The organism is Oleiagrimonas sp. C23AA, assembly GCF_011759385.1.
Taxonomy (GTDB): Bacteria; Pseudomonadota; Gammaproteobacteria; order Xanthomonadales; family Rhodanobacteraceae; genus Oleiagrimonas.
The window spans coordinates 1-332,738 of sequence record NZ_JAARLY010000005.1 but is presented as its reverse complement, the minus strand read 5'-3'; the positions used below and the strand labels follow the sequence as shown (position 1 = coordinate 332,738).

General features: G+C 62.1%; 272 protein-coding genes and 7 pseudogenes. 127 read left to right on the top strand and 152 right to left on the bottom strand.

Annotated elements, in window-relative coordinates; genetic code table 11:
* Positions 1–8: 8 nt before the first annotated feature.
* The 30 genes from HBF24_RS10920 (at position 9) to HBF24_RS10775 (ending at position 40,385) form a co-directional block, all read left to right on the top strand.
* Complete coding sequence (locus HBF24_RS10920; protein WP_277344538.1) at positions 9–161, top strand: adenylyl-sulfate kinase; 153 nt, start codon at positions 9–11, stop codon at positions 159–161.
* A gap of 196 nt (positions 162–357) precedes the next feature.
* Entirely contained in the window at positions 358–1,635 is a 1,278-nt protein-coding gene (gene tviB, locus HBF24_RS10915; protein ID WP_167172755.1) for a Vi polysaccharide biosynthesis UDP-N-acetylglucosamine C-6 dehydrogenase TviB, read from the top strand.
* 17 nt (positions 1,636–1,652) lie between these two features.
* Positions 1,653–2,663 carry an NAD-dependent epimerase gene (locus HBF24_RS10910; RefSeq protein ID WP_167172753.1) on the top strand — a complete coding sequence of 337 codons (1,011 nt, stop codon included), beginning with the start codon at positions 1,653–1,655 and terminating at the stop codon, positions 2,661–2,663.
* 701 nt (positions 2,664–3,364) lie between these two features.
* A complete protein-coding gene (locus tag HBF24_RS17210; RefSeq protein WP_206064283.1) occupies positions 3,365–4,210 on the top strand; it encodes a hypothetical protein in 846 nt (281 codons plus the stop codon).
* Between the two features lie 897 nt (positions 4,211–5,107).
* Complete coding sequence (locus HBF24_RS10900; RefSeq protein WP_167172750.1) at positions 5,108–6,508, top strand: TIGR03013 family XrtA/PEP-CTERM system glycosyltransferase; 1,401 nt, start codon at positions 5,108–5,110, stop codon at positions 6,506–6,508.
* A gap of 19 nt (positions 6,509–6,527) precedes the next feature.
* Positions 6,528–7,151 carry an XrtA/PEP-CTERM system exopolysaccharide export protein gene (locus tag HBF24_RS10895; RefSeq protein WP_240922452.1) on the top strand — a complete coding sequence of 208 codons (624 nt, stop codon included), beginning with the start codon at positions 6,528–6,530 and terminating at the stop codon, positions 7,149–7,151.
* Between the two features lie 49 nt (positions 7,152–7,200).
* Positions 7,201–8,787 (top strand): XrtA system polysaccharide chain length determinant, encoded by a 1,587-nt coding sequence (locus tag HBF24_RS10890; RefSeq protein WP_167172748.1) that lies wholly within the window; start codon positions 7,201–7,203, stop codon positions 8,785–8,787.
* Complete coding sequence (locus tag HBF24_RS10885) at positions 8,784–9,677, top strand: AAA family ATPase (protein WP_167172746.1); 894 nt, start codon at positions 8,784–8,786, stop codon at positions 9,675–9,677. The genes HBF24_RS10890 and HBF24_RS10885 overlap by 4 nt, the downstream gene beginning before the upstream one ends.
* Entirely contained in the window at positions 9,667–11,274 is a 1,608-nt protein-coding gene (locus tag HBF24_RS10880) for a TIGR03016 family PEP-CTERM system-associated outer membrane protein (protein WP_240922451.1), read from the top strand. Before HBF24_RS10885 ends, HBF24_RS10880 begins: the two co-directional genes overlap by 11 nt.
* A gap of 7 nt (positions 11,275–11,281) precedes the next feature.
* Entirely contained in the window at positions 11,282–12,352 is a 1,071-nt protein-coding gene (locus HBF24_RS10875) for an AAA family ATPase (RefSeq protein WP_167172744.1), read from the top strand.
* Positions 12,349–13,293: an XrtA system polysaccharide deacetylase gene (locus HBF24_RS10870; protein ID WP_167172742.1), complete on the top strand. Its 945-nt coding sequence runs from the start codon at positions 12,349–12,351 to the stop codon at positions 13,291–13,293. Before HBF24_RS10875 ends, HBF24_RS10870 begins: the two co-directional genes overlap by 4 nt.
* Complete coding sequence (locus HBF24_RS10865; protein ID WP_167172740.1) at positions 13,274–14,335, top strand: FemAB family XrtA/PEP-CTERM system-associated protein; 1,062 nt, start codon at positions 13,274–13,276, stop codon at positions 14,333–14,335. Before HBF24_RS10870 ends, HBF24_RS10865 begins: the two co-directional genes overlap by 20 nt.
* Positions 14,336–14,342: 7 nt before the next feature.
* Positions 14,343–15,593, top strand: a complete 1,251-nt coding sequence (locus tag HBF24_RS10860) for a TIGR03087 family PEP-CTERM/XrtA system glycosyltransferase (protein WP_167172738.1) — start codon at positions 14,343–14,345, stop codon at positions 15,591–15,593.
* Positions 15,590–17,140, top strand: a complete 1,551-nt coding sequence (gene xrtA, locus HBF24_RS10855) for an exosortase A (RefSeq protein WP_343162750.1) — start codon at positions 15,590–15,592, stop codon at positions 17,138–17,140. Before HBF24_RS10860 ends, xrtA begins: the two co-directional genes overlap by 4 nt.
* A complete protein-coding gene (locus HBF24_RS10850) occupies positions 17,137–18,330 on the top strand; it encodes a TIGR03088 family PEP-CTERM/XrtA system glycosyltransferase (protein ID WP_167172734.1) in 1,194 nt (397 codons plus the stop codon). Before xrtA ends, HBF24_RS10850 begins: the two co-directional genes overlap by 4 nt.
* A 3-nt stretch (positions 18,331–18,333) precedes the next feature.
* A complete protein-coding gene (locus tag HBF24_RS10845; RefSeq protein ID WP_167172732.1) occupies positions 18,334–20,289 on the top strand; it encodes an XrtA/PEP-CTERM system amidotransferase in 1,956 nt (651 codons plus the stop codon).
* Positions 20,286–21,290 (top strand): sulfotransferase, encoded by a 1,005-nt coding sequence (locus HBF24_RS10840; protein WP_167172730.1) that lies wholly within the window; start codon positions 20,286–20,288, stop codon positions 21,288–21,290. The genes HBF24_RS10845 and HBF24_RS10840 overlap by 4 nt, the downstream gene beginning before the upstream one ends.
* Positions 21,287–22,603, top strand: coding sequence for a glycosyltransferase family 4 protein (locus HBF24_RS10835; RefSeq protein WP_167172728.1), 1,317 nt, complete (start codon positions 21,287–21,289; stop codon positions 22,601–22,603). The genes HBF24_RS10840 and HBF24_RS10835 overlap by 4 nt, the downstream gene beginning before the upstream one ends.
* A gap of 8 nt (positions 22,604–22,611) precedes the next feature.
* A complete protein-coding gene (locus tag HBF24_RS10830) occupies positions 22,612–23,892 on the top strand; it encodes a TIGR04063 family PEP-CTERM/XrtA system glycosyltransferase (RefSeq protein WP_240922448.1) in 1,281 nt (426 codons plus the stop codon).
* Positions 23,892–25,094 (top strand): FAD-dependent oxidoreductase, encoded by a 1,203-nt coding sequence (locus tag HBF24_RS10825; protein WP_167172726.1) that lies wholly within the window; start codon positions 23,892–23,894, stop codon positions 25,092–25,094. The genes HBF24_RS10830 and HBF24_RS10825 overlap by 1 nt, the downstream gene beginning before the upstream one ends.
* Entirely contained in the window at positions 25,094–26,212 is a 1,119-nt protein-coding gene (locus tag HBF24_RS10820; RefSeq protein WP_167172724.1) for a pectate lyase, read from the top strand. The genes HBF24_RS10825 and HBF24_RS10820 overlap by 1 nt, the downstream gene beginning before the upstream one ends.
* A 4-nt stretch (positions 26,213–26,216) precedes the next feature.
* Positions 26,217–27,542 carry a putative O-glycosylation ligase, exosortase A system-associated gene (locus tag HBF24_RS10815; protein ID WP_167172722.1) on the top strand — a complete coding sequence of 442 codons (1,326 nt, stop codon included), beginning with the start codon at positions 26,217–26,219 and terminating at the stop codon, positions 27,540–27,542.
* A gap of 13 nt (positions 27,543–27,555) precedes the next feature.
* Positions 27,556–28,794, top strand: coding sequence for a glycosyltransferase family 4 protein (locus HBF24_RS10810; protein WP_167172720.1), 1,239 nt, complete (start codon positions 27,556–27,558; stop codon positions 28,792–28,794).
* Positions 28,795–28,933: 139 nt separating this feature from the next.
* Positions 28,934–29,794 carry a class I SAM-dependent methyltransferase gene (locus HBF24_RS10805; RefSeq protein WP_167172718.1) on the top strand — a complete coding sequence of 287 codons (861 nt, stop codon included), beginning with the start codon at positions 28,934–28,936 and terminating at the stop codon, positions 29,792–29,794.
* Between the two features lie 444 nt (positions 29,795–30,238).
* Positions 30,239–31,702, top strand: coding sequence for an asparagine synthase (locus HBF24_RS10800; protein ID WP_240922447.1), 1,464 nt, complete (start codon positions 30,239–30,241; stop codon positions 31,700–31,702).
* Positions 31,703–32,076: 374 nt separating this feature from the next.
* The gene (locus HBF24_RS10795) at positions 32,077–33,885 is read left to right on the top strand and encodes a hypothetical protein (RefSeq protein WP_167172714.1); all 1,809 of its coding nucleotides are present in this window, start codon (positions 32,077–32,079) and stop codon (positions 33,883–33,885) included.
* Between the two features lie 229 nt (positions 33,886–34,114).
* Positions 34,115–35,557, top strand: a complete 1,443-nt coding sequence (locus tag HBF24_RS10790; protein ID WP_167172712.1) for an oligosaccharide flippase family protein — start codon at positions 34,115–34,117, stop codon at positions 35,555–35,557.
* Entirely contained in the window at positions 35,558–36,679 is a 1,122-nt protein-coding gene (locus HBF24_RS10785) for a CapA family protein (RefSeq protein ID WP_167172710.1), read from the top strand.
* A 122-nt stretch (positions 36,680–36,801) separates the two neighbouring features.
* Entirely contained in the window at positions 36,802–38,337 is a 1,536-nt protein-coding gene (locus HBF24_RS10780) for a hypothetical protein (protein WP_167172709.1), read from the top strand.
* A 386-nt stretch (positions 38,338–38,723) separates the two neighbouring features.
* Complete coding sequence (locus HBF24_RS10775) at positions 38,724–40,385, top strand: hypothetical protein (RefSeq protein ID WP_167172708.1); 1,662 nt, start codon at positions 38,724–38,726, stop codon at positions 40,383–40,385.
* A gap of 71 nt (positions 40,386–40,456) precedes the next feature.
* Here HBF24_RS10775 and HBF24_RS10770 read toward each other — a convergent pair whose 3' ends face one another.
* The gene (locus HBF24_RS10770) at positions 40,457–41,668 is read right to left on the bottom strand and encodes a VanZ family protein (protein WP_167172707.1); all 1,212 of its coding nucleotides are present in this window, start codon (positions 41,666–41,668) and stop codon (positions 40,457–40,459) included.
* A 342-nt stretch (positions 41,669–42,010) separates the two neighbouring features.
* On the opposite strand from HBF24_RS10770, the gene HBF24_RS10765 reads away from it, so the two are divergent.
* Entirely contained in the window at positions 42,011–42,736 is a 726-nt protein-coding gene (locus HBF24_RS10765; protein ID WP_167172706.1) for a phosphatidylserine decarboxylase, read from the top strand.
* The gene (locus HBF24_RS10760) at positions 42,733–42,927 is read left to right on the top strand and encodes a hypothetical protein (RefSeq protein ID WP_167172705.1); all 195 of its coding nucleotides are present in this window, start codon (positions 42,733–42,735) and stop codon (positions 42,925–42,927) included. The genes HBF24_RS10765 and HBF24_RS10760 overlap by 4 nt, the downstream gene beginning before the upstream one ends.
* 115 nt (positions 42,928–43,042) lie before the next feature.
* On the opposite strand, the gene HBF24_RS10755 is transcribed toward HBF24_RS10760, so the two are convergent.
* On the bottom strand, positions 43,043–43,618 hold the full coding sequence (locus tag HBF24_RS10755; RefSeq protein ID WP_167172704.1) for an NAD(P)H-dependent oxidoreductase: 576 nt from the start codon (positions 43,616–43,618) through the stop codon (positions 43,043–43,045).
* A 114-nt stretch (positions 43,619–43,732) separates the two neighbouring features.
* Here HBF24_RS10755 and HBF24_RS10750 point away from each other — a divergent pair, with 114 nt between their 5' ends.
* The 3 genes from HBF24_RS10750 to HBF24_RS10740 all read left to right on the top strand — a co-directional run bounded on the left by HBF24_RS10750 (position 43,733) and on the right by HBF24_RS10740 (position 46,781).
* Entirely contained in the window at positions 43,733–44,701 is a 969-nt protein-coding gene (locus HBF24_RS10750; RefSeq protein ID WP_167172703.1) for a LysR substrate-binding domain-containing protein, read from the top strand.
* A gap of 104 nt (positions 44,702–44,805) precedes the next feature.
* The gene (locus tag HBF24_RS10745) at positions 44,806–45,951 is read left to right on the top strand and encodes a pyridoxal phosphate-dependent aminotransferase (protein ID WP_167172702.1); all 1,146 of its coding nucleotides are present in this window, start codon (positions 44,806–44,808) and stop codon (positions 45,949–45,951) included.
* Positions 45,948–46,781: an amidohydrolase gene (locus HBF24_RS10740; RefSeq protein ID WP_240922445.1), complete on the top strand. Its 834-nt coding sequence runs from the start codon at positions 45,948–45,950 to the stop codon at positions 46,779–46,781. The genes HBF24_RS10745 and HBF24_RS10740 overlap by 4 nt, the downstream gene beginning before the upstream one ends.
* Positions 46,782–46,904: 123 nt before the next feature.
* On the opposite strand, the gene HBF24_RS10735 is transcribed toward HBF24_RS10740, so the two are convergent.
* The 3 genes from HBF24_RS10735 to HBF24_RS10725 are packed head-to-tail and all read right to left on the bottom strand — an operon-like array spanning position 46,905 to position 49,962.
* Positions 46,905–48,263: a pseudouridine synthase gene (locus HBF24_RS10735; RefSeq protein WP_167172701.1), complete on the bottom strand. Its 1,359-nt coding sequence runs from the start codon at positions 48,261–48,263 to the stop codon at positions 46,905–46,907.
* Positions 48,264–48,275: 12 nt separating this feature from the next.
* Positions 48,276–49,121 carry an SMC-Scp complex subunit ScpB gene (scpB, locus tag HBF24_RS10730; RefSeq protein WP_167172700.1) on the bottom strand — a complete coding sequence of 282 codons (846 nt, stop codon included), beginning with the start codon at positions 49,119–49,121 and terminating at the stop codon, positions 48,276–48,278.
* Between the two features lie 4 nt (positions 49,122–49,125).
* Positions 49,126–49,962 carry a ScpA family protein gene (locus HBF24_RS10725; protein ID WP_240922470.1) on the bottom strand — a complete coding sequence of 279 codons (837 nt, stop codon included), beginning with the start codon at positions 49,960–49,962 and terminating at the stop codon, positions 49,126–49,128.
* Positions 49,963–50,531: 569 nt separating this feature from the next.
* Here HBF24_RS10725 and HBF24_RS10720 point away from each other — a divergent pair.
* Positions 50,532–50,888, top strand: coding sequence for a PilZ domain-containing protein (locus HBF24_RS10720; RefSeq protein ID WP_167172698.1), 357 nt, complete (start codon positions 50,532–50,534; stop codon positions 50,886–50,888).
* A 61-nt stretch (positions 50,889–50,949) separates the two neighbouring features.
* On the opposite strand, the gene HBF24_RS10715 is transcribed toward HBF24_RS10720, so the two are convergent.
* A complete protein-coding gene (locus tag HBF24_RS10715) occupies positions 50,950–52,632 on the bottom strand; it encodes an AMP-binding protein (protein WP_167172697.1) in 1,683 nt (560 codons plus the stop codon).
* A gap of 142 nt (positions 52,633–52,774) precedes the next feature.
* Between HBF24_RS10715 and HBF24_RS10710 the strand changes: the two genes are divergently transcribed.
* Positions 52,775–53,194, top strand: a complete 420-nt coding sequence (locus tag HBF24_RS10710; protein ID WP_167172696.1) for a hypothetical protein — start codon at positions 52,775–52,777, stop codon at positions 53,192–53,194.
* 127 nt (positions 53,195–53,321) lie between these two features.
* The gene (locus tag HBF24_RS10705; protein ID WP_343162749.1) at positions 53,322–54,854 is read left to right on the top strand and encodes a peptidase S10; all 1,533 of its coding nucleotides are present in this window, start codon (positions 53,322–53,324) and stop codon (positions 54,852–54,854) included.
* Positions 54,855–54,923: 69 nt separating this feature from the next.
* Here HBF24_RS10705 and glgX (HBF24_RS10700) read toward each other — a convergent pair whose 3' ends face one another.
* From glgX (HBF24_RS10700) to HBF24_RS10665, 8 genes are all read right to left on the bottom strand, one after another.
* Entirely contained in the window at positions 54,924–57,044 is a 2,121-nt protein-coding gene (gene glgX, locus HBF24_RS10700) for a glycogen debranching protein GlgX (protein ID WP_167172695.1), read from the bottom strand.
* Positions 57,045–57,062: 18 nt separating this feature from the next.
* Complete coding sequence (locus tag HBF24_RS10695) at positions 57,063–57,254, bottom strand: DUF2934 domain-containing protein (protein WP_167172694.1); 192 nt, start codon at positions 57,252–57,254, stop codon at positions 57,063–57,065.
* A 15-nt stretch (positions 57,255–57,269) separates the two neighbouring features.
* Positions 57,270–59,858: a malto-oligosyltrehalose synthase gene (gene treY / locus HBF24_RS10690; protein WP_167172693.1), complete on the bottom strand. Its 2,589-nt coding sequence runs from the start codon at positions 59,856–59,858 to the stop codon at positions 57,270–57,272.
* Complete coding sequence (locus HBF24_RS10685) at positions 59,855–61,771, bottom strand: 4-alpha-glucanotransferase (RefSeq protein ID WP_167172692.1); 1,917 nt, start codon at positions 61,769–61,771, stop codon at positions 59,855–59,857. Before HBF24_RS10685 ends, treY begins: the two co-directional genes overlap by 4 nt.
* Positions 61,768–63,543 (bottom strand): malto-oligosyltrehalose trehalohydrolase, encoded by a 1,776-nt coding sequence (gene treZ / locus HBF24_RS10680; RefSeq protein ID WP_167172690.1) that lies wholly within the window; start codon positions 63,541–63,543, stop codon positions 61,768–61,770. Before treZ ends, HBF24_RS10685 begins: the two co-directional genes overlap by 4 nt.
* On the bottom strand, positions 63,540–65,759 hold the full coding sequence (gene glgB / locus HBF24_RS10675; RefSeq protein ID WP_240922469.1) for a 1,4-alpha-glucan branching protein GlgB: 2,220 nt from the start codon (positions 65,757–65,759) through the stop codon (positions 63,540–63,542). The genes treZ and glgB (HBF24_RS10675) overlap by 4 nt, the downstream gene beginning before the upstream one ends.
* An 11-nt stretch (positions 65,760–65,770) precedes the next feature.
* Positions 65,771–67,348, bottom strand: a complete 1,578-nt coding sequence (glgA, locus tag HBF24_RS10670) for a glycogen synthase GlgA (RefSeq protein WP_240922443.1) — start codon at positions 67,346–67,348, stop codon at positions 65,771–65,773.
* A 315-nt stretch (positions 67,349–67,663) separates the two neighbouring features.
* Positions 67,664–67,882, bottom strand: coding sequence for a DUF2188 domain-containing protein (locus tag HBF24_RS10665; protein WP_167172686.1), 219 nt, complete (start codon positions 67,880–67,882; stop codon positions 67,664–67,666).
* Between the two features lie 466 nt (positions 67,883–68,348).
* On the opposite strand from HBF24_RS10665, the gene HBF24_RS10660 reads away from it, so the two are divergent.
* From HBF24_RS10660 to HBF24_RS10650, 3 genes are all read left to right on the top strand, one after another.
* Positions 68,349–70,289, top strand: coding sequence for a glycoside hydrolase family 76 protein (locus tag HBF24_RS10660; protein WP_206064281.1), 1,941 nt, complete (start codon positions 68,349–68,351; stop codon positions 70,287–70,289).
* A gap of 353 nt (positions 70,290–70,642) precedes the next feature.
* On the top strand, positions 70,643–71,338 hold the full coding sequence (locus HBF24_RS10655; RefSeq protein WP_167172684.1) for an MtnX-like HAD-IB family phosphatase: 696 nt from the start codon (positions 70,643–70,645) through the stop codon (positions 71,336–71,338).
* Positions 71,335–72,750: an aminotransferase class III-fold pyridoxal phosphate-dependent enzyme gene (locus HBF24_RS10650; RefSeq protein WP_167172682.1), complete on the top strand. Its 1,416-nt coding sequence runs from the start codon at positions 71,335–71,337 to the stop codon at positions 72,748–72,750. Before HBF24_RS10655 ends, HBF24_RS10650 begins: the two co-directional genes overlap by 4 nt.
* Positions 72,751–72,840: 90 nt before the next feature.
* Here the strand turns inward: HBF24_RS10650 and HBF24_RS10645 are convergent, their stop codons facing one another.
* A complete protein-coding gene (locus tag HBF24_RS10645) occupies positions 72,841–74,100 on the bottom strand; it encodes a beta-ketoacyl-[acyl-carrier-protein] synthase family protein (protein WP_167172680.1) in 1,260 nt (419 codons plus the stop codon).
* Entirely contained in the window at positions 74,097–74,384 is a 288-nt protein-coding gene (locus HBF24_RS10640; RefSeq protein ID WP_167172679.1) for a phosphopantetheine-binding protein, read from the bottom strand. The genes HBF24_RS10645 and HBF24_RS10640 overlap by 4 nt, the downstream gene beginning before the upstream one ends.
* Positions 74,385–74,469: 85 nt before the next feature.
* Between HBF24_RS10640 and HBF24_RS10635 the strand changes: the two genes are divergently transcribed.
* Together HBF24_RS10635 and HBF24_RS10630 are read left to right on the top strand one after the other, a co-directional pair.
* Positions 74,470–75,552 (top strand): GNAT family N-acetyltransferase, encoded by a 1,083-nt coding sequence (locus HBF24_RS10635; protein WP_240922441.1) that lies wholly within the window; start codon positions 74,470–74,472, stop codon positions 75,550–75,552.
* The gene (locus HBF24_RS10630; protein WP_167172677.1) at positions 75,533–76,435 is read left to right on the top strand and encodes an arginase family protein; all 903 of its coding nucleotides are present in this window, start codon (positions 75,533–75,535) and stop codon (positions 76,433–76,435) included. Before HBF24_RS10635 ends, HBF24_RS10630 begins: the two co-directional genes overlap by 20 nt.
* A 32-nt stretch (positions 76,436–76,467) precedes the next feature.
* On the opposite strand, the gene HBF24_RS10625 is transcribed toward HBF24_RS10630, so the two are convergent.
* From HBF24_RS10625 to HBF24_RS10515, 23 genes are all read right to left on the bottom strand, one after another.
* Positions 76,468–77,682: a DegT/DnrJ/EryC1/StrS family aminotransferase gene (locus HBF24_RS10625; protein ID WP_167172675.1), complete on the bottom strand. Its 1,215-nt coding sequence runs from the start codon at positions 77,680–77,682 to the stop codon at positions 76,468–76,470.
* The gene (locus tag HBF24_RS10620) at positions 77,663–78,049 is read right to left on the bottom strand and encodes an EamA family transporter (protein WP_167172673.1); all 387 of its coding nucleotides are present in this window, start codon (positions 78,047–78,049) and stop codon (positions 77,663–77,665) included. The genes HBF24_RS10625 and HBF24_RS10620 overlap by 20 nt, the downstream gene beginning before the upstream one ends.
* On the bottom strand, positions 78,046–78,405 hold the full coding sequence (locus HBF24_RS10615) for an EamA family transporter (protein WP_167172671.1): 360 nt from the start codon (positions 78,403–78,405) through the stop codon (positions 78,046–78,048). Before HBF24_RS10615 ends, HBF24_RS10620 begins: the two co-directional genes overlap by 4 nt.
* A 34-nt stretch (positions 78,406–78,439) precedes the next feature.
* On the bottom strand, positions 78,440–79,276 hold the full coding sequence (locus tag HBF24_RS10610; RefSeq protein WP_167172669.1) for an alpha/beta fold hydrolase: 837 nt from the start codon (positions 79,274–79,276) through the stop codon (positions 78,440–78,442).
* 72 nt (positions 79,277–79,348) lie between these two features.
* Complete coding sequence (locus tag HBF24_RS10605; protein ID WP_167172667.1) at positions 79,349–80,323, bottom strand: HlyD family efflux transporter periplasmic adaptor subunit; 975 nt, start codon at positions 80,321–80,323, stop codon at positions 79,349–79,351.
* Positions 80,317–81,063, bottom strand: coding sequence for an ABC transporter ATP-binding protein (locus HBF24_RS10600; protein ID WP_167172665.1), 747 nt, complete (start codon positions 81,061–81,063; stop codon positions 80,317–80,319). Before HBF24_RS10600 ends, HBF24_RS10605 begins: the two co-directional genes overlap by 7 nt.
* A 4-nt stretch (positions 81,064–81,067) precedes the next feature.
* Entirely contained in the window at positions 81,068–82,201 is a 1,134-nt protein-coding gene (locus tag HBF24_RS10595) for an ABC transporter permease (protein WP_167172663.1), read from the bottom strand.
* Positions 82,201–83,622, bottom strand: a complete 1,422-nt coding sequence (locus tag HBF24_RS10590) for an efflux transporter outer membrane subunit (RefSeq protein WP_167172661.1) — start codon at positions 83,620–83,622, stop codon at positions 82,201–82,203. Before HBF24_RS10590 ends, HBF24_RS10595 begins: the two co-directional genes overlap by 1 nt.
* Positions 83,619–85,070 (bottom strand): ATP-binding protein, encoded by a 1,452-nt coding sequence (locus tag HBF24_RS10585; RefSeq protein ID WP_343162748.1) that lies wholly within the window; start codon positions 85,068–85,070, stop codon positions 83,619–83,621. Before HBF24_RS10585 ends, HBF24_RS10590 begins: the two co-directional genes overlap by 4 nt.
* A gap of 1 nt (position 85,071) precedes the next feature.
* Positions 85,072–85,758, bottom strand: a complete 687-nt coding sequence (locus HBF24_RS10580) for a response regulator transcription factor (RefSeq protein WP_167172657.1) — start codon at positions 85,756–85,758, stop codon at positions 85,072–85,074.
* A gap of 123 nt (positions 85,759–85,881) precedes the next feature.
* The gene (locus tag HBF24_RS10575; protein ID WP_167172655.1) at positions 85,882–86,925 is read right to left on the bottom strand and encodes a glycosyltransferase family 9 protein; all 1,044 of its coding nucleotides are present in this window, start codon (positions 86,923–86,925) and stop codon (positions 85,882–85,884) included.
* 349 nt (positions 86,926–87,274) lie between these two features.
* Positions 87,275–90,322 carry an efflux RND transporter permease subunit gene (locus HBF24_RS10570; RefSeq protein WP_167172653.1) on the bottom strand — a complete coding sequence of 1,016 codons (3,048 nt, stop codon included), beginning with the start codon at positions 90,320–90,322 and terminating at the stop codon, positions 87,275–87,277.
* Entirely contained in the window at positions 90,322–91,365 is a 1,044-nt protein-coding gene (locus tag HBF24_RS10565; protein ID WP_167172652.1) for an efflux RND transporter periplasmic adaptor subunit, read from the bottom strand. Before HBF24_RS10565 ends, HBF24_RS10570 begins: the two co-directional genes overlap by 1 nt.
* On the bottom strand, positions 91,362–92,690 hold the full coding sequence (locus HBF24_RS10560) for a TolC family protein (RefSeq protein ID WP_167172650.1): 1,329 nt from the start codon (positions 92,688–92,690) through the stop codon (positions 91,362–91,364). Before HBF24_RS10560 ends, HBF24_RS10565 begins: the two co-directional genes overlap by 4 nt.
* Positions 92,691–92,787: 97 nt before the next feature.
* Positions 92,788–94,149, bottom strand: a complete 1,362-nt coding sequence (locus tag HBF24_RS10555) for a HAMP domain-containing sensor histidine kinase (RefSeq protein ID WP_167172648.1) — start codon at positions 94,147–94,149, stop codon at positions 92,788–92,790.
* Entirely contained in the window at positions 94,146–94,829 is a 684-nt protein-coding gene (locus tag HBF24_RS10550) for a response regulator transcription factor (RefSeq protein ID WP_167172646.1), read from the bottom strand. Before HBF24_RS10550 ends, HBF24_RS10555 begins: the two co-directional genes overlap by 4 nt.
* A 175-nt stretch (positions 94,830–95,004) precedes the next feature.
* Positions 95,005–96,450, bottom strand: a complete 1,446-nt coding sequence (locus tag HBF24_RS10545; protein ID WP_167172644.1) for a glycosyltransferase family 39 protein — start codon at positions 96,448–96,450, stop codon at positions 95,005–95,007.
* Positions 96,451–96,508: 58 nt separating this feature from the next.
* Positions 96,509–98,428, bottom strand: a complete 1,920-nt coding sequence (gene asnB / locus HBF24_RS10540) for an asparagine synthase (glutamine-hydrolyzing) (RefSeq protein ID WP_167172642.1) — start codon at positions 98,426–98,428, stop codon at positions 96,509–96,511.
* Between the two features lie 75 nt (positions 98,429–98,503).
* Positions 98,504–98,767 (bottom strand): lipid-A-disaccharide synthase N-terminal domain-containing protein, encoded by a 264-nt coding sequence (locus tag HBF24_RS10535; protein ID WP_206064280.1) that lies wholly within the window; start codon positions 98,765–98,767, stop codon positions 98,504–98,506.
* A gap of 2 nt (positions 98,768–98,769) precedes the next feature.
* Positions 98,770–99,102 carry a lipid-A-disaccharide synthase N-terminal domain-containing protein gene (locus HBF24_RS10530; protein ID WP_167172640.1) on the bottom strand — a complete coding sequence of 111 codons (333 nt, stop codon included), beginning with the start codon at positions 99,100–99,102 and terminating at the stop codon, positions 98,770–98,772.
* 171 nt (positions 99,103–99,273) lie between these two features.
* Positions 99,274–99,816, bottom strand: a complete 543-nt coding sequence (locus HBF24_RS10525) for a PepSY domain-containing protein (protein ID WP_167172638.1) — start codon at positions 99,814–99,816, stop codon at positions 99,274–99,276.
* A gap of 291 nt (positions 99,817–100,107) precedes the next feature.
* Positions 100,108–101,205: a cytochrome C nitrite reductase gene (locus HBF24_RS10520; RefSeq protein WP_167172636.1), complete on the bottom strand. Its 1,098-nt coding sequence runs from the start codon at positions 101,203–101,205 to the stop codon at positions 100,108–100,110.
* Between the two features lie 337 nt (positions 101,206–101,542).
* Positions 101,543–105,613, bottom strand: a complete 4,071-nt coding sequence (locus HBF24_RS10515; RefSeq protein WP_167172634.1) for a CheR family methyltransferase — start codon at positions 105,611–105,613, stop codon at positions 101,543–101,545.
* 438 nt (positions 105,614–106,051) lie between these two features.
* On the opposite strand from HBF24_RS10515, the gene HBF24_RS10510 reads away from it, so the two are divergent.
* Complete coding sequence (locus HBF24_RS10510; protein ID WP_240922465.1) at positions 106,052–106,684, top strand: helix-turn-helix domain-containing protein; 633 nt, start codon at positions 106,052–106,054, stop codon at positions 106,682–106,684.
* On the opposite strand, the gene HBF24_RS10505 is transcribed toward HBF24_RS10510, so the two are convergent.
* The 3 genes from HBF24_RS10505 to HBF24_RS10495 all read right to left on the bottom strand — a co-directional run bounded on the left by HBF24_RS10505 (position 106,673) and on the right by HBF24_RS10495 (position 110,104).
* On the bottom strand, positions 106,673–108,709 hold the full coding sequence (locus HBF24_RS10505; protein WP_167172630.1) for an ATP-binding protein: 2,037 nt from the start codon (positions 108,707–108,709) through the stop codon (positions 106,673–106,675). The genes HBF24_RS10510 and HBF24_RS10505 overlap by 12 nt on opposite strands.
* On the bottom strand, positions 108,706–109,431 hold the full coding sequence (locus HBF24_RS10500) for a response regulator transcription factor (protein ID WP_167172628.1): 726 nt from the start codon (positions 109,429–109,431) through the stop codon (positions 108,706–108,708). The genes HBF24_RS10505 and HBF24_RS10500 overlap by 4 nt, the downstream gene beginning before the upstream one ends.
* A gap of 76 nt (positions 109,432–109,507) precedes the next feature.
* Positions 109,508–110,104 (bottom strand): host attachment protein, encoded by a 597-nt coding sequence (locus HBF24_RS10495; protein ID WP_167172626.1) that lies wholly within the window; start codon positions 110,102–110,104, stop codon positions 109,508–109,510.
* A gap of 108 nt (positions 110,105–110,212) precedes the next feature.
* Between HBF24_RS10495 and HBF24_RS10490 the strand changes: the two genes are divergently transcribed.
* Positions 110,213–110,659, top strand: coding sequence for an Hsp20/alpha crystallin family protein (locus HBF24_RS10490; protein WP_167172624.1), 447 nt, complete (start codon positions 110,213–110,215; stop codon positions 110,657–110,659).
* Between the two features lie 102 nt (positions 110,660–110,761).
* Here HBF24_RS10490 and glgX (HBF24_RS10485) read toward each other — a convergent pair whose 3' ends face one another.
* From glgX (HBF24_RS10485) to glgP (HBF24_RS10475), 3 genes are read right to left on the bottom strand one after another with little or no spacing between them, the layout of a single operon-like run.
* Positions 110,762–112,873, bottom strand: coding sequence for a glycogen debranching protein GlgX (glgX, locus tag HBF24_RS10485; protein WP_167172622.1), 2,112 nt, complete (start codon positions 112,871–112,873; stop codon positions 110,762–110,764).
* Positions 112,870–115,092: a 1,4-alpha-glucan branching protein GlgB gene (gene glgB, locus HBF24_RS10480; RefSeq protein WP_167172620.1), complete on the bottom strand. Its 2,223-nt coding sequence runs from the start codon at positions 115,090–115,092 to the stop codon at positions 112,870–112,872. Before glgB (HBF24_RS10480) ends, glgX (HBF24_RS10485) begins: the two co-directional genes overlap by 4 nt.
* Positions 115,073–116,848: an alpha-glucan family phosphorylase gene (gene glgP, locus HBF24_RS10475; protein WP_167172618.1), complete on the bottom strand. Its 1,776-nt coding sequence runs from the start codon at positions 116,846–116,848 to the stop codon at positions 115,073–115,075. The genes glgB (HBF24_RS10480) and glgP (HBF24_RS10475) overlap by 20 nt, the downstream gene beginning before the upstream one ends.
* 164 nt (positions 116,849–117,012) lie before the next feature.
* On the opposite strand from glgP (HBF24_RS10475), the gene glgA (HBF24_RS10470) reads away from it, so the two are divergent.
* A complete protein-coding gene (gene glgA, locus HBF24_RS10470) occupies positions 117,013–118,626 on the top strand; it encodes a glycogen synthase GlgA (protein ID WP_167172616.1) in 1,614 nt (537 codons plus the stop codon).
* Between the two features lie 57 nt (positions 118,627–118,683).
* On the opposite strand, the gene ftsH is transcribed toward glgA (HBF24_RS10470), so the two are convergent.
* Genes ftsH through HBF24_RS10455 form a run of 3 tightly spaced genes read right to left on the bottom strand, consistent with a single transcriptional unit; the run spans position 118,684 to position 121,535 of the window.
* Positions 118,684–120,561, bottom strand: coding sequence for an ATP-dependent zinc metalloprotease FtsH (ftsH, locus tag HBF24_RS10465; RefSeq protein WP_343162752.1), 1,878 nt, complete (start codon positions 120,559–120,561; stop codon positions 118,684–118,686).
* A 3-nt stretch (positions 120,562–120,564) separates the two neighbouring features.
* Complete coding sequence (locus HBF24_RS10460; protein ID WP_167172614.1) at positions 120,565–121,065, bottom strand: hypothetical protein; 501 nt, start codon at positions 121,063–121,065, stop codon at positions 120,565–120,567.
* Positions 121,066–121,085: 20 nt separating this feature from the next.
* Positions 121,086–121,535 (bottom strand): CBS domain-containing protein, encoded by a 450-nt coding sequence (locus HBF24_RS10455; RefSeq protein ID WP_167172612.1) that lies wholly within the window; start codon positions 121,533–121,535, stop codon positions 121,086–121,088.
* Between the two features lie 387 nt (positions 121,536–121,922).
* Here HBF24_RS10455 and HBF24_RS10450 point away from each other — a divergent pair, with 387 nt between their 5' ends.
* Positions 121,923–122,981, top strand: a complete 1,059-nt coding sequence (locus HBF24_RS10450; RefSeq protein ID WP_167172610.1) for a hypothetical protein — start codon at positions 121,923–121,925, stop codon at positions 122,979–122,981.
* Here the strand turns inward: HBF24_RS10450 and prs are convergent.
* Together prs and HBF24_RS10440 are read right to left on the bottom strand one after the other, a co-directional pair.
* A complete protein-coding gene (prs, locus tag HBF24_RS10445; RefSeq protein ID WP_167172608.1) occupies positions 122,959–123,939 on the bottom strand; it encodes a ribose-phosphate diphosphokinase in 981 nt (326 codons plus the stop codon). The two genes, HBF24_RS10450 and prs, sit on opposite strands and share 23 nt — an antisense overlap.
* Positions 123,940–124,118: 179 nt before the next feature.
* Entirely contained in the window at positions 124,119–124,820 is a 702-nt protein-coding gene (locus tag HBF24_RS10440; RefSeq protein WP_343162747.1) for a phosphoribosyltransferase family protein, read from the bottom strand.
* 239 nt (positions 124,821–125,059) lie between these two features.
* Between HBF24_RS10440 and HBF24_RS10435 the strand changes: the two genes are divergently transcribed.
* The 7 genes from HBF24_RS10435 (at position 125,060) to HBF24_RS10405 (ending at position 132,276) form a co-directional block, all read left to right on the top strand.
* Positions 125,060–125,356, top strand: coding sequence for a DUF883 family protein (locus HBF24_RS10435; RefSeq protein ID WP_167172606.1), 297 nt, complete (start codon positions 125,060–125,062; stop codon positions 125,354–125,356).
* A 198-nt stretch (positions 125,357–125,554) separates the two neighbouring features.
* Positions 125,555–128,077, top strand: coding sequence for an alpha-glucan family phosphorylase (gene glgP, locus HBF24_RS10430; RefSeq protein WP_167172604.1), 2,523 nt, complete (start codon positions 125,555–125,557; stop codon positions 128,075–128,077).
* A 133-nt stretch (positions 128,078–128,210) separates the two neighbouring features.
* Positions 128,211–129,374, top strand: coding sequence for an efflux RND transporter periplasmic adaptor subunit (locus HBF24_RS10425; protein WP_167172602.1), 1,164 nt, complete (start codon positions 128,211–128,213; stop codon positions 129,372–129,374).
* Positions 129,374–130,096, top strand: a complete 723-nt coding sequence (locus HBF24_RS10420; RefSeq protein WP_167172600.1) for an ABC transporter ATP-binding protein — start codon at positions 129,374–129,376, stop codon at positions 130,094–130,096. Before HBF24_RS10425 ends, HBF24_RS10420 begins: the two co-directional genes overlap by 1 nt.
* Positions 130,093–131,313: an ABC transporter permease gene (locus tag HBF24_RS10415; RefSeq protein WP_167172598.1), complete on the top strand. Its 1,221-nt coding sequence runs from the start codon at positions 130,093–130,095 to the stop codon at positions 131,311–131,313. Before HBF24_RS10420 ends, HBF24_RS10415 begins: the two co-directional genes overlap by 4 nt.
* A gap of 191 nt (positions 131,314–131,504) precedes the next feature.
* A complete protein-coding gene (locus HBF24_RS10410; RefSeq protein ID WP_167172596.1) occupies positions 131,505–131,915 on the top strand; it encodes an SPW repeat protein in 411 nt (136 codons plus the stop codon).
* A 61-nt stretch (positions 131,916–131,976) separates the two neighbouring features.
* Positions 131,977–132,276 (top strand): hypothetical protein, encoded by a 300-nt coding sequence (locus HBF24_RS10405; protein ID WP_167172594.1) that lies wholly within the window; start codon positions 131,977–131,979, stop codon positions 132,274–132,276.
* Between the two features lie 127 nt (positions 132,277–132,403).
* Here HBF24_RS10405 and mgtA read toward each other — a convergent pair whose 3' ends face one another.
* A complete protein-coding gene (gene mgtA / locus HBF24_RS10400) occupies positions 132,404–134,953 on the bottom strand; it encodes a magnesium-translocating P-type ATPase (RefSeq protein WP_167172592.1) in 2,550 nt (849 codons plus the stop codon).
* A 326-nt stretch (positions 134,954–135,279) separates the two neighbouring features.
* Here mgtA and HBF24_RS10395 point away from each other — a divergent pair, with 326 nt between their 5' ends.
* Positions 135,280–136,194, top strand: a complete 915-nt coding sequence (locus HBF24_RS10395; protein ID WP_167172591.1) for a CHAD domain-containing protein — start codon at positions 135,280–135,282, stop codon at positions 136,192–136,194.
* Positions 136,195–136,327: 133 nt separating this feature from the next.
* Here HBF24_RS10395 and HBF24_RS10390 read toward each other — a convergent pair whose 3' ends face one another.
* The 3 genes from HBF24_RS10390 to HBF24_RS10380 form a co-directional block, all read right to left on the bottom strand.
* Positions 136,328–138,958 (bottom strand): TonB-dependent receptor, encoded by a 2,631-nt coding sequence (locus tag HBF24_RS10390; RefSeq protein ID WP_167172589.1) that lies wholly within the window; start codon positions 138,956–138,958, stop codon positions 136,328–136,330.
* A gap of 3 nt (positions 138,959–138,961) precedes the next feature.
* Complete coding sequence (locus tag HBF24_RS10385) at positions 138,962–139,159, bottom strand: hypothetical protein (RefSeq protein WP_167172587.1); 198 nt, start codon at positions 139,157–139,159, stop codon at positions 138,962–138,964.
* A gap of 479 nt (positions 139,160–139,638) precedes the next feature.
* A complete protein-coding gene (locus HBF24_RS10380) occupies positions 139,639–140,340 on the bottom strand; it encodes a class I SAM-dependent methyltransferase (RefSeq protein WP_240922440.1) in 702 nt (233 codons plus the stop codon).
* Between the two features lie 23 nt (positions 140,341–140,363).
* On the opposite strand from HBF24_RS10380, the gene HBF24_RS10375 reads away from it, so the two are divergent.
* The 6 genes from HBF24_RS10375 to HBF24_RS10350 all read left to right on the top strand — a co-directional run bounded on the left by HBF24_RS10375 (position 140,364) and on the right by HBF24_RS10350 (position 145,782).
* On the top strand, positions 140,364–140,816 hold the full coding sequence (locus HBF24_RS10375; protein ID WP_167172585.1) for an Rrf2 family transcriptional regulator: 453 nt from the start codon (positions 140,364–140,366) through the stop codon (positions 140,814–140,816).
* Positions 140,806–141,693, top strand: a complete 888-nt coding sequence (locus HBF24_RS10370) for an NAD(P)/FAD-dependent oxidoreductase (protein ID WP_167172583.1) — start codon at positions 140,806–140,808, stop codon at positions 141,691–141,693. The genes HBF24_RS10375 and HBF24_RS10370 overlap by 11 nt, the downstream gene beginning before the upstream one ends.
* A gap of 215 nt (positions 141,694–141,908) precedes the next feature.
* Positions 141,909–142,805, top strand: coding sequence for an oxidoreductase (locus HBF24_RS10365; RefSeq protein WP_206064278.1), 897 nt, complete (start codon positions 141,909–141,911; stop codon positions 142,803–142,805).
* A 260-nt stretch (positions 142,806–143,065) separates the two neighbouring features.
* Entirely contained in the window at positions 143,066–144,475 is a 1,410-nt protein-coding gene (locus HBF24_RS10360; RefSeq protein WP_167172581.1) for a serine hydrolase domain-containing protein, read from the top strand.
* 268 nt (positions 144,476–144,743) lie between these two features.
* Positions 144,744–145,214, top strand: a complete 471-nt coding sequence (locus tag HBF24_RS10355; RefSeq protein ID WP_167172579.1) for a hypothetical protein — start codon at positions 144,744–144,746, stop codon at positions 145,212–145,214.
* A 148-nt stretch (positions 145,215–145,362) separates the two neighbouring features.
* The gene (locus HBF24_RS10350; protein WP_167172577.1) at positions 145,363–145,782 is read left to right on the top strand and encodes a MarR family transcriptional regulator; all 420 of its coding nucleotides are present in this window, start codon (positions 145,363–145,365) and stop codon (positions 145,780–145,782) included.
* A gap of 670 nt (positions 145,783–146,452) precedes the next feature.
* On the opposite strand, the gene HBF24_RS10345 is transcribed toward HBF24_RS10350, so the two are convergent.
* Positions 146,453–151,321, bottom strand: coding sequence for a putative Ig domain-containing protein (locus HBF24_RS10345; RefSeq protein WP_167172575.1), 4,869 nt, complete (start codon positions 151,319–151,321; stop codon positions 146,453–146,455).
* Between the two features lie 332 nt (positions 151,322–151,653).
* Between HBF24_RS10345 and HBF24_RS10340 the strand changes: the two genes are divergently transcribed.
* The 4 genes from HBF24_RS10340 to HBF24_RS10325 all read left to right on the top strand — a co-directional run bounded on the left by HBF24_RS10340 (position 151,654) and on the right by HBF24_RS10325 (position 154,741).
* A complete protein-coding gene (locus HBF24_RS10340) occupies positions 151,654–152,136 on the top strand; it encodes a hypothetical protein (protein ID WP_167172573.1) in 483 nt (160 codons plus the stop codon).
* Between the two features lie 185 nt (positions 152,137–152,321).
* Positions 152,322–152,819, top strand: a complete 498-nt coding sequence (locus HBF24_RS10335; protein WP_167172572.1) for a DUF4440 domain-containing protein — start codon at positions 152,322–152,324, stop codon at positions 152,817–152,819.
* Between the two features lie 45 nt (positions 152,820–152,864).
* Positions 152,865–154,007: a histidine kinase gene (locus tag HBF24_RS10330; protein ID WP_167172570.1), complete on the top strand. Its 1,143-nt coding sequence runs from the start codon at positions 152,865–152,867 to the stop codon at positions 154,005–154,007.
* Positions 154,004–154,741: a LytTR family DNA-binding domain-containing protein gene (locus tag HBF24_RS10325; RefSeq protein WP_167172568.1), complete on the top strand. Its 738-nt coding sequence runs from the start codon at positions 154,004–154,006 to the stop codon at positions 154,739–154,741. Before HBF24_RS10330 ends, HBF24_RS10325 begins: the two co-directional genes overlap by 4 nt.
* Positions 154,742–154,934: 193 nt before the next feature.
* On the opposite strand, the gene HBF24_RS10320 is transcribed toward HBF24_RS10325, so the two are convergent.
* Genes HBF24_RS10320 through HBF24_RS10305 form a run of 4 tightly spaced genes read right to left on the bottom strand, consistent with a single transcriptional unit; the run spans position 154,935 to position 160,215 of the window.
* Positions 154,935–156,977, bottom strand: a complete 2,043-nt coding sequence (locus HBF24_RS10320) for a prolyl oligopeptidase family serine peptidase (RefSeq protein ID WP_167172566.1) — start codon at positions 156,975–156,977, stop codon at positions 154,935–154,937.
* Positions 156,974–158,794, bottom strand: coding sequence for a hypothetical protein (locus HBF24_RS10315; protein WP_167172564.1), 1,821 nt, complete (start codon positions 158,792–158,794; stop codon positions 156,974–156,976). The genes HBF24_RS10320 and HBF24_RS10315 overlap by 4 nt, the downstream gene beginning before the upstream one ends.
* Positions 158,791–159,765, bottom strand: coding sequence for an ABC transporter ATP-binding protein (locus HBF24_RS10310; protein ID WP_167172562.1), 975 nt, complete (start codon positions 159,763–159,765; stop codon positions 158,791–158,793). The genes HBF24_RS10315 and HBF24_RS10310 overlap by 4 nt, the downstream gene beginning before the upstream one ends.
* Positions 159,766–159,798: 33 nt before the next feature.
* On the bottom strand, positions 159,799–160,215 hold the full coding sequence (locus HBF24_RS10305; RefSeq protein WP_206064277.1) for a GntR family transcriptional regulator: 417 nt from the start codon (positions 160,213–160,215) through the stop codon (positions 159,799–159,801).
* Positions 160,216–160,506: 291 nt separating this feature from the next.
* Between HBF24_RS10305 and HBF24_RS10300 the strand changes: the two genes are divergently transcribed.
* The 5 genes from HBF24_RS10300 (at position 160,507) to HBF24_RS17345 (ending at position 165,096) form a co-directional block, all read left to right on the top strand.
* The gene (locus tag HBF24_RS10300) at positions 160,507–161,931 is read left to right on the top strand and encodes a S41 family peptidase (RefSeq protein ID WP_167172560.1); all 1,425 of its coding nucleotides are present in this window, start codon (positions 160,507–160,509) and stop codon (positions 161,929–161,931) included.
* Positions 161,932–162,048: 117 nt separating this feature from the next.
* The gene (locus HBF24_RS10295) at positions 162,049–162,486 is read left to right on the top strand and encodes a BlaI/MecI/CopY family transcriptional regulator (protein WP_240922438.1); all 438 of its coding nucleotides are present in this window, start codon (positions 162,049–162,051) and stop codon (positions 162,484–162,486) included.
* Entirely contained in the window at positions 162,483–164,129 is a 1,647-nt protein-coding gene (locus HBF24_RS10290) for a M56 family metallopeptidase (RefSeq protein WP_167172558.1), read from the top strand. Before HBF24_RS10295 ends, HBF24_RS10290 begins: the two co-directional genes overlap by 4 nt.
* A gap of 288 nt (positions 164,130–164,417) precedes the next feature.
* Entirely contained in the window at positions 164,418–164,669 is a 252-nt protein-coding gene (locus HBF24_RS10285) for a 2-hydroxyacyl-CoA dehydratase (RefSeq protein ID WP_167172556.1), read from the top strand.
* The gene (locus HBF24_RS17345; protein ID WP_343162751.1) at positions 164,647–165,096 is read left to right on the top strand and encodes a LytTR family DNA-binding domain-containing protein; all 450 of its coding nucleotides are present in this window, start codon (positions 164,647–164,649) and stop codon (positions 165,094–165,096) included. Before HBF24_RS10285 ends, HBF24_RS17345 begins: the two co-directional genes overlap by 23 nt.
* Before the next feature lie 250 nt (positions 165,097–165,346).
* Here the strand turns inward: HBF24_RS17345 and HBF24_RS10275 are convergent, their stop codons facing one another.
* The 5 genes from HBF24_RS10275 to HBF24_RS10255 all read right to left on the bottom strand — a co-directional run bounded on the left by HBF24_RS10275 (position 165,347) and on the right by HBF24_RS10255 (position 168,280).
* Entirely contained in the window at positions 165,347–165,967 is a 621-nt protein-coding gene (locus HBF24_RS10275; RefSeq protein ID WP_206064276.1) for an SEC-C domain-containing protein, read from the bottom strand.
* A 41-nt stretch (positions 165,968–166,008) separates the two neighbouring features.
* Entirely contained in the window at positions 166,009–166,536 is a 528-nt protein-coding gene (locus tag HBF24_RS10270) for a hypothetical protein (RefSeq protein ID WP_167172554.1), read from the bottom strand.
* 40 nt (positions 166,537–166,576) lie between these two features.
* Positions 166,577–166,882 (bottom strand): DUF1889 family protein, encoded by a 306-nt coding sequence (locus HBF24_RS10265; RefSeq protein WP_167172552.1) that lies wholly within the window; start codon positions 166,880–166,882, stop codon positions 166,577–166,579.
* The gene (locus tag HBF24_RS10260; RefSeq protein ID WP_167172550.1) at positions 166,875–167,195 is read right to left on the bottom strand and encodes a hypothetical protein; all 321 of its coding nucleotides are present in this window, start codon (positions 167,193–167,195) and stop codon (positions 166,875–166,877) included. The genes HBF24_RS10265 and HBF24_RS10260 overlap by 8 nt, the downstream gene beginning before the upstream one ends.
* A gap of 107 nt (positions 167,196–167,302) precedes the next feature.
* Positions 167,303–168,280 (bottom strand): DNA-binding protein, encoded by a 978-nt coding sequence (locus HBF24_RS10255; RefSeq protein ID WP_167172547.1) that lies wholly within the window; start codon positions 168,278–168,280, stop codon positions 167,303–167,305.
* A gap of 83 nt (positions 168,281–168,363) precedes the next feature.
* Here HBF24_RS10255 and HBF24_RS10250 point away from each other — a divergent pair, with 83 nt between their 5' ends.
* The 20 genes and pseudogenes from HBF24_RS10250 to HBF24_RS10145 all read left to right on the top strand — a co-directional run bounded on the left by HBF24_RS10250 (position 168,364) and on the right by HBF24_RS10145 (position 191,087).
* Positions 168,364–169,611 (top strand): tyrosine-type recombinase/integrase, encoded by a 1,248-nt coding sequence (locus HBF24_RS10250; protein ID WP_343162746.1) that lies wholly within the window; start codon positions 168,364–168,366, stop codon positions 169,609–169,611.
* A gap of 416 nt (positions 169,612–170,027) precedes the next feature.
* The gene (locus tag HBF24_RS10240) at positions 170,028–170,366 is read left to right on the top strand and encodes a hypothetical protein (RefSeq protein ID WP_167172545.1); all 339 of its coding nucleotides are present in this window, start codon (positions 170,028–170,030) and stop codon (positions 170,364–170,366) included.
* Positions 170,367–171,192: 826 nt separating this feature from the next.
* Positions 171,193–172,308 (top strand): c-type cytochrome, encoded by a 1,116-nt coding sequence (locus HBF24_RS10235; protein ID WP_167172543.1) that lies wholly within the window; start codon positions 171,193–171,195, stop codon positions 172,306–172,308.
* Positions 172,305–172,757: a DUF411 domain-containing protein gene (locus HBF24_RS10230; protein WP_167172542.1), complete on the top strand. Its 453-nt coding sequence runs from the start codon at positions 172,305–172,307 to the stop codon at positions 172,755–172,757. Before HBF24_RS10235 ends, HBF24_RS10230 begins: the two co-directional genes overlap by 4 nt.
* Positions 172,758–172,834: 77 nt before the next feature.
* The gene (locus HBF24_RS10225) at positions 172,835–173,707 is read left to right on the top strand and encodes a DUF4396 domain-containing protein (RefSeq protein WP_167172540.1); all 873 of its coding nucleotides are present in this window, start codon (positions 172,835–172,837) and stop codon (positions 173,705–173,707) included.
* Positions 173,708–173,812: 105 nt separating this feature from the next.
* Positions 173,813–175,588, top strand: a complete 1,776-nt coding sequence (locus HBF24_RS10220) for a copper resistance system multicopper oxidase (RefSeq protein ID WP_167172538.1) — start codon at positions 173,813–173,815, stop codon at positions 175,586–175,588.
* An 11-nt stretch (positions 175,589–175,599) separates the two neighbouring features.
* Positions 175,600–176,694 (top strand): copper resistance protein B, encoded by a 1,095-nt coding sequence (locus HBF24_RS10215; protein ID WP_240922436.1) that lies wholly within the window; start codon positions 175,600–175,602, stop codon positions 176,692–176,694.
* Between the two features lie 203 nt (positions 176,695–176,897).
* A complete protein-coding gene (locus tag HBF24_RS10210; protein WP_167172327.1) occupies positions 176,898–177,080 on the top strand; it encodes a hypothetical protein in 183 nt (60 codons plus the stop codon).
* A 391-nt stretch (positions 177,081–177,471) separates the two neighbouring features.
* Positions 177,472–179,871: a copper-translocating P-type ATPase gene (locus HBF24_RS10200; RefSeq protein ID WP_343162745.1), complete on the top strand. Its 2,400-nt coding sequence runs from the start codon at positions 177,472–177,474 to the stop codon at positions 179,869–179,871.
* Positions 179,872–179,873: 2 nt separating this feature from the next.
* Entirely contained in the window at positions 179,874–180,308 is a 435-nt protein-coding gene (locus tag HBF24_RS10195) for a hypothetical protein (RefSeq protein ID WP_167172532.1), read from the top strand.
* A gap of 13 nt (positions 180,309–180,321) precedes the next feature.
* Positions 180,322–181,659: a glucoamylase family protein gene (locus tag HBF24_RS10190; RefSeq protein WP_240922434.1), complete on the top strand. Its 1,338-nt coding sequence runs from the start codon at positions 180,322–180,324 to the stop codon at positions 181,657–181,659.
* Positions 181,660–181,712: 53 nt separating this feature from the next.
* Positions 181,713–181,910: a YHS domain-containing protein gene (locus HBF24_RS10185; protein ID WP_167172531.1), complete on the top strand. Its 198-nt coding sequence runs from the start codon at positions 181,713–181,715 to the stop codon at positions 181,908–181,910.
* A 189-nt stretch (positions 181,911–182,099) separates the two neighbouring features.
* Positions 182,100–182,282, top strand: a pseudogene (locus HBF24_RS17340) (IS3 family transposase); the annotation flags it as partial.
* A gap of 351 nt (positions 182,283–182,633) precedes the next feature.
* Complete coding sequence (locus HBF24_RS10175) at positions 182,634–183,032, top strand: hypothetical protein (protein WP_167172529.1); 399 nt, start codon at positions 182,634–182,636, stop codon at positions 183,030–183,032.
* Between the two features lie 684 nt (positions 183,033–183,716).
* Positions 183,717–185,105, top strand: coding sequence for a TolC family protein (locus HBF24_RS10170; RefSeq protein ID WP_167172527.1), 1,389 nt, complete (start codon positions 183,717–183,719; stop codon positions 185,103–185,105).
* A complete protein-coding gene (locus tag HBF24_RS10165) occupies positions 185,102–186,613 on the top strand; it encodes an efflux RND transporter periplasmic adaptor subunit (RefSeq protein WP_167172525.1) in 1,512 nt (503 codons plus the stop codon). Before HBF24_RS10170 ends, HBF24_RS10165 begins: the two co-directional genes overlap by 4 nt.
* Complete coding sequence (locus HBF24_RS10160; protein WP_167172523.1) at positions 186,610–189,771, top strand: efflux RND transporter permease subunit; 3,162 nt, start codon at positions 186,610–186,612, stop codon at positions 189,769–189,771. The genes HBF24_RS10165 and HBF24_RS10160 overlap by 4 nt, the downstream gene beginning before the upstream one ends.
* Positions 189,772–189,798: 27 nt before the next feature.
* Positions 189,799–190,110, top strand: coding sequence for a P-II family nitrogen regulator (locus tag HBF24_RS10155; protein ID WP_167172521.1), 312 nt, complete (start codon positions 189,799–189,801; stop codon positions 190,108–190,110).
* A gap of 163 nt (positions 190,111–190,273) precedes the next feature.
* Positions 190,274–190,618: a copper-binding protein gene (locus HBF24_RS17480; protein ID WP_343162744.1), complete on the top strand. Its 345-nt coding sequence runs from the start codon at positions 190,274–190,276 to the stop codon at positions 190,616–190,618.
* A gap of 127 nt (positions 190,619–190,745) precedes the next feature.
* A complete protein-coding gene (locus tag HBF24_RS10145; RefSeq protein ID WP_167172519.1) occupies positions 190,746–191,087 on the top strand; it encodes a hypothetical protein in 342 nt (113 codons plus the stop codon).
* Positions 191,088–191,221: 134 nt separating this feature from the next.
* Here HBF24_RS10145 and merR read toward each other — a convergent pair whose 3' ends face one another.
* On the bottom strand, positions 191,222–191,629 hold the full coding sequence (gene merR / locus HBF24_RS10140) for an Hg(II)-responsive transcriptional regulator (RefSeq protein ID WP_167172517.1): 408 nt from the start codon (positions 191,627–191,629) through the stop codon (positions 191,222–191,224).
* Positions 191,630–191,698: 69 nt separating this feature from the next.
* On the opposite strand from merR, the gene merC reads away from it, so the two are divergent.
* A complete protein-coding gene (gene merC / locus HBF24_RS10135) occupies positions 191,699–192,121 on the top strand; it encodes an organomercurial transporter MerC (RefSeq protein ID WP_167172515.1) in 423 nt (140 codons plus the stop codon).
* A 70-nt stretch (positions 192,122–192,191) separates the two neighbouring features.
* A complete protein-coding gene (locus tag HBF24_RS17335; protein WP_167172513.1) occupies positions 192,192–192,407 on the top strand; it encodes a GDCCVxC domain-containing (seleno)protein in 216 nt (71 codons plus the stop codon).
* Positions 192,408–192,427: 20 nt separating this feature from the next.
* On the opposite strand, the gene HBF24_RS10125 is transcribed toward HBF24_RS17335, so the two are convergent.
* Genes HBF24_RS10125 through HBF24_RS10115 form a run of 3 tightly spaced genes read right to left on the bottom strand, consistent with a single transcriptional unit; the run spans position 192,428 to position 195,497 of the window.
* Positions 192,428–193,009: a phosphatase PAP2 family protein gene (locus HBF24_RS10125; RefSeq protein ID WP_167172511.1), complete on the bottom strand. Its 582-nt coding sequence runs from the start codon at positions 193,007–193,009 to the stop codon at positions 192,428–192,430.
* Positions 193,006–193,626 (bottom strand): cation transporter, encoded by a 621-nt coding sequence (locus HBF24_RS10120; protein ID WP_167172509.1) that lies wholly within the window; start codon positions 193,624–193,626, stop codon positions 193,006–193,008. Before HBF24_RS10120 ends, HBF24_RS10125 begins: the two co-directional genes overlap by 4 nt.
* Positions 193,623–195,497, bottom strand: coding sequence for a cytochrome c/FTR1 family iron permease (locus tag HBF24_RS10115; protein WP_167172507.1), 1,875 nt, complete (start codon positions 195,495–195,497; stop codon positions 193,623–193,625). Before HBF24_RS10115 ends, HBF24_RS10120 begins: the two co-directional genes overlap by 4 nt.
* A 276-nt stretch (positions 195,498–195,773) precedes the next feature.
* On the opposite strand from HBF24_RS10115, the gene HBF24_RS10110 reads away from it, so the two are divergent.
* The 8 genes and pseudogenes from HBF24_RS10110 (at position 195,774) to HBF24_RS10080 (ending at position 206,635) form a co-directional block, all read left to right on the top strand.
* Positions 195,774–198,767 carry a Tn3 family transposase gene (locus tag HBF24_RS10110; protein WP_167172505.1) on the top strand — a complete coding sequence of 998 codons (2,994 nt, stop codon included), beginning with the start codon at positions 195,774–195,776 and terminating at the stop codon, positions 198,765–198,767.
* A 282-nt stretch (positions 198,768–199,049) separates the two neighbouring features.
* A pseudogene (locus tag HBF24_RS17410) lies at positions 199,050–199,142 on the top strand (hypothetical protein); the annotation flags it as partial.
* 114 nt (positions 199,143–199,256) lie between these two features.
* Positions 199,257–199,643 carry a hypothetical protein gene (locus tag HBF24_RS10105; RefSeq protein WP_167172503.1) on the top strand — a complete coding sequence of 129 codons (387 nt, stop codon included), beginning with the start codon at positions 199,257–199,259 and terminating at the stop codon, positions 199,641–199,643.
* 71 nt (positions 199,644–199,714) lie between these two features.
* Positions 199,715–201,028 carry a TolC family protein gene (locus tag HBF24_RS10100; protein ID WP_240922433.1) on the top strand — a complete coding sequence of 438 codons (1,314 nt, stop codon included), beginning with the start codon at positions 199,715–199,717 and terminating at the stop codon, positions 201,026–201,028.
* The gene (locus HBF24_RS10095; RefSeq protein WP_167172501.1) at positions 201,025–202,122 is read left to right on the top strand and encodes an efflux RND transporter periplasmic adaptor subunit; all 1,098 of its coding nucleotides are present in this window, start codon (positions 201,025–201,027) and stop codon (positions 202,120–202,122) included. Before HBF24_RS10100 ends, HBF24_RS10095 begins: the two co-directional genes overlap by 4 nt.
* Positions 202,122–205,256, top strand: a complete 3,135-nt coding sequence (locus HBF24_RS10090) for a CusA/CzcA family heavy metal efflux RND transporter (RefSeq protein WP_167172794.1) — start codon at positions 202,122–202,124, stop codon at positions 205,254–205,256. The genes HBF24_RS10095 and HBF24_RS10090 overlap by 1 nt, the downstream gene beginning before the upstream one ends.
* Positions 205,253–205,576, top strand: coding sequence for a P-II family nitrogen regulator (locus tag HBF24_RS10085; RefSeq protein WP_167172499.1), 324 nt, complete (start codon positions 205,253–205,255; stop codon positions 205,574–205,576). The genes HBF24_RS10090 and HBF24_RS10085 overlap by 4 nt, the downstream gene beginning before the upstream one ends.
* A 156-nt stretch (positions 205,577–205,732) precedes the next feature.
* Positions 205,733–206,635 carry a cation diffusion facilitator family transporter gene (locus HBF24_RS10080; protein WP_343162743.1) on the top strand — a complete coding sequence of 301 codons (903 nt, stop codon included), beginning with the start codon at positions 205,733–205,735 and terminating at the stop codon, positions 206,633–206,635.
* 196 nt (positions 206,636–206,831) lie between these two features.
* On the opposite strand, the gene HBF24_RS10075 is transcribed toward HBF24_RS10080, so the two are convergent.
* Both HBF24_RS10075 and HBF24_RS10070 read right to left on the bottom strand, forming a co-directional pair.
* The gene (locus tag HBF24_RS10075) at positions 206,832–207,455 is read right to left on the bottom strand and encodes a cation transporter (protein ID WP_167172494.1); all 624 of its coding nucleotides are present in this window, start codon (positions 207,453–207,455) and stop codon (positions 206,832–206,834) included.
* Positions 207,456–207,467: 12 nt separating this feature from the next.
* Entirely contained in the window at positions 207,468–209,429 is a 1,962-nt protein-coding gene (locus tag HBF24_RS10070; RefSeq protein WP_167172493.1) for an FTR1 family protein, read from the bottom strand.
* A gap of 236 nt (positions 209,430–209,665) precedes the next feature.
* On the opposite strand from HBF24_RS10070, the gene HBF24_RS10065 reads away from it, so the two are divergent.
* The 4 genes and pseudogenes from HBF24_RS10065 (at position 209,666) to HBF24_RS10050 (ending at position 215,287) form a co-directional block, all read left to right on the top strand.
* Positions 209,666–209,944 (top strand): metal/formaldehyde-sensitive transcriptional repressor, encoded by a 279-nt coding sequence (locus tag HBF24_RS10065; protein WP_167172492.1) that lies wholly within the window; start codon positions 209,666–209,668, stop codon positions 209,942–209,944.
* 16 nt (positions 209,945–209,960) lie between these two features.
* Positions 209,961–212,006, top strand: coding sequence for a cation-translocating P-type ATPase (locus HBF24_RS10060; RefSeq protein WP_167172491.1), 2,046 nt, complete (start codon positions 209,961–209,963; stop codon positions 212,004–212,006).
* A gap of 39 nt (positions 212,007–212,045) precedes the next feature.
* Positions 212,046–212,318 (top strand): annotated as a pseudogene (locus HBF24_RS10055) (DUF3147 family protein); the annotation flags it as partial.
* Positions 212,318–215,287, top strand: coding sequence for a Tn3 family transposase (locus tag HBF24_RS10050; RefSeq protein ID WP_167172489.1), 2,970 nt, complete (start codon positions 212,318–212,320; stop codon positions 215,285–215,287). The pseudogene HBF24_RS10055 and the gene HBF24_RS10050, both read left to right, overlap by 1 nt.
* Here HBF24_RS10050 and HBF24_RS10045 read toward each other — a convergent pair.
* Positions 215,277–215,930, bottom strand: a complete 654-nt coding sequence (locus HBF24_RS10045) for a hypothetical protein (RefSeq protein ID WP_167172487.1) — start codon at positions 215,928–215,930, stop codon at positions 215,277–215,279. The two genes, HBF24_RS10050 and HBF24_RS10045, sit on opposite strands and share 11 nt — an antisense overlap.
* A 629-nt stretch (positions 215,931–216,559) precedes the next feature.
* On the opposite strand from HBF24_RS10045, the gene HBF24_RS17195 reads away from it, so the two are divergent.
* Positions 216,560–217,057: a hypothetical protein gene (locus HBF24_RS17195; RefSeq protein ID WP_206064273.1), complete on the top strand. Its 498-nt coding sequence runs from the start codon at positions 216,560–216,562 to the stop codon at positions 217,055–217,057.
* Here the strand turns inward: HBF24_RS17195 and HBF24_RS10035 are convergent.
* The 12 genes and pseudogenes from HBF24_RS10035 to HBF24_RS09980 all read right to left on the bottom strand — a co-directional run.
* Positions 216,959–217,405 (bottom strand): annotated as a pseudogene (locus HBF24_RS10035) (recombinase family protein); the annotation flags it as partial. The gene HBF24_RS17195 and the pseudogene HBF24_RS10035 overlap by 99 nt on opposite strands.
* A gap of 146 nt (positions 217,406–217,551) precedes the next feature.
* Positions 217,552–220,506, bottom strand: a pseudogene (locus tag HBF24_RS10030) (Tn3 family transposase); the annotation flags it as partial.
* An 18-nt stretch (positions 220,507–220,524) separates the two neighbouring features.
* Positions 220,525–221,790 (bottom strand): site-specific integrase, encoded by a 1,266-nt coding sequence (locus HBF24_RS10025; protein ID WP_167172485.1) that lies wholly within the window; start codon positions 221,788–221,790, stop codon positions 220,525–220,527.
* A 35-nt stretch (positions 221,791–221,825) separates the two neighbouring features.
* Positions 221,826–223,091: an FtsX-like permease family protein gene (locus HBF24_RS10020; RefSeq protein ID WP_240922424.1), complete on the bottom strand. Its 1,266-nt coding sequence runs from the start codon at positions 223,089–223,091 to the stop codon at positions 221,826–221,828.
* 9 nt (positions 223,092–223,100) lie between these two features.
* Positions 223,101–224,411 (bottom strand): ABC transporter permease, encoded by a 1,311-nt coding sequence (locus HBF24_RS10015; protein ID WP_167172483.1) that lies wholly within the window; start codon positions 224,409–224,411, stop codon positions 223,101–223,103.
* 279 nt (positions 224,412–224,690) lie between these two features.
* Positions 224,691–225,368 (bottom strand): CPBP family intramembrane glutamic endopeptidase, encoded by a 678-nt coding sequence (locus HBF24_RS10010; protein WP_167172480.1) that lies wholly within the window; start codon positions 225,366–225,368, stop codon positions 224,691–224,693.
* 107 nt (positions 225,369–225,475) lie between these two features.
* Positions 225,476–226,414 (bottom strand): IS1595 family transposase, encoded by a 939-nt coding sequence (locus HBF24_RS10005; RefSeq protein WP_167172478.1) that lies wholly within the window; start codon positions 226,412–226,414, stop codon positions 225,476–225,478.
* Positions 226,415–226,540: 126 nt separating this feature from the next.
* Positions 226,541–227,635: a hypothetical protein gene (locus HBF24_RS10000; protein ID WP_167172476.1), complete on the bottom strand. Its 1,095-nt coding sequence runs from the start codon at positions 227,633–227,635 to the stop codon at positions 226,541–226,543.
* On the bottom strand, positions 227,632–228,696 hold the full coding sequence (locus tag HBF24_RS09995; RefSeq protein ID WP_167172475.1) for a radical SAM protein: 1,065 nt from the start codon (positions 228,694–228,696) through the stop codon (positions 227,632–227,634). The genes HBF24_RS10000 and HBF24_RS09995 overlap by 4 nt, the downstream gene beginning before the upstream one ends.
* Positions 228,686–229,732, bottom strand: a complete 1,047-nt coding sequence (locus HBF24_RS09990; protein ID WP_167172474.1) for a hypothetical protein — start codon at positions 229,730–229,732, stop codon at positions 228,686–228,688. Before HBF24_RS09990 ends, HBF24_RS09995 begins: the two co-directional genes overlap by 11 nt.
* Before the next feature lie 103 nt (positions 229,733–229,835).
* Entirely contained in the window at positions 229,836–231,092 is a 1,257-nt protein-coding gene (locus tag HBF24_RS09985) for a hypothetical protein (RefSeq protein WP_167172473.1), read from the bottom strand.
* A gap of 124 nt (positions 231,093–231,216) precedes the next feature.
* The gene (locus HBF24_RS09980) at positions 231,217–231,390 is read right to left on the bottom strand and encodes a hypothetical protein (RefSeq protein WP_167172472.1); all 174 of its coding nucleotides are present in this window, start codon (positions 231,388–231,390) and stop codon (positions 231,217–231,219) included.
* 260 nt (positions 231,391–231,650) lie between these two features.
* Here HBF24_RS09980 and HBF24_RS09975 point away from each other — a divergent pair, with 260 nt between their 5' ends.
* Positions 231,651–232,637 carry an IS5 family transposase gene (locus HBF24_RS09975; protein WP_167172471.1) on the top strand — a complete coding sequence of 329 codons (987 nt, stop codon included), beginning with the start codon at positions 231,651–231,653 and terminating at the stop codon, positions 232,635–232,637.
* Between the two features lie 375 nt (positions 232,638–233,012).
* Positions 233,013–234,038 carry a DNA-binding protein gene (locus HBF24_RS09970; RefSeq protein WP_167172470.1) on the top strand — a complete coding sequence of 342 codons (1,026 nt, stop codon included), beginning with the start codon at positions 233,013–233,015 and terminating at the stop codon, positions 234,036–234,038.
* 158 nt (positions 234,039–234,196) lie between these two features.
* Here the strand turns inward: HBF24_RS09970 and HBF24_RS09965 are convergent.
* From HBF24_RS09965 to HBF24_RS09950, 4 genes and pseudogenes are all read right to left on the bottom strand, one after another.
* Positions 234,197–234,313 (bottom strand): annotated as a pseudogene (locus HBF24_RS09965) (recombinase family protein); the annotation flags it as partial.
* Positions 234,314–234,329: 16 nt separating this feature from the next.
* The gene (locus HBF24_RS09960; RefSeq protein WP_206064272.1) at positions 234,330–234,923 is read right to left on the bottom strand and encodes a hypothetical protein; all 594 of its coding nucleotides are present in this window, start codon (positions 234,921–234,923) and stop codon (positions 234,330–234,332) included.
* A 7-nt stretch (positions 234,924–234,930) separates the two neighbouring features.
* Positions 234,931–235,281: a DUF86 domain-containing protein gene (locus tag HBF24_RS09955; RefSeq protein WP_167172468.1), complete on the bottom strand. Its 351-nt coding sequence runs from the start codon at positions 235,279–235,281 to the stop codon at positions 234,931–234,933.
* On the bottom strand, positions 235,278–235,568 hold the full coding sequence (locus HBF24_RS09950; RefSeq protein WP_167172786.1) for a nucleotidyltransferase family protein: 291 nt from the start codon (positions 235,566–235,568) through the stop codon (positions 235,278–235,280). Before HBF24_RS09950 ends, HBF24_RS09955 begins: the two co-directional genes overlap by 4 nt.
* Positions 235,569–235,725: 157 nt before the next feature.
* On the opposite strand from HBF24_RS09950, the gene HBF24_RS09945 reads away from it, so the two are divergent.
* Complete coding sequence (locus HBF24_RS09945) at positions 235,726–238,707, top strand: Tn3 family transposase (protein ID WP_167172466.1); 2,982 nt, start codon at positions 235,726–235,728, stop codon at positions 238,705–238,707.
* Between the two features lie 122 nt (positions 238,708–238,829).
* On the opposite strand, the gene bla is transcribed toward HBF24_RS09945, so the two are convergent.
* The 6 genes from bla to HBF24_RS09915 form a co-directional block, all read right to left on the bottom strand.
* A complete protein-coding gene (bla, locus tag HBF24_RS09940) occupies positions 238,830–239,789 on the bottom strand; it encodes a subclass B3 metallo-beta-lactamase (protein WP_240922422.1) in 960 nt (319 codons plus the stop codon).
* A gap of 223 nt (positions 239,790–240,012) precedes the next feature.
* Positions 240,013–241,245 (bottom strand): chromate efflux transporter, encoded by a 1,233-nt coding sequence (chrA, locus tag HBF24_RS09935; protein ID WP_240922420.1) that lies wholly within the window; start codon positions 241,243–241,245, stop codon positions 240,013–240,015.
* Positions 241,242–242,720 carry a multicopper oxidase domain-containing protein gene (locus HBF24_RS09930; protein ID WP_206064271.1) on the bottom strand — a complete coding sequence of 493 codons (1,479 nt, stop codon included), beginning with the start codon at positions 242,718–242,720 and terminating at the stop codon, positions 241,242–241,244. The genes chrA and HBF24_RS09930 overlap by 4 nt, the downstream gene beginning before the upstream one ends.
* 5 nt (positions 242,721–242,725) lie before the next feature.
* Complete coding sequence (locus HBF24_RS09925) at positions 242,726–243,238, bottom strand: DoxX family protein (protein WP_206064270.1); 513 nt, start codon at positions 243,236–243,238, stop codon at positions 242,726–242,728.
* On the bottom strand, positions 243,235–243,558 hold the full coding sequence (locus HBF24_RS09920) for a PadR family transcriptional regulator (RefSeq protein ID WP_167172464.1): 324 nt from the start codon (positions 243,556–243,558) through the stop codon (positions 243,235–243,237). Before HBF24_RS09920 ends, HBF24_RS09925 begins: the two co-directional genes overlap by 4 nt.
* A gap of 110 nt (positions 243,559–243,668) precedes the next feature.
* Positions 243,669–243,977, bottom strand: coding sequence for a hypothetical protein (locus HBF24_RS09915; protein ID WP_167172462.1), 309 nt, complete (start codon positions 243,975–243,977; stop codon positions 243,669–243,671).
* A gap of 148 nt (positions 243,978–244,125) precedes the next feature.
* Here HBF24_RS09915 and HBF24_RS09910 point away from each other — a divergent pair, with 148 nt between their 5' ends.
* On the top strand, positions 244,126–244,410 hold the full coding sequence (locus tag HBF24_RS09910; RefSeq protein ID WP_167172460.1) for a hypothetical protein: 285 nt from the start codon (positions 244,126–244,128) through the stop codon (positions 244,408–244,410).
* Between the two features lie 254 nt (positions 244,411–244,664).
* On the opposite strand, the gene HBF24_RS09905 is transcribed toward HBF24_RS09910, so the two are convergent.
* From HBF24_RS09905 to HBF24_RS09880, 6 genes and pseudogenes are all read right to left on the bottom strand, one after another.
* A complete protein-coding gene (locus tag HBF24_RS09905) occupies positions 244,665–246,443 on the bottom strand; it encodes an SIR2 family protein (RefSeq protein ID WP_167172458.1) in 1,779 nt (592 codons plus the stop codon).
* A gap of 271 nt (positions 246,444–246,714) precedes the next feature.
* On the bottom strand, positions 246,715–248,016 hold the full coding sequence (locus HBF24_RS09900; protein WP_167172456.1) for a hypothetical protein: 1,302 nt from the start codon (positions 248,014–248,016) through the stop codon (positions 246,715–246,717).
* Positions 248,017–248,018: 2 nt separating this feature from the next.
* A complete protein-coding gene (locus tag HBF24_RS09895) occupies positions 248,019–249,053 on the bottom strand; it encodes a nucleoid-associated protein (RefSeq protein WP_167172454.1) in 1,035 nt (344 codons plus the stop codon).
* 140 nt (positions 249,054–249,193) lie between these two features.
* Positions 249,194–249,852 (bottom strand): annotated as a pseudogene (locus HBF24_RS17330) (tyrosine-type recombinase/integrase); the annotation flags it as partial.
* Between the two features lie 876 nt (positions 249,853–250,728).
* The gene (locus HBF24_RS09885) at positions 250,729–251,085 is read right to left on the bottom strand and encodes a hypothetical protein (protein WP_167172450.1); all 357 of its coding nucleotides are present in this window, start codon (positions 251,083–251,085) and stop codon (positions 250,729–250,731) included.
* A 129-nt stretch (positions 251,086–251,214) separates the two neighbouring features.
* Entirely contained in the window at positions 251,215–252,117 is a 903-nt protein-coding gene (locus tag HBF24_RS09880) for a LysR family transcriptional regulator (RefSeq protein WP_167172448.1), read from the bottom strand.
* A gap of 105 nt (positions 252,118–252,222) precedes the next feature.
* On the opposite strand from HBF24_RS09880, the gene HBF24_RS09875 reads away from it, so the two are divergent.
* From HBF24_RS09875 to HBF24_RS09865, 3 genes are all read left to right on the top strand, one after another.
* Entirely contained in the window at positions 252,223–253,095 is an 873-nt protein-coding gene (locus HBF24_RS09875) for an NmrA family NAD(P)-binding protein (RefSeq protein ID WP_167172446.1), read from the top strand.
* A 395-nt stretch (positions 253,096–253,490) separates the two neighbouring features.
* A complete protein-coding gene (locus HBF24_RS09870) occupies positions 253,491–255,368 on the top strand; it encodes an FTR1 family protein (RefSeq protein WP_343162742.1) in 1,878 nt (625 codons plus the stop codon).
* Entirely contained in the window at positions 255,365–255,988 is a 624-nt protein-coding gene (locus HBF24_RS09865) for a cation transporter (RefSeq protein ID WP_167172444.1), read from the top strand. Before HBF24_RS09870 ends, HBF24_RS09865 begins: the two co-directional genes overlap by 4 nt.
* 151 nt (positions 255,989–256,139) lie before the next feature.
* On the opposite strand, the gene HBF24_RS09860 is transcribed toward HBF24_RS09865, so the two are convergent.
* Positions 256,140–256,442 (bottom strand): hypothetical protein, encoded by a 303-nt coding sequence (locus tag HBF24_RS09860; RefSeq protein WP_167172442.1) that lies wholly within the window; start codon positions 256,440–256,442, stop codon positions 256,140–256,142.
* Positions 256,443–256,722: 280 nt separating this feature from the next.
* Between HBF24_RS09860 and HBF24_RS09855 the strand changes: the two genes are divergently transcribed.
* The 3 genes from HBF24_RS09855 to HBF24_RS09845 all read left to right on the top strand — a co-directional run bounded on the left by HBF24_RS09855 (position 256,723) and on the right by HBF24_RS09845 (position 260,949).
* Entirely contained in the window at positions 256,723–258,597 is a 1,875-nt protein-coding gene (locus HBF24_RS09855; RefSeq protein WP_167172440.1) for a potassium transporter Kup, read from the top strand.
* 73 nt (positions 258,598–258,670) lie between these two features.
* Entirely contained in the window at positions 258,671–260,221 is a 1,551-nt protein-coding gene (locus HBF24_RS09850; RefSeq protein WP_167172438.1) for an ATP-binding protein, read from the top strand.
* Positions 260,218–260,949 (top strand): response regulator, encoded by a 732-nt coding sequence (locus HBF24_RS09845; RefSeq protein ID WP_167172436.1) that lies wholly within the window; start codon positions 260,218–260,220, stop codon positions 260,947–260,949. The genes HBF24_RS09850 and HBF24_RS09845 overlap by 4 nt, the downstream gene beginning before the upstream one ends.
* Positions 260,950–261,492: 543 nt before the next feature.
* Here HBF24_RS09845 and HBF24_RS09840 read toward each other — a convergent pair.
* The 8 genes from HBF24_RS09840 to HBF24_RS09805 form a co-directional block, all read right to left on the bottom strand.
* The gene (locus tag HBF24_RS09840) at positions 261,493–262,284 is read right to left on the bottom strand and encodes a carboxymuconolactone decarboxylase family protein (RefSeq protein ID WP_240922416.1); all 792 of its coding nucleotides are present in this window, start codon (positions 262,282–262,284) and stop codon (positions 261,493–261,495) included.
* 77 nt (positions 262,285–262,361) lie between these two features.
* Complete coding sequence (locus HBF24_RS09835) at positions 262,362–263,168, bottom strand: glucose 1-dehydrogenase (protein ID WP_240922414.1); 807 nt, start codon at positions 263,166–263,168, stop codon at positions 262,362–262,364.
* A gap of 310 nt (positions 263,169–263,478) precedes the next feature.
* Positions 263,479–264,855: a cytochrome c gene (locus tag HBF24_RS09830; RefSeq protein ID WP_167172434.1), complete on the bottom strand. Its 1,377-nt coding sequence runs from the start codon at positions 264,853–264,855 to the stop codon at positions 263,479–263,481.
* Positions 264,856–264,900: 45 nt separating this feature from the next.
* The gene (locus HBF24_RS09825; RefSeq protein WP_167172432.1) at positions 264,901–267,165 is read right to left on the bottom strand and encodes a xanthine dehydrogenase family protein molybdopterin-binding subunit; all 2,265 of its coding nucleotides are present in this window, start codon (positions 267,163–267,165) and stop codon (positions 264,901–264,903) included.
* Positions 267,162–267,680, bottom strand: a complete 519-nt coding sequence (locus HBF24_RS09820) for a (2Fe-2S)-binding protein (protein ID WP_167172430.1) — start codon at positions 267,678–267,680, stop codon at positions 267,162–267,164. Before HBF24_RS09820 ends, HBF24_RS09825 begins: the two co-directional genes overlap by 4 nt.
* A 289-nt stretch (positions 267,681–267,969) precedes the next feature.
* Positions 267,970–269,670 carry a carboxylesterase family protein gene (locus HBF24_RS09815; RefSeq protein ID WP_167172428.1) on the bottom strand — a complete coding sequence of 567 codons (1,701 nt, stop codon included), beginning with the start codon at positions 269,668–269,670 and terminating at the stop codon, positions 267,970–267,972.
* Between the two features lie 85 nt (positions 269,671–269,755).
* Positions 269,756–270,772, bottom strand: a complete 1,017-nt coding sequence (locus tag HBF24_RS09810) for a zinc-dependent alcohol dehydrogenase family protein (protein WP_167172426.1) — start codon at positions 270,770–270,772, stop codon at positions 269,756–269,758.
* 33 nt (positions 270,773–270,805) lie between these two features.
* Positions 270,806–271,372 (bottom strand): cupin domain-containing protein, encoded by a 567-nt coding sequence (locus tag HBF24_RS09805; RefSeq protein ID WP_167172425.1) that lies wholly within the window; start codon positions 271,370–271,372, stop codon positions 270,806–270,808.
* A gap of 184 nt (positions 271,373–271,556) precedes the next feature.
* Here HBF24_RS09805 and HBF24_RS09800 point away from each other — a divergent pair, with 184 nt between their 5' ends.
* Positions 271,557–272,462 (top strand): LysR family transcriptional regulator, encoded by a 906-nt coding sequence (locus HBF24_RS09800; protein WP_167172424.1) that lies wholly within the window; start codon positions 271,557–271,559, stop codon positions 272,460–272,462.
* Positions 272,463–272,561: 99 nt separating this feature from the next.
* Here the strand turns inward: HBF24_RS09800 and HBF24_RS09795 are convergent, their stop codons facing one another.
* The 9 genes from HBF24_RS09795 to pxpB all read right to left on the bottom strand — a co-directional run bounded on the left by HBF24_RS09795 (position 272,562) and on the right by pxpB (position 280,176).
* On the bottom strand, positions 272,562–272,936 hold the full coding sequence (locus HBF24_RS09795) for a DUF2255 family protein (protein ID WP_167172423.1): 375 nt from the start codon (positions 272,934–272,936) through the stop codon (positions 272,562–272,564).
* 97 nt (positions 272,937–273,033) lie between these two features.
* On the bottom strand, positions 273,034–273,984 hold the full coding sequence (locus HBF24_RS09790; RefSeq protein ID WP_167172422.1) for an NADP-dependent oxidoreductase: 951 nt from the start codon (positions 273,982–273,984) through the stop codon (positions 273,034–273,036).
* A gap of 375 nt (positions 273,985–274,359) precedes the next feature.
* Positions 274,360–275,328: an SDR family oxidoreductase gene (locus tag HBF24_RS09785; protein ID WP_167172420.1), complete on the bottom strand. Its 969-nt coding sequence runs from the start codon at positions 275,326–275,328 to the stop codon at positions 274,360–274,362.
* Positions 275,329–275,453: 125 nt separating this feature from the next.
* Positions 275,454–276,107: a pyroglutamyl-peptidase I gene (gene pcp, locus HBF24_RS09780; RefSeq protein ID WP_167172418.1), complete on the bottom strand. Its 654-nt coding sequence runs from the start codon at positions 276,105–276,107 to the stop codon at positions 275,454–275,456.
* An 18-nt stretch (positions 276,108–276,125) separates the two neighbouring features.
* Positions 276,126–277,085 (bottom strand): DUF979 family protein, encoded by a 960-nt coding sequence (locus HBF24_RS09775; protein WP_167172416.1) that lies wholly within the window; start codon positions 277,083–277,085, stop codon positions 276,126–276,128.
* Positions 277,072–277,761 (bottom strand): DUF969 family protein, encoded by a 690-nt coding sequence (locus HBF24_RS09770; protein WP_343162741.1) that lies wholly within the window; start codon positions 277,759–277,761, stop codon positions 277,072–277,074. Before HBF24_RS09770 ends, HBF24_RS09775 begins: the two co-directional genes overlap by 14 nt.
* Positions 277,758–278,525, bottom strand: coding sequence for a 5-oxoprolinase subunit PxpA (locus HBF24_RS09765; protein ID WP_167172415.1), 768 nt, complete (start codon positions 278,523–278,525; stop codon positions 277,758–277,760). The genes HBF24_RS09770 and HBF24_RS09765 overlap by 4 nt, the downstream gene beginning before the upstream one ends.
* Positions 278,522–279,493, bottom strand: a complete 972-nt coding sequence (locus tag HBF24_RS09760; protein WP_167172413.1) for a biotin-dependent carboxyltransferase family protein — start codon at positions 279,491–279,493, stop codon at positions 278,522–278,524. Before HBF24_RS09760 ends, HBF24_RS09765 begins: the two co-directional genes overlap by 4 nt.
* Positions 279,490–280,176, bottom strand: coding sequence for a 5-oxoprolinase subunit PxpB (gene pxpB, locus HBF24_RS09755; protein WP_240922413.1), 687 nt, complete (start codon positions 280,174–280,176; stop codon positions 279,490–279,492). The genes HBF24_RS09760 and pxpB overlap by 4 nt, the downstream gene beginning before the upstream one ends.
* Positions 280,177–280,330: 154 nt before the next feature.
* On the opposite strand from pxpB, the gene HBF24_RS09750 reads away from it, so the two are divergent.
* Positions 280,331–280,552 carry a hypothetical protein gene (locus HBF24_RS09750; RefSeq protein ID WP_167172408.1) on the top strand — a complete coding sequence of 74 codons (222 nt, stop codon included), beginning with the start codon at positions 280,331–280,333 and terminating at the stop codon, positions 280,550–280,552.
* 8 nt (positions 280,553–280,560) lie between these two features.
* Here the strand turns inward: HBF24_RS09750 and tadA are convergent, their stop codons facing one another.
* From tadA to folD, 8 genes are all read right to left on the bottom strand, one after another.
* Positions 280,561–281,064 carry a tRNA adenosine(34) deaminase TadA gene (gene tadA / locus HBF24_RS09745; protein WP_240922411.1) on the bottom strand — a complete coding sequence of 168 codons (504 nt, stop codon included), beginning with the start codon at positions 281,062–281,064 and terminating at the stop codon, positions 280,561–280,563.
* A gap of 117 nt (positions 281,065–281,181) precedes the next feature.
* Positions 281,182–284,274, bottom strand: coding sequence for an error-prone DNA polymerase (locus HBF24_RS09740; RefSeq protein WP_167172406.1), 3,093 nt, complete (start codon positions 284,272–284,274; stop codon positions 281,182–281,184).
* Positions 284,271–285,677, bottom strand: coding sequence for a DNA polymerase Y family protein (locus HBF24_RS09735; protein WP_167172404.1), 1,407 nt, complete (start codon positions 285,675–285,677; stop codon positions 284,271–284,273). The genes HBF24_RS09740 and HBF24_RS09735 overlap by 4 nt, the downstream gene beginning before the upstream one ends.
* A gap of 12 nt (positions 285,678–285,689) precedes the next feature.
* On the bottom strand, positions 285,690–286,313 hold the full coding sequence (gene imuA, locus HBF24_RS09730) for a translesion DNA synthesis-associated protein ImuA (RefSeq protein ID WP_167172402.1): 624 nt from the start codon (positions 286,311–286,313) through the stop codon (positions 285,690–285,692).
* Positions 286,313–286,939, bottom strand: coding sequence for a transcriptional repressor LexA (lexA, locus tag HBF24_RS09725; RefSeq protein WP_167172400.1), 627 nt, complete (start codon positions 286,937–286,939; stop codon positions 286,313–286,315). The genes imuA and lexA overlap by 1 nt, the downstream gene beginning before the upstream one ends.
* 100 nt (positions 286,940–287,039) lie before the next feature.
* Positions 287,040–288,596, bottom strand: coding sequence for a glutamine-hydrolyzing GMP synthase (gene guaA, locus HBF24_RS09720; RefSeq protein ID WP_167172398.1), 1,557 nt, complete (start codon positions 288,594–288,596; stop codon positions 287,040–287,042).
* Between the two features lie 112 nt (positions 288,597–288,708).
* Entirely contained in the window at positions 288,709–290,163 is a 1,455-nt protein-coding gene (gene guaB / locus HBF24_RS09715; RefSeq protein WP_167172396.1) for an IMP dehydrogenase, read from the bottom strand.
* Positions 290,164–290,296: 133 nt separating this feature from the next.
* The gene (folD, locus tag HBF24_RS09710; protein ID WP_167172394.1) at positions 290,297–291,163 is read right to left on the bottom strand and encodes a bifunctional methylenetetrahydrofolate dehydrogenase/methenyltetrahydrofolate cyclohydrolase FolD; all 867 of its coding nucleotides are present in this window, start codon (positions 291,161–291,163) and stop codon (positions 290,297–290,299) included.
* A gap of 157 nt (positions 291,164–291,320) precedes the next feature.
* On the opposite strand from folD, the gene HBF24_RS09705 reads away from it, so the two are divergent.
* Positions 291,321–291,899: a GNAT family N-acetyltransferase gene (locus HBF24_RS09705; protein ID WP_167172392.1), complete on the top strand. Its 579-nt coding sequence runs from the start codon at positions 291,321–291,323 to the stop codon at positions 291,897–291,899.
* 3 nt (positions 291,900–291,902) lie between these two features.
* Here the strand turns inward: HBF24_RS09705 and moeB are convergent, their stop codons facing one another.
* From moeB to ndk, 8 genes are all read right to left on the bottom strand, one after another.
* Complete coding sequence (moeB, locus tag HBF24_RS09700) at positions 291,903–293,042, bottom strand: molybdopterin-synthase adenylyltransferase MoeB (RefSeq protein ID WP_167172390.1); 1,140 nt, start codon at positions 293,040–293,042, stop codon at positions 291,903–291,905.
* 42 nt (positions 293,043–293,084) lie between these two features.
* A complete protein-coding gene (der, locus tag HBF24_RS09695; RefSeq protein ID WP_167172387.1) occupies positions 293,085–294,482 on the bottom strand; it encodes a ribosome biogenesis GTPase Der in 1,398 nt (465 codons plus the stop codon).
* Between the two features lie 24 nt (positions 294,483–294,506).
* The gene (gene bamB, locus HBF24_RS09690; protein ID WP_167172386.1) at positions 294,507–295,703 is read right to left on the bottom strand and encodes an outer membrane protein assembly factor BamB; all 1,197 of its coding nucleotides are present in this window, start codon (positions 295,701–295,703) and stop codon (positions 294,507–294,509) included.
* Positions 295,700–296,350 (bottom strand): tetratricopeptide repeat protein, encoded by a 651-nt coding sequence (locus tag HBF24_RS09685; RefSeq protein ID WP_167172383.1) that lies wholly within the window; start codon positions 296,348–296,350, stop codon positions 295,700–295,702. The genes bamB and HBF24_RS09685 overlap by 4 nt, the downstream gene beginning before the upstream one ends.
* Before the next feature lie 188 nt (positions 296,351–296,538).
* Entirely contained in the window at positions 296,539–297,507 is a 969-nt protein-coding gene (locus tag HBF24_RS09680; RefSeq protein ID WP_343162740.1) for a RodZ domain-containing protein, read from the bottom strand.
* A gap of 22 nt (positions 297,508–297,529) precedes the next feature.
* Positions 297,530–298,303: a type IV pilus biogenesis/stability protein PilW gene (pilW, locus tag HBF24_RS09675; protein WP_167172379.1), complete on the bottom strand. Its 774-nt coding sequence runs from the start codon at positions 298,301–298,303 to the stop codon at positions 297,530–297,532.
* Positions 298,293–299,426 carry a 23S rRNA (adenine(2503)-C(2))-methyltransferase RlmN gene (gene rlmN, locus HBF24_RS09670; protein WP_167172377.1) on the bottom strand — a complete coding sequence of 378 codons (1,134 nt, stop codon included), beginning with the start codon at positions 299,424–299,426 and terminating at the stop codon, positions 298,293–298,295. The genes pilW and rlmN overlap by 11 nt, the downstream gene beginning before the upstream one ends.
* The gene (ndk, locus tag HBF24_RS09665) at positions 299,426–299,851 is read right to left on the bottom strand and encodes a nucleoside-diphosphate kinase (RefSeq protein WP_167172375.1); all 426 of its coding nucleotides are present in this window, start codon (positions 299,849–299,851) and stop codon (positions 299,426–299,428) included. The genes rlmN and ndk overlap by 1 nt, the downstream gene beginning before the upstream one ends.
* A 253-nt stretch (positions 299,852–300,104) precedes the next feature.
* Between ndk and HBF24_RS09660 the strand changes: the two genes are divergently transcribed.
* The 3 genes from HBF24_RS09660 (at position 300,105) to HBF24_RS09650 (ending at position 304,509) form a co-directional block, all read left to right on the top strand.
* The gene (locus HBF24_RS09660) at positions 300,105–300,719 is read left to right on the top strand and encodes a TetR/AcrR family transcriptional regulator (protein WP_167172373.1); all 615 of its coding nucleotides are present in this window, start codon (positions 300,105–300,107) and stop codon (positions 300,717–300,719) included.
* Between the two features lie 84 nt (positions 300,720–300,803).
* Positions 300,804–303,179 (top strand): 3-hydroxyacyl-CoA dehydrogenase/enoyl-CoA hydratase family protein, encoded by a 2,376-nt coding sequence (locus HBF24_RS09655; RefSeq protein ID WP_167172371.1) that lies wholly within the window; start codon positions 300,804–300,806, stop codon positions 303,177–303,179.
* A 124-nt stretch (positions 303,180–303,303) separates the two neighbouring features.
* Positions 303,304–304,509, top strand: a complete 1,206-nt coding sequence (locus HBF24_RS09650; RefSeq protein ID WP_167172370.1) for an acetyl-CoA C-acyltransferase — start codon at positions 303,304–303,306, stop codon at positions 304,507–304,509.
* A 73-nt stretch (positions 304,510–304,582) separates the two neighbouring features.
* Here the strand turns inward: HBF24_RS09650 and HBF24_RS09645 are convergent, their stop codons facing one another.
* From HBF24_RS09645 to HBF24_RS09630, 4 genes are read right to left on the bottom strand one after another with little or no spacing between them, the layout of a single operon-like run.
* The gene (locus HBF24_RS09645) at positions 304,583–305,356 is read right to left on the bottom strand and encodes a sulfite exporter TauE/SafE family protein (protein ID WP_167172368.1); all 774 of its coding nucleotides are present in this window, start codon (positions 305,354–305,356) and stop codon (positions 304,583–304,585) included.
* 47 nt (positions 305,357–305,403) lie between these two features.
* Positions 305,404–305,727 (bottom strand): metalloregulator ArsR/SmtB family transcription factor, encoded by a 324-nt coding sequence (locus tag HBF24_RS09640; protein WP_343162739.1) that lies wholly within the window; start codon positions 305,725–305,727, stop codon positions 305,404–305,406.
* Positions 305,724–306,143: a TIGR01244 family sulfur transferase gene (locus HBF24_RS09635; RefSeq protein WP_167172366.1), complete on the bottom strand. Its 420-nt coding sequence runs from the start codon at positions 306,141–306,143 to the stop codon at positions 305,724–305,726. Before HBF24_RS09635 ends, HBF24_RS09640 begins: the two co-directional genes overlap by 4 nt.
* A gap of 22 nt (positions 306,144–306,165) precedes the next feature.
* A complete protein-coding gene (locus HBF24_RS09630; protein WP_167172364.1) occupies positions 306,166–307,035 on the bottom strand; it encodes an MBL fold metallo-hydrolase in 870 nt (289 codons plus the stop codon).
* 368 nt (positions 307,036–307,403) lie between these two features.
* Here HBF24_RS09630 and HBF24_RS09625 point away from each other — a divergent pair, with 368 nt between their 5' ends.
* The gene (locus HBF24_RS09625) at positions 307,404–308,444 is read left to right on the top strand and encodes a hypothetical protein (RefSeq protein WP_206064268.1); all 1,041 of its coding nucleotides are present in this window, start codon (positions 307,404–307,406) and stop codon (positions 308,442–308,444) included.
* Positions 308,445–308,526: 82 nt separating this feature from the next.
* Here the strand turns inward: HBF24_RS09625 and HBF24_RS09620 are convergent, their stop codons facing one another.
* The 4 genes from HBF24_RS09620 to orn all read right to left on the bottom strand — a co-directional run bounded on the left by HBF24_RS09620 (position 308,527) and on the right by orn (position 312,556).
* On the bottom strand, positions 308,527–309,465 hold the full coding sequence (locus tag HBF24_RS09620) for an isopenicillin N synthase family oxygenase (RefSeq protein WP_167172362.1): 939 nt from the start codon (positions 309,463–309,465) through the stop codon (positions 308,527–308,529).
* Between the two features lie 120 nt (positions 309,466–309,585).
* Entirely contained in the window at positions 309,586–310,938 is a 1,353-nt protein-coding gene (glmM, locus tag HBF24_RS09615) for a phosphoglucosamine mutase (RefSeq protein ID WP_167172360.1), read from the bottom strand.
* 107 nt (positions 310,939–311,045) lie between these two features.
* Positions 311,046–311,939: a dihydropteroate synthase gene (gene folP / locus HBF24_RS09610; RefSeq protein WP_167172358.1), complete on the bottom strand. Its 894-nt coding sequence runs from the start codon at positions 311,937–311,939 to the stop codon at positions 311,046–311,048.
* Positions 311,940–311,950: 11 nt separating this feature from the next.
* Positions 311,951–312,556, bottom strand: coding sequence for an oligoribonuclease (orn, locus tag HBF24_RS09605; protein WP_167172356.1), 606 nt, complete (start codon positions 312,554–312,556; stop codon positions 311,951–311,953).
* A 68-nt stretch (positions 312,557–312,624) separates the two neighbouring features.
* Here orn and sbcB point away from each other — a divergent pair, with 68 nt between their 5' ends.
* Both sbcB and HBF24_RS09595 read left to right on the top strand, forming a co-directional pair.
* Complete coding sequence (sbcB, locus tag HBF24_RS09600) at positions 312,625–314,088, top strand: exodeoxyribonuclease I (protein WP_167172354.1); 1,464 nt, start codon at positions 312,625–312,627, stop codon at positions 314,086–314,088.
* 102 nt (positions 314,089–314,190) lie between these two features.
* Positions 314,191–314,877 (top strand): DUF2461 domain-containing protein, encoded by a 687-nt coding sequence (locus HBF24_RS09595; protein ID WP_167172352.1) that lies wholly within the window; start codon positions 314,191–314,193, stop codon positions 314,875–314,877.
* Here the strand turns inward: HBF24_RS09595 and HBF24_RS09590 are convergent.
* The 6 genes from HBF24_RS09590 to ligA form a co-directional block, all read right to left on the bottom strand.
* The gene (locus tag HBF24_RS09590) at positions 314,844–315,908 is read right to left on the bottom strand and encodes an HlyD family secretion protein (protein ID WP_167172350.1); all 1,065 of its coding nucleotides are present in this window, start codon (positions 315,906–315,908) and stop codon (positions 314,844–314,846) included. The two genes, HBF24_RS09595 and HBF24_RS09590, sit on opposite strands and share 34 nt — an antisense overlap.
* Positions 315,909–315,918: 10 nt before the next feature.
* Entirely contained in the window at positions 315,919–316,119 is a 201-nt protein-coding gene (locus HBF24_RS09585) for a DUF1656 domain-containing protein (protein WP_167172348.1), read from the bottom strand.
* On the bottom strand, positions 316,109–318,211 hold the full coding sequence (locus HBF24_RS09580) for an FUSC family protein (protein ID WP_167172346.1): 2,103 nt from the start codon (positions 318,209–318,211) through the stop codon (positions 316,109–316,111). Before HBF24_RS09580 ends, HBF24_RS09585 begins: the two co-directional genes overlap by 11 nt.
* A complete protein-coding gene (locus HBF24_RS09575; RefSeq protein WP_167172344.1) occupies positions 318,208–318,753 on the bottom strand; it encodes a MarR family transcriptional regulator in 546 nt (181 codons plus the stop codon). The genes HBF24_RS09580 and HBF24_RS09575 overlap by 4 nt, the downstream gene beginning before the upstream one ends.
* Before the next feature lie 603 nt (positions 318,754–319,356).
* On the bottom strand, positions 319,357–320,316 hold the full coding sequence (epmA, locus tag HBF24_RS09570) for an EF-P lysine aminoacylase EpmA (RefSeq protein ID WP_167172342.1): 960 nt from the start codon (positions 320,314–320,316) through the stop codon (positions 319,357–319,359).
* A complete protein-coding gene (gene ligA, locus HBF24_RS09565) occupies positions 320,313–322,697 on the bottom strand; it encodes an NAD-dependent DNA ligase LigA (protein WP_167172340.1) in 2,385 nt (794 codons plus the stop codon). Before ligA ends, epmA begins: the two co-directional genes overlap by 4 nt.
* Positions 322,698–322,837: 140 nt before the next feature.
* Between ligA and HBF24_RS09560 the strand changes: the two genes are divergently transcribed.
* From HBF24_RS09560 to HBF24_RS09550, 3 genes are all read left to right on the top strand, one after another.
* Positions 322,838–324,262, top strand: a complete 1,425-nt coding sequence (locus tag HBF24_RS09560) for a DHA2 family efflux MFS transporter permease subunit (RefSeq protein ID WP_167172338.1) — start codon at positions 322,838–322,840, stop codon at positions 324,260–324,262.
* A gap of 105 nt (positions 324,263–324,367) precedes the next feature.
* Complete coding sequence (gene nhaD / locus HBF24_RS09555; protein WP_167172336.1) at positions 324,368–325,771, top strand: sodium:proton antiporter NhaD; 1,404 nt, start codon at positions 324,368–324,370, stop codon at positions 325,769–325,771.
* 112 nt (positions 325,772–325,883) lie between these two features.
* Positions 325,884–327,119 carry a cation:proton antiporter gene (locus HBF24_RS09550; RefSeq protein ID WP_167172335.1) on the top strand — a complete coding sequence of 412 codons (1,236 nt, stop codon included), beginning with the start codon at positions 325,884–325,886 and terminating at the stop codon, positions 327,117–327,119.
* Positions 327,120–327,145: 26 nt separating this feature from the next.
* On the opposite strand, the gene HBF24_RS09545 is transcribed toward HBF24_RS09550, so the two are convergent.
* The 5 genes from HBF24_RS09545 to HBF24_RS09525 are packed head-to-tail and all read right to left on the bottom strand — an operon-like array spanning position 327,146 to position 332,500.
* The gene (locus tag HBF24_RS09545) at positions 327,146–328,558 is read right to left on the bottom strand and encodes a deoxyribodipyrimidine photo-lyase (RefSeq protein ID WP_167172333.1); all 1,413 of its coding nucleotides are present in this window, start codon (positions 328,556–328,558) and stop codon (positions 327,146–327,148) included.
* Positions 328,559–328,600: 42 nt separating this feature from the next.
* Complete coding sequence (gene lpxK / locus HBF24_RS09540; RefSeq protein WP_167172762.1) at positions 328,601–329,581, bottom strand: tetraacyldisaccharide 4'-kinase; 981 nt, start codon at positions 329,579–329,581, stop codon at positions 328,601–328,603.
* A 29-nt stretch (positions 329,582–329,610) separates the two neighbouring features.
* A complete protein-coding gene (gene msbA / locus HBF24_RS09535) occupies positions 329,611–331,401 on the bottom strand; it encodes a lipid A export permease/ATP-binding protein MsbA (protein ID WP_167172331.1) in 1,791 nt (596 codons plus the stop codon).
* 2 nt (positions 331,402–331,403) lie between these two features.
* Positions 331,404–331,859, bottom strand: a complete 456-nt coding sequence (locus HBF24_RS09530; RefSeq protein ID WP_167172329.1) for a biopolymer transporter ExbD — start codon at positions 331,857–331,859, stop codon at positions 331,404–331,406.
* Positions 331,860–331,870: 11 nt separating this feature from the next.
* A complete protein-coding gene (locus HBF24_RS09525; protein ID WP_206064267.1) occupies positions 331,871–332,500 on the bottom strand; it encodes a MotA/TolQ/ExbB proton channel family protein in 630 nt (209 codons plus the stop codon).
* Positions 332,501–332,738 lie beyond the last annotated feature (238 nt).

Below are 332,738 nucleotides of genomic sequence, written 5' to 3'. Positions count from 1 at the left end.
TGAAGGGCCTGTACGCCAAGGCCCGCGCCGGCGAGCTGAGCAACTTCACCGGCATCGATTCACCGTATGAGCCACCCCAGTCGCCAGAGATCCGCTTGTCGACCGAGGCTCGACCGGCATCCGAACTGGCCGATGAACTGGTCGACCAGATCATCGGTTAATGTGCGCGAGCTGAAAGGTAACGGTGGATAATGAGAGGACATCACGGTTTGGGGCATGTGGTTGCCGCGACCAGACATCGTGGGAAAGCTTTTCCTCGTTGAACTGACCAGGGGGCAGGCGTGTCGGCGGAATCTGGTCTGGCTGGATACCTGCGCCCCCCGTTTCATCTATGTATCGACACAACAGGATCTGTGTATGCGCAAGACGGAAAGCAGCAAGATCGCGATTGTGGGGCTTGGGTATGTCGGCCTGCCTCTCGCCGTGGAGTTTGGAAAGCGCTACCCCACCAAGGGCTTTGACATCAATGCGCAGCGCATTGCGCGATTGCAGGAGGGCCGCGATGACACGCTGGAAGTCTCCAGCGACGAATTGGCATCGGCAGGCCAGCTGAGCTTTACCGCCAGCCTGGAGGATATCGCCGACTGCAATGTCTATATCGTGACCGTGCCGACCCCCATCGACAATGCCAAGCGGCCGGACCTGTCACCCCTGGTCGGCGCCAGTGAGCTGCTGGGCAAGGTGCTTGGTGCCGGTGATGTAGTGATCTTTGAGTCAACGGTTTACCCCGGTTGCACCGAAGAAGTCTGCGTTCCGCTGCTGGAGCGCGGTTCGGGATTGACCTACAACCAGGACTTCTTTGTCGGCTACAGCCCTGAACGCATCAACCCCGGTGACAAGGAGCATCGGGTCACCAATATCCTCAAGGTGACGTCCGGCTCGACCCCCGAAGCGACCGAGTTCGTCGATCGTCTTTATGGCTCGATCATCACCGCGGGAACGCATCCGGTCAGCTCATTGAAGGTGGCCGAGGCCGCAAAGGTCATCGAGAACACCCAGCGCGATCTCAACATCGCCCTGATCAATGACCTGGCCATCCTATTCAACAAGCTGGGCGTCGATACACTGGAAGTGCTGGAGGCAGCGGGTACCAAGTGGAATTTCCTGCCGTTCCGTCCAGGCCTGGTCGGCGGTCATTGCATCAGCGTCGATCCGTACTATCTGACCTACAAGGCACAGCAGGTGGGTCACCATCCCGACGTGATTCTCGCTGGCCGTCGCACCAACGACAACATGGGCACCTATATCGCCAGTGAAGTCATCCGGCTGATGGTGCGCAAGCGTATCAATCCCGTCGGGGCGCGTGTGCTTGTGCTCGGCCTGACATTCAAGGAGAACTGCCCGGATCTGCGCAACACACGCGTCGTGGACATTATTGAGGCTCTGCGTGCTTACGGCATCGATGTGGATATCCACGATCCGTGGGTGGAGCCTCGGGAGGCCGAGCACGAGTATGGTCTGGAGCTGGTCGCCGATCCCGAGCAGGGTGGCTACGATGCGGTCGTGCTGGCCGTGGGGCACCGTCAGTTCGCCGAGCAGGGGGCCGCGGGCGTCCGGCGTCTGGGTAAGCCGGTCTCGGTGGTCTACGACGTCAAGTACGTGTTGCCCAAGGGCGAAGTCGACGGCCGTCTGTAAAGCGGGAATCTCAGGATATGAAAGTACTGGTTACCGGCAGCGCCGGTTTCATTGGTTCGGGTGTCACGCTTGCCTTGTTGGCGCGCGGCGATGAAGTGGTGGGTCTGGACAATCTCAACGATTACTATGACGTCAACCTGAAAAAGGCTCGCCTGGCGCGATTCGCAGAGCATCCCAGATACACGCACGTACAGGCAGATCTGCAGGATCGCGGCGCAATGGAGGCGGCCTTCGAGCAGCATGCACCGCAGCGCGTCGTGCATCTTGCGGCGCAGGCAGGGGTGCGCTACGCGGCTAAAAATCCCCACGCCTACGTGGACAGCAACCTCACCGGGTTCCTTCACGTGCTAGAAGGCTGCCGCCATCATGGCGTTGATCACCTGGTCTTCGCCTCGACCAGCTCGGTCTATGGCGCCAACACCGCGATGCCGTTTTCGGAGCACCAGTCAGCCGAGCATCCGCTGACGCTCTATGCGGCAACGAAGAAGGCCAATGAGCAGATGGCCCACAGCTACGCTCATCTGTACGGTATTGCTTGCACGGGATTGCGCTTTTTCACGGTATACGGGCCGTGGGGACGTCCGGATATGGCCCTGTTCCTGTTTACCCGCGCGATCCTTGAAGGCGAACCGATCAAGGTCTTCAATCACGGCAAACACAAGCGCAGCTTCACTTATGTTGATGACATCGTCGAGGGTGTGCTGCGCAGTCTCGACCGACCACCTGGTGAGGATCGCGAGTGGAGCGGTCAGGCCCCCGATCCTGCCAGCAGTGGGGTTGCCCCCTACCGCATTTACAACATAGGCAACGAGCAGCCGGTGGAGTTGATGCGTTATATCGAGGTGCTTGAGGATTGCCTTGGCCGCAAGGCCGAAATGCAGATGTTGCCCCTGCAGCCCGGTGATGTTCCCGACACCGAGGCCGACGTGTCCGACCTGATCAGCGCGGTAGGTTATCGCCCCAAGGTGTCGGTGGAAGAGGGCGTGGCCGCATTCGTGTGCTGGTACCGCGACTACTATGGGGTCTGATGCCGTCACTTGAGACCATCGTGTTTACAGCGACTTTCCTGGCCGCCGACGGAGGGTGTAGGCGAGGCGGCCGGTTGGCGGCAAGTGCATCACGCGCTTGGTGGCCTCAACCCTGTGCGGCACGCGCTCGCCTCGCGAGGCCGCAGGCAGGTAGAGCCCGTAACGTTTTCTTTATATTGTGAGTTGTTCCAATAACTTGCGCTATGTCTCAAGGGTTGCACCGCTCAAAAGTTCACGTTAGATTGACAGTGAAATATCTACAATCGACGCTTCAGGGCGGTGTGCGATCACGGTCCATACTGGGCCAAAAGTTACGAAGCGTGGCGGCCACCTGACATTTCTTGGCGTATCCGGCAGATGCTGGATGGGCCATTCGCAGGGCTTCAGCTTGAGCCATGTCTAGGTTTCGCACCTTGGGGGCTCGACCGGTGTTGCACCAGTCCGTCGTCGATTGTATCTGCGCTGAACGGCGTGGTGCTCCACTTTCGATCACTTCTTACAGGACGTAATGACCGATTGGTTTTGCCTCAACGCAGCCAAACGGGGAGGTCGTGCGCCTGTTGCAGCGTTCACTTACTACGTCCTTGGGGCGTTGGCACGTTTGGTGCTGGTACCGAAGTGATCGACGGTGTGTGCGTTACCTCCAACCGACGTGCTGCGAACTGGAAGCTGAAACCATGAATGCAATGAGAGCGGTAGCTATGCCCGAACCGGCTGATGATGTCCGGGCAATTCGCGCGAATCTTGACGTGCGCAGCAGCGAGCCAACCTGCTCTTGCGCGAGCAGCCTTGAAGAGGTCGAGGCTGCATGGCAGCTGGTCTACGATCGGTATTCGGAAATGGGGCTGATCGAGGAAAATGTTTTCTCCATCCATACGGCTCCGACGGCGGTAGGGTCGCATGCCTGCGTGATATCCGGCCCTATCGGTCCCGATGTCGGCTATACCATGACTCTGTTCCGCGATAACCCGAAGGGGCTCGCCCTGGACAGTGTCTATGGTGCCTATCTGGACGATCTGCGGGCGCAGGGGCGCCGCCTGATGGAGGTGGGCATGCTGGCTGATCGGCGCCGAAATGCCTCCCGTAGCATCGGTGCATTGTTCAGCATGATGCGCTGGGCGGTCCATTTTGGGTTGCATTGCGACATCTCTGACATCGTCATTGGTGTGCACCCGCGACATGCGCAGTTCTACATACGTTGCTACGGCTTTGAAGAGTATGCGCCTGCCACCACCTATGCTCTGGTGCGGGACAATCCGGTAGTGCTGTTGCGTCTGCGTCTTAGCGAAGTGTTGTCAAATGACGTGCTGCCACGCGGGCTCGCAGATGCTCGTGACAATCCGATTCCTCGGAGCGCGTTCGCGGATCGCTTCGAGTTCGAGACCAATCAGTTGCGTGACTCGCGGATTGCCCATTTCCTGCAAGCCCGCTACCAGGTTGACCTTGGCGCTACAAGTCCGACATTGCCATCCAAGCTGTCGGCGCTCGTTGAGCCAGCTGCCGAGGGCGAGAGTGAAGCGTTGCTTGAGCTTGAGGTCGCCTGCTGAGCGGCAGCCCACCGGCAAACCATGCGGATCGCTACACGCCGCGATTGTGACCGGCTTCCTGAGCCTTGCCCACGACTCTGTCGTCAGGCGTCAACCGCATGACGACATGGGTGGATCGAATGCGGGGAGCGCCACGCTAGCATCGACACAGAGCGTAGCTCGACTACGAGCCGATGTCCGTCTCGACGGACTCGATGGGCTTTGGCGCATTCTAGTACCAGTTAGCTCGAGCCGTCGCGAGGTTTGCTTGTCCATCCTTGGCTCTCAAAGAGATGGCGGGTACTTGGTCCGGGCGCAGATTGCGCACCGAAAGTCTTGATGCCCCGGCGCGTTCTTTCTTTTCCCTTCTTATGTGTCTAAGCGCTGCCCTCGGTGGGGGCGGGGCAGTGTTGACCCGTGGTGCCAGCCACGCGGCTTGTTCGGGCTGGGCCTTGCGATTTTGCGAATGAAGCATCGCTGGGTAAAGCGCCCTTATCACAAGAACGATTGCTAGCCGAGCTCATGTGCGCCGTGTATTGCCGGCTCAGCCTTACACGCCTTGGTGAAGCACGGTTCTGGCTGGGGAAGTGATTGATGCCCGGCGAGTGTCCGTGCAGATGTCAGAGTAGAGCCGGCCGTTGGTTGATGCGCTCTTACGTGCTCGGTCACGTTCAAGTTCATGAACAATAGTCAAATGGGCGACTCCCTTCATGTGCGATGCCTACAACAGGAGGCGTCAGCGCATCTACTATAGCGTCGCGTGGGAACGTTCGATCCAGCGAACGTCAAGTGGTTTTCCTGGAAATGTGATCTTGGTCGCAAAAGTCACGCAAAGCAGGCATAGTGGGGGCGCCGCCACGCCGTGGCGAATCACTAAGGGCGAAGGCGGCCAAGCAGCGAGCGGGGGGGCGCGCAGTTATGTACCGAGTATTCAGGTTGAGAGCGGTCCGCTGGCAGCTGTTTCTGGTGCTTGTCGACGTGGCTTTGCTAGTGGCAAGCATCCACATCGCCTTGTGGCTGCGATTTTGGGGAGACCCTGCATCACGAGCTGTATCGGGTGATGGTTTGCTGTGGCGGGCCTGTCTGGCCGCATGCATCATGAGCCTGGGGATGGCTGCATTGGGCCTTTATCAGATGCACCTTCGCGCCAGCTGGCTGGGTCAGTTCAGTCGATTAATCGTTGGCTTCATGTTGGGCAGTGCGGCACTCGCCGTCCTGTATTACGCCATCCCCGCCGCCTATATCGGCCGAGGCATTCTGGGTATTTCTCTGCTCCTGGGTGCTTTCCTGATAGCACTATGGCGAATCATCTTCCTGGGATTTCTTGATACGGATGCATTGAAGCGACGGGTCATCATATTCGGTGCCGGTGAACGCGCGGCGCAGATTGCCCGCAAAATGCGCCGAAAGACTGATCAGCGTGGCTTCAAGGTCCTTGGATATGTGCCCGTTGGCCAGGACCCTGTAAATGTGCCCGAGTCCTTGCTGATACATCCCGATCAACCCATTTGTGACTGGATCGCTGAACTGGACGTGGACGAAATCGTGGTAGGGCCTGATGAGCGTCGCGATACCCTTCCTGTCGACGCGTTAATGCAGTGCAAGGTCCGAGGTGTTGAAGTCACCGAGATCTCCGAGTTCTTTGAGCGTGAGGCTGGCTCGATCAAGCTGGAGCTCAATAACCTTTCCTGGCTGGTGTTTTCCGGCGGCTTCAATATTTCGCCGCTGCGTAACGTCATCAAGCGAGCGTTCGATATCGTTGTAGCTTCTTTGGTGCTGCTTGTTGCTTGGCCTTTCATGCTGGTGACTGCACTGGCTATTCGACTGGAATCCGGGAGAGGGGCGCCGATTCTCTATAGACAAGAGCGTGTTGGGGCCAATGGCAAGCCGTTCATGCTCATAAAATTCCGGAGTATGCGAACCGACGCTGAAATCAATGGCGTGGCACAGTGGGCCACAACCAACGACAGCAGAGTTACCCGTACGGGTCAACTGATACGAAAGACTCGCCTGGATGAGCTTCCACAACTGTGGAATGTGCTTAGAGGAAACATGAGCATTATCGGTCCTCGACCAGAACGACCGCAGTTCGTCAAGGATTTCAATATCAGTATTCCATACTATCCGTTACGTCACTCTGTAAAGCCGGGTCTCACTGGATGGGCGCAGCTTCGATATCCCTATGGTGCCTCCATGGAAGATGCGCAGGAAAAACTGAAGTTTGATCTTTTCTATGTCAAAAATCATAGTTTGATCTTTGACATCGCGATATTGATACAAACCGTGGAAGTTGTGCTGTTCGGGCGCGGCGCACGCTGAAAATTTTGGAGACCAACCATTGAAAACGCTATCGATTAAATCTTTTGTCTGGTTGACAATGTTGGCTGGCATTTTGGTGCTCGTCGGTTGCAGCACTCCGCCTGCGATCAAGTCGACGACGTCAGCGCCTCATTTGACCGAGCGTTATATTATCGGTCCGGGGGATTCATTGGATATCTTCGTGCGAGATAATCCCAATCTCACTACCTCTGTGCCAGTTCGGCCGGACGGGCGTATTTCCATACCTCTTGTCCAGTCCATCACCGCTGCCGGCAAAACGCCTGACGAATTGGCGGGCGACCTGGAAAAAGCCTTGGGTCGTTATATACGTTCGCCTTTGGTCACGGTCATCGTGAAAAAATTCGTAGGCGCCTACAGTCAGCAGGTGCGAGTCATTGGGCAGGCGACCACACCCAAATCGGTTCCGTACCGGGCCGGTATGACGGTACTGGATATGATGATTGATGTTGGTGGTCTTACCAAGTACGCCGCGGGAAATCGCGCCAAAATCATCCGTCACTTGCCTGGCGGCGAAGAGAAGGCAATCCCGGTACGTCTCGGTGATCTGATGAATGGCGAGATTAAATACAATGTCGTCATGCGTCCGGGGGATATTCTCATCATTCCCGAGTCACTTTTCTGAATCGGGTTCAATTCAGATCTGAACACCTTGGCGACACCTGGAAAGGGCAATGCAGAGTTCATCGTTCAATTTGCACGAAATTCTCGAGAACTTGCTTCTAGAGTTGCGTGCAGCCTGGCGGTACCGTTGGTACGCGCTGATTGTGGCGTGGTGCATCATGCTGGTAGGTGCGGCGCTGGTGTTCAGCTTGCCCAACAAGTACGAGGCCAGTGCTCAGGTGTATGCGGATACCGAGGCGCTGACCAATCCGCTTCTCCGAGGGGTCGCCGTTCAGCCTGATGTGCGACAACGGCTGAGAATCATCACACATACATTGCTATCTCGGCCCAATCTGGAGATCGTGGCCAACAAAACCGGTCTTTCATCACGGGCCACCACACCCGCTGAAATGGAGGATTTGTTGGATAATCTCGGTAATGCGGTGAAGATCAATGATGCCGGCGCCAAGGACCTGTACAACCTCACCTATGACGACCCTGATCGGCAGGTGGCCAAGCGTGTGGTGCAGGGGTTCCTGCAAATATTGATGAATGACACGTTGGGGCAAAACAACGCATCGACGGACTCAGCGCAGAGCTTCCTCCAGCAACAGGTCAACGACTATAGTCAGAAGCTGAATGATGCTGAGAGCAAGCTGGCAGACTTCAAGAAGGAAAATATTGCTTACCTTCCAAGCCAAGGTGGCGGTAATTACTTCGCTCGTCTTCAAGAGGCCGAGACTCAGCTTCAAACGCTTCAGGACCAATATGAAACAGAGCTGGCGACCCGTGCCACCACGTTGAAACAGATGCGGGCGATGGAGACGGACCCTAGCTCCGGAGGCGTAGACCCGCGAACTCAGCAAATCGATTCGCAGATTGCATCTTATCAGCAAAAGCTCAACACGCTTCTTCTTAACTACACCGAAAAGTATCCGGACGTCGTTTCGACTAAGCGCATGATTTCGCAGCTGAAAGCACGTCGGGATGCATTAAAGAAAAGTTCCCCTGGATCATCTTCAATGGGAGTGGTTTCCGATAACTCTGTTTATCAGGAAATGCAGAAGTCGCTATATGGAATGCAGGTTAAAATTCAGTCTCTGGCGACTCAAATAAACCTGCAGAAGCAGCGTATTTCCGACCTGCATTCCCAGGCGGGGCGCATCACTGGCGTTCAGGCTACCCTTCAGAAGCTTTCCAGGAACTACGAGACAACCAAAAAGCAATACGACGAGTTATTGAGTCATCTGAACACTGCCCATTTGTCGCAGGATGCCACTCAAAGTGGTAATAACCTGAAGTTCCGGGTGGTCAATCCGCCGGATGCGTCCATGCGGCCGGTCAGCCCCAAACGCGCCGTCTTGCTTCTGGTCGTTTTTGCCATGGCACTGGGCGTGGGTGGCGGATTCGCTTATTTCCTTCACAAAATAAATCCGGTTTTCGTCAGTCTCAAGGGCTTGCGTGAAGTCAGTGGATACCCTGTCATAGGTGCAATCGGTCTGGTGGTCTCAAGGGCTCGGCAGGCAACCCGGCGAAAGGAGGTCATCGGCTTTTGCACGGGTGGAGGGCTGTTGGCGGTGGTGCTGGTCATCGGTATCGCATTTAATGCTCCTCTTACCCACTTCGTTCAGCACTTCTTCGTCTTGGGGCCCCTATGAGCATAGTTGAGAAAGCGGCAGAAAAGCTGAAGGCACTGCGCCCTGACGAGCAGCAATCGCCGGCAGTCATCATGCCCGAAGGGAAGGTAGCGGACGATTCAGGATCGACCATTGAACGATTGCAGACACGGCAGCACGTATCAGAGCCTGACGGTGAAGTGCCAGTACGTTGGCACATCGACCAGGCTGCTTTAAGACGCGCGGGTTACCTTCCCGCGGATGCCGATGGCGAATCGCGACTGAAGGATCAGATGCGGCGTATCAAACGGCCGCTGTTGGCTAATGCGACCAAGAAGGCTGCCAAGGTGCCTGCTCACTCCGAACGTATCGTGGTGACCAGTTCGGGAGAGGGTGAAGGCAAGACATTTACCTCCGTAAATCTGGCGTTGAGCTTGGCTCGGGAGCCAGATTTCGAGGTGTTGTTGGTGGACGGCGATATTCCGAGGTCGAGTTTGTCGCGCGCCTTGGGGCTGGCCGATCGCCCCGGTTTGATGGATCTTTTGACAGGCGATGCAGTCCAGTCTGAAACCGTCATCGTGCCAACCGACATTGATAATCTCAGCGTGGTTCCCGCGGGAAAGCCACATCCACTCACGGCGGAGTTGTTTGGCAGTCGGCGCATGGAAACTGTGCTGGATGCGCTTGGAGGTCACAACCGTCGACGCTTGGTGGTGTTCGACTCTTCTCCCTTGCTGGCTACGCCTGAGTCGCAGGTACTTGCTTCCTACATGGGACAAGTTGTCATGGTGGTCGCTGCTCGTCGTACGCGAACCCAGGCGCTGGATGCTTCCCTGCAATGTCTTAATGATTCCCAGTTTGTCGGCCTGATACTCAACATGAGTCAACTATCCGCGAGTGAGGACCACTACGGTAGCGGATATGGTTATTAAGTCCGGTTACAAACGACGTCGGACGTTGAAAGCAGGCACGCGCCGGGCCGCCTTGCCGTTGGCCATGATGTCCTCCGCGCTTTTCATCGTCGCTTGCCCGACCGCAATAGCGCAGCAGCTATCACCACCTGACGGGTATGCACCGGCCTCGACGCCTGAGTCGGCGGCGCAGAGCCAGGGGGGGAGCGCACCGGTGGGTACCATTGCGCAACCTTCAGTTGACAATCCCGGATGGGTGGCTGGCGTCACCGTCGGCGAGCTCTACACCGATAACCTCAGGCTCGCCGCGTCGGGACGTTCCAAGCAGGCCAGCTGGATCACGCAGGTGGAGCCTTTTCTTAGGGCCGCCTACAGTGGTAAACGACTGTCCGGCGTGATCGATTACACGCTTACCGGCTATCTGTATGAGGGCCAGCATCACGGCAAGCAGCTGACTCACAACCTGGATGCGCAGGGTAGTGTGACGGTACTGCCTGATCACTTTTTCATCTCAGGTTCGGCGGTATACGGAAGTCAGATCATAAGCAACGAGACATCCGCCGTACCGGGAACGTATTTTCTGAGTAACAACCGCGCCAACGTCGCCCGCGGTACGCTCAGTCCTTATTGGGTCCAAGACGTGGCTGATGTGGGTACGGCTACCCTGCGTTACAGCTACGGCCGGGTGGTCTACAACACCAACGGTATCCCCTCACAAAAGCAGAGCGAGAACGTTCTGGCCGGCGTGCCTGACGTGAGCAGTCATACGCTGCAGTTCGGGTTCAGCAGTCCCAAGGACAGGTCTGTGGGCTGGAATTTGCGTTACTCGGATCAACGCATTGAACCCGACTATGGCCGCGGGCTGGAGTATGCGATCGCTCAGGCCGGGGGCTATGTCGAGCTCAACTACAGTCTGCGCCTGCTGGCCGATGCCGGGCGGGAAAGCCAGTTTTTTCCGGATGGGTCGGTGGACAAGCTGGGTGCCAGCTTCTGGGACGTGGGCGTTTCCTGGGCCGATGCTCTCAACTCTCTGGAAGCGAAGTTCGGACACCGGTTCTACGGTCGCAGCTATCAGTTCTCGTGGCGGCATACGGCTGCTCGGTTGAATACAACGGTGAGCTATGTGGAGCAGCCCACGGATATCAACCAGCAGTTGCTGGGACAAAATCCCGGCGACATCGTCTCGACGCCTGTGAACGGTTCAATCATCCCTTCGCTTTCGCAGCGGCAGGCCTATCTCATGAAGCGCGCCACGGTGTCGGCTGAATACGACATGCCCGACAGCAAACTGCGAGTCGCGATGTATGACGAGCGGCGAACCTTTTTTGCGCCTGGAACCCGTGGCGAGCGTGTTCGGAACGCCAATGTGGACTGGCGTTTTGAGGTGGGCGCGTTCACCACGCTGACACCGACGCTTGGCTGGCAGCGTTACAAGTTTCGCGATGGACAGGACCGAGACAACCTATATGAGGAACTGGCTCTGGTGCATCAGTTCAGCGCCAAGGACTTTGCCAGCGTGAAGTTTCGTCACGACACCAGTGATGTGTCCTCTGCATTGCCGGGTGCACACGGATACAACGTGAATGTGATTTTCCTGCAGTGGACCCATCTGCTCTGAGGCCAGTATGTATCAGGCGTTTTACAACCTTCGCGGCAAGCCCTTTCAGCTGACGCCAGATGCGGCCATGCTGTTTCCCAGCAAGGGGCACAAGCGCGCCATGGCGTATCTGCTTTATGGCCTTGAGCAGGGCGAGGGCTTCGTGATGATCACGGGGCCTGTCGGTACCGGCAAGACGCTGCTTATCCAGCGCCTGCTGGAGGAGGTGGCACATCGCCAGATAGCGATGGCCAGCATTGCTTCGGCCAACTTGGGAAGCGAGGATATTCTACCGGCGGTGGCGTCGGCCTTCGATCTGCCCTATGAGCGGCGCAGCAAGGAGGCGTTGCTGCAGGATCTGAAGCGACATCTCAAGACGCTTCGTGAGCGGCATGCGCACGCCCTGTTGGTGGTGGACGAGGCGCAGACGTTGACGCCGTCGGCGCTGGAAATGCTTCGCATCCTGTCCAACATGGAGTGTGATGGTCGTGCGCTTTTGCAGGTGTTCCTGGTTGGTCAGAGTGAACTACGCGGGTTGATCATCAACAATCGCATGGAGCAGCTGCGTCAGCGAGTGATTGTCTCCCATCGCCTGGAGCCTTTAGGCGAGGAGGAGAGTCGGGCGTATATTTTGCACCGCTTGCAGGCGGTGGGCTGGGACCATGACCCAGACTTCACGCCGGGGATCTTTTCGACCGTCTACGAGGCCAGTCGAGGCATTCCTCGTCGCATCAACCTGATCATGGACCGGTTGCTGCTGCACGGATATCTGGAGGAGCTGCACGAGCTTGATGATGTGGCTGTGGCCACGGTGCTCGAAGAAATCCGTGATGAGATGCCTGAGATGCCAGCGACCCTGGAGGCATCCGAAACCCCTTATGCACCAGGCGCCACGCAGAATCCGGCTGCCTCTGCGCAGGAAGCCCAATACACCAAGCTGGAAATGAACGCCAACAAGGTGTTGCTGCGCTTGATGCGGGAAACTATTCGTCTTCGCAAGACGATCCACCAGCGATCTGTAGCTTCGGTGACCGAGGATGACGATACGGAAGGCCGTGATCGTACCGGTGGCGACATGCCGGAAGATGGCGACAAATGAATCTGAAGTCGCCGCAATCCAGTCCTGTGATCAATGCCATGACGGTGGATGTGGAGGATTACTTCCAGGTCGCCGCGTTCGAGGACTGCATCCATCGTCAGGACTGGGGGCATTGGCCAGTGCGTGTCGAGGCCAACACGCGACGCGTGCTTGAGCTTTTCGAGGGTCATGATGTGCACGCCACTTTCTTCATCCTGGGCTGGGTGGCTGAACGCTTTCCGGCGCTGATGCGAGAGATAGCGGCAGCAGGTCACGAGGTAGCCAGCCACGGTTTTGGTCATGAGCGCATCACCACACTCAGCCGGGCGGCTTTCAGTGAGGGGGTTGTGCGCACCAAGCACATGTTGGAAGACCTGACCGGTACCGCTGTGCGCGGCTATCGGGCGCCCAGTTATTCCGTTGGTCCGACCACCCTCTGGGCCTATGAGGCACTTCGAGAGGCGGGCTATGACTACAGCTCCAGCATCGTACCCATTCGTCATGACCTTTATGGCATGCCGGAAGCGCCGCGATTTGCCTTTTTCACCAAACACGAAGGCATGCTTGAAATTCCTGTGACCACCATGCGGATGTGGAACCGCAACTGGCCGTGTGGCGGTGGTGGTTATTTCCGGCTGTTGCCCTATGCGCTGTTCAGGCGTGGGCTGCGCCGTGTCAATCGGCGGGAATCGCGTTCGGGCGTGTTCTATTTTCACCCCTGGGAGGTTGATCCGGATCAGCCTCGCGTCCCCGGGGTGACGACGAAGAATCGCGTGCGGCACTATCTCAACCTGGCACGCACCGCGCCCCGTATCGAGCAATTGGTGCGCGATTTCCGCTTTGACCGCATGGACAAGGTTTTTCTCGCTCCCGGACATGCCGATTACCCGGTGGTAACGCTGCAGCCCGATGCACCCACTGCGCACCAAGGGGGGATTTCGCATGCGCGTCCATTCGGATGACGGTCATCTCGTCAGTTCACCCGTGGTCAGGCGTTTGCAGCACGGCGACGAGGGACGCTGGGACGCGTTCGTAACCACCGAGCCGCGGGCAACCTTTTTCCATCTGAGTGCTTGGCGAAAGATCATTCAGAACGTTTTGCGGCATCGTTGTCACTACCTGTACGCCGAGCAGAACGGATCGATCACCGGTGTGCTGCCTCTTGCCGAAATTCGTAGCCGTCTATTTGGTCATGCGCTTATTTCGACGCCATTTTGTGTCTATGGCGGTGCCGTCGCACGCGACGACGAAAGCGAGCGGCAACTGAGGGCGGCGGCCAAGGTGCTGGCCGATGATCTGCAGGTGGATTATCTCGAGTTGCGTGATCGCGAGCAGCGCCAGCATGACTGGCCGATCAAGGACCTTTACGTCAGCTTTCGCAAAGCCATCCATCCGGATCACGAGCAAAACATGAAGGCGATTCCGCGCAAGCAGCGGGCCATGGTGCGCAAGGGCATCAAGGCAAATCTGCAGGCGCATCACGGACGGGACCTGGACAGTTTCTACCGCGTCTACGCCGAAAGTGTGCGTAACCTGGGCACGCCCGTGCTGCCACTCAAATATTACCGGCAGCTGCTGCAGAGCTTCGGTGACGACTGTGAAGTAACGGTGGTCAGTCACGAAGGTCAGCCGGTGGCGGCGGTGATGAGCTTTTACTTCCGTGATGAAGTGCATCCCTATTACGGGGGAAGCGTGGCGCGAGGTCGTGATCTGGCCGCCAACGATTTCATGTACTGGTCGTTGATGCAGCGTGCCACCGAGCGCGGCGCGCGCGTGTTCGACTTCGGACGCAGCAAGCAGGGCACGGGATCGCATGATTTCAAGAAGCACTGGGGTTTCGAGCCCGAGCCGCTGTGCTACGCCTACTACCTGGTGCGGGCCGACGAGGTGCCGAATGTCAGCCCCACCAATCGTAAGTATGCAGCGTTCATCAAAGCCTGGCAGCGACTGCCGTTACCGGTGAGTCGTGTCATCGGTCCCTGGCTGGCACGCGATCTGGGATAGCGTTGCCATGCAATCGGTATTGTTTCTCTGCCACCGTTTGCCGTGGCCGCCCAACAAGGGCGACAAGATTCGCTCCTACCATGTGCTGCGCCGACTGGCCGAGCACTACAGGGTCTACCTGGGTACTTTCGTGGATGATTCCGCCGATTGGCCACACGTTGATGCGGTCGAGGCCCTGTGCGCGGACGTATGTGTGCGACCGCTGAACCGATGGGCATCACGTTGGCGGGCTTTGATGGCGCTCCTGCGTGGCCGGCCGCTCACCGTTGGCGTGTATCGAGATCGCGTTATGCGCGGCTGGATAGATCAAGTTATGGTCGAGCACAAGCCGGACGTGATCCTGTGCTATTCCTCGGGTGTGGCACCGCTGGCAATGCCTTTCAAGCAGACCCGGCGGGTGATGGATTTCGTCGATGCCGACTCGGACAAGTGGCGTCAATATGCGCGTGCTCATCATGGTGTGATGGGCATGGTTTACCGGCGCGAAGCGCGGCGTCTGGCGGCACTGGAGGCAGAGGTTGCGGAAAAGTTCGATGCCAGCGTGTTTGTCTCGGCAGCCGAAGCGGCATTCTTTCGCCGGCAAGTGCCTGCGCTGGCCGGGAAAATTCATGCGATCGCCAATGGCGTAGATGCCGATTACTGGAATCCGGATCAGGTGTACGCCAACCCTTACCCCGCGGGAGTGCACGCTATTGTCTTTGTGGGGGCCATGGATTACCGCGCCAATGTGCACGCCGCGCAGTGGTTCGCAAGCCAAGTCTGGCCGCGCATTCATCGCCAGATGCCTCATGCACGCTTCTATATCGTTGGCAGTAACCCGTCCGCGCAGGTGCGTGCGCTGGGAGAGCTTGACGGAATCACCGTTACTGGCAGGGTTGATGACGTACGGCCATGGCTTGCGCACGCGCATGCTGTGACGGCGCCGCTGCGCATTGCGCGAGGCATCCAAAACAAGGTGCTGGAAGCGATGGCCATGGAGAAGGTGATCCTGGCCACTCCCGAAGCCTGGGAGGGTATTGCTGACTTCCCTGGCCGCGAGGGCTGCATCAGCGATGATCCCGAGACCATCGCGACGCAGGCGCTAAGTTATCTGCGTATGCCGTGTCCCAAGCGGGTACCGCAAGCCCGTGGCGAAGTGATGTCGCGCTACGCCTGGGAGGCTAGCCTTGACGCTTACGAAGCCTTGCTGCGGCCGGCACAGGAGCACGTCTTCGTCACGGTCGCCAGCGCCGGGCCAGGTCGGGAGACATGCTCGTGAGCAGCGTGTTGAAGGCTCGAGTGTTTGTGTTGGCGCGCGCTGCCGGCTGGCAGCGTGCGATCGCCGTTCTTGGTATGGCTGTTGTTGTGCTGTTGGCAGGCTTCTGGCAGACCATCAGGTCACTGTGGCAGGCATGGGCGGGGGACGGTACCTATCAATATGCCTTCCTGATCTTTCCATTGAGCTTATGGGTAGCGTTGACCCTGCGCCATGAGCTGATGGCCCGGCCAATCAAGCCCAGCGTTTGGGGCCTGACCATGGTGGGTGCGCTAGTGCTGGTGTGGTGGACCGGTCATCGGCTCGATATCAATCTGGCGCAGCATTTTGCCTTCGTGGCAATGTTTCCGGCGCTGGTGCTGGCCTGCTGGGGATGGCGTGCGCTCTGGGTGTTGGCGTTCCCCTTGGGCTACTTGGTGATTTTTGCCGTGCCCTGGGGGGATGGACTGGTGGGTCCGTTGCAGGATTTCACCGCACATTTCGCGGTACATGCGCTGGAATTGACTGGCATCCCGGTGCTGTTGAACGGTCGCGAGATACTTACGCCTACGGCAACCTGGATGGTGGAGGATGCCTGCAGCGGCGTGAAGTTCTTCGCTGCCTGCAGTGCATTGGGATGTCTATACGCCTATTTGATGTATCAATACATGTGGAAGCGGGTGGCATTTGTCGTGCTGTCTGCGGTAGTGCCGGTCTTGGCCAATGGCATCAGGGTGTATTTGACTGTGTTGATTGGCGAAACCTGGGGACTGAAGTACGCCTCGGGTACCGATCACATGGTGTTTGGCTGGCAGTTTTTCGGCGCGGTGCTGTTGCTGCTGTTGCTGCTGGGGTGGTTTTTCCGCGATCCACCCATGGCGCGGCAGGCTCCCGCTGAAGGGGGCGGCCAGATGGCGGGCTGGCGCGTGGCTCTATGGCCAGCGGCGATGGTACTGCTGATTGCAGGGCCGTTACTGGCTACCGGCAAGGCCAGGTCCATGCCCCCAGTCGGGACCTCTTTGACGGCGCCATCGGTCGCAGGCTGGTCAGTGGTCGGTGCAGGCGCTGACGGCTGGCAGCCAATGTTCCGGGGCGCCTCGAAGTGGATCCATGTCGCCTACCGATCAGCCTCGAGCGGCAGGGTGGTCGGATTTTTTCATGCCGCCTACCTTGGTCAGCCGCAGCGTGGGCATAACCTTATTACTTTCGGAAATCGCCTATACGATCCTGCGCAAGGGCAGGTGCTCAGCCAGTCCGCTCGATCACTGCAGCTGACTCAAGGTCAGCGTATCAAGCTTGGCGAGTTGTGGCTGAAGGGAGATACAGGTGCCCGGCTGGTCTGGTTCCGGTACTGCGTGAATCAGCGTTGCACGCGCTCTCCGGTGCTGGCTAAGTTGCTACAGGCATGGATTGTGCTGCGAGGACAACCGCCGCGATCCTCGGTGTGGGCATGGTCGACAGTCATCACTCATGACGATGCAGAGCAAGCCAGGCGTGATTTGGCACAGTTTGCTCATGCGTTGCCCAGGCGTGACCTGCTGCCGCCAGCTGACGCTGGAGAACGCCCATGAGTCGCCGTCCGCTGATTGCGCATGTGCTTTACCGCCTGGATACCGGCGGCATGGAGCAGATGCTTGTAAGGTTGATCAACGGCACCTGTCATCACTATCGCCATGCGGTGATCTGCCTGCAGGGTTATGGCGATTTTCGGGATCGAATCGAGCCCGAGGATGTTCGCTGCCTGGCGCTGGACAAACGGCCCGGCAAGGACTGGCGTTGCTATCTGCGGTTGTGGCGAGTACTGCGAAGCGTGAAGCCGGATATCGTCCATACCTATAATTTTGGGGCACTGGACACGGCACCTGTCGCGCGGCTGGCCGGTGTCAGGCGTGTTGTCCACGCCGAGCGGGGAAGAGATGCCGCGGACCCAAACGGCGAGAACCGGAAATATCGATTGCTGCGTCGCGGGCTGCTGCCCTTTATCGACCGCTATCTCGCCGTCTCGGCGGATTTGCGCAACTGGCTGACGGCCAACGTGGGCATTCCGGCCGAGCGGGTGACATGCATCCCCAACGGGATCGATGTGGCGGCCTTTGCCGACGCAAGCAGCGATCCGGCTGAGCGCGTGCTACTGCGTGATTTCGCTCCACCTGGCAGTTTGCTGATTGGCACTGTGGGTCGGCTTGACGCGGTCAAGGACCAGACCGGGTTGATCAGTGCCTTCGGCTGCCTATGTGAAGCGCTGCCCGACCAGCGGACACGTCTGCGCCTGGTGGTGGTGGGAGAGGGCACACAGCGTCCTGCGCTGGAATCCCACATTGCGCACTTGGGACTTTCCGGGCAGGTTAGGTTGCTGGGCAATCGCAGCGACATTCCGGCCTTGCTGGCTGAGTTTGATGTCTTTGCGTTGTCTTCCATCGCCGAGGGCATGCCCGGGGTGCTGCTGGAAGCCATGGCCTCCGGGCTGCCGGTGGTGGCCACGCAGGTTGGCGGCGTCGGTGAGGTGGTGGTCGATGGGGTGACAGGAACGCTGGTGCCCGCCAGTCAGCCGCGGGCGTTCTCCATGGCACTGGCTGAATACATCATGCATAGCTCGTTGCGGCGTCAGCACGGCAGGGCCGGGCGTGACACCGCGCTGGCGCAATTCAGTCTGCAGACCATGCTGGACGCGTATACCGCGCTCTACGATAGCTTGCTCGTTAGTGACAGCGATCGAGAGGACATGGCGGCCGAGGGTATAGGCAAGCGGGGGGAGGATTAGCTCATGTGCGGTCTGGCTGGAATCGTAGCAGAGGGCCGAGAGGCCGGGGTGCGCCGGGAGCACCTTCTCGCCATGCGGGAAGCGCAGCGCCACCGCGGTCCCGACGAGGCCGGCATACACGTGGCCGCGGGCGTCGGGCTTGCGCACCGTCGTCTGTCCATCATCGATCTCAGCCATGGTCAGCAACCCATGCTGGACGAAGCGGCCGGACTGGCGCTGGTCTACAACGGCGAGCTGTACAATTGCCCGTTGCTGAAGGCCGAGCTGGAACAACAGGGTGTCACCTTCAGCAGCCATAGTGACACCGAGGTGCTGTTGCGGGCCTGGCAGCAGGGTGGCGAGCAGTGCCTGCCACAGTTACGGGGCATGTTCGCGTTCGCGATGTGGGATGCGCGCGCCGAGCGCATCTTTCTGGCCCGCGACCACTTGGGCATCAAGCCGCTCTACTACGGTTTCACGCGTCGTGGCGACTTGGTGTTCGCCTCCGAGCTCAAGGGCCTGATCGCGCACCCGGACGTGGATCGCCAGCTCGATCCACAGGCACTGGAGGACTACCTGGCGCTGGGCTATGTGCCCGATCCGAAGAGCATCTACAAGGGGATATTCAAGCTGCCTCCGGGGCACTGGCTGAGCTGGCGAGCGGGTGAGCCGGTCCCCCTGCCGCGCCAGTATTGGGACCTGCCCTTTGATGTCGACCAGAGCCTTGGGATCGATGAGGCGACAGCGCGGCTGCGCAGCCTGTTGGACGAGTCGGTAGCCAGCCAGATGGTGTCCGATGTTCCCCTGGGGGCCTTCCTGTCTGGAGGCGTCGATTCCAGTGCCGTGGTGGCAAGCATGAGCCGTGGCTCGCAGGCGCCGGTCAATACCTGCTCGATCGGTTTCGATCAACGTGGCTTTGACGAAACGGTCTATGCGCGGCAGGTAGCGCGGCACCTTCACACCAACCATTTCGAAGAGCACGTCGACACGAAGGACTACGACCTTCTTGACACGCTGGCCGCCACCTACGACGAGCCGTTCGCCGACAGTTCCGCGCTGCCCACCTGGCGGGTGTGCCAGTTGGCCCGCAAACATGTGACCGTGGCGCTGTCCGGTGACGGCGGCGACGAGAATTTCGCCGGCTATCGACGCTACCGGCTGCATGCCTGGGAAAGCGCGTTGCGCGCGCGCGTGCCGGCGGGGGTGAGAAAGCCGCTATTCGGTCTGCTTGGTGGCCTCTATCCCAAGGCGGACTGGGCGCCGCGTCCGCTGCGTGCCAAGACCACCTTGCAAGCTCTGGCGCGGGACGATGCGGAAGCCTATTTTCACAGTGTCAGCATCACCTCGACGGCTATGCGCGGCTCACTCTACAGCGCCGCTTTCAGACGTGACCTGCAGGGTTATGACGCGCTGGAAGTGTTTCGTGACCATGCCCGGCGTGCGCCGACCGATCATCCCTTGTCGCTGGCCCAGTATCTTGACTTCAAGACCTGGCTTCCCGGAGACATCCTGACCAAGGTCGATCGTGCCAGCATGGCGCATAGCTTGGAGGTGCGCGTGCCGGTGCTCGACCATCGGCTGGTCGAATGGGCGTCGAGCGTGCCACCTGCGCTGAAGCTGCGTGGCGGTGAAGGCAAGTTCATCTTCAAGAAGATGCTTGAACCGGACCTGCCGCACGAGGTGCTTTACAGGTCCAAGATGGGTTTTCGCGTGCCCGTGGCCGCGTGGTTTCGCGGCGCGCTGCGCAGCCGGTTGCAGCAGTCGCTGATGCAGGGGGCGCTTGCCGAGTCAGGTTATTTCGAGCCGGCGATGGTCGCGCGCCTGGTGCATCAGCACGTATCCGGTCAACGCGACCACAGCCCGACGCTGTGGAGTCTTTTGATGCTGGATGCTTTCCTGCGCCGTACGCAGGGCCAGGCTGACGGCCTGGCCGCAGGTGAACTCCTGCGACAGGTGCCGGCGGCGGAGGCGTCGTCATGAGCCGGTGCATTCTTGTCTTCGGTATGCCGCGCTCCGGAACGACCTGGGTCGGCAAGTTGTTCGACAGTCATCCAGACACCTTGTATCGGCACGAGCCTGACAGTCTGCGCCGGTTGTCCATGCCGCTGTTCCCGGACATGGGCGACGCTTCCGCGTTTCGCACCGAGCTGCAGGGTTACCTGGCGCAGGTACCGAAGATGCGCTCGCCGGAAGTGGTCGGCAAGCAGCCGCTGTTCCCCAAGAGTTACCTGTCTTCCGTCCAACTTTCCACCTATCGCGCCAGCGTACTGGCAGCCAAGCTGGCCAGTCGTCTGCGTCGGCACTTCCCCGCGCCATATCGGCCCACTGCGGATAGCTCGAGTCACACGCGTCTGGTCTGGAAGTCCATCGAGTCGATGGGACGCCTGGGGGTGTGTGTCGATGCCCTGCCGTCGGCCCGTGCCATTCACTTGATGCGCCATCCATGCGGTTACGTGGCATCGGTGCTGCGTGGCGAGGCGGCACAGCGGTTCAGCGATGTGCAGCCAAGTGCCAATGACCTGTGGTTGCTTAAGATGCTGCTGGCGACCCCTACCGCGAAGCGTCACCGTCTTGATCTGGACGAGATCGCAAAACTCAGGCCCGAGGAGCGCCTGGCATGGCGTTGGGTGCTGATGCAGGAAAAGGTCCTCGCCGACATCGGGCACAGCGAGCGCGTACTCACCCTTCGGTACGAGGATATTTGTGCCGAGCCTGTGGCGATGACCCAGCGTATGTTCCAGTTCACCGGTCTGGACTGGCATCCGCAGTCCGAACGATTTGTCCAGGCCAGTACGCAGGAGGCGCAGAGCGGGTACTACAGCGTGTTCAAGAATCCGCTTCGCTCGGCCGAGCGCTGGCGCTCGGAGTTGCCGCCAGAGGTTATTAATAAAATACAGGTTATCTTGAGTAAAAGCTCGATTTCTTATTTATATCCTGAGAATATAAATAATCCAGTTTCATCATCGGAGGCGTTGTCATGAATACGTCACCTATCACTGATATCGCTGTTGATGGACGTTCCTTCGCGGGTACAAAAAGCCCAAGCGCTGTATCATCCGCTGACGCAATATCTCCCGAAGACGCGGAGTTGTCGAAAATTCGTCTTCTGGTATTCACGAGCTTGTACCCAAATGTAGCGCAGCCTCGCCATGGAATATTTGTTGAAGAGCGCCTTCGCCACTTGGTGGATTCCGGTCGTATTGCAGCGACTGTTATTGCTCCTGTGCCGTGGTTTCCTTTTAAAAACAAGATATTTGGCTCTTATGCTGCCTTTGCCAAGGTGCCTGAATATGAAGAGCGTCACGGCATAAAAATTAGACACCCTCGATATCTAGTGATTCCAAAGGTTGGTATGAGCCTAGCACCTTCACTGATGTTTCGTGCGCTGCTTTCGGTGGTTCGTCGTGTCTTACGAGAAGACTCCAAATATGATTTAATAGATGCGCATTACCTTTACCCAGATGGTGTTGCCGCAACGGCCATCGGTTCTCGCTTGGGGTTGCCTGTGGTTCTCACAGCACGTGGTAATGACGTGACCCTTATTCCGCGCTACAGAAGCCCTCGGCGGGCCATATTGTGTGCGTGTAAACGTGCAGCTGCAGTTGTCACCGTCTCGAATGCTTTGCGTGATCAACTGGTTAATCTGGGTGTAAGCGCATCTGATGTTAGTGTTTTGCGCAATGGTGTCGATCTTAATCGCTTTAAGCCTGTCGCTTGCGATAAAAGGCGCAAGCCCATGGATTTTTCTGGCTCGGTGTGGCTTACGGTTGGCCATCTCATCGAGCGCAAGGGGGTCCATATCGTCATTGAAGCTTTGGCACGCGTTTCGAGTGTAACGCTTCTGGTTGTCGGCGATGGCCCGCAAGAACGCACTCTACGAGGGTTGGTTGAAAGGCTGGGCTTGGGCACGAGAGTGAAGTTTCTCGGTGCTAAACCACATGCCGAATTGATTAACTACTACAACATGGCAGATACGACGGTGCTCGCTTCCAGCCGTGAGGGCATGCCCAATGTGGTCTTGGAGTCGCTGGGGTGCGGCACGCCGGTAGTGGCCGCTCCATTTGCCGGAGTCACCGAAGTGTTGACGGCCCCGGAAGCTGGAGAAATTGCCTTGGAGCGAAGTGCCGACGCGATCGTGTCCGCGTGGCTGCGACTCAAGCAACGCTCGCCCAAGCGCTCAGCTACTAGAGCTTTTGCGGAGCAGCTTGGGTGGGATCCTGTTGTGAAAGCACAGCATGCACTCTATGCCCGGGTCTTGGCTAAGGTGGTCGATCCGGAAATCGAGAGAAAGTGATGGTGGGGATGGCGAACAACACCTTGCGACCGGAGCATCCGACAGGCGCTGAAGAGCGACCGTTGCGGATTTTGCACGTGCTCGATCATTCATTGCCGCTGCACAGTGGGTATACGTTCCGCACGCTCGCCATCCTCAATCAGCAGCGCGCGTTGGGGTGGCAGACGTTTCATGTAACCAGCCCCAAGCAGGGAAATGGCGAGGTGCGCGAAGAACAGATCGACGAGTGGTCCTTTTTCCGCACGCCGCCGGTGGGCGGTTTAACGGGCCGGTTGCCGCTGCTGCGCCACCGCGGCCTGATGGGCGCATTGCGCCGCCGGCTTGCCGAGGTGGTCGACCAGGTACGGCCGGACATCATCCATGCCCATTCGCCGGTGTTGAACGCGATACCGGCCTTGTCGGTTGGTCGGGAGAAAGGCATCCCGGTGGTCTACGAGGTGCGTGCCTTCTGGGAGGACGCGGCCGCCGATCACGGTACCGCGGCGGAGTGGGGGCTTCGCTACCGCCTGACGCGAGCGCTGGAGACGCGGGCACTACGGCGTGCCGATGCCGTGACGACCATCTGCGAGGGCCTGCGCAAGGACATGCTTGGGCGCGGTCTGGCAGCTGACCGCATCACGGTCATTCCCAACGCGGTGGATGTTTCCACCTTTGCGTTCCAGGAGCGGGCCGATGCGACCTTGCAGCAGCATTACGGCCTGACGCCCGGAAAGACGCTGGGGTTCGCCGGCTCCTTTTATGCCTATGAGGGGCTCGATCTTCTGCTGCGCGCCATGCCCGAGGTACTACGCAACGATCCGCAGATCCGGCTGATGCTGGTCGGTGGAGGACCGCAGGAGGCCTCTCTGAAGGCGCTACGTGACGAGCTTGGTCTAGAGCACGCAGTGCACTTCACGGGTCGCGTGCCGCATGCCGAAGTAGGGCGGTACTACAGTGTGATGGATGTGATGGTGTATCCGCGGGTCTCGCGGCGCCTGACCGATCTGGTGACGCCGCTGAAGCCGCTGGAGGCCATGGCCATGGGCAAGCTGGTGGCAGCCTCGGATGTCGGCGGGCATCGTGAATTGATCAATGATGGCGGCAACGGCCACCTATTTAAGGCTGATTCGGCGCAAGCCCTCGCCGCTCGTATTTTACAGCTTATGAAGCGCCCTGACGCCTGGAGCGAGGTCATCGCGAACGGTCGTGCGTTTGTCGAGCGCGAGCGTACCTGGCGGGCCAGTGTGGCGCGCTATCGCGATGTCTATGCGGGTGTGCTGGGAAAACGCGCGACCGTGGAGACGCGCTGATGCGCGTCGATACACCTGCGGTGATTGTAGGCGCCGGCCTCAACGGCTTGGGCGTGGCGCGCAGTCTGGCGCGTGCCGGCGTGCCGGCGTGGCTGCTGGACACCGATGAGCGACGCGCGGAGATGCGCACGCGTGCGGCGCGGCCGCTCAAAGTTGAGGCCTTGCATGGTGATGCCCTGGTCGACGCACTGGTGCATCTGGCAAGCACCCGCTTCGCCGGTCAGCGGCCGGTGTTGCTGTTGACCCAGGAAGAGAGCGTGCGTGCCGTATCGCACCAGCGTGAGCGCTTGTCGGCGCTATACCGTTTCAGCCTGCCACCTGTGGCGCTGGTCGACGCCTTGCAGCACAAGCAAGGCTTTCAGCGCCTGGCCGAGCAGCTGGGTGGTCCGATCCCTGCCTTGGTGCATATTCGCAAATTGGAAGACTTGTCGGCACTGGACCGCTTGCAGTTTCCGGTGGTGGTCAAGCCGGGTGAGCGACACGCCGAGTACAGCAAGCAGTTCAAAAAGGCATACCGGGTGGAACATGTCGCCGAAGCCTGCGAGCTGATCCGGCGCATATTGCCGGTGATGGATGACGTGGTGGTGCAGGAATGGACCGAAGGCCCCGATTCGAGCATCTATTTCTGTCTGCAGTATCTGGACCGACAGGGCCTGGTGACGGCATCGTTCACCGGCCGCAAGGTGCGTTCGTGGCCGCCCCAGGTGGGCGGCACGGCCAGCTGCATGCCGGCGCCAGAAGCACACGACGTGCTGTCGGCTCTGACCACCCGTTTCTTTCAACAGGCCGGGGTTACCGGCATGGCAGGCATGGAATACAAGCGCGATGTGCGCAGTGGCGAGTTTCGGATGGTCGAACCGACCATCGGTCGCACGGATTACCAGGCCGAGGTAGCCACACTCAATGGTGTCAACCTGCCATATGCGGCCTACTGTGCCGAACTGGGGCAGCCTGGGGCGCATTCTTCGCGGGCCGGGCGCTCGCTGGCCTGGCGGATGCGCTCGGAAGACGAGCAGTCTGCCGCCGCGCAGCAGCAGTCCATCGGTCAAGGGTTCGAAACGGTCGACCGGGTGTGCGACGCACTATGGCGATGGAATGATCCAATGCCGTACCTGATCCAAGCCATGCGTCGCATCCGCGGCGCGCTGAAAACCCGCAGTGCGAAATGGATGTCAGGTTCGCCCGCGGCCAGGAGCAAATGATGAACGTGGTTGCCAAACTTTTTTCCGGTCGCGCCGCCGCGCCCGCCGTGGATCCCTTGCGCGGCCTGCAGGCCGCCGCCGACTGGTTGGTGCGGGCACAGGATGTCGCTGGCAGCGGTGGCGTCAGCGCTTATTACGACGCCGCCAAGCGAACCTGGGCGGGGGCCTATCCGGAAACCACCGGATACATCATTCCCACGTTTTTCCGTTACGCCGCATTTTCGGGCCAGGACGAGTATCGGAAGCGCGCTATCCGCATGGCCGAATGGGAGTCCGATATCCAGCTCCCCGACGGTGGCGTGCGCGCTGGCACCATGGATGCCACACAGATCGCACCCACCATTTTCAATACCGGGCAGGTGCTGTTCGGCTGGTTGGCCGCCTGGCAGCAGACACAAGATGAGCGTTTCCGCACATCGATGGTGCGGGCCGCCGACTGGCTACTGGCAGCGCAGGACGCCGATGGCGCCTGGCGCCGGTTCGGGTCGCCCTTCGCCAACCACAGCGTCAACACCTATAACACCCGGGTCGCGTTCGGATTGGCCGCCGTTGGCCGTGAGCTTGGCCGGCAGGACTATATTGATGCGGCCGTGCACAACGTGGCTTGGGCGCTCACTCAGGCGCGCGCAAACGGCTGGCTGGAAAACAACGACCTTGAGGACAACCGGCGGCCTCTAACCCATACCATCGCCTATGCCACGCGAGGCATGCTCGAAGTCGGGTTGATTGCCGGAAATACACAGTTCACGGATATGGCCATGCGCATCGCCAAATCGGTCGCCGGCGCGCAGCGCGGCGATGGAGCGCTACCGGGTCGACTCGATGCCAACTGGCGCGCGGCGGCGCGCTGGACGTGCGTTACCGGCAATGCCCAAATGGCGATTATCTGGCAGCGCCTAAACCAAATCACAAGTGACGCGTCCTGGACGGTTTGGGCCGAGCGCGCCAACCGCTTCAATCTTTCCGTGCAGGACTTCGACAGCCAGGACAGCGGCGTGTGCGGAGGCATCCCCGGATCCCATCCGCGAAAAGGCGACTACATGAGACATCGCTACCCAAACTGGGCGGCCAAGTTCTTCATGGACGCGTTGATGCTGCAGCTTAGGGGCGGTGTTTAGCCGTATGCGCGATATCGCCCTGACGCTGTTTATCTTTGGGATGGTTCCCTACGTTCTTATGCGTCCTTTCGTCGGCCTGCTGGTCTGGTCGTGGCTGGGCTACATGAATCCGCATCGTCTCTGTTACGGCTTTGCCTACAACTTTCCGTGGGTGATGGTCATTGCGGTGATGACGCTGGGCAGTCTGCTCGCCAGCAAGGAAAATAAGCGTATCCCCAGCTCGGCGACCCGTACTCTGTTGATAGTTTTTCTGCTCTGGACAGGCTTCACCACCGCGCTTGCGGTAGTTCCCGATGCTGCATGGCACCGTTGGCAGGAGTTTGCCAAGACCCTGGTGCTGGTATTTTCCACCCTGATGCTGATCAATAGCCGAGAACGCATGCGCTGGCTTATCTGGATTATCGTCGTCTCGCTGGGCTTCTACGGCGTCAAAGGGGGACTATTCACGATCCTGCGCGGCGGCTCCAACCATGTTTTCGGGCCTCCTGGCAGCTTTATTAGTGACAACAACGACCTGGCCCAGGCGCTATGCATGGTCCTGCCGCTGATGCGCTATCTGCAATTGCAGGCGCCCGACAAGCTGATACGTGCGGGTTTGGGCGTGGCGATGTTTTTCACCGTGGTCGGGATACTGGGCACCTATTCGCGGGGAGGGTTCGTGGCCCTTGCGGTGGTGATCATCGCTTTGTTCCTGAAAAGTCGTCGCCGTTTGACCCTGATCGTGGCTTTCGCGGCGGTGGGCGTGGTCGCCTACCATCTGATGCCCACACAGTGGATGGCACGCATGGATACGATTCAGCATGCCGATCAGGTCAACAGTTTCCAGACTCGGGTGCAGTCATGGGAATTTGCCAGCAATTTGGCACTGCATCGTCCTTTGACGGGAGGTGGCTTCAACGTTTACGAAAGTGATGCCATGTGGAGTCGCTATGGACCGGCAGGGGCGAAGCCACGAGCTGTCCACAGTGTATATTTTCGCGTGTTGGGAGAGCAGGGGCTTCCGGGCATCTGCCTGTTCCTGGCGTTGCTAGCGGTCAGCTGGCGGCATTGCGCCAAAGTACGGCGACAGACACGTCGGGAGCCTTCGCGGAAATGGGCTTTCGACTTGGCATCGATGTTCCAGGTTTGCCTGCTCGCCTACATGACAGCCGGTCTTGCGACCACCTCCAGCTACTTTGATATGACTTATCAGATCATGGCGATGTGCGCGGTTTTGTCCGCGCTGGTCAACGCCGAAGCTACGGCTTCTACGCCACACCAAGCCCAGACCGTCTCATCGGCCGGTTCTTTGGTATCAGGGCGGCTTGTCGATCATCCGGGCGCGAAGTGAAGGTGGGTGGCGCATGAGCAAAACAGTGATCATGATCGGCTTCCACTTTCCGCCATCGGCAATGAGCAGCGGCCACCTTCGGTTGCTGGCTTTCACTCGTTACCTGCCTGCCTGCGGATGGGATCCAGTGGTGCTGTCGGCAGTGCCGATGGCGTATGAGTCGGTGGATCCGGCCAGCGTCGAGGTGATTCCTGATCCCTGCCGCGTGCACCGTTCCTTCGCTCTGGATGCCAAGCGGCACATGGCAGTCATGGGTCGGTATCCGTCCATGTTGGCCTTACCAGACCGATGGGCCAGTTGGTGGCCCGCAGCGGTGTGGAGTGGGTTGCGGCTGATCCGTCGTCATCGGCCGCAGGCGATCTGGTCTACATTTCCCATCATGACCTCGCATTGCGTCGCCTATGCGCTGCATCGCTTGAGTGGACTGCCGTGGGTTGCCGACTTTCGCGATCCGGTATCCAGCTCGACGGCGGGCAAACATGCGCAGGCGGTGCGCTCCCAGGAGCGCTGGGAGCGCCGCGTGCTTGGACACGCCGCGCGTTCGGTGTTCACTACCCCTGGAGCGATGCGGCGCTGTGCCGAACGCTTTCCAGAGGCCAGCCAGGAAGGGCGTCTGGCAGTCGTTGCCAATGGTTACGACGAGGATGCCTTTGTCGGCCTTTTGGCTCGGTCTGCGCGCGCCGGCGGGCCACTGGTGCTGGTACACAGCGGCCTTTTGTACCCGGAGGGACGTAGCCCGGTTCCTTTTTTTGCCGCGCTTGCTCGCCTCAGGGAGAGCGGATACCTGGTGCCGGGAGCACTCAAGGTGATTCTCAGGGCTAGCGGCTCTGAATCGGTCTATGCGCGTGAGATACAGCGTCATGGACTTGACGATACAGTCATTCTGGCACCACAGGTCAGCAATAGCGAGGCGCTGCGCGAGCAGGCCGAGGCCGATGGGCTGCTGTTATTCCAGGGCAGCAAGTTCGATCTGCAGATTCCGGCCAAGGCTTACGAATACCTGCGCATTGGCAGGCCGATCCTGGCCCTGGTCGGTGCCGGTGGCGACACGGCATGCCTATTGCGCCAGTCCGGTGGCGCGGTTCTGGTGCCGGCCGACGATGTCGATGCCATTGCAGTGGGGCTGCAGGACTTCTTGCGGGCTTTGCAGCAGGGGACCACGTCATCGCCGAATCAGGACGCCGTGGCCGGCTATTCACGGCGTGCCGGTGCGGCAAAGCTTGCGTCACTGTTGGATGAGGTGAGCCGTTGAGCGGATATTACCGGGCGGTTGCCAGCCCCCTACGCGGCGGCATGCTTGTTGCTCGATACGCTGCGGATGGGCGCCAGGCTGCAGGTCCTGCCAGTACACCGTGCGTTGCATTGAACCACTTATTCGGATGAACCTTGGCATGCTAAAAGCAAAGACGTTTTTCGACATGCCGCCGATGCGTCTGACGCCGCGCATGGAGGAGGACTTTTTCACCTCCTTGATGATGCGCAACGGGACTTACAAGACGACCTTTCATGATCGTTTTGCCGAGGTCAATCCGTATCTTGTCAGGTATTTGAGGGAGCACGCTTCAGCATCACCGCAGGTGCTGGATATTGGTGTGTCCTCGGGCATCAGCACGCTTGAGCTCCATGAGAACCTGCGCGCAGGGGGGCTGAATGTACAGATGCTGGGCACGGACGTACTGATCGACGCCTTTCTGGTGACGGTATTTCCGGGCTGCCATGCATTGGTCGACCCGAGCGGATTTCCGCTGCGTTTCGATGTGCCGGGTGGCAGCATGAAGCCATGGGTCACACGTCGCGATTACTACAGCGGGGTGTTCATTGCTCGCAAGCTCATCAACAAACTTTTCACGTACCGCGCTCGACGCATGCTGGAACAATCTGACGCTGCCATAGTGCGGGCCGTGAAGCTGGTCACGCCACGAGCTCTGGTCGGAGCCGAAATCACCTTCTGTTGCGACGACGTCAGCCAATACAACCCTGCCTACGCTGCGCGGTTCGATTTCGTGCGCGCCGCGAACGTGCTCAACCGCGGCTACTTCAATGCCGCTGTGCTTAGCAGCATGGTCCGTAACATTGGACGCTACCTGCGACCGACCCATGGCAGTTTGTTCGTGACACGCACGCATGATGATCGCACTAACCACGGTACGCTTTTCCGCATGGCGGCCAATCAATACTTCGAGGTAGTCCATCGCTTCGGCTCTGGGTCGGAGGTCGAGGACGTGGTAACGCAAACTAGGATCACGCCGTGAATCGCTTGCCAGTTCAAGTAACTACGAAGCGGCAGCGACAAGCGCCAAGTATAGGCGAGGGTGATTTTTCCTGCCGTTTGCCGCCCGACAGAGACGCTACGAAGGCAAGTGACGAAGTCTGATGGAGGGCGCCCCCATGACCGTGAACGTGTTATCTGCTCGTGAGGCATCCTAGTGCTAAACGCAGTGTCAATTCTCTTGGTCGATGGCGATGCGGAGGGCGAGGCACGCGCCTTTCGTTCGCTGGAGCGACAGGGGTTTGTCCGCACTACGAGCGTCGACTTCGAAGGCGGAAGCTTGGTCGGTTGGAGACACGCCGAACAACGTGCCGCGGACGATGACTTCGTTCGTACGCCGTTTGGCGTTGCTTGCTGCGTGGGACCGCTGTGGTACCGGGGGCATTTCGGTAGGGCGGCGCTAGCGGCGCTCCTCAATGAAGTGCACATGTCTGGGCGTCTTGACGAGGGCGCGCTTCGCGGCAACTTTGCACTGTTCCTGAGTACGGGCGATCATACTTGGCTGCTGAACGACGCTCTCGGGTTTGTGCGCATTCATGCTAGCTCGGATGGTAGGTTTTTCACGACTAGCTGGCTAGCTGCTTGCGCCTATTTACCCACACGTGAACTTGATCCTGGTTCGGCTGTGGAGTACGTCCTGCTAGGGGCCGTTCATTCCCGTCATTCGGTAGTACGGGGGGTTAGTCTTCTTCCAATTGGTCACGCTAAAGATTTGGTTCGCCGTACCTCTTGGCAGCGTTTCCCCGACGGGCTGGTTCCCCCTTCGGTCAATTTCGACTCGCTTCCTGAGGCGCTGCGAGCCGTAGGCGAGCATCTCACTACAGTTTCTAAAGAGGTGGCTACGGCCTTTCCCAACAAGATCAATACGGCTTTGTCGGGCGGCTTCGATTCGCGCCTCATCGTCGCGGGACTGCTAGCAGCGGGTATTCGCCCCAATTTGTTTGTATACGGAGCTCCTGATTTTCCTGACGTCGCCATAGCGAGCGCCGTCGCAAGCAGTGTGGGACTCACACTGGAGACAATCAACAAGGCAGAAATCAATCGCGGCTTGTGCGAACTGGACATCAGAGAGCTGGAGCTGAGTGCTTTGTTTTTTGATGGGTTACCAAGTGATGGAATCGATGACCCTGGTGCGGATCGTAATACGCGGTTGCGCCAAACAGCAGAAGGCAACATTGCATTGAACGGTGGTGGTGGAGAAATTTTCAGAAATTTCTTTCATCTCCCAGATCGGCCCTTATCGGCGCTCGATCTCGTCAGAACCTTCTATCGTGGCTTCAGCAGACGTGCTTTTCGTGATAGCGAGGGAATGAAATCCTATGAAGCGAGACTCGTGTCATCAATGAGAGCTGTTCTGGGAGTGCAAAATAAATTTGCACATAATGGTGATCTCACCCGCTTTCAGATCGAGTTACTTTATCCCCTGTTTCGATGCCACTACTGGATGAGTGTTAACAATAGCTTGGCAATACGCCATGGATATTACATGACGCCGTTGGTGGATCTGAAATTAATTCGCCTTTCGCAGCGTCTTCCGTTGCGCTGGAAAAATGCCGGATATTTTGAGAGTCAACTTATCTCATTTCTACACTCGGATATTGCTAAACAGCCGAGTGCGCACGGTTTCAAATTCAGTGAGGGGCCGGGCCTAAGCGCGCGTCTTTCTGAAGTTGCGACGTGTTATCGACCCGTGGGGCTCCGGCCCATGATCAATGCGACGAGACGGCGCCTTGGTAAGGTGCGGGTAGCACCCACACAATTGAAACGATATCGCAAGCTTTTACCTGGGGAATGGGTAGTAGATTCTTTTCTTGATCTGTCGCACTTGCCAGACAATGTTTCCTTGGCACGTGCTCTAGCATTAGAGATTGTTTGGCGACGCATATTATAGCAAGAATTAACCACGTTAGTTCAGGAGGCCTCGATGGTTCAATAATATAATTGCCAGTAAAGTTTTACGGCTGGTGCTTCGACTCCTCGAGCTATTTCCTGAGCATTCACTCTTACTTTAGAGCCGCCGGCAGTATCGCTGCAGAGGAATTTTAGCCGGTGAAAGCTAGTTGTTTGCATCATGCCACCTTGTTTTTAAACAAAAAGCTATCGCCAAAGAGTCCGGACGTCCGAAAACATGGCTCCATTTGCGAGAGAGTCGACGATCGACATATCGGTGCGACCATTTGGCCACACGCCAGCACGAACGGTTGCGAGTTGAAGGTTGGTTGCGTGCTCTCTCATCCGCGTCAATCCCCTGAGGAGGGTCTAACAATGCACAAGCGTGAGTTTTTGCCGCGTCGGAGTTTCCTTCGCGGTTTACTTGGCTTGGCCGCCGTTCTGCCCATGCGACGCGCATTAGCTTGGTTACCAAGATCATCTATGGGTGGCGGACATCTAGTAACAGTCAAGGTCACAGATGGGTCTGGCAAGTTATGGTCAGCAAAGGCGTATGTTGGTGAAGATCCAAAGGAGCCATCGGTATATGCCAAGCTTGTCGACGACGCAGGGCATGAGCACCCAGGATTGACTGCTTGGTTCTATGCCGACGGTGTGGATGTTGGAGCTTGCCGTGCTGACAACGCCTACGATTACATCAACTGCAGACTGGCGATCACCTACGACGGGAGGACCATTCCTCATGCGCCTAGTAGCAAGACTGATGGCACCGTAGACTTCTGGAGAGGCTGCCGGATGCCGACGTCGCGGTACGGAGTTCAGGCGCCGATCCCGACAGGTGCGGACATCGATTGGACTCTGCTGCCAAGTTATACACGCGAATCACAGCCACTGTACGACGAGGCGCACGCGGGATATCGCGGTCAGCCGGCCGACTATACCTTCAACGGTATTGGTATCGCGTCACTCAAAGCCATGGGGGCGGGTGGGGAGCGAGCTGACATTGGCTATATGAGCAAATGGAATGTGGGTTTTATCGTAAACCAAACGGCGGCTGACTGGGCTGTTGTACGACGAGCGGATGACTGGGCTGGCGTATGGCCGATCTACTACTGTGATCCCGCTACTGGCGGCATCATAGATCGCACGGTTCATCCCCAAGCTAATTTTTTACCTCCAATTCAGAACGCAAGTTATCCAGAAAATCCGGTCGTTCCCTATGGGGGCACATATAATGGAGTGGTGTTGATACCACCAACCAGCAAGTGGAAGTCCTCCGGCAGTTCCCTTAAGCCTAACGGGGCGCACCTGACGTCTTTTGCGCTGTTGTCTGCAATGCTCACAAAGACGGCTCGTGATCGCGACCATGCGAGTTTCTGGGCGAATTATCCATTAATGGAAATTGGGCCTAAATACACGGAGCTTGGTGGTGTTGTGCACGGGGCTCAGCGCCGTTTTGCGTGGAGTCTTAGGAACCTTTTCATGGGCGGCTATGTTAGTGCCAACACAGATTATTTCTTCAAGGAAACATCCAGAAATTTGACCATCGCAAATGCGTTGGAAAAAAACGAATTTGGGATTATTGGAACAAATTTCCCCTATCCCGGAAAGGGGCCTGCTCAGGGCTATCGTGGTATGGCGGAATGGATGCAGAACTATCTCGCCATGACTCTTGATGCGGTTTCTTATAAGTTGAAAGAATGGAGGCCTTTTTCTCAATATGTTGCCAAGCTGGCGCTTGAGTGGTTCAAATATCCTTGGGTGATGCTTGGCACCCATTATGATTTAATTTGCCGCGAGCCAAATGGAAACGTGATGACCAATTTTACGCAAATAGTATATTACAGTCTAGTTGACACCCTGCATGGGAAATGGGACGCGGTCGACGCCAAGAAGCTCCTTGCAGCATCAACTGTGGAGGAGGCTTATAACATCGTTAAAAGCCAATATGCGGGTAGGGGCAAGAAGTGGGAAGGAAAATGCGTGAACGGAGTTTCGGATTTCCATGGCTATGTGGCATCCCCGGACGCTTATCCGGCAGGTTTTATCGCGGCCGTGGTGGCTGCCTACAACACAGGGGCCCCGGGCAGCCGCGCAGCGCTTGAGTATGTACGAGCATTGCCGACCAAGCCGGCTTATGCCCGAGATCAGAAATACCACCTGGTGCCGCGAGCGGATACCTAGGTGGCGACAGGCGTTCCGGTGGCCGGCATCCAGCGGGCCGGCGCCGGGATACTGGCAGGCGCATGCGATGCATGCTCTGGCGCGCCTGGAAGAGAAAGGGGGAGTGCATGGTGAGTGACAATCGGCGTACGTGTCTTCGGTCATTGACAGCGCCGAAGCTGGCACGCGAGGTACTCTATTCGCAGCTGTGCGCGGACACTGCTCGTGCCGCCGACCAATCTGACGTTATATGAGTTTGCGCAGAGAGGTGCTTCATTCGCTGAAGTGGCTGGCCGGCGCCCGCCTGGCCGGGCAGGCCATAGCGTGGACGATCACGCTGGTCGTTATCCGCATTCTCAAGCCTTCAGACTACGGGCTGATGGCCATCGCCGAGGTGTTGATCGGATTCGCGACCCTGTTCCAGGAGCTGGGATTGTTCTCGGCGATGGTCCAGAAACGCGATCTGAACGACCGTCACGTTGAGCAGGCGTTCGGCTTGCTGATTCTGATAAACAGCGGCATCTACCTTCTGGTGTTCGCCATGGCGCCGTTGCTGGCCGGGTTCTTTGGCGATCAGCGCCTGGTCGATATCGTGCGGGTACTGGGCATTCAGTTTCCGCTGGCATCATTCGGCGTAGTGCAGGACGCCATGCTGAGCCGCAGCATGCGCTTCAAGCAGAAGTCCCTGGCTAATCTGGTCATTGGACTAGGTAATGGCCTGACCACTCTGGGTTTTGCCTTGGCCGGCTTCGGGGTGTGGGCGCTGGTCTTCGGCAGCTTGGCCGGGGCTCTGGTACGTCCGTTCGCACTTGGCGTGGCGGCCCGGCACTGGTGCCGCCCGCGCTTTTCTCGAGACGGCATGTCGGAGATGTTGCGCTTCGGGAGCTTTGTCACTATCAGCAAGGTGCTTTGGTACGCCTATTCCCGCTCGGATGTTTTCATCATTGGCAAGATTCTGGGCAAGGAGCTTCTCGGTTTCTATTCCATCGCCATGCACCTGGCCTCGCTGCCCATGCAGAAGGTGTCAGAGATGCTCGACCAGGTCGGCTTTGCCGCTTACGCCTCGGTTCAACACGACATGGAGGCGATCCGGGGCCATTTTCTGCGCGTTATCCGTGTCCTGGGATTTATTTCATTTCCGGTGTTTTGGGGTATCTCCAGCGTTGCTCCAGACCTGGTAGCTGTGGTTCTGGGGCAGCGTTGGGAACGGGCAGTCATTCCCTTGCAGTTGCTGGGACTGGTTGGTCCCATTCGCATGATCGGGCACGGTAGTGGCTCGGTGTTGACGGCGATTGGCAAGCCGCATATCGGTACGCTAAGTCTGTTGCTGGCAATATTGATCATGCCTCCGGCGTTTTTCATTGGCACCTATTACGGCGGCTTGCTGGGCGCTTCGCTGGCCTGGGTCATTGGCTATCCCGTGCTGGTGCTGGCCCGCCTGCCGTTGTTGTTGCCACCGCTGGGGTTGGCCAGTCGCCAGTATTTTGCAGCAATGCTTGGACCAGCCACTGGCGGTGCGGTCATGTATTTGGCGGTGATGCTTGCTCGCGACCAGATCGCCGGGACCGTACAGGATCCGATAGTTGGCATGATTTTGCTGGTACTTGTCGGTACGGTGATCTATCCGGCTTTCATGTGGATATTCTGGCGTGGAGTTTGTAGAGAAGTGCTTGATCTGTTGAGGAAACGGTGAATGGGCAACAAGCACCTTCGACTGGTATTCGCAGGCGATGTTTGCCTGCCTTTCCTTAAGCGACTACCGCCGGGTGAACCGGCATTCGGGAGCTGGCCGGTCATCAAGGAGGACATTGGAGAGCACGACTTGCTGATAGGCAACCTGGAGTGCGCACTCGTGGACGAGCGGTGCGACCAGCAGGCACACGGGCAGTCGATGGCGACGCCGGTCGAACTGGCTTCGTTCCTGCGCGAGATTGGCTTTACAGATCTTTGCCTGGCCAACAACCACACCATGGACTGCGGTAGCGACGGGCTGGCGGCCACTCGTGACTGGATTGCGGACAATCAGATTCGCGCAGTCGGTGCGGGGAGCGACCTTCATGATGCCGAGGCTCCTGTGTTTCTGCAGCGCCATGGGTGTCGGGTGGCCCTTCTCGGAGCGTGTGACAAAAGCGAATTTTATGCTACCGAGGATCGAGCCGGAGTCGCGCCGTTGGAAAAGCGCCGACTTGGCGAACGCGTACGGGAGGCGGCCGCGCAGGCCGATCTGGTGGTGGTCATGTTGCATGCCGACCTGGAGTTTTCACAGGTGCCAGGCCGCTGGCGGCAGCGGCTATCGCGATGGCTCATTGAGCAGGGGGCGCAGCTTGTGATTCAGCATCACCCCCATGTGCTGCAGGGGGTGGAATCCTACCGTGGCGGGCTCATCGCCTATTCGCTGGGCAACTTTATTTTTCACCTGAATGGCAACAGCTACCAGGGCCATAAGCCCGGCGTGCACGACAGCGTGCTATTGGTGGTCGACTTGGAGATCGTCGACGGCCGGCCATCGATCACCCACCGCATTATCCCGCTGCACATCGGCGACGATCACGTGCCACATCGGCTTTCAGGGCCCGCTCACGAGGCGGCCTTGGAGCGGTTTCAGGCGCTTTCGGCCCTCATCGCTGATCGCCGGCAACATCGGAAGCTGTGGTTCCGACGCTGCCGTGAGGAAGCTGCCGCGCGTCTACTTCAGGCCTATTACGGACTCCGTCGCCGCGATATCGCCAGCGTGAAGTCCACGGCCCATCAATTGCTGACCTGCCGAGAAGATCGACGCTGGCTCCGCGGGCTGGCCACGCTCGGTTACCGCTAGCACCCGACGCGAGTGAGCGACCCTGCGAAGGGTGGCCGTGATTTACGTAGACAAAGCCTATTTCGATGCCCAATTCTCGACCGTTCCTGTCATCCGAAAGCTCCAAGTGCCCGGCGCTAACGATGCCCATCAATACTGATATCGACGCCGACGCCGACGAGCACTCTGGGGGGGCGCCGTATTTTCTGGTCAGGCAGGTCGATGAAATATTGGAGACGTCTGGCCGGGCGGAGGCCTGCTTCGGTCATGAGCTGCCTTCTGACAACCATGACGTGGTTGATGGCGTTTTCGCACGTTGGCTGTGGGATGGTCGACGACTTGTGGTGCGCAATGATCGATATGGTTGCTATCCCCTATTTTGGTTCAGGCTGCAGGATGGGGGGGTTTGTGTGTCTCCTTCCATCGAGGTGCTCATTGAGCAGGGCGCCCCTCGGGATCTGGATACAGAGAGCCTGGCGGTATTCTTCCGTCTTGGGTACTTCGTCGGCGATGACACGCCGTTCCGGGCCATCAAGAGTGTTCCGCCGCACGCGGTGTTCGAGTGGGAAAACAACAGGCTGCAATGTCGGGGGCGATACCCGGCGACGCCTGTCGTGGTGCATCATTCACGCGATGAAGCCATAGATACGTACATCGACCTTTTCTCCAGGTCCATGGCCAAGCGCACGCCGGGTACGGGGCGCTGTGTAGTACCGCTGAGCGGCGGTCGGGACTCAAGGCACATTCTACTTGAGCTGCATCGCACCGGGCGTCCCCCGGATGTATGCGTTTCGGCGCTGGACCATCCTCCGGACCCGAACGAAGATCCTGCAATCGCAGCGCAATTATGCAAGGCGCTGCAGCTTGACTGCACGATTGTTCCGCAGCAGCTGCCGGTTTTCTCAGCGGAGTGGCAGAAAAATCGAGAGACGAATTTCTGTACGCCCATGCATAGCTGGTACTTGGCTTTGTCGACGTTCGTGAACGGCCGATTCGACTACGCCTATGATGGCATCGGCGGTGATGTGCTGAGTCAGAGCAAATCACTCAATCCCGACATGGACGCGGTGTTTCGCTCTAGTGACGTTAGGGCCATATGTTCTGCACTCATATCAAGGCAAAAGACCAGTGCATCGGTCACTCTATCGCTTTTGAAGGGTGAGTTGGCCGCGGCCAGGGATGAAGGGTTGGCAATAACACGTCTTGCAACAGAGGTAGAGAAACATCTGGATCACCCTAATCCGGTTGGGTCATTCATGTTTTGGAATCGCACCAGGCGTTCAATTGCGCTGGCCCCCTATAATATGATCAGGGGAATTTCTTGCGTATATGCTCCGTTCCTGGATCACGAGCTTTTCGATTATCTTAGTTCTTTGCCTGTAAGTCTGTTGATGGATCACAAGTTCCATGATCAGACCATTGCACGTGCTTACCCGTCATTCTCAGATATACCCTACGCAAGAAATTCCGCCCCAATGGCCAGTAACAACGCTCAACAGGCCCGATTCCTAGCGCAAGCGGCGGGCATATTTGCACTAAAGCGACCATCAAGAATAATGAAGAACATGGTGCCGCGGGCCAGGATGTTGGCGAGTGTGTGTTCGTTTGGCCGAGTCAATCCGTGGGTGCCGAAGTCCATCATATATATCGATCAGATTGAGTCCATGTTAAGAAGGTGAAAGCCCCGCAGTGTTTATGGTTTGAGGCGCGTGACGTTGCGGAAAATATGAGACCAGGCGGTGTTTTTATGATGTAGGGCGTGTGCGGGCGCGACCTGGAATGCAAAAAACAACAGCAAGGTGTGCGCAGCCGGTAACGTGCTGGCGAACGTCTGGGGCATCCGATCATGGTGGTGCTTGTGAACACCGCATATGGCGTTGCCTGTCTGGCCGTTCCCTTCCGCGATAGGGTTGCAGTCCAGCCGGACTCGACGATATGCAGCCTTGGTTCCTGATGTCATCACGTATGCAATGGCTTAAGGTGTGTCGGCTCGCTCTCTTGATTGGTAGTTCGCCTAATGAATGTGGTACCGGATGGTTTCAGGGCCAGGAAGCTCGCCATACACATGGGTAGCGATGCTGGCCATCGTGTTGCCGACATGCTTGGTCGTCAGCATGACGATGGACGTCTAGCCACCCAGCGCGATGTGCCCGGCGGTTCAATTGGTTGCCTAGGAGCAGCCATGCCGGCGCAGGGCCACGTGTGTTTTTTCGTTGGCCAGCCGATCCGCGGGCCGGCTGTGCAGAACATTGTCGATGCCGATGCCGCGGCGAGGCTGTTTCCGCAATACGACGGCGCCTTCGCTGGAGTGTTTTGGGATGCCGAGCGACAGTGGTTGGTTGTCGTCACCGACTGCCTTGGCATGCAGCCGCTTTACATGCGTCACGTCAATGGCGAACTGACGCTGTCTTCGCAGACCAGGGCACTGCGGGGCGATCCGGACTTTGCAGCCTGGGGCGCGTTTTTGTCATTGGGCCATCCCATTGGTGCACGCTCTTTGATGCAGGGACTGGTGCGCGTGCCCGCGGCAAGCATCGTTACCTTCGATGTGCGGCGGGGCACGCTGGATATTCGCCGCTACTGGCAATGGCCCGATCCCTCCGACGCTTGGCGAGGCTATGATTTTCTCGGTTCGCTGGAGCAGGATGTACGTGCGGGCGCAGCCTATGGCGACCCCGGCACGTTATTGTTGAGTGGGGGGGTTGATTCGCGGCTGTTGCTATTTCTTCTGAAGCGCTCAGTAGTGCCGGCTCAGGCTCTGATCGTTGCGCACCAGGATGAAGCGAATGACGCCGACGGGCGACTAGCCCAAGCCGTGGCCAAGCTGGCCGGGATGCGCTTTCGCCGGGTATATCCAGCAACAGATTTCTTTTCCTCCCAGGCCTATATTGATTACCTGCAGGCCAGCGATGTCGGTTTTCCAAGCATGGAGCTGTTCATCGCCAAGGTGGCTTCGCATCTTCATGGCACCGCAGTGTGGGATGGATTGGTTCCCGGATTCGTGTTCATGCCGCTGCACCAGCCGGAAGGTGGCTTCAAGGCCTATCTGCGAGAGGAAGTCCGAGGTGCCGGGAGCGCAATATGGCGGGCGGCAAAGCGATTGTTCAGGGACGAAGTTTACGAAGCCATGCGCGAGGGATTCGCCGATGATCTTCGCCGGGAAGTATCCCACCTATCGCAGGATGCTTACGGCCTAGCGCGCTTCGTGATTGAGAACCGAAGCCGCAACCGGGCCTCCATGAATCCACTGAAAGTCTATGCGAGTCAGGGCGATGCATTCACACCTGGCTTGTCGAAGGACTTCATGGCCCACGCCGCGATCATTCCGTTCGAGGTCAAGCAGCGTGGGCATTTGTACCGGCAGCTGTTGCAAAAGCTGGATAGGCGCTCGCTAGCGGTGCCATTCATCAGCGGCGGTGAACTGATGCCGGGTAGGGTACCGAGCCTTGCCTATGGCGTGGAGCGACTGCGGCAACATTATTTCCAGCAGCGTGCGCGGCATCCGCGCTTGTTCCCCAAGGCGGGTGCGTACAAGGTCGAGCGTTCCTGTTTTCTGGGCGAATTGTTGCTGCAGGAGGATGACGCTTGGCTGCATGAGCAGGTTCGTGAGCGTTTGCGCGAGTCCGGGCCAGACATTGAGGTTGCGTGGAAACTGCTGTTTCACTGGAAAGCCTGGCAGTGGCTACACCAGGACGGCCTGGCACGGGTGCTGCCTGGCGCGAGCTAGAACCATCCGAGTTGCTTGCCGGGTGGGTGCATATGGCGCCATGGTGCGCTGAAGGGCATGACGTACTCCGGTCAGTCCCTTTTTCGATAAGGTGGATGACCGGCGTAAATGGCTGCAAGCGCCCATGCGGCGGCGCCGAAAAGGACCGGGGTGATATCAGGATGGCGGCCCGGAACCCACTGTTGCAGCCCCTCGGCAGTCAACAGGAAAAGCGCCCATGGGACCAATGCGTACCACAGCGCGCGCGCGCGCGGCTTACCGCACAGGCTCGCCAGTGCCATTGCCGGCCAGATGGTATCTGCGAGATTTGCCATCGCGCCAAGCGGGTGGGTCAATTGCGCGTGTAGCGGAATCCAGTTGAAGGCATAGGTCGTTGTATCGGCAATCGCGGGATGCAGTGCCTGGACCAGCACACAGATGGGAACCAGCAATGCTGCCATGAGCCTTGCCACGCGAGTATGGACGCTCCACAGCGCGGCGGCCAATGTCACTCCGAACAACGTCCCGACCAGGTCCTCGGGCGACAGCTGACGCTCCATCATTAGCGCTTTCAATGGCAGCAAGGCGAGCAGATAGAAAGGCGCAAGGCGTCTCCAGCGCGTGTGCTGCAATATGCCGAAGCCGGTGATGGTTAATGTGGTAGTGGCCGCCACGTAGGCGACGCAGCGCCAAGGCTCGATCGGACGGGTACCCTGAAGCATATGCCACAGCGGTTTCAGAGCCGACTTGAGATGACTGATATCCAGCGACGGCACGAACGGCATCAGTTGCGCCGCGCCCCATGCCAGCAAGGCGGCGATACCCAGGCCGGCGGCGCGGTCATTCCGCAGATAGCCAGCCAGGGTCAGGCGCGAGACGCCTAGTGGCGCGCGCAGGCCGAAGATGGAGCACATCGCGAGCAGCGCGCCGAGACCGGCGCCACAGACGTTGGTGATGACGTCCAGCCATGAGGCGACACGGCCGGGTATAAAGGCCTGAAGCGTTTCCAGACTCAGACTGAGCATGAGCGCGGCAAGCACGATTGCAACGGTGGCGCGCAAGGGACGTCGGAGGCCCGCCAGGAATCCGAACGGCATGTAAAAGAGGATGTTCGCCAGTATGTCCGAGCGCGATACATCCTTGAGCGCCGCCGCGCTGACGAGCTGGCTGAAGTCACCTGGCGTGCGCCAGCCGTGAAACGGAAACAGCGAGCCATAGATGATCAGGCAGACGCAAATAGCCAGCAGGCCGCGGCGCAGGCGCTTGGACGGAGGCGGGACGTGGCTATGAGAACGGCTCGACATCAGGGTGACATCACCTAAACGCTCTTGTGACGCTGGAGGTGTGCGAGCTGCTTGAGGCGGCCGGAGGGGTGCATGGCCACGTCATGTGATGATCGATGGGCAACAATGACTTTCCCGGTCCATGATGGGGCTTGTGATGGGGAAGAGCATCCAGTGAATGCCGGTACTGCGCCGGCCGCGTAAACTTAAGCGGCCAGCCGAAAGTATTCAATGTGCCACGCCCGGTCGGATGGCCTGTATCGTCACACATCGGGCCTCGGTGTGAGTGGCCGCTCAAGGCTCCATGTTTGGGTTGCCACTATCAGGCACCCCAGGAAGGACATGCACGCCGGGAAGTCGGCTATGATCCGGCCCGATGCTTGCGCAATATCCAGGGGGAGAGCAGTGCTGGTTCTGCAGATTTTCATATTGGGCGTGTTGGCCGCGGCGGTTGCGGCCACGGTCTTGTATTTTCCAAATCCGTCACCTCTCATTCGGCACTGGTTGCCGCCGCGCAAGCGCTGGCCGGAAAGGCAGATTCGTGGCTGGTTGAACAGCGGCAAGTATCAGCGTTCGTTTCTGCGACATTTCTACAACGATCCCGAGCGCGTGGTGCCACCGGGTACCAGCCTGGTGGGGCCAGCCGATGGCTTGGTTACCAGTGCCGATGAGCAGGGCGGCATACGCTATCTGGTGATCGCCTTGAGCTTTTGGGACATGCATGTGCAGCGCAGCCCGGTGGCGGGTGTGGTGGTCAGTGTGGAATCGCTGGGTAACGAGTTCATGGACGGAGAAGGACGGGAGTTCGCGTTCATTCGCGAGAAGCCGTGCCCTGTGCAAAAGCGCGTGGTGATTGCGACCGATGCCGGACAGATCGCAGTGCGCCTGATCACCAGCGTCGCGGCGCGGCGCATCGAGGTTTGGGTCGAGGAGGGTCAGACCATCGAGCGCGGTCAACGCATCGGCCGGATACTACTGGGTAGTACCGTAGTGCTTGAGTTGCCGGCCAATACCAAGCTGCTGGTCCGTCCTGGTGAGCGCGTCTGGGCGGGTGAAACCCCTGTGGCCGAGGGGCTCGTCGCCTCATGAGCAGTTTTCTGTGGACATCCGGTCATCTGGGCTGGGGGGTATTCGCTATCGTCGTTTTCAGCGGCATCTGGTTGCTGTTGGCGGACCTTTATTGGCGTTTGCGAACAACCCGTATCAGCCGGTTTCTGCTGGCGCTGGCCGTGGGGTGGGTGATAGGTGTCGGGCTGATCATGCTTCTCGTTGGCCGATGAACAGCAAGCCGGGTGCATGGCGACGGGTGGTCTTGGTCTGTGCGGTCAAATTTCCATACAAGAAGGCCGCGGTACGGTTCGCACCACGGCCTTGGCCGATAGCAGTTCGGCTGCTTCAGGCGGCCATCAGCGCCTCAATGGCACTGACTGCATGGTTGATCGCCGAGTTGCGCTGATCTTCGCCCATGGCAACGCCTTCGGCGCGCACAAAGCGCAGGTCGGTCACCCCCATGAAACCGAACACGCTGCGTAGGTAAGCTTCCTGGTGATCCATGGCCGCCGCTGGCCCCTGCGTGTAACGACCGCCGCGCGAGGAAGCGATGACCACCGTCTTGCCGCCAGCCAGGCCTTCCGGACCGTTCTCGGTGTAGCGGAAGGTCTTGCCCGGCACGGCCAGGTGGTCGATCCAGGCTTTCAGCTGGCTGGGCACGCCAAAGTTGTACATCGGCGCACCGATCACCACCACATCGGCCGACAGAAACTCATTCAGCAACACCTGGCCCAGTTCACCGGGCTCGCGGCTCAGTGCATCGCCCGGTGCCCAGTGGGGCTGGCGCTCGGCGACCAGGTCACGATAGGTCACTTCAAGCTCGGGATGACGGTTCTGCCAGGCGCGGGTCACCGCCTCGGAAAGCTGGCGGGAAACCGATGCCTGGCCCAGGCTGCTGGAGTCGATGTGAAGCAGTTTCATGATGCGTTCCTGCATGTAGCCGGCCGTGATTGACCATGGCGTAAAGTCTAGGATCTGGACAGTGACTTGATTAGCCGGCTTAATTGACACGTATCGTTCGCCAAAGGAAACGCCATGCAGGCTCAATCCGGTGCCTTGCAGGATCTCAACGACCTGTATTTCTTCGCCGCTGTGGTCGAACACAGTGGCTTTTCCGCCGCCGGACGCGCGCTGGGGATTCCCAAATCGCGCCTGTCCAAGCGCATTGCGCAGCTGGAGGAGCGCCTTGGCGTGCGCCTGTTGCAGCGTACGACGCGCCGCTTTGTGGTAACCGAGGTCGGCGAGCGCTTCTACGGCCACTGCCGCGCCGTCCTGGAGGAGGCGCAGGCCGCGCAGGAGGCGGTGGACGAATTGCAGGCTGAGCCGCGCGGCGTGGTGCGGGTGAGCTGCCCGGTGGCGCTCAGCCGTACGATTCTGGCGCACGTGCTGCCTGAGTTTATGGCGCGCTATCCCAAGGTGCAGGTGCGCCTGCTCTCCAGCGACCGCCGCGTTGACGTGATTGGCGAAGGCTATGATATTGCCATTCGTGTGCGCACCAAGCTCGATACCGACGCCACGTTGATCATGCGTGCATTTGGTCAGTCACGCGTACTGCTGGTAGCCAGCCCCGAACTGCTCGATCGGGTCGGTCGCCCCGCGGTACCGCAGGATCTGGTCAAACTGCCGACCTTGTCGACGCTGGAAGGTGAGAGCAACCACCAGGCCTGGGAGCTCATCGACGGCGACGAGCGCCGCGTCAGCGTGGATGTTCAGCCGCGCCTGTTCAGCGGCGACTTCCAGGTCACGCTGGAGGCCGCGCGTGGTGCCATCGGTGTGTGCCTGTTGCCCGAGTTCGTGTGCGCGCCGGCGCTGGAACGGGGCGACCTTGAAGTGGTATTGCCGGAGTGGAGCGCGCCGCAGGGCACCATGCATTTTGTCTACCCCAGCCGCCGCGGGTTGCTACCCGGGGTGCGCGCCTTTGTTGACTTCCTGGCCGAGCGGTTGCCCGAGTCGGCGGCCAGACACCATCAGCAGTGCCGTCGGCGCAAGTGCCTGGAAAGTTAAGCTCACATCACCCGGATGCGTGATAGCATGCGCCCTCATTGACGTTTGGACGTCCAAACGTTGCCTTTCTCCACCCGATTCGTGTGTGCCACTGCGGGGTATTCATGCAGATTCAGACCAAGCTGCCCAAGGTCGGAACCACCATCTTTTCCGTGATGAGCCAGCTGGCCATCGAGCACAATGCGGTGAATCTGGGGCAGGGCTTCCCCGACTACGAGCCGCCGGCGCGCCTGCGTGAAGCGGTGGAACGGGCCATGCGCGAAGGGCGCAACCAGTACGCGCCGGGCATCGGCATTGCACCGCTGCGCGAGCAGATTGCGCTCAAGACCGAGCGCCTTTACGGGCACCGGGTCAGCGCCGAGAGTGAGGTCACGGTGACCTCTGGCGCCACCGAAGCGCTGTTTTCGGCCATCGCCGCCAGCGTGCGCGCAGGCGACGAAGTGATCGTGTTCGACCCGGCTTATGACAGCTACGAGCCGGCCATCGAACTGCAGGGCGCCAAAGCCGTGCACGTGCCCCTGCATCTGCCCGATTTCAATGTCGACTGGCAGCGTGTGCGCGATGCGGTGACGCCGCGTACACGCATGATCATCGTCAACACCCCGCACAATCCCTCCGGCGCGGTGTTTTCGCCGGGCGATCTGGACACGCTGGCCGACATTACCCGCGACACCGACATCGTGGTGCTGTCGGACGAGGTCTACGAGCACATCGTCTATGACGGGCGCGATCATCAGAGCGTGCTGCGCCATGCCGAGCTTGCCGCGCGCAGCTTTGTGGTCAGCTCGTTCGGCAAAACCTTTCATTGCACGGGCTGGAAGGTGGGGTACTGCGTGGCGCCGGCGGCGCTGTCGGCGGAATTTCGCAAGGTGCATCAGTACCTGACCTTCTGCACGTTTACGCCGGCGCAGTTCGCCTTTGCCGAGATGCTTGAGCACGAGCCACAGCACTACCTTGAGCTGCCGGCGTTCTATCAGGCCAAGCGCGACCGTTTCCGCGCCTTGCTGGCCGAAACGCGCTTCAAGCTGCTGGACGTGCCGGGCGGCTACTTCCAGCTGGTCGATTACAGCGATATCCAGGACACCGACGACATCCACTTCAGCCAGTGGCTGCTCAAGGAGGCCGGAGTGGTCGGCATTCCACTGACGCCGTTTTATGAAACGCCGCCAGCATCGCGTTTCCTGCGCCTTTGCTTTGCCAAGAACGATGCCACGCTGGATGCTGCCATCGAGCGGCTGCGTAACGTATGAGCACGCCGTCGCCGATGTCGCCGTTGACCGTGGCGCTGGTGCAGGGCGCCACGCGTTGGCACGACGATGCGGGCAATCGCGCCTATTACGGAGCGCTGGTGCGCGAGCGTGTGCATGGTGCAGATCTGGTGATCGTGCCCGAAACCGTGCTCACCGGTTTTACCAACGCCACCGACAGCCAGGCGCAGACCATGGACGGGCCGGGCCTGGCGTGGATGCGCGAGCTGTCCATCGAGACCGGAGCCGTGATCACGGGCAGCCTGGTGATTGTCGAGGATGGCAAGCATTACAACCGCCTGATCTGGGCGCGCCCGGACGGTACCTGGGCGCAGTACGACAAGCGCCACCTGTTCCGCATGGCGCGTGAGCACGAGCGTTACGATGCCGGCCGCGAGCGGCTGATCGTCGAGCTCAACGGCTGGCGCATCTGCCCGATGGTCTGTTACGACCTGCGCTTTCCGGTGTGGTCGCGCAATGGCCGCCAAGCGCAGACCGCAGGTGGCATGGATTACGATCTGCTGCTGTTTGTCGCCAATTGGCCGGCTCCGCGCCGCGAGGCCTGGCGCACGCTGCTGCGCGCGCGGGCCATCGAAAACCTGGCTTGCGTGGCCGGCGTCAATCGTGTGGGCACAGACGGCAATGAACTTAACTACGCGGGCGACAGTGTGGTCACCGACGCGCTGGGTCAGCCGCTGATCGAGCTGGGCGCGCAAGAGCAGGTGGCGCAGGTCACCTTGGACCCGGCCGCGCTATTGGCCCACCGTGAGCGTTTTCCGGCGTGGATGGACGCCGATGGATTTGCGTTGAAGCTCGACGCCGGGCGGCAGTAGTCATCGTATCCGTCGATGGCGAGCGAACGTTCTCGCCTGATTGTTCAGGCAATAAAAAAGCCCGGCCAAGTTGGCCGGGCTTTTTCCAGATACCCGTCAGTCGTGACCGGGTACCGGTGAACTTTAGCGATTGCCGCCGCGCGGGCCGCGATTGCCGCCGCGGGCCTGGCCGCGTGCGCCGCCGCCACCGCCGCCGGGCTTGCCGCGACCACTGCCGCCGCGACCGGGCTTGGCGTTGCCGCGATTGCCGCCGCGGTTGTTGCCGGCGCCAGCGCCGCCACTGTTGCCACGTGATTCGTTGCCGCGGCTGTCACCGGCGAACCAGGTGCGCACCGACGGCAGTTCCTGACCCGGCGCGACGCGCTTGGAACCACCGCTGCGCTTGCGGTTGCCGCCGGCCTTGGCCGGGCGGGCCACGTTGCCATTGACCTCGCCGCCGCGACCACGGCGGCCCGCGCCTGCGCCTGCACCGCCGCCACGACGCTTGGCGCCGCTGCCCGGACGGGCCGGTTTGTCATCACGGATGCGATCGAAGGCGGTCAATTCGCGCGCTTCGTTGTGGTAGGTCCCGGTCCATGCATTCGGCTCGGCCTGGCCACCGGGGTGGTACTCGGTGACATGGCGGCTGGCGCGGCGCTGGTGGGATACCGGGCTCAGCGTCAGCGTCGGTTGCGGACCTTCAAGGCCGGTCTGCTTGCGCAGCGCCTTGACCGCGTCTTCCGGCAGCGCCTCACAGTCACCGCGGCGCAGCTGGCGCGGAAGTTCGACGTTGGCGTAGCGGATGCGCTTGAGGCGGCTGACCAGGAAGCCCTGCGAATCCCACAGACGGCGCACTTCGCGATTGCGGCCTTCGCGGATCACCACGCGGAACCAGCTGTGGCTGCCGCCACGACTGATCACCACGATCTCGTCAAAATGCGCCGGGCCGTCTTCCAGCTCGACACCTTCCTTGAGCTTGGCAACCACTTCGTCGGGCACATCGCCATGCACGCGGCACAGGTACTCGCGCTCGATGCCGCTGCGCGGATGCATCAGCGCGTTGGCAAGTTCGCCATCGGTGGTCAGCAGCAGCAGGCCGGTGGTGTTGATGTCCAGGCGGCCCACGGCGACCCAGCGCGCACCCTTCAGGCGCGGCAGCTGTTCGAACACGGTGGGACGGCCATCCGGGTCCTCGCGGGTGGTCAGCACGCCCTCGGGCTTGTGGTAGACCAGTACCTCGGTGGCGTCGCGGTTGTCGGTGGCGACAATGAACTGGCGGTTGTCGACCACCACACGGTCACCGGCGCGCACGCTGGCGCCCACTTCGGCGGCCTGGCCGTTGACTTCGATATCGCCGCGCGCAATGCGCTGCTCGAGCATGCGGCGTGAGCCCAGACCGGCGTTGGCCAGCACCTTGTGCAGGCGCTCTTCCAGCGGCTTGGATTCCGGGTCAGCATGACGGTTGCGCTTGTTCAGCGTAAGCACGGAACGGGACGCACTCATGTGCGGTTCTCCTTAAATATTCTTGCCGGCGGAGGGATCGTCCTCCGCGTGGTCCTCCGCCTCGTCGACGGTGGCTCGGGGTTCATGGGGCGCGTCGGCTGCGGCACTGTTGCCGGCGCCCTCGCGCAGTGGTGATGAATCAGACGGCGTGTCCTCATCGTTGACGGCCTGGCCGGCGCGCTCGGCATGAGCGGCCAGGGCCTGGGCGTCGGGGCTGATGTCGGCGCCGTCGTCGTTGCTTTGTTCGTCCGCTTTGTTGGCACTATTGCCGGAGGGCAGGGCGGCCTGGGCGGCGCGTGGCCTGTCCAGGTCCAGCTGCGGGTTGATCTCTTCCATGTCGCGAACTTCAGCCAGTGTCGGCAGCTGATCCAGCGATTTCAGATTGAAGTAGTCCAGGAATTCGCGGGTGGTGCCCAGAAGGGCGGGCTTGCCCGGCACATCGCGATGTCCGACCACGCGAATCCAGTCGCGTTCCTCCAGCGTCTTGATGATCGACGAGGACACCACCACACCGCGGATGGCTTCGATCTCGCCACGTGTGATCGGCTGGCGGTAGGCGATCAGCGCTAAGGTTTCCAGCAGCGCTCGCGAGTAGCGACTGGGACGCTCGGCCCACATCCGCGCCACCCAGGGGTATACGTTCTGGCGGATCTGCAGGCGAAAGCCCGAGGCCACTTCCACCAGCTCGACACCGCGTTGCTCGCAATCGTCGGCCAGCAGCTCCAGCGCCTTGCCGATATCTTCTCGCGTGATGGCTTCCTCTTCACTGAACAGGTCGGCCAGCTGTTTGGCGTTCATTGGGTGAGACGACGCCAGCAGTGCGGCCTCAAGGATATTCTTCAGCTGCGCGTGTTCCATAGGCTTATTCGGCGGCACTTGCCTTCGACTTGAGGTAGATCGGCGCCAACGGTATTTCCTGCACGACTTCGATGAGCATTTCCTTGGCCAGTTCCAGCATGGCCAGGAAGGTGACGACCACGCCGAGACGGCCTTCGGTGGGGTCAAACAGCGTTTCAAAGCGGTAGAACCGCTCGGCATCCAGCCGGCTGAGCAGTTCGCCCATGCGCTGGCGCACGCTCAAGGCCTCGCGCTGGATGGCGTGATGGCCGAACAGCTCGGCGCGGCGCAGCACGTCTTTGAGCGCCAGCAGCATTTCGCGCATGTCCACATCCGGCGGCGCTCGGACCACCTGGCGGTCGGTCACATGCGCCTGCGCGGCGGTGAAGTCGCGCTCCATGCGCGGCAGCTCGTTGATGTCCTCGGCGGCTTTCTTGAACCGCTCATATTCCTGCAGTCGGCGCACCAGCTCGGCACGCGGGTCTTCCTCGACGCCTTCTTCCGGCGGCGGCCGCGGCAACAGCAGCCGCGATTTGATCTCGGCCAGGATGGCGGCCATTACCAGGTATTCGGCGGCCAACTCCAGGCGCAGTTCCTGCATCATGTCGATGTAGGTCATGTATTGCCGGGTGATCTCGGCAATGGGGATGTCCAGAATGTCCAGGTTCTGCCGGCGAATCAGGTACAGCAGCAGATCCAGCGGGCCTTCGAAGGCATCCAGAATCACTTCCAGCGCATCGGGCGGAATGTACAGGTCCTGCGGCATCTGCAGCACCGGTTCGCCCTGCACCACAGCCAGCGCCATTTCCTGCTGCTGCGGCACGTGTACGAAGGTACCCGGGGCTATCGGCGCCTCGGCCATGCTCGATTCGGCTGGCTCTGTAGTCATCTTAAGGACGAATCGCCCCTCGGCCTTGCAGGATTGGTGCTGGCCGCCACGCGGCAACGGCCGCAGTTTGCGGCCCCAAAAGCTTGCTCAAGTTCCATGAAACCAACGCCATGCGTTGTTGCGTTGCGCCGTGAACGCGTGTCCCGGCATCGTCGGTCAAGGTGCTCTCCGCGACCGCGGCCCACGCAGCGGGGCAGTGCGGTACGGCAACGGCGACCGTGACGGGCACGGCCGGCCTTTTGGGGCCTGACTGATGCGGCGGGACGGAAGGCGCGTCGACTTCCTCGGTATGCGCCTGACCGGTTTCACCCGATGACTTAAAGTGCGGTCATAGCGGGGTAGGGCGGCGCATTCGATTTCCACCCGTGTGCGAAGAGTAAAGCCAGTCCCGCGCGAAGTCCAGCACCTGCATGATACGCCGGCGTGCGTGCAGTTGACACCAGGACTTGCAATGGCAGCGCGAGGCAGTGCACTGTCGGCCTGAAACCGCCCGGGCAACGTGGGCGGACTTGGCTAGCATGACCTCAGGGACCGTTCGTCGCATGAATCCAAGCCAGCGCCCGCATCCGGATGAGCCGGGCATCCGACACGCCCGCATGAAAGTCCACTCGACGGTGTTGATGAGCCGTGGGCTGGCATCATTTTCCACCGACCTTGAAGATATTTCGTCGACCGGCGTGCTGCTGCAGCGCCCGCCGGAATGGCAGGGAGAGCTGGGTCAGGTGTGGGTGCTGGACATGATGTTCGGTCATGATCTGCACATTCACCTGGAGGCGAGTGTAGCGCGGGTGACCGAGCGTTGGCTGGGGTTGGCCTATTCGCGCATCCCCGAGCACAAGCAGGCCGCGCTGTGGGAGTTGCTGGGCGGCTACGCCGATACGCTGGAAGCCTGGGAATAGTCCCAAGGCCTCTTGAGAAGTATGGGTAGCGGCGGCCGCAAAGCGCGCCGTGACCAGAGGCTCAGGCGCTTTGCTTGGCTTCGTTGCGCAGCTCGCGGCGCAGGATCTTGCCGACATTGCTCTTGGGCAATTCCTCTCGGAACTCAATGTACTTGGGCCGTTTGTAGCCGGTCAGCTCATCGTGGCAGAACTGCTTGAGGGTGGCCTCGGTGAGCGCGTCGTCCTTGCGTACCACGTACAGCTTCACCACTTCGCCGGAGTGTTCGTCCGGCACGCCGACGGCGGCGACCTCGGCTACGCCGGGGTGGGTGGCGACGATGTCCTCGACCTCGTTGGGATACACGTTGAAGCCCGAGACCAGGATCATGTCCTTCTTGCGATCGACGATATAGAAGTAACCCTTCTCGTCGCAGCGTGCCACATCGCCGGTATGCAGCCAGCCGTTGCCGTCGATGACCTTGGCCGTTTCCTCCGGGCGCTTCCAGTAGCCGGCCATCACTTGCGGGCCTTTCACGCACAGCTCGCCCACCTCGCCGGTAGGCAGAAGCTGGCCGTTTTCGCCCAGGATGGCTACATCCGTGGAAGGAATCGGCAGGCCGATCGAGCCGTTGTACTGGTCCAGGTCCAGCGGATTGATGCACACCGCCGGTGAGGTTTCGGTCAGGCCATAGGCCTCGGCAAGGGTGCAGCCGGTGGTCTTTTTCCAGCGCTCGGCCACCGACTTTTGCACGGCCATGCCACCGCCCAGGGTCAGGTGCAGGCGCGAAAAATCCAGCTGGTCAAACCCCTTGGTATTGAGCAGACCGTTGAACAGCGTGTTGACGCCGGTCAGCGCGGTGAACTTGACCTTGCCCAGCTCCTTGACGAAACCGGCCATGTCACGCGGGTTGGTGATCAGCCAGTTGAGCCCGCCAAGGCGCATGAAGACCAGCCCGTTCGCGGTCAGCGAGAAGATGTGATAGAGCGGCAGCGCGGTGATGATGACTTCTTCGCCGGGCGTGGTCTGTTTGCCCAGCCAGGCATCGGCCTGCAGCATGTTGGCGATCATGTTGCCGTGCGTGAGCATGGCGCCCTTGGCCACGCCCGTGGTACCACCGGTGTACTGCAGGAATGCGATGTCCTCGTGGCCCAGCTCGGCACGCTTGAAGCGGTGCTTGCCGCCGCGATCGAGCGCCTCGCGAAAACGCACCGCGCCGTCGATCTGATAGGGCGGCACCATCTTCTTGACGTGCTTGAGCACGAAGTTGATCAGGGCGCCCTTGGGGAAGCCCAGCATGTCGCCGATGCCGGTGGTGATCACATGCTTGACCGGGGTTTGGCCGACCACCTTGGCCAGCGTGGCGGCAAAGTTGTCCAGCACCACGATGGTGGCCGCATCGGCATCGACCAGCTGGTGCTTGAGCTCGCGACCGGTATACATCGGATTGGTATTGACCACGGTCAGCCCGGCTCGCAGCGCGCCGAACAGCGCGATGGGATACTGCAGCACGTTGGGCAGCATGATGGCGATGCGATCGCCCTTGCCGAGCCCCAGTTCACCGGTCAGGTAGCCGGCGAATTTCGCACTCAGCGTGTCGACTTGGTCGTAGCTGAGTGTGCGGCCGAAGTTGGTGAAGGCCGGTCGTTGACGGAAGCGCTCGAAGGCCTCCTCGACCACGGCGACCACGGAAGGGTAGAGGTTGATGTCGATTTCCGCGGGCACATCTTTTGGGTAATGCGCCAGCCACGGACGTTCGTTGCTCATGGACCGGTCGACTCCCTTTGCGTGGTGGTGACAAACGAACGTTTGCATTGGAGCATAGGCCCCCATGACCGGCAAGACGCAATGCAACGAAGCGGTCGGACCCGTATATGCGTGGCTGTTTGGCTGCGTAGGATCTGTGCGCATGGTGTGTCTGGCGTTGCTTTTGGCGCTGGGCGCCTGCCATCACGACAGCGACCAGGCGAAGGTGCGTGCTGCGATCGCCGATGCCGCCAGCGCCGCGCGCGACAACGACGCCGGCGCACTGGCGCAGGTGCTGTCGGACGATTTCGATGCCCGCCAGGGCGTGCTTGATCGGCGCCGTCTGTTGGCGCTGCTCCGACTCAATGCGTTTCATGGCGAGCACGTGGGAGTGGTGCTTGGCCCGATCGATGTGCAGGCGCGCGGCGAGCGCATGCTGGCCGACTTCACCGTCACCTTGAGCGACGGCGGGCGCTCGCGCTGGCTGCCTCAGCAGCTGGGCGTGTATCAGGTGCATAGCGCCTGGAAACGCGAACACGGCCGCTGGCGTTGTTTTGCCGCTTCGGCCCAACGCAAGCTCTAGGCGCACCTTTCAGCCAATAGCGTGCCGACAAGCGAATGGCACATGTGCCGCGCGCGTACTTGCGGCGTCATAAGGGCCTGCGCCGCACCACTGGGGGAGCGGCGCACGCATTGGGGAGAATCCATCCGTGAAACGTTCCGCATGGACGTATGTCCTTGCCGGCCTGATGGTTGTGGCCGCGCCGCTGCATGCCGCCAGTCATGCACACGCCGACAAGAAAGCCGAAGCCAAAGCCGCCACCAAGCCGATTCCAAAGGAAGATGCTGCCATCAGCCATGGCTCGGTGAGTGTGCATGGCCACGCGGTGCACTACACCGCCACAGCCGGCCACCTGCTGATCCGCAACGATGACGGTGACGCCACGGCCACCGTGTTCTATGTCGCCTACACCGCCGACGGCGCACGTGCCGGCACGCGGCCGGTCACGTTTTTGTACAACGGCGGCCCGGGCTCTTCGACCATCTGGCTGCACATGGGCTCGTTCGGACCGGTGCGCGTGAAAACACTCAACGCCAAGACCATTCCGGCACCGCCTTATACGCTGGAGCCGAACAAAAACACCTTGCTGGACAAGACCGACCTGGTGTTCATCGATGCCATCGGCACCGGTTTCAGCCACGCGGTGGGCAAGGCCAAGAACAAGGATTTCTGGGGTGTCGACCAGGATGTGGATGCGTTTGCACGCTTCATCCGCCGCTACATCACGGTGAACCAGCGTTGGAACTCGCCCAAGTATCTGATTGGCGAGTCCTACGGCACCACACGCTCGGCGGCGTTGTCGCTGCATCTGCAGAACATGGGCATTGCGCTCAACGGCATCACGCTGGTGTCCTCGATCCTCAATTACGGCATCGACATGCCCGGCTCGGACATGAGCTACCAGCTGTACCTGCCCAGCTTTGCGGCCATTGCCTGGTATCACGACAAGTTGCCGAACAAGCCCGCCGATCTTGCCGCCTTCGTGCAGAAGGTGTGCCACTTTGCCGACACCGAGTACGCCAATGCGCTGGCCGAGGGCGACAACCTGCCTGCCGCCGAGCGCGATGCCATCGCCCAGAAGCTGCACCAGTACACCGGGCTCTCGGTGAAGTATCTGAAGGAGACCGACCTTCGCATCAGCATCGGTCGCTTCCGCAAGCAGCTGTTGCGCGACCAAGCCATCACCATGGGCCGCTACGATGCGCGTTACGAGGGTGAGGATGCCGACTCGGCCGGTGAACGCCCGGATTACGATCCGTCCGATTCGGCGGTGAGCCCGGCTTTCATCGCCACTTTCAATCAGTACCTGGACCACACGCTGCACTACCAGCACGACAAGCCCTACAACGTGATGGCCAGCGCGATTCGTCACTGGGACTGGAAGCACAGTGCACCTGGCGGCCATGGCTGGAAGATGCCGATGCCGTATGTGGCCGGCGATCTGGCCCAGGCCATGCGTGAAAATCCGTCGCTGCATGTGTTTTCGGCCAATGGCTGGTTCGATCTGGCCACGCCGTTCCATGCCACCGAGTACGACCTCAATCACATGACGCTGCCGGCCAAGCTGCACAGCCAAGTGCATTTTGCGTATTACCCGTCCGGGCACATGATCTATCTGAACCCGAAGGCGCTGGGTGAACTCAGTGCCGATCTGGATACGTTCTACGACAGCACGCACTGAACGTTCCATGCGTCGATGGTATTGAGTTGATGCCAAAAAACGCCCGGCCATGGCGCCGGGCGTTTCGTGTCAGTGGGTGGGGTGGGCCGCCAGCAGTTGTAGCGAGTGGGCGATGAGGGTGTGCTGCGTGCCCCCTTCGATCAGGGCGTGGCGGCCATCGCCGGTGTCGGTGACCACGCGCCAGGCGCTGCGATCTTCCACATGCGGCAGCGCGAAGGCCTGCTCGTGATCGTGGGCATTGAGCAGCAGCAACAAGGTGGCGTCGGAGCCGGGACGGCAGATGCCGGTCGGCTGCGAGCGGCCATCGAGCAGCATCATCAGTGCCGAGCGCGAGTCATCGTGCCAATGCGCTTCGTCCATCTCCTGATTGTCCGGCGTCAGCCAGGTGACGTCCTTCAAGCCTTGCGCATCGTCGAAGCGACCGGTGAAAAAGCGCCCGCGATGCAGCAGCGGATAGCGCTGACGGATGGCAATCAGGTGCCTGACGAAGTCGGTCAGGTCCTTGTGCTGCGCCGCTTCATCCCAGTTGATCCAGGTGATCTCGTTGTCCTGGCAGTAGGCGTTGTTGTTGCCGTGCTGGGTGCGCGAGAACTCATCGCCGGCCAGCAGCATCGGCGTGCCCTGGCTGAACAACAGCGTGGCCAGCAGATTGCGTTGCTGACGTTTGCGCAGCGTCAGAATGTCGGCATCGTCGGTATCGCCTTCCACGCCGTGATTGGCGCTGAAGTTGTGGTCGTTGCCATCGCGGTTGTCCTCGCCGTTGGCCTGGTTGTGCTTTTGCTCGTAGCTGACCAGGTCGCGCAGGGTGAAGCCATCGTGTGCGGTGACGAAGTTCACCGAGGCATAGGGCCGCCTGCCGCGATGATCGAACAGGTCGGCCGAACCGGTCAGGCGCGTGGCCAGTTCCGGCAGTTGTCCGGCATCACCGCGCCAGAAGCGCCGCGCGCAGTCGCGAAAGCGGTCATTCCATTCGGCCCAGCCCGGGGGGAAACCGCCGACCTGATAGCCGCCCGGGCCGATGTCCCAGGGTTCGGCAATCAGCTTGAGCTGGCTCAGCACAGGGTCCTGCCGACAGGCATCCAGGAAGCCGCTGCCCTGATCGAAACCGTGGTCCTCGCGGCCCAGGATGGTGGCCAGATCAAAGCGAAAGCCATCCACGCGCATTTCGGTGGCCCAATAGCGCAAAGAGTCGTTGACCATGCGCAGCACGCTGGCGTGGGTCAGGTTGAGCGTGTTGCCGGTGCCGGTGTCGTTGATGTAACGGCGTCGATCGTCGGCCAGACGGTAGTAGCTGAGATTGTCGATGCCGCGCAGTGACAGCGTCGGGCCCAGTTCGTTGCCCTCGGCGGTGTGGTTGTAGACCACATCCAGAAACACCTCGATACCGGCCTCGTGCAGGCGCGCCACCATCTCCTTGAATTCGGCCACGGTGTGGCCGGCCAGATAGCGAGGATGCGGCGCGAAAAAGCCGATGGTGTTGTAGCCCCAGTAGTTTCTGAGGCCTTGTTCGAGCAGGTGCTGGTCCTCGATCAGCGCATGCACCGGCATCAGCTCGATCGCAGTTACGCCGAGGCTGCGCAGGTGCGCCAGTACGGGCTCTTCCATCAGGCCGGCAAAGCTGCCGCGAAGGGGCAACGGCACCTCCGGGTGCGCCATGGTGTAGCCGCGCACATGCGCTTCGTAGATCAGCGTATCGGCCCAGGCGCGGCGTGGTGCGCGCACATGGCCCCAGGTAAACGCCGGGTCGATAACCCGCGCCTTGGGCATGTATGGGGCGCTGTCACGCTCATCGAAGCTGAGGTCAGCATCGGCATGGCCGATGGTGTAGCCAAACAACGCGTCGTTCCATTGCAGCTCACCGACAATCTGCTTGGCGTAGGGGTCAAGCAGCAACTTGTTGGCATTGAAGCGATGCCCTTGCTCCGGTGCGTAGGGACCATGCACGCGGTAGCCGTAAATCTGGCCGGGCCGCGCATTGGGCAGGTAGCCGTGCCATATCTCGTTGGTGTATTCGGGCAGGTCGATGCGTTCGAACTCGGTGCCATCCAGGTCGAACAGGCACAGCTCCACGCGCGTGGCGTGTGCCGAGAACAGGGCGAAATTGACACCCAGTCCGTCCCAGGTGGCGCCGAGCGGAAAGGGCAGTCCCTCGCGGATGCGCGAACGGTGCTTCAAATGCGTGGCGGGCATGTCGGTTCCTGGCGTGGGTCAGCGGCGCTTGCGGCGTCGGGGCGGGGCGGGGGCGTGTTGTTCGGCGTAGACGCGATCTTCGGCATCGACCAGGCGCTCGGCCATCGACCAGTGGCGCGCTTCCTGGCCGTCTGGGCAGCCCTCGCTTTCCCAGATGTGATGGGCCAGCTCGCGAATGCGGGCCTCACGTGGCGCAACTGTCGTGTTCATGCAGGCAGGTCTCGTTCAAGAGCAGGGAGGCGCCGGTTCGCGAAGCAGCACGCCAATCGGTCCGTGGTCGAACAGCTCGGATGCTTCTAACTGGCCATTTTCGAGCCTGAGTGAGCGCCCGCTCAGCACGTGGCGATAGTGGCCTTCGGGAATCGCAAGACGGGTCTCCTGCCAGGCGCCTTCGGCGAAGCTCAGGGCGTGATCCACGCCAAGCGTGAATGGACCGCGCGGCAGTACGCAGATCAACAGGCCGAGGCGGTGCTCACGGGCAAAGGCGAGCAGCGGCGCCGGGCCACGTGGTTGCAGCGGAACATAGCGAGCGTCCATGAACAGCTCCGGTTGCATACGGCGAAGCTCGAGCAGTCGGGCGATCAGCCGATGGCGCACCCGCCCATCCGGCCATTGCGCCAGAAGCTCGGCCCACGATGCGGTGTCCTGAAGCCAGTGTTGTTCACGGGCATGATCGGGGGCACGGCGGTTATCCGGATCAACCAGGCTGTCATCCCAGCCGGTCACGCCCTGGTAAATATCGGGTACGCCCGGTGTGCACAGGGCCAGGGCGAGCTGGGCAAGACCATTCACGGCTCCGGCGGGAGCCAGGCGCGTGACGGCGGCATCCAGTCCCTCGCGCACGGTATGTCCCTCTGGCGCTTGCAGCAGGTGGCGGATGAAGTGCTCGACGGCGTGCTCGTAGTCGTTATCCGGCGTCATCCAGCTACTGTGGCGCGCCGCCTCGCGCAGTGCTTTGCGTTGCCAGGCCAGGATGCGCTCGACGTAGTCGGCCGGCAGTGCCGCGCCGGGGCGCTCACGCACGCGCGGCCAGGTGCCAAACAGCGTCTGATAAAGCATCAGCGCCTCGGCCGTATCCGGCGCCGAGCCCAGGCGCCAAGACTGGCTGAGCGCCTGCCAGCGTCGGGTCTGCTCGATCCACCACGGCGCACATTCACTGAGCACTGCCAGACGCGCGCGCACGTCTGCGCCGCGTTTGTGATCGTGCGTGGAAAGCGCCAGTAGGCTGCGTGGATGGGTCACCGCGCGCCGCGTGGCCGCGGCATGAAAATCAGCAGCGCTGCACACCGGTTGCTGCGGCTGGCTGCCCACCTCGTTGAGCGCCAGCGTCGCGCCGTGGCGATAGAACAAGCGGTCCTCCACGGCCTTGGCGTTGAGTGGTGCGGCCAGTTGTTCGAAACGCTGGCGTGCATGGCGTCGTCGCGTGCGTGCCGCCGTGCTGTCTTCGCCGTGATCGCCGAGCACAGCCCATAGGGCGTCCATGGCATGGATGAGCAGGGGACCGGCGTCGGCGCGTGCCTGATCGAAGGCCGGTGCCAGATGCTGACGATCGGGGTCCGACAGGCCATCGGGTGTGGCGTAGCTGCGGTACACGCGAAGGTGGCCGAGCACGACACCCAGCGCGCGTTGCCAGGCATGTTCGGAAAGCTCGGCCTGTGCGGCCTCGTGGCGACTCACCGCGTGCAGTGCACGTACCGCGCGCTGCCATTCGGCGTACAGACTGGTCTCCAGAATCTGCCGGCGCGCGCGGCGCTCTTCCTGCTCGATGCCAGCCATGCCGGTGCGGTGCGTCCAGTCACGCTGCAACTGCTGCTGGCCGCGACGCATATGCAGTAGGGCGCAGGTCTCGGCCATGAAGTCGTAGCCGGTGCTGCCTTCAACCGGCCAGGCCTCGGGCAGCGTTTCGTGGTTGGCCAGGATCTTTTCCACCCACAGTCGGGCCGGACCGGGGCGCCCGGAGGCTTTGCGCGCGATATCCATGCGCCGACGCAGGCGATCCAGATAGGCGGCTGGATTGGTCAGCCCGTCGATGTGATCAATGCGCAGGCCGTCCACCCAGCCACGCTCGATCAACGCCAGCGGCAGGGCGTGCATAGCGTCGAACACTTCGCGACGCTCCACGCGCACGGCCACAAGCGAGGTGATGTCGAAAAATCGCCGGATGTTGATCTGGTCGTGACCAGCGCGCCACCAAAGCAAGTGATAGGCCTGCCGTTCGTGCAGCTCATGCAGGGCCTGTGGGCTCTGGTTGACCTTGCTGGCCCACTCCGCATCGATGGCATGCGTGCAGCGTTGCCGCGGTAGGTAGAGGGGAAAACGCTGCTGGTGATGGCAGAACCAGGCGTTGTCGCCCTCCACCATGACGGTGAGTACGCCTTGTTGTAGCGCCTGTGCGTACGGGCGGTCGAGCACCGGCCATTGCAACCGGCCCTGCGCGCCCGGCGCTTTCCAGTCGATATCGAAGTAGCCCGCGTAGGGGCTCTCGGTGCCATGGCGAAGCACGTCCTGCCACCATGGATTGTCCGCGTGCGCGGCCAGGTGGTTGGGCACGATATCCAGCAGCAACCCCATGTCGTGCGCATGCAGGGCATGCACGAGACGCTTCAGGGCGGCCTCGCCACCCAGTTCCGGACTGATGCGTGTGGGGTCGACGCCGTCATAGCCATGCGTGGAACCGGGCACGGCTGCGGTCAGCGGGGATGTGTAGAGGTGGCTGATACCCAGGCGGGCCAGGCGCGGCACCTGCGCGGCAGCATCATCGAGCGTGAAGCCGGCGTGGCACTGCAGGCGGGCGGTGGCGCGCCAGTCGGTCATGGCCGCTGTCTCGGACGCTGGCGCGCGACCGCCTGCAGATGGGCATCGATGGTCGCCTCGGGCAGCGGCTCGCTCTGCCGGCGTTGCCAGTTGGGATGGGCGTCAATGGTGCCGGGAAGATTGGGTTGCTCGATCTCGCCCAGCGCGTCCTCCAGTGGCAACAGCATCAATGGCGCGGGGCTTTTGGCGACCCAGGCAAAGGTAGCGGCGGGTGACTGGCCGCGGCCATCGCGGCGCCCGCTGACCTGGTGCGCCAGGTCGGTAACATCTCTCGTGCGCGCCTTCAATTGGGCGGCCGCTGAATCTGCATTCACCTGACCCAGGCGCCGCCGCCACTGCACATCGCGTCCGATACGCCAGCCGGCAAAGCTCGGCAGGTCGTGAGTGGTGGTGGTCGCTATCGCTTGGCTTCGCCACTGCCGGCTGGGCAGGAAGCGTCCGACGCCATCGCGCGCGAACATCATTACGTCAGTGCCAAGCACGCCGCTGCGCGCCAGCTTGGCACGCAGTTCAGGCGGTACGGTGCCAAGGTCCTCGCCGATCACTGCGCAACGGTGCCGCCACGATTCCAGCTTGAGCAGACGCAGCAGGTCGGTCAGCGGATAGCAAAGATAAGCGCCCTCGCGAGGATCGGCATCGGCTGGGATCAACCAAAGCCGCATCAGGCCGAGAATGTGGTCGATACGAATCGCGCCGCAGTGGCGCATGCCGGCGCGCAGCAGTTCCAGAAATGGCCGGTAGCCATGACGGCGCAACGCCAGCGGGTGGTAGCCAGTAATCGACCAGTCCTGCCCCATGGCGTTGAATGCATCCGGCGGCGCGCCCAGGGTCAGGCCATGCAACAAGGTGGCTGGATGCGCGGCAGCCTCGGCACCGTCGGCACGAAAACCCACCGCCAGGTCGGCGATCAGGCCTATGCGCAAGCCGCGCCGCTGGGCATGTTCGGCCACATGCTGCCAGCTACGCGAGGCCATCCACTGCGCGAACACCTGCCGTTCGGCCGCCTCGGCACCGAGATCGTGGCGTGCCATGAACGCCGCAAAGCCGACCAGGTCCGCACCACCTTCACGGCGAAATTCGGCCAGGTCCACCCGCAGTTCGGTATCCAGCAGGTGTCGGCGCTGAAACAGCTGATCGATCACCTGCCATTTGCGTGCCTCGGCCGCGCGCCAGTCCACGAGTGAGTCATCGGACACCCCGGGCAGGTTTTCAGCGTCGACCAACTCGGTGAAGGCCCGTTCGCCGACCACCAGCGCCGGTGCGGCGTGCAACACATTGTAGAATCGCCGGTCGCTGGGCGAGTAAGGGCTGATGCCGCCGGTTACTGGTTCCATGGCGTGTATCGGGCTTAATGCCAGCGCGTCGCCATCGTACGCGGCGAGTGTTTCGATCCAGGGCAGGGTGCCGGCGGCATCGCCGACGCCGTCGTCGGGGTGGCCACGCAAGGCATATACCTGCGCGGTCAGGCCCCATACGTGGGGATCGTCCTCGCCGGTGCGATCGGCGATACCGAAGGCCTGTGCCGGCGCCGCTGCCACGGTGCGAAGCTGGTCACCGGTGCTGATCTGATAATACCCGGGCTGGGAAATAGCCGGCAGTCGGCCATGGCTATCCAGGCGCCCTTCGCTGATCTGGCCGTGCTCATTCTCGATGCGATATGGCGCCCCGGGCGAGCCCACATCGACGGCCCGCTCCAGCTCCGTGGTCAGCAACGGTGGCCCCTGGGCGAGGTCGCGCTGCAGACGCTCCAGGCCATGCAGACAGTCCGCCTCGTTGCGTGCCGGGTAACCCAGCGCTTCCAGCACCTGTACTTGAGTAATCGAGGACAGCTTGTGCCGACGCCCGTCGGCGTCGGTCCAGTCGTTGAGCAAGCCAACCGCTTCGGCCAGGGCGTCACGGGCGACCAGGCTCATGCGGCCGCCTCCAGAGGCCACCACGCCAGCAGGCTGCCTGGCGGCAGCTTGCCCTTGAGCAGTGCATCACTGTCAGTGTTGAGTGCGTAAAGAATCTCCGCCACCGGCGTTCGATGCGGTGCGGGAAGCGTGGCCGCCGTGTCGCCGGCGTTGAAGGCGATAGCCAGCTCACGCCCGTCGCCCAGTCGCCAGCTGGCGTGCAAGGCCTGGTCCGAGAGTACGTTTGCCTGCAGTCCCCGCGCGCCGTTCAGGGCGGCGGTGTACTGCTGGCGGCATTGCAGCAGGCCCTGGAAGAACGCCAGCCAATGGGTACCACGCTGGCCGTCGGCTTCTTCTATCGGTGCCCGTGATTTCAGGAACGTGAGTCTGTCGTTGGGATCGGGTATCAGTGCGCGCCTCTGGGGGTCGGCAAACCCCGGAAAGTCGGTAAATTCGCGACGCCGGCCATCGCGCACCTGTTGGTCCAGTGGCGGCGCAAAGTCGGTGAAGAACAGAAACGGCTGTTCGTGACCCCACGGCTCGCCCATGAAGAACAGCGGAATCATCGGACACAGCGCGGTCAGGGCCATGGCCAGGCGCGTGTGCGCCGCGCCTACAAGGCTGATCAGGCGCTCGCCCAGCGCGCGGTTGCCAACCTGGTCGTGGTTCTGGGCAAAGTGGATGAATGCACTGCTGGGCAGGTAGGCGCTGGGTTCGCCACGACGGCGATCACGCGCGTCGACTTCGCCCTGGTAGGCGAAGCCTTCCTTCAGCACGCGCGCCAGATGGCGTGCAGGGTTATCGGCAAAGTTGGCGTAATAGCCGTAGGTTTCGCCGGTCAGCATCACGTGCAGCGCATTGTGGAAATCGTCGTTCCACTGCGCGACATAATCTGCGTCGAGCCAGTGCGATTCGTTGTTTTCGTTCTCCAGCATCAGGTGCACGTGCCGGTCTTCGGTGACGTGCAGGCGCACCTCGCGACTCAGTTGCTGCAGGAATCGTCGCGGCTCCAGCGCATGCACGGCGTCCAGACGCAACCCGTCGAAGCGATAGTCCAGCAGCCAGCTGAGGGCATGATCGGCGAAATAGCGCTGCACCATGGGTTGATCGAAATCGATGGCGGGGCCCCAGGGTGTATGCCGGTCGTCTCGGAAGAACGCGGCGGCATAGCCGGGCAGGGCGTTGCCATCTGGGCCAAAGTGGTTGTAGACCACATCGGCAAAGACCATCAGGCCAAACCCGTGGGCGGCATCGATCAACGCCTTGAGGCGATCCGGGTGGCCCAGCGCGGCATGTGGTGCGTACGGCAGTACGCCGTCATAGCCCCAGTTGCGTTCGCCTGGAACGCTGGCCAGCGGCATCAGTTCGATGGCGGTGATGCCCCACCGTGCCAGCTGCGGTAGTTGTGCGATGACACCGTCGTAACCGCCGCAGGTACCCACGTGCAGTTCGTAGATCACCGCCTCGTGCCAGGGCCGCCCTTGCCAGTTGGCGTGTTGCCAGCGATAGCTGCGCTCATCGAGCAGTGCGCTGGGTCCGTGCACACCCTCGGGCTGCCAGCGCGAGGCCGGATCGGGCACGGTGTATCGGCCATCGATGCGAAAGCGATAGCGCTGGCCGGTGCCGGCCTCGGCGCGGCAGTGAAACAGGCTGTCCGCATCACGGGACATGGTCTGGGCCGGCGCGTTGTCCAGCAGCAACTCCACACGCTGGGCCGACGGTGCCCACAATCGGAACAGCGTGTGGGTGTCGTCGAGACGTCGCGGGCCGAGCCTCGGCACGAAGGCGCTCATGCGGCGCGCACCGGTTGCAGCCATAGCGTGGCCAGTGGTGGCAGTGTCAGTTCCAGTGCGCAGGTCAGGCCATGGCTGGGAGCCTCCAGCGCCCGAACGCTGCCACCGTTGCCCATGTTGCTGCCGCCGTAGTGGGCGCTGTCGGTATTCAGGCACTCACGCCAGGCGCCGCCTTCCGGTACCCCGACACGATAGGCATGACGCGGCACAGGCGTGAAGTTGGTGATGCACAGCAGGGGCGCCCCGCCACGCGGATCCTGGCGCAGGAAGGCGAATACGCTGTTGGCAGCATCGTCATTGATGCTCCAGCGAAAGCCGGCGGCATCCTGGTCGGCCCGGTACAGTGCGGGTGTGACCCGCAGGGTATGGTTGAGATCGCCGACCAGACGTTGCAGCCCGGCGTGCAGGGGGTGCAGCAGAAGTGGCCAGTCGAGCTGGCCATCGTGGTCCCATTCGCGGTACTGGCCAAACTCGCCGCCCATGAACAGCAGTTTGCGTCCCGGATGGGCCCACATGAAGCCCAGGTAGGCGCGCAGGTTGGCCGCCTGTTGCCAGGCGTCGCCAGGCATCTTGCCCAGCAGCGAGCCTTTGCCGTGCACCACTTCATCGTGTGACAGCGGCAGCACAAAGCGCTCGGAGAACGCGTAGACCAGCCCGAAGCTCATCTCGCTGTGGTGATGGCAGCGGTGCGCCGGGTCGCGACGCATGTAGCTGAGCGTGTCGTGCATCCAGCCCATGTTCCACTTGTGGCTGAAGCCCAGGCCGCCGCGCGATGGCGGCCGCGTGACGCCAGGCCAGGCGGTCGATTCCTCGGCCATGCGCAGCACACCGGGATGTTTTTGCGCCAGGGTGCGGTTGAACGTGCGGATGAAGGCCAGCGCTTCCAGATTCTCGCGCCCGCCGTGAACATTGGGAATCCATTCGCCATCGGGTCGGCTGTAGTCGCGGTAGAGCATCGAGGCGACCGCATCCACGCGCAGTCCGTCGATGTGAAAGCGTTCGATCCATTCCAGCGCATTGCCGATCAGATAGGCCGCCACTTCAGGCCGGCCATAGTTGTAGATCAGCGTGTTCCAGTCGCGGTGCATGCCCTCGCGCGGGTCGGCGTGTTCATAAAGTTCGTAGCCGTCAAAGCACGCCAGACCATGTTCATCGCTGGGAAAATGCGCGCTCACCCAGTCAACGATGACGCCGATCCCGGCCTGGTGACAGGCATCGACAAAGCGCATCAATGCCTGCGCCGAACCCAGCCGGGCAGTCGGCGCGTAGAGCCCCAACGGCTGATAACCCCACGAGCCGCCGAAAGGATGTTCACTGACTGGAAGCAATTCGATATGGGTGAACCCCAGCTGGCAGACGTAGGGAATCAACTGCTCGCGCAGACCGTCCCAGTCCAGGATCTTGCCGTGCGCATCGTGGCGCCAGGACGGCGCGTGTACTTCGTAGATGCTGATCGGCTGCGAAGGTCGCGCCGGCCGTGCCTGCCGGGCCATCCATGCCTCGTCTTGCCAGTCATAATGGTCGATGTCAGTGACGATGGAAGCGGTGGCCGGCGGTGCTTCGCAGCGTCGTGCCATGGGGTCGGCCTTCAGTGGAAGATCTTGTCCATCCGGTCCGATCAGCTCGTACTTGTAGCGGTCGCCGACCTTGGCGCATGGCAGGAACAGCTCCCACACGCCGCCATTGTGGCGTCTTCGCATCGGATGAAGGCGGCCATCCCAGCCGTTGAAATCACCCACCACCGACACCCGGCGTGCGTGCGGTGCCCACACCGCGAAACGCACCCCCTCGATGCCACTGAGGGTCATGACCCGGGCACCCAGTTGTCGGCGCCAGATGGCACCATCGCCAGCGGCCATGGCCGTGAGATCGGATTCTTTCAGCAACAGACCGAAGGCATACGGGTCGGCTTGTTCGTCGACACCGTGTGGGCCTTCCATGCAGACTCGATAGGCACGCCGGGTACCCTCTGGCCAGGGGGCACGAAACAGTCCGGCCGCGGCGAAGGGAGTCGCCTGACGCGCCAGCGTCCGGTCCGCTGCATCGACAAGCCAAACGCGCCGTGCGTGCGGCGCCAGCACGGTGACCTGGCAGTGTCCATTGGCATCTTCATGCGGGCCGAGCAGGGCGAATGGGTCGCCGTGTTCTCCTCGCACCAGTGCACGCCAGGCCGGATCGTCGGCGCAAGGACCTGGCTCCCCACAGCCCAAGTACATCGCCGCTTCACTCATGCGATGGCCTTGTGGTCGGTGTTTGCCGGATGCGGTGTGGGCGCGGGGTGGCTGAGGGCGTCGTACAGGCCAAGGTACTGCTCGCAGGCCGCATCCCAACCCATCGGTATCAGCATCGCCGCACGACGCATCGCATAAAGCAGCGGTGTGCAGCGATACACGCGGAAGGCGCGCTCGATGCATGCCCGTAGACCATCTGCGCTGGCCCGCGGGAAAAGGAAGCCGGTGACACCGTCGTCGATGGTATCGATCAGGCCGCCGGTGGCGTGCGCCAGTGGCAGCGAGCCAAAGCGCTGGGCATACATTTGGCTGAGGCCGCACGGCTCGAAGCGCGAGGGCATCAACAGGAAGTCCGAACCGGCAAACATGCGTCGTGCCAGCGACTCGCGAAAACCGACATGCGTGGCCACATGACCAGGATAGCGCTGCCCCAGTTCGCCGACTGCCTGTTCCACCGAGGCCTCGCCGCTACCGATGACGCACAGCTGGCCGCCGGCGGCGACAATCTGTGGCGCCACCTCGCAGACCAGGTCCAGCCCTTTTTGCTGCACCAGTCGCGAAACCACGGCAAACAGGGGACCGCGGCTGCGGTGCAGGCCGAAATGGCGCTGCAGGAAATGCTTGTTGGCCTGCTTGCCGCGCCACTGGTCAATGCCAAAGTGGCAATGCAGGTGTCGGTCCTTGCGCGGGTCCCAGCTGACGTCGATGCCGTTGACGATGCCGCTGAGGTGACCCTGGTCGGCTCGCCGCAGCAGCAGGCTGTCCAAGCCACAGCCCAAAGGCGGCAGCGTGATTTGCTCGGCGTAGTGCCGGCTCACTGTATTGATGCGCGAGGCGTAGTGAATACCCGCCTGCAGGAACGAGAGCTGGCCGTAGAAATCCATGCTGGCATGGGCTTCGCGCGGTATGCCCAGCGCATCACCCTGCGTGTGCTCGAACAGGCCTTGATAGGCCAGGTTGTGAATCGTCAGCAGACACGGCGTTTTCAGTCCCCGCCAGCGCAGATAGCCGGCACTGAGTGCACACGGCCAGTCATTGAGATGCAGCAATTGGGGCTGCCAGTCCAGGCCGGCCGCACCCGCTGCCACTTCCGCCGCCGCGTGCGAAAGGGTGGCAAAGCGCAGTGTGTTGTCGGCCCAGGCTTCGCCGTCGCGAGCAACATAGGGGGAGCCGTCACGCTCGTAGAGTGCCGGACAACGCAGTATGTAGATAGCCAATCCATCGTCGCTGCGCGCCAGCAGCAGATCGCAGGCCGGCAGTTGCGCCAGCGGTGCAATGCGCCCCACGAGCCGGGCCTGCCGGCAGCTGGCCAGCACCTGGCGATAGCCGGGAATCAGTACGCGGACATCCTGCGAACGCGCCAAAGCGCGGGGCAGTGCCGCCGAGACATCACCCAGTCCACCGGCCTTGACGAAATCGGCCATTTCGGTGGTGACAAAAAGTATCCGGCGCTTGATCGCCTGCGACTGGGTTCTGTGGGCCTTGGCCAGATGGGTGAGCGCGCGCGTGCGCCGCACCAGTTCCGTCGAAGGCATGTAACGCTGGCCGGCAGGCGGCCTGAGTGAGGAAGTCATCAACGCACCATCCATTTGTCTGGATCGTGCGCGTCGCATGCGTTTTCGTTGAACCGGACTGGCTCATTCCACGTAAGTACACAGAATGAATCATTCAGGAAATGAAAGACATACCGCCGCGCTACGTGCCTTTGACTCTAGGCCGCGAAACATCAACTTTTCGTGGCGCTTTTGCGTAGCGTACGTGAAAGCGGCGTGTCGTCATTGACACGATTCACGCAGCGGTCTGCGGCGATTCAGGCTCTGGCTACTACCGGCATGGCATTGGCCGATACGGTAAGAGAAATGCGTACGATGTACGCCCTGTCGCTGGTGTCAGCGCCAGCTGATTTCATCCCAGGCGCCGTGCTCATCTTGCACGTGCACGCGCATGGGATCGTCCATGCGTGAAGCCAGGTCACGCGCACGTTCCTTGGCCGCCAGAATCGCTTCGTCGCGTGTGCCATGCGTACTGATGACCACGCGGCTGCGCCTGACCACCCAGTGTCCACCGGCGACATAAGGGACGAACAGTTGCGAAGGATCAGGTGTCATGAAGCGGCGCTCGAGCAGGGAGCGCCATGTTACACGTAAATTCGGCGCGAGGAGGGGGCGGATCGATATTTTTGGAACGTGCATATTTGATATCGGTACCGGCAGGCGTCCGCCAATCGGAATAATCGCAAGATATCGCGCGTGGCAAGGCACCAAGTCGCTTGCAAACGGCCTGACGTACAGGCCTGCGGGGGCGTTTGATCGTGGTCCGTTGGTCGAAACATGAGGGCGTGTGGCAGCGACTGGTTCTCAAAAAGGTAATGGCATGACTGCCATACTTAAGCGGAATGCATTGGCGTTCGGTTGATTGAGGTATCGTTACCTCAATCACTGCGGCGCTTCTGCATCGCCGGGTGGCAGCGCCGCAGCGCCGCAGTGGTGCACGCGAGCCGGCAGGCGGGGGAAAACGCAAAACGCAGCCTCTTCCCCATGTTTGGGTATCGCTACAAGAGGAGAACTTCCGATCATGAAGACACTGATCAGGTTCACGGTGCAAAAATGGGCCGCCATCACGCACCGCGTGACACCGCTGGTGACGGCCGGACTCATCACCACGCTGTTGGCACTGTCCACGGCTTCCGCCCATGGGCATCGCCATCACCGAAGTCCCCGCGCCGATGGCGCCACCGCCGTGGCCCGAGCTCGTGTCGCCGCCGATGTGCTGATGCAGTCCTACGATCCGGACAAGGCCTGGTTCCCATCCAGCTGGTGGAATTCGGCCGTGGCGTTGCAGACCATTGGCGATTACATGCAGCGTACCGGTGACCGGCGTTATCTCCCCGAGCTGGATAACACCTTCGAGAAGGACAAAGGCACGTTTCCCGCCGGTCAGCTGTCGGGGGACCCGTTGCTGGGTAATTTCACCAGCCGGGCTATCGACGATTCGGAATGGTGGGGCCTGACCTGGGTTGAGGCCTACGACCTGACCGGAAAGAAGAAATATCTGGACATGGCTGAAACCATCGCCAACTACGTCGATGGCTACTGGGACACCAGCACCTGCGGTGGCGGTGTGTGGTGGAACGCCGAGCGCACCTACAAGAATGCCGTCACCAACGGTCTTTGGATTCGCCTGACCGCGGAGTTGCACAACCGCATCCCGGGCGACCAGGTGTGGCTCGGTCGCGCGCAGACGGCGTGGGCCTGGTTCACCGGTAGCGGCATGATCAACAGCAAGGGGCTGGTCAACGATGGTCTCACCAACCAGTGCACCAACAACGGGCAGATGGTGTGGAGCTACAACCAGGGGTTGGCCATCGGTGCCGGTCTGGCTTTGTGGCGCGCCACGCACGACCCGAAGATCATGGCCACGGTGCATCGCCTCGCTGACGCCGCCATGGGGGCCGATGGCCTGGTCGCCAATGGCATCCTGACCGAAAGCTGCGATGCCAGCGATCGCACCTGCGATGACAACGGCAAGCAGTTCAAGGGCATCTTCATGCGTTACTGGACCGATCTGGTCGACACCACGCATGACCGGCGCTATGCCGCGTTCCTGCAAAAACAGGCGCAAAGCATCTGGAACCATGATCGCGATGCGGCCAACCGACTGGGCACGCGCTGGTCCGGCGCCAGCAATGACGATCATCCCAATGTCTTCGACTGGCGTACCCAGGCCAGTGCACTCAGTGCGCTGATTGGTGCCGTGCCGCAGTTCACACCTCGACAGTCGCTGGCCGCCACCTTGTCGCCTGCCCAGCCTGTGGTGATTCCCGCTGCATCCGGTGCGTCGGTCATTCCGATGACGCTCACGGCTTCGGCGACCGGCTATTTTCCGTTGAATGTACTGGCTTCAGCGCAGGCGCCGACCACCTGGAACGTCACGCCGAATGCAGCGCAGGTTCGCCTGCGGCCACACGGCCTGGCCCATCCCGTGGATGGCAGCAAGGCGTTGTCACTGACGGTACCCAGTGCCGCCGCTGACGGACACCACATGGTCAGCGTCGACGTGAAGGCGGCGGGCCTGGATTTCACCGCTCAGGCTGACGTGCTGATCGCACACGACGTCGAGTTTGATACCGGTACCGCCGCGGAACGCCCCTGGCTGTGGGATGCCGATGGTTCGCAGAGCAATGGCGTGCAGAACCGGTTTGCCGATGGCGGCTCGCATTTCACCTATCGCTTCCCATTCCCAGCCGATACCACCGCGGCTCAGGTCACCCTGACCATTGACGCCGAATATCTGGTGCAGGTCAGCTCTGACGGCCAGCACTGGACCACGCTTCGTGAGGAAAGCCAGCGCGTGACCGACGGCTCCAACAAGACCGATATGACCCTCGACCTGACACCCTATCTTCAGGCCGATGGCAGCGGTGCCAAGCCGGTCTATGTGAAGGTATCCGACGCCTTCCCGGATGACGGTTGGGGTGGTCGTGTCTATCACGTAAGCGCGAATTTCGTGGAATAAGCACTCGTCGAATGTCCGCCCTCCCTGAGCGGGGAGGGCGGACGCAAGCGTCGCAGCAGGCATGGTGTGTTTGCAGACCGAGGCGCTTGCCGTTTCTTTGCACGCCCTTGCGGTCAGGCCGGGCGTTTCTAAGGGTGTGTGCGTTTTACCGCGCGAGAACGATGCATCCAGCCCAGGCGCCACTGACCGCGGGGATCGGAGGGTTGCGCCCGGACGCGCACGGTGTGTCACGGCGGGCTCGGCCGTGCCACCAATGCGAAACACGGCTCGCGCACCGCTCCGACAGTGAAAGGGAAGAGAAAGAGTGCCCTCTTTAGGCTGGCATCTATTCCCAGCCTAGAGTGGAGTGCGCAGTGCCTGCCTGGACGGTTCTGTGTGATTTTGACGGCACCATCGCCGTCGACGATGTCACCGATGTTTTGCTGAGCCGGTTTGCTCGGCCCGAGTGGGAGCAGATCGAGCGTGATTGGCGCGCCGGTCGCATTGGCTCGCGTGAGTGCATGACGGCCCAGGTAGCGCTGATCGACGCCTCACGCGACGAGCTGGATGCGGTGCTCGACACGCTGGCCATCGATCCGGCATTTCCGGCCTTTGTTGCCGATGCGCGCGCGCGCGGTATGGCGGTGCAGGTGGTCAGCGACGGCCTGGATTACGCCATTACGCGGATACTGACGCGCCATGGCTTGAGTGACTTGCCGATACGCGCCAATGCGCTTGTGCACGATGGCGCCCGGAGCTGGTCAATGCGCTCGCCCTTTGCCCGCGCCTCCTGCGCCGCCGACAGCGGTACCTGCAAATGCAGCATTGCCCGTGAGCGCAGCACCACGCTGCTGGTAGGTGATGGACAGTCCGATTTCTGCGTAGCGGGACGAGCGCATTACGTGTTCGCCAAGCACCGCCTGATCACCCACTGCCGCCAGGCAGGCATACCGCACCGGCCTATCGAGGGTTTTCGCGAGGCGCGCGCGTTGCTCGCCGACCTTCCCTGGCTGGCCGGTACGGCCGCTGCTCCTTCTGAACCCCTTCCCCTGCGAGTCCATGTTGCATGAATAACGCCGCTCTCCAGGCCGTGCCAACGGCCCCCGCCGATGCCGACGAATCCGCACTGCTGGCCGATGAGGCCCGCTATTGCTCCTTCGGTGATACCGTCCACTACACCGATCCGCCGAAGCTGTTCGACCGCTGTGAAGGCAGTTACATGTTCGACTCGGCCGGGCTGCCGTATCTGGACCTGCAGATGTGGTACTCGGCGGTCAACTTCGGTTACGCCAACCCGCGTCTCAACGAGGCCCTGAAGCGCCAGATCGATCACCTGCCGCAGGTGGCCAGCCAGTACCTGCATCGCGAGAAGATCGAGCTGGCCAAGACCATCGCCGTCGATGCCGAGCGCAAGTTCGGTCTGCCGGGCCGGGTGCATTTCAACGTCGGCGGTGCGCAGGCGGTCGAGGATTCGCTGAAGATCGTACGCAACTACACCGGCGGCAAGAGCCTGATGTTCGCTTTCGAGGGTGGCTATCACGGCCGCACCCTGGGCGCCTCGGCGATCACCTCCAGCTACCGCTATCGCCGCCGCTACGGCCACTTCGGCGAGCGCGCGATGTTCCTGCCATACCCGTACCCGTTCCGTCGCCCCAAGGGCATGGACAAGGAAGAGTACGGTGAGCACCTGGTGGCCGAGTTTGCGCGCCTTTTCGAGACCGAATACCACGGCGTGTGGGACCCGAAGGTCGGCGAATGCGAGTACGCGGCGTTCTACATTGAGCCGCTGCAGGGCACCGGCGGCTACATCGTGCCGCCGATGAACTACTTCAAGGGCTTGAAGAAGGTGCTGGACCAGTACGGCATCCTGCTGGTCACCGACGAGATCCAGATGGGCTTCTACCGCACCGGCAAGCTGTGGTCGATCGAGCACTTCGGCGTCACCCCGGACATGATCGTGTTCGGCAAGGCGCTGACCAACGGCCTGAATCCGCTGTCGGGCCTGTGGGCGCGCGAAGAGCTGATCAATCCCGAAGTGTTCCCGCCCGGTTCCACGCATTCGACCTTCAACGCCAACCCGCTGGGTACCGCGGTCGGCCTGGAGGCGATGAAGATGATGCACGAGACCGATTACGAGGCCATGGTCATGGCCAAGGGCGCGCACTTCCTGGAGGGCCTGAAGGACCTGGCCAAGCGGCACAAGGAGATCGGCGACGTCGACGGCCTGGGTCTGGCCCTGCGCTGCGAGATCTGCACCGAGGACGGCTTCACGCCGAACAAGGCGCTGGTCGACCGCATGGTCGACATCGGCCTGGCCGGCGAGTTGGAGCACAACGGCAAGAAGATCGGCCTGGTGCTGGATATCGGCGGCTACTACAAGAACGTGATCACGCTGGCGCCCTCGCTGCACATCAGCACCGAGGAGATCGACCTGGGCATCGCGCTGCTGGACCAGCTGCTGACGCGTGCCAAGCGCGGCTGATACGTCGTCGGATCGATGGCATTTGCGTTGCAACAAAGCGGACCGCCCCGACGCATGCGCCGGGGCGGTCCTTTTTCCGGCTGGGATTATTCAGTGTGCAAATCGGCGCAACGCCAATACGGCGTTGAGACCTCCGAAGGCAAACGAATTGGACAACACCGCATCCACTCGTTGTTGGCGAGCGGTGTTGGGGACGTAGTCCAGATCGCAGGCCGGGTCGGCATCAATAAAGTTGCAGGTGGGCGGGATCACCTCTTCACGCAACGCGCCGATGGCGGCGACCAGCTCCAGTGCACCGGCGGCGCCCAAGGCGTGTCCATGGACACCCTTGGTCGAGGATACGGCGAGCCGGTCGGCATGATGTTGGAATACCTGGCGGATGGCCTGGCTCTCGACCGGGTCGTTGGCGGGTGTTGCGGTGCCGTGGGCGTTGATATAGCCCACTTCATCCGCACGCAGACCGGCGTCGTCCAGGGCCGCCTGCATGGCGCGCGCCGCGCCGTCGCCGGTCGGCGAGACGATGTCGCCGGCATCGGCGCTCATGCCCACGCCGGCGATCTCGGCCAGGATGGTTGCTCCGCGAGCCTGGGCGTGCTGCAGCGTCTCCAGCACGAAGATACCAGCGCCTTCGCCCAGTACCATGCCGGTTCGCTGCCGGCAGAACGGCCGGCAGGTATCGTCGGCCACCACCCGCATGGCCTCCCATGCGCGGATGGCCGGAAGGCTGAAGCACGATTCGGTACCACCGGCGATCGCCACATCGGCAAGACCGCTGCGCAACATCGCCACAGCCTGGGCTATGGCATGGTTGGAGGACGCACAGGCACTGGTCACCCCGAAGGCCGGACCCATCAGGCCCATTTCCATGCTGATCTGGCTGGCTGGCGCGTTGGGCATAAGCCGCACGATCGACAGCGGGTGTACGCGTGGCGCCTGATCCTGATAGACGCGACGGGTTTGTTCATCGCGCGACATCTCGCCGCCGACGCCGGTGCCGATCACGGTGCAGGTGCGAAGTGCCGTGTCACCGCTGAAGTCGACTCCGGACTCGGCAACGGCCTCACGCGCAGCCACCAGTGCCATCTGCGAGACACGGTCCAGCATGGTGAGGATGCGGCTGACAAAGTAGACCGAAGCATCAAAGTGCAGTGCTTGTGCGGCCACCTTCATGCGCAGCGGTTGGGCCGGCTGCTCCATGTGCAGTGGTCGGATACCGCTTCGACCTTCAACCATCGCTTGCCACAAGGCGCGCTGGCCAGTGCCCAGCGCGCTGACGGCACCCCGGCCGGTGATGACCACGCGTCGCTCGGCGGGACCCGGCCCCCGGGTGGAACCTGCGGGCTGGTTCAAGATGACCTCCGCTCGGCTTCGGCCTCGGTTTCCGCCGCTGCCTTTAGCGCAATGGCATCCTGCACCGCGTCGATCAGGCCCTGCGTCGAGCCGGTGTCGAAGTCCGGGTTGTTGTCGGGGAGGGTGATATCGAAGTGCTCTTCGATATCGAAAATGATCTCGATCGCCTCCAGTGATGCGATGCCCAGGTCAGTGAGCGTGGAATCGGGCGTAATGGTGCTTGCTTCGATTTTTCCGTGCTCGGCGATGATCTGGAAAATTTGCTGCTGGACAGATGCGTTCATGTGGACGTCTTCCGGAAATGCGGGAACCGGTCCGGGCAGGCCTCTGTGGCGTGCCGGACCTGGCTGACACACTAGGAATCAAACCTTGCATACGCCTTTCATTGGCCAGCTTGAGCCGCCGTCCCTGGTACGGCACTGGCAGTGCCATCCGCCCGAGGGCTTTATCGTGGCCAGTTCGCCGCATGATGTGCCCGGCTTCCTAACCCGTTTCGACATGCTGACCACCGCCGAACACGGCGTTCGCGACAAGGTGCAGTCCTTGCCGGGGTACCGGTGGTGGCGACGCTGGCTGTCCCCACGGACGCGCTTTTTCGGCTCCACCGTGACCGAATACACCTGGCTGCCACGGACCCCGGAGCCGGAGCGCCTGGCGGCGGATCTGGCCCGCGAGCACGGGCGAGAATGTCCTTTGTTGATCATCAAGGATATTCCGCAGGCCTCGCCGCTGCTTGACCAGGCCGACAACGCACGTGTCGAACGCTTCGTCGCCGCGTGCCGGGCCAACGGTTTCGTCGCGCTGGAAGGGCAGGCGCTGGCATGGGTACCGATCGACTTCGAGGACGAGGACGATTACCTGTCGCGGCTGTCTCGTGGAGCCCGCCGCGACATACGACGCAAGCTGCGCACGCGTGCCGTGCTCCAGGTTCGCGCACTGCCCACGGGTGATCCTTCGTGGACGCCGGCGCTTTTGCAGCGGTGCGTGGAGCTTTACGAGAACGTCTATGCGCAGAGTGAGGTCCATTTCGATCACCTGAGCGCAGCCTTCCTGCGTGCGTTGCTGACCGAGGCTGGAGGCGACGGAATGGTATTCATCTATATGCACGACAGCGAGGTGATTGGTTGGAACCTTTGTTACGTGCATGAACAGGACTTGGTGGACAAGTATGTCGGGTTTGACTACCCGAAGGCGCGCGAGTTGAACCTCTATGCCGTCAGCTGGATGCATAACCTGGCATGGGCGCGCCAGCGTGGGTTGAAGCGCTACATCGCTGGCTGGACCGACCCTGAGGTCAAGACACACTTGGGCGCGCGCATCACCTTCACCCGGCACCTGGTGCGCCCGCGCCATGTCCTGCTTCGCCAGGCACTGCGTCGGCTGGCACCTTATTTCGAAAGCGATCGCCGCTGGTACGAGGAGCAGCAAGCCCATGCAACCGATCGTTCTTGACGTGGATGACTCGGTCGGTGCGATCAGGCACCGGCTGGTGGTGCCATTGCAGCACTGGGGGCAGCACCTGCGCTTTGCCTGCAGTCGCAGGATGCTGGGTCGTTTTGGCGGCGTCCTGGACAAGACCATGCCCACCGATCACGGCCTCGTGTTCATGGGCAGTGGCGACTTCCACCACCTGAGCCTGCCATTGATCGAACGGGCCAGTGCGCGTCATGGAGCGCTGGACGTGGTGGTCTTTGACAATCATCCGGACAACATGCGCTTTCCCTTTGGTGTGCACTGCGGTTCCTGGGTGTCGCGGGTCGCCAACCTGCCTGGTGTGCGACACGTGCATGTGGTCGGGATTACCTCGAGCGACATTGCGCTGGCGCACGCCTGGGAAAACCGACTGGCGCCGCTGTATCGCCGCCAGCTGACCTACTGGTCGGTGGGCGTGGATGTGCGCTGGGCGCGCGCCGGCCGTCTGCAGCATGCATTCCGGAATTTCGCCGGCACAGCGGACATGCTGCGGGCGCTTCAGGATCATCTGGCCACGCATGCCCAATCGGTGCCGATCTATCTGTCCATCGACAAGGACGTGCTGTGCGCCGAAGATGCGCGGACCAACTGGGATCAGGGGGTAATGCGCGCCGACGAACTGCTGGCCGCCATTGCGGGCATGCATGGGCGGATCGTTTCCGCCGACATCACCGGCGAGGTGTCCACCGCGCACTATCATCAGTGGTGGAAGCGTGCCATGGCTTCACTTGACCATCAGCCCGAGGTGCCCGCGTCGGAACTCGAGCGCTGGCGCCACCAGCATCACGCGCTCAATCAGCGGTTGCTGGATGCCATTCACGGAGCCTGGCAAACACGCCCGGCAGACAGTGGCACCGGGTAAGTGATGTGTGCGGCAAGCGTCGGCGGTCCCGCTTACCGGGGGTGCTGGAGTACCTGGAGGATCTGCCCGAAGTCGGCATCACTCAGCCAGGGACTGTTGCTTATGGTCAGTGTGCGGGCCGCAAAATCGCTTGCCCGGGGCGTGGCTTCACGCGGTACGACGTCGCGCAGATAGTCGTAATCGGGCAGGGCATGGATGAACATGCGGCTGACACCAAGGCCCCGGTGCCACACTCTGGAAAGCGCTGCATCGCGATCAGCCTGGCAGGTCATGACAAGCATGAACAGGGGCCATGTTCCCTGACCTCGGTCGACGTCATCCAGCACCGTGATACCCGGGATGGCGCGCAGGCTCGGCAGGCGTTCGCGGGCCTGCTTTCGCTGAAACTTCAGCAGGGCCGAAAGACGCTCGGCGGCGCTGACGCCGACCGCCTCGCGCCAGCGGCTGACCCGGTGCAGTGGGATCTTCGCGCCGAATTGGTCGCCCACCGCGTTGACCAGGTCGCCCTTGCGCAGCGCACGCCGCAATGGCCGGCCATAGGCCATGCGCAGGCCGCCTGGCCTGTAGAACAGTGCGTAACCAATCAGCTCGAGCATGCGCCGTGCCTCCCACAGGCTGAATCGCGGCACGGTGCCGGCTACCGCGCGCAGGGCTTGTAGTCGCGATGCGTCACGGCTCATCAAAAGCCCGCCCTCGTAAATGCTCAGCCCCTTGCCGGCGGCCATGCTGACGAAGCCGATATCGCCGGCCAGGCCGGCCGCGGTGCCATCGGCGTGACGGGCACCGAGCGCCTGGGCGGCATCCTCGATGACGGTCGCGCCACAGTCATGGGTGATGGCCGTCACTTGCGTCATGTCGGCCAGGCGACCTCCCAGGTGCGCCGGAATTACCGCCAGCGTGTCGGGTCCGCATAGGGTCTTGAGCACCTGCGGATCCATCTCGAAGTGTCCTGGACGATTGTCGCAAAGGCGTATCACCAGGCCTGCCGCGGCCACCGCACGCACCAGCAGCGGGCACGTGTAGGCCGGCAGCACCACTTGGTGACGGTGGCTTTCTCCCGCCAGACAGCGCAACGCGATCATCAGTGCCGCTGTGCCCGAGCAAGTCAGTATGGCCTGATCCGTGCCCAGATGAGGGGAGAGCGCGTGGGCCAGGGGGCGGTCCCAGCAGCCGAGCAGGTCGGAAAATTCCAGCGCCAGTCCAGCGGTGGGTGCTGTTTCCTGGCGGCTAGGGCGTGGCGTCCACATGCTCGGTCTCGCTCAGCGCCAGGCAGATAATGCCGGCGATAATGGCCAGGGCACCAAGCGCCTGGGACCAGCCGATGGTTTCATGGAACAACGGTACCGATAGCAGCATCACACTGATGATTTCCAGGTGCGAGGCAGCGAACGCCGGGCCAATGGGCGCGCGCTTTAGCAGCGTCATCCAGGTGAAAAAGGCGCCGATGTATCCCAGCACTGCTCCATAGACCCAGGGCTGGGCAAACACACGCAGCAGCCAGCCCAGGCTGGCCTGCACGGGCAACGCCTGGCTGCCGGCGTACTTGAAGCTGATCTGGGCCAGCGTATCGAAACCCAGCAGCACGGCAAAACCGATCAGGTAGAAGCGCTTCATGACGCCATGCCCACCACGGCCACACCCAGCGTCACCAGCAGGATGCCGGCCACGCGCAGCCTGGTGAGACGCTCGCGAAACAGCAGCCGGCCAGCCAGCATGATCACGACAATGTTGATCGAGCCCAGCAGTACACCCCGATTGAGTGGCACCAGTGAAAGAAAGGCTATCCAGGCCAGAAATTCGAAGACGTAGCACACGCCACCCAGCCATATCCACGGCCGGCCCAGCATGTGACGCCAGTGCGCCAGATGCGAGCCACCGGCGTCGTGACTGGCGGCGGCCTTGAAAGCGAGCTGACCGACCGTATCCAGCAGCACGGTGGCGATCCACAGCAGCAACGCCATCGCGTTCATGCACCACACCCGGCAGGGCCGTGACACCAAACGCTCATGCGGCGTCGGCCATCGCCGGCGAGAGGTCGGCTACGCCATGGAAGAACTCGGCCGCCGCTGCCGCCAGCAGGCGCCGCTCGCGGTCGATCGTGATCATGTGATAGCTGTCCTTGAGCCAAAGAAACTGGCTGGGACCGGTGACGTGGCGCGCCACGATCTCGGCATTCCAGCGTGAGGCCACATCGTCCTCGGTGGCGTGCGCAATCAGGCAGGGTGCCATCACGCGTGGCAGGTCACGCCGTACCCGGCGCGACAGCAGGTGCAGGTCGGCCAGTGAGTGCCAGGGATTGCCGGGCAGGCCGGCCAGCGTGCTGTCACCGCTCATCATCGCCGCGCTTACCGAGGCCCGCAGGCGCTCATCGCGCAGGCCGTAGGGCGGGTTTTCCATGAACATGCGCCGACGCCCGATGCCCAGCCGCTTGATCAGCGGCAGCAGGAAGGACAGTCGGCCTATCGGCGGGATGCTCCAGCCGTCGTAGCGGAAGGTGGCGCCCAGCGAGCCGACCCCGTCGACCCACTGCGGGCGCACCTGGGCCAGCCGCAGGGCCAGCAGCGCCCCCATCGACAGCCCGGCGACAAACAAATGGTCCACCGACTCGCGCAGTTCCAGCGCGGCCGCCTCGACACTGGCGTACCAGTCTTCCCAGCCAGTGGCGAGCAGGTCTTCCTCGCTGCCGCAATGACCGGCCAGCTGCATGCCACGCACAGTGAAACCACGCTTGTTCAGCCCCTTGCCCAGCAGACGCATTTCCGCCGGCGTGCCGGTCAGGCCGTGAATGAGCAGTACGCCGCGACGGCCCCCCTCAAAGAGGAATTCGACATTCTTGATCATTTGATGCATCCATCGGGACGGGCCGTTCGCGCCCGATGCGGTGACCCTTCACCAGCATGCGCGAGCCCGGTTTCACGAACCTTTCTTCGCCGCCGCGGGCGTGCGTTGATCCTGGCCGGGGAGAATGCGCACCAGCACCATCTGTCCGATGCGCAGGTTCGAGGGCTTGTCGAAATCGAGCACACATTGCACGGTACGCGTGCCTGCGCTCAGCGCAGGATTGTCCTGCAACTTGGAGGGGCTGTAGACGGCGCCGACACGTGCCACACGGGCACTGCCGAGGACCGTCTGGCGATCGTTGTCCAGTACGATCTGCGCGCGCATCCCCGGGTGCACGGCGTCGACATACTCCTGGTTGAGTTCGGCACGCACGATGCGGGGCCGCTCTGGCAACAGCTCGAAGGTGGGCGTGGAACCGGCCACCGCGCGGCTGCCCGTCTGCACCTGTACCCGCGTGACATGTGCCGCCACCGGGGCCCGCACACGGTGCAGGTCAAGCTGCCGCCGGGCGATGGCAAGATGGCCGCGGGCCACACTGACGCTGGCCTCGGCCTCACTGCGCTGCCCCTGAAGTTGCCTTACCTTTTGCGTCGCGACCTCGGCATCGTGTTGCGATCCGGCGCCGGCCTTTGCTGCACGACGCAGTTTTTCGGCATCCCCGCGTGCCGACTTGATGCGCTCATCGAGCACTTTTACCTGGGCGCGGGCCTGGTCAAGTGTGCCCTGGGCGATTGTCACGTTGGCCTTGGCCGTCTGTTCGTCCAGACGCGCCAGGGTTTGACCCTTATCGATCTTGTCGCCTTCATGCACCGAGACCGAGGCCACGGTACCCGACACCGGTGCATACAGCTGGAGCAGTCCTCCCTGGACATCCACGCGGCCACGCGCCACCGCCACATAACGGCCAGTGGCCGCCTGCTGATCCGATGCGTCGGCGTGCCCGGCGTCGGCGCCGGGTGGCGCATGGTTGCCACAGCCTGCCAGCGCAAACAGGGCCAGTGCGAGCAGACCGTATCGGATATCGACGGTGGAGCGTGGCGTCAACATGAAGGAGCCTTGGTTTGATCGGGGAGGGGCGGCCGGGTGTCATCGAGAATGCGGCCATCTTCCATCGTCACCACGCGATCGGCATGACCGATCAGACGCGGGTCGTGGCTGACGCATAGCACGGTGGTGCCGTGGCGACGGGCGATGCGGTGCAGCAGGTCGATGACCACCTGGCCGTTGGCGGCATCCAGCGCGCTGGTCGGTTCATCGGCAAATAGCAGCGCCGGTGCCTTGGCCAAGGCACGCGCAATCGCCACGCGCTGCTTCTCGCCGCCGGACAGCTCGGCAGGGCGAAGGTGACGCCGCGAGGCCATGCCCACTTCCTCCAGCGACTGGTCGGCGCGCGCGTCAATCTCCGCCTGCCGCAGTCCCAGGTATTGCAGCGGAAGCTGCACCTGTTCGCGTGCGGTCAGCGCAGGGAACAGGTTGAAGCCCTGAAACACAAACCCGGTATGCAGCAGGCGGAAGGTTTCCAGACGACGCGCGTCCATGTCGCCCAGGTGTTCGGACAAGGCGTACACATGACCGTGATCGACCGTTTGCAGGCCGCTCAGGATTGAAAGCAGCGTGCTTTTGCCACACCCGGAAGGGCCAGAGATCAGCGTCAGTTCGCCAGCATGGATGCGTACCGACAGATGGTCGATCACCCGCGTGGTCAGGCGGCCGGAGGCAAACGACTTGCCAATATCCTCGGCGACGAGCGTCGGAGCGCTGGATGTATGGACATCAGGTGGTGTCATCGTGCTATCTCAGCAGGGTGGCTGGGTCGGCGCGCCGTATGCTGCGCATGGCGAATAGTCCGGAGATGCCCACCAGCACCATGATCAGCGCCAGACAGGCCAGCATGACCGGTGCGTTCATCACTACCGGAACGCTCTGGCTGCGGGCCACCGATACCATCACTGCTGTCAGTATCCCGGCCCCCACCAGGCCGCAGGCTCCTACCCAGAAAGCCTGTTCAAGCACGACTCCTCGCAGCGAGCGCTTGCCCACACCCAGCGCGTTGAGGGTGGCGTATTCGTTGATCGAAGCCACCACGGCGGCCATCAGGGCCTGACTGGTGATGATGGCCCCGACCGCGAACACGATAGCCGCCAGGAACAGGACGCCGGCGCCGGCACCGGTGTCGAACAGCCAGAACAGCACCGAGCGCCGCGCGAATTGGGAGGCGGTCCAGGCCTGGTAGGGCCCGAAGCCGTCGTGACCACGCAAACGCGCCACCACTGCGGCTGCATTGGAGGGGTTGTCCAAGCGCGCGACCAGATAGGTCGGGCCACCGGTGTCGGCCGGAGAAGGATCCAGCGTGCGCGCGGTTTCAAGTGAGGTCAGTACATTCACACCGCCCAGCGCCCGCAGGCCATGTGCGGTGCCCACCACGCGTACCAGGTGCCCATTGATGCTGGCGGTGTCGCCTACACGCACCCCCAATTTTTCCAGGTCGGCCGGATCGACAATGACCGATTCGGGATAGGCCAGTCGCGCCCGCAACCTTGGTGTAAGTACCTGCGAGAACATCATCGATCCGGGCCGCGTGCGGATGCCGGACACGAATACGGAGATACCACCGGTACCATGGCCGCCGCGCCAGTCGCCATCGAGCAGATCGAACGGCTCAACACGACCGACGTGGCGATCCATGTGCAGCAGTGACGCAACGTCGGCGTCAATGGGACGCCCCTGGTCGACGCTTTGGGTGCCCGGGTAGCCAATCCAGATGTCGGCGTCGGACCCCGTCACATAGACCGCCGCTCCGCCGAAGATGCCCAGCACCAACGCGGCCTGGAGCAATTGCAGCAGCGTGGCAAAGCCTACCGCCAGTATGGCCGGCAGGAAGCGTCGCCATTCGTACAGCAGCGTTTTCCGCGCCAGCGATACCATCAGTTTGGCGCACCTTTGCCGGCCACGGAAGCTGGGTCGGCTGCCCCGCCCAGGGCCTTGTACAGCGCCACGTATGCCAATGCGTGATCGGCCTTGGCCTGGATCAACCGAAGTCTGGCCTGATCACGTTCGGCCCGCGCCATCGCCACGCTGGCCGGACTGTTCAATCCCAGCTTGCGACGGATGTTTTCACGCCGTGTCGTTTGCGCCAGCGCCTGCCATGCCGAGCGTCGTGCACCGACGGTCTGCGCGGTGGTGCCAAGACTGTCCAGCGCGGTTTCGACATCGGCCACGCCGGCCAGCACCGCCTTGCGGTATTCGATCACCGCGGCCTTGAGCAGATGGCCCTTGGCGCTGGCGTGCGCCTTGCGAAGCCCCCAGTCGAACAACGGAATGTCAATAATTGGCCCGAACGAACCAATCGCATTGGTGCTGTCCCTGTGATAGCTGGCCAAGTCGGTCGAGGCCACCAGCGAAGCGCCCAGACCGATGCTCGGGTACATGTCGGCTCGTGCCAGCCCCAGTTCGCCGGCTGCACGGATGACCTTCGCCCGTGCCAGAGCGATACCCGGTCGCGTTTCCAGCAGGCGGGCTGGTACAGAAACCGGTCCAGGGCCCTGCAGTACTGGCAGGGGCGCCGCCTTCAACCAGGCGGGATCGGGAGCCTCCCGGCCCAGTAGCAGGGCGAGCTGTTGTGCCGAGCGCATCGCCTGGTGTCGCGCATCGAGAAGGTCTGCGCGAGTATCGGCGAGGGCCGCCTGGAGGCGGTCGGCGTCGGCAGGAGGAGCCAGCCCCAGCTTGATCCGGGTACCGGCCATCGATAGCGCATCGCGGCGAACGTCGAGCAGCTTGGTCAGCCATTGGTCGCGCTGCTGCGCCGCGCGCAGCTGTATCCAGTCGCGGACCACTTCGGCCACCAGAGAAACTCTCGCTTCCCGCAGTGTCTCGGAAGCTGCCATCAGACGGCCGCGCAGATCCTGTTCGTGAGCCTGGGCACGGCCGAAAAGTGGCAGTTCCCAGCTGGCATCGAAGCCGATCAGGAAGTAGGAGGCGCTGGCGTCGGGATCGATGGGATCATCGGTCTTGATCTGCAGCGATGGTTTGTACGGTGCGTTGTGTTTGGCGTAAAGCGCACGAGCGGCCCGCAGACGCTCGATGGCCGCCTGGAGATCGGGATTCGCCTTCAGCGCCTGATCGACCAGGGTATCCAGGGTCGGGTCGTGAAGCGTGCGCCACCAGTGGTGGTAATCCGGACGCGGTGCGTGTGCCGGTGCGTGTTGCCAGTGTTCCGGCAGTGGCGCCTTGGGAGACGGCACCTGCACGGCGGCGCAGCCGACCAGCAACGTCGGCAGCAGCAAGGCCCAATATCGCAGGCCGCGCCGAAGATGCTGCGCGGGATGAGGACGGAGAAGCGTATTCATGCGTTTGCGTGGGTGACAACCGAGGTGCCAGTCGTCTCACCGGCATGCAGGCGGGGCAGGCGCATGATCACGGCCAGCCCACCCAGGGTGGAGCGGCTGAATTGAAGCGTGCCACCGTGCTTGTCGGTGATGCGCTGAACGATCGCAAGGCCCAGCCCGGTCCCTCCTTCGGCGGCATCAGGGGCACGGAAGAAGCGCTCGCCCAGACGCGGCAGCAGTTCGTCCGGCACTCCAGGGCCACTGTCGTCCACACGCAGGCTGAGCCAGTCAGGCGAGTCGGCGCCCAGTCCGACCGTGACCGTGCCGCCGGAGGGCGTGTGACGCAGGGCGTTGTCGATGAGGTTGTTCAACGCCTCCTCCAGACCATGCGTGTCGCCAAGCAGCCATGCGGGCTCGTCCGTGGTTTCCAGCCCCAGGTCGATGTTCTGAGCGATGGCATCGTATACGCGCTGGCCCACCCACGCCGGTAGCAGGATACCCAGGTCGAGTGCCTGCAGCTCTCTGGGCCGGCTCTGCGCACGGGTCAGCGACAGCAGCTGCGCCGACGCACGTGCGGCGCGCTCGGTGAGTCGTTCGATATGCTGCAGTGCATCCACGGCGCGCGGATCGATGGCAAAACGGGCCGCCCGTTCCGCTTGCAGGCGCAGGCCGGCCAGCGGCGTACGCAACTGGTGCGCGGCATCGGCAATGAAACGTTCCTGCTGTGCCAGCACCTCGCGCAGCCGTGCGAACAGCGCATCAATGGTCCGGGTCAGCGGCAGCAACTCGACCGGAACGTCGTGGTCATCAATAGGGGATAGATCGTGCTCGCGACGGGCCAGTTTGGCGGTGAGCGGTTCGATCACGCGCAGGCCATAACGCACGCCGATCCATACCAGTGCCAGCAACGCGCCAATGAGTCCAAGCTGCAAGGGAATACTCATCAACAGGATCTGGCGTGCAACCACATGACGGGAGTGCAGACTTTCGGCGACGGTGATCTGCAGAATGTCATGGCGATTGTTCGGGTCGAGCACTGCCAGTCGTGCCGCGCGCAGCGGTGTGTGATTGAGCCTGACGTCATACAGTCGTGGGGGGCTTCCCGGCAGGGCGGGCTTGCCGGCGGGTGGAAGGTGGCGACTACCGGCAATCAGGCCGCGGTTTGAGCTGCGGATCGAAAAGTAGTCGCGGCCGTCGGGATCATACTCCAGTAGAAAGCGTGCCTGCGAGGAGATATCCCCATGCGGGGACTGTGTCCTCAGCATGGTCGCCAGGGTCACGGCATCGTCGGCCAGGTCGCGGTCGTGGACGCGATTGGAATAGGCCAGTGACACGGCATAGGTCACCACGGCGTCAACCAGCAGCAGCGCCAGCATGGGTACCAGAAGATACAACAGCAGTCGGCGGCGAAGACTTGGACGCCGCCGTACAAGCGATTCCTGTTCCTGCCCGGGAGCCACCGATGTCACGTCAGTTCGTCTGCGGTGCATCGGGGTCCGCTTCCAGCATGTATCCCAGTCCGCGCACGGTGCGTACCGAGGTGCCTGATCCACGCAACTTGCGGCGCAAGCGATGCATGGCAATATCCAGACCGTTGTCGGTCAGCTCCTGGTCCCAGTTACAGGTTGCCTCCACCAGTTGTGCACGGCTGGTGAGTCGTTCCTGACGGGTGGCCAGCGCGGCCAACAGGCCGAATTCACGCGCGGTCAGTTCCAGCTCGCGATCATCGATGCGGGCACGCCGCCCGGGGATATCCAGGTGCAGTCGTCCCAGTGTCAGTTCCGGCGCACCCTGGACGAAGCGACGTCGCAGCAGCGCACGTGTGCGCGCGGCGAATTCGCTGAAGGCAAACGGCTTGATCAGGTAGTCGTCCGCGCCAAGGTCCAGCACCCGGATGCGCTCTTCCAGGTTGTCCCGTGCCGTCACCACGAGCACCGGCAACTGGCTGTGCCGGTGGCGTAGTCGCTGGAGCACGCCACTGCCATCCAGGGAAGGCAGTTGCAGATCCAGCACCAGAAGATCATGGGTGGGATCGAGCAAGGCTTCGTCGGCCTGGCGGCCATCGCTAAGATGGTCGACCGCATGCCCGGCTTCCCGCAGCCCCGCGCACAAGCCCGAGGCAATGGCCGGGTCGTCTTCAACAACCAGTACGCGCATGACCTGCACTCCTTGGCGACATTCAAGGTTCGCCGTGATGGCATCGGTAAACATCACCTTTGGCCGAGGTAGGACCCGGCCGTGGGCGAATAGTTTCACCATTTCAAAAAGGCGTTGTTCGGTTTATAAATCGCATTGCTTGATGGCAATGGATGCGACCGATTTAGGGTCGTTTTTACGAATGTCCAGCGATTGCGATCCATTGCCAAATGGACCATAGATCTCCATGGACGTCACCGAAAACAGGCCCAGGGTCCGGGCGCGGGCGGCCGAGGCCAGATGCATGACGCCGCAATCGCCGCTGATGAAAATATCCACATGACACATGGCCGCAGCCATGTTTCGCAGGTCGGTCGAAAAAAGGCCGGGTATTTCGTCATCGAGCATGGACATGCCGTGAGCTGGCAGAAACTCGACCAGCTGACATTCCGGCGCCATCACTTTCAGATGGGCGATAAGCTCCTTCCACCATGCTTTGTCCAGATTTTTCTTGCCGGTGGCGTTGGCAAAAATCCCAATCACCGGAGCCGCTTGCCCCGGTGTCTGGGCGCAGACACGCTCCAGCGCCGAACGCCCGGCATCGATTTCGGCTGGCGCAAGTCTCAGGTCAAGATTGGCATACGGCCGCTTGAGTGATGACGAGCCCAACGCGGCGGCAAGGGCGGCCACAGGGCGATGGGCAAAGTGTTCGGTGAGTGTCGACTCCGGAAGGTCCGAAGGTGACACCGAGTAGCGGCCACGGATGATGCGCGAGAAGATGCGTCCCGAGCCGGAGCCCTTCGCAGCATCAATGACCAGGTCGTATCGGCGCGCCCTGAGGTGAAGCAGGATCCGCACCAGGCGTAACGGATGCCGCACGATGCGGGCGCCAAGCGCGTGGATGTGCCTGACCTGCGGATACCGACTGAAAATGGCATGACCACAGGGGGAGCCGACCAGAAGATCCACTTCGGCGCCCGGATACGCCGCTTCTATCGCCTGCAGCAGGGGGGTAAGCAATAAAAGATTACCGAGCCGGTGATTGGGTCGGCATATCAAGATGCGATAGATGCCCCGACTTGGAAGCCTTTTATCTTCCGGGTGGCTTTTTTGTTCGACGCGGAAGGATGCGTTTTCCTTATCAAGGGTCTGGCGCGAATAGGTCGAAGAAAGCGGATTCGTAGGCATGGTGAAGCCGGTGCACAAGCGATGGTTGTATTTTATGTGAATGACCGGTTTCGATTTTTTCCTGCAGAATAATTTTTGTTTACAAACCTGTAAGGGAACTTTTATCGGGCGTTTTGAAGCAAATTAATTATCTAATTTTTACAATTAATTTACTGGCAAATAGGTAGGCAGGAAGTCTGCCCCCCGCGGGGGCCTGCCCGGACTTTGATGCATGATCTGTGCATTAAGGTGCCGGATGTATCGCATGGCTATTTTTCACCGTGTTTACCGCCCTGGGCGTTTCATCCCGAGGTTTCACCGGCGCCGCCCCTGGATCGGGGGTACGGCGCTGGTGATCGGGGCGTTCGGCCTATGCCCCACGTCTAAAGTGAAGCAGGCGGTAGATCACCGGCAGGGCCAGCAGTACCAGCGGGATCTGGATCAGCAGGCCGCTGATGATGGCGATGGCCAGGGGCTGCTGCATGCCCGAGCCCTGACCCAGCCCCAGCGCCAGCGGCAGCAGGGCCAGGGCAAAGGCCAGTGCACTCATGACGATCGGGCGCATGCGATTGCGACCGGCCCGGACCAGACTCCAGGCCACCGACTGCGTATGGTCGAGAAGGCGCAGCTCGGAGAAGTAAAAGATGGCGATCTCCGTGACGATGCCGATGACCATGGTCATGCCCATCATCGCGGTGATGTCCAGCTCGGTACCGGTACACCAAAGGCCAATGAACACGGCGCCGGCGGCCAGCAGCGGCTGGATGAGTACCGCGATGGCCACCCTGAAGCTTTCGTACAGATACAGCAGCAATAGGAACACCAGGGCCACGGCCGCGGCGAACACTGCCGCCAGGCCGCGGAAGGCTTTCTGCTGTTGTTTGTAGAGCCCACCAAGCTGGTAATAGACCCCGTTGGGTATCAGGCCCTTTTTGGCCAGCACCTTCTTGACGTCGGCCACGGTCTTGCCCAGCGAGCGACCGCTGATGCGAGCGGTGACAGCAACATCGCTTTTCAGGTTGTAACGCGTCAGTTCCGGTTGTCCGGTGATGATTTGCACCTTGGCGACCCGGCTGACTGGCAGCACGTGGCCATCCGGTGCGCGCAGAAGCAACTTGCCGATTTGCGCAGTTTGCTCGCGCATCGCGTGCGGTACCCAGACTCGTACACCCAGATACTTGATGCCCTGGCGTACCTGGGTGGTGACCACACCGCCCAGAAGCCCCTGCAATTGCTGGGTGATGTCCTGCGGCGTGAGGCCCTCTAGCGCCGCCTTTGTGCGCTCGACATGGATCGACAGCGCGTCGCCGGCAATCACCACGCCGTTATGGATGCTCACCACGCCGTTGACGCTGGCGATGGCCTTGGCCACCGACTTGGCCACCTGTCGCAACTGCTTGACGTTGTCGCCGAACAGCCGGATGTCGATGGGTTCGGGCACCGAGGTGAGATCGCCTATCTCGTCCTCGATGAGCTGGGAGGCGTCCACATCCAGTCCGGGTATCTGTGATTGCACCTGCTTGCGTATCGATTCCATGACCGTCGAAGTCGATGGACGCGACGAATTTTTCAGACGTATCGAGAAGTCACCCCGGTTGGCCTCGGTAATGCCTCCGCCCAGTTGTGATCCGGTACGCCGTGACCAGGTATCGACGTACGGGTTCTTGCGCAGGATAGTGGCGACCTGCTGCAGCAGACGGTTGGTTTCGGTAAGCGAGGTGCCGGGCGGACTGCGGTAGTCGAGGGTGAACCCACCCTCGTCCATGGGCGGCATGAAACCGGAGCCGACATGGCTGAAGGCCAGCCAGCCCAAGGCGATCAAGGGTATAAGCCCGGCCAGCAGCCAGGCCGGTCGGCGCAGCAGGCGAACCAGCAGGCGGCTGTAGTTGCGCCGGATCCAGCGACCGAGACGTCCGTGGGTTTCCGGTTTCGTGTCCTTGTGCCCGATCAGGAAGTCAGCCAGCAGCGGCACGATCAGCAAGGCCACCAGGAAGGAGATGGACAGGCTGGCCGCCATGGTCAGCGACAACGCCTTGAAGAAGGCGCCGGTCAGGCCGCTCAGAAAGGCCAGCGGCACGAAGATGATGATCGTCGAGGCCGACGAGCCGATCTGCGGATGGGTGAATTCGCGTGCTGCGGCCAGCACCCGTGCGGTGCCATGTTCGCCCGTTTCCTGAACCTTGCGCACGATCTGCTCGATCATCACGATGACATCGTCGATGATCAGGCCCACGGCTGCGGCCATGCCGCCCAGGGTCATGATGTTCAGCGTCATGCCGAACACGGACAGCATCAGGGTAGTTGCGGCCAATACCGCCGGCACCGTGATCACGGCCACCAGGGTGATCTTCCAGCTGCGCAGGAATGCCAGCAGCACCAGCGCCGCCAGTCCAATGCCGATGAGGATGGCGTCGACCACGCTGCTGCGTGACGCGCGCACCAGCACGCTCTGGTTGTACCACTGGTGCAGTTGCACGCCCTTGGGCATCTGCGACTGGAACTGCTTGAGCCGGGATTTGAGATCCTGCGACAGCTGGATGATGTTGGCGCCCGGTTGCTGGTAGACATTGAGCAGCACGGCCGGCTTGCCATCCGCGGTGAACGCCGTATAGCGCGGTGCGGTGGCCATGTGCACATCGGCCACGTCACCCACCGTGACCACGCCGGACGGCCCCTTGCGCAGCACCGTCTGACGAATCTGCTTGATGTTCTGGAAGCGGGTGTCGGACATCTCCAGGTACAGCTTGTAGTGGTCCTGGATCTGGCCCAGCGCGGTAAGTACGTTGGAGGCGGCCAGTGACTTGGCAACGTCACTGATGGACAACCCGAGCGCGGTCAGGCGCGCCGGATCCACGCTGACCCGGTATTCGGCCTGGTCGCCGCCCTGAACCGTCACCTTGGCCACGCCCGAGACGCTGGACAGGAAGGGCGCCATGCGGTACTCGGCAAGATCACGCAGCTGCACCAGGTTCTTGGTGTCCGAGGTCAGGCTGTAGGCGATCACACCCGTGTAGTTGGACGGATACATGCGCTCGGCGGAAAAGCGTGCCTGTGGCGGCAGGTCCGGCTTGATGCGACTGAGCGCCGATTCCACCTGCAGCAGCGCATCGATCATGTTGTGGCCCCAGTCGAAATTGACCGAGATATCGGTGCTGCCGCGACTGGTGGTCGAGCGCACCGAACGCACGCCAGGGACGCCGCGCACGGCCCGTTCGGCAGGCCGTGTCACCTGCAGCATCATTTCACTGGCCGGCCGCGACCCGGCGTCGATGCTCACGCGCACCCGAGGAAACGCCACCTGGGGGAACAGGGCCGTGGGCAGCGAGAACAGACTGGCCACGCCACTGAGCGCCAGCAGTGCCAGCGTGAACAGCACGGAGCGACGATGGGTCTGCAGCCATCCGGCGATCCCCGCCATCAGTGCCGACCTCCGGCCATGCGCACTGTCATACCTTCGGTCAGCTCATAATTGCCGGTAACGACAACGTTCTGGCCCTTGCGCAGATCAGGGCTCTGCACCGCACTCCATCGCGGCGTCGTCAGGAGCACCTTGACGTTGATCCGGTGGGCCTTCCCGTTGCGGACCACAAACAGATAAGGGCCATGCGCGCCGTTCAGCACCGCTGAATGCGGCACGCTCAGATGGTGCAGGGTCTGCACTTGCAGTTGTCCCTTGAGCCAGCTTCCCATCAGCAACTGATGCGCCGGCCGTCCACTCAGATCCACCAGCACGTCTATCAGCCGGGTCCTGGGGTCAACCATGCCCTGCACACGGCTGACCTTGGCCTGGACCGGGGTCGAGCCGTCGCCGAACACCGGGGTCAGGGTGACGCTCTGGCCAGCGTGCACCCGCTGTGCCTGTTCCGGTTGCAGACCCAGCCGCACGCGCACATGGCTGGTGTCGCTCAAGGTCACCAGCGGCTGGCCCATTTGCACGACGGCGCCAGGCTGTGCCTGGATTTGAGTGACAATGGACGCTTGCTTGGCAGTGATGCTGAGGGGCCCCTGCGTGGCGCCCTGATCTTTCAATGCCTGCAGGTCCGACTTGGCATTGCGGTACTGCTGCAGCGCGGCGGCAAGGTCGGCCTTGGTGGCCAGTTTTCGCTTGAACAGGTCACGTGTTTGCAGCCACTTGGCGTGAGCGCTGTCCACCGCATGACGCGCCTTCAGCCACGCGGTGTGGGTTTTGGGCGTGGGCGCCAGCTTGAGCAGCAACGAGCCCTTTTCGACGTGTTCGCCCATGCTGGCGTTGACCTGCGCGACGCGTCCGGCTTCCAGGGCGCTGATGGTCCGGGTGTAGGCCGGATCGGGGATTACCTGGCCGTAGACCTCGACCTGATCGTGCAGGGTACGTGGAAGAATCTGTGCTGTTTTTACCGAGGCCGAAGCGGCGTGTGCGATCGGCGTGGCGAGCGCCAAGGCGAGCAGGCACAGGCGAAGGGGGAGTCGGGCACATGTCATGGGCGATGCAGATCGGTGGCAGAGGGCGGAGGGGTTTGCGTGCGCGAATCGGCGCGACCGAGCAGGGCCGAAAGGGCGACCTGGCCTTTGGCCAGGGTGGCCCGGGCCTGCAGGGCTTCGGTCTGACGATCGATCAGCTGCTGCTGCAGCAACGACCATTCGGCTACGCTGAAATGTCCGGCGCGGAAGGCGCTGTCGGCGTCCTTGGCCAGCTGCCTGAGCGGCCTGAGCTGGCGATGCAGAACCTGTTGCCGCTGTTGCACCTCGCGCAGGCGGGCGTACAGCGCCACAGCCTGGCTCTGGGCGCTGTCGAGCCGGGCCTGATAGGCCGCATGCAGTTGCTCCCGGGTGGCCCTGGCCAGTCGCGCCGAGGCCTGGGCACGGCCGAAGATGGGCAGACTGAGATTGATGCCGAAGCCGTTGGTGAGCACGCCGCTGGTATCGGATGCCCGGTTCAGATTCACGCTCAGGCCGGGGAACTGCGCCAGCACGGCGGCGCGGAAGTCGGCATCGGCGGCGCGATAACCCGCGGCCAGTGCGCGAAGGTCCGGACGTGATTCAGGCAGATGCGCCAGCGCACGATCAATGACCGTGCGGCTGGGCAGTGGCAGCCGCTCTGGCGCGGTGACTGCATAGCGTGAATCGGGAGCGACGCCCATGTCATCATTGAGTGACTGTCGGGCCTGAATCCGGTCCTGGCGTGCCTGGGCCAACTGCGCTTGCGCCTGGCTCAGACTGGTCAACGCCGCCGCCTGTTGCTGACGGGTGACATCGCCCTGTGCCAGTGCCTGGTCCAGCGCCGTTAGCTGCACATGCAGCAGATGGACATGTTTTTTCAGCAAATCGATACGTTCGCGCGCATCCCAAAGTGCCACATAGTCGGCAGCCGTTTTCTGTTCCAGGCTCCAGCCTTTCCAGACCAGTTGCAGGCGCTTTTGCGCAAGCCGGGCGCGGGCCGCGCCCAGTCTTGAGCCACGCCCGATCAGTGCGCCCAGGTCCTGGGTGAGGCCAAGGCTCCAGCCACGCTGATAGGCGGAACTGACCGGCGAGTCGATGCTTGCGCTGAACTGCGGGTCCGGCAGCAGCCCGGCCTTTTTCAATTGCAACTGGCTCACATGCGCCTGCAGCCGGGCCGCACGGTAGTCCGGATTGCCCTGCAGCGCGCGGGAGGTGGCCGTGCGCAGGGTGAGTGGTTGGCCGTGCTGGGTTGGTGCTGGCTGCCAGTGGGGCCGATCCGGCAGCGGGTGGGCCTGATAGGCCACGCAACCGGAAAGCAATACCAGCGCCAGTGGCGCTGTTCTGGAAATGGCCGTCAATAACCTCATCGGTGCCTTGTTTGATCGGAAAGTGTGGTTTTTGGGGGGGCGTTGGTCATCAAGACCACCGCTGCGTTTTCGTGTGCCTCGCAGACTCGCTGCGAGCTCAGACGAAGGCTCTTGGAATCTGCAGGCTTACGCGTAGTCCGGGCGCGGCATCCAGCAGGCGGATCTTTATGCCGTGTCGCTCCGAGATGGCGGCCACCATGGCCATGCCGAGTCCTGAGCCGGGCATGCTTCGGGCCGTATCAAGCCGTGCGAAGCGCCGGAACACATAGTCGTGATAGGCAGGATCAATACCCGGCCCGCGATCGGTCACCGACAGATGAATATGCGTGTCGTCGATGTGGAAGGACACCGTGACCGGGGTGCCCTCGGGGGTGTGGTTGAGCGTGTTTTCCAGCAGGTTGGCCAGCAGTTGCAGCAGCAGCGCCCGGTCGCCCAGGCAATAGACACAAGGCAGCAGTTCAACGCGCAGCTTGCGTCCCTGGTCCTCGAAGACCGGCTTGTAGTCATCCACCACGGTGACCACCAGGTCGGTCAGGTCGATGGTCTGGAAGGCGGTGCGCAGCGGCTGGCTCTCGATGCGCGCGATGCGCAGCAGTGCGGCGAACGTCTCCAGTACGCGGTCGACATCCAGCACCGCCTTTTCCACCGCGCGCTGGTAGGAGGGGAGGTCTTCACCCTGGAGCATCACCTGCTCCAGGTTCTGACGCAGATGCGTGAGCGGCGTACGCAGGTCGTGGGCGATATCCGAAGAAACCTGCCGCATGCCCTCCATCAACTGCTGGATCCGCTCCAGCATGCTGTTGAGGGCATAAGCCAGACGATCGAACTCGTCATCCTTGCCGCTGGGCTGGATGCGCGCGGTGAGGTCGCCATCGGCGATGCGGGTGGCGCTTTCCGACACCTGTTCAATGCGCACCAGATAGCGCCGTGCGGTAAACCAGCCAGCCGCCAGCGCCAGCAGCATCGAGAGCAGTCCCGCGGCCACGAATGCGCCCTGGAGAATATCCTCCAGCGCGTCCTCCGAGTTCCGATTGCGCGCCACGGCCAGCATGCCACCGGGGATATCCACTGCCTTGGCGAGCAATTCCACCCGTCGGCCATCGACCTGGATCGACACGCTGTGCCAGCCCGGTTGGGTGTAGTGCATGGGCAGGTTGCCCAGCGTGGTGTCCGAACCCTTGGGGCGGTAGCCGTAGAAATAGGGCCCATCCGGCTTCTGCGAGGCCAGCCGTGTGATCACCTGGGCCCGTCGAGCTGCCGGTACGCCGGCAATTTCGGCCGCCTCTTCCTTGACGTTCTGCTGCAGCTGTTGCTCCACGTAGTTGCGAACGGCAAACCAGGTGATGACGAACAGAATCAGGGCGATGACGCCAAACACCAGCGCCAGCCCCACTCCTGTACGGAAGGCGGCGGTCTTGGTGCCGTTCTCACGATTTAGGATGGCGGTAACCAGACTCATTCGTCAGGTTCCTTGAGGCAGTAGCCGGCGCCCCGCACCGTGTGCAGAAGCTGGCTCTGGAAGTTGCGCTCTATCTTTCCCCGCAAGCGGCTGATATGGGTCTCGACCACGCTGGTCTTGGGGTCGAAGTGGTAATCCCAGACCTGCTCCAGAAGCATGGTGCGGGTGACCACGCGCCCGGCATTGCGCAGGAAATATTCCAGCAGCTTGAATTCGCGGGGCTGAAGATCGATCAGTTCGCCACCGCGGTGCACTTCGCGGCGCAGAAGGTCCATTTCCAGGTCTGCCAGCCTCAGTCGAGTCGGCGTCGGGTCACGTAGTGGCGGGCGCCTTGCCAGGGCGCCGATGCGGGCCGCCAACTCGGTGAAGGCAAAGGGTTTGCTGAGATAGTCGTCGGCGCCTGCCTCAATCCCCTCGACGCGTGCCTCCACTTCAGCCAGCGCCGTCAGCATCAATACCGGGGTATTGATCTGCGCGCTCCTGAGCGCCTTGAGCACGCTGAGACCGTCCAGTCGTGGCAACAGGCGATCCAGCACGATGACGTCGTGTTCAAGCTCCGAGGCAAGCATGACCCCTTCGGCGCCGTTGGCCGCACAGGTCACGGCGTAGCCTAGTTCGTCCAGGCCGCGCTGGATGTAGCGCCGCGTCTCGGCGTCATCCTCGATCAACAGTATGCGCATAGGTTCTGCCACATGTTCGTTGGGGCAAGATTGCGCTCTCATGCTTTTTCCGCGCTTAGTTGAGTGCTTACCTTCGGTGTCACTGACCGAGGGGCTGGATCGAGGTGGTCCTGATGATGCTAAGTCGCATGAGGTACGTGATTTAATATATTGATTTTCAAATATATAAATCACATTATTTCCCTGCACTTATCAGCAGGAGGTGACGGCCTCGCCAATCTCCGACCACCGTGAGGGCGGTGCCCGGGCAGTTGGCTCTTAGCTCCAGGGACGCATCGGCCGCGACCAGCAGTGGCGAGTGGACATCCACCAGGCGGCATAGCCGTTGCGCCGCACCTGGTTTGTTCCAGGCGATGGCGTAGACAGGTTTGCGAAGGTACAGGCGCATGCCCCAGGGGGTATGCTCCTCGATGGCCACGTGATCGTCGGTCGCTTCGATGAAGGTGACGGCGGCATAGCGCGAGGCCGCTACCTTTTGTCCCAGGCTGCGCGCCCGGACGCGGTTATCGACATGAGGGTGGTAGAAGTGGCCGATGCCGCCCTTGAGCACAAGCAGCGCCACCATCCATAGGCCAAGCAGCACGCGCCGCCGTGTCGAGCGCATGTCGAACGTCGCTTCCAGTTCCATGGCCACCAGCAGCGAAAGCGGAATGAACAGCGGCAGCACGTAGGCAGGCAATCGCGAGCGGGCCAGGCAGAACACCGTCAACGCCAGCAAGAACCACAGCCACAGGAACAGGCGTGGTGGTTGCTGCGCCCACCCGTCACGCCAGTTGCGGACGCTGGCGGCCTGTCGCACCACGCGGGCCAACGGACGCCACCATGGCAGCGAGCCCAGTACCAGCACCGGGGCATAGACGACAAACCAGCCGTACCATTGTGGATGGCGGTTTTGCGTTGGCGTGAAGATGCGGTTGTAGATCTCGTAATGCAGGAAGTAGTGCACCAGTGCCGGTTGCCGCACCACCACCAGGGCGTACCAGCCCAGCCCGACCAGCAGGAAGACGACAAGACCCAAAGGTGCAAACAGCGCTCTTACCCCCGGCCAGCGCTGTTTCCGGTAGACGAACGGCAGCATGCCCAGCAGCGGCATCAGGCCAGGTGGGCCCTTGGTCAGAAAGGCCAGACCGAAACCAAGCCACATCAGTACGAGGTAACGTCCTGCCTTCCTGGCGGGGCCAAAGCTGGCTGCCAGAAACCCGTAGGTGGCCAATGCCTCGAACGCCACCAGCAGGCCGTCGGTGCTGACCACATTGGCCATCAGAAACGGCACCAGGGAGCAGCCATAGATCAGCCCCGGCAGCCACAAGCGCCCAGAAAGCAGCCACCGACCCATGCCACAAAGCAGCAGTGCGGTGAAGATGAAGGCCAGTGCGTAGGGCAAACGCGCGGCCCAGGTGGTGCGCCCGAACAGCCGCATCGATCCGGCGATAAGCCAGTAGGTGACCGGGGGTTTGGTGAAGTTCACCCGATCCTGGTTGTACGCCGGCACCAGATAGTTGCCCGAATCGATCATCTGCAGCGCATTTTCGGTGTAGCGACCCTCATCGGTGCTCCACAGCGCGCGCGTGCCCTGAAAGCCGAATCCGAGAACGCAAAGCACCAACAGCAGCCAGGCCATCGGATGAGTGCGGGGGCGCTTTGAGGCGGGCATTGCCCTGGCTGGTGCCGGACGAATATCAGACATGCATGCTCTCGGGCTGTAGGGGAGTGATGTGCTTGATCCGGGTAAGGCTCTCTGGCGCCATGGCGGGCAGCGGCTCGGACAGCCATTCCAGCCACTCTCGAAGCACCAGCAGCGTCCATATGGCGCGGGCATGATCGGCCGCCCCGGCGACGTGGTCGGCCAGCAGTGACGAGGCCGTGGCCGTGTCGATGCCGACCCCGGCAAGAAGCGGGCTGGCCAGGCCCGACCGGGCCCATTCGTGCAATGGTCCCCTTAGCCACGCCGTCAGCGGTACCGACAACCCTCGCTTGCGCCGGTGCACGACCTTGCGTGGCAGGTAGCGGCGCGCGTAACGCTTCAGAAATACCTTGGTGGTCAGCCCGCTGACGCGTTCGGCCGGTGACAGCGACGAGGCGAACTCGATGATGCGCGGATCCAGGAACGGTGCGCGCACCTCCAGCCCGTGCCGCATGCCGCCTCGATCGGCCTTGGCGAGCAACGCCTCGGCCAGGGCATGGCGCTGGTCCTGGCGTTGCAGCATATCCAGCACGTGCGCCTGCGGTGGCGATGGCGGCACGGCCATGGGTTCAACTCCCAGTTGCCGCATCAGCAGCGGAGAGATGTTGGCCGTCCAGAGTAGGTGACGCGCATACGGCGCCAGTTCCTGGCCCTGCACGAAGCGCTTGAGCAGGAACGAGATGGTCATTTTCTTGTCGCTGACCGGCAGCTGCGCCACCACCTTGCCGAAAGCGCAGCGCAACGGGGCGGGCAGGGCGCCATAACGTCTGGCCAGTTGCGCGCCGAGATAGGTCGGGTAGCCACCGAACAGCTCGTCGGCACCTTCCCCGGCCAGCACCAGTCGCACTTCGCGCGCCGCACGTGCCGCCAGCAGCGACATGGGCACCCAGGCCGGATCGGCCAGGGGTTCGCCGCAGGTACGAACCAGATCACGCAGGGTGCCGGGCAGCTCGTGCGCATGAACCATCACCGGCACATAGCGACAACCAAGCCCGCTGGCGACCCGCTCGGCGACATCGCCCTCGTCGAAGGATCGTTCCGCAAAGCGCAGCCCGTACGCGGTGGGATACTTGTCCGGCCGGACGGTACGGGCCACGGCGGTGATCAGCGACGAATCAAGCCCTCCGCTCAGCAGCACGCCATAATCGACGTCGACATCGGTCTGGTGCCAGATCGAGGCACGAAACAGCCGGTCGAATCGGCTGTCGTCGCCACGCCCCGAGGCATGTCGGACGGGGGGCGGCTTGTGGTAATCACGCCGCTGCACACCGGCCTTGTCGACGATAATCATTTCGCCGGGCGCGACTTTCTGGCAGCCCGCGAACGGGCCGGACATGGCCGGGTAAAAGCCATGGCTCAGATAGCGTGCCACGGAGGCCACGTTGATCTGAGGGACTCGCGAGTGTCCGGCGCGCAGCGCCGCCAGCTCGGTGGCGAACATCAGGCGGCCCTGCTCAATGGCAAAGTGGATATAGCGTTCACCGGCGCGATCTCGCGCCAGGATCAGCCTTGCCCTGTGCGGATCCCACAAGGCAATGGCAAAGGCACCGCTTAGGTGCTGCGCAAAATCCAGCCCGTATTCCATGTACAGCGGCGCGATCACCTCGACATCGGTCTGCAGCGAAAAGTCGTGGCCACTGGCCCGCAGGCGTTCGCGTAACTGACGATGGTTGTCGATCTCTCCGTTGCAGGCCACCCATATGCCGCCGGCCGCGCCGAGCAATGAGGGATGCGGGTCGCCCGTTCCGCGAATCGCCAGCCGGTTGGCGCCGAGTGCTCCCCATTCTCCATCGACCATACCGGCGCCATCAGGGCCGCGGTGATGCATGCGGGCCAGCATCTGTTTCAGCGCTTGAGGAGGGTCGAAATCGGTTGCGGGTGCATGTAGGTGAAAAATGCCGCAGATGCCACACATGCTAAATCCTGCTGGAAGCGCGTTTTGTCAGGATGTGTGCGGTCAAACCGGTTGCCTTGAGCAGTTCCATAGGGGTCATTTTTTTCGTATGGCCAGATGAAGGTTTCTTGTAAATAGGAGAAGGCTCAAAGCTTCGCCAGCCATGAACACCGGATCTGATTTATGGATGGCATAGATCAGCAAAACGGCACTGCCAGCGATGCTGAAGTGCCAGAACACTTTGGGAACGACGCTCTTTTTCTGACGTTCGGTGCAAATCCATTGCGTAAAAAACCGGGCACCGAAAAGTGCCTGACCCAAAAATCCGACCGTGATCCATGCCGAGTTGCCAAATTGCACGATCAGGGCCTGGTGTCACAGGTGATTGCGGGTTTGTCGGAGCTTTTTTCGTTGGTCGCGGATGCCATGGCATCGCGCTTCTCACGAATGCGCCACTGAAGATTTCTTGCGTAGATAATCAGTCCTCCCGCCTGGCCAACGATGAAGACCGGGTCCCTTCGGTAGATCGCATAAGCGAGAAGCGCCATGCCGCCAGCAATGCTCAGATACCAAAAGGCCATCGGGAATATGCACTGGCGTTTCAACTCGCTGTAAATCCATTGGACCAGGAAGCGCATCGAGAAAAGCACTTGGCCAAATATGCCCAAAATGAGCCATGTGCTTGCCGTTGGCATGGTGCAGGATCCTGTAAAAATCAGCGGTCTTTCTTCCCGGCGTGGTGGGTGCTAGTCATTCACCCGCCGCATCGTGGCGGCCGTTCCGAGCGACGTTGCATCCATCCAACGGTCGCGGCAGCTTCTGTGCGAAGGAGGCCGTTGAGGCGGCCTCCTTCGCAGCGTCACGATTCAGTCCGATTCATCGGAGGCATCGGCGGAGACGGCGCCCGTGTTGGCGTCCACGCTGTAGTGGGTGATGGCACCCCCGCGCTGGGCGATGTCGACGTCATAGTGCGCCTGCTCACCGTGGCCGCTGGGACCGGCCTCCAGGGCACGACCGTGCCCGGCACGCTCGGCGCTCGTGACCGCCTCGATCAGGTTGACCTTGGCGCCGGCGAGAATGCCCATGCCCTCGGCGTCTTCACCGCTGGCTTTTGACATACCCAGCCAGGCGCCTGTGGCGGGGTTGATCCTGGCCAGCATCGGCTTTCCCTTGACATCGACCTGTACCTCGTACCAGGAGCCGCTACTGGCCACCTCCATGCCCATGCCGAAGGCGCGTCCGTGGGTTTTTTCCTGCACCGTCCTGATCGCGGTAACCGGTGCGATGTGCGCCTTGACCGTTGCTGCCGCTTCCGCCGAGTCACCCGTTTCAGCGTGACCGGAGAAACTTGTGAAGCCCAGCGCCAAGGTGACCATGACTATCGTCGAGCCTCGGAATGAATGGGTCATGATTCGCTCTCCTTCGAAAATGGGTAAATTTATGGTGGAGGCGAATCACGTGCATGTCACCATACCCATGAATTACATAAAGGTAAGCGCAGGGGCCATGTTGATAACCGGTTTTCATCTCTGCATGCAGCGATACATCCAGGCACCGCTCATGCCCCGAAGAAGCAGGTAAAAGCATGCATTTCATGCTTGCCACGAAAATGCATGCGTATTTATCCGACCGTCTTTGCAATCCAGTGCAACGCGACGACATCGCTACGTCGCGATTGCAGAGCTCTCATGCCGAGAGCGTCAATGGGAAGTGGAGGGAGCAAACACTTTGATGCATCCAGAGGCGCAATCGGACGAGGCGCTGTTTTGGGCGACGGGAACGAAGACACGACCATTGCGGCTGTCAGCGGCCACCGAGTGCGCATGGGCTCCAGAGCGCAGGTTTTCCAGCCAGCGTGCATGAGTCGCGTCGACCACGCCCAAAGCGGGGCCCCCCTTGTTGGCCGCGGCGGCCAGGTAGTAGTGCTTGCTTCCGGGATCGAACCAGACCTCGTCGGAGCCGCCTACCTGATGCAGGGTGCTGACGATCTTGCGGGTCTTGAGATCGACAATGATGGATTTGGGGGCAAATCCGGCGCTGACCGCATCATCACTGCAGCCGACCAGTGCCTGATCATCCGGGCCCATCGCCAGTCCGGCAGGCATGCACCGGTTAAGGCGGATCATGCCTTCCAGCTTTCGGTTACGCGGATCGATGATGGCCACCGCGCCGAGTGCCTTTTGATGATTGAGCTCGGGAATGGAGACGTAGATCTTGCCGTCGACCGGGTTCCAGGCGGGCTGTTCCAGTCCCGCCGTGGCCTGTGGCAACGAGAGCTTGCCCAGAATGGTGTGGGTCTGTCCGCGCGTGGACACAAAGGTCAGAAAGGGCGGCGTGTCGTCATTGTTGGCCGCCACCACCATGTGCAGTGCCGGATCATAGGTAAGCTCATCGACGCGCTGGCTACCGCCCGTATGGATGGTCGAGGTGATCTTCATCGAGGCGATATTCACCCCACGAAGATTGCTGTGCCCGTCACCGGCCCAGAATTGGTGCTTGCCCACCGCGACCAGCCCATTGGGTCCTCCGGAGAAGCCTTTGGCTCGACCCATGAATCGGTCGGTGTCCGTGTTGAACAGGTCCACCGCGTGATTGGACCGATCAGAAAGGCCATAAGTGTGGCTGGGTTCGGAGACGGCACCGATATCGAAACTGCGCAGGGAGTTACCGGGAATGGAGATCGTATCGATGTGCTTGATCGTTCTGGCGTCATGCGCCGGCGCAGCGGCCTGAGCGCCGAGCATCGATATGCCCATCAAAAACGATACGGAAGCGGCTGCGAGCAGTGATTTTTTCACTTGCCTTTATCTCCTGTTGAACACGAAATGATTTCAATGGTCATGGCCGGCGGACTTTTACCCACGCCCGTATTTTCGGAATAGGTATGGCCGGAAATAGTCTCCCCGAGATGATTCGTGCGCGAGATAATTCGCAGCGGGAAGTGCCGTCGGGCCGTTGAGACAGGCGAGGATGATACGCGCCGTGGCGCGCACGGCATGCTTACAAAAGGTTGATCCAACCCTAAGCTTGTTTATCGCGTGGACGCTTGCCGCAGAGCGCATCTTGCGGTGCAAGACAGAAAAATTTATTCGGTTTAATCGCCATGATCCAAGCGATGGGCTGGCCTATGTGCGCCTATGCCGCATTCAGAGCGTGCCCGATGGCGTCTCCCAGCGCCTGGCGGGTATACGGCTTGGTCAGCACCTGGATATGGCGCAGATCCGCAAGCATGCCGTGCGCGACATCAGTGCTGTAGCCGGTGGTGAGGATGACCTTTACCGCCGGTCTTTCCCTCCCGATCCAGCGCGCCAGGTCGATGCCCGACATCTGGCCCGGCATGACTATGTCGCTGAGTACCAGACGTATTTGCGTTTGTGCCGTCAATTTTTCGATGGCCTGTTCGGCGTTACGTGCCTCCTGCACGGCATAACCCAGGGTTTGCAGCAGCTGTCTGGCCACTTCGCTGACGGTGTCATCATCCTCGACGATCAGTATCAGTTCGCCACGTCCACGGGGCGGCTCCGTGGCGTGATCGTTGAACACAGTCACCTCGTGGCGCGCCGGGTTGGCCCTGGGAAGGTAGAGGCGCACGCAGGTCCCTTGGCCCGGTTCGCTGGTGAGCTCAAGATAGCCGCGCGCCTGTTTCACGAAGCTGTGCACGCTGAACAAGCCCAATCCCGCGCCAAGATCGTTTTCCTTGGTCGAGAAAAAGGCCTCGGTGGCCCGGGACAGCGTTTCCTTGCTCATGCCGGTGCCCGAATCGGTCACCTCCAGGCAAACGTAGTCTCCGGGCCGGGTGGCTCTTCCATGCGCCGCTTCGCCGGCATCCAGTGTGACGTTGCGTGTGCGAATGACGATGCAGCCGCCGTGCGTCATGGCATCGCGGGCGTTGAGCGCAAGATTGAGCAGGGCGCTGTCGATTTCCATCGGGTCGACATAGGTAGGCCAAAGATCGTCGTCCAGCCGCGTGCAAAGCACGATCGGCTCGCCCAGGGCACGTTCGAGCAGCGCAGTCAGGTCATTGATGCGATGGTTGATGTCGATGTGCTGCGGCGCGTAGTGGTGTTTGCCGGCAAGGGACAGCAGCCGCTTGTTGAAGCTCGCACCCAGCTGCGCGGCCTTGGCGGCCTGTTCCACCCAGCGACGAATCGCCTGATCGCGGATATGTTCTTCGGCCAGTTCGAGGTTGGCCACGATCACTGTCAACAGGTTGTTGAAGTCGTGTGCTATACCGCCCGCCATGCGACCGACGATTTCCATGCGATTGGCGCGGGCCAGCTCTTCCCGGGCGCGATGAAGCTGCGTTACGTCGCTGGCGGTACCGAACCATTCGATGATGGCGCCACGTTCATCCAGCAACGGAACGGCGCGAGAAAGGGTCCAGCCCAGAGAGCCGTCCGGTCGCTTGACGCGGTGCTCGAGCTGGAAGGTACTTTTGTCTCTGATGGCCTGGTCTATGGCCATGCGTACCATCGATCGGTCGTCCGGGGCGATATACGTCTCAAGCCAGCTGGCATTGGGCGCCGGCGTGTCGGCCAGGAAGCCACGTCCGTTCAGTTCACGCATCTGGGTCCAGTCCGGGCTCATGCGATAGATCGCGTAGGAGGTGGCGATAAGCAGCGCGCGAAAGCGCGATTCGCTTTCCTGCAGCGCTTTTCTTGCCTGATGGAGCTCAGTCACATCCATCAGGCTGATGGCCACGCCTTCGCCTTCGCCCAGTGGACAGGGGCGCATCCGAAGCAGCAGTCGTTGTCCCGAAGTGGTATCGACCTCGCGCTGCAGGCCATCGCGCTGGCCAAGCACTTGTCGTATGTCCTTGATCAAGGACGCGTACGGCACGTGATGGGGAACATCGGCGATCGACTTGCCCACCGCGTCGGTGGTGAGATCGAACATCTGTGTCATTGCCGGCGTGAACAGCCGGATATGCAACTGCGCGTCGACAAAAAGTGCTCCGCCCTCCATGGTCTGCATGAGGTTGTTCAGATGCGCATTCGATTGGGTGAGGCGGGCCACCTTGAGCTTCAGCTCGTTATTGAGCGTTTGCAGTTCCTGATTCAGCGACTGAAGCTCGGTGTGGTCGGCCTGCCATGCGTCGTGGGCAAGGCGGTAGTCCTGTCGAGCCAACTGCAGGGCGTCTTGCGTGGCCTTCAGTTCATCGCGAGTGGTTTCCTGGTGGCGCTGGCTGAAGCGCAGTTGTTTGCGCACCCGCTCCAATTGCACGCGTAGCGAGTGGCGACGGCGCTGATTTGGGTTGCTTTCTGCACCAGGCTCTGCCGCCGGCGGCGTGTCCAGAAACGTGATCAGCACCTGCACATCCGAGCGATCGGACCGAATCGGCTGCGCATGCAACACCAGTCGTTGCCAGGCGCCCGCGCAGGGGTTGTCGACAGGCTCGCTGAGATAAGGACATGGGTGCAGCAAGGCCGCGTCCAGTGCGCACTCCAGCGCCGGACGAAGCGGGGGCGCGATCTGCTCGATGAGGTTGACGCCGGGGGAGAGCGAGGAGGTGTCAAGAAAGCGGGCCATGGCGCCGTAAAACCCCAGCACCTGCCGTCGCTTGTCGACCAGCACGCCGGGCGGCGCCAACCGCGTGATGGCCGGCGGGCTTTTCCGGCCGGCACCAGCAAGCGGCGGACGGGACGATAGCGGGTACGTCGGGGGGACGCCATCAGGGTGCGGCGGCTCGTTCGAATCCGATGCCCGACGTGCCTGATAGATGCGGTGCGTGGCATCGATCACGCGATATGCTTCAGGGGTGCGCTCGGTGCTGTCCGTGGGGCCCAGGAACAGGTAGCCCTCGTCATTGAGAGCCCAACGCAGTGTCGTCAGCACGCGCTCTTGTGCATCCGGGGCCAGGTGGACCAGCAGGTTGCGGCAGGAAATCAGGTCCAGGTGTGAAAAAGGCGGATCACCGAGCAGGTTGTGCCGGGCAAATATCACCTGGTCACGGATGGATGGCGCGACACGGAAATGGTCGCCTTCGCGAGTGAAGAACCGTTCCAGGCGCTGCGCAGACACGTGCCGTTGGATAGTTCGCGGGTAGCGGCCCTGGCGGGCGGCGTTGAGCACACGGGTGTCCAGATCGGTGGCGAATATCTGGAAATCGCACGGGCTCGCTCCCGGGACGTGGGCCTCCTGCATCAGCATGGCCAGCGAATAGGCCTCCTCGCCCGTGGCGCAGCCCGGCACCCAGAATCGAATCGTCCGCCCGGCCGGTGTTGCGGACGCCAGCGGCTCGATGACCTGTGTCTGCAGCGCCTGAAAGGCGCTCGGGTCACGAAAGAACGCGGTGACCGAGGCCAGAAGATCGCCATGCAGTGCCCGCGTTTCCGCGTCATGCTCGCGCAAGTGGCCCACATACGCCTGCATGCTGCGGAAGTGCCCAAGTTGCATGCGACGGTGCACGCAGCGCAGAAGGGTGGAGTGCTCGCAGGTGGAAAAGTCATCACCGGACTGCTGCTGCAGGTGGGCCACGATGGCGCGCAGGGCGGTGTCCATGGTGGTGAAAATAGCCTGCTCGGCCTCCGGGCGCGTACGTTTCCGGTGCCTTGCATGGCCAAGGCGATGACTCAGCGCCGCCGCCAGTCGTTCCGCCGGCGCAACCACATCCACGCATCCGCTGGCGATCGCGTTCCGAGGCATCGATGCATACGCCGCCTCGACCGGTTCCTGTACCAGGGTCATGCCGCCCTGGGCCTTGATCGCGCGGATGCCCTGGGTACCGTCCGTGCCTTCGCCCGAGAACAGCACCGCGAAACCGCCGGGGTGCATCGCCGCTACGGCCTGAAATACATCGTCGATGGGACGGTGAAGTTTCGATTCGTCTGCGGACGCGGATGTGTCCTCGTGTCCATCAGCGCACGGCATGTCACGGCCGGGCAGCAGCACATAGATATGGTTGGCGTGAAGATGCCCAAGCGACGAGGTCTCCGTGACCGGCATCGGGGTGTATCTGGCAAGCGTCGGCACCAGCTCACTGGGCGGACACGAGTCAAGTGGGCAGGTCACCACAAAGGCGGCGCCAAGGTCGGCGCGAAGATGACGGAGCCAGATCGTGAGGGGAGCCAGTCCACCCGCTGCGCCGCCGACGGCGACCACTGGGCGGTCTGGCTCGGGCGCTGACGGGGAGGTACGTTTGGCGGGATCTGGTGTCATTTGCACACTTTCATCCAGGGCTTGGCGGCCGGCTTCCAAGCCCTGCATCGCTTGTCCCTGTGCCCCTGGTTTCAGGGGGCAAGCGCCGCTCGCGTGAAGGCGGGGTTTGCGGTCCGCGTGCCGCCTGGCATCAATGGCGCGTGCACCTTACCCCGGGCCTCGGAGCCCCCGGACGAATAGCATCGCACCTGGCCGACAACGGCTTGGATACAAGGTACAAGGCGTGGCCGACACACCCAACATACGATAAGCAAGCCTTGTGCATGAAATGTGGGTGGGCCTGTTACATACCGTTACATCGCGTCACCGTTCGGTGAGGACAGGCCATGACATGGCTGGGCAAGCTGGATGTCCCAGCGAGAGGTGCCCATTATGACCCTAGTGCAATCTTCTCACGCGACGAACCCGTCTCCGGCCCTGGCCGGTGTGGCGTGGCAGCGAACATCAGTGGGACGCTGTCTGCAGGCGGTAGCATCGCAGGTGTCCATGCAGGTCAGTCGGCTGGAGAAGGGTCAATACCTTGTTCGCGCCGGCGATGCCTTCCGCTCCCTCTATCTGCTGTCCAGCGGCTCGGCCAAGGCCTTCCGCGTCGGTTATGACGGCCGCGAACAAGTCACCCGCTTTTATCTGGCCGAAGACCTCCTGGGACTGGACGCGATGAACCGGGATGTCCATCCCACCTTCATCCGGGCGCTTGAGTACAGCGTGGTGGTAGAAGTGCCGCTGCGCCAGCTGGAGCAGCTCGGCGTGGATACGCAGGGCCTGCAACGCGAACTCATCCGTCAGCTGGCACGAGAGGTCGAGCGTGATCAGGCCGCCATGCTGCTGCTGGGCTCGACGTCGGCCGAAGAGCGCATCGCGTCGTTTGTGCTTGATCTTTCCAGACGTCATGCCAGTCGGGGCCATTCGGGGGTCGAGTACGTCTTGCGCATGACCCGCGAAGACATCGCCAGCTACCTGGGCGTGAAGCTGGAGACCGTCAGCCGTGGCCTTAGCCGGTTCCATCGCGCCGGTGTGCTTGAGGTACGCGGGCGCCACATCACCATTACCGACCGGGCCCGACTGGGCACCTTCGCGGCATGGGACGCGGATATTGAGCAGCGCCGCTCAGTGGCCTGAAGGACCGATCGCCTTGCGCAAGGCGGCTCCCAGCTGGGCACGGGTATAGGGCTTGGCAAGCAGGTCGATCTGTTCGGCCTGAATGCCGTGGCGCTGCAACGCCGGGCGTGCATAGCCTGACGTGAACAGTACCGGGATGTGGGGATACGTCCGGCGCAGCGCCTGTCGAAGGTCCAGACCATTGCCTTCGCGTCCGATCAGGATGTCACTGAGCACCAGGGCGATGTCCTGGTGCTCGTGCAGTTGCTGCAACGCTTCCGGGACGGAGCCGGCGGTCAGTACCCGGTAATCGAGGCTTTCGGTCATGGCCTGCGCGGTATCTCGCACCGCGGCGTCGTCCTCGACGATCAATATGCATTCGCCATGGCCGATGGCTTCGCGATGATCTTCGTGAGCCGGTGCCGTGGCCATTACCTGCGTGGCTACGGGAATATACAGCGTTACCCGGGTGCCATCGTCCGGAATGCTCTCAAGCGCGATGTATCCGCCGATCTGTGTGATCAGCGAGCTGGCCAGGCTCAACCCGAGTCCGGTGCCTTCCCCTGCCGGCTTGGTGGAGAAGAACGGCTCGAAGGCGCGACGTGCCGTCTCATGGTTCATCCCATATCCGGTATCCACCACCTCGACGACGACAAAGCGTCCGCCCTGGAAGGTGCTGGAGGCCTGGTGGGCGGGGCGCTCACTTATGGTGGCATCGCGCAATCGGATGTCGACAATGCCACCGTCGGGCATGGCATCGCGTGCGTTGGTGGTGAGATTGACCAGGCAGGCATCCAGCACGGTCGGGTCCACGCTCACGGCGGGCAGTCCGGGCGTCATGTCCAGGCGGATATCGATGCGCTTGCCCACCATTCTTTGCAGCATCGGCACGATGTCCTCCACCAGTGGCTCGATGGCCTGCGTTTGCACGCGTGGGGGACGCTTGCGGGCGAACATCAGCAACCGCTTGGTCAGTTCGCCGCCTCGCCGCGTTGCACGCAGCGCGGTATCAATCAGCTGCAGGCAGTCGGCACGCTCGCTCAAACGGTCACCAAGAATCTCGAGGTTTCCCGAAATAATGTTTAGCAAGTTGTTGAAATCGTGAGCGACCCCTCCGCTGAGCTGGCCCAGTGCTTCCATCTTTGATGCCAGCAAGAGCAGCTGGTCGGCGCGTCGCCGGGCGAATACCCCAGCCAGGAGGTGGGTCACGCTCTGTGCCAGGTACACCTGGTCACGGGTGAACAGCGTACGGCTTGGCAGGCTTATGCACAGCGCGCCGACCATCTTGCGCTGGTAACGCAACGACATCATCAGCAACGCCTCGTCGGCATGCTGATGCAGGCGAGCGGCAACGGGCGGCAGGCCTTGTTCAAGCGCGTGCATTTCATCATTGAAAAGCGCGGCCACATCCGGCTCGGCGGATATCTCCTGCCATTGCGCAGGTGCCTGGTCGAGGGTGTCACGGATCGCGCGCAGACGCACCGGCAGGGTCTCATCGTCGATCTCGTACAGACGAATGCGTGATGCCGAAAACAATTCGTGCAGCGCACGCACCGCATCGCGCGTGCACGATTCCAGCGAATCTTCGCGCAGTGCCTGTTCCCAGAGGGAAATCAACGTTTCCTGGCTCTGCAAGCGAACCTGGATATCCTGCGCCCGGTGTTGCAGGCTGGCGTCGCGAATGGAGGCGATGACACAGGCCTGACCGTCGATCCGGACCGGACTCAGACTGATTTCCACCGGAAGCTCATGGCCGTCGGCGTGGCGCGCCCAAAGACGCAGACCACTACCCATCGGGCGCCTGTGTGGTGCCCTGGCATATTCCTGACGGTGCCTGCGATGGGCCTGCGCGCGTTGCTCGGGTACCAACCGCTCCACCGGCTGACCTTCGATATCCTCGCCGTAGCCAAGCAGCTCGCGTGCTGGCAGGTTGAAGCAACGGATAAGCCCTTCTTGATCGACGATCAGCATGGCGTCGGGGGCGGCGTCGAGTACCGGTCGCAGGGTGGACATGGCCGCGAAGGCCGAGGCCGGAGGCGGATTCACGGTGATCTCTTGACGGTGGGAGCGAACCAGTAGCCGCTGCCACGCACGGTCTTTATCAATCTGGGCTGGGCCGGATCATCCCCCAGTTTCCGGCGCAGGCGAGTGATCTGCATGTCCACGCTGCGGTCGAATGGTCCGGCATCGCGTCCATGCAGCCATTCCAGCAACTGGTCGCGCGACAGAATGCGATGAGGATGACTCAGCAGCAGTTCCAGCAGGTGCAGTTCACCCGACGTCAGCGCCACCTCCAGGCCATCTGCGTTCATTAGCCGGCGCCGGTCTGGCTGAAATACAAACTGATCAAATTCCAGTGTCACGGCGACGACATCGGCGACATGGGGGCGTACCCGGCGCAACACCGTGCGTACGCGTGCGTACAGCTCGGCCAACTCGAACGGCTTGGTGACGTAGTCGTCGGCGCCCAGTTCCAGGGCCACCACCTTGTCGGCGGTGGTATCTCTGCCGCTGATGATGATCAACGGAAGGCTGGAGTTCTTGCGAATGTCCAGGGCGAGGTCAATGCCATTCTCGCTGCCCAGGCCCAGGTCGAGCAGGATCAGGTCGGGGTGCTCGTCGCGCAGGATGCGGTGCAGGTCGCGGCTGTTGGCGCCGCCCAGCACATTCATCTGGCGGGTGCTGAAGTAGCTGTCGATCATGGTGATGACATCGGTCTCGTCATCCACGACGACGATGAGCGGGACTGAGTCCGGATCTTTTCGCATCGTGCCGGCGCCTCCATCGGTCTCCGTTTCGATGATGCCATTCCCTGCATAAGACGGCGACGGCCCATGGAGGTACTCAGTCCAGGTCAGCCGATGGCCTGCTGATCAGTGCCTGGATGACGTCAATGGTGTCTCGTGTCATGTCCCGATTGATCTCGTGGACCAGTTGAGCCCGGAGCGGAGGCTGCATGCACTGGCGAAGCCGGCCCAGGAAACGCGGCGTGGCGATCAGCACCAGATGCTGGAAGTGATGATGCACGCGTCCGTCCTCCAGCACCGAGACCAGTTGGTGTGCAAAGCGGTCGGCGAGCTTGACCGCGGGCTCGGTATGCGGCTCGATGGCGTGGCGGGCCGCCCCCGTGCTGTCAATGGTGCGCGGCGGGCGATTTTCTCCTCGTGAGCTTTGCCCGATACGCCCATCGGGATTGAGGAAATCGCCGATTTCGGTGATGTCGCGCTGCTGCTCGTCGAACTCCAGCAGGCGGGCCCGCACGCGACTGGCCACAAGCACCCAGGTCTTCATCGATCGCTTCCTGGACTGAGTGTTGAAGATCGCTGCCGCCGACGTCCGTCGGCGGCCAGCGCCCGATGCATCCCAGCCTTGATACCCCCGGTTCGCCATGGACAACAGCATACGCAGCCGTACGCAGAACATGTTGATGTGCATCAACATTGCCGATGCAGGCAGGACGCTAGATAGCACCTTGAGAGGCGTGTCGGGCAGTCAGTGCCGTCACGCCGCTGGTGTTCCCAAGTTCCCTCACTGCAAAGGAGACCGGCCATGGCCATCCCATCACTCTGGAACCCGCTGCGCTCACTGTCACGCGTGGACTTGAACAGCGATTTCGAGGACATGTTCCGCAACCTCGGTGCGCGTCCCTGGAAGTACGAACGTGACCTGGCGCCCGAACTGCGCATGGATGTCACCGAAAGCGACAAGGCGTACTTGGTCTCGGTGGAAACCCCGGGCGTGCGCAAGGAGGACATCGACGTCGCCGTCGATGGCAATCGCGTCACCATTACCGTCGAGACCAAGCGTCAGCGCGAGAAGAAAAAGGACGAGGAAGAAGTACTCACGGAACGCTACTACGGCAAGTCGTATCGAAGCTTCACCCTGCCCAGTGACGTGGACGAAGAGCACACCGAGGCCCACTACGAGAACGGCACCCTGCAATTGATGCTGCCCAAGAAGGCCACATCGCGCTCGCGCCGTATCGATATTCGTTGAACCAGGCGGGGCCGGCGCCACTCGTTGTCAGTGGCGTCGGCTGGCCGCGCCTCGGCCTTGCCGCAGGTCGCTCGGTCCGAAGGCCGGGTTGTCGTTGTCGCATCAAAGCCTGCAGGCAGGCGAGACCAGCACGCGTAGCGCGATGCCGGGAAGCACCATGGACTGGCCGGTGACATACACAGGAAACTCATCGGCGACCGTTTCCCGGGTGCTGTCCAGCACGCAGACCCAGGCGCCACCGCCCGGGCTGGGTGGCACCTGGACTGCGCGCGTGTCGGTGCCGGGCTGCATGATCAGCCAGATCCAGCTTTCGGCAGCGTCGCTTGCCTGTTTGTCGCAGATCAGGGCCATCAATGCCATGTCGGCGTGGCGATCCCAGTCCTGGCGCGAAAACGGGCGTCCATCGGTGCGTAGCCAGAGGATGTCCCGCGCACCACTGTCGTCGATCTGCCCGGTGAAGAAGCCGCTGCCGTGCAGGGCAGCGAAACGGCGGCGCAGGCTCAGCGCCCGCGTCACGAAGCCGCGCAGGTCGCGTCGGGTATCGCCACGTGCCGACCAGTCGATCCATGTCAGCCGATTGTCCTGGCAGTAGGCGTTGTTGTTGCCGTCCTGGGTGTGAGAGAGCTCATCGCCGGCCAGTAGCATCGGCACCCCGCGTGCCAGCAGTACACTGCCCAGCAGGGCGCGGCGGCGCCGGCGTCGCAAGATGCCAATGCCGGGATCGGCGGTGTCGCCTTCGACGCCGCCGTGGCTGCTCCAGTTGGGTTCGTGGCCATCGCGGTTTTGCTCGCCGTTGGCCCAGTTGTGCTTGTGTTGGTAGGCGGTCAGGTCGGCCAGCGTGAAGCCATCATGCGACGTGATCAGGTTAATGCCGGCCAGTGGTGTTCGCGCCATCGCGAACAGGTCGGCCGATCCGGACAGGCGCGTCGCCCATTCGCCGGTGGTGTGCGGGTCGCCGCGCCAGAACCGGCGGGCGCTGTCACGAAAGCGGTCGTTCCACTGCGCCACCGGCGCGGGAAACCGGCCCAGTGCCTGCCCACCCGGACCCAAGTCCCAGGGCTCGGCAATCCACTTCAGTGGGCGCAGCAGCTCGTCCTTGCCAATGGCATCGAACAGCGGCGCGTGGGTCTGGAAACGCCCGCTACGATCACGCATCAACGCTGATGCCAGATCCAGGCGAAAGCCATCCACGCCCAGCCTGGCCCAGTAGCGCAGTGCGGCAAGCACCCACTCCAGTACCGCCGGTTGCGACAGGTCCAGCGTGTTTCCGCAGCCGGAGTAGTTGACGTAGCTTTCAGGGTGGTCTGGATCGAGCCGGTAGTACAACGCGTTGTCCAGCCCGCGCAGCGTCAGCGTGGGTCCGTAGGCATCGCTTTCGGCGGTGTGGTTGAACACCACGTCGACAATCAGCTCCAGTCCCGCCTCATGCAGGCGATCGAGCACTGCCGCGAAGCTCGCAGGTCCCGTGCCGGCCAGATAGGGGGCATGCAAGGCCAGCGGTGCCAATGGATTGTAGCCCCAGTAGTTGCGCAGCCCCTGGCTAACCAGCCGCTGCTCGTCGATGAAGGCGGCCAGCGGCAGCAGTTCCAGCGTGGTGATACCCAGTCCGCGCAGATAGTCGGTGACGACCGGCAGCGCCAGTGCTTCGAGCTTGCCGCGCAGGGGCGTGGGTACCTGCGGATGGCGCATGGTGTATCCACGCGCGTGCAGTTCGTAGATCACGGTGTCGGCCCATGGCACCCCGGGTCGTGGCGTACGTGATGGTTCGGCGCTGAATGGGGAGACTCGGCAGCGCGGCACGAAAGGGGCGCTGTCGCGGCTGTCGATGGCATCGGCGTCGTTGCAGTGCCTGTCCTGGTAGCCGAACACGGCCGGGTTCCAGACAAAGCGTCCTTCAAGTGCGGTGGCGTGGGGATCGATCAACAGCTTGTGCGGATTGAACCGATGTCCGCGCCCCGGTTGGTACGGACCATACGCGCGATAGCCGTAGAGAAGGCCGGGACCTGCATCGGCCAGATAGCCGTACCAGAGATCCCCCTCGCGCTCTGGCATGGGCAGGCGCGCCGTTTCCCGGCCACTTTGCGCATCGAAAAGGCATAGCTCAATGCGCTCGGCGTGACGTGACACCACGCCGAAACGCAGGCCATCGTCCAGCGGCTCGACACCCGGGCGCACGCTGTCACCGAGGCCACCGGTCAGTGCGGGGGTCTTCACGTGGACTCCGCAGGCGCCTCGAACACCACACAGGCCAGCGGTGGCAGCGTCAGCACCAGCGAGCAGGGCAGGCCATGCGCAGGTTGCGGTTGGGCATCGACGCCGCCGAGGTTGCCCATGCCGCTGCCGCCGTAGTCGCTGGCATCGGTGTTGAGAATCTCCCGATAGCGGCCACAGGACACCGCGCCGATGCGGTAGTCCGTGCGTGGCACCGGGGTAAAGTTGCATACCACCACCAGGGATTTGCAGGACTGGTCGTCGAGGCGGCGGTAGGCCAGCACGCTCTGTTCGTGGTCGCTGCAATCGATCCAGGCAAAACCCCGTCCATCGCCATCATGCAGGTACAGGGCAGGGCGTTCGCGATACAGCCGGTTGAGATCGCGCACCAGCTGCTGCACGCCGGCGTGATCGGCCCACTGCAGGCACGCCCAGTCCAGCTCGGCGTCATGATTCCATTCGCCGTCCTGGGCAAACTCGCTGCCCATGAACAATAACTTGCGTCCGGGCTGGGTGTACTGGAAGGCCAGGTAGAGGCGCACGTTGGCCATACGCTGCCACATGTCGCCGGGCATGCGGCCTTGCAGCGAGCCCTTGCCGTGGACCACCTCGTCGTGAGACACCGGCAGGATGAACTGCTCGCTGTAGGCGTACAGCAGGCCGAAGGTCAGCTGGTCGTGATGAAAACGCCGGTGTACCGGGTCGTGGCGCATGTAGCCAAGCGTGTCGTTCATCCAGCCCATGTTCCATTTGTAGTCGAAACCCAGCCCGCCCAGATGGGTCGGCCGGGTCACGCCGGGCCATGCAGTGGATTCCTCGGCGATGGTGATCACCCCGTCAGGGGCCTGTTCGCGCAGCACATCGTTGAACCGGCGCAGGAAATCCACCGCATCCAGGTTTTCGCGCCCACCGTGGCGGTTGCTGATCCATTCCCCTTGCGCGCGGTCATAGTCCAGATAGAGCATCGAGGCCACGGCATCCACGCGCAGGCCGTCCAGGTGGTAGTGGCGTAGCCAGTGCAGCGCCCCGGCGATGAGGAAGTTGGCCACCTCGTGGCGACCGAAGTTGTAGACCAGCGTGCCCCAGCCCTGGTGATAGCCCATTCGTGGATCGGCATGCTCGTAAAGGCAAGTGCCATCAAAGCGCGCCAGGCCGTGTTCATCGGCGGGGAAATGCGCCGGCACCCAGTCCAGCAACACGCCGATGCCGGCGACGTGGCAGCGATCGACAAAACGCCGGAACGCATCCGGAGCGCCCCAGCGTGCGCTGGGTGCCAGCAGGCCGGTGGGCTGGTAGCCCCAAGAGCCGGTGAACGGGTGCTCGTTTACCGGCAGCAGCTCGATATGCGTGAAGCCCATCTCCAGCACGTAGGGAATCAGCGCATCGGCCAGTTCGTCGAACTGATACTGGTGCCCGTCCGGGTGGCGCCGCCAGGAGCCGACGTGCACCTCGTAAATGGCCAGCGGGGCCTGTGTCGACTGACGCTGCTGTCGCGAGCGCATCCAGTCGGCATCGTGCCATTCTTCTGCCAGATCGGCCCAGACGCGGGAGGCAGTCGCCGGGGGCAACTCGCAGGCGAACGCCCACGGATCGGATTTCAGTATGACCTGGCCATCGGCGGTTCGAAGTTCGTACTTGTACAGGGCGCCCAGCGCCACGTCGGGAATGAACAATTCCCACATGCCGCATTCGGGGCGTAGCCGCATCGGATGCACGTGGCCATCCCAGGCGTTGAAGGTGCCCACCACGCTGACCCGTTGGGCGTTGGGCGCCCAGACCACGAAGCTCACCCCGTCGACACGATCCAGACGCCCTGGATGCGCACCCAGCCGGCTGGCCGCGTGCCAGTGCCGACCTTCGGCCAGCAGATAGCAGTCCAGCTCGCCGAGCAGGGGAGCGAAAGCGTAGGCGTCTTCCAGATCCCGGATCACCTCGCCGTCGTCCACGCGCAGCCGGTAGGGAAAACGGCCCTCCGGTGCCGCCAGAGCGCCGGCGAAGACATCGTCGCGCACGCGTCGCAGCGCCCCGCGGGACTTGCCGGTGTCGCGCTCGATCACTTCCACAGTGCGCGCGCCCGGTCGTATGCAGCGCACCACCACCTGTGGCGATCCGGGCCGCACGTGCATGCCCAGCACGGCAAACGGATCGCTGTGCGTGGCCGTCAGCAGCCGTTCGAGATCGGCCGGATCGATGGCCGGCGGATCAGAAGGGCGGCGGCGCATGCGTAGATACTTCCCAGGACGGACGGCGCGCGATATAGGCTTCGGCGGCATAGCGGCGCATCATGCGATGGGCATTGAAGGTACTGCCGATCTTGCTGATCGCCTGCTTCATCATCCAGATCCAGCGCGGGCGATCCTGGTAGTACATCGGCAGCACGGCCCGTTCCAGCTTGTCGTAAAGCGCATCGGCGCTGGCGCCGGCGTGATTGCCGATCGACCAGCCGGTCACGCCCTCGATATGGGCCTCGATCCACCAGCCGTCGAGCACGCTGAGGTTGAGTACGCCATTGAGCCCGGCCTTCATGCCGCTGGTGCCCGAGGCTTCCATGGGTGGCTCCGGCGTGTTGACCCATACATCGGCGCCGGCGATCACCGTACGGGCGATGCTGAGGTCATAGTTGGGCAGGAACGCCATGCGTATTTCCGGCGCCAGCGCGCGGATCATGCTGTGGATGGAATGGATCAGTTCCTTGGCGGGCTGATCATTGGGATGCGCCTTGCCGGCCAGTACCAGCTGAAAGGGATAGCGTGCGTGGATGGCCTGCAGTCGCGCCAGATCAGAGAAGATCAGCTCGGGACGCTTGTAGGCGGTGAAGCGGCGTGCGAAGCCCAGGATAGGTACGTCCAGGGCCAGCTTCTGCCGCGATACGCGCTGCACCAGCTCCAGCAGGTGCCCCTTGGCCTGCTGGTGCGCCTGCCAGACCAGGTCATCGGGCAATTGATCGAAGCGCTGCATGACTTCGGGCGAATAGCCCCACTTCAGCGAATGGCGATTGAACACCTCGGCGAACGCCGGGTGCGCCCACTGCGGCGCATGCACGCCGTTGGTGATGGCGCGAATGTCGTAGCCGGGGAACATGCGCGTGGTGACCTCGGCATGACGTACCGCCACGCCATTGATGTAGCCGCTCAGGTTCAGCGCCAGCCGGGTCATATTCAGCTGATCCGAGCCGGCCAGCTGACGCACCTGATCGAGCTCGATATAACCTTGCAGAAGGTGTCCGACCAGCTCGTAGGAAAAGGTGTCGTGGCCGGCCTCGATGGGCGTGTGCGTGGTGAACACGCAGGCCTGGCGCACCTCCGCCACGTCCAGTTTCAACTCGCCCGGCGCCACTTGGTCCAGCGGGCGTGGATAACGGCGCAAAAGGTCCAGCGCAAGCAGTGCCGCGTGGCCTTCGTTCATGTGGTAGCGGTCGATGTGGAATCCCAGCGCCTGCAACAGGCGCAGGCCGCCAATGCCCAATACCACTTCCTGCTTGAAGCGGTAGGTCATGTCGCCGCCATAAAGCGTGTCGGTGATGGTCTGGTCGTCGGCGTGGTTCTCCGGCAGAGCCGTATCCAGCAGCAGTACCGGCACGGTGCGCCCGATGGCACTGCCCAGTGGATACAGCCAGGGCCGGATCCAGACCTCGCGTCCGCCGATGATCACGGCCACCTTGGCCCGAAGCGGCGTGGCGTAGTCGGCCGGCTTCCAGGGGTCGGCACGGTCCACCTGGCGACCATCCTCGTCAATGGCCTGCTGCAGGTAGCCCTGCCGGCTGACCAGGGTCACGAACACCATCGGCAGTGAGAGGTCGGCGGCGGCGCGGGCGGTATCGCCGGCCAGCACGCCCAGGCCGCCGCTGTAGGTGTGGATCTCGGCGCGCAGTGCGATCTCCATCGAAAAGTAGGCCACGCGCGTGTGCCCCAGATACGGGCCGATGGTGGCCTCCGAACCGATGTAGGGCGCGGCCGGGCGGTTGACTTGCTCGGACATGTAAGCGTTCTCTTCATTGCACGGCGGGTGACAGCGAACTGCCGCCAGGTGCCTGCTCATCATGGTGCGTTGGCCGGCTCCGGCAATGTTGATATTGATCAAGGTGTTTGTGGGCGCGGGCGATAGCGTCGAGAACGTCGCTGTCGTTCTTCGAGTGGTCGCTCATGTCTGCGAATGTCTCAACATCGGTCGACGCACCCACCGTGCTGGACCCGCACGCGGTGCACGTGCTCTTCGTCGCCTCGGAAATCTATCCGCTGGCCAAGACCGGGGGGCTGGCCGATGTCTGCGCGGCGCTGCCGCAGGCGCTTTGTGCGCAAGGCCTGGACGTGCAGCTGATGATGCCGGCCTATCCCGATGCGCTCTATCAGCTGGTGGCGCCGCGGCCCGTGGTGGATCTGGGCGAGGTGTTGCCCGGCGCGCGCGTACGTCTGATCCATGGCCACATGCCCGATTCGGGGCTGCCGACGTGGTTGGTCGACTGTCCGTCGCTGTACCGGCGCCCGGGCACGCCGTACCGGGATCCTGACGGTCGCGACTGGCCCGACAACGCGCGACGTTATGGCGTGCTTTGCCATGCCGCGGCGCGCATGGCGCTCAATCGCTGCGGGCTGGCCTGGGTTCCGCATGTAGTGCATTGCCACGACTGGCACACCGGCTTGTTGCCACTGCTGCTGCAACTGGGGGGCGGACCACGGCCAAGCAGCGTTTTCACCATTCACAATGCCGCCTTCCAGGGCAACTATCCGCTGGCCACCTTGGCCAAACTGGGGTTGCCCGAACATCTGGCCAGTGCCGAGGGCATCGAGTTTTTTGGTCAGATGTCATTTCTCAAGGCCGGCATCCGCTATGCCGACAAGGTGACCACGGTCAGCCCCACCTACGCCCGCGAGTTATGCACGCCGGAGTTCGGCTTTGGCATGGAGGGCCTGCTCAACGCGCGTCGCGACGATCTGCACGGCATCATCAACGGCATCGACGATCAGCTGTGGAACCCGCAGGCCGATCCATACCTGCCGTTCCGGTATCGCGCCACCGAACTGGGTGGCAAACGCGGCTGCAAGCGGGTGCTGCAGGACATGCTGGGTCTGGACCCTGATCCGATGGCACCGCTGGCGGTGTCGGTCAGTCGTCTCACCCAGCAAAAGATGGCCGATATCGTGTTGCAGCAGCTGCCGGTGCTGCTGCAGCGCCATTCGCGGCTGCAGTTCGCTTTGCACGGCAATGGTGATCGCGAGATCGAGAGCGGCCTGATGGCGATGGCCGCGCAATGGCCGGGGCGTGTGGCGGTGCGTATCGGCTACAGCGAGGCCCTGGCGCACCGTCTGCACGCCGGTGCGGATCTGTTGCTGCATCCCTCGCGCTTCGAGCCCTGCGGCCTGGCGCAGATGTACGCCATGCGCTATGGCACGGTGCCCGTGGTGCGTCGCGTGGGTGGCCTGGCCGACAGCGTGGTGGATACCAGCCAGGGTGCGGGCAGGGCGACCGGCTTCGTGTTCGATGCGGCCAATGGCGCCGCCTTCGTCGATGCTGTCGAGCGCGGTCTGGGCACCTTTTACGCACAGCCGGACAGTTGGTCGGCGCTGCAGCGTGGCGGCATGCACGCTGACTTCAGCTGGCGTACGCCGGCGCAGGCCTACATGCAGCTGTATGCACAGCTGCTTGGCGTGGTGCTGATGGAGCGCGATCAGGCCGGAAGTGGGCCGAATCTGCCTTCACTGATCCGCCATCTGGCCCGGCCGCGCTGGCGCGAGACGGCCTCGCGGCAGGCTTCCTAGGCGCCGCGCATCGGCGATGGCGGTGGCGACGGCGATGCCTGCCGGTCGACGAGGGGCTTAAAGGCGCGCGGCCGGCGTGGTGCTGGTGACAGCACCGCCACGCTGGGGTACCGGCAACGCCTCGCGCCTGAGCGCCTGAATGTCATCGCCTGACAGCGTCTCGTGCTGTAGCAACTGGGCGGTGGCGCGTTCAAGCAGCGGGCGCTGTTCGGTAAGAATCTGCCGGGCGCGCCTGAAAGCCTGGTCGATCAGGTCACGTACGCTGCGATCGATGCTGGCGGCGGTGGATTCGGCGTAGCTGCGAGGGCGCCAGTCAACAGGTGTGGCTGGCCCCAGCATGGGCGCCGGATCCGTTTCGTAGCTGACCTGGCCCAGGTCTTCGCTCATGCCAAACCGGGTGACCATGCTGCGTGCAATCTCGGTGGCCTTGGCCAGATCGTCGGCGGCGCCGGTGGAGACCTCGTCAAAGCACAGCGTTTCGGCGGCACGACCGCCCAGCAGCACCGTCATGCGGTCAACCAGCTCACCGCGCGCCATCAGGAAACGGTCCTCGGTCGGACGCTGAATGGTGTAGCCGAGCGCGCTGATGCCGCGCGGAATAATGGAAATCTTCTGCACCGGATCGGCGCCGGGCAAGGCCATCGCCACCAGCGCATGGCCAATCTCGTGATGGGCCACCACCTGACGCTCGTGGGGACTGAGCACGCGGCTTTTCTTCTCAAGCCCGGCCACGATGCGTTCCAGTGCCGACTGCAGATCATCCATGGTCACGGCTTCGGCGCCACGGCGGGTCGCCAGCAGGGCCGCTTCATTGGCCAGGTTGGCAAGGTCGGCGCCGGTCAGTCCGGTCGTCAGCGCGGCCAGCTCATCGATCTTCACGCCATCGGCCAGATGGATCTTTTTCAGATGCACGCGCAGTATCGCCTCGCGGCCGGCCTTGTCGGGACGATCAACCAGAATCTGGCGATCAAAGCGTCCGGCGCGCAGCAGTGCCGGATCCAGAATTTCTGGACGGTTGGTGGCACCCAGCAGCACCACGCCACTGCTGGGGTCGAAGCCATCCAGCTCGGTCAGCAATTGATTGAGGGTCTGCTCCTTCTCGTCATGGCCTCCGCCGGGAAGAAAGGCCCCCCGTGCCCGTCCCAGCGCATCCAGCTCGTCGATGAAAATGATGCACGGTGCCTGCTGGCGAGCCTGCTCGAACAGATCGCGCACCCGCGCCGCGCCGACACCGACAAACATCTCGACAAATTCCGAGCCGCTGATGGAAAAGAACGGCACCCCGGCCTCACCGGCCACGGCCCGTGCCAGCAGGGTCTTGCCGGTCCCTGGCGGTCCCACCAGCAGCACGCCCTTGGGCACATGCGCACCGAGCCGGCCATAACTGCCCGGATCACGCAGAAAGGCGATGATTTCCTTGAGTTCCTCCTTGGCCTCGTCGACACCGGCGACATCGGCAAACGTGGTGCCGATGCGCTTTTCCATGAACACCTTGGCCTTGCTCTTGCCTACGGCCATCAGCCCGCCGCCACTGCCGGCGCCGGTCAGCCGCCGCGCCATCCAGAACCACACGCCGAAGAAAATCGCCATCGGCAGCAGCCAGCCAAGCGTCCGCCCCAGCTGGCCCTGATCTGGTTGCGCTGAATAGGTCACCTTGGCCGAGCTGAGCAGTCGGGCCATGTCCGGGTCCACCGGCACCGTGCGAAAGCGCAACGGCCGGCCGTTGGTGTCGGTTTTCCGGTAGGTGCCGTCGATGCGCTCGGAGCCAATCTCGACCGAGGCGATCTCGCCGTCCTTCAACTGCTGCCGGAACTGGCTGAATGGGATGGACTTCACTTCGCCACCGCCGGTCAGCAGGCCCTGCAGCGCCACCCACATCAGAAGGACTACCAAGGCGTACCACAGATAAATGTTCCAGCGCCGGTTCACGTCGATCCGTTACCGTGGCTGGCTGCGCGAGGCAAAGGAGCGGACGCTGCCTAGAAATGCCTGCAACGCCTGCGCATGCTCAGGCGGGGCCAGGTGTTTGGCGTCCACGGCCAGCGTCGCCACCATGTTCTGGCCACTGAGCTGCTCGATGTCGTGGAAAGCGCGCTCGGCAGAGCTGCCCCCCAGGCTGCAGAAGCAGGCGAGGTTGGAGCACTGCGCGCCATAGTCCCGGGCGAAACGACGTACCGGAGCGGCCATGCGCCCGGCCCATACCGGACCGCCCAGCACCACCACGCGGTAGGGTGTCAATGCCGTGGAGGGCGCCACGATGGGGGTAAGGCGTCCCCCAATGGCATCAAATAGCGCCCGTGTCACGCCGTACAGTCCACGCCGCCTGCGCGGCTCGTGAATGTCGATCAGTGGTGCATCCAGGGCCTCGGCAATTTCGCCGGCCAGCGTGCGCGTGTGTCCGGTCATGGAATAACAGATGACGATGGCGTCGGTATGCATGGTCGTTTACTCCCGCCCATTCAGGTGCGCATTTCCATCTCCAGCATCTGCTCGCGCGACAGTGCATGGGCCAGCTTCTGCATGTAGGTGCCCAGCGTGCCCAGAATGTCGTCGGCAGACACCATCCCGCACAAGCCACCTTGCCGGTTGACCACCGGCAGGCGCCGCACCCCGTTGACCTGCATCAGCTGCACGGCGTCGAAAATGTCCTGGCTTTCGGTGCAGGTGATCAGCTTGGTACTCATCACGTCGCCAACGACCAGGGCATTGATGTCCACATCCGGAGCCACCACCGTGACCACGATGTCGCGGTCGGTGACCATGCCGATGGGGACACGTTCACCGTTGGGCTGTTCGATCACCACCAGGGTGCCGACGTGACGCTTGCGCATGAGCACGGCCGCGGCACGTACGGAAAGGTCGGCGTCCACATGCACCACGCTGCGGGTACAGATATCGGCGATACGCATCTTGATGCCCTCCAGCCGTCACTTGGGTCGACGCTGTCGAGCATGGCCGCGTCTTGCCCCGCGTGATGTTGATCGGTATCAAGATTGGATGACGACATGCGGCCACTGGGCATGATGCGTCGACGTTGCGGCGCGGCAGTATCACCCCTGCGTCCTGTGCTCGTTCGGCCACACCCGGTCTCTTTCATCGTGTGCGGGCAAGGGTCCCACAAGGGCCCGTCCCGACCGCGATGATTTGAGCCAGATCAACGCCGGGATTCCCAGGCGGCGAAAAATTGCAGATGCCACAGGGTCGCGCCGAGAATCACCATGCACAGCAACGGGAGCCGTCGTGTCCAGTCCGGTCATCACCGGGCCGGATTGCCTGCCGCCGCACGGCACACGGGCATGTTTGTGCCTTCGCTGGCCGAGAAGGTCGAATTTCTGCAGCATCCCGGCAGCTATGCAGAACCGACCCGGGAAGTGACCGCCATCGAGACGCACATGTCCTGGGTGTTCCTGACCGACCACTACGCCTACAAGTTGAAAAAGCCCTACAGTCGCGACCTGATCGACTACAGCACCGTCCATGCGCGCAAGCTGAGCAGTCAACGCGAAGTGCGCCTCAACCAGCGTCTGGCCGAGGGCGTCTACCTGGACGTGGTGGCGCTCAAATGCGATCGCGAGCATCGCCTCAGCCTTGGGGGGAGGGGGCGCATCGTCGACTGGCTGGTGCGCATGCGCCGGCTGCCGCTGGCGCAAACGCTGGAATATCGTCTGCGCGTGGGCCGGGCCACGCGCCAGGATGCCTGTCAGTTGGTCGAGCGCTGGTGGTCGCTGTACGCCGACGCCGCCCATCCGCATATCAGCGCCGTGGAATGGAGGCGCCGCCTGCTCGATGACATCACCCTGAGCGAGCACGAACTGCTACGCCCGGAGTTCGCTCTGCCCGAGCACGAGGTGCGCCGATTGGTGTCGGCCCTGTGTGACTTCCTGGCCCAGTCAGGCCCCCTGCTCGACAGCCGTGCCGATAGCCACCATCTGGCCGAAGGCCACGGGGATCTGCGGCCCGAGCATGTCTATTTCACACAGCCGCTGGCAATCATCGACTGCATCGAATTCGACCTGCGGCTGCGCCAGCGCGATCCGGTCGACGAGCTGGCGTTTCTGGCGTTGGAGTGCGAGCGCCTGGAGCACCCGGAATGGCGCGAGTGGCTGCTGGAGCATTATCGCCGGCTCAGTGGCGACCGGCCCGACGTCGCGCTGGTGGCGTTCTATCAGGCGCTGCATGCGTTGCGCCGCGCCCGACTGGCGATTTTGCACATCGAGGATCCGGAGACGGGTGCCGCCTGGCACTGGGCTGATTCGGCGCGTGATTACCTGCGGCGTGGCTGGGAGCACATGGCCGTCGGCGATGATGGTGAGGGTGCGGCACCCGCCCAGCTCATGCCTCGTCGACGTCGCTGAAGTCGCGCTCCTGGTGCAGGCGCCGGATGGCATCGGCCCACAAGGCGGTGGTGTCGACCACATCGACACGCTCGGCCAGCGAGGTGGTCGACAGCGGGCAGGGCGATACCGAATCGGTGACCACGATTCGTTCCAGCGCCGGTTTATCCAGTATCACCGCCGCGTCCTCGGCGAACAGGCCATGCGTGGCCACGGCCAGTACGCGCCGGGCGCCAGCGGCCTGCGCGGCCTGCGCCGTATGCCGCACGGTGGTGCCGCGGCTGATCATGTCATCGACGATGATCGCCGCGCGGCCGCGTACGTCGGCGAAAAGCGTCTCGCCGGTGACCTGATCCCGGCTGCGGTGTTTTTCCATCAACCCCAGCGGCACCGGACGTGGCCAGCGGGCCGCCAGGGCGGCGCGAAAGGCCTCGGCGCGTTTCATGCCGCCGGCATCGGGTGACAGCACCACGATATCCTCGTCGTGCTTCAGGCGCGCAAGCAACGCTGGCAGCAGCACGGCGGCAGCCCCGAGGTTGTAGGCGGGGTGGCGAAAGGCGTTTTCGTAAGCGGCTGGATTGTGCACGTCCAGCACCAGCATGCGGTCGATGCCGACCGCTTCGCACAGCATGGCGACATAGCGGGTGTTGATGGGGTCATAGGGCTTGGTACGGCGGTCTTTTCGGGCATAGGCCAGGTACGGCGCCACCAGTGTCACGCGCGCCGCGCCGTGATCGCGCAGCGTGGCGCAGAAGAACCACGTGCGGCACAGTTTGTCGTTGACGCTCAGGCCATCGCCATGCAGCGAGTGCAGCACATACACGTCATCGCCACGCACCGGGTCAAGTGGCCGCATCTTGTGCTCGCCACCTTCGAAAGGACGCGTTTCCAGATGTCCCGGCATCACGTCCAGATGGTCGGCGATCCGCGCGGCCTGTGCCTGCTGCGCCCCCAGTCCGAAAATATGCGGGCCGTGCATCTAGCTGCGCCCCCCGCCGGTCCGGCCCTTCCTGTGTGCCGGACCGGCATCCCATGCCACGGCCAATGATCGGCGTGCCAGCGGCGAATAGGGACCAGCGTGACCGGTAGCCACCTTGCGCGTCGGCCCGAACCGGCGCATCGCCTGTGCGCCCGGCGGGTGGTGGTGGGTCCATTCGGTCATGACTCGCACGATTGATCCCCGTACAGCGCGTTCTGCACTTCCTGGTCGCCGACCTGCGGAAAGTCCAGGTAGTACTGGGCCACGCCACCGAACGCCGACGGCGTGGCCAGGCACACCGCCTCGTCGCATAGCGGCGACACCGCCGCCAAGGCTCCGGCCGATGCCACCGGCACCGCGCAGACCAGGCGCGCCGGATGCTGGCGTCGCGCCGCATGCAGCGCGGCGATCATGGTGGCGCCGGTGGCCAGGCCGTCATCGACTACGATCACGGTGCAACCGTGCACCGGCTCGGGCGCGCGGGCGCCGCGGTAGCGGTGATTGCGCTCGACCAGCACCTGCATCTGCCGCTGCATTTCCTCGTGCAGATAGTCGGCATCGGCACCGGCCTGCTCGGCGTCGGGCGACACATAGCTCCAGCCCGATTCGTCGATGGCGCCGACCGCGTACTCGGGGTCGCCGGGTGCCCCCAGCTTGCGCACCAGCACCACATCCAGTCGCGCCCCCAAATGGTCGGCGACGATGCGGCCCACCGGCACGCCGCCGCGGGGAATGGCCAACACCAGCGTGTTTTCGCCAGCATATTTTTCCAGTGCTGCGGCAAGAAATCGCGCCGCATGCGTACGATTGACGAAGGGCAGCGCCCAGACTCTGGATTTTTCCGGCGATGGCCGATGCCGGCCGTAGGGTGATCGGTTCACGGTCAGTCCCGGGGTATGCAAGCCACGCCTCAGCATGCTCGGCCTGGCGCGAAGAATCCTGATGCAGGTCAAGGTTGCCGGCCGGCGGCGGGCCGATGCGATCCACGCAAGCGTGCCGCGAAGAAGGGGAGGGCGGTCGGCATCAAGCCTTGATGTCGATCAAGGCATGCCACGCGGCGCGAGCTAACGTCGCTCCTGCCCGCTCACCGAGGACGGGCCTCAACCGTCAGGAGAAGGTCATGAGCCGAGTCGACAGCGAACTTCTGAAAGACGACCTGCGCATCATTGCAGGCGATGTGGAGCACCTGATGCAGGATGTGGCCACCGGCGCCGGTGAGCGCGGTGAGGAATTCCGTCAGCGCCTGCACACCGTGCGCGAGCGCCTCAATCGCCTGGAACAGAAGGCCGCCGGTCGTGCTCGCGAGGCCAACACGCGCTTCCAGCATTACGTACACGAGCAGCCCTGGGTGATGATCGGAACGGCGGCCACGGCGGCATTCCTGTTCGGCCTGATCACCGCGCGCTCTCATCACTGATCGCTTTGGCGCGGACGCTGATGCATCGGTCATGGCGTGTCGTTTCGGCCAAGTTGCGGCGCGCCTACTGGATCGCCGCAAACCGGTCGGGGTGGTCGATGCCGTGTACCACCGATGCTGGTACGCCGCCCATGCCCTGCGCCAGTATTGGTCGGCCGGCACCGACCGGTGCCACGGCGCGATGCCTGAGGCCCCTCCATGTATGCCTTTGTTCCGCGAGCCCTGCCTGAGCGACTGAGCGCGCTCACCGGCTTGGCGCTGGATTTGCGCTGGACCTGGAATCACGCCCTGGATGCGCTGTGGAAACGCATCGATCCCGAGCTCTGGGCGCGCACCGAAAACCCCTGGGTGATCCTGCAGAACGTGCCGCAGGAACGTCTTGATGCGCTGTGCCTGGATGATGGCTTTGCCAGCGAACTGGAGCGGGCGCTGGACGACGCCCGACGCTATCATCAGGAGCCGGGCTGGCATGCGCAGTCATCGCAGGCGCCATTGCCCGGTACGGTGGCGTTCTTCAGCATGGAGTTCGGACTCAGCGAGTCGTTTCCGCTGTATGCCGGCGGCCTGGGCGTACTGGCAGGCGACTACCTGAAAACCGCCAGCGATCTGGGCGTGCCGATGGTGGGCGTCGGCCTGCTGTATCAGGAAGGCTATTTCCGCCAGGTCATCGATGCCGATGGGCACCAGCGCGAGGCCTACCCTTACAACGACCCCACCAGTCTGCCGATCCAGCCGGTGATCGGCGAAGATGGCGCCTGGCTTGAGATCAAGGTGGTCTTGCCTGGACGGCCGCTCTACCTGCGCGTGTGGCAAGCCATTGTCGGCCGCGTTCGGCTGTTCTTGCTGGACAGCAACGATGTGCGCAACGGTGCCAGTGATCGCGGCATTACCGCCAAGCTGTACGACGGCAACCAGGAGATGCGCCTGTTGCAGGCGGTGGTGCTGGGCATTGGCGGCTGGGTGACGCTGCGCGAGCTCCATATTCCGGTGAACGTGTGTCACCTCAACGAGGGCCATGCCGCGCTGCTGGTGCTGGAGCGTGCGCGCCAGTTCATGCGTGATCACGGCGTCTCGTTCTGGGAAGCCTGGTGGACGACACGCGCCGGCAACGTGTTCACCACCCATACGCCGGTGCCGGCCGGCATGGAAGCGTTTGCGCCCGCGCTGATCAGCAAATACGCCAGCGATTACCTGACCGAATTCGATATCCCGCCTCGTGATCTGCTCGGGCTGGGCCGTCGCGATCGACTCGATGACAGCGAGCCGTTCAGCACCACGTATCTGGCCCTGCGCGGCTGCGCGCAATGTAATGGTGTAAGCCGGCTGCATGGCGAGGTAAGCCGGCATCTGTTTGCCGACCTTTACCCACGCTGGCCGCTACAGGAAGTACCGATCCGGCATGTGACCAACGGCGTGCACGTGCCGTCCTGGGATTCGGTGTGGTCCGACCGGGTGTGGACGCATGCCTGCGGCAAGCAGCGCTGGCTGGGCCCGATATCCACCCTCGAGAGCGATTTCGCCGCCACCGACGACGAAACACTTTGGCAGCTGGCCTGCGATCAGCGCCGGGATCTGGTGATGCGTGCGCGCGAAAGGTTGGCCTGGCAGCTTGGTCAACGCGGCGAATCGGCGTCGCGCGTGGCTGCTTGCGCGCAGGTGCTCGATCCGAACATCCTCACCCTGGGCCTGGCGCGCCGCTTTGCCGAATACAAACGACCCAACCTGATGCTGCACGACGCCGAGCGTCTGCTGCGATTGATTACCGATGCCACCCGGCCGGTGCAGCTGATCGTCGCCGGCAAGGCGCATCCAGATGATGAAAAGGGCAAGCAGCTGGTGCACGCCTGGCTGAGTTTCGCGCACCGCGCGCAGGTGCATGCACGCGTGGTGTTTCTGGAGGACTACGACATGGCCCTGGCGCAGCAGATGGTGCAGGGCGTCGATCTCTGGATCAACACTCCGCGACGGCCCTGGGAGGCCTGCGGTACCAGCGGCATGAAGGTGCTGGTCAACGGCGGACTGAACGTGTCGGAGCTGGATGGATGGTGGGCCGAGGCCTATCGGCCCGAACTGGGCTGGGCCATCGGTGACGATAGCGACACCGATTATGCCGATGACGCCGAGCATGACGCGCATGATGCCGAGCGGCTCTACCGCCTGCTGGAGCAGGACATCGTGCCGGCCTTTTATGATCGCGATGCCAAGGGCCTGCCGCGGCGCTGGATAGCGCTGATGCGCGCCAGCATGGCGCGACTGGCGCCAGCCTATTCCAGCAATCGCATGCTGCTCGAATATGTCGAGCACTTCTACAGACCGGCGGCGCAGGCGCTGCAGCAGCGGGTGGACGGTGGCGTAGAGCTGGGCCGGCGGCTGTGCGCCTGGCATACGACCTTGGCCGCGCAGTGGCATGAGCTGCATTTTGGCGCGCTCGATGTCATCCGCGAGCAGGATGACTGGCTTGTCAGCGTGCCGGTCTATCTGGGCGAGATCGAACCGGGCCACGTGCGTGTCGAGCTGTGCGCGCAGGCCCAGGGCGACCTTCCCGCCGAGTGCGTGACCATGACTCCGGGCCGCGCCATGCCGGGTGCGGTGGAGGGGCACGTTTATTCGGCGCGGGTACCGGCCACCCGTCCGGCCGAGCACTTCACCGCCCGGGTGCGGGCGTGGCATCCGGATGCATTCCTCCCGGCCGAGTCAGCCCTGATCGCCTGGCCGGCGTGACGGTGCGATGCCATGGTGCGCGTGGGCAGACGGGAGCGATGAGGCCCTGCTTGATGCAGATCAAGGGCGGCGCCAGGGCATGTCCATAGCGTGATGACCCTGGGCTGCCCATGCAGACCGATATCGTGCCGACATGCCAGAACATCCGCCCACGCGCTCCCACCGCTGGCGCCTCGTCGCGCTGGCCTTGCTCGTACTGGTGCTGGCCGCACTCGTCGTGGCGTGGCTTGGCATCGGCTCGCGTCGCGGGCCGGCCTACATCACGCAGCCGGCAAGGGTCACCGACATCACCCAGACCATTTCCGCCAATGGCACGCTGAACCCGGTCACGCTGGTCAGTGTCGGCACGCAGGTGTCGGGCACGGTGCAGACACTGCATGCCGACTTCAACGACCAAGTGCGCGAGGGGCAGGTACTGCTGGAGCTTGATCCGCGTCTGCTGGGCGCGGCGGTGCGTCAGAACCAGGCCAGCCTGGCCGTGGCGAAAGCGGCGCTGAAACTGGCGCAGTCCACGCGCGATCGCGGGCAGCCGCTGTTTCGCCAAGGCTACATTTCCCACCAGGACTACGACCAGCTGGTGGAGGCGGTGGACGCGGCCCACGCGCAGGTGGCGCTGGCGCAGGCCGCGCTTGACCAGAGCCGCACCAATCTTCGCTACGCCACCATCCGTTCGCCGATCTCCGGCGTGGTAATCAACCGCGCCGTGGATGTGGGGCAGACGGTGGCGGCGAGCTTCCAGACGCCCACGCTGTTCCAGATCGCCAAGGATCTGACCGACATGCAGATCGACTCCAGCTTCGCCGAAGCCGATATCGGGCAGATACACGCCGGCCAACCGGTAACCTTTACCGTCGATGCCTTCCCCGATCGCCAGTATCAGGCCTCGGTTCGGCAGGTGCGGCTGAACCCGACCACCGAGCAGAACGTGGTCACCTATGACGTGGTGGTGGGGGTGCGCAATACCGATGGCACCCTGATGCCGGGCATGACCGCCTACGTCAACGTGATCGTGGCGCAACGGCATCAGGTACTGGCGGTGCCCTCGGCGGCGTTGCGCTTTCATCCGCGCGCGGCGTCATCACCGGCAACCACGCCCTCGGCACCCGGCACAAGCGTCGTCTACGTGCAAACAGCGCAAGGTTTGCAGGCACGACGCGTGACCCCCGGGGTCAGCGACGGCAAGTTTGTCCAGATCAAGGCCGGGGATATACGTGCCGGTGAGCCCGTGGTGGTGGGCGAGGTGATACGCGGGCAGGAGACCTCCACGTCTGGCGGTATTCGCCTGAGGGCCTTCTGATGCCGACCTCGTCGCTGATCGTGCTGGACGCGGTGTGCAAGCGTTACGAGACCGCAGCCGGGCCAGTGTCGGTACTTCGCGATATCGATCTTGCCGTGGGCACGGGTGAATCAGTGGCCATCATGGGGCCATCAGGTTCAGGCAAATCCACGTTGATGAATATTCTTGGCTGCCTGGATGTGGCCAGCAGTGGGCGCTACCTCCTGGACGGACAGGATGTGGCCGGGCTCGATCACGATCAGCGCGCCCACTTGCGCAACCGTGTGATTGGCTTCGTGTTCCAGGGCTTCAATCTGCTGCCACGCATCAGCCTGCTGGACAACGTGGCGCTGCCATTGCTGTACGCCAGTGTGCCCGAGCGTGAGCGCCGACGCCGTGCGCAGGAGTCGCTGCAACGGGTTGGACTGGGCGGTTTCGAAGCCTATCTTCCGTCACGTGTGTCCGGCGGCCAGCAGCAGCGCGTGGCCATTGCCCGGGCCCTGGTCAGCGGGCCACGGCTGATCCTGGCCGACGAGCCGACCGGCAACCTGGATACGCAGACCAGCCACGAGATCATGACGCTGTTCATGGGCCTCAACGCGGCCGATGGCATCACACTGGTACTGGTCACGCACGAGCAGGACATCGCCGATTTCACGCACCGCCATGTGCTGCTGGTGGATGGACGCATCGCCGCGGACCATCTGTTGGGCGAGGCGACCGCCGCTCGGGTGTCGCCATGATCACGCCGTTGCTGGGCGAGGCGTGGGATTCCATGCATGCCAATCGCATGCGCAGCGTGCTGACCATGCTGGGCATGGTCATAGGCGTGGCCGCCGTTATCCTGATGGTGGCCATCGGACAGGGGGCGCAGCAGTCGGTCAATGCTTCCATCCAGTCGATGGGCAGCAACCTGTTTATCGTGCTGTCCGGGTCAGCCACCACCGGCGGCCTGCGCATGGGTATGGGCGCCGCGCCGACACTGACCACTGGTGATGCCGAGGCCATCGCCACGCTGCCGGCAGTGGCTGCGGTGGCGCCGTTGCAACCGGGTACGGCACAGGTGGTCTACGGCGCCAGCAACTGGAGCACGATGATTGCCGGCACTACCCCCGACGCCCTGGTGGTGCGCGATTGGCCAGTGGCCCGGGGCGCCGCTTTCAGCGCGTCCGACGTGCGTGCCGCGGCCAAGGTTGCGTTGCTGGGAACGACGGTGGTCGCCAACCTGTTCGGTGATCAGGATCCGGTCGGCAAGACCATTCGCATCAAGCAAAGCCCGTTCGTGGTGGTCGGCGTGCTGGCCAGCAAAGGGCAAAGTCTCAACGGCCAGGACCAGGACGACACCATCCTGATTCCAGTCACCACCGCGCAGCGCAAGCTGTTCGGCTCGCAATTTCCCGGCACGGTGCGTCTGATCATGGTGCAGGCGCGCTCGGCCGCGCTGATGCCACAGGCGCAAAGCGAGATGACCGCACTGTTGCGTCAGCGTCATCATCTGCCCAGCCGCGCCGACAACGATTTCGATATCCGAAATCTGACGGCCATGGCCAGCGCGGCGGCGCAAACCACGCGCGTGATGTCATTCATGCTGGGCGCCATCGCGTCGGTGTCCCTGCTGGTCGGCGGCATCGGCATCATGAACATCATGCTGGTGTCGGTCACCGAGCGCACTCGCGAGATAGGCATTCGCATGGCCATTGGCGCACGACGCCGCGACATCCTGCGGCAGTTTCTGCTGGAGGCGGTGCTGCTGTCCCTGATCGGGTGTTTCGTGGGCGCCCTGTGCGGCATTGGCGGCGCGGTGGCTGTTCACTACCTGGCCCGCAGTGTGGTGGTCATCACCCTGAGCTCAGTGCTGCTGGCCTTTGGCCTGGCTTCGACGGTGGGCATGTTCTTCGGGTACTACCCCGCGCGCCGGGCGGCGACCATGCAGCCGGTTGAGGCATTGCGCCACGAGTAAGCTGTCTCGGCGTGGATAAATGGATGGCTGTTTGAGTGCCGCCATAAACAGCGTTGCGATGAGCCCGAAATGCCCGGGAAAGTGCCTTTCGCCACCCATGCAAAACATTGATGTAGAACAAAATTGCCACCACCAGGGCAATGCTTTCATGACATCGTCGTAGGGAGCCACATAGGCAATGGGAGGGTGTCATGGAAAAGCGTTGGCAGGATGGTGTCAATTTCGTTTTGGGGCTGTGGCTGGTGGCTACGCCCTGGATCTTTCAGCAACTGATTAACGCGCTACCGGCCGACATCGCAGGCGTCACCGCCTGGAACATGTGGGTGGTAGGTATCGCACTCATCATTACCTGTTCGATGAGCCTGAGCGCCTATTTCGCCACACTGCAGTGGTTGAACATTCTGTTCGGTGCATGGCTGGTGGCGTCGCCCTGGGTGTTGGGATTCAGCGCGCTGACCGAATTTGCGTGGAACGCGGTCATTGCCGGGGGACTGGTGGTGCTCTTCGCCGGGTGGGCACTTATCCAGGCAGGCTCTGCCGAAAGGCATGGCGAGCTAAAGCCGCAACGTCCCAGGCCGGGGTCAACCACTCAGGCCCGCTAGGGCACTCGGAAAGTAAATCCAGGTACCGAGAACTTGCAGGTATTTCAGCGGAGACGAAACCATGAGACGCAGCTATCTTCCCTTGATCATCGCCATGGGTGCCGCCTATGTCTTTGTATCCGGTCCGCTGGCGACGGCTCAGTCGGCACAGAAGAAAACCTGTGCGCAGCAGATTGCCGATGTCCAATCCAGTGTATCGGCCATCAAGGATGCCAAGTTGAAGACGCAGGCGGAAAAGGCCATCGCGCAAGCCCGTGCCAGTGCAGACAAGAAGCATGAGCGGCGTTGCCTCTGGCATCTGAACGCGGCCAGAAAAGACATTCGCAGGGATACGGCGAAGCAGGAAAAGATGAAAAAGTAGGTCCCGAAATGATGGAGCCTCACAGTCATTCATAGTGAATGGCCCACACTTTGTCAGCTTCATCCAGAGCCGCCTGGTGGCAAACCGGCGGCTCAATTATTGGCCAGTATGCCGCCGGATCGTTTTGTCAGTCGCCGATGATATGGCCGGCTAGATGTCTATAGAAAATCCGCTTGGTGGCTTCCGAGGTGACGACGTAAAGCGCGGTGATCGCCACGATGGCCATCAATACTTCGCGTGGTAACGGCACGAAGCCGAACAGGCCCGCGCCGGGCAAGAAAGGCAGCACCAGCGTCACCACCATCACGCCGACCGTGCTCCACAGCAGGAAAGTACCGGGACGACTGCGATAGAACGGTTGTGCGGTGCGTATTACCAGCAGGATGCATAATTCGGTCAACAGTGACTCGGTAAACCAGCCGGTGCGGAATATTCGCGTTTCGCCGGCCGCCAGGGTCATCAGCGCGGCGAAGGTCAGCAAGTCGAACACACTGCTGACCAATCCGAAGGTCACCATGAAACGCCGGATCAGACGGATGTCCCAGCGGTGTGGCCGCCGTTCCCATTCGGTATCCACCCGATCACCGGCGATGCCCATTGCGGGAATATCCGACAGCAGGTTGTTGAGCAGTATCTGTGAGGCCAGCAGCGGCAGAAACGGCAGGTACATCGAGGCCAGTGCCATGCTTATCATGTTGCCGAACGTCGCGCTGGTGTTGATCAGGATGTACTTGATGGTGTTGGCGAAGGTGTGCCGACCCTCGTCAATGCCGCGGCGGATCACTTCCAGCCCGTGGCGAAGCAGCACCAGGTCGGCGGCGTCCTTGGCCACATCAACGGCAGTGTCCACCGATATGCCGACATCGGCCGCCTTCAGCGCGGGAGCATCATTGATGCCGTCGCCAAGATAGCCCACCACATGTCCGGCCTTTTGCAGGGCATTGATGATGCGTTCTTTCTGGTTGGGCTCGATCTCGGCAAACAGCGTGGTGGTCTGCACCCGGTGCCACAGCGCCTCGTCGGAAAGTTGGCGCAACACGCCGCCGGTCAGCATGCCGCGAACCTGCATGCCAATGTTCTGGGCCACGTGCGAGGCGACAAAGCGGTTGTCGCCAGTGATGATCTTCACCGCCACGCCCAGCTGATCCAGCCCACCGAGTGTGGCCGCCACCTGCGGCTCGGGCGGGTCGAAAAACAGCAGAAAGCCGGCCAGCGTCATGGCCTGCTCGTCGTCGCGGGTATAGCGGGGTTTGCCGGCCAGGGTCCGTTTGGCCAGTGCCAGCACGCGAAAGCCCTGGGCGCTCCAGTCGACAAAGCGCTGCATCAACGTCGCCCGAAGCGCATCATCCAGTCGCTGTATGTCAGCAGCCATCTGCACGTGCGAGCACACGGCCAGCACGTTTTCCACCGCGCCCTTGGTGATCATGCACGCGGTATCGGCCGTCTGGCCCGGGACAAGAACACTCAGCCGCCGCCGCTGGAAGTCGTAGGGGATTTCGTCGATTTTTCGCGTGCTGTCAGCGCGCGCCTTGCCCTCGTCGGGCAGGTTTGTCAGCGCATCATCCAGGGCATTGCGAATGCCCGTCTGCAGCCGTGCGTTCAGCACGGCAAGTTGCCGCACCCTCTGGTCGGGCACGCCTTGCGGGTCTACCGCCGAGTTCAATTGGATGACGCCGCGGGTGAGTGTGCCGGTCTTGTCGGTGCACAGCACATCCATGCTGCCCAGGTTCTCGATGGCGCTCAGGCGTTTGACGATGACGCCTTCGCGCGCCATGGCTCGCGCCCCGTGTGACAGCGTCACGGTAAGAATCACCGGCAGCAGTTCCGGCGACATGCCCACCGCCAGCGCCGCGGCAAACAGCAGCGTATCCAGGGCCGGGCGGTGCAGGGCGATGTTGGTGCTCAGCACCACGACCACCACGAACAGCATGAGGCGTATCAGGAACGCGCCGAAGCGACGCAGCCCACGCTCGAACTCTGTTTCCGGCACATGTTGCTGCAGGCGACTGGCAATCGCGCCGAACACGCTGGACGCTCCGGTCTGCACGGCTACCACTCGCGCCCAGCCGCTGCGCACGGAGGTCCCCATGAAGACACAGTTGTCCCGCATGGCCAGACCCGCGTCGGCCGTGCATCGGCCGGGGCGCTTCTCCACCGGTAGCGATTCGCCAGTCAAAACGGCCTGATTGACGAAGCAGTCGCGCGCCTCCAGCACGCGCGCATCGGCCGGTACCAGTGCGCCGGCAGACAGCTCGATAATGTCGCCCGGAACCACTTGCTCGGCCGCAACCGCCACCTGTACGCCGTCGCGTATCACCTGCACCGTGACCGAGACACGGCGACGCAATGCCTCCACCGCCATCGACGCCCGGTATTCCTGGAAAAAGCTCAGTACGGCAGTCAACAGGATGATCGCCAGTACGATCCAGGCACCCACCCAGTCGCGCACCAGCAGCGAGACCACGGCGGCGACAATCAGGATCAGCACCAGTGGACTGGTGAACCGGCTGACCAACAGGCGCAACCAGGGCAGGGTGGCAGCCCCGGCGAGGGTGTTGGGCCCCACACGCCTCAGCCGCTCGGCGACTTCCCCACTCGACAATCCCTCCATGCGCGAGTCCAGCGAGGCAAGCACGTCGCTGGCCGAGCGCGCCCAATAGCGATTATCCCCACGCATGTGCCCGCTCCCGACGTCAGGTGATACCTCTCGACCACGCCATTGGCGGTTGTGGTGTCGCCGGCGATGGCTGCTGGCAACATGCAGCCTTGGCGACGGGGATTGCTTGATGCCGATCAAGGCGACGCGGGAACCTGGCGCGATAAATGTCGGGTGCTGCGAAGGCTGGAAACAGGCGGCACCGCCTGAGTACAGCGTTAGGGGTCCGGCAGCCCGGTCGAAGGGTGTCGGCAAGCCGCACCGAACCGTGCATGCACGCCAAACGCGCCCCTATTGTCTGACTGGGCCATCCGTAGTGAGTTGAGTTCATCCATCGGGAGGATGTCATGGCCTACCGCCTCAAGCGCAACGATGCATCGATGACGGCGGCGCTACGGCGAGTCGCGCGGCAACAGGTGGCACGTGCCATAGAGGGCATCGACAGGCAGGCGACCGATGCCGCCGAGGCGGTGCATGACCTTCGCAGACGCTGCAAGAAGGTGCGTGGATTGCTGCGTCTGGTGCGCCCCGCGTTCGCCGGCTATCAGAGGGAAAATGCAGCGTTTCGCGACATCGCGCGCCATTTGTCTCCCTGGCGCGATGCCACGGTGCTGATTGCAGCCTACGACGCCGTTACCGCTCGCTTCGAGGCGCAGATCGATCGGCGTGCGTTGGCAAGCATCCGCCGCCAGCTCACGCTCGACCGGCAGTCGTTGCAGGCCCGCTGCACCCTGCAGGACGCGCTGGCGCGATGTCGCGCCGAACTGCAGCAGGCGCAGCGGCGCATCGACCACTGGCAACTGGCCGATGATGGGTTCGATGCCCTGGCTGATGGCCTTGGCAAGACCTATGCGCGCGGCCGACAGGCGATGCGCCGCGCATGCCAGCAGGTCTCGGCCGGCGACATGCACGAGTGGCGCAAGCGCTGCAAATATCACTGGTGTCATGCCCGCCTGCTGCAGCCCGTGTGGCCCGGCCCGATGAAAGCCTATGCCTGCGCGGCGCGTGCCTTAAGCGAGGAGCTTGGCGATTATCACGATCTGGCCGTGTTCCTGGACGTGCTGACCCACGCCCCGGAGCACTACGGCGACATTCGCAGCGTGGAGGTGATGATCGGGCTGATCCGGCAGAACCAGGCACACCTTACCGCTTCGGCCATCCGTCAAGGACAGCGGCTGTTTGCCGACAAGCCGGGCGCGTTGGTCGACCGCTGGGGACGACGCTACGAGGCCTGGGGCGGCGGGAAAGTCCCAGGCCCGTAAGTCGTGGCGAGCCTAGCCCGCTTGGCGATGCCCATTCATCCCCAAGCGCGGGCGCGACATGTGCACCAGCGCCCAATCGATTGGCATCAGCCGCCATCGAATGCCGTCGCGGTCACCCAGGTTCCACCTGTCACTACTGGAATTTGACCCGTACCCCCAGTGTGTAGAACCGACCAATGGCGCCGGGCTGGTTCCAGGTCGGGTTGTAGTTGCTGGCGGTGGCGTAGTCGATCGTATCCAGCGGAGCCTTGCGGTCGAAGAGATTCAGCACCGAGGCGGTCAGCTCAATGTGTTCGGTGAGCCGGTAGCTGCCGGTCAGGTCGAAATCGGTAAACGAGGCGAGACGGCAGTTGGAGGGAATGTTCTGACCCTGATTGCCGGTGGAGTAGCACACATTGGCCGGCAGGTAGTCCGGAATCGAGTTGTACAGCCCGCTGGTGTAATACAGCGTGCCGGTGATGGTGGCCGGGCCAAACTTCACGCGATTGCTCCACGAAGCCCTGTAGCGCGGTGTACCTGCCCCGGACGACAGCGCATAGGGACCATGCGTGCCGACGAAGCGCTGCACCGTGCCATCGGCCAGTGTTTCGGTCCAGGACAGGATCTTCGTGGCGCTTATCTCACTGGTCAGCTTCACGTCCTCGGCCAGCGCAAACGTGCCCTGCACATCGACATCGATGCCCTTGGTCCGCAGCGAGTTCTGGTTGATGTACGGCGCCTCCACGATCAGCGGTCGTGCCGGGGCGTTGGGGTAGGCCGGGTCCGGGCTGTCCAGCACGATGGTGTATCCGGCCGGAATCGGCTGCCCGGCGTAGTAGGCCGCCAGCGCGGTGTCCGGACTTTGCTGGGCGATGACACCGGTCTTTTTGATGTCGTAGTAATCGACCGAGGCGCTGATCGAATCGGTCGGCTGCACCAGCACGCCCAGCGTATAGCTGCGCGATTTCTCCGGCTTGATATTGGGATTGGCGGTGGTGAACTCGGCCAGACCGTAAGGCTTGACGTAACCGTTGGTGGGGCCGCCATGCTGGGCGACGAAGGATGCCGGTGGCGTGTAGGTGACGAACCCTTCCGCCGAACTGGACCCGTTCTCCGAGAAGCTGGGCGCCCGGAAGCCCTTGGAGTAAGTGCCGCGGATGGCCACCTTGTCGATCGGCTGCCACTTGAAGCCCACCTTGGGGGAAAAGTTGTTGCCGAAATCGGAGTAGTGGTCATATCGGCCGGAAAGATCGACCTCAAGCGTGGAAAGTACCGGGGCATCCAGCTCGGCGTAGAGACTGCTCACGTTCCGCCGGCCGATGGTCTTGGCGTTGCCCAGTCCCTGAGCAGCGGAGCCGGGATTGAGCGACGGATCGCGCTGTGCTTCATAACGCCATTGCGCACCCAGGGCCAGGCCAAGTTCGCCGCCGGGCAGGTCCATCAACTCGCGCGTGCCCTGCACATCCAGCGAGTCCAGGTCGGTGGTCGAGCGCTTGTCCAGCACCGGTGCCAGTGTCTGCAGCAAGGCGCCGGAATTCTTCGAGGGGTCAATGAAATTGTAGGTGCCCTGATTGACTGCCTTGATCAACTGGTCGTAGTTGAGAAAGCCGTAATTGCGAACATCCAGCCACGTGTGATTGAGCACCACGTGACCTTGCAGGTGCCAGTCATCCCATTGCGAAGTCACGCCGCTGGTGATGCGCAGATTGTGGTTGGCCGTCTGCGCGCCGCCGGCGATGTCACCAAAGGCATAGTTGATCAGCGCGTACTGTCCCTGCGCGGCGAACGGATTGTTGGGGTTGAGCGAGCCGTCGGCCAGGGTGGGTGGCAGGGCGATGCTGTTGGTGTTGACCGGCGTATTGGCCTGAATCTGGGGCGGCGGCGCCGTGGAGGTCACCTTGTCCTCGTAGTACAGCGCATCGACATAAATCTGCGAGCTATCGCCCAGCTTCTGCGTGAAGCGGCCATAGATGCCGGCGCGATGGCTCTTGGGCTGGATCTGCCCCCAAAGCGCGGCGGGGTCCTGCTCGCAGTAGCTTCCCGCCGCCGTGGTCACAGGCTTGCTGTTCTTGCCGCAAGGACGCAGCGGTTGATAGAGCGCACCTTCGATCGCCTGGCCGGACAGCAGGTCGCCTGGGGTCGCCAGCGTGGCTGGCGTGACCGTGCCGAAGGTCGATCCGGAGCGGTTCGAGGGATCGCCGATGTCCAGGTTGTTGCCACCTATGCGTGTCAGATCCGAGGTGTTGTAGGGAAAGCCTCGTTGCGATGACCTGATGGCATTGTCACCTTCGAATTCCGCGCTGAAATAGATATTGTGGCCATCCTTGTCCAGATCGCCCGTGCCACCCATCACGGTGGCGCGACGACGCAGGCCGCCACCATGCTGCGCCGTGCCGATTTCAGCGTTGGCCTGTGCGCCCTGGTAGGACCGGCGCAGGATGATGTTGACCACACCGGCGATGGCGTCCGCGCCATACAGTGAGGATGCGCCGTCCTTGAGCACCTCGATACGCTCAATGGCCGTGACCGGTATGGAATTGAGGTCGACAAATGAGCGCTCGCCGTCATCGGCCAGCGCATAATTGGCCACGCGCTGGCCATCGATCAGCACCAGGGTCGAGTTGACCGTCAGGCCGCGCAGCGCGACACCAGCGGCGCCGCCGGCAAAGCCGGCGGTGAACGAGGTCGGGATCGAGCCACTATTGTCCGCGGAAATGGCGCGTACCACGTCCGAGACCGTGGTCAGGCCACTGTCCTGAATTTTCTCGGCGCTGATCACCGTCACGGGTTAGGGCGTCTCGACATCGATGCGCGGTATCGCCGATCCGGTCACGGTGATCGTTTGCAGTTGCTGCGGCTCGTTGCCCTGTTGTGACTGCGACGACTGCGAAGATGGATTGGACTGGGTGGTCACCTGGGCCCGCGTATTGGCGCCGGCCGATGCCAACGCCAGCCCGATCAAAGCGGAGAGAAGTGTGCGTTTCATATGCCGCCTCCGTTAAGCAGCGCCATATCGTGTGAACCAAGCGTTCAACTTCGCCCTCTCTGGCGGTGAAGCCTGAGTGGGCCGGCTCGTTCTTCGCGCACCTTGATGGCGCGCATTGACTAGAGCGGGCTCGCTCCTTCGCGCCATCGCCTGGGCTGGCCTTTTGTTGCCGTTTATCTTCTAAAACCGCTTCCTGTCACGAGCCGTCGACCATCATTTTGTTCGCACCTTGGTCTTGCATGGTGTGATGCAGGGGCAGGGTGCAGCCATCGATCAATGATGCTTTCCGCGCCCTTCGCGTGTCGCCCATGCAGACACCATCGATGTCCGTAATGACCCGTCAGGAAGCAAATTGCGGAAAAATCACATCACCGGCTCCGAGCAAAAATATTGATCGGGATCAACAAATATTGCCCTGTCACATGGCGGCGCGAGCTGCCGCGCACCTCTGGCGTGGCGGACCTGGCCTCGAGAGAACATCAGGAATGCGCGTAGGCCACCCAGCCTTTGAACGTCAGGCCCGCATAAAACAGGCTTGGGCTATTGAACCCCGCCTGCTTCAGCAAGCGCACTTCGGCCTCTGGGGACAACAGCGGCAGGCGCTTGGCCATTGCCTCGATCGATTGGGTGGCGTTTCCCACTGGCACCCCATTGGACGTGATGTAGCGGCTGTACCGGCGTAACCAGAGCCTTTTTTCCGAGGGGGACTCCGGGACGCTGTGATGGGCGACCACCAGTGGCGCGCCGGGTCTGAGGCGCCGCCTCAGTTCCCGCAGCGTATGAAGGCGCTCGTCGCAGGAAAGAAAATGCAGCGTCAGCAGGCAGGCGGCGCCATCGCATGCATGCTCTGGCGCCGAGTCGATGTAACCCTGCACCAGTTCGACGCGTGATCCCAACGGGCCGAGTGTTCGCGACGCCAGCTCCAGCATGTGGATGGACGGATCAATGCCCAGTAAGCGCCATCCGGGATAAGCCCGGGCAAACGCCCGCAGCTCCATGCCGCCGCCTGCACCCAGCACCAGCACGCGGCCCTCGGGCGGCACATGCTCGTCCAGCAGTTGGCCCGCCATCTGGTGCAGCGCCTGCAGACCGGGCACCTGTCGCGCCAGGTTGTCGGTGTAGCGTGCGACCGCTTCAGGATCATCAAAAGACATCTTCAACCAGCCGATTGACATGATCATCTAAATGTAACATCGTTTGTTACATGAAACGAGACAGCCGACTATCTGCCGTACTTCATGCCCTGCTGCACATGGCCGAGCGTGACGCACCCATGACCTCCGAGACGCTGGCTCTCTGCCTGCACACGCACCCGGTCGCCGTAAGACGCACCATGGGCCTGCTTCGCGAGGCCGGACTGGTCAAAGCCGAGCGCGGTCACGCCGGTGGCTGGCGCATTTCGGCGGATCTGAGCCAGGTCACCCTGCGCCAGCTGCACGAGGCACTGGGTGAGCCGGCACTGTTCGCGGTAGGCCATCGCAGCGAGCACCCGGACTGTCTGGTTGAGCAGGCCATCAATGCGGTGCTGGACAACGCTTTTGCCGAAGCCGAAACGCTTTTGTTGCAGCGCTTCGAGTCCGTCACGCTGGCCGCGCTGGCCGCTGACTTCGCGCGTCGCCACCAGATGCATCGCCAGGAGCTGCAACATGACGTATGACGTGGCTGTGGTGGGTGGCAGCTATGCGGGAATGGCTGCGGCTCTGCAACTGTTGAGGGCGCGCCGTCGCGTGCTGGTGATTGATGCGGGCAGGCGTCGCAATCACCGCGCCAGCCACTCCCATGGATTTCTCGGTCAGGACGGCACCGATCCCGCCGAGCTGGCCCGCACCGCCCGCAAGCAGCTTGCCGCTTATCCCACGCTCACCTGGGTGGACGGCACTGTCGAGCAGGTAGCCGGGAGCCGTGACGCGTTCAACGTGGTCTGTGAAGGCGTCACGCACTCGGCCAGGCGCGTGCTGCTGGCGGTGGGCGTCACCGACCAGTTGCCGACTATTCCGGGCCTGGCCGAGCGCTGGGGCAGAAGTATCTTCCACTGTCCGTACTGCCATGGCTACGAGCTCCATCGCGGACGTATCGGTGTGATCGCTACCGGCCCGATGTCCGTCCACCAGGCGCAGCTGCTTCCCGAATGGGGAGACACGACGTTTTTCCCCAACGGTGCCCTTGAGCTCGATCGGGCCACCAGGGATGACCTGATCCAGCGCGGTGTGTCGATCGAGCCAGGCCTGATCGTACGCATCGACGCCAACGCCCAGGTGATCCTCGCCGATGGCACGAGCATGGACTTTGCCGGTTTATTCACCGCGCCGTACAACGAGCCTGCCTCGCTCCTTGCGGCACAGCTTGGATGCGACATCGCCGAGATGCCGTTGGGTAAGCAGATATGGACCGGTGATACCAAGGAAACCAGCGTGCCGGGAGTTTTCGCTTGCGGCGACGCGGCGCGAGCACCGCATTCGGTGTCACTGGCCGTTGCCGATGGTGCCTGGGCGGGCGCGCAGATTCACCGTTCTCTGGTCTGGCCTGATGCGTAAATGCATGAGGTTGGGACCGATCGACGACCACAGGGCGCAAGGTCGTCGGCAGGGTTCCAAAGGTAACGTTTGCAGGTGTTGCTGAGTAGTGACCCGGAAGACATTCAGGTACGTTTGAGCGTCTTGATGTCAGGGCGGATGGGACCGCCATACATCATGTCAATCTACGGCCACCGTATGAGCGCTACCGTGCCCGCCAAAAGGAGTCCTTCGTCGTGAACGCCAACATGGATACTGACATCGCCGTCGTCGGCCCCGGCGCCATTGGCACCACGGTGGCAGCGGCGCTGCACGAGGCTGGCCGCACACCGCTGCTGTGTGGCCGCACATCTCGAGATCATTTGACGCTGCGCGATGGCGACCGCCTCATCCGCGTGCCGGGACCGGTGCTGACCGATCCCGCACAGATCACTCGCCCAGCCGGTCTCATTTTGTTGGCAGTCAAGGCGACACAAATCGAGGCGGCGGCCGATTGGCTGGCGGTTCTGGTCGGCCCGGAATCCGTCGTGTGTGTGCTGCAGAATGGGGTTGAACAGATGGATAGGGTGATCCCGCACGCGCCACGCGGCCAGGTCATTCCTGCCGTGGTCTGGTTTCCTGCGCAGGCACAGCCCGATGGCCCGGTACGCCTGCGTGGCGAGGTGCGTCTGAGCCTGCCGGACATGCCCGCTTCCCACGTGGTCGAGGCGGCGCTGCAAGGCACGCGATGTGCCGTGGAGGTGACCGAAAATTTTCCTTCCCTGGCTTGGCGCAAGCTGCTGCAGAATGCGGTCGCCGGGCTCATGGCGCTCACGCATCGGCGCGCGGGCATGTTCAGCCGCGCCGACATTGCCGCGCTGGCACTGGCCTATTTGCGCGAATGCCTGGCCGTGGCTCGCGCGGAGGGCGCACAGCTGGGCGACGAGGTACCGCAGGAGATCCTCGACACGTTCCAGGCGGCTCCCGCCGATTTGGGCACTTCCATCCTCGCCGACCGGGAGGCCGGCCGACCCCTGGAATGGGATATTCGCAACGGTGTCGTCTCGCGCCGGGGCCGCGCTCACGGCATGGCGACCCCGATCAGCGATGTTCTGGTGCCGCTACTTGCAGCGGCCAGTGACGGCCCGGGCTGACCGGTAAGCGTGGTGAACGGCCTGGCGCGCGACAAGGCGTTACTACTGGCGGATAACGATCCCGCCCGACGCGCCGAAGTCCTTGCCTCCGGCCACGCCTGACCGGGGTTTCGTCTCGCCCATGGCCTCGACTGAGAATGTCGCGGCGCACATGATGGGGAATGGCGATCGGCAAAGAGCATGCGGCTGGCACATGGGCATGGGTTTAGTCTCGCCGCGCGTCTATGATGGCTGTTTCCACATGTGCCGAGCGCCACGCCATGCTGCGACGATTGACGGTGTTTTCCCTGGGTTGCGTTCCGCTGGTGGCAATGGCGGTGCCTGTGTCTTTGAGCCATCGGCAGGTGACGCGGATCGATGCGGGTGTGCGTGCCATCATGCAGCGCACCGGTACGCCCAGCGCGGTGATCGAGATCGCCCAGCACGGACAGGTGCTGTATCGGCATGCCTATGGCCTGCGTGACCGCCGGAAACAGCGGCCGGCTACCGTGGACAGCTATTACGAGATCGGATCGATCACCAAGCAGTTCACCGCTGCGGCCGTGCTGCAATTGCAGGAGGCCGGCAAGCTGCATCTGGACGACAAGCTGTCGGACTACCTGCCGAATGCGCCGCACGCCAGCGAAGTCACGCTGAGACAACTGCTTTCCCACACCAGCGGTCTGCCCGATTATCTGGATGCGATCGACAAGGCCGGGGCCATCGGCAAACGCGCCAGCTTCGATACGTTGATGTCCTATGTCGCCGGCAAGCCGCTGGACTTTGCCCCGGGCAGCCACTGGTCCTATACCAACACCGGTTACGCGATGGCGGGGCGCGTCATCGAGGTGGTATCGCATGAGTCCTATCGCCATTACGTGCAAACGCACCTGCTCGATCGCGCTGGCATGACGCACACCTATACCGTGGCCGACGAGGGCACACTGCCAAACATGGCCATTGGCTACCAGCGCAAGGACGGGCGCATCGTTCCGGCGCCGACCATCGCCGATTCGGTCGGCTGGGCGGCCGGCTTCCTGGTGTCGACCGTTGGCGATCTGGAGAAATGGAACGTCGCCCTGCGTGGCGGCCGCATCGTCACACCCGCCGACTACGCCTTGATGAGCCGCTCGGTACGTGTCGGGCAGGGCGATGCCGGCTATGGCCTGGGTCTGTTCGTTGGCAAGCTCGACGGTCAGCCACGTATCGGCCACACGGGTGGCTCGCTGGGCTTCACCACCGCCAGCGAGTACTTCCCCCGGCAGGCCCTGCTGGTGATCGCCTTCACCAACTTTGTGGACAATCCGGAGCCTGGCGAAACCATCACTACGGCGATCTTCGAGGATTTGGACCCGACGATTGCCGCCGCTGCGATGCGGCCGGCCAAAGGTGAAAACGCAGCGATCACCCGCAAGCTCAAGGCCTTTTTCCCGCACATGCAGGCCGGCGACACGAACTCGCCCCTGCTTGCGGCCAGGCTCGGCAAGAAAATGAAGATGGGCCTGGCCAAACGGCTGGCGGGAGAATTCAAAGGCTACGGGCAGCCCACGGCCTTCATCTACAAGGGCGAGCACATGCAGGCGGGCATGACCTTCCACGACTACGTCATCCGCTTTGGCCCAGGCAGCCTGCTCAAGTTCGGTATCGCCCTGGACCGGGATGGAAAAATCACCGCTCTCCTGCAGGGATGAAGCTGGCCTAGCGCCGCTTCGTGAGGGGCGCTGGCAAGTGTCTGCGGTCACTTCTGTTCGATTCGGCGCACGCGCGCCCGAAGCCATGGCGCACGTTACTTGAGTAGGTGCGCGCTGCATGGACTCGGCGTCGGTTCGCGCCAGGCGTGCTGTCGACATGAAACTGGATGCACGGCGAGGGTGCAGCCTGCCTCCGTGCGGCGTATAACCCCTAATCACCGGCGCCGCCGGCAGCTTTGTTCACTCAATCGAGCGAAAGGAGTCTGACATGCCTCTGCTTGAAGCCGATGAGAACGATGTGAAGCGCCAATTGCTGTCCATGTTCATGGACACCATCGAAACATTCAGGGCGATATCCCAGCATGCCGAGCTGTACTTCGGCGAGCACTCGGAGCAGCTGAGTCGCGCCATCGATGAATACATCCGGGACTTCATCGAACAGCCCGACGGCGAGGAACGCATCCATCCGGAAGTGCTGATCTTCCGCACCGATCGCGTTGCCCTGCAAAGTACCGGTTTCTATGGTGCGCAGCTTGCCGTGAAGGAACGCCAGGTAACCCAGGCCAATCGGGGACTGCGGGAAGTGATCAGCGGGGGTGTCCGGTCCGTGTTCCGGCGGCCATTCAAGAAATGGGTCGGCATCATCAACAACTTCCTTGGCAGCCTCGGCATCACCGGCATCGGCTCGGCCTTGAAGGAAATCAAGGATTGCCTGCGCGACGAACTGCCGGACGATTGATTGAGCCTGGATGGTTCGCGGAAGTTCGTCCCGATGAAGTAGGTGTTTGTCCGGTTCGCGCGCATCAGTGCATATTTGATTGCGAGGTAGTTGACGGCGCAAGTTTCTTGATCGATGATTGCGTTCTCAAACATCTATCAAGCATGTCATGTCTACGCCCGTCGAACTTGTTATCCAACTCACCACCTTGCAGACCCGGATGCAAAAGCGCCTGAGCGGGGCGCTGTCCGCGCACGGCCTCAGCTTTACCGAGTATCTGGTTCTCCGGCAGCTGGCCGCAGCTGCCGATCACCGCCTGCGCCGCATTGATCTGGCCGAGCATGTCGGCCTGAGCGCCTCAGGGGTCACCCGGCTGCTGAATCCGATGGAAAAGACCGGCCTGGTTCGAAAGGAAGAAAACGCCCGTGATGCGCGGGTCAGCCTGGTGGCCTTGTCCAAGGCCGGGCAGCGCCTGTACCAGGATGCCGATGTCGCCGTCGCACATGCCGCCCAGGCTCTGTTCTCGGGGCTTTCAGAAGACCATGTCCAAAGCCTTTCAGGTGTGTTGAAGACACTGCGGATACCGTAGCCGCCCGGCCGCCGCCATCGACACCGTCGCGCCCCAGGAAGTACGCCATGCAAGCAACGTATGTCGAACCCAGCCAGGCCTCCGGCGCCGCCTTGTTCCGACGTGACATCCGCGGGCCGTTGCTGATGCTGAACTTGCTTCGCCTGCGCCGACCACGCCGAGCTTTCCGACGCCACGCTGTCGATCATGGGCGATGCCATCTACCGGGACGTGGCCGCGCTGCGCGAGATCGTCGACGACTGTCTGATGCAAGAGCATCCGACGTATCAGTAGCTGGAGTAGGGCGGAGGGCAGCGTGAGTGATGCCCCTCGCTATTTTTGGTGGAATGCAAAAGGTATGTGCCGGTGATTAGAGTCCATTATCGGGGGTAGATCAAAGTGTCCCCGGACTCTAGACCGCCCCGCTAATCAAAGCGAGCGGATGGCGGTCAGCGCGACCATGACTGTCAGGTCTGCTGACGTCTAATGCGACTGGCGTCAGCCTTCAGCATCGCTGGTGCCTGGAGCGTCTGCGGGCATCAGCGATGCTGCACTGGCATGTCTTCGCAGATCAGACCAGCGCTCGCGCCAGGAACGCGAGCATCAGCCACCCGGACCTAGACGGATCGTGCAGCGACCTGGGCTAGGGGGCATGGGGAAACCTGACACTCTTTCCTCTTTTTTTGCGCCTTTAGTCGAACGGGAACTGTAAATCCAGATCGATTGATTGGTTGTGCTTCGATGCGCTGTCGAACTGGCTTTGGTACTCGATGCGGAAGCTCGTTCCCCGTGTGGTCTGCGTTTCCAAGCCGAGCCCGAGGATGGTGTGATCGTGTGACTGGCTTCCGGGTTGTACACGGTACACCGGCCCGACCGGCAGGTCCGCATAACGCAGCAGTGCACTGCTGTTGCCCTGGAAATCATGTCGGTACTCGATTCGCAGCATCGGTGCGAGGATGCCGAAATTGCGCTTGAAGGAGCGGCGCAGCCGCACGCCTGCCGTGCCCGTGGTGGTGTCCACGTCCTGCCGCTCGTAATGTAGCGCGTACAGGTCGTCGCCGGTCTCGGTGTAGGCATCCAGGGTGCCGGACGCCACGTCGAGGCGACCGTAGGGGGATACCTGCAATCCGTCGTGGCCGGCATACTCGTAACCCAACGTCAGGGCGCCAAAGGCCTGCTTGCCGTCGCGGCGGCCTTGCACGAGGTTGCCATCGGCGGTGACGTAGCGGCGTGCGTCGAACGATAACCACTGGTAGCCGGTCAGGGCATCCAGGTATATCGCCTCGCCGGGCTGATAGCTGGCGTACAAAGCCACACTGTACGCATCGCCCTTGCTGCGGCTGCCCTGATGACCGACGTCGCTGGAATCGTGGCCGTAGCCGACACCGGCACCGAACACGAATGAGGACCACAACCGTTTGTCCGCGCCCAAGCTGATACCCGAGGTGTTGAAGTCGATGCCGTCGACGCTGGCACCTGGCTTCTGCGCACCAAAGTTCATCGCACCGTCGATCCAGAAATGCATAGCGTTCGGGTCGTAGGCGCCACCGGATTCCACCGGCGTCTCGTCGGCATTGGCCGGCTGCACGAGATAGCGCCGCTGCAGATCCGACATGGGCCGCAGTCCGGAATAGGTCAGCCGGGGCTCGTTGAGCATGCGGCTGCTGGCGGACGTGAAGCTCAGGCTGTTGCTGAAGCGGTCGAGGTGACCGGCGTCGTGCAGAGCTTCCAGACGGCGATTAAAGTTGTCCATCTGGCCGCGTGCGAAGCGGCGGGTGGATTCGGTCTGCGCGTTGAGTAGGCCCAGCACCTCGCTATCCTTGCTCGGATCGGGGCGCGTAGTCACGTGGATGGTGACCGTCGCCCGCGCTGAAGTCGCGTAGGCGTTCTTCAGTGTGTAGACCACCGCAACCGTACCCGCATAGGTGCTAGAAGAGGTGAATTGCAGCTGGTAGCCGCCATCGACCCTGGTGATTCTTCCGCTGCCTGCCGTGCTGGGCGAGATCGAGACTAGGTTCGCACTCTTGAAGGGCCCGCCGCTGGCCTTGTCGGTGAGGTTTACTGTGACCTCAGCGCCGGCCATGGCATCGGCACTGAGGTCGACCGCCTGCGGCAGCGGATTGATGTGCACCGAAACAGTCGCCGGCTTCGACGTGCCGTAGGCATTGCTCAGCGTGTAGGTGAACGTGTGTGCGCCGGACGCCGAGGCTGGCGCGGCGTAGGTGATCTTGGTGCCGGACACGGTGGCCGTGCCCGTGTCCGGAGCGCTCGCGACAGCGGCGGTGGTGTAGGGCCCGCCGGTCGCGCCCGCGGTGGCGTCGATGTCCACCGACTTGCCGCCCAGCACCGTGACCGACTGGTTCTTCGCGGTCGGCACGGCCAGCGCGGCCACCGTCACCGTCACCGTGGCCGGTGTCGAGGTGCCACCCGGTCCGGTAGCGGTATAGGTGAACGTATCGGTGCCGAAGAAGGTATCGGTCGGCGTGTACTTCACGGACAGGCCGTTGACCGTGGCCGTGCCGTGCGACGGCCCCCCGCTCAGGGCGATGCTGCTGATGTCGCCGGTGTCATTGTCGGTGACCGCAATGGTGACCGTCTGCTTGGACGAGGTGGAGGCCTTGTCGTCATGCGCCGTCGGCGGATTGGCCGAGACCGACAGCGTGTAGGCCTTGTCACTCGTGTAGGGACCGCTGCCGGTACTGCTGTCGGTCGCCGTGATCGTGAAATTGAAGGATCCGTTCACCGTCGGCGTGCCGCTCAATGCACCGCTGCTGGACAGGCTGAGGCCTGACGGCAATGCGCCCGAGGCCAGCGCGTAGGTATAGGGTGCCGTACCGCCGCTTGCCGCAAGCGACTGGCTGTAGGCTGTTCCCTGTTGTCCTGCGGGCAGGGTGGCTGGCGTCACGGTGATGGTCGGGGTCGACACTGACGTCGTATAGGTACGGGCGCCCGTGTACGGACCGCCGGCCCCGCTGCTGTCGGTGGCGGTGACGGTGAAGGTGAACGAGCCGCCCGAGGTCGGCGTGCCGCTCAGGGCCCCGCTGCTGGACAGGCTTAGGCCCGTCGGCAACGTGCCCGACGTCACCGCATAGGTATACGGACCGGCACCTCCGCTGGCGCTAAATGTCTGGCTGTAGGCCGCTCCCACGGCCGGCGCTGGCAACGTGGCGGGTGTCACCGTGATCGTCGGTGACGCGACGGTCAGCGCGTACGCCTGGCCCCCAGTGTAGGGGCCCGTGCCCGAGCTGCTGTCGGTCGCTGTCACCGTGAAATTGAAGGTGCCAGAGGTCGTCGGGGTACCGCTCAGGGCACCGTTCGCCGACAGGCTCAGGCCTGCCGGCAAGGTGCCGGCCGTCACCGCGTAGCTATACGGTGAGGTGCCGCCGCTGGCGCTCAGGTTCTGGCTGTACGCACTGCCTCGCTGTGCGCTGGGCAGAGAGGTCGGCGACACGGTGACCGTCGAAGCATTCACGACCAGCGTGTAGGAGACCGATTTCGTCGCCGGCGAACCCGTGCCGGTGCTGCTGTCGGTCGCGGTGACCTGGAAGGTGAACGAACCGCCTGCAGTCGGCGTGCCGCTGAGAAGGCCGGAGGCCGACAAGGTCATGCCCGCCGGCAGCGCGCCCGAAGTCACTGCATAGGTGTACGGCGCGATGCCGCCGCTGGCGGTGATCGGCTGACTGTAGGCGCCACCCACGCTTGCGCTCGGCAGCGAACTGGGCGTCACGTTCATCGACGCCGCACTGATGCTCAGCGTGAACGCCTGGTTGACGGTGAACGGCGCGTTCTTGCCGCTGCTTGGATCGGTACCGGTACTCGAATCGGTGCCGCTGACCCCAAGCGTGAACGTACCGCTGGCGGTGGGCGTGCCCGCGATCGTGATGCTGGTGTTATTGAAACCAGTGACGCTCAAACCGGCCGGAATGCCGGTGATGCTATAGCCCGAATACGGCGCCTTGCCACCGCTGAAGGTGAAAGTCTGCGTGAACGGCTGGCCCACCTGGGCCGTCAGCGACGTGCCGCCGCTCGAACTCGTGATCGCGAGCGTCGGACCGGAGACGGTGATGCTGACGGTGGCCGGCGTCGTGGAAGTGCCGGCCGAGTTGGTCCCGGTATACGTGAACGAATCGGTGCCGGTATAACCGGAGATCGGGGTATAGGTGATGGTCGTGCCGCTGGCCGTCGCGGTGCCGTGGCTGGCTGGCGAGACGATGGCCACCGAAGTCGGGGTGCCCCCTGAGAAGCTGGTCGGCACGACATTCGAGGAGCTGCCATAAGGCACCGTGTCCGAGACCGGGTTGGCGACTGGCACGATTGACTGGACATCGAGCGTGTAGGAGCCGGAGACCGAGAACGGCGATCCCGTTCCCGTCGAGCTGTCGGTCGCGGTCACGCTGAAGTTGAACGTCCCGGCCTGCGTCGGCGTGCCGCTCAGCTGCCCCCCGCCACTCAGCGAGAGGCCGTTGGGCAGCGTGCCGCCGGTCACCTGGTAGGTGTACCCGGGCGTGCCGCCGCTGGCGGTGAACTGCTGGCTGTAACTGCTGTTCTGCGTCGCCGCGGCCAGGGTCGTCCCCGAAGCGGGGGAAATCGTCAGCGTCGGATCCGACACGCTCACCGTGTACGACTGCGAGCCCGAGAACGGCGCGCCTGTGCCCGTGCTCTGATCGGTGGCATAGACCGTGAAGCTAGCGGAACTGGTCGCCGCCGTCGGAGTACCGGACAGCAGGCCGCTGCTGGATAGGCTGAGACCGCTCGGCACCGTGCCTGTCGCCGTGAACGTGTAGCCGCTGCCTTGCGTGCCGCCGGAGGCGGTGAATTGCTGGCTGTAGGGCACGCCGACCTGCGGATTGGCGATCGCTCCGGACGCGGGGTCGACCGTGACGGTCGGCGCATCCACGGTCATGGTGACGGTCTGGCTGCCCGTCGCGTTGTTGGCATCGGTCGCGGTCACGGTGTAGTTGAACGAACCGGCTTCGGTGGGCGTACCGGTCAGCGTGCCGTTGCTGCTCAGGGTGAGCCCGGCGGGCAGGCTGCCCGCCGTGATGGCGTACGTGTACGGACCCGTTCCACCGCTGGCGGTGAACGCCTGGCTGTACGCCACGCCTACCGTACCGTCGGGAGCTGTGCTCGGGGTGATGCTGATGCTGACCGGCGCGGGATTGATGGTGACGTTCACGGTGACGATATAGCCCGTACCGTCATCGAACGTGAACGTATCCGACGTGGCGCCATCGCCATTGTTGGCATAGTAGATCTGTACGTTGCCGCTGCCCGCAAAATTGTTGTGCGTGACCGTGCCATGAGCCGTAGTGACCGGATCGCTCATGGTGATGCCGAAGGGCGCACAGTCGTTGTGATCGGCCGTGAGATCGATGGTGTAGGTCGCCCCCGAGTCCACGGTGATGTTGATCGGAGATTGGGCCGAACAGTTGGCAAGCGCCGTTCCCGACCACATCGTTGCAGCGAAAAGCACCAGCAACGCGCTGAAAATACGCATGCAACCGGACACGCGGCTGCGCTTCTTGCGCAGACGTGCCATATCGGTCATCGACCAAAACATAGCCCACTCCCTGGCGCCCCGGCGTCGACTCGCCCCGTGCACGGATCCATTCGAGTGATCAGGCACGCCATCTTTCCCCATTAGCAAAGCTGATCCTTTGATCCAGCGGATCCGCTTCCCCCTTCTTCACAATCAATTACAACAGTTATTCCCTGCGCTAGGAAGCACGGTGCCAACATGGGAGCGACAAACTGAGGCCAGACTGGCCTTTTTCAGCGCGTACCATCGAGATGGTCCCACAGACTGCACTGATGCAGGACGATCTTGCATTCGGTTAGCCGGCCCAGCGGTTGTATAACTGGCCCGACGGACCACGGTAGGCCAAGTGCGCCATGCTGTATCAGGCCACCGATAAGCAGACCTCCAAGGACACGCCAATTGGATGGATGGCGGTGCTCTCGGGCTTCAACTATTTTGATGATTACAGTTGCGTCGAGCAGGAAATCGCTCAGGCAGGCCGCATCGCCACCGGTGGGGCCGTCGTAGAATGCACCATGTCAGGCGTGGAAACCGGGGAGCTGCCAACGGGCACCGATTGTGCGGCACTGGCGTTGACTATCGACAGCTTCCTCATGGGCTTGGCGACCCAGAGCGGCGATGGCGCAGCCGCCAACACTCTGCATAAGGAGGCTGAGTTGCTTATGGGACTTTGGGGACTTGGCGCCCCGAGCGCCGAGTCCTTCCTATTGACCCAATCCAACGAGTTTCCTGATGAAAAGTGCGATCCTGCGCTGCCTGGTCACGGGCGTGATATCTGCCCGGCTCCTAGATATCTGGGTATAGATCGTGCGATTGGTCACCGGTATAGCGCCTAAGAAGTCTCGGTTTGCAGGTCCAAGATGCGATGGTCGCAAGTTAAGCACGGTCAGCACGACGCTGCACTTGCTCGAACCGTTCCACCGCATGCAACGCACGGTTGGCGGAATCGGCGGCACCAACGTCTGGTTAGTGCGGAGACCTCAGCGTAAATCTGATAGCTCTTCAATGACGGGAGCACGCCATGAAATGTCGCGCCTTGCTGGTAACCACTCTTCTTTTTCTTCCCCTGCTTACCCACGCCGCTCCGCCGAAGGATCATGCTGCTATCCGGAAGGTGATCCAGCAGTTCAGCACGGCCATCGTTCAGAAGGACAAACAAGGCTTTCTCACGTTGTTCGCTCAGCCGCCGATCCTGTGGCGTACGGTATTGGGAGACACCATGCTGAAGAAGATCCGGCAACGCCATGCCGGGGCCGACAAAGCACCCTTCAACCCGCGGCACAACTACCGTCAGTTCATCGATTTCGTAAGCGGGCACAAAGGTCCGGTCAAGGAAACCTTCCGCAACATTCGCATCGACAGCGACGGCGACGTGGCCTCGGTCAACTTCGACTACACCTTCCGTATGGACCGGCGTGAAACCAATCGCGGGCAGGAGTCATGGCAACTGCTACATACCGATGCTGGCTGGCGCATTGTATCCGTGGTCTGGTCCACGCATCTTCCGCCGGGGCACTGAGCCTGACCGCAACCGTTCGAGCCACCGAGCCCGGTAGTGGGTGGCATGATGGCGTTTTCGCATCGAACCGGAATGCTGCGTTTGAGTGCTTCCTTTTCCAGATCAACACATACGCTTCGTAGCTTGCCGGCATTTTCCCTGCCGCTGCTGGCAGGGCTGCCCATCGGATTGTGCCTGATCGTGATGGATCTGCCGGCGCTCGGGCAGCGGCACGCGCTGCCGGTTCGTGCCGTTCTGCTGCTGGCGTTTATGGCGTGGACGGTACCGGCCACGGCGCTGCAGCGTGCGCTCTGGAAGCGCCGCGTGCGGACTTGGATGACCGCGCTGGTCATGCTGGCGGTCACCTATGCGATGTCGGTCGGCAACAACTTATTGATACTTGGCCTGTTCCGCGCCAGTGGCTGGGGGCTGCCGCCGAGCTTTCATTGGGCCTCGTTGTTCCGGGGTCTGGAAAGCTGTTGGCTGGCACTGATTGCCTTCTGTGCCGCGCATGCGGTGATCACCTATGCTTTCGAATTGCGCCAGGAGCAAGCCGAGCGCCTGCAGGCCCACGCGCTCGCACGCGATGCCGAGTTGCGTGCGCTGCGCTATCAGCTGCAACCGCATTTCCTGTTCAATACGCTCAACGCTATCTCCTCGCTGGTCAACGCGCATCGCCCGAGCGAGGCCAGCCACATGATCACCTGTCTCGGAGATTTCCTACGCGCGACGCTGGACGCCCCTGCGCAGCATGAGGTCGTGCTGGCCGATGAAATCGTGCTCACGGAAACCTTCCTGGATATCGAGAAGGCCCGTCTTGGCGACCGCCTGATTCTGCACTGGTGCGTTGGCCCTAACGTGTTGCACGCGTTGGTTCCCTGCCTACTAATGCAACCGTTGGTTGAAAACGCCATTCGTCACGGCATAGCCCGGCGCCAACGGCCGGGCCACCTAACGGTCGAAGTGAAGCAAGCACATGACCGCCTGCGAATGCGGGTGCATAACGACACGGCTGGAATGGCTCCACCGTCGAGCACGATGGGATGGGATCGCGACGATAATGTCGGTCTCGGTAACGTGCGCGAACGTCTGGCGCACCTGTATCCTGGTACACACCGGTTTGATGCCGGTCCATGCGCCGATGGCGGCTATGAAGTGCGCCTGAGCCTGCCTCTGCGCCTAGCCAGCAGCAGGGGGGAATACGCATGATGCGCGTTGCGGTGGTCGACGACGAACCGTTGGCGCGCCGCGGCGTGATCACGCGCCTGCAAGCGCATGCAGATACCATGCTTTGCGGCGAATACGCAGATGGCACCGCAGCCCTCAACGGATTGCGCGACAAGGTGGTGGACGTAGTATTTCTGGACGTGCAGATGCCTGATATGAATGGGCTCGACGTGCTCGCCATGCTTGCACCGGAGCGACGTCCGAAAGCTATTTTGCTTACAGCCCATGATTGTTTCGCCGTACGCGCCTTCGAGCTTGATGCTGTCGACTACCTGCTCAAGCCCGTCGACGATGTGCGTTTCGACGAGGCACTACAGCGCACGCGCACAGCCTTGCGTATGCCTTCAGCGTCCGCTGAGGATGTCGACGGCATAGTCGCAATACGAAGGCTCTCCACGAAAATTGGCCGCCGAACCTGCTTCATCGATACCGACGACGTCGAATGGATTGCGGCGGACGGTGATTACGCCCTGCTGCACGTTGGCGCACGCAGCTATCCCGTGCGCGAATCATTGAACCGGCTGAGCCATCTGCTTGACCCGCAACGCTTCGTGCGCGTGCATCGTTCGGCCATCGTGCGTGTCGACTGCATCCGTGAAATGCAGCCGCTGACCAATCGGGACGCGATACTGCTTTTGCGCGAAGGGACCCCCGTGCGTGTCAGCCGTACCTACATCGACGATTTGCTGGCCCGCTTGCACCACAACCGCGGCTGAGGCAGAACGTGTAGCGCAGACCGTACTGGGTTCACTCCGACCCTGACCTGCGAGATGCAGATACGTTGATGCAAGTCGCGATTCATAAAGGCAGGAGCGCATTTCATGTGCTCCTGCCTTTGATGGATTCGGTCGTCCTGGCCGAGACTCATCGACGTTGTGAAGTGATGCGTGATTCAAGTTCCCCTGATGGCTATGGCAACGGTGCGGCGGGGCTGCGGTGCAGGTTTTTATCGATGAACGCGTCGAGTTCGGGGGAGGGAGGTGTGACGCCGCCACCAAAGGCGTGGTCGGCCGCAGCCTCGAGCAGCCAAATTTCGGCCTGCCTATGAAGTCCCGGCTGCGGATTATGCCCAGACTGCGGGTCGACGAGCAGGGCAGGCCTGTGTGCAAATGGCGTCGCGGCGACATAACGCACGAGGCTGGACACCGGGACCCGGTCGTCCCTCGCGCCGGCCCACAGATACACAGGGGTGAGCAAGTCGGCGGCGTGAGCCAGGGGTGATTGGCGATGCATTTTTTTGTGCCAGGCCGGGTCCATCCAGGGCACGCCGAAGTGTGACAGCAGCACCTTCATGGTCGGGCCGTCGGCGGGTAGCCCGCTGCCTCCTTCGGCGGCGATATGTTGCATGTCCCACGCAAAATCGACGGGGGCAGCGCCAGCGAAGGCGAAGGCGAACCGGTGCGGATGGAAGGTCACGGCCAACAGGCTGGCGTAACCGCCGAAGGAGTGACCGACGATCGCCTGCTTTTTCGGGTCGCCGATGCCGTGTACAAGCAGATAATCCAGCCCCGATATGATGTCGTCCAGGGCGCCGCCGTGTTCGCCAAAGTGGCCCCGAGAGCCGGTCGCGTAGGCGATGCCGTATCCTGTTGACGCGCGGAAGTTCGGCTGGAAGACGATGTACCCGCGATTGACCAGCAACTGCACAATGGGGTTCATCGTGCCGTTGCTGCGGTTGTAGGGTCCGCCATGGATGCTGGCGATGATGGGTGCCGTGGACAGGTGGATGCCCTTGGGCAGGTAGACGTACCCATGCAGCAGGACACCACCGTTACCGCGCCAGTGCAGGGGAATCATGGACGCCAGTTGGGCCGCTGGCACCGGTGGCTTACGCGCCTTGGCGAACAGCGGCGTCAATGATCCGCTTGCCGGCTCGAATAAGTAATCACGGTCGTACATCCAGTCAGCACGTGCCGCTTGTACCAGCCAACGCTGGCCATTGCTGGACATGTCGATATCCAGACTGGCGCGCGGAAGTTTCGCCTGCAATTGGGCAAGTTGCGCTTTCGCCTTGGCCGTGCGTCCGTGCCACTCGATGCGATCGGGCCGATAGGCGTTGGCAAACCAGTCCTTGCCGTTGGGTTGCATGATTACGGCCACCGCATCGGCGATGCCGCGAGGGTCGTGGTCCAGAACCTTCCACTTTTTCGTTTCTTTCGAATAGACCTGCAACGACGCCAGGTCGCGGCCGTGATGAGCCAGCGCCCAAACCTTGTCCCGGCGATAGGCGACCGGAACGCATTGCTGGGGCTGCGGACATCGCATGATCGCCTGCTTATGTCCGTGCTCGACCCGCCAGATCACGGTATCGAATTCGCCCCCCGCGAAGCCGGCAAGGTAGCGGGGCGTAGCGTCGGGCCCGAGCAGGATCGCTGTCAGCGCTTTGTGCGAAGTGGCAATTACTCGCGTCTTGCCGTGTGCGTCGATGGCCAGATAGCGGAAGACCCATTGGCCATTCACCGGTACCTTTTCGCGCAGCACTGCATCGTCCGGTGCATTCGGATCCACCAGCCAGAACGATTGCCGGCGCTGGCGATCGAAACGAAAGATGCGTTGGCCAGACTGAGTGGCGACGTCGTAGACACCCAGACCTCGCGAGTCAACCAGCCAAAGTCGCGCGCTGTCGCCCGACCAGTAGGCCATGGTGCCGGCGCTGTCCGACATGATCCGGTGCTCCTTGCCGGAAGCGATATGACGTATCCATAGCGCCCAGCCACGCTTGGTGTGTCGGCGAAATGCCAGCCACTGGCCATTCGGCGCCATGCTGATGTCGCGCACCGGGGGGCGGCGAAAAAATGTTCCGCGCGGGATGTCAGGTGCCTTTGTTGCGGCCTGGGCTGATTTTTTCGCAATCTGCAGGACGGTATCGGTGTTGGTTCCGGCCCGTGCGGGCGACCCAAGCAGGGCCAGCATCAGGATCGGCGCCAGCGTGAATATCCATGGCATCTTCATGAGCGCGGCTCCCGCGGTTCCAGTACCAATAGGCTCAGCATCGCCGGCAGCCCAAGCAGTAGGCAGCAGGCAAGCCAAAGAGCGCGCCGCGAGCGCACCACTCGCGTATCTCGAAGCCACCACCAGGCCAGTGCCAGGGACAGCAGTGCCATGGCCAGCGCAGCGATATAAAGGGATGTCGTGCGCGGCAGGACTCGCAGCGGCACCGGCCAAGTGAAGCCCTTGTTCAAGACGACCTCTGGCAGTGTGGTCAGCAGGTCCAGTGGTGGTGACAGCCACCAGTCGGACCGGAACAGGGCGGGGAAGTCTGCCTTGATGCGTCGGGTGGCAACCACGGACGCCTTGCCATCGGCGTCGATGAAGTCAACCTGCTGCCACGGCTGCGCCACCACATTAAACTGGCTGAAGCCGACTTGCCGCAGACCGTTGTCGTAAACGAACGACACCAACCAGCCGTCCATCAGTTTGGCAACGCTGGCAAAGTCCAGATGTTGTGGGCCCTTGGGAAGTGGGACCTGCCAATCGGCCATCAGCGGTTTGATGGTGGCCGCTGCGCGCGAATCTTCACGCAGCGCCATCAGCCGTTGGTTGGTCAGAAGCAGTATGCGGTTGAATTTGCGCTGCGGCACGTTGGTGAACTGCTCATCCTGGCGCAAGGTCAGCCGCAGGGTCAGCGTTTGCGCCTCCCGGTCCAATCCGTAGAGCGTGTGCCGTGTCATGACGTCGCCGCCGGCTACCAGTGGAACGGCCTGGAACGGCGTCGTGTCGCCCGCTCCATGTCGTCCGAATACGCCCTTATCCACGCCGCTTTGCGGGTTGCGCCCGTGAAACAGCATGTCATCGTGGCTGAACGTCCAGCGGACGTTGCGCTTGGCGTCGTACCAGCCCGTAGGCAAGGACAGGTTGCTCATCTGCTGGCGCACGGGGAAGCGTTGAAGGGCCGGACCGATGTCCATCGGCTTGAGCAGTGGCAGCTGCGTGCGCCAGGAGCCGGCGCGCGGATCCTGACTGGACTGCAGCCCGAGCCGGATCTGCTCGTCCGGCTTGGCGCGCTCAGTGGCCACCAGTCCGCCCGTGGGTGGAAAATCGGTGTTGAGCGGGTTCTTGCCGAGCAGGATGCCGCCTGAGACGAACAGGAACTTCCAGATCACCACGCACAGCAGGAACATGCCGATCTGCAGGGGCAGTGCCGTCAACAGCAGCGTACCGTGGTGATGGATCGGCGCGTCCCGGTTGGCGCGAAAGCTCTTCAGCGTGATGAATGTAAGCCAGGCCAGTGCGACCAGGACCGGTATCAGCAGCACCACGGTGGAGACCAGATGCAAGGCCAGCAGCAATGGAGCAAACAGCACGGCCACCGCAAAGCGGCTGCGGCTGACACAGGCATGCGCGCCGGCCATCCAGGCCATCATCACAAAAGCCAGTACGTGCACAATCATCAGGTAGTGGCGCACATCGACCACGCGTGAGGTGAACGCATCGGTGCCCAGTAACAGCAGCAGCAGCGGCACAAAGATGACGAACCCCAGCATTAGCAACGCCGATAGCGCCAGCGCGCCAAAAATTCGCGAGGGTGCGAGCGGGCGATGAATAAGCCATATCCACTGGCTCGGCTTGCGGTAACTGCCCACTTGTATGGCGGCAAAGATCAGCCCGATAGCCATGTAAACCAGCAAGATGCCCAACGACATGGCAAACGATTGCTGCAGCAGGTTGCTAATACGGTTCACGAACAGCAGCGCCAGCACATGGATGCCGAATATCGCCAACGCCAGCCAACGGAAACGTCGCAGTTCGGAAAAGATCAGATCCTTCATGAAGGCACCCCCTCGGCTGGCAGTGGGCGAGCATGGTTGCGGGTCAGAAAGGCGTTTACCGCCCGATCAAGATCCACCGCGCCCTGCCAGGCGCGCCGGGCGCCCTTGTCTTCCAACTGCTGGCCGAAATCCTCGCCCCTGTCCAGTACGATGAAATGGAACAGCCCATCGATGCGCTCCACCTGCAGTACGCCAGGCAAATGCTCGGCGCCCGAAGCCAGAAAGGGAAACTCGGCGACCCACAGCGTGACGCGATCGCAGAATTCGTCCGGCGACGACATGTGCATCAGCTCACCGCGCTCCAGCACAATCAGGTTGTCAGCGAGCCGTTCGATCTCTTCCATCTGGTGCGAGCAGTAGATGACCGTGCAGCCCGCGTCCTCCACGGACATCAGCACTGCTTCGAGAAAGGCGCGCTTGGCGACCACGTCCAGCCCGAGCGTCGGCTCGTCGAGAATGAGCAGTTCGGGCGACTGCGCCATGGCGATCGCCAGATTCACACCGGCACGTTCGCCGCGTGACAGCTCACGGATGCGTTGTTCTGGCGTAACGTTGAAGTGATCGACGATGCTGCGGTAGCGCGCCTCGTTCCACTGCGGATACAGGCGCCGTTGCATGGCTACCACCTCGTGAACGTTGAGCCAGCTCGGCAGGTTATGCTCTTCGTTGACGAAGCCGATGCGCGCACGGTCGTGCTCGGTTAGCGAACCGCAGTCACGCCCGAGAATCCGCGCATGTCCGCTGCTGGGTGTCTGAAAACCGAGCAGAATCCGGAACAGCGAGGACTTGCCGGCGCCGTTGGCCCCCACAAGCGCGTGGATGCGCCCTTGAGGAATACGCAACGTCAGTCCCTTCAGGGCGACCTTGCGCCGATAGCGCAGCATCAGGTCTTTCGTCTCAATCACGTATTTGGGTGGGTGTGGCGCCACGGCAGCCGTCTGTGCGACCACCTTGAACTCGGGTGTGGACATAGCAAATGCCTTTCGATGGTTGCGTGTTTTGGCTCAGGCCCGGCGCTTGCGTCCGTCGAGCATGGGCGCCAGTTCGGTTTCGATCCGCTTGAGAACGTCCTGCATCGAGTAGTCGAGCCCGACCACTTCGGCGACAAAGGCATCGATGGCCAGTTGCAATCGACGCTTGCGCTCGGCCTCGGACAGTCGTTGCCGGGGCGCCGCCACGAACAGGCCAAGCCCCTGGCGTGAATCCAGCCAGCCTTGTGAGACCAGTTCGCCATACGCCTTGGCAATGGTGTTCGGGTTGACGGTCAGTTGCTTGGCCAGTCCACGCACACTGGGGAGCTGGTCGCCAGCATGCAGCTCACCGCTAGCGATCAGTCGCCGCACCCCATCGATGATTTGCTTGGTAATCGGTCGCGGGTCGGCGGCGCTAAGGCGCAGCATCAACGGAACAGTTCGTGACATCTCCGGCTCCCTGTATGTACTGTACTATTTGTAGTAGTACAGAGTTTGCATATGTATTTACACAGCTGTCAAGACCTACGCAGAGATTGAGGGCATTGGGTCGCCTGCAAGCGCCATGACGCACCGGCGGATATGGCCGTGACACGGCACTAAGGCGTTTTGCGATCGAGTGGTTCGAGTCCAGGTGCTATCGACTAAAAAATTAGTTGACTAGACGGATCGCGCATCGCTAAGGTGAAAACTAATTAAATAGTCGTGGAGAGGGAGTCGGCGATGGTGAGGATCTTGAGCTTGAAAGCGTTGCTTGGCGCGTTCCTGTTCCTTGCTACGCTCAGTGCATCACAGGCGGCGAGCACGAAGTCATTCAATCCGGCGACGCAATGTGGACGACAGGAGCAAGGCGCCGCTCCCCGCAATGTGCAGGCAACCCATAGAAAGCTGACGCCAGAACAGTTGCGCGCGGACCTGACACTGGTGTCGCAAGTACTGATGCGTTGTGATCCTGATTTGCACCACTCCGTACCGCCATCGTTGGTAGCGGCGAAGATCGCAGCCATCCGTTCGAAGCTGGATCATCCGATGACGCGCGAGGAAGCCTGGCGTGTTTTCTCGACACTCAACCCGGTGCTGGCCGATGGGCACTTGGGTATCTTCCATGCCAACAGCAGCCATGTGCATTGGCTAGACCACGTCAATGATGGTGGTGTGCTATTTCCCTTCGAGACGGTGGCACATGCAAACGGCATGCTCTACGTACGCGCCATGTTGGGCGGTGGCGAAACACCGCTGGCCGGTGCACGGATCGTATCCATTGACGGTGTCTCGGCTTCCAATGTGATCGCCACGGCCATGAAGCATGTCAACGGGGATACGCCGCGCTTTCGCGCGCACCTGCTGTCGCGTCGCTTCTGGTCTTACTACTGGTCTCTATACGGGTCGCCTAAGTCTTACCACTTCGTACTTGAGCACCACGGCCAGCGCCTTGCCATCACGGTGCCAGGCAGTGTGCAGACGCCGGTCGATAACCTGGTTGGCAAAGCGTTCAACCACACCTTCGCCTTCCAGTTATTGCCACACAAAGCGGCGCTCCTCACCATCAAGCAATTTTACTGGCCACACCGCAAACGCTACCTGGCGTTCATGCGTAGCGCGTTTGCACGTATGAAGGAAGCAGGTACCAGGACACTGATCATCGATGTGCGCGACAATGGCGGCGGTGATGACGGCTTTTGGAAGAACGGCATCCTTCCATACATCGGACATGGCAAGTATTTGTTCGCCTCGTCCTACGTCAAGCGCGAACTTCCCGGGCACACCGATGCTGGATACAAGATTGGCGATGTCGCCAAGGGGAAGCTCGACAGCTGGGTCACACTGGACGCGCATCACCCACTGCATTTTTCCGGCAAGGTGTACGTGCTGGAAGGGGGGATGACCTATTCCTCCTCGATTCTTTTCATCAATGTGATGCAGCACTTCGGTTACGCCACCATTGCTGGCGAAGGTGGTGTAGTACGGGCCAACCAAAGCGGCGGCGTTTACTCGAAGCTTCTACCGAATACCGTCCTGATCGTTTCGTGGCCTCGCTTCATTCTGATTCGACCGTCAGGCGCGACCAAACCGGAATTTCTTCAGCCGGACATCGCCATTACATCCGATCCGCTGCATCCAATGGCAGCGGTGCGCAAGGTCCTGCGCGTGGCCGAGCGGCGTTAGGGTTCCGCTGTGATGTACGGAGAGCTGGCCGCGATACACATCGCATCTGGCGCGGCGTGCTTATCCTGGGACGCAGGGCGTCAGGTCAACACGGTGGCGAGTTGACACGCCATGTGAATGACGACCACCCTTGATCCATCTAATTCTTTAGTCGTAGATATGGTCAGACCCAAATCATCAGAGCCCACCCAGGGCGAGCGCGAGATTCTGGAAGTGCTCTGGAGCAGGGAAGAGGCCACGGCACGTGAGGTGACCGATGTGCTCTCCGAGAGCAAGGCCGTGGCGTTCACCACCGTGCAGACAATGCTGAAGATTCTGGACGACAAAGGCTTCGTGACGCATCGCAGCGAGGGCAGGGCCTTTGTCTATCGGCCTCTTATTAGCCGCTTGCAGGCACGCAATCTGGCACTTCGAAAGCTCATTGGCGAGTTCTTCAACGGATCGCCTCAAGCTTTGGCTCAGCATCTGCTTCAAGAGCACAGGCTCGACCTTGCCGAACTTGATGAGCTGCAAGAAAAAGTCGACGCTGCAAGCGCCAGAAAACCCAGGCAATGAACGTGTTCTGGGCGCATTTGCTAGCGGTACTCGCTTTGCAACATCTATGGCAAAGCCTGCTCGTGCTGGCGGTGGCTCAGTTCGCGGCACGGGCTGGTTCATGCTTCTCGGCTCGGATGAAATCCCGCATTTGGCTATGTGCGTTCCTGCTCGCATTGATTTTGCCGTTCGCGGTCTTGCTCCCGCGAGCCGCTCACGTCGTGCCTTCTTCCGGCAAGCTTGTGTCCATAAGCATCGGGGACATGCCTGCGCCATCAACCCCTCAGTCCTTGCCACGCTCGCCACCGCACCAGGTGAAAACCGAGTTGACGCTACCCACCTTCGACGTGTGGGCCACCCACGCTGAGCCAGTTCTGATCTCTCTCTGGTTGCTCGGCACGGTTGGTGGGCTAGGCCGGCTACTGTGGCGATGGAGGACCGCTCGCAGGCTTTGCCGCACAAGCTCGCCACTCAACGACCTTGTCCCTCATGAACTTCTGCGCGGCATGCGCGTGCGAACCTCGGGCGACATCTCCAGCCCGATGGTTGTCGGTGCGATACGGCCTTGCATCATTTTGCCGCAAGCCCTGATCGGCGACGCATCATCGGCCACCTTGAGACATGTCATCGATCACGAAATCGCGCATGTTCGGCGTGGTGATCTGTGGATCGCATGGTTACAGGCGATCGGCCTTGCCGCGTATTGGTGGAATCCACTATTGCACCTGATCGGCACCCGGTTGGACATGACACGCGAGATGGCCTGCGACGAGCAGGCGATCAAGCAGTCGGGCACGCCGATCAGCTACGCGAACGCGCTTCTGGAAACTACGCGCAGCGCACTTTTTCGCAAAGCACATCCCGACGTATTTGCTGCCGGCATCTTCGCAACGCGGTCGGCGCTGAGTCGTCGGGTGGACGCACTTCTTGATGTGGGTATCAGCAAGTCCATCGACAGCGGAAAGCTCATCGTGCTTGTTTCATTGGGCATGATGTTCGTGAGTATCTCTTGCACGTTATTGGCCACGCCACGGTTGGGTTACGTGGGTCCCACGGCCAGCTGGTTAAGCACCCATCGCCATGGCCCATCGCTGATCGCTGCGGTTGCCGAAAATCGGCCCCGTTTGGTGCGAGCCCTCATTCTCCATGGCGCAGACGTCAATGCTCGCCAGACGGGAGATGGCACCGCGCTAATCGTTGCCGCAAAGCGAGGTGATGCAGACATGGTCCGGGAGCTGATTGGCCTTGGAGCCGATGTAAACAAGGTTTCACCAGGTGAGGGCAGTGCGCTTATCGTCGCCGCTAGGCTGGGTGACACCATAGAAGTGGGAGAACTCATCGACGCCGGTGCTAACGTCAACGCGCGGTCGAAGGGCGACGGAAATCCATTGATTGCGGCGTCAGCGCACGGGCACCTGGATGTGGTCAAACGGCTTGTCGCTCATGGCGCCAACGTCAACGCCATCGTCGAAGATGACGAGACGCCGCTCATCAATGCGGCACGTGGTGGCGATCTGGCCCTGGTCAGATTTCTTGTAACGCGGGGTGCGGACGTGAACCTTGGCGTGTTCGCAAACAACCACGTATGGCGGTCCCCACTCAACCAAGCGTCCAGCAAAGCCATCAAGCGCTACTTGCGAAGCGAGGGCGCCGTTCCCCGTTAGCACTAGCAGACTGAAGCTAGGCGCTCTGGGCGCACTTTATGGCATGGGGCGGAGATCATAGCGGACGATTGCCTTACTTTATTACTGTAGGAGTGGAGTGCGCATATCAGCGACCAGGGCACGCTATCAGGGTAGGGTGCTCGCTCGTTCGGGCTTTCAAGGCGACGCGCAGTGACGCCGTGGACGCCGCTTATCAAGTCCACGGCCGAGCCATCAGCGTGGTGCGGGGCCGTAGCCAATCAAGTACCTGGGTGAGAAAATGTCGGCTCCACCACTCGTGTGCATGCCGTGTCCAAGTACGATTTCCGCCAGTTTCAAAACGACCTCGCGGCCATCGATCGCCAGGCTGAGCAGAGTAGGGTAGGTGCCGATGACGGCGCAGACCGTCTCGCCCAGGCAAAGGTCGAATTTCTCGCACTGTGCGACCGGTACCAGCTGACCGTGGCTGACGTGGTTGCCTTCTTCCCCGAAGAGGAGGGCATTCAGTACCTGCAGGGCCTGATCGCCGACTCCATTAATAGCGCCAAGCGGAGCCGCTAGCGCTGAGCGATCAGCCTGTGTATGGCAGTGCGAGAACGGCACTCACCGCAGTGGTCGCTCGCCCTGCTGTCTCGATCCGCGACATTTCGCGCGCGTCCACCGCTCGGCCATCATCAACGTTCGCCGAGTCCAGGCGATCCATCCCTGGTTCAATGGCCACCACGTGGTGACTGAGTATTCTGGTCAGCCTGAACATCAAATCCTGCAAGAGCCGAACACCCTGCTGGTGCTGACCGAGTGCAACCCGCCTGGCCTCGTCATGTGCCTAAGGTTGCTGTTTGGAAGAGCCGCTTCCGACCCAACCACACGCAGTTGGACAGCTCTACTCCACCGCTGGCTGCAAGGGTTCAGGACCGACTCCGGAGAGAATTGTTCACCGCGTTGCCGATGGCCAAGATTAAACCTTCCTGACGCTGATATTCGTTAGTTAGAGTCGGAAGAACCCACTTGGTTGGATAGCTCTTGCTGTCGTAAGTGAAAGGTTTGAATCGCAAGCCGTGTTCGATCGCTTCGGATTCGAAGCTCGCCAAATAGGACACATCGATGATGGAACGATGCTTGGAGTGGTTGCTCAGTGCCGCCAGGTAGAGGTGTGGCCGGGATTATGGAAATTTTCGCAGGAACACGGCTAAGTAGCTGTATTGACTATGGTATAGAGAAAATTATTCACGCCCAACCTACTTGCTGAAGAGTGCTTCAAAGCCCGGTCCATGGCACCGCTTGTATTTGCTACCCCTTCCGCACAGGCACGGATCGTGGTCGCGCAGGCCAGATGAAATGGACTGCCCGAGAAAGCCCTGCGCCATCATCAGCGGCTCGATCTCATGTGCTGGGACGCTGATATGCCCGTACTGAGCGGCGCGCTCGCCACGATTCATCACTTGGACAATGGCCTCGGACGCCTTGATGAAATGACGAACGAGCAAGTCGTCACGCACCGGCAACCTTACGTTATCTATGACCACACCGCTGTACGTGCGCCGTGCATCGGGCACAAACAAGATCGTAGCCTCTCCGTGCGGCTTGGGCGTGATGTCGACCTGCTGACCTTCGGGCGAAACCCACACGGCATGAAACTCCGCCTCGACCATGACATGCGGCCATTCCCAAATCTGCCACCCGCACAGCATACGTCCACCGGCGCGCGCGATCTTGGCCGCCACATTAGGGAAGCATTCGTTGACCACCGCGTCGGCTTCGGGGTGGATTGTCAGATAGTCAGCCTTTCCGCCCGGGACCACTTTTGCGATGAGCTGCCGGATATGCCGGGTGATGTTCGGCGGCGTGGTGCTTTTCAAGCAAGTAGACTCCAAAATCGACGACAGTCGCTCAATTTGGTTTAGGCGTCGCGCCGTTGATCGGCTCGCACTCGCACGTCTTTGGCCGAGGCCCGCGGTAATGTGATGAAATCCCGCTCCGGCATGACGTCGTAGGTACCCTGGAACGGCAGATACAGCTCAACCATCCAGTCCTCACCATCCTTCCGACCTGCATATGGATGGAGGATTTCGCCGTCTGACTGCCGACGCCGATCGAAGCGCAACACCCCGTGGTTGGGGTAACGGTGCGCATGCCTCGCTTCCAGCATCTGCCTGACGACTTCCGCAGGGTAGCCGGGATGTCCCGAGCTGTTGTGTTCGTGAATAGTCGCCACGAGCGCGGCGTCTTGGGTGAGATGGCAACTCTCGATCTCGTGTTCATCGAACACGACTTCCTTGGCAATGTATGGCGGTCCCTGGTACCAGTGCGGGTTGCCGCGATCCAGATGGATGGCCAGGATGGTTCTTGTGCCGACATCCGTGCAGCGCCACCGAAAGCCGGCGCTACCCACAAATTCCAAGCCAATATGGAAATCCGCGTGTTTCATGCTGCCTCCGGTTCCAACCCAACCCTCCGACAATCCATCGTTACGAGGAAGCCGAAAGCAATTCACCCACGATGTCCTCACCCCATTCGCGCGGAAAGGCGATACGAACCGCGGCGCCTCCGCCGATGCGTTCGGCAAGTTCGCCGAGCGTTTGCGCGTGACGAGCCGGCCAGCCACAGACTTCCGCATGCAGACGGACATCGTCCTGGGAAAGTGGAACGCCATGGTCTTTCAGCGCGATGAAGAGTTCTTTGGCACGTGCTTCATCCATTGGGTGCGCAAGCCCGGTGGATACGTTGCTCACCATGCTCAGTTTCTCCATGGCCTTCTGAAGGATTTCACTCATGGCCATCTCCTTCGCTGGGGGAAGTATCGAACCTTTCACGGTTCGTCCATTGACCGATGAAGATGACCGCCTGGTCAGACACACGTGCCCAATCAAGGTGTCCAGGCTCAAAATAGGGTAGCCCGCGAAACCACTGCGAAAGACGTCGGTCCAGCAACAGTTGCTCCGTCAGCGGAAACTCCTCGATTCGCGAGTCTTCGTCTTGTCCGGCCATCACCGTGACGCGAATTTCTCCCTCTGCCGTGTGTTCTGCATGAATCTCGAACACTGGGCGTGGCAAGGCGGGCAAGGTTCTGCGATCCATTCGTAGCATGGGCAACTCCTTAGGTAGTGAAGCTCACGTAGCATCCCGCACGAAAGTCTCATTGCCCGAGACTCAGAAAGGTATTGCCAGAAGAGCCGTGGCCGAAACTCGCCGATTCATTCGGCCCGCCGACGTTTCCGTGTATTCGCTAGGCGTGTCTCTGCCGCTACGGCGCGGGCTTCCATGGATTGAATCGCCGCTGCCATCCCGGTGACTTGGCCTCGCACCGTCGCCAGTTCAAGGGCAAGTTGGTCGCGATCAGTAGTGACGCTGATCAGCTCGGCGAGCCGTGTTTCGGCATCGGCGAGTTCGCGACGATGGCGGGCTTCCTCCAGGCGCAACTCGGTGAGTCGGGTTTGCTGCTCTTCACCTCGTTGCCGTAGCTTGGCCGTTTGCTGCTCGGCTTGCCGCAACCCTTCGCGCGCTGCATCGGTTTCCTGCAGCATGCGGGCTTGAGCGGCCTCGACGCGCTCGTTGGCTTTATCCCGCTCCGCTTGAAAGGCGGCATCGCGGGTCGCGATGGTGGCCTGAAATTCGGTAGTCAATCGTTCCTGGGTGTGCTGCGCAGCCTCCAACTGATGAGCCATGTCGGCGCGGACAGTGGCCACTTCTTGCTGCAAAGCGTGGATCTGACCGAGCGCATCGCGCTTGCCTTCGGTTTCACGAGCAAGCCGCTGCTCCAATTCGGCGCCTTGCTCGTGAAGATGGCTTATCTCGTTTTGGAACTGATCAGCTGCAGTCAACGCCGCATCCCGTTCAACGACGACGTCATCGTGCGCACGCTGCAGCGTCGCCAAGTCGGATTCCAGCGCGTGGCGGTGTTCGCCGAAGATCTGCTCACCTTGCTCCACCGCTGCCACCCACAGTGAACGCATCGCGTCAGCAATCGCCGGTGGCAGCTCGGCGCCAAGTGCATCAGCCTTGGCCCGCTCGTCTTTCCATAGCTTCAGTTCGTCATTGATCGTGGTTCGACTGCCCTGCTTGATGGCGGCATAAATCAGGTCGACAGTGAGTTCGTGCGGACGTTTGCCGTCGGCTACGAGGGCTATCGCGGCTTCGCGGGTACGTTGACGGGTATCGCTGACGCGGCTCATGACGGCTCCAGTCGCTCGAAGGGTGGATTTTGCCTTGACCGCCAAACGTATATCACAGTATTACGTTATACACATAACGATAAGTGGAAGAAATTTACGATAACTTCTATAATCGAAAGTCTTTTGGCAGTACGCTGCTTTTCCCGTGGTGCCGGACATTGGAAAGCATGACTGAGTCTCTGTTGGGCCTTATGGCGCTCCCCCATGCCCTAGCACCCGCCTTGTCAGGACGCGCCGGCACCAACCGTGCGTCGGCCAGCGTGGCGCGGCAGATAGCAGCAGACGACGACGTGGCGGCGATCGGCCTCTGGCTGGCGGAATATCACGATTCGCCGCATACCTTCCGCAGCTATCGCAAGGAGGCCACGCGACTGTTGCTCTGGGCGACGAAGGTACGTGGCAAGCCGGTATCCAGCCTCACGCGGGAGGATGTGATCGCCTATGAGGCGTTCCTCGCCCAGCCACCTGCTACCTCGTGCGATGAAGCATTGGCCAGGCGTGGCGAACATCGACGGCTGTTCGTCGGTCCGTTGGCCGAGCGCAGCCGCCGACAGGCTTTGGGCATCCTGGCGGGGCTGTTCAATTACCTCGTGCGCGCCGGTTATCTCGCGGGCAGTCCGTTTGGGCTGCAGCGACGACGGGCACGCCGAGGCACCCGACGCACGATTGAACGCTACCTGGATCGTGCCCTCTGGGAGGATGTACTACGCATCGTCGACGGCTGGCCACAGGAAACTGCGCGGGAACGGCAGCGCTACGAACGCGTTCGGTGGGTGTTTCGCTTCCTCTATGAAACCGCGCTGCGGGCCGCCGAAGCGGCAGCCGCCTGCGAAGGTGATTTCCAGCATATTCGCGGGCGATGGTGGCTGCACACCGTGGGAAAAGGCGGCGTCGAGGGCACGATCCCTTTGAGTGATGGTCTCATGACGGATTTCGCACGCTACCGACGTTTTTATGGACTGCCAGAGGTGCCTTCGTCGGATGGCAAGACACCGGCCATTCTGGGCATCGCCGGAAGGCTTTTCCCGTTGACGCCTACCGCGATCTACCAGATCGTCAAGGACGCTTTCCGACGCGTGGCCGATACGCTGCAAAAGGAGGATGGTGCCAAAGCCACGCGTGTGCGGCGGGCATCAACGCATTGGCTGCGGCATACGGCCGCCACGCACCAAGCTGAGGATGGCACACCGATCCACCACATCCAGCAGAACCTGCGCCACAGTTCCATTGGCACCACGTCGATCTACATTCACGCAGAAGAGGATGCACGCCATGCCAGCACCACCAAAACGCGCAACGAGGCAACGGCACTTCAAGGAGACGCCCCATGACTGACCCGCATAATCGCTTTGGTATGCCGAACAGTGCGTTCAAGGCCGCCCGAGAAGGCCACGACTTGAATAGCCCGTGCCCCGACAAGGCATGAAGTAACTACCCTTTCTGCCGCCAAACTTCTCCCGGTCGTGGTCGAGTGGATGTGGCAAAGTCCGTCGGAGTTGATCCCCAATAGTAATCAGATTTCGGCCTTACGTGCCATTTTTTGGGACGTAACGATGCCGCAGAACCCAAGGTGCGCGAACTCGTCGTGGCCTGTGAGGACTACTTGAAGGTGTAATGGCACCGTGCCCAAGTGCATCCAAATCGTCAGCAGTAAAGTGGGCTATCGACCTGAATTTCAACTTGCCTACACACGTGGGGGCGCACCTTCTCGCTGTTGCGTCTGGCAACTCATCGTAGGGGAAGACATATGACTATTTCACGCAAATCACTATATTCGACGCTGGGTTCTCTGGCGCTCGCTTTGGCCCTCAGTGGTGTCGCCGTGGCGCAGGACAATACACCGACAAACGGCATGGACAAGATGGGCAAAATGGGCGCCATGCACTCGGCAATGAAGGGTATGCACGGCAATATGATGGGCATGCACATGATGCCAGCGACCGTGACGGAGGCGGATGCGAAGACCGGCATCGTCGACGTGACGAGCGATGGCATGACCTTGAAGGTGCATTTCCCGCCATCCGCCATGGCCCACCTGAAAGCAGGTGACAAGATCACGTTGCACATGGGCTTCAGCAAGCCGTGAATCATCTGAACCCGCCTCCAGAGTTGAGGGTGTCAGTTCACACGGGTAAGCTCAGCTAATGACCTTCTCGCTACGGCCGCTCGCTCGTTCACGTCGCCTTCGGGCGATGAGCATGCTCGCGTGGCTGTTGCTGGTCATCAACTCATTGGCCGCTGCACCGATGGGCATGACGGGAAGTCCTCATTCCCATGTCATGCACTCAACGGTCGTGGCGGCCAGTGAACATCGTCCTTCCCACATGGCCGTCAACGGGTCTGGATCCTGTTGCGATGACCACACGGGTTGTTGCGGCGGTACGGCAACTCAGGCCTGCCATTGCGCTGCGATGTGCAGTACCACGTTGCCACCCGCAACGGCTGTCGTTCTGGCTTCGGCCGCGATGGCTACCAGTTATGCCACGCCGCTGCCCAGCAGTGCGCCTTCGATGAATACCGCCCCTCCGTTGCGACCACCGGCGGTCTGACTCTTCCTCGTTTTTGATGAGCTTTGCTTGCGATCGTCGTATGTCGATCATCGGGGCAATCGGCTGTGATTGGTATTGGCATGCTCCATACCGTCTGCCCCGGAGAGATTCCATGAACTTGCTTTTCCGCCGTCGGCAAATGGCTCGCGCTATGCGGTTTCGCGCGGACTACCACTGGCGACGAGGGCGCTTTCAGGGATTCGACGGCATGCCTTTTGCCCCGATTGTCCCCCGACCGGAACTGGCGTCCAGTTCTCTCCGGCAACAACGACCCAGCCGGCATATCAGCACCACAGGCGATCACTCCATCCTCGACCGGCCAATGGTGGCCGGCGCCCGCATCTGTTTTAAGGGGAGCAACACATGAAGAAGCACATCAAGCATCACAGCATCACGGTTGCAGTCGTCCTTGGCGTACTTGCCTTGGGGGCGGGCGCGTTCGTGTATTCCGGCATCTACAACATCGGCGCCGATGATCACCACACCAAGCCGGTATTCGCGATCTTGCAGACGCTACGCGAGCGTTCCATTCGTGTCCGCTCGGAGGATTTGAAGGTACCGGATCTGAACGATCCGCCGCTGATTCTGAAAGGGGCCGGCCAGTACGCCGCGATGTGCACCGACTGCCATCTGAGACCCGGCATGACCGATTCGGAAATCCGTCCGGGCCTGTACCCACAGCCACCCAACCTGTCACAAACGCGGATTGACCCGAAGGCTGCGTTCTGGGTGATCAAGCATGGCCTCAAGATGAGCGCGATGCCGGCATGGGGCTTCAGCCACGACGATGCCACGATCTGGAGCATGGTCGCCTTCGTGGAAAAACTGCCCGGCATGACGCCCGCCGAGTACCAGGACATCGTCGCCAGGGCGCCGCCGGATGAGGACATGAAGATGCCGATGAGCATGGCCACCGGAGAGGCCGCCGAGCACGCCCACAGCCATGGCGATGCGGCTGGGTCCCGGACCCCACCAGCAGCTGATATGGCGGCCATGCCCGCCATGGCGACGCCTGCGCATACGGGGCACAGCCACTCCGAGGCAACGATGGGATTCAATGCGCCGATCTCGCTGGAAGGTCTGAAGCCGAAGGCAGTACCACAGGCCGAAGCGGTTTCGAACCAGTTGCACGCGGCCTTGGAGAAAGGTGACCGTAACGCCGTGCTGGCGCTGCTGGCGCCCGACGTGACGATCAGCGAAGACAACGTGGTGCAGACGCGCGACGCCTATGCGAACGGTCACCTGGGCGAAGACCTCGCGTTCCTCAAGGACGCCAAGATCACGCCCGTCTCACTGGGTTCAATGTCGATGGGCGACACCGCCATGGTGGGCAGCGAAAGCGAGCTCCGCACGACCATCAAGGGCAAGCCGGTCAGCCTGCGTAGCCGCGAAATGCTTGATCTGAAAAAGTCCGGAAACAGCTGGAAGATCGTGGCGATTCACTGGCAGTCGACGCCGTTGACGGAGAAAGGATCATGAAGCGTGGACTATTCCGCGTCATTACCGGCCTGGTACTGGCTGCGCTGATGGTGCCGGCACTGGCCATGGCCAGCAGCGCCGAGGTCTTTCGCGATCCGAGCTGTGGTTGTTGCGGCGCGTGGATTCACTACCTGCAGAGCAACGGCTACACCGTTGTCACGCACGAAGACCAGCCGATGGCGGCGGTCAAGGCACGGCTGGGCGTGCCGGCTGACGCGGCCTCATGTCATACCGCGCTGATCGGCGGCTACGTGATCGAAGGCCATGTGCCGGTGGAGGATATCCAGCGTTTGCTGACCGAACATCCCGACGCCCGTGGTCTGGCCACCCCCGGCATGCCGATGGGTTCGCCCGGTATGGAGATGGGCACTCCGGTGCGCTACGAGGTGCTGCTGATTGCCCGCGATGGCTCCACTCGCGTGTTTGGCACGCATGCTCCACAAGCCTAACAGCGCGTGCCTGAAAGGAGAGAACTAATGTCTCTGTTGCCGCCGGCCACCACTCACGACACATGGGAGAAACGATCATGCTGGAAGGCGTAATGCTGCTTTGGTTCCTGCTGACCGGTTTGTCCGTGCTGTACGTGGCGATCGATATCCGCTCCACACCGGAGTCGCCGGTGTTGAAGTGGGGGTTTGTCCTGCTTACCGCGTACACCGGGCCATTAGGTGCCTTTCTCTACGTGCTGGGCTGCCGTGAACCCTTGCCGGGGCTGCATGAGCGCTATGTCGCGGTACGCTGGCGACAGGTGCTCGGCTCGACCATGCATTGTGTCGCGGGCGATGGCGTGGGCATTCTGGCCGGTGCGGTCATCGCCAGCATCATGCAACTGACCGGAGTGCTGGATATTGCGCTGGAATACGCGCTCGGCTTTGGTTTTGGCTGGACGATTTTCCAGGCGTTGTTCATGCGTGGTGATGCCGGCGGCTCGTACACAGCTGCCTTGCGCAACACCTTCTTTGCCGAGCTGCTGTCCATGAACGTGCTGATGGCAGGCATGGTGCCGACCATGATGCTGGCGATGAAGCACGTGCCGGGTGCACACGACCCCGCCGGGCCGGCGTTCTGGTTCGTCATGTCGATGGCGCTGCTGGTGGGATTCGTGGCCGCCTATCCGATGAACTGGTGGCTGGTTTCCCGGCATTTGAAGCACGGCATGATGACTGTGCGTATGGCGGAACCGGACAACACGCAAGCGCGTGACGCCGGGCACGCGAAGTACGGCGCAAGCCATGCCTCGGAGCATGCGCCGGTCGAGTCGAACGGCGAGCCCCATGGCATGGCACATGGCGGGGCCGAAAACGTATCCCACACCATGCTGACCGGGATGACCGTGCTGTCGATAGTGCTGTTTGCGTTGGGCATCGGCGTCGCCGTCCTTTTCGGAGGTTTCTCATGAAGCGCCTGATCGCGTCGCCTCAAGCACGCTGGTGCCAGCGCGCGCCGCTTTGCGAACCGTCTGTCCGTCCCACAAAAACTTTTTTCTTTGACTCTGGAGTTTGATATGTCACGTATACAGTTTCCGGGTGATCCCCCCCACGGGCCCGACCCTTCGCGGCGCCGTTTCGTGCGCGGCCTGGCGTTGGGCGGTGTGCTGGCCGGACTGGTTCCGGCGGCGAGCATCGCCCAGGGCATCCGGGCCAAAAGCACGGGGCTGCGGCGTTCGCCGTCGGTCCTGCGGGGAACGACCTTTGATCTAGAGATCGCCGAAACCCCGGTCAATTTCACCGGAAAACCCGCGATCGGCACCATCATCAACGGCCAGGTGCCGGCACCGACGCTGTACTGGCGCGAGGGCGACACAGTGACCCTCAACGTCACCAACCGGATGAATGTTTCCACCTCGATCCACTGGCACGGCATGATCCTGCCCGCGGACATGGATGGTGTGCCGGGGCTAAGCTACCCGGGTATCGCGCCGGGTGAAACGTTCCAGTACCGCTTCAAGGTGCAGCAGGCCGGAACCTACTGGTACCACAGCCACACCCGCTTCCAGGAGCAGACCGGCCTGTACGGTGCGATCGTGATCGAACCCCGCGAAGCCGAGCGCTTCCCCAGTGATCGCGAACACGTGGTGGTGCTGGCCGACTGGACCGATACCGATCCCGAGCAGGTCTTTGCCAACCTCAAAAAAATGGGCAGCTACTACAGCCTTACCGAGCCGACCACGCCGGAGATTTTCAAGGCGGCAGGCATGGAAGGCTTTGCCAAGGCCTGGAAGGAACGGATGGTGTGGAACCGGATGCGCATGAGTCCGCGCGACTTGTCCGACGTGACCGGATATACCTACACCTACCTGACCAACGGCGTGACACCCGAAGGCAACTGGATCGGCTTGTTCAAGCGTGGCGAAAAGATACGCCTGCGCTTCGTCAACGCTTCCTCAATGACGTACTTCGACGTACGGATTCCCGGCCTGAAGATGACCGTGGTCGCCGCCGACGGACAGGATGTGGAGCCGGTGTCGATCGACGAGTTCCGTCTTGCCGTGGCCGAGACTCTGGATGTGATCGTCAGCCCCAACGATGACCGTGCCTACACCATCTTCGCCCAGGCCATCGATCGCAGTGGCTACGCGGCCGGCACGTTGGCACCACGCGAAGGCATGCGTGGCGAAATTCCGGCGCTGGACCCGGTCCCCAGCCTGAGCATGGCCGACATGGGCATGGACATGTCGAAGATGGCCGGCATGGCGGCGGGTGGCATGCAAGCCATGCCGGGTATGGACATGGGTGGTATGGGTGGCAGCCAGACGGTGCCGATCCATCATCACTATGCGACCGAATACGGGGCGTCGAACACCAAATGCATCGCCGTCGCGTCCACCGCGCTCGACGATCCGGGCGCAGGCTTGCGGCACAACGGCAGGCGGGTACTGAGCTACGCCGACCTGCATACGATCGGCGGACCGCTCGATCCGCGCGAACCGACCCGCGAGATCGAGTTGCACCTCACCGGCAACATGGAGCGCTATCTGTGGTCATTCAACGGCGTGCCGTATTCCGAGGCCAAACCGATCCTGTTCCACTATGGCGAGCGGCTGCGCATCGTGCTGATCAACGACACCATGATGAACCACCCGATCCATCTGCACGGGATGTGGAGCGAAGTGGAAACCGCCCAGGCGCAGTTCCAGGTGCGCAAGCACACGGTCAACGTACGTCCGGCCCAGCGCATCAGTTACCTGGTTAATGCCGACGCCCGGGGTCGATGGGCCTACCACTGCCACATGCTTTATCACATGGATGGCGGCATGTTCCGCGCGGTGGTGGTGGCATGAGGACCACGACGATGACTCTGAACCCGATCACCTTTCGCCGCTCCATGCTTCCCGCCGCCCTTGGGCTGGCTTTGCTGGGCGCCTCGCCATGGGTCATGGCGCAAACCGATGCACCGGCGGCCCCTTCGAGCACGACGGCGGCCAGCCAGTCGATGACGATGAAGCACGGCGCAGACATGCACGGCATGCACGGCAAGACTCAAACTACCGCCGCCAAAACCATGCCGCCGAAAAACGGCCGCAAGTCCATGTCGCATGGCACGATGATGGGCATGTCCGAGCAGCCCGCGAAAAAGTCCGCCGACATGGGCGCCATGCAGAACATGCCCGGCATGGCTGGCATGGCGATGCCGATGGACATGAACCACGGCGAAGCCATGTCCATGGCACCTCCGATCGGTAGCCTGCCGACCAGTGACGGTGCAGCGCCGAAGGGTTATGACGCCTACGGCGTCAGCTTGCGCATGCATGACGATCCGTTGCTGGCCAAGCTGCAGATCGACAACCTCGAGAGCGCACACAGCAGCGACGGCGCGAACGCCCAGCAATGGGACGGTCGATTCTGGGTCGGGCACAATCTCGACAAACTGTGGATCCGCAGCGAGGGCAGCCGCAGCCAAGGGCGTATCGAAGAGGGTGATGTCGAAGCGCTTTGGGGGCATGCCGTCAGTCCGTTCTGGAACCTGATGGCCGGCGTGCGCCACGACCTGGGCACCGGACCCACCCGAAACTGGGCGGCGTTTGGCTTCCAGGGCATCGCCCCCTACGAGTTCGAGTTCGAGGCAACCGCCTATGCAGGGCCGTCGGGGCGCACGGCGTTCCGGCTCAAGACCTCGCAGGATTGGCTGTTCACGCAGAAGCTGATTCTCACCCCCGAAGTGGATCTGAACGCCTACGGTCGTGCCGATCCACGCCGCGATATCGGAGCCGGTGTCTCCGACGCCTCGTTGAGCTTCCGTTTGCGCTACGAGTTCAGCCGCAAGTTTGCGCCGTATCTCGGCTACTCCTGGGTACACAAGTTCGGCGCGACGGCGGGCATGGCCCGCGCGACAGGGCGGCCGGTATCCGATCGGCAGATCCTGATGGGTGTGCGGGTATGGTTCTGACGGACGGGGACTGGATGAGGCTGTACAAGTAATTGCCACCTGCGCGGCGCTGGATACGAGCCATCAGTCCTTTGTTCTGCGGCCGTTTCCGGCCAATCCGTCGATGTGACCTAGTCGATGGACAATGCATTTGTCCTGGTTCGAGAACGTCGGGTAATTGATCCTGATCAAGATGAATGCCAAGGGCGATATAGAGTGAATAAATGTCACTGAGCTTCCGCTTGCGTCCCACGAAACGCTCCAGCCTGTTCTGGCTGGTGGCGTTGTTGTTGCTGTGGCAGCAGATGGCGCTGGCGACAGCCCTGTGTCGATCAACTGATGAGGAGATGTCGCCATGGAAACGTTGCTTTATTTCATTCTTTGGGGTGGTCTGCTTTTCCTGCTGATGCGCTTTGGTTGCGGCGCGCACATGATGGGGCACGGTCACGGGGGCATGCTGGCGAGCACGACAAGCCCGGGCCGTCGAACGACACGTTGCGCTGGACGCCGCCGCCAACGGACATCGACCCGGTCTGCGGCAAGACAGTTCGAACCGACGGCGCCAAATCGGCCGTGCACGACGGTACGGTCTACTACCTCTGTTCGCGTGAATGTCGTGAGCTTTTCGAGGCGGCGCCTCAGTTGTATCCCCGATCCTCGGACGCGTTGCATCCAGCCCAAGCGGAGCATGCCCATGGCTGACTCATTGCGTTCGCCCAAATATGGCTGGGCGGGTTGGTTACAAAAAACTACGGCCCTGAGTACCACCGGCTCACCAACAGTAACGGAGACAATTCCATGACTCAGCAGCAACCCATAAATCGGCCCGAACACTCTTTGCGCAGCAAGCATAGCGCCGCCCAATACACTTGCCCGATGCACCCGGAGGTAGTCTCCGATCAACCGGGTGACTGTCCGAAGTGTGGCATGCATCTTGTGCCCGCAGAAAAAGGCGATCCGCAGGCGCATTCCAGCCATGACAAGTGTCATGACCATGGGCACGCCCGTCACGTCGGCCATGAAACCGCCGCGCCGGTTCGTGGCGGCAAGTACGACAAAGTGCCGACCGGGTATGTCGGCGCCGTCTACACCTGCCCGATGCACCCCGAAGTGCGGCAGACCACCCCCGGTGCCTGCCCGCTGTGCGGCATGGGATTGGAACTGGAATCGACGGCGGTCGGTGACGAGGGGCCGAATCCCGAACTGGTGGATTTTACCCGCCGCTTCTGGGTCGCGGCCGCCCTCACGATCCCGGTCCTGGTGTTGACGATGACCCCTTATCTGGGGATCACGGCGATTCGCGACCTCTTCGATGAGCGGGGCGCAATGTGGCTGGAGCTAGTGCTCAGCACGCCGGTGATCCTGTGGTCGGGCTGGCCCTTTTTTGTGCGCGGCTGGAATTCGTTTCGCACCATGAGCCTCAACATGTTCAGCCTGATCAGCATGGGGATCGGCGCAGCCTATCTGTTCTCGATCGTTGCGGTGCTGGTGCCAAGCATCTTCCCCGAGGGCTTTCGCCGAGGGGACGGCACTGTCGGGGTCTATTTCGAGGCTGCTGCGGTCATCGTCACCTTGGTGCTGCTGGGCCAGGTCATGGAACTGCGCGCGCGGGAAGGTACCGGCAAGGCGATCCGCGCCCTGTTGGACATGGCTGCCAAGACCGCCCGGGTGATCCGCCCCGACGGCAGCGAGGAGGAGGTTCCGCTGGAAGATGTGCAGGTTGGCGACCATCTGCGGGTGCGCCCCGGCGACAAGGTGCCGGTGGACGGCGTGGTGGTCGAAGGCCGATCGTCCATCGACGAGTCAATGATCTCCGGCGAGCCAGTGCCAGTGGAAAAAGTCAAGGACGACAAAGTCACCGGTGCCACCATCAACGGTACCGGCAGTTTGATCATGGAAGCCACCCGGGTTGGTGCCGATACCATGCTCAGCCAGATCGTCGAGATGGTGGCGAATGCCCAGCGCTCGCGGGCACCGATACAGAAATTCGCCGACAAGGTGGCGGGCACGTTCGTGCCAGCGGTCATTGGCGTCGCAATCTTGTCCTTCGTTTCCTGGGCGATCTGGGGGCCAGTACCAGCGTTGGCTTATGCGCTGGTCTCAGCGGTAGCGGTGCTGATCATTGCCTGTCCCTGTGCGCTGGGACTCGCCACGCCGATGTCGATCATGACGGCTACTGGGCGGGGCGCACAATTGGGGGTGCTGATCAAGAACGCCGAGGCGCTGGAGCGTTTCGCCAAGGTCGATACGCTGATCGTCGACAAGACCGGCACTCTGACCGAAGGCAAGCCGAAACTTGTGGCAGTCCTACCCGAATCCGGACACGAAGAGACCGAGGTGCTCCGGCTGGCCGCGACGCTGGAAAAAGGGTCTGAACACCCGCTGGCCGAGGCCATCGTCGCAGGTGCCCAGGAGCGCGACGTCAAGCTGGGCAACGCTGATGATTTCGAGGCTGTGACCGGCATGGGCGTGAAGGGTGTGGTCGACGGCCATCCGGTAGCGCTCGGCAATGCCCGGCTGATGGCCGAACTGGGGCTCGATGGTGGTCAACTGGCGAAGACCGCCAATGCCCGACGGGACGAGGGCGAGACGGTGATGTTCGTGGTGCTCGACGGCGCCATCGTCGGCCTGGTCAGCGTCGCCGACCCGGTGAAGTCAACCACGCCCGATGCGCTCAAGGCGCTGCACAAACTCGGCTTCCGCATCATCATGGCCACCGGTGACAACGAGCGCACGGCGAAGGCGGTGGCTAGGCGCCTGGGCATCGATGAAATCCGTGCCGACGTGCTGCCCGAGGACAAGGCTCGCATCATCAAGGAACTGCAGGCCGAAGGCCGCAAGGTGGCGATGGCGGGCGACGGGGTTAACGATGCCCCCGCGCTGGCTCAATCCGATGTCGGTATCGCCATGGGTACTGGCGCGGACGTGGCGATCGAAAGCGCGGGCTTCACGCTGGTCAAGGGCAACCTCGACGGCATCGTGCGCGCACGCAAGCTCTCGTTGGCCACCATGCGCAACATCAAGCAGAACCTGTTCTTTGCGCTGGTCTATAACGGAATTGGCATACCCGTTGCCGCGGGGATTCTCTATCCATTCTTCGGCATTCTGATCGGGCCGATCTTCGCCGCCTTCGCGATGAGCGCCTCCTCGCTGTCGGTGGTCTTGAATGCGCTGCGCCTGCGCCGGGTGAGGATTTGATCATGCTGAGCGACGAGCGCTGGGACAATCCGCTGATCCCGTATATCAACGCCGGACAGATGGAGTTCTTCCTCTGGCTGAAGGGGGGCGAACTCAAGTACGAGGTGCTTGGTGGTCTTGTCTTTGGCACGCCAAAGACGCGTTGGCCATCGCGGCACTGGGGCGGCGGTGGGGTGCTGACAGTAACGCTGCGCTCGCACCGTCGACTTGATCAGGAGCAACGCAACGTCCGCGTATTCGGCCCGGACGAGACGCTATCCAACGGCCTGGGTGCCTTGTTCGAAGCCACCCAGCGCCAGTGGGATGCCGCGACACGGCCGGACGACAAGTTTCTTGCCGGCTCCGGGCGTGTGGTGGATTCGATGCTCAGCGAGTATCAGCGCGAAGGCTGGATCGAAAGAACATTGCAAAGTGCAAATCTCTTGATGCGTAGCTGAACCCTTCCAGTCGATGATGCCTGCAATCCACAATCTTGATGAAGCCCTGCTTGACGCGCTGCAAGCACACGCGCTGCGCTACCTGCTCGACGAGGTCGATCCGCACACCGGCCTGGTCGCGGACAGCACCATACCCGGCACCGTGTGCAGCATCGCGGCGGTGGGCATGGCATTGGCGAGCTACCCCCTCGCCGTGGAGCACAGGCTGATCACACGCAACAAGGCCGCCACCCGCACCTTGCGCCTACTGCGTCTGTTCCATGATGCGCCACAGGGCGAGGCAGTCAACGCGACCGGATACCGAGGCTTCTACTACCACTTCCTGGACATGCAAACCGGCCGCAGGGCCTGGGAAAGCGAGTTGTCCACCATCGACACTGCGCTGCTGCTGGTCGGCGCCCTGACTGCAGCTGCATTCTTCGGTACAGGCACCGAAGACGAGCGTGAGATCAATGCGTTGGCGGACGCGCTTTATCGGCGCGCGGACTGGCAGTGGGCACTAGATGGCGGCCTCACGCTGACCCATGGCTGGCGGCCTGAGTCCGGATTCCTGCCCTATCGGTGGCAGGGATACGACGAGGCACTGATCCTGTACGTCCTCGCCTTGGGCTCAACGACCCATCCGATTCCTGCGGATAGCTACGCAGCGTGGGCTACAAGCTACACGTGGAAGCGCATCTACGACCACGAACTGCTCTACGCCGGCCCGTTGTTCATCCATCAGTACTCGCACCTGTGGATCGACTTCCGCGGCATCCGGGACGCCTACATGCGCGACAAGGACAGCGACTACTTCGAAAACTCTCGCCGCGCCACGCTGGTGCAGCGCGAGTATGCCATCCGCAACCCACTCGGCTTTGCGGAATACGGCGACTGCTGCTGGGGCTTTACCGCCTGCCACGGGCCGGGGCCGGCAACGCTCCATGTCGATGGCGTCGAGCGGCGCTTTCTCGGATACAGTGCGCGTGGCGCGCCCCACGGCCCGGACGATGGCACCATCACGACTTGGGCCGTGGCGGCCTCGCTTCCGTTCGCGCCCGAAGTAGTGCTGCCGACGCTGCGCCATTTCGCGGAGCTCCACGTGGGCGCCACTGGCCGCTACGGATTCGAATCCACCTTCAACCCCTCCTATCCGTCTGCGGATGGCCAACAGCCGGGCTGGGTCTGTCCGTGGATCTACGGCATCGACCAAGGCGCGCTCGGACTGATGATCGAGAACTACCGCACTGGTGCGATCTGGGAGCGGCTAAAGCGGTCTCCATGGATCGTGCGCGGGCTGCTGCGCGCCGGCTTTGACGGCGGGTGGCTGGGAAGATCGCACGCCCCGGGGGCAGCGGAATCCGCGCCATGAGGGTCCCGCGCAGCAAGATTGCGTTCATTCAAGACTACCAACAGGAGACTGACATGCAACGACAGAACGAAGAACATCCCGTCACAGATCCGGTTTGCGGCATGGAGCTCAGCCACAAGTCAGCCGTCGATGAGGCGACATACCAGGGCAAGACCTATTACTTCTGTGCCCAGACCTGTTGCGAGGCATTTGTAGCCGACCCGAAAAAGTATGTTCGTCAGCATCGCCAGCACGGGATGAAACCGGGATAAGGCGTGGGCGAAGTGGATCTCTGATACGAAACATCAACCGAGAGAATAAAGCCACCATGAAAGAGCAGTTCGCGCATTCCGGAGCCTGGGGCCTTGCCGTGATCATGATCGTGGCCGCGTCCTGGCTGTTCTATCGCTACTTCGCCCCCAAAAACTGGCGCGAGTGGGCTGGCGCCACGGTCGTACAGGCATTCATCATTGGTGATCCACCGGCGCTCCTGGCCGAACCGGGAGGCGGTGAAGCTTGCTACCCTCAATTGGGTGGACTTGTTCAACCATAAGCGCCTGCTGGGGCCGATCGGGCACATCCCGCCAGCAGAAGCCGAAGCAAACTACTTTCGGCAACAGGAAGGTCAGGCCTTGGCGGCCTGACTCAAACCAAACAGCCTCCGGGAAACCCGGGGCGGTTCAGTCCGATGCAGTTCGAGCAACACTGGCTGACCGATCAGACCAAACAAGCCAGCTCATGACCTCGGTTATTGGGTACGGAATTCGAGGGCTAAGGTCAATCAGCCTGTCACCAAGGCCACCGTAGCAACCGCACCTCGTATATCCCCAATTGATTGCACAAGGGCAATGAAGCATTCGGACACCACAACCTCTGCCACTGGCCCGTCCCCCGGCAGAGGTGTTAGGGAGCGAACTCTCATCCCGGCGAAGCTTCGCCGCCAATTGGGATGGCGCGCTGCATCGCGCCGCCTTGGCCCTTTCAAACCGCACGAGATGCGCTGGTTGGCGCTCGCGCTTGTCTTCAATCTCGCGTGGGAACTCGCACAACTCGGCTTCTACGACCTGTCCGTCATGCATACCAGCGTCGCGTATGCGGTAGTCCACTGCACGCTCGGCGACGGCATCATCACAGCGGTCGCGTACCTGATGGTGGTCGGCGTTACGCGCTCTCGCACATGGCCGTATACGAAACCATGGGCGGGGATGGCGGTCATGCTGCTCTCGACCATCGGCTACACCGCGTGGAGCGAATGGCACAACGTCTATCTCGAGCACAGCTGGGCCTACGCGCCATCGATGCCGCTCATCGCCGGTATCGGAGTAGCACCGTTAGTGCAATGGATCGTGGTTCCCGTTGCAATCCTGATCACCGTGCGCCGTTTCAAGCCATAGCGCGCTGCCGCTCACAGATAGGCCCCGGCACGAATGGTCGCGCCACACTATGACTTCGCAAGCGAACTGTGACCAGCCTGTTGGTCTGCAGCAGCGTGACAACTTCCGATGATCGTTCGATGCAGCCCAGCCAGCATGAAACAATCGATGTACTTGATCACGGTCAAGTGTGAGCGCCCCAACCTACGATAGTCTTAAGCTCATGACTGGCATGTCCCACCGGCGAAGCATCCATCGCCACCACATATTGTGGTGCGTGCTGGTGTTGTTGTGGCTGTGCCAGCAGGTTGCTTTTGCGGCTAGTGCTTGCGTTGTTTCCATGCCCGACATGGCCACGGTCACGTCCGCGTCGCAGCCGACTTGTATGGGCGACATGTCGGTGGGGCAAGCCAAGCGCCTCATGTGTGCCCAACATTGCGCTCAGGGCACGGCGATCCAGTCCGATGCATCTTCGCCCAATATTCCGGGCTCCTTACTTCCGCCCTTGGCACCGGAGGCGCCGGTCGTGGCCATGTTGCCACGCGCCGAAGCATCGTTTGCTCCGACGGATCGGGCGCATGTCTATCGACCTCCGCTCAGATTGCTGTTCTGCTCTCTCCTTATCTAGTTCCCGCCTTGCTTGTAGCAACGGGTCGTACCGGCATTGGTACGGCGCACTTGGCAAGATTGCGGGAGTAACTGTTCATGTTTTCCACGTGTTCTGCACGGCGTCATCAGACGTCCGCGCTGGCCATGCTCCTGTTCGCAGGCATGGCCATAACCCCGATGGCGTGGGCCATCGACGGACCAACGCATCAGGGCGCTGCCACCGCATCGCGTGCAGCCTTGATGGCCCCGGTAGCGGCTGAAATTATTGCGCCATCTGCCGGGCTCACGCCTGACCTGTTGGTGCAGAAGGTTCTGCAACGCAACCCGGGCATCGAGGCGATGCAGGCGGCTTCCGATGCAGCGGGCGCCCGGATCGAGTCAGCCGGCGCGCTGGATGACCCGATGGTCAGCTATGCAATAGCGCCAAACACGGCCGGCGGCCCACGGCAGGGCCTCAACCAGAACGTGCAGTTTAGTCAAAAGTTTCCGTGGCCAGGCACCCTTGATCTGCGCAGCAGGATGGCTACGGCCGAAGCGGAGTCGGCGGACCAGCAAGTGGCCGACCTGCGTCTGCGGCTGGCCGCACTGGCACGCTCCGTCTACGCTCAGTGGTACTACGTGCATCGCGCTCTGGCGATCAACGCCGAGAACGTCACATTGGTCACCCATCTGCGGGCGGTGGCCGAGACGGCGTACGCCAGCGGTCAATCACCACAGCAAGATGTGTTGCAGGCCGAGGTCGAGTTGGTTCGCTTGAGCAATCAGGCGATCGAGCTCAGGCGTTTGCAGCACACGGTTCAGGCGAAGATCAACGGGCTGCAGAATATCGACCCGGGATCCGAGGTTCCCGCGCCAGACGATCTGCCGCGTGAAATCCCGCTTTCAACCGAGGCGGCCCTGCAGGATGCGGCGCTAGCGCACTATCCAATCTTGCAGAGTATTCATGCACGCATCGCGGCAAGCAGAGACCGGGTCGCTCTGGCGCACAAAAGTTACCTGCCCAATGTCACCTTGCTGGCCGGCTACAACAGCATCATGGACATGCCGGCCAAACGTCTCACCGTTGGCATCGCCATCAACATTCCGTTCGGTGGCAATCATCGCGGCGAGGTCAATGAGGCCAATGCACGCTTGCACGAGAGTGAGGCCAAGCTGGCCGACGTCCGCAACCAGCTGCTGAGCAATCTCGATCAGACTCGCGCGACCGCGGCCCAGGCAGCTGCCACCATCAAGCTCTACAACGGCAAGTTGCTGCCGTTGATCCGGCTCAATATGCATGCCGCCGAGGCTGACTACAGCGGTGGGTCGAGCTCGGGAGATTTCCTGAAGTTGATCACCGCCCAGCAGCAATACCTGACGGCGGAACTGGAGCTGGCGCGTGCACGCGCGGATTTCTTTACCCAGCTGGCCTCCCTCAACTACCAGACAGGCGGAGCGATTTGGCCGTCTTCGTCATCGGCCACTGCTCTGGATGTGAACCCATGAAAAAGTCTCCCTTTATTTTAATCGCCATCCTCATCGCTCTCATCGCGGCAGCGGGTGGCTATTTCGCTGGTCATCGACAGCCCATTTCGGGTGCTAGCGGGGATGCTTCGGACACAGCGCCCATGCATCGCAAGATCCGGTACTGGAAAGCGCCGATGGACCCCAACTTCCATAGTGACAAGCCCGGCAAATCGCCGATGGGCATGGATCTGGTACCGGTCTATGCCGACGACAGTGGCTCGGGTGAGGCCAGTGACGTGAAGATTGACCCGGTCATGGTCAACAATCTGGGCGTGCAGACGGTGGAAGTGAAAGCAGGGTCACTTGCACATCCACTCTCGTTGGTGGGTTATGTCGGATATGACGAGGACACCATCACCAGCATCAACACCCGTGCCGACGGCTGGATCGAAAAGCTGGCAGTAAAGAGTGCGGGTGACGCCGTGCGCGCCGGACAACTGCTGTATGAGTTGTTTTCGCCAAAACTGGCTACCGCGGAGCGCGAGTATCTGACGGCACTGGCAAGCGACAGTCCGTCGTTGATTGCCGCGTCGCGCGAGCGCATGCGCGCGCTCGGATTCACGGCGGCGCAGATCCAGCAGTTAGGGCACACACGAAAGGTCAGCGATCGGGTGGCGCGCTATGCCGACAGCGCCGGCGTCGTCATGAATCTGGGCGTTAGCGAAGGCGTCTACGTGATGCCCTCCACACAAGTCATGAAGCTGGCCGATCTGCACGCTGTATGGGTGTTGGTGGAGGTGGACGAAAGCCAGGCAGGTCTTTTGCACGTCGGCCAGAAAGCCGACGCGACCTTCGATGCCTTTCCGGGCCAGCACTGGCAGGGGACGGTTGATTATGTCTATCCCGATCTCAACGCGATGACCCGCACCGTCAAGGCGCGGCTGCGCTTTGACAATCAGGATCTGCGTCTGCAACCTAACATGTATGCCCACGTCACGATCGCGGCGATGGCGCAAAAGGAAGGCACCGCCGCGCCATCAACAAGCGCGGTTTACATTCCCAATCTCGCCCTGATCCGTACGGGTAATAGCCAGCGCGTGATTGTTGCGTTGGGCGAGGGCCGCTTCGATGTCTGTCCGGTGCAGGCTGGCCTGACTTCCGGCGACCAAGTGGAAATTCTCAAAGGCTTGCAGGCCGGCCAGCGCGTGGTCAGTTCGGCACAGTTCCTGATCGACTCCGAGGCCAACGTGGACGCCGCCGCCCTGAACTACGGCTCCGCCAAACCCGGCTGTTCCGAGACGCCGAGTACATCGGGTACCGGGGCGGCCATCGATGGAAAACCTGGCAGCCAGGACATGCGGGGCATGGACATGTCGTCGAAGCCCGCCGGTGGCGCACCTGAAGCACCCGCCCGAACCCCTTCCATGGAGAAGACTGACGTGCCGTCCCCTCCGTTGAAGGGTGAAAAGACACCGCCCAGTGGAAACGAGCGCGACATGCAGAACATGCCGATGCCAGCGCGGGGCAACAAGGGCCATCAATCATGATCGCTGCCATCATTCGCTGGTCCTTGAGAAACCGTGGCTTCGTACTGCTGGCTATGGTTTTCATCGTGGCCGGTGGCTTGTACACGTTGCAAAGCACACCGGTGGACGCGATCCCCGATCTCTCCGACGTGCAGGTCATCATCAAGACGCCCTATCCCGGACAGGCGCCACAGGTGGTCCAGGATCAGGTCACCTATCCGCTGGAAACCGCCATGCTCGCCGTGCCGAAAGCGACGGTGGTGCGTGGTTATTCGTTTTTCGGTGATTCCTACATCTACATCATCTTCAAGGAAGGCACGGATCTCTACTGGGCCCGTTCGAGGGTGCTGGAATATCTCGATCAGGCGGCCGGTACCCTGCCACCGGGTGCGAAGCCGAGTCTGGGACCGGACGCCACCGGGGTGGGCTGGGTGTATGAATACGCCTTGGTGGACAAGACCGGCAAGCATGATCTGGCCCAGCTGACCAGCTTGCAGGACTGGTTCCTGAAGTTCCAGTTGCAAACGGTGCCGGGCGTGGCGGAGGTGGCCACGGCCGGCGGCATGGTGAAGCAATACCAGGTGGTGGTAAATCCGGACAAGCTGCGTGCCTATGGCATCACCTTGGCGCAGGTAAAGAAGGCCATACAGGATGGCAACCACGAGACCGGCGGCGCCTTGGTCGAATTGGCCGAAGCCGAGTACATGGTCCGCGCCAGCGGTTACATCAAAAGCATCAAGGATCTGCTGCAGATACCGTTGACGACCGACAAGAACGGCACGCCGGTACAGCTCAAGGATGTGGCCGAGGTGCGGATGGGACCGCAGATCCGTCGGGGTGTCACCGAGCTCGATGGCCAGGGCGAGACGGTCGGTGGCGTGATCGTCATGCGATCCGGCGAGAACGCGCAAAAGGTCATCGACGGCGTCAAGGCCAAGCTGGCGTCACTCAAAGGCAGTCTGCCGCCCGGCGTACAGATCGTGCCGGTCTACGATCGATCGCAGCTGATCCACGCGGCCATCACCAACTTGCGCGAGAAGCTGTTCGAGGAGTTCCTCGTGGTGGCGCTGGTCTGCATCATATTTCTGTTTCATGTGCGCTCGGCACTGGTGGCTATCGTCAGCTTGCCGGTCGGTATTTTGATGGCCTTTATCGTCATGCGACTGCAGGGGCTGAACGCCAACATCATGTCACTGGGCGGTATCGCAATTGCCATCGGCGCGATGGTGGATGGCGCCATCGTGATGATCGAGAACCTGCACAAGCACATGGAGCGCGAGCCCATGACTCCGGCTAACCGATGGCGCATGGTTGCCGATGCCACGGTGGAGGTCGGGCCGCCGCTGTTTTTCTCGCTGGTGATCATTGCCCTGTCGTTCACGCCGGTATTCACGCTGGGCGAACAAGCCGGCCGGATGTTCAAGCCGCTGGCGTTCACCAAGACGTATTCCATGGCGGCGGCAGCCATCCTTGCGATCACCTTGGTGCCGGTGCTGATGGGTTACTTCATCCGTGGCCGGGTGACACCGGAGCATGCCAATCCCGTCAACCGCCTGTTAACCAGACTTTATCGACCGTTGGTGGATTTCGTCGTCAATAAGCCTTGGCTGGTCGTGCTGATCAGTGCCGCAGTGATGCTGGTCAGCATCTGGCCCGCGACCCAGCTGGGGTCTGAATTCATGCCGCCGCTGGACGAAGGGGATCTGCTCTACATGCCTTCGTTGCGCCCCGGTGTTTCCGCCGATGAGGCGCTCCATGTGCTCCAGCAAACCGACAAGCTGATCATGAGCGTGCCGGAGGTGAAATCGGCCTTCGGCAAGATGGGGCGGGCGTTGACGGCCACGGATCCGGCACCGCTATCCATGGATGAGACGGTCATCCAGTTCAAACCACGGTCCGAGTGGCGGCCTGGCATCACCAAGGCCGACATCCGCAAGGAGCTGGAGGATCGGGTCAAGCTGCCGGGTCTGACCAATGCCTGGGTCATGCCGATCAAAGACCGCATCGACATGCTCTCCACCGGCATCAAGACGCCCGTCGGCATCAAGGTGGGTGGGCCGGACCTGAAAGTCATCGAACAGATCGGTGCACAACTGGAAAAGATCATTCCGCAGGTCCGCGGCACCGCATCGGTGTATTCCGAACGGACAGCGGCAGGTGGCCGTTACATCGATATCGATATCGACCGCGACAAGGCGGCCCGGCTCGGTCTCAATATCAGTGACGTGCAGGACGTGGTGCGTACGGCGATTGGGGGTATGAACGTCACCGAGACCGTCGAAGGGTTGGAACGCTACCCCGTCAACTTGCGCTACCCGAGCGACTGGCGCAATTCGGTGGCAAGTCTGCGACAGCTACCCATTGTCACGGCGCGCGGAGGTCATGTCGTACTTGGTGATGTGTCCAGTATCCGCATCGAGGACGGACCGCCGATGATCAAGAGCGAAGCGGGCCAGCCCACAGGCTGGACGTACGTCGACATTGCCAATCGAGACGTCGGCTCTTACGTGGCCGCCGCCCAGAAACTGGTTGCCGCGAAGGTCATCTTGCCGCCCGGCTATTCGCTGACGTGGTCCGGGCAATACGAGTACATCCAGAAGGCCAACAAGAATCTGACGCTGGTCGTACCGGTCACCATCGTGCTCATTGCCCTATTGTTGTATTTAGCCTTCCGCAACATCGCTTACGTGCTGATCATCATGGGTACCCTGCCCATGGCGCTCGCAGGCAGTTTCTGGCTGCTGTACCTGCTCGGCTACAACATGTCCGTTGCGGTGGCCGTGGGTTTGATTGCGCTCGCGGGAGTGACCACGGAAATCGGCGTGGTGCTGGTGGTTTATCTCAATCAGTCGGTGGCTATGTATCTTGAACAGTGCAAGACCACGGGCAAGCCGCTCAACTTTGAGGGCCTGCGTGACGCCGTGCGTAACGGTGCCTTGTTGCGGCTGCGGCCGATCGCCATGACGGCCGTTGCCATTATTTCCGGCCTGCTGCCGGTCATGCTGGGTGCCGGCACGGGCTCGGAGGTCATGCAACGCATTGCCGCACCGATGATCGGGGGCATGGTCAGTTCCTTGATCTTGACTATGTTGGTAATTCCGGCGGCGTATCTGCTGTGGGAGTGGCATCGTCTGCGCAAAAGCAGTGAGCTCATCTCATCGCCCATGACGCCTATTTGAGGACATCAGGAGCCCGAGGAGGACGCAATGGAATACCGAAAGATCACCGCGATTATCAATGCAAGCAAACTCCAGGCGGTGGAGGAGGCGCTCAAACGCGAAGAGACCATCGAGGTTGCCATCACCCGCATCAAGGGTTACGGCGACTACAAGAATTTCTTCGATCCCGAATGGGTGTCGACGCAGGCCAGGGTGGAGGTCTTCGCATCCGTGATGCATGCGACACGGATAGCCGAAGCGATCATGGATGCAGCGCATGTGGGACTGGAAAGCGACGGCATTGTAGCCGTCCTTCCCGTGGAGACCCTGTACAGGATCAGGGACCATCATTCAGGCTAGAAATCCCCGGTGGCTGGCTTTGAATGGATGTGACGTCAGCGATACATCATCACCACGTTGCCGATTTGTTCCTGCATGCGCGAATCGAACGCAGCCGGATGACCTCTAAACAACAGCAGTACCTCATACCGCTGCTCATTACCTCCAACGAAGGATATCTTTCATGAAGAATCGACAGTTTTTTGTACAGACCTTGATGGCGTTGGCCCTTTGCGTCTCCACGACCCTTTCGGCTCAACAGATGGATCCCAACATGGCCGGCATGCACAAAGCTACGGCGACCGAAGCGCACGGCACAGGTGTTGTCAAAGCGATCGATACGGCCAAGGGCACGATTACCCTGCAGCACCAAGCGATACCGTCGATTGGCTGGCCCGCCATGACCATGGCCTTCAAGGCCAATCCGCCGGGGCTGCTGCAGAAGGTAAAGGTGGGTGACACCGTGCGGTTCACCCTGCATCCGGCCGGAATGGCCAGCACGGTGACGGCGATCAGCCCGCTGCCCTGACAGACTCATCGCCGGCTGGCCCGCGCCAGTTGGCGGCCAAGCGGTGGTTGTGAAGGTGGCGCGGCCACGCACGGTTGATGCTGCATGTGGCCGCGCTTGTAGCGATTGTCATTTTCGGAGAACGACCATGAAATCGATTGTTGCTCGTCTCGGCATCCCGCTGCTGCTTGCGGGTTTCACCCTCATCGGCGTCGCGCACGCGACCGATCCTTACACCGACGGTTGGGTTGGCCATGTGGATAGCCAGCGTTTGGACGTCTGTTATCGTGTCACGCCGCTGCCAGCGGTTGGTGCGCGGCTGCAGGTCATGCGGACATCCTTCGTGGTTCCCAACAAAGGGCCGCTTCGCCAACAGTTCGCGGTGGCGGGGTATGCCACGGTAACGTCGATCACGGATGCGCATTGCGTGCGTGCCGAGCTGATCCAGGGCACGGCACAGCGGACAGATCACGTGCGTCTCGCGGGCTGAACGGATGCGATGACGAGACCGCCAAGGCCACATACTCCGCGGTGGGAAATAGCGGAGCGGCCAAGGCGTGACTACAACATCCAGCCGAAGTGCTTCACCCGTGTCCTGCCTGTCGCACTCTGCCTGCTGCCAATTCAGCAGGCATGCAGCGAGGCGATCAGCGGGCAGGACACGCTGCGCTGACGTGCACCGCATTGTTCGACGAGTGCAGCGAGGGCCGTCTCCATGCGGGTGAGGTCGGCCAGCCGGTTGCGTACATCGGTCAGCCGCAGCGCGGCAAGAGTGGCCGCTTCCGTGCAATGGGTGCCGTCCTCCAGTCGCAGCAACTGCGCCACCTCATCGAGGCTGAACCCCAAGCGCTGCGCGGATTTCACGAACTTCACCCGTGCTACCTCCGCGTTTCCGTAGCGACGGATGCCGCCCGGCGGACGGACGGGTTCCGCCAACAGGCGCTTGCGCTGATAGAAGCGGATCGTCTCGACATTGACCCCGGCTGCCTTGGCGAAGGCGCCGATGGAAAACGTATCCTGCGTGTATGGCATAGGCTTGACTCCGTACTCGACTACGGGAATACCTTAGACCACCGGCATCCCGCGCGAAAGGAGAACCCCATGTCCCTGCTTCCCCGGCTGGTCGACAAGGCCGGACTGATCGGCAGTGTCGTCTCGGCGGCGGCCTGCGTGAATTGCTTTCCCGCCCTGGCCAGCCTCGGTGCGGCGATCGGGCTGGGGGTGCTGAGCCCGTATGAAGGCCTGTTCATCCGTATCCTGCTGCCGGCGTTTGCGGCCATCGCGCTGCTCGCCAACGCGCTGGGCTGGCTCAGTCACCGGCAGTGGCCGCGTGCCGCGCTCGGCATGCTCGGCCCGTTGCTGGTGCTGGTGGCGGTATTTGTGATGCGGGGCAGTGGCCATCGCACCGGGTGGCTGCTCTATCCTGGCCTGCTGCTGATGGTGGCCGTGTCGATCCGCGATCTGCTGGCGCCGGCACCCAGCGCATCCTGCCGCACGGTCAGCGATACCGTGGATGCCCGCTGAATCGACACGATAGATACGGGCACTGCGAATACTCAGCCGACACTTCACCCTTATTTTTCCGGCGAAACACATGACGACCGAGCTCATCCTGCAGAGCACGCTGACCTGTCCGCATTGCGGCCATCAGGTGGTCGAGACCATGCCGACTGACGCCTGCCAGTTCTTTTACGACTGCGCGAGCTGCGGCGAGCTACTCCGACCGAAAGCGGGTGACTGCTGCGTGTTCTGTTCCTACGGCACGGTGCCGTGTCCACCGATCCAGCAACAGAAATCCTGCTGCGGCTAGCGGTCGCTGAATCTTGTCCGTCAAGCTGTCTGGACGTTGACTCTGCTCCGCGATCGGGTGGTCGCCGCTATCCAGATGCTCAGGGTGGCTAACGCAGCGAGGGCAAGCGCTCCCATCATGTCTCCTGGGTAATGCACGCCCAAATAGATGCGCGCCCACGCCATTGGCAAGCCCAGCAACGCGACCACCTTGCCCCAACGACGCGTGCGTGGATCAAGCCAGAGCATGCCGGCGACCACCCACTGGATGGTCAGGTGATCGCTGGGGAAACTGCCGGTAGCGGCGTGTGCGATCCACGCATGGCCTACGCCGGCCACAAATGGGCGGGCTCTGTCCCATACAAGGCCGATAAGCGCGTTACCGATCAAGGCCATGGCAGCGACCACCAGCGCTTTCAACGCGGTGGCGCGCATCGACCCTCGGGGCCACACCAGCATCAGCCCAAGGACGCCGGCGGTCAGCACCAACGGCCCATCGGCGAACACGCGAGCCAAGTGCAGCATGACCGGTGACGGCGGTACCGTCGGGTGGATGGCTTGGAACAAGTGAAGATCCCAGCCGTACACAGCCGTGCCGATCCACGCGATGAGAGACGACGTCATGGCTTGGCGATCGCCGTTGCGGCGACGCGTGCCTCCCGCGCCTCGCGAAGAATGCCAAAAGCCTCCTTGAGCACATACACCGCGATGGCCGCACCGATCACGAGATCGGGCACGGGGCTGTGCAGCCATAGTACCAGGACACCTGACAGAATTACCGCTCCATTCGCGACGACATCGACCCTGGTGAACAGCCACGTGGCGCGAAGGTGAACCTCGCCCTGACGGAAACGGCCCAGCAATCGCAACACTGTGGCGTTGACGATCAGCGCGACAAAGGCGATCGCCATCATCCATACGCCTTCCGGATGGCTCCCCATCGCACTGCGCCAGATCACGCCGAGCAAGACACCGAGCCCCAGGATCAGCAGCAAGATGCCACTCAATTGTGCGGCGGAGGCTTTGAAACGCGCGCTGCGCGTCCACGCCGCCAGACCGATGCCGTAGGCACAGGCGTCGGCCAGCATGTCCAGCGAATCGGCGATCAAGCCCATTGACTGGGCGATCAATCCAGCGACGATACCGACCACGAACATCGTGGCATTGAGCCCCAAGGCGAGACGCAGAATCCGGCGCTCCGCCTCATTGGACGCTTCTGCGTGGCAGCCACACTCACTCATGCCGCATTGCCTTCATCCGTATCCGGCAGCACTTCCCGGGTCGCAGAGGGTGACGGCATCGGTCGACGGCCACGGCGGATATTGAACACGAATCCAACGGCCAGCAGCACCAAAATCGCCAACTGCGCCAGCAAGGATTGCCAGGTCGGATAGATGCCCAGCAGTTCGATATGCGGCACCGGCGCGACGCTCACCGCCACCCAACCGGCCTCCTGCAGGGCGGCGACGCCCTTGCCGGTCAGCACGATGGCGAGCACGGCGATTAGCGCCGAACTGGCCGAAAAGAATGTGCCAATGGGGAGTCGACGACTGGTGCGCAACAGCACCCAGGCGATCAACCCCAGCACCGCCGCACCGGCGGCAATGCCACCGAGCAGCCACACTTCCTGACCGTCGTTCCACAGGGCGGCATAGAACAGGATGCTCTCGAACACCTCGCGGTACACCGAGATGAAGGCCAGCCCGAACAGGAACCACGCGGAACGCCGGTTGAGTGCGGCGGCCATCTTTTCCTTCAGATACGCCTGCCAGCGACCGCCGATACTTTTCTGGTGCATCCACAGACCGACCCCGAGCAGCACGAACGCCGCAAACAGCGACGACAGCCCCTCGGTCAATTCACGGCCGGCACCGCTGATGGAAATCGCATAGCTGGCGATCGCCCAGGTAATTCCTCCCGCGACCAAGGCGAGGCTCCAACCGGCATGCACGTAGCGCAGTGCTTCGGGTCGCGCGGCTTTGCGCAGGAAAGCGAGCAGCGCGACCACGACCAGCAGAGCTTCCAGACCTTCACGCACCAGGATCGTGAAAGCACCAAGGAAAGTGGCGGCCGCATCGCCTGCGGCATCGTTGGTGACTTCTTGTGCGCGCACCAGCAGACCATCGACCGCATCGGCCTGTTTCGCCACCGATTCCATCGAAGCGCTGCTCGATAGCGCGGTGCGATAGGCACCCATCGCCGTTTCAAGCTTGGCGCGCAGCGCTCCGTCACGTGCATTGAGTTGCGGCTCGACCGGCTCCACGCCATCGAGGTAGGCGGACAACGCCAGTTGAGTGGCTTGCGCCTTGGCACCGGCTCGGTAAGCCGTCAGGCTCGCCGCCAGTCGCGCCCGCGCCAGAGGAATACCCGCCAAGGCCTGCTGCTGGATGACGTCAGGGTGGGCCCGCAAATAGCCCACGATCGTCCGAGCACGCTCCGCACCGAGGGTGGGCGTCAGCTGTGCGACACGCACACGCGACAATTCCTTCAAGTCGGCGATCTGCGCCCGGGCGGCGGTGTCGTGTTGCCAGGTATCGGCGCCAGTGGCGGCTTCCTTGGTGTAAGCCAGCGAACCCACGTAGTACGCCAGCGCCCAGCGGTCGTCGGAGGACAGTTGTTGCGCGTAGCTCGCCATCGGCGTGCCTTCCACGCCCTGGCTGATCACCTCATACAACGACAGCGCGCTGCGCTGATCGGCCCGCGTCTGGTCAGTGAAATTCACGGGCCGGGGGGACAGCTGCAGGCCAGCCGGACCATCGCCATGGCCGGTCGCCCCATGACAGGCAGCGCACTGGTTTTGATAGAGCGTGGCCCCCCGTGCCAGATCGGGAGCGCGTTCCGGTGCGGTCGGCACCGGATACGCCTGCAGCAACGCATCGGCCAGCGCATGTGCCTGCGTCGCGACCTGAGCGGGTGCGGCCTTGGCATCGACCGACGCCACCAACGTATCGGCTTGCTTCATGAGTGCAGGCGTGGTCGCGGTCGGTGGCAATGCGCCGATGCGTGATCGCGCCGTCGCCGTGAACTCCCGCATCTCGGCGTACTCGGAGGTACTGATCACCGCGCCATCCTTCACGGCACCGGCGTAATCCGTGGCCAGGTAGTCGAGCATCTGCCACGTTTGCGGCACGCTCGGACGAGCGTCTTGGGCGTATGCCGGCGGGGTCGGGATGGCCCAGAACAAAAGGACACCCAGTGAGAGGCCGCGCAACATACTATGAATGCGAGTAGTTATCATTACTGCATAGTACCCGCTCATGGAAAATTCGCCAATGCCGGCATGGCCGGCACGGGTGACCGCGATCGCCGCGCCAGCATTGAGGCAAGCGAAAGGAATGGGTTTCAGTGACGGGATATCCGAACCACCTCTCTGCGGAAGGAAATCTTGATGCCGGTCAGCTACGTTACCGAGGAACAGCGCGACAGCTACGGCCGATACAACGGCGACCCATCCAACGACGAACTGGCACGCTACTTCCATCTCGACGATGCTGATCGTGCGTACATTGCACGCAAGCGCGGCCATGCAAACCGGTTGGGCATCGCGCTGCAACTGACGACGCTGCGCTACTTGGGGACGTTCCTGGACGATCCGCTGGATCTACCACCATTGGTGCTATCCACCGTTGCCAGACAACTGGGCATTACGGACACCCGTCCTTCCCTCGACGACTACCGAATGGGGGAATTACGGTGGGATCATCAGCGCGATATCCGTCGTCAGTACGGCTTCGTCGAAATCACCGCACCACCCATCGGCTTTCGGTTGGGGCGCTGGCTGTACGCACTGTGCTGGACGGGAACGGAGCGGCCCAGCGTTCTGTTCGAGCGAGCCACCACATGGCTCCTGACGCACAAGATATTGCTCCCCGGACGCAGCACGCTCGAACGATTTGTCGCCAGTGTAAAAAGTCGCGTCGAAGAGCGTCTATGGCGTCGATTGGGTACCCGGCTCTCGGAGGCGCAGCACGAGCGCCTGGAGCAGCTGCTGACCGTGCCGACCGGCAGCCGCTATTCGCTTCTGGATCAATTGCGCTCAGGCCCCACCCGAGTCAGTGGCCCCGCGCTCATTCAAACGCTGATGCGCCTTCGGGAGATCCGGGAACTCGGCATCGACCTGCCCACGGTTGCGCATCTTCCGGCCAGTCGCGTCACGGCGCTGGCCCGCTTTGCGGGGGCCGCCAAAGCCAGCGCGGTGAGCCGCTTGCCCCAAGTGCGTCGCCTCGCCACCCTTGTGGCATTCGTGCACTGTCTGGAAGCCACTGCGCATGATGACGCCGTCGAAGTCCTTGAAATGCTGCTACGGGATGTTTTTGCCACAGCGCGAAAGGAGGATCGGAAAACACGCTTGCGCACGCTGAAAGATCTGGATCGTGCGGCCACGTTGCTGGCCGATGCTTGCCAAGTGGTGCTGGACGCCACGCTCCCTGACAAGGCGCTACGCAAAGCCTTGTTCGCCAAGGTTCCACGCGACATTCTCGCCCAGGCGCTTCAGGAAGTGAGCAACCTGGTGCGACCACCCGACGATGTCTTCTACAGCGAGTTGAGTGAGCGCTATCGGCGCATCCGCCGATTTCTCCCCTTCGTCCTGGAGAATCTGCGCTTCGGAGCGAGCCCTGCAGGTGAGGCCGTCGTCGCTGCCTATGAATGGCTTCGATCGCATCCCGGACGATTCAAGGCCGACGATGACGTACCGCGCGATGTCATTCGCAAACGCTGGCAACGCTACGCGATTCGCGATGACGACAGCATCGATCACCGGGCCTACACCTTTTGCGTGCTCGACGAATTGCATACGTCATTGCGCCGGCGCGACGTGTTCGTCGCACCCAGCTGGAAGTATGCCGACCCGCGTGCAGGCTTATTGAGCGGCCACGAATGGGAGACCGCGCGCCCCATCATTTGCCGCACGCTTAGCTTGTCTCCAACACCCTCATCGGCGCTCGCCGCGATTACCAAAGAACTCGATGAGACCTACCGCGCGGTAGCGTCCCGGCTCCCGGACAATCCTGCGGTGCGGTTCGAAGGCGAGCACGACCTGGTCGTCAGCTCCCTCGACAAGCTCGAAGAACCGACGTCTTTGCTGGCCTTGCGCGCTGCGGTCAATGAGCGTCTGCCGCGCGTGGACATCGAAGAGGTATTGCTCGAAATTGCGGCGCGTACCGGTTTCACCGATGCCTTCACTCATCTCACCGAGCGGTCTGCGCGTGCTGCGGAGCTTCCGATCAGCCTCTGTGCCGTATTGCTGGCCGAGGCGAGCAATACGGGCTTCGAACCCCTTGTTCGTGCCGACATCGCTGCTCTGAAACGATCGCGCCTGTCGTGGGTCGACCAGAACTACCTCCGCAACGATACCCTTGTTGCGGCCAATGTCATCTTGGTGGCGGCTCAGAATCGCTCGGCGCTGGCCCATCAGTGGGGTGGGGGCGATGTGGCGTCTGCCGACGGGATGCGTTTCGTCGTGCCTGTGCGCACTGTGCATGCGGCCGCCAATCCGAAGTACTTCGGCCGGGAACGCGGCGTGACGTGGTACAACCTGATCTCTGACCAGTTCAGCGGCCTCAACCACATCACCGTGCCGGGCACGCTCCGCGACAGTTTGATCTTGCTGGGTGTGGTGCTCGAACAACCCACGGAGTTGCAGCCGACGCAGATCATGACCGACACCGGCGCCTACAGCGACGTGGTGTTCGGGTTGTTCCGGCTGCTGGGGTACCGGTTCTGTCCCCGATTGGCTGACGTCGGCGGCACGCGATTCTGGCGCATCGATCCCGAGGCCGATTACGGCGGCCTCAATGCCGTTGCCCGCCAGCGGGTGAAACTGTCATTGATCGAGGAGCAGTGGGACGACATCCTGCGACTGGTGGGCTCGCTGAAACTGGGTCGTGTACCGGCCAACGGCATCATGCGAACCTTGCAGATCGGCGACCGTCCCACCCGTCTGGCCCAGGCGTTGGCTGAATTCGGAAGGATTGAAAAGACGCTGCACACGCTGACCTATATTGACGATGAGGCCAAGCGACGCAGCACGCTGACCCAACTCAACCGTGGCGAAGGGCGCCACAATGTTGCGCGCGCCATCTTTCATGGAAAACGCGGCGAGCTCCGGCAGCGCTATCAAGAAGGTCAGGAAGATCAGCTGGGCGCGCTGGGCTTGGTTCTCAACATCGTCGTCTTATGGAACACCATCTACATGGAGGCGGCACTGGATCAGTTGCGTCGGGAAGGCTTTCCCGTGCGTGACGAGGACGTCGCACGGCTCTCGCCGCTCACCCATGACCACATCAACATGCACGGCCGATATTCCTTTGCCGTGCCCGAGGCGGTTGCTCGCGGGGAACTGCGCCCGCTGCGGAATCCTGACGATAGGGAAGGCGATTGAGATGGGGACGCCTCAAGAGGTAGGCACTAACTATATGGTTTTTATAGACAAATCGACCTTATCCCGGTTTTACGTTCCATTGCTCCTCAAACCCCTTAACAGACACCATCGCCCGTTGGCCCCCAACTGTCGAGGGCCTGCTGATGGTTGTGAAGGCGGTGCGGCCACGCACGTTGTGATGCGCGAGGCTGTTCGCGGTTACGGGGCATGCCACGGTAACGTCGATCACGGACGCACATTGCGTGCGTGCAGAGCTGATCCAGGGCACGGCACAGCGGACAGATCCGGCCCAAGGCGGCCGACTGCTGCGTGTTTTGCTCGTGCGGCAGCGTGCCATGTCCGCCGATCCAGCAACAGAGGTCGTGCTGCGGGTAGACCATCCTTCATACATACGGGTCAAACGGTGCCGGTAGGGGGCTGTCTGAATTCATCACGACCGGTGCCCAAGTGAAATTGTCTAACAGCGCGGCAGTCGTATAGGATTGAAAGATGTATCCGTCTGCACCATCGCTGCTGACCCGCCTGCGCCGCCACCGCGGTCTGTGGGTGTTGGCGGTGGCGGTGTTGCTGATCAAGCTGGTCGCCGGCACGGTCTGTCTGGCCGATGCGCCCGAGAAGCGATTGGTGTCGACCACCACGGTCTCCGCCGTCAGCATGCCGGTAGATACAGCGATCGCCAACGTGTCGGCTGATGATGCGAGCGCCTGCCTTCTTGGTGAAGCGGATTGCCATTGCGCGTGTGCGCACACGGTGACGCTGCCGACGACCGCCCCGCTTGCTGTCGCCAGGGTGGAGTCTCGTTTCGACAACTTCACTATCCGTTCCGGATTCACGTCAGCGACGACTGGCTCCCTATTGCGCCCTCCGATCGCCTGAAACCGCTCCGTTCCGCGACGCATTCGCCCAGGCGATGCGTCGCTTCGTGATCGATTTCAGGAGATGGCTTCATGTCTGTGTTCCGTTCGGTGCCTATTGGCGCCGCGTGCCTGTTGTATGCGGCGCTGCTCAGTGCTGCCCCCGTACCCCCATTATCCGATCCTCCCCCAGCGGCAGGGACCCGAGCACCCTCGTTGCTCTCGTCTCCATTGCAGGACGCGGTACGCCGCGTCTGGCAAGCCAGCCCCGAAGTCCAGGCAGCGCGGGCGGATCTCGACGCCGCTCGTGCCCGTGCGCGTGCCGCTGCACAGCCGCTGTACAACCCCTCGCTGTCGCTCGATGCGGAAAACGCCGACGTCAACCGACGCACGGCTGGCCTCAGTCTGGCGCTGGATCTATCCGGAAAGCGTCGCGCCCGGGCCAGCCAGGGTGATGCCGAGGTGCTCGCCGCCGAGGCGACCTACGACCTTCTGCGTCGCAACGTCGCCGCCCGCTGGTTGAAGGCGTGGTCGGCAGCGACACTCGCGGCGCGACAAAGTGAGTTGGGTCGCCGTCGCCTCGCGCTGATGCAACGCTTTGACGACTTGGCCGCACAGCGGTTCAAGGTGGGCGACATCAGCAGTCCCGAACGCGACCTGGCTGGCCTGGCACTGGGTGAGGCGCAAGTGCAGCAGGCCACGCTCGCCGGCAATGAGGCGGCCGCGCGTGCCGCTTTGTTGGCCATCAGCGGTGACCAGCTCACGACCTTGCCGCCGTTACCCGAGGGGCTATCACCGGCGGCCGACCGTGTGACGCCCTTGGCCGTCGACGAGTTACCCGAACTGCGTCAGGCCCGCGCTCAGCAGGCAAGCGCCGACGCCGGCGTGCAGGTCGCGCGTCGTGCGCGCATTCCTGATCCCACGCTCAGCCTGACCGGTGGACAGGTACGCAGTGGGCCGCGTACCGATCAGGTGATCGGTTTGAGCGTGTCCATTCCCTTGCCCGTGCTCAATACCGGACGTGCCGAAGTGGATGCCGCCCGGGCGGAAGCCGATGCGGCCGCCGCGGGCGTGCGCTCGCGCCAGTTTGTCCTGCGTGCGGGGCTGCAGGAAGCGCAAGCCCGCTATGCCGCCTTGCGCGGTGCCGCCGAGGCGTTTCGTACCGGCCGCGCGGCCGCGTTCGAGGACCGCACCGCGCTGCTGGAAAAGCTCTGGCGTGCCGGTGAAATCAGCACGTCCGATTACCTCGTACAGCTCAAGCAAAGCCTCGATACCGCGCTGTCGGGCCAAGAGCTGGAAAGCCAGGCCTGGCAGGCCTGGTTCGATTACCTCACCGCCGCTGGCCGTCTGAACGATTGGCTCGATGGCCGCGTTCAGGACGGCCACAATCAGGAAATTAACCGATGAACGAATCTCTATTGAAGCGCGGCCTGCTGGGCATGGCCTTGTTGGCCGCCTTGGCCGGACCGGCGATGGCACAAGACGCTCCGCCGGCCAACCCGCTCGCACTGGACGCCAAGGCGATCAAAACCGCCGGCATCGTGCTCGACAAGGTGGCGCCACGTGCGCTGACCGATGAATTGAAGGCGCCCGGCGAAGTGAAGGCCGATGCGTATTCCACAGTGCTGGTGTCGCCGCGCGTGGAATCGCAGGTGCTGGCTCGCAAGGCCCGGCTGGGCGACGTCGTGAAAGCCGGCGCGCCGTTGGTGGTGCTCTCCAGCGTGCAGGTGGCCGAGACGCAAGGTGCATTGATCGTTGCCGAGCAGGATTGGCAACGGATTGCCGCACTGGGTCCCCAGGCGGTGTCGGCGCGCCGTTACAACGAAGCGAAAGTGCAGCGCGACCAGGCTCGCGCCAAGCTGCGCGCCTACGGCTTGTCGGATGGCCAGATCGGCGGCCTGCTGCGCAAGGGCTCGGCGGGGGCGGACGGGAGCTTCGAACTGCTCGCGCCCGCGGCCGGCCGCGTCACCACCGATGAATTTCTGGTCGGCGAGCGGGTGGAACCGGGTCGCACGCTGTTCACCTTGGTCAAGGAAGATTCGGTGTGGGTCGTCGCGCAGTTGTCACCGGCCGATGCCGAACGGGTCGAACCCGACGCGGACGCCCGCATCCTCGTCCACAACACCGCCATACCCGGCAAGGTGGTCCAGCGCTCGCATCAGACCGATGAGCGCACGCGTACCGTGCCGGTGCGCATCGAGGTCGATAACCGCAAGGATCTTCTGCATCCTGGTGAGCTGGTCGAAGCACGTATTGCTACCGGCAGCGCCGTGCAGAAGCTCGCGGTACCGGCCGATGCCATCGTGCTGCTGCAGAACCAGCCGACCGTGTTCCTTGCCAAGGGCAACGGGGCGTTCGAGCCGGCACCGGTGATGGTCGGCGACACGCGTGATGGCTGGACAGTCATCACGCAAGGGCTCAAGGCCGGCGCTTCTTACGTGCGCAAGGGTGCCTTCGCGCTGAAGGCCCGCTTGCTGCGCTCGCAGTTGGGAGAAGAATGATGCTGGAACGTCTGGTTGCATTCTCCCTGCGCTACAAGGTGCTGGTGCTGATCGCCTTCGTGGTGATCGGATTCCTCGGCTTTCAGGCCGTACGCCAGTTGCCCATCGACGCGTTCCCCGACGTCACGCCGGTGCAGGTCAACGTCTATACCGAAGCGTCGGGACTGGCCGCCGAAGATGTGGAACAGCTGCTCACCACGCCGGTGGAATCGGCGCTGGCGGGCCTGCCCAAGGTGGAACAGATCCGCTCGGTGAGCCTGTTCGGTTTGTCCTATGTGTCGGTGTATTTCGACGACAGCATGGACATTTACTTCGCCCGCCAGCTGGTCAACGAACGGCTGCAGCAGGTGGGCGATCGCCTGCCGGCCGGTTACGGCAAACCGGAGATGGGTCCGAACACGTCGGGTCTGGGTCAGGTGTTCTGGTACACCGTCGAACGCGCCGATGACAAACTGAAGGGGGCCACGGCGGGCACTGCCCCGAACGACATGGACCTGCGCACGCTGCAGGACTGGACCATCCGCCTGATCCTGCGCACCGCCCCCGGCGTTGACGACGTCACGTCGTGGGGTGGCCAGGAAAAGCAGTTCCAGGTGCGCATCGATCCGATGAAGCTGATCGCGCACAAGCTCGGCTTCAAGGAAGTGATCGAAGCCTTGCAGGCAAACAACGCGCAGGTCGGCGGCAATTTCGTCGACGTGGGACGCGAGCAGTACCTGGTGCGCGGCTTGGGGCTGATCCAGAACGCGAAGGACCTGGGCGACATCGTGCTGAAAACGGAAGACGGCACGCCGGTCTATGTGCGTGACGTGGCCACGGTCACCGAAGCGGGCGCACCACGCACCGGTGCGGTGACGCGCGATGGCAAGGAAGTGGTCCTTGGCATGGCGCTGGCCCGGATCGGTGAGAACGCCAAGAGCGTGGTCGATGCGGTCAAGGCCAAGCTCGACACGGTAAAGCAGGCGCTGCCACCCGGCGTGGCGGTCAAACCGGTGTACGAGCGCACCGAACTGGTCAACGCAGCGGTGGAAACCGCGGTGCGGGCGCTGGTCGAAGGTTCGATCCTGGTCGCGATCATCCTGTTCCTGTTCCTGGGCGAATTTCGCAGCGCGCTGGTGGTGGTCGTGGCGTTGCCGTTGGCGATGCTGATCGCTTTCATCTGCATGAATCAGGCCGGTCTGTCAGCCAACCTGATGTCGTTGGCAGGCTTGGCGATCGGCATCGGCATGATGGTCGATGGCGCGGTGGTGATGGTGGAGAACGCCTACCGCATCATGGCTGAGCGCAAAGCCCATGGGGGTCCTGTGGACCGCACCTCGGCCGTGCTGGCCGCTGCCCGCGAGGTCGCCAATCCGATGGCGTTCGCGATTTTGATCATCATCGTGGTGTTCCTGCCGCTGTTCAGCCTGCAGGGGCTGGAAGGCAAGATGTTCAAGCCGATGGCGTTCAACATCAGCTTCGCGATGGCCGGCTCGCTGATCCTGGCCCTGACGCTGATTCCGGTGCTGGCGGCGTTGGTATTGAAGCCCAAGGAAGAGAAGGACACGCGCTTGGTCGCGTTCCTGAAACGGCACTACGCCACCGTGCTGGCGTGGGCACTGGAACGGCGTAAGCTGGTGCTGGGCATCGCCGCCGGCGCCTTGATCGGCAGCCTCGCGCTGTTCCCGTTCCTGGGCAAGGAGTTCATGCCCAACCTGAAAGAGGGCGCCATCATGTGGCGTATCACCTCGATTCCCTCGGCCTCGCTGGATGAGTCGATCAACATCTCCAAACAGGTGTCGGCGCTGATCAAGCAGAAATTCCCGGAGGTGGACACCACTCTGGCGATGATCGGGCGCGCTGAAAAGGGCGAGACCGCCGACGTGAACTACATGGAGGTGTACACGCCGCTGAAGCCGAAGGATCAATGGCGCAAGGGCGAAACGCTGGACAGCATCGAGGAGGCGATGCAGAAGGAATTGTCGGCGGCTTTACCCACTGCCGTGGTGAGCTATACCCAACCGATCCAGATGCGCATTGAGGAATTGATCTCCGGCGTGCGTGCCACCCTTGCGTTGAAGATCTACGGCCAGGACCTGGGCGAGCTGGACCGGCTCAGTGGCCGCATCAAGGACGCGCTGGCCGGGGTGCCCGGTGTGGCCGACCTGGCGTTGGAGGCAAACATCGGCAAGCCGCAGATCCGCATCAAGGTGGATCGCGACGCGCTGGCCCGCTACGGCCTCAACGCCGACGACGTGCTGACCGTGGTCAAAAACGGCATTGGCGGCGAGCCCGTGACGACGCAGCTCGATGGCGTGAAACGCTTCGACATCACGGTCCGCCTGGACGATGCCGACAAGGCATCCTTGCCGGCGATCGAGCGCATCCCGATTCGCACAGCCAGTGGCGCCCTGGTGCAGCTGTCGCAGGTGGCCGAGGTCAGTGACGCCGAGGGTTACTCGTTCATCCGTCGTGAGCAGTTGCAACGCTACGCCGTGATCCAGATGGACGTGCGTGGTCGCGATATCGACGGCTTCGTCAAGGAGGCGAATGCCGCGATCTTCAAAAAGGTGCATCTGCCCACCGGCTACTACACCGAATGGGGTGGCGCGTTCGAGAACCAGCAGCGGGCCTTGAAGCGGTTATCGCTGATCGTGCCGGCGACGATCTTCTTCATCTTCGTACTGCTGTACACCGCCTTCAACTCGGTGAAGTACGCCGCGCTGATCCTGGCCAACGTACCGTTTGCCACCATCGGCGGCATCGTCGGGCTGGCCATCACCGGGCAATACCTGTCGGTGCCCTCAGCGATCGGCTTTATTGCGGTGTTCGGCGTGGCGATGTTGAACGGCATCGTGCTGGTGAGCTTCTTGAACGAGCAACGCGAAAAAGGGCTTCCGGTCCGGGAGGCGGTGGTTCGCGGCACGGCGTTGCGCATGCGACCGGTGATGATGACCGCCAGTGTGGCGATCCTGGGCCTGGTGCCGATGCTGCTCTCCAGCGGTGTGGGTGCGGAAACCCAGCGACCGCTCGCCACCGTGGTGGTGGGCGGCCTGATCACCTCGACCCTGCTGACGCTGGTACTGCTGCCGGTGCTCTATGACTGGATCGAAGAACGCGCCGCGCGGCGCCTGGCCAAGGAGACCACCCCATGAAAGAAGTAAAGGCATTCATCCACCGCGGCCGCGTCGTCGACGTCATTCACGCCCTGGAGGACGGTGGGTTCGGCTACCTGTCCGTCAGTGACGTCAAGGGCTTGTTGACGGCGCTCAGTGCGCAGGAACAGGTCTATTCCATGGAACTGGGCGAACGCGTGACCCGGCAAATCAAGCTGGAGGTGTTCTGCGAAGACGACCAGGTGGACCGAGCCGTACAACTGATTCGCCTGCACGGACGCACCGGCCAGAGCGTGGCCGGATGGGTCTACCAGAGCACCGTGGATGGGGCATGGCCGATCGACGGTCAAACCGACTGATGCGGACGGGCGGGGTTCAGTCCCGCCCGCTTTGCCGGGTGTCATGTCATAACACCGCGGTGCTTACCTAGAATAATCACTGCAACGGAGGGTTCGATGGACACGACAAAGCCACACGAGCACGATCACGATCATCACCACGACCATGCCCATGGCGTGGCACCCGATGCGGACAAGAAGTACCTGACCGTGGCGCTGCTTTTGCTGCTCGGTTTCATGGTCGTCGAGGTAGTGGTCGGCATTCTGGCCAAGTCGTTGGCGTTGATTTCCGACGCTGGCCACATGCTTACCGACGTCGGCTCGATCGGGTTGGCCCTGGTGGCGATGCGCCTGGCCAAGCGCCCGGCCAGCGGCAGCTACACGTTCGGGCTCAAACGCGTGGAAATTCTGAGCGCACAGGCGAACGGGCTGACCCTGCTGCTTCTGTCAGTCTGGTTCATTGTCGAGGCGATTCGCCGCTTGGTTGATCCCCCGCAGGTGCAGGGCTTGCTGGTCACGGTGATTGCCGTGGTGGGCATCGGCGTCAATCTGCTGGCCGTGTGGGCGATGAGCAAGGCCAATCGGCAAAGTCTGAACGTGGAAGGCAGCTTCCAGCACATTCTTACCGATCTCTATGCCTTCATCGCCACAGCGATTGCTGGAGGCATCATCTGGTGGACGGGCTGGAATCGCGTAGATTCGATCGCCGCACTGGTGGTCGCCGGGTTAATGCTCAAAGCCGGTATCGGACTGGTGCGCGAATCGGGGCGCGTCTTTCTGCAGGCAGCGCCGCGCGGTTTGGATCCTGAAAAAATCGGTCAGTCGATTCTCGCCATGCCGGCCGTAACCGCACTTAAGGATCTACATGTTTGGGAAGTTACTTCGGGCATGCCATCGCTGTCGGGACATGTCTTTGTAAGCAGAGAGGTCGATTGCCACGATGTGAGGCGCGCCATTGAGGCGATGTTGCACGATCGGTTCGATATCACGCACACCACACTGCAGACCGATCATGGAAGCGCCGACGAATCGACCAGCGTCGCAGGCTGCAGCTTTGCCTCAACTGGCGGGGCGCACTAGGGCATCGCTGTGTTGGCCATAAACGGAGCGCCACGCCCGTGACGATGTGGACGCGATGGCGCGCGTCATCGCAGGGCAATTGAACCACTTCCAACTTACCAGGCCACGCGCCAAATGCAGCATCGCGGACGGATGGCGTGGAACAGTCGAAGTTCAACGGTTTACGCCATGGTACCGAACCCCGAGATCGGCGATGTCATGGCTTGCCGATCGGTGCAAGGGCAGCGATCCGTGCTTCCTTTGCTTCGCGCAGGATACCCAACGCCTCCTTCAGCACATAGCAGGCGATGGCCGCACCGATGATCAGATCGGGCACCGGGTTGTGCAGAAGCAGCACTAACAAACCGGAGGTAATTACCGCCAAGTTGGCGATGACGTCGGCACGCGTGCACAGCCAGATCGCACGCAAATGCACGTCGCCATGCTGAAAACGCGCCAGAAGTCGCAGCACGATGGCGTTCACGACCAAGGAGACGAAGGCAATGCTCATCATCCAGGCACCCTCGGGACGGCTTCCCATCGTCAGGCGCCAGACCACGCCAGCCAGCACGCCTAGTCCCAAGACAATCAGTAGGGTTCCGTTCCACTGTGCGGCTGCTGCCTTGAAACGCGCGCTGCGCATCAAAGCCATCAAGGCGATGCCGTAGGCACAGGCGTCACCCAGCATATCGAGCGAATCGGCGACCAAACCCATCGACTGGACGATCAGGCCAGCGACGATGCCGATCACGAACATTGTGGCATTAAGTCCCAGGGCGAGACGCAGAATTCTGCGCTCGGCCTCATTGGACGCTTGCGCGTGGCAACCGCAGTTGCTCATGTTCTGCTGCTCTCATTCGGCATTGGAGAGCACCTCCTTAGTTCGCCGTGGATGACGGGATAGGTGACGGCCTCGACGGATGTTAAACACGAATCCGACCGCCAGGAGAACCAGGATCGCCAGCTGGGCCAGCAGGGATTGCCATGTCGGATAGATACCCAGTAGTTCGATATGCGGCACCGGTGCGACGCTCACCGCCACCCAGCCAGCCTCCTGCAGCGCCGCCACGCCTTTGCCCGTCAGCACGACGGCAAGCATAGCGATCAGCGCCGAACTGGCAGAGAAAAACGTACTGATCGGTAGCCGGCGACTGGTGCGCAACAGTACCCAGGCGATTATCCCCAACACCGCCGCTCCGGCAGCGATACCACCCAGCAACCACTCCTCCTGGCCATCGCTCCACAGGGCGGCATAGAACAGGATGGTCTCGAACACTTCGCGATAGACCGAGATGAAGGCCAGACCGAACAGGAACCACACCGAGCGTTGATTCAGCGCCGCCGCCATTTTCTCCTTCAGGTAGGCCTGCCAGCGCCCGCCGATGCTCTTCTGATGCATCCACAAGCCCACGCTGAGCAGCACCGCCGCAGCGAATAGTGAAGACAGGCCTTCGGTCAGCTCGCGGCTCGCCCCGCTGATGGCAATGGCATAGCTGGCTATCGCCCAGGTGATACCGCCGGCAACTAGTGCCAGAATCCAGCCGGCATGCACATAGCGCAGCGCCTCTGGTCGCTCGGCTTTGCGCAGGAAGGCGAGCAAGGCCACCACGACCAGCAGGGCTTCCAGTCCTTCACGCACCAGAATGGTAAAGGCACCCACGAAGGTTGCCGTGGCATCGCCCGACGCATCGGCCGTGATCTCCTGAGCGCGGGCCAGCAATCCGTCAATGGCGCCGGCCTGCCGAGTCACGGATGCCACCGGGGCACTGTGCGACAGCGCCGTGCGGTAGGCGCCCATCGCAGTTTCAAGTTGCGCACGCAACGCGCCATCATGGGCGTTGAGTTGTGGCTCGACGGGCTCGACGCCATCGAGATAGGCCGACAACGCCAGCTGGGTCGCTTCGGTCTTTGCGCCGGCGCGATAGGCGGCGAGGCTGGCTGTCAACCTGCCGCGAGCCAATGCAATCCCTGTCAACGCCTGCGTTTGAATGGCCGCCGGATGCTCCCGCAGATAGCCCATGATCGCCCGGGCTTGTGCCGAGCCAAGGGTCGGGGCTAGTTGCGCGACCCGCGCGCCCGACAACTCCTTCAGGTCGGCAATCTGCGCGCGCGCGGCGGCGTCGTGTTGCCATAGATCAGCGCCGGTGCCGGCTTGCTTCTGGTAGGCGAGTGATCCCACGTAATAGGCCAGCGACCAGCGATCAGCCGGTGAGAGCGTGGAGGCATAGCTCGCCATCGGCGTACCTTGAACACCGTGGCTAATCACCTCGTAAAGCGACAGTGCGCTGCGTTGATCGGCGCGTGTCTGGTCGGTGAAGTTGACCGGGTGCGGTGACAGGGTCAAACCAACCGGCCCATCCCCGTGGCCGGTAGCACCGTGGCAGGCCGCGCACCGGTGTTGGTACAGCATCGCGCCACGGGCCAGGTCGGGAGGATGGACCGGTGCGGTCGGTATCGGATAGGCCTTCAGGAGCCCATCAGCCAATCCATGCGCTTCCCGAGCCACGATGGCAGGTGCCGCCTTGGCGTTGATCGATGCGATCAGCGTGTCGGCCTTTGCCAACAACGCCGGTGAATCTTTCGTGGGAGGCAACCCGGCAAGACGCTGACGGACAGTCGTCGCAAACTCGTGCTGCTCGGCATACTCCGAGGCACTGACAATGGTCCCGCCCTTCACGGCGCCGCCATAGTCCGTCGCAAGGTAATCGAGCATCTGCCAGGTTTGCGGCACCGTGGAGGAAGCTTCTTGGGCCTTAACCGGCATCGCGGCCAGCCCCCATATCAACAGAGCCAGGGCAGTGAAGTAGCCCGGCATCTTGCAAATGCAATTAGTTCTCATTATTAAAGTGTAGCCCGACCACCGCACATTCGCCAGACACTCTCATGGCAGTTGGCATGCGAGGCGCACCGCCGACCTCCTAAGGCGATGCTGCCGACTTAATTTATCCTTCCGTTTCGCTGCGCTCGAATTCCATGTCCAAACTGCCATGACTATACTCTGGTAGGGTATGCTATTTTTATATCAATCACGGCCAATCAGGAATTCCCGCCATGGGTCACATCGCCAACGATTCAGCCAAATTGCTGGGTCGGGTACGCCGTATCAAGGGGCAGGTGGAGGGTATTGAGCGCGCCCTCGGCCATCAGACCGATTGCGCCGAAGTGCTACGCCAGATCGCCGCCGTACGTGGCGCCATCAACGGACTGATGGCCAAGGTCGTCGAGGAACACATCGAAATGCATGTGGCGCATCCGGACATCACTGATCCTGCAACGCGGGCCCAGGGTGCGCGTGAGCTGATCGAAGTGATCCGCACGTATTTGAAATAAGCCCAGGACTTTCGTTATGCCCAGCAGTCGAGAACCCGCCGACGGCGAAGGATTGCCACAACAAGCCGCCGAACGCACCACCGCGCCTGCAGCGCACCATCAGGATCATGCCCATGGCCATGGCCATGGCCATGAGGGCGACCACGATCATCATGGTCATGAGCACACCTTCGATGTGCTGGAAGCCTTGCGCATCGGTGCGGTCGCGCTGGCTGCCATCGCGGTGGGGTTCCACTGGTGGGAGCCGTGGACGCGGGTAAGCCTCATCGGCGTTACCGGTTTGCTGGTCGGCGGCTGGCCGATCTACAAGGAGGCGCTGGAAAATCTGCTGGCGCGGCGCATGACGATGGAACTGTCGATGACGATTGCGATCGTGGCCGCGGCGGCCATCGGCGCGTTCTTCACGGCGTTGATCATTACCTTTTTCGTGCTGGTGGCCGAGGTGCTCGAAGGCATGACGGTGTCGCGCGGGCGGCGCGCCATTCGCGACCTGCTGGATTTCCTGCCGCGGGAAGTCTCGGTGCGCCGCGGTGGCAGTATCAGCGAGATCGACAGCGATACGCTCGCCGTGGGCGATACCGTGCTGGTCAATCCCGGCGGGCGCATCCCGGTGGATGGTCGCGTGGTCGACGGTCACTCGTTCGTCGATCAGGCGCGCATCACGGGCGAGTCGCTGCCGGTGGAGAAGATGGCGGGTACCGGGGTTTACGCCGGCTCGATCAACCAGTCCGGCGCGCTGGAGATAGTCGCCGAACGGATCGGTCGGGACACCAGCTACGGCAAGATCATCGAGGCAGTCGAACAGGCCGAACGATCACGCGCGCCGGTACAGCGACTGGCCGACCGCATGGCCGGCTACCTGGTCTATTTCGCGCTGGCCGCAGCGGTGCTGACCTACCTGATCACCCGCGATATTCGGGCCACCATCTCGGTGATCATCGTGGCTGGTGCCTGCGGTATCGCCGCCGGTACTCCGTTGGCCATTCTCGGTGCGATCGGCCGGGCCGCTCGTGGTGGCGCGATCATAAAAGGCGGCCTGTATCTGGAGCAGTTGGGCCGGGTGGACACGGTGGTGTTCGACAAGACCGGCACGCTGACTTACGGTCAGCCGGAAGTGCAGTCCATCACCGTTGCGCCAGGTATCGTTGAGGCGGACTTGCTGCGCTGGGTCGCGTCGGCCGAGCTGCGATCGGAGCATCCGCTGGGCAAGACATTGGTGCGTCATGCGCGCGAACAGGGCATCACACCGAGCGAACCGGAGAACTTTGCTTATGCTCCCGGGCTGGGCGTCACCGCGATTGTCGATGGCGAGCGCATCCTGGTCGGCAATGAGGCGTTGCTGCGCAAGCATCGTGTGACCATGCCGGACGGCCTGCATGGGACGCAGTCCGAAGTCGCCACTATCTGGTTCGCCTGCGCAGACCGTTGGGCCGGGATGGCCGTGGTGGCCGACACGGTGCGCGGGGAGGCCCGCGAGGCTGTGGCGACATTGCACGCCATGGGCCTGAGCACCGTGTTGTTGACCGGCGACACCAAGGGCGTGGCTCAGGCTGTTGGACGCGCGTTGGGGATTCCTACGGTGATTGCCGGCGTCCTTCCCGACGCGAAGCTCGCCTATATCGAGCAACTGGTGGCTGGCAAAGCCATCGTGGCGATGGTCGGTGATGGCATCAATGACGCGCCCGCCCTGATGAAGGCGCAGGTGGGCGTGGCGATGGGATCGGGAACCGATGTGGCACGCGAGAGCGCCGATGTCGTGCTGCTTGGCAGCGACCTGGCCAAATTCGTGGGCACGCTGCAGCTGGCACGACGCACGCGGCGCATCATCTGGGCCAACTTCATCGGCACCGTGGTGGTCGACTTGACAGGCATTGCGCTGGCCTCTGCGGGCCTGCTCAATCCCTTGTTGGCTGCATTCATCCACGTCGCTTCGGAGATGGCCTTCATCCTCAACTCGGCGCGTTTGCTGCCCGGGTCGATGCCCGTTTCGGGCAAGTCGGACCTGTCGTCTCCCATCGCGCGCGTCGACTCCGAGTCCGTTTCCAGCAGCATGTCGCCATAGATTGCCCCATCCCGCTTTTTCCTCGTCGAGACTTTTTACATGCTCTGGATAATCACCAAATACCTGATCACATCGGCCATCGTGGTGGCAGTGTCGGAGTTGGCCAAACGCAGCGACCGTCTGGGTGCGTTGCTGGCTTCGTTACCCTTGGTGACGCTGCTTGCGCTGACCTGGCTGTATGTTGAAAAGCAGCCGGCTTCGAAGATCACCAACCATGCCTGGTACACCTTCTGGTACGTGGTGCCTACGTTGCCGATGTTCCTTCTTTTCCCTCGTCTGTTCACGCGCTTTGGTTTTTGGCCAGCACTTGCATGAGCACGATTCAGGACACTGCCTATCCTCAATTGAAGAAGGATCTCAGCGCCCGCGATTTGTCGGCCATTTACACGCCCACCACGGACGAATGTGCGTTTGCCGTCAGCGTCTCTGCCCGCAAGCCAACGCAGGTGCTGCTGTTGATCCAGCTTAAGATCCTTCAGCGTTTGGGATACTTCGAGCCGCTGTCGACATTGCCGCGTGCAATTGTTGACCACGTCTGCGCAAGCGCTCAGATGCGCATCCCGACCGTGCGCGAGTTGAAGGCGTACGATGCATCAGGCAGCCGCTCGCTGCACTTGCGGAAGATTCGTGACTTCGTCGGCATACGGCGGTTTGTGGAGGCCGATTGGTGCTGGCTGGATCAGATTGCCCGTCAAGCGGCCGCAACCAAGCAGGAGCTGGAGGACATCATCAATGTCCTCATCGAAGAGCTGGTGCGGCAGAAATACGAATTGCCGGGATTCACCCAGCTCGTACGTGTGGCGCGGGCAGCGCGCAGCAGGGTCAACGCGGCCATTTTCAAATCGATCGACGGGCAGTTGACCACCGACCAGCGTCAGATGCTGGACGATCTCGTCCTTCAGCGTCGTGGCCTGACCCTCTGGGATCAACTCAAACGCGAACCGAAGAAGCCTACGGTTCGCGAGGTGGCCAAGTTTCTTGAGCACATTCGCTGGCTCAAAAGCCTGGGTCACGGACTACCTGATACCCGCGAGATGGCGGTGACCAAGCGCCACCAGATGATGCTGGAAGCCCGTGCGTTGGATGCCAAGGACATCCGCGCCGTCAAGCCGCTTAAGCGTTATACCTTGGCCGTGCTGCTGATCCAGTCGCAGATGGAGAAAGCCACCGATGATGTCGCGCGCATTTTCATCAAGATCATGCACGGTATCGATAACCAGGCTGAGGAGCGGTTGCGCCAATACCGATTGGATCATGCCGAGCAGACTGATCGTCTGATTGGCCAGTTTCGTGAGGTGCTGGCCGCCATGCAGGAGGGTGCGTCGGCTAAGAAGCGTGTGGAAAGCATGGAGCGAGTGCTCGGCGACGATCCGGAACAATGGATCATCCAATGCGATGAGCACGCCGCCTTTGCAGGCAATAATTATCTGCCTTTCATGCTGAAACCTTACAGCGACAAGCGTGCCCTGCTGTACCAGTGCCTGGAGGTGCTCGAACTTCAATCGAGCTCACAGGACGATACGCTGGTGAAGGCCATCGCTTGGCTCCACGAATGGCGTACGGCACGCCGCGAACATCTTGATGTTGCGGTGCTTCCCCAAGGAATCTACCTGAAACGCTGGCTCCCTGATGCGTGGTATCGCTTGATCGTGGTGGCATCGCCCGATGACGAACCACGCATCCACCGAAAATACCTTGAACTATTCATTTGCATGTCGATCATGAAAGACATGCAGTCCGGTGACCTGTACTCGGCTCACAGTAACGATTTCGATGACTACCGCGAACACCTTGTGTCCTGGGATGAGTACGGCGGAGAACTGGGCCGCTACTGCGAAATCACCTCGCTGCCCAAGGACGGTGCTGGCTTTGTCGAACAGCTCAAGAAGGAAATGTCGGCCTTGGCCAAGCACGTGGACGAAAGCTTTCCTGAGAACGATTTCGTACGGATCGGCGACAACGGTTTGATAATCCAGCGGCTCGACCGAAAGCAGGATCCACCGGAGCTTCCTTTGTTGGAAACGCGGCTCAAGGAAGACATTCCGTCCGTCAACATATTGGATCTGCTGACTGAGACCGAACAGTGGCTCAACCTGCATCGGCTGTTCGGGCCCTTATCAGGGTTCGAAGCCAAGGTGGACGATCCGCGAAAGCGCTTCATCACCACCTTGTTTTGCTACGGCTGCAACCTAGGCCCCACACAGACAGCGCGCTCGGTGCAGGGTTTGAGTCGCAAGCAGGTGGCGTGGCTCAACCTCCGTCATATAACCGAGGAACGCTTGGACAAAGCGATCGTGCGGGTGATCAATGCCTTCAACACCTTCGCTTTGCCAAAATTCTGGGGCACCGGCAAACATGTCTCCGCCGACGGTACGAAGTGGAGCATCTACGAGCAGAACCTGCTCTCGGAGTACCACGTTCGGTACGGCGGCTACGGTGGCATCGGCTACTACCACGTCTCGGATATGTACATCGCGCTCTTCAGCAACTTCATTCCGTGCGGTGTGCACGAGGCGGTCTATATCCTCGATGGCCTGATCAAGAACGAATCTGACGTGCAACCGGACACGATCCACGGTGACACCCAGGCTCAGAGCGCGCCCGTGTTCGGCTTGTCCGATCTGTTGGGCATTCGCCTCATGCCACGCATCCGGGGTATCAAACAGTTGGTGTTTTACAAGCCCGATCAGAAGGTCAAGTACGGGCACATCAACAGCTTGTTCACCGAATCGATCAAATGGGATCTCATCGAACGCCACTATCCGGACATGCTGCGCGTGGCCATTTCGATCAAGGCTGGGCGAATTACACCCTCAATGATCCTCCGACGCTTGGGTGTGGCCAGCCGGAAGAACAAGCTGTATTTCGCGTTCCGCGAGCTCGGCCGAGCCATACGAACCCGATTCCTGCTGAACTACATCAACGACGTCGAGCTGCGCCGCGTGATCCACCAGTCGACGAACAAGAGCGAGCAGTTCAACGACTTTGCCCAGTGGCTGCATTTCGCCAACGATGGGGTCATTGCGGAAAACATCCGCCACGAGCAGCGAAAGGTCGTGAAGTACAACCATCTCGTGGCCAACATGGTGATCCTGCACAACGTCCATACGATGTCGCGGACGCTGAAAGCTCTTCAAGAGGAGGGCGTTCCGCTCAGCGAAGACCTGTTGAATCGGCTGTCGCCGTACCGGCGCGAACACATCAACCGGCTAGGGCACTACTCACTGGACTTGGAGCGGTACAAAAGCGCTATGGCCAAAGACATCAAATTTACCTTGTAGACAGGGACTTATTGTCCTTTTTGCGGAAATTTCCAGAATCCCGGCCGTACCTCAGGTAGGTGAAGCCCGGATCGTGCAGTAAGGTGCTCAGCCCATCCTTGATGGGTCCCGCAGAGAGTTTCTTGCGCACATTGCACCAGGTGATGCCGCGCTCATTCTCGATGCAGGTATCCGGGTTTTGGTTGAAGCCCAGGACGTAGTAAGCGAAGTAGACCATGTTATCGACCACCGCGTGCATGCTCTGGACGCAAGCAACCGTGTGCGCATACGCCTGAAACCGCGCAGTGGAGAACTGTCGCTCGTCGGTGTCGAACGCCCCCAATTGCGCTGCGATCAGCTCGTAGTCTTTGCGGCCTTGGAGGACACCTTCCATCAGGCCCTTGGCTTCCCTGAAATGATAGCGACTGAATTCGCGACGGTCGCCGATGGTCCGCAAGCATTGGTTGACGGTATGCAGCTGCTCTTCTCCAAACAGCTGTTGCACGTATGCCCGAAGCTCTTTCAAGTCCCATTTCATCAGCGCACCTCTATAAAGGGAACCCGCGAACAGCCGATCAACTTCCACGTGATCTTCACCGGCTGCATCTCGCGGGCAATGTCCTAGCTCGGAAAGCCTGACGGTCAGGACCAGTGCACTGGTCAAGAGTTGCCGGAACGATGGTCAACCATTGCGGGAATCCGCAGCGACGATGGATACCGGGCAGAAACTGCGCATGAGCCGCTACCAGCATGAAACGTTCCTGCGTCTGGTGTCGGCACGCGGCGGGAAGCCAACGGAATAGTCAGCGTTGCCGTTACGACAAGCGGCAAGGCCCTGGGTTATTAGGGCGCGCCATCGGGGGTGGGTCAGGTCAAAGCAGACCATCGACTTCGCCTTTTTACAGGCGAGCGATGCACGAGATAGCGCAGCGTCGCCGAAAGGGCGGATCTCCGCCATCGACCCATTGCGGTCGTTGGAAAAGTGAATCTGGTCCCGTTCTCTGCCGACAACGGATTGGAGTGCCCGCCTGCCTTGACTCTCCGCGATGACGGTAGGAGACTCAAGCACAAGGAGCCTCGAAACTCCGCAAACAGCGGTACCCACCTCCGTCAATCCGGTGGGTTTTTTGTGCCTGCGTCCGTGGGCACAACCGACGTGACATCTGCGTCGGGAGGGCGGTGAATACAACACCCGCAAGGGAAATAAGCCCGCCGACTGTTTGCGGTTTCGAGCCTCCCGACTTCCCGTCCGCCATCCTGGCGGCGGGTACTCCATGGAACGAGGAGGCACTCATGTCGACGATCGAAGTGGAAGACCCGAAAGCGACCGGCTATTACCTGCCGGAGGAAACCCAGCTGCGGCTGAAGAAACTGCACGAATACGCCACGTTTCTGGCCAACCTGGCGCGACCGCGCCAGGCCGACCCGAGCCTGGAAGGGTTTGCGGAAATCCGTCCCGGCGAAGTAGGTATCTGCCTTGAACACTTTGAAGAGCAGATCGGTGGCGTGCTGGAAGAGATTGGCTGGCCGGCCCTGCTGATAAAAGGGGCCACGGCCACAGATGCCGATGCACCGCCAGCGAACGGTCCCGAAGAAGAGACCGATGCGGCGATCAAAACCACGGCAACGCAAACCGATCAGCCAGCGGCAGCGGTAACTGGGGTCAGCTCACGAAACGGAAAAAATCGTACGTTAGGAGTGAGACGATGCCGGAATCCAGCGATACAACGTGGGAACCGACACCCCGAGGTTCCTGGCAACGTCGCGTGGCGGAATACCTTCGGCCAGTAGCCTTCTCGCTGACCGGATCTTGCTCTCGGTCATCTGACGTTTGCGGCCGCCCGTGCGGCCCAGTTGCCGCGCAACCTCCAAGCCGGCACGCGTGCGCTCCACGGTCAGCTCCCGCTCCATTTCGGCGAGGCTGGCCATGACATGAAAGAAGAACCGCCCCGACGGCGTGCTGGTATCGATGGCGTCGGTGAGACTACGGAACTGGACCTCGCGTGCGTGCAACTCCCCGACCAGATCAACCAGGTGCTTCACGCTTCGACCGAGCCGATCCAGCTTCCAGATGATCAGCGTGTCCCCCTCGCGCAGTATCTCCAATGCCTTGGTCAGGCCGGGGCGGTCCGCCCGGCTAGGGGGATGGCCGAGATTCGTGCGGAAACGCTCGTTTAGGCCATAACACCTTGTTTTGACGAACCCTTTGACATCCAGGCAGGCCGATTCTGCCCTGGCCGTTGATGACCAAGCATGCGGGATAGCGGAATCTGGGAGTCGCGTTTCAAGGCCTCGACGGATCGACTGGTATCGATAGTGTGCTGGCCGAGTCGGTTGATGTGTTGGGTGCGGTAGGGGCCGAGTGCCTCGATCATTTCCGGCGTGATCTCCCACCCCTCCCCGCGCAACTCCACAAGTATCCGCTGCATCTGCTGGACGTTGTGGAACATGATCATGTTGGCGACGGCGTGGTTATAGCGGATGAGCTTCTGCTGCTCGTGGCGAATCGTTTCGTCGATCAGGCCATCGTTGGCGAAGAAAGCCCACTTGATGAAGTGGTTGTAGGCCTCGCTCTTGTTGGCCGCGGCACTGACGGCCTTTCGCATGCGGGGATCCTCGATGTACTCCAGCAGGTAGATGGTGCGGTAGGCCGCACCCATCTCGTGCATGGCGTCGTGGATCTTGTTCTTCTGGCTCTTGTTGTTGAACCGCCGCAGGATAGTCGAAGGGCTTATCCGGCCCAGTTTCATGGAAATGGCGTAGCGCAGGATGTCGCGGTAGTGCCGTTCGATGAGATCCCACTTGATCGAGCGGTTGAACAAGGTGTCGATGTGCTTGTAGCTCTTCTTCTGGCTCGGCCGGTAGAGGTTTAGATCCTTGAAGCGACGAATGCGTGGCATCAGCTTGGCGCCGAGGAAAGGCGCCAGGCCGAAGGCCACGTAGTTCTGCGCGTGCGTGTCGCCGTGCAGGTAGGTTGGTCGAATATCCGAAGCGTTCTCCTGGCAGAGATCAAGAATGTAGTGGCCCTCATAGGCTCCGCACGTTATGAAGCGCGAATACAGCGCCACATAGGTGTCAGACACGATGTAGTAACCGATGCCACCGTAGCCACCATACCGAATGTGGAATTCGCTCATGATGGTGTTGTCGCGCATCGTCCACTTCGTGCCATCACCGGAAGCGGATTGGCCCGACCCCCAGTACGCCGGCAGCTCCAGCTTGTAATAGGCATTGATCACGTCGTTGACGACACGACGCAAGGTCTCTTCGTTGACGTATTTCAGGTTGAGCCACGCAGCTTGCTTCCGGGAAAGGTTCTTCACGCAACGCGCCAGTTCCGTGGGGCCGATGTTGCAGCCGTAGCAGAACAAGGTCAGCACGACACGCCGCAAGAGGTCGTCGACGCGCCCCTCGGTACCGGCAAGCCGCTTGAAGTGTTTATCGACCCCGAGCCACTTGGTGACGTCCACCAGGACGTCAACGATGGTCGTAGCCTCCATCCGGTTGCTGATTTCCGTATCCAACCGGTTAATAGCCTCCGCCAGCGGCGTCTTCTTGAGCTTGCTGAGCACGATGTGACCATCGACGATACGGGCATCCGGAAGATCCGGGAACGCCTTGTCGACACGCTCGCTGGTCGCGACCAGTTCGCCCTTGAGCTTTTTGACGAACTCCTTACCGGTCGCCGGCATCCCGGACACTTCGACAAACGCAGGCAGCTCGCGGTCGAGTGTGGCGTCGTCGACAAGTTGCTCGCGGAAATCGTCGTATGTGTTGCCGCCCGGGATAAAGACGTCGCCCGTGCTGATCTCGTCCTTGAGCTGGGTCAGGATGGCCAGTTCAAGGTATCTGCGGTGAATCTGCACCGCCTCGGCGTCGTCTTTGGCGGCGACCACCACGTGTTTTCGCCAGCGGGATGACATCCAATTGAGGTCGCGGTGGACGTCGATCCCCAGAGCTTCGGGAGCGAGAAGCATGGCCTTCGTCGACCGGCATCGCTTCAGCACATCCAGCATGCGCTCCATGACCTTGTCATCGCTCGCGCTCTTGAGGGCGATGAGATCCAGGCAGTTCATCAGGATAGATCGTTGCTGGCCATAGGGACGAAGGAGGAACGGCAGGTAATTCTTGCCGGCGTAGGCCAGGTGCTCCGTACATTGGGTGATGAGGTCGGCAGGTTCGCCGTCAAGGCTTTCCTCGATGGCAGTCAGGCGTGCTTTGTGGGAACCTTTGCGAACGAAAGCCTCCAGCATGTCCTTGAGCTGGAGGATCAGGCGCTCGGCTTGTTCGGTGTATTCCAGGTGATGGGCGACCAATTGCGAGGTCGCGTTGTTTTCCAGCGCCCGCATCATCTTGACGAAGATGTCGCCGGCGTCGTCGAGCGTGTGGGCGTACTGCGCGCGGATGTAGATGACCGCCAGCGCATAACGCTTGATCGGTTTCTGCGCACGCAATTCGCTGGCGTCCAGGCTGGCCGCCACATCGTAAAAGTATCGGTGTTTGGGGATCGGCAGGGCCAGCGTAGGCATCTTCTCGGCCAAGGCACGCAGCCGTACGACGTGCTGCAGGTAGTGCCGTGCCTCCTGGTTCGTGGGTTTGCGCGATTCGCGCTTCAAGGTATGCCACCCGGTGGTCGCGCGGTCGCCGGCATCCAACAGCCCGTCGATGGTTCGCTTGAGTTCAGGCGTGAGCTGGGCTTCTATCGCACGATAGTGCCGATCGTGCACCGCTTCCCGGGCTGCAGCCGCGATGCGATCCAGCGCGGCGAAGGACGGGAGATCGTACCTGTGGTGCGCCAGTTCTTCGAGCATCGTATTGATGATGTCGGGGAGGACGCTGCGCAGTTCGGCGGCCTTCTCGGCCACAGTGGTCAGCCAGGCGGCGGCCTTCGCGCCATAGGCGCGCACGCCGATGTAGTCGCGAATTTTCGCCAGGTGCCGTCGGCCGGTTGCGGACGCGTCGTACTGGCGCAACGCCGCAACGGTTGGCATGCGGCGAGCATTGACCGATTCGGCAACCTTCAGCAGGAGATGATTCGGTACGCCGACCAGATCGACAAATCGTCCCAGCCGCTGATGCAGCTTCAGGTGGAACGCTGCGGCCAGGCGTCCATCGGCCGATTGGGCCAAGGTCTTGATGAACGCCCACTCTTCCGGCGAGACGGTGTAGTGGTTCTGAACTTCGGCATCGGATGGTTGTTGGTTGAGGAGTGGGTAGGCGGTCTCGTCGATCTTTGTCATCGATGCATCGTTCCTGACCTACTCCCAGCGGCGATCGCCCTTTCTTTCACGGATGGTCGCTTTCAGATAACAGGCGTTGTTGTCGGCAATACGGTACATGTCATCGAACATAGTGGCGATGGTCTCTTCCAGTTCGGCATCGTCCGGGATTCCAATGTGGAAGCGGTAGCCATCCACATCGGCACGCTGCGCGCTGTGCCGTGCCAGACAGACCGCTTCGATGAGCTGCCGTGCCTTGGAACGCCGACGCGAGCTCTGCGTGTACGATGTCAGAGCGAACTGCACCGTAAGTTCCTTGGGAATGGGGGCCGGAGTGATTGCCGCGGAAAGTGCGGGGGTCACTGCAGGTTGCGCCGGTGGCGTTGCCGTATTGGTCGGCAAAAACGGCAGGCTAGCATCCACGTAACGCATGGCCGTATCGACTTTGCGCCATCCCACATACGCCATCAGGCTTTTGATGTCCCAGCCATTGGCGTTGGCCCAGTTGGCGAAGCCGCGTCGCAACGAATGTCCGCTGTACTCGTGGGCCTGGCTCAGGCCTGCCTGCGCAAACGCCCGGCGCAGGATCGGCACGATGCTGTCGACATTCAGTGGCGTGTCGCCCAGTTTTCCCCAACGGTTGATGCCGCTAAATAAGGGACCTTCCGTCCGCCTGGATGCAGCGATCCAGGCCTGGACAGCGTCGACCGGGCACCAGCGCGATAGCGCAGGCATCTTGAACGTTCGCCCATTGTTGTCGCGATCCGTCTTGCTGCGCGGCAGGAACCCCGTCAAGCCTTCGCCAAGCCGAAGATCGATGTGTTCGATACGTAGGCGAGTCAGTTCATCGGCGCGGAACCCTTGCCAAAAACCCAGCAACATCAAGGCGCGATCACGCCGATGTTGCATCGCGCGCACGACGTCGCCATTCTGCTCCGCCAAGGTGGCGGCGCTGTCGAGCCAATCGGCCACCGCACCCAGCGCAGTCAGCTGCAGTGGAACGGCCTGCTTCTCAACCGCAGGGTGCAGTGCCTTGATGCCCTTGAGCACCTTTCGCACCAGGGCAGTGCGTGTTGGATCGGCAAATCCCTGCTCGACGTGCCAGTTCGCCAAGGCGGCCAGGCGCTGCCGGAGCGTGTTGATGGAAAGCTGCTCGGCGTGGTCGGCGAGATAGCGTGCCGTACTGTCGGCTGTCGCAGGCAGGTGACCGCCCCATTCCACTTCAAAGTGGCGGATGGCCGAGGCGTAGCTGCGTTGTGTGTTCTCACGCCTTGCGGCGTCAAGGTACGGTTGAAATTCAGCCATAGGGAGGTTTCACTGATGCCCGTGTCACGCTGTGCTCACATGCCTCTTGTAGCCATCATTGGAGAAACGTTAGAAGCGCGTCGTGCTGGCATAAATGCAGAAATTTGACCAAGCAGAATAACTACAAGTACCCCCGCCAAAACATACCAAACTGGAATTCGACTTGTTGCAAATACCTGCATAAGAGCAATGTTAATGCAAAGTGTAAGTACTATTCCAACGATACATCCCCCACTCACAATGACAAGATTCTCCACCTGAAAATAATGGAGAATATCAATTCGACGCGCCCCCAATGCCCGCCGAATACCGATCTGTTTATATCGCTGCCTCACCCAGAAATTGGTAAGGCCGGCGATACCTACCCCCGTCACCAAGAGCAGGATGACGCAAACGAAAGCCAAAACTTCGGCAGTAAAAACATCAATCGCATACCCCAAATCACGAATTTGCGCGTAAGTATGAATGCCATTAAAGTTAAAACGATCCCCTTCGTCAATAACCCGCATTGGGTTAACTTTAAACAATGCATCGCGCGACTCACGAATAGCGGGCTGTATGCGGCCACGCTGGCTGCGCACCGCATACATGGTTGATGCACTATCAACTCTAGACGGGATCAATATGGAATACCATGCTGAAGGCGAGTCGTCATCGGGATTGGCGCTAAACATCTTTTCAACGACACCAACGATAACGCTCGGCGATGTCATTTTATCCAGATAAACTGCCGAGCCCAACGCATTCCCGTTTGGGAAAAGCTTATCTGCCAGCGCCTTTGTAACAATCACAACAGCGGGCGGAAAATTTCCGCGCGCTGGGTGATTTTCTACGTCAGCTTCTGAAAAGTTACGCCCTGCAATCAAACGTAAACCGAGTGTAGGAAGTAGATATTGGTCGCCCTTGAAATAGTTCGCATGTGCAGAACCATGTGCTTGACCAAGCCCAAGCGCGACACTTCCAGACCACACATACCTTAAGAGTGGTAACGTATTGACCGGGGTTACCAATTTTACATCTGGCAAATTCCTTAATACAGACAAATCTGTAAGCTGCATCGAATCGAGCTTGTTCATTGCAGATTGATCATCGCCGGAATAATTGCCCACATATGACTGAGCAACGAGGAATAAATCATGTTCATCCAAGCCAGTCGAATGATGCATTAATTCAATGCGCAGAGTTATTATATAGGCAACGTTGCAGACTATGGCTAGCGTAAGGGAAATCTGTATCATAATTAAAATGACGCCAGCCTTATGCTTACGCAACGCAGCCAAAATTGGATGCACAGCCATCATAGCCCCCCTTTAATTTGATTTAAGTTGCCAAGCAGGCTGTACCTGTGCAGAACGCCATGCAGGGTATAACGAGGCTAAAAGCGTCGCTATAACTGCAACAGCCAAGGCAAGGATAAAGAGCCCAACATCGACTGAAGTTAATAATTCCCAGCCTCGAGGCGCACGGGATCTCACCCAAAGAAGACCCAACCAAGTTAGAGGAAAACTTGTTATTCCACCAGCCGCACCTATTACGGCGCCCTCAGTTAGAATCTGCGCATAAATCGCAGGCCGTGTCGCCCCGAGCGCACGTCGTACGCTGATTTCTAAGTTACGGCTTAAAAATTTAGCAAGCATTAAGCCTATAGTATCTACTACGCACACGACCAATAAGCCAAACCCAACCATCCACAAGATATTAAAGCTATCAGGTACTACTTGAAGATAATCAAGCCATGACATCAAATTTCTGAGTCGCACGTTTGGAGGCCAACTATACCTTTCGTGTGCCACACCCTCCAAGTAAAGCTTGTACTCTTTAAATGCATTGGCAGTATCAAGCTCAACTATATAGCTTATCCAAACACAGCTTGAATGGAGTAACCCATCAAAACCAGATTGTGAGGGCGGTACTTTGCAATCAGTTTCTCCAGCGTTGGGAATTTTTTCGGTAATGGCGACATCAAACGGCAGAAATACCCCTGGCGTTTGAAGCAAAAAGCCGCCGGTTGCAGGTACATCGTAAAATACTGGCTCTGGATTCCAGTTACTCAATATGCCAGCAACGCGGTAGGAATGGCCATCTATGTTTAAAATCTTTCCGACATTATCACCACCTCCAAATACTTTCCTATTAACCTCTTGGCTAATAACCACCACTTGAGCTCGTGCCGTTTCATCATCCATGCTCCAAGTGCCGCCATGAATAAACGGCACATTTAGCATGGGGAAAAATTCCCTAGAGACAGCAAACCCAACCGAATTAAACGGTCGTCCCTCATTTACATGAGGCGTTACTATAGATGAAATTAGGTAAATCGCAGACTGTAGTTTTGCACGGTGGTCACCCAACAATGCTGTCACAGCACCATAGTCCAACAAATTGGGAGGTTCATGGCTGCTACCCGAATTGTTTCCGGCACGTCCGCCCCACACATCAATCTGGGGGACATACAAGTTGGCAGACTTTTCAGGAATTGGGTCACGCGAGACCATGCGCACTAATTGCCATGTAGTCATTGATAACGCAACACCTACCCCAATGCTCAATACCATCAGCGTGGTAAGCACCGGAGAACGTCTCAAGCTCTTAAGTGCGAGGCTTAAATAATAACCTAGCATAACGACACCTCGAGCATAGGTGAACTCCAAGATTTTTCTGTTTTAATTTATATGGCAGACTCCCGTTCGCCTCACTGAACGGGAGTCCATGCCTATGTTGTCACGCTGCAGAAGGTTTTTTAGTGGAACACTGCACATCAACTGTACAACTAGCGACAGCTTCAGCAACGGAAACCATTTCAAGGCGTGCCTCTATTTCCTCAAAATCTACCTTGAGCTGCTGTGCCAAATCCTTGAGTGCATTGTTTGAAGGGCTTTCGCATGACATTTCGAGTTCTCCTACATTGAGTTGAAGATGTTGTGCGCCAATATTCCAACATAAATAGATCCGGTACGAAAGCGAAGCCATGTAAGTGCCGTGCCTACAATTGCTGGAATAATAGCTTCGACCAGCTGGATCGAGAGCTTTCCGTCTGGAGTTACCGAAAAAACATGATCAAAACAAAATATCACTAGCGTAGATGCATAGGCATTAACCTCCCACGTCGCACACCCAGATGATTTGAACAAGCTAAAAAAAATTGCTAGAAGAGCGGAGCGATAAAAAAGTTCCTCAGCAAGTCCGGGCATAGTCAGCTGATATATCAACTGATGAGCTTTACCGCCCTCCGTCGGAAATGCGCGGCTAAGCCCATAACCAAATGACACGACAGCTATAAATACAAGCCAAACTTTAAGATCAAGAAAATTTGTTACACTCAACCCTAGACCTAAACTAGCTTTAGAAAAAAGCAAAAGCGCACTAAGAGAAAGCATCGCTTGTAACACCTTTCCCTGCCAATTCCAACTGTCAAAATGAAAAATGCGCAAAGTTGGGGCATATAGACATGCGTAATCTAAAAATATAAAAGTTACCGCAATGAAGAAATTGAACCAAAATCGCCTATCAACTGAAGCCCTATCGCCGAATATTAAAACTTGAGCATACAAAAAAAAGGAGCAAAGGAGAGACATCATTGACGCTATCTTTAACATTTTATGCCTCTCTGATACTGGAATACGATAAATCACGCATATTAATAGGGTGGCAAAAGAAAATCCAAGAGGGTTCCTGATTCCCCATATCACACATCCAAGGTTGCGAGCCGATAGCTCAGGGGAGGAGTACGAGCTGCGGCGACAATAAGCCGGGGTACGAGCGCGGCCAGATCGAAGCGACGGTTGAAGCGGTAGCAGAACTCGGACAGGTAGCGCTGCAGGTACTTGGGGCGCAAGGCGTGATAGGTGCCATGCAGGGCGTTCTTGACGTTGCCCAACACCGTATTGACCCACCCGAAGATGGGGTGGCCCTTGCTGGGCGGCCCACCGCCGGTGACCAGCGGGACGTGGGTGCAGTCCGCTTCGAGCACGCCAGGGAAGCAGTTCAATCCATCGGACACCACCGCTGTGCCGGGCGCCAGGTGATGCTTCGCCCACGACGCCAACACCGTCTTGCGGAATCCCGGTATCACGTCCATCCGCATGGCGATGGGGTGACCTTCCGGATGGCACTGCACCGCGGCCACAAACGGCGTCTTACTGGGACTGCCGCGCCCTGTGCCGCCGCCATGGCGTTCCCCGCCCCAGTAGGCATCGTCCACCTGCACGATCCCGCCCAGCGCCTGCTCGCTGTCGCGTTCCACCATGGCCTGCATCAACTTGTGCTTGAGCAGCCAGGCCGCGTTGTATGACACGCCCATTTGCCGGCGCAGGGCCAGCGCCGAGATGCCGTTCTTGTGCTGGGTCATCAGGTAGATCGCCAGGAACCACGTGCGCGGGGGCAGCCGGGTCTGTGCGAACAAGGTGCCGCTGGTCAAGGACACCTGCCGCTTGCAGCGATTGCACTGGTACACGTCCCGCTGTGCGAGGTGGCAGTGCCCCGTGTGGCCACAGGCTGGGCTGCGGAAGCCACCGGGCCAGCGCGCCTTCGCCAGTGCTTCGCGGCATTGCGCCTCGGTACCGTAGCGATCAAGAAAGGTCATCAAGCTCATGCCCGCCTGAAATTGCACCTGATTCTTCTTCACGACGCTTCTCCCGTCTATTCAGACGATTGCAGCGTCTACCTTCGCCGTATCACAGGATGTGACAGGTGGGGAATCAGGAAAGGGTTAGAGTTTCAATCGATCATTGTGATTTGCTTGTTGCTGCACTCAGCGTACAGCACAAACTACACCCAGCCCCTTTGCTACCATGTTCGCAACTTCATTTACCTGATCCAGGAGTATCCTATTATTATCTTTCTCATAATCCTCCAGGCTATTAAGCTCACTTAGCTTGGTCATCTCCAAGGTTAGTTTATCACCTACGGCCATTACTTTATTTATATATATCAAGTCTTCTTTAACTGAAAGAATTTCACAAAGCTTTAAAGCAATGATTCTGGCGGATATAATATCTCCCATGCGTAAATATAGTTGTATGTGAGCCTCCATAATTCTGATCACATTATGATCGCAGTTGCGGAAATCTCCATCGCACAGGCTCAAAATTTTACTGCAATTGATGCAATCAATTGAGTCATCATGTTTATCCAAATAAAGAAACAGTGCAGCAAGATAAAATTGCCTAACAATAAGACTAACGTGATTACCGCGCCAGCTGTCAGATTTTAGAATTTCTGCCGCACTAGAGATGTCGCCTTTTGAAATATTTACGGACACCTGCAATTCGTCAAGCAAAAGCAAGGAATGCTCTGGAATTTTTCTCCGGTCGAAATTTGTTAATACCATCAATGCCTCTTCAAAAAGCCCTGCTGCAGCCAAGGATTTTACATATTCAACAACAGATATTAATAGAGCCATCTGGATAAATTTTGGATCTCTCGCATAGAATTCTTTCCAGTAAGGAACTTTTTTTCTATATAAAAGTGCTTCAAGAGTGGTTTTCATATGGTGAATTGAATCAGCCATACAACCTGAGCGCCTATATAAACGGCCTAAATTTATCCAGGGCTGAAAGGCCAGCATACATATAGAATAGTTATCTGAGGAACCGTTCAAGCATTTAGCGATTGCAATCTCCAAATCACATATACACACGGCCATCTCGCTTTTATTAAAGCGAAGATTTAATAAAGCTAAATTATTAAGAGCATTCGCAAGGCTATCTATATCATGGCCATCCCTTCCTGCATCAAGACCTAATTTGATCGACTTCAGCCATCCCTTAGTAGCATATTGAAATACTCTCCCATTGTCCGTCAATGTGTCTTTGTGAAACGATGGCTGCACAGTCATCATTCTCATGCCTTAAAATAACCATCGCCTTTCGAAAGCGGACAAGAAAGATCCTGTCTATTTAGTGTGAGCAAGCCTGCTGTCCATTTAGATGATTTTTTTTGATCGAGAATCAACGTTCCATCGTCAGCAAGCCTTCCAACTACGTTATAGTCCTTATCTAATGCCACGGTACATTTTCCAATTCGCCCGTCCGATCTAATATGAAACGCATTATTTTTGCAGGCGTAACACACACTAAATCCACACGCTTCTTGACCAGGCATTGGAATCATCTCCTCCCTCATGTTTTTCACAGCCGACCTTGCAGAGGGACGATTTTTCAGTTGCTCACTCCAAATATCGAAGGTCTTGTGATCCAAGACATCAACAGACTTTACCCCTTCGCCTCCCAAATCCTCCAAAGGGTGAAGCCCAACTATAAATCGGTCATCTTTACCGAAAGAGTTGTCAATCTTTTCAAGCAATTGAGAAACGCTATCAAAGTTGGATTTTCTTAGATGAACTCTTATTATGATCCTGAACCTTAAATTGGTAGCCGCTGCCTCGTTTAGATTGGTCCAAATTGTATTAAATGTACCTGCGCCATCAGCTCTCCGGCGCACTTGATCATGGTAGCTTGCATCGCCGTCTAAAGAAATCTGATAGTTCCTGATGTTCAAACCAACAAGTTTATCCAATAAAGCTCTGTTTAAGTTATAACCGTTTGTTGTCATACCGCCAATGAGCTCAATATTGGAACGTTCACATTGGTTATTAGCCCAAGCACTAATGTCTTCAACTACAGGTAAGGCAGTCAATGGTTCACCGCCAAACCAGTTTATATAGAGGCGGCCTATACCTGCGGATCGCCTCAAAATAAATAATTTAACGCGCTCAATTACTTCGGGCTTCATTCTCCCGTGCAAAAAACTCTCATAGCAGTAAACGCATCTGAAATTACACTTTTCTGTCGGATCAATATAAAGCTCCAAGCTCCTACCAAGAAGGCTTTCTGCTATCACTTGCTGTGTTGATTCAGGTAGCTTGTCGAACTTCCCAAGCCATTCCTGATAGCGTTTACTCTCCATGTCTACCCCCATTCAAATTATTAATTCGGTAGATTTTCAAGGTTTGTTTGTCGGTGAGATAGAACTCATCACCAGCCTTAAACTTAAAAAATCTTGCCCTCCATGTAGTAGTATCGCCATGCTCCAAGTTTGCAGCTTCAGTGCTATTACCACTCAGGAACGTGTGAAAATATATCCAACCTTCCCACTGCGAAGGCTCAGCTCTTATATACTCTTCTAGCCATTTAAACATTGATATAGTTGTCTCACTTACGTCTCTATCGGACCCATTTTTCTTTATTGAGCCTCCGACGATTAGTTTCCTTGCTAAACCATTAGTGCGGATTGCATTAAAAGGTACACATTCGATTCGTAGTGCATTTGCAAGTCTAGCTATACTAGTTTTGATTCTGAGTTCTGTCGCCAAAAAAGGGAACAACAGATCCCTACGCTCATTTGTGGATGGGAGGTAACCTCCGTAGCCATCAAGAAAGAGTACTAATTGCTTCCCTTGAGTTACGCAATTTCTAGCTTTTACCAGAAAAGCTTTATCAGTAAGGTCTATAAAATCCAAGGATGATTGTGTTCTTAGACGATTTCGAACGGCTAGATATGCTTCGCGAACCTGGCTTTTCTTAGCTTCAAGGCTTGGTGGAAAGATAGCAACAATTTCTCTACTTCGTCGTATCAATTCGATGAATATTGACCAATACGGACCCGTGTGAAAACCACAAAGAATTGGCAGTCGCCTACCGGACACATCATCAAGAATTGAATTTGCATCGACAACTTGTATATGAGGCGCGAAATCTGCGGCGAATTCTGGCACATGATCAATATTGCGTGTCGTTAATATTTCAACCAGAATTTTTTTAACAAGGAGGTGACGCTCTAGGTCATCAGCAATTCCGAGGAAGTGATAGACATTCATGTCCACGTAGTGGAATGTAAGGTAGTCTTTGTCTTGGACTTCTCGATCAGATAGATTTTCATACAAATTATCCACATAGAGCTTAAGGTTATTCCGCTCGGCATCATAGCTCTGAACGTCAATCATTGTTACGCCCCTGTTTACAGTCTTATATCCGGTCTTTTAGACGAAAAGCTTCTTCAGCACGGACATTTTAAATGGCCTGCCATTTAAAATGGGAAGGTGGCGTTTAAGGTTTACCTGATGCCATAGCTTTATTGAATTCACCGAAAAATTCCTTAATACTCCCAAAAATACCAAGTAAGACCATTGGCATAAATAAAATTGGTAGAGCCCTCGCTGCAGCATCTACCAATTTTGGAAGATCATCAGTTATAGGTCTAAATTGTAATGCGGTTTCTACAAAAACGGCGCATGCCTTATATGATTTCAGAAAACCAACAATGATTAGCCAAACAAAAAAAACGCTGTACACGAGCGACAACAAATAAAATCCAATTAGTGCAGTCTCTCTTTTTCTTGTGTTTCGCAGAGTCTTATTAGACTTGATGAACCGCCCACCCAAAAGCCTTTCTATAAAAGCGTTTCGCGACGATTTACTTAAATTTGGCTCGTCCAATGCATCGGCAACGATCCAGTACCCGTCATAACGCAGTGCAGGATTAAGAGATATCCACATACTAAGCATGTTATATAGCACAGCGATTTGGAAAGTTGCGACAAATCGTTCAGGCATGTGAAGCGAAAGGAGCATATATATTGAAGTTATAATCGACTGAAAATATACTCCGCCGACGTCAACTTTTATACGGTCGGTATTTTTTAGTTGCCACACTTTTGTTACATCGGCAAAAAAAACAGGGAATAACCAGTAAAATCCAAAGCCTATCCGCCCTGGCTTTACACCGCAGGCCGAGGACGCAGTGCAATGCCCAAATTCATGGCACAAATATGCAAATAGCATTAAAGTTGCAAGCAACCAGCCATTAATCTCCACTGAATGTGTTCCTTTCACCCCTCCCCATGCCTCCATTATTCCTGTAGCGCCGCCCTGATGTATGAAATTTAGCGTCATAAGTGCTATGAAAAGCAACATTACGACAGACATCGAGCGCGAAAACATACCTCGAAGGTGCTTGCCAATTAAAAATGTTATGTTCTCGGGCACAATCGGGAACCTAAGCCATATCATGGTCTCCCGTTCTTTTGTATTCGTGCTCTTTTTAGAATAGATCTTGACCGTATTAGATTCGGCATCAAGCTCTAAAGCTACGCCCGTGTTTTCAAAGATGACTTCTAGGAAGGTCATTATTTCGTTATCAGAAATGTTACGACCTAGTTCTGATCTCATCATTTCTTTTATGCGTTGTAGTTCAGCTCCTTTTGAAAGGGCGGTGAAGTAAGGCACAAGCCTTGATCCGACACGGAAAAAATGGCCGTCTACTTCACACAGTACAACTTCTCGATTACTCATCACACGATCCATCCTCATCCATAATATATACTGAGGCAATTTCCCACCACCGCATTCCCAGCTCAATGCATCTCTTTAACTTGATCTTGAATTACGTGCAAAAACAAAGGGCTCCCTTTTGAGGAGCCCTTTGCCATTATTTTGAATTACTATTGCATCCACCGTTCACAGTGCAGCATTGCGCTGCTGCGGCTGTGACGTCAGTCATTTCTAACCGACTTTCAAGTGCCTCGACTTCGATGTTGAGCTCCCTAGCAATCGCTTGAAGATCATCATTGAGACTGTTCGCTTTACCGTCGTTGGTATACATGCGCTGACTCCAGTCATGGCGCCGCACTGTGCGGCGTTCGCGGTTTACCACTTATTCATCTCATCTGTCAACATGCCTGGCACGGCAGGCGCGGACCTCGGGCAAGCGGATCCTTGCGGTCGGGCGCCCGTTACAACATCCGATTCTTGGCCATGACTGTCCTCCGCCTCGGAGCATGCTCCAATGCCGTCACCAAACCTAAGGAAACTCCGATTTTGCCCCGCTGTCGAAGCGAAGCCGCCCTCCACCGAGCGTAATCGATGCCTCAGCAGCTGACCTTGGCCATGCAGTCCGATGCGGGTTTCGAAGCCCATCGCAAGAGGACTCGCCGCGATGTGTTCCTGGCCGAGATGGACAAGGTGGTGCCGTGGGCCGAGCTGTGCGCGGTGATCGAACCGTTCTACCCCAAGCCACGTGCCGACGGCGGTGGCCGCCCGGCCGTGGGGCTGGAGAGGATGCTGCGCATCCACTTTCTGCAGCCGTGGTACGCGCTGTCGGACCCGGCGGTGGAAGAGGCGCTGTACGACTCGGCGGCGATGCGCCGGTTTGTGGGCATGGATCTGGGCCGCGAATCGGCGCCGGACGAGACGACGGTGTGCAAGTTCCGCCACCTGCTGGAACGGCACGGGCTGGCCGATCCACTGTTTGCGACCGTTGGCAAGCACTTGAAACGGCATGGCTTCAAGCTGTCGCAAGGCACGATCGTGGATGCCACGATCATCGCGGCGGCGCCCTCGACGAAGAACAAGGTCAAGGCGCGCGACCCGGAGAGGCACCAAACCAAGAAGGGCAACCCGGGGTTCTTCGGCATGAAGGCGCACATCGGCGTCGATGCTGAAAGCGGCCTGGTGCATACGGTGACGGGAACGGCGGCGAACGTGGCCGACGTGACCGAGGTGCCGAACCTGTTGCACGGCAAGGAGCGGCATGTGTGCGGCGATGCGGGCTACATCGGCGCCGAGAAGCGGGCTGCGAAGCGTGGACGCAAGTTCTGGATCGCGGCCAAGCGCAGCGTGGTGAAAGCCATCGACGATACCAAGCTGCGCGAAATCATCGAGCAGTTGGAACACGCGAAGGCCTCGATCCGTGCCGCGGTGGAACCCCCATTCCGGGTCATCAAGCGCCAGTTCGGCTATGTGAAGGTGCGCTACAAGGGCCTGGTCAAGAACACTGCCCAGGTCAAGACGTTGCTCGCGCTGGGCAACCTGTGGATGGCACGCAAGCATCTGCTGGCTTCCATGGCGTAGATGCGCCCGGAGAGCGCACCACGGCGGCCAAGGGCGGCAGCCGCGAGCGAAAAACGACATGCGAAACGATGCAGAGGCGGTGCGGTCGGCCATCGTCACGCTGTGCGCGCCATGAAAAATCCAACGTCGTCACTGACAGTGTGGTTAATCAGACGATCCCTAAGGTTCCTCGGCTCTGCACCTTCTGACCGGCAGCCCGGGGTGGACATTTCATAATGATCAGAGCCCCGCCGAGGTAGCAAAACACGCATGGCACCGGATAACCTCCCATTATCCGGTGTCAGATTTCGCGCCATGATTGCTAGTCTGCTCACTTGAAATATTACGTAATTACATGGTATGTAATGTGTTACGAAATATCGAGGAGGCTTTGCGATGGCCCGTGGCGGCGTATATAAGACCGAGATCGAGAAGGCCCGCAACGCCCTGTTGGCTGAAGGAAAGCACCCTTCGGTCGACGCGGTGCGGGTGGCGTTGGGCAACACCGGCTCGAAAACAACTATCCACCGCTACCTCAAGGAACTGGAAACCGACGATGCGGCCGGCGTCGGCGGCAAATTCCCGATCAGCGACGCCTTGGCCGATCTGGTCAGCCGATTGGCGGGACGGCTCCAGGAGGAGGCGGACGCCAAGATCGCCGAGGCAGCCGCCCGTTTCGAGGCCCAGCGGAAAGAGCTGACCGCCCAGTTGGACCAGGCGAAGCACGAGGTGGCGTCCATCCGCGCCGATCAGGAGCGCACGGCGACGGCACTGCGTGAAGAACAGGCACAACACGAGGCTGCGCGCCAAGCGCGGCTCGATGCGACTCTGCAAGTGCGGCAACTGGAGGAACGGGCCAACGGCTTGACCGCCCGCATAACCGAGCACGAAGCGCATGCGCAGTCGCTGGAGGAAAAACATGCGCACGCCCGCGAGGCGCTGGAGCACTACCGGACGTCCGTGAAGGAACAGCGGGAGCAGGAGCAGCGCCGGCATGAGCACCAGGTCCAGGAGCTGCAGGTGGCACTGCGTCAGGCCAACGAAGCCCTCACCGGCAAAAATCACGAACTCCTGCAGCTCAATCGCGACAACGGGCGACTGACGGAGCACAACGCCCGACTGGACAAGGAATTGCAGCAGGCACGAAGCGCCACGCGCGCGGCGCAAGAGGAGGTGGCCACCCTCAAGCCCGTGGTGACAGAACTGGCTAGCCTGCGCACAACATGGAGCCACGATGTCCAAGCGCTGGAACGCGCGCGTCTCGATCTGGAAGCGGCAGCGCGGGCGCTCGACCAGGAAAGGGCCGCGCGGCAGGAGGACCAAAACCGCGCCGCCGGCACCCAAGCCCGATTGGAGGCGCTGGAGGAGGTTCTGTCCAGGCTACCGTTTGGTTCTACGCCGGCCCCAACCGCAGCAACGTAGCCATGCCGATCGCTGACAGCATGCTCGACAGCTACATCACGCAGCCACAACTAGCAGCGATTCGCCGATCTTGCTAATTTTAGCTGAACTAAGCTAATTCCACAAAACCAATAACTTAGACGCTATATGAGCGTTTTCGCACGAATCTCGGCCATCCCTCGGCTACCGCTGAGCTTGTCTTCAAAGACCTTGGTGCAGCCCGCTTTGCGCAGCGCGTCGATCTGAAGATCCAGATTCTGGTCCTGCGTGGAGACGCGGGCATAGCCGATCAGCATGGCGGCACCCTGGGGGTCATGACGTCGGCGTCAACGTGACGCGATCCGAGGTCAGGTCTAGGTAGCAGATACCGTCACTGCATACCCAATCGAGCAGAACGCCGGAGGGCACGGGCTCCTCGGCAAACTGAGCCAGCGCCGATCGGTATTGCGCGGCCGTGGTGGTGGAACGCTCGATGCGCGGCTGGTTGTCAGTCAATCCCGTCAAGAGATCCTGTTCGATGTCGGACCGGAAGGCGGTGACGCTGCCCTCGGGACTCAGGGCGAAGAAGAAGTAGTCGCCACTCCCCACCATGTTAGCCAGCACGGCCTGGACAATCGGATTGTTCGGATTGACCAGCACGTGATACGTGGCGAACCCATAGAAGTGGAACGAAAACTGGACGACTTCATACGTGGCCGTGCCAAGCACAGCGTGGCCGAAGCTGAAGCCCCCCGCAGTGACCTCGGGCGGAATGACCTCTGGCGGGCGTAGCGCCAGGCAGGCGTACGACTGGCCGTATTCTTCGACCAAACCCAGTGCAACACACGGACCGGGTGCATTGACGAATTCGCGGATCCAACCCCCCTGAACGGTCAGCACGGGCAAAGCGGGCATGGGACGAGTCACGGCACCCTCACTCGTGGGTGCGCGCCGCACGCAGCTGCTGCAACAGATCGGGAAGCGCGGTTTGGACCGTCTCCCACACCACGTCGAGGTTGATATCGAAGTAGCCGTGGGCGATGCGGTTACGCATTCCGCGCATGCTCCGCCACGGCACTTCGAGATGGGCCTGGGTGAACTCAGCGTAGCCATCCATCACTTTGGTGGCGGCCTCACCCATAATGATGAGGCTCATCACCACCGCCTGCTGGGTGCGCTTGTCAGCAAGGAAGTCGTCTTTGCTCAAGCCGTCCACGAATCCGCACGCATCGGCCGCCGCCTGGCGCATATGATCAAGGTAGTCGCCCAGGCGATTATCGCTCATACGGGCTGGGCTTCAGCGAGCACCTGAGCGCGGAACGACGCCGGCAGATCACTCGGCGTCAGTAAGTCTACGGGGATGCCGAGCAAGGATTCCAGCTCGACCTGCAACCCGCCCAGGTCGAACAGCGTCGCGCCGGGCAGCGCGTCGACCAATAAATCGAGGTCGCTGCCCTCCTGATCCGTGCCGCGAAGCACGGAGCCGAAGATGCGCGGGTTCGCCGTGCGAAATCGGCTTGCCGTTTCGCGAACCGCACTTCGCTTGAGATCGAGCACGATCGACGGGCGCATCCGGCATTCTCCTTTATCGAAACTCATGGTTAGGGTAGTCGTGCGAGAATAGGGTTTCAAGAACTGTTTTTGAGAATCGCTAGGCCTTGAGCCACGGTACCGGGTGCGATCCCTACCCGGGTTATCACAAACCTGCGTTTTCAAGAGGAGCTTCGCTATGCCCCGTCGCTCGATCTTGTCCGGCGCCGAGCGCGACCGCGTGCTGGCGTTACCGGGCTCCGATGATGCACTGATTCAGCACTACACCTTCAGCGATGCCGATCTGGCGGCCATTCGGCAGCGCCGTGGTCATCACAACCGACTCGGCTTCGCGGTGCAGTTGTGCTACCTGCGCCATCCCGGTTTCGCGTTGCCGCCCGATGGCGAGCCGCCCGCGACCTTGCTGACGCACGTCGGTCGACAGTTGCGCATCGAGCCGGCGGTGTGGCCGCAGTATGCGCAGCGGCCGGAAACTCGGCGCGAGCATCTGGCCGAATTGCAGACGTGGCTCAACCTGAGACCGTTCTCGGCCGCCGACTATCGCCGCGTGGTCCACCAGCTCAGCGAGCTCGCCCAGCAGACCGACCGTGGCATGGTGCTGGTCGAGGCGCTGATCGAGTCGCTGCGACAACAGCGCATCATTTTGCCCACGGTCGATGTCGTTGAGCGGGTCTGTAGCGAAGCCCTGACACGCGGCACGCGACGCGTGCATGAAGCGCTGACCTCGCCCTTGGCGGATCAGCACCGCCGCGTTCTGGATGGTCTACTGACCATGCGCGAAGGCAGCAAAGGCAGTGGTTTGATCTGGCTGCGACAGCCGCCCGGTCCACCGAAGCCCAAACACATCCTTGCGCACCTGGCGCGGTTGAAGGTTCTACGCGAGCTGTGGCTACCGGACGGGTTGGAGCACGCCATCCACCAGAACCGCCTGTTGAAGCTCGCCCGTGAGGGCGGCCAGATGACCGCCCAGCATCTGCGCGACCTGGAGCCCCGTCGTCGCTACGCGACGCTGGTGGCCGTGATCCTCGATACCCGCGCCACGTTGATCGACGAGATCATCGACCTGCACGACCGCTTCATGGGTGCGTTGTTTAGCCGGGCCAAGCGGCATCATGCCGATCGCTTCCAGGAGGCAGGCAAGGCGATCAACGACAAGGTGCGCTTGTACTCGCGCATCGGCCGCGCCCTGATCGATGCCAAACAGTCAGGCGACGATCCGTTCGCTGCCATCGAGGCGATCATCCCGTGGGAGGTGTTCCGCGAAAGCATTGTCGAAGCCGAACAACTGGCCCGGCCGGCCGACTTCGATTTCCTCGCTCTGGTGGGTGACAGCCTCCATCAGCTGCGGCGCTACACGCCCACGCTGTTGGAAGCGTTGACCTTGCGCGCCGCACCGGCGGCGCGCGATCTGCTCGCTGCGGTCGAGTTGCTGAAGGACATAAACCGCCGTCAAGCACGCAAGGTACCGGACGATGCGCCCACCTCGTTCGTGCGCAAGCGTTGGGAGCCGTTGGTCTGTACGAACGAAGGGCTGGACCGGACGTTCTACGAGTTGTGTGTGCTGGCCGAACTGAAGAACGCGCTGCGCTCGGGTGACATCTGGGTGCAGGGCTCCCGCCAGTTCAAGGATTTTGAGGACTACCTGTTGCCACCACCCCGCTTCGCGGCACAGCGCGACCAGCGCGAGCTGGGTCTGGCCATCGAGACGGACGGTGAGCAATTCCTCGCCTCGCGACTGGCCGTACTGGAGCGCGAGCTGGCGACGGTGGAACAGCTCGCCGCCGCCAACGAGCTTCCCGACGCCGCAATCACCCCTACAGGCCACCTCAAACTCTCGCCGCTGGACAACGCCGTGCCGGAGGCAGCCGAAGCGTTGATGCAGCAGGTGTATAGCCGCCTGCCACACCTGAAGATTACCGAGCTGCTGCTGGAGGTCGACGACTGGACCGGATTCACGCGGCACTTCAAGCATCTGAAGAGCGGCGCTGCGACCGAAGACCGCCATTTGCTCCTGACTGCCATCCTGGCTGATGCGATCAACCTGGGCCTCTCCAAGATGGCGGAATCCTGCCCCGGCACCACCTACGCCAAACTGACCTGGTTGCAGGCGTGGCACATCCGCGACGACACCTACGCGACGGGATTGGCCGAACTGGTAAATGCGCAATTTCGCCAGCCGTTCGCGTCATATTGGGGCGACGGCACCACGTCGTCGTCGGACGGCCAGAACTTCAGGGCGGGTGGCCATGGGCACGCCGCTGCACAAGTGAACCTGAAGTATGGTCAGGAACCGGGTGTGCAGTTTTACACCCACATCTCCGACCAGTACGCACCGTTCCACACCAAGGTGATCAATGCGACGGTGCGGGATGCCACCCACGTATTGGACGGTTTGCTCTACCACGAATCGGACCTGCGCATCGAGGAGCACTACACCGACACGGCCGGCTTCACCGATCACGTGTTCGCACTGATGCACCTGCTCGGTTTCCGCTTCGCACCGCGCATCCGCGACCTCGCTGACAAACGCCTATACATCCACGGCGATGCCAAGTCGTACCCGACACTTGCCGCCCTGATCGGTGGCAACGTCAATGTGAAACACATCCGGGCGCACTGGGAGGACATCCTTCGCCTTGCGGCCTCGATCAAGCAGGGCACCGTCACCGCATCGCTGATGCTGCGCAAGCTGGGGAGTTACCCCAGACAGAACGGCCTGGCTATCGCGCTGCGTGAACTCGGTCGCATCGAGCGTACGCTGTTCGCGCTCGATTGGATCCAGCACGTCGAGCTGCGTCGCCGCGTGCAGATCGGCTTGAACAAGGGCGAGGCCAAAAACGCGCTTGCCCGCGCGGTGTTTCTCAACCGGCTAGGCGAGATCCGCGACCGCAGTTTCGAAAACCAGCGTTACCGGGCGAGTGGTCTCAATCTGGTGGTGGCGGCGATCGTGCTGTGGAACACCGTGTACCTGGAACGGGCTATCCAAGCGCTCCGCGATGGCGGCCACGCCGTTGACGAGACGCTGCTGCCGCATCTGTCACCGCTGGGATGGGAGCATATCAACCTGACCGGCGACTACATCTGGCGGCAGAGTCGGCTGCTCGGGCAAGGCAAGTTCCGACCCTTGCGCACTCCAGGCGAGGTGCGTATTCCAGTCTGATTGACCGCTCGTTCCGGTAATCGCTGACCAGTGTACCGGTGTCGACCACTTGGCAGCCCCAAGTGCCCGATCAAGCCGGTCGGTGGAAACTGTCACTATCGACCCTAAGCTGACGGCCGCTGCTATTTTACTGAAGCAGCATTCGCGCGTTGCTTCGTCAGTTGTGCCTCGAAACTTTCGCGTGCATCTTTCGCGTAAGCGCGGCATCCCGTGGGATCTATCAGCGCATCCGCATCACCTTGTTTACGCTTGGTAACACGTTCCCAGAAATCCACCATTTCCGGATGCGGAGCGAGCGGGATGTCGCAAGGCAACGCCGCGACCAGCACGAAGCTGTGTTCGTAATCCTTGACGACGCCTGAGTACTTCGGGCCGATCAATTTGTAACCGGGCGCTGACAGGCTGCCGACATCGACCATGTGTAGGCAGCGCTTGTCCTCGCATGACGTCCACGTCCAAGTCATGTTGCCTTTGGTGTGGCCTGGTGTCGAGTGCGCGGTCAGCAGCAAATCACCTAGGTGCAAACTCTCGCCATCGGTCACCGTGCGTGCCACATGCACCGGCGGAAACGGAAATCTATCACCGTATTCCGGGTCGTCGTGACCGCCGCGTTCCAGCAACGTGGCGCCCGCAGCACCCGCGATCACCTGCGCACCCGTGGCATGCGCGAGTAGCGCTATGCCGCCGGCATGGTCGGAATGTTCATGCGAAATGAGAATCCATTTGATGTCGCGCAGATTGATGCCGAGATCTCGGATATTCGCTTCGATCAGTGGAGCGTCTCCCGGCACACCGCCGTCAATCAGAGCATCGCCCGTACGCGCGGTGATAAGGAAGACGCCGAGGCCGTGAGGCCCGACATACCATGTATTGCCATAGATTCGGAACGGTTTCTGCGGAGCCGTCCATGAGGGATTGTTTGCAATGTTTTCTCGCTCGGATGCTGGCATGCGGAACGCTTTTTGCAGATCCGTCCACGAGGGGTGGTTCGCGGTGTTCTTTTGCCCCGACGCCGGCACCTGAGCACGCGCGCTCTGCCCGATTAAACCGCAAAGGAGCATCGCAGCTATCAACAAGCGCATATGTAACTCCGATCTGGGGGAAGGCGTAGGTTGAACGTCCCACATGACACGTCGCGGGCACAACCATGAAATTTTGCGGGCCGAGGCAACTGGTCGCCACGATAATGCCGGATGTAGCGGCGCGATTTGAACCGCAACGAACGGCTTTTGGCCGATCTCGACTCTCAGCCAAGCTTCGTAGACCCTTCTTGGTTAACTCCAGAGTCGCGATCGCTCGCTGCCATTAACCCCAAACTACCCGTAAGACGGAGGCAGCAACGCACCAGGCGACAACGGCCAGTGCGGACCAACGCGCGGCCACGAGCAGCGTGAACGCAATCAGCGCGATGGCAAAATCCTTGGCGTCATGCACGGCGCTGACCCACACCGGATCGTAAAGCGCCGCCGCCAGCAAGCCGACCACGGCCGCATTGACACCCGCCAGCATGCGAGCGGCGCCGTCCCGATTGCCCAGCGTCCGCCAGAACGGTAACGCGCCCGCGACCAGCAGCAGTCCCGGCAAAAACATCGCCAGCAGGCTGACGGTGGCACCGAGCACGCCACCCTGACCACCGTGCAGACGTTCGCCGAGAAACGCGGACAGTGTGAACATCGGGCCCGGCACGGCCTGTGCCGCGCCATAGCCGGCAAGGAACGTATTGCTACTGACCCAGCCCGGATCGACCACCGCCTGCTTCAACAGCGGAAGCACAACATGCCCGCCACCGAACACGAGCGCGCCGGCGCGATAGAACGCACCAGCCACCTGTGCCAGCGGCGGTAGGCCCGGCGCAACGAACAGCGCCGTCGCCAGCAACGCGCCAAAGATCACTAACAAGACGCCGCCGGTGCGCCGACCGTAGTACAGCGCGAACGTCTCCCCACGCTTCGCCGCGACCTGTCGGCACAGCCATGGACCCAGCGCGGCGCCGATGGCCACCACCAGTAATTGCATCAAGGCACTGCCGCTGATCGCAATCAGCCCCGCCGCCGCCGCGGCCATCAAGGCGCGGTTGCGATCAGGGGTCAGCGTGCGTGCCATGCCGAGCACACCCTGCGCGACAACTGCCACAGCGACCAGCTTGAGGCCGTGCACCGCACTCTGACCGAGCGGCCCGGCCAGATAGCCGCTCATCGCGGCAAACGCGAACAGCAGCAACGCCGAAGGCAGCGTAAAACCGATGAACGCCGCGATCGCGCCGCGCCAGCCGGCACGCAGCAGACCGAGCGAAAAGCCGAGCTGACTACTGGCCGGTCCGGGCAGGAACTGGCAGAGCGCGAGCAGCTGGCCAAAATGCTCCTCGTCCAGCCAGCGCCGTCGTTCAACGAACTCGCGGTGGAAATAACCCAGATGGGCAATCGGCCCGCCGAACGACGACAGACCGAGTTTCAGGAAGGCGGCGCCGACCTCCATCGCGCTGCCGCGCGAACCCTGATCGACGGCGACGTGTGCACCATGAGGCATCGTGTCACTCATGCGCAATCAAACAGCACCATGAAGCCGTAATCCATGTGCAGTTGCGAGTGGCAGTGGAACAGCGTCAGCCCCGGCTGATCGGCGGTGAAATCCAGATCCATGCTTTGATACCCGCCCAGCAGCGCGACATCCTTGATGACGCCGGCGGTTGCCTGTCCGGCAATGCGCGTCAGTTCGAAGCTGTTCCGATGCAGGTGGATCGGGTGGATATCGTCGGTAGTGTTGTGCAGGCGCAAACGGTAGCGCCGGCCGAGCGACAGTTTTCGGGTGACCGGCATGGTGTGCATGTCATAGGCGGTACCGTTGACCGTCCAGCGATTGAAGCCGTGATCGGCGGCGTTGTCCTTGGCGAAGGTCATCTCGATGACTTCGTCCGGCTCGGAGACGTGTCTATCCGGCTTGCCGAACGTCCGGTAATCCCAGCGCGAGGCCGGTGGCTTTTCCCAGCGCGGCTTGCCCTTGGTGCCGGCGTATTCGATGACGATGCCCATGCCGTTGCCGCGATCATCGTCGGACAAATCTCCCAGCACCCACACGCCTGGCCGATCCATCGCCACGATCGCCGACACGCGCTCGGCGGTACCCAACCAAAGCACGGGCACCTGCGCTGGTGTAGGGACGGGATTGCCGTCCAGCGCCAGGACCTTGAACGTGTGACCCGGCAAGGCGAGGCTGCGGATTTCGGTCGCGCTGCCGTTGATCACGTGAAACAACACGCGTTCACCGTGCTTGACCCGGATCGGCTCACCGTGACCCAGCATCTTGCCGTTGATGGTGAACACGCGATAGCCGACCTCGTAACCGTGCGGCATCCCCTTGGCCAGCGACGCCTTCATCGCGGTTTCGCCGATGGCTTTAAGCGCCGGATCGACATCTTTCGGTGCCAGGAAATCCTGCGCCATGTCGCCGCCCTGACTGAAGAACGGTTCGAACTCCTTGAGCACCAGAAAGACTTCGCGGTCATACGAACCGGCGTCGGCTTTCGGTTCGATGTAGATCGCGCCTACCTGACCGTTGTATTGACCCCGGCTCAGATCGCTGCCGGCGCGCAAATGCGTATGGTAGAAACGCAGGCCCGATGGTGCGGGTACGAAGATCTCACGACGCATGCCATGTGCCGGAATATACGGCGTACGTTCCTCCGCAGCACCATCGATATCGGCGGGGACAAATTGCCCATGCCAATGCAGTTGTTCGGAGGTATCGGTGTCGTTGCGGATATCCACGATCACTTTCTGGCCCGCCTTGAAGCGAAGCAAGGGACCGGGGAACTGCCCGTTGTACGTGGTCGTGGAAATGATCCGGCCCGATGCCACCTCGACCAAGCCGGTACCAATGGTCAGCGCGGCATCGGCTTTCGCGTCGGGCGTGACCGCCAGAGCCTGTCTGTCAGCGGCATACCCCATGCTCGGCAGGCTGCTCGCAAGCGCAGTCATGCCGCTCAGTTTGAGAAAGTCGCGGCGATCGATCGGCATGGCGATTACTCCTGAAGTGGTAATTCGGTAGCGGTGTGCGATGACAGCTGACGGCGGCAAAGCCACCCATCCACCGACCAGCCGCCGCCACCGGTAATGAGCAGAAACAGCGCGCCAAGAAGCATGCACAGGTCTGTGCGCGCCTCGTGCGCCATACCCCAGAAACCGTAGCGGGCCCCGACCGGCGCATGGAAGATCCACACGTCGTGCCCCAGCATGAGCGGCAGTTTGGTCGAGACGAGCGCCACGATCATCACGATGATCAGGGGTACGACCGCGAACCGCGTCAGCAATCCCAGGATGATTAACAAGCCGCACACGGTCTCGACCACGCCAACAAAAGGGCCCATGACCTCGGGCCACGGAATGCCGATCTTGACGAAACGGCCCGCGCCAAGAAGAGCCGGAAAAAGGAGCTTCTGCAGTCCTTCGGGAAAGAACACCACACCGCCGACCAGCAGTCGTACCAGCACCGTCCAGCCGGTGGTCCGCGTAACGAGCCAACGTGAAATCATCATGGGTGCTTCGCCTTGGTGTTCTCATGGAAAAGTTCGCCGAACAACTCTTGGACCTTGCGCTTGGCGCCGGTCAGGGCACGTCGTCCCAGCGGCGTAATGCGATAGAAACGTCGATTCATCTTGCCGGCCTGGATCTGCGTTGACGTGAGGTATCCCTTCTTCTCAAGCCCATGCAGGATGGGGTAGAGCGTGCCAGGGCTGAGTTGATAACCGTGATGGGCCAGCTCGTCGATCATCGACTGGCCGTAGATCGGCGCCTCGGCTGCATGGTGCAGCAAGTGAAGACGCACAAGACCTGCGTAGAGGTCGCGATCATCCATCAACGGAATCCTCGGTTACTTAAGCCGTTATCGATGTTCGATAACGTATGCCGATAGCAGCGACTTGGCAAGTCGTGGGCAGCCCGTGGCGAGCAGCGGCGTCGCCGCGATCACACTTTCAGATAGTCATCGCAAGCGGCAATGAGCTGCTGTATATCGGTGGCGTCCGCGTCGGGGCGCGCGACCAAGATCGCGCGTAGGTCGGCAATCTGTGTGTTGTCCGGGATCAATTCGGATGGACTCTCCCACATCCAGTCGATCACGATCGGGTAAAGCTCGGCGGCGGAGCGCGTCGCCACTTCTTTTCGGGTTGGCACATACATGCCTGTACGAAATACCGGACTGTCGATGCCGTGGCTTTCGCGCGCCGCCTGGAATGCACTGGCGGGCATGCCGAAACGATCATCAGGATCGGTCATGACGCATCTCCGTTCTGCTGAACTTGGTCTTGAGCGTCGGTTCGATGACCTCAGTTCGACCGGCTTAGCGTACGATTTCATCCGTTTCGTGAGCTGACCCCTAACTTCGCCACGCGGTTACACCGCCACCCTGGATCAGGTCGACCAGATGAACCTGCTCCTGGCCAGTCTGCACGCCGTGGGCAACGTGGTCGCCTGCGCCGACCACGCCGAGCTCTCCGATGCCACGCTGTCGATCATGGGCGATGCCATCTACCGAGACGTGGCCGCGTTGCGCAAGATCGTCGACGACATCTACTACTCGGCGCCAGAGCCGGATGACGCGTCAAGCACCGAGGTACAGGAGGCCCGCGCCAGCTATCTGGCGCTGCCGAAACACCCTCGCACGGCCGGTGCATCGTGCTTGGTGCAAGAGCACCCGACGTATCAGTAGTCGGAGTAGGGCGGAGGGCATCGCGAGTGATGTCCTCCGCTATTTTTGGTGGAATGCGAAAGGTATGTGCCGGTGATTAGCCTGTGTTATCGGGGTAGGGGGCAGTACAGATCGGGTGGTCGCGAAGCCCGAGCCTCAAAATTAGCTAGCCACTGCCTACCTGCCGAGTATTACTTTCCAGCGTGATCCTCTGGGTCATCTCGCTCTGCCAGCCGTGCTCCGAACTTTCGTTACACGACATACAATCACTGTTATCAGGACATCTTAGCTACGTAGCGCTTGAAGCTTTCAACGAAGAGCTCCAGAAAGCGGTTACTTCTCCTAGCGAATCCTGCATCGAGCAGCGCGGCAATGGTCGCTTCGGACTGGAGCTCATGAATAAGCGTTGTGGCTGATGACGAATGCCATCCCGCACGCCCGACTGGCATCCTGGCGAACAATCCATGTGGTGTGTTGGACGCGGCTTGCTCCAAGGTTGCCTCGTCATTCTCCTCAAGGAATGCAAGAGCTGCCAAGGTTTCGAAGCGGTGGAATACCAAGTCAAAGTCTGGCGAAACGCCAGCAAAGCTTGACCGCCACGAAGATATGACTTCAAGTAGGTGATCGCTGAGCGGCGTCTTGCGCTGCCTGAGGCCGTCAAGTTGATTCCAGACGTCCTGCTCGTCTCCTTTCCATGACCATAGAAACAGCGTTGATACAACGCTACATGGCTCTCTATGCTCCCGAGGCCACAGGGTCACCAGGAATTCATGCAGCGTTTGCCAGCGTTGCGCGCGTGTCAGACCGACGCCGTACGCTGTAAAGATCAGTACCGCAGGATAAGAGCGTAACCCGAGCCATATCTTTAGGCCATTCCCGATTTTTTCCGCTTGGTGATATATACCTTTGAGAATATCAAGGACCAACGTCAGATCGTTACCTTCCCCCCATCGGCCAAGCGCGCCGGCCATGCGCGCCAAGGGCTCTGCCAATGCTTCGTATCGCGAAACCCGGGATCGAAAATCTTCTTGATTCCATTGTCCGTGGGGCGCGAACGAATAGTCATCCAGCTGCGCCAACAGTCGCCCGGCTTCTTGCGAAAACAGTTGGTCCAGCTGAATGCGGTATTCCGGTTTAGCTAGGTACCGCTTCGTGCTATTAACGAGCAGTTCGATGCTGAGTGGATTCTGCCTCTGGCTCTGTTCAAGCGTTTCCACACGCTGCTGCAACGTCTGGAAGAATTCGTCCGCCCCTGAGATCTGAATGATCTTGGCATTACGGTGGTTCGCCAGTTCGACCGCACCAGTTCCGAGGGAGCCGCGGGTGGACCAATAGACAGGGTAGCGCCGGTTCGGCGCGCGGAGAAATGCAGCGCGCAACGCGTGGTCCCATTCGCCCGACCAGCCACAAACGATCAGTCCATGCTCGTCAAGGATTCGATCGAGCAACCTGTCGTAGCTGCTGGGGTAGGTACTCAGTTCCTGATCGGTGTTTAGGATGCGTGCGTCCTTGTAGTCGCCGTGAAGCTTGAGCAGATAGCAGCGGCTGTGTACCAACGGTTCAGCGCCGGCAAGCGCATCTACCGATGCAACTACGGTTGGTTCGACACCCTGTTCTCGCAGGGCGTTCTCCATGAGTCGATCAAAGTTAGTTGTAATGATGACCCGAATGTGACCCGAGCGAACTAATTGAGCGATCGCATGATGCGCTTTAGTTGGAACCTTCCTGCCTTGCTCGCGGTCCTCTGTGCTGGGTTCAATATAGCGATGCAAGATGGCTCGCCGCTCATCAGGTGAGCTAGCGATCTCCTCGAGCAACGCAGAGTAGTTGGGCTCCTGGCCTGTCTTATCCCGATACCATTTTGCCCAGTCCGCTTGCTCTTCGGTTTCTTGGGCCATTGCGACGCGCCGTACCAGATCCAGAGTGATTTCCCAACCGGTCGGGATTTCCGCTGAACGCGAAAGCCCCGATCCTAGGAAAACGGCAAATACCCCCTTGTTTTCGTAAACGGAGAACGCGAGCTGCGTAACGGGGTCGCTTTGAAGTAGCGTCATGGATGAAGGTCTTAGTTTAGTGACTTGGTTTCCTACAGGCCTAGACTAGCCGCACTCAGTTTTGGAGTGATCGCGAGGTATGCCGCGATATGAAACGCCCCTGTTTTCCCAGCCGACCTGCCGAATGATGAGGATGCTCACACCCCCTAAGAGATTCTTTAATATTGACTTTCGACATATACTGAAGGGGTATTTTTCGAGGTGAAAATCCCACACTTGTGAAGACTTTAGTCGAAGTAGCCCACTTCTACCGCAACCATTGGAGTCTTTTCTAGGGGGAACTCATGATCGCCCACAAGACAACAATCAGCATTAAAAAACTAAGCAAGCAACCGATCCGTGCAATAGCCCTGTATGAGTTTGCTGCCTTCTTGGCGGGTCCCTCTACGAGCAAAGCGTAGCTGTCAGGCGATATGAAGCCATAGGTGCGGGGCTTCCACTGAGCTCGAATTTCGTCCTGCAGGCTGAGGAACCGATAACCTGACCAGGCAATGGTGATCACATAAATCACAGCAATGGCAGAGATTGCGCCGACTATGCGGCCGTCAGCATGAGCGCCAATTTTCGCTGCGATCATGCCAATCCCCACCAAAAGGGTTGTGGCAACCCCTGCTACGAGTTGTCTTGTTCCGTCCGAAACCTTGGTGGCCTCGTCGAGGACGCTCTTCCTGAGATCCGTAAGCATTTTCAAAGTGTCGCTACTTAACTTGGACATGCCGAGTTGATAAGCAAGGCGAGCACCGTCCAGCGCCGCTTTTAACATGGCAGCATCGAGCGCAATCGTGCCATCCACGGTGGCGAATCGAGCAATCTCCGCAGCTAGTAAGGGATGCCGCATCTCAGTCTCTGAAGGCGTCTCATAGACCCATTGTGTACACGCCTGTACTGCAATGAATATTTGCTCGCTGTTTTCGAATGAAGAGGAGGGCAGGGACATGTTTCCGCGAGGCGGACCTTTAAAGATAACCAACTGCGGATTCAGCTGGATTTCATCACCGAGTGATAAAAGGCACTGCCTTAAGGCGATGGTAGCCCAACGAACAAACGCAGGCTCCGCCGCGAACCATGCGACATCGCGCATAAGCCAGGGACTGACAGAACGCGGCGCGATGCGCTTGTCTCCGTATTCCCGAACGAATGACCGAGGACTCTTCAGCGTTAAAGGCCCTTCAAGCGTGGGAGTGCCCGCCTCCCACGGAGTAAAAGCAACATCCAAAGACTCGAATGGTTGGTTGAGCCCAGCTATACGGATATTTCGACGCATTCCCGCGTCAAAGAGCAACGTATCTATAGCAACGAGCGTGAGCAGGTACCCGACCGTCGCATTACTCGGTTTGTCCAGGATGACCCGATAAGGTGCCTGTATATCATCGACAGCACTTAATGTGATATCTCGCGAGGCTTCGTCCATGATGGCGCAGGAAAGGCCGGCTATCGCCGCCGATTCGCCGATCGCACGCGTGAGGTCCGGGGCCAGACGAGACAAAATTACTTTGTCCCAAGTTTCACGGGCAGCGCAATCACCGCGCCGCTGAGCGTCGTTCACGAGAAGTGCAAGCTGATGGATTGTCATCGCTAGCCAACCTTAGTAATGGTTTCCTTCACAGCCCCATCTGTGTCGATGGTGATGAGCTCGCCGCCGTTATCCTTCTTGGCTCGAATGACAAGAGCCTCGCCTGCGCGCTGGCTGTATTTAATAACCACTCCTTCTTCGGTTTCGAGCTTGACGGATTTCGGGGTCGCCAAGGCAGCTGGGTCCGGCTTGAAGCCGATGCCGTGCAGTTTTGCGGATTCGAACTTGCGGTCGATGGACCTCTCGATTGACGAGTGGACCTTTTCGTCCTCGGGACGCCCGAGCACGCCGAGTAGAATCTCCCCCATTGCATCCACGTCGACCGTCTCGCGTAAGCGGAGCGCGCCTTCGACTTCAGCCATGGCGATAGCAACAGAACGGTCACCCAAATGAGCTTTAAACTCATGAAGAACTCGCCTAGCGACGTCGAGTACCGCCGTAGTTAGCTGAGCATCGGTCCGCTCCCGTGCGACACCAAGGAATTTATAGAAGTAGTCACTCAGCTCGGGAGCAGCTTTCATACGGTCTCTCGCAGCCACATCAGTGCTGACCGTGCCATCCTTCACTCTAATAAGGCAGATTTTCTGGACTGCTTTTTTATCGGTAACGAAGGCCTGGATGATTTTCCTTAGCGAAGTCTTCCCATCAACTTCATGCCGCTCGACCGCTTCGCTGTAGTCGTACTTAATAAGGCAAAAGAATCGCGAACCGTCGTCAGTATCCAAATCAATAACGAAGAACGCTCCTTCCTTGCTCGTGGCAACGTGAGCCTTGGCGAAATCGTGCGCAAGCCTTTGGGCGCCGGCCTCGAAGGCCAGATTGTCTTCAATGATTTTTTCAATCACTGACTTAACATCACTAAGTTCAGTGAAGGAAAAGATCGCGTCGGCATCGTTTTCTACGATGCGCTCAAGGAAAAACTCCTCGTGCGCAATCTCATCGAGCTCTGGCTCCGGCGCAAACTCCTCATTGCCCACAACGTGGAGGCTCATAGCCTTAATGCGGAGCGCATCCTTACCCTGTTCCAAAAAACCCATCGTCCTTCCCCCTAGATCATCCTTCCGCCTGGTCTACCGCTCGGTGCGTACCTCACAGTGTGACACGGCCCAATCTCATGGCGTGAGCGTAACCACATGATGGCGAGTTGTGCGGAAGGCAAGCAAATTACGCGTCTGCGCTATTTAAGCAGCCGGGCCGCGGGATTGGCTGCTGTCGAACTCGCTTGAAAATACCCAATCGCACTCGCCATCGAGCAGTGTTCCGTCATTGCCATCACGGCCGGCAGTGGCACGCCTTGCTTGCCCGCTTCCATGATGAGGGACCGCAAGCTGTGCGCCCCAAAGTTCTCTCCAGTCCGGCTAAGGCCGCCCGTCGCTTGACGGTGGTCGCTACCGATCCGGGTAGTAGGGCGGGGCCGATCCGATCCTTTCATATTCGCCGAAAAATCGCACCCATTGCGGATGGCGGCCGCCTCCAGCCATGCCGTAAGCAGCTTCTCCGCTGCGATCCAAGATCGGCTTGTCCGGGGTTGAATCCGCCTTTTGCTGCGTCTTCGAATACTCCAACCGAGATAGATATAGCCATCGTGACCGGTTTTGCGCATATCTCGCATGTCCGCGGCGTCGATTTCGCTTCGCCAGCGCCAGCCGCTGGCGAAGCCGAAGCAGAGCAGGGCGCGCTCGTGCAGGCCTTCCAGCGAGTGTCGTCGCAGGCGGCGAGCATCGCGTCGAGCTCGGACAACGTGATCGCGGTCTTCTTGCGCGCCCGCTCGCCGCGTTTGACCGCAGCGCGGGTGGCACGACTGAGCACGGTGCGGATCGCCGGCTGCTCGCAGGGGTAAAGTGCCGCCTCGGTGATCCCGTCGCGTGCCGTGGAGAGAGTCGCGCCCGACTATCCGTTGCGCACCCGGCTGTGCGCCCTCGCCATGGCCCCCAGCTCCTGTGGGCGCGCCCGCATGACAGCCTCTGCTGCCTCTGTTGCGGCCCCAGGGGCGCTGATCACGGCGAACAGCTCTGCGAGCCATTCGCGAAACCGCTCTTGCGGCGCTTGGCTCGGGGACTGCCAATGACGTTCCATGGGCTCGCCTCATCAGTCAACTTGGCCTCACCTTGATCGTATCAAGAGTCGACACGGTCGGCGTGATGAAGAACTCCCACGAATGCAGCTGGCGTCGGTTGGGAGCGTGATGAAGAACTCTCACGGCATCCGCCAATCCGCGAAAACGTACGTGAATGTACATCTGCGTACGTTTTCGTGATGTAGAACGCCCAGAGCCCGCTGTAGAGCCATTTCCGCCGACCGCAGCGGTGATGAAGAACTCTCAATGGATCCTCTGGAGGATCTTCGCGTGATGAAGAACTCTCATGTACAGCCACGTGCTGCGTCGCCGGTGATTTGATTAGCTGGGTGACATGATTAAGTGGGAGGCGCACGGCGAGAGCGGGCGTAGATTGTTTCCGTCGAGATGAGTCGCCGGGCTGGAACCGGACGATTGATCAGCTGAGCGTGTCAATCGTGTCAAAGGATGACCTGATTAAGAGGGATGACATGATTAGCTAGTGAGCGACACGTGTCGTGTTGGCCGCGGCTGCCTCAGTGCTTTCTTTTGTGCTGCCTATTATTTTACATAATATACATTATGCGCAATTATTGAAGGCGCGTAATGTGAGCGGCTGGTGCGCTGGAGCGTATCGCAGAAATAACGCTAGCGGCCTAGCGCAAGGCCTCATCGGCCATGCGCCCGCGACAGCTCACAACGTGGCCGTGGTGAATCAGCTGCACTGCCGAACGCGCCGTCACCGTGACCACCGTACCGCCGACACATTGTTGGTCCTTGGCCAAGGTGCGTTCGAACAGGCGTTGGATGTGCTGAGCGTTGCGAATGCGCTCACGGCGGTCAGATGCTTCCTTCATGTGCTGCGCCTGTTGCTGCGAGAAGCGCTGCACGCTCTCCATGCTCGCATTGACCTCGTGAACCACCGCACCCACCAACAACAACCGCCACACCAAGCCAATGAACCCGGCCACCAAGATTCCGGCCACGACGGCCCAGAACACCCGCATATCCATGCCGTTCCCCCTGCACCATCCGGTGCGCAAGAGACAAGCATACAAAAAGCGGGTTTTCTCCGGTGTAGTGGCGGTGCCGTGTCACGTGTCTTCGCAGTGACCGCTCTCTCAGGTAGCGCCTTGACGCGATCATGCTCTGATGTAGGCCGCCAGTTCGTCCGGTGTCCCTCGCGGAAACGCTTCTCTCAAATGGTCCAGGAACGCGGAAACGCGGCTGTTGAGCAATCGGCGTGTCGGATAAAGCGCCCAAAGTGCAATTTCCGGCCCGTCGATGTCTGCCCATTTGACCATCGTTCCGGCAACAAGGTCGTAGCTGACCATCGACAACGGCAGTCGCGCGGCGCCAGCTCCCGCGCGAACCGCGTCCCGAGCCATGAGCAACGAGGACACGCCTAGCACGGGTCTGGCAGTAATGGTCGACGCACCCTCAGTGGTGGTCACCGCCCAGGTTTCAGCGTGTTCCGCGATGGCGCCTCGGACCACTGCGGGAACCGGTTCCTGCTGGTTGCCTGCCGGCACCGGCAGGTCGGGACTGGCCACGACGACCAATCGGTCGCGCAGGAATATTCGCCCAACCAGGCTGGAGTCCGGCTCCGGATTGACCCTTATCACCAGGTCGTAGGCTTCCTCCACCATCTCCACCGGGCGATCCTCCGCGGTGATTTCCAGCCGCACCTGCGGGTAGCGTCGCGTGAATTGCGCCGCCAGTTTGCCCAGCGCGGTTTGTGAGAACAGCAGTGGCGCGCTGATGCGCAGACGTCCGCGCACGTCGTGCCCACCGGAGGTGATGGCCGTGGCCGTCTCCTCGATCTCGTTGAGCAGCAGCGTGGTGCGCTCGAACAAGGCGCGACCTTCTTGCGTCAGTTTGAGTGATCGCTTTCCTCGCTCGAACAGGCGCAGATCAAGACTTGCTTCCAGTTCGGCGACGTGGCGAGACAAGGTGGCCTTGGGGCGACCGGTTTCGCGGGCCGCTTTGCCGACACCACCGTGGCGAGCCACCAGGTTGAAATCGGTCAATGCAAGCAGGTCCATTTTTAGTTCCACCTATGAGACATATTGTCTAATTTTACCGTCTATGCAGTAAATTTTGGATCGATAGTATGGCGGCTGTGTCCTCAACCACTCGGAGCAAATGCCATGACTATTCTAGTTACAGGTGCCACCGGCCGCGTTGGCCGCCACGTCGTCGACCAGCTGGTGAAGCGTGGTGCCACCGTGCGAGCGCTGACCCGCGATCCGTCCAAGACCTCGTTTCCCGAGGCAGTCGAGGTGGTCCAGGGGGATCTGCTCGATATCGACGCCCTGCGGAAGGCGTTTGATGGTGTGAGCACCCTATTCCTTCTCAACGCGGTCACGGGTGATGAGTTCAGCCAGGCGATCATCACGCTGAACGTGGCTCGCGAGGCGGGCGTCAAACGCGTGGTGTACCTCTCCGTGCTTAATGCGGACCGCTTCGTGAATGTGCCGCACTTCGCGGTCAAATCCGGCGCCGAGAACATGCTTCGGCAGATGGGATTCAGCGCCAGCTTCCTGCGCGCCAGCTATTTCATCGACAACGAGCACATGATCAAGGATGTGGTGCTTGAGCACGGCGTGTACCCGATGCCGATCGGCACTCAGGGGGTGGCCATGGTCGATACACGCGACATCGCCGAAGTGGCGGCCATCGAGCTTGTGCGACGCGACCAGGGTCCTGACACCCTGCCCGTGGAAACCATTCATCTGGTGGGACCTGACACGCTGACCGGTCCGCAGGTGGCGGCGCTATGGTCGCAGACGCTGCAGCGACCCGTGGTCTACGGTGGCGATGATCTCAGCTCGTTCGAGCAGACGATGGCCGGCCAGATGCCCGTGTGGATGGCCTACGAGATGCGTCTGATGGCCGAACGCTTCGTCAGCGACGGCATGATTGCGGATCAGGGAGATGTCGAGCGCCTGACGCAGATGCTGGGCCGACCACTGCACTCGTACCGCGACTTCCTGGACGAGATCACCCACGCTGCGGCTTGAGACGACCATTCCGCCAGGCTTCGTCTGGCGGCCGTCCGGTCCGACCACGCACTCATTTGCGGATTCCGCATCGGGTGACGTGGTCGGATCCCGGATGAAGCCTCTGCCCTACCCGATCGCCAGGACAACGTGATGCCGTCGCCATGGGAGCCACGGTGCACCACGTGTCGCCGCAGTGTGCGAACGCTTGCCTGTCGCCTTTGCGGCACCGGCGTACTGACACGCAAGCCTCCGGTCAGACCGATCCAGCGCTTGGGATGAATCAAACGGCTTGCTAGACTGATTGAATGAGAACGACTCCTATTCGCATGATATCTCGCGGCACTTGGCTTCTCGTGCTGGTGCTCAGCTGCATGACGGCGCTCCCGGCGGTAGCCCAAAGCGCGCCCGCGAGCGTGCCGCAGACGTGGCAGATGCTCGATTATCTGGCCACCGACTATGCCGGGGCGGTGAAGGACGGCGCGATAGTAAGTGCGTCCGAATACGCCGAGATGCGCGAGTTCGCCACCACCGCGCGCCAGCGCATCCAGGCACTGCCTTCCAACGCGGCGAGACCGGCGCTGCTGACCCAGGCCGATCAGCTGGTTGCGTTGGTCAACGCCAAGGCACCTGCGGCCAGGGTCTCGCAGCAGGCACATGCGTTGGCCGCTGCGCTGTTGAAGGCCTATCCGATACCCACCGCCCCTGATCATGCACCCAACCTGGCTCGCGGGGCGGCGCTGTATCAGGCGCGTTGCGCGGCCTGTCATGGCGCCACGGGGCATGGTGATGGCCCGGCGGGGCGTCAGCTCGATCCGCGTCCGGTGGACTTTACCGATCCGACCCGGGCCGACCAGCGCAGCCCGCTCTCGCTGTACGAGGTGATCAGCCAGGGTGTGGAAGGCACGGCCATGGCCAGCTTCGCTGACCAATTGTCGGTGGCCGATCGTTGGGCACTGGCGTATTACGTGGGCTCGCTCGCCTACTCCCGGCAAAGCGCGGCGGGAGCATCCATGTGGCAACACCAGCGATCGGCGCGTGCCCAGATCGCCGGGCTGAAAGAACTGTCGCAGACCCGTGTGGACCAGCTGAGCCCCGCGCTGGGCACCAAGCAGGCACGAGCCATCGTCGGCTATTTGCGAGCGCACCCCGAGGCGCTGCAGAGCGCCCTGGGCGGCTTGCCGCTGGCACGGGGACGCATCGAGGCCAGCGTCAGCGCGTATAAAGCCGGCGCGAAGGCCGAAGCCACCCAGCTTGCCCTCTCTGCCTATCTGGATGGCGTTGAGCCTGTGGAGCCGCTGCTCAATGCCCGCGACAGTGCGCTGCGTGCGAGGCTGGAAACGGCGATGGGTGCCTATCGCACCGCTTTGTCGAAGGGCGCACCGCTGCAGTCGATCACACAGCAAGCAGATGCGGTGGACGGGCTGCTGGCGCAAGCCCAGGCGGTCACGGCCGAGACCGCCGCAGATCCCTCTTCCACGTTTATCGGCGCTTATACCATCCTGGTGCGAGAGGGACTGGAAGCCTTGTTGATCGTGGTCGCTTTGCTGGCTTTTCTGCGCAAGGCCGAGCGGCCGATGCAGGTGCGATATGTGCATGCGGGCTGGATGCTGGCGCTGGTCGCCGGCGGCATCACCTGGGCATTGGCGCGCTATGCGATCTCGATCAGCGGCGCCGGGCGCGAATTGACCGAGGGGCTGTCATCGCTGTTTGCCGCAATCGTGCTGCTCAGCGTCGGCCTGTGGATGCACCAGAAGAGCATGGGGGGTCGCTGGCAAGCGTATTTGAAGGAAAAGATGGCCGGTGCACTTGACCGGCGCTCGGCGTGGTTCCTGCTGGGACTGGCCTTCATCTCCGTGTACCGGGAGGTGTTCGAGACCATCCTGTTTTATGCCGCGCTCTGGAGTGAAGGCCAGGGAATCTGGCTGCTCGGCGGCATTGTGGCCGGCATGCTGACACTGGCGCTGATCGCATGGGTTCTGCTGCGGACCAGTCGACGCCTTCCGATCGCCCAGTTTTTCTCGGCAAGCTCGATCCTGATCGCGGTGTTGGCCATTGTGCTGACCGGCAAAGGCGTTGCCGCGCTGCAGGAGGCAGGTTGGGTCTCGGTAACCGTTGCCCCATGGCCACGCGTCGAGCTGCTCGGCCTCTATGCGACGTGGCAGACACTGCTTGCGCAAGTGGCGGTGGTGGTGCTGCTGGGCGCAGGCTTCATCTTCAATCTGTATCGTGACCATCATCGTCGGCGGGCCCGAACAGCCGCCGGTCCAGTGCCCATGGAACAGGACGTATGAGCGATTGCGGATGCCATGCCGAAGCGCGCAACCAGGCGCAGCGGCGCATCGTGCGCATCGCGCTCGCACTGAACGCGGCGATGTTCGTGATCGGCCTGGTGGCCGGGGTGCTGGCTCAATCCATGGGGCTGGTCGCCGATGCGCTGGATATGCTCGCCGATGCCAGCGCTTACGGTATCGCGCTGCTTGCCTGGCATCGCGGCGCCAGATTCAAGGCGTCTGCGGCTACGCTGAGCGGATCGCTTTTGCTGGTCCTGGGATTCAGCGCCATCGCCGGGGTGCTGTGGCGGTGGCTCATGGGCAGCCATCCAGAAGGCGCCTGGATGATGGCCATTGCCTGCCTTTCGCTGCTGGTCAATGCGACGGTGCTGCGGCTGCTGGGGCGTTTTCGCGAGGGCGAGGTGCATCTGCGTGCCACCTGGCTGTTCACGCGGGTAGATGTCATCGCCAACATGGCGGTGATCGTGTCGGGACTACTGGTGCTGGCCTTTGAGCATTCGGCGCCGGATTTGATCATCGGCGCCGCCATCGCGCTCTACGTGATCAAGGAAGCGTGGCAGATTCTCCGGGAAGCCAGGCAGGCGCGTCAGGCGACTGCTTCTGTGCAGACTGGGTCGTAGCCGGAGGTTACCCTTCCGCTTTCTGGGCGGCCGATGTCGCCCGTGAAGCACCCGACCGCTCGTCACTGATGTGCAACAGGCGGATCACCGTTGCCGGCGCCGACCTTCACAGGCTGCCAGGAACGGGGCGCTTTGAGCCTGGGGCCTTGGGTCACTCTTCGGATTTGGACGGCCGCTCTTGGGTGGCTTCCGCCGAGCTCAACCATCGCCGTTGCATATCAAGCTTCTGCAGCAGGCGTTCGGCCGAGTAGCGTCGCATATCCGAGGCGGAGGGCGTCGCGGGCGCGTCGCCGGTCTGGTCGCGTTGACTCTTGCGGCGAGCATCAAGACTGTCGCTGAGGCGAACCAGCACTTCTTGTTCGATGGAGTGTCCGGACCGAAAGGCTTCACGAGCGAGCTCTGCTGCAACCTGGCCCGGTATGGCAAGGCTTAGTGTTAGCGGCTTGGTTTCCATGCCTCCATCATGCTCGCCGCAGCTTGAAAGAAGGTGAAAAAAAAGTGTCTTGGCGCCGGGCGCTTAAGAAGTGCTTATGGTTGTGGAGACCCTACAAGAGAGCGACCACACCCGGGCTTGAACTGGACGCACGCGATATTTTATTGAAATTTTACGCTCGCCCTCCCCCGCGCTCGTCCTCTTTTACGCCTGCATTCCTACAGTAGCTGCTCCTTAACATCAGAGCATGCCCGATACATGCCGTGCATGGCGGGGGCGTGCCACCAAGAGCAGCACGGGTATGGCATCGAACGGTCGTGGAAAGTTCCTGACGCTGGCGCTGAGCGCCACCGGCGTGGTCTACGGAGATATCGGCACCAGTCCGCTTTACACCATCAAGGAGATCTTCGGTGAGCAGGGCATCGACGTCAGCCGGGACAACGTGCTGGGCGCGCTGAGCCTGGTGTTCTGGTCGCTGATCATCGTGGTGTCGCTGAAGTACCTGCTGTTCATCATGCGTGCCGACAACAAGGGCGAAGGCGGCATCATGGCGCTGCTGGCGTTGGCTCAACGCAGTGTGCGCCGTGTCGCTGGGCTCGGGGCCGCAATTGCGGTGCTGGGGCTGTTTGGCGCGGCACTGTTCTATGGCGATGGTGTCATCACGCCGGCCATTTCGGTGCTGTCGGCGGTGGAAGGCCTGGAAGTGGCCGCGCCGGGACTGGCGCGCTGGGTGGTTCCCATCACGCTGGTGGTGATCGTTGCGCTGTTTGCCATGCAGCGCCATGGCACCGAACGCATTGGCCGTGTTTTCGGGCCCATCTGCGTGGTCTGGTTCTTGGCTCTGGCCATGCTCGGCATCCGCGGCATTGCGCATGGGCCCGAGGTGCTGTGGGCATTGAGTCCTGTGCAAGGCATCGCCTTTTTCGTGCACAACCGCGTCGATGCATTCCTTGCACTGGGCGCCGTCGTGCTGGCGGTGACGGGCACCGAGGCGTTGTATGCGGACATGGGGCATTTCGGCAAACGACCCATCCAGGGTGCCTGGTTCGCGTTGGTGCTGCCGGCCCTGGTGCTGAACTACTTCGGCCAGGGGGCCTATCTTCTGCAACACCCGGCAGCGATCGCCAACCCGTTCTACCACCTGGTGCCGCGACCCTTGCTCTACCCCATGATCGCGCTGGCCACGGCGGCCACGGTGATTGCTTCGCAGGCCGTCATCTCGGGGGCGTTCTCGATGACACGGGAAGCCATCCAGCTGGGTTACGTGCCGCGCATGCGCGTGGTGCACACGTCCCGCACCATTTCCGGGCAGATCTACGTGCCCTGGATCAATCGTGCCTTGCTGATGCTGATTGTGCTCGCGGTGCTCGGCTTTCGCAGCTCCGACAATCTTGGCGCGGCCTATGGCATCGCCGTGACCGGCACCATGGTCATCACTACCTTGCTGGCGCTGGTCGTGGCAAGGCCGCGCTGGCACTGGCGCTGGCCGCTCATCGTGCTGACCGGCGCGGGTCTGCTGACGGTGGACCTGGGCTTTTTCAGCGCCAATGCCATCAAGATTGCCAGCGGTGGCTGGTTTCCGCTGCTGCTGGGAATGGGCGTGTTCGTCCTGATGACCACCTGGCGTCACGGACGGCGAGCGGTACAGCAGCGATTGCGGCAGAGCGGCGTCAATTTGAAGCCATTTGTCGAAAATCTTCTGGAGCACACACCCGAGCGCGTGCCGGGCACCGCGGTATTCATGACCAACGATCAGGAGCTTGCACCCAATTCGTTGCTTCATAATCTGAAGCACAACAAGGTGCTGCATGAGCGCAATATCATACTGACCGTAGAGACGCTGGATGCGCCCACGGCCGAACCCGGTGAACGCTTCGCACTGGAATCACTGGCTCCCGGGATCTATCGGCTGCTGCTGCGCTTTGGTTTTGATGAAGATCCCGACGTGCCTGCAGCGCTACTGGAGTGCGGCGGGGTCGGCGCCGAATTCGACCTGATGGACACCACGTTTTTCCTTTCACGCGAGACCGTAATCCCCGCCGAACATCGCCTGGGCGTCGTATCCTGGCGTGACAGGCTGTTCGCTTTTCTGATCCGCAACGCCCTGCCCGCCACCGCGTTTTTTCGTATTCCCGGCAACCGCCTTATCGAGCTAGGAGCCCATGTCGATATCTGATCTCGCGCACACATGCCGCTTGCGGCCGGTCGCTGACAACCTCATTTTGGTGGGCTGAGGCAACCCCAACGCCATGAACCGCCCCGTTCCCGATTCACACTCGGTCCGTTTTTCCGAGCGCGCCACCGGCTTGGCGAGCTACGCCTATGCCAGCGCGGTCACCCTTGTCGCCTTTGCCAACGCCTTCATTGCCGATCGCTACATGGCGATCGCCAACCTGTCGTTGATCTTTCTCACCGCAATCATGGTGGTGGCGGTGCGCGTACGCATGCGCGTGGCCGCCTACGCCGCGATTCTCTGCTTTCTCGGGTACAACTTCTTTTTCACCCAGCCGCGCTACACCTTCGCCATCGACTCGGCCGACGATGTGCTTACCGTCAGCCTGTTTCTGGTGGCAGCGTTGATCTGCTCGCGCCTGGCCACGCAACTGGCCGAGAAGGTGGCGTCATTGCGCACGGCCAGGGCGTCGGCCGAAGCGCTACACATACTGGGTAAACAACTGGCAGAGGCCGGTGATCAAACCACGATCCATCGCGTAGCTGCCGATACGGCGGCCAGACTGCTGGAGCGGCCAGTGGCCATTCTGGTGCGTCCCACCTTGAAAGACCCATGGCAAGTGGCGATGGCGACGCCAAGTTGGGAACCGCTCGATGCGCACGACGCGTTGGCTGCCGATTACTGCGATCGGCTGGCCGAACCCACCGGAAACGGCACTGAACGCATTCCGGCGGCGACATGCCTGATGTTGCCGATGTGCGTGGACAAGCAGCGGCAGGGCGTGCTGGCCGTCGCCTGCCCGCAACGTCCGTTGTCGCCAGAGGCACGCTACCTGGCACATGCCATGGCACAGGACGTGGCGCAGGCACTGGAACGGATCCGGTTGGCCGAAGCACTGGAGAAGGCGCGCGTCGCCGGCGAAACCGAGCGTTTGCGCAACGCGCTGCTTTCTTCTGTCTCGCACGACCTGCGTTCCCCCCTCTCGGCCATGATCGGCTCGGCGCAGACGCTGTCGCGTTATGGCAGGCAACTACCCGAGGAAGAACATCAGCAACTGCTGGAGGGGGTGCTGGAGGAAGGCCTGCGTCTTGATCGTTACATCCAGAATTTGCTGGACATGGCCCGGCTGGGACACGGTGAGCTTCCGCTGCGCCGCGATTGGGTGGACGTGGCCGACATCGTGGCCGCTGCGGTGGAGCGCATCCGCACGCTGTTTCCAGGACAACCGATGGATACCGAGCTTCCCTCATCGACGCTGTTGCTTCATGTGCATCCGGCCCTGATCGAACAGGCATTGTTCAATGTGCTGGAGAACGCGGTGCATGTATCACCCTCGGGTGTGCCGGTCCATCTTCGTGTGTACGCCGCAGGCGCCCGGCTGCTGCTGATCGATGTGAGTGATCAGGGCCCGGGGATCGCCGCCGACCAACGCGAGCGTGTCTTCGATGCCTTCTATTCGGTCGCCAGGGGTGATCGCGGCGCCCAGGGTACCGGGCTGGGCCTGTCCATCTGCCGGGGCCTGGTGGGCGCCCATGGCGGCACCGTCGAGGCCCTGGCGGCGACGCCGAGCGGTACCATGATGCGCATCAGCCTGCCCCTTCCCGCGCTGCCCGAAGAACACGAATGAATTCCGCCGCGCCCCGCATTCTGGTGATCGACGACGAGCCTCAGATCCGCCGCTTCCTGAACATTGGTCTGCGTGCGGAGGGATATCAGGTATTGGAGGCCGCCAACGCCGAACAGGGCTTGGCGCTGGCGGCCACGCGTGCCCCTGATCTGGTGATCCTTGACCTGGGCCTTCCCGACAGGGACGGTCACGACGTGCTGACGGAGCTGCGGCAGTGGAGTGAAGTGCCGGTACTGGTGCTGTCGGTACGCGATGGCGAGGACGAGAAAGTCAGCGCGCTGGACCATGGTGCCAACGACTACGTCACCAAACCTTTTGGCGTACCAGAGCTGATGGCGCGCTTACGCGCCATGCTGCGCCAGCGTGCCTCTGACGTGCATGACCACGCCCCACCCATCTATGACGATGGCCACCTGCGTATTGACCAGCTGCGGCGGGAGGTCAGCCGCGACGGTATGCCCGTGTCATTGACCCGCAAGGAATACACGGTGCTGGCTGCCCTGCTCCAGCACCCCAACCGGGTGGTGACGCAACAGCAGTTGCTTCGCCAGATATGGGGCCCCATCCATGTCCAGGACAGCCACTACCTTCGCATCGTCATCGGCCGTCTGCGTCAGAAGTTGGGAGACGACCCGGCATCACCCATTTGGCTGAAAACAGAGACCGGGGTGGGCTATCGTTTTCTGGACCGCCGCGAACCGGCGTCCCGCTCTTGCGACAGCGCTTGATAATAAAGGTAAACGGCCATGATGCGAGCCTAGTGAACATGATGGCAGGCGGCCGGCAGCGAAAGCGGCGTAGCATCACTTCACCACGCCGTATCTGTTCGAATGCGTCCGGACCCCGAGTGCGCAAGTGACGATCAGATTCGCTCGGGGGTCGCATGTCAGGCAAATCTATGGGTGCATGGCATGAATGATACGGCGCCTTGTGGGTCAGAGGATCAAAAAAAAACCATGAGGGCATGCCCGAAGAGAGCTGGCATCTATTCTGGTTGGCGTGGGGAAAGCGGGATGGCAGAACACACCAATTCCGCCGGGGGGAATCACGCACGGACCAACGGCCGGCCTTGAGGCAAGTCGCGTGCGGGACTCCCATGTCCTGGTTTCAGCCCGAGGACTGAGCTACAGCGGGTAGACAATATTCCCGGCCACGGCGGGAAAGGCGGCAAGGCAACGACCTGCGGCGCGGGCGATGTCGTGTCTGCCGGCGGAAAGATCTGCCGCCGGCACAGACGCCTGTTGACAAGCGGAGCCTACCTCTGGCGCAGGTCAGCCGGCGTCCTGTTGAGAGTCGAGCTGCTGTTCCAGTGCCTGGCGCGCACGCTGGCCGGCATCGGGAGTCACGCGGTCGGCCAGCACCTGGCTGAGCTGCTGCAGCTGGCCCTTGCTCAGGCCGACGTTCATGCTGATGCGCATGTGCGCCTGTACCTGCGGCTCGACGCCGGGCAAGGCTGACAGCATCGCCACGGTAGCGATCTCACGGTCTTTCCAGTCGACGTTGTCTCGCTCGAAAATGTCACCGAACAGGTGCGTCTTGAGGTATTGGTCGATAGCTGGGGCGAAGTCGAACAAGGGGCCCTTGACCGGTCCACCGGACAACCTGGTCTGATTGGCCGTGCCCGCGGCGAGCAGCGCCTCGCCGGTCGGAATGGGGTGGCTGGGCGCCCGGCCGGGGGCATCTTCGATACCCCGCTGCTTGCGAGCCTCCAGCACCTTCATCAGTTGCCCAAGGGCGTTCAGGCTGCGTGGAAAGCCCGCGTAGGCATAGGTCTGCACCAGAATTTCCCGCGCATCACTGACGGTCAGGCCAGCATCGAGTCCGTCGTTCAGGGCCTTTTTCAGCGCATCAAGATGCCCCGCGGCGGCAAAGGCGGCGATGGGAATAATGGCCTGCTGGCGGGCGGAAAGCGTGTCCGAGGAGATAGATGTATTGCTCATGTCATGGGTGTCCTGTGTGGAGGTGGAAGGCATCGCGTGGCATCCCATAGCGGTAAGCAGAATGGCCAGTGCGAAGACCATGCGGCGCTTGTGACTGACCTTGCCGGAGCGGGTAGCGATCATGGTGATTTTCTCCATCGGTTTCTCATGCTGACGATAGCCGTTGCGCCATCATCTGAATGGGCTTTTCCACGTGTTTTTCAGCGAGCGGTATAGCCCCCATCGACGGGAAGCGCGGCACCCACAATGAAACTGGCGCCAGGGCTGCACAGCCATAGAACCGCATCGGCGACTTCCTGAGCCTTGCCGAGCCTTGCCATGGGCACGTCCTTGAGCATGTCGTTCATGACCGCCGTCTCGCCCTTCAGCATGTCGGCGACCATGGGGGTTTCCACGATGCCGGGGCAGATGGCATTGACGCGTATTCCCCGCGCGGCATACTCCAGACCGGCGCTTTTGGTCAGACCGATCAGGCCGTGCTTGGCCGCGTGGTAGGCAGCACGCCCCGGAACACCAACCAGGCCACCAAGAGACGAGTTGTTGACGATGGCCCCGCTGCCCTGCGCGCGCATCTGCAGCAGTTGGTATTTCATGCCTAGCCATACGCCACGCAGGTTGATCGCATTGATGCGATCGAACACGTCGCTGGGCACATCGGCAGTTTCCACGGCCTGACTCTGGATGCCGGCGTTATTGAACGCCGCATCCAGACGTCCAAACGTCTTCACTGTCTGTTCGACGACGGACTTGACGTGGGCCTCGTCGCGGATATCACCGGCCAGTCCGATGACCTGATGTCCTGCGGCCGATAGATCCTGGGTCGCCGCATCAAGACCTTGGGCGTTGATATCGGTGAGGGTCACGGCCGCGCCGGCTTCGGCGAACGCGCGCGCCGTCGCCAAGCCCATGCCGGATGCGGCGCCAGTCACCATTGCGACCTGACCACTGAAATCGTAGCTGACGCTCATGTTGAGTCTCCTCCTACAGCAGGTGGGGTCATCGACCATGGATCGATGGGACTCATACAGTGTCGCTCGCCAGGAGCAATGCGACTAGCTAATGTATTCTTAAATGCTATATAAGACTGGCTAATGAAAGGCGTGGCCGCTCGCTAAGGCCTGACTGTCCATCGCGCGATCAAACGTGCCGCTGGTGAATCGTGAGCGCAGCGGCTGACCAGCGATGGCGTGGAGGTACGGGCCACGCGGTCAGACCACGCTGGCCGGAGAGTTGCGTCAATACACTCGTCTTTCCCGCTTTTCAGCGAGCACGGCCCGCCCCGCCGGGAAACGTGCAGTGACCGCGCCGCGTTACCTGTCAGCGCATCTGCAGGATGATGACGTCACTGCTTGCCGGGTTGGTGCGTTGACGCAGTTTCTTCACGTCCTGCGGCTTGACCGAACCACCGCGGTTACCCCACGACGTGCGGATGAAACTGAGCACCTCGGCGACGTCCCGATCGGAGAGCTGGTGGCGGAATGCGGGCATGCGATAGCCATCGGGGACGCCCTGCGCAACGATATGGGTCGAGCCATTCAGGGTGATATTGATGGCCGACGCATCATGACGGCTCATGGAGGCCACGGAGCCGGCCAACGGCGGGATCCATGTGCCCTGCCCGCGTCCGTCGCGGCCATGGCAGAAGCCGCACTTGGCCAAATAGAGGCGTGCCCCGGCTGCCTGTGGATGCGCTCCGGAACCCAGCGCCGGGTTCGGCGTGTCCTGGTACTGCCACGGTGGGCCATCCTGCTTCGGGTTGCCTGGCAGCGATTTCAGGTAAACGGCAATTGCCTTCAGGTCGGCATCGCTCATGAACTGCGTGGAGTTGTTGTACGCGTCGGTCATGGAGCCGTAGACCACCGCGTGCGCGTTGCGGCCTTCTCTGAGAAAACGCACGATGTCGGCTTGGCTCCAGCGGCCCAGACCGATATTCACATCACCGCGCAGACTGGGCGCGTACCAGCCATCCAGTAGCGCGCCAGCCAGGTATTGCCGGCTGCTGCCGTCATAGGCCTTCTCATTCATCACCGCACCACGTGGCGTATGGCAACTGCCGCAGTGCCCCGGTCCCTGCACGATATAAGCGCCACGATTCCACAACGTGGCGTCGACGCCTGCCGGCGCCGCATTGCGCTGGTAGGTCCCGCCATCGGTGAATACCGCACTCCACAGCGCGAGTGGCCAGCGCATGTTCATCGGCCAGGCGATGTCGCTTTTGCGATCTGGCTGACGCTGGGGACGAACGGCATGCATGAAATACGCGTACAGCGCGCGCACATCGGCATCATCCAGCTTGGCGTAGGAGGGAAACGGCATGGCCGGATACAGACGGTGGCCATCGCCTGCCACGCCGTGGCGCAGCGCCCTGGCGAAGTCGGCCAGACTGTACCCGCCGATACCGGTGGCCTTGTCCGGAGTGATGTTGGTGGTGTAGATCGAGCCCAGAGGCGTGGACATCTCCAGTCCGCCGGCGAATGGCTTGCCATGCGGCGTGCTGTGGCAGGCCACGCAATCGGCGAGCCGGGCCACGTAGCGGCCGCGCTCAATCAACGCCTTCGAAGGTGAGGTGCTGGCGCTGACACCGTCGAAAGGCGAACCGGGCTTGCGGTTGACAAACCATGTGGTGGCAGCGATCACCACCGCCAGGGCCGCTCCCACAATAGCGAGGATTTTCCGGTATCGGCGCTTGCTCATCGGCGACATGGCTCCTTGGGTGCGGTTCGTCAGGTTGGGGTGGCGTCAGGCACTGAAGTCATACTGCGACAGGGGCATGCTGCGAATGCGCTGCCCGGTCAGATGCGACACGGCATTGGCCACGGCCGGCGGCGTGGCCGGCAATGGCGGTTCGCCGATGCCGCCCATCTTGGCGCCGCTTTCCACGATGCGCGCGTGCACCTTCGGCATGCGATCCGGTGGCAGGATCGGATACATGTCGTAATTGCGCGCCCTGGGTTGACCGTTCTCGTACACGGCCTCCTCCAGCAGCACCTCGGACAAGCCCAACGCCGTGGCACCGGCAACCTGCGCATCGATGATCGCCGGATTGACGATGCTGCCCGGATCGACCGCCTGCCAAATATCGTGGACTCGCACCTGACCGTTTTCGAGGGAAACCTCAGCGATGGCGGCGGTCTGACTGCCAAATGGCGAGGCCATGGCCACGCCTCGGGCCCGCCGGCTGCCATCGGCGGCCGTGAATGGGCCGCGCTTCCAACCTCCGGCCAGCTCGGCGACGGCTTGAAGCAGGTGCGTTAGGCGCTGGTTGCCCTTGAGCAGCTTCATGCGCAGCTCGAAGGGATCCTGTCCGCCCTTGTCGGCCAGCTCGTCAAGAAACGTCTCGTAGAGAAAATCGTTCATCGAGTGGCCCACTGATCGCCAGTAGGCGAGCATCGCGGGCGTCTTCACATATAGCTGGGCAATGCGCCGGTTCGGAATGGCATAGGCCTTGCCTGTCAGACCCTCCACCGCGCTGTCATCGACTTTTTTCTTGGAGCGCTGGTTGGCAATGCCCTCGGTGGGGCCTTCGGTGGCGCTGATCGCTTCCAGTGCCACGGGCATGCCGTTGGCGTCCAGGCCGCCGCGAAATTTCACCACGGCCATGGGCCGCATGGGGTCGCGCAGGAATTCTTCTTCACGGCTCCAGATAAGCTTGATCGGCCGACCGGTGGCCTTGGCCAGCTGTACGGCCTGCATATACGGATTGCCCGGCCCATACAGGAAGTGCCGCCCGAAAAAGCCGCCCAGCATTGGCGAGTGCAGGATGATCTTGTCCGCATCGACACCGGCCCGCTTGGCGATATCGGCCAGGAACATGTCCGGCGCCTGATTCGGCAGCCAGATTTCCAGTGTGCCATCGTCGTGAAAGTGCGCCAGGGCCGAGGGCGGCTCCAGCTGCGCGTGGTGAACGTACTGGCTGGAATAGGTAGCGTTGACCACGGTTTGCGCGCCCTTGAGGGCGTCACCGACATGGCCCTTCGATTCGGCGGTCTCGCCATCACCGGAAGCATTGGCCAAATGTTCGCGATAGGACTTGGTGGAGAAGTCCGTCGGCATGTGTCGCGCCGAGGGGTCCGGCTTGGGTTCCTGCCAGTCCACTTGCGCCGTTTCCGCGGCCCGTTTGGCGTTCCACCAGCGTTCGGCGACCACGGCCACCGCGCCGTCCAGGATGTGCACCGAGTGCACGCCTTTCATCGCCTTTATCTGCGCCTCGTTGCGAATGCGGCCAACCGTCATGCCCAGTCGCGGTGCATGCTGCACCGCTGCCTGCAGCATGCCGTCCACGCGCGTATCGATGGTGTACTCGACCCGACCGGTGGATTTGTCGTAGACGTCCACGCGCTTGACCGGCTTGCCGATCCAGCGGAACTGGCCGGGGTCCTTGAGCTTGACGCTGTCTGCATCAGGCACGGCCAGTGCCATCGCATGCGGCGCCAGCTGCCCGTAATCAAGACTCTTGCCGGAGGCCTTGTGTATTACGCGTCCAGGCTCGGTGGTCAGCTCGCCGACCGCAATACCCCACTGATGTGCCGCAGCCTGCAGCAGCATCATACGAGCCAGCGCGCCAATTCGGCGCATCGCGGTGTAGCCAAAGCGTACCGACATGCTGCCACCGGTGATGCGCATGCCGTTGCTCATCACGGTGTATTGCTTGCCGGGCGGCGCGTTCTCGACCAGGAAATGGGTCGGATCGGCGTCCAGCTCCTCGCCGACGATCTGCGCCATGGCGGTGAAGATTCCCTGTCCACCTTCATTGAAAGGGCTTTGCAGGCGAATGCCGCCGTCCGGTCGGATCTCGAGAAATGCCGGTACCCTCGGCGGCGATCCAGCCGCTGCCGTGGCACCCCTTGCTCGCGCCGTATCAAGCGGCAGGCCGAAGCCCAGCACCAGCGCACCGGCGGCAACGCCCGCCGAGGCCAGCAGGAAACGTCGCCGGGAAATATTGGTCGGGGTCTCGTCGGTCGGGAACGTCTCGTTGTGTCCGTTGATATCGGTCGACTGGCTCATGACCGCATCCCCCGGCCATTGGCGGCGGTAGCCGCCTGCATCCGCGCCTTTTCGGCCGCGGCAGAAGGTCCACCGCCTGCCAGGTCCTGCACGGCGGCACTGATTGCGTTGTAGGTGCCGCAACGGCAGAGGTTGGTCATGGAGGCGGCGATCTGCGCCTCACTGGGCTGCGGCGTTTGCTTGAGCAGCGAGGTGGCCGCCATCACCTGCCCAGACTGGCAGTAACCGCATTGGGGCACCTGATGCTCGACCCAGGCGGCGACCACGCGCTGGCCAATGGGATCTTCCTCGACCCCTTCGATAGTAGTGATGTTCCTGCCTTTCACCCCCTCGACAGGCGTTACGCATGAACGCATCACTTCGCCGTCCACCAGCACCGAGCAGGCGCCACATTGAGCGATGCCGCAGCCGTACTTGGTCCCGGTCAGGCCCAGTTCGTCACGGATCACCCACAGCAAAGGCGTATCGCCCTCGGACTGGACGGAATAGGTCTTGCCGTTGATGTGCAGTTCCATAGCTGTCCCACCTCTTCTGGCGGTTGCCTTGTTGGTTGATGAAATCACCATAGCGGGGTTCCGCCGTCCGGTCATCACGACCATGGCAGAAGTGTCTCTGACGGCCGTGCGGACCATGTCGGGCACATACACCACATGCCTCTATCCGTGCCACCGGCATGGCAGGAAGGCACTCCATTCCAAGACCGCTTTCGTGCCAGGGGGTCAGACGATCTGCGTGCATGGCCATTCCGGATCGGGCCGCCGGCAGTGACCGGAGCATATGCGTCATGCCTGGCACATGAGAGGCTCACGCCAGTCCAGCCTGCTTCCATAGCTTGGCGTGGAACAGCTCCAGCATATCCTGGTCCATGTAGGGGCCGATGCGGCTCACAGTGTCGATGTGCATGCTGGCACGATCGGCACTCGAGAAAGCGGGCCAATCAGGCAACCCCTCTGCCCGCGGCACGCCTGTGCGCGCGAATGTTGCCCAGGCGCTGGCAACGGTCTGGGCCAGTGTCGCGGCCTCGCGCCCACCGCCCGTCATCACGCCTCCGGCTTGCGTGACCACGTTATCGAAGACAAAGGGAATTTCGATGGTATGCGGGGAATACAGCTTCCCTGCGAGTATTGGCGACTGCCAATCGAAGCGATAGGCATACACCGGAGCGGCTCCAGGTACGGCCCGCAGGTCCATGATGTGCGAGCTGAGCACGCCCATTCCGTAATCGGAAAAAATCCGGAACCACAGGCTCGATGGATCGTAATCGGGAAAGTCGCGACGATACGTATGCAAAATGTCGAGCGCGGCATTATCGCCGAACAGATGCGCGACACGCCGCTCGAGCTGAGCCGCATCCAGCGTGTAGGCGGCTTTGTCGCCAAGCATGAACAACGTGAATTCGGTGCCGTTCTGTCCGATCAGCAAGGGAACGTCGAGACTGCTGGGCACCGCGCGCGGGTCGAACACGTTGGCGCGAATAAAGTCTCCATCCAGCACTGGCCAGAAGCTGCTTGGAAAGCCCGGTACCTGCATCGACATGGGCGAATCGGCAAGCACCCTCGCCTCCGCGCGAATGACATCCTTGGTGGAGATTGTGTGCAGTTTCTCCGCGGTATCGGGCGTCACGTCGAGCGCACGCAGCACCTTTCTGGCCACGTCATCGGCTTGCCCTGGTTGCAGGAATCGGGTCAGCGGCCCGCTCTCGATGACGGCGCGATGAAACAGCCCCTTCGCCGCGGGAACTCCCAACATGGTCGACACCTTCCAACCACCACCCGACTCCCCGAAGATCGTGACTCGATCCGGATCGCCGCCAAAAGCCGCGATGTTGTCGCGCACCCATTCCAGTGCAGCCACGATGTCGCGAATGCCCAGATTGGATGCGTCGGCGAAGTCGCCTCCAAGCACACGCGAGAGGTCCGTCAGACCCGACGCGCCCAGCCGGTGGTTGAGCGTGACCACGGTGACATCATGTCCACCAGCCAACCGTTCGCCATCATAAATAGCGCACGATCCGCTGCCACTGACCCAGCCTCCACCGTGCAGCCATACCATCACCGGGTGGGAATGGCGGGTATCGGTCGGCGTCCACACATTCAGCGCAAGGCAGTTGTCGCCGACATGCACGTAAGACGGCGTCTGAAATGCCGGGCTCACCGGCGTGGGACCGACCACGCCCGTATCCTGCTGCGGGCACGAATCGGCGTAGCGAAACGCATCGCGTACGCCCTGCCATGGTTTTACCGGCTGCGGCCTGGCAAAGCGGTTCCGTCCGCCGATGTCTTGCGCATAGGGGATGCCGAGAAAGCGATTTACACCCCCCTGGCTGACGCCCCGCACGCGGCCTGATGCCGTGCGAACCACAGGGTGCGCGGCGTGCGCTGCCGGTACCGCCGCAGCGCGGACAGTTCCACCAGTGCTGACAGCCAGCCATGCCGTGCCCGCGGTGGCCTTGAGCAGGGTTCTTCGCAACAGGTTGGTGCCTTCTCGACCATGTGATGGGTTCACGATGGTTGTCCTCACTCACACCCAGGCCCGGGCACCGGGCGTGGCACCGTGGCGACAGCAACACGCCATCGCCACGGAACTGGCATCAGACGCGAAGCAGTGTCTTGATGGCGCGTCGCTCGTCCATGGCGCGGTATCCCTCGGCGACGTCGGCCAGTGGCAACTGCAGGTCGAACACCTTGCCTGGGTCGATGGTCCGCTTCAGCACCAGATCCATCAGGTCGGGCAGGAAACGGCGCACCGGTGCCGGCCCGCCGAGCATGCCCGTCTGCGAGAAGAAAAGTTGCTGGCCATCGAACTGCACACCGTGTGGCACGCCGACGTAGCCGATCATGGAACCGGGACGGGCGCACTGAATGGCCTGCGTCATCGACTCCTGCGTACCCACGCACTCCAGCACCGAATCGGCGCCCACACCCCGCGTCAGTTCCTTGATACGGGCCACGCCGGCCTCACCACGCTCGGAGATGATGTCAGTGGCGCCGTACTCCAGCGCCAACGCCTGACGGCTCTTGTGCCGGCTCATCGCGATAATACGATCAGCACCCATTTGCTTGGCGGACAACACCCCCATCAGGCCGACGGCGCCGTCACCGACCACGACCACGGTGGAGCCGGGCTGAACGCGAGCGGCATCGGCCGCATACCAGCCGGTACCCAGCACATCGGAGGCGGCCAGCAAGCCGGGGATCAGGTCCTCGTCGGGCATCTCGGCGGTGGCTACCAGGGTCCCGTCTGCCAGTGGGACGCGTGCATATGGTGCCTGCGCTCCGGTCATGAATTCGCGCTGTTCACACGAGGACTGGAAACCGAACTGGCAATGCGGGCAGGTGTTGTCGGACAGACAAAACGAGCCGACCACGAATTGGCCCGGCTTGACGTTTTTCACCTCGCTTCCGACCTCGACGACAACGCCGCAATATTCGTGTCCCATGGCGGCCGGCCCATCCAGGGGCTGCAGACCACGATAAGGCCACAGGTCCGATCCACAGACACAGGTGGCGGCAAGTTTGATGATCGCATCGGTGGGTTTGATGATCTGCGGATCGGCAACGTTCTCGAAACGCACATCGCCGGGACCGTGTAAGACAGTGGCAAGCATCTTTAGGGCTCCAATCGGAAGGTGACGGTAAGATCAGTCGGCGACGACCGGGCTCATGTAGTGTTCATCGGACACATGCTCAAGCCAGGTGACCGGCGAGCCATCCTGGTATTCCTGAACCGCGATATGGCTCATCGCGGTGGTGTCGGTGGCACCGTGCCAGTGCTTTTGTCCGCAGTTGCAGAAAACCACGTCACCGGCAAGGATCTCCTTCTTCGGCCCTCCCTCGCACTGCGTCCAGCCGCGTCCGGAGGTCACGATCAGGTGTTGTCCCAGCGGGTGCGTATGCCAGGCCGTGCGGGCTCCCGGTTCAAAGGTCACCTGTGCCGCGGAGACACGGCTGGGCTCGGTGGGCTCGAACAGCGGATCAATCCTCACGTCACCGGTGAAGAACTTGTCCGGCCCCTTGATGGACGCACGGGAACCATTGCGGTCGATACGCATTGGTGCAGTCATGGTGTGTTCTGCCTTTTTTCCTTGGGTGAGAGATAGCGGCGCGCCCTTGGCGAGCGCCCGCAGGGGACGCGGTAGCGCCAGCCCGCCGCCCGCCAGTGCCGACAAACGCATGAACTGCCTTCGGGTCAAACCGACGGGAGGCATGACGGGTCTCCTTGCACGAGGTTGCGCGTTATCTGGTGCTCGCGCCGATGGGCCGGCAGGCGGCAAGCCAGGTGGCGCCAATCATGGGCCACAGTGTCCGCCTGCCCTGGAAAACTTTCTAGCTAATCAGTTATGAATGGCTCTATTAGAGAAATTAATAATTTTCCCGTGGGAAACTTTCGCCATGGCCAGACGCAACTTCGATGACTTGCTCGCATTCGTGACCGTCGCACGCGAATCGAGTTTTACCCGGGCTGCCGCCATTCTGGGGGTTACCCAGTCGGCGTTGAGCCAGACCATCCGCACGCTTGAGGAGCGCCTGGACATTCGCCTGCTGACTCGAACCACACGAAGTGTGTCGCCCACGGCCGCCGGCGACCGGTTGCTCAAGGCCATCGGTCATCGTTTCGATGAAATCGAGGCCGAGCTGGAGGCGTTGTCGGCGTTACGGGACAAGCCGGCAGGCACCGTGCGCATCACGTGTGGAGACCATGTGCTGCATTCCATCCTTCTGCCCAAGCTCTCGCCCCTGCTGCGCGAATACCCGGACGTGCAAATCGAATTTGACGTCAGCTACGGGTTTCGGGACATCGTCGCGGATCGCTTCGATGCGGGCGTGCGCATGGGTGAAAGCATCGACAAGGACATGATTGCCGTCCCCGTGGGGCCCGCTCTGCGAATGGCCGCGGTGGCCTCCCCTGAATACTTCAGTGCCCATCCGGTGCCAGGCAAGCCCGAGGATCTGCTTTCGCACACCTGCATCAACCTGCGCCTGCCCACGTACGGGGGGCTGTATGTCTGGGAGTTCGAGCGCGACGGTCGGGCTTTGAACATCCATGCCGATGGCCAGCTCACGCTCAACACCTCACCGCATATCGTCTCCGCTGCGCGGGCCGGGCTGGGTGTAGCGTTCCTGCCCGAAGACGAAGTGCTGGCACATATTCAGGCCGGGCGTCTGGTACGTGTACTGGAGGACTGGTGCCCGCCCTTCCCGGGCTATTTCCTTTATTACCCGAGCCGTCGTCAGCCGTCGCCGGCCTTCTCATTGGTGCTTGATGCGCTACGCCTGCATGCGCGTACGAGCAACTAGCACGCAGGCGTACACGTTGTCTGCGAAACTCAGCTTGTTCCATCACCGTACGCCATCCATGCCGTCAGCTCGGGATGTGCCGATGCGCGGCGATCCGATTCAGTGGCGTGGTTCGATCCTGACGGTCGCCGCGCGGGCGCGCTCCCCGATCATCGCGTGCAGGTAGGGGCTACCGGCATATTTGGTTCGATACGCTTCATCGACGCGATGATCGATGGCGCCGGAAACAGGTTCAAAGTTCACTTCCAACGTCATACCCGCCGCGCGAATGCGTCCGGCCTTCTGGGCCAGCGCAGCGCGATACCAGCGCGAGCGCTGTCCGTTGTAGGCACGTACGTAGAGTGCGCCATCCACCACCACCGACCAGATCCAGGTCAGGGTGCCGTAGGTCTCTCCATCATCGCGGAACGGCGCGATGTGCAGGTCGTCGGTAGTGGCGATTTGTTCGATCACTTGTTGTGGCCATGCGGCCATGCGGAAACCTCCGTCGCGCCCGTAACGGGCCGGTTAGCATCAGGCGTTGGACTCAGCGTCGACGGCCTTGGCATGCAGGCCATCCATGCCACGTCGTTCAATCGAATGTCAGCACCAGCCGCCCGCGCAAGCCACCGGCATCGAAGCGACGATGTGCCTGAGCCGCCTGATCGGCGGGAAACTCCCCCGCGACCCGCAGCGGCAGCAGGCCGTTTTTCACCTGTTCGCCGAGGCGAGCGATGGAGGCGTGATCGGTGACGCGCTCACGCACGTTGACAAAGATCAGGCGCACACCGCGCTCGAGCGTCGTTGGTTGCACAAAGCGCAGGGCAATGATGGTGCCGTCATCACGTACGGCGGGCGCTATACGTTCCAGCAGCCCGGCGGTATCCACTACCGCATCGACACCCGCCGGAATCATGTCCCGCATCCGCTGCGCAGCGTCATCGCCGCGCGCCACGAAGTGATCCACCCCCATACTGCGCAAATACGGTTCATCCTGCGCAGAGGCGATGGCCACCACGTTCAGGCCCGCCTCGCGAGCCAGCGCCACGGTGAAGGTGCCAACCGCTCCGGCAGCACCGGTCACCAGCAGCTGGGAACCGGCTGGCAAGTCCAGCGTATCCAGCGCATTGCGCGCGGTGAGCGCGTTCATCAGGAACGATGCAGCTTTCGCAAGCGGCACTCCTGGCGGGGCGGGTATCACCGAGGCAGCAGGCAGACACACATACTCGCTGTAACCGCCATATCCACCCTGGTTGTCGACCACGCCAACCACCGCCATTCCCTGCTCCAACCCGAGGGCAGGATCCACGTCATCACCCAGCGCATCGATATGGCCAGCGATGTCCATGCCGGGCACGAACGGCGGCTCCAATGACTTGAATAACGCCGACAGCTCCCCTTCGCGAACCATTACATCGACAGGATTGATGGCCGCGGCCTTCACTTTGACGCGAACCTGCCCGGCCAGGGGCTGCGGATCAGCAAGCTCGACCCGATGCAGCACGTCAGGCCCGCCGTAGTTTTCCAGTCCAATGGCGTACATCTCGTTTCTCCTCAGTCAGCTGACAAAATGCCCGAATAGCTGCCCGAGGCTGACGGGTCGGGGAATCGGCACACCACGACTGACGATGGCAAGGGGGGGCGCCCTCCAGGCCAAGCCCTGCTTTGACGGCTCAAACGGTGGTGCCAACGTCGGTATGGACCCAGGCATCGGAACGGGCTGAATGAATGAATGTCTCTGGCCGCTGCATGTTGCGCAGCGCCGATGCTCACGCCTGCAAAAAAACGGTGCATGGCCCGGGCAACCCGGCACTCAGCACATGGCGCACAGCATAGGGTCTGCCCGCTCATTCATTAAGACCCATCACTTACTAACACCTATAAGCGTCGCTAACCGATAGCTCGCCTGGCGCCAGCTTTACATGGGTGCGCCCATCACTGGCAGCACGATGCCGGTGATGTAGCTGGCGCAGGAGGGGGCGGCCAGAAACACGTAAGCCGGGGAGATTTCTTCCGGCTGTGCCGGGCGGCCGATATCGGTCTTGGAGCCGAAACTTTCGATTTCCTGCTCGGGGCGATCGGCCGGATTGAGCGGTGTCCACACCGGCCCGGGAGCCACGGCGTTGACGCGGATGCCGCGGTCGGCCACGTTGCTGGCCAGGGCCTTGGTGAAGGCGTGGATGGCGCCCTTGGTCATGGAGTAATCCAGTAGCCCTCCACTGCCGCCCAGACCGGTCTCCGAGCCGGTGTTGATGATGCTGCCGCCGCGCCCGATGTGCTCAAGCGCGGCGCGGGCCATGTGGAAATAGCCGTAGACGTTGGTGCGTATGGTTTCGTCGAAATGCTCGTCGCTGATCTCGGCGATGTCGCGGGCGTGCTCCTGGAAGGCGGCGTTGTTGACCAGGATGTCCAGACGGCTAAACGCCTGCACGGTTTTCTCCACGGCCTGCCGGCAGAAGTCTGGGGATTTCACATCGCCGGCGATGGAGAGCGCCTGGCGCCCTTCCCGCTTGATCTGGTGGCAGGTTTCGGCGGCGTCTTCGGCTTCTTCCGGCAAGTGCACGATGGCCACATCGGCGCCTTCGCGAGCGTACAGCACGGCCACGGCACGGCCGATGCCGGAGTCGCCGCCGGTGATCAGCGCGATCATGCCCTTGAGCTTGTCGCTGCCGATGTAGTCGGGGGCTTTGTACTGCGGGCGAGGTTTGAGGTCGGCCTCGGAACCGGGCTTGTGTTGATGCTGGCGCGGTAGCGGATTTTCCGGGTGCCGGCGGACATCGGTCTGCGCGGCATGCGGATCAGCGGCGTGGCCCAGTTCGTCCTCGTGACGGTCGATGTCATCCTGGATGGCGCGCTGGCGGTCGGCGCCGGACGATGCGCTGTTCATGGCCTTGGGCTCCTTGAGAAATCAGGAGCCCCAGCCAATCACGTGGCGCATTTGCCGACAGTGAACGCGCAGTACCTGTTGCTGCCGTCGTTCAAAGCGCAGACAGCTGACGTTGCCCAGGCCATTCAGTGTTCGCTGCCGCCACTGAGCTCGGGAGCGGTCCGCGTCGGATCCAGCGCGCAGGCCAGTGCCACGCGCACGCCCTGTTCCATGTCGGCCAGGCTCATGCTGGGCGCATCGCGGCCGCTGTCTGCGGTCTGCTGCGAGCTGTAGGGAATGTGCATGAAGCCGGCGGGTGTATCGCTTTTGGCCAGGTGATGCATCAGACCGTAGAACACCTGATTGCAGACGAAGGTGCCGGCGCTGTGCGACATGTGTGCCGGCAGCTGCGCCTCGTGCAGCGCACCCAGCATGGCCTTGATCGGCAGCGTGGAAAAGTATGCCGCGGGACCGCCATCGAGTACCGGCATGTCGATTGGCTGCCAACCTTCATTGTCGGCGATGCGTGCGTCGATCAGATTGATGGCCACGCGTTCCAGCGAGAGCCGCGTGCGACCGCCGGCCTGTCCCAGGCACAATACCAGCGCCGGCCTGTGCGTCTTGATCGCTTTGAGCAGATGGCCGAGCGCCTTGCGAAAACTGGTGGGCAGGCACTCGGCCACCACCTGATGTTCGCCGATGCGCTGACCGTCCAGCGCCTGGGCCACTTGCCACGACGGGTTCTCGGTTTCACCGCCGAAAGCATCGAATCCGGTCAGTAGAACGTTGAGGTTTCGCATGCCTTTTATTCTAGGCCGTCACGCCAGCACGTAAAGTGCCACCAGGTTGAATGCAAGCAGCACCACCGCCGTGGGCCATTGCGCGCGGATCACCGCCCAGTTGTCATCGAGCTCCAGCAAGCGCACCGGCACCACGTTGAAATTGGCCGCCATCGGCGTCAATAACGTGCCGCAGTAGCCGCAAAGCATGCCCAACGAGCCGATGATCGCGGGGCTGGCACCGTGCTGGTGCACCAAAAGTGGCAGACCGATGCCGGCGGTAAGTACCGGAAAGGCGGCAAACGCATTGCCCATCACCACCGTGAATACCGCCATCCCTACGCCGTAGGCCAGTACGCAGGCCAGCAGGCTTTGCGTGGGAATGATCCACGCTGCGGCCTGGGCAATGTCCTGGCCGACGCCACTTTGGTTCAGCACCACGCCCAGTGCGGCCAGGGTCATGGGCAACAACGCCGCCCAACCCAGGGTATCGAGCAGACGCCGCCCTTCGGTGGCCATGGTCGCGGGTCGCTGACGCCCTGCCCTGACGGCGGCGACGGCGGCGATGATGCAGGCCAGCGCCAGGCCGATCAGGGTTTTGCGCTTGGGATCGAACAGCGTTTCACCGCCCAGATGCAGGTGGCCGCCGATCAACGTGACCAGCACGGTGATGGCCGGAATCAGCAGCGCCGGGCCGAACAGCTTGTGGCCCAAGCGATGCGCGCTGGCCTGGCGCTGGGCTTGTGGCGGCAATGACGGATAGCGCTTGCCCACGCCTGGTGCCAGCAGCGCCAGCACTACCACACCGACACCGGCCAGCTCCTGCGGCCACAGCACGCCGTGGGCCTTGGCCGCCAGCACGGCATCGCCGCCAAAGAACAGCGCCGACAACAGCAGCCAGAAGCTACCGTTGCGCCATTGGCGATCACGGAAGTTGAGCAGCGCGCTGACCAGAAGGAACAACGCGGTCAGGTCGATGGCAAAATCAATCCCGATCACCGCCAAGCGCCTCCTTTTGCAGGCGTCGGCGCCAGATGACAATGCGCAGGGCGTGGATGACAAAGGCCGCGATCGCCGTGGGCAAGGCCCAAAGCGCAATCGACAATGGCGCCAGCTCGATGCCGTTGTTGGCGTAAAAGCCCTGTATCAGCAGCACCGCACCCAGCGCAATGAACACGTCCTCGCCAAAAAACAGGCCGATGTTGTCGGTGGCTGCCGCCAGTGCGCGCACTTTTTTGGCCTCGTCCTCGCTGCTGGGCCGGCCCTGGTCGCGCTCGTGCGCAGCCTCGCTCATCGGCGCCAGCATCGGGCGCACCGTCTGCGGATGGCCGGCAACATTGGTCATGCCCAGCATGGACAGGATCTGGCGCAAGCCCAGATAGCTGATCAGCAGCCTGGGCAGGCTCATGCCGCGCATGGCGGCAATCCAGCGTGCGGCATGCTCGCGAAGGCCGCAGCGCTCCAGCACGCCGATGGCCGGCAAAGTCAGGATCACCATCAGCAAGGCACGCGAGGAAACAAACGCATCGCCGATCATGGCCAGCAGATGCGGCACATCGAAGCCCGCCAGCAGACCGCTGACCACGCCGCCGGCAACCACCACCAGCACCGCGTTGAAGCGCAGCAGAAAACCGACAACGATCACCAGCACGCCCAGCATGGGCCATGCGTTCACTGCGTGCTCTCCAGGCGGACCAGCTCGACTCCGGCTCGGCGCAAACCTTCGTGCAAGGCCTGCGCGAAAGCCGCGGCGTGGGCGCGATCGCCATGCACGCACAGGGTGTCGGCGCGTACCGACAGAGTTTGCCCATCGCCGCACAGCACCTCGCCCTTGGTGGCCAGCGAAAGCGCCTGCCGCACGGCCTGCTGTGGGTCTTCAATCACCGCGCCCGGCTGGCCGCGCGGCATCAATGCACCGGAAGGCTGGTAGGCGCGGTCGACGAAGGCTTCGTGAGCCACCGCCAGACCGGCATCCTCGGCACGTTTGACCAAGGTGCCGCCAGCCAGGCCGACGATGCGGATACCATCGCCGAGCGAACGCACGGCGGCGACTATCGCATCAGCCAGCGCGGTATCAGCCTCGACCATGTGATAGAGCGCACCGTGCGGCTTGAGGTGTGCGATTTGGCCACCGCTGGCCTGTGCCATCGCCTGCAAGGCGCCGATCTGCACCACGCACATGGCTTCCAGTTCGTCCGGCTTGACCGCCATGGCGCGGCGCCCGAATCCCACCAGATCCGGCAGGCCCACATGCGCGCCGATGGCCACGCCAGCCTCGACCGCCGCACGTACGGTGTGGCGCATGGTCAAAGGGTCACCAGCGTGAAAGCCGCAGGCAATGTTGGCCGAAGTGATCCAGGGCATCACCTCGGTGTCGGCACCCATGTGCCAGGCGCCGAACGATTCACCCATGTCGCAGTTCAGGTCGATCCGGCTCATGCCTCTCCCGTCAGTCGTCGTGCGATGTCGCCTTCCAGTTTACCCAGCATGCGGCGCTGTTCGTGAAGTGCCGAAAAGGCCGCATCCGGGTGTATCCACGTCAGGCGTACTCGATGACCCGGGCGGCACTGTGCCAGCCGCGGCAAGTCGACATCGGCCACCTTGCCGATGCGCGGATAGCCGCCGGTGACCGGATGCTCGGTCATCAGCACGATCGGCTCGCCACCGGGTGGCAGCTGGATCACCCCCGGCACACTGGCTTCGCTGAGCATTTCCACCGGTTCTCGCAGCATCAGTGGCACGTCCAGAAGGCGCACGCCGACGCGATTGCTGTCGGTGCCCACCTGGAACGTGGCCTCGGTGAGTGCGCGACGCGAAGCGTCGTCGAGCATGGTGGTGTGGCTGCCGGCGAGCACACGCAGTACCACCGGCTGGCTGGCGTCGAACCACGGCGACGGGTCCAGCGACCATTCCAGCGATTCGGTGTCCGGGTGCAGTTCCACGGGCGGGCCCAGGGGCAATTCGTCACCGGCTTTGATCGCTTGCTCCAGCGGACCGAGGCGGGCATTCAAATCGGTGCTGCGACTACCCAGCAGCGGCGGCACGTCGATACCGCCATCCACGGCCAGATAGGCACGGCAGCCAGCCGCCATGCCACCAAGATCGAGGCTCGCCCCAGCGCGGACACGTACCGGTCGCCACATCGGCAAGGGCTGCTTGTCGTGTCTTGCCTGTGGCATCGGTGCGCCGCAAAGGGCCACCCAGGCATCGCGTTGCAGTTGCAGCTGCGGCCCCTGCAGGCTGAGCTCGAGCACGCAGGCCTCGGGCCGGTTGCCAACCAGGGTGTTGGCCAGCCGCGCACAGGGCGCATCAGCGGCACCGGCAGCGCCAATGCCCAAGTGTGCATAACCTTCGCGGCCCATGTCCTGCAGGCTGGTGAGCAGGCCCGGCTTGATGACCTTGATCATGCGCCGCCCTCCTTCGCCACGAAGCGCACCCGATCGCCGGGGGCGAGCAGGCAGGGACGCTCGCTGTCGGCGGGGTCGAACAGGCGCGTGTCGGTGTGCCCTATCAGCTGCCAGCCGCCAGGCAGTTCGGATGGATACACGCCGGTCTGCGCGCCGCCAATGGCCACGGCACCGGCCGGCACGCGTGTGCGCGGCGCTTCGCGGCGCGGTGTGTGCAGCGCTTCGTCCAGCCCCAGCAGATAGGCAAAGCCGGGCGCAAAGCCGATCATCGCAACCTGATACTCCGGCGCGGTATGGCGGGCAATCACTTCGTCCACGCTGAGGTTGGCATGGCGGGCCACCTGCTCCAGGTCGGCGCCGACCTCGCCACCGTAATTCACTTGGATACGGTGCGTGCGTGGTGTGGCGCTGGGTTCGGCCTGCCGATCCAGGTCGCGCAGCAGTTCGCGCAGCTGTGCTTCCCACCAGGCGTGCCGGGGCGGTGCCTGAAAGCCGGCCGCCGGCATGTGCCAGCGCACCAGCAGACTGGCGTAGGCCGGCACCAGTTCGCGGATGGCCAGATGGCTGGCGGCGCGGATACGCGCGGCGGCGGCATGCACGGCGGCGTTTACGGTGGCATCCATGCGCTGCCCGAAACGCAGCAACAGGGCCGATGCACTCATCGGCTCGTAGCTAATCTCCATGGTGCGGTATGACTCCATCGTAGGGCTCAAGGGGCGGCATTCATCGTACAACCGCGCACCGCCCTGCCCCAGCGTTCGGCTGGTGGGTGGGTTAGCTGGCGATTCATTCGCCGGCAGGCACGATGGCTGTCACACTCACCATCGGGAGCGAGCCATGGCGCAGGTGGAAGGCGAGCACGGCGAGCATCACTACGAGGCCTTCTGGAACGTGCAGGATCAGGCGATCTACTGGGGCGCCGTGGTGCGCCTGGATGAACGCGTGGTCGGTCGGCCACGCGGCATCCTCAAGCTGTCGGCCATTGACGGCAACGAGGAAGCGGCCGTGCGCAAGGTGGTCGAGGAGGCCATCGACGAAGGCCTGGACGTGGAGGAGTAGCCGTCCGCTCAGAGTTCGCCCGCTGATTTGCTGCGGCGGGCACGAAAGAATTCGCGCAACAGACTGCCCGACTGTTCCGCAAACAAGCCGCCAGCGGTGGTAATGGCGTGGTTGTGGCGATCGGACACGAGTGTGTCGAAGACGCTGCCGGCCGCACCGGTCTTGGGGTCGGTGGCGGCGTAGACCACCCGCCCGATACGCGCATGCACCAGCGCCATCGAGCACATCGCACACGGCTCCAGCGTCACGTACAGGGTGGCGCCCGGAAAGCGGTAGTTGGAAAGTTTCTGCCCTGCCGCGCGCAGCGCGACGATCTCGGCATGGGCGGTGGGATCGTGCAGCGTGATGTTTCGGTTCCAGCCCTCGCCGACGATTCGCCCGCCCTGCACCAGCACTGCCCCCACCGGCACTTCATCTTCGGCATCACGGGCGTGGATGGCCAGGTCCAGCGCACGGCGCATGAAAAGCTGGTCCGCCGAGCTGAACACGGGCGAGTCGGAAGGCAGGTTCATGAAAGGTCATCAGTGACGGGGGAACGCTCATGCATGGCCGGATGATGCGAGTACGACACGTGCAGGCCATGCATGAAGGGCCATCATAATGCAGCCGGCGCGAAGCGACGTGCGCAATCAGTGAAAATCGCGCGAGCGCACATCCAGGCCATCCAGCCAGTCGCTGCGATCGAGCAGGCGTCGGGCGATCAGGTGGCCGACGCCATCGACGGTTTCCCAGCGCCCTTCCACCACCAGCAGGCGTGCTTCGAGCAGAGCGCGATGAAAATGCTCGGCCACGCGGCGCCAGACCACCACGTTGATCCAGCCATGCTCGTCTTCCAGCGTGAGAAAGGTGACGCCCGAGGCCGTTTGCGGGCGCTGGCGCATGGTCACGATGCCGGCCATGCGCGCCGGACGGTTGTGGCCAAGACGCTGCAGCCGCTGCGAGCCTAGATGGCCGCTGGCACTCAGCCTGGCACGAAGCTGGGCCAGTGGATGCGTGCCAAGACTCAGACGCGTGCGCGCATAGTCGGCCAGCACGTCCTCGTGCACGGTGGGTACCGGCAGCGGTGCATGGCTTTCCTCGGGACCGCGACGCCCCAGCAGCGGGCGCTCGGGTTCGATGCCCGCCACCTGCCAGTGGGCACGGTAGCGATGGCCGGCCAGTCCTCGCAGCGCTCCGGCTTCGGCCAGCAATTCCAGCGTGCGGCGCTCCACGCCGCTGCGGGCACTTACGTCGGCCATGTTCTCGAAGGGCGCTTGCTGGCGCGCCTCTAGCAATGCCCCGGCCTCGCCTTCGTGCAGGCCCTGGACTTGCCGCAAGCCCAGACGGATGGCCAGACCGCCATGGCTTTTGGCATCGGCTTCCAGTGAGCTGTCCCACTGGCTGTAACGGACATCGATGGGCCGCACCTGGATGTCGTGCCGGCGCGCATCCTGCACGATCTGGTGCGGACTGTAGAAACCCATCGGCTGACTGTTGAGCAGCGCGCAGGCAAAGGCAGCCGGCTCGTGACGTTTCAGCCAGGCCGAGACATAGACCAGATTGGAAAAACTGGCGGCGTGGCTTTCCGGAAAGCCGTAGCTGCCAAAGCCCAGAATCTGCTGGAAAATGCGCTCGGCAAACTCGCGGGCATAGCCGTTTTTCTGCATGCCACTGAAGATGCGCTCGCGGTGTGATTCCAGCCCGCCATGGCGCTTCCACGCGGCCATGTCGCGCCGCAGTTGGTCGGCCTCGCCCGGCGAGTAGTCGGCCGCCACCATGACGATGCGCATCACCTGTTCCTGGAACAGCGGCACGCCCAGGGTTTTATGCGTGGCCAGGCGCAGCGCCTCGGTGGGATATTCGACTGCCTCCTCGCCGCGGCGCCGGCGCAGGTACGGGTGCACCATGTCGCCCTGGATCGGGCCGGGGCGCACGATGGCGACCTGGATCACCAGGTCATAGAAATTTGCCGGCCGATGGCGCGGCAGCATGGCCATCTGTGCGCGGCTTTCAATCTGGAAAACGCCGATGGTGTCGGCGCGCTGGATCATCTCGTAGGTGGCCTGGTCATTCGTGTTTTGCGTCAGGCTGGCCAGGCTGTGGCATTGGCCGCGGTGGCGCTCGACCAGCGCCAGGCAGCGGCGCACACAGCTGAGCATGCCCAAGGCCAGGCAATCGACCTTGAGCAGCTTCATGCGGTCCAGGTCATCCTTGTCCCACTGGATGATGGTGCGATCGGCCATGGCCGCGTTCTCGACCGGCACCAGCTCGCTGAGCGCGTGATGGGAAATGACGAATCCGCCCACATGCTGGCTCAGGTGGCGCGGCTTGCCGGTCAGCTCCTGCGCCAGCGTCAGGATGCGCCGTAGCAAAGGACTGTGCGGATCAAAGCCCTGCTCGGCCAGACGTTGCTGCAGCGGAATCTCCATGCGCTGCCAGGCCATGCTCTGGGTCAGCCGATTGACCTGGTCTTCCGGTAGCCCCATGGCGCGGGCCACATCGCGCATGGCGCTCTTGCCGCGATAGCGGATCACCGTGGCCGCCAGCGCGGCGCGCTCACGCCCGTATTTGGCGTAGATGTACTGGATGATCTCTTCGCGGCGTTCGTGCTCGAAGTCCACATCGATGTCCGGCGGCTCGCCACGCTCGCGGCTGATGAAGCGTTCCATCAGAAGATCAATGTTGGCCGGATTCACCTCGGTGACTCCCAGCGCAAAACACACCGCCGAGTTGGCCGCCGAGCCGCGCCCCTGGCACAGAATGCCCAGGCGGCGCGCCTGGCTGACGATATCGTGCACGGTCAGAAAATAGCTGGCGTATGCAAGCTCCTGGATCAGCGCCAGCTCCTGCTCGATCTGAGCGCCGACCTTGTCCGGCGTGCCCTGTGGCCAGCGCCAGGTCTTGCCCTCCTCCACCAGATGGCGAAGCCAGCTGTCGGGCGTATGGCCCGCGGGCACCAGTTCCTCGGGATAGCGGTAGCCAAGGTCCTGACCCAGATCGAAATGACAGCGCTGGGCGATGGCCACACTCTGTGCCAGCAGCTCGGCTGGATAAAGGCTGGCCAGCGCCTCGCGGCGGCGCAGGTGGCGCTCGCCATTGTTGAACAGTAGCGCGCCGGCCTGGGCCACCGTGGTGCGGTGGCGAATGGCGGTCATGGTGTGCTGCAGCGGCAGGCGCCGGCGCACATGCATATGCACGTCGCCGGCGGCGACCAGCGGCATGTCCAGGCGTTGCCCGGCTTGCTGGAGCCGGCGCAGCTGCGCCTGATCGTCGGGCCCTTTGTGCAGCTCCACCGCCAGCCAGCAGCGCTCGCCGAAGGTATCCTTCATCCACTGCCCGTGCTCCAGCGATGGCGCTGTATCCGCCGGCGGAATCCACAGCGCCAGCGTGCCGGCAAGGCCATGGCTCACATCGCTGCGCGACAGCCGATAACGTCCTTTCTCCGAAGCGCGCCGGCCCCGCGTGATCAGCCGGCACAGCTGGCTGTAGCCTTCCCGGCTTTCACACAGCAGTACCAGCGCGGGGCCATCGTCCAGACGGATTTCGGCGCCGACGATCAGCTTCACCCCGGTTTTCTGCGAGGCCTCCAGGGCGCGGACAATGCCGGCCAGCGAGCACTCGTCGGTAATGGCTAGGGCGCTGTAGCCGCAATCGCGGGCACGCTCGAATAGCTCCATGGCATGGGACGCCCCGCGCTGGAACGAGAAGTCGGAAAGACAGTGCAGTTCGGCGTAGGCGTTCATGCAAACCAGCCGTGCAGCATCCAGCCATCGGCCTCGCCAGACGGGCAAAACGCCCAGGCGCGCTGCCCGTCCGCCGTCTGCACCAGGTAATAGTCACGCCGGATGCCACCCTCGTCCCACCAGCCGGTTTCCATGCGTTCGGGGCCGGCCAGGATGCGCGGTGGCGCGCCACGCAGTGGCACCGGTTGCGTCAGCAGCCAGCTGGGCCGTGGCTGCGGTGCGGTCTGCACAGTATCGGCCGGGCCTTTGTGCTGGGCGCGCTCGGGCCGCGGGTCGACGGTCGGCGCCAGCCGGTAGATGGCCTCGTCGCCCAGGCGTGCGCGCAGGCGTTCACGTAGCTGCGCCATGGGGATGGCATGGGCCGGACGGGTGTCGAACAGGTCGCGCCCCTCCGGCACGAACGGCGGCAGATGCCGGGCCTTGAGGCGAAGGTCGAGCACCGGCGCCGGCAGTTGCAGCGCTTCCAGGCGTCCGCGCGCCGTCTCGAACAGCATGGCGGCATCGCGCTCGGGCGCCAGCAACCGGATATCCAGACGCGTGGCCGGGCGGCCATGATGGTCCAGGCACAGTACGAAGTGCTGCACGCCACCGTCGCGGCCGGCCAGATAGCTGGCCAGATCCTGCGTCAGGCGGCGCAGCGGAAATATCAGCGCGCCGGTGTTTTCCACCTCGTGCGACAACTCCACATGGTGATCGAACACATCCGCTGGCCGAAACCGCTCCAGGCCATCAGGGGCCTCGCCCAGCAGTTTCGCCAGCAGGCTCACCATGTCCTGGCCGAAGCGCCGCTGCAGGTGGCTCCGATCCATCTGCAGCACCTGCCCCATGGTGCGCAGCCCCATCGCCTTGAGGCGCGCACAGGTGTTGCCGGAAAAGCCGATGCGCTCGACCGCTACCCCGCGCAGGGCGGCATGCAGCTCGCCCCTCCCGGTGACCGCCTGCAGCGGACGTTCCGCGGCCATGACGGCGGCCGCCTGCGGTGTGGGCGCGGCCGCCAGCCGATGCTGAAAACCCTGTGCCTGCAGCAACTGCTGCAAACGCTCAAACAACTGCGGCCAGGCGCCGAACAAGCGCTGGCTGTGGCTGATCTCCAGCGCGATGGCGCCGGGCATCAGGCAGACCTCGGCGCTGAACTGATAGGCCAACGCGGCAAGAAACCGAAGCCAGCCGGCGGTAGCCGCGGCATCGTAGGGGCGCATCTCGAAATCGGCCAGCAAGGCCTGCGCCGTGGCCAGTTTCTGCCCCGCATACAGGCCGGCCTGACGCGCCGCCACATTGACCGCCACCAGGTGCCGGTCATGAGCATGGCCATCCAGCAGCACCAGCGGACGATCAGGATCCGGATGGCTGCGCAGTACCGCATCCATGGCCAGGTTCGGCAAGGTAAAACAGGCCCAGAGCATCACCGTGCGCCCTCACCCGAACAGGTCCAGCGCGATCAGCGTGGCCGGTGCATGGGCCCCACGGCATTTGTGCACGCGGATGCCGGGGGTCGGCTGGCTGACCAGTTCCACGCGCAGCGCGGCCGGTGAAGGCTGCCGGAGACAATGACGATCACGAAATACCCAGGCTTGGGCCTGGCCGGTGCCGGCGGCCACCTGCAACTTTCTCAGCACCCGGTCATCGACCTGCTGCGGCCAGGCCAGCACCGCGCTGCAACTGCCCGAGCGCAGGCATTGTTCGGCCGCCCACAGCGCATCGCTACCCTGCGCCTGGATGATTTCCACCTGCTGCATGGCAATGCCCAGCTGCTGCCATCCGGCCACGCATGGCACATAAGGCGGCGCCACCACGGCGATGGGACGCGTCGTCTGGCTAAGGCGCGCCAATGCCGGTGCCAGCAGCCGCAACTCGCCCACACCATCGACCGGCAGCAGTACTTCGCTCAAGGCGGCATCAGGCCAGCCCCCGCCCGGCAGCACGCTGTCCAGCGCCGGCCAGCCGGTGGGCTGGTGACTGCCGGTGCCGTTGGCGGCCGTCTTGCCCTTCCAGACCTGCCGGGCCTCCAGCAACGGCGCCAATGCGAGCACGGCGCTCATCAGCAGCCCCTCAGCAAGCCGGCAAAAAGGCCCTCGATGGCGAAATCCTCGGTGGGATCGGGGGTGATGGGATGATGCCCCGGGCTGTTGGGCAGCAGACGGATGACATCGCCCTGCCAGTACAGGCGCTTGATGGTGAAGCGGTCATGCTCCAGGCGCGCCGCCACCACCTGCCCGTGCCGGGCCACGGCGCTGGCATGCACGCCGACCAGGTCGCCATCGAGAATGCCCTCGTCGCGCATGGAATCGCCCATCACGCGCACCAGGTAGTCCGGCCGCAGGCGGAAAATATCCCGGGCCACGGTCAGGGTGCGTTCGACCCGGTTGTCAGAAAAGATCGGCTCGCCCGCGGCGATGCGACCGATCAACGGCAACGCCAGCAAGCCCTCTTCCATCAGCGGTGCGGGTGTCGGCGAGGCCAGGCGAATACCGCGCGAACGGTTCGGCGCCACCACCAGATGGCCCTTGGCCTCCAGCGCCCGCACGTGCTTGCGCACGGCGCTGACATGGGCAATGCCCACGGCCTGGCCGATTTCCTCCAGGCTGGGCGCTTCCCGGGTGGCGCCCAGGCGCTGGCGGATGAACGCCAGGATCTGTTGCTGGCGTGTGGTCAGTGTCAGGCTCATACGCCTATTTTCACCTTTTTTGGTGAAAATGAAAGCGGCGCCGAGCCGGCCACAAAAAAGCCCGCCGATCAGGGCGGGCTTTCAAGAGAACAAGAAGACCTTATTCCCACTCGATGGTGGCCGGCGGCTTGCCACTGATGTCATAAACTACGCGAGATACATTGCGTATCTCATTGATAATACGTCGGGATACCAGGTCGAGGAATTCGTACGGCAGGTGCGCCCAGTGGGCGGTCATGAAGTCGATGGTTTCCACCGCACGCAGCGCGATGACCCATTCGTAGGCGCGGCCGTCGCCGACCACGCCGACCGACTTCACCGGCAGGAACACGGCAAACGCCTGGCTGGTGCGCTCGTACAGATCGTGGCGGCGCAGTTCCTCGATGAAGATGTGGTCGGCACGCGCCAGGATCTCGGCGTACTCGGGCTTCACTTCACCCAGGATGCGCACACCCAGGCCCGGACCCGGGAACGGGTGGCGGTAGACCATGGCATGTGGCAGACCCAGCTCGACGCCAATACGGCGCACTTCGTCCTTGAACAGCTCGCGCAGCGGCTCGACCAGCTTGAGCTTCATGTAGTCCGGCAGGCCGCCGACGTTGTGGTGGCTCTTGATGACGTGGGCCTTGCCGGTCTTGGCGCCGGCCGACTCGATCACGTCCGGATAGATGGTGCCCTGCGCCAGCCACTTCACGCCTTCGAGCTTGGACGATTCCTCGTCGAACACCTCGATGAACAGGCGACCGATGATCTTGCGCTTGGCCTCCGGGTCGGCCACGCCTTCCAGTTCGCGGAAGAAACGCTCGCGGGCGTCGACGCGAATCACGTGCACGCCCATGTGCTCGGCCATGGTGTCCATGACCTGGTCGCCCTCGCCGTAGCGCAACAAGCCGGTGTCGACGAACACGCAGGTCAGCTGGTCGCCAATGGCCTTTTCCAGCAAGGCGGCGACCACGGACGAATCGACGCCGCCGGACAGGCCCAGCAACACGCGGTCGTTGCCGACCTGTTCGCGCACCCGTGCCACGGCATCATCGACGATGTGTGCGGCGGTCCACAGCGTCTGGCAGCCGCAGATGCTGGCGACAAAGCGCTTGAGCACATCGTTGCCGCGCACGCTGTGGGTGACTTCCGGGTGGAACTGCAGGCCGTACCACTGGCGCGATTCGTCGGCCATGGCGGCAAACGGGATGCCGTCGGTGGTGGCGGTGGCTTCAAAGCCCGGCGGCAGCGCGGTGACGCGATCGCCGTGCGACATCCACATCACGCTGCGCTCGCCTTCGCGGAAGTCGGCAAACAGCGCATCGACCTTGGCCACGGTGAGGTCGGCACGGCCGTATTCGGCGTGGTGGCCGCCCTCGACGCTGCCACCCAGCTGGTGCGCCATGGCCTGCATGCCGTAGCACACGCCCAGAATCGGCACGCCGGCGTCGAACACGGCCTGCGCGATGCGCGGCGAGCCGTCCTCGGTGACCGACTCGGGGCTGCCGGAGAGGATGATGCCGCGCGGTGCAAAATCGGCGATCTCGCTGGCGTCGTGATCCCAGGCCCAGATTTCACAGTAGACACCGATTTCGCGCACGCGGCGGGCAATCAGCTGCGTGTACTGCGAGCCGAAATCGAGAATCAGGATCTTGTCACTGTGGATGTTTTGCATGGGCGCCGGGAATCGGAATTTAAGGAGTCAAGAACGGTCAGAACGCGAACGAGTTGAGGCTGGCGTGGAGAATCCATTCCCCACTCCCGATGCCCCATTCCCGGCCTTCAAATCAATCGAGCCGGTAGTTCGGTGCTTCCTTGGTGATCTGGATATCGTGCGGATGCGCTTCCAGCACACCGTTGCCGGTCACGCGCACGAACTGCGCCTTGTTGCGCATGTCGTCGATCGAGCCGCAGCCGCAATAGCCCATCGATGAGCGCAGGCCGCCCAGCATCTGGTGGATGATGTTGCGCAGCGGACCGCGGTACGGCACACGGCCTTCGATGCCTTCCGGCACCAGCTTGTCGGCGTCGGCCTCGTCCTGGAAATAGCGATCCTTCGAGCCCAGCTCCATGGCGCCCAGCGAGCCCATGCCGCGGTAGCTCTTGTAGGAGCGGCCCTGGAACAGCTCGACTTCGCCCGGCGCTTCCTCGGTACCGGCGAACATCGAGCCCAGCATCACCGTGGAGGCGCCCGCGGCGATGGCCTTGGCCACATCGCCCGAGTAGCGGATGCCGCCGTCGGCGATCAGCGGGATATCGTCCTTGAGCGCGGTGGCGACCATGTCGATGGCGGTGATCTGCGGCACGCCGACACCGGCGACCACGCGCGTGGTGCAGATCGAGCCCGGGCCCACGCCCACCTTCACCGCGTCGGCACCGGCATCGCGCAGTGCCAACGCCGCATCGGCGGTGACGATGTTGCCGGCGATCACCTGGATCTGCGGATAGTGCTTCTTGACCCAGGACACGCGATCGAGCACGCCCTGCGAGTGGCCGTGCGCGGTGTCGACCACCACCACGTCCACGCCAGCGGCGACCAGTGCCTCGATACGGGCCTCGGTATCACCGCCCACGCCCACCGCGGCGCCGACCAGCAGACGCTCGTGCGAATCCTTCGCCGCATGCGGGTTGTCGCGGGCCTTCTGGATGTCCTTGACCGTGATCAGACCGCGCAGCTGGTAGGCATCGTTGACCACCAGCACCTTCTCGATGCGGTTCTTGTGCAGCAGCTCCAGCACTTCCTCGTGGCTGGCGCCCTCGCCCACCGTGACCAGGCGCTCCTGACGCGTCATGATGTTGCGCACCGGGTCTTCCGGGCGCTTCTCAAAACGCAGGTCGCGGCTGGTGACGATGCCGACCAGCTGTTCGCCATCGACCACCGGCACGCCGGAGATGTTGTTGGCGGCGGTCAGTTGCATGACGTCGCGGATGGAGGTATCCGGATCCACCGTGATCGGGTTGCGGATGACGCCGGCCTCGAACTTCTTCACCAGACGCACTTCGGCCGCCTGCTTGGCCGCCGACATGTTCTTGTGAATGATGCCGATACCGCCGCTCTGAGCCATGGTGATGGCCAGGCGTGCCTCGGTGACGGTGTCCATGGCGGCGGACACGATCGGCACGTTCAAACGGATGCCACGGGTCAGGCGCGACGAGGTGTCGACATCGCGCGGCAGCACGTTCGAGTGGGCGGGGACGAGGTAGACGTCGTCGTAGGTAAGAGCCTCGGCAAGGATGCGCATGGCGATATGTTCCCGCGAGTAAATTCGCTGATTATAGCGGTTCGGCGCACCTCTCGGCCAGAGCGGCACGCCACGGAAAAACCTGTTTTACCAACGCCGGCCAGGAGCGGCCGGCGACAATGGGCCGCCGCCGTCAGGCCACGGACCGGGGCGGTGCGGCCTCGGCAGCGGTTAGCGTGTTCTCGATCAGCGTGGCCACCGTCATCGGGCCAACGCCGCCGGGAACCGGCGTGATCCACGAGGCGCGCTCGGCGGCCGGCTCAAATTCCACGTCGCCGACCAGGCGACCATCGTCCAGGCGGTTGATGCCGACATCGATGACCACGGCTCCCGGCTTGACCCAGTCGCCCTTGACCAGTCCCGGCTTGCCCACGGCCACCACCAGGATGTCGGCCTGCGCCACGTGCGCGGCCAGATCCTGAGTGAAACGATGGCAGCAGGTGACGGTGCAACCGGCAATCAGCAGCTCCAGCGCCAACGGGCGGCCGACGTGATTGGAGACACCCACGATGACGGCGTGGCGGCCGCGCACCGGGCGGTCGGTGTGGCCAAGCAGGGTCATCACGCCCTTGGGCGTGCACGGACGCAGCCCCAGGCGGCGCAGCACCAGCCGGCCCACGTTGACGGCATGGAAGCCGTCCACATCCTTCTCTGGATCGATGCGGTCGACCAGCGCGTCTTCGTCCACGTGATCGGGCAGCGGCGACTGCACCAGAATGCCGTGCACGGCTGGATCGGCGTTCAGCGTGTCGATCAGCGCGAACAGCTCATCCTGCGTGGTGCTGGAAGGAAGGTCGTAATCGAAGGACTTGAAGCCCACTTCCTGGCAGGCGCGGCGCTTGTTGCGCACATACACCGATGAGGCGGCATCATCACCCACAAGAACCACCGCCAGCCCCGGCGGCGCATGCCCGGCGGCGACGCGTTCGGTCACGCGCTGGCCAACCCGGGTTCGAAGTTCCTGCGCGATGCGCTTGCCGTCGAGAATGCGAGCAGTCATGGGGGTCCACGTGGCGGGAGGCGCGCATTATCCGCGTTCGTGTGGCATCGCACAAACCAGCCAAACGTGAGAATCTGCTTTAACTGCAGCTAAAAGCATTCATATTCATAGTGTTAAATATAATGCTTAATGTTTATTCGAGATAAGGATCAAGGCTATGCCGCTGCCACCGCCTGACGCCCTGCCCGGCCTGCGCCTGTATCGCACGCATGAGGCGGCGCATCTGCGTGCGCTGATTCAAGGCGCCATGGCCGATCTATCGCGCTGGCTGGCCTGGTGCTCGCCCAGCTATGACCTGGCTGACGCACACCGTTTCATCGCCGATTCGCATCGTCACGCGCGCCAGCCGCTGGGGCCGTTCGAACTGGCCATCACCGTGGACGACGTGCCGGTGGGTTCGCTCGGCGTGCATCCGGTGACGTTGCAGCCGCGAGTGGTAAGCCTGGGTTACTGGATCGGTCAGGAACATGCCGGACGCGGCCTGGTGACAAAGGCCGCACGTCAGGCCGCGGCATGGGCCTGCCGAGAGCTTCAGGCGCAACGCGTCGAGATCGTCGCCGCCACGCACAACCTGCCCAGCCGGCACGTCGCCGAACGCCTGGGCGCTCGCCTGCAGCCAGACGCGGCGCGCCAGGTGACCGAATACGGCAACGTGGTGCCAGCGGTGCTCTACCAGCTGGAGCCGGAAGATATTCGTGCCTGGCCCGAGTTGCCCGCGCCCGATCTCTCGCGGTGAGACTTACGGTGTCGCCGAGCAGCTGGCCGCCGTCACCGTATCGCGTCGATGGGCCGGGTCTGCGCAACCCGGGCAGGCCGGATCACGCGCCAGCGCCAGCGTGCGGAACTGCATGCCTAACGCGTCGACCATCAGCAGACGCCCGGTCAGCGGCTGGCCGATCCCCAACAGCAGCTTCAAGGCTTCGGTCGCCTGCAGCGAGCCGATCAAACCGGGCAACACGCCGAGCACCCCGGCCTCGGCACAGTTGGGTGCGCTGCCGGCATCGGGTGGCTCCGGATACAGGCAGCGATAGCACGGCGAGGCGGCATCACGCGGATCGAACACGCTGACCTGCCCGGAAAAACGGTCGATGGCGGCATAGATCAGCGGCAGACCCAGGCGCAGGCTGGCCGCGCTCAACAGATAGCGGGTGGTGAAATTGTCGGCGCCATCGATGACCAGATCGTGCCCCTGGAGCAAGGCATCGACATTGCCCTGGTCCAGGCGCGTGGCATGGGCGGCAAGCGATACCTGCGGGTTGAGTGCAGCCAGCGTCTGCCGCGCCGATTCCACCTTGGGCTCGCCGAGCCGGTCATCGGCATGCAGCACCTGGCGATGCAGGTTGGAGCGCTCGACCACATCGTCATCAATCAGCGTCAGGTGACCGACCCCGGCGGCGGCCAGGTACAGCGCCACCGGCGAGCCCAGTCCGCCGGCGCCAATCAGCGCCACTCGCGACCGGCGCAGCCGCCGTTGCCCTTCGGCACCCACTTGCGGCAGGCGCATCTGGCGCGCGTAACGCTCTGCGGCCTCGGCGCCCAGCTCGCCATGCTCCATGGGCAGTCCAGCAGCACGCCAGCGCATGGTGCCGCCCTGCACCGAGTAGACGCGGGAAAAGCCTTGCGCGCTCAATGCTTCGGCGGCGCGCAGCGAACGCTTTCCGCTGCCACAGATCAGCAGCAACTCGACATCGTCTGGGGTCTGGCTTGCACGCAGTTGGTCGAGCAGCGCCTCGGCGGCGATGCCATGGGCGCCGGCGGCCATGCCGGCGGCGCGTTCGGGTGCCGGCCGCACATCGATCAACCGCGCGCCATGGCGCTGGCGTTGATGGGCCTGGGCCGGCTCCAGTTCCTCGATGTGATGCGTGGGCGAGCTAGTCATGGCGCCATGGTAGCGCCATTGACCTGGGTGAAGCGTGAGCGCTCAGCGACCGCGACGCTTGGCGTTGCGGATCATGCGTTGGCGCTTGCGCTGCTGGCTTTCGGTCAGCTCGTTCTTGCGTCCGGCGTACGGGTTCTCACCGTCACGGAATTCAATGCGGATCGGCGTGCCTTCCAGCTTGTAGCGACGCCGGAAGGTGTTTTCCAGGTAGCGCCGGTAGGCGTCGGCAATATGCTTGGTGCGGCTGCCGTGGATTACCACCGTGGGCGGATTGACGCCACCCGGATGAGCATAGCGAAGCTTGGGCGCATGCCCGCGCACCAACGGCGGCTGGTAGCTTTCGTAGGCTTTTTCCAGCGTTCGGGTGAGATCGGACGAAGTCATGCGCTTGTTGGCCGAGGCGTGGGCACGACCGACTGCCTGCATCAGCTCGCGCAGGCCCGAGCCGTGCTTGGCCGAGATGAACACGCGGCGCGCCCAGCCGACAAACTCCAGCCGGCGTTCCAGGGCACGCTGGCATTGCTCGCGATCGTACGGCTCCATGCCGTCCCACTTGTTGGCAGCAATCACCAGCGCCCGGCCCTGCTCCAGCACATGGCCGATCAGGGTCAGGTCCTGGTCGGACAGGTTCTCGCGGGCATCGACCAGCACCACGCACACCTGCGCCGCAGAAATAGCCTGCAATGTCTTGATGACACTGAACTTTTCCACCGCTTCTTCGATGCGCGCCCGACGTCGCACACCGGCGGTGTCGATCAGCGTATAGCGGCGGCCATCGCGCTCCAGCTTCACCGAAATGGCATCACGCGTGGTGCCGGCAAGGTCCGAGACGATCAGCCGATCCTCGCCCAGCAGGCGATTGACCAGCGTCGACTTGCCGGCATTCGGGCGACCCAGAATGGCCACGCGGATGGAGTCGTCATCTTCGTCGATGACCTCCTCTTCGGCCTCGGGCAACAGCGGCACGATGGTTTCGAGCAGGTGCTCGGTGCCGCGGTTGTGCGCGGCAGCCAAGGGCAGCGTGTGCTCGATGCCAAAGGCGGCGAACTCGGCCAGCGCGCCGTCGATGTCGACGCCGTCGGTCTTGTTCACCACCACCAGCAGCGGTTTGCCGGTACGACGCAGCTCGTCCAGGATGCTGTGATCGTGTGCCAGCAGGCCATCGCGGGCGTCGACCACCATCACCAGCACGCTGGCCTCTTCGATGGCCAGGCGCACCTGCTGCGCGGTCAGCGCATCGATGCCGTCCTCGTCGCCGGACAAGCCGCCGGTATCGACGAGGACAAAGGGACGATCGGCAAGGCGACAGATGCCGTAGTGGCGATCACGAGTGACGCCCGGCAGATCGGCCACCAGGGCGTCACGACTGCGCGTCAGTGCATTAAATAGGGTTGATTTGCCGACATTGGGGCGGCCAACCAGGGCGACGACGGGCAGCATAGGGTTTCACGTCTCTCGTACGGCTTACTTGCCGGCGCTCAGGCGGTAGGCGGCAAGATGGCCTTCCACGTCTTCGACGTAGACCATGTTGCCCACCACCAGTGGCTGGGCGCGAATGGCATGGTGCGACATGCGCTTGCGGGCGGCGAACTTGCCGTCGTCCAGCGACAGCCAGTGCACGTAGCCTTGGGTATCACCGACCACGGCGTAATTGTCCTGCACCGCCGGCGCACTCAGCCAGCGCCACTCCAGCCCGGCCTGCTTCCAAAGATCGGAGCCGCTGCTCTTGTCGAAGGCCCAGACGTTGGACTTGGTATCCACGCCGACCAGCTTGTCGCCGGACACGGCCAGTGACACATAGCTGGAGAACGGGTGATGCCAGAGCGGACGGGCGCTGCGACCATCGACCGCGGTCAGTTCGCCGTGGTAGGCGGCCGCGTACAGCGTGCTGCCATCAAGCAGGATGCTGCCGTCGGCGTCATCGAGCTGATCGATTTCGGTGCGACCGCCGCCCTTGGCCAACGGCACGTCCCACAGCTTTTCGCCATTGTCCAGGCGCAGCGCGGTCAGATGGCCATCATCGCTGCCGAAGAACACCACGCCGTTGGCGACCAGCGGCGCGCCATTACCGCGCAGGCTCAAGGTCGGCACGGTGGCCTGATCATTGGCCCACTCGCGATCGCCGGTGTCGGCATTGATGCCATAGACGCGACCGTCCTCCGTACGCACCACCACCTTGCCACCGACGATGGCCGGCGTGGCAATGATTTCGGATGGTAGCGTAGCCTTCCAGCGGTGCTTGCCGGTCTTGGCGTCGAAGGCATACAGGTGGCCATCGAGCGTGCCCACCACCAACAGGCCGTTGGCCACTGCCGGGCCACCGGCATACTTGGCATCGACGCGCTTGCTGTCGCCCCAGCCGAACCAACCGTGCTGCTTGGTGTAGTCCTTCCAGACGGTATCGCCGCTCTTGGCATCGACTGCCTTCAACGTACCGTCGGGGCTGGCCGCGTAGATCACGCCATCGGCGTAGGTCGGACGCATGCGCACGCCGGTTTCGGCGGCGCCGTCACCCACGCTGGTATCCCATACCTGCTCGACGCTGACGGTCGGCGTGATCTCCTTGAGCGGGGTCGGCGGCTGGATGTTTTCTTTCTTGAACGAGTGACAGCCCGCCAATGCCACGGCTGTCATCGCCGTCATCAGAACAATGCGTTTCATGCGCCCTGCTTTCCGGCCGTAGCCAGATTCTCGAGTTTGACCTTGACACTGCCACGCTGTGGCGCGTCTTCGTTGAGCGCCGACAGCGAGGCCTGGTAGGCCTGGCGCGCTTCGTCGACACGTCCTAGCTTGACCAGCGCGTCACCGCGCAGTTCCTCGGCCAGGCCCGCGAAATCCTTCTTGTCCAGCGTCTGGAGCGTATCCAGCGCGTCCTGTGCCTTGCCGGCGGCCAGATCCACGCGCGCCAGACGCAGCGCCATCAGCCCCTTGAGCACATCGTTCTCGGCATGATCGTGCGCCCAGGTCAGCGAGGTGCGGGCCTGGTCCAGCTTGCCGTTGTCGGCCTGGTAGCGCGCCATCACGCTGCTGCCCAGTGCCGCGTAGGCGGTGCCCGAGTAATCGTCATGCAGCTTGGTGACGATATTGGCGGCCACCTTGTCATTCTTGGCGGCGATGGCCTGCTGCAGCGCCTGGTACTGCTCGGCGGCCTCGGCGCGGTGGGTGGCGCGATGGCCCTTCCACTGCTGCCAGCCGAAAATCAGCACCAATCCGAGCACGATGCCGACCAGGATCGACACGCCGTTCTTGCGCAGCCATTGCTGGACGCGCTCACTCTGCTCGTAATCGTCGTATTCCTCAAATGCCATGCTTTCACCACTGGGGCCGAGGGCGGCGTGTCGCCTTTTGGGCCATGAACGAAAAAAGCGCCACGCGAGCTGGCGGCGCAGAAAAACCCGTCAAGCATAACCGAATGGGCGCTCTTCACAAGTGTTCGACGCCGGCATCCCCGTCACCAGGAACACCGGCGCCCAAGCAAGCGCCCCAATGACGAAATTCAGCCGTGCTCGGGTGTGACCTGGCCGTCGTCGGCATTAACTTCGAAATGGGCCACGTTGGCGTGGCGATAATCGTTCAGTGCCAACGGCTTGCCATCCACACTGACCTGCGCGGCCTTGGCATTGCCAATGCGTACGTTGAGCGCCTGCGCGCTGTCATATTGCTTGTGCGTCCCAGCCGGCAGCAGTGCGTATTCCAGGCGTTTGCCGTCGGCCGTGGTCACCTCCACCCAACTCGGTTCGCTCAGATCCAGCGACAGACTGTGCCCGCCCGCGGCGGGCGATTCCGGTCGGGCCAGTTCGGGCTTGGGTTGCTCCACCTCGCGATCCATGGCCGGAAACGGCGCGATGGAGGCCATCAGCGGCTGTTCACTGGCCGGTCTGCGCTGCGAAGCGTGTCGAACCGGTGCCTTTTGCACCTGGGCGGTCGTATCGGTACCCGGCTGCATCGGGGTGCTCACCGGTGCACTGTCCAATGGCGCCAGTTTGGTGATCTGCTTGCCCAGGCCGCCATTCACACCCAGCCATATCAGCGGCACGATGATGACACCGGTCAACACCACGTAAGTGGCGGCAGTGGCGTAACGCTCCAGCAGGTAGCGCGAGCGCGGGATACCGCCAGTGGCCACCAGCGTTGGCTGCTGCGCCTGACCGGTGCCCAGTTCGGCCTCGATACGCTCGCGCTCGACGCCCAGATACGCGCCGTACTTGCGCAGGTAGCCGCGCATGTACACCTCGTAGTCGACGCCGCCACCGCGGTCGCCTTCGATGCGCTCGAGCACGCGCGCAGGCAGGCGCAGCTCCCGGGCGCAGGTTTCCAGATCCAAACCATGCTCCTGGCGCACCCGGGCAAGCAGTGCACCCAGAGGCTCGGGGTCGGCGGCCTGGGCAGTGACGACATCATGCAGATGTTCGGATCCCTCTCCGGCAGAGAAGAGATCGTCCCCCTGACGATCGCTCTTTGACACTTGGGATTCGCTTGGCTTCATTTTACTGGCTTGAAGTGGTAGCTAGGTTCTGCGCCTGAGGTGAGTCGGGAAACTTGCTCTTCAGGCGCCTGGCGTAGGACTGGGCATCCTCCGCGTTGCCCAGTCGGGTCTCGATCCGGTAACCCAACGCCAGAGACGCAGGCGTGGGCCGGCCGAGCGCGTCGAAACGCTGCAGGAACGCGCTGGCCGGAAACGGCTTGCCCTGGGCAAGCAGCATGTCGGCCAGGTTGTACAGCGCATCGGCGTTGTGCGGGTTGAGCGATAGCGCCTTGCGGAAGTCCTTTTCGGCGGTGACCGCATCAGGCAGCTTGCGCTCGCAGATACCGGCATTGGACCAGGCCGCATCCGGCGTCTGATAGAAAGGGTCGGCCAACGCCTGCTTGAAGTAAGGCAGCGACTCGGCCACCTTGCCTTCGCGGCACAGGAACACACCCAGGTTGTTGTTGGTGGCGCCGCTCTTGGGTTCAAGCTGATTGGCGCGGCGGTAGTGCTGCTCGGCCTTGGCATTTTCACCAATACGCGCATAAAGCACCGCGATCACGGTGTGCGCCGGCACGTAGTCATCGTCGAACTGCAGCGCCATCTTCAGCTTCTCCAGCGCGACCTTGAGTTCGCCGCGCTGCAGATACTGCTGGCCCAACTCGGTATGGATGCGGGCAGCGTTTTCGGCGTTGCTGTCCTTGCTCTTCAGGCCGTCGCCTCCGCTTCCGGTGGTGGCACAGCCGGCCAGCAACATCAGAAGGGAGACCACGACGAGAAGGCGTTTAGGCAGCATGCGTGTTTCCTTGCTCTTCCAGCTGCTTGCGGAAGGTGGCCGAGCGGCGGGTACGATCCAGTACCTGACCCTTGAGCTGACCACAGGCGGCGTCGATGTCGTCGCCGCGTGTACGGCGCACCGGCGCCACCAGCCCGGCCTGATTGAGAATGGCCTGGAAGGCGGCAATCGCCTCCGGGTCGGAGCGCTCATAGCGCGTACCCGGGAACGGATTGAACGGAATCAGGTTCACCTTGCTGGGCAGGCGCCGCATCAGCTTGACCAGCTGGCGCGCGTGCTCGGGCTTGTCGTTGATACCCTTCATCAGGGTGTATTCGAAGGTGATGGTGGCGCGTGGGCGCGTGCTGACATAGCGCTGGCAGGCGGCCAGCAGCTCGTCGATTGGATAGCGCTTGTTGAGCGGAACCAGCTCGGTGCGCAGCTCGTCATTGGGCGCGTGCAGCGACACCGCCAACGACACATCGGCCGCGGTGGAAAGCTTGTCGATCTGCGGCACCAGGCCCGAGGTCGACAGCGTCACGCGCTTGTTGGCCAAGCCGAAGCCCAGGTCGTCGCGCATGTTGTTCATGGCGGTGACGACGTTGTCGAAGTTCATCAACGGCTCGCCCATGCCCATCATCACCACGTTGGTGATGCGCCGACGCTGGTGCGGCACGTTGCCCAGGTGCTTGGCCGCCACCCACACCTGACCGATGATCTCGGCGGCGGACAGATTGCGGTTGAAGCCCTGGGTGGCTGTGGAGCAGAACGTGCAGTTGAGCCCGCAACCCACCTGCGAGGACACGCACAGCGTGCCGCGTGTGGGCTCGGGGATGTACACCGCCTCGATGGCGTTGCCCCCGTCCATGCCCAGCAACCACTTGTGCGTGCCATCGGTGGAGGCCTTCTCGAACAACACGTTCGGCGGCCCCACGTAGCAGCTCTCGGCAAGTTTGGCGCGCAGGGACTTGCCGAGATCGGTCATGTTGTCGAAATCGCTCTCCAGGCGGTGGTAGATCCACTTCATGACCTGATCGGCACGATACGGCTTCTCGCCAAGCCCCGTGAAAAATTCACGCAGCCCCTGGCGATCGAGGTTCATCAGGTTGATCTTGTCCGCCTTGTTCACGACTTCAACCGACATCAGCGTGCCGTGACTTCCGTGGCCGCGAAGAAGTACGCGATTTCGGTGCGTGCGGTCTCCTGCGCATCCGAGCCGTGCACGGCATTGGCGTCGATGGACTCGGCGAAGTCGGCACGGATGGTGCCCTCGGCCGCTTCCTTGGGATTGGTGGCACCCATCAGCTCGCGGTTCTTGGCGATGGCGTCATCGCCTTCCAGCACCTGGATCATCACCGGACCGGAAATCATGAACTGGACCAGCGCGCCGAAGAACGGGCGCTCGCGATGCACGGCATAGAAGCCTTCAGCCTCGGCCTTGGACAGCTGCTTCATCTTGGCAGCGACAACTTTCAGGCCGGCTTTCTCGAAGCGGCTGTAGATCTCACCGATCACGTTCTTGGCGACGGCATCGGGCTTGATGATGGAAAGGGTGCGCTCCAGCGCCATGCAGGTAACTCCGGAAAAAGGTTGCAAAAAGCCCCGCCACGACAAGCGAGGCGGTCGAATCATGCCCGAAATCCTAGCGGAAATCAGGTCTTAGTACACAAAATCTTGACAGATTCTAACGCAGACGCAAGGGGTTCGTCATATGCCATGCGCGCCTGGCTGTCATGCCGATGTTTGACGTTCAGCCGGCACGGCGCCTATGCTTCAAACGATCGTTTGATATCGCCCGAAAAGCGATCTGCGGAGCACACCATTGAACACATCGCAGTTTTCGACCAAGGAGCGCATCCTCGGCGCCGCCGAGACGCTCTTTGCACGTCATGGCTTTGCCGGTGCTTCGCTGCGTCAGGTCACCTCGGCAGCCAAGGTGAATCTGGCTGCGGTGAACTACCACTTCGGATCCAAGGACAACCTGATCGAGGAAGTGTTCCGCCGTCGTCTGGATGAACTCAATGGCCGTCGTGTGGCGGCGCTGAAAGGCGCTGGCGAGGATGCCTCGCTCGATGCCCTGCTCGGCGCCTACATCCGCCCGGCGCTGGAGCTCTCGCTGGACACCGATGGCGGCAGCGCCTTCGTGCGTGTACTGGCCCGCGCCTATGCCGAGCACAATGAGCGTCTGCGCAAATTTCTTTCCGACAACTACGGCCACGTGCTGCGCTTGTTCGCCGCGCAGTTCGCCAAGCAGCTGCCGCACCTTTCCAAGGAAGAGCTGTATTGGCGCCTGGACATAGTGTCCGGCGCGCTGACCTACGCCATGGCCGACTTCGGCGTGATCCAGCGCCGTGCGCAGGACAGCGAGGCCCAGCATCGCGCGCTGGCCGCCGAGCATCTGATCCACTTCGCGGCAGCGGGGCTGCGCGCGCCGTAGACATCATCTTTCCGTTTCGGAGCGGTGGCACCGGAACTTCGCGGTCCACCTCTTCGGCTCTTGTACGACCCCTAGGAGATTGGCATGACCGCAAAACCGCTACGCATACGCAAGGCCGCGGTGCTCGGCGCCGGAGTCATGGGTGCGCAGATCGCCGCCCACCTGACCAACGCCGACGTGGAGACCGTCCTCTTCGACCTGCCGGCCAAGGACGGGCCCAGCAATGGCGTGGCCCTGAAGGCCATCGGCCATCTGGGCAAGCTCAAGCCCGCGCCGCTGGCCGAGAAGTCGCGCGGTGGCCAGATCATTCCTGCCGACTACGCCCAACACCTGGACCAGCTGGCCGATTGCGACCTGGTCATCGAGGCCATCGCCGAACGCCTGGACTGGAAGCTGGATCTGTACAAGAAGGTGGCCTCGCACCTGCCCGAGCATGCGGTGATTGCCTCCAACACCTCCGGGCTTTCCATCAATGCGATGGCCGACGCCCTGCCCGAGGCGATGCGCGCACGCTTCTGCGGCGTGCATTTCTTCAACCCGCCGCGCTACATGCACCTGGTCGAGCTGGTGCCGACCGCGCACACCGACGCGGCGGTGCTGGAAGGCCTGGAAGGCTTCCTTACTACCACGCTGGGCAAAGGCGTGGTCTACGCCAAGGACACGCCCAACTTCATCGGCAACCGTATCGGCGTGTTCTCGATGCTGGCGGCGATGCATCACACCGAGCAGTTCGGCCTGGGCTTTGACACCGTCGATGCGCTGACCGGCCCGGCCATCGGCCGCCCCAAGAGCGCCACCTACCGCACCGCCGACGTGGTCGGTCTGGACACCATGGCGCACGTCATCAAGACCATGGCCGACACCCTGCCCGACGATCCCTGGCACAGCTATTTCAAGGCGCCGTCCTGGCTGGCTGGCCTGATCGACCAGGGCGCGCTGGGCCAGAAGAGCGGCGCCGGCTTCTACAAGAAGGAAGGCAAGGCGATCAAGGTGCTCGATCGCGACGCCGGCAACTACCGCGACTCGGAACAAAAGGCCTGCGATGAGGTGGCGGCCATCCTCGCCATCAAGAATCCGGCCGAGAAGTTCGCCAAGCTGCGCGCCAGTGACGATGCGCAGGCCAAGTTCCTGTGGGCCAGCTTCCGCGACCTGTTTCATTACGCGTCCTATCACCTGTCCGACATCGCCGAGACCGCACGTGACGTGGACTTCGCCATTCGCTGGGGCTACGGCTGGAAACTGGGCCCGTTCGAAACCTGGCAGGCCGCCGGCTGGCAGCAGGTCACCCAGTGGATCGAGGAGGACATCGCCGCCGGCAAGGCCATGAGCGATGCACCGCTGCCTGAGTGGGTCAGCGATGGCCGTCAGGGCGTGCATGGCAAGGACGGTTCGTTCTCGCCGTCCAAGGCCAAGGCATTGCCGCGCTCGTCGCACCCGGTGTACGAGCGCCAGTTGTTCCCGGAGACCGTGCTCGGCGAGCCGGCCGGTGATACGGGTACCACCGTGTGGGAAAACGACGGCGTGCGGCTGTGGACGCGCGATGGCGACGATGTCGGCATCATTTCGTTCAAGACCAAGATGAACACCGTCAACGATCACGTGCTCGATGGCGTGCAGCGCGCGGTGGAAGAAGCCGAAGCCAAGCTGAAAGCGGCGGTGATCTGGCAGACCAGCGAGCCGTTCTCGGCCGGCGCCGACCTCAAGGGCGCGCTGGGCCTGCTGCAGGAAGGCAAGCTGGCCCAGTTCGAGGCCATGGTGGCCAACTTCCAGGCCACCAGCATGAAGATCAAGTACTCGATGGTGCCGGTGGTCGCGGCGGTGCGCGGGCTGTGCCTGGGCGGCGGTTGCGAGTTCCAGATGCATTCGGCACGCACCGTGGCGGCGCTGGAGTCGTACATCGGCCTGGTCGAGGCCGGTGTCGGCCTGCTGCCGGCCGGTGGCGGTCTGAAGGAAATTGCCACCCGCGCGTCTGCCTCGCCGGTGGGCGATGCCTTCGACAACATCAAGCGCTACTTCGAGACGGTAGCCATGGCCAAGGTCGCCACCTCGGCGCTGGAGGCCAAGCAGTTCGGTTTGCTGCGCGAATCGGACCTGGTGGTGTTCAACGCCAACGAACTGCTCTACGTGGCCAAGCAGCAGGCCGGGGCGCTTGCCGAGAGTGGCTATCGCCCGGCCCTGCCCACGCGCCACATCAAGGTCGCCGGCGATGTCGGCACCGCTACCTTCAAGGCCATGCTGGTGAACATGGCCGAGGGCTACTTCATTTCGCCGCACGACATGGAGATCGCCACGCGCATCGCCGACACCCTGTGCGGCGGTCAGATCGAGCGCGGCTCGGAAGTGGACGAAGCCTGGCTGCTGGCGCTGGAGCGCAAGCACTTCGTGGCCCTGGCGCAGATGGAAAAAACCCAGGCGCGCATCGCCCACACCATGAAGACCGGCAAGCCGCTGAGGAACTGAGAAGCGGGAATCGGGATTAGAAAATCGTCCAGAGCCATCAGGAACGGCGGGGCTGCAAAGAAGGCTATCGGCAAGCAAGCCGATTTGCGGCGCCCCCTTCCCCATTCCCCCTTCGGAGAAAGTCATGAGCAAACACATTCAGGACGCTTACATCGTCGCCGCCACCCGCACGCCGGTGGGCAAGGCGCCGCGTGGCGTATTCCGCAACACCCGGCCCGACGACCTGCTGGCCCACGTTATCCGTGAAGCCATGGAGCAGTGCCCGGGCATCGATCCGGCGCGCATTGGCGATGCCATCATCGGCTGCGCCATGCCCGAGGCCGAGCAAGGCATGAACGTGGCGCGCATCGGCGCGCTGCTGGCCGGCCTGCCCGACAGCGTGCCGGGCGTCACCATCAACCGCTTCTGCTCCTCGGGCGTGCAGGCCATCGCCATGGCCGCCGACCGCATTCGCCTGGGCGAGGCCGACCTGATGATCGCCGGCGGCACCGAGACCATGTCGATGGTGCCGATGATGGGCCACAAGGTGCAGATGAATCCGGCCATCTTCAACGACGAGAATGTGGCCATCGCCTACGGCATGGGCATCACCGCCGAGAAAGTGGCCGAAAGGTGGAAGGTCAGCCGCGAGGATCAGGACGCCTTCGCCGTGGAAAGCCACCGCCGCGCGCTGGCGGCCATCGAGGCCGGCCACTTCAAGGATGAAATCGCGCCGTTCACGCTGGACGATCGTTATCCGGACCTTGCCAACGGCAGCGTGCGCGAGGACCAGCGCGTGATCGACACCGACGAGGGTCCTCGCGCCGGCACCACGCCGGAGGTGTTGGCCAAACTGCGCACGGTGTTCCGCAACGACAAGTTCGGCGGTTCGGTGACGGCGGGCAACTCCTCGCAGATGTCCGACGGCGCCGGTGCGCTGATCCTGGCCAGCGAGCAGGCGGTCAAGGACTACGGCCTGACCCCGCTGGCGCGCTTTGTCAGCTTCTCGGTGGCCGGCGTGCCGCCGGAGGTGATGGGCATCGGCCCCAAGGAAGCCATTCCCAAGGCGCTCCAGCAGGCCGGTCTCAGTCAGGACCAGATGGACTGGATCGAACTCAACGAGGCCTTTGCCGCGCAGTCGCTGGCGGTGATCCGCGATCTGGGTCTGGACCCGGAGAAAGTGAACCCGCTGGGCGGCGCCATCGCGCTGGGTCACCCGCTGGGTGCCACGGGTGCCATCCGCGCGGCCACCTGCATCCATGGCCTGCGTCGGCGTCAGCAAAAGTACGGCATGGTCACCATGTGCATCGGCACCGGCATGGGTGCAGCCGGCATTTTCGAAGCGCTTTGATCGTTACGCGACAAACGGCGTAAATCAGAACGGCCCGCATCGAGCGGGCCGTTTTCTTGTTCGCTGAAGCCACTTACAAACCATGCCAGAGCATGCTGATGGCCACGGCGATGATCATCAGCGCGAACAGCGTGTTGAGTACGCCTTTACGGTTGGCCAGGTGCCCGGCCAGATGGGCACCGATCCAGCCGCCCACCACGCCCCCGGCAATGAACTGGGCAGCGATGGTCCAGTCGATCCAGCCCGACAGTGCGTAATTGGCCGCCGCGGTCATGCCAAAGCTGCCGACGGCAATCAACGAGGTGCCAATGGCGTTGATGATGGCCATGCCGCTGGCCAACATCAGGCCGGGGACCACCAGAAAGCCGCCACCGATGCCGAAGAAGCCGGCCAGCGCCCCCGCACCCAGTCCCGCCACCGCCAGCTTTGGCATGGCGTGCGGCGTCGGGTAGCGGTCCTGGCCCGAGCGCTGGCCGCCGCGCAGCATCAGCCCGGCGACCACCAGCATCAACACCGCGAACGCCAACACCAGTCGGTGTCCATCGACGGCCTTGCCCAGACTGGAGCCGGCATAGGCCCCCAGCATCCCGGTGACCGCAAACATGCCGGCCGCCTTCCAGCGCACGCGACCGGCCCGCGCATGGGGAATCACATTGGCAAACGCATTGAGCGCCACCGCCAGCGCACTGGTGCCAATCGCCACGTGCGGGTCGTGCACGCCCACGACATACAGCAGCAGCGGCACCGCCAGCATGGAGCCACCGCCACCTACCAGGGCCAGAGACAACCCCACCAGTGATCCGCAGGCGAGCGCGAGCAGCGCCTGTGTCATCGCCACAGTCAGCATGATCGAAGCCTCGCAATGATGCGGCGCCGGACGCCGCTAGTGTGCCCTCAGGCGCGGCAGAACTGGTCGAACATGGTCTGCATCAGGGCCAGTACGCGTGAATCGCAGATGCGGTAGAAGATCGATTGCGCATCGCGGCGCCCCGTGACCATGCCTTCGCGCCGCAACAGGGAAAGATGTTGCGAGACCACGCTCTGCGACAACTCCAGCCGATCGGCCAGCTCACCCACCGCGCATTCGCCCTGACTCAACTGGCACAGCAGCAGCAGGCGATTCTGGCTGGCCATGCCCTTGAGCACGGAAACGGCCGATTCCACGTTGCGGTGCATGGCTTCGACGGTCATGTTCGACGGCTTGACGCTGGCGCTCACCGGGGCTCCTTCTGGTGCAGCATGGGTTCGATCGGCGACAGATCGTAGCCGGCTGCCCGCGCTTGCGCCAGCACTTGCGCGGCGGGTTTATCGCTCTGCATGGCCCACATGGTGCTGGAGCGCATGCCACTGCGACAGAAGGCGAACACCGGGCCGTTGGCATCGGCAAGCGCCTTGGCGAACGCGGCGACTTCCTGCGCGCCCCAGGCTTGGGGCACTACCGGGATGTAGTGATAGGTCAACCCCTGAGCCTTGGCCGCCTCAGCCAGTTGCGCAGCGCTCGGCTGGTCGGGGGATTCGCCATCCGGGCGGTTGTTGATGACGGCGACAAAGCCTTTCTGGCGCAGCGTGGCCATGTCGCTCGCGGTGATCTGCCCGCTGACACTCAGGCGATCATCCAGTGCATGCATATCCATGGTGAGGCTCCTTGGGGACCGGTTACAGGACGTTGAGGGGAATCTTCAGGTAGTGCGTGCCGTTGGACTCGGCCGGAGGCAGCTCGCCGGCACGCATGTTCACTTGCACCGAAGGCAGGATCAGGCGCGGCATGGACAAGGTGGCATCGCGCTCGGTGCGCATGCGCACGAAGCTTTCTTCGTCCACGCCATCACGAACATGGATGTTGTGGGCTTTCTCGTCGCCCACCGTGGTTTCGTGGGCGAACGCATCACGCCCCGGCGCCTTGTAGTCGTGGCACAGAAAAATGCGCGTGGCCTCGGGTAGGCCATAGATTTTCTGGATGGAGCGGTACAGTGTGCGCGCATCGCCACCGGGGAAATCGCAGCGCGCGGTGCCGTAGTCGGGCATGAACAGCGTGTCACCGACAAACGCCGCATCACCGATCACGTGCGTCATGCACGCCGGTGTGTGGCCAGGCGTATGCAACGCCACCGCCTCGATGTTGCCGAGGCGGTAATGTTCGCCATCGGTGAACAGGTGGTCGAACTGGCTGCCATCATGGGCAAACTCGGGCTCGGCATGAAACAGCGTGCCGAAGGTGTCCTGCACGGTACGGATGTGCTCGCCGATGGCCAGCAGCCCCCCCAGGGTGTCGCGGATGTACGGCGCCGCCGACAGATGGTCGGCGTGCACGTGTGTGTCGATCACCCAGCTCACGGCAAGACCGCTTTTGCGGACAAAGTCGATGATCTGGTCGGCCGATTCATGCGCGGTGCGGCCGGCCGCGGCGTCATAGTCCAGCACGCTGTCGATCACCGCCGCCTGCTGGGTTTGCGGGTCCCAAACCACGTAACTGAAGGTGTTGGTCGGTTCGTGGAAGAATGTTTCTACGCTTGGCTGCTGTGACATGGTGCTTCCTCGCAACTTGGCGGATACGGGATCGAAATGGACCGGGTGCCCGCGACGAAGAGTCTGGTCACCGTCGTCAAGCGGCGGTCCTTCATGAGCCATATATTAGATTATTCGAATATATAAATTCAATGGCCGCCGTGCTCAATGTGCCCAGGTGTGACCCGGTTCGCACCGGCGTTGTATCGATTGAAGACTGGCTCACAAAACGCCGGGCGGCGGCAGCGAGAGGCTAGACCTCCACCCGAAGACGGGTGGCTGAACAGGGGGAGCCTTGAGCGGTGCCCGCACCGCGGGGCTTTTCAGAGACGACGGGCAGCGGCGCTGCCCTGCCTTGCATCGAACTCATGGATAAGGAGTCTCAAGCGATGAAGATGTTCAGAACCCCGGGGGCAACACGCGGCCGCGCCATGCGCACCTGGCTGGCTGCCGCCGCAGCCTTGTGCCTGTCCGCACCGGCGTTGGCCGCCCATGCCGTCAAACCCGATGCCGAACCGCAACTGGTGCGCGTGGCCAGTCTGCCCGCGTCCAGCCAGCCGGCCGGCGTTCCCGGCAACTACGTGGTCACGCCGAACGGCTATTTCGATCCATCCTGCGTACGTACGCTGCATGCCGGTGAAACCCTGCGCAAGGACGGCCGTATCCGCGGCGCCAACGGCGCCTTGCAGGCGGCCAATGTCTGCACGCGGGCGCATTTCACGCTCAACGGGGTACGGGTGATGCCCAATGGATTGCGTTATCTGGGCAGCGCCAGTGCCGACAATGCATCGGGCACCGAGCCCGAGCAAAGCGGCTGGGTGATGTCAGCCAACTACAGCAGCAATTCGCCGATTGGCCGCATTGTGGCCACCTGGACCGTGCCGGCTGCGCCCAGCGCGCAACAGGATGCGGTGATCTACTTCTTCCCCGGCTTGGAGCAACTGCCCAACGTGCAGTCGATCCTGCAGCCGGTGCTGGGCTGGAACAGCTATGGCGGCAAGGCCTGGACGCTGGCCAGCTGGAACTGCTGTGTCAGCGGCACCACCTATCACAGCGCTCCGGTCGCCGCGCACACCGGTGATGTGGTGGTGGGCGATACCTACTCCACCTGCGCGGCAGGTGTGGATTGCTCGACCTGGAAAATCGACTCGCGCGACACCACCACCGGCCAGACCAGCTCGCTGACCACCAATCCGTATGCCGATCTCAACTGGGTGTATGGCGGTGTGCTGGAGGTCTACAACGTGTCCACTTGCAGCGAGTATCCGGCCAGCAGTCCCATCGTGTTCCACAACATACAGGTCTACCGCCGCGATGGCTCGCGGGTAGCCTCGCCGCCGTGGAACTCCAGCGCCGACACCTCGGGCATCAATCCGCAGTGCAACTACAACCTGTCGAGCATGCCCAGCTCGGTGACGCTGTCGTACTGATCCATCACTTGCGAGCCAACGTGGCTCTCCCCCTGCCCTGCGCGCGGCGACGGCCGGCGCAGGGCTTTTTTTTCGGGAACGATCAGGCGATCAGGCGAATTTCGCGCAGACGCTGCATCAGGTACTCGTGCGAGCTCAGCGACTCCGGATAGCGATTGGGATTTTCTTCGCTGATGCAGGTGGACACCGGGTCCAGCAGTACATCCGGATTCGGGTGCAGGAAGAACGGCACCGAATAGCGCGGCTTGCGGGCATCCTCGCCCTGCGGGTTGGTCACCCGATGCGTGGTCGACGGGTACACGTGGTTGGACAGGCGCTGCAGCATGTCGCCAATGTTCACCACGATGGCATCGCCGGTGGTGGTGATCGGCAGCCAGTGGCCTTCGCGCGTCAGCACTTCCAGGCCCGCCGCACTGGCACCCACCAGCAGCGTGATGAAGTTGATGTCCTCATGCGCCCCGGCACGCACGTTGGGCACAGTGCCCTGTTCGATCGGCGGATAGTGGATCGGGCGCAGGATGGAATTGCCCTGGTCGATCTTGTCCTCGAAGAAGGTTTCCGGCAGCTCGATGTGCAGTGCCAGCGCGCGCAGCACGCGTGAGCCCAGCTGATCCAGCGCTTCGTACAGGCCGTAACCGTACTGGTGCAGCTCGGGCACTTCCTCGGGCCAGATGTTGGCCGGCATCACGTCGGCGAACTTGGAGTCGCGGTCGATCTCGCGGCCGATGTGCCAGAACTCTTTCAGGTCCGGATGCTCGCTGTCCTTGGCCGTTTCCACCTTGAACGGCGTGTAGCCGCGCGCGCCGCCACTGCCGGGCACGTGGTACTTCATCTTGGTCTCGGCCGGCAGCGAGAACAGGTGCTCGAAGGCCTTGTAGGCGCCATCAATCAGCGCTGGATCGATGCCATGACCGCTGATGCAGCAGAAACCGAATTCACGGTAGGCCGCGCCCAGTTCGGCCACAAAGGCGGTGCGATCGGAATCGAAACGACGGATGTCCAGCGTCGGGACGTTCTTCATGGGTTTTGTCTCCACAACAGGTTGGCGTGCGGTGTTTGGTTTCCGCCACCGCAGGGGCGGGGGCACGTCGGGCCAATCCTTGGCGACCTGAAGTGGGGGCCATGCCAGCCCCCTGGAGGTTCACGAGCGTGAGGCGGTCGATTTTACGACGTCTGCCAGTTCCTGTGCCAACCGTTGCACCTCGTCGGCATGGGCGGCTTCGACGGTAACGCGCACCACCGGCTCGGTACCCGAGGCGCGCAAGACCACACGGCCGCGCCCGGCCAGGGTTTCACGTACCTGCGCTTCGGCCTGGCGCACGGCGTCGGTGTCCAGCAGCGGACCGGCCTTGCCCTCCACGCGCACGTTGAGCATCACCTGCGGCATCTTGGTCAGATCGCGGCGCGCTTCGGCCAGATCCTGGCCGGCACCGGCCAGCGCCTCGAGCACGGCCAGTGCGGCAACCAGGCCATCTCCGGTGGTGGCCCGATCCAGGCACAGCAAGTGGCCGGAGGTTTCCCCGCCCAGCACACCACGGTGGGCCTTAAGCTGCTGCAGCACATAACGATCGCCCACTTTGGCGCGCAGCAGCGGGATATCCAGCACCGCCAGCGCCTTTTCCAGACCGTAGTTGCTCATCAACGTGCCGACCACCGGCCCCTGCAGCACACCACGGCGTTTCCAGTCACGGGCCAGCACATACAACAGGTCGTCGCCATCGGCGAGCACGCCATGGCGGTCGACCATCTGCACGCGATCGCCGTCGCCGTCAAAGGCAATGCCGATGTCGGCACCCTGCTCGACCACCGCGTCCTGCAGCGCTCTGGGATGAGTCGAACCAACCTCGCGATTGATGTTGAAGCCGTCCGGCGACGCACCGATGGTGTTCACCTGTGCGCCGAGCTCGGCGAATACCTTGGGCGCGACCTGATAGGTGGCGCCATGCGCGCAGTCGAGCACGATCTTCATGCCTTTCAGGCTGAAGTCCTCATCCAGCGTTGCCTTGCAGAATTCAACGTAGCGTGCCGCGGCATCGTTGATGCGACTGGCCTTGCCCAGGTATTCGGAATCCACCGTCTCGAACGCCGCATCGACTTCGCGCTCGATGGCCGCCTCCACCTCATCGGCCAGCTTCTCGCCATCGCGCGAGAAAAACTTGATGCCGTTGTCGTAGTGCGGGTTGTGCGAGGCGCTGATGACAATGCCGGCATCGGCACGCAGGCTGCGGGTGAGGAAGGCCACCGCGGGGGTCGGCATGGGACCCAACAGACGCACATCGGCTCCGGCGGCCACCAGCCCCGCTTCCAGGGCCGATTCGAACATGTACCCGGACACGCGCGTGTCCTTGCCGATCACCACGGTGGCGCGACCATTCTTGCCGGCAAGCGCGATGCCCGCGGCGCGGCCGAGCTTGAGCATGAATTCAGCGGTAATAGGCCACTTGCCAACCTGGCCACGGATGCCATCGGTACCAAAATACTTGCGTGAGCTCATGGGCGATCTTCAAGGGAAAGGAGAATCGTTCAGGGTCGTAAGCCTAGCCGAGATCGGCGGTGGGACCATTTTGCGGCGCAGCAGCTTTCGTCCGCCAGGCGGCCGTATCAGTCGTCGTCGGGCCACCGCGGCGGCGCCGGTGTCGGCGAGACTGCGGGCCGGTCGCCTTGGTGGACTGCCTGCCACACGGCCAGGGCATCCCGGGTCGGCGCGACATCGTGCACACGCACCAGATGGGCGCCACGCTGCGCGGCGATCAAGGCGGCCGCGACCGAGCCGGCGCCACGCTCACCTGGCGTCTCACGACCGGTCAGGGCGCCGATCATCGACTTGCGAGACAGACCCACATAAAGGCCGCCGCCCAGGTTGTCGAAGCGTTCGAGCTGACGCAGCAGTTCCAGGTTGTGCTCGAGCGTCTTGCCAAAGCCGAATCCCGGATCGACCAGCACCTGGTTCACGTCGATGCCGGCCATCTGGCAGGCAAACACACGCTCGGCCAGAAAGCGATGTACCTCGCCGACCACGTCGTCATAGGCGGGCGCCGCTTGCATGTCGCGCGGCTGGCCCTGCATATGCATCACGCAAACCGGCACACCGAGCGCGGCCGCGGTCTCAAGGGCGCCTTCGCGGCGCAACGCATAAACATCGTTGATCAGGCCGGCGCCCGCCCCTACCGCCGCACGCATCACATCGGGCTTGGAGGTATCGATGCCGATCGCAACGTCGCTGGCCGCCGCCAGGCGCTCGATCAGCGGTACCACACGCTGCAGTTCTTCGTCGGGTCCGACCTCGGCCGCCCCCGGCCGCGTGGACTCGCCGCCGACATCGATCATGTCGGCACCGGCCTCGACCATCGCCAATGCATGCTCAAGCGCGGCGTCGTGATCGACAAAGCGCCCGCCATCGGAAAACGAGTCCGGCGTGATGTTGAGCACGCCGACGACGCGCGTGCGGTCCAGCGTCAGCGGACGCCCGTTGCAGTCCAGGGTGCGCGCGAACATGGCCGTCGTGCTCAGGCCGAATCGGCGCTGTCGGCGGCCTCCATGGCCTCGCGTGCGCCGCGGCCACCGAATTCACCCATGAAGGTGCGGTAGTAGCGCAGCTCGTCGATGGAATCGCGGATGTCACTCAGCGCCGTGTGCGCGCTGGCCTTGCCGGTCATGCCGCGGGCGATCGAGGGCACCCAGCGCCGCGCCAGTTCCTTGAGCGTGGACACATCCAGATTGCGGTAATGGAAAAAACGTTCCAGCTGCGGCATCTGGCGATGCAGGAAGCGCCGATCCTGGCAGATCGAGTTGCCGCACATCGGCGAGCGACCGGCTGGCACCCACTGCTCCAGGAAGGCCAGCGTATCGGCCTCGGCAATCTGGTGATCGGCCTTGGAGGCCAGCACCTGCTGCCAGAGTCCGGACTTGGTGTGCTGGTTGCGGTTCCAGTCATCCATGTCGATCAGGCGTTTTTCCGGATGCGAGATGGCGAACACGGGCCCTTCGGCCAGGATGTTCAACTCGCGATCGGTGACGATGGTGGCGATCTCCAGGATGGAGTCGCGGTCGGTATCCAGACCGGTCATTTCCAGGTCGATCCAGATCAGATTGTCGTCGTGCGCCTGCGCCATGTATGTCTCCTTGTGGCTATCCAGTGTATCAGGCCAAACCGGGGCGTCGGCATGCGATCATGGCGGCCATGGCCCAACCGACTTTCTTCTGGCACGACTACGAGACCTTTGGCACCGACCCCCGGCGCGATCGTCCATCGCAGTTTGCCGGCATCCGCACCACGTTCGATCTTGAGATCATCGGCGAACCGGTGAGCGTGTTCTGCCGTCCGCCGGAGGACGCCCTTCCGCACCCGCAATCGTGCCTGATCACCGGCATCACGCCGCAGCAGGCACAGCGCGACGGCGTCGCCGAAGCGGAATTTGCCGCGGTCGTGCACGAACAGCTGGCCCTGCCCGGCACCTGTGGCGTGGGTTACAACTCATTGCGTTTCGACGACGAATTTACCCGTCAGTTGCTGTACCGAAACTTCTATGACCCCTACGAGCGCGAGTGGCGCAACGGCAATTCGCGCTGGGACCTGATCGACCTGGTGCGCATGTGTTACGCATTGCGCCCGGAGGGTATCGAGTGGCCGATGCGCGACGATGGCGCGCCGAGCTTTCGCCTGGAGCATCTGGCGGCCGCCAACCATATCGAGCAGCGCCGTGCGCACGACGCGGTATCAGACGTCGAAGCACTGATCGGCTTGGCGCGCCTGATCCGCGTGCGTCAGCCCAAGCTGTGGGACTGGTTCTTCGCCTTGCGCAAGAAACAGCGTGTGCACAGCCTGCTGGATACTGCGCACATGACGCCGGTGTTGCACGTGTCCTCGCGCTACCCCGCCAGTCGCGGTTGCCTGTCGATGATCGCGCCGATCACCCAGCATCCGTCGCGGCCAAACGAGGTGATCGTCTACGACCTGGACGCCGATCCGGCCGAGCTGCTGGCCCTGGAGGCGCAGGACATCGCCGATCGCGTGTTCACCGCGCAGGCCGACCTGCCCGAGGGCATCGAGCGCATCAAGTTGCGCACGGTGCGCGTCAATCGCTCCCCCGCGCTGGCACCACTGTCGGTGCTCAAGGGCGTGGATCTTTCGCGCATCGGCCTGGACCCGGCACGCTGTGAGCACCATCTTGAGCAACTGCGTGAAGCGCCGGCACTGGCTGACAAACTACGTGAGGTATTTGCGCTAAGCGGCGGTAATAACGAGCCCGCCACTGACTGCGAGCTGGCCCTGTACGACGGCTTCCTGCCGGACGGCGACAAGCGGCTTCTGGCCGAGGTGCGCGGCACGCCGGGCGCACAACTGGGCGAAGCCGCAATGGCGTTCCGCGATCCACGTTATGTAGAACTGCTGTTTCGCTATCGGGCCCGCAACTGGCCGGACACCCTAAGCGCCGAAGAAGCCGAGCGCTGGCAAGCTTTCTGCCGCAAGCGCCTGGGTGAGCGCAGCGCGTTGACCCACCTCAGCCTTGAGGACTTCTTCGTCGCGCTGGCCGAGTGCCGCAGCGCGTCAGCTGATGATGGCCCCAGCCAGACCGTGCTCGATCAGGTGGAAGCCTGGGCGCGCGAGCTGGCGACGCGCCACCAGTTGGCGTTGCCGACCTAGCGCGCATCGACGCGCGCTGCACAGGCGGCGCGTACACTTTGCCGCCCCTTATCCATCGCGCCGTAAGCCCTGCCCGCGGCGCGCCCCGAGACGAGTTTTCCCATGGAACGCGCTTACTTCTCCGCCGCCACGTTTCGCTTTCTTGGTGACCTTCGCGCCAACAACACGCGCGAATGGTTCCAGGCGCACAAGGACGATTACGAGCGTCACGTGCGCGAACCGATGCTGGCGCTGATCACCGATCTGCAACCGGCGGTGGCATCCATCAGCGCGCATTACCGCGCCGATCCGCGCAAGATGGGCGGATCGATGTTCCGCGTGCAGCGCGATACGCGTTTTGCGCACAACAAGGCGCCGTACAAACCGTGGGGCGGCGCGCGGCTGTTCCACGAACGGCGCCGCGAGGTGCAGGCGCCCTCGTTCTATCTGCACATCGAACCCGAGTCGAGCTTTGCCGGCGGCGGCCTGTGGCATCCGGAAAGCGCGAACCTGAAGCGCATCCGCGAATTCATCGCCAACAACCCCGCGGCCTGGCAACGCGCCGCGCATTCGGAGGCCTTCCAGCGCCATTTCGGCTTCTGGGGCGAACGCCTGAAACGCCCGCCACGTGGGTTCGAGCCTGATCATCCGCTGATCGAGGACTTGAAACTGAAGAACTTCGCCGCCGGCCAGGACATCACCGACGCCGTGGTCTGCTCGGCCGAACTGCGCCCGGTGCTGATCGACACCTTCCAGCGCATCGCGCCGCTGGTCGATTATCTGTGTGCGGCGCTGGACCTGGAGTTCTGAACCATGGTCGCGGTGTCGCTCGCCACCTGCATGGCACCATGGGTGGACGGATCGAGCACGACCGTGGCAGTCATGCCGGCGACCAGCACCTGCCTGCGCGGCATGCTGTCGGGATCAATGGCGATGCGCACCGGCACGCGCTGTGCCAGGCGCACCCAATTGAAGGTCGGACTGACGTCGGCCAGCAGGTTGCTGCCGGTGGTGTTGTCGCGATCACTCATGCCGTGCGCGATGCTCTCGACGCGACCGTGCAGTTCGACGCCGCTCATCAGGCGGATGCGCGCTCTGTCGCCGACGTGCACCTGCGGCATCTTGATCTCCTCGAAATAGCCGTTGATGCGATACGAATGCGCATCGATCACCGCCATGCGTGGCGTCCCCGCGGTGGCGTAATCACCGGCATAGACGTCCAAATGAGTGACGTAGCCGTCGACGGGCGAGTGCACCGTGCTGCGTTCGAGGTTGAGTTCGGCCAGCGACAGCGTCACCTGAGCCTGCTGTACCGCTGCCAGCGCCTTGGCCTGGGCGGCGCCGGCGGCACGATGGCTGGCGCTGGCCGCCGCCAGGCCGGCACGGGCCGCGCGGGCGGTCGCCTCGGCATCGCTGCGCGCTTCGGCCGATATCACGTCGCCCATGTGCTGACGGCGCTCGGCCTGGGTCTGGCGCATGGAGAACTCGGCACGGGCCTGGGCCGCGGACGCCTCCGCCGCTGCACGGCTGGCGCCGGCGGCCTCGGCATCGGCCTTGGCCGCGGCCAGCGAGGCCTTTGCCTGCGCCACCGCATTGGCAAACCGCGCGGTGTCGATCTGCCATAGCGCCTGGCCGCGGTGCACATAGGCGTTGTCCTTCACCTCGACACGATCGACAAGGCCCGAGACGTCCGGTGCCACCTGCACGACGTCAGCCTGCACGCGGGCGTCGCGGGTCCAGGGGGTATACATGTAGTGGCGCCACAGCACCCACAGGGCCAGCACAGCCACAGTCAGCACCAGGAGCGTCAGGACAAGTCGGGTAAGCGAAGCTATCTTCATCAAGGTCACCTCAGTGCATCGCCAGCAGGCCCAGCCCGCTGAAAATGCAGCAGACCAGCGCCAGGCGGAACAACGCCGGATGCCATACGTGGCGATAGACGCCGAGCCATAACAGCAGGCGGTGCAGCAGCCAGCCCAGACCCAGGCTGGCCACGAAAACCCATAGCAGACTGGGCACCAGGGCATCGAAAAAGGCCAGTTCACGCGGCATGGGACAAGCCTCCGGGAGTCATGCTTGCAGCCTGTACCGCACGGCCCAGCACCGAATCGGCCTCCAGCAACGCCAGGCGCAGCAGGTGCAACGAGGGCATCCACGCCGTTGGTGTGTTCTGGGCATCGATCAGATGCGTTACCTGCCGGCGGGCCTTCCAGTAGCTGGACGGGCCGGGCTGCTCATAGAGTTCGGCCAGCGCGGCCAGCATGGCCCCCAGGCAGGCGCGCGCAGCTTCCCCGCCCCGCATTCGCTGCTCGCGCAGGACCATGACCGCGCGAGCCGTCTCGGCCACCGACATGGCCCAGGCGATCAGGTGCCGGGCTTCCTCGCTGCGGGGCTTGCTGAGGGCCAGCACCTGGTTGAACAGATCGCGGCTGGCGCTTTCGACGTCATGGCGCAGATGTGGCGTACGCGCGCAGCAGGCGCGCACCACCTGGCTGCGCAGACGACGCAGCAGACGCTGTCGCAACCAGCGGCTGTCCGAGGCGTGCGCCAGAACCAGGAATCCGGTGGCAGTACCGGCGATGCCGATCCACTGGCTGATCGCATCGTTGAGGAAATGCGCGACATCGAAGCCGGGACTTTCGCGTACTCCCAGCATGTAGCAGAAAGCGATCACGAAGCCGGTGCCGGCGCCGGTCAGGCCAGGTCGTGTGTACAGATAAAAACCCAGCAACAGAAAAGGCAGCATGCCGGTTGCCAGCAACATGAAGCCGTCCATGTGCACCAGCACCACGAATCTGCAGATAAAGGCCGCGACGATGCCACCGGTGTAGCCCAGGGTCATCTGTCGCAGCCCCAGCAGCGGCCGCGGCGCACTGGCCAGCAGTGCGCTGAAGATGGCGCCGATCAGCATGGCGCCGGAGCCGAAGGACCAGGCACTGGCGATCCAGAATGCCCCCAAGCCAAGCATCACACAGGTAGTGCGCACCATGACCCAGAGCGCGTCCAGATGGTCGCTTTCACGCGAGAAGCTCGGTACATCCTCATCGGCCGGTAGCGGCTGTGCGTCGACCAGCACCACGTAGGCGGCCGCATAGGTGCACAATTCGTCGGCAAAGCGGAGCACCAGCTCCGCACCGGTAGCGAAATCGAGCCGCGTGTCGCGTGCGTCGAGCGCGCTCTGCAAGCCGTCGATGCGCTGTTGCAGCATCGGTCTCAGCTCCGGCAAGACGCGCTGCAGGTGCCTGGCCCGCGCGATGGCGTGATCATGCCGCAGGCTGGCGTGCAACTGCGCTGCCAGAGGCTCGAACAGTTGCTTGATCGAGGTGCGAGCTTTTTCACCACGCGGCGATTGCAGCCGGTTCATCAGATGGTGCAGCGACAGGAATGTGCCCGATGCCGCCATGTAGGCCTGATTGAGCCGTTTCAGGTGCGGGCTGCGATCGACGCCGTATTCGCTCTCGAAGACCACCGAACTGCGCAAGTTCTCGATCTCCAGCACTTCGCGCACGGCGCGCAGGTGCGCCGCTTCCAGATTGCCGCGCGGCAAGCGTCCCGACAGCGAATCGGCGGCAAAGCCGAGCAACCCGGCAAGCTGGGCGCGCACGGTCTGGCGCAGAACGTCACGCAGACGCTGCGGCAGCAGCACGTCGCTGAATACGGCGGCGACGATAAGCGCCAGCAGTACTTCACTGACGCGCATCACTGCCGAATCGAAAGCCGCAGTCGGGGTGGAGAGCACAGGTATGGCGACGATACCGGCGGTGTAGCCGGCCAGCACGAAGCCATAGGATTTGAAATTGCGGTACAGCGCAGCACCACCGGCGCACGCCCCCAGCCACAGCGCCATGCTGCCCAGCAGCCAAAGGTGCTGCTGGGCGAACAGTGCCACCAGCAGCAGCCCGGCAAATGAGCCACACAAGGTGCCGATGGCACGATAAAAGCTCTTGGCCAGCACCATGCCCGAATGCGGGTGCATGACGATGCCCACGGTGATCATGGTCGAGGCCGGATTTTCCAGGTTGAAACGCAGCGCCAGCCATGCCGCGACCAGCATGGCAGCCGCAGCCCGCGCCACGAACAGCCAGTCGCGGCCCGCGCCAGCCAGGCCCTCGTGCAGTTGCTGCATGACCGGTGTGCGCCTCACGGGGCATCACCCGCCATGGGCCCGGTGGCGATCTGTTCGGCATTGCCAAGCAGATGTTTGAGCAGGGCTTCGGCCTGCGCCATTTGCGTCGCATCCAGGCCTTGCGTCTGCGCATCCAGCAACCGGCACATGTCCGGTAGCAAGCGTTCGACCAGGGCAATGCCCTGTGCGGTGAGCGTCAGCGCCAGCTTGCGCCGATCCTCGGCACTGGGCGCGCGTGCGATCAGCCCTCCGTCGTGCAGCGCATTGCAGATACGCGTCAGATTGGCACCTTTCTCGCCTGCCGCCAGCGCCAGTTCACCCGGACTGACGCCCGCCCCGTCGCTGCCGTAGATCATCATCAGGATGTTGTAGTCGGTGTGATTCAGGCCATATCGGCGCAGCACGGCATTGGCTGCGTCGTGGACCTGTTGGTGAATGCGCTTGATCAGTCGCACCAGCACCGCCGGATTGCGGGGAAACTCAGGGAAGCGCCGACAGGTGGTGTCGATACGGCGCTCGGTGGCGGCGAAGGTGCAGCTTTGCAGCGGATCCTTGTTCATGGATTTTACTTTATCAATAAAATATTCATTTGTGAACTAAATAATGCCCAGCGGAGCCCTTCAAGGACATGTCGCGGCCGCGCCGATTCATCAGGAGAGTGCGATGATCACCTTGCAGGCAGCGCCATAGCGAAAGCAGACACCGGGCGTGGCGGCCGATGGGGGTGGCCCGGCCCTGCCGTGGCAATGGCGGCGGCTCATGCCGTGCCCGGGTATAGAGCGGGTCAGGGCCCTTCCCTGGCACCTCACCGGGTAACTGGCACACTTGGCGCGATGCGAACGGCGGCCATACGGATGAAGAAGACGCATGCCGGCCACGTTGGCATGATGGCCTGCCGCGCCGCCTCTATCGGCAGCGGATCAGCATTCACCTGATGCACTGGAGCGTGGACCGACTACCGGAGGGCAAGCCCAGGTCCGCGACGATGATGGTCCTTGCCGGCCTTAATGATGCAGGGCAACGTCAAGCACTCCGCAGCGCCCGCTGACCAGGGGCGCGACGATTCTTCAGTGGGTGTGATGTCGGGGTGTACGCGATACGCGCTTTGCATCGGCATTGAGGTCACGACGCGCTGATGCGGCGTGGGTATCGCCAGCGGTGGCTCAGGCCTGCCCGAACGGAAACGCGAGCACATCGGCAATGGCATCGGTGCCGAGCAGCCCCATCAGCAGGCGTTCCACGCCCAACGCGACGCCGGCGCAATCGGGCATGGCATCCAGCGTCGCCAGCAGGGCTTCGTCCAGCGGCAGTTCGGCGTCGCCGCGCTGACGGCGACGCGCGTTGTCGGCCTGGAAACGGCGCCGCTGCTCGGACGCGTCGTTGAGCTCGTGATAGCCATTGGCCAGCTCGAACGCGCCCAGGTAAAGCTCAAAGCGTTCGGCCACCGGCGGCGCGCCCTCGCGCACCCGCGCCAACGCGCACTGGCTGGCCGGGTAATCGTGGATCACGGTGATGGTGTCGGCGCCGAAGGCCGGTTGCAGATGATGGGTCAGCAGCAGGTCCAGCCAGTCGTCGCGGCTCATGCCTTCGGGGTCGATGCCGAAATCGGCCAATGGCTCGCGCAGCGTGGTCTCACTGGCGCCATGGGCGTCGATGCCAAGGTGCTGGGAAAACAGCTTGGCATAGGTGGTGACATGCACCTGCGCCTGGCGGTCGACCAGTGCCAGCGCGGCCTGCACCAGCGCAACCACTTCTTCCGCGAGCGCGTAATGGTCCAGCCCCAGCCGATACCACTCAAGCATGGTGAATTCCGGATTGTGCCGGCCACCGGCCTCGCCATCGCGGAATACACGGCCCAGTTCGTAGCAGTCGCCGAGGCCTGCCGCGAGCAGGCGCTTGAGCGGAAATTCCGGCGAAGTACGCAGGTAGCGAATGCGTGCACCGGCGTCGGTGTGACCGCTGAACCGGGTCTGGAAACTGGCGATATTGGGATCGGTATTGCCCGCCACCGAAAGCATGGGCGTTTCCACTTCCAGCACGCCGCGCTCGGCAAAAAAGGCCCGCAGCAACGTGTACAGCCTGGCGCGAAGGCGTAGCGCCTCAAAGCGCGTGGCGACGCTCATTGGCCCTCACCGTGCTCGGCCAGGAAAGCGTTGAGTTGGGCCTCGTCCCAGATGGTGATGCCCAGCGATTGCGCCTTGGCCAATTTGGAGCCGGCCGCTTCGCCGGCGACCAGCATGTCGGTGTTCTTGGACACGCTGCCCGCCACCTTGGCGCCTAGCGCTTCCAGGCGCGCCTTGGCCTCGTCGCGGGTCAGCGTGCTGAGCGAGCCGGTCAACACCAGGGTTTTGCCCTCCAGGGGCAGCGCCGAGGTCTGGCTGGGCTGCGGTGCGGCCTCCAGCAGCCGGCGCATGGCCGCTTCTGAGGCCTGCAACGCCTGACGCTGGGTCTTGTCGGCAAGAAACGCTTCCAGCCCGGCGCAGGCCGTCTTGCTGATGCCAGCCGCCGACCAATGTGAAGCCCCGGCCTGCACCAGCTTCTCAAACGTCGGGAAGTAGCCGGCGATGCTCGCCGCACCCTTCTCGCCGACACCGCTGATCGGGAACAGTCGCAGCAATGCAGCAAAATCCAGGCGCTCGCGCAGTCGCGCCGACGGCGACGCCTCATCGGTCAGGGTGACGCCGCGTTCCAATAGCGCATCGACCACGGCGAGATTGCCTTCCTGTTCGAAGAAGGTGGCGATGGATGCGGCCACTTCCGGTCCGATGTCCGGCAACAGCTGAAGCACCGGGGCCGGTGTACGGCGCACCTGGGCCAGCGAGCCCAGCCACTGCGCCAACGCCTTGGCGGTGCTTTCGCCGATGTGCATGATCCCTAAGCCAAACAGGAACCGCGCCAGCGTGGTACTGCGGCTGGCGTCGATGGCCTCGACCAGATTTTGCGCCCATTTGCTGGCCACCTTGCCCTGCTTGACCGTCTCCGGCGTGGTGCCGTCGCGCTCGTCGGCACGGCGCTTCATGTCGATGAAGTCGTCCACGCTCAAGGTGTAGAGGTCGGCCGGCGTCTTGACCATGTCCAGTTCGACCAGCGCATCGACATAGCGCTCGCCCAGGCCATCGATATCCATGGCGCGGCGCGAGGCGAAATGGATCAAGGCTTCCTTGCGTTGCGCGGCGCAGATCAGGCCGCCGGAGCAGCGGTAGGCGGCCTCGCCCTCCTCGCGCACCAGCTCCGAGCCGCATACCGGGCAGCTTTTGGGCATGTGCCAGGGGCTCGCGCCTTCGGGGCGTTGCTCTTCGACCACGCGCACCACTTCGGGAATCACATCGCCGGCGCGGCGTACGATCACGGTGTCGCCAATGCGTGCATCCAGACGCGCGACCTGGTCGGCATTGTGCAGGGTGGCGTAGGTCACGGTGACGCCGGCCACCTGCACCGGCTCCAACCGCGCCCGTGGCGTGGCGGCACCGGTGCGGCCGATCTGGATCTCGATATCCAGCAGCGTAGTCATCTGCTCCTGCGCCGGAAACTTGTGTGCGATGGCCCAGCGTGGCGCGCGGGAAACGAAGCCCATCTCGCGCTGGCCTTCGTAGTCGTCCAGCTTGTAGACCACACCGTCGATGTCATACGGCAGGCCATCGCGCTTGGCGCCGATGCGGCGAAAATAATCCAGCAGGCCATCCAGCCCCTTGGCCGTGCCCACTTCATGCGAGACCGGGAAACCCCACTCGCGCAACTTGGCCAGCGTCGCCGAATGCGTGTCGGGCAGTTCGCCGTCCTGCACATCGCCAATCGAGTAGGCAAAGAAGCTGAGCTTGCGGCGCTTGGTTACCGCCGGATCCAGCTGGCGAAGCGAACCGGCCGCGCCATTGCGCGGGTTGGCCAGTGGCTTTTCGCCGTGTTCCAGCGCCCAGGCGTTGAACGTGTCGAAATCGCGGCGCAGCATCACCACCTCGCCGCGCACCTCCAGCACCTTGGGCCAGTCGCTGCCGCGAAGCTTCAGCGGAATGGCCGCCACCGTGCGCAGGTTGGCGGTCACGTCCTCGCCGGTGGTGCCATCGCCACGCGTGGCGCCGCGCACGAAATGGCCATCTTCGTAGCGCAGGCTGATCGCCAGGCCATCGAGTTTGGGTTCGACCGAAAACACGGGCTGTTTGCGGCCCAGTTTCTCCTCAATGCGGCGCTCGAAATCGGCCACCTCGTGGAAACGCTCACGATCGGAATCGCCGGCTTCGGCGTCCTCGAAAGCGTTGTCCAGCGACAGCATCGGAATAGTGTGGGTGACCTCGGCAAAGCCGCCGCTGGCACGAGCGCCGACCGTGCGCGTAGGGGAATCGTCACTGGCAAGTTCCGGATGCGCCGTTTCCAGCGCCTGCAGTTCGCGCATCAGGCGGTCGTACTCGGCGTCCGGAATCGACGGATCGTCCAGCACGTAATAGCGGTGGTTGGCCTCTTCCAGGCGGCGGCGCAGGTCGGCGATGCGGTCGGCGGGGGAATCGGTCATGGAGGCGATGATCCTGATGCGGCGTAACGGGCAAGTGTAAACCGCGGCGGTTCCGAGCGCCGACTTCTGTCCGCCGGCTGAAGCGTAAGTCGAAGGTCGCGCTTCGCCGCTGTAAAAATGACGTTAAAATAGGCGCAGTCATGACGTCCCGCGCCTCGCCTGCCCTCACCCCCACCGACGACCCTGATGCCCTGGCCGCCCATCGCGGCCTGCTGTGGCTGGTGTCGGCGGCGCTGTTCATGCAGACGCTGGACTCGACCATCGTCAACGCCGCGGTGCCGACCATTGCCGACGCGCTGGCGGTAACGCCACTGTCGCTGAAATCGGCGCTGACCGCCTATGTGCTGACCATCGCCGTGTGCGTACCGGCCTCGCCCTGGCTGGTCGACCGGCTGGGCACGCGGCGCCTGATCGGCGTCGCCTTTGCCGTGTTCTCCCTGGGTTCACTGGCCTGCGGCCTGGCGCAGAGCCTGGACCAGCTGGTGGTGTCGCGGGTGCTGCAAGGCATGGGTGGCGCGCTGATGATGCCGGTGGGCCGTTATGTGTTGGCGCGTACTTTCAGCAAGCGCGCGCTGGTGCAGGCGATGAGCATGGTCACGCTGCCGGCGATGCTGGGTCCGGTGTTGGGGCCGTTGCTGGGCGGCGCGCTGGCCGAATATGGCGACTGGCGATTGATCTTCCTGATCAACCTGCCGGTCGGTGCGCTGGGCTTGTGGCTGACGCAGCGTTTCATGCCCGAGATTCGTGGCGAGCGGCGGCGCTTCGACCTGGCCGGCTTTACCTATTTCGCGCTGGCCTCGGGCCTGCTGATGGCCGGTGCCGACCGCGCCGCGGACGGTCGGGCCAAGCTGGCAGTGCTGGCGTGTCTTGCCGCGGGTGCCCTGTTTGCCGTGCTGCTGGTATGGCACACCCGGCGCACCGAACACCCGGTGGCCGATCTCAGGCTGTTCGCCTCGCGCAGTTTCAGCATTTCGGTACTGGGCAACATCTGCACGCGCCTGGCAGCGGCTGGCATGCCGTTCGTGCTGGTGCTGTTTCTGCAGCTGGGCTGTGACTGGTCGCCGCTGGCTGCTGGCCTGATCCTGGTGCCGCAGGCGATGGGCATGATGCTGATGAAGCTGGGTATCACGCGGATTCTGGTCCAATTCGGCTATCGCCGCGCGCTGGTGGCCAACACGCTGATCATCGCCGTGCTGCTGAGCGCGTTCGGGCTGCTCGGCGCCGATACACCGTCGTGGGCGGTGGCGCTGCTGGTATTCGTCTACGGGCTGGCCATGTCGCTGCAATACACCGCCATGAACACGCTGGCCTTCCAGGACATCGGGCCCGATCAGGCCGCGCATGCCTCGTCGCTGACCTCGAGCATGCAGTTTCTGGGCATCAGCTTTGGTATCGCGCTGGCCTCGTTGCTGATGGAGGCGCTGGTGGGCGACCTGCACACGCATGCGGCGGCCTATGTGCACGCCTTTCATCTGACCGTGTGGTGGCTGGCTGGCATGGCGGTGCTGGCGGCCGCGGTGTTTACGCGCCTGCGGCGCGATCGGCCCGGCCGCGAAACAGCTTGAGGTCGCACGTGCCGGCGGTCTTGGGTACGCAGCGGTCACATCCGGCCCTGCTAAGCTTGGCGGTGTTTCCCTTCCGGTAACTCCAACACTTCGCAAGGAGAGCCCATGCGCTCGATGATCGGATGGCTGGCGCTGCTGGCCAGCTCACCGGCGGCTGCCGCATCGCAGGAAAGCTCGCAAAATTTCCACCTGACCGGCTCGCCCATCGGTTGGGTGGCAGTGGCACTGTTCGTGGCCGCTTATGCCTGCGTGATCGCCGAAGACAAGATCCGCATTGCCAAGTCCAAGCCGGTGATGCTGGGCGCGGGCCTGATATGGGGTTTGCTGGCATGGCACGTGGGGGCGCCGGGCAACGGTGAGGAATCACCGGTACGCAAGGCGTTCGAGTCGATGTTCCTGGAATATGCGGACATCTTCTTCTTCCTGGTGGTGGCGATGACCTACGTCACCGCGCTGGGCGAGCGCAATGTGTTCGAGGCGCTGCGCGCCAAGCTGACGCGGCGCCATTTCAGCTATCGGCAACTGTTCTGGATTACCGGCACGTTGGCGTTCTTCCTTTCGCCGATGCTGGACAACCTGACCACCGCACTGGTGATGTCGGCGGTGATTCTGGCCGTCGGTGCCGGCAACGCGCGTTTCATCACGCTGGCGATGATCAACCTGGTGGTGGCCGCCAACGCCGGCGGTGCCTGGAGTGCCTTCGGTGACATCACCACGCTGATGGTGTGGCAGGCGCACAAGGCCGAGTTCATCGACTTCTTCTCGATCCTGATTCCATCGCTGGTGAACTGGCTGACCCCGGCGGTGCTGATGAACTTTGCCCTGCCCTCGGGCAAGCCCGAGGCGGTGACCGAGGAAGTGACCATCAAGCACGGCGGCGTTGGTATCTGCCTGTCGTTTGCCACCACCGTGGCCATCACCGTGGTCGGCAAGCAGATCCTGGGCATGCCGACCGCCTACGGCATGCTGACAGGCCTGGCGCTACTGAACCTGCTGGCTTCGCGCATCGACCGGCGTCAACGCAAGTACGCGCTGGCCGAAGGCAAGGACGAAGAGGAGCACGGCTACTCGATCTTCAACATCATTGCCGATGCCGAGTGGGACACCCTGCTGTTCTTCTACGGCGTGTTCGCCTGCGTCGGCGGCCTGGCTGCGATGGGCTACCTGGAGATGGCCTCGCACCAACTTTACGGCAACCTGGGCTTCACCTTTGCCAACACCGCGATGGGCGTGCTCTCGGCGGTGGTCGACAACATCCCGATCATGTTCGCGGTGATCAAGATGGACCCGGGCATGGATCTTAGCCAGTGGTTGCTGATCACGCTGACCGCCGGCGTCGGCGGTAGCCTGCTGTCGGTAGGGTCGGCCGCCGGTGTCGCGCTGATGGGCGTGTCCAAGGGCCATTACACCTTCGGCAAACACCTGAAATGGGCCTGGGCCGTGGCGCTGGGTTTTGCCGCTTCCATCGCCACCCATCTGGGCCTGGCCGCGATCGGTCTGACGCACTGATCAAGCGGCGCCATCCCGCAACGGTGTGAGCGTCCTCATACCGTTGCGGGCGGCCAACCCGGAGTCGCTCATGTAGCATGCGAAGGCGACGCTCAAGGACCAGGCCAACTCCATGCATCATGCCAGCGATATCCTGCTGACCCTGTTCATCATCTTCATCGCCGCGCAAGTGGGCGCGGAGATCGCGCAACGCATGAAGCTGCCGGGGGTGGTCGGTGAGATTGCCGCCGGTTGCGTGATCGGCCCCTCCGTGCTGGGCTGGATTCAGCCTGACCAGATGCTGCCAGGCACGCCACTGGATGCGCTGGCGGAAATCGGTGTGGTGTTGCTGCTGTTTTCGGTGGGCCTGGAAACGCGCCTGGCCGACCTGAAGAAGGTGGGCACCAGTGCATTCTTGGTCGGCGTGCTGGGCGTAATCCTCCCCTTTGGTCTGGGCGCGCTATGGGCCCACGGCTCCGGCTACGACTGGATCAAGTCGCTATTCGTGGCCGCGGCCTTCGTGGCCACCTCGGCCGGCATCACCGCACGCGTGTTGCAAGAGTTGGGCGTGCTCAAGCGCACCGAAAGCCGGGTGATTCTCGGCGCGGCAGTGATCGACGACATTCTGGCCATGCTGCTGCTGGGCGTGGTGTCTTCCTTGCAGGGTGGTGGCGAGATCAATATCAAGTCGCTGCTGCTGACCCTGGTCGGCGCCATCGGCTTTCTGGCGATCTTCGGCTGGGCCGGCACGCAAGTGGCGCGCCGCCGTTCCAGCTGGCTGGACAAGCCGATGAGCCCGCACTCGCCGCTGGCGCTGGTGCTGGCGCTGTGCCTGGGCCTGGCCTTCCTTTCCACCAAATTCGGGCTGGCCGCGATCATTGGCGCCTTCCTGGCCGGCATGATTGCCTCCGAAACGCGCCAGCGCGAATCGCTGGAGCATCAGACCATGCCGATTCTGGCTCTGCTGACGCCGTTCTTCTTCGTCATCACCGGTGCCAAGATCAGTCTGGATGCATTGGCCTCCAACGAGGCTCTGCTGATGCTGCTGGTGGTCACGGTGATCGCCATCGTCTCGAAACTGGCCGGCGGCTTCCTGGGTGCGCTGATGCTGGGACGGCGTGGCGCCACCATCGTCGGTTTCGGCATGGTGCCGCGTGGCGAGGTCGGTGTGGTGATCGCCAGCCTGGGTCTGACCGCCGGCGTGTTCAGCGAGCGCATGTACGCCATCATCGTGGCGATGTCGCTGCTGACGGCGATGATCACGCCGCCGGTGCTGGCGCTGCTGCTGCGCCGCGCGCCGGATGATCCGGGCGCCGTTGCCTCGGATGTGTCTGCCGAATCCGAGTCAGGGCACGAACCCGGGCACTGAGCGACGGCCGGTTTATCGCCTTACGCTCAGCCTTTTACCGTGCCGTACGCATCCAGCGCTTTCTGACGCGAGGTTTTCAGGTCGACGATCGGCAGCGGATAACCACAGCGCTGGTTGAGCCCCTGCTGCTCCCACGGCGCGAAGATCGCCGGCGCCGAGACGCCGGACAGCTCTTTCACCCAGCGGCGGATGTAGGCGCCGTCTGGATCGAACTTCCTGGCCTGGGTCACTGGATTGAAGATGCGAAAGTAAGGCGCGGCATCGGCGCCGCAGCCGGCGACCCACTGCCAGCCCAGAGTGTTGTTGGCCAGATCGGCATCGACCAACGTGTCCCAGAACCACTCCGCCCCCTGGCGCCAGTGCTGGCGCAGATTCTTGGTCAGCAGGCTGGCCACAATCATGCGCACCCGGTTGTGCATCCAGCCGGTATGCCAAAGCTCGCGCATGCCGGCATCGACAATGGGAATGCCGGTGCGCCCGCGTTGCCAGCGCTGGCGCGCATCGGCATCGTCGCTCCAGGGAAACTCGGCGAAGCGCGCGTTCATGGGCGCGTGCGTGGTCTGTGGGTAGTGAAACAGCAGGTGATGGGCAAATTCGCGCCAGCCCAGTTCGCGCAGGTAGGGCTCGATGTCCGGCGCCGGCTTGCGGCGTCCGTCGTTGGCCACCTTGCGCAGCCTGGCCAGAATCTGTCGCGGCGTGATCTCGCCAAAGTGCAGATGCGGCGACAGCCGCGATGTGCCATGACGGGCCGGCACATCACGCTGGCTGGCGTAAGCGTTCAGCGCATCGTCGGCAAAAATATCCAGCATCTCGTGCGCGCCGGTTTCTCCCGGCTGCCAGGCCTCGGCCAGGCCGCCGGTCCAGTCGATGGACGGCAACAAATCCAGTTCGTGCAGTGACACGCCTGCGTCGGCGCTGGCCAGGTGCAGTGGCTGCGGGACGGGCAATGGAGCCTCCTCGCCCAGTTGGCTGCGCAGATTGCGCCAAAATGGCGTGAACACACGATAGGGCTCGCCCTGCTGCGTTTTCACCTGCCACGGTGTGCGCCATAGCGCTGCATCGAAGCTGGCCACGTGCAGCCCGTCATCGCGCAATGCCCGTTTGATCGTCGCATCGCGTTCAATGGCGGCCGGCTCGTAACGGCGGTTCCAGTAGACCGCGTCGGCGCCCGTTTGCTCTATCAGTCCACGGAGCGCCTGCAGGCTTGGGCCACGCCGAAGATGCAGCGCTCCGTGACGCTGGTGCAGTTGCGCGTTCAGGTGCTCAAGTGAATGATGAAGCCACCAGCGCGTGGCAGCACCCGGCGCCCAGTCGCCCTCCTCTTCAGGTGCGTGGATGTATACCGCAAGTACATGCTCGTGATGACGCGCGGCGGCACTCAAGGCGGGGTGATCGGCCAGGCGAAGATCCTGACGCAACCAGACGATGGCAAGGCTCATCAAGGCTCCGAAAACGTCCGGGCGACGCCTCGGCGCCACCGTTCATGGGTGTGCCAGGGCCTTCAGCCGCTCTCCGAGCAACCGGTAGAAATCCTCCGGAAGCACGGCGCGAACCGGCACGCTCCACCAGTGGTCCTGGGCAAACGCCTGGCACTTGATTGCATCCTTCTCGGTCATCAGTACCGGAAGGTCATCGCCGAAGGCTAGATCGTGAACAGTGTACGCATGGTGATCGGGAAAAGCGTGCTCGATGACATCAATGCCCTGCACGCGCAGCGTGTCAAAGAAGCGTTGGGGATGGCCAATCCCGGCCACCGCATGTATGCGCCGGCCGGCGAACTCGCGCACGCCGCGCGGTGCGCCCTCACGCAATGGTTGCGCCACGTCGCCAAGCAACCGCATCAATACTTCGCCGGACTGGTTCATGCCTCCGTTGCAGACACGAAAATCCACCGAGCGCAGGCGCGACACGGGCTCGCGCAAGGGGCCGGCCGGCAGTACCCAGCCATTGCCGAAACGTCGTGAGCCATCGATCACACAGATTTCCAGATCACGTTGCAGCCGGTAATGCTGCAGGCCATCGTCGGTGAGCACGATATCGGCACCGGCCTCGATGACCAGCTGTGCGGCGGTTGCGCGATCACGCCCCACCGCGACCCTGGCACCGGTTCGCTCACGAATCAGGCACGGCTCGTCACCGACACGGACCGGATCCGGCGATGCATCCAGCAGCTCTGGCACCTGGTGCTTGCCGCCGTAGCCGCGCGAAACCACGCCCGGTTGCCAGCCCTGTTCTCGCAACCACTGCACGAGCGCAATCACCAGGGGGGTCTTGCCAGTACCGCCAAGACTGATATTGCCGACCACCAATACCGGTACCGGCAGGCGTTGGCTGGTCAGCCAATGGCAACGGTACAAGGCCAGACGAACGGCACTAAGGCCACGATAAAGCCCTGCCAACGGCCGCAGCAGCCAGGGCGCCGGACGCTTGCTGTACCAACGTCGCAGCAGTGCGCCCTCCATCCCACCAGGCTCGCGCGATGGGGGCCCGCTCATGCCGATTCGACCGATGCGCCATCCAGCGGATGATCATGGAACTGCATGCGATGCAGTGCGGCGTAATGGCCGTCACGGGCCAGCAGCTGTTCATGCGAGCCCAGTTCCACGATACGGCCGTGATCCATCACCGCAATCTGGTCAGCATGCTCGATGGTCGACAGTCGATGAGCAATGACCAAGGTGGTGCGATCGCGCATCAACGATTTCAGTGCCTCCTGAATCAGGCGCTCGGACTCGGTATCCAATGCCGAGGTAGCCTCGTCCAGAATCAGGATGGGGGCATTTTTCAAGATGGCACGAGCGATGGCGATGCGCTGTCGCTGGCCGCCGGAAAGCGAACTCCCGCTCTCGCCGACCCGCGTCGTCAATCCCTCGGGCAGCTCGCGGATGAATTCCATCGCATGCGCCGCCTCGGCCGCGGCGATGATCTCGGCCTCGCTGGCGCCGGCCATTTCACCATAGGCGATGTTGGCCGCCACGGTATCGTCGAACAGCACCACATGCTGGCCGACCCAGCCGATCTGGCGGCGCAGTGCGGCCAGCGTGTACTCGGTGTGCTCCCGCCCGTCGACAACGATGCGCCCGTCCTGCAGCTCGTAGAATCGCGGCAACAGGCTGACCAGGCTGCTCTTGCCGGCGCCCGAACGCCCGACCAGCGCCGTTACGGTCCCCGGCTTGCAGTGAAGCTGGATGTCAGCCAGCACGGCCCCCTGCGCCCCTGGATAGCGCATGCCAACATGCTCGAAGCGGATGTCGCCTTCGGCCCGGGTCATGTCCCTGGTGCCACTGTCGGTTTCCGCAGGTTCGTCGATGGTCGCGAAGAGGTCCTCGGCAGCCGCCACCCCGCGTTGAATGTCGGCCTGTACATTGGTCAGACGCTTTAGCGGTGTAAGTAGTCCGGTCATCGCCAACAGCATCTGTGTGAAGGTGCCGGCCGAGATGCTGTCTATGACCCCGGGGCGCGTGGCCAGGTACACAATGGCGGCCAAGGCAATGGCCGCCGTGGTCTGCACACCGGCACTGGACAGCGCAGCCGTCTTGGCGATCTTCAAGGTCTGGCGCGCGGTGCGGTCGGCGACTTCGTCGAAACGTTGCTGTTCGGACGCCTGGCCCCCGTAGATGCGTACCTCGCGGTGACCGTGAACGGCTTCCTGCACGGTGCCGGCCACCGAGCCCATGGAACCCTGGATAGCCCTGGAAATGCGCCTGTAGCGGCGACTGATCCAGGTGACGATGGCGACCATGGTCGGCACCATCAGAAGCAGCGCCAGCGTCAGATAAGGGCTGGTACTGAGCATCACGTAGATCAGCCCGATCACCAGCAGCGAATCGGAAACCAGCACTTTCACCGAAGAGGTTGAGGCCTTGGCCACCTGATCCGAGGTGTAGGTGATGCGCGAAATCTGCTGTCCGGAGCCTTCGGCGCCGAAATAGCGCACCGGCAGGCGCAAATAGCTTTCAAACACGTCCTTGCGCAAATCGCAGACGATGTTGCGCCCCAGGTAACCGACGCCGTAGTCGGAGAAATAGGATGAGGTACCGCGCACCACGGCCAGCGCGATGATTGCAATTGGCAGCCAGAAAATGGTCTGTGGATCGCGATTGACGAATAAATCGTCGATCATCGGCTTGATCAACTTGGTGAAGGCGGTCAGACCGGCGGCGTCCATCGCCATGGCAAGCAGCGTCAGCATGCCCACCCAACGATAGGGCTTGAGGTAACTCAGCAGGCGCCGGTAGACCCGGAACGTCGCCTTCCAGTCCAGGGGTGTGCGTTTGCTCAACGTTACTGCTCCGAAGCGTTGCCGGACGCCGTGTCACCTGCGTCCATCTGCGGAGTGGTGGCGATGGATAGGTGGGTGAAGCCCAGGCGACCGAGTGCATCCATGGCGGTGACCACGGCCTGGTGGTGGGCCATGGCGTCGGCGCGCAGGGTCACCGGCCGCGAGCGATCGTTGCCTACCTGCGAGGTGATGGCTCGCTCCAAGGCATCCTCGCCCTGGCCCAGCACCTCGTTGGGACCGATGAAATAGTGCCCATTGCGATCGACCACGATCACCAGCGCCCGGCTGGTCGCGGCACTGGGGTGGGCGCTGGCCTTGGGCAGATTCACCTGCATGCGCGCATGACGCACAAAGGTGGTGGTCAGCACGAAGAACATCAACAGGGTCAGCAGCACGTCGATCAGCGAAATCACGTTGATCTCGAAATCGTCGCGGCGGCGGCTGTTACCAATGCGCATGCCGATCCTTCTCAGGCGTGACTGGGGGCTGCCGCGGCACGTGGGCGCCGCGTTCGCGTCGGGGCCGGCTCACCCTGTGCAGACAACTCGTCCAGGATCACAATGGCTTCCTTTTCCATTTCCACCACGTAGCCATCCACGCGCGAGCGGAAGTAACGATGGAACACGTAGGCGGGGATGGCCACGATCAGGCCGCTGGCGGTGCAGATCAGGGCTTCACCGATGCCACCGGCCATTTTCATCGGATCACCCACGCCACTAAGCATCACCGCCAGGAACATACGAATCAGGCCAATCACGGTACCAAGCAGGCCAAGCAGCGGGCCAATCAGCGCGATGGTGCCCAACGTATTGAGAAACCGCTCCATCCGATGCACTACATGCCGACCGGCATCCTCGATACGCTCCTTGATGACCTCTCGGGAACGATGGCGCACCGACAGTGCCGCGGCCAGCAATTCGCCCAGTGGCGAGGCGTCGGCCAGCGATTGCAGATGCAGCGGCTCCAGGTGTTGTGAGCGAGCCCATTGACGCACTTCATCGGTCAAGCCCGGCGGCATGACGGCGCGTTTTCGCAAGCTCCAGAAACGCTCCAGCACGATGGCCAGGGCCACCGCGGAACACAGCAGAATGGGCAGCATGGCCCAGCCACCTGCCAAAAGAATATCCAGCACCTTAGTCCCGCCTCCCGGCTGCTCAATTCACGCCGCGCATGATACCAGCGCTGGATGCGCTGCCTGCGCAATGGGTCACGCTATCACAGCCAATGACACCCGACACGCGAGGGGCAACCCCTAAAAAAAAGGTTCTTCGTAGGTTTCCGTGGAGCCGACTCTCGTGCATCGATACCTTAGACGTTTCCGGGCGGGTCTAAGGAGC

Bases quoted from the DNA above. Each gene is read 5' to 3' on its own strand.
- HBF24_RS09550 (WP_167172335.1), top strand. From the start codon at position 325,884: ATGCATCATGCCAGCGATATCCTGCTGACCCTGTTCATCATCTTCATC.
- HBF24_RS10740 (WP_240922445.1), top strand. From the start codon at position 45,948: ATGAGCACGCCGTCGCCGATGTCGCCGTTGACCGTGGCGCTGGTGCAG.
- tadA (WP_240922411.1), bottom strand. From the start codon at position 281,064: ATGAACCTGCCTTCCGACTCGCCCGTGTTCAGCTCGGCGGACCAGCTT.
- merR (WP_167172517.1), bottom strand. From the start codon at position 191,629: ATGCCATACACGCAGGATACGTTTTCCATCGGCGCCTTCGCCAAGGCA.
- tviB (WP_167172755.1), top strand. From the start codon at position 358: ATGCGCAAGACGGAAAGCAGCAAGATCGCGATTGTGGGGCTTGGGTAT.
- HBF24_RS10075 (WP_167172494.1), bottom strand. From the start codon at position 207,455: ATGAGCAACTGCGGTTGCCACGCGCAAGCGTCCAATGAGGCCGAGCGC.
- glgA (WP_240922443.1), bottom strand. From the start codon at position 67,348: ATGACTTCCTCACTCAGGCCGCCTGCCGGCCAGCGTTACATGCCTTCG.
- guaB (WP_167172396.1), bottom strand. From the start codon at position 290,163: ATGCGCATCCTTGCCGAGGCTCTTACCTACGACGACGTCTACCTCGTC.
- prs (WP_167172608.1), bottom strand. From the start codon at position 123,939: ATGCACGGCCCGCATATTTTCGGACTGGGGGCGCAGCAGGCACAGGCC.
- HBF24_RS10640 (WP_167172679.1), bottom strand. From the start codon at position 74,384: ATGAACGCATCTGTCCAGCAGCAAATTTTCCAGATCATCGCCGAGCAC.
- lpxK (WP_167172762.1), bottom strand. From the start codon at position 329,581: ATGGAGGGCGCACTGCTGCGACGTTGGTACAGCAAGCGTCCGGCGCCC.
- HBF24_RS10560 (WP_167172650.1), bottom strand. From the start codon at position 92,690: ATGAGGTTATTGACGGCCATTTCCAGAACAGCGCCACTGGCGCTGGTA.
- HBF24_RS09985 (WP_167172473.1), bottom strand. From the start codon at position 231,092: ATGGATCGTGTGATGAGTAATCGAGAAGTTGTACTGTGTGAAGTAGAC.
- HBF24_RS10090 (WP_167172794.1), top strand. From the start codon at position 202,122: ATGCTGGAACGTCTGGTTGCATTCTCCCTGCGCTACAAGGTGCTGGTG.
- HBF24_RS10395 (WP_167172591.1), top strand. From the start codon at position 135,280: ATGGCCTACCGCCTCAAGCGCAACGATGCATCGATGACGGCGGCGCTA.
- HBF24_RS09905 (WP_167172458.1), bottom strand. From the start codon at position 246,443: ATGACGCTACTTCAAAGCGACCCCGTTACGCAGCTCGCGTTCTCCGTT.
- HBF24_RS09585 (WP_167172348.1), bottom strand. From the start codon at position 316,119: ATGCCGCGTGAACTGGCCTTTTTCGATGCCCTGGTGCCCAGTCTGCTA.
- HBF24_RS10600 (WP_167172665.1), bottom strand. From the start codon at position 81,063: ATGACACCACCTGATGTCCATACATCCAGCGCTCCGACGCTCGTCGCC.
- HBF24_RS10385 (WP_167172587.1), bottom strand. From the start codon at position 139,159: ATGAAACGCACACTTCTCTCCGCTTTGATCGGGCTGGCGTTGGCATCG.
- HBF24_RS10220 (WP_167172538.1), top strand. From the start codon at position 173,813: ATGTCACGTATACAGTTTCCGGGTGATCCCCCCCACGGGCCCGACCCT.
- HBF24_RS10305 (WP_206064277.1), bottom strand. From the start codon at position 160,215: ATGTCACGAACTGTTCCGTTGATGCTGCGCCTTAGCGCCGCCGACCCG.
- HBF24_RS17195 (WP_206064273.1), top strand. From the start codon at position 216,560: ATGTCGACGATCGAAGTGGAAGACCCGAAAGCGACCGGCTATTACCTG.
- HBF24_RS09740 (WP_167172406.1), bottom strand. From the start codon at position 284,274: ATGAACGCCTACGCCGAACTGCACTGTCTTTCCGACTTCTCGTTCCAG.
- HBF24_RS10255 (WP_167172547.1), bottom strand. From the start codon at position 168,280: ATGAGCCGCGTCAGCGATACCCGTCAACGTACCCGCGAAGCCGCGATA.
- HBF24_RS10780 (WP_167172709.1), top strand. From the start codon at position 36,802: ATGCCCATCAATACTGATATCGACGCCGACGCCGACGAGCACTCTGGG.
- glgP (WP_167172604.1), top strand. From the start codon at position 125,555: ATGTATGCCTTTGTTCCGCGAGCCCTGCCTGAGCGACTGAGCGCGCTC.
- HBF24_RS09865 (WP_167172444.1), top strand. From the start codon at position 255,365: ATGAGCGATTGCGGATGCCATGCCGAAGCGCGCAACCAGGCGCAGCGG.
- HBF24_RS09800 (WP_167172424.1), top strand. From the start codon at position 271,557: ATGGCCAGACGCAACTTCGATGACTTGCTCGCATTCGTGACCGTCGCA.
- pcp (WP_167172418.1), bottom strand. From the start codon at position 276,107: ATGCGAAACCTCAACGTTCTACTGACCGGATTCGATGCTTTCGGCGGT.
- HBF24_RS10435 (WP_167172606.1), top strand. From the start codon at position 125,060: ATGAGCCGAGTCGACAGCGAACTTCTGAAAGACGACCTGCGCATCATT.
- HBF24_RS09655 (WP_167172371.1), top strand. From the start codon at position 300,804: ATGACCGCAAAACCGCTACGCATACGCAAGGCCGCGGTGCTCGGCGCC.
- HBF24_RS10830 (WP_240922448.1), top strand. From the start codon at position 22,612: ATGGCGAACAACACCTTGCGACCGGAGCATCCGACAGGCGCTGAAGAG.
- HBF24_RS10890 (WP_167172748.1), top strand. From the start codon at position 7,201: ATGCAGAGTTCATCGTTCAATTTGCACGAAATTCTCGAGAACTTGCTT.
- HBF24_RS10715 (WP_167172697.1), bottom strand. From the start codon at position 52,632: ATGAGCAACGAACGTCCGTGGCTGGCGCATTACCCAAAAGATGTGCCC.
- HBF24_RS10490 (WP_167172624.1), top strand. From the start codon at position 110,213: ATGGCCATCCCATCACTCTGGAACCCGCTGCGCTCACTGTCACGCGTG.
- HBF24_RS10875 (WP_167172744.1), top strand. From the start codon at position 11,282: ATGTATCAGGCGTTTTACAACCTTCGCGGCAAGCCCTTTCAGCTGACG.
- HBF24_RS10760 (WP_167172705.1), top strand. From the start codon at position 42,733: ATGAGCAGTTTTCTGTGGACATCCGGTCATCTGGGCTGGGGGGTATTC.
- HBF24_RS09805 (WP_167172425.1), bottom strand. From the start codon at position 271,372: ATGCCTCCCGTCGGTTTGACCCGAAGGCAGTTCATGCGTTTGTCGGCA.
- HBF24_RS10630 (WP_167172677.1), top strand. From the start codon at position 75,533: ATGCAACCGATCGTTCTTGACGTGGATGACTCGGTCGGTGCGATCAGG.
- HBF24_RS09900 (WP_167172456.1), bottom strand. From the start codon at position 248,016: ATGACAATCCATCAGCTTGCACTTCTCGTGAACGACGCTCAGCGGCGC.
- HBF24_RS10695 (WP_167172694.1), bottom strand. From the start codon at position 57,254: ATGAACACGACAGTTGCGCCACGTGAGGCCCGCATTCGCGAGCTGGCC.
- HBF24_RS09630 (WP_167172364.1), bottom strand. From the start codon at position 307,035: ATGTCACAGCAGCCAAGCGTAGAAACATTCTTCCACGAACCGACCAAC.
- HBF24_RS10900 (WP_167172750.1), top strand. From the start codon at position 5,108: ATGTACCGAGTATTCAGGTTGAGAGCGGTCCGCTGGCAGCTGTTTCTG.
- HBF24_RS10265 (WP_167172552.1), bottom strand. From the start codon at position 166,882: ATGAGTGAAATCCTTCAGAAGGCCATGGAGAAACTGAGCATGGTGAGC.
- HBF24_RS10455 (WP_167172612.1), bottom strand. From the start codon at position 121,535: ATGCGTATCGCCGATATCTGTACCCGCAGCGTGGTGCATGTGGACGCC.
- HBF24_RS09915 (WP_167172462.1), bottom strand. From the start codon at position 243,977: ATGACCGATCCTGATGATCGTTTCGGCATGCCCGCCAGTGCATTCCAG.
- HBF24_RS10345 (WP_167172575.1), bottom strand. From the start codon at position 151,321: ATGTTTTGGTCGATGACCGATATGGCACGTCTGCGCAAGAAGCGCAGC.
- HBF24_RS10815 (WP_167172722.1), top strand. From the start codon at position 26,217: ATGCGCGATATCGCCCTGACGCTGTTTATCTTTGGGATGGTTCCCTAC.
- HBF24_RS10370 (WP_167172583.1), top strand. From the start codon at position 140,806: ATGACGTATGACGTGGCTGTGGTGGGTGGCAGCTATGCGGGAATGGCT.
- HBF24_RS17480 (WP_343162744.1), top strand. From the start codon at position 190,274: ATGAAGAATCGACAGTTTTTTGTACAGACCTTGATGGCGTTGGCCCTT.
- HBF24_RS10795 (WP_167172714.1), top strand. From the start codon at position 32,077: ATGCACAAGCGTGAGTTTTTGCCGCGTCGGAGTTTCCTTCGCGGTTTA.
- HBF24_RS10575 (WP_167172655.1), bottom strand. From the start codon at position 86,925: ATGCCTACGAATCCGCTTTCTTCGACCTATTCGCGCCAGACCCTTGAT.
- HBF24_RS10120 (WP_167172509.1), bottom strand. From the start codon at position 193,626: ATGAGTGAGTGTGGCTGCCACGCAGAAGCGTCCAATGAGGCGGAGCGC.
- rlmN (WP_167172377.1), bottom strand. From the start codon at position 299,426: ATGTCGGTTGAAGTCGTGAACAAGGCGGACAAGATCAACCTGATGAAC.
- HBF24_RS10115 (WP_167172507.1), bottom strand. From the start codon at position 195,497: ATGCTCGACTACCTGGCCACGGATTACGCCGGTGCCGTGAAGGATGGC.
- HBF24_RS09545 (WP_167172333.1), bottom strand. From the start codon at position 328,558: ATGAGCCTTGCCATCGTCTGGTTGCGTCAGGATCTTCGCCTGGCCGAT.
- HBF24_RS09840 (WP_240922416.1), bottom strand. From the start codon at position 262,284: ATGATCGCTACCCGCTCCGGCAAGGTCAGTCACAAGCGCCGCATGGTC.
- HBF24_RS10570 (WP_167172653.1), bottom strand. From the start codon at position 90,322: ATGGCGGGGATCGCCGGATGGCTGCAGACCCATCGTCGCTCCGTGCTG.
- HBF24_RS10375 (WP_167172585.1), top strand. From the start codon at position 140,364: ATGAAACGAGACAGCCGACTATCTGCCGTACTTCATGCCCTGCTGCAC.
- HBF24_RS10550 (WP_167172646.1), bottom strand. From the start codon at position 94,829: ATGCGCATACTGTTGATCGAGGATGACGCCGAGACGCGGCGCTACATC.
- HBF24_RS10355 (WP_167172579.1), top strand. From the start codon at position 144,744: ATGCCTCTGCTTGAAGCCGATGAGAACGATGTGAAGCGCCAATTGCTG.
- HBF24_RS09530 (WP_167172329.1), bottom strand. From the start codon at position 331,859: ATGCGCATTGGTAACAGCCGCCGCCGCGACGATTTCGAGATCAACGTG.
- HBF24_RS10720 (WP_167172698.1), top strand. From the start codon at position 50,532: ATGAATCCAAGCCAGCGCCCGCATCCGGATGAGCCGGGCATCCGACAC.
- HBF24_RS09750 (WP_167172408.1), top strand. From the start codon at position 280,331: ATGGCGCAGGTGGAAGGCGAGCACGGCGAGCATCACTACGAGGCCTTC.
- HBF24_RS10650 (WP_167172682.1), top strand. From the start codon at position 71,335: ATGAATAACGCCGCTCTCCAGGCCGTGCCAACGGCCCCCGCCGATGCC.
- HBF24_RS10500 (WP_167172628.1), bottom strand. From the start codon at position 109,431: ATGCGAAAAGATCCGGACTCAGTCCCGCTCATCGTCGTCGTGGATGAC.
- HBF24_RS10410 (WP_167172596.1), top strand. From the start codon at position 131,505: ATGGAAAAGCGTTGGCAGGATGGTGTCAATTTCGTTTTGGGGCTGTGG.
- HBF24_RS10615 (WP_167172671.1), bottom strand. From the start codon at position 78,405: ATGAACGCGATGGCGTTGCTGCTGTGGATCGCCACCGTGCTGCTGGAT.
- folD (WP_167172394.1), bottom strand. From the start codon at position 291,163: ATGACTGCTCGCATTCTCGACGGCAAGCGCATCGCGCAGGAACTTCGA.
- HBF24_RS10825 (WP_167172726.1), top strand. From the start codon at position 23,892: ATGCGCGTCGATACACCTGCGGTGATTGTAGGCGCCGGCCTCAACGGC.
- HBF24_RS10685 (WP_167172692.1), bottom strand. From the start codon at position 61,771: ATGAGCCTGGTCGCCCGTGACGCCCTGGCCGAAGCGGTTGGCTTGCTC.
- HBF24_RS10085 (WP_167172499.1), top strand. From the start codon at position 205,253: ATGAAAGAAGTAAAGGCATTCATCCACCGCGGCCGCGTCGTCGACGTC.
- HBF24_RS09895 (WP_167172454.1), bottom strand. From the start codon at position 249,053: ATGGGTTTTTTGGAACAGGGTAAGGATGCGCTCCGCATTAAGGCTATG.
- HBF24_RS10850 (WP_167172734.1), top strand. From the start codon at position 17,137: ATGAGTCGCCGTCCGCTGATTGCGCATGTGCTTTACCGCCTGGATACC.
- HBF24_RS09735 (WP_167172404.1), bottom strand. From the start codon at position 285,677: ATGCTCTGGGCCTGTTTTACCTTGCCGAACCTGGCCATGGATGCGGTA.
- pilW (WP_167172379.1), bottom strand. From the start codon at position 298,303: ATGCTGCCTAAACGCCTTCTCGTCGTGGTCTCCCTTCTGATGTTGCTG.
- HBF24_RS09885 (WP_167172450.1), bottom strand. From the start codon at position 251,085: ATGGATATGCGGGTGTTCTGGGCCGTCGTGGCCGGAATCTTGGTGGCC.
- guaA (WP_167172398.1), bottom strand. From the start codon at position 288,596: ATGCAAAACATCCACAGTGACAAGATCCTGATTCTCGATTTCGGCTCG.
- HBF24_RS10025 (WP_167172485.1), bottom strand. From the start codon at position 221,790: ATGGCTGAATTTCAACCGTACCTTGACGCCGCAAGGCGTGAGAACACA.
- HBF24_RS09980 (WP_167172472.1), bottom strand. From the start codon at position 231,390: ATGTATACCAACGACGGTAAAGCGAACAGTCTCAATGATGATCTTCAA.
- HBF24_RS09790 (WP_167172422.1), bottom strand. From the start codon at position 273,984: ATGTACGCCATTGGACTGGAAAACTACGGCGGGCCTGACGTGCTGCAT.
- ligA (WP_167172340.1), bottom strand. From the start codon at position 322,697: ATGACCGATTCCCCCGCCGACCGCATCGCCGACCTGCGCCGCCGCCTG.
- HBF24_RS10020 (WP_240922424.1), bottom strand. From the start codon at position 223,091: ATGATGGCTGTGCATCCAATTTTGGCTGCGTTGCGTAAGCATAAGGCT.
- HBF24_RS09830 (WP_167172434.1), bottom strand. From the start codon at position 264,855: ATGAGCAAGCGCCGATACCGGAAAATCCTCGCTATTGTGGGAGCGGCC.
- HBF24_RS10290 (WP_167172558.1), top strand. From the start codon at position 162,483: ATGAACGTGTTCTGGGCGCATTTGCTAGCGGTACTCGCTTTGCAACAT.
- HBF24_RS10225 (WP_167172540.1), top strand. From the start codon at position 172,835: ATGCTGGAAGGCGTAATGCTGCTTTGGTTCCTGCTGACCGGTTTGTCC.
- glmM (WP_167172360.1), bottom strand. From the start codon at position 310,938: ATGAGCTCACGCAAGTATTTTGGTACCGATGGCATCCGTGGCCAGGTT.
- HBF24_RS10460 (WP_167172614.1), bottom strand. From the start codon at position 121,065: ATGCATACCGACGCCATCGTCATCTGTTATTCCATGACCGGACACACG.
- HBF24_RS10015 (WP_167172483.1), bottom strand. From the start codon at position 224,411: ATGCTAGGTTATTATTTAAGCCTCGCACTTAAGAGCTTGAGACGTTCT.
- HBF24_RS10665 (WP_167172686.1), bottom strand. From the start codon at position 67,882: ATGACACCTGATCCTTCGCAACTGTTCGTCCCTTATGTCGCCGGTGGA.
- HBF24_RS09795 (WP_167172423.1), bottom strand. From the start codon at position 272,936: ATGGCCGCATGGCCACAACAAGTGATCGAACAAATCGCCACTACCGAC.
- HBF24_RS09810 (WP_167172426.1), bottom strand. From the start codon at position 270,772: ATGCTTGCCACTGTCTTACACGGTCCCGGCGATGTGCGTTTCGAGAAC.
- HBF24_RS10350 (WP_167172577.1), top strand. From the start codon at position 145,363: ATGTCTACGCCCGTCGAACTTGTTATCCAACTCACCACCTTGCAGACC.
- glgB (WP_167172620.1), bottom strand. From the start codon at position 115,092: ATGCGCCGCCGCCCTTCTGATCCGCCGGCCATCGATCCGGCCGATCTC.
- HBF24_RS09620 (WP_167172362.1), bottom strand. From the start codon at position 309,465: ATGAAGAACGTCCCGACGCTGGACATCCGTCGTTTCGATTCCGATCGC.
- HBF24_RS10235 (WP_167172543.1), top strand. From the start codon at position 171,193: ATGAAGAAGCACATCAAGCATCACAGCATCACGGTTGCAGTCGTCCTT.
- HBF24_RS10590 (WP_167172661.1), bottom strand. From the start codon at position 83,622: ATGAATACGCTTCTCCGTCCTCATCCCGCGCAGCATCTTCGGCGCGGC.
- HBF24_RS10330 (WP_167172570.1), top strand. From the start codon at position 152,865: ATGATGGCGTTTTCGCATCGAACCGGAATGCTGCGTTTGAGTGCTTCC.
- HBF24_RS09875 (WP_167172446.1), top strand. From the start codon at position 252,223: ATGACTATTCTAGTTACAGGTGCCACCGGCCGCGTTGGCCGCCACGTC.
- HBF24_RS10420 (WP_167172600.1), top strand. From the start codon at position 129,374: ATGCCGACCTCGTCGCTGATCGTGCTGGACGCGGTGTGCAAGCGTTAC.
- HBF24_RS09970 (WP_167172470.1), top strand. From the start codon at position 233,013: ATGGCCCGTGGCGGCGTATATAAGACCGAGATCGAGAAGGCCCGCAAC.
- HBF24_RS10310 (WP_167172562.1), bottom strand. From the start codon at position 159,765: ATGTCCACACCCGAGTTCAAGGTGGTCGCACAGACGGCTGCCGTGGCG.
- HBF24_RS09560 (WP_167172338.1), top strand. From the start codon at position 322,838: ATGACGTCCCGCGCCTCGCCTGCCCTCACCCCCACCGACGACCCTGAT.
- moeB (WP_167172390.1), bottom strand. From the start codon at position 293,042: ATGACTAGCTCGCCCACGCATCACATCGAGGAACTGGAGCCGGCCCAG.
- HBF24_RS10810 (WP_167172720.1), top strand. From the start codon at position 27,556: ATGAGCAAAACAGTGATCATGATCGGCTTCCACTTTCCGCCATCGGCA.
- HBF24_RS10620 (WP_167172673.1), bottom strand. From the start codon at position 78,049: ATGAAGCGCTTCTACCTGATCGGTTTTGCCGTGCTGCTGGGTTTCGAT.
- HBF24_RS09525 (WP_206064267.1), bottom strand. From the start codon at position 332,500: ATGCTGCCCATTCTGCTGTGTTCCGCGGTGGCCCTGGCCATCGTGCTG.
- HBF24_RS10295 (WP_240922438.1), top strand. From the start codon at position 162,049: ATGACGACCACCCTTGATCCATCTAATTCTTTAGTCGTAGATATGGTC.
- HBF24_RS10805 (WP_167172718.1), top strand. From the start codon at position 28,934: ATGCTAAAAGCAAAGACGTTTTTCGACATGCCGCCGATGCGTCTGACG.
- HBF24_RS10510 (WP_240922465.1), top strand. From the start codon at position 106,052: ATGCAGGTCAGTCGGCTGGAGAAGGGTCAATACCTTGTTCGCGCCGGC.
- HBF24_RS10880 (WP_240922451.1), top strand. From the start codon at position 9,667: ATGGTTATTAAGTCCGGTTACAAACGACGTCGGACGTTGAAAGCAGGC.
- HBF24_RS09590 (WP_167172350.1), bottom strand. From the start codon at position 315,908: ATGAAGATAGCTTCGCTTACCCGACTTGTCCTGACGCTCCTGGTGCTG.
- HBF24_RS09575 (WP_167172344.1), bottom strand. From the start codon at position 318,753: ATGAACAAGGATCCGCTGCAAAGCTGCACCTTCGCCGCCACCGAGCGC.
- HBF24_RS10450 (WP_167172610.1), top strand. From the start codon at position 121,923: ATGTTTGTGCCTTCGCTGGCCGAGAAGGTCGAATTTCTGCAGCATCCC.
- HBF24_RS10405 (WP_167172594.1), top strand. From the start codon at position 131,977: ATGAGACGCAGCTATCTTCCCTTGATCATCGCCATGGGTGCCGCCTAT.
- asnB (WP_167172642.1), bottom strand. From the start codon at position 98,428: ATGTGTGGCATCTGCGGCATTTTTCACCTACATGCACCCGCAACCGAT.
- HBF24_RS10415 (WP_167172598.1), top strand. From the start codon at position 130,093: ATGATCACGCCGTTGCTGGGCGAGGCGTGGGATTCCATGCATGCCAAT.
- HBF24_RS10765 (WP_167172706.1), top strand. From the start codon at position 42,011: ATGATCCGGCCCGATGCTTGCGCAATATCCAGGGGGAGAGCAGTGCTG.
- HBF24_RS10910 (WP_167172753.1), top strand. From the start codon at position 1,653: ATGAAAGTACTGGTTACCGGCAGCGCCGGTTTCATTGGTTCGGGTGTC.
- treZ (WP_167172690.1), bottom strand. From the start codon at position 63,543: ATGAGCGCCTTCGTGCCGAGGCTCGGCCCGCGACGTCTCGACGACACC.
- HBF24_RS10320 (WP_167172566.1), bottom strand. From the start codon at position 156,977: ATGAAGATGCCATGGATATTCACGCTGGCGCCGATCCTGATGCTGGCC.
- ndk (WP_167172375.1), bottom strand. From the start codon at position 299,851: ATGGCGCTGGAGCGCACCCTTTCCATCATCAAGCCCGATGCCGTCGCC.
- HBF24_RS10710 (WP_167172696.1), top strand. From the start codon at position 52,775: ATGGTGTGTCTGGCGTTGCTTTTGGCGCTGGGCGCCTGCCATCACGAC.
- HBF24_RS09595 (WP_167172352.1), top strand. From the start codon at position 314,191: ATGGAACGCGCTTACTTCTCCGCCGCCACGTTTCGCTTTCTTGGTGAC.
- mgtA (WP_167172592.1), bottom strand. From the start codon at position 134,953: ATGCGTGGGGATAATCGCTATTGGGCGCGCTCGGCCAGCGACGTGCTT.
- HBF24_RS09765 (WP_167172415.1), bottom strand. From the start codon at position 278,525: ATGAGCCGGATCGACCTGAACTGCGACATGGGTGAATCGTTCGGCGCC.
- HBF24_RS09850 (WP_167172438.1), top strand. From the start codon at position 258,671: ATGAACCGCCCCGTTCCCGATTCACACTCGGTCCGTTTTTCCGAGCGC.
- HBF24_RS10660 (WP_206064281.1), top strand. From the start codon at position 68,349: ATGAAGACACTGATCAGGTTCACGGTGCAAAAATGGGCCGCCATCACG.
- HBF24_RS10125 (WP_167172511.1), bottom strand. From the start codon at position 193,009: ATGACGTCGTCTCTCATCGCGTGGATCGGCACGGCTGTGTACGGCTGG.
- orn (WP_167172356.1), bottom strand. From the start codon at position 312,556: ATGGCGCAGGCGCACGACGACAATCTGATCTGGATCGACCTGGAAATG.
- HBF24_RS09785 (WP_167172420.1), bottom strand. From the start codon at position 275,328: ATGAACAGCGCATCGTCCGGCGCCGACCGCCAGCGCGCCATCCAGGAT.
- HBF24_RS10745 (WP_167172702.1), top strand. From the start codon at position 44,806: ATGCAGATTCAGACCAAGCTGCCCAAGGTCGGAACCACCATCTTTTCC.
- bamB (WP_167172386.1), bottom strand. From the start codon at position 295,703: ATGAAACGCATTGTTCTGATGACGGCGATGACAGCCGTGGCATTGGCG.
- HBF24_RS10800 (WP_240922447.1), top strand. From the start codon at position 30,239: ATGTCTGGGCGTCTTGACGAGGGCGCGCTTCGCGGCAACTTTGCACTG.
- HBF24_RS17210 (WP_206064283.1), top strand. From the start codon at position 3,365: ATGCCCGAACCGGCTGATGATGTCCGGGCAATTCGCGCGAATCTTGAC.
- HBF24_RS10065 (WP_167172492.1), top strand. From the start codon at position 209,666: ATGGGTCACATCGCCAACGATTCAGCCAAATTGCTGGGTCGGGTACGC.
- HBF24_RS10530 (WP_167172640.1), bottom strand. From the start codon at position 99,102: ATGCCAACGGCAAGCACATGGCTCATTTTGGGCATATTTGGCCAAGTG.
- HBF24_RS09995 (WP_167172475.1), bottom strand. From the start codon at position 228,696: ATGGAGAGTAAACGCTATCAGGAATGGCTTGGGAAGTTCGACAAGCTA.
- HBF24_RS09925 (WP_206064270.1), bottom strand. From the start codon at position 243,238: ATGATGATTTCACGTTGGCTCGTTACGCGGACCACCGGCTGGACGGTG.
- HBF24_RS09650 (WP_167172370.1), top strand. From the start codon at position 303,304: ATGAGCAAACACATTCAGGACGCTTACATCGTCGCCGCCACCCGCACG.
- HBF24_RS10145 (WP_167172519.1), top strand. From the start codon at position 190,746: ATGAAATCGATTGTTGCTCGTCTCGGCATCCCGCTGCTGCTTGCGGGT.
- HBF24_RS10315 (WP_167172564.1), bottom strand. From the start codon at position 158,794: ATGAAGGATCTGATCTTTTCCGAACTGCGACGTTTCCGTTGGCTGGCG.
- HBF24_RS09645 (WP_167172368.1), bottom strand. From the start codon at position 305,356: ATGCTGACTGTGGCGATGACACAGGCGCTGCTCGCGCTCGCCTGCGGA.
- HBF24_RS10050 (WP_167172489.1), top strand. From the start codon at position 212,318: ATGAGCACGATTCAGGACACTGCCTATCCTCAATTGAAGAAGGATCTC.
- HBF24_RS10595 (WP_167172663.1), bottom strand. From the start codon at position 82,201: ATGGTATCGCTGGCGCGGAAAACGCTGCTGTACGAATGGCGACGCTTC.
- HBF24_RS10340 (WP_167172573.1), top strand. From the start codon at position 151,654: ATGCTGTATCAGGCCACCGATAAGCAGACCTCCAAGGACACGCCAATT.
- HBF24_RS09685 (WP_167172383.1), bottom strand. From the start codon at position 296,350: ATGGCATTTGAGGAATACGACGATTACGAGCAGAGTGAGCGCGTCCAG.
- glgX (WP_167172695.1), bottom strand. From the start codon at position 57,044: ATGCCCGCCACGCATTTGAAGCACCGTTCGCGCATCCGCGAGGGACTG.
- HBF24_RS10185 (WP_167172531.1), top strand. From the start codon at position 181,713: ATGCAACGACAGAACGAAGAACATCCCGTCACAGATCCGGTTTGCGGC.
- HBF24_RS09855 (WP_167172440.1), top strand. From the start codon at position 256,723: ATGGCATCGAACGGTCGTGGAAAGTTCCTGACGCTGGCGCTGAGCGCC.
- folP (WP_167172358.1), bottom strand. From the start codon at position 311,939: ATGTTCGCGCGCACCCTGGACTGCAACGGGCGTCCGCTGACGCTGGAC.
- HBF24_RS10110 (WP_167172505.1), top strand. From the start codon at position 195,774: ATGCCGGTCAGCTACGTTACCGAGGAACAGCGCGACAGCTACGGCCGA.
- HBF24_RS10060 (WP_167172491.1), top strand. From the start codon at position 209,961: ATGCCCAGCAGTCGAGAACCCGCCGACGGCGAAGGATTGCCACAACAA.
- HBF24_RS10195 (WP_167172532.1), top strand. From the start codon at position 179,874: ATGCTGAGCGACGAGCGCTGGGACAATCCGCTGATCCCGTATATCAAC.
- HBF24_RS10095 (WP_167172501.1), top strand. From the start codon at position 201,025: ATGAACGAATCTCTATTGAAGCGCGGCCTGCTGGGCATGGCCTTGTTG.
- HBF24_RS10725 (WP_240922470.1), bottom strand. From the start codon at position 49,962: ATGGCCGAGGCGCCGATAGCCCCGGGTACCTTCGTACACGTGCCGCAG.
- HBF24_RS10325 (WP_167172568.1), top strand. From the start codon at position 154,004: ATGATGCGCGTTGCGGTGGTCGACGACGAACCGTTGGCGCGCCGCGGC.
- HBF24_RS10165 (WP_167172525.1), top strand. From the start codon at position 185,102: ATGAAAAAGTCTCCCTTTATTTTAATCGCCATCCTCATCGCTCTCATC.
- HBF24_RS10070 (WP_167172493.1), bottom strand. From the start codon at position 209,429: ATGCCGGGCTACTTCACTGCCCTGGCTCTGTTGATATGGGGGCTGGCC.
- HBF24_RS10845 (WP_167172732.1), top strand. From the start codon at position 18,334: ATGTGCGGTCTGGCTGGAATCGTAGCAGAGGGCCGAGAGGCCGGGGTG.
- HBF24_RS09825 (WP_167172432.1), bottom strand. From the start codon at position 267,165: ATGAGCCAGTCGACCGATATCAACGGACACAACGAGACGTTCCCGACC.
- HBF24_RS10865 (WP_167172740.1), top strand. From the start codon at position 13,274: ATGCGCGTCCATTCGGATGACGGTCATCTCGTCAGTTCACCCGTGGTC.
- HBF24_RS09760 (WP_167172413.1), bottom strand. From the start codon at position 279,493: ATGATCAAGGTCATCAAGCCGGGCCTGCTCACCAGCCTGCAGGACATG.
- HBF24_RS10610 (WP_167172669.1), bottom strand. From the start codon at position 79,276: ATGATCAAGAATGTCGAATTCCTCTTTGAGGGGGGCCGTCGCGGCGTA.
- HBF24_RS09990 (WP_167172474.1), bottom strand. From the start codon at position 229,732: ATGATTGACGTTCAGAGCTATGATGCCGAGCGGAATAACCTTAAGCTC.
- sbcB (WP_167172354.1), top strand. From the start codon at position 312,625: ATGGCCCAACCGACTTTCTTCTGGCACGACTACGAGACCTTTGGCACC.
- HBF24_RS10000 (WP_167172476.1), bottom strand. From the start codon at position 227,635: ATGAGAATGATGACTGTGCAGCCATCGTTTCACAAAGACACATTGACG.
- HBF24_RS10335 (WP_167172572.1), top strand. From the start codon at position 152,322: ATGAAATGTCGCGCCTTGCTGGTAACCACTCTTCTTTTTCTTCCCCTG.
- HBF24_RS10555 (WP_167172648.1), bottom strand. From the start codon at position 94,149: ATGAGTCTGGTTACCGCCATCCTAAATCGTGAGAACGGCACCAAGACC.
- HBF24_RS09955 (WP_167172468.1), bottom strand. From the start codon at position 235,281: ATGAGCGATAATCGCCTGGGCGACTACCTTGATCATATGCGCCAGGCG.
- HBF24_RS09845 (WP_167172436.1), top strand. From the start codon at position 260,218: ATGAATTCCGCCGCGCCCCGCATTCTGGTGATCGACGACGAGCCTCAG.
- HBF24_RS09880 (WP_167172448.1), bottom strand. From the start codon at position 252,117: ATGGACCTGCTTGCATTGACCGATTTCAACCTGGTGGCTCGCCACGGT.
- HBF24_RS10735 (WP_167172701.1), bottom strand. From the start codon at position 48,263: ATGAGTGCGTCCCGTTCCGTGCTTACGCTGAACAAGCGCAACCGTCAT.
- imuA (WP_167172402.1), bottom strand. From the start codon at position 286,313: ATGAGCGCCGTGCTCGCATTGGCGCCGTTGCTGGAGGCCCGGCAGGTC.
- HBF24_RS10580 (WP_167172657.1), bottom strand. From the start codon at position 85,758: ATGCGCGTACTGGTTGTTGAAGACGACCCGGCCATTGCCTCGGGCTTG.
- HBF24_RS10525 (WP_167172638.1), bottom strand. From the start codon at position 99,816: ATGACCCATTCATTCCGAGGCTCGACGATAGTCATGGTCACCTTGGCG.
- HBF24_RS10010 (WP_167172480.1), bottom strand. From the start codon at position 225,368: ATGATGTCTCTCCTTTGCTCCTTTTTTTTGTATGCTCAAGTTTTAATA.
- pxpB (WP_240922413.1), bottom strand. From the start codon at position 280,176: ATGGAGATTAGCTACGAGCCGATGAGTGCATCGGCCCTGTTGCTGCGT.
- HBF24_RS10770 (WP_167172707.1), bottom strand. From the start codon at position 41,668: ATGTCGAGCCGTTCTCATAGCCACGTCCCGCCTCCGTCCAAGCGCCTG.
- HBF24_RS10270 (WP_167172554.1), bottom strand. From the start codon at position 166,536: ATGAAACACGCGGATTTCCATATTGGCTTGGAATTTGTGGGTAGCGCC.
- HBF24_RS10495 (WP_167172626.1), bottom strand. From the start codon at position 110,104: ATGTTGATGCACATCAACATGTTCTGCGTACGGCTGCGTATGCTGTTG.
- der (WP_167172387.1), bottom strand. From the start codon at position 294,482: ATGCTGCCCGTCGTCGCCCTGGTTGGCCGCCCCAATGTCGGCAAATCA.
- HBF24_RS10625 (WP_167172675.1), bottom strand. From the start codon at position 77,682: ATGTGGACGCCACGCCCTAGCCGCCAGGAAACAGCACCCACCGCTGGA.
- HBF24_RS09945 (WP_167172466.1), top strand. From the start codon at position 235,726: ATGCCCCGTCGCTCGATCTTGTCCGGCGCCGAGCGCGACCGCGTGCTG.
- epmA (WP_167172342.1), bottom strand. From the start codon at position 320,316: ATGAGCGTCGCCACGCGCTTTGAGGCGCTACGCCTTCGCGCCAGGCTG.
- HBF24_RS10840 (WP_167172730.1), top strand. From the start codon at position 20,286: ATGAGCCGGTGCATTCTTGTCTTCGGTATGCCGCGCTCCGGAACGACC.
- HBF24_RS09920 (WP_167172464.1), bottom strand. From the start codon at position 243,558: ATGGATGATCGCGACCTCTACGCAGGTCTTGTGCGTCTTCACTTGCTG.
- HBF24_RS10755 (WP_167172704.1), bottom strand. From the start codon at position 43,618: ATGAAACTGCTTCACATCGACTCCAGCAGCCTGGGCCAGGCATCGGTT.
- HBF24_RS10380 (WP_240922440.1), bottom strand. From the start codon at position 140,340: ATGATCATGTCAATCGGCTGGTTGAAGATGTCTTTTGATGATCCTGAA.
- HBF24_RS09625 (WP_206064268.1), top strand. From the start codon at position 307,404: ATGAAGATGTTCAGAACCCCGGGGGCAACACGCGGCCGCGCCATGCGC.
- lexA (WP_167172400.1), bottom strand. From the start codon at position 286,939: ATGAGCCTGACACTGACCACACGCCAGCAACAGATCCTGGCGTTCATC.
- HBF24_RS10155 (WP_167172521.1), top strand. From the start codon at position 189,799: ATGGAATACCGAAAGATCACCGCGATTATCAATGCAAGCAAACTCCAG.
- HBF24_RS10835 (WP_167172728.1), top strand. From the start codon at position 21,287: ATGAATACGTCACCTATCACTGATATCGCTGTTGATGGACGTTCCTTC.
- HBF24_RS10200 (WP_343162745.1), top strand. From the start codon at position 177,472: ATGACTCAGCAGCAACCCATAAATCGGCCCGAACACTCTTTGCGCAGC.
- HBF24_RS10790 (WP_167172712.1), top strand. From the start codon at position 34,115: ATGAGTTTGCGCAGAGAGGTGCTTCATTCGCTGAAGTGGCTGGCCGGC.
- HBF24_RS10160 (WP_167172523.1), top strand. From the start codon at position 186,610: ATGATCGCTGCCATCATTCGCTGGTCCTTGAGAAACCGTGGCTTCGTA.
- HBF24_RS09820 (WP_167172430.1), bottom strand. From the start codon at position 267,680: ATGGAACTGCACATCAACGGCAAGACCTATTCCGTCCAGTCCGAGGGC.
- HBF24_RS10870 (WP_167172742.1), top strand. From the start codon at position 12,349: ATGAATCTGAAGTCGCCGCAATCCAGTCCTGTGATCAATGCCATGACG.
- HBF24_RS09950 (WP_167172786.1), bottom strand. From the start codon at position 235,568: ATGCGCCCGTCGATCGTGCTCGATCTCAAGCGAAGTGCGGTTCGCGAA.
- scpB (WP_167172700.1), bottom strand. From the start codon at position 49,121: ATGGAACACGCGCAGCTGAAGAATATCCTTGAGGCCGCACTGCTGGCG.
- HBF24_RS10100 (WP_240922433.1), top strand. From the start codon at position 199,715: ATGTCTGTGTTCCGTTCGGTGCCTATTGGCGCCGCGTGCCTGTTGTAT.
- HBF24_RS10175 (WP_167172529.1), top strand. From the start codon at position 182,634: ATGCGCTGGTTGGCGCTCGCGCTTGTCTTCAATCTCGCGTGGGAACTC.
- treY (WP_167172693.1), bottom strand. From the start codon at position 59,858: ATGACCGACTGGCGCGCCACCGCCCGCCTGCAGTGCCACGCCGGCTTC.
- HBF24_RS09975 (WP_167172471.1), top strand. From the start codon at position 231,651: ATGCCTCAGCAGCTGACCTTGGCCATGCAGTCCGATGCGGGTTTCGAA.
- HBF24_RS10190 (WP_240922434.1), top strand. From the start codon at position 180,322: ATGATGCCTGCAATCCACAATCTTGATGAAGCCCTGCTTGACGCGCTG.
- glgB (WP_240922469.1), bottom strand. From the start codon at position 65,759: ATGTACTTGGGCTGTGGGGAGCCAGGTCCTTGCGCCGACGATCCGGCC.
- HBF24_RS10820 (WP_167172724.1), top strand. From the start codon at position 25,094: ATGAACGTGGTTGCCAAACTTTTTTCCGGTCGCGCCGCCGCGCCCGCC.
- HBF24_RS10425 (WP_167172602.1), top strand. From the start codon at position 128,211: ATGCCAGAACATCCGCCCACGCGCTCCCACCGCTGGCGCCTCGTCGCG.
- bla (WP_240922422.1), bottom strand. From the start codon at position 239,789: ATGCGCTTGTTGATAGCTGCGATGCTCCTTTGCGGTTTAATCGGGCAG.
- HBF24_RS10860 (WP_167172738.1), top strand. From the start codon at position 14,343: ATGCAATCGGTATTGTTTCTCTGCCACCGTTTGCCGTGGCCGCCCAAC.
- HBF24_RS09910 (WP_167172460.1), top strand. From the start codon at position 244,126: ATGAACCTGCTCCTGGCCAGTCTGCACGCCGTGGGCAACGTGGTCGCC.
- HBF24_RS10215 (WP_240922436.1), top strand. From the start codon at position 175,600: ATGACTCTGAACCCGATCACCTTTCGCCGCTCCATGCTTCCCGCCGCC.
- merC (WP_167172515.1), top strand. From the start codon at position 191,699: ATGTCCCTGCTTCCCCGGCTGGTCGACAAGGCCGGACTGATCGGCAGT.
- HBF24_RS10210 (WP_167172327.1), top strand. From the start codon at position 176,898: ATGTCACTGAGCTTCCGCTTGCGTCCCACGAAACGCTCCAGCCTGTTC.
- HBF24_RS17335 (WP_167172513.1), top strand. From the start codon at position 192,192: ATGACGACCGAGCTCATCCTGCAGAGCACGCTGACCTGTCCGCATTGC.
- HBF24_RS10170 (WP_167172527.1), top strand. From the start codon at position 183,717: ATGTTTTCCACGTGTTCTGCACGGCGTCATCAGACGTCCGCGCTGGCC.
- glgP (WP_167172618.1), bottom strand. From the start codon at position 116,848: ATGTCCGAGCAAGTCAACCGCCCGGCCGCGCCCTACATCGGTTCGGAG.
- HBF24_RS10750 (WP_167172703.1), top strand. From the start codon at position 43,733: ATGCAGGCTCAATCCGGTGCCTTGCAGGATCTCAACGACCTGTATTTC.
- HBF24_RS10785 (WP_167172710.1), top strand. From the start codon at position 35,558: ATGGGCAACAAGCACCTTCGACTGGTATTCGCAGGCGATGTTTGCCTG.
- HBF24_RS09835 (WP_240922414.1), bottom strand. From the start codon at position 263,168: ATGGTCGATGACCCCACCTGCTGTAGGAGGAGACTCAACATGAGCGTC.
- HBF24_RS10545 (WP_167172644.1), bottom strand. From the start codon at position 96,450: ATGGCCTGGCTGCTGTTGGTGCTTTGCGTTCTCGGATTCGGCTTTCAG.
- HBF24_RS10565 (WP_167172652.1), bottom strand. From the start codon at position 91,365: ATGACATGTGCCCGACTCCCCCTTCGCCTGTGCCTGCTCGCCTTGGCG.
- HBF24_RS10260 (WP_167172550.1), bottom strand. From the start codon at position 167,195: ATGCTACGAATGGATCGCAGAACCTTGCCCGCCTTGCCACGCCCAGTG.
- HBF24_RS10775 (WP_167172708.1), top strand. From the start codon at position 38,724: ATGGGTAGCGATGCTGGCCATCGTGTTGCCGACATGCTTGGTCGTCAG.
- nhaD (WP_167172336.1), top strand. From the start codon at position 324,368: ATGCGCTCGATGATCGGATGGCTGGCGCTGCTGGCCAGCTCACCGGCG.
- HBF24_RS09930 (WP_206064271.1), bottom strand. From the start codon at position 242,720: ATGCCGATCGATCGCCGCGACTTTCTCAAACTGAGCGGCATGACTGCG.
- HBF24_RS10605 (WP_167172667.1), bottom strand. From the start codon at position 80,323: ATGTTGACGCCACGCTCCACCGTCGATATCCGATACGGTCTGCTCGCA.
- glgA (WP_167172616.1), top strand. From the start codon at position 117,013: ATGTCTGCGAATGTCTCAACATCGGTCGACGCACCCACCGTGCTGGAC.
- HBF24_RS09860 (WP_167172442.1), bottom strand. From the start codon at position 256,442: ATGGAAACCAAGCCGCTAACACTAAGCCTTGCCATACCGGGCCAGGTT.
- HBF24_RS10105 (WP_167172503.1), top strand. From the start codon at position 199,257: ATGTATCCGTCTGCACCATCGCTGCTGACCCGCCTGCGCCGCCACCGC.
- HBF24_RS10360 (WP_167172581.1), top strand. From the start codon at position 143,066: ATGCTGCGACGATTGACGGTGTTTTCCCTGGGTTGCGTTCCGCTGGTG.
- HBF24_RS10885 (WP_167172746.1), top strand. From the start codon at position 8,784: ATGAGCATAGTTGAGAAAGCGGCAGAAAAGCTGAAGGCACTGCGCCCT.
- HBF24_RS10515 (WP_167172634.1), bottom strand. From the start codon at position 105,613: ATGCAGGGCTTGGAAGCCGGCCGCCAAGCCCTGGATGAAAGTGTGCAA.
- HBF24_RS10230 (WP_167172542.1), top strand. From the start codon at position 172,305: ATGAAGCGTGGACTATTCCGCGTCATTACCGGCCTGGTACTGGCTGCG.
- HBF24_RS09705 (WP_167172392.1), top strand. From the start codon at position 291,321: ATGCCGCTGCCACCGCCTGACGCCCTGCCCGGCCTGCGCCTGTATCGC.
- HBF24_RS10240 (WP_167172545.1), top strand. From the start codon at position 170,028: ATGACTATTTCACGCAAATCACTATATTCGACGCTGGGTTCTCTGGCG.
- chrA (WP_240922420.1), bottom strand. From the start codon at position 241,245: ATGAGTGACACGATGCCTCATGGTGCACACGTCGCCGTCGATCAGGGT.
- HBF24_RS09635 (WP_167172366.1), bottom strand. From the start codon at position 306,143: ATGGATATGCATGCACTGGATGATCGCCTGAGTGTCAGCGGGCAGATC.